Raw genomic sequence first — 461,373 nt, forward strand, 5'->3', positions numbered from 1 at the left:
TGATCTCGTCAGCAAGCTCCCCCAGCGACGCGGGAAACGGGTCCACGAGGCGGTCCTGCCGCCCGGCGTACCGGATGGCCAGCACCTCGACGCCGGGTAGGCGGTCGGCCCAGGTCCGGAAGAACGTCGCCGTGCCACCCGCGTGCGGGAAGCAGACCAGGCGAGCGGAGGGAGCGCGCAGGGGGCGAAGCACCCGGTAGGACTGGTCGTCCAACTCGTCCATCTCCTTCTGCATGAGACGTGTGCCACAATTCTTCGCGTGGCCGGGAAGTATTATCGCGCCATTCGAGGCACGCAAACTCACGTTAATACGTGTGCTACAACATACGCAAATGCAAGTCGCACACAGCCGGTACGCGCACCGCGTATCGGCTTTTGACGTCACTACCCGCACCCCTGATACGTCGGGTTTCTGACGTTGTATCAAATCGCAGGTTTCGCGCTCGGTAAAACCGAATCCGAGCACTCTTCGCGTCCCGATAGCTGGTCAGAATCGCGACGTATTTGGTCACACCACAAAAGGGTCGATCCACCCAATCAGGGCACTTTGCCAACGACATCCGTCCGATTTGCCGGGTAAAGGTCTCTATTGCGACCGCGCGCTACATTGCCTCAGATGTCGAGCGTGTTACCTCAAGCTTTTACGTACTTCGTTGACACTGCACAACCACACCCCTACATTCGTCGCGGGGGAAGGACTTGTAAGACCCGGGGGACGCACGTGTTCAGAGGGCATCGCTCGCTGTCATTTTTTGCAGGCACGCCGTTTCGACAGACGTCATCAGCCATTCAATCCAGTCACCGTCCGGGGTTCTGACACCAATGTTCCAAAGGTGGAAGGGAGGCCAGATGGAGCTTCGCATTCTCGGACCGGTCGAGATTTGGACCGATGACGATCGCAACTCGCTGGACGGCTCGAAGCAGCGCACGGTGCTGGCGGCACTGCTCCTGGCGCGCGAGCGGATGATCTCGGATTACCAGCTCAGCGCGCTGCTGTGGGGCGCCGACCCGCCCGCGACGATGAACGCGCAGATCTACACGTACATCTCGCGGCTGCGCAAGCTGTTGGGCGAGAGCGCCTCGATCGTCCGGCAGCGCCCGGGCTACCTGCTGCGGATCGGCACCGCCCGCTTCGACTTCGCCGACTTCGAGCAGCACACGCGGCTGGGCCGGGCGGCGCTCAAGGAGGGGCGGTACGCCGACGCCGCCGGCCACTTCCGCGCCGGGCTGACCCTGTGGCGCGGGCCGGCGCTGACCGACGTCACCGAGTTCCTGGCCGACGTCGAGGTGCCCCGGCTGGAGGAGGCGCGGATGGCCGCGCTGGAGAGCCGCATCGAGGCGGACCTCGCGCTCGGCCGGCACACGCAGCTCGTCGCCGAGCTGACGGGGCTCGTGGCGGCGTACCCACTCGCCGAGCGCCTGCGCGCGCAGCTGATGCTCGCGCTCTTCCGCTCCGACCGGCAGGCCGACGCGCTCGCCGTGTACCAGACCGGCCGGCGGATCCTCGCCGACGAGCTGGGCGTCGACCCCGGTCCGGCGCTCTCCAAAGCGCACTGGGAGGTCCTGGCCGGCGAGGTACCGCCGGTGCCGGCAGCCGAGCCGCGAGTGGTGAGCGGTTGGACCCGCCCGCACCCCGCGATGCTCCCCGCCGACATCGCCGACATCACCGGCCGGGCGACCGAGGTGGAGCAGCTGCGAGGGATGCTCGGCCACGGGCGCCCGGACGGTGCCGGGCGGCCGGCCGTCGCCGTGGTGCACGGCATGCCGGGCGTGGGCAAGAGCGCGCTCGCCGTGCACGCGCTGCACGGGCGGGTCGACGAGTTCCCGGACGGGCAGCTCTACGCCGACCTCGGCGGGTCCACGGGCCACCCGGCCGCACCCACCGACGTGCTCGCCGGCTTCCTGGCGGCGCTGGGCGTGTTGCCCGCCGCGATTCCCGCCGACGAGGCCGGCCGGGTGCAGCTCTACCGCAGCCAGATCGCCGCACGCCGGTTGCTCGTACTGCTCGACAACGCCGTCGACGGCCGGCAGGTGCGGTCGCTGCTACCGGGCGGCGCCGCCTGCGCGGTCGTGATCACCAGCCGGTCCCGGCTCAGCACCCTGGCCGGCGCCCGCGCGCTGCGACTGGATCCGCTCCCCACCCCGGCGGCCGAGGAGCTTGTGCGCGCCGCCGTCGGGCCCGAGCGGGTGGCCGGGCAGGCGTGCGCGCTGCACCGCCTGGTCCAGCTCTGCGGCGGGCTGCCGCTGGCGCTGCGCGCCGCCGCGGCCCGGCTGGTGAGCAGGCCGCACTGGCCGCTGGCCTGGCTCGCCGACCGGATCGCGGACGACGTGCGCGCCCTCGACGAGCTGCGGCACGGCGAGATCGACGTACGCGGCAGCCTGGAGACCGGCTACCGCGGGCTGAGTGAGCTGGCCCGCGCCGCGCTGCGCCGGCTGGCCCTGCTCGACGTCGACGTCCTGCCCGCCTGGGCCTCCGCGGCCGTACTCGGCGTCGCGGAGGAGCGGGGCGAGGACGTCACCGCCGAGCTTGTCGAGGCCAACCTGCTCGACATCGAGGTCACCGCCGGCGGTCCCCGCTACCGCATCCACCCGCTGGTCCGCCGGTTCGCGAGGGAGCGGGCGCTGGCCGACGACCCGCCGGCCGAGCGGGCCTCCTCGGTCGACCGCGCCTTCGGCGCCTGGCTGTGGCTGGCCGGCGAGGCCGACCGCCGGCTGCCCGACCGGGAGGCGCCGACCGAGCGGCGCCCGCGGCTCGCCACCGGTGCCACGGCCCGCTGGCGGATCGGCGCCCGGCTCGCCAAGGCGGTCGGCGCCGCGCCGCTGGACTGGTTCGCTGCGGAGACCCCCACGCTGCGCCAACTGGTGCGGCAGGCCGCCACGGGCGGGCTGCCACATGCGGCGTGGGAGATCGCGCACACGTCGGCCAGCTTCTTCGAGATCGACGGCCGGTACGAGGAGTGGCAGTGCACCCACCAGCGGGCGCTGACCGCGGTGCGGGCCGGCGGCGACGAGTTCGGCGAGGCGGTGATGCTGCTCGGACTGGCCCGGCTCTCCGCCTCCCTCGACGACGTGGGCGCCCGGCTCACGTACGCGGACCGCGCCGCCCGCCTCTTCCGCGCCGCCGGCGACCACGCGCGGGAGGCCGAGGCGCTCACGCACGTCGGCACCGCGTACCGGCAGACCGGCCACTTCGAGCGGGCCGACAGCCAACTGACCCGCGCGGTCGAGCTCGCCGCGTCCGCCGACGACCCGGGTGCCCGCGCGGCGACCCACAAGGCCGTCGGCGACCTGCTCTTCGACCAGGAGCGGCTGCCGGACGCCGCCGAGGAGTACGCGCACGCGCTGCGCCTGTGGCGCCGCCTGGGTCACCGGCGCCATGTCGCGGGAGTCTCGCGCCGCCTCGGCAAGGTCGAGCGCGAACGCGGCCAGTACGACGAGGCCGCGATGCGCCTCGGGGAGGCGGCCGGGCTGGCCACGGCTATGGGCGACCGCGCACTCGCCGCGGCGGTGCAGGTCGGCCAGGGCCAGCTCGCCCAGTCCGCCGGCCAGGCCAACGCCGCGCGGCACGCGTTCACCCAGGCCATCCGGGCGTTCGACACGCTCGGGCTGGTCCGCCGCTCCGGGCACGCGGCCGCGCTCCAGGGCCTCGGCGAGCTGGCGCTGGCGGAGGGACGGGTTGCCGCCGCCGTGCAGATGCTGACCGACGCGGCGGACGTGTGGCGGTGCCTGGCGATGCCGTTGCGGCGGGCGCGCACCCTCGCCACGCTCGGCGACGCCCAGGTGGCCTGCGGCCATACCGAAGACGCGGTCGCGACCTGGCAAACCGTGACCGACCTGCGCGAACGTACGGTGGTCGCCGACTCACGCACGCTGTAGGCCCCGGTGCGCCGTCTCCCCCGGGAGGCGGCACCGCGGCGGGCCGGGTTTCCGAGCCAGCGCGCTCTTTGGCTCATCGGGTCTGTCCACAATGGCGGCGTCAGGATCGAGATTTGGGCTACCGCGACGTCCGCTGTGGTCCGGACCGCTGCTCCCGCGGCCTCGCCCTCCGCGACACACAACCCTGCCGCTGGCCTCCCGGCCGGCGGCCCGAGCAGACCCGCGAGAACGCCGGATCCATAGAGCATTCGCGGCCGGTCACAGGATCGTCCACAGTAGATGTTGGAGCCAGGCGCTATCGCCCGCTTATCCGCATGGCCCAGGCCGCGGGAGCAGCGGCCTTGACCACGGCGGACGCCGCACCGTGGGAGGGCGGGTCAGCTGGCCGCTTCCAGCCGGTCGAGATTCTGGCGTGCCGCGGCCGTCTCCGGGTGCTGCTCGCCGTACCGCACGACGCATACGTCAAGGACGGCGGCCAGTTCCGTCGCGGCGTTGGCCACGTCGCCTTGCAGCAGCATCACCCGGGCGATCCCGTTACCGGCTACCAGGTGCTGTGGGTGTGGCCCGCCCGGCAGCCGGCCGCACAGCTCGGCGGCCCGTTCGTACATGCGGTACGCCGCGGTCAAGTCCCGCTGCTCGCGCAGCACCATGGCGAGGTCGTTCAGTGCGGCCACGGTACGCAGGTCGGCCTCGCCATGACGCTCCACGCAGTCCGCCACGGCCTGCTCGGACAACGCCCTGGCGCCGGCAAGGTCACCGACGGCCAGGCAGGCGGTCGCGGGATCGTCCGGGGCGGCCTCCCGCTGCGCGATGAGCGTGTCAGGATGCGACGGCCCAAGGATCCGCGCGTACAGCTCGGCGCCCTGCTGGTGCAACGCACCCACCTGCGGCGTGGCGGCGCTCCTGGCGACACCGTTCAGCGCGGCGACGGTCTCCGGGTGCGCGTCGTCCAGCAACCGCCGGCAGCGCGCGAGGGTGTCCTGGTACCGCTCCCCCGCCGCCTCCCGCTCACCCCGGGTCAGCAGCACCGCCGCGAGACCGTTGGCCGCGGCGAGGGTCGATACGGCATCGTCGCCTTCCTCGGTGCGGCTCAGCTCGTACGCCCGCTGCCAGACCGCCACGGCACGCCCGAGGTCGCCCTGCGCCACACGCACCGAGGCGAGCCCCTGGAGCAAATCCATCATGTACTGACCGGACTCCCCACCCAGCCGACCGGACGCGGCGACGGCCTCCTCGAAACGCTCGGCGGCGCCGGTCAGGTCCCCGCGCTCGGCCCGGTCCAGCGCGTCCACGTACACCTCATGAACGCCGTCGACACCGCGCCGCGACGCCCGGGCCCCGCGCACCTCCACCCACTTCAACCAGCCCACCCAGCCGCCAAGCACCGCCAGCACGACAAGCACCCACCAGCCCAGACGCTCGACCAACGCAGCGACAAGAAACACCACGACACAACCGATGAAGACGATCGCCGCCGCGTACGCGATGCCACGGCTCAGCCTCTGCCCAGGCGCGGACCCTCCGGTCTCCTGCATCGCCACATCATCGTGGGCACCCGCAACCTCAATCAATCGATCAGCGATCCGTCTGGTCGCATGATCTCGTCACGGCATAGAGGGGAGAACGCGGACCAGCCACCGTCGTCGATGGCCACGACCATGCGAACCCGTCCATCACCGTCGTCCACGGCAAAGCTCACCACGCTGTAGCGCTTTCCGTCCTCCCCGGCGACCTGCCGCAACTCGCTGTCATCGAGCATCAGCCGCCACCGCGCATAATCCAGCCGGCGCCACTCTGCCAAACGCTCCTCAGCCAGCCGCGCTGCCAGCGCCTTGTTCAACCCCACGCGGATGAGCATGCCGCACCTGTTCTGCGTTGAACGTCGGCGTAACAGTGGGGGCGACGTCAAGCCCGCCTGTTCCCAAGACTCCGATTCCGTCTGAGGCGCCCGTGCCAACCATTTGACCGTCGACCCGCCTCGGGCAGTGAGCGACCTATACGAGTTGGTCGGGGTGACCAGCCTACTGATCGGGCGCTACCCGGAGACCTCCCTGGAAGCGCTGGCGAAGCGGGCCGCAGCCTCACCGACGTCGCGGCGCTGACCACAGCCGCCACGCTCAGATCGCTCGAGGTGAGCGGGGCCACCGCGGTCGGTGACTGGTCGGTCGTCGGGCAGCTGGCCGACCTTCGGTGGCTGTCGTTCGACGACGTCCAGACGATCGACTCCGTCGACTTCGTGCTGCGGCTCGGCGCGCTGCAAAGGTTCTACGCCACCGGCAACACGAAGGTGGCGGATGGTCGGGTCGCCCAGCTCGGTTCCCACCCGGTGCTGCGTACCATCGGGCTGGCCCAGTCTCGTCGTCACGACGCGACCGCGGCCGAGATCCGGAAGCGGCTCGGCGGCTTCCGGCCGTTCTAGACGGTCATCGGCCGCGATGGCGGCAATTATCGTGGCAACCGTCAGAACCCCGCTCGATGGGGCGAATATGAGGCGTTCGAGGGTCGCGTTGCAGGAGGATCTAAGCCCTCACCGCCGGCCGTGCCGGCCGGGTTTGGCTTGTGTATCACGCAGGGTGAGGCCGCGGGAGCAGCGGTCCGGACCACCGCGGACGTCGCGGTAGCTCAGATCTCTCGTTTTGGGGGTCCGCGCCGCGGGTAACCCAGCGACATGGCGAAAGGCGACAAATTCCGCAAGGGCGACCACGTCTCTTGGGCTAGCCACTCCGGTCGTGCGTACGGGACCGTCACGGAGGAGATCACCGAACGCGTGAAGGTCCGGGGCCACGCGGTCGACGCGTCACTGGAGCACCCGCAGTACCGGATTCGCCACGACGCCACCGGTAGGGACGTCGCACATCGGCCGGAGGCGCTGCGCCGCGAGGAAGGGTGACGACGACCGCCACCCTGCTCGGGGCGGCTGCTCGCGAAAACGGATGGACCTCACGGGTGGTGGGCGCCTAGCCTGGGCTCTCCCCTAGGTGAGGACTTCGCGCGCATGACGCCGCCCGCTCTTTAGACCTGACACTTTCTGCGCATTGGTCGCCGACGACTCCGTCGGCTCTTTTCCCGTGCTCTTCGTCAGGTCTTCAGAGAGATCATGTCTTCACATCCTCATACCGTGCTGCCCTGGGCCGTGCGGCGCACCCGCCTGCCTCTGCTCGCCCTCCGGTGCGTGGCCTGCCCTTCCGGCCACGCCACCGTCGGCAACGGCAAGTTCCGCGTCAATGCCAACGGCAAACGTCTCGACGTCTGGCTCCTGGTCAACTGCGTTTCGTGTGACCGGACCAGCAAGCTCACCGTCCATGACCGCGTCCCGGTCCGCTCACTGCCCGCCGACCTTCTGGCCGGTTACTCGGCCAACTCGCCTTCCCTCGCCGCGGATACCCTTCTCGACCCGTTGATCGCCCGGCACAACCGGTTCGCGCTCGATTGGGACGGGTGTTGGGCACTCCACGCGCCTCCCGTACCCGAGAATCCATGGCCCCTTCAGATCACCGTCACCTTCGACGATCCCGTGCCAGTCCGTCCCGAACGGCTCATCGCGCAGGGATTGGGCATCAGCCGTAATGAGATCGCTGCCAGAATCAAAATCGATATCCCGCTGAACCGCAGGACGAAACAGGATTTCTCATTCGTCCTGATGGGTTCGGTCCAGTAGGTCCAGGCGTCGGTCCTCGTGCTCTGCGCCAAGGTGGAGCACGGGGAGGGCGCCCCGCGGCACCTGCCGAGGTGCGGGTGGCTGGCCTGCGGCACTGGCCCGGGTTATTACGTCATTCGACGTAGTCTGGCCGCCCGGCCCGCTCTCTACCGTCGGGTGCATGAGACCGGACGGCGGGGAACCAGCCGAGATGTGCCTGCGGATCCTCGGCCCGCTGCGCTGACCAAGGGGTTCGGTCCGGCCGTCCCGGTGTGGGGCCGGCCCGACGAGTCGTGCTCGTCCCACGCTCTCGCGCACGTTCGGACTAGCCTTGCGGGTTGCTGCCACCGCGCCCGGTGATGCCGGCCAGGGACTCGACGAAGCGGGTCAGCAACCGGGCGAACGCCGCGCGCTCGGCGTCGGTCCAGTCGGACATCGCCATGGCGAAGATCGAGCGACGAAACCGGTGCAACTCCTCGAAAAGGGCATTGCCCTGCTCGGTACGGACGAGAGACGCGCGGCGACCGTCGGCCTGGTCGGCTTCCCGGCGCACCAGGCCTGCCTCGACGGCGGCGGCCACGAGCTTGCTCGCCCTTGGCTGGTCGACGTTGAGGGTGGCCGCGACGCTGGAGACGGTGGCCGGAGTGCCGGCCTGCTCCGCGGCCTCGATCGCGTCGAGGACGTCGACGGCCGGGCTGCTGACGGCGTCGCCGCGGTCAGCGTCGTCTCGCCCTTCCGCGAGGCGGGTCAGCGCACGCCGGGTCTGGCTTCTACGGATCGCGACCATGGCGCGCTCCACGGCCTTGACGTCTTCATCGTCCGGGACTTGCTCGCCGCTGGGGTGCTTGCGCGGCACGGCATCTCCAATGCATGATGTTTGACATCTAGTTGCTAAGTTACATCCTTGGAGGCACGATGGCGACCGAAGGACCAACAGGATATTCGTTGGGACGCCCAGGGGACGGACCCGCTGGATATCCGATCGGATACTGGCTCAAGCGGTTGGACGGCGCGATCGACGGCGCACTCGCCGCCGCGGTCGGCGCCGAGGGTCTTGCTCGCCGGCATTGGCAGACGATGAATTTCCTCCACGAGGCTCCGAGCGACTGGCCTGGGTTGGCTGAGGCGCTGCGGCCTTTCTGGACCGAGGGAGCGATCGCGCTGGACGAGGTCTTGAGCGACCTTGAGGGCCGGGCGCTGGTCGTCAACGACGAAGGGCGCTACGCACTCACGGCCGAGGGAAAGGCCACTCGGGCCAAGATCGCCGAGAAGGTCAACGTGACCCGACGTCAGCTCGTCAACGGCGTCACCCGCGAGGAGTACCTTGCCACCGTCCAGGTGCTCCAGCGCATGACCGACAACTTGGAGGATGCTGCGGCGGACGGACCCGTTAGCTGAGCTGCTCGGCTAGGGCGACGATGATCCCCTCGGGGCCACGGACGTTGCAGAGCCGATAGCTGTCCTCGTACTGGACCAGCTCGCCGACGAGTTCAGCGCCGTGGGTGCGTAGGCGGGCGACGACGTCCTCGATGCCGTCGACCTCGAACATGATGCGCCGTATGCCCAGCGTGTTGGCCGGCGGATTCTTCGGCTCGGTGCTGATCGCCTTCGGCGCGTGGAACTTCGTCAGCTCGACCCGGCCGTGGCCGTCCGGGGTCCGCACGACGGCGATGTCCGCTCGGACGCCGTCGAGCCCGACGAGCCGGTCCACCGATTCGCCCTCGACTGTTGTCTGGCCCTCCAGCTCCATGCCGAGTTCGACGAAGAACGCGATCGCGGCCGCGACGTCGTCGACGACAATGAGGACGTTGTCCATCCGCTTGATCATGGTGGTACTCCTCGTTCGCGATCCGGGGTTGTCCCGTTCAGCCTCTACCGAGCAAGACTCATTCGTCTAATGCCAACTTCCGCGGCTACCCATAACTACCATGGATGAATGCTGGACATCGTGCGGCTACGCGTCATCGCCGCGATCGCCGCGCACGGCTCGGTCACCAAGGCCGCCAAGCACCTGAAGTACTCCCAGCCAGCGGTCAGCCACCATCTGGCCCGGCTGGAAGCCGAGACCGGCGCCCGGCTCGTCCAGCGCATCGGGCGGGGCATCCGACTCACGCCGGAGGGTGAGCACCTCGCCCGCCGCGCCGCCGAGATCGTCGGACGGGTCGACACCGCCGCCGCGGAGCTGTCCGCGATGGTGGGCCTGCGCACCGGCCGGGTCCGGGTCGCCGGCTTCCAATCAGCACTCGCCGCCCTGATACCGCACGCCGCCGCCACCCTGCGCCGCGACCACCCCGGCATCGAGCTGCACCTGGCCGACGCCCACCCGCAGGTGGCACTGAGCCTGCTGCGCGACGGGCAGGTCGACGCCGCGGTCATCTTCCGCTACGACGACACCACACCGGACGACATCCGCGCCACGCACCTGTTCGACGACCCGATGCACCTGATCAGCCTGCAACCCGGCCAGACACTGCGCGACCACCGCGACTCGGCCTGGATCGCCGGCTGCGAAAACTGCCGCCGCGAGTTCGTCGAGGCATGCGAGGGGGCCGGCTTCACCCCGCACATCGTCTACACCAGCGACGACGTAATCGTCGAACAGGCCCTCGTCGCCGCCGGCATGGGCGTAACCACCATGCCCGGCCTGTCCCTACGCACCCACCGGGCACCCGGGATCGAAGCCACCCCGCTGCCCGACTTCCGCCGACGCGTCTACCTCGCCACCTACGGCGACCCGCCGGATCCCCCCGCCACCACGGCCTTCATCACCGCGCTGCACGACGCCATCCAGCAGACCCGCCCCGGCGAGCCAACACCACCCAGCCCGTCAGCTTGACCTGGACGGGACAGCTGCCGGTCCGGGTTGGACGGTGGAGCACCACGGGCACGCCACGACCGTCGCGGCGGCCGGCGCCGCGAACACCTGCCCGCATCGGCGGCGGCTACGGCCGGCACGTATCCGGCGGTGCCGGCGGCCGGCACAGGTCACCGGTACGTCGGCGAGGATCTCGTCGCCCATCGCACGGGGTTGGGCGTGACCGCATTCGTCGCAGACCGCCTTCGGGGGCGGCGCGGTTACCCCACGCTCGGCCACCCGAAGGGTGTAGAGGCGCTGGTCGCTGCTGTGCGAGGTGACCTGGCCGCAACCGTCGCACCCCATGTACCGCACCGCGCGCGGTGTCGGGTGACGCATCTCGTGCCACAGCTCCCGCAAGGCCAACCGCACCGACGACCATCCGGCCGGCTCAGGCTCCACGATGCCGGACCGCACCACCATGGCCACCATCAGACCGCATCCAGCGGCGCCACGCCAACCCCCACACGCCGATCTCGAACCGGCCTCGTCGCGCGCCAGGGGCGCACGCCGGTTGGAGCTCTGGCGGGTGAAGGTTGGCGTCTTGTCGCGGATAAAGATCCAAAACAAAGGACATTGAGCTACCGCGACGTTCGTCGTGGTCCAGACCGTCGCTCCCGCGGCCTTACCCTCCGCCGTTGGGCAAGCTCGCCCCCAAGGTCGTGGTCGGCCGACCACGACCTTCGCTTCTGGTAGATCATGGTATCGAAATGCCCCTCTGTGGGCAGTTTGGTACCACGATCTCTCGCGTACGCCAACCCGACCCCGCCGATCAAGGAAGCGGGTCCGTGCGCGGTGGCTGCGGGATCAGCATCAGCCAGGACCACAGGGCCCCACCTGGCGGCAAGGCCGCTACTTGATCACCCGCGCGGCCACCCTAGGGAGCAGAGCAAATACGACTGCGCACCCACCTCCTTGCTCCTCGTCCAACGGCGATCCCGGGTCGGGCTTGGGGTTGGGCTTGGACCGCGGACCTGGCAGCGCGGGTCGGAGATCTCGGCGAGCGCCAGCGAGCCGCCGACCTGCGCGGTGCCCGCGGGAGCATACGGTCCGCAGGTGACGCGGACCGGGGCAAAAGCCTTGTCCCAAGAAAAATCAAATGTGACCTGGACCCTGAAAGATCTAGGCATTTGACTGTATGCCCAGCCGACACACTTCATTCCGCCAGGCCAGGCGGCCACGCTCGCCGACACGACCGGTCGACGGGGCTGCCGGCCACACCCCACGACACAGGGAGTGCGGAATGCACAGACGGATCCTGCGACTCTTGGTCGCTTCAGTGTTGACCCTCGGCATCTCATCCGCCGCGGTCGTCATCTCGGGCGCGCCAGCGTACGCCGACGGCTGCTTCACCTGGAACCGCGTGCTGCAAGTGGGCTCCACCGGTGAGGACGTTCGACAGTTGCAGATCCGTGTCTCCGGCTACCCCGGCTACGACGCCACGCTCACCCTCGACGGCGCGTACGGCGCCGCCACGAAGGCGGCGGTCACCCGGTTCCAGCAGGCGTACGGCCTGGCCGCGGACGGGGTGGCCGGCACGCAGACGTACGGCAAGCTCTACGAACTCCAGGACAACGACTGCACCCCGATCAACTTCGCCTACGCCGAGCTGAACAAGTGCAACTCCGACTGGTCCGGCGGCGCCGTTTCGGCCGCGCAGGCCAAGGCGAACGCCCTGGTCACGATGTGGAAGCTCCAGGCGCTGCGCAAGGCGCTGGGCAACCAGACCATCCAGATCAGCAGTGGCTTCCGCAGCCGCGCCTGCAACAGCGCGGTGGGCGGCGACGCGGCCAGCCGGCACCTGTACGGCGACGCGGCCGACATGGTCGGGGCACCGTCGCTCTGCACGCTTGTGCGGCAGGCCCGCTACCACGGCTTCCGGGAGATCCTTGGCCCCGGTTACGTGGGCCACAGCGACCACGCCCACGTCGCGCACGACCCGTCGAGGTTCTGGTCCGCCAGCTCCTGTTTCTGACCGCACCGCTTCTGGACGGGCGTGCCACACCCGGCGCGCCCGTCCAGCTAACGCGGTACGGGGCAGTCGCCGTAGAGCATGGCCCACATGTCCTTGCGGTTTCGGAACAGCCACTGCCGGATGCGGTCGTCGTCGGTGTCGCGCCACCACAAGTGCCCGGTCATCGGCATGCCGGGTTTGTCGCCGATACCAGCGTCGAAGTCGTCCTCGTTGTCGACAAAATAGGCGTTGACCTTCCCGCGCGGGATGGACACCTCGGACGACGACGAGGCGCGCATGAGGTCGAGCATGTAGACGAACATCTCCCGGCCGCCGGGCTCGAGCAACCAGTTCACGTAGTCGAACTTGCCCATCTGGATCCAGGACCGGTTGGTGGTCCGGCTCAGCGTGTCCTCGAGCCGCTTGATCTGCGCCAGGCAGGCGCTGACCATCGGACCGATGTACAGGTTGCTGTAGAGCGTGAAGCCCGCGCTGGCACCGAGGAGCGTGCCGCCGGCCGACATGATCGTGGCCATGCCGGCGATGCCCTTCATGGCGTCCGCCGAGGACGTCTTGCCGGTGGCCATCAGGTCGAGCGCCACCCGGGCGAGCTGGAAGCCCGCGTACCACTTGTTGAGCTTCTCCGCGATCGCGAGCACACCGCCGACCTTGCCCGAGACGTCCACGATCTTGCCGGGGCCCGTGCCACCGAGGAAGCGCAGGCTGTCGGAGAAGGCCAGCGCCTCCTCGATGGTCGACTTGGTCGTGAGCGAGTTGTCGAGGATGGTGGCGAGCGCATCGGCCACCTCAAGCAGCGCGCTCTCGTCGCCGGCGCGGAACGCGCTGCGCTGCCGCTCCCGCAGCGCCGGCTCGGCCGCCTCCAGCGCGGCCAGGGCCTTCTTGACTTCGTCGACCGCCGCCTGGACCCGGCGTGCCGTCTCGGCCGCCTGCTCCGAGCGCACACTGTTGATCGCCCGGACGTACGTGTCGTACCAGTCCCGCAGGACCTTCTCGTTGCCCTTGTCGAGCGGCTCGGCCCCGCCGCCGCCCCACATCCGGTCGTTGTCGTGGGCGGCGTTGACGATCTGCGCCACGTCGGTCGGGACGGCCAGGCCATCCTTGACGTTCTGGTCGGCGTCGTCCTTCAGTACCGCCGCCCAGTAGCGGCTGACCAGGGCGGCGTTCTCGTACGTGGCGATGCCGGTGAACTCGCCGAGGGCGAACGGGGTCGCCGGCGCGCTCTCGTCGGTGGCGGTCGGGGCCCGCTGGACGACGGGCCCGCCGAGCGGCTCGCGCTGGATCATCGGGCCGCTCCCTCGCGCGACCGGACCGCCAACGCCCGCGGCGACCGCCTCGGCCTCGCGCTCGAACCGGTCGCCGGGGTCGCTCACGACGAGGCCGCCGGCCCGCGGGGTGCCACTGACGGGCCCGCTGCTCTGCTGGGTGACGTGGGTCAGCTCGTGGGCCAGGGTGTGCCGACCGCGCTCGCTGCCCGGGTCATACGCCCCGGCGCCGAAGACCACGTCGCGGCCGACCGTGAACGCGCGGGCGTCGACCGACGCGGCCGCCGCCTCCGCCGCGGCGCCGCGGTGCACCCGGACGCCGGCGAACGACGCGCCGAGCTGGGCCTGCATGTCGGCCTGCACGGCCGGGTCGAGGGCCTCGCCCTGGCTGGTCAACAGCTGGGCGATGGCCCGGTTGCCGGCGTAGCGCTGCACGGTCGCCGCGGGGTTGGCCAGGCGCCGGACCACCACGGGGGCGTCCTCCCGGACGGCCTCGTCGTCCAACTGGCTCAGGTGACTCGGGCTACGCATGTCACACCTCCGGAAGATCCGGACCGACAGCTCATGGTATTGACATCGCATGACCAGCGTCGAGACCTTCGTGGAGGCCCTCGCTGCGAGCGGCCTGCCGCCCCTGCACAGCCGGCGACACAGCAGTGACGACGACTTCCGCGCCGGCGTCGTGACCGCCGACCTGGGGCCCTTGCGGCTGGTCGAGCTGGTCACCCCGGAGGGCGAGTGCTTCCGGGACGCGCGCTCCGCCCGCGCCCCCGATGAAGAGCTGTGGCAGATCGACCTGGTGACGCGGGGACGGGTACGCGCCGAGCAGGCCGGCAGTACCGCCGAGCTCGGGCCCGCCGACCTGGTCCTGATCGACCCGGTGCGGCCGGTCCGGTTCGCCAGCACCGCGACCAGGAGCGTGACCATGCTGGTACCGCGGCGTTCGCTGCGGCTCGGACCGGACGACGCCGCCCGGCTGGCCGGGGTACGCATTCGTGGCGACCGCGGTCCCGCCGCCCTGGTGTCCTCGCTCGCCCGGGATCTGGCGCGTTCGGTGAGCGGGTTTCGCGCCGACGAGGCGGCGCGGTCGGCGACCGCGGTGATCGAGCTGATCGCGGTGGCGCTGTCGGCCCAGTTGGGCGATTCGCGTCCAGCTCCCGACGAGGCGCTACGCGCCCGGATCGCCGGTTTCATCGAGGCGAGGTTGGCCGACCGGGATCTGGCCCCGGCGAAGGTGGCCGCGGCGCACCACATGTCCGTACGCCGCCTGCACAAGCTTTTCGAGGACGAGCCGCTGACGGTGGCGGCCCTGATCCGCCAGCGCCGCCTGGAGCGGTGCCACGCGGACCTGGCCCGGACCGACCGCACCGTCGCGGCCGTCGCCGCTGGCTGGGGGTTCGCCGATCCGGCGCACTTCAGTCGGCTGTTCAAGGCCACATACGGGTACAACCCGGCGGCGCTCACATCCAACAACCATGCGCGGGTGGTCAAGGCGCGCGCGGGCCAGCCCGGCGAGGATGGTGGCTCAAGCGCAGAAAGGCGATCCCATGGAACAGTCGGTCGAGGCGATGAGCGCCATCCCGGCCCGGATGAACGAGGCATGGAACAGCGGTGACGCCACCGCGTTCTTCGCCGATTTCGCGGACGACGCCGAGTTCGTGGACTTCGAGGGAACCATCCACAAAGGACGCGAGCAGATGGTCGCGTTCCATCAGCCAATCTTCGACACGGTGCTGAAGGGCTCCCGGCTGGTGCGGGGCGAGGTGCCGTTCGCCCGGCTCGTGCAGCCGGGTTGCGGCGTGGTGCACCACCGCGTCGGCCTGCTGATGCCGGGCGAGCAGGAGCCGCTGCCGAGCCGATACTCCATGCAGCTTTTCGCCACGGTGTGGCAGAACGACCGCTGGGAGGTAGCCGCGCTGCAGAACTCGCGCCTGATCTCACTGGAGGCCGCGATCGCCCTGGACTCCCTGGCCACCGCGAGCTAATTCGGTCGTGATCAACTTTGCTAGTGTGGAGCATGGCCGATGTGTCTCGATCTTCGGTGCGGCGTCGGGAGCAGCTGCGTGACTTTCTGCGTACGCGGCGGGCACGTCTCACGCCCGCTGATGTAGGGATGGTGGCCGCTGGCCGGCGGCGGACGCCGGGGCTTCGGCGTGAAGAGGTCGCGGCGCTCGCCGGGGTCGGCGTCTCCTGGTACACCTGGCTCGAGCAGGGCCGGGACATCACCGTTTCCGCCGAGGTTCTGGACGCGGTCGCTCGTGCGTTGCGGCTTTCCGAAGCCGAGCGCGTGCACCTGTACGCGCTGGCCGGGCTCAATGCCCCACGCGTGCGGGGCACGCGCGATGCCGCGGTGCCCCGGAGCTTCATGACCTGCTGGAGGGGTGGGCGCCGCGGCCGGCGATGCTCCTGGACAGGTACTGGAATCTGCTGGCTCTCAACGACACCGCGCGCGCGGTGTTCGGCCTCGACGAGCAGAGTCGCAACTGCCTTGTCGCGTTCTTCACCGACGAGCGGTACCGCCGGATGCACGTCCACTGGGCGGCCGTGGCGCCCTCGGTCGTCGCGGCGTTCCGTGCGGACGCGGCACAAGCGGTCGGCGATCCGGGATTCGACCGTGTGGTGGCCGAGCTACGCGCGGCCAGTGCGGAGTTCGGCACGCTGTGGGAGCGCCACGATGTGGCCGTACACGGCGCGGCGGTCAAGGCGGTACACCCTCCGGCGGTCGGCGATCTGATTTTCGACAAGACCGCGCTGCTGGTCGCCGACCACCCTGACTGGCGCCTCGAGGTGTACAGCCCGCGCCCCGGCACCGCCACCGAGGATCGCCTCCGGCGGCTGTCTCAGACTCTCGCGGTGTCTGTCTGAGCCTGGTGGTGGCACACCCCTGATACGCGCGCACTGGTTGCCCCACCGGTGCGGCAGCACGCTGAACCCATGACGCACAGCGCTTCTCGTTTCCGCGACAAGGTCGCACTCATCACCGGCGGCACAAGCGGGATGGGTCTGGCTACGGCGCGCCGGCTGCTCGTCGAGGGCGCCGACGTGGTGATCACCGGGCGCGACAGGTCTCGGCTTGACGCCGCGGTCGAGCAGCTGGCAGGCGGCGAGCGCGTGCTCGCGGTACCCGGCGATGCCGCCAACCTCGCTGACCTGGACGCGCTCACCGCGGCGATTCGCGGCCGGTACGGGCGGCTCGACGTGCTCTTCGCCAACGCCGGCGTCGCCTCCTTCGCGCCACTCGCCGACGTGACGGAAAGCGAATTCGACCGCATCGCCGGGACCAACTTCAAGGGTGTCTACTTCACCATCCAACGCACGCTGCCCTTGCTGTCCGACGGGGCGGCCATCGTCGTCAACGCGTCCTGGACGCTACATCGAGGCCTGCCCGGGAGTTCGGTCTACGCCGCCACGAAGGCCGCCGTCCACAACCTGGCCCACACGCTCGCGGCCGAGCTGGGACACCGAGCTATCCGGGTCAACTCCGTCAGCCCGGGATACATCACGACCCCGATGTTCCACGACGCCCTCTCCGACGAGGAGCAGGCCGCCGTGGTACCCAACGTCGTCGTGGGCCGGCTCGGCACCGCCGAGGACGTCGCTGCCGCCGTCGCGTTCCTCGCCTCCGCCGAATCCTCGTACATCACGGGCCAAGACCTCGTCATCGACGGCGGCCTCGTCGCGGCCATCCCACCATCCGCCGGCTGACGCGCGGCCCCGACTGTCCGGTCGGGGCCGCGCCGGCATCCGTCCTAAGAGGAGACGGTGGCTGGCGCGTGGTGCGCCCGGCCCTCCACGTGCAGCTGCGGCAGGTGCCGCTCCATGGGCCCGGGCAGCCACCAGTTGGCCCGGCCCAGCAGGTGCATCGCGGCGGGTACGAGCAGCATCCGCACCACGGTCACGTCGATGAGGATCGCCACCGCCATGCCGAAACCGAGCGCCTTGACCGCGACATCCGAGACGGGCACAAAGGCGGCGAACACCGCGATCATGATGGCCGCCGCGGCGGTGATCACCCGTCCGGTGCTGGCGAGGCCCACGCTCACCGCGCGCTCGTTGCTCAACGTACGCACCCAGGTCTCGCGCATCCGGCTGAGCAGGAACACCTGGTAGTCCATGGATAGTCCAAAGAGGACGGCGAACATCAGTACCGGCACGAACCCGGCGAGCGGTGTCGCGGTGTCGATGCCGATCAGCTTACCGAGCCAGCCTCCCTCCAGCGTCAAGGCCACGACGCCGTACGCCGCGACGACCGACAGCAGGTTCAGTACCGCCGCGGTGAGCGGGATCAGGACGCTGCGGAAGGCGAGCATCAGCAGGAGCATCGAGAGCAGCACCACACCGCCGATGAGCAGCGGCAGCCGCGCGGCGAGGTCGGTGTTGCTGTCGATCGCGGTCGCGGTCATGCCACCCACATGTGCCTCGCTGCCCGTGCCGGCGGTCGCGGCCGGGATCACGCGGTCGCGGATGGTTCGCACGAGGTCCTGGGTGGCGGCCTCCTGCGGTCCCGTCAGCGGTATCACCGAGAGCACCGCTGTGTCTCCGGCGGGGTTGACCTGTACCGGCGACACCGCCGCGACGCCCGGCGTGCCGGCGAGATCGGCGCTCAGGCGTTCGGCGACGGCCGGGTCGGCGACCACCAACAGCGGACCGTTGGAGCCTGGCCCGAATGCCGCGGCGACCGCGTCGTACGAACGCCGGCTGGACGTGCCCTCAGCGTCGTTGCCGGCGTCCGGGAAGCCGAAGTTGACTCCCAAAAACGGTGTGGCCAGGGCGAGCAGTGCCGCCACCCCGGTCAGCACGGCCACCACGCGATGCCGGCGCACCAGCCGGCCCCACCATGCCCAGGCGCCCGCCGGTCGCGCCTGGGCCGCCGGCCGCGGCACCAGCGGCACGCGCAGCCGGTCGATCCACCTGCCCAGGTAGCCCAGTAGCGCGGGGAAGAGCGTGACGGACGCGGCCAGCACCACGAAGACGGCCACCATCGTGACGGCGGCGGCCCCCCGCATGAAGGCCAGCCCCATCGCGAACAGCCCCAGCATGCTCACCATCACGGTGCCGCCGGCGACCAGCACCGCGCGGCCCGCGGTGTCCATTGTGGCCACCGTGGCGGCCTCCGGGTCCAGGCCGGCCGCGCGCCACTCCCGAAACCGGGTCACCATCAGCAGGGCGTAGTCGATGCCGAGGGCGATCCCCAGCATCGAGCCCAGAATCGGCGCCCAGTTGGGTACGTCGAACAACGCCGTGACGAGTCCAGTGAGGACACCACTGACCGCCAGCCCGGCGACGGCCACGCCGATCGGCAGGCCCGCGGCGACCACCGTGCCGAACATGACCAGCAGGATGACGGCCGCCACCAGCAGGCCGATACCCTCCGAGCCGACCTCGTTCGCCTCGGCTTCCTGGATCACCTGCCCGCCGAGCGCGACCTCCAGTCCCGGCCGGCTGGCGGCCTCGGCCGCGCCGAGGAGGCGTTCGGTGTCGGCGACCGGCATGTCCGCCGGTATCGCCACATCGAGGCTCAGCCTGGCCAGCAGCGTGTGGCCGTCCGGGGAGACGCCGCCGGGTGACGCGTACGGGTCGTCGGCGGCGGTCACGTGCGGCAGGCCAGCCAGCTCGTCGAGCAGGGTGGCCACCTCAGCGCGTACCACGGGGTCGGTCACCGCGGCGTCCGCGCGCACCACGACGTCGACGCTCTCGCCGGCCCGCACGGGAAACCGCTGTGCCAGCAGGTCCTGAGCCTGCTTGGAGTCGGAGCCGGGCGCCGAGTAGTCGGCCGTGAATTCGCCGCCGAACGCGGCCGACAGCCCGAACGCGATCGCGAGCGCCGCCAACCACGCCAGCAGCACCCGGCCCGCCGGCGGAAGGCCACTCCCCGAGGCGGCCAAGCACACCGGGCCGGGCACGGGCCGGCGCCAAGCGCTCGTCGGTGCTGGTCAGGGTAACCGTCATCGGATCCTCCCTCGATGGATGACAATCCGATGCTTCCGTCCGGACGCCGCCAGGTCGTCCGTTCACAGGCGGCGGCGCCTACGTCAGAACGCCCATGTCACCCCGCGCCGACTACGCCCCTGGACGTACGCGACTGCGCGGCACGCGGTCGTCAGCCCGCCGCCGCCCGCAGGTCGCACAGCAGCCGCGCGACGGCGGCGAGGGCGGCCGCCCTGGCCTTGGGCTTGGCGCAGCCGGCCGCGACCCGCTCGGCGAGGGTGACGCCGATCGCACGGCCGCTGTAGCAGCTGTCGACGATGACGGCCCGGTTTGTGGCGCGGCTGCCCAGGAAAGTGTCCCGGATGCCGAGAAACCCAAAACCGGGTAGGCCGGATCAGTCAGGCAGGGCGACCTGGACGGGCATGGGGACGCTGAGCCGGACCAGGGTGGCGCGGCCGATCGGGCCGCCGGTGCCGGCGTTGCGAGGTAGGCGGACGCCGAGGATGTCGCCGTCGTCCGCCGACTGCACCGCGAGCAGCAGACCCGACCGGGACCGCAGCGCGTCGGCCGCGAACCCTCGGTAGGCGTTCTTCAGGTCGTCGGTGAGGCCCGCGACGATCATCCCGTGCTCGCCGTCGCGCGCCTCGCGCAGCACGTCGGCGAGCTCGTCGTCCAGCGGCGTGTCGCGTAGCAGCTCGGCGTCGTCCACGACTACCACGTACGACCGCTGCCCGCCGATCGCGGCACGGAGCGCGTCCCGGTCGGCGTCGGCCTCCAGCACGCCGAGCACGCCGGGGGCGCCGGCGAGGTCGCGCAGCGGCGACCGGCGCGGGGTCACGACCACCACCGGCACCTGCCGCGCGCGCAGCGAGTCCACCATGGTCAGCACCGCGGTCGACCTTCCAGACCGGGGCGGGCCGGCGACCACGGCCGCCGGTCCCTCGGCGAGCAGGTCCAACCCGACCGGTCCCAGCTCGTCACCGCCGACCCCGACCAGCGCCCACAGGGGCGACGGGGGCGCGAAGCCCGGGTCCGCGGCGTGTGCCTGGCCCGTGGTGACCCGGACCGGCAGCGGGTCGACGTGCAGCGGGCGCAGGGGGCGGGGCAGCGTCCCGTGTCGCTCCGTCGCCTCACGCGCCAGCCGGTGCAAGGCGGCGACCTGGGCGGCACCGGAGGCTGGCGGGAGCTGGCCGTCCGGCACCCCAGCGAGCGCGGTCAGCTCAGCACCGGCGGGGTCGGGATCGAGCAGCGCGATCTGGCTCTCCCTGAGGGCGCCAGCCACGCCGGCCAGCTCCACCGCCCGGCCCGGCGGCATGTGCGCGGGCACATGCCGTTCGTTGATGCCCGCATAGCCGTAGTCCGACGGCTCGGCCATCTGCAACACCAGGCGCTGCTCGAAGATGGTGGAGATCTGCCCGACGAGCGCGCTGCGGTCGCCGGTCACCACCGCCCGCAGGCCGACCGCGGGCCCCTCGCGCAGCAACTGGATCGCGCTCTCCACCAACCTCCCGTAGTCGTAGCTCTCGTACGCGCCGAGGAAACCCTCCCACCGGTCCAGCAACAGCAGCATCCACGGCAGGCGCTGCTCAGGCGGTACCGCCGCGCGCTGCTCCGCCAGGCCGGAGAAGCCGGCGGCGGCGAGCGCCTGCTGCCGGCGGGCGACCTCCGCGTGCAGCCGGCCGAGTAGCCGCTCCATCCGCTCGACCTGGTCCCGCCCGACCACCGCACCGCAGTGCGGCAGCGCCACCAGCGGGAGCAGGGCGTTCGCGCCGCAGTCGATGCCGTACAGGTGGACGTCGATGGGCGCGGCGTGCGCGGCGACGGATCCGGCGATCGTCCGCAGCACAGTGGACCGCCCGGTCTGCGGCGAACCGGCCACCACCAGATGCCCGCCGCGCACCAGGTCCAGCGCGAGTACGGTACGCGCCTGGGCGGCCGGAAGATCGGTTAGGCCGAACGGTATCGGGGCGACCTCTCCCTCGTACCGTTGCTCTGGTCTCAACTCCTCAAGGGTGACCGTATCGGGCAGCGGTGGGAGCCACGGGCTCGCCTGCGGCGGGATACCCGCCGACCGGGCTGCCTCGCCGATCGCCTCCACCAGGACGGCGAGGTCGGTGACGAGGCTCTGCTCGTCGTCGGCCGATGCGGGTGCGGGCGTAAGCCCGGAGCCGAGCCGCTGCCACGGCACCACCGCGACGCGTACCGGTGGCGGCGCGCCGGTCCGCGACCGCGGCCGGTACCCGCCGATCCGGGCCGACTGGACGACCTGGAGCGGCTTGGTGCCAGAACGCAGGTAAAGGCGGCCAGGCGTGGCCCGCGAGATGCGCGCGGCGTCCGGCACGTCGATGACGTCCGACGAGTCCGCCGCGTCGGTGACCCGCAGGGCGATCCGCAGGTTGGTGTTGGCCCGGATGTCCGCGGTCACCACGCCGGCTGGCCGCTGGGTGGCGAGCAGCAGGTGTACGCCGAGCGAGCGGCCGCGCCGGGCGATGTCGACCAGGCCGGCCACGAAGTCGGGCAGCTCGGCCACGAGCGAGGCGAACTCGTCGATGACGATCACCAGGCGGGGCATGGGCTCCAGCGCGCGGCCAGAGTCGCGCAGCGCGAGGTAGCCCTCGATGCCGTTGGTGTCGGCCTCGAACACGAGCCGCTCCCGGCGGCGCAGCTCGGCGGCGAGCGACTCCAGCGCCCGCGCGGTCAGGTGCCCGTCGAGGTCGGTCACCATGCCGACCGTGTGCGGCAGCTTCGCGCAGTCTTTGAACGCCGAGCCGCCCTTGTAGTCGACGAGTACGAACGTCATCTCGTCCGGCCGATTCGCCACGGCGAGCGCGGCGATGAGCGTCTGCAACAGCTCGGACTTGCCTGAACCGGTGGTCCCCGCGACCAGCCCGTGCGGGCCGTCGCCGTGGCGGCTGTCGCCGGAGATGTCGAGCGGGAACAACCCGTCCAGCCCGATGCCGACGACCGCGCGGGTGGACCGGCCGCCGGCCGACCAGCGGGCGGCCACCGCCGCCGCGTCCGGCGGCTCGAGGCCGAGCACGTCGAGCAGGCGCACGCTGTCCGGAAGGCGGGCCTCCTCGTCCTGGTCGCTGATGTCGCGTACCGGCGCCAGTGCCCGCGCGACGCGTTCGCCCCAGCCGGATGGGACGAGGTCGGGTCGGACCTGCTCCATCGGGTCGACCCGCGCCTGCTCGACCCGCAGCGCCGCGCCCTCCTCGACGGCCACCGCCTGGCACTCCGCCGGCAGCCGCCGCTCGTCCTCCTCCAGGCAGACCGCGTAGATGCCGACCGCCGGACCCTCGGCGAGGATCTGCACCATGCCTGGTAGCCCGCGCAGCCGGCGGGCGCCGTCGAGGACCACCACCAGGTCCGCCTGGCCGGGCGGGGCGCCGGCCGGTGAGCCGGATGCGCGGGCAGCCCGCTGACGCGCGGCCAGCACCGTGGTCAGCTCGGTGACCCGCCGGTACGTGGACTCGTCGTCGGTGCCGATCAGCACCGCCTCCTGGTCGCCGCCGGTCGCGCGGGCGTGCGGCAACCACCGCACCCACTCCCAGCTCGGCTGGCCGGCCGGGTCCGTGAGCAGCCAGATCTGCATGTCTCGCGGACTGTGCAGCGCCGCCAGCTGGCCGACGATCCAGCGGCCCGCCGACCGCGGCAGGTCACCGGCGCCAGCGACGCCCAGTACGCCGACGTCCCGCAGCGGTACGACCACTGGCGAGTCGCCCAGCCTCCGGACCGTCTCACGCTGGTGCTCGACGGCCTCCGGATCCTCCAGCCGTACGCCGGAGTCCACCTCGCCGGTGCCCAGCCGCACGGTCAGGAAATCCGGGTCGAACCGGCGCCGTTCCCACAACGCGGCTCGCGGGCCGACGGCGGTGAGCAGCACCTGCGCGGGATCCGGGTGATCGCGGCGGCGCAGCGCCCGCTCCGCGGCCAGGGCCTGCCGGGCATCGGACTCGATCCGCTCGCGCAGCGCCTCGTACTCCCGGACCTGCCGGCCGAACGACTTCCGGCCCTGGCGGCGCTCGATGGCGTAGTGCACCAGCATGGCGATCGGACTGAGGATCCCGATCAACAGGTACGCCCACGTCCGGAGCACCGCGGCGGTGCCCACGGCCAGCACCAGCGGAGACAACGCCATCACGATCGGCATCGCGCCGGACTCGTTCTGCTTCGGCCGTAGCGGCAGCCGGAACCGGGTCTGCGGCCGGCGCGGCCGGACCCGGGGCGGCCTGTTGTAGTCCAGGCCCACGCCGTCCGCCGAGACGTGCAGCACCGCGTCGGGGCGGGTGGGGACGGCTACCTCGAACAGGCTGGCTCCCACGGCGAGCTGAGCACCGAACGGCCACGGCGTCTGGTCAGTGACGCTCTGGCCGTCCAGCCGCGCCGCACCGTCGGCGGCGATCGTCACCGTGCACTGACCGGCCGGGTCGACGGCGAGTGTGAAGGCCGCGCCAGCCAGGTACGGGTCGGTCACCCGGATGCCCGCCGCCGGCCCCGCCCCGACCACGACGTCACCCGGCCCGAGCCGGTACACGGTTCCGGACTGTGGACCGCCGGTCACCCGCAACTCGACCGTGCCCGCCGGCTCCGGCGGCGGGCACCCCGCCGGGTCGTCCAGGCTCACCACCGTGCCCTCGCGCAGCGGCGCCGCGGCTACCGGAAGCCGCGGATCGACCGGGCGCCCATCGACGTACATGACCGGTGGAACCCCGTCGGGTCCGCTCCCGCCGCGCACAAGCCGGCCGAGCTCCCGCGCCACACTGTCCACAGTGGCCTCGGCCGCCGCTTCGACGAGCACGTCGGCCCGCCGCGCGTACGACAGGTCGACAACCGTCATTGTGAGCTGCATCGTTCCCCCGGACGTCGCCAACTTGCCGTAACCCTAGTCCGGTCGGGTCCGGGCTCGGCACAGACGTCTATGGGTTCGGTCGGGCAACCGGTTTCGTTCATGTGCGCGCTGGTTGCGGATTTGGCAGACTGCGGCGTCGCCGTTCCCGTCGAACGATGAGGTGCGATCCATGCTTGACGGAAGTGTCCAGCCCAACGAGACCACCGTGCCGCTGCTTTCCTGCGTCGCGCCGGAGGAGACCCTGGCCTTCTGGCGCGCCCTGGGCTTCGCCACGACCTACGAACAGACAAAGCCCTACCTGTACCTGGCGTTCCGGTGGAGCGGGTTCGAACTGCACTACGGGCGCGCGGCCAGCGGCATAGACCCGGCCCAGGAGCAGACCGGCGGATGCCTGGTGATGGTCGACGCGGTCGCGCCTTACCACGCGGCATTCACCGAAGCCATGCGCAGCACCTACGGGAAGGTACTCGCCAAAGGACTGCCCCGGATCACGCGGTACCGCCCCGGCGCCTCACGGTTCACCGTCATGGACCCGTCCGGAAACTCGATCATCTTCATCCAGCGCGACGAGCCGGCGGAGCTGGAGTACGGCGGATCCAAGCAACTTCAAGGGCTCGCCCGGGTCCTGGACAACGCGCGGATCCTGCGCGAGTTCAAGCACGACGACCTCGCCGCGTTCCGCGCGTTGAACTCAGGGCTGCGCCGCCACGGCGACAGCGCGTCGACGGTGGACCAGGCGGTGGCGCTGGCCGTGCTCATCGAGCTGTCCACGGCGCTGGAGCAGCCGGAGCGAGTACCGGAATGGGGAGCCAGGCTGAGCCAACTGGTCCTCACCGCGCAGGAACGCCGCGAGGTCGAGTCCGCCGTCGCCGACCCCACGCAGCTCGCACCGTGGATGCCCGCCACGACCTGAGACAGATCGGACTGCGAAGGTCGAGGCAGCAAAATCAGGGACTTTGTCGGGATCTTGGAGCGCTCGGGCCCGCGCTAGCGAAGGCACCGAGCGCACCGGTGGGTGTGTGACGCGGAGGGTGAGGCCGCGGGAGCAGCGGTCCGGACCACGGCGGACAGAGATGATGTTTGTGAGCACCTCCCGTCCGGGGTCTGACCCGACGGCGGACTGACCTTGGGGTCTTGGAAGATGATCTGTCGGCCCTGGTCGGGAGGTGCTCGTGCACTCACTGGACGTGGCGTTGTGACTTCATAGGAGCCTGGCTAGAGGCCCCGTCTCTGTCTTGTCCGCGTTGCCCGGCTGGTGCGTGCCGCCCTGCCCCCAGTCACGAACGACAGGACGACGATGCCCTCTATTACACCCGACACCGCCGCGATCGAGGTCGTCGGTGGCGTGGACACCCATCTCGACACGCACACCGTCGCGGTGATCGACCTGGTCGGACGGGTGCTCGGCACTGAGCAGTTCCCGGCCACCACAGCCGGCTACACGGCCCTGCTGGCCTGGATGCGCGGACACGGACGACTGGCCCGCGTGGGGGTGGAGGGCACCGGCGCCTACGGCGCCGGCCTGACCCGCCAACTACGCAACGCCGGCGTCGAGGTGATCGAGGTCGACCGCCCGGACCGCAAGACCCGCCGCTCGCAAGGCAAGTCCGACCCGATCGACGCCGTCCAAGCCGCCAAGACCGCCCTGGCCGGCCACCGCACCGGAACCCCCAAACAACGCGACGGCCGCGTCGAAGCCCTCCGCAACCTACGCGTGGCCCGGCGCAGCGCGGTCGAACAACGCGCCGACACCCAACGCCAGATCAAAACCCTGATCGTCACCGCCCCGACGAACTACGCGCCCGACTGCGTGGCCTGAACGTCAAGCAGTTGATCGCGACCTGCGCCACCCTGCGGCCCGACCGGGCCGACGCCGCCACGCCGGCCACTGCCGTCAAGCTCGCCCTACGCTGCCTGGCCCGCCGTCACCAGCAACTGTCCGCCGAGATCACCGACCTCGACGAACTACTTGAACCCCTCGTGGCCGCCATCAACCCCGACCTGCTCGCTGTCCACGGCGTCGGCCCCGACGTCGCCGGCCAACTACTGGTCACCGCCGGCGAAAACCACGACCGACTCACCTCCGAAGCCGCGTTCGCCATGCTCTGCGGCGCCGCCCCATCCCCGCCAGCTCCGGCAAAACCAGCCGCCACCGCCTCAACCGCGGCGGTGACCGACAAGCCAACGCCGCCCTCTACCGCGTCGTACTCACCCGCCTACGCTGGGACCCCCGCACCCGCGCCTACGCCGAACGACGCACCAAGCAAGGCCTGTCCAAGAAAGAAATCATCCGATGCCTCAAGCGATACGTCGCCCGCGAGCTCTACCAACACATCACAACAAACGATCTTGAACTAGCCGCTTGACATCCATAGGAGCATCATCGCGGTAGCTCGAATCTGCATTGTGGAATGCTTCCGCCCGGCGATGGGCGACGATCGCTCCCCCAGCGCTGATGAGGGCGGCGATCAATACGTCATTCATCCTGGTCCCTCTCGGCGACGGGGTTTCGGCCAGGCTCAACAAGCGTCGTTAGCATGGCGCCGTGGACCCCGCACCCCCGCGACATCGACTCTGCGACGACCTCGACGCGCTGCGCGGCCTCGCTGTGGAGGAAGGCCTCGCCGAGCGGCTGGATGAGCTGATCGGCGATGCGCGGGCCGGAGACGATGTCGGCGCCGCCCTGCGTGAGCTGCTGAGCAGCCTGGGGATACCGGCGGTGAAGCGCCCGCGCTCGGATCCGTTCGCCTTTCCCCCTATGCCGTCACAGTGGCAAGGAGAGCGACTGCCGACCGCGGAGATCTACACCTGCCCGCTCGGAGTGTGTGGGTACGCATGGCTGCGCCGGCCCGGAGCGAGTGTGCCGGAGTGCGCGCTGAAACGCACGCCGCTGTTGCTCGAGGAGGGCTGAGGTGCAGCCGTTCCTCAGCGAGCTTGGCAAGAAGCTGGCCGAGCGGTGGCTGATGCTGCTTGTGGTGCCTGGGCTGGGGTACTGCGCGGCTGCCGTCGTCGCGCAGGCGCTCGGTCACCAGCCGGCTGACGTTCTGGCCACTGTCCAGGCAGAACTGGCGCGGCTGTCCGCCGCCGCGCGCAAGGATCCCTTGCTGGCGGTGTTGAGCGTTCTGCTGGCCTCGGCCGGCGTCGCTCTGCTGGCTTCGGCCGGCTCCACGGCTGTGCGCCTGCTGTGGCTCGGCAACTGGCCGGGCACGCTCGGCCGCCCCCTGCTCAACTACCGGATCCGGCGGTGGGACCGCTGGCATCGAGCGTACGAAACGGCGGTGCTGGCCAAGCGGGGTGGCGGGGTCGCGCCGGGTTCGACGCCAGCGGCGAGCTTGGCCGTGCGGCGTAACCGGGTGGGGCTGGTCGAGCCGCAGCGGCCCACCTGGATCGGTGACCGGTTCGCGGCGGCGCAGGCGTTGGTCATGGCGGAGTACGGGGTGGACCTCGCGGTCGCCTGGCCGCGGCTGTGGCTGCTGATGTCGGAAGAGCAGCGCGCCGAGCTGCGCGTCGTCTGGTCGGCGTTCACCGGCGCGGCGACGCTGCTGGCCTGGGGTGTTCTGTACGGGCTGCTCGCGGCGGTCAGCTGGCCCTTCCTGCTGCTCGGCGCGGTGCCTGCCGTAGTGGCCTGGCGCCGCGGCCGGCTGGCAGCCGCCGCGTACGCCGACCTCGTCGAGTCGGTTGTCGACCTGTACCTGCCGGGCCTCGCCGACGCGATGGGCGTGCCGCCTGATACGCCGCCAGAGCGCGCCGGCCGGTGGCTCAACCGACGGATGCACAAAGGTACCTGATCTGGTGAGCACGCGATCGGCCTTTGGTCATGGACCTGCGTGCACGTACGCAGCCCACAGTGACGGCGTGCGCCGATACGCGCCGCGCAGCCGGCGAGTGGCGTGGTGCAGGGCGAACGGCACCGCGTCGAAGCGCGGCCCGGCCTCGGTGACGGCCAACTGGTCGTAGACCTCCTCGGCTACCCGCACGGCGAGGTCGTCCGCGATCCGCCACAGCGAGCCGACCACATGCCGGTGGCCGGCGGCCTGGAACATCGCGGCCAGGTGCAGTGCCTCGTCGGGATGACGCGCTGCCCCCTGCGCGGAGTCGCAGGCCGCGAGGAACGCGAACGATTTCGCCGGTAGGCGCAGCTGCCACAGGTCTCTAAGCAGCAGCGGGCCGTCGTGCAACTCCAGGCGGCTCCTGGCCGGGTCCAGGATGTCGGCATAGCCGTGGCAGGCCAGGTGGACCCAATCGTGGTCACGCAGCGCCGTGACGACCGCTTCGCGCGTGGCGGCCGGTCCAACCAGGAGCGTCGCGTCCGGGAATCGGGCGCCGACCGCGGCCGCCTCCCGTTCCGTCTCTGGCAACCGCAGCCGGCCCGCCGGAGCCGGCACGGCGACAATGACTCCGCGACCGGATACGGCAGCGGTCTCACGTCTGGCGCGCCGCAGCCCGGCGAGGGTCGACGCGTACGAAGACACCGCCCGGTCGAGCACGCTGGCGCCCGGTTCACGGTGCCGTCCCGCCGCGTGCAACGGCAGATGGGCCAATAGTCCGGTCGGCATCCACCAGATCCGTGGCCACGGGCCCTCCTCGTCGCCCTGGCCGAAGCCGAGCGCATCCAGCACCGGCGCGGCCACGGCGTCCCATAGCCACTCCAGTGTCTGCTCGGCCTGGTGTTCCCGGGCCCGCAGTTCGGCAACCGACCCGGACAGCCCGAGGGCGTCAACACTGCCGATGAAGCTGATCAGGCGGACGGCGAGCCCTTCCAAAGACAGCTCCGGCAGCGGCACCACGGTCAGCCCGTCAGCGGTCAGCAACAGGCAGTCGCACCGGTACCGGCTGACGTTGACGACCGCGATCGGCCCTTCCGATGCCATTGACAGCAGGTCCCGGCAGCTCGCCGGCAGCTGGAATCGCTCGAGCCCCGGCTGGGCGCGGACCGAAGACAGAAACGCACTCCATCTCCGGCGCCAGTCGCGAAAGGCCGCTGGGGCCGGGCGCTTGCCGCCATGAGAGGTAGCCTCCAGCGCGTCGATCTCCGCGCGGAGCGCCTCGAACTCACCGACAAGACCAGGCGCGTGAGTGGCGAGCAAGTCGAGGTCCGTCCGCGACTCCAGCGCCTGACCGATCAGGATGCCACGCCCGGCCTCCAGCAGCTCCAGCGCCAGCTCGGGATCGCCGTGCTCAAGCGCGCAGGCTGCCGCGTCGCTCGCCACGCTGAACGTGTGCCGGGCCAGCAGCGCCTCCCGGTCGGTGCGGAGCAGCTCGCGGGCGGTCAGCTGCGGAAACTGACCGATCGCGCTGGAGAACGCGGTGGTGGCCTCGGCCCAAAGGCCACCCTCGGCTGCTCCTCGGGCCCACAGGCAAGCGGTGTCGACGCTGACGGCCGGGGCGGTCGATGGGTCTCGCACGATGCTCTGGCACAGGTCGAACGCCTCACGCCGGCTGCCGGGATCGCCGGCTGCCGCCTTCTCCAGCAGCAGGATGGCCAGCATCTGCCGAGCTTCTGTGTTGCCTTTGAACCGTCGGCCACCCGCTGAACGGGCAAGCGCCACCGCTTCGTCCAGCGTGGCTGGGTCGCGGTCGGCGCGGTACTGGTCGAGCAGTGTCGCGGCCAGGTTGCTCTCCACGTGGCTGCGGTCAGGTTGGTCTTCCTGGGTGGCGGCCAGCGCCTCGCGCAGCACCCGCACCGCCTCAGCACGCTCGGCCTCCTCGCCCCTGGCCAGCAACCCCGCCAGGTTCGCCAGGTACCGGCCTCGCTTGACATGCCCAGCCGGCAGCAGGGCCACCGCCGCTCGGGACGCCGTGACGGCTAGTTGCCTCGCGCCCGGCCAGTTCCAGTCAAACGCGATGTTGTACGCCAGCCCGAGGTTGACCGCGATTGTCCCCAGATCCGAGTCGTCCGACGAGGCCAGCTCCCGCGCGAGGGTCAGGATGCGAATCGCTTCCTCCAGTGCCTGCCCGTCGCCGGTGCGCTGAGCCCACAGCGCCAAGGCGTGTCCGAGCCGGGCGAGACGGCGGGGTCGAAGTCGGTCCTCCGTGCCGGTCTCGTCGGCGGTGCGCAGCACACCGATCGCCTCTTCCAGGTACGCGGCCCGCTGGGTCAGCTGATACTGCTCTCGAAGTCGCATCCCGAGGTTGCTGTAGTGCTTGGGAATCGGCTGCCGGGCGACCGCCTGGCGAGCGGCTGCGATCGCCTCGGCTCCCAACCGCGGATCCCCGACCTCGTCGTTGAGGGCGCCGAGGGTGTTGGCGAGGGTGAAGTGGATTTCGCCCGAGGGGTCATCGGTCGTGGTGACCAGGTGCCGCATGATGGCAACGGCTTCGGACAGGCCGGCCCGTCGCCCGGTCAGCGTCGCGTGCTCCATCAGGCACATGGCGTACATCGTCTGAAGCTCGGCGGATGCGTCGCGGGTGTGAGCGCCCTCCTCGCGCAGCAGGTCGAGCGCATCGCCAACAAGATCGGCGTCGTTGATCCGGGTGCCCATGTCGGCGAGCAGGCCGGCGAGCCCGCCACGCAGCGGACCCCGGTGCGGGCTGCCCGTTGGCAGCGCGGCGACGATGGCCCGGTACACGGCGATGGCATGGGTATAGGCTTCGACGCTCGGGGACTCGGTCACCTGTCCGCCGAGGCTGCCGGCGAGCAGGGCCAACGTGTCGTGGAGCGTACCCCGGTGCGGGCTGTCGGCCGGCAGCGCGGCGAGGGCCGCGTGGTGCGCGGCGATGGCTTCGGTGTAGGCCTCGACGCTCGGGGACTCGTTCGCCTGAGCGGCGAGGCTGTTAGCTAGCAGGGCTAGCGCTTCCGCGTGGACCGGCGACTGCGCCGAAGCCTCGACGGCGCGACGGCTTAGCCGCACCGCGTGCTCTACCGCAGCCCCGTCAGCCCCTGTGTCGTGCCGCAACCGCTCGTAGGCGCCGAGGTTGATCAAGTGCTCGGCGAGCTTCGGGTGATCGTCGGTCGAGAGCCGCTCGACCTGCTGGGCGGCCTCGCCCGCCTCGGCCATCAGGGCGATCTCGCCCAGGTAGATTCGCTTCAGCGAATCAGCGAGTCGTGCGTTCCAGAGGGCGACCCGCTCGACGATCCGAGTGCCGAACACCTCGTGGGTGCCCTCGTACACCCCACGCAGGTCGGGGGGCATTCTCTTCAAGGGAAGGTCCGCCAGCGGTCGCATCAACTCCAGGGCGGCGAGCACCTCCGGGTGGGGCTCGGGGCCGCCAGCGCCGGCCTCGTCGCGCTGTGCGCGCACGATGCGAAGCCAGCCGACCAGGAACCGGGCGACTGGCTCCCAACTCTTCCCCGGCATCGCCGCGAGAACTGCCGCCATGTCCTTGGCAACGTCATCGCCGAGGACGGCGTCGTGATCGTCGTGAAGCTTTTCAACGACGGCCCTGAGCCGGCGAAGCTCGGCCGGCGGGCCTAGCCTCCTAAGCAGAAACCTCACCCGGTTTACTCTCGCCGGTTCGAAACGCGGTGACAAATCATCTATTGCGTAACGGACCCTGGGTGCGAGCCGCCGGGTACCGGACACATTCGACGGTCGCTTCGACCTACCTTGCCGATGGCATTCCGGCGGCGTCCTGGCTACAGTCGGCTGCCGCTGACGTCACGGTGGGTGGAAGCCAAGGGTGCGGGTGTTGTATGGATGAAATCGTGGTCGCGGCCGGGACGGCGCTGGTGCAGGCGATCGCCACCGATGGCTGGGCTCGGGTACGCGATGCGGTGGCCGGTTTGTGGCGGGGCGCCCGCGGCACCCGGTCCATTGAGGACATCGGCAGTGACCTGGAGGTCCTCCGGGCGGAGGTCCTGGAAGCCCGCGCCGCCGGCGACCAGGACGCCGAGGACGCGCTCACGGGCGAATGGCGCTCCCGGCTGCACCGGCTGCTGCGCGCCGACCCCGACCTGGCTGTCGCCCTGCGCGAGGTCCTCGACCAGGTGCTGACCCCCGCGCTCCAGCCGGCCGAGCAGGCGCGGGTGCAGACGCTCCTGGGTGACCACGGCCAGCAGGTCAACATCGACGCCGGCAACAACGCCTACACCGCCTTTGGTGACCAGACCAACATCGGCCGGGACCAGAACCTCGGCCGGCCGTGACAACCACAGCGCCGGCCGGACCAGACGGCGACGACCGGGCGAGCGCGGCGCCAGGCGACGACAATCCACGCGTCGATGTCGACGCTGGCAACAACGCGTACATCGCTTTCGGCGACCAGACCAACATCGGGCGAGACCTCAACGTGTACCCGGCGCTGCCGCCGCCGCTGCCGGAACCCGCGCGCTGCACCCTGCCCCGGGACACGACGGTGTTCACCGGCCGTGGCGGCGAGCTGAGCAGGATCACCGACGCCGTCCGGCACGCCGCGGACACCAGTGGGATCGTGGCCATCCACGCCATCGACGGGATGCCCGGCATCGGCAAGACCGCCCTCGCGGTCCACGCCGCCCACCAGCTCGCCGACCGGTTTCCCGACGGGCAACTCTTCCTGGACCTGCACGCCCATACCCCTGGGCTGGCGCCTACCGACCCGGCCGGCGCGCTGGCCACACTGCTGGTCGCCGACGGCGTCGACGCCCGCTACCTACCGTCCGACCTGGACGGGCGGGCCGCGATGTGGCGCGACCGCATGGCGGCCAAGACCGTGTTGCTGGTGCTGGACAACGCCGCCAGCACCAGCCAGGTACAACCGCTGCTGCCTGGTAACCCGGCGTGTCTGACCCTGATCACCAGCCGCCGCCAGCTGGGAGACCTGCCCGGCCGCCCCGCGTCGCTACGCCTGGACCAGCTCTCCGACCGGGAAGCCCAGGATATGTTCATCCGGTCGGCCGAACGCCCGGTCAGCGATCCCGCGGCGGTCGGGGAACTGGTTGACCTGTGCGGGTATCTGCCGCTGGCGATCGCGATCCTCGCCCGCGTCTATACCCAGCACCCGTCCTGGACCATGGCCGACCTGATCGCCGAAACACGCGACAGCGTGCTGCGCCTGTCCGCCGAGCAGACCACCGTGACCGCCGCGTTCGACATCTCGATGCGGTACCTGCCGGCCACCCGCCGCCGGTTCCTGACCCTGCTCGGCCTGCACCCAGGAACCAGCATCGACCCTTACGCCGCGGCCGCGCTGACCGCGACCAGCCTCGATGACGCCACCGCCCATCTGGACGGACTGTGGCGCGACAACCTGCTCACCGAGACCGGCCGCCGCCGCTACGGCATGCACGACCTCATCCGCGCCTACACCCGCGACCTGGCCGCCACGCTCCCCGAGGATGAACGCGAGCAGGCCCTCGACCGGGTCCTGGACTACTACCAGCACACCGCCACCCGCGCCGCGACCATCCTGGCCTCCGTGCCCCGACCCGATTGGGCCGCGACGGGCGCGACCCGGTTCGCGGCGCCGCCGGTCGACGACCACCACCCCACCGCGCTGGCCTGGACCCGCACCGAACGACCCAATCTGCACGCCTGCCTCGATCACGCCACCGACACCGACCAGCCCGCCAGGATCGTCGCGCTCACCGCCGCTCTCGCCCCGATCCTGCGCACAGACGGCCCCTGGATCGACGCGGTCACCCTCCATTCCACCGCCGCCCAGACCGCCCAACGACTCGGCGACCGGCTCGGGCAAGCCAACGCCCTCAACGACCTTGGGATCGTTCGGCGGCTGACCACGGACTACCCGGGCGCGACCAGTGTGCTGGAGCAGGCGCTGGACCTCTTGACCACTCTCGGCCGTCGGCTCGGGCAGGCAAACGCGCTCCGCGACTTGGGGGATGTGCGGCGGGCGAGCGGCGACTATCCTAGCGCGACCACCATGCTGGAGCAGGCGCTGGACCTCTACACCACCCTCGGCGACCGGCTCGGGCAAGCCAACGCGCTCACCGATCTAGGGGTCGTGCGGCGGCTGACCGACGACTACCCGGGCGCGACCACCATGCTGGAGCAGGCCCTAGACCTCTACACCACCCTTGGCAACCGGCTCGGGCAAGCGAACGCGCTCCAGCACTTGGGGGTCGTGCGGCGACAGGTCGGGGACTACCCGGGCGCGACCAGCATGCTGGAGCAGTCCCTGGACCTCTTGACCACTCTTGGCGACCGGCTCGGGCAGGCAAACGCGCTCCGCGACTTGGGGGCGTGCGGCGGCTGACCGACGACTACCCGGGCGCGATCAGCGTGCTGGAGCAGGCGCTGGACCTCTACACCAGTCTTGGCGACCGGCTCGGGCAGGCCGGCGCCCTCCGCAATCTGGGGGTCGTGCGGCGACAGGTCGGGGACTACCCGGACGCGACCACCATGCTGGAGCAGTCCCTGGATCTCTTCACCACCCTCGGCAACCGGCTCGGGCAAGCCAACGTGCTCAGCGATCTAGGGGTCGTGCGGCAGCTGACCAGCGACTACCCGGGCGCGACCCGCGTGCTGGAGCAGGCCCTGGACCTCTACATCGCCCTCGGCAACCGGGGCGGAGAGGTCGAGGCACTCAACGACTACGGGACGCTGTGCCGGGTCCGCGGGGATCTGGAGGGTGCCGAGAAGCAACATCGACGGTCGCTGGACGTCTCCCGGCAGATCGGCAGCGAATGGGACGAGGCACACGCCCTCGCGGGACTGGCCCGCTGCGCCCTCGCGGCCGGCCGGACCGCCGACGCGGCCAGCCTGCTGCGCGAGGCGGTTGAGATCTTCACCCGGATCGGTGCCGCCGAGGCTCCAGAGGTCGCCGCCGAGCTAGCCGCGATCGAGACCGGAGAGCGCCCGGAAGGGGAACCCCCGACGAACACCGGCCAGGACCTGCCAGCGTAGAGCGCCCAGCCGTCGCGCTGCTGTCCCCACTCCCGCCGGCAATGCGTACTGAGAGTGCGTCGCGGCGCCTGAAGTACGACCTCTGACCCCCACCATCGGCCGGTTGGATCCCGGCCCATGTCGCGATGAGCCACCGCTGCGGTTCCGGCACGCTCGTGTCATGACGGCCAGGACCGCCCGGCCGGAAAGCAGGAGGGGAATGCGATGTTCACGGAGTCGCAGCAACGCACCGCGGCAAGAGTTGCCGGTTTCGTGTTACTCCTGCTGATGGCAGCCGGGTTCTTTTCCCAAATCTTCGTGCCCGCCAAGCTGATCGTGGCTGACGACGCCGCGGCGACCGCTCAGAACATCCTGGATTCAGAACGACTCTTTCGCATCGGGGCGGCCGCCGATGTGCTCATCTTCGCAGCCGACATCGTGATGGCTGTTGCCTTCTACGTGTTGCTCAAGGCGGTGAGTCCGGGTCTCGCCCTGCTCGCGACGCTATGGCGGACGGCACAAGCGACCATCATGATCACGAACACGATCGCTTTCCTGTCGGTGCCCGCCGTACTGTCCGACCCCGGCAACGCCGACAGGTTGGAAACCGGTCAGCTCGAGGCTCTGGCCAACACGTACATCGGCGTACACACCACCGGCTTCAGCGTCGGGCTGGTCATGCTCGCCATGGGCAACGCGGTCTTCGCATACCTGTTGCTCAAATCGCGCTACGTACCCAAGGCCCTTGCCGCGTGGGGCGTGTTCGCCAACATCGTGCTGGCGACGTTCACCCTGGCGATCCTGATCTTCCCGGGCGCCGAGGACACCGCCGCGATCGCGGCCGGCCGCTATGTGCCCGTGTTCTTCTTCGAAGTGATCCTCGGCGGCTGGCTCCTGACCAAGAGTGTGCGGCTGCCGCAGACCACCGAACCGGTCGCCGTAGCACGCTGAGCGGCGCGGCCGCATGACCAGAAGGACCGCGAAGATCGATCCCGCCACGGCCACCGTCGCGGGATCGCGCGGCGCACACGTCAGCAACCCCAGCCTGAAGCGTCGGCGGCCGGATATCGAAGCTGGGCGTGGCGGACGGCAAGGTGGGCGAGGATGTGCCGATGGCTGATCATCGGCGTTGCCGTCTTGGGGTCACCGACGGTGAGCTTGAGCTTGCCGGCGCGCCAACCGCCCTCCGTGCCCTTGGCCAACGGCTCCGTCAGCACGCGGAGCCCGTCGAAGTAGCAATCACCGACGGGTCCGTAGCCCAGGACGTGACCAGCGGCCCGCTGCTTGTCAGCCTGAAAGGCACCACCACCCTGCATTTCTCCGGCGGCCCTGAATACCTCGGCATCATCTGGGACGCGCTCGATGGCGTGGCCGAACTAGCCGAGACCGCCGACGACCGCGGCGTCAATCGGCACCAGCACATCGAGTACTTCCCCGGAGACGAATACCGGTCACCGGATTCCATTCCCTTGGTCATCGTGGCCGATTGGGAGGATGGGTAGCGGTTCGCGATGTTCCAGCCATGTCGCTGGGATTCCGCTAGGCCCGGTGTGGGCGGCGACGATGCCGCCCACGATGGCGGCGGTGGTGTCGACGTCGCCGCCGGCCTCGACGCAGGCACAGATCGCCGCCGGGTAGTCCTCAATCCAGGTGGCAGCGGCCCACAGCGCGAACGGCACCGTGTCGAAGGCCAGCACCTGCGAGCCGTTGCCGAGTTCGTAGGCGGCCTCGGCCACACTCACGCCCAGCAGGCGCCTGGCTCGCACGATGCCGTTCATCACCCGGCCGTCGATGAGATGGGCGAGCACCACGTCGAGCAACTCGGCCGGCTCAGGCCGCTGGCGGGTCAGCCGCGCCCAGCCCGCCTCAGCCGCGGCAACCGCGACCGCGGCCGCTCCGAGTACAGCGTCCGGGTGCGCATGGGTGACCTCCGCCGAGCGCATCGCTTCCAGCGCGGCGGCGCGGCTGTCGCCGGAATGGAAGGCGCCGAGTGGTGCCACGCGCATCGCCGCGCCGTTGCCCATCGATCCCTGGCCATCGAACGCCGCCGCGGCGGCTTCGCGCCAATGCATGCCCTCGCGGATCTGACGGAGCAGGACCACCGCACCACCGCCATAGCCGCGGTAGGGCTCGAAGCGAGCGGCGAACCGTACCGCCAAGCGGTCCTGATCGACACCGCCATGCTCTCGCAACTCGTCGACGATCGAGCAGGCCATCTCCGTGTCGTCCGTCCACGGCCACGGGGCCTTCGGCAAGCGCCCACCAACCAGCGCCGCAAAATCAGATCCAGGAACGAAGAACTGGGCGCCCAATGCGTCGCCCACCGACAGCCCGTCCAAACTGTCGTAACACAAGTCCAGCATGGTCATGTTCCGAGCAATCCTGCCAGACCCAAGCGGCACTCGGAAGCCAGCGATGGCGACTGGTGGTGTGCGGCGAATTCGGGACGGTCAGCTTGATGGGCGGAGCGCGCTGAACTGTACGCCGGTGGCCTGTTCGGACAGCTCCCAAAGGCGGCGGCCGTGGTCCGGGTCGGTCGCGGCGGCGGACAGTTTCCCCTGCGCTGGGTGGCCGCGCAGCTCGCCTAGCCCTCCTGGGGCGATGAGCTGGCCTGGCCGCGCCGCGGGGTCGGTGGCGGCGAACAGTTGCGGCCAGGCACCTCGGTCGACCGGCTGGGCCAGCAGCGGGTTGCCGATCCGGCCCAGCAGTAGACGCCAGATCGGGGTGGTGGCGCTGGTCTGCAGGTTCGTGGCGGTGTAGCCGGGGTGGGCGAGGATGCTGTGCAGCGGGCTGGCCGCCGCGCTGAGCCGGCGGTGCAGCTCCCAGCCGAAGATCGCGTTGGCCAGCTTGGACGTGTTGTAGAAGCCCATTGGGGAGTAGCCGCGCGCGCCGGTCGGGTCGGCGAAGGGAAGCCTCGCCCGCCGGTGGTTGACCGAGGTGACCGTGACTACCCGCGGGTCACGGCTCGCATGCAAGAGATCGAGCAAAAGCCCGGTGAGGGCGAAGTGACCGAGGTGGTTGGTCGCGAACTGCACCTCGTGCCCCTGTGGACTGAGGGTGCGCGGCGGGGCCATCACTCCGGCGTTGTTGATCAGCACGTCCACCCGGCGGTGCTCGGCACGCATCCGATCGGCGAAATCCCGGACCGATTCGAGATCGGCCAGATCGATCCGGCGTACCTCCAGGTAGGTGCCGGGCGAGGCGGCGGCGATGCTGGCGGCCACGCGGCGCCCCTTCTCTTCGTCGCGGACGGCCAGCACCACGCGGGCGCCGCGGGCAGCGAGCGCCCGGCAGGTGGCCAGGCCGAGGCCGCTCGTGGCTCCGGTGACGACGAAGGTGCGGTCGGTCAGCGCGGGGATTCGTTCCGCGGTCCAGCTGTCAGCAGGCATGAGCCCCACTGTGCTAGTCGTGGCACCGAGTGTCAAGAGATGCCCTCGATGCCATTGCCGGCATGGCGTAACATCGGCGAATGAGATCTCGCGCGGACAGCAGCATGGCCGAACGCAAACGCCAGCTCGTCGCCGACGAGCTGCGCGACGCCGCCCTGATGCTGCTGGCCACCCGCGGCTTCGACGCGGTGACCGTCGACGACATCGTGGCGGCCGCCGGCATGTCGCGGCGCACCTTCTTCCGCTACTTCGCGTCCAAAGAGGACGTGGTCGTCCAGTTCCTGGCCGACATGGGCACAGACATCATCGCCGGGCTCGCCGCGCGGCCGCGCACCGAGCCGCCGTCGGTCGCGCTTCGCCACGCCTTCTGGGTACCGCTAGCCGCCTGCACCGACCACGAAGACCACGCCGAGCGAGCCCGAATCGTCGCCCGGCTGATACTCGACACCCCCGCCCTGCACGCCCGCTGGCTGGAACGCCAGATCCAGTGGCGATCCGCGCTGACCGCCGAGCTGGCCGTCCGCCACAGCCTCGACCCGGACACCGACCCCTACCCGCGGATGGCCGCTGGGATGGCACTACTGGCATTCGACACGGTGCTCCATCAGTGGCCGGCTGGCGGCGACGAGCAGCGGCTGGCCGAGCTGACCGACCGGGCCTTCGCCGTCGTGGCCCCGGCCCTCGACGCACTCACCGCGTCGCACAACGCCGGCTAACCCGCGCGCCCACCGCGCTCAGTGCCGTCGGCACGCTGGGTTCAACCGAGTCCTGCGCGGCCTCCGATCACATGGCCGCGCGGTACCGAAGCTGCTCGCCGCGAACGGTGAACTGGTCCGTCCCGTCCTCGGCGACCACACCATCGACCGCGGTGGTCACCACGACCAGCGGCGGCCCTCCGGGGTCCCCGTCATCGACGGTCCGCACCACCGCGCAACGCACGGCGGCCACGACCGGAAGCACCGCTTCGGGACCCACAGCAGCGTCGAAGACCGGCGCCTTGTCGACAAAGGACCAAACGCGGCCGGCAGCATCCCTCACGTCGACACGTACCCACAGCGGGAACTCATCCGACACCCGAGCGACCACCTCGCCGGTCAATGACACCTGGTCGCCCGGCCGAAGCCGGTAGCCCAAACGCTGATCCACTCCCAAGCACGCGACGACCCTCTCAAGTCCACCATCAAGGAAGAGCTGGAAGTGGTACAGCCTCTCCCCCATGTCCACCGCCGCCAGCCGCACCGGGCGCTCGCCTTGCGCCCGCAGCGCGCGGACTGGGCTGCCCCGAATTTTTTGGACAGGCTCGTTTGGGCTAATTCATGCGGCGAGCTGTCGGTCTTCGAACTCGTTTCGGACCTGTCGTGGTGTCTTGTAGGCCAGTTCCGAGTGGCGTCTGCGGGAATTGTAGTGGAGTTCGATGGATCTGGCAATGTCGTTGCGGGCGTGTTCTCGGGTCGGATAGGCGGTGCGGTGGACTCGTTCGTTCTTCAGTGTGGCGAAGAAGGATTCGGCTAGGGCGTTGTCATAGCAGCTGCCGGTCCGGCCGACCGATCGGCGAATGCCGAGTTTCTTCAGGGTGGCGCCGTAATCGGCGGACGTGTAGTTGCTTCCGCGGTCCGAGTGGAAGATGACGTTGTCGGCGAGGCGGTGGTTCGTGGCGGCCATCGTGATGGCTGCGGCGATGAGTGGGGTGCGGTAGTGGTCGTCCATGGCCCAGCCGACGACTTCCCGGGTGTGGCAGTCGATAACGGTAGCGAGGAATAGCCAGCCTTGCCAGGTCGGGATATAGGTAATGTCTCCGACGAGTTTTTGTCCGGGAGCGGAGGCGGTGAAATCGCGGGCGATCAGATCGGGGATGTGGTGCGCGGTGTGGTCGGCAACGGTGAGGCTGTGCCGCCATGGCCGGGGCTGGCAGGGCTGCAGGCCGAGCTCGCGCATCAACGCTCGGACGAGTTCGGGTCCGCAGGCGATGCCGTGGTCGGCCAGGTCGGCGTGGATGCGCCGGTAGCCGTAGGTGCCGTCGGACGCGTCGAAGAAGTGGGTGATGAGGTGTTTCAATTCCTGACGCCGGCGGGCGGTCGCGGATTCCGGCCGCTCCCGCCATTCGTAGTATCCGGATCGGGACACGTCGAGCCACGCGCACATCTGCACGATCGACGGCGTGTCGAGATGGTTGTTCTGTGATTTGGCTGCGTACTCGGCGTCGATGAACTCGAACGTGTCGCTCACCGATGATCCCGGGCGAAGTACGCTGCGGCTTTTTTAAGGAATTCATTCTCCATGCGCAGTTCCCGCGCTTCGCGTTCGAGTTGGCGTAGCCGTTCCCGTTCGCTGACATTCAAGGCGGGTTCGTCGCTGGCGTGTTCGCGTCGATACGCGGCAACCCAGTTACCAAGAGTTCCCTCGCCGATACCGAGTTCACGGGCGACCGTAGCGATCGGCCGTGACCCCTCGATCACCAACTTCACCGCTTCTTCCCTGAACTGCGGGGAGAAAGTCCTCTTCGCGCGTGGCAACTGTTTTCCTCTCCAGATCAACCAATTCTACTTGGTCCACCTGTCCGGAAAACCCGTGGCGGCTCAGACCCCGGCAGCGAACCCGACCGTCGGTATGCCGATCCGCCGGGTGTGTGCCTCACGCACCTCGTAGATCGCGGCGAGCTGCGAGGCCGGCTGTTCCTCGTCGCTAACCCAGAACCGAGCACCAGCTAACAACGCCCGTCTACACGCCACGACGGCCTCGCCGTCTCCATCAAGCAGCCGAACGAGCCGATCACGATCCACATTGCGAACCTACCGAACACGCGACCGCCGCTGGCGTGTCCTGCCGTCGCCAACAGCAAACCATCCGTGATCCGCCGCGCCAACGCCACACAGGGCCAGGCCAGCACCGTCATGACGGCCATTGAACATGAGTCATCGGTATGACCCACACGTGTCTCCCGCAGGCCGAAGGCGCATAGCCACCAGGGACTCGAACCCCGAACCCGCAGATTAAGAGGGAAACAACCAGGTCGGGTGCGCGATAGTCGACGCTAAGATCGCGGACTGTGATCTCGGAATTTGATCCTCCGGCCAATCCTCAAAGATACCTTCGGCTTCAGGATCGGACACCTCTACTACATAGCAGCGTTCGTCGCCCCGTCGGAGGGTCAGGGCTCCACCATTCATTGAGACGTCGCCGACCGATGCATGAACTCTGCTAGTTTGCCCAGGCCGGGCGGTTGGGTCGTCGATAACCACGGCAACCGTCTGCGTCATGGCTTTGGCCCGACGCAAGCAATCAGATCATCCATATCTTTGAAGACACGGGACGCCCAGATTTCCAATTCCCCTCACGACGCTACCCTTACCTCCTTGGAGTGGCCTTCTCCAAAGCGTAAAGCAGCCCTATTCGCTACATCCTTGACCCAGGAGGGTTCCTTCGAAGACTAATACGGCCGCCTTGCAGCATCTCCGCAGCTACCGGCCCTAGCCGCTCCGAACCCCACTCCGTGTCGAACACTACCGTCTCTTCCCGCACCCACCCGAGCAACCGCGTAGCCATCGCCAAGAACTCGGCAGGCTTATTAGCTTTGGAATTCGAAGCAGATACGGAAGGTAGGTAGTAGAAGCGCCCAGGGTACAGCTGATCATCATCCAGCCTCGAAAACCACCACTCGATTAACGGATCCACCTGGACGTCAAGTATCCACTCGTCCCGTGCTTCGATATAACGCGGATTCAGGTCAGGCACCATCGGCCGAGGACAAATTAGTCTGCCCATTCCGCCGGCTTGCGAGTCTTGGACCTCAAATCCGCCTCTATCACGTGATCGTTCACTCAGTAGGGCGGATGCTAACTCACGCTGCACGAACGCGTCGACGGCCGGCCGGTCTTGAGGGTGAAGATAGACCTTGAGCTGCCTCCCCTTCACTGTCATTTCACCGTCCCGTATGGATGGAATACAATATCGACACCGTCATCAATTACGCTCCAGATATCCGACATCGCCCGGGTTTCACGTATTGCAGGTATACCACCCTTGGTCTGCAGTCCGACTTGGTGAAGCGATACAAGATTGCCATCGCTATCATAAGCGACCACATCTGCGAATCTAAACGGATAGAAACCTCCGGGCGTGTCGAAGCGAACTTCGGTACGCACCGTGAACCCTTGGCTTTCGAGGTCACGAGCCACATTATCCATCACATTCTGATGGGCAGGCCCGCCTGCCTTTCCATAGGGATTCGGGGAATCCGCGGATCGCCTCCGTCTGCGCACGTACACTTCGTCGAATGCGGCCTACCATTGGTGCTTGCCGTACCACCACAATTGTGAACCAGAACCGACTGGTCACCGGCGACTACATAGTACGTGTGGAGGGTGTCGACGGTGAGGTTGTAGACGGTGGCGTGTTGGGTCTGGGTGTGGGTTCCGGCGACGCGTACCAGGCGGCCGTCCGCGGTCTTGAGCCACTGGCCCTGCCTGAGTTCGACGGCGTCGATCCACCGACCGCCCGGGGTGTGGGGGTTGCCGTCGTGGTCTTGCCAGATTGGGTGTCCGTCGGTGGCGACGATGGTGGCGGTTCGGTCGCCGTGGCTGCCGTCGACGTCGATGGTGATTTCGACGAGGTGCTTCTCGCCCGTGCCTCTGATCGTGGCGGTGACTGGCTGGGCTTCGGTCTTTCCCGTCGTGGGGTCGGTGGCTAGGACCAGTTCGCCGACTCGTACGTTCTCGATCGGTTTCGCATCGCCGTCCGCGGTGAGTACCGGGGTGCCTGGCGCGAAGCTGTTGCCGCGTATGGGGCAGCTGCCACCGGCGGCCCTGGCCGCTGATTGGGTGCCGGCGCGGTTCGCGCTGGAGAGCAGGCCGCCGCTGAGGCGGCCGCTGGCGATGCTGCTGATCTCTGCGCGGGCGGCGCCGAGGGCGCTCTGGCCGGCTGCCCGGAAGCCGCCGCTCAGTGCCCGTATGCCGGCGCCGAGTGCCTGGCCGCCGATGGAGCCAAGCGCGCCGCCGAGCGCGCCGGTAAGGCCGCCGATGGCTGTGGTCTTGAGGAGGTTCAGGCCGCGTTCGCCGTTCATGTAGCCGGTGACCGCGGAGCCGATCGCGCCGGCTAGTGCGCCGCAGGCGACCGCGCCGACGCCGGTCCAGCCGATGGCCACCCCGCAGCCGATGCCGACGACCGCGCCGACCGCGATGCCGGCGATTGTCGCCGCGTGGTCCTCCACGAACTGGGTGGCGTTGTCCCAGGCTGCGGAGGCACCCTCGACAAGCGGTGCCAGCTTTTCTGTTGCCGCCCGCCAGAGGTCTTGTTTGAACTTTTCCGGGTCTCTGATGGCTTGTGCGGAGACCGAGACGACCTTCGCGGCGAATTTGACGCCGACTGACACGATCTTCGCGCCGGCGACGATTGGCGCGAGCAGCGCCTTGACGACGGGCAGCCTGGTGAACTTGACGGCGTGGGCTATCGCCGCTCTCGCCTGTTTGGTGACGGCGGCCTTCGCTTCGTAGTACTTCTTTTGGGCGGCTCGGGCCTGTTGGGCGGCCCAGTTTTTGAAGTTGCCGCTGCGTAGGGCGGCGATGCCCTCGCCGGCCTTCCTGATGACGGTCAGGCCGATCTTGACGGCGCCTTTGAGGAGCGCCCCGCCGGCGGTTTTCAGCGCCGACCAGCCGGCTTGGACCCAGCTTGAGTTCCACACGGCTTTTACGCCGTTCCAAACCGGTCTGACGATGCTCCTGGCAACGGATGCCGCTCGGTTGAGGAACTTCGGCCATTGGCCGTCTGGGTCGTCGAAGTCCAGTGGGGCGCCGGCGCCGTAGGTGTACCGGTTGGCGAGGATGGAGTCGCCGCTGCTGTAGTTGGCGGTGTCGCGTGAGGTGAAGGCGCCGGCTTCGGGCTCGTACCAGCGGGCGCCCATGTCGACCTTGCCGGTGTCGGGGTCGGTCCAGTCGCCTTGGAAGCCGAGGTTGCCGGTCTGCCCGTCGCTGTCGACCTTCTTGCCGAACGGGTCGTAGGTGGTGGAGTCCTCCAGGGCGGGTAGGCCGGTGTCGGCCGGGTCGAATGCCGCTACCACGTCCCCGTGGGCATCGACGAGTGGGATCTGCCTATCCGCTCCGCGGCCGACGGCGAGCAGTTCGTTGCTGGGACCCCGGGAGTAGTACTCGGTGCCGTCGGTGACCACGTCGTCGCTGAGGCCGGCGTATTGGAACGACAGTCCGCTGCGTGCGACGAGGCGGTCCAGGCCGTCGTACCCGTAGGCCTGGCCCTCCGACGAGACGAGGCGGTCGAACGCGTCGGACGCGTACTGCTCGGCGAGGCCGGAACTTGTTCGGGTCAGGCGGGTGCCGCGCGGCGTGTACGTGTAGGTGTAGTCGCCGTCGGAGGTCAACCGGTTGCGCTCGTCGAAGACAGCGGTCTTCGAGCCGTTGCGGACCCGGTTGCCGGCGGCGTCCCAGGCGTAGGTGACGGTGCCGTTGGGGCCGGTCCACGAGGTAAGCCGGCCCGCGCGGTCGTAGGTGTAGCTGTTGTTGCCCGCCCCGGCGGTTCCCGTGGTGTTCTTGCCGGTGAGATGACCGTTGAGGTCGAATTGGTAGGCGACCGAGGCGACTGTTCGGCCGGCGCCGTTGCGTAGTTCGTCGTTGTTGATCCGGCCGTAGTCGTCGTAGCCGAAGGTGCGCAGCCGGCCGCCGCCGTAGTTGACCGTGGTGATGCCGCCGGCCGCGTCGTACGTCAACTGTTGCCGCTGGCCGGTGATGCCGTCGGTCAGCCAGTCGAGCCGGCCCTTGACGTAGCCGAAGGTGGCGGTGCCGGACGCGTCGGTGCGGGAGGTCAGGTTGCCGTCGTCGTCGTAGTCGAAACTCGCCGTTCCCGAAGGGCCGGCGGTGGACAGCAGCGCGCCGCGGTCGTTGTAGGCGTAGGTGTTCGTGCCGTTGGGGGCGCTGACGCTGGTCAGCCGTCCGGCGTCGTCGTAGCCGAGGGTACGGGCGGCGGTGGCGGCCTCCGCGCCGGATCCGGTCTCGCCGGTGAGCCGGCCGGCCACGTCGTAGGTCCGCTGGCGGCTGACCCCGCCTGGTGCGTTCGCGCGGATCGGGTTGGCGTCGGCGTCGTAGCTGACGGTCCAGGTCCGGTCTGCCGGTGCGGGATGGGCCGAGGTGGCCGGTTCGAGCACGGATTCGGGCAGGCCGAGGGTGTTGTACGTGTAGATCGTGGCGTTGCCCCGGCCGTCGGTGTAGCGGGTGCGTGCGCCGGCCTCGTCGTATCCGAACCTCGTGGTGATCGATTCGGTCGCGCTGACCGGTTCGACCTGTTCGACGAGTCGATCCGCGGCGTCGTAGCGGTAGGTGGTGGTGGATTGGTAGGGGTCGGTCGCCGAGGTCAGGTTGCCGGCGACGTCGTAGCCGTAGGTTTGCGAGCGCAGGACCGTGCCGTCGGCTTTCAGGCTTGCGTCGCTGACCCGGTTGCCGAAGAGGTCGTACGCGACCTTGACGGTGCGGCCGAGCCCGTCGGAGACCCGGATCTGGCGTCCCGAGTGGTCGTAGCCGAACAGGGTCGCTTCGCCGGTCGGTGCTGTGGTGCGGACGAGGGCGCCGAGGGTGTCGTAGATGTTGGTCGTGGTGGCGCCGCTCGGCGAGCTGACCGAGGTGACGTTGCCGAGGTCGTCGTAGACCATGCGGGTGGTGAGGTTGCGGGTGGTGGGCCGGCGTTCGACCGCGGTCGAGGTGATCTGCCGGTCCAGATCGTCGTAGGTGTTCTCCACGCGGGTGCCGGTCGGCCCGGTCGCCGAGAGGACCTCACCGGTACGGGTGTACGTGTACCGGGTCACCGCGCGGTCGTCGTCGGTGGTCGTCGGGTCGTCCCGGCTGGTCATCCGGCTGAGCTGGTCATAGGTGTAGCGGGTGCTGCCGCGCGGGCCGGTCTCCTCGACCACGTTGCCCAGCCCGTCGTAGGCGGTGCGGCTCTGCGGGGTGATCGGCAGGCTGGCCCCGGGCGGAAGGTACGTCGGCGCGATGCTGTGTACCGGCCGGCCGAGCCGGTCGTACTCGACGCGGGACACGCGACCGCGCGGGTCTCTGACCGCCACCTGCTCGTCGAAGGCGTTGTAGCCGACCGTGCTGGTGGGGCTGACCGTGCCGCCGGACACGCCGCCGCTCTCGACCGCCACGGCAGGCCCGGTGACCTGGACCTGACGGCCGAGTTCGTCGTAGGCGTAGGTGGTGGTGAAGGCCCTCTTGTCCGCGCCGGGAACGTTGCCTCGGGGGTCGGTGGTCGACAGGCGTAGCCCGCGCCGGTCGTAGGTGTAGCTGGTGACGCGGGTATCGGTGCCGGCGACGACCTTCTCCTCGACAACGTTGCCGACGTTGTCGTAGGCGTACTCGACGGCCTGCGGCGTGGCGACCACGGTCCACGGGACGTTGGACGGCGTACCGGACTGGGTGGTGCGGGTGACGTTGCCGTTGCCGTCGTAGGCGTAGGTGCTGGTGTGGCGCAGGCCGGTCGGGTCCAGGACGGTGGCGGTCAGCTTTCCGGCCCGGTCGTAGCTCTGCTCGGTGACCCGTTTGCCGTGCAGCTCCACCTTCCGGGTCAGGTTGCCGGCGCCGTCGTAGGTGTTTTCCTCGACGACGTAGTCGCGCTTGCTCCCGTCCGGATTGCGCAGGTCCTTCAGTACGACTTTGTGCAGCAGGTCGTCGCGGTAGTACTGGTACTCCAGGCGCCTGCCCATCGCGTCGGTGTCGCTGGCGAGCCGCCCGGCGAAGTCGTACGAGTACGAGTGCAGCACCAGGTAGTCGCCGGTCCCCGTGCCGGGCGAGCCGTCCGGATCGCTTCGCCAGTCCCGCAGCCGTACCTCGGCGACCTTGTTCTGCGCGGTGTACGCCCAGTCGTAGCGGTTGCCGTTGGCGTCGACCATGGTCGTCTTGTTGCCGAACCGGTCGTAGCCGTAGGTGGTCTCGTTGCCCTCGGCGTCGACGACCCGGCTCGGCCGGTTGTATTCGTCGTACTCGGTGCTGCTGACGCGGGCCGGATCGGTGCCGAGCAGGTCGGTGAGGGTGACCTTGGTCTGGTTACCGTCCAGGTCGTACTCGTTGGTCGACCGTGCCTGGTGCCGGGCGCCGCTGATCGGGTCGGTGGTGACCGGCCCGGTGACCGTGGCCGGCCGGGAGCGGGTGTCGTAGGTGTAGGTGGTGACAACCCCCGCCGGGTAGCTGTCGGAGATCTCCTTCTCGCTGGTCAGCCGGCCGATCGTGTCGTAGGTGTACTCGGTGACCACGCCTGACGGGCCGGTGGTCCGGGCGAGGTCGCCGTTGGTGTAGTACGCGTGCCGGGTCGTCTGCTGCCGGGCGTCGGTGCTGCTGGCCAGCAGCCCGGATGGCACGTTGCCGCGGTCGACCGCGCCTTCTACCCCGGTGGTGTAGGTGTGGCTGACCGTGCTGCCGTCCGGGTTGACCTGGCTCGCCAGTTGGCCGTTGGCCCCGTAGACGTACGAGGTGCGGTAGGTGGTGTCGGTGGCGCTGCTGGACCGGGCGTCGCGCGACTCGGTCGCCAGCTCGCTGCGCGGGTCGAACGGGCTGGTGACGGTGGTCGAGTACTTGTAGTGCGCGGTGAAGCACTGGGTCGACGTGCGGCAGGTCTTCCGCGACGCCAGGTTGCCCCGGGCGTCGTATGTCATTTCGACCGAGTCACCGTTTTCGTTGGTGACTTTGTTTTGGTAGCCCTTGTCGTCGTACGAGAACGTGCGGATGGCCATCCCGTCCACGGGATGCCGGATGAAGACCGGCCCGCCGGCGCTGTCCGGGATGACCGTGCAGAAGGCCGGGTCGCCTGGGTCGGGCTGGCTGCACGTTTCGGTTGGCGGGCCCTCGGGCGGTGTGGTCGGCTCGCCCGGGCGGTCCTCTTCGCGTATCTCCAGACCCAGGGGCGTGCCGGTGCGCAGCATCCGCCCGCTGATCGCGTCGTACTCGTACAGGTGCGGCCGGTTGCCTGGATCGAGCACCTGCACGCTGCGCCGCAGGTCGGTGTTTCCGCCGTAGACGGTGGGCAGGCCGATCTTCCAGGTACCGCCGTTGCCGTCGGTGTACTCCTTCACCCGGTCGTTGCCGGCGTCGTACTCGACCTCCGCCGCGACCCGGCCGGTGGGCAGGGTTACCCGGGTCAGTTGCTGCGGTGCGGGCTGCGTGTACCGGTAGTGGGCGGCGACGGTGTCCTGGCCGAGCGGGTGCGCGTAGACGGCGGCCTCGTCGATGAGTCCGGCGAAGTACCGCTGGGCCGTGGCACCCCAGGCGGGCCAGGAGCTGGGTGTGGTGGCCGAGGCCGCGCCGAGCTGGTTGTGGGTCAGCGTGGTGTGCTCGATGGTCCGCCCGGTGACCTCGCCGACCTTGACACCGTCGAGGTACATCGTCTGGGTGGTGCCCATGGCGGAGAGCACGGCGTGGTGCCATTTGTTGTCGTTGACCGCGGCGGCGGAGGTGATCGGTGCGATGGCCCCGCCGGCGAACTGCCCGCGTAGTCGACCGTCCGTGCCGGTGTAGAGGATCGGCACCCCACTGGTCGCCGGGGTCCCGACCGCCGTGTCCTGGTAACCGAGCAGCGGACCCCCGGTCTGGGTGACACCGATCTTGAACCACAGCTCGACGGCGGCGTCCCGGTTCTTCTTCACCATGCCCTTGGGCAGCTGGATGTGCGAGGACGTGCCGTTGAAGGCGGCGGCGGTCGTCCCGTCCATCACGCCGGGCTGGCCGAGCGTCACATTCCGGTAGGTGCCGGCGTCCTTGCCGAGGTTGACCGCCACTTCACTGGCCGCGCCGGTGCCCTCTTTCTCGCCGAGCCGGTAGTACGAGTCGGGGCGCGCGTCGAGGACCGCTGTCCGGTAATGGGAGCCGGTGCTGTACTCGTAGGAGGTGCAGGCGGCGTCCGGTGCGCAGACCTTGGTGAGCAGATCGCCGTCGTAGGTGTACGTCCAGGTGAGCGCCGCGCCGTTGACCGGGTCGGTGCTGACCGTGCCGATGTGCGAGCCCGACCAGGTGAAGTGCAACGCCCGGCCGGCGGTGTTGGTGAGGCTGTTGGAGACCTGTGCCTTGGTGAGCTTGCCCGTCGTGTCGTAGCTGATGACGATCGAGTGCGACGAGTTGTCGGTGATCTTGGTCAGCTTGCCGGCGAGGGAGAAGAAGTACGTGGTCCCGGAGCGGTCGAGCAGCTTCCACCCCGCGCTGTCCAACGTCAACCGGGCGACCCGGCCGGACGGCGCGGCGTAGCTGCCGTCGGGATTGCGGCCGAACCGGACCTCCTGGCCGTCCGGATAGCGGATCACCACGCTGCCCGACCCGTCGTTGTCCGCGGCCAGCTTCATGTCGTACCGGCTGGACCAGCCCGCGCCGAAAACGGCCGCCGGCCGCGGGTCGAGGCTGTTGTACGTGCGCAGCAGGTTGAGCTCCGGACCCACGGTCGCCACGGTGGCGTCGATCGCCGCCGTGCTGTAGTTGCCGACCTGGGCGTCGAACTCCTTGCCCTGCTCGGCGTACGGCGCCCCGGCGATACGGGAGATGATCTCGGGCTGCGGCACCGACGCCAGCAGCACCGAGTAGGGCGAGATGACCTCGTTGTTGGCGTCCTTGACGTAGGCCCGCCACGAGTAGCTCTTGCTCCAGGCCAGGCGCCCGGCGGGCACCGGCCAGGACGGCTTGGCCTGGTAGCCGGAGTTGACGCAGTTGGTCGGCTCACCGGCGTCGGTGCGGTCGCAGAGCTCGAACTTGTACTGGAGGGTGGCATTGGGCGGGGCATCGCTGTCGACGGCCTGGGCCCAGAGGACCGGCGTCAGCGTCGGGGCCTGGTAGCCGTTGGGCGGGTGGAGCTCCTGCACCACCGGCGGGACGTCGACCACCTGGAGCACGATCCGCCCCGGCGGCACCTGGTGGTCGGTGAAGACGATGCCGCCGGAGCGCACCATCGTGAAGTCGAGGAAGTACGCCCCGGGCGGGAGTGCCTTGATCGTCGCGTCGAGCGTCACCGACGCGCCTCGGGCGACGTTGCCGGGCAGGCTCGCGGAGCGCTGCTGGGTCACCGCACGGCCGGTCTGCGCGTTGTACGCCCGGTAGGCCAGGTAGTACGACCCCGGCGTCCAGGCCTCCGCACCCCGGTTGGTGACGATGATCTGCACCTTGCCGTCCTGGTTTTGCAGGACCGGCGGGTCGGGCGTCGGCCGGGGGATCGAGTACGTGGCGTTGTACGGCGTGTGCGTGACGTACAGCTTCGGCGCGTTGGGGGTCCCCGTGCCGCCGAACCGCTTCCACGCCCCGGAGTCGGTGCTGGAGGCCCGCAGGGACAGGCCGTTGTTGGCCTGCTGGCCGTTCGCCCACCGCTGGACGAGGTTGCGACCGGCGACGCCGAGGTCGAACATCTCGCCCGCCGCGGGGCACGCCGACTGGGACTGTCCGAACGCGACGTAGCCGTGCGCGAACGACCTGCTCGCCAGGGCACCCCCGACGGACGGCCCGGGATAGGCGTGTCCGGACGTGCCGCTCCACGACTCGGTCACCGGGTGGACGGTGACCGGACGGGCCCGGCAGGACGGCGCGTCGTAGTTGACCACCGACAGCGCGGCGCCGTAGATCGTGTGGTCTCGCAGCCGGTCTACCAGGCTCCCGAACCGCAGGTACGCCGCCGCGTTGGCGCCGTCCATCCGCCCGACGAGCAACTCCGAGCTGCCGGAGGTGGAGCTGCCACCGTGCACGTACATGCTGGTGTCGGAGCCGATCGCGTCCACCGGGGGCCCAACCGTGGGGTCGACCTCGATCGGGTACCGGCGGTCCGGATGCCGCAGCCAGGCGCTGTCCAGGTCGACCCGCAGGGCCGGCCCACCGGCCTCGGTGACGAGTCGATAGGTCACTCCGGTCGACATCGCCGGCCCCGTCGTGGCGGTGCCTGCGTCGAGCATGTATCCGGCCGGGATCACCGCGCGCCGCTGCCCGGCCTGGTCGGTCAGCACGACCTGGCCGCCGTCCAGGCTCGCGGTCAAACCCCGCAACCGCAGCGGGAACAGGTACGAGTGCGGCGCCCCCGCGGAGTGCAGCACCAGGGTCTCCTTCACCCCACCCGCCTGGGCCGCCAACCGCAGGTCCACACCCGGCCGCACCTGGGCGTAGGTAACCCCGTCGCGGCCCAACCGCCCGGCACTGGCAGCCGCGCCCGCCAGCCCGAACGCCAACTCCGTCGACCCGTCCAGGGTCACCTGGGCAAGCTGGACGTCGTCGGCCCGGGGCGCGAGCCGCACGTCGACCCCGTCGGCGGCGTTGTGCCAGCCCGCACCGCCGGGACTCGCGACGAGGTCGTTGTCGATCGGCTGCCACGTGCCGTCGCGATCCTGGTAGTTCAGCGGAGACAGCGAGAACTCGGTCGTCTGGCTACCATCGGCGTTGTCGTAGACCCGCTCGTGCGCCTGGCGCTCACCCGGACGCTCGCGGCTCGTCGCCCGGTCGAACCCGCGAACGGGGTCCATCGACGGCTCGGCCACGGATGCCACGTTTCGCGCCCGCTCCGGCCCCGGGCCCAACGAATGCAGCGGGTACTGCCCACGCAGTGTCCGCGGCAGCGACCGGTTGACCGATCCACCGGCCAGGTGCGACCGGCCCGCCGCCGAGCCCCACTGCTGCGCGGGACTGGGCCCGGCACTGTGCCGCCGCTCCGGATCGCGGTCACCAGCCGGCACCTTGCCTCTGGCCCCACTGCCGCTGACCCCACCGCCGCCCAGGCTCGCCGTGAGAGCGACAACGAGCACGGCGGCGAGGATCGACCGCGCGGCCGCACCGCGAGCGCGAAGCCGGCGCGCATTAGTCCAGCATTTACGAAAGGCTGATCTCGACACCGGATCCCCCATGCAGCCATTTAATCCGGACGATGCAGGCACCACCGTGTCAGCTCAGGAGCAAGCTGTCAACGCCGCATTGCAGCACTGGTGGCCGACAATGTCTGCTGACCGATATCTGACAGTCCTCTCCTCGCTCAGGGGGTCGACATCCGAAGCTGGACCGCAACAGACGCCCTTGCGACCCGAAGGTAGCGACATTTACTTCCGGGATGCAGGATAAAGAACCAGGAGGCCGGCCGACATTTTCCGCCGCAATGGAAATGCGAGATCCGAGTCCAGGTCAGATCAATCGATACCCAATACGGGGAGGGTACGAAGCCATGCGTCAACCCACTGATCGACGCCGCCCAGCGGGCAGGAGAAGGCGGCTGGGCGCGATCGGAGCGGCGCTCAGCACACTGGCCGTAACGATCGTCACGCCGTTGACCCAGGCGCCGGCGCAAGCCGCCGACACCGTGGTCTGCGGGTCTCCGGCCTCCGTGTTCGCCGCGGAGACCGGCGGCATATTCTGGCGGTATCCACTCAACTCGCCGGGCGAGACCACGAGCGGATGGCAGACCCGGGTGCGGGTCGGCGGCGGCTGGAACACCTTCGGCCGGGTCGTGGGCGGTCCGGACAACCGGGTCTACGGGATCAACGCGAACGGCCTGACCCGATACCGGTGGATCGGACCCGCGAGCAATTGGGAGCTCGTCGACGGCAAGCAGAACTGGGTCATCAGCACCGACTTCAAGGAATACGCCACCGCCGCGCTGCGCGACAAGATCACAGTCGACGAATCCGGCGATTTCTACACCGTCGACGCCACCGGCCGATTGCGCTGGCACCGCTTCGACGAAACGGCCCGCAGCTGGGTCGTCGCCGGCCGCGTGATCGACACCGGGTGGGACCGCTACAACCTCATCGTCGCCGGCAGCACCGGGGTGCTCTACGCCCGGGCCGCAGCGGACGGCCGGCTCTTCCGCTACCGGTTCGACCCGGTCAGCCAGCGCTGGCTCGACCGGGACCGCCTGGTCGGCACCGGCTGGCAGACTTTCACCAAGGGCGTCTTCTCCGTCGGCGGCGACACCCTCTTCGGCATCAAGGCGACCGGCGCCATGAACCAGTACCGGTTCCGGGAGGACAACAACACCTGGGCGGTACAGAAACCGGATCTCGGGGCAGGCTGGGCCGGCTTCGGCAACGTCGCGGCGTCGACCAACACCTGCCGGCTCAACGTCTCCCACACGCCGACCCGCCCCGTCACCACAGTTCAGAGCCACGCACCGACGGGCGCCATGCAGGCCGCCGCGAGCGACACCGCGCTCGGCACTCTCGAGTACGCCTACACCGACAACATCGGGCAGCTCCGCCACGGACGGCAGAACCCGGACGACTTCAACTCAGTACAGTGGACAACGGTGTCCGACGGCGGCGCCTACACCGGCAAGCCGGCCCTGACCGACGGCGCCGACAAGCGGGTGCACATCCTGTCGCAGAGCACGACCAGCGACGCACGCCAGCTCACCCAGACCACGGCGGGCACGCCGGCCTGGAACCCGTGGACCAACCTCGCCGGCGCGATGAAGTCGACGCCCGCGGCCGTCCGGCTGTCGGACAACACGCTCGTCGTCTTCGCCCTCGACGCCGACGGAGCGGTCTGGTCCCGGCGACAGGACGGGCCGAGCGGCGACCTGATGGCCTGGCGAAAGCTCGGCGGCACCGGATTCACCGGCAACCCGGTCGTCACCGCCTCCGCCGACCGCTCAGCCATCCTGACGGTCACCGACGCCGCCGGAACCGTCCACACCGCCACCTACCGCGACGGCACCCTAGGCACCTTTACCAGCCTCGGCGGCACCGGATTCACCGGCACACCCGCGGTGGTGACGATCCCCGGATTCCGCCTCATGCTCTTCGCCCGGCACACCAGCGGTCCGGTGATGGCCCAGCTGCAACACAGCGACGGGACCTTCCCCGGCACCTGGACCCCGGTCGGTGACGACACGATCACCCCCGTCGGCTCGCCCACCGCCGTGCTCAGCCCGAACACCGGCCTGGTATCCGTGCTCACCCGCACGCCCGAAGGCATCATCTACTACTCGGCCCAAACGGCGCAGGGCGCAGACACCTGGCGAAACTGGATCATCGCCAAGCCAGAGTCGGTGATCGAGCCCTACCCCACCGACCCGACCATGTTCACCTACACCTCGACCAACGGCACCAAGCTGGCGTTCGTGGTCCGCACCGCCGCCAACAGCGTCCGGCTGTACGAGATCGTGGAGCCGACCACGCTCCTCCACCGCACAGCCCGGCAGACCGCACCGGCGCCCACCTTCGTCGAGCGGCCCATCCCCCAACCACCCACCGACTGAAACGCCCGATCCACCAGGGACGGGGTCGTCGCCGAAAAAATGTTGGGCGGGGTTGAAACAATCCCGCCCAAACTCGGGTCTCTCCTGCGAACGGCGGCACTGGCCAAGGGAGGGGCAATGGAAGCGAACATCGGCGACGACCAGGTCACGGAGCAGTGGAACGACCTGGACGGGGACGGCATCATCGACACCCAGCTCGTGGACGTGGACGGCGACGGTCAGACCGACCTCCAGTACACGGACACGAACGTGGACGGGGCGCCCGACCTGATGATGACCGACTACGACGCGGACGGCGTCGCGGACGTCCAGGCGTTCCGGGACTCCGCGGGCGTGGACCACGTCGCGGTCGACGTGGACAGCGACGGGCTGGCCGACCAGGTCTTCTCGTCGGGGCCCTTCCCGGTGGAGGTGAGCGCCCCGGTCGGCACCGGTGACGCGCCGATCTTCGACGTGCCGGCCACGACCCTCCCCGACGCGGGCCCGTCGGCGACGACGTACGGGCTGACCGGCGACACGGCCGCCATCGTCGACAGCGTGAACGCGTCGATGGCCGACGCCGGCACCATCTACGACTCCGTCGTGGACCCGGGCTCGGTGTCGGATGCCGAGGTGGACGCGGCGATGGAGCGCGCCGACAACGCGGCGCAGAACTCCCGCCTGCTGGAGGGCGACATCTACCAGCGCGAGGTCAGCAACGACATCTACCAGGGCAACCTCGACCGCCAGTACAGCGAAGAGGCGTCCCGGATCGAGACGGACACCTACATCGAGACGGAGAACGCCGTCTCCCGCGCCGAGGACGCGGTGTGGCAGAGCGAGCAGGCCCGCTCGTGATCCAGCGCGGTCCGGCCGCGCGGTTGGTGGCGGCGTTCCTGCTCGCGTACTGCGTGAGCGGATGCGCCGCCCCGGTGGTGGCCGCCTCCGGCCCGGACGGCGGGGCCGCGCTGGCGGTACGCGACCTGCGGGCCACCACCGCCCCACCACCGAGTGGCCCGGCCAAGCAGCCGGTCGTCCGGGCTACGGGTCCGACGCCGGCGACGCAGAAGCCGAAGCCGACACCCACGCCCACCGCCGCGGCGCGCACGTCGGCGCCGGCGGCGACCGGTACGCCGGCACCGGCGCCCGCGGACGGTGGCGGCGGCGCGTGGTGGCTGGTGGGCGGTGCGGTCGTCCTGGTGCTCGGCGCCGGCGCCGCCGGCCTGGTCCTGTGGTCCCGGCGGGGCGGCGAGGACCCGGGCCGTCCAGTGTGGACATCGCAGGCGCAGCCACGCGGTCCCCGGACGTTCGGTCCGCCACCGACCGGGGGCGTGCCGGCGACGGCGGTCCTCGTCGACGCGTTGCGGCGGGTCGCGGCCAGCGGGGTCAGCCCGGCCATCACCCAGCAGGTCGACCGGCTGCTTGCCCGTACCGACCTGGACCGCGACACGCTGGTGCAGTCCTGCGTCCGGTACCGCGACCAGCTCGACCGGAACGAAGGGCTGCGGCGCGACCTGCTCGGCGCGCTGAACGCGGTGGGCGTACGGGAGGTCGTCGTCGGGCGGGAGCGGTTCGACGGGCGGGTGCACGAGGCGGTGGAGGCGATCCCGGCGCCGAGCCGTGCCGAGCACGACGTGGTCGCGCAGACCGTCCGCTGCGGTTACGTCGACAACGGCCGGCTGCTGCGGCCGCCGCGCGTCGTGGTCTACCGGGCGGACATGGCCGGCGAGCCGTTTCCGACGGAGCGGCGGTGAGCCGGCTCCGCTCAGCCGGCGAGCCTGGCGCGCAGCTGCTGGCGGGCGCGGTAGATCCAGGTCTTGACGGTGTTCAGCGGCACCTGCTGTACGGCGGCGACGTGCTCGTACGTCATCCCGCCGGCCCACAGCAGCAGAGCCTCGCGGTGCTGGTCCGGCAGCACCGCGAGGGCCGCGCGGAGGTCGACGAGCTCGGCGACGGCGTCCGCGAAGGGTGGACGGCCGTCGCCGCGTTCCTCGATGCCGTCGAGCCCGGTGTGGCCGGCGGCCGACCGGTGCCGGACCACGTCCCGGGCGGCGTTGCGGGCGATCGCGAGCACCCAGGCCGGGAAGGGTGCGCGCCGCTGGAACCGGTCGAGGTGGCGCCACACCGCGAGCTGGGTCTCCTGCACCGCGTCGAGCGCGTCGCTGCGGTTGCCCGTCAGGTGCAGGCAGACGCCGAAGACGGGCCGCTCGACCCGGCTCCACAGCTGCCGGAAGGCCTCCTGGTCACCCGCCCGGGCGGCGGCGAGCAGATCGGCTTCCCCGTCGTCGCCCTCGGCTGTCGGCTTGTCGGGCATCAACGAGCCATGGCATGGAACGTCCCCACAAGACGGTATGAGACCATGGCGCGGTCGGTTGAGCACACAGTGTGGCGACAGTGATGTCCGAGCGGGATTCCGGTATGCACGATGGTCCATTTGGGAGCGACGTTCCGGTGGACAGTCCGGACGCCCGGGCGGCCTTCGCGGGACTCTTGTTCGACTCCGTTCCGGCTTTGGCCCCGGCGGAGCGGGCCGAGATGTTCCGGCACACGTTCGACCCGGCGACCCCCGATCCACCGGCCGGCCTCCTGATCGGTGACGACGTGCTCGCGGGGACGGACCCCTTCGACGGCGACGGGATCTTCGACGACGTTGCGGTACCCGAGGTGAATGAGCACCTGCCGTGGTCCGATGTGGACTCCTCTGTGGACGACGGGTTCGACGACCCGGGCTTCGACGACGACTTCGGCAACCCATTCCCCGGAGACTCCCTGTGACCGGCGCCCTCGACCCGGCGGCGACGCTGCGCCGGCTCTGCGCGGACGCGGCCAGCCGGATCGGCGACCGTGGCCTGCGCGAGCGGCTCCGCGAAATTAGGGAGCAGCTGGGCCAGCCGCTTCAGGTGGCGGTCGCCGGCGCGGTCAGCGGCGGAAAGTCCACATTGGTCAACGCGCTGCTGGAGCGTTCGGTGGCGCCGGCCGACGCGGGCGAGTGCACGCGGGTCGTCACGTCGTACGAGTACGGCGACGAGGACGGCGAGGTGGCGATCGAGCTTGTCGACGGCCGGGTCCGCCACAGCCGGCTGGACCCGGACGGGCGGATGCCGGCGCGGCTCGGCGTACCTGTCGAGCGGGTCGCCAGGATCCGGGTGACGCTGCGCTGCCCCGCGCTGCGGCGGCTGACCGTCGTCGACACCCCGGCGTCAACACGGTGACGGTCGCCAACGAGGAGGCCGCCCGCCGCATGCTCTTCGGCACCGGCGCGGGCGACCACGCGCAGGCGCTGGTGTACGTCCTGCGGTACGTCCAGCGCTTCGACGCCAGCACGCTGGCCGACTTCCGTACCCTCTCCGCCGCCTGCGGGATGACCGGGGTGAACACGCTGGCGGTGCTGAGCCAGGTCGACCGCCGCGGCGACGAGGAGGACCCGTGGCCGTCGGCTCGGCGGCTCGCCGCGCGGGCGTACGAGCAGCTGCGCACATCCGTGTTCGACGTGGTGCCGGTGGTGGGCCTGCTGGCCGAGGCGGCCCGGGCGGAGGTCCTCGGCGCGGCGGAGCTGGACGGCCTGCGCGCCCTCGCCGCGCTCGACGAGTGGGACCTCGACGACCTGCTGCTGGACGTCGAGCAGTTCGCGACCGCGCCGGACTACCCCGTACCGGTGCGGGTCCGGCGAAGCCTTGTCGCGCGGCTGCACAGGTACGGCATCCGGGTGGCGACGTCGGCGCTCCGCGAGCGTGACCTCGACCTCGACGGGCTGCGCGGCGTCCTGCTGGCGGCATCGGGCTTCGCCGGGCGGGACGGGGCGGGCAGCGTCGCCTCCGGCATCTCCCACTTCACCCACCGGGCCGAGCAGCTCAAGGCGCTGGCGGCCATCAACCGGCTACGCGGCCTCGTCCGCGCTCCGGCGAGCGAGGCGGACCGGCCGGTGCTGGCCGCGCTCGCCGCGACCCTCGACGACGGGCAGCCGATCAGCGGCAGCCTCGCCGGGCTCCGGGTGGTCGCGGCCGTCGACGCGGTCGGGCGCGGTCAGCTCACATTGGACGAACAGATGCTCGGCGAGCTGCTGCGCCTGGCCCGCAACGACGATCCCGCGGCCCAACTCGGCCTCGAGCCCGGTGCGCCGGCCGGGGCCGCCGCCGCTGCCGCCGGGGAGGCGACGATCCGGTGGCGCCAGCTGGCGGTCACCGCCGGCACCGCCGTGGCCGGGCAGCGGGCACGGGACGTGCTGGGCGTCTTCGAGGGCCTGGCGACCGGCCGCCCCGCGAGCACAGTGCCAGCGGCGCGGACGCCGGCGGTCAAGCCGCGGTCGGCGCTGCCCGTCACCGGCGACGTACGGCGGCTGCTCGACTCGCCCGTGGTGCCCGCCGCCGACCAGGTCGCGTTGCGAGCCCTGCTGACCGGGGTCGACCTGGCCGGCCAGGTCGGCGCCCCGCCCGATGCCGAGCCCGGCGCGGTGGCGCGGGCCGCCGCGGCGCACGTCGCCCGGTTCCGCGCCCTGCTGCACCGCCCGCTGCCGGCGGCCGACCGCCGCGCGGTGACCGCGGTGTGTGACGTGTACGAGGCGATCTGGTCCGCCGCAGACTCCTGGGAGGAAACCGCCGATGTCCACCGCGGTTGAGGCACCGTCGATCGTGCAGCGCGTGCTCGGCCACGCCAACGACGTGCACGCGCTCGCCAAGCGGTACGGGCGGGACGACCTCGCCGCCGTACTCGCCGCCGAGGCCGGGCGGTGGACCGAGGCGACCGCCACGATCGTCGTCGCCGGCGCGCAGAAGCGGGGCAAGAGCCGGCTCGTCAACGCCGTCGTGGAGCGGCCCGACCTGGTACCGGTCGATGTGGACATCGCCACCCACACGTACCTGTCGATGCGGCGCGGGCCGTCGCTGACCGCCACGGTCCAGCGGCGCGAGGGCGGCGAGGTGGTGTCGCTGCCGGTCGAGCCGGACGAGATCGCCGACTACGCGTCCGCGGCGGGCGACCCGACCCGCATGCGCGACGTCGTGGGCGTCGAGATCACAGTGGACCATCCGGTGCTCGACGGCGTACGGCTCGTCGACACCCCTGGCGTGGACAGCCTCACCCTGGGGCACCGGCACACCACCGTCGCCATGCTCCGCGAGGCGGACGCGCTGCTGTTCGTGCTGAGCGCGCAGGACCAGCCGGTGCTCCGCCACGAGCTGGAGTTCCTGGCCGAGGCGGCGCAGGGCATCCGGGCCATCGCCTTCGTACTGACCAAAGTGGAGGACTCCTCCTCGTGGCAGGGGCTGCTGGAGGAGAACAAGCGCCGGCTCGCCGCGTTCGCCGCCGGCCTGCCCGACGGGGCCGGCGAGCGGCTGCTCAACGCGCCGTGGATACCGGTCAGCGCGAAGCTCGCCGACGCGTCCTCGGCGCGGCGGGCGGCCGGGGCGACCGCACGGGCCGACGAGCTGTGGACCCGCAGCGGCATGGAAAGGCTCGTCGGGTACCTCCGCGCGTGCGCCGCCGGGCGGGAGCTCGCGCGGTGCGGCCGGGTGCTGTCCGGCACCGTCTCGGTCCTGCGCGCGCTCGCGGTGGCGCAGGAGGACCGGCGGGCGGCCGCGAGCCAGGACGCCGAGACGGTCAAGGCCAAGCTCGCCGAGGTCGAGGCCACCCTCCAGGAGGTGTCGCAACGGGCGCGCGAACGGCACCGCCTCGCGGTCGACAACCAGTTCCTCGGCCGGGAGGTCGCCACCCTGGTGCGCCAGCGGCTGGACGAGGCGCGCCGCCCGTACGACGCGGCGGTCGCCGAGCTCACCACACCCACCAAAGTGGACCGTTTCCTCGCCGAGCTGCCCGACAGCGTGGAACGCTCGCTGGAGGCGGTGTGGTCGACGCTCACCGCCGAGGTCCAGGACCGGGTGACGGCGGTGCTGACCGACTTCCTCGCCGCCATGGGGCTCGACCCGATCGACATCGACCTGGCCAAGCTTCAGATGCCGCCGGCGGTACGGGCCCGGCTCGACCTCGGCACGGCGCCCACGAACGCGCGGTTCGACATGCTGCGCGAAGGCGTGCCAGGCCTCGCGATCGCGGCCAGCCTCACCAGCCTGCTGCTGCCATTGACCGGGCCGTTCGCGTTCGTGGTCGGTCCCGCCGTGGCACTCGGCGTCACCCACCGCCGGCACCAGTGGGAACGGGCCGGGCGCAGCCAGAACGGCGTGCGGCGGGCGCTGGCCGAGGCGTTCGCCGGTGGTGGTGCCGAGATGACGATGACGCTGGAGCGGGCCATCGCCCGGTGGCGCGGCGAGGCGGAGCAGGCGGTCGACGCCGCGCTCGCCGCGCAGCGCCGCGAGCAGGAGCGCCGCCGCACCGAGCTCGTCGCCCTCTCGGCTCGGGACGAGGCCGCGCGGAAGGAGGCGGTGCGGGTCGCGGGCGAACGGCTGGCCGCGCTCGCCCGGCACACCGCGCGCGCCGAGGCGCTCTCCACCGAGGTCGGCGCGGAGGTCGACCGGCTGGCGGGCTGAGCCCGGACTCAGACCGGGAGGTGCACCAGCCGGGTGGCCTGCTGCCGGCCCTCGCCCGGCCGGGTCTCGAGCGCGTGCAGGCACAGCAGCCCCGACGGGATCCTCGCCACCGGCTCCAGCCAACCCGGCGCGGAGCGCAGCTCGCGGGTGCCGTCCGGGGTGACGTGCAGGATCCGGGTCCGCCCGTTCTCGCCGGACACCGCGACCCAGAGCGTGTCACCGTCGACGACGACGCAGGGCCGCTCGTTCACGTACGTCGACGTGAGGTGCCCGAGCAGCACTGTGCGCGGCTCGTGGAGCAGCGGCCGCAGCGCACCGTTCTCCAGGACGGCGATCCACACGCCTCGGGAGGGCACGACCTGCTCGACGCCGATCGCGTAGATCCGCTGCCCGGCCGCGAACCAGCGCATCGCGCCGGCGCGGGGCCGGGCGGTGAGCAGCTCGCCGTTGCCCTCCAGCGCGCCGACCTCCAGCCCGGTGGCCGTGGCGACGTACCACCGTCCGGCGTGGTGCACGGCCTGGTAAAGCCAGTTGGACTCGCGGCGGTTCGAGTGGCGCACGTCCGAGCCGGGCCGGACGGTACAGATCACCTGCCACGGCCGTACGTTCTGGTGCCGGCCACTGCCGCTGAGGCCGCCGGGCCGGCTGCTCGACGCGCCGAGCGGGGCCTTGCTGCTGTACTGCCCCAGCACCACCACGCAGCCCTCCTTGCCGACCGACATCATCGGCATGGACCCGGTCGGGCTGTCCTGGTCGAGCAGGCGGCGCACGGCGTTGTTCTCGTTGACGTACCAGTGGGCCGAGTCGCCCAGCGACACCGGAGGCGCATCCTGCGCGAACACGCTCGTCAGGTTGGTCTCGATGACCGACAGCGCGCCGGTCTCGCCCCACGGCAGCCCCATGTTGTTGCCGACCGGGGCTGGCTGGCGCGGTGTGACGAACGCCCAGCCGGTCGGGCCGTCGGCGACCAGCACCGGCGGGCGCCCGCTGATGACCGGCCGGGTCGAGCGGATGACCAGCTCCGGGCTCAGCGTGTGCAGGTAGGTGGTGGGGCCGGCGCGGTCGGCGACCAGCAGCCCGTCGGGCGAGACCGCCCAGCGGAGCACCATGGTCAGCATCAGCTGCCGGTCCGGCACGCCGCGCTCGGGGTCGATGCGCTGGAGCGTGCTTCCCTCGCCGGGGCGGGCCGCGCACCAGGCGTAGACCTCGCCGCCGGCGCCGCGGGCCTCCAGCACACCCTCCAGCCGCACGTCGAGGCGGTCGGGGTCGGGTAGCGGCGGCACGGCGGGGGCCTTGGCGACGAAGCCGGTATCGCCGCCGCTCGGGCCCGCTTTCGCGGTGGCGGCCGGCGGGGCGTGGGTGGCGGCCAGCCGGGCCGCGCCGAGTGCGACCACGATCTTCGGGTCGCCCCACGTGCGGACGAGGTCGCCGTGGCGGGCGCGCAACGTCTGCTGTACCAGCGGGATGCGGCTCGCGCCGCCGGTGAGGAAGATGCCGGTCAGCCCGGAGCCCATGCCGTTGGCCTGCCGGATCGTCTCGTCGAGCGTGTCGGCCGTACGCAGGACGTCGTTGCCGATCAGGTTTTCGAACTCGGCGCGGCTGATCTCGACGTCGACGTCGGCGCCCGACACGTACTGGCTTGCCGTGTCGTACTCCGAGAGGGTCTCCTTGGCGGCCCGGGCCTCGGTGAGCAGGTCGGCCGCCGCGGCCAGCCAGCGCCGCTCCGGGTTGCTGGTCACCTGCGCCCACCACTCGGGTACCCGCTCGGCGAGCTGGGCGCCGAAGTGCGCGTACACCCGCTCGTCGAACGCCTCTCCCCCGATCTCGTCGTCGCCACCGGGACGCCCGACGACCGTGAACAGCTCGCCCTCGGACGCCAGCACCGCGCTGTCGAACGTGCCGCCGCCGAGGTCGTAGACGGCGACCCGGCCGTCCCGGCCAAGGCTGTGGCTCCCGGCGTAGTGGACGGCGGCCGCGACCGGCTCGGTGACCAGCCGCACCTCCGCGCGCGGCACGACCATCTCGGCGGCCGCGCGCAGGATGGCCTGCCGCTGCTCGTCCCAGGCGACCGGGTGGGTCAGCACGACCGAGGCGGGGTAGGCGCCGTCGAAGCGGGCGCGCCCCTCGGCGACGAAGAGCTCGAGCAGCGCGGCCATCGCCTCCCGCGCCTCGACCGGTGTGCCGCCGAGCAGCATCGGGCCACGACCGACGTACCGCTTCGGGTTTCGCTCGGCCCGCTCCGGTGAGCGGCCGGTCAACCGCTGCGCCAGACCGCCGGCGACCAGGCGGCCGCTGTCGTCGAGGAGCACTGTGGACGGTATCCGCCGCTCGCGGCCCACCTCGAGCACCTCGACGCCGTCGCCGACCGCGAAAGCGGCGGCGGAAAAGCTGGTACCGAGGTCGGCTCCGAGGCTCCAGTCCGGCATGGAACCCGATGCTACGGGCGCGACATCCGGTACAGATCACGCTAAGGGCGGAGAGCGGTCGGCCGAACGAACAGAGTGGCGTACCGGTTCCGGACCGTCACGGATGACGCCAGGGCAACGGAAAGCCATGGTCACTGTCGTTATTGCGACAACATCGTGTGAGTGTCCACCGTGGACGGTATGACGGCCCGCCGCACTCCGGTACCATCAGGAAGGTTTCCTTTCTATTTCAGTTCTTCGCCGGTCAAATCCCGCTGATGTCGTCGGAGCAGGGAGGCTGCCCAGTGATCACGGTCGCTGATCAGGTTGTCGTGGGGTTCAGCGGGGACGGCGCCGGTGCCGGCGAGCTGTCCTGGGGGCAGATGGACATCTGGCAGGCGATGGTCCGCCAGAAGTCCTGGTTGCCCAATGGCGTGTGGATCCCGCTGCCGGCCGGTACCACGGTCGAGGAGCTCGCGGACCGCCTGCGGTACGTGATGAGCCGGTACCCCGCCGCCCGGACGCGGCTCGCGTTCGAGCCGGACGGTGCTCCGAGGCAGGTGGTGGCCGCCTCGGGCGAGATCGCGCTGGAGGTGGTCGACGCCGGCGACGCCGATCCGGAGCAGGTCGCCGACGAGCTGCGCTTGAGGTACCAGCACGCCCCGTACGACTTCACCGCCGACTGGCCGATCCGGATGGGCGCCGTCCGCACGCACGACGTGCTCACCCACCTCGTCATGGTGATGTGCCACCTGGTGGCGGACGGCTTGGGCGCCCGGGTGCTCTTCGATGAGCTCGACGTGCGGTCGACGGCGGCGGTGCCCGCCGCGCAGCCGCTGGAGCAGGCACGCTGGCAGTCCTCACCGGCCGGCCAGCGGCAGAATACGTCGGCGCTGCGGCACTGGGAGGGCGTTCTGCGCACGATGCCGCTACGCCAGTTCCCCGAGTCGAGAGACAGGCGCCAGCCACGGCACTGGCGCGGCGAGTTCGTCTCGTACGCGCTGGGTCCCGCGCTCGACGCGGTCCGCGCCCGCACCGGGGCCGCCGCGGCACCGGCGCTGCTGGGCCTATTCGCGGTCGCGCTGGCCAGGGTCACCGGCATCAACCCGGTGGCAGTGCGGCCGATGGTGCACAACCGGTTCCGGCCGGGGCTGGACCGGGTGGTGTGCATGCTCGCGCAGTACGGCGTGTGCCTGCTCGACGTCGCGGGCATCTCGCTCGCCGAGGCGGTCGACCGGGCCCAGCGGACATCCCTGACCAGCTACAAGAACGCGTACTACAACCCGGTGGAGCTGGACGACCTGGTGCGCCGGGTGGTGGCGGAGCGCGGCGGCGAGCTGGAGCTGCCCTGCTACTTCAACGACCGCACGATGCTCGCGCAGCCGGACGCGTCGGCACCGGCACCGGCGGTGCCACAGTTGCGAGACGCGGTGGCGCGCGGCACGTTCCGCTGGACGACCCGCCAGGACATACCCTTCGAGCCACTGATCGTCCACGTGGACGACGTCCCCGGTGCGATACAGGCGACGATGTTCATGGACACCCACGTGATCTCGCCCGCGGACGGCGAGGCACTGCTACGCGGCTGGGAGGCGGCAGCGGTCCAGGCCGCACTGGACCCAGCCGCACCCACGGCGCCACCACCGACCGCCTGACCCCCCACCCAGGCCCTTCGGAGTCAGCGCGGCCTCGGTGTCTTGTCGCGGATAAAGATCCAAATCCAAGGAGATTGAGCTACCGCGATGTCCGCGGTGGTCCAGACCGTCGCTCCCGCGGCCTCACCCTCCGCAGTTGGCAAAGCTCACCCCCCGGAGGTCGTGGTCGGCCGACCACGACCTCCGCCGCCCGGTCCGCGCACCCACCTCTACCCTCGTCCGACAGGCCGAGGGCGAGGTCGCGGACCTCGGCCTGCGCCAGCTCTTCCTGACCGGCGGCCGCATCCAGGTGTCGATCTGGAAGAGGAACCCCTGGGGGTCGGGCTTGGACCGCGGACCTGGCAACGGAAGTCGGCGATCTCGGCGTACGGTCCGCGACTGACACGGACCGGGAATACCCAACTCAAGGTCGGGATCAGTCGAGGGCCGGAGGCCCGAGATTCGCGTTGACGGGGATCGACCCTCCGCGCAAGGACGGCCGATCAAGGCCGATGACCGTCGATTTCCTTGATCGACGTAAGCAAAAAAGTGTCGCGCTGCGATTGTGGCGAGAAATTACCCCTGGAGGGGCAATTTCTCGCCACGGACGACCAGAGCACCCACCGATCAAGGCCACCTGCGTCCACCATTGTGAGATCTTTCAGGGTCGGGGTCACATTCGATTTTTGAGACGCGACGGATCTTGGTATCCAACTGCCCCTCCAGGGGCAAATAGATACCACGATCTGCCAGACGGCGGCCCGTCGTAGCGTCGATCAAAGCAAATCGAGCGCCCTTTGGGCGCGTGCCTGCCTTTGGACAGACCCCGCGCCCACCGCCGAGCCAGGTCAAGGCTGGCCGGAACGCGGACCGGCAGTGTAGGTCGCGGTCGGCCGACCACGACCCGGGGGTCAGCTTGCCCAACAGCGAAGGGTGAGGCCGCGGGAGCGACGGTCCGGACCACCGCGGACATCGCGGTAGCTCAAATCATTTTTTCTCGCCGCATGAGGTGCGGGCGACCAGGGCCGGCTCGAAGACGAGTTCGACCGAGTCGCTGGGGGTGTCTACGACGAGTTCGGCTGCGCGGCGGCCCATCTCGTAGGAGGGCTGGTCGATTACCGTGATCCCGAGCATGGCCGCCCAGGGAAAGTCGTCCATCGTCAGGAACGCGATGTCGTCCGGGATGGCGATGCCGCGGGCGGCGAGTGCCGAGTACGCGGCGACCGTCAACCGGCCGGTGGTGCAGACGATCGCGTCCAACGGCTTTCCGCGGGCGTGGCCGGCGGCGAGGAGCGCACCTACGGCCCGGTCCACCTCGCTGTCGTTTTCCGCCGCGATCACCGCGTCCTCGGGCAGCGACAGGCCGAGGTCGGCCAGCCCGCGCCGCAGACCTTCCGTGCGCTCGATCTGGGATGGGCGCCCACCGGAGCTGACGACGCCGACCGCCGACCGCTCGCACGCGGCCAGGTGTGTGGCCATCAGCCGGCCCGCCTCGACGTTGTTCAGGCTGATCGAGTGCAGACCGGGTGGTGGGTCCGGCACTGTGCGCGCGACGATGACGCAGGTCGTGCCGCGCTCGGCCATCCGGCGAGTGAGTTTGTCGGAGCCTTCGCCGGTCGTCACGATCAGGCCGCGCACCCTCTGTTCGTCCATCGCGCGTACCTGGGCCAGGTCACGGTCGACGTGGCGGAACGTGTTGGCGAACATGACGAGGCTGTCGTTCGCCGCCGCGACCTCGTCGATGCCCCGCATGAGGTCCAGGTAGAACGGGCTGTTCAGATCGCGGATGACCACTCCGATCGTGCTGGAGCGTCCGGCGAAGATGCTCCTGGTGAGCGCGTTGGGGGTGTATTCGAGCCGGGTGACGGCCTCCCACACCCTCGTGGCTGTCGCCTCCGCGACGGTGCCGCCGTTGATGACCCGGGAAACCGTGGCCGTGGACACGCCAGCCTCCGCGGCGACATCGCCGATGGTTACTCGCCTTCCCATGTTTCCCAGACTCCTCTCCTACCTAATGCCGGTCAGCCGGTGACGCGTCGACCGTCGCGGACCACGATCTCGCCGCCGATCATGACGATGCCCACCCGGGTCAGCTCCGCGGGGTCGGTCACCATCAGGTCGGCGATCGCGCCGGGAACGATACGGCCACGCCGGGGCGCCAGGCCCGGGATCGCATCCGCGACGTTGGCGGTGGCCATGGCGACCGCCTCGGAAAGACCCACCACGCCCGCCTTGGTGGAACGGTCGACCGCCAGCAGGATCGGGTCGTGGTGGCCGCCCGCGTAATCGGTCGAAATGGTATCCACCACTCCCGCGGCGAACATGGCGTAGAGCAGGTCCGGACTGGGCGTGAGCCGCTGGGCGCCGAATGTGTCCAGAGTGGAGACGTCCACTATCGCCCCCATTTCCTTGAGTCGCTCGGCGTGCTCGACGGCCTCGCGCAGTTCGAAGCTCGAATGGTTGGAATGCCCCGCGATCAATCTAACGTCGGTCGTGGCGATCGAGGCGACCTGGGTCATCGACGCCGCCGCGTTGTGCACCAGCACCGGTACGCCCTGCTTTCGGGCTTGGTCAGCCGCCTCGGTGAGCCCGCGCAATGCGATGTCGAAGGCCGGCAGCACGATACCCGAGACGATCTCCCGGACGTCCTCCACCGACAGTTTGCCGATCAGCTCCGCGGCCGCCAGGGCCTCCTCGACCGCGTCCCCGTCGAACGCCGATGCCGAGATGTGCCGACCCAGCACGGCGACCTTCAGCTGGTTCGCCTGGCGGGGAGTGATCGTCACCCCCGTACGCCGGCGAACCTCGGCCGGGATGTACATGTAGCTCGCCCCGCCGCCGCCGAGGGTGTGTCCCGCCCCGATCTCGCCGAGCGCGACCGCGCCGGCGGCAACCGCCTGTCCCGCGCTGAAGCGGCGGTTCGCTTCGGTGAGACCACCGCCGTCGGCGACAGTGGCCGCCTCCAGGCAGGCCGGAGTGTTGCACGAAGCGAGCCGGATGTTGACCGGGTGTGCCTCGTCGGTGCTCGCGAGCTCCTCGGCGGTGACGAAGCCGTCCACGCAGAGAACCGTCGTCGTCCCTTCGAGGAGGTGGCGGTCGAGGTTGGCTCGGACCTGTTCGTGCGTCAGTCGCTCGTGGCCGCTCGGAAACAGTGGCCCGTACGCGGTGCCGTGGGTGTGGTTGTTGATCAGGCCGGGCAGCACCAGCATCCCGGCGCTGTCGACGATCTCGTCCACCGCCTCGTAGGTCGCCGCCGGCCGCGAGGGAACGATCTCGCGGACGCTGTCGCCTCCGATGACGATGTCGACCCCGCGCCGCTGATCCGTACCCTGGCCGTCGATCAGGTCGCAGGCATGCAGGACGGTTGTGCCCACAGTCTCTTCCTCCCTCTCGCCCTTTCGTTTTGCACAGGGTCAGAAACGCTCGAACCGGAACGGCGCCAGCGCGGCGTCCCGGTCCTCGCCGAGCACCTCCGCGGCGACCAGGTCGCCCGCGTGCACGCTCAAGGTCGCGCCGCTGTGCGAAACGGCGAAGTGGAAGTTGGGCAGGTCGACCGCTCGACCCAGCACCGGGAGGCCGTCGCCGGGGATGGGGCGTTCACCGACCCGGACGCTCTCCACGGTCACCGCCCGCATCCCCGGGTACAACGCCCGGCCCGCCTCGATCACCTTGTCGACCGCGGCCTGTTCGACGCTGATCTCGCCGCTGTCGTCGAGATGCGCCGCACTGTCGATCTCGTGGGTGTGCAGCAGGAGCCGGCCGCCGCCGTCCGGACGCAAATGGACACCGGGTGCGTGGATGACGCGGGACACCGAGACAGCTGCCGGCGACGTGTAGATGAGCACGCCCCGGGTGTTGCGCATCGGCAGCACCAGCCCGGCCAGGTCGGTGATCCGGTCGGCCCGCGGCCCCGCGCAGTTGACGACCGCATCCGCGGCGATCCTGCGCCCCGAGGCGAGCCGGACGGCGCGGACCAGGCGGTCGGTCACCTCCAGCTCGGTGACGGCGTCGTCCCGCACGAGTTCGGCGCCACCGCGCACCGAGGTGGAAAGCAGGTGGCCGATCAGCCGGGTCGGCTCGATCCAGCCCTCCTGCGGGAAGTAGGCGATCTCCTCGTCAGGCAGCTCGGCGGGGTTCATGTCCGGTTCGAGAGACAGCGCCTCCGCCCGGGTGAGCCAGCGCGCCTCGTATCCGTAGTCGAGGACGCCCTCGACCTTCTTCCGCAGTCTCGCGCGCCCGGCCTCGTCGTCGGCCCACTCCAGGTTGCCGCCCTCGTGGTACCAGTCGCTGTGCGGTACCTGCGCCGCCAGCGCCCGGTGTGCCGCCATGCTCGCGACGCTCAGGTCGTGGTACGGCCGGGGCTGCTTTCCGCAGGAGTTCGTCCAGGAGAACGTCGCACCCGAGGTGCCGCCGGCCGGCGCCGCGGCGTCGACGACGGTGACGCGGGCGCCTCGGCGCGTCAGCGAGGCGGTGACCGCCGCGCCATAGACGCCGGCGCCGATGACGACTACGTGCTCAACCATGTTGATCTGAATTCCGTTTCTCTCGGTGGACAGTTGGCGGGCAGTGGCTCAGTTCGGCAGTGCCCGGGCGACTCCCGGCGGGATCACGACGGATGCCGCGTCGCCAGGGGACGGAAGGCCACGGCCGCCCGGGTCGGGTACGGCCACGCGCAGCCGCAGCGCGTCCGTGACCCGCACCACCACAGTCGCGACACTGCCCTCGTTGATGACCTCGGTCACCTGGCCGTCGATCGTCAGGCCGGCCGGGACAGTCGGGTCGGTGGAGGTGGTGGCGAGGCGGAGCGCCTCCGGTCGCAGCAGGATCTGGACCGGCGCCCCGGATTCGGGCCGCGCCGTCCCCACCAGCCGCGCCGGCAGCATGTGCGCACCAGGCAGCCGTACGGTGCACTCACCCGCCTCGGGGCCGGATCCCGTACACGTGCCGGTGATCAGATTGGACTGGCCCACGAACCCGGCCACGAACGAGTTCGCCGGGTCGTGGTAGATCTCGTCCGGTGAGCCGAGCTGCTCGATGCGGCCTTCACGCATCACGGCGATCCGGTCGCTCATCACCAGCGCCTCGGTCTGGTCGTGCGTGACGAAGATCGACGTGATACCGAGTTCGCGTTGCAGGTGCTTGATCTCCAAGCGGAGCTGTTCGCGCAGCTTCAGGTCCAAGTTGGACAGTGGCTCGTCGAAGAGCAGGACCTTCGGCCGCACGACGATCGCCCTCGCCAAGGCGACGCGCTGCTGCTGACCCCCGGAGAGCTGACCGGGCCGGTGCCCCTCGCGACCGACCAGGCCGACCCGCTCCAGGGCGTCCGCGACAAGCACCCGGATCTCCGCCGGACGGCGCTTGCGCATCCTGAGCCCGTAGCCCACGTTCTGCCCGACGGTCAGATGCGGAAAGAGCGCGTACTGCTGGAAGACCATCGCGGTATCGCGCCGGTCCGGCGGCTGGCGGCTGACGTCCTGCCCGTCGAGCAGGATCTGCCCCTGGTTGGGGGTGAGGAATCCAGCGATCATGTTCAGCGTCGTCGTCTTGCCACAACCCGACGGGCCCAGCAGGGTCAGAAACTCGCCCGGACGGACGTCGAGGTCCAGATCGTCGACTGCCACCGAGGTGCCGAACTGCTTGCGGATGCCCCGCAGTACGACACCGAAGCCGCCGGAGGTCCTCGCCCCGGACGCGCGAGCCGCCGGTTCGGCGCTGGTTCTCATGTGTGCGGTCATTTGGATTCTCCGTGGATGAAATCGGTCAGGCGCGCGAACCGGGAGGCCACCCCCGCGATCACGCAGATGCCGACGACGCTGGTCACCGCCACACAAGCCAGGGTGGGGGAATACTCGTACTCCATGTATTGGAGCAGCCGAATGGGTAGGGTGCTCGAATCGCGGGCGGTCAGGAAAAGGGATAGCTCGACATTGTTGAACGACACGATGAAGGCGAACAGCGCTCCGGCGAACATCCCGGACCGCATCAGCGGCAGCGTCACCGTGCGGAAGGCCCACCAGGCCGAGGCACCGAGGTCTCGGGCGGCCCGTTCCCAGACCGGGTTGATACCGAGCAGGCTGACCCCGACCGTCCGCAGTACGAAAGGGATTCCGATCAGCACGTGAGTCGCCACGAGCAATGTCGGGCCGATCAGCCGCCGCGCGTCGAGCATCGATACGAGTTGGACTACGGAGAGGCTGATCACTATTTCGGGCAGCAACAGCGGAGCGGCGAGAAACGCCTCGAAGGCTCTCCTGCCCCGACCGGTCCCCCTGGCCAGCGTGTAGGCCGCGGCCGAGCCGAACAACAGCGCACACGCCGCGGATGCCAGTGCCACCTGCGCCGACAGGGCCATCGGAAGCAACCACTCGCGGGTCAACGCCGCACCCCACCAGCGCAGCGACAGGCCACTGGGCGGGAAAGCCGGGTAGGTGTCGGGCTGGATCGACGTCCAGCCCACCATGAGCATCGGCACGGCGATAAAACCGAGGGTCAGGACAAGCAGCGTGGTACGCACGGCACGAAGCACCCGGCTGTTCATCCGACCCCCGCCTGGGACCGGCGACCGGCCAGCAGTAGCGCGGAAACGGTCACCGCGCCGATCACGAGAATGACCACGGAGATCGCGGCCGCCTGGCCCCACTCGAGGCTGACCACCATCCGGTCGCGCACCAGCGTGGCGAGGGTCTGCACCCGGCCACCGCCGAGCACTGCGGCCGACGCGTAGGCGCCGAGACTTATCGCGAAGGTCAGGGTGAACCCGGCGATCAGGCCCGGACGGATCAGCGGCAGGGTGATCCGGAAGAACGTCGTGACCGGACCGGCGCCCAGGTCACGGGAGGCCAGCTCCAGGCTGGGGTCGACGCTTTGCAGGCTCGACATGGCGGTGAACACCGCGTAGGGCAGCAGGACGTGTACGAGACCGAGGATCACCGCGAACCGGGAACCGACAAGAGGTAACGGCGAGTCGATCAGCCCGGCCGTGAGCAGGACCTTGTTGACCAGGCCGTCGTCCTGGAGCAGGACCAGCCAGCCGTAGGTCCGGACGACGACGCTGGAGACGAGTGGCGAGATGACGATGAGCAGGACGAGCGTCCGTAGCCGGGACCTCGACCGGACCAGGAAATGCGCAACGAGCAGTCCGGCCGTCATGCATGCTCCCCCGACGGTCGCCGACATCCAGACCGTGTCCCAGAGGACGGACCGGAAGTAGCTGTTGCGAAACAGGTCGGCGTAGTTGGCGCCGGTGAGCGGGCCGGTGAGCTCCGCGCCGTCGTAGGTGAGGACGCTGCTGGCCAGGAGGATCGCCGTCGGGATTGCGAAGGTCGCCAGCACCCAGACCGTCGCGGGCAGGGCGAGCCACGGAAACGAGGACCGTGGAGCCTGCGTGGTGGCTGGCGCGGTTCGCGCGGGTTTTCGGGTCGGCGGACGAGCCACGGACACCGTCACCGGACGGCCTCCGCCCACTGTTGTCCCCACGTGGTCCGGTTCTTCATGACCTTCGCCGCGTCGGCGATCTTGGTCTTTTCGAGCTGCTCCGGCGTCGTGATGTGCTTGGCGGCGAAATCAGCCGGGAAGTTTAGGCCGGTGATCGCTGGCCCTACGTTGTACGCCAAAGCCCAACGCTGCTGGACCTCCGCGGAGAGCCAGTAGTCGACGAATTTGTAGGCGGCCTCCTTGTGGGCAGCGCCGGCCGGAATTCCCAGTGCGCCCAGCAGTGCGTAAGTGCCTTCCTTGGGGACCGTGTAGTCGTATTCCGTGGTCTGTGCGTAGATCGCCGCTCGGCCGTCGAAGTAGGGAAACGCGGTCGCGGTCCCCTTCTGCATGAACGGCACCGCTTCAGCCGAAGCCTGCGGCGTGGCCAACGCATGTTCCGCCAGCTCGGCTATCCGCGAGAAACCCGGTGCCGTATCGTCGATCCCACCGCCGTCGAGTTCCGCGGCGTTGAGCATCGCGTAGACGCCCAGGACATTCGCCGGATTGAAGACCAACGTGCCGGACCGGTAGGCCGGCTCCCACATGACGTTCCAGCTGGTCGGCGGCTGCGGAAATGCATTCTTGTGGTACATCAGCACGACCTGCTGGACTTCCTGGATGGCCCCCGCTCCGTACGTGTGGTCGCGCAGCTTCTGGGGCATCTTCGCCAGCTCCGGCACCTGCTCCGGCGTCACTTCGGCCAGGAGCTTGTCGATGCTGCCCTGGTAGAGCTCCAGACTCGTCATGACCGCGACGTCGAAGCCCGGGTTGCCCTTGGACGCCCGGATGGCCGCGTACTGCTCCGATGCGGACCCACCGGCGGTGTACTGGATCTGGATGCCGGTCTTCTCCGTGAACGGCTTCGCGATGGTCTCCTCGAACAGTTCCTGGTACTCGGCGCCGTAGCCCTCGACCAAGAGGACATCGCCCGCACCGTCGCCGGTGCTCGTCGACGTACAGGCGGTGACGGCGATGGCAAGAAGTCCGAACATGAGCACGACGGGGAGTGGCTTCCTCATGTTGATCATCCTTTGAGGGGCGATGATGTAACTAGTTTCACGTAACTAGTTGCACACCTAAGCACGTGCCGCCCAGCACAGTCAACAGTTGGAGTTTCCGCATCTCAGACCGCGTCGCACGGGCCGCCGCCGTCGCACGGGCCGCCGCCGTCGCACGGGCCGCCGCCGTCGCACGGGCCGCCGCCGTCGCACGGGCCGCCGCCGTCGCACGGGCCGCCGCCGTCGCACGGGCCGCCGCCGTCGCACGGGCCGCCGCCGTCGCACGGGCCGCCGCCGTCGCACGGGCCGCCGCCGTCGCACGGGCCGTCTGCCGGCTCGGGCTGTATCAAGCTCCTAGTTGGACCTCGATCTCCACTTCGACGTCGTCGCGGACCTTGAGGGCGCCGAGGAAGGCCGAGTACGGCTTGATCCCGTACTTCGACTGGGTCACCACCGTCGTGGCCCGGTACCGGTCGGGCGACACCGCACGCACGTCGACGTCGATGGCGGCGGCGATCCCGCGCACGGTAAGCGTTCCGCTGATGGTCGCGCGGTCATCGCCGGCGACGACGCGGGTGGACTCGAAGGTCGCCGTCGGGTGCCGATCGACGTCCAGCGTCCGCCGGGCGTTGTTGACGATCTCGCCCCGGTCGTTGTCCGTCAGCGGCCGGGCACCACCGCTACCCGCCCGAACGACCAACGATCCCAACGTGATCCGAGCCGTCGCCGTGGCATCCGCCGGCCCGGACTCGGGAACGTCCACCCGCACCGACCAGTCGGTCACCTCGATGGTGAGGTCGTGGCCGACGGTCGAACCGACACCCTTACGGCCGGTGCGCAGCAGCATGCGCCCGTTGTCCGGGCCGAACCGAAACCCGCCGGTCCTGATCGTCACCCCGCCCAGCGTAGGCGCAATCACCACCGCCTGTATCGCGGAAGGACATCCTCACATGGACTGATCGGCGCGCTCAGGCAGCCGGCGTGAAGTGTCGGGTACAGGTCAACGACGTAGCGGAGTCCGAGCGCGATCGTCCAATGTAGCGGTACCTCGTTTCCGCAACGCCCGGCCGCCGCCTGCGCCCGGCTTGAACTCCGGCCTGGATTGAAGGGTCCGGAGACCCCGGGACGGCAACCTGCTCGGCATCCATGCCCGCGCGACCTACCCAGTCGCCCAATGCCCCAGAGGTATCTCACTGTGCCGGATCCGAATGTGGTGGCGTCGCTGAACAGGCGATTCGAGGCGTTTGATGCCGGGGATCCAGGCCCAGTCACAGATCGGGCGGCGCTCGGCGAGCTGATCGATCTTTTACGCGCGGTCGGTGCCGTCACGTCCGGCATTCCGTTTCCGGCAATGAGGACTGCCGGTTCGCTGCACTGGTGCCGGGCGAAGGGGCTGAAGGCCGACGCCACCGACGAGGAGTTTCGTTACGCGGCGGCGCTGCTCATCCGTGCCAAGGACGAGCTCGCGGATCAGCAGCAGGACTTCAACTACCTGGCGCTACTAGCCACGCTCTACCTCGCGCAGGTCGTCACCGCGGACGCGGACGACGACCTGGCCCGGGCCGTCGCCTTCCTGGCCGACGTGGCAGGCGCCGTACCGTCAGAGCACCCAATGCGGCCGGCGTTGCTCCACAACCTCGCATACGCCTACGGCCGACGTTTCAAGGACACTGGCAGCACCGCCGACCTGGACGAAGCGGTGCGTGCGGCACGCTCGGGCTTGGAGCTGCTGTCGCCCGGCGAGCCGGGCTGGGCCGTGACTCGGGACCACCTGCGGGCGTTGCTTCAGGCTCGGCTCCAGTTCGCGCCGCGCCACGGCGATCTGGAGGAGCTTCTACGCCTGCGGTCCGACGAGCCGCTTGCTCGGCCGGCCGGGGATTCGCTCGCCGCGGTGGTGGCCGCGCTCAGTCGGCGGATCACGGCATTTGACGCCGGTGACCGTGAGGCGGTGCTACAACCGGCCGTCATGCAGGAACTGACCGAACTGATGCTCGGGGTGCTTCTAGATCACGACGGCGTCCCACCGGCGCATGTGGCGCGCGTGGTCGGTGACGTCCATTGGCGGCGACACCTCGCGCTTCCGCCGGGCGCCGAGGCCCAGGAAGAACTCGCCCACGCCGTCCAGATGCTCGCCGACGCTGCCGAGGAGGATCCGGCCTCGGTGCCGGAGCCGGTCCTGCGGATCCTGGCCCTGCCTGACGTGACGGCCGACGACGTTGGCCGCAAGGCGCGTCTGGCCGTCGCGCTGGCGGCGCGGGCTGAGTACACCGATGACGAGACGCTCACTATGGCCATTGACCTGATGGAGGCCTGCGCGGTGGCAGCGCCGGTCGGCTACGCCGATCGTGCGGCGCTGCTGGTCGCCTTGTGCTTCGCCTTGCGCCTGCGCTTCCTGCGGACCGGTGCCGAGGAGGACCTGGCTGCGGCCGTCCGTGTCGGCACCGACGCCGTCGAGTCCAGCCGATCGGCTCCGGCGGCCCGTCGTGGCGCACAGGCCAACCTCGGTCAGGCTCGGCTCGCCGCGTTCGAGCACCGCGGCGATCCCGCCGATTTGGATGGGGCGATCGAGCTGCTGCGCGCGGCCGTCAACGGGTCGACTGATGCGGACCCGTCAATGCTGCCGGCTCGGGCCAACCTCGGCACCGCCCTGCTTGCCTGCTTCCAGCATCGAAGCGACGCGGGAGCCTTGGAGGAAGCGATCGCCCTGCTTCGGACCGTCGTCGATGAGACCGAGGCGGATGACCCGCGACTCGCGATACGCCTTTCGAATCTCGCCAACAGCCTCCGGTCGCACTTCGAGCAGTGGGGCGATCAGCAGATTCTGCTCGAGGCCGCCCGGATGGGCCAGCGTGCGATAGAGGTCGCGGCTAGTCAGCCAGAGCGGGCGGCGTACCAGTCAAGCCTGGGCCAGAGCCTGCGGCTGCTGTTCGAGGAGACCGGCCAGGACGGGTACCTCGACGAGGCGGTGACGGTTAGCCGTGACGCGGTGGCGAACACGGTCGAATCCCACGTCGATCTCGGCCGCCGGCGGTCCAATCTCGGCATCCTGCTGCTCACCCGGCTGCGGCGCACTGGGCGGCGGATCGACTTGGACGAGGCGGTCGCCGCGATGCGCAGCGCCATGCAGGGCCGCCCCACCACCAATCCAGATCATGCGCTGACACTTTCGAACCTCGGGATCGCGCTCCTCACGCAGTTTCACTACACGGGGCGGCGGGCCGATCTGGTTGAGGCGACCGCGCACACGCGGACCGCGGTGCAGGTCACCCCGAGCGACCACCCAGATCGGCTGATGCTCCTGTCGAACCTGGGCAGTGTGTTGCAGAGCCGGTTCGAGTACGACGGTATCCGCGACGACCTGGCGGAAACGGTGCGGCTCCTCGAACGGGCCGTCACGCAGTTGCCGCCGGAGAGCCGGCTGCGGGCCACTGTGGCGTCGAACCTCAGTGTCGTGCTGGCCGGGCAACTGGGGACGGCGAAGGAGCCCGACGCCGACACGGCCGTTGCCGCGGTCCGCTTCGCGCGCGACGCCGTCGCCGCCCGGCCGGAGGAGAGCCCCTCGCGCGCGATCGCCCTCGGCAACCTTGTTGGCGTGTTGGTGGCGCAGGCCCAGGCGCGGCCGGCCGAGACCGACGAGGCCGAACTGGAGGAGGCAGTCTCGGCCGGCCGCGAGGCGCTTTCATTGCTCGCCGGCGACCATCCAGCGATCGCGGTGGTGCAGGCGAACCTGGCCACCGCGCTACGGACGCGCTTCGAGCGGCACCGCAGCGATGAGGATCTGCAGGAAGCGCTCTCGCTATGGACACGCGCGGCTCGTCTCGAAGCCGCCACACCGCTGCACCGGCTGACCGCGGCTCGCGAAGCGGCCGAGACGAGAGCCCGCTGGCTGGGGCCGAGCCAGGCAGTCGACGCCTACGCCGAGGCCGTCGCGCTACTGCCTCGGCTCGCCTTCCGCGGCGTCGCCATGCTCGATCAGCAGCAGATGCTGCGTACCCACGCAGCGACGCTGGCCCGCGACGCCGCCGCCTGCGCGATCGCCGCCGGGCGGAACGAACTCGCCGTCGAACTGCTCGAACAAGGCCGCGCCCTGTACTGGTCACAACTGCTCGACCTGCGCACCGACCTCACCGCCATCCAGGCGCGGGCCGGCGCGCTAGCCGACGCGCTGGCCGATTGCCTCGCCGTGCTCGAACAACCCGGGCCGCCCGGCGAAGATCTCCACGCGGCAGACGCCCGGATGGCTGCCGCACAACGCTTCGACGACCTTGTCGACCAGGTTCGCGCCCTGCCACCGACCGACGACCTGCCGCACCCAGAGGCGTTTCTGCGGCCCTTGTCGTACCGGCACATCGCCGCCGAGCTCCCGCCCGGCCAGGTCGCGGTCATCAACATCAGCCAGTGGCGTTGCGACGCGCTACTCGTCAGCCCCGAGGGCATCACCGTAGTGCCGCTCGGCGGCATCACCGACGAAGCGATCACCGACGTGGCTGGCCGATACCTAGGGGCCCTGCGCAGCTTTGAACGGCGCAGCGACCCAGCCGCCCGGCCGGCCATGGAGCAATCGATCAGCGACACCCTGTCCTGGCTGTGGGATCACATCTGTTCACCCGTCCTCGCCGCAGCCGGGCACGTAGCAGCGCCGCAGGCGTCCTGGCCCCGGCTTTGGTGGTGCCCCACTGGCGCGCTCGCCCTGCTCCCCCTGCATGCGTCCGGGCACCCCACCGCCGACCACCAATCAGTCTACGACAGGGTCGTCTCGTCCTACGTCCCTACGCTGCGCGCCTTCGGTCCCTCCGCCGCACGAGCCGCCTCGAAAGAACCGAAGATCCTCGTAGTCGCGGTGCCGGAGGTCGCCGGCGGGGCGCAACCGCCCGGGAGCGGGCTGCTGAGCCCCGCTGAGGACATCGCCACGATCCGCCGGTACTTCCGGCCGGAGGCACGGACCATCCTCGACGGCGAGCAGGCTACTCGCACGGCGGTGCTCGAACAGCTTGACCGACACCGCTGGCTGCACGCGAGCTGCCACGGCACGCAGGATCTCGCCGACCCAGCCAAGGGCGGCCTCGTCCCGTACGACGTCATGACGAGCGGCCTGATAAGTACGATCGACCTGACCGGCCCTCGGCAGACCGGTGGCGAGCTGGCATTCCTTTCCGCGTGTAAAACCGCGACGGTCGGCGTCACCCAACCTGACGAGGCCATCACCGTGGCGGCGGCGCTGCAGTACACCGGATGGCGCCACACCGTCGGGACGCTCTGGTCGGTATGGGACATGCCGTCGGCCGCGATCGCCAAGACCTTCTACGCCGCCCTGTTCGCCCACAGCGAGGTCTCGGCCGACCGCTCGGCATACGCCCTGCACGACGCCGTCCGCGAGCTACGCGACAGCGAAACCTACGCAGCTCGGCCGAGCACTTGGGCCCCGTACGTCCACTTCGGATGGTGATTCGAATCGAACCCGAAGGTCAAGCGGCGTAGAGGACATTCGCAACGGCAACTGCGAGAAACGCTACGGCCAGCAGTTCAAGAAAGGCACCAACCAGCAGCAGCGTGACCTTGATACGGTTGGCGGCCCGCGCAGCCGCCAACACGCGGACCTTGGACTCCGCCACGCGCAACTCACCGATAACCGCGGGCGCCGCCCAATACTCCCTGTCGACCAGCTGCGCGAGCCCTTCGGGCGTGGGCTCCTTGTACCGCAACGGCAGATTCGTCGCCAACCCGAACAGCGCAGCCAGCACGAACGTGACGAGCGCGAGTAGCAGCGTCACCCGGGCGACACCCGGCAACCGAGCGTCACCGACCGACCGGAGCCCCGCCGACAATGCGAAAAGCACGGTGACCAGCACACCGGAGGTCGTGATCACGGACACGCCGCGCGCCTCCAGCGACGCCTTGCGGCTTCGTTCCTCCGCCAGCTGATCGGAAATCAGCCCGGCGTACGCCGAACCGGCGCCGCCCTCAGCCAACGCTCAGCGCTCCCGAGCATCGGGCGGACCACCCGCCACACCCCGATCGTCACCCACCCCCGCCAAGGGGTCTGGAGCTGGAAAAACGAAACCCTTCATCACATCGTCGACCTCGATCGGACCAGGGTCGGCGACGCTACCGGCCTCGCTATCCTCATGCGTGCTTCCGGCCAGGGCATCATCAGACTTCCCTCCGGTCGCTGCATCCTCGGACACACGGCCTCCTCCAGGTGCGCTACCGGAAGTCCGACCGAATGGTACAGCGTCCTACGGACGCACCGTCCACACGACTAGGCCATGCGGCACTGTGTGCGCTGAGCGGTAGACCTGCTGGTCAGGACTCATTATTCGGGAATGGGGCGCTTGAGGTAGTAGCGGTGGACCTCCGTGGTGCCTTCGAGGTTGTTGACGTCCTCCTCGGTCGACACCAGCTCCCAGCCGCGGGCGCCGGCCCGGTTGAGGTGGGAGATCGCGGTGTCGCCCAGCGCGGACACGTCCTGCCGTGTGCCGTCCGGCGAGTACCAGGTATACGACAGGCGCCAATCCGAAGCGCCCGAAGCCTCACGACGGCGAACCAGAAGGGCGTACTCCCACCTCAGCATCCGTCCATTATGGCCTCCCCGCTCCAGCCCCGCATCGGCAGGGCTTTCGCTACATGGCTTTGCGGTCGGTCGCGGGGTGCGTCTCTCGGGGCCGTGCTACTCCTCGCCGCTACGCCCCCACGCTCACCACCGCTGCTGTGGGCCTGCTCCCCGCGGTCCCGGCCTTGCCGCCTCCCGCCCGCGATCGTCCTCCTCGCCGCTGCCGAGGCCGGGCCCGGCGGGAGTCGGGCGGTCGTCCTGCACGGGCGTCGGGCGTTCGATGGCCAGGCGCGGCAGGACGCGGGCGATCGGGCGTGGCAGCCACCAGGCGCGGGCGCCGAGTAGGTGCATCACGGCGGGCAGGACGAGGCAGCGGATCACGACGGCGTCGAGGAGGACCGCCACGGCCAAGCCGAGGCCGAACTGCTGGAGCATCCGGTCCGGGCTCAGCAGGAACGCGCCGAACACCACCACCATGATGGCCGCGGCCGCGGTGACCACGCGGCCGGTCGTGGCCAGGCCCTCTCGGATGGCGGCCGGGGCATCGTGGCGGCGCTCCCACTCCTCGTGCATGCGGGAGAGCAGGAAGACCTCGTAGTCCATCGAAAGGCCGAACACGATCGCGAAGATCATGACGGGCACGTAGGCCTCGATCGGGCCGGGCTGGGCGCCGAGCAGGCCGTGCTGGAAGACCAGCGTAATCACGCCCATCGAGGCACCGACGCTGAGCAGGTTGAGCACAGCGGCCTTTACCGGGATCAGCAGCGAGCGGAACACCGCCATCAGCAGCAGCGCGGAGAGACCGACCACCACCGCGACGAAGAGCGGGAGGCGGCCGGCGACCGCGTCGGCGAAGTCTTCGGCCGCCGCCACGCTGCCGCCCACGAGGAACGTCGCGCCTGTCTCCCGCGAGAGCGGCGGCAGCACGTCGTCGCGCAGCCGCTGCACGAGGTCGTGGGTCTGCGCGTCCTGCGGCTTTGACGCCGGGAACACGATGATCGTCGCGACGTCGCCGGTGGGTGGGGGCGCGACCGTCGCGGCCACGCCGGGTACGCCGTCGAGGGCCTGTGCGGCCGACGTCGACGCTGAGGTGTTGCCCTCGACGATCACGACAAGCGGGCCGTTGAAGCCTGGACCGAAGCCCTCGGCCAGCAGGTCGTATGCCTGGCGGCTTGTCGTCGACGGCGCGTCGTTGCCGGCGTCGGCGAAACCGAGGCGGATCCCCAGTGCCGGCGCCGTGATGGCGAGCAGCGCCGCCACCGACACGAGTGCGGCTGTCCAGGGGCGGCGCTGCACCCCGGCCGCCCACCGTCGCCAGCGCTCTCCCTCCGGCCGGCGGGCCCGGCCGGCGCGGCGCCGCACGCCGCGCTCGATACGGCGGCCGAAGATCGCGAGCAGTGCGGGCAGCAGCGTCAACGAAGCGACCATGGTGACCAGCACGGTGACCGCGACGGCGACCGCCACACCCTGGAGCGAGCCGAGGCCGAGCGCCACGAGCCCCATCAGCGCGATGATGACAGTGCAGCCGGCGAAAAAGACCGTGCGCCCGGCCGTGTCCAGGGCAACGCGTGCGGCGGCGGCCCGATGCGCGCCCTGCCCGCCCGCGTGGCTCGCCTCGACCGGCGAGCCCACGCCTCGCTCGGCGGCGTGGCCCTCGGCGCCACTGTCTCGCTCGATCGGTGCGCTACCGCCCAGCCCGGCGATCAGCTCGGCGCGGTAGCGGGAGAAGATGAGCAGCGCGTAGTCGATGCCGACGCCCAGGCCGACGAGGATCATCAGCGGCGGGGTGAACTCGGCGATGGTCGCCAGGTGCGAGGCGAGCACGACCAACCCGATCGAGCTGCCGACCGCAAATACCGCGATGACGATCGGCAGGCTCGCCGCCAGCAGCGACCCGAACAACAGCACGAGGATCACCAGCGCGGCGAGCAGGCCGATCCCCTCCGCGGCGCCGCCCTCGCTCACCTCGGCCCCGCGCACCGCGTCGCCGCCCAGCTCGACCCGCAGCGCACCGCCCTCGGCCGCCTGTGCGGTGTCAATGATCGCGCGGACGTCGTCAGGCGGCACGTCCTGCGCCTGGCCGTCGAGCGTGACCGTCGCGTACGCGATGGTGCCGTCCGTCGACACGGCACCCGGCCCGGCATAGGGGCTCTGGACGTCGGCGACGTGCGGCATTGCCCGCACCCGATCGAGCATTGTCTCGACCCGCTCGCGCGTGCCCGCCGCGGTCACGCCGCCGGGGTCCTGCACCACGATCTGGACCGTGTCACCGGCACGGACGGGTGCGCGCTCGCGCAGCGTGTCGATCGCCCGCTGCGACTCGGTGCCGGGCAGCGAGAAGTCGTTGTGGTAATCGCTACCGATCGCCTGCGAGCCGACTGTGAGCGCGGCGAGGGTCAGCACCCACAGGGCGAGGGCCCACCAGCGGTGGCGCTGGGACCAGCCGGCGAGGCGGGCCAGGCGGGACGTGCGCGTGGGGCGGGACGGGGTGGAAACGGGCATGCGGCCACGCTAGGAACGGCGAGCGCTCCGCCACATCACGCCGCGGGGCGAACCACTCGTACCCCCGTGGGGGTACAGGGCGTGCCTCCGCGGGGCGATCCGCTGCGGCGCCTCGCTGACCTACTCTCAGAACGTGATCCGCCGCAGTACAGCCCTCGACGCGGGTCTCGCCGTGCTCGCGTTCGCGCTGACGCTGGGCGTGCTCGCGGCTGACGGGCTCGGCACGCCGGACGCGAGGGTGCACCACCTTGATGGCTTCGGTGTGCTCCTGGCCGCGGCGACCGCGCTGCCGCTCGTGGTGCGGTGGCGGGCCCCGATGGTGGTGTGCCTGGTGACGTTCGCGGCGAGTGCCGTGCTGTACCGGTTCGGCTACCCGCTCGACCTGCCGCTCGGGCCGGGCATCGCGATCTACACGCTCGGCGCGGCTTACGGTGGGGATCCGCGACCGTGGCCCCGCCGGCTGGCGCTACAGGTGGCGCTCGGGTTCGCGCCGCTGCTGGGGTTGGCCTACCTGCTGCGCGGTGAGGACGTCGGGGCGATCCTCGCGCCCGAGCTGTTGGGCGTCGCGCTTGTCGCCGCGACGCTTTACCTGGCCGGTGACCGTGCCCGGATGCGCCGCGAGCGGATGGCGGACCTGGAAGAGCAGGCCCACCGCGCCGGGCGGGAGGCCGAGCGGGAGCGGCGGCTGGCGGTGGCCGAGGAGCGCACCCGCATCGCCCGCGAGCTGCACGACTCGGCCGGCCACGCGATCAACGTCATCCTGGTCCAGGCCGGCGCCGCCCGCCTGTTGCACGGCCGGGACCCCGACGGCTCGCGCCGCGCGATCACCGCGATCGAGGACGTGGCGCGCGGCACGATCGGCGAGATCGACCGGCTGGTGCGGGCGCTCCGCGACGACGAGCCGGTCCCACCCGCGCCCGCCGATCCCTCCGCGCTGGCCGAGCTCGTGGAGCGGCACCGCGCTGGCGGCCTGGCGGTCGCCGCCGTGATCCCGCCGCCGGGCCGGGCGCTTCCGCACGGGGTGGCCTGGGCGGCATACCGGATCCTCCAGGAGGCGCTGACCAACGCCGCGCGCCACGGGCGTGGCAGTGCGGACGTGGCGGTGCGGTTCGCGGCGGACGCCGTGGAGATCACCGTCACCAACCCGACCGCGACCGCGGCCTCCGCCGGCGGCGGGCACGGGATCGTGGGCATGCGCGAGCGGGCCACCCTGCTCGGCGGAACGCTGGACGCGGTGGCCGAGCACGGCGTCTTCCGGCTGCACGCACACCTGCCACACGGCCAGCCCGCATGACCGCGCGCCAGCACGGGCAGCAGGTGTCGGAGACGGCCGCAGTGTCGGCTGGGCGCGCACGCCGGGAGCGGCGAAGGCGATGGGCGGGGGGCGCGCGTTGATTCGGGTGCTGGTCGTGGATGACGACGACCTCATGCGGGCCGGGCTGCGGGCGGTTCTCTCCAGCGACGAGTCGATCGACGTCGTCGGTGAGGCGGCGGATGGGCGGGCGGCGGTCGACGGGGCCCGGCGGCTCTCCCCCGACGTCGTGCTGATGGATGTGCGCATGCCGCGCCTCGACGGCATCGCCGCCACGCGGGAGCTTGTCGGCGCGGCGCCGGGTACGCGGATCCTGATGCTGACGACGTTCGAGGACGACGACTACGTGTTCGGGGCGTTGAGTGCGGGTGCGTCCGGATTCCTGCTCAAGCGCACCCGGCCCGAGCAGCTCATCGAGGCGATCCACACGATCGCGGGTGGCGAGTCGCTGCTGTCGCCGTCGGTAACCCGGACGGTTATCGACCGCATGGCGCGCCAGCCGCAGCCGGACCCGGCGGCCGGCCGGCGGCTGCGTGACCTGACGCCGCGCGAGCGCGACGTGTTGGAGCTTGTCGCGCGCGGACTGTCCAATGCGGAGATCGCCCGATCGCTGATCGTCGAGGAGTCGACGGTGAAGACCCATGTGAAGCGGATCCTGGCCAAGCTCGACCTGCGCGATCGCGTGCAGGCGGTCATCCTGGCCTACGAGACCGGCCTCGTCCGCCCAGGCGCGTAACGGCCGCCACTAGCCGGGCCGGCAACCGCCGGGCTGTGGGACAAGGCAAGGCCAGACACCAACAGCCGCGCGAACCCGCGGACAGCGGCCCACCCCGGGGCGCGCGGCCGACCGGCGAAACCGGGCGTGCGACGGGCAGGGCTGTGGGACCAGGCAGAGCCAGACCTCGGCGGCGGATAGGCTGTGGGGCATGGCCGTTTCGTCCTTCCTCGTGCCGCTGGGCACGCCCGCGCCGGACTTCTCGCTGCCTTCGGTGGCCGGGCCCGAGGTGAAGCTCGCCGACGTGTCCGCACCGGCGCTGCTCGTCGTCTTCCTCAGCAACCACTGCCCGTACGTCCGGCACGTCGAGTCGGGGCTCGGCGCGTTCGCCGCGGAGTACGCCGACAAGGGGCTCACCACGATCGGCATCAGCAGCAACGACGTGGCCAACTACCCGGACGACGACGTGCCGGGGCTGGCCCAGCAGGCGGAGCGGGCCGGCTTCACGTTCCCGTACCTGCTGGATGGCTCGCAGGACGTGGCCAAGGCCTACAACGCCGCCTGTACCCCCGATTTCTTCCTCTACGACGCGCAGCGTCGGCTGGTCTACCGGGGCGCGTTCGACGAGGCCCGGCCGAAGAACGACCTGCCGGTGACCGGTGACCTGCTGCGCGCCGCCGCCGACGCCGCCCTGCGCGGCGAGGCCGTGCCCGAGCCGCACGTGCCGAGCCTCGGCTGCGGCATCAAGTGGCGCCCGGGCAACGAGCCGCCGCCGGTCAGCTTCCTGTAAGGAACGCGCGGGCCGCCAAGGGGCTGGGCGCGCACAGGACACAAGGAGCACGCCGCCCAGCCAGCCAAGAAGCTGGGCGCGCACAGGACACGAGGAGCGCGGGCCGCCCAGCCAGCCAAAGGGCTGGGCGGCGAAGGAACACGGCGAAGCCAAGAAGTTAAAGCTACGAACGGATCAGCCGAGCCAGCCGGCCCTGCTCCCCCGACGCCCAGCAGGTGCCGTCGGGGCGCAGTCGACCGCGTCGAAGCTGCCGGTATCGAAGCGGGTCCACGTGCGGCCGCCGTCCCGGGATACGTCGCTGCCGGTCGGGCCGACGGCGAGTGCGGTGTTCCAGCGCCACGGCACCCAGGCCGCGCCTGAGCGGTACTCGCCGGGCACCGACCGCGCCACGTGCCAGGTGCGTCCGCCGTCGTGGGTGGTGGCGGCGCCGTCCGGCGCGGTGGTCGGGGCCGCGAAGTCGCCGCCGACCGCGATGCCGTGCCGCGGGTCGCGGAACGCGAGTGAGTAGATGCCCGCCGACGCTCCACTAGGGACCGGCGAGTCGCTGACCTTCCAGCTGCGGCCGTAGTCGGACGAGGCGAAAACCCGCGCCGTCTCGCCACCGCCCGTCGCGAACCAGGCCCACGGACCCGGTCCAGCTGTGACCAGGCAGGTACCGCTCGCCGCGAATGCGAACTCGCCAGCCAGCGCGTCCGGCATGCGGTCCGGCGGGAGTACCTTCCAGGAGCGGCCACCGTCCATCGTGGACGCTATCCGGAACCTGCCGTCGACCGGGTCGGAGAGGGCCAGCCCGCGGCGGTGGTCGAAGAACGCGATGCAGTCGTAGAACGCGCGCGGGTCGTCGTTGCGGAACGTCTCGGTCCAGGTGCGGCCGCCGTCGCTCGTGGCGTACACCCTGGATGCCTCGCCCTCGCCGATCGGGAGCGCGACCGCGCGGTCGGCGCTGAACGCCTCGATGTCGCGGAACTGAAGGTCTGCGGTGTCCGGCGGGCCGACCTGCCGCCAGGTGCGCCCGCCGTCGACGGTGCGCAGCACCGTGCCGGCCGAGCCGCTGGCCCAGGCAACCTTGGCGCTGACCACGTCGAGGCCGCGGAGGCGAGCGGTCGAGCCCGAGTCGGCAAGCCGCCAGGAGAGGCGACTGCCCCCAAGGGCGTCAGGGCCAGAGGAAGCAAGCCGCCAGGAGGGGTGACCGCCACCCAGTGCGTCAGAGCCCGAGCCGGCGGGCCGCCAGGAGGAGCTGTCGGCAAAAGCCGGGGCAGCGGTGACGGCGAGAAGAATCGCGGGGATCGCAGCGAAGATCGCTCTCATACACGCAAAACATACCGTACGCACGTCAATGTGAGGATGTTAACGCCCATCGATACTTACGAACACGGGCAGTTAATGATCCAATACGCCATGGTCTCCGGGTCCCTGTGGCGAGATCGCGACTTCACGCTGTTCTGGCTTGTACAGACGCTGTCAGTCGCGGGCGACTCGTTCTCCTATGTGGCGATTCCGCTCCTCGTGCTGCGCGGCACCGGCTCGGTCTCGCACATGGGGCTGCTCACCGGTCTCGCCGGCGTGGCGACGATCCTCACCGGCGTCTTCGCCGGCGCGCTCGCCGACCGCATCGACCGGCGGGTGCTGCTGATCGTCTGCGACGTGTTCCGCGCCGCCCTGTACGCCCTCATCCCGATCGTGTGGCTCTTTTCGCCGCAAATCTGGCTGCTGTACGCGATCGTCCCGCTCGGCGCCGCCTTCGCGATGATCTTCCGGGTGACGTACGTGGCCGCGCTGCCCAACCTCGTCAACCCCGAGCGGATCACCGAGGCGAACGCCCGCCTCTCCGCCACCTACGCCGCCGCGGCCGTTGGCGGCCCGGTGCTCGCCGGCATCCTCTCCGCCCTGTATGGACCGACCGCCGCGATCGCGGTGGACGCTGTCACGTTCACCGTGTCCGCGATCGGGCTCTGCTTCGTGCGGCTGCGGGTACGCCAACCGGCCGGCGAGCCCCGGCGTCCGGACGGCCTGTCGTGGCGGGACCTCGTCGTGGGCGTGCGCTTCCTGTGGCGGCACCCGGTGCTGCGGGCGCTGACCATGCTGCTGTGGTTCCTGACGTTCCTGACGCTGGGGCTTACCGACATCATCGTGTTCTACGTGGGACACGAGCTGCGGCAGTCCGACACCACAGTCGGGTACGTGCTCGCCACCGCCGCGGCCGGCACGATCGTCGCGGCGTTCGTGGTGGCGCCCGCGCGGCGCTCGTGGGGCTTCGGCGCCTGCTGGATCGGGTCGTACGCGCTCTGCGGCGTCGCCATCGCCGGCATCGGCATGACCCGTAGCGTGCCGGTGATCGCGCTCCTCGCCACGACCTTCGTGTTCGGCATCGGCGTGGCCGGCATCTGCTCGATGTCGCTGCGCCAGGAGGTGACGCCGGACCACCTGCTGGGGCGGGTCACGTCGTCGTTCTGGACGGTCCACTCAGCCCTCGGCCCGGTGGGCGCGGCGGTGCTGACCGCGTCCGCGGCCAACTACGGCGTACCGGCCACGACGCTCTTCGCCGGCGTAGCCTGCCTGCTGGTCGCGGTGGTCGGCACGCTCACACCGATCCGGCAGGCGCGGCCCGAGCGACTCGCGGTCGAGGCGCCCTGACGCCTAGTTTTTTCTTGAATATTTGCCCCGGTCCGCGCCAGTCGCACACCGTATGCTCCCGCGGGCACCGCGCAGGCCGGCGGCTCGCTGGCGCTCCCCGAGATCCCCGGCCTGTGCTGCCAGGTCCGCGGTCCAAGCCCAAACCCCCAGGGGACGCATCGACCTCGGACCGCTGCCGGGCCTTGGAGCGCGGACCCGGCAGTGAAGGTCGCGGTCGGCCGACCGCGACCTGGGGGCTGAGCTTGGCCAACCGCGGAGGGTGAGGCCGCGGGAGCGACGGTCCGGACCACGACGAGCATCGCGGTAGCTCAATGTCCTTGGTTTTGGATCTTTATCCGCGACATCACGCCGAGACCGCCCTGACTCGACCGCCGCGGTGATCGTGTCCGGGCGCTCAGCGGTCCGCGGACCTGGCTGCGCGGCCGGCCTTCAGTGCGGCCGTGGTGTCCACCACGCGGCGGGCCTGGAAGCGGGCCGCCTCCAGGGCCACGTCGTCGGGCGGGCCGCCGCCGGAGACGTGCGAGGTGCCGTACGGGTTGCCGGACCGGAACTGCACCGGATCGGTGTAGCCGGGCGGGACGATGATGCCGCCCCAGTGGTAGAAGACGTTTCCCAGTCCGAGGAGCGTGGACTCCTGGCCGCCGTGGGCGGTATTGCTGGCGGTGAAGGCCGAGTACACCTTGTCGGCGAGCTTGCCCTCCCGCCACAGCGGCCCGGTCGCGTCGATGAACGCCTTGATCTGCGTGGACGGGGTGCCAAAGCGGGTCGGCGTGCCGAAGAGCACCGCGTCCGCCCAGGCCAGGTCGTCGAGGCCGGCCTCGGTCACGTCGGCGGCGTCCCGCAGGTGCTGTACCCAGGCGGGGTTGGTCTCGATCGCCGCCGGGGGCGCCGTCTCGGCGACCCGGCGCAGCCGCACGTTGGCGCCGGCCTTCTCCGCACCCTCGGCGGCGGCCCTGGCCAGCGTGTGCAGGGTGCCGGTGGCGCTGTAGTAGATGATCGCTACGTTCACAGGTTCCATGCCCGGTCCGACGACGCGAACCCTCGTAGTGTGAGGCCCAGGCGTCCACCTCACACTCCGGCGCGCTGTGTCGTCAGCCTTAGAGGAGGTGGAGACCATGGAGGACGACGGCCTGAGCGCGATCATGAGCGAGCGGCGCCGGCTGATCAATCTGGCGTACCGGCTCCTCGGCTCGCTGGCCGACGCCGAGGACGTCGTGCAGGAGACGTACGCCCGCTGGTACGCGATGCCCCGCGCACGGCAGGAGGAAATCGAGTCACCCGGTGCCTGGCTGACCACGGTGGCCAGCCGCATCTGCCTCGACATGCTCGGCTCGGCCCGCGTCCGGCGCGAGCGCTACGTCGGCGAGTGGATCCCGGAGCCGGTGCCGGACAGCGCGGAGTGGACCACCGGTCGGCCGGCCGTCGACCCCGCCGACCGGGTCACCCTCGACGAGTCGATCAGCATGGCCTTCCTCGTGGTGCTCGACTCGATGACCCCGGCCGAGCGCGTCGCGTTCGTGCTGCACGACGTCTTCCGCTACCCGTTTGCCGAGGTGGGCGAGATCGTCGGCCGTACCCCGGCCGCGTGCCGCCAGCTCGCCACGTCGGCCCGCCGCCGCATCCGCGCGTCGCGGGCTCCCGCGACGCCGCACGGCCGGCGCGCCGCCCTGGTCCGCGACTTCAAGCGGGCCTGGGAGGCCAAGGACATCGAAGCCCTCGTCGGCCTCCTCGACCCGAACGTCACCGCGACCGGCGACGGCGGCGGCTTGGCCAGCGCCGAGCTACACCCGGTCGAGGGCGGCGAGCGGGTCGCGCGCTTCTTCGCCGGCCTCGCCGGCGGGGCGGCCGGCATCGTCCTCCTGGAGCGTACGGTCAACGGCCAGCCCGGCCTGGTGGCCCAGCTCGACGGGGTCACCGAGGCGGTCATCGCGTTCGAGGTGGCCGGCGACCGGATCACGCACATCTGGGGCGTGCGCAACCCGGACAAGCTCCGCCCCTGGAGGGCTGACTAGAGCTTTGGAGTTGGGATGGCCTCGGCGTCTCGTCGCGGATAAAGATCCAAACCCAGGGAAATCGAGCTACCGCGATGCCCGCCGTGGTCCAGACCGTCGCTCCCGCGGCCTCACCCTCCGCGGTTGGGCAAATCCCGGGTCGGGGTTGGGGTTGGGCTTGGACCGCGGACCTGGCAGCGCGGGTCGGGGATCTCGGCGAGCGCCAGCGAGCCGCCGACCTGCGCGGTGCCCGCGGGAGCATACGGTCCGCAGGTGACGCGGACCGGGGCAAGAACCGATCTTAAGCAATTGAATGTGACCCCGACCCTGAAAGATCTCTAGTCCTCGGCGGGGCGCAGGCGCCAGCCCACCGGGACCTTCGGCTTCGGCGGCTCGATCGTCATCGGGACCACCTTGCCGGTGCGGCGCAGCAGCAGCGACAGCACGGCCGCGCCGATCGAGAGGCCGCCGGCCACGTACCAGGCGAGCGCGTACGTGCCGAGCTGGTCGCGGATCAGGCCGGCCGAGGTGGCCGCCACCGCCGCGCCGATCTGGTGGGAGGCGAAGACCCAGCCGAAGACGACCGCGCCGCTGGCACCGAAGTACTCCCGGCACAGCGCGACCGTCGGCGGCACCGTGGCCACCCAGTCCAGGCCGTAGAAGATGATGAACACGAGCATGCTCGGGCCGGCGCTCTCGGCGAAGAGGCTGGGCAGCACGAGCAGCGAGCCGCCGCGCAGCGCGTAGTAGGCACCGAGCAGCACCCGGCTGTCCACCCGGTCGGTGAGCCAGCCCGACGCGATCGTACCGGCGATGTCGAAGAGCCCGACCAGCGCGAGCAGGCTGGCCGCGGTCGTCTCGGTCATGCCGTGGTCGTGCGCCGCCGGGATGAAGTGGGTGCCGACAAGGCCGTTCGTGGTGGCACCGCAGATCGCGAAGCCGCCGGCCAGCAGCCAGAACGCCCGGGTCCGCGCGGCCGCCCGCAGCGCGCCGAGGGCCCGCGCGGCCGCCCCGCCGGTGACCGGGGCCGGCTCCGGGTCCTCGTCCGGCGCGGCACCGTAGGCCGTCACGCCCAGGTCCGCGGGCCGGTCGCGCAGCCGCCACAGCACGAGGGGTACGACGGCGAGCGCGGACCCGGCCACGATCAGCGAGGCGGTGCGCCACCCGTTGGCCTCGATGACCGTGGCGAGCAGTGGCAGGAAGACGAGCTGCCCGGCCGCGCCGCCCGCGGTGAGCACGCCGGTGACCAGGCCGCGCCGCTTCACGAACCACCGCCCGGTGACCGTGGCCACGAACGCGAGCGCCATCGAGCCCGTACCAAGGCCGACCAGCACCCCCCAGCAGAGGATGAGCTGCCAGCTCGCGTTCATGAAGACGGTGAGGCCGCTGCCGGTCGCGACAAGCACGAGCGCGCCGCTCACCACCCGCCGGATGCCGAACTTCTCCATCAGCGCGGCCGCGAAGGGGGCGGTGAGCCCGTACAGGATCAGGTTGATGGAGACCGCGGCGGAGATCGTGGCGATCGGCCACCGGAACTCCTCGTGCAGCGGGTGCAGCATCACGGCCGGTGTGGCGCGGAAGCCGGCGGCGCCGACCAGCGCGACGAACGCGACGGCGGCGACGAGCCAGGCAGGGTGCAGGCGACGGGTCACCGTCCGAGTGTCGATCAAGGTGTACGTGAGAGCGAGTGGCCCGCGAGCCATCATGCGCAATAATCGGGCCATATACTCGCGCCATGGTGCTCGCCCCGGACGCACATCGCGTCGCCGTGCTCGCCCTCGACCACGTCGTCGGCCTCGACCTCGGCACCCCCGCCCAGGTGCTCGGCGCCGCCCGCGACGCCACCGGCGCCCGGCGGTACGCGATCGACACGTGTACGCCCACCGGCGGCCCGGTGCGCTCCGCCGCCCGCTTCCAGGTGCTGCCCGACCACGGGCTGGAGCTCACCGAGACGGCCGACACGGTGGTGGTGCCGGGGATACACGGCGGCCCGCCGCTGACCGAGGGCACCGTCGATCCCGCGGTGGGCGAGGCGCTGCGGGCCGCGCACGGCCGGGGCGCCCGCATCGTGTCGATCTGCACGGGTTCCTTCGTGCTCGCCGCCGCCGGACTCCTCGACGACCGCCCAGCGGCCACGCACTGGGCACACTCCGACGCGTTCCGCACGCTGTACCCGAAGGTCAAGCTCGACCCCGACGTGCTCTTCATCGACGACGGCGAGATCCTTACGTCGGCCGGCGTGGCCGCGGGCATCGACCTGTGCCTGCACATCATCCGCCGCGACCACGGCACCGAGGTGGCCAACCACGCCGCCCGCCGCTGCGTGGTGCCGCCGTGGCGGGAGGGCGGCCAGGCGCAGTACACCGAGCACCCGGTGCCGGAGATCGGCGCCACCGGCACCGCACCCACCCGCGAGTGGGCACTAGCTCGCCTGGACGAGCCGCTCACGCTGCGCGAGATGGCCGGGCACGCGCGGATGAGCGTGCGCACGTTCACCCGCCGCTTCCGCGAGGAGACCGGCGCCAGCCCCGCCCGCTGGCTGCTCCAGCAGCGCGTCGACCGCGCCCGGCTGCTGCTGGAGACCACCGACATCGGCGTCGACCAGGTCGCCCGCAGGTCCGGCTTCGGCACGGCCGCCGCGCTCCGCCAGCAGTTCCAGCTCTCGATCGGCGTCCCCCCGACGACATACCGCCGCACTTTCCGCGGCGCCTAGGGCCTGTTTCAAAAGGATTGTCGAGGCGAGCCGGGATCCAGGCGGCGATCCGGCAAGTCGGGCGCAAGGTCGCATACCGGTGTTGTATGCGGCCTTACGCCCGACGCCGCCGGTCGTCGTCTGGGCCCGGCGCAGCCCGGCAAGGATTTTGAAACAGGCCCTAGCCGCCTCACGGAGTCGCGGGTCATTCTCCGCGTACGTCTATCCACCTTGGACATTTAGGGCTACCGCGATGTCCGCCGCGGTCCGGACCTGACGCCACTCAGCCTGAGGCCACGCGGAGGTGCCAGGTCAGGGCAGTTCGTTGGGCGTCCATGGGCCGGCATGGCGCGAACGCGCCGGGAGGCAGGTAGCCCGACGCCGCGTCACCTGCTGCGCCCGCAGGTGCAGTGACGTCCTCCACGCCATGCTCCGCACCCAAAATCTCATACCAACCAAACCGGCCGACCAACCCGCCCTCACACCTTGACAAAACCCATAGAAACAACCAAGAAAATTGCAAATTCAAATATCCCTAGATCGACGAACATAACTGGTGGTCTTGGAGTTGATGCGAGACAATTAACGAGTGTCCAGCGAGGCGTTAGAGCAGCTGCGCGAGGTAGCCAGTAAATGCGCTACCGCGTCGGTCTGGACGCTGAGTGATGACGATCTTGTCGATTCCCTGGACGCCATCCACCAAGCGTTGCAAACGCTTACCGCAGCCCAGTTGCATGTGATCCGGGAAATCGACGGTCGCGGCCTGCCGATCGCGCAGCACGCGTCCAGCACGGCGGTGTGGTTGCGGGAGCGTCACCGGATCAGCATCCACGCCGCGAAACGGCTGGCCGACCTCGCGAGAGCGGTTGACGAGCGGCCCGCTCTCGACACCGCCCTGATCGCGGGTGCGGTCAACGCCGAGCAGGCCACGGTCATCGCCACTGCGGTCCGGGACCTTCCCGCCGACCTCGGCCCTGATCTGGTTGATGAGGCCGAGGCGGTGCTGATCGGTCAGGCCGAGCAGTTCGAGCCCACCATCCTGCGCAAGGCCGGCGAGCGGATCCTGACCCACGTGGCACCGGAGATCGCCGACGCCCGTGATGCTGCTGCGTTGCAGCGGCAGGAAGCCCGCGCCTGGCAGACTCGCGCGTTCCAGCTCACGCGCCTCGGCGACGGCCGTGTCCGGGTCACCGGCTGGCTGGACGAGGCCGGCGCGGCGACCGTCAACGCCGCCCTCGACCCGCTGTGCGCGCCCCGCCACGACGACGAACCACGTACCCCTGGCCAGCGGCGGGCGGATGCGTTGGTCGAGGTGTGCGACCTGGCCACCCGCACCGAGCAACTGCCGGACAACGGTGGGCAGCGGCCGCACGTGATGGTCACCGTTCCGTTCGAACTGCTCGAGCAGCAGTTCGGCGTCGGCGTGTTGGACACTGGTGGGCGGCTCAGCCCCACCCAGGTCCGCCAGATGGCCTGCGACGCGCAGATCATTCCGGCGGTGCTCGGCGGCGACGGGCAGGTCCTGGACCTAGGCCGGACGCGGCGGCTGATCAGCGGGTCGCTGCGGCGGGCGCTGGAGCTGCGTGACCGGGGATGCGCCTTCCCGGGCTGTGACCGGCCGCCGCGCTGGTGCGACGGGCACCACATCCAATCATGGGCCGACGGCGGAGCTACCAGCCTGGACAACAGCGTGCTGTTGTGCGGCTACCACCACCGGATCATCCATCGTGGACAGTGGATAGTCCGGCTTTGTGTCGAGGACGGCAGGCCGGAGTTCATCCCACCCGCCTACGTTGACCCACGGCAGCGACCCCGTCGAAACCCTTACCACCACCGGACGTGACTGCCACGGTCTAGTACTCCAGGCACTTCATGATCTTTGGCTCGTAGGGTCACTGGTTGGCCAGTTCGTCGAGGAGTTCGGCACTGGAGATCAGGGGTGCAAGGAGGTCTTGGACAATTGTCGACGAATGTCGATGGGCATGTTCGGCCAGGCAAGGGGACTGTTGAAGGTAGCGACGGATTCTCTCGACCCAGTGGGGGTGCCGGTCAGCCTGTCGCTATTCGTCCCATCGCTGTTCGGTTCGGCGTCGGCGAGCAGGTCGATGAGTCGGTGTTCGATGGCGGCGAGGGGTAGCTGCCATTGGGTCACGGGTGTCATTGTTCCTCCACGGCCCACCGCGCGTTCCAGTTCGCCCGACCCGCGGGGCCTTGTCGCTGGACGATCTCTAGAGTCCTTAGCGTGCTGGCGGCGGACTGGGGTGACGTACCCACCTGGCTCTCTTCGGTGGGGACGGTCTTCGCGCTGATCTTCGCGGCGCTTGCCGCGCTGGCCGCGCAGCGGGTGTACCGCATCGAGTCGGAACGGGACCGGGTGGCGGCCGACGCGCGGCGTGAGCAGGTGGCGTTCGCGCGGCGGACGCAGGCGGCGCTCGTGTCGGCGTGGTGGGGGCGCGGCGCGGACGGGTGGGGCGCCTTCGTGCGCAACGCCTCCGAGACGCCGGTCTACCAGGTCGGTCTTACCGTGCTGGACATCCACGACCCCAACGTCGGCGACCGCATCGACCTGCCGATCGTGCCGCCCTCGGCCCAACCGGTCTTCCAGCCCAGCGGGCTGACCGCCAGTCCGGGCGGGGACTACCGGGTCGAGGTGACGTTCACCGACTCGGCCGGCGTGCGGTGGATCCGCGACCAGCTCGGCCGCCTCTCCGAGCTCCGGCCGGAGGTGCTGATCTGGGCGGATGAGCGGCGGGCCAACGCGCTGCGGGCGTTCGCCGCGGACTTCCTCGCCGCCCACGGGGTACGGCTGCGTTTCCACACCGAGCAGATCGAGCGGCTCCAGGAGCGCCTGGTCAGCGGCGTCGACGGCGACGAGGTGCCGGACGTGGTGGTCGGCCCGCACGACTGGGTCGGCGACCTGGCCGAGCGCGGGCTGATCGAGCCGCTCGCGCTGTCGCAGCGGCGGCGGGAGGCGTTCCTGCCCTCGGCGGTGGAGGCGATGACCTGGAGGGGCGAGCTGTACGGCGTGCCGTACGCCCTCGACACCGCCGTGCTGCTGCGCAACACCGACCTGGCGCCCGAGCAGCCGGCGACGTTCGAGGACCTGCTCGCGTCGGGCGAGGCGCTGCGCGCGGCCGGGCGGGCTGACGAGGCGCTTGTCGTACAGGTGGGCGCGGGCGGCGATCCGTACTACATGTACCCGCTGCTGCTCGCCGCCGGCGGCTGGCTCTTCGGCCGGGGCGCGGACGGCCGGCCCGACGCGCGGCGGCTGGGCGCGACTGCGGCGGAGACGGTGGCCGGGTTCGAGCGCATCCGCGGGCTTGGGGCGCGGGGCTCCGGTGTACTCCGGCTGGAGATCGACAAGGAGCGGGCCACGGCGCTCTTCGAGGCGGGGCGCGCGCCTTACCTGATCTGTGCCTCGCGCGTGGTCAGCGACGCCCGCCGGGCCGGGCTGCCGTTCGCGGTGGGGCCGGTGCCGCCGTTCGCGGGCAACGAGCCGGTGCGGCCGTTCGTGTCGGTGCACGGGTTCTTCCTGACCCGCCGGGGGCGCAACAAGACGATCGCGCAGGACCTCGCCGCCCACTACCTGACCCGCACCGATGTGGCCCTGTCGCTGTACGACATCCAGCCCCGCCCACCGGCGCTGCGCAGCGCCCTGGACGAGGTGGTCGCGCGGGACCCGACGATGGCCGCCTTCTACGCCGAGTGCCGCGCCGGCGACCTGATGCCGTCGCTGCCGGAGATGCGGCAGGTGTGGAGCGCGCTCGGCAAGGCCGAGGTCGAGCTCGTCACGGGCGCCGCCACCGACCCGGTCGTACGCCGCCTGGCCCAATCCCTGCGCGAGGCCCTACCCGCCGCCGAACTCCCCGCACCCCGCCACCCACCCGAAAGCATTCCCCGAAAAATCTGATTATCAGATAGCATGGTCACGTGCGCATCATGACCGCCACCGAGGCGTCCCGGCGGTTCTCTGACCTGCTCGACGCGATCGAGCGGGGCGAGACCATCACGATCACCCGTGGCAATCACCCAGTCGCGGAGATCCGGCCAGCCCGCCGCCGCACCGGCGCGGACCTGCGCGCGGCCTTGGCTGACATACCCCCGCCCGATGATCGCTTCGCCGACGACATCGCCGATGCGCTGGGCCTGCTGACGACGGAGGGCAACGACCCGTGGGCCGCCGACTGATCCTGGACACCAACGTACTCATCGCGTATGAGCGCGGCACGATCGATCGTTCGGCACTCGACAACGACGAGATCGCCGTGGCCGCGGTGACTGTCGCTGAATATCGGGTCGGTATCGAGCTGGCTGGCACAGCCAAGCGCGCGGCGGACCGCGCCCGTGCGCTCGCGGCGATCATGTCCGTTGTGGACGTCCTTGACTACACCGAGCTGACGGCGGTCCAACACGCCCGTCTGATCGCCCACGTCCGGTCGACCGGGCTGCCGCGCGGCGCACATGACTTGATCATCGCGGCGCACGCCATAGAGTCAGGGCGGGCAGTCGTGAGCCTCGATGCCAAGGCCCGTTTCGACAGCCTTCCTGGGGTCTCGGTCGCCGAGGTGGCGTAGTGCCGGCTACGGCACGACGGTGACGGGCCATTTGCCGGTCTTAACCAGGCGGATGGCGAGCGAGCCGGCGAAGCGGTGACCGGCGCGCATCGACGCGCCCACGATCACGCCGTCGGCGTTGACCTCGTCGGCGAGGCGCACGATCTCGGTGTACGGGTCGCCGTAGACCTCGTGGAACGTCGCCTTGATCCCGGTCCACTCGCCGCCCTCGACGACCTGGCGGCGCAGGTCCTCGGCGAGTTCGTGGTCGGCCTGCCTCGCCACGGCCGCGGCGCCCGGTGCCAGGCCGACGAATGCGCTGGGGCGGGCGACGTACACGACCACGAGGCGGGAGCGCTGGCGGCGGGCCAGGCCGGCGGCGTACGCACCGGCGCGCAGCGATGTGATGGTGCCGTCGATGCCCACGAGGAGGACCTTGGGACCATCGGTCCCGAGCTCGAACTCGTGCGTCACGCGCCTAAGTATGGGGGTCGATCACGGGAGCAGCACGGCCGCACCGTTCACCCTGTCGCCGGCCAGGTCGGCGAGGGCGGTGTCGGCGGCGGTCAGCGGGTACGGCGTGACGGTGACGCGCAGCCGGTGGTTGGCGGCGAAGGTCAGGAAGTCCCGCCCGTCCTCACGGGTGTTGGCGGTGACGCTGCGCAGCTCGCGCTCCTGGAAGAGGTGCTTCTCGTAGTTGAGCGACGGGATGTCGGTCAGGGTCACGCCGGCGACCGCGAGGGTGCCGCCGCGGTCGAGGGCGGCGAGCGCGACGGGTACGAGGGTGCCGACCGGGGCGAAGAGGATCGCGGCGTCGAGCGGCTCGGGCGGCGGGTCGTAGGCGCCACCGGCCGAGGCGGCGCCCAGGTCGAGGGCGAGCTCGCGGGCGGCCGCCGCGCGGGTGAGCACGTGCACCCGCGCGCCCTGGGCGATCGCGACCTGGATGGCGAGGTGGGCGGAGGCGCCGAAGCCGTACACCCCGAGGCGGCCGCCGGGTGGCAGGTCGGCGCGGCGCAGCGCCCGGAAGCCGATGATGCCGGCGCAGAGCAGCGGCGCGACCTCGACGTCGGAGTACCGGTCGGGCAAGCGGTATACGTATGCGGCCGGCGCGACCGTGTACTCCGCGTACCCGCCGTCCGCGTCCCAGCCGGTGTAGCGGGACTCGGGGCAGAGGTTTTCGGCGCCGCGCATGCAGTACGGGCAGGTGCCGTCGGTGTGCCGCAGCCAGGCCACGCCGACCCGCTCCCCCAAGCTGAAGCCCTCGACGCCGGCGCCGAGCGCGACGACCTCGCCGACGATCTCGTGGCCGGGGATCACGTTGGGGCGGTGCACGGGCAGGTCGCCCTCTGCCACGTGCAGATCCGTGCGGCAGACGCCACACGCCCGTACCCGTAAAAGCAACTCGCCCGCCGCCGGCTCCGGACGGGGCCGGACCACCGCGCGCAGCGGGTTTGTGTCGATCGGACCCGGCTTCGGCACCTCCCAGGCCAGCATGTCGGTCACGTTGGCGATTGTTCCCGAAGGCGGTGTTGTGGCGGGCCGGTAACCGCGCAATGGACCGGGACCGCCGCCTCGCGCGTCACCTTGGTCGGCACCCACGCCGCCGCGGCCGCCGCGCCCACCACCAGCAGGCCGGCGCAGATGAGCATCGAGTTCCGGTACACGGGTGCGAGATCGCCCGCGTCGGTGAGGCTGCCGGTCCCGATGCCCGCGGCGAGCGGCAGCGTCGCGACGGCGAGCAGGCCGGCCGCGCGGGCGACCGCGTTGTTGACGCCGCTGGCGATGCCGGCGTTCCGCTCGGGCACCGAGCCGAGCGCGGTCGCGGTGAGCGGCGCCACGGTCAGCGACAGGCCGAGGCCGAGCAGGATCGCGGCGGGCAGCACGTCGACGAGGTACCCGGCGCCGGCGCCTACCCGGGCGAGCAGCAGGAGCGCGCCGGCGCAGACGAGCGGGCCGACGGTCATCGGGATGCGCGGGCCGATCCGCTGGCCGAGCGCGCCGGCCCGCGCGGAGAGCACGAGCATGAGCGCGGTGACCGGCAGCAGCGCGGTGCCGGCGGCGAGCGGGCTGTAGCCGGAGACCACCTGGAGGTTGAGCACGACGAGGAAGAAGACGCCGCCGAGGGCCGCGTACACGGCGAACGTGACGAGGTTGGCCGCGGTGAACGGCCGGATCCGGAACAGCTCCAGCGGCAGCATCGGGCGGCTCGAGCGGTGCTCGACGACGACGAACGCGGCGATCCCGCCCACCCCCACGGCCAGCGCGGCGAGTACCGCTGGCGAGCCAGGACCCTCCGCCGCCCAGGCGGTAAAACCGTATGTGAGGCCAGCCAGCCCAGCCGCGCCCGTGAGCAGACCGGCGACGTCAAACCCACGCAACGCGGCGAAGGCACTCGAGCCGGCGGCGGACAGCACAGCCGCGGGGTTGGACGACTCGGGTACGTGGCGGAGCGCGACGAAGATGACCAGCGCGGCGAGCGGCACGTTGATCAGGAAGACCAGCCGCCACGAGGCGGCCTCGACGAGCCAGCCGCCGAGGAACGGGCCGATCGCCCCGGCCACCCCGGCCATGCCGGACCACGCGCCGATCGCCTTGGCCCGGTCGTCCGCCTCGAACGACGCCTCCAGGATCGCGAGGGAGCCGGGCGTCAGCAGCGCGCCGCCGATGCCCTGTAGGACGCGGGCGGCGATGAGCGTCTCCACGTTCGGCGCGAGGCCGCAGAGCAGCGACGCGACCGCGAACCAGGCGATGCCGACGACGAATATCCGGCGCCGCCCGAACCTGTCGCCGAGCGAGCCGCCGAGCAGGATGAGGGCGGCGAGGCTGAGCGTGTAGCCGTTGACCGTCCACTGGAGGGCGGCCGCGCCGGCCCCGAAGTCGTCGCCGATCCGGGGCAGCGCGATGTTGACCACGGTCGCGTCGAGAAATGTGAGACCAGACCCGAGCACGGTGGCCAGCAGCACCCAACGGCCGGCCGGCTCCGCGTACCGCACCATGATCACATGGTACGACTGTCTGCTATCTGATGCGTTCCCCCTGTGGCAGCGCGGTGTCGAGCGGGACCTCGGGCGCCCGGACGAGTCCTAGTTGGACGGTCTCGCGCTGGAGTACGGAGTTGAGCGCCCAGTCAGCCGCCGTGCGCACCCTGTTGCCGGGCATCGCGAGCAGGTGATAGCCGGCGGTGACCGCCTTCGCCACCGGCCCGCCGAGCGGGATGCCGAACGGGTCGGCCGCCGCCTGCACACCCCCGAGGTCCACGACGAAGCCGAGGTCGTGGTGCTTGTACGCGCGTTGCAGGCCCACGCCGTACGAGGCGGCGACGTTGTGCGCGGCGAGCTTGCCCTGCCGCTGGGCGTGCTGCGCGGTCATCGCGGTGATCTCGCCGGGCCGGGTGAGGTCGGGCACCGCGGCGGCGTCACCGCAGGCGAACACCTCGGGGCGGCCGGGCACGTTCAGGTACTCGTCGACGACGAGCCGCCCCTTGTTGGTCATCAGGCCGAGGTCCGCGACGAGCGGGTCGGGGCGCACGCCCACGCACCACGCGAGCGTGCGGGTGGGCACGAAGCTGCCGTCGGTCAGGTACACGCCGTCGTGGGTCGCCTCCTTCACCGAGGTGCCCATCCGCACGTCGACGTCGCGCTCGCGCAGCACCCGGTCCGCGGTGCGCGACAGCCGCATGTCGAGCTCGGGCAGCACCCGGTCGGACACGTCCAGCAGCATCCAGCGCACCGCGTCGTCGGCGAGGCGGGGGTGGCGCATGAGCAGGTCGCGGGTGAAGAGCGCGCCGTGCGCGGCCACCTCGGTGCCCGTATAGCCGGCACCCACCACCACGAACGTGAGCCGCGCCGCCCGCTCCTCCCGATCGTCGGTGGCGTCGGCCAACTCGACCTGGCGGGTGACGTGGTCGCGCAGGTAGAGGGCCTCGAAGATGCCGCGGAACCCGTGCGCGTGCTCGGCCACCCCGGGGATCGGCAGGAGCTTGTTGACGCTGCCCAGGGCGAGCACGAGCCGGTCGTACCGCAGCTCGCCGGTGCCGTCCTCCGGGTCTGTGTACTGGACCCGCCGCCGGTCGAGGTCGACGCCGGTCGCCTTGCCCAGCACGAGCCGCACCCCGCCGCCGATCGTGGCCGGTATCGACACCGCGATCCGCCGCGGCTCGAGGCCGGACGCCGCCACCTCGGGCAGCAGCGGCAGGTACAGGAAGTAGTCGGTCGGATTGAGGAGCATGATGTCCGCCGCACCCCGGGCCAGCCGGGCGAGCTTCCGTGCGCAGTGGTAGCCGGCGAACCCGGCACCGACGATGACGATCCGCGGACGAGCCATTGATCAACCTCTCCTGCTCGGTTTGGCGAGGGCTCCTTCGGGTTACCTCATGTGTGGCGCCGTACGGCCGGCCGTGCCGGTCTCCTCCCCGGGTGGCGCCAGGCGGGGCCCGGTCGGCAGGGACGCGAAAGCACGAGCCCGGGTCCCGCTCAAATCCCATGCGTCTGCTACCCGGGTGGGGTTGCGGCAAACCTCGGTACGCTGCGGCTGTGGATTCCCCGCTCGACCTGACGTACGCGCAGGTGCTCGGCTACCGCCCGCTCAGCCTGGACCTGCACGTCCCCGCCGGCGAGGGCCCGTGGCCGCTCGTCGTCTGGGTGCACGGCGGCGGGTGGCGCACCGGCGACCGCCGCACCCTGCCCAGCACCTACGCGGAGCTGGGCTTCTTCGCGCGCATGCGGCGACGGGGGTACGCGGTCGCGAGCGTCGACTACCGGCTCTCGGCGGAGGCCCGGTTCCCGGCGCAGCTGCACGACGTGAAGGCGGCGATCCGGTGGCTCCGCGCCAACGCCGCCGACCTCGCGCTGGACGCCGACCGCGTCGCGTTGTGGGGCGAGTCCGCCGGCGGGCACCTTGTCGCGCTGGCGGGGCTGACCGCGGACGCGCCCGATCCGTTCGTCGAGGGCGAGGTGGGACTGACCGGCGTGTCGAGCGCCGTGCACGCCGTCGTCAACTGGTACGGCGTCGCCGACCTGGTGGGGCTGGACCGGAAGGACCCGGAGAGCCCGGAGGCGCTGCTGCTGGGCGGGCAGCCGGGGCACCTCCCGGAGCTTGCCGCGCTGGCCAGCCCGGCCGAGCACGCCCACGCGGAGGCCCCGCCCTTCCTGTGCGTACACGGCGTGGCGGACAAGGTCGTCCCGTACTCGCAGAGCGAACACCTGGCGGCGGTGCTGCACGCGTACGGCACGCGGTGCGACCTGCGGCCGGTGCCCGGCGCGGACCACATCTTCGAGGGCACCGACGACGTGGGCGCCCTGATCGAAACGTCACTCGACTTCCTCGACGACGTCCTCAAACTTCCGTAGAGGAAGCGGCAGCTCGAGCCTTGCCCACAACCCCTCTTCCACGATCAATTCCACGATCGAAGAGCTTTGAGCTACCGCGACGCCCGCCGGGCACCGGACCGCTGCTCCCGCGGCCTCACCCTCCGCGGCGACAAGCCCATTCCCCGTGTGGGCCGGCAGGGCACGACCCGCATGCGCCCGGTGTGCTGGTGCTGGCCGTGAGTGAGCGGGCGAAGCCCGGAGTAGATGTCATATGGGCGGGGTATGGTCGCGACCGTGCCACATCTCGAATCGGTAACGGCGAGCTCACGGGGGAGGGTGGTCACGGACCGGTCCGGCGCCGAAGGGTATGTCGGGCGGGTCTGTTTCAAGACCGGACCTCCCCGCCGCCTCGGCATCGAGCTCGAATGGACCGTTCACCACACCGAAGACCCGTCCCGACCTCTCGACCCTGCCGCGCTTGCCGCGGCCCTCGGTGACCACGCTCCGCGTACATTGCGGCCGGACAGTCCGCACCTCGCGCTACCGCGGGGCGGCACCGTCACCGTCGAGCCGGGCGGCCAGGTGGAGATCTCCACCCCGCCCGAGTCCTCCCTCTCCCGATTGCACGCCGGCACGGCGTCCGACATCGACTACGTCGCGGACCGCCTGGCCGGCGCCGGCCTGCGCCTCGGCGACCACGGGTGCGACCCGCACCGGCCGGCGCGGCGCGTGCTGCACACCCCGCGCTACGCCGCCATGGAGCGCGCCTTCGACCGCATCGGGCCGCACGGCCGCTCGTGGATGTCCGGGTCCGCCGGGCTCCAGGTCTGCCTCGACGCGGGTACCACCGACCGGGTCGCCGCCCGCTGGACCGCGCTGCACCGGCTCGGTCCGGTGCTGGTGGCCCTGTTCGCCAACTCGCCCCGCCAGGCCGGGCGGGACACCGGGTGGGCGTCGAGCCGGGTGCGCACCTGGTTCGACACCGACCCGAGCCGCACCCATCCCCCGCCACCCGGCGACGGGGAGGCGGGCTCGTGGGCCGGGCGCATCCTCGACACGCCAGTGCTCTTCGTCCGGGAGGGCGAGGACATGCACGACCCGCCGGCGCCGGTGACGTTCGCCGGCTGGATCGCCGGTGCTCCGGGCGCGCCGGACCGGCCACCCACCTACGACGACCTCGACTACCACCTGTCCACGCTCTTCACGCCCGTCCGGGCCCGGGCTACCTCGAAGTCCGCTACCTCGATGCCCAGCCGTCCGGCGACTGGTTCACCCCCGTTGCCGTACTAGCCGCGCTTTTCGCCCGTGAGGAGACGGTGGACGAAGCGTCCGAACGCGCCCTGCCCGCCGCGGACCGATGGGTGGCGGCGGCGCGCGACGGCCTCGCGGACCCGGTGATCGGCGCGGTCGCGCCGCGGGTCGTGGAGCTCGCCCGCAAGTCCCTCGCCGACACCGACCTCACCGCCGCGCAGGCCGGCGCGGTGGACGACCGGCTACAGGAGGCCGCGCAGTGACTGACATCGATGTACGTCTGCTTGTCGCCGCCGAGCTGGACCGCACCCGCCGGCGCAGCGTCGTGCTGACCGACGCCGTGGACGACGACGACCTGGTCCGCCAGCACTCCCCGCTCATGTCGCCGCTGGTGTGGGATCTCGCCCACGTCGGCAACCAGGAGGAGCTGTGGCTGGTCCGCGACGTCGGCGGGCGCGAGCCGGTGCGGCAGGACATCGACCACCTGTACGACGCGTTCCAGCACCCGCGCAAGGACCGCCCCCAGCTGCCGCTGCTCGGGCCGGCCGAGGCGCGGGCCTACACCCGTACCGTGCGCGACAAGGTGCTCGACCTGCTCGACCGGGTGCCCCTCGAAGGGCGGCCGATCGTCGAGCGGGGGTTCGCGTTCGGCATGATCGTGCAGCACGAGCAGCAGCACGACGAGACGATGCTCGCCACCCACCAGCTCCGGGTCGGGCCGCCGGTGCTCCAGGCCGCGCCGCCACCGCGCGCCGCGGCCGCCGTCGGCGGTGAGGCGCTGATCCCGGCCGGGCCCTTCACGATGGGTACCTCCGCGGAGCCCTGGGCGCTGGACAACGAGCGGCCGGCGCACACCGTCGACCTGCCGGCGTACCTGATCGACCGCGCGCCGGTGACGAACGCCCAGTACCAGGAGTTCGTCGACGCGGGCGGCTACGCGAACCCGCGCTGGTGGAGCACCGAGGGGTGGGCGCATCGAATGCGGGCCGGGCTGTTCGGGCCGATGCACTGGCACGGCGACGGCACGTACACCCGCTTCGGCCGGCGCGAGCCGCTCGTGTCGGCCGAGCCGGTGGTGCACGTCTGCTGGTACGAGGCGGAGGCGTACGCGGCGTGGGCCGGCAAGCGGCTGCCGACCGAGGCGGAGTGGGAGAAGGCGGCCCGCTTCGACCCGGCGACCGGGCGGTCGCGGCGCTACCCGTGGGGCGACGAGGACCCGAGGAGCGGCACGCGAACCTGGGGCAGCGCCACCTCTCCCCCGCGCCCGCCGGCGCCTACCCGGAGGGTGCCTCGCCGGCCGGCGTACACCAGCTGATCGGTGACGTGTGGGAGTGGACGTCGTCCGACTTCGGCGGCTACCCCGGGTTCGCCCCGTTCCCGTACCGGGAGTACTCGGAGGTGTTCTTCGGGCCGGAGTACAAGGTGCTGCGCGGCGGCTCGTTCGGCACGGACAAGGCGGCCTGCCGGGGCACGTTCCGCAACTGGGACTACCCGATCCGGCGGCAGATCTTCAGCGGCTTCCGGTGCGCCCGGTCGGCTTCCCCGGAGCTCGCCTAGTGTGCCGCCACCTCGCGTACGTGGGGCCGCCGGTGACCCTGGCGGCCCTGCTGCTCGACCCGCCGCACTCACTGCTGCGCCAGTCCTGGGCGCCGCGTGACATGCGCGGCGGCGGCACGATCAACGCGGACGGCTTCGGCGTGGGCTACTACACCCACGCCGGGCCGGTCCGGTACCGCCGCGCGAGTCCGATGTGGAGCGACAGCGCGCTGCCCGAACTGGCCCGGGTCACCACGTCTGGCGCTGTCCTCGCCGCGGTCCGTTCGGCGACGGTCGGCATGCCGGTGACCGAAGGCGCGTGCGCCCCGTTCCACGACGGGAACTGGCTCTTCAGCCACAACGGGCGGGTGTTCGGGTGGCCGTCGAGCGTGGCCAAGCTCGCCGAACGCCTGCCCGTCACCGACCTGCTCACGCTCGACGCGCCCACCGACGCCGCGTTCCTCTGGGCGCTGCTGCGGCACCGGCTGCGCGGCGGCGCCGACCCGGCCGAGGCGCTCGCCGCCACGGTGTCCGAAGTGGACGCCGCCGCGCCCGGGTCGCGGCTCAACCTCCTGCTGACCGACGGCCGCCGCGTCTACGCCACGACCGCCGGCCATTCCCTGTCCCTGCGCCTGGACAAGAGCGCGGTGGTCGTCGCGTCCGAGCCGTACGACGACGACCCCGCCTGGCGCCCCGTACCCGACCGTTCGCTCGTGGTGGCCGACCCGACGACCCACACCGTGGAGGACCTGTGAGGCTCGACATCCACCTGACCGACGCCGATCTGGCCCGGTCGCTGCGCGACGACGCCCGTGCCGGGCTGACCGCGACCCCGAAGACCCTCCCGCCGAAGTGGTTCTACGACAGCCGAGGCAGCGAGCTCTTCGAGCGGATCACCGAGCTGCCCGAGTACTACCCGACCCGGGCCGAGCGGGCCGCGCTCACCGCCCACGCCGCCGAGATCGCCGAGGTCACCAGCGCGAAGACGCTCGTCGAGCTCGGCTCCGGCTCGTCCGACAAGACCCGGCTGCTGCTCGACGCGCTGCACCGGCACGGCACGCTGGGCCGCTTCGTACCGCTGGACGTCTCCGAGCCGGCCCTCCGCGCGGCCGCCACCGCGATCGACGCCGACTACCCCGACCTCGACGTGAACGCGATCGCCGGCGACTTCACCCGCCACCTTGACGAGATACCGGCCGGTGACGGGCGACTCGTCGTCTTCCTGGGCGGCACGATCGGCAACTTCGAGCCGCCCGAGCGGGCCCGCTTCCTGCGCGACCTGCGCGCGGTACTGCACCCGGGCGAGTGGTTCCTGCTCGGCACCGACCTGGTCAAGGACGAGGCCACGCTCGTCGCGGCGTACGACGACAGCGCCGGCGTCACCGCCGACTTCAACCGCAACGTGCTGCGGGTGCTCAACCGCCAGCTCGGCGCCGACTTCGACCCGGAGGCGTTCGCGCACGTGGCGCTCTGGGACCCGGAGCAGGAGTGGATCGAGATGCGGCTGCGGGCGACCCGACCCATGCGGGTACGGGTGACGGGGCTCGACCTCTCGATCGAGTTCGCCGAGGGCGAGGAGCTGTACACGGAGGTGTCGGCCAAGTTCCGCCGGGAGGGCATCGCGGGCGAGCTGGCCGCGGCCGGGTTCAACCCGATGCGGTGGTGGACCGACCCGCAGGGACGGTTCGGGGTCACGCTGGCCCGGGCCCGATGACGATCGACGTCGAGCGGGCGCGGCGGGAGACGCCGGGGTGCGCCCGGGTGGTGCACTTCAACAACGCCGGCGCCGCCCTCCCGCCCGCCGCCGTCACCGACGCGGTCGTCGACCACCTGCGCCTGGAAGAACACATCGGCGGGTACGAGGCGGCGGAGGCGGCCGAGGCCGAGGTGGGGAACGCGTACACGGCGATCGCCCGGCTCCTCGGCTGCGCGCCGCACGAGGTCGCGGTCGTGGAAAACGCCACCCGCGGCTGGGACATGGCGTTCTACGCGTTCGACTTCCGGCCCGGCGACCGCATCCTGACCATCCGCACCGAGTACGCGAGCAACGTGATCGCCCTGCTCCAGGTGGCCGCCCGTACCGGTGCGGTGATCGAGGTGCTGGAGACCGACGAGTACGGCCTGCCCGATCTCGACGACCTCGCCCGCGAGCTGGAGCGGGGCGCCGCGCTCGTCGCGGTCACCCACGTGCCCACGCACAGCGGGCTCGTCAACCCGGCCGCCGAGATCGGCGCGCTGGCCCGGGCGGCCGGCGTGCCGTACCTGCTGGACGCCTGCCAGTCGGTCGGCCAGCTCCCGGTCGACGTGGCGGCGATCGGGTGCGACATGCTGTCCGCCACGGGCCGCAAGTTCCTGCGCGGGCCGCGTGGCACCGGCTTCCTGTACGTCTCCGACCGGCTCGTCGAGCGCCTCGTGCCGCCGTTCCTGGATCTGCACGCGGCGACCTGGACCGCGCCGGACGCGTACGAGATCCGCCCGGACGCCCGGCGCTTCGAGACCTGGGAGACCAACTACGCCGGCAAGATCGGGCTCGGCGTGGCGGTCGACTACGCGCTCGGGTGGGGACTCGACGCGATCGAGGTACGGGTCACCGCCCTCGCGGAAGGGCTGCGGTCGCAGCTGCGCGAGGTACCCGGCGTGACCGTGCGGGACGAGGGGACGCGGCGGTGCGGCATCGTCACGTTCACAGTGGACGGGGTGCCGGCGGCCGAGGTGCGGCGGCGGCTGGGGGCGGCGGGGATCAACACGAGCGTCTCGCCGATGGAGTACGCCCGTTTCGACCTCGCCGCCCGCGGCCTGCCCGACCTCGTCCGCGCCTCGGTGCACTACTACAACACCGAGGACGAGCTGGACCGCCTCACCGCCGTGCTACGGCAGTAGCACCGCACCGACACCGGGTACCGCCTGGGCCCGTGCCTCGGCGAGGAGAGCGGCCGCCGCGTCGCGGCCGTTCTCCCCGGTGCGGGACATCCGGGCGGCGATCAGCCCGGCCACGATCGGCGTGGAGAACGACGTGCCGCTCCACGCCGCCATCCCGTCGAACGTCTCCACCCTCGGCTGCGGCAGCGTGGGCGGGATGTTCGGCGGCTCCTGGTAGGTGAACCTCCCGTCCGGGAACGCGTTGACCAGGTCGGTGCCGGGTGCGTACACGTCGACCCACCCGCCGAAGTTGCTGAAGTCGGCCCGGCTGCGCCAGTCGGTGCCGAGCGCGCCGACCGACACCGTGTACGGCGCGGCCGCCGGCCAGAAGAAGTGCCGGTCGCCGTCGTTTCCCGCCGCCACCACAAGCGCGACGCCCTTGTGCTGGCTCAGCCGCCGCTCGTTGAAGACCTTGAACGCGAGCAGACCGCCGGCGTACGAACGGGTGCCGGCCGACATGCTGATGATGTCCGGAAACTCGGTGGCGAGGGCGTGGTCGAGGTTTTGCACCAGCGTCGACTCCCAGGTCGCGCCGCCTCGGCTGAAGTGGCTCAGCACGCGCACCTCGGCCCGGGGCGCCACCGTCCGGACCAGACCGGCGATGAACGTGCCGTGCCCCGCGTACGGGTCGAGCACCCGGTCATGCTTGATCAGTGGGTCGGTCTCGCCGGTGACCCCGCGCAGCCAGTGCGGCACGGCGCGCATGTCGTTGTCGAACCCCGTGTCGATCACCACGACCTTGACGCCGGCGCCGGCGGCCGGGTCGGTGGCTAGCGGCGGGTACGGCGCACCGCCCTGCGCGACCGGCTCCGGCTCGGTCGCCGGACACGTCGCCGCGTCACCGGAAATGTGCACCATGTGGTCGGGCGCGGCCCAGCCGGCCCCGATCCCCGCGATGTCGAACTCGTCGTTGCCCTCCTGCACCAGGTTGAGCGCGTCGTGCGTGCCCATGTCACGGAGCCACATCAGGCGGACACCGTCGACCACCTGCTCGACCTGGTCCCGCTCCCGTGCCGGGGGCGGGGTCGCGGTACGGCGGGCGTTACGGAGCCGCTGCGTGTACCGGTCCAGGATGGACCGGACTTCCCCCACGGCCTCCTCGCGGACCAGCATGCAGCCCTTGCGGTACATGTAGTGGATCTCCGCCGGCTGTCCGCTGCGGACGATCCCCACTTCGTCCGCACCGCCCATCGCGCGGATCGCGTGGTCAGCCTGTATCTGTTCGGTCGATCTCGACTTGTCTGTGGACTTATCAGCCACGACACCCTCCCCGGTGTCTAAATCGTTCCCCTGGAATTCCTACGATGTTCTGGTGGACGAGGCACTGCTCGCTCTCGCCGTGTCACGCCCGGCCGACGCGCTCGCTCGGGCCGGGCAGGTGCTCGCCCAGCGTCCGGACCCGACCACCGCATCAATCGCACACCAAGCGCGGGCGATCGTACTGCGCGACTCCGGACGGGTTGACGACGCCATCGCCGAACTGCGCGCCGCCCTCCGTGCCGCCCGGCAGTCCCCCTCCGCCGAGCGGACCGTCGACGTGCAGGCCACCCTGGGCGCGACGCTCGGGTTCGCCGGGCGTACGGCACAGGGTCTGACCATGTTGGACACCGCGGTCGCGGGCTCCGCGGGCGGGGTCCACACCGGCCGGGTGCTGATGCGCCGGGCCAGCCTGTTGCGCTTGCTGGGTCGGTACGACGAGGCGCTCGCCGACCTGCGCCGCGCGATCGACCTGCTGCACCGCGGCGGCGACCTGGTCTGGGAGGCCCGCTCGCGTACCCACCGCTTCCTCGTGTACGCCGCGCTCGGTCAGGCCGCCCGCGCCGACCGCGACCTCGCCATCGCCGAGCGGCTCCTGGCCGAGGCGGGGCAGGAGATGGAGTCGGCGATGGCGGTGCACAGCCGCGCCGACCTGGCCCTCCAGGGCGGCGACATCCCGCGCGCGCTGGGCTTCCTGGACGAGGCCGCCGAGCGGTACACGGGGCTCGGGGTCAACCGCCCCAACCTCGCCATCGACCGGTGCGCGGTGCTGCTCGCCGCGGGTCTGGCCGGCGAGGCGGTCGCCGTGGCCGACGAGGCGGTCAGGCGCGCCGGCACCGGCGGCGAGCGTACGAAGGTGGCGGAGCTGCTGCTCGCGGCCGCCCGGGCGGCGCTGGCCACCGGTCGCTTCCCAGAGTCTTCGGAGCGGGCGGCGGCCGCCCGTGACCTCTTCCGGAGGCAGGGCCGGCAGTGGTGGCACGCCCGCGCGGCGTTCGTCGTGGCGCAGGCCCGGCACGCGGGCGGCGAGCGCGGCGGCCGCCTCCTGCGGCAGGCCGTCGACCTGGCGCACCGGCTGGACGCGCTGCGGGCCGAGGAGGCGCCGGCCGCGCACCTGCTGGCGGGGCGGCTCGCCGCCGGGCTGGGGAAGGCCGCCGACGCGGAGCGCCACCTGGCGAGCGCGGCCCGCTTCCGGCACCGCGGCCCCGCGTTCGGGCACGCCGCCGGCTGGCTGGCTCAGGCGCTGCGCGCGCAGGCCCGGGGCGACACCGCCGCGACACTCGTCGCCTGCCGCCGAGGGCTTGTCGCCGCGGGTGAGCACCAGCGCACGCTCGGCGCGCCGGAGTTGCGGGCGCACGCCGCCGCGTACGGTACGGAGCTTGTCGCGATCGCGCTGCGCCACGCCGTCCAGCGGAGCGACGGGCGGATGCTGCTGAAGTGGACCGAGCGGTGGCGGGCCAGCGCGCTCGCCGTACCACCGGCGCTGCCGCCGGACGACCCGGAGCTTGTCGCCGAGCTGGGTTCGCTGCGCGCGGTCGTACGCCGCCTCGAAACCGCCCGGGCTGAGGGTGCGCCGATCGCGGCCCTCGACCACGAGCGGGACACGCTGGAGGCGTCGATCCGGGCGCGCACCCGGCGAGCGGCGGGTGACCCGGCCGGCGGCGGCTTCGCCGGTACCGACCTCGCCGCGCTCCTGGACGGGCTGGGCGGGTACCGGCTGGCCGAGCTGACCGCGGTCGACGGCGTCCTCTACGCCACCACGGTCGTCGGCCGGCGGGTCCGCATGCACGCCATCGGGTCGGTCGCGGACGCCGAGCGGGAGGTGGACCTGGCCCGGTTCATGCTGCGCCGGCTCGCCCACGGCCGGGCGCCGCGCGGCACGCTGGGCCGCCTCGACCTGGCCGGGACGGCGCTCCAGCGGGCGCTGCTCGGCCCGGCCGCCGCCGACCTCGCCGGTGCCGACCCGGTCGTCGTGGTGCCGCCCGCGCAGCTGCACGCGGTGCCGTGGGCGCTGCTCCCGGCGCTGCGCGGGACCCCGCTCGCGGTCGCCCCGTCCGCCGCCACCTGGCTGCGCGCCGGTGCCGTACCGGCGCCGCGCCGGCGCCGTGTGACGCTTGTCGGCGGCCCGGGCCTCGACGCGAGCGCGGTCGAGCTGAAGCAGCTCTCCGCCATCTACCCGGACGCCACCGTGCTCAGCGACGGCGCCGCCACGGCCGCCGGGACGCTCGCCGCGCTGGACGGGGCGTGGACCGCGCACGTGGCCGCGCACGGCACCTTCCACAGTGAAAACCCGCTCTTCTCCGCGCTGTCGCTGGACGACGGGCCGCTGATGGTGCACGACCTGGGACGGCTGCGCCGCGCGCCGCTGCGGCTGGTGCTGTCCAGCTGCGAGTCGGGCGTGGCCGGTACCGTCACCGCCGGCTCTGTCGCGGCCTCCACCCCCGGGGCGTCCGTCGTCGACGAGCTGCTCGGCATGGTGACCGCGCTCGTGCCGCTCGGCACGGCGAGCATCCTGGCCAGCATCGTACCGGTGCACGACGGCGCCACCGCCCCGCTGATGGTCGCCTTCCACGAGCGGCTGCGGGCGGGTGCGTCCTTCGCCGAGGCGCTGCTTGGGGTGCGTAGCGCCGCCGGCGACGACCCGGTCGCGGTCGCCACGGCCCTGTCCTTCCTCGCCCTCGGGCGGTGAGATCACGCGAGGGCCCCGCAGATCACGCGGGGCCGGCTCTACGGTCACGCCACCAGCCACGACGTCCGTACCATCTGGCCGATCTCGGACCTGTAGCGCAGGCGGATCGGGCCCGGCGGCACGCCGTCGGCGACGAAGCGGCCCAGCTCGTCGACGTCGACATCGAGGCTGCCACCGTCGCCGCGCTCCACGCCGCACTCGCTCACCGGGCCGGTGAACTGCCCGATCATCCGCAGCCCCGGGCCGGCCGGGGTCAGGTCGACGTCGACCTGCACGCCGCCGCCGTCGAAGGTCAGCAGGCGCGTCTCCTCGCCCCCCGGACCCCGCACCGCCTCGTAGAGCAGGCCGGAGCCGGCGTCGGCCGAGTCGGCGACAAGCTCGGCGAGCTCGTGGTCCAGGTGGCGGGTGAAGATCGCGGCCCGGGCGGCCTCGATCACGCTCGGCGGCACCGGGTCGACCTCGGCGGCGATCCGCCGCAGCTCGGCCATCAGGGCGTCGTCATCGAGCTCGCCCACACTGACATAGGTGGTCATGGCGGCCTCCTCAAACGCTTCCCGCTGATGGGGCCTCGAACGGATGCGCCCCGGTCAGCATGATCTTGCGAAGGTTGTCGAGGCAGCGGCGCCGCGTCGGGCCGATGCCGCCGATCGGCATGTCGAGCGCCTCGGAGATCTCCGCGTACGACGGTGCGGGGTCGGCCATCAGCATCCGCAGCAGCGACTGGCAGCGCGGCCCCATCCTCTTGAACGCCCGCCACAGCGCGGCGTCCCGCTCTTGCAGCAGCAGCGCCTCGTCGAGCGCGGCCGTGTCGCCGGCCAGCTGGTCCCAGCCCTCGGCGGCCACCACCCGCGCGCGGCGCCGCAGCACCGCCAGGCACTCCCGCCGCATCGTGGTCGCCAGCCAGGAGCCGACCCGCCCCGGGTCACGCAGCCCGTCGAGCGCCTCCACCAGCCGCAGCCACGTGGTCTGCACCGCGTCGGCCGCGTCCGCCTCGCTCAGCCGCATGCCCCGCGCCACCGACCAGAGCAGGCTCACGTACCGATCGGTCAGCGCCACCCACGCCTCGTTGTCGCCATCCCGCACTCGCTCCACGAGATCGCGTGCATCCGCCTCCGCCAATGGGTCCATCCCGTCCCCCGGATCGCCGGCCCCATTCTCGCGAACGGCCTGGCAGCACGTCCACGACGCGCCCCGGGACGGTGCTGATTTGACGGGATCGACGTTGGCATCACGCGGACATGAGCGGTTCACACGTCCCGCTGATACACGCGGTCCGGTAATTGATCGCTGGCGCGTGTCCGTTTCGTTCAGACCAGGGCTGTTTTAGGCCTTAAGACGCTGGCTGGGCCTTACGACGCTGGCTTCCGCGCCTCGATGAGGAAGCGGCGGCTGTACGCCACGAATGCCCCCTCGGCGTGGATCCGGTCGTGCATCGCCCGGAGCTTGTCGCGGTACGCCTCGACGGTGAACCCGGGCACGGTCCAGATCACCTTGCGCAGGAAATGCACGACCGCGCCGATGTCGAAGAACTCCGCCCGCAGCGTCGCCTCCCGCAGGTCGACCACGCTCAGCCCGGCCGCCTCCGCCGCGGCGACCGTCCGGCCCGTCTCACGGGCGGGGTTCGCCGGCACGGGTCCCATCATCGCCTCGGTCAGCTCGCGCATTGTGCCGCTGCCGACCTGCTGCGACAGGAACGAACCGCCGGGCCGCAGCACCCGCGCGATCTCGTCCCACCGGGTGAGCACCGGGTGACGGCTCACCACCAGGTCGAACGACTCCGCCGGAAACGGCAGCTCAGCGTCGTCCGCCACCTCGTACACCGTCCCGCCCAGCGGCGCCAGGTTGCGCCGGGCCACCTCGACGTTGGGCGGCCACGACTCGGTGGCCGCGAGGCGCGGCGGCGCCGTGGGGATGGTGGCGAGCACCTCCCCGCCGCCGGTCTGGACGTCGAGGCCCGCCTCCACGGTGGACATGCGGCCGCCGATCAGCCGCGCGTACCCCCAGGGTGGCCGCTCCTCCGTCGCCCGCCCGGCGAACCAGGAGAAGTCCCAACCCTCGACGGGCGCGGCCGCCCCTTCGTCGACAAGCTCTTCGAATGTGGACACGCTCCCAGCCTGCCGATCTCCGCTGGGCGGCGCCTCCCAATTTCTCACGAGCGGATCTTCTACGAGCGGACCAGCCTGGCGATCGCGTCGGAGGCCTCGCGGATCTTCTCGTCGGCCTCGGCGCCACCGGCCTGGGCCGCCTGGGCCACGCAGTGGCTGAGGTGCTCTTCGAGCAGTCCGAGCGCGACCGACTGGAGTGCCTTCGTCATCGCTGACACCTGGGTCAGGATGTCGATGCAGTACTTCTCCTCCTCGACCATGCGCTGGAGCCCGCGCGCCTGGCCCTCGATGCGGCGCAGCCGCTTGAGGTAGTCGTCCTTCTGGTGGATATATCCGTGTTGTGCCTGTGCGGTGTCGTCCATCTCATCCTCTCCCGGCCTCCCATCGTACTCGCGCCACATACCCTAGGGGGGTATAGTACAGCCATGGACCACAGCCAGCACCACGAACACGGCCACGAGCATGGGCAGGGTCACGACAAGCACGCGGGTCACGACCCGGAGATGTTCCGGCGGAAGTTCTGGCTGAGCCTGGCACTGACCGTCCCGGTGGTGCTGACCAGCGAGATGGTGATGGACTGGTTTGGGTACACGCTGGATTTCCCCGGCGTCGACCTGGTCGGCCCGGTCCTGGGCTCGGTCATCTTCTTCTACGGCGGCTGGCCCTTCCTGGTCGGCGGCGTGCGGGAGGTCCGCGACCGCGCCCCCGGCATGATGCTGCTGATCTCGATGGCGATCACCGTGGCGTACGCCGCCTCGATCCTCACCGCGCTCGGCGCGTTCGACCTGGACTTCTGGTGGGAGCTGGCCGCCCTTGTCACGATCATGCTGCTCGGCCACTGGCAGGAGATGAAGGCGATCGGCCAGGCCCAGGGCGCCCTGTCCGCCCTCGCCGCGCTGCTGCCCGACGAGGCCGAGCTGGTGACCGGCGAAAGGGTTCCGACCACCTCGCTCAAGCAGGGCGACGTGGTCCTGGTCCGCTCCGGCGGTCGCGTCCCGGCCGACGGCCGCATTGTCGAGGGCGCCGCCGAGCTGGACGAGTCGATGATCACCGGCGAGTCCCGGCCGGTACCGCGCCAGCCCGGTGACCGCGTTGTCGCCGGTACCGTCGCCACCGACTCCGCGATCCGGGTCCGGGTCGACGCGGTCGGTGACGACACCGCCCTGGCCGGCATCCAGCGCCTTGTCGCCCAGGCCCAGGCGAGCGCCGGCCGGGCCCAGGTGCTGGCCGACCGGTTCGCCGCGATGCTCTTCTACATCGCCACCGCGACCGGCGTGGTCACGTTCGCCGCCTGGTGGGTCACCGGCGACCTGGGCGAGGCCGTCGTCCGTACCGTGACGGTCCTCGTCATCGCCTGCCCGCACGCGCTCGGCCTGGCCATCCCGCTGGTCATCGCGCTGTCGACGGCGGTCTCCGCGCGGGCCGGCATCCTGGTCAAGGACCGCCTCGCCCTGGAGCGGATGCGCACGGTCGACGCCGTCCTCTTCGACAAGACCGGCACCCTCACCAAGGGCGCCCACAAGGTCACCGGCGTCGCGGGCGGCCCGGACGTGCTCCGCCTCGCCGCCGGTGTCGAGGCCGACAGCGAACACCCCTGGCCAAGGCCATCGTCGCGGCGGCGGAAGACCCCGCTCCCGCGACCGACTTCCGCTCGCTGACCGGCCGCGGCGTCCGCGCCACGATCGGCGGCATCGGGTACGCGGTGGGCGGCCCCGCCCTGCTCCGGGAGCTCGGGGCCGAGGTCCCGGACGGCCTGGCGGAGCAGGCGGAGGAGTGGTCGAGCCGCGGCGCCGCAGTCCTCCACCTGGTCCGCCTGGACGGGAGCGGCGGCCCAGAGGTGATCGGCGCGCTCGCCCTCGAGGACGAGGTACGCCCGGAAGCCCGCGACGCGATCGCCCAACTCCGCCGCGAGGGCGTCCGGAAGATCGCGATGATCACCGGCGACGCCAAGGCCGTGGCCGAGTCGGTCGGCGCGGACCTGGGCCTGGACGAGGTCTTCGCCGAAGTGCTCCCCGCCGACAAGGACGACGCGGTGGCCGACCTCCAGAAGCGCGGCCACACCGTGGCGATGGTCGGCGACGGCGTCAACGACGCACCCGCCCTGGCCCGTGCCGACGTCGGCATCGCGATCGGCGCCGGCACGGACGTGGCGATCGAGTCCGCCGGCGTGGTGCTCGCCTCGTCCGACCCCCGCGGCGTCACCGGGGTGATCCGGCTGTCCCGCGCCTCGTACCGCAAGATGGTCCAGAACCTCGCCTGGGCGGCCGGCTACAACGTCATCGCCCTCCCACTCGCGGCGGGCGTGCTCGCCTGGGCCGGCTTCACGCTGAGCCCGGCGATCGGCGCGGTACTGATGAGCGGCTCGACCATCGTGGTCGCCCTCAACGCCCAGCTCCTGCGCCGCGTAGACCTAACCCCCACCCACTGACCCGGTCAGCGGCTCAGGCGCTTGTAGCGGCGTACCGCGAGCGGCGCGAAGATCGCGATCAGCAGTACCGGCCAGACGATCGCCAGCAGCAGCGGATGCTGTGCCACCCACGAGTCGCCGCCGGTGCCCGGGTTGCCGAAGAGGTCGCGGCTGGCCGCCACCGTCGCGGAGAGCGGGTTCCAGGACGAGATCGTGCCGAGCCAGTCCGGCATGAGGTCGGGGCGACGAAGACGTTGGAGAGCGCGGTCAGTGGGAACGCCACCGGAAACACCACCACGGCCACCGTGTCGGGGTTGGGCACGATCAGTCCGAAGTAGATTCCCACCCAGGTCAGCGCGAACCGCAACAGCAGTATCAGCCCCACCGCGGCGAGCGCGTCCAGGACGCCGTCGCGCCACTGCCAGCCCACCAGCAGTCCACACACGACAAGCGTCGCCATCTCCAGCAGCGCGCGAAGCAGGTCGGCGCCGCTGCGGCCGACGAGCAGCGCGGAGCGGGCCATGTCGATCGAGCGGAAGCGGTCCACCACGCCCCGGTTCACGTCCACGGCGACCCCCGTTGCGGTGGCGCCCAGGCCATACAGCATCGTCATGACGAAGACGCCGGGCAGCAGGTACTCGCGGTAGTTGCCGCCGTCGGGGACGGACATGCCGCTGCCGAAGACGTACCCGAAGACGAGCACGAACATGATCGGCAGGCTGAAGTAGATGACGATCTCCTCCGGCGCGCGGACCACGTGCGCCATGTTGCGGCGGGTCATCGTCCACCCGTCCGCGAGGGCCCAGCGCAGCGACGCCATCACGCCACCGCCGGGATGGAACGGTGGCCGGTGATCTGGAGGAACGCCTCGTCCAGCGTCGGGCGGCGTACCCCGATGTCCTCGACCGTGATCCCCTCGGCCTGGAGCGACCGCATCACCTCGCCGAGCGCTGCGACCCGGTCGGCGACCGGCGCGCTCACCTTGCGCCAGTCGGGGTCGACGTCGGGGGCGAGGCGGTGGCCTGGCCGACGAGCCGCGCCGCCGCGCCCAGGTCCGCCGCGTCCCGCACGACCACCTCGATGCGGTCCGCGCCGATCTTCCGCTTCAGCTCGTCGGAGGTACCTTCGGCCACCACCCGCCCGTGGTCGACCACCGAGATGCGGTCGGCGAGCTGGTCGGCCTCCTCCAGGTACTGCGTGGTGAGCAGCACCGTGGTCCCGCCGGCGACAAGCTCGCGCACCGCGTCCCACAGCTGGTTGCGGCTGCGCGGGTCGAGGCCGGTGGTCGGTTCGTCGAGGAAGAGCACCCGCGGCGTACGGATGAGGCTGGCCGCCAGGTCGAGGCGGCGCCGCATGCCGCCGGAGTAGTCCTTGGCCGACTTGTCCGCCGCCTCGACAAGCCCGAACCGCTCCAGCAGCTCGTCCGCCCGCCGCTTCGCCGCGCGGGGGCGCAGGTGGTGGAGGCGGCCGAAGAGCACGAGGTTCTGGCGGCCGGAGAGGATGTCGTCGACCGCCGCGTACTGGCCGGTGAGGCCGATCGCGGCGCGCACCTGGGCGGGTTCGCGGGACACGTCGTGCCCGGCGACGAACGCGCGCCCGCCGTCGAACCGCAGCAGTGTGGAGAGGACCCGCACGGCGGTGGTCTTACCGGCGCCGTTCGGGCCCAGGATGCCGCACACGGTGCCGGGCGGCACGGTGAGGTCGAAGCCGTCGAGGGCGGTGGTCGCGCCGTACCGCTTGCGCAGGTCCTCGGCCACCACCGCGGGGGTCTGGGTCGTCATGTCGACCAAGGTGGCGGGCGGCGCTGACCGCTCACGCACCGCCGGCTGACAGCACCGTAAGCGCCTCGCCGCGCGGTAGGGCCGCGCCGCGTTCGAAGGCGGCGGGGTCCTCGGCGCGGGCCCGCGCCTCGTCCAGGGGCAGCGCCTCCAGCACCACCGCCGCGCCCAGCAGCAGCGAGCCGTCACGAGGGTCGGAGAGCGCGACAAGGCCGTCGATCGCGTCGGCCAGCGTCGGCATCGCGCGGATGCCGGCGGTCGCGGCCACCGCCCGGCGGTACCACTCCCGGGCGGCCGCCTCGTCCCCTCGGCCTGCGCGATCCGGCCGTGCGCCACGAGCACGCCGAAGCGGGTCGCGTCCGCGCTGAACCACCCGCTCGGGCACTCAGCGAGCGCCTCCTCGCACCACCGCCGGGCCCCGGCCAGGTCGCCCCGGGCGCGGGCCACCTCGGCCAGCCCCAGGTGCGCGGCGGCGACCATCTCGGGTGCGCCGGAGCGCCGGGCGTACACCGCGGACTGCTCGTAGTCGGCGCGCGCCGCGTCCAGCTCGCCGGCGGCGACCCGGCCGTCACCGCGGGTACGCAGCAGCTCGGCCATGTCGACCGTCGAGCCCAGCTCCGAGGCGAGCCACAGCGCCTCGTCCATCGGCGCGACCGCCGCCGCGTGGTCGCCCCGCCCGACCGCGAACTCGGCCGTGGCCGCCAGCGCCAGGATCATGCCCCACCGCTCGCCGATCGCCCGGAACCCGGCGAGCCCGGTCGCGATCTCCCGCTCCGCCTCGTCGGCCCGCTGGCTGAAGAGCTGGAGGAGGCCCGCGCCGATCGAACCCAGCGCGTGGATCCACGGGTCGTCCCCGAAGATCGGCCCCCACCGCTCGACCATCTCCGGAAACGTGAGCGGGCCCTCGCTCGGCGGCCCGGTGGCCATCGCCGAGACGTACAGCAGGAACGGCTGCCGAGGCGGCCGCCCCAGCGCCGGGATGAGCTGCTCGGTCGCCCACGGCCGCATCGAGAGGTCGGCGGCGCCGCCGAAGTGGGCGGTGATCGCGCAGATCGCGTACTCCTCGAGAAGGTCCTCGGGCGGCTCCTCGCCGACCACGGTGAGCAGGCGCGCGGCGAGCGTGGCCCCCTCGGTGCGCAGGCCGCGCAGCCACCAGTAGAACGACAGCGCGGAGAGCAGGCGCAGCGCGGTCGGCGGGTCGTCGTCGATCGAGCGGGCGAGGGCGGCGCGGAGGTCGTCCCGCTCGGCGTCGAGGCGGCGCAGCCACTCCAACTGCTCGGCGCGGCGCAGGTGCGGGTCGGCCTCGCGGGCCAGGTCGAGGTAGTACGCGGCGTGCGCGCCGCGCACCTGGACGTCGTCCGGGCTCTCCGCGAGCCGCTCGGCGCAGAAGGCGCGCACGGTCTCCAGCATCCGGTACCGCCCACCAGCTCCCCCGCTCGCTTCGGCCCCGGATGCCGGCTCGATTCGGGCCACGACGAGCGACTTGTCGACGAGGCTGGCGAGGACGTCGATGTCGGCGCCGCAGACCCGTTCGGCGGCGGGGAGGGTGGCGCCACCGGCGAAGACGGTCAGCCGCCGGGCGAGCCGCCGTTCGGCCTCGTCGAGCAGGTCCCAGCTCCACTCCACGACCGCGCGGAGGGTCTGGTGGCGGGGCTGCGCCGCGCGGCTGCCACGGTTGAGCAGCCGAAAGCGATCGTCGAGACGGGCCGCGACGTCCGCGACCGGCAGGGCCCGCAGGCGCGCGGCGGCCAGCTCGATGGCGAGAGGCAACCCGTCGAGGGTACGCACGATGCGCAGCACATCGTCCACATTGGAGGCATCGATCGCGAACCCGGGTACGGCGTCGGCCGCCCGGTCGGCGAAGAGCCGCACGGCGGGGTACGTGGCGGTGTCGTCCGGGGGCTCGTCCGGCGGCACGGCCAGCCCGAAGACGGGGCACAGCGCCTCGCCGGTGATGCCCAGCGGCTCGCGGCTCGTGGCCAACACCCGTACGCCTGGCGCGGCGGCGAGGATGCGCGCGGCGAGCCGGGCCGCCTCGGCGACGACATGCTCGCAGTTGTCGAGCACGATGAGCAGCCGCCGGTCGGCGAGCGCCGCGACAAGCCGCTGCGCCGCGTCACGTGGGTCGGCCGGACCGCGCAGGCTGGCTTCGCGCAGGTCGAGCGCGCTGAGCACCGCGCGCGCCACGTCACCCTCGTCGCTGCGCTCGCCGGCCTGGGGGCCGTGCTGACCGCGGTCGCCGGCCCGGGGGTGGAGGCCGGCCAGCTCGACGAAGCACACCTCGCCGTCCTGCCGCCCGGCCGCCTCGACCGCCAGCCGCGTCTTGCCGGCGCCGCCCGGCCCGTGCAGCGTGACAAGCCGCGCCTCGCCGAGCAGCTTCCCCACGCGGCGCAGCTCCTCCTCGCGCCCGACGAAGCTGGTCAGCTGCCCCGGCAGCCCCGGCGGCCGGGCCACCTCGTCGCGCAGGATGGCGACGTGCAGCGCGGCCATCTCCGGCGACGGGTCGGTGCCCAGCTCGTCGGCGAAGACCTGGCGCGCGTCCTCGTACGCGGAAAGGGCCTCGGCGGGGCGCCCCGCCCCGTACAGCGCGCGCATGAGCAGCGCCCGCGGCCGCTCCCGCAGCGGCTCCGCGCCGACCAGGTCACGCAGCTCGGCGATCAGCTGCCCGGACGCCGCGCCCAGCCCCAGCTCCGCTTCGACCCGGTCCTCCACAGCGGTGAGCCGCAGCTCCTCCAGGCGCGCCGCCCGCCCGGCCGCGTGCGGCGCGTCGGCCAGCGCCGGCCCCCGCCACAGCGCCAGGGCCTCCCGCAGCGCGGCGACCGCCCCGGCGAGGTCCCCCACGCCCAGCGCCCGCTGCCCGTCCGCCGCGAGCCGCGCGAACCGGTGCGCGTCCACGTCATCCGGCGCCACCGCGAGCCGGTACCCGCTGGGGTGGAACTCGATCGGCGCGTACTCCCCCAGCGCCTGCCGCAGCCGCGACACCTGCGACTGGAGCGCGTTGGCGGCCCCGGCCGGCGGGCTGTCGCCGTAAAGGCCGTCGATCAGGCGCTCGGCCGGCACGATCCGGCCCGCGTCGAGCAGCAGGAGCACGAGCAGCGCGCGGGCACGCGGCCCACCGACGGGCACCTCGACCCCGCCGGCGCCGAGCACCTGTACCGCCCCGAGCACCCCGTACCGCACGGGTCCATCCTCCCCACACCGCTGCGCTCACCGCGAACGCGGGCCTGGTCGGGGCCGCTCCCGTGGCAGCATCCGGCGCGGGTCGTGTTTAAGATCGACTCATATCTACGACGTCCGCTCGCCCCGCCGCCGCGTCGTCGCTCCGGGGCAACCGCCGCTTCGGCGCGTTCTGGGCGTCGCAGATGCTCTCCGTCTTCGGCGACTCCTTCTCGCAGCTGGCGGTGCCGCTGCTGGTACTGGACCTGACCGACTCGGTCGCCAAGGCCGGGCTGCTCACCGGCATCATCGGCACGACCAACGTGCTGACCGGCCTCTTCGCCGGATTGATCGTCGACCGGGTAAACCGTTCCCGGCTGCTGGTCGGCTGCGACCTGGCCCGGATGGCGCTGCTCGCGGTGATCCCGGTCGTCGCGTTCACCGCCGGCTCGCCGCCGGTCTGGCTGCTTTTCGTCCTGCTCCCGCTGGCTTCGGCGTTCGGGATGTGCTTCCAGGTCGCGGCCGTCGCCGCGGTGCGCAGCATGGTCAGTGCCGAGGAGGTGACCAAGGCCAACGGCCGGCTCTTCGCCGGCACCGCCTTGGCGTCGCTGGTCGGCCCGGCCGCGGCCGGTGCGATCTCCGGATGGGTCGGTCCTTCGGGCGCGATCGCCGTCGATGCCGCGACCTTCGGACTCTCCGCGGCGTTGCTCCTGCTGGTACGCCTGCCGGCGCTCGCCGCCACGGACGGCACCGGCGAGGGTCGCACCCGGCCGTGGGACGAGTTCCTGGCCGGTGCCCGCTTCCTGCTCCGCCACCCGGTGCTGCGGCCGCTGACCGGCCTGCTGACCGCGTTCATCCTGCTCACGTACGGCGTCGACGACGTCGTCGTGTACCACCTGCGCAACGGTCTCGGCCAGCCGGACGGCACGATCGGCCTGGTCCTGATGGCCGGCGCGGCTGGCACGGTCACCGGTTCGCTGGTCGTGGCCGCGCTCCGCAAGCGGTTCGGCTTCGGCGCCTGCTGGATCGGCTCGGTGGCCGTCGGCGGCACGGCGGTGGCCGGCCTGAGCCTGACCGGCGGCCCCGTCGACGTCGCCGTGCTGATGGGGATCTACTTTTGCTGCATGAGCATCGGCGGCATCTGCTCGATGTCGCTGCGGCAGGAGGTCACCCCCGACCACCTGCTCGGCCGGGTCACCTCGGCGTTCTGGACCATCCACTTCTCGCTCGGCGGGCTCGGCGCGGCAGGGCTGACCTGGCTGGCCCAGCGCCACGGCGCGCCGCTCGCGTTCGCGCTCGCCGGCGTCGGCACCTTGGCGGTGGCGGCGACCGCGCTGTTCACTCCCGTACGCCAGGCCCGCCCGAAATAGCCCCTAGTAGGGGTAGACGTCGAGGGTGTTGTCGTCCTTGACCAGGTCGAAGTGGGCGTCGCCGTCGAGGTCGTACGACAGGCGGTCGACCTGGGTGTCGTGGCCCATGCCGTCGTGATCGAGGTCGTGACGCACCAGGTCGATCAGCCTGTCATGGTCGGTGTCCCAGGCCGGAACGTCGAATTCCGTCATGCGGCCAACGCTAGGAAAGCGCGTGTCCGGTGATATCCCCGAAACGTGCCACGTGGGCTAAAAGAGGGCGGTTTGCAGGGCGCCCTCGACGGTGAGTAGGTGGCGTTTGGCGGGCAGGCCGCCGGCGTACCCGGTCAGCGCACCGTCCGCGCCCACGACCCGGTGGCAGGGGCGGACGACGAGCAGCGGGTTGGCCCCGACCGCGGCGGCCACCGCGCGGATGCGGTCGCGGGGTGCGCCGACCCGCTCGGCCAGCGCGCCGTACGTCAGCGTGCGGCCATACGGGATCTCGTCCAGCGCGGCCCACACCCGCTCCTGGAACGGTGTGCCGGCGGTCCGGACCGGCAGGTCGAAGCCGTACCGCTCGCCGGCGAGGTAGGCGCGCAGCTGCCCGGCCGCGTCAGTGAGAGGGGCGGGGCCAGCCCCCACCTGGCGCCACGACGGGTCGGGCCGGCCGAACGAGACGCGGGTCAGCGCCCCGTCCGAGGCCGCCAGCAGCAGCGTTCCTACGGGCGTGTCGATGGTCGTGAACACAGTGGACATGACCCAAATCTGCCCCCGTACGGGCCGCGATGCTGGCGGGATTCGGACATCGCGATTGCCCTGAGGGATCCGCCGCGCTGAGGCGTGGCCCCGGGGCCGCGCCGCCCCGGGGCCACGCACAATCAGGACGCCGGCTCGCCGGACGGCACGGCGAGCTGCGTGCCGAGCGCGACCGGGGTGCCGAAGTTCGGCGTGCCGTCCGCGTTCCAGGTGAACTTCTGGGCCCTCGTCGACCGGTTGATGTCACACCCGCCGCTGGCCGAGCTGTTGGCGTGGTACACGATCCAGTCCTCGGTACCGTCCGGCGACTTGAAGAAGCCGTTGTGCCCCGGCCCGTACACCCCGTTGGCGTTGCTGCGCTGGAAGACCGGGTTCGGGAACTTCCGCCACGAGGACGAGTTGAGCGGGTCACCGCCGATGTACTCCAGCATGCCCAGCTTGTAGTCCGGCGTGGAGCAGTGCGAGGCCGAGTACACGATGAACGTGCGCCCGTTGCGCTGCAACACCTCGCCGCCCTCGGCGACCGCGCCGCCGACCGTCTCCCACGACAGCGTCGGCGTGGTCAGGGTCCGCCGGGTGCCGCTCGCCGTCCACGGGTTGCTCAGCGGCCGGATGAACATCGGCTGCGACCCGTTGTAGAACGTCCCCAGTAGATAGAGGTTGCCGTTCAGCTGGAGGATCCCGGGGTCCAGCTCCCATGTGTTGTCCGAGACCGGGTCGAGCAGGTCGGCCTTGAACGTGTACGGGCCCATCGGGTCCAGCCCGGCGCTCTCCAGCACGTGGATCCGTTGCGTACCCAGGTTGAACGGCTCCCGCCCAGCGGTGTAGTAGAAGTACCAGCGGCGCCCGCTCGGCCCGTCCAGCAGGTGGAACTCCGGCGCCCACATCGTGCCCGCACCGTTCGGCCGGGTCAGCGTGAACAGCAGCGTGTCCGGCGCGGTCGCCAGCCCGCCGAGCGTGCGCGAGCGGCGCATGGTGATCGTGTTGTTCCACGTCGTGGTGGCCAGGTAGTAGTAGCCGTCGTAGTACGTGAGCCACGGGTCCGGGCCGCGCGTCTTGATCGGGTTGGTGAACGTGCGCGTGCCGGTACCCCCGTCGGTGTATCCGGGCAGCCGCCACAGGCGCGCGGCGGCCGTGGTGCACGGCAGCTGGACGAGCCGGCCGTCGGTCGCCGGGGCGACGCACTTGTTCGAGTGGGTGGCGACGACCTGGAACGCGCCGCCGGTCTGCGTGAGCCGGAACCGCTGGTTGGTCCCGGTGTGGCAGGCGTACTGGATGACCGTCGCGTTGTCGGCGGTCGACGCGCCGCTCACGTCGACGCAGCTACCAGCGGTGAGCGTGCGGATCGTGTACGTGGCGGCCATGCCGGCCACCGGTGTGAACGTGAACGTCTGCCGCGCGCCAGCGCCACAGGCGGCCTGCGCGAGCTGGAGGGCACTTGTGGCGGCGCCGCCGGGCACCTCGGCACAGGTACCGGCGCTGTGGTTGACGATCGTGCTGTTGAACGTGACCTCGGCGGACGCCGGCGTCGCGGGTACGACGATCCCGGCGACCAGGACAGCGAGAAAGATGGCGGACAAGCGGGGCACTCGACATCACATCCCATCCAGGATGGTGGATCGCCCGGCTAGTCGGCTGCACTGTATCCGATGCGAAGGTCACTGCGAAAGTGCCGGCAAGTTATCTTCCCGTTACCATGCGGGCCCGAGCCGAAAAGCCGCAGTAGTCTAGCGTGACGCAAAGGCTCAGGTCGGTGCGCACCAGCCGGAAACATCCATGGGCTACATTCCGGCCGGTTGGGAAGGGCGCATGGCGGGCGATGGGCGGAAGCCGATGCGGATACTGCTCGTGGAGGACGATCGGCGGGTCACGGCCGTGATGATGTCGATGCTTCAGCGACGCGGTTACGAGGTGGAGCACGCCGCCACCGCCACCGCCGCGCTGGCCGCTGCCCCCTGTGACCTCGTGCTGCTCGACCTCAACCTGCCTGACGGCGACGGCGTCGACGTGTGCCGTACGCTCCGCGCCCGCAGCGAGCACCTCGGCATCATCGCGGTGACCGCGCGGGCCGAGGAGCGCGACCGGGTCACCGGCCTGCGGATGGGCGCCGACGACTACGTGGTCAAGCCGTTCTCGATGGCCGAGCTCCAGGCGCGGATCGAGGCGCTGCTGCGGCGCGCGGCCCGCAGCGTGCCGCCACGCGAGGCGGTGGAGATCGGGGAGCTGAGGATCGACCACGCGGCCCGCACGGTGCAGCTGCGTGGGCGGGCGGTGGCGCTGACCCGCAAGGAGTTCGACATCCTCGCCTCGCTGGCCCGCCAGCCCGGCGTCGCGGTGACCCGCGAGCGGATCTTGCTCGACGTCTGGCAAACCACCTGGTCCGGCCGCCACACACTTGAGGTGCACGTCGCATCGCTGCGGGCCAAGCTCGACGAGCCCAACCTGGTGCAGACGGTTCGCGGCGTGGGCTACCGTCTGCGCACCGACTGACTCTGGGATTGGGGCAGGGCACACCGTGAGCGCGAGGAGTGAGGGAGCCCTAGCGACCGAGCCCCGCAGTCTCGAACAGAGGTAGGAAATGCGTCGTCGACTCGTGAGTACGTACGTGCTGCTGCTCTGCATGGTGCTGCTCGCGCTCGAGGTGCCGCTGGCGGTGTCGCTCACCAACCGCGAGACCCAGCGGGTGCTGGCCGACCGCCTCGCCGACGCGACCCGCTTCGCCGCGCTCGCCGCGCCCGCGCTGCGCAGCAACGAGCTCGACGCGGTCAAGGCGGAGCTACAGCGCTACTACGACCTGTACGGGATCGCGTCCGTCCTGCTCGACCAGGACGCGCAGACGAAGAGCGTCTTCGGCGGGCCGCTGCCCGACAACGAGCGGCTGAATCCGGCGATCCGGGGCGCGCTCGCCGGCCGCCAGGTGGGTACCCCGGCGACGCTGTGGCCGTGGCACGAGCAGCAGCTGATCGTGGCGGTACCGGTCAACGACGGTGGCGCTGTCCTCGGTACCGTCGTCACGATCTCACCCACGAGCCGCAGCCGGCGCGTGGTGATCTCGTCGTGGCTCGAGCTCGGCCTGCTCGGCCTGCTCGCGGTCGCCGCCTGCGTGGTCACCGCGCTGCGGATGGCCGGCTGGGTGCTGCGGCCGGTCACCCGCCTTGACGCGGTCGCGCACGAGATCGCCGCCGGCGACAGCGGCGCGCGGGTGCAGCCCGAGCACGGCCCGCCAGAGCTGAGACGGATGTCGGCCAGCTTCAACGAGATGGCCGACGCGGTCGCCGAAGCGCTCGAACGGCAGCGGTCGTTCGTCGCGCACGCCAGCCACCAGCTGCGCAACCCGCTCACCGTCCTGCGGCTGCGGGTCGAAGACCTCGGCACCAAGCTGATCGACGACGACCTGGCCCGCGCCGACCACGGGATCGCGCTGGCCGAGACCGACCGCCTGGCCAGCGTGCTCGACGGCCTGCTCGCGCTCGCCCGCGCCGAGCGGGGGCAGAAGCAGTTCGAGGTCGTCGACGCGGTGGAGGTCGCCCTCAACCGGTGGCTGGCGTGGCGGCCGATGACCGAGCGTCGCGGCATCGACCTGGTCACCCTCGTTCCGGACCAGCCGTTGTACGCGCGGCACGTGGCCACCGCGCTCGACCAGTCGCTGGACGCGCTCGTGGACAACGCGCTGAAATTCACGCCGACCGGTGGGCGCGTCGAGATCGAGGTCGCCGCCCGGGACGACGGCGTCGAGGTGGTCGTACGCGACAACGGCTGCGGCATGACCGAGGAGCAGTGCCAGCTCGCCACCGAGCGGTTCTGGCGGGCGCCCGACGCGCAGAACGTCGAGGGCGCCGGCCTCGGCCTGCCGATCGTGATGGTGCTGGTGGAGGCGTCCGGCGGGCGGTTCACGCTGGGCTCGGCCGACCCGCACGGGCTGGAGGCGCGGATGTGGTTTCCGGCCGGGCCGGCCCCCGCTCCCCTGCCGGCGCCGGCACCCACGCCGGCCGAGCGGCTTAAGGTTTGACCGACTTGAAGTACTCGGCGGCGCCCGGGTGCAGCGGTACCGGGAGCGTGGCCACCGCCGAGCGGACGTCGAGGTTTTCCGCGGCGGGGTGCGCGCGGGCCAGCACGTCACGCCGCTCCAGCAGCATGCGGGCGAGGTCGAACGCGAGGTCGTCGGCCATCTGGCGGGGCACGACGAGGAAGTTGGGCACCGCGATCGTGGCCACCGGCGGCAGCTGGTAGGCGGACACGGGCACGTCGCGCACCACGTACACGTCGCCGTACTGCTTGCGCATCGCCGTGACCGACTTCGACAGGTCGACGATCCGCTTGCCGGCGAGCTGCTTGATGCCGGAGACCGGGAGGCCGCCGGAGAAGAAGAACGCGTCGATCTCGCCGACCGCCAGGGCCTTGAGCGAGTCGTCCAGGTTTATCTCGACCTGGGTCAGTATCCCCGGCCCGACCAGTCCGGCGACCGTGAGCAGGCGCTTCACGGTAAAGCCGGTACCGGAGCCGCGGGCGCCTACCGACACCCGCTTGCCGCGCAGGTGTTCGAGCGACCTGATCGGGCTGTCGGCGCGCACGACGAGGTGCAGCAGGTCGTCGTAGACGCGGGCGAGGGCGGCGATCCGCGGGTCGGGCGTGGTGCCGCTGACCAGGATGTCGGCCTGCGTGAAGCCGATCTCCGCCTTGCTGTTGGTGATCAGCTGGACATTCTCCGCCGAGGCCGCGGTCACTATCGCGTCCGCGTCGGTCTCCGGCAGCTCCTGCTCGATGATGGCGGCCAGCGCGCTACCGACCGCGAAGTACACCGCGGTCCGGCTGCCGGTCGCGATACGGATCTGGCGCCGCTGCGGTGTGCCACCCATACAGCCGGTGAGCGTGACGGTGGCCAAGGCCGACAATCCGGTCAGCACGGTGCGGCGTGCCACATGGCGACGCCATAGAGGTGTCGTATGAGAGGTCACCCCGCGTCCCCGCCCACAGCGCAGCCCCCTAGACGATGCGGTCCTGATGCACTCTCGTGCACGCGGCCCGGTCCGCGCAAGTTTCCCTCAAGTCCTAACCGTGGGTGTACCGGCCGAACGGGCGGATCAGCGACCGTGATTGCGAGCCTATGAAAGGGGACAGACGATGATCGACGATCCGGTACGCACGGCACGGGTCCCGCTCGACGCCGTCGTCCCCGCGGACCTGCTGCCTGGCGCCTTCGAGGCCAGCTCCCTCATCCAGTGCACCGAGGTGAGCCGCGTGCCCGGCCGCCGCCGCCCCGAGTGGCGCGCCGTCGTGCCGGCGGCGCCGATGGCGCTGCCCGCGCTGGCCGAGTTCGACCACCAGGAGGCCGCCGTCCGCCTGGCCACGCTCCTCGACGACCTGGGCTTCACCGCGACCCACGAGGTCACCATCGGCGGCGGCCGCCGTCGCTACGAGGTGCACAGCGTGGTGGTACCACACGCGCAGCGCGAAGACGCCCTCCGCCTGCTGGCCGGGGCCTGGCGCCAGGGCCGCCGCGCCCTGCTCGGCACCGACCCGATCGGCTCCTCCTCACCCCGCAACGCCCAACGCGGCGTCCTGGCCCGCGCCGCCTGGCGGGCCGCACTGCTCGCGGGCGGCCGCCGACTCCGCGCCGACTTCCTCGGCGTACGCCTGGGCGACCAGGAGATGGCCGCGGTCCTGGTCCGCGCCGCACGCCTGCTGAACGTGACGGCCGGCGTCCTGACCCGCCCGGGCTGCCTGCTGGTCACGGTCTCCGATGTGGACGAACGCACCCGCGTCCTCCGCACCCTCCAGACGGCGTGCCCGGCCCCGGCGGCAAATCCGCCCCGCACGCGCACGCCGGCCCCGGTCCGCGTACCCGCCCTGGTCTAGGTACAGGCGAAGATCTGAGCTACCGCGATGCCCGTCGTGGTCCGGACCGCTGCTCCCGCGGCCTCACCCTCGGCGGCTCACAATCCAACCCGGCCCTTCGGCGCGGACGACCCCGCCGACTTTGTCGGCGCCGGACCTGGCCAGGGTTGCGCGCCCGCAGCCCTGGATGGTCAGGCGGGCGGTGCGGGCTTGAGGGCTAGCAGGCCCAATACGTCGGCTACGCCGCCGGGGCCTGCCTCGGCGGCGTGGACCAGGCGTAGGCCGGCGGCCGTTACGGCGTTCAGGAGGTCGGCCAGCGGGACGTGCCAGGCGCCGACCCTCGCGCGTACGCCCGACGGGTCCCAGGCGTCCGTGGTGTACGAGCGGTCCGCGTAGCGCTCGTCGACGAGTACCCGGGGGCGGTCGCTCCAGTTGGCGAACGCGCCCACGAAGCACGGATGTACTCCTATGTGGACGAACCGCCCGCCTGGCCGGAGCACGCGGGCCACCTCGCGCAGTACCGCGGCGTAGTCGGGCAGGTCGGTGTGGGCAAGCGCGCACGCCACCGCGGGCAGCGACCCCGTCGCCACCGGGAGTGCGGCCGCGTCGCCGACGGCTACCGGCATGCGGGCGGCGGCGTGGCGGAGCTGGCCGCGGGAGAGGTCGACGCCCAGCGGGGTCCACCCCAGCTCGCGCAGCGTCTCCGCGCGCACGCCGGTGCCGCAGCACAGGTCGAGGCAGGTGCCCTCGCCTGGCCCGAGCAGGTCGGCGAGGAGGTCGCCGCTGCGTCTCGTGTACGGCGCGGCCCTGCCGGAGACGTAGTCCTCGTACCAGTCGGCGTACGCGTCGTACGCGGCAACCACCGTCATCCCTGGATCGTATGGCGGCCCACGGGCGGCCAGCGGGCCTGAACGCTACGGGCGAACACTACGGGCGAACAGGGAACGCCGCGGTGACCGTCGCGCCCCTCGGGCTCGTGTGGACGTCGACGTGCTGGGACATCTGGCGGACCACCCAGAGGCCGCGGCCGCCGTACGCGGTCATCGGCACTCGCTCGCGCCCCGCGTCGCCGTCGGCCAGGCCCGGGCCCTTGTCGCTGACCTCGCAGTGGATGAGGTCGCCGTCGCGCCACAGGCGGAGGCGGCCGGTGCCGCCGCCGTGGCGGATCGCGTTGCTGGCCAGCTCGTTCGCGACCACCACGAGCTCCTCGACAAGCTCTTCGCCGGCGCCGAGATCAGTGGCGTGGGCGGCGACGGCGGCGCGCAGGGCGTAGAGGGCGTCCGCGTCGAAGCGCTGGTCGAGTGCGACCTCGCCGTCCGGCGGGGCCATCGGCAGGGCACCGTCCGGGTGGGTGGGACCGTTGTCACGGTCGACCATGTGCCAGCCTTATCCGGACCGCCGGCTGGTCAGGTACCCCGACCAGGTCCAGCACCTTGCGTACCGCCCGCCCGCACACGATCGCCATCGCCCGGCCGGGCTGGAGGCTCAGTGCGGCCTGGCCGAGCGCGGCGGCGGCCGCCGCGTCCATGAAGGTCAGGTGCGTGAGGTTGACGTGGATGTCACCGCCCAGCCGCAGCGCCTCGGCGAGCGCCTGGTTGAGCTCGGGCACCCGCCGGTAGTCGATCTCGCCGGCCAGCCGGATGCCGGGCGGCGCGTGCTGCCGGCAGATGCGCAGCAGCGGGTCCTCGTAGTAGACGGCGGCGGCCACCGCGCGGGGGTGCGCCTTCGCCGCGAACGCCAGCGTCACCTGGTCGAAGCTCTGCCGGTCGTACTGGCAGATGGCGGTCAGCCGCCCGTCGGCGAACAGGCCCGCCACCCGGGTCTCGAAGACGAGCAGCTCGTCGACCGCCGCGACCGGGCGGGTGGCCCAGCACATGTCGGCGGTCACCCGCAGCCCGGCGAACCCGTCGCGGTGCGCCGTCTCCAGCTCGCCGGAGAGCATCTCGATCATGTTGGTGGCGGAGGCCCGGCCGGCGGAGAGCCAGGCAGCGTCGTTGTCGCGGATCGCGAGCTGGCCGCCGTTGGCCGGCTTGACGTCCCGCTCGGCCAGCTCGTTGGCGACGTCCACCTGGCCGCCGACGTCGGTGAAGCAGATGACCTTTTGGCCCGCGCCGAGACCGTCGCGCACGAACGCGGCGACGATGTCCAGGCGTTCCTCCGCGTCCGAATAGGTCAGACACGCGTGGTCGCCGGGACGGAGGTCGTCCACTGATGCTGCACTGGCCATTGCGGCCCACCATAGACGACCTTGTGAGAACCCGCGCGGCGGCGACCTGGCTGTCGGTCGGAGCGGTCAGTCGAAGTCGGTGCCGCGGGCGACCGGCTCCCACCTCGCGAACTCGCTCTGATGGCGGGTGAGCGAGGCGCCGATCGCGTCCGCGGCGTCGTTGCCCAGCGCGAGCCGCAGCGGCGTCTCCGGTGCGTCCAGCGCGGCCAGGATCGCGGCCGCCGCCTTGGCCGGGTCGCCCGGCTGCTTGCCGTCCGCGCTCGGCAGATTGGTCCGGATCCCGCCCACGACCTCCTCGTACGCCGGCAGCGGCGCGGACAGCAGCAGCGCGTCGCCGCCGTTGAAGCTGGTCCGGAACGCGCCCGGCTCCACGATCATGACCTTGACGCCGAACCGGCCGACCTCCGCGGCCAGCGCCTCGGAGAGGCCCTCCAGGGCGAACTTCGTCGCGGAGTACGCACCCACGCCCGGGAACGACAGCCGCCCGCCCATGCTGCTCATCTGCACGATCGCCCCGGAGCCCTGCCGGCGCATGTGCGGCAGCACCACCCGGGTGAGCGCCGCCGGACCGAAGAAGTGCAGTTCCATGAGGTCGCGCAGCTCCCGTTCCGTGGTCTCCTCGACCGCACCCACGAGCCCGCGGCCGGCGTTGTTGACCAGGACGTCGACGCGCCCGTACCAGAGGACGACCTCGGCCACGACGGCCGCGACGCGCGCGGGGTCGGTGACGTCGAGGGCGCTCGCGACCGCACGGTCGGGGTACGCGGCGACAAGGTCGTCGAGCGCCGCGGGGCGGCGGGCGGTGGCCACGACGGTGTCGCCGGCGGCGAGCGCGGCCTCGGCGATGGCCCGGCCGAAGCCGGCGGAGGCACCGGTGACGAGCCAGACCCGGCCGGCGGCGGTGCGGTGTGCGTCAGTCATGCGTCCTTTATCGCGGCGGAAGTACGGCCTTGTCCAAGAAAGAAGATCGCCGGGTCGATAAAGCGCGTTTATCATCCGAGCGTGGAGCTGCGGCAGCTGCGGTACCTCGTGGCGATAAACGAGGCGGGCAATCTGGGACGCGCGGCCGAGCGGCTGTTCGTGAGCCAGCCCGCCCTCTCGTACGCGCTGCGCACGCTGGAGTCCGAGCTCGGCGTGCGCCTCTTCGACCGGCACGCCGCCGGGGTCACCGCCACCGCCGCCGGTCGGGACGTGGTGGCCGAGGCGAAGCGGGTGCTGCGCCAGGCCGACCGGCTCACCGCGGCGGCCGAGCGGCACAAGCGCGGCGAGTCGGGCGTGTTGCGCGTGGGGTTCGAGGCGAGCGGGGCGGGCGAGCTGACCACGCGGGCTCGGGCGGAGTTCGCGCGGCGGCACCCGGGCGTGCGGGTGGAGCCGAAGCGGTTCGACTGGGGCGGTGAGGTGGCCGCGCTGCGCGACGGCCTTGTCGACGTGGCGTTCGCCTGGCTGCCCGCGGACCTCGACGGCCTGCACGCCGAGGTGGTGCACACCGAGCCGCGCGTCGTCGGGCTGCCGACCGGGCACCGGCTCGCCGGGCGCACCGGCATCGGCATCCTCGAGGTGAACGACGAGCCTCTCATGTGGACGGAGCGGGCGCCGCGCGTCTGGGTGGACTGGTGGGCGGTCAACCCCCGCCCGGACGGCTCGGCGCCGAGGTGGGGCCCGACCAACGACAACGTCGAGGAGATGCTGGAACAGGTCGCCGAGGGCGTCGCGATCTGCTTCGCGCCGGCCAGCATGGCCCGGTACTACGCCCGCCCCGACCTGTCCTGGGTACCGCTCACCGACGTCGATCCGCTGCGGGTCGCCCTCGCGTGGGTAGCCGGTGCCGACACGCCGCTGGTTCGCGGCTTCGCTGGCGTGGTGCGGGAGCTGAGCGCACAAACGGGGTGATTCGCGGATGGCGGACAAAAACCATAAGCCGGCCCTGGTACGTGAAACGCTCCCCTAGCGTCATCACGGGGGTGCGACGGATGCATGAATGGCACGTCGAGACCGAGCAGCACGCCATCCCCCTGTTGGCGTCGAAGCTCTCGGTCCCACCACCGCCGGAGGTTCCACTCGCTCGCCCGCGCCTGACCCGGTTGCTCGACGCCGGGGCGCGCGGGCCGGTGACCCTGGTGGCCGCACCGGCGGGGTGGGGAAAGACAGTACTGATGGGCGCGTGGGCGCGGGCACTACCGGACCAACCGGTGGCCTGGTACACGGTCGAAGCGGGGGACGGCCCCAGGTTCTGGGCGTACGTCGGCGCGGCGCTGGCCAAACGCGGCGTCGCCGTTTCGGAGGACGCCGACCTGGAACGGCTCGCCTCGGCGGTCGCCCGGCTGGAGCGGCCCGTGGCGCTGCTGCTGGACGACCTGCACCTGGCGGTCGACCAGACGGTGGCGGACGGGCTGGACTTCCTGGTCCGGCACTCGGACCGCCGCCTGCACCTGGTCGCCGCCGCGCGCACCGAGCCGCCGCTCGGCCTGCACCGGTGGCGGCTGGAAGGCGGGCTGACCGAGCTGGCCGCACACGACCTGGCATTCACCCGCGACGAGACGGCCGAGCTGCTCGCCGGCCACCGCGTACCGGCGAGCGCGCGGCGGGTCGACGACCTGCACCTGCGTACCGAGGGGTGGCCAGCGGGGCTGCGCTTCGCGGCCCGCTCGCTGTACGCGCACCCGGACCCGGACCGCTTCATCGCCGGGTACGGCGGGGAGCACCCGAGCGTCGCCGGCTACCTGGTCGACGAGGTGCTCTCCGGGCAGCCGGCCGAGGCGAAGGACGTGCTGCTGCGCACGTCGATCGCCGAGCCGGTAAGCGGTGAGCTGGCGGACGCGCTGACCGGGCGGGAGGACGCCGCCCGGGTGCTGGCCGAGCTGGAGCGCACCAACGGCTTCGTGGTACCGCTGAAGAGCCGGCCGGGCGCCTACCGGTACCACCGGATGTTCGGCGAGCTGCTCCGCGCCGAGCTGCGCCGCCGCTCGCCCGACCAGGTCACCGACCTGCACCGGCGGGCCGCCGCGTGGCACGCGGACCGGCACATGCCACCGGACGCGCTGCGGCACGCGCTCGCCGGGCGCGACTGGACCCGGGCGACCGAGCTGCTGGTGCTGCACTGGCCGGAGCTGATCCCGTACGGCCCGGAGAGCGACCAGCTGCCCGCGCCGCCGATCCCGCCGCCACCGGCGAGCGCGCTGCGGGCCGACCCGGCGCTCGCGCTCGCGTACGCGGCCGCCTTCCTGGACGCGCAGGACCGCACGTCGGCGACCGCGTTCCTGCGGCTGGCGCAGCGGCACCGCGACCGGATGCCGCAGGGGCAGCGGGCCCGGTACGCCCTCGTCGCGGCCGCGCTGCGGCTCGCCGAGGCACAGCTCTACGGAGACCAGGCGGCCGTACTGCCGGCCGCCCGGCAGCTCCTCGATCTCTCCGCGACGGCGGGGATCGGCGCGGCGGCGGCCCGGCCGGTTGCCGCGTCGGCGGGCGGCACGGGGCCGGGGTACGTAACGGGGGCCCCGGCACCGTGCCCGCCTCGCCGCTCGGCCGCAACACCGGCCCGGCGGCGACGGCGGCGGCCGGCGTGCGCAACGCCACCCCGGTCACGCCCGGTGCGGGCCCGGCGGGCACCGCGTCCCTGGCCCGGAACATCGGCCCCACCATCCAGCCCAACGGCCAGAACGGCGGCCCGCACGGCACGCCCGGCACTTCGACGCTGCCCCGCAACATCGGTCCCGGTGCCAACACGCCAGGGAGCCCGGGTACGGGCAACGGGCACGGTGAGCTGTCACCCTTCGGGCGGGCCGGCGACGGTGCGGCGGGGGCCGGCGAGCGCGCGTTCCGGGCGGCCGACCCGGCCACGCGGGCGGTGGCCCTCGCGGCGGTCGGCGTGGCCGAGATGGAGACCGGTGACCTGGTGGCGGCCGGGTACGCGCTCGCCGCCGGCCTGGCCGAGGCACGCGCCGCCGGGCTCACCCGGCCCGCGTCGGCCTGCGCTGGGCGGCTCGCGGTGGTCCACGCCGTGCGGGGCGAACTGCGGGAGGCCGGCGAGGCCGCGCGCGCGTACCCGGGAGGATCTCCGGCGGATCGCGCGCACGCGCACCTGGCGCTCGCCCTGGTGGCGCTGCACCGCGACGAGCTCGCGGAAACCGCCGCGCACCTGGACCGTGCGGCGCCGCCGGCCCCGGCGGACGGTGGCGTACCCGTGCCGGACCGTGCCGGCGCCGCGTTCCCGGCGCTTGTCGCGGTGGCCCACGCCGGCCTGCTGGAGGCGCGCGGCGACCTGGCCGCGGCGCACCGGGCGATCTCCGCCGCCCGCGGCGAACGGGCGCTGCCGCCGATGGTCGAACGCTGGCTGGCGATCGCCGAGGCCGACCTGCACACGGCCCGCGGCGACGCGGCGGGCGCGCGCGTGCTGCTCGGTCCGGTCGCGCGGGAGGCCGGCGGGGCGGGTGCGGGCCGCGAGGACGCGCCGCGCGCGACCGGCGAGGCCGCGGGCGCGGTAGCCCTCGCCCGGGCGCACCTGTGCGCCGGCGACCCGACGGCCGCCCTGCGCGCGCTGCCGCCGTGGGACGACATCGAGGTCAACGTGCCGCTCGCGGTCCGCGTGGACGCCGGCCTGCTCGCGGCGATCGCCGCCCGCCGCGCCGGTGACCACCGCCGGGCCGCGCGGGACCTGGAGGCGGTGCTGGGGATGGCCGGGCCGGAGGGGTTCCGGCGGTCGTTCACGCGGGGCGGTACGGACGCGCGCGACCTGCTCGGCGCCCACCTCGACGCCGGTACCGCGTTCTGGCCGCTGGTCGCCGACCTGGTGGCCGCGATGCCACCGCCGGCCGCCGCCGACCCGCCGGCGTCACCGGAGACCGGCGAGACGCTCACCGAACGGGAGCTGACCGTCCTGCGGTACCTCCAGAGCATGCTGTCCACAGTGGAGATAGCGGGCGAGCTGTCGCTGTCGGTCAACACCGTCAAGACGCACGTGCGCAACATCTACCGCAAGCTGTCGGCGACCCGCCGGCGCGAAGCGGTACGCCGAGGCCGGGAGCTGCGGTTGATCTAGAAACCTGCCCCGGTCACCCCCGCCGCGTGATCCGTGCTCACCCGGGCGAACCCCAAGCTTGCCCGGTGAAGACGTTCGTGGTGATCGGTGGGACGAGCGGGCTGGGGCTCGAGGTTGCCCGGCTCCTGGCACCCGACAACCGGGTCGTCGTCGTGGGCGACCGGGTCGACGAGGTGAAGGACGTCGCCGCCGAGCTCGGCTGTGACGGGATGACCTGCGACGTGTCCAAGTACGACCAGGTCGAGCGCGCGTTCGACGAGATCGCGATGCACGGGGCCGTACACGGGGTGGCGCACTGCGCGGCGATGTGGGTCGGCGGGGCGCTCGACGAACTCGCGCCGGAGAAGATCCACCGCGCGGTGGAGGTGAACGTGCTGGGCCCCACGTACGTGCTGCGCGAGTCGCTGCGCCGCATGCGGGCCCAGGGTTACGGCAACGCGGTGTACGTCGGCGCGATCGCGGTGGACGCCGCGCGCCCGGGCATCCCCGTGTACCGGGCCACCAAGAGCTACGGCAAGAGCCTGGTGGAGTCGCTCGCGCAGGGCACCGGAAACAACGGGGTGAAGCTGATGCAGATACACCCCGGTCCGATGCCCACCCGGCTACAGGAGCGCGTGGGTGACTCGTTCCTCGACACGGTCTACACCCCGCCGGCCGCGGTGGCGCGCGAGATCGTGCGGTTGCTCCTGCTCGCGCCGGAGGACCCGTACGTCTCCGACCTCAGGGTGCTCCAGGCCGACGGTAGGTGGTGAGTACGCAAAGCAGCCAGGCACAGGCGTGGTCGCCGCTGCGGATAGCGGCGTACCGCAACCTGTGGCTGGCGTTGCTCGCCGCCAACATCGGCACGTGGATGCAGACGGTCGGCGCCCAGTGGTTGCTGGTCAAGACCACTGACGCCGACACGCTCGTGGCCGCCGTACAGACGGCCAGCATGCTGCCGATCCTGCTCTTCGCACTGCCCGCCGGTGTGCTCGCGGACGCGTTCGACCGGCGGCACCTGCTGATCTCGGTACAGGGCTTCCTGGCCGTGGTCGGCGTCGTGCTGACGGTGCTGACCGCGATCGGGCACATGGGGCCGGCGCTGCTGCTGACGCTGACGTTCCTCCTCGGTACCGGCCAGGCGCTGACACTGCCCGCGTGGGCCGCGGTGATCCCGCAACTCGTGCCGCGCGAGCAGATCCGGTCCGCGTCCTCTCTCGGCGCGATCAGCGTCAACGTGGCCCGCGCGATCGGCCCGGCCGTCGCCGGTGTCCTCGTCGCGGAGGCCGGGGTCGCGGTCGTCTTCGGCGTGAACGCGTTCACCTTCCTGCTCTTCGCCTTCACCCTGATCCGCTGGAGGCCGGAGAGCGCGAAGCCGACGGAGTCGCCGGAGCGGTTCACCGCCGCGCTGCGAGCGGGCGGCCGGTACGTGCGCTACTCCCCCACGCTCCGCCGCATGCTGCTGCGGATCGTGCTGTTCATCCTGCCCGGCAGCGCGCTGTGGGCGCTGCTGCCGATCGTCGCGAGCAGGCGACTCGGTACCAGCTCGCACGGGTACGGCCTGCTGCTCGCCGCGCTCGGCATCGGCGCGATCGTCGGCGGCATCGCGCTGCCCAAGCTGCGCTCACGGATGTCCGTGAGCAAGCTGCTGGGCCTGGCCGGCCTGATCTTCGGGCTGAGCCTGCTCGACGTGGCCACGCTCGACAGCCTCGCCGCCGTCGCGGTCGCGCTCGCCCCGGCCGGCGCCGCCTGGGTCATCGTCCTGGCCAACCTGAACGCGGAGATCCAGCTCTTCCTGCCCAACTGGGTACGCGCCCGCGGCCTCGCCGTCTACCAGGTGGTGTTCGCCGGTGGGCAGGCCCTGGGAGCGCTCGCCTGGGGCGCCGTGGCGCAGGTGATCGGGCTGGAGCTGACGTTCATTGCCGCCGCCGCGATCATGTTGCTCGACGCCGTCGCACTGGCCATGTGGCCGTTCCCCGACCTGCGCGACGTGGACCGGCAGCCGGCGGTCATCTGGCCGGAGGTGTCGCTCGCGGTCCATCCCGACCCGCAGGCCGGCCCGGTGCTGGTCACCGCCGCGTACAAGGTACGCCCCGAGCGGGAGCGGGAGTTCATGGAGGCGATGCGGCTGGTCCGCGACACGCGCATGCGTACCGGCGCGCTGAGATGGGGCCTGTTCCGGGTGGGCGAGGAGCCGCAACGGTTCGTCGAGGTGTACCGGCTGGCGACCTGGGACGAGCACGTACGGCAGCACGACAACCGGTTCACCGGCGCCGACCGGGAGTCCGAGGAACGCGCCAAGACGATCGCCGACGAGGGCCCGCGGGCCTGGCACCTGCTGCCGGCCGACACTCGTGCGGTGCACGACGCCGCCGCCCCGTCCGAAGGGGCCGACGAGATCGGCCCGCGTCACCAGGACACGGGCGCGAGTGACCGCGGCACGACCGGCCCCGACGTGGGCAACGACACGGTCACCCGGCGGATGTGACGCGCCGTCACCCGGCCGCTGGCGACCATGCCGGCATGGATGATCCTTTCCGCTTGACGATGAGCCGGCTCCGCGGGCCGGTCACCGAGGAGGACCACCTTCTCGGCAGCTCGTACGCCCCGGTCACCCTCGTCGAGTACGGGGACTACCAGTGCCCCGGCTCGGCCGTCGCGCACGGGGTGGTCCGGGAGGTACTTCGCCAGCGCCCCACGAAGGTGGCGTTCGTCTACCGGCACTTCCCGTTGACGGACGTACACCCGTACTCGGAGATCGCCGCCGAGGCCGCGGAGGCCGCCGCCGCGCGCGGCCGCTTCTGGCAGATGCACGACTGGCTCTTCGCCCACCAGGACCAGCTCAAGCCGTTGCAGCTGGCACTCGCCGTCGACCGCCTCGGCCTCGACGTGGAACGCGTGGGCCGCGCGATGGGCGGGCACCACTACCTGGCCCGCATCCGCCGCGACTTCGGCAGCGGCGTACGCAGCGGCGTGGCCGGCACGCCCACGTTCTTCATCAACGGCATCCGGCACGACGCGCCACACTCCCTGGAGGCCCTGCTGTCCGCGGTGGACGACGCCTCCGACACGTAGACGTACGTCGCTGGTCCGGCGCGGCGGTAGGCTCGCCGCTGTGACGGATCTGCGCAGCGCCCAGTGGTACGGCGGTGACGACCGCAACGCGTACATCCATCGAGCGTGGATGCGGCGGGGGCTGCCGGACAGCGCGTTCTCCGGACGGCCGCACATCGCGATCGCCAACACCGCCTCCGACCTCACCCCCTGCAACATGCACCTGAACGACGTCGCGGAGAGCGTCAAGGCGGGCGTGTGGGAGGCCGGCGGCGTCCCGCTCAACCTGCCGGTGGTCTCGATCGGCGAGACACAGGTGCGCCCGACCGCGATGCTGTGGCGCAACCTCGCCGCGATGGCGATCGAGGAGATGCTGCGGGCCAACCCGATCGACGGCGTGGTGCTGCTCGGCGGCTGCGACAAGACGATCCCGGCGCTGCTCATGGCCGCCGCCTCGGTCGACCTGCCGGCGGTCGTGGTGCCCGGCGGGCCGATGCTCACCGGCCACTTCCGCGGTACCCCGCTGGGCTGCGGCACCGACGTGTGGCGGCTCAGCGAGGAGGTGCGGGCCGGGACGCTGTCGCAGGAGGCGTTCATGCGGTCGGAGTCCGCGATGATCCGCAGCCGCGGCCACTGCAACACGATGGGTACCGCCTCGACGATGGCGAGCATGGCCGAGGCGCTCGGCATGACGCTGCCCGGCATCGCCGGCACCCCGGCACCGGACAGCCGGCTGCTCGCGCTCTCCCACGAGACCGGCAAGCTCGCGGTCGAGCTGGTCGCGGCGGGGCGGCGCCCGAGCGACGTCCTGACGAAGGCCTCGTTCCGGAACGCGATCGTCACGCTCGCCGCGATCGGCGGCTCCACCAACGCGGTGGTACACCTGCTCGCGATCGCCGGTCGGGCCGGCGTCGACCTCACGCTGGACGACTTCGACCGCGTCGGCTCCGGCGTACCGCTGCTGGTCGACCTCCAGCCCGCGGGCCGCCACCTGATGGACGACCTCTACCGGGCCGGCGGCCTGCACGCGGTACTCAACGAGGTCAGCGACCTGCTCGACGGCGCGGCCATCACGGTCACCGGCCGCCCGCTCGTCGAGCACCTGGCCGGCGCGGAGATCTGGGACGAGGAGGTCATCCGCCGGCGTGCCAAGCCGCTGCTGGACGACGCCGGCATCGCGGTACTCAAGGGAAACCTCGCCCCCGACGGCGCCGTCATCAAGCCCGCCGCCGCCTCACCCGAGCTGCTGCGGCACCGGGGGCGCGCGGTGGTCTTCGAGAGCGTCGAGGACCTGCACGCCCGCCTCGACTCTCCCGACCTCGACGTGGACGAGACGTCGGTGCTGATCCTGCGCGGCTGCGGCCCCAAGGGCTACCCCGGGATGCCCGAGGTGGGCAACCTGCCGCTGCCGGCCAAGCTGCTCGCCAAGGGCGTCCGCGACATGGTACGCATCAGCGACGCCCGGATGAGCGGCACCGCGTACGGCACGGTGGTGCTGCACGCCGCGCCCGAGGCCGCGGTGGGTGGCCCGCTGGCGCTGGTACGCACCGGCGACCCGATCGTGCTCGACGTCCCGGCCCGCCGCCTGGACATCGACCTGCCGCTGGAGGAGCTCGCCACCCGCCAGCCGTCAGCGGCGAGCGTGGCCGCGTACGCCTCACCGGCCCGAGGCTGGGAGCGCCTGTACGTCGACCACGTCATGCAGGCCGACAAGGGCGCCGACCTGGACTTCCTGACCGGCGCCAGCGGCCCCGACGTCGGCCGCGAATCCCACTGACAAAGACCTTCAGAGCTACCGCGACGCCCGTCGTGGTCCAGACCGCTGCTCCCGCGGCCTCACCCTCCGCGCGTTTGCTCTGCTTCCTTAAAGGAAGCGGCCCGCATCGGCCTCGAGGTTGGCGGGTCGTCATGCGTTCCCTCGGGTGGTTGCTGTTACCCCACTTTCTTGCCTCCGGCGGGAGCGCTCCGGCTTCCGGGATGGGGGGAAGTGCCATCCCGTCGGCCCTCGACCCGACAAGAGCAGAGCAGACCAACGCGCGGGGCGCCAGCGTCTGTGCCGTGCGTTGCGGTCCGTGCGTGGTGGCGCCCCGGGCGTTGGCCCGCTCCAAGAACAAGCGGGTCGAGGGCCGACGGGATGGCACTGTGCGGGCGTGGCCTGCGCCGAATTTTGGACGCTCAGCCGCCCCAACCCGGCGCGCGGAAGCCCTTGGCGCGCGCGATGCACATCTGGTCTGGCGGGTAGGTAACGGGCGAGCGACCACCAGCGAGACCACCGCCGGTGCGCACCCGCGGTGCCGTTCCGGAGGCCGGATGGCTCACCGCCGGATCTCGACGAGTAGCGACCGGTCACGTCCGGTGGTGGTAAGGGTTTCGACGGGGTCGCTGTCGCGGGTCAACGTAGGCGGGTGGGATGAACTCCGGCCTGCCGTCCTCGACACAAAGCCGGACTATCCACTGTCCACGGTGGATGATGCGGTGGTGGTAGCGGCACAGCAGCACGCTGTTTTCCAGGCTGGTGGGTCCGCCGTCGGCCCATGATTGGATGTGGTGGCCGTCGCACCAGCGTGGTGGTCGGTCGCAGCCTGGGAAGGCGCATCCTCGGTCGCGTAGCTCCAGTGCCCGCCGTAGCGATCCGGTGATCAGCCGCCGGGTGCGGCCCAGGTCCAGGACCTGCCCGTCGCCGCCAAGCACGGCCGGGATCAGTTGCGCGTCGCAGGCCATCTGGCGGACCTGGGTGGGGCTGAGCCGCCCACCAGTGTCCAGCATCCCGACGCCGAACTGCTGCTCGAGCAGTTCGAATGGCACGGTGACCATCACGTGTGGCCGCTGCCCGCCGTTGTCCGGCAACCGCTCGGTGCGGGTGGCCAGGTCGCACACCTCGACCAACGCATCCGCCCGCCGCTGGCCAGGGGTGCGCGGCTCGTCGTCGTGGCGGGGCGCGCACAGCGGGTCGAGGGCGGCGTTGACGGTCGCCGCGCCGGCCTCGTCCAGCCAGCCGGTGACCCGGACACGGCCGTCGCCGAGCCGGGTGAGCTGAAACGCCCGCGTCTGCCACGCCCGGGCCTCCTGCCGCCGCAACGCAGCGGCATCACGAGCGTCAGCGATCTCGGGCGCCACATAGGCCAGGATCCGCTCACCAGCCTTACGCAAGATCGCGGGCTCGAACTGCTCGGCCTGACCGACCAGCACCGCCTCGGCCTCATCCACCAGATCAGGGCCGAGGTCGGCGGGAAGATCCCGGACCGCAGTAGCGATAACGGTGGCCTGCTCAGCGTTGACCGCACCCGCGACCAGGGCGGTGTCGAGAGCGGGCCGCTCGTCAACCGCTCTCGCGAGGTCGGCCAGCCGTTTCGCGGCGTGGATGCTGATGCGGTGACGCTCCCGCAACCACACCGCGGTGCTGGAAGCGTGCTGCGCGATCGGCAGGCCGCGACCGTCGATTTCCCGGATCACATGCAACTGGGCTGCGGTAAGCGTTTGCAACGCTTGGTGGATCGTGTCAAGGGAATCGACTAGTTCGTCATCGCTCAGCGTCCAGACCGACGCGGTAGCGCATTTACTCGCTACCTCGTGCAGCTGGTCTAACGCATCGGTGGACACCCGTTAATTGTCTCGCATCAACTCCAAGACCACCAGTTATATTCGTCGATCTAGGGATATTTGAATTTGCAATTTTGCGAGGAGGAGAATTGACCAAGAAGACCTGACACCGGAGACTCCGTGGCCACCCTGGCAGCAACGGAACAGGGTGATCTGGCGACAGGTCGCGGGCGGCGCTGGAGCTGTTGCGGCCCCAGGACCAGACGCCAGGCCGACCACCGAAATGCGAGCAAGGCCGAGCCCCAGAGCCAACCGGGCGCCACCTCACCGTTCGCTGCCAATTCAGCGCAGCAGAGACGACGGCCGGTCGCCGCCCCGCATAGGGAGCAAAGCAAAGGCTTCCACGACATCACCCGGACAAGCCCCGAGACCTAACCCCGAAAGGTCGACCTCATGCCGCCCTGGCGGCAGAGAGTCGACTATAGAGCTTCCGGAGTCGGGGTCATTGAGTCCGTCCGCAGTCTCTTCTACGGATCTGCTTCGCGTCGGGATTCGAGCCGCCGCGATGTCCGTCGCCGTGTCGCGAGAGGTGGCTTTGTGAGGACTTGTGGTTGCCCTGGCAGCAACAAGTCATCACAAAGCCCGACGAGTCAGTCCCGCTGCGATCGTTCGCCCAGAATCCGCGGCGCCGTCGGCGTGTCGTGTAGGTATCGGGCGAACGATCATCAGCGAGACCACCACCGGCAGCGACGCCAGGCGCGCACCCAGCATCCACCCTTAATGCCATCCCGGAGGCCGGAGATCCCCGCCGGAGGCAAAGGGGTAACCGCCACCAGGCGCGGAGGGTGAGGCCGCGGGAGCAGCGGTCCGGACCACCGCGGGCATCGCGGTAGCTCAAATCTCCATTATGGATAGACGTCGGGGTCAGGGCTTGAGTAGGTCGTGCAGGAAGGTGATCTGCTCGGCCTTCTGGGCGTTCTGGCCGCCCTCGTGCGCGTTGTACGACCAGACGCGGATGTCCTTCTGGCCGGCCCAGTGGTTGTAGGCCGCGTACACAGTGGATGGTGGGCAGATGTCGTCCATCAGCCCCACCGAGAATAGGGCCGGGGCGGTGCCGTGCGCGGCGAAGTTGACGCCGTCGAAGTACCGCAGCGTGTCGAACACCTGCTCCACCTGGTCGCGGTGGCTCTTGCAGTACGTGGTGAGCTCGTAGTACGGCGACTTGTCGGTGATCTCGGTGGCCCGCCGGTAGTGGCACAGGAACGGTACGTCGGGCAGCACCGCGGCCAGCCCGTCGACCAGGCCGCCCACCGCCAGCGCGATGCCGCCGCCCTGGCTGATGCCGGCCGCCACGACGCGGGTGGGGTCGACCAGCGGGTGCTCGCGGGCGGTCTCCACGGCGCGCACCGCGTCGGTGAAGAGGCGGCGGTAGTAGTACTGCTCCGGGTCGAGGATGCCGCGGGTCAGGAAGCCGGGCGTGTGCGGACCGCCGGACTCCGCCGGGTCCGGGGTGTCGCCGGGCAGCCAGCCGCCGCTGCCCTGGCCGCGGGTGTCCATGACCAGGTGGGCGTAACCGGCCGCGCTCCAGACCAGCCAGTCGAGCGGGCGGCCGCGGCCACCGCCGTACCCGATGAACTCGACCACGCAGGGCAACGGGCCGGCGGCGCCGCGCGGCGCGAGGAACCAGGCCTTGATCGGGTGTCCGCCGAAGCCGCTGAACGTCACGTCGTAGACGTCCACAGTGGACAGTCCACTGTCGAGCGGGGTGAACGTGGCCGGCGTGGCGGCGGCGCGGGCCGCGTCGAGCGTGGTCGTCCAGAACGCGCGGAAGTCGGCGGGCTCGCTCCGCTCGGGCTGGTAGGCGCGCAGCTTGTCAAGGGGCAGGTCGACGAACACCGGGCGCTCCTTCTTGATCATCCGTGGGGTGGTCTCACCCTAACCGTGGGTACCCGCTCCTCGATAGGGTCGAGGAATGCGGCCGCATTCGCCGGCGCTGGCGCCCTTCATCTCCTCGATCGGCTACCTCGAGGGGCGGTTTCCGCACGGCCGCGAGCGTGTGCTGCCCACCGGCACCGTGCAGCTGCTCGTCAACCTCGACCGCGACGCGCTGCACTCCGCGCCGGACGGGCTGCCGCCGATCCGCACGGGCGGGGCGGCGTTGCAGGGGCCGAGCGCGCGTTCCGCCGTGGTGGACACCGCCGACCAGCGCGCCATCCTGTGGGTCGCGTTCCGGCCGGGTGGGGCGGGGCCGTTCTTCCCGGGGCTGGCGGAGGCGTGCGACCGGCTCGTACCCCTCGATGCGGTGTGGGGCCGGCGCGGGCCGGCGCTGCGCGACAGGTTGCTGGCCTGCGGTTCCGCGGCTGAGATGCGGGCGGTGGTGGAGGCCGCGCTGCTCGCGGCGGCCGAGCCGCCGCGCCCGGACCCGGCGCTCGCCGCGGCGGTGGCCGCACTCCACGGCGGCGCGTCGGTCGCGGAGGCCGCCGACCGGCTGGGCTGGACCACGAAGCGGCTCGTGCGCCTGTTCAGCGCCCAGGTGGGTCTGGCTCCCAAGCGATTTGCCCGGGTACGTCGCTTCCAGCGCCTCCTGTCCGCCGCCACAACCCGCCTCGCGGGTACGGGCGGCGACTGGGCGCGGCTGGCGGCCGAGTGCGGCTACCACGACCAGGCGCACATGATCCACGACTTCCGCTCGTACGCCGGGCAGAGCCCCAGCGAGTACGAGCCCCGGTCGGTGGAAGAGCGCAACCATGTCCCGTTCTTACAAGGCGAGGGTCCGGCGCCGGCGGCATGATCGGGACATGACCCACATGTACCCCCGCCTGGTGGTGAAAGGCGCCGCGCAGGCGATCGACTTCTACGCCAAAGCGTTCGGCGCCAAGGAAATCAGCCGCTACACCGACGAGAGCACCGGCCGCATCCACCACGCCGAACTGGAGCTGGCCGGTACCACGTTCGCGGTCAAGGACGAGGGCGACGGCGACCCGGCCCCGCCCACGCTCGGCGGCTCCCCGGTGGTGATGGCGCTGTACGTGGACGACGCGGACGCGGTCGGCCAGCGGATGGAGGAGAACGGCGCCACCGTGGTCTTCCCCATCAAGGACCAGCCGTACGGCGATCGGGGCGGCCGCCTCGCCGACCCCTTCGGCCACCTTTGGATGATCGCCCAACCCCTCGGGCGTATCGCCCCCGCAGACGCTGGACCGCTAGTAATGTGACAGCGGTGACGCGACCCGTCATCTCGGTCATGCTCGCGGTGCCGGACGCGGCGGCCGCCAAGGAGTGGTACAACGTGGCGCTCGGCGCCACGGTGATGTGGGATCTCGGCTCGGTGGTCGGTCTCGACGTGGCCGGCGCGCCATTCTTCCTCGGCGAGCCGGCGGACAACGGCTGGGACACACCGGCCACGGCCGGCACGCGCACGGTGCGGGTCGAGGTGTTCGTCGACGACCCGGACGAGTTTGTGCGGCGGGCGGTCGAGGCCGGCGCGGACGGCACTCGCGACCCGGTCCGCGACCACGAGGCGCCGTGGGGCAAGCACCGGCAGGGTGGGTTCGTCGACCCGTACGGCCACCTGTGGCTGGTCGGCGACCGCTCCCCGATCAGGCGAGAGCCGCGTCCGTACGGTAGCGGTCCAGCCACGCTGCCAGCTCCGCCGGCTGGCTGAGCGCCACGAGGTGCCCGCCGGGCATCACGTCGATCTCGATGCCGAGGCGCTCACGGGCCTGCCGGCGCTGAAACTCCAGCGGGAAAAACCGGTCATCGCGCCCTTGCAGGAAGCGGGTGGGCACGTCCGGCCAGGCGTCCAGCGGCCACGGCAGCTCGAACGGGGTACCCGACTGCGGTGGCTCCTCGCGCGCGAACACCGCCGCCGTCACCTCCGGCGGCACGTCGTGGAAGAACGACGCCTCCAGGTCGAACTCGGTCGAACGCCCCTCCCGCGCCGCCAGCTCCGCGGCGGCCGCGGCCTGCCCGGTGTTCTCCCACCACGCACCGGCGGACTCGCCCGGCCGAGGGACCATCGCGTTGACCATGACCAGCAGCTCCACGGGCACGCGGGCGGCGACCAGCGGTGCGCTGAACCCACCCATCGACTGGGCGACGAGCACCAGCCCGGTGCGGTCACCGATCGCGTCGACGATCACGTCCGCGTACTCCGTCAACCCCGCCGAGTCGTCCCCCGCCGGCAGGTCGACCGCGACGACGTCGTGGCCACGCTCGCGCAGCAGCGGCTCGACGCGATGCCAGTAGAAGGCGGAGCCACCCGCCCCCGGGATGAGCACGTACGTCGTCATGCTCCCAATCTAGAGATCGACGGACGGGCGTGATCGGTCGGGTCGGGGGCGGCGTAGCCTTGCCGCATGGCTTCTGGTGTGGACAAGGGGGACCTGGTCCCGGACTTCGATCTGCCCGACCAGACCGGCACGTCGCGGCGGCTCAGTGAGCTGCTACTCGGCGGGCCGGTCGTCCTGTTCTTCTACCCGGCCGCGCTCAGCCGCGGCTGCACCGCGGAGAGCTGCCACTTCCGGGACCTCGCCCGGGAGTTCAAGGCCGTGGGCGCGCAGCGGGTGGGGATCAGCCGGGACAGCGTGGAGCGGCAGCGGGAGTTCGCCGAAAAGAACAACTTCGACTACCCACTGCTGTCGGACGCCGACGGCGAGGTGGCCGAGGCGCTCGGCGTAAAGCGGAAGCTGCCGCTCGGCCCGATGAGCATGCGGCGGATGACGTTCGTCATCGGCACCGACCGGCGCGTGATCGCCGTCATCCACAGCGAGATGAGCATGGAGCAGCACGCCGACCGCGCTTTGGAGGCGCTCCGCAACCGCGGCGTCCGCAGCTAGAGGATCACATTCCAGATCTGGGCTACCGCGACGTCCGCGGTGGTCCAGACCGCTGCTCCCGCGGCCTCACCCTCCGCGCTTCACAACCGCCGGCACGGCCGGCCGCGCTAGGTGGCGGTGGCGTGGACGAGGTCGACCGAGGCGCGCAGCTCTACCACTCGGCGAACGAGCCGTCGTCCTGCCGCCACACCGGGTTGCGCCACGCGTGGCCGGTACGGTCGGCGCGACGTACCGCCTCCTCGTCCACGTCGATGCCCAGCCCGGGTGCCTCCAGCCGCGCGATGTGTCCGTCCACTATGCGCAGTGGTGCCGGGTCGACGAGGTAGTCGAGCAGCTCGGTACCGCCGTTGTGCCCCGCACCATCCGATGTGGAACGATCTGGACCTCCAGCGCCGGCTCAACGAAGGGTTCGTGAAGTGAGTCGTGAGTGGACGCTCCGCGGAGCCACCACCGAGTACACCGTCGGGCTGCCGGAGCACGGCGGCTGGCTGGAGCTGCGCGCGTGGGGGCCGCACGGGGTCAGCGACGGCCCCTCTCCCCTGGGCTACGTGGGCCGGCCGCAGTACATGACCCCGGGTGACGTGGCCGCCGTCGAGTACGCGCCGGACGGGGTCCGCCCGTTCGCCGGCCCGGACCTCGTGGTGCGGCCGGCGCGGGCGCTGTCCTGGTCGTTCGAGGACGCCGCGCAGGAGGGTGACTCGCTCCGGGTCGACTTCGCCGACGCCGGCTCCGGGCTGCGAGCGGCCCTGCACTACCGGCTGGCCGCCGACTCGGACGTGGTGGAGCGGTGGGTCGAGCTGACCAACGCCGGTGACTCTCCCCTCCAGCTGGTGGAGCTGGGGTCGGCCGGCTTCTCCGTACCCACCCCGCACGGCGCCCGCCTCACGTACCTCAGTGGACAGTGGGCGCAGGAGTTCACGCCGGCGACCACCGAGCTGCGGCGGGGACGGTTCGAGATCGGCAGCACGCTGGGCGTGACCGGGCACCAGTTCTCGCCGTACCTGGCCGTGCGGGACGCCCGGGATACCGGCCCGACCTGGGGCGTGGCGTTGGCCTGGACCGGTTCGTGGCGGATCGTCGCCGAGCGGGACGCCGCCGGCCTCACCCGCATCCGCGCCGGTCGCGTCGCGGTCGAGGGGCCGCTGGCGCTCGCGCCCGGTGCCACGCTCGTCACGCCGGTGGCCGCCGGGGCGTACAGCGCCGAAGGGGTCGACGGGCTGGCCCGGGTCTGGCACGCGTACGAGCGCGGCCTCGCCGGCGACCGCCTCACCCGTACCCGCAAGGTCATCTACAACTCGTGGGAGGCCACGTACTTCGACGTCACCGCCGCCGGGCAGCTCGCGCTCGCCGAGGTGGCGGCGGAGATCGGCGTGGAGACGTTCGTGGTGGACGACGGCTGGTTCGTCGGGCGCGGCGACGACACCGCCGGCCTCGGCGACTGGACGCCGGACCCGGCGAAGTTTCCGGACGGGTTCGACACGTTCGTCGACCGGGTGCGCAAGCTGGGCCTGGAGTTCGGGCTCTGGGTCGAGCCGGAGATGGTCAACCCGCGCTCGGCGCTCTACGAGGCCCACCCCGACTGGGTGTACCAGGTGGACGGCCGCCCCCGCACCACCATCCGCAACCAGTACCTGCTGGACCTGGGTCGGCCGGAAGTGGAGGAGTTCGTGCACTCCACGCTGGACGGGCTGCTGCGCGGGTACGACATCACGTACCTCAAGTGGGACTTCAACCGCCCGCGGACCGAGCCGGGCCGCATGGGCGTACCCCTGGAGGACCCGGACCTCGACGGCGCGCACGTGGCCGCGCTGTACCGGATCCTGGAGGCGCTGCGCCGCGACCATCCACATGTGACGGTCGAGGGTTGCGCGGCCGGCGGCGCCCGGGTCGACCTGGCGATGGCGTCCAGAGTGGACGTGGTCTGGCCGAGCGACAACACCGCGCCGATCGACCGGCTGCGGATCCAGGACGGCTACCTGCGCGCCCACGCGCCGCACCTGATGAGCTCCTGGGTGACCGACGCGACCGGGCTCTTCGACACGCGGCCCCGCTCGCTCGCCTTCCGGTTTGTGCTGGCCAGCGCCGGCGTGCTCGGCATCGGCGCGGACATTCGGCGGTGGAGCGCGGCCGAGCGCACCGAGGCGGCCCGGTGGGTGGCGCGGTACAAGCAGGTCCGCGACGTCGTCACCCAGGGCGAGGTGCACCGGATCGGCGGCCCGGACGAGGAACGCTGCGCGGTGCAGTACACACTGGACGGTCGCGTGGTCGTGCTCGCCTGGAACCCCGGCCCCCTAGACGGCCTAGGCACCGTCCCCGCGAGGCCCGTCCGCCTCAAGCTGCGCGCCCTAGACCCGGCGACCCGCTACGCAGCGGCCGGCGCGCTGTACTCCGGCGCCCACCTGATGTCGGCAGGCCTCCCAGTCCACTGGACGGCGGACCACGACGCCGACCTGATCGAGGTGACCCAAACCAGCAGTTGATCAGGGAGTTGGTGGGCGTGTGGTGCGGCGCGTCCCACCACGAAGTCCCTGATCAACAGCGAGGGGTCAGTCCGGCGAGTTGACCCAGGTCGGGACGCCGTCCTGGCAGCGGATCTTCATGCGCACCAGGGTCTTGCCGTCGAACCAGACCCGCGCGACGTCGGCCGGTCCCGGCACCACCTTGGTCACGCGGTAGCCGCGCGCGGCCTTCCAGCTCAGGACCCGGACGTCGCCGTCCTTCTGGCACTTCGCGTCGACGCTGCCACCGGCCGAGGTCAGCGTCCGGGTCCGGTCCGGCGGCGGCGGTCCGGTCGGCCGCAGGATGGAGGGCGTCGGCTCGGCCGTCGGCGGCGTGACCTGCGGCGCGGCGCCCGTGGTGGGTGCCGTGGTCGCCGCGGCGGGACCGGTCGCCGGGCCGCCCGGAGCGCCACCCGTCGCCGGGGCGGGGCTGAGCGTCGGCCCGTCGGCTCCGCGCCCACCGCCGCCGGCCGGCGTCTCGTCCGTACCGCCGTCGCCGGGCGCGGTGGTCACCGTGACCGCGCTCCCCGCCGCGCTTGTGCCCCCGGCCTCCTGGGGTCGCTGCTCGGCGAGCGCGCCGCGCGGGCTGCCGCCCGGGCCGGCGATGAGCGTGGCCACCACGGCGGTCGCGACCACGATGGCGGCGCCGACCGCGACGGCGAGGGTGCGCTGCCGGCGCCGGTCACCGGCCGGCTCCAGCGTCGGGTGGTCGTCGACCGCCGCGCCGCTGGCCGGTGCCGGCGCGGCGGCGGGCCGCAACCCGCCGTCGGCCGGGCGCACCACCATGCCCGCGGCTCGCGCGAGGACGTCGGCCACCTCGGCGGCGCTGGGCCGGTCGGCCGGCTCCTTGGCCAGGCAGCGGCCGCACAGGTCGGCGATGCCGGGTGGCACGCCGAGGACCGGCGGCAGCGGGTCGGGCTCCGAATACGAGTGCGCGCGCAGCATCTGCGTGGTCGTCTCGGCCGCCCACGGCAGCCGGCCGACCAGGACGTAGTGGACCAGCAGCCCCAACGCGTAGACGTCTGAGGCGGGCACGATCTGGTCGCCGGTGAGCCGCTCGGGCGCCAGGTAGGCGGGCGTGCCGATCATCCGGTCGTCCTGGTCGAGGTCTTCGAGCGGACCGGCCGCGGCGGCGATGCCGAAGTCGACCACCTTCGCCCCGGCGGGGGTCAGGATGACATTCGCCGGCTTGATGTCGCGGTGCACCAGGCCGGCGTCGTGGGCCGCCGCGATGCCGCTGGCCACCTCGGCGCAGACCCGCATCGCCTCGTGTGGCGGCAGCGGACCGTCGGCGATCCGCTGGCTCAGCGTCGGCCCGCGCAGCAGCTCCATCACCACGAACGGCTCCGGCCTGCCGTCCGAGTCGGTCGACTCTCCGTAGTCGAACACGCCGCAGACGTGCGGGTGGGACAGGCGGGCGGCGGACCGGGCCTCGGCCTGGATGCGCAGGCTGGCGCCGGCGTCGGAGGCGAGGCGGCCGGCCAGCACCTTCACCGCGACGGGGCGGCGCAGCACCTCGTCGGTGGCCCGCCAGACCACCGACATGCCGCCGGTGCCGATCTGGTCCTCCAGCCGGTACCGGCCGCCCAAGAGCCGCAGCGCTTCCACGCGGCTCAGTCTGCACCAATGGGCACTGGACAGGGAGCCACCGTCCGGACGACGGATATAGGACCAGTCCGCCACGTATCAGGGGAGCCAGGACCACCTCCCCTTCGGACGGACCCTCACATCCCGCCATGGGAGGACGCGCCCGCGGGATCGGTCACCGACGATGGGCCGCATGAGACGACGACAGATGGTACGCGCCGTCGCGGCCGCCGCCGTGCTCCTCGTCGCGGTCGCCGGCCTGCCCGGAGCCGCCTCCTCGGCGCCCGGCGACCCGCTCGACCGCAAGGCGCTGGGCAGGGCACTCGCCGCGATCAACGCGGCCGGGGTGCCCGCCGCGTTCGCCGAGGTCCGCGACGGTGACCGCACCTGGTCGGGCGCCGCCGGCATCGCCGACCTGACCACCGCCCGCCCGGCCAAGCCCAACATGCGGCACCGGGTCGGGAGCATCACCAAGAGCTTCGTCGCCACCGCCGTGCTCCAGCTCGTCGCCGAGGGCAAGGTGGGGCTGGACGACCCGATCGGGCGGTGGCTGCCCTAGCTCGTCCCCGGCGAGCTGGGTCAGCAGGTCACGGTCCGGATGCTGCTCAACCACACGAGCGGCATCGGCAACTACACAAACGCGGTGCTGGACACGCTGGCCGAGGTGATCAGCGTCGGGAGCACGTCGTTCACGCCGGAGGAGCTGGTCCGGATCGGCCTGTCGCTGCCGCCGACCGGGGCGCCCGGCGAGCGTTTCTCGTACTCGAACACTGGCTACATCCTCGCCGGCCTGCTGATCGAAAAGGTCACCGGAAACGACGCGGCCGCCGAGGTCACCCGGCGGGTCATCCGCCCGCTGCGGCTCCAGGACACGTATTTCCCTGGTGCCGATCCGACGATCCGCGGCCCGCACGCCGGTGCCCACTTCGCGTTGCTGGGCGTCCGCGACTTCGCCCGGTACGACATGACGTGGGCCTGGACGGCCGGTGAGCTGATCTCCACACCGTCCGACCTGGACACGTTCTTCCGCGCACTGCTCGGCGGAAGGCTCCTGCCGCCCGCGCAGCTGGCGCAGATGCGCACCACGGTGCCGAGCGACCCGGCGCAGCCCGACGCCGGTGGGTACGGGCTGGGCCTCTACTGGGTGACCACCCCGTGCGGCCCGGCGTGGGGCCACGACGGCGGCGTTGTCGGGCAGATCACGCTGTCGATGCACTCCCCAGACGGCAGCCGCCAGCTGTCACTCGCCACCAACCTCAGCCACTACCAGATCGGACTCCCCGAGCTGCACCCGATCGACGCGGCGTGGATCAACATGCTGGTCGCCGGCATCTGCCCGGCTGGGCCTGCGGCGCGGGCCACGACCGGCACCACCCACGCCTCCCGCTCCCGGGCGCCCTCCCGATGCCGGCGGGCCTGACCGGCTGATCAGTACGAGCCGACGTCCTCGGAGTGCTGCCAGGCACCGCACGGGTCGTCGTACCGGTCCTTGATGTAGCCCAGTCCCCACTTGATCTGGGTCGCCGGGCTTGTCTCCCAGTCGGACCCGGCCGTGGACATCTTCCCGGCCGGGTACGCCTGGGGGATGCCGTACGCGCCGGAGGACGGGTTGCGGGCCTTGTGGTTCCAGCCGCTCTCCTTGGTCCACAGCTTGTCCAGGCAGGGCATCTGGTCGATGCCGAAGCCGCTGCTGATCAGGAGCGCGCAGCCGGTCCGGCGGTTGCCGCTGTACTCGTTGCAGGAGGCCGGGACCGGGCCGGTGTACGGCTTTGGCTCGGCCTTGGCCTCTTGCTCCTCGCGCTTCTTACGGCTCGCCGCGTCGGCGGCCTTCCGGGCCCGTTCGGCCTCGGTCCGCGCCGCGGCGGCCGCCTTCTCGGCGGCGGCGCGCTGGGCCTCGCGCTGCTGGGCCGTGGCGACCGTGTACTCCCGGTGGCGCTCCTTGAGGTACACGATCTCCTGCTGGCCGGCGTCGGCGGTGAGCTGGGCGCGGACCCCGTCCTGGTCGGCGGCCCGCCCCTGCCCCAGCTGGTAGCCACCGAGAACGCCGGCGGCGAGCAGCGACAGGGCCAGCGCCCGGATACCGAACCGGCTCCACAGTCGACGCATCGAGTCTGTCCTCCCTCGGGGCGGTAGTCGCGCCGCCGAGGATCCTGTCACAGATCGAGCGCTATGCGGGCGTGGGCTCCCGGCGGAGGCGGGCCAGCCGGGGTGTCGACGGCCAGCGGACGTCGTGGGCCCAGCCGAGCTTCTCGAAGATCCAGATCACCCGCGCCGAGATGTCGATCTCCCACGGGCGCACGCCGTGCCGGGCGCAGGTCGGGTCCGCGTGGTGCAGGTTGTGCCAGGACTCGCCCATGCTCAGGATCGCCAGCGGCCAGAAGTTGGCCGAGCGGTCGCGGGCGGCGAAGGGGCGCTCGCCGATCATGTGGCAGACCGAGTTGACCGACCAGGTGACGTGGTGCAGCAGCGTCACACGGACCAGGCTGGCCCAGAAGAACGCGGTCACCGCACCCCACCACGACCAGGTGATCAGGCCACCCATCACCGCCGGCGCCAGGAGGGTCACCAGGGTCCACAGGCCGAACGTGCGGTGTACCAGCCGGAGGTCGCGGTCGGCGAGCAGGTCGGGGGCGAACCGCTCCTGGTTTGTCAGGTCCCGGTCGAGGATCCAGCCCAGGTGAGCGTGCCAGAAGCCACGGGCGAGCGCGGCCGGCGACGTGCCGAAGAGCCACGGCGAGTGTGGGTCGCCCTCCTTGTCGGAGAACGCGTGGTGCCGGCGGTGGTCGGCCACCCAGTGCAGGATCGGGCCCTGCACCGCCATGCTGCCGGCGATGGCCAGCGCGATCTTCAGCGGGCGGCCCGTCTTGAAGGCGCCGTGCGTGAAGTACCGGTGGAAACCCACGGTGGCGCCCAGGCAGGTGAAGACATACCAGCCGGCGGCCAGGCCGACATCCACCCAGGACAGTCCCCAGCCCCACGCGATCGGCACGGCCGCGAGCAGGGCGAGGAAGGGGACGATGACGAAGACATACACGGTCACGTGGGCGGGCAGCCCCCGCTTGCCACCCAGCAGGGTCTTGGGGGTCACGGGTAGATAGGTTAGGCGAACTTCACTTCCGCCCGGGGCATGGCACGCGAACCGCCGCCCACTGCCTGGTGACGTCCGCGTTGACAGCGTCCGCCCAGGAAATGGTCTTGCTGGAATAATTAAGAATCTTTACATTTAAGTACGCCGAGGCGCTGACGCATACGAGCAAGCCGGCCTGAGTCGGGCGGGCGGCGGTCCGCCGTGGGATGCCGCCGCCCGCCCCAGCCGCTACTTGCCGTGCGGGGTGAGGAACTGCTCCGGCCGCAGCGCCTTCGACGAGATCCGGATGTCGCCGATCCAGCCGTAGAAGCCCTGGCCGTAGCCGAGGTCGAACGAGTTGGCGCCCACCACGAACGGCCGGCCCATCGTGCAGATGCCGGTCGAGGGCTGGGTGGGGTTACGGGCGATCTTCGAGCCGTCCACGTACACGGTCGTGGCGCTGGCGTTGTTGACCACCGCGAGGTGCATCCACCGGCCGGTCGGCAGCGCGTGGCTCCACGAGGTCGGGTCCGCGTCCTGCTTCTCCGGGTACACCACGAACTGGAGGAAGCGCTCCGGCGAGATGTTCAGGCTGCACGTCGGCTCGAGCGGCGACCAGCCCGTGGTCTTGCCGGCGTCACCGTTGCGCCCCTCCCAGTTGAAGATGCCCATCCACGCGTGGTCACCCTCGAACGGGTCCGGCAGCTTGACGAAGACCTCGATCGTGTACCCGGTCAGGAACTTCATGTTGTTGATCGGAGCGTTCGCCCCGGCCCGGAGGATCGCGCCGCGGTCCGGGCCCTTGCCGCCGTCGAAGCGGAGGCTGGCGTGCGCGGGCTGGCCGGGGTGGTGCTCGGCCGACCAGGTCACGACCTCGGGGGCGCTGGTGTGCAGGCGCTGGAGGGTGAGGTCGTTTCCGTTGCCGGTGAGGTCACGGGCGATGGCACCGGCGGGCACCGGGGCACCCGCGCCGCCCGTGCCGCTCAGGCCGGAGCTGTCGAAGCGCCAGTACGCCACGGTCGTGCGCGACACCACCGCGGCCGGCGGCCGGGGCGCGGTCGGCGGTACCGGCGCGAAGCCCTGGAAGCGGGCGTCGAAGTCGATGTCCACACTGAACCTGTCGATCGGGCCGGTGAGCTCGATCGTCTCGGCCTCGAGCGGCGTGCGCTTGGCCGGGTCCCGGGCGAGGAACCAGGGCGAGAACGTCTCCACGTCGATGACGTTGCGGACCATGTCGAAGTGGTACAGGCGGATCATGCCCGCGCCGCCGTAGTACCGGTCCTGGTAGTTGGTGATGTGGGCGTGCACGTCGTGGCCGGCGTCGTTCTTCAGGACGGTGCGGCCGGGCGGCCAGTAGTGCCCGTTGAGGGTGAGGAACACCTGGTCGTTCTTGCGGATCAGCCGGTCCCAGAGCCGCTGCCCGTTGTCCGACAGGTGCGCCTCGCCGCTGTCCTCGGCCCAGACCAGGTCGTGCGTGGTGACGATGACCGGGAGCTTCGGGTGCGCGTCGATCACGCCCTGCGCCCAGGTGATGCCGCGGTCGGAGATCCGCCAGTCGAGGGCGAGGACGAGCCACTCGCGGCCGCCGGCGCGCAGCCAGTGGTAGCTGTTGTACCCGTCCGGCGAGGCGCCGCCGAACGTGGGCGTGCCGGCGAACCGCTGCGGGCCGAACGCGCGCAGGTACGCCGAGTCGCCGCGCTGGTCGTCGCCGCCGCGGATGTCGTGGTTGCCGGCGAGGACGCTGTACGGCACCTTCCCGTCGATCAGCCGGAACGCCTGGTCCGCCAGCCCGATCTCGTGCTCGCTGCCGTGCTCGGTCACGTCGCCGAGGTGGGTCATGAACGCGATGTTCGCCTCGGCCCGCTCCTGCTTCAGGTACCGGAACGTCGCCTCCAGCGGCGCCGGGTCGGAGCTGTCCTCGTCGAAGAGGTACTGCGTGTCCGGCAGTACGGCGAGCGCGAAACGCGGGCTCTGCCAGTCGAAGCCGCCGGCCGCGCCGCCTTCGTGCGCCGACGCCGCCTCGCCGCCCGCCAGCAGCGCGGCGGCGGGGCCAGCCACGAGCGCCGCTGCCGCCGGCGCGGCGAGCAGCGTACGGCGCCCGACCCCGGGCGCCTTTTGCTTGTTGTCCATGGGAGCCTCCCAGCACCAGATGACGGCGTGACTCTGTCCGCCTCTGGTGAAGGCGTGGTAGCGCTTCCTTCAACGCCACCCGCCGCCACCTCGAAGACTCCGCGATCTTGCCGTCACGCACCGGCGCCGAGACGATCTTTCAGGCTCGGGGTCACATTCGATTTCTTGAGACAGGCCATCTGCCCCGGTCCGCGCCAGTCGCAGACCGTATGCTCCCGCGGGCACCGCGCAGGTCGGCGGCTCGCCAGCGCTCGCCGAAACCCCCGACCTCCGCTGCCACCCCGCGGTCCAAGCCCAACCCCAAGCCCGACCCGGGATCAAAGGTGGGTACGCAGGCACATTCGCTCTGCTTCCCTAGAGCGGCAACGCCGACGACCAGCGGCGACCTTGCCGCCAGGTGGGCCTACTGGCCCTGGCTGACGCTGATCCCACAGCGACCGCGAGACCCACTTCTTGATCGGCGCGGCCGGGTTAGCGAACCCGAGAGATCGTGGTACCCAACCGCCCCTCCAGGGGCAACTAAGTACCACGACATGCTAGACGACGGCCCGTCGTAGCGTCGGTCAAGGCAAACCCAGCGCCCTTCGGGCGCATGTCTGCCGTGGATGGACCCCCGCCCAACCGCCGAGCCAGGTCAAGGCTGGGCCTGGACCGCGGACCCAGCAGCAAAAGGTCGCGGTCGGCCGACCCCGCCCCGGGGTGAGCTTGCCCAACCGCGAAGGGCGAGGCCGCAGGAGCGACGGTCCGGACCCAATACCGCTCGGCCTAGTTCGACCGGCCCTGATCGGCGCGCGCGTGGGTCGCGGCCTCACCGCCGGCGATGCCGGCCGAGGGGTCTTGGGTGGTGGAACCGCGGAGGGTGAGGCCGCGGGAGCAGCGGTCCGGACCACCGCGGACGTCGCGGTAGCTCAAGGGCTTGGAATGGGTCTAGCCCACTGGTGTGGGGACCGGGGTGCGGTCGGGGCGGGCGATGTCGTCGCCCACCCGGCGTGCCCAGCGGCCGGCGGCGATCGCGTACCAGCCGGCGATCAGCGCGAACCCGGCGGCGACCACGAACACCGCGGTCGGCGAGTGGCCGTCGGCGGGGAGGGTGAGCGCGGCGGCGAAGAGGCCCAGTACGTACGAAAGGTTGTAGGTGGTGTCGTTGAGCGCGAAGACCCGGCCGCGGTAGTGGTCGTCGCACTCGTGCTGGATCGAGGTGTCCACCACGATCTTCGTGCCCTGCGCCGCGATGTTGACGCAGAAGACCGCCGCGACGAGCAGCGGCTCGGTGAACGACGACACGGTCAGCGGCAGCGCGATCGCGGTACCGGCGATAAGGCCGGCCACCCACCGCCAGCCGCCGATCCGCCGGGTGATGGCCGGCGTGATCAGCGCCGCCACCATCACGCCGAGGCTGCCCGCCACCACCACGAAGGCCAGCCCCGTGATCGAGTCCTGTACGTCGTCGTCGGTGACGAAGTAGTTGCGGTACAGCAGCAGCATGGCGAGGGTCAGCACCCCGAAGAGCGCGCGGAAGCCGGCCTTGGCCGCCATCGTGTACGCCGCGCCGCGCTTGCCCGCCAGGTGCACGAGGCCGTCGCCCATGCCCCGCACCACGTCCCCGATCGCCGAGCGCATGGGTGCCCGCGCGGGGACCGTGGCATGGTCCGGCCCGAGGTCGCCGACACCGAAGGAGCGCCAGGCGAGCAGGGCGGACGCCACGTACCCCACTGGTGCCACGAGCGCCATCGCCGCGTAGCCGGAGTCGCCCGCGGAGACCATCCAGTTGATCAGGACGACCGCGATGCCGAGGCCGGCGGAGAAGCAGACCGAGCCGAGGGTGCCGGAGAGTGAGTTCGCGGTGACGAGGCGTCTGTCCTCCACGACGTGCGGCACCGCCGCGGAGAGGCCGGCGAGCAGGAAGCGGTTGAGCCCGATGATCGCGAACGCCACCACCACGAACGCGACGCCCTTGTCACCCGCGTTGATCAGGGCCGCCGCCGGCAGCACCAGCGCCGCGCGCAGCAGGTTCGTGAAGACCACCAGCTGGCGCCGGCTCCACCGGTCGAGGAACACCCCGACGAAGGGCCCGATCAGCGAGTACGGCGTGACGAGCAGCGCCGACCCCGCCGCGATCGCCATCGCGCTTGTCTGGCGGTCGGGGTTGAACAGGACGCTGCCCGCGAGGGCGGCCTGGAAAAGCCCGTCCGCGAGCTGGCTGGACAGCCGTACGCCCAGGAGTCTCCGGAACCCGCGGACGGCGAGCAAGGAGCGGAGTTTGTGGGAGTCGCGGTTGGCCATGACGACCTAGCCTAAGCGCACTTTCCGGGTCGCCGGCTCGGGATGTGCGACGACCCTACTCGAGAAGCGATCGCAAACCGGACAGAAAGCGGGTGACGGTCCGCTCCCACGCGGGAGCTAACGGGCGTCCGCCGTCGCGGGCGAGGCCGCTCCGTGAACGGCTGGTGTCGGCTCGCCATCGGGTCGGTGCGCGCCGTGTCCGGCGAGTCGTGCCGCGCCGCGCCGCGGATAGAGTTGCCTGGTGGCTGGACGTCTGACGACCGAACGACTGACCCTGCGCCCGTGGGAGATCGACGATGCCGAGGCAGCCCTTGGCGTCTACGGCGAAGGCGGCGTGGCCCGCTGGCTCAGTCCGGCCATGGACACGGTCACCGACCTGAGCGCGATGCGCCTGATCCTCCAGCAGTGGATCGCCGAGGACCAGCGCCTCATCACCCCGGCGGGACGGTGGGCGATCGAGCGCACCGACGACAAGGAGCTCATCGGCGGCGCCGTGCTGCTCCCGCTCCCGCCCGGCGGCGAGGACCTGGAGATGGGCTGGCAGCTGCGCCCGGACGACTGGGGCCAGGGCTACGCCGCCGAGGCCGGCCGCCGCCTGGCCCAGTGGGCGTTCGACGAGGGGTCGGACGAGGTCTTCGCGGTCGCGCGCCCGGCCAACGAGCGGGCCGGCGCCACCGCCCGCCGCATCGGTATGCAGTGGGTCGGCGAGACCGAGAAGTACTACGACATGCGCCTACAGGTCTTCCGCATCCGGCCCGGCGACATCGACTGACCGCGCTCACCCGCCACTGTCTAGATGTCGGGCGGCGACTGGCGGCCCGTCGTGGTGCCCGTGGTGGGTATGCCGCTGCGGTCCCGTGGTGTCCTGGCGCGCGGGTCGTCGGAGGTACGTGCCCGTGCGGCCGCGTCCGTCCAGTCCTCCACGGTCGGCCGGGTCAGGTCGGCGTCGAGCTGGGCGTGCAGGTCGCGGGCGGTCAGGTCGGCCGTAAAGACCGGCGACCCCGGCTGCTGCCGGCGCCCACCCTGCGCCAGGTCGCCGGCGTAGACGGGCTCGAAGCCGAGCTCGTCGACGAGGTCGGCGACGGCCCGCTCGGCCTGCGAGTCGTTCCCCGAGATCGGGATGCCGTACCGGGTGAGGGCACCACCGGGCTTGCCGTAGTCGCGCAGGTGGTCCCAGATCATCGTGTTGAACGCCTTGACCACGTTGGCCTGCGGCAGGTGCCGCTGCATCAGCTCGCTGGACGTGATGCTGTTGTTGTCGAGCTCCGCGATGTGCCCGTCACGGTCGGGGTCGTAGTTCGTGGTGTCGATGACGGTTTTGCCGGCCGTACCCGCTATGGGGACGTCGGTGTAGTTGCCGAACGGTACCGACACGACCACGATGTCCCCGAACGCCGCCGCCTGCGCGGGGGTGACCGCGCGGCCGTGCTCGCCGAGATTGGTCTCCATCTGCCGCAGCGTGTCTGGACCACGGGAGTTGGCGATTGCGACGTCGTGGCCGGCGGCGGTGAAGTGCTTGGCCAGGGTACCGCCGATGTGACCGGCGCCAATGATTCCGATCTTCATGCCAACCGTCTACCCGCCGTGGCTCGCCAATAACGGTGCGTGGCCGTCCTCAATCGCTGTAGACAGCGTCTACGGCTACTGGTAGACAATGTCTATGAGCGAGGACGATCTGCGCGAACGGCTCGTCGCGGCCGGAGTGGAGATGGTGCGGGGCGAGGGCAGCGCGGTGCTCACGCTCCGCGAGATCGCCCGCCGCGCCGGGGTGTCGCACGGGGCGCCGCGGCGCTACTTCCCGACCCACCTGGCGCTGCTGTCCGCGATCGCCCGGGAGGGTTTCCGGGAGTTGGGCGAGCGGGTCGCCCGGCTGCTGGCGGACGGTGGCACGCCGCACGCCCAGCTGCGCGCGCTCGGGCGGGCCTACCTGGAGTACGCGGCGACGAACCGCGGGATGTTCGAGCTGATGTTCCGGCACGACCTGCTGGAGAGCAACCGGCTCGGCCTGCGCGAGACGAGCCTGCCGCTTTTCGAGGTGCTCGTCGAGCTGACCGGCCGGGCTCGCGCGGCGCGCGGGCCGGCGGCTCAGGCGGAGGGCACGCCAGGCGGGCGCGGGGCGGAAACGAGGGTGGCGGCGGGCGCGCTCTGGGCCAACCTGCACGGCCTCGCCCAGCTCTGGACCTGGGGGAGCCTCCAGCTCGCGACCGGCCTCGACGACATCGAGCCGCTGCTCGACGCGGCCATCAAGGCGCACACCGGGCCGGAGACCGCGTGAGCCGCCCACGGATCACGCTCGCGGTCAGCGTCGCGGGCGCGATGCTCGTCGCCCTGGACGGCACGGTGCTCACGGTCGCGCAGCCGACGCTGCGGCGGGACCTGGACGCCACGTTCGCGCAGGTGCAGTGGGCCAGCACCGGGTACCTCATCGCGGTCGCCGGCCTGCTCGTGGTCGGCGGGCGCCTCGGCGACCTGTACGGCCACCGCCGCCTGCTCCTCACCGGACTCGTCGGCTTCGCGGCGGCGTCGGCGGCGATCGGGCTGGCGCCGAGCATCGGGTGGGTGGTGGCGATGCGGGTGGTCCAGGGCGCGTTCGGGGCGCTGCTCCAGCCGGCGACGCTCGGGCTGCTGCGGACGGCGTACCCGGCCGAGCGGCTGGGCTCGGCCATCGCGGTCCGTACCAGCGCGATCGCCGCCGCCGGCGCGGCCGGACCGGTCGTCGGCGGTGTGGCGGTCGACATGTTCGGCTGGCGCGCGGTCGCCCTGCTCGGGCTGATACCGGCGGTCGCGGTGGGAACGCTGGTCCTGGCTGTCCCGCCCGCCCCCGCGACCCCGGGCAAGCGGGGGCTCGACGTCCGGGGCGCGGCCCTCTACGCGGCGACGCTCGCCGGCCTGGTGCTCGCCCTCGTCCACCCACCCGCGCGCTGGCCGGCGCTGGCGGCGGGGCTGGGGTGCGCGGTGGCGTTCGGGTGGCACGAGCGGCGCTCCGCCGACCCACTGGTGCCGCCGGCCGTGCTGCGCGTGCGCGCGGTACCGGTGGCGCTCGGCGTGCTCGGGTGCGTGTCGGGGGCGGCGTTCGGGACGCTGTTCGTGATCACCTACCTGGTGCAGGACGGCTTCGGCCTCGATCCACTCCACACTGGACTGCTCGCCCTCTGGCTCAGCGCCGCGATGGTGCTCGCCGCGCCCGCCGCGGGCCGGCTGATGCGGCGCCACGGGCCGCGCCCCGTCGCGGTCGGCGCGCTGCTCGCCGCGACGGCCGGCATCGCGTCGCTGGCGGGGGCCGAGCGGGCCGCGGCGGTCGGCGCGGGGCTGGTGCTGCTCGGCGCCGGGCTGGGCGCGGCGATGGTCGTGGCCACGGCCACCGTCGTGGGACATGCCCCGGCGGAGGCGGCCGGCGTCGTCGGCGGCCTCCAGCAGACCGCGATGAACACGGGCCCGGTCGCCGGCATCGCGGCCGCCGCGACGTTGCTGGGGTACGGCACGCCGGCCGCCCTCCTCGTCCTGGCCGGGGTCGCCGCGACCGGCGCCGCGCTGGCCACCCGGCTCCCGTCGGGGGTGCCGGCGCCGGTCCGGTGAGCGGGTCAGTGCGGGAGGCTGGCGATCGTCATGCGGACCAGCCGCTCGTACGTCTCGTCGAGATCCTCCGGCAGCCCGAAGCCGCCGCTCGCCTCGATGGACGCGAACCCGTGCACCACCGCCCGCGCGCAGCGGGTCGCGTGGATCGCGTCCGAGTCGGTCAGCCCGTACCCCGCAGCACCGCCAGGAACACCTCCAGCAGCCGCTGCGCCGGCCCGGCCGTGCGCGGGTCGTGCAGCGGGTCGGCGGGGATGGCGGCGTAGCGGGCGGGGTGTGCGGTGACGTACGCGCGGTACTCGTGCATCAGCACCGCCACCGCGTCGTCGCCGGAGCGACCCATCACCGCGCGGCTGAAGCGGTCCGTCATCTCCTCCAGGACCCGCGCGCCGACCAGCGTGCGAAGCTCACCGAGGCTGCCCACGTGCTTGTACAGCGAGGGGGCGGCGACGCCGGTGCGCTGCGCGACCGCGGCCAGCGTGAGCGCGTCGGCGCCCTGCTCGTCGACGATGGCGATCGCCGCCTCGACCACGGCCGCGGTGGAGAGCCCGGCGCGGTAACTACGCTTCATAGCCGCAAAGCTAACTTCAGTAGCCCGATCCGTCAAGGTTGCCCAGTCCGTCAAGGATGGGCCATCACCAGGACGCCGCGCGCCGGGCCACCGATCGCCTGGTACAGGTGTGGAACGTCGCCGGGGAACCGGATGAAGTCGCCCGGGCCCAACTCGGCCGGCTCGGCCACCGGGCCGACGCGCAGCCGGCCGGACACCACGAGCAGTGACTCGGTCACCCCGGCGGGGTGCGGATCGGCGTGCCGGGCGGTGGTGGCGAACTCTACCTCGTAGAACTCGGCGAGTCGCTGCCCGCGTACCCGATCGAGCAGCCGGGCCGAGACCGCCCCCTCCACCCGCGTGCCGTGACCGGCGCGCACCACCTCGACCCGGGTCCGCGCCGGCTCGCCGATGAGGTCGCCAAGCGCCGCGCCGAGCGCGTCCGCGAGCGCGTAGAGGGTGTCGATCGTGGGGTTGCCACGCCCGGCCTCGATGTTGGTGAGCGTGGCCCGGCCGACCCCACTCCGCTCGGCGAGCGCCACGACCGAAAGGCCGCGCGCCTCACGGAGGGTGCGGAGGTTGGCCGCGATACGACTGGCGGGAGAGTCGTTCATGCGCACTATAGTAGTCACCATGACTACTTCAGGAGTCAGAGCGGCACGCCGGATGTCCGAGATCGCAGGGTTCGGGATCGACCGGGTGGCGCGCAGCGCCGACCAGGTGACCTCGCGGTGGCCGGTGCTGCGCCTGGAAAACCTCGACACCGACCTGCCACTGCCGCCCGAGGCCGTGCCGGTCACCGCGGCCGCGCTCACGACGCCACCGGCCAACTCGTGGCTCCCGTTCACCGGCGACCTGGACCTGCGCGCGGCGATCGCCGACCTGCTGGCCACCCGCACCGGCCACCGGTACGACCCGGCCGAAGAGATCATCGTGACCAGCGGCGGCACCGAGGCCGCCCTCGACTGCCTGCTCGCCACGATCGACCCGGGTGACGAGGTGGTGCTCGGCGATCCGACGTACGCGGGGCTTGTCAACCGGGTCCGGCTGGTCGGCGGCGTGCCACGGTTCGCGCCGTACCGGGTGGTCGCCGGCGAGTGGCGCCTCGACCTCGACGCGCTGCGCGCCGCCGTGGGGCCGGCGACCCGGGCGCTGCTGCTGATGAGCCCCTCCATGCCCTCCGGCGCGGTGCTCGACGAGGCGGAGTGGCGCGCGGTCTGCGACATCTGCCGCGAGCGCGACCTGCTGCTCATCTACGACGGCGCGATGGAGAGCCTGCTCTTCGACGGCCGCCCGTTCGTCCACCCGGTCCGCGAGCCGGGCATGGCCGAGCGCACGCTGGTAATCGGCTCGCTGTCGAAGGAGTTCCGGATGATCGGCTGGCGGGTCGGCTGGGTCGCCGGCCCACGCTCCCTTGTGGAGCACGTCGGCTGGGCCCACGTCTACAACACGACGACCCCGGTGGGCATCGCCCGCGCCGGGGCGACCGCTGTCCTCCGCGGCGACCACGGGCATGTCGCGGCGGCCGCCGCCGAGCTCCAGCGCCGCCGCGACACCATCCTGAGTGGCCTGGCCGGCCTTCCGCTGGTACGCCCGGCGGGCGGCTGGTCGCTGCTGCTGGACACCGTGGCGATGGGCGTGGACCCCGCGGAGGCCTCGCGGCGGCTGCTGCGCGACGGCGCGGTCGCGGCGACGGCCATGACCGGCTGGGGCGACGCGGTAGCGGCACGCCACATCCGCTTCGTCTTCAGCGCCGAGCCGGTCGAGCGCCTGGCCACCCTCCCCGAACGCCTGTCCGCGGCAGGCCTCCGCTAACCGTTTGCCGCTGCCCCAGCCCGGCCGGCTAGGGGCCGGTGTAGAGGACGGCGTCCGCCTCGATGTCGAAGCCGCTCAGCGCTACCGGCAGCGTCGTGCGTACCGGGGCCACCAGGCCCTTGAAGTACTGCGCGAAGATCGTGTTCATCTCGGCGAAGTCGTTCCACTCGCGCAGGTAGACGCCGACCCGCACCGCGTGGTCGAGGTCGCTGCCGGCCGCCTCGGCCACGCGCGCCAGGTTGGTGAACGTGAGGTGCGCCTGCTCGGCGAACGCCCCGCGCACCCAGGTGCCGTCCGGGAGGCGGGGGACCGCACCCGCGAGGTACACGAAATCGCCGGCGATGACCGCCTGCGAGAAGGGGCCGCCGACGGGCGCGGCGTTGTCGGTCGAGATGGCGCGCATGTTTTCTCTCATCCTTCTGGGCTGACTTGCGTCGATGGGCTGACTTGCGTCGATGGTCGCGGAAACTGCTCGGTCAGGCCATCCGGGCCGACGAGGGGCCGGCCGAGGAGGGCGCGCAGGGCCTCGTCGCGCCGCTCCAGCGCCGCCCGCTGTGAGGGCGTCAGCGGTATCCACGGGGGCGGCGGCTCGGGCAGCGACGGCGGGAGGGGGCGGCCGGCGACGTACGTGGCGACGTTGACCAGCCGCTCGGGCGCCTGCCGTACCTGCCCGTGCGCGTCGGCCACCGGGAACGGCCCGTCCTCGACCGCGAAGACCGCGATGTCCGCCGGCGCGCCGACCGTGAGGGTCCCCACCCCGCCGGGCAGCCGCAGTGCCGCCGCGGGCGTGGCGGTGGCCGCCGCCACGACATCCTCCAGCGGTACGCCCACCGCGCGCAGCTTCGCCATCGTGGTGGGCAGGTCGAACACCGGCCCGTACCGGCACCGCGCGTGCAGATCGGTCGAGACGGTGTGCGGGGCCAGCCCGGCGGCCAACTGCTCCTCCAGCACGTCGAACGCGAACCCGCCCGCGCCGTGCCCGACGTCGAGCAGCACACCCCGCGCGTACGCCTCGCGGACCACCGGCCCGGCCCCGGTCTCCGCCACGCCACTGGCACAGTGCGTGAGGATGTCGCCGGGGCGCAGCAGCGGGAGTACGTCGGCGGGGCCGGGCGGGCCGCCGGCCACGTGCACCATCACCGGCAGGCCTGCGGCGCGGGCCACGTCGAGGGCGCGTTCGAGCGGGCGTACCCCGTTGGCGCCCACCGCCTCGTGGTCGATCCGCACCTTCACGCCCGCGACGAGGTCGGGGTGGCGGGTGACCGCGTCCAGCGCGGCGTCCACGTCGAGGCGGGCCAGGTCGTCGGACTCGCCGGTGCGCCCGGTCAGGCCCAGCGCGGAGATGTGCAGGAGCGCCTTCACCCGTACCCGATATGTCCCGACCGCGGCCCGCAGCGCGTCGATCCCCCACGCCCCCGCGGACCCCGCGTCCACCCATGTGGTGACGCCGGAGTGCCAAGCGACTGGGTCGGGGTGGATGCCCCAGTAGGTCGCGCCCGGGTGCACGTGCGTGTGCAGGTCGACAAGCCCCGGCGTGACAAGGTGCCCGGTGACGTCGACGACGTCACGCGCGGAGCCGGCCGGCAGCGCGGGGGCGACCGCGGCGATCTGACCGCCCCGGACCGCCACGTCGTAGCGGCCGACGTGCCCGCCGCCCACATCGACCACGCGCCCACCGGTCAGCAGCAGGTCGTAGATGGTCATGCTCCTCGTCGGGCGCGCGCCTAAGATCAGCTCGGACGTGGTGCTCAGCCTATGGAGGCGCGGTGACGCTCGACAAGGGTTTCTGGGGGCCCGGTGACCCCGTGGGGCAGTCGATCTTCGGCGGTACTTTCGGGTGGCCGCTGCTCGTCGCGCGGGCCACCGCCGTGGAGCGCAACATCGCCACGCTGGCCACGTACGCGGAGCGGCACGGCCTCGCGTTCGCCCCGCACGGCAAGACGACGATGTCGCCCACGCTCTTCCAGGCGCAGCTCGCCGCCGGCGCATGGGGCATCACGGTGGCGACCGCACAGCAGGCGCGGGTGTGCCGGGAGCACGGGGTGCCGCGGGTTCTTGTCGCCAACCAGATCCTCGACCCCGCCGCGCTCGCCTGGGTCGCCGCGCAGACCGACGCCGGCTTCGAGATCTACTTCCAGGTGGACTCGCTGGAGGGCGTCGCGGCCGCCGCGGCCACGACCGGCGTCCGCCCGCTGCCGGTCCTCGTCGAGATCGGGTACGCCGGAGGCCGCACCGGCTGCCGTTCCGAGTCGGCGGCCCGCGCGGTGGCGAACGCGGTCGCGGCCTCGCCCCGCCTCACGCTGGCCGGCGTCACCGGGTACGAGGGCGGGCTGCCCGACCAGCCCGCCGTCGCCGCGTTCCTCGACCTCCTGCGCACCGCCGCCGTCGAGCTCGCCGACCTGCTCCCGCCCTCGGTGATCGTCTCGGCGGGCGGCAGCGCCTGGTTCGACGTGGTGGCCGCCCGCCTGCCCGGCGACTGGCTGCCCGGCCACCAGGTCGTCCCGGTGCTGCGCAGCGGCGCGTACGTGACTCACGACGACGGCTACTACCGCGAGCACACACCGTTCAACCGGGTGCACGGCGAGGGCGTGCTGGACGCGGCGCTGGAGCTGTGGGCCCAGGTCATCTCCACGCCCGAGCCCGGCCTGGCGATCGCCGGGGTGGGCAAGCGGGACGCCCCGTTCGACGAAGGGCTGCCGGTACCGCGGGCGATCCACCGGTCGGGCTCGGCAGTGCCCGCGGACGGCCTGCGGGTCACCCGGCTGATGGACCAGCACGCGTTCCTCACGGTGGATGGCGCCGACGTGGCCCCTGGTGACCTCGTACGCTTCGGGATCTCGCACCCGTGTACCGCGTTCGACAAGTGGCGCGCGATCCCGCTCGTCGACGACTCCTATGTGGTGGTCGACGTGCTGCGCACCTACTTCTGACCCGTCCCGGGAGCCGCTCAGGCGTTGCGGCGCCTCAGTGTGACGTACCCGACCAGCGCCACCGCCGCCCACGCCGCCGCGAACGCCGTCTGTACCGCCAGCGGGCCCGCGGCCAGCCCGTCCACCGTCGCCCGCGCGGTCGGCAGCAGCGGCGGGGCCAGCCACGGCACCGGGGAGTCCTTCGTACCCACCGCGAAGGCGAGCACCGTACAGCCCGCGAGCACGGCCAGCCCCCGAGCGGCGTTACCGACGGCGGCCCGGCTCGCCACCGCGCCCAGCAGCAGCGCGGGCGGTACGAGCAGCAGGTGCGCCCACACGCCGGCGACCACCCCGGACGCCAGCGACGGGTCGCCGGGGCGCTGCGGGCCGGTGATGCCGCCGAGCGCCCACGGCAGGGCCAGCGCGATCGCGACGAGGGCGAAGGCGGGCACCAGCGCGGTGAGCAGGCCGGCGACGATCTCTCGGCCCAGACCGCCGACCGCCACTGTGGAGAGCTGGCGCTGGGTGTCCGGCTCGACGTTGAAGAGGATCTGGGTCTGCCAGGCGACGACCGGGAAGAGGACGGCGGCCGAGAAGCCGTACGCCTCGGCGGCCTGCGCCTGCCCGCCGCCGTAGATGACGCCGAGCACGACGAGGACGCTGAGCAGCGGGGCGAGCGCGCGACCGGTACGCAGGAACGCGACCAGCCGCAGCCGGATGAGGGCGGTCATGACGGTATCCGCACTCCCAGGACCCGGTGTCCGGCGGCGCGCAGGCTGGCCACCGCCGCGTCGACCTCGGCACCGGTGACCGCCACCTCGATCACACACTCGACCGGCGCCAGCTCGGGTGTGGACAGCTGCCCGTCGACAAGCTCCCAGGTACGCACGTCGGGCAGCGACCCCACCTCGCCCAGGTGGTCGCTGATCAGCACCCGGCCGCCGCGGTCGAGGGTCTGCGCCACGATCGCCGGCACCTTGGCCCGGGTGGCCGCGTCGAGGCCCTCCCACGGCTCGTCGAGAATCAGCAGGTCGGGGCGGTGCACAAGGCCCTGGACCAGGCCGACCTTCTGCGCGGACCCCTTGGACAGCTCGGCGAGCGGGCTGTCCAGCAGCGGGTCGAGATGCAGCCGCTCGGCCCACTCACCCACCGCGCGGCGACCGTCGGCCGGCGCGAGGCCGTGGATCGCGGCCATCCCCAGCAGGTACCGGCGGGCGGTAAACGGCTGGTCCGCCGGGAACCGCTCCGGCACGTACCCCACCCGGGCCGGCCGCTCGCGGACCGCGCCCCGCTGCGGGCGCAACAGCCCGGCGGCGAGCTTCAGCAGCGTCGACTTGCCCACCCCGTTACGGCCGACCACCGCGACCGCCTCGCCCGCCGCCACCGAGGCCTCGACCCCGCGCAGGACCCACGGCTCACCACGGCGGTACCGGAGCCACACCCCGTCCAGTCGCACCGGCCGATAATGCCACGCGAAACTGGTGGCCTATCCGGCGGATCTTTGTAGGACGGCGGCGGGCCCAGACGGCGGCGCCGCGCGGACTTCGGGAGGGTGTCGCTCGCGAGATGCTCTCGAGCTGGGCGCAGCACTGCGCCCGCCGGCCGTGGTCGCCGCAGTGCCCTGCGCGCCGAGCCTTCGATGCGAGCGCGAGGCGCCCGAGACCGATCCCGCACGACAATCACGGGCTCACATCTCGACCCCGAAAAAAAGGACCCGGCCATACCTGACACTCCGTGCGGCCTCGGAGAATGCCCAGGTCATTGCCTTGATCACTTTAGGCTGGTCGCATTGGGTCAAGACCGCCGCTCCCGCAGCCTCGCCCTCCGCGGTTCCACAACCCAAGACTCCTCGGCCGGCGGCGCTGGCGGTGAGGCCTCGACCCCCACCCATCCACACACCGACCAGAGCCGGTCGAATCGTGAACGCTCGACCGGCGCCGCACCCGGACGCTATCCGGCAGATCGTGGTATTTAGCTGTGGTTATAGCGACAGCTAAATACCACGATCGCTGGCGTGCTCCCACTGGCATGCGGACAAACCGGCTAAAGCGCCCAACACAAGGTGTCGCTGTGGCCAAGCCCGCGAGATCTAGGCGACTTCCTGTCGTCCTGACGGCAGAAAGTCGACTAGATCCAGAGTTTCCGTCGGGGGTGCGCAGACTCGGCGCCGGAAGTCATTCCGGGGAAAGTTATGGTCGTCGCCGAGGCCGCCCCCGTCTGGAGCCGACTCGCGCGGCGTTCACGTGGCTGGGCGCATCGGTGCGCCCAGCTTGAGAGGCCCCGCAAAGCACACCCAGGGCCCCGCCGCGCTTGAGTGCTGTTTGGTTGTGCGAACGCGGAGGGTGAGGCCGCGGGAGCAGCGGTCGGGACCACCGCGGACATCGCGGTAGCTCAAAATCTCTGTCTTGGAATTGATCCTCTAGTGGTCCAGCAGGAGCACGATCTTGCCGCGGCCGTGGCCGGTTTCCAGCTCGCGGTGGGCGTCGGCGGCACGGTCGAGTGGATACGTATGCCGGACGTGGAAGCGCAGCTCGCCCTTGGCGTACAGCTCGGCGAGCCCGGCCAGCCGCTGCGCGGACCGCACCCCCTCGACCACCCGGACGCCCAGCCCGGCGGCCCGCTCGTGGTCGACGAGCGTGAGGATCCGCCGCCGGTCGGCCACCAATGCCAGCGACGCGTCGAGCGCCTCGCCGCCCGCCCCGTCCAGCGCCGCCGTCGCCGCGAACGGGCGCAGCCGCTCGACGAGCCCGTCGCCGTACGCGACCGGTGTGGCACCCAGCTCCCGCAGGTAGTCGTGGTTGTCCGGCGCCGCGGTGCCGATCACCCGCGCCCCGGCCCGCACGGCGAGCTGCACCGCCATGGTGCCGACCGCGCCGGCCGCTCCGTGCACGACAAGCACGTCTCCTGAGTCGACACTCAGCGCCTCGAGCGCGAGCGACGCGGTCTGCGCGCCCGCCGTGAAGCCGCCGGCCACCTCCCACGGCATCGCCGCCGGCTTGGGCGTGACGTGGCTGTCGGGCACGACGACGTACTCCGCGTACGCCTGGAGCTGCCCGAACCCGAGCACCTCGGCACCGGCGGCCACCCCCGTGGCGCCCGCCCCGACCTCGTCGACCACCCCGGCGAACTCGTTGCCCGGGATCCTCGGCAGCGGCTTGGTCACGCCGGGCGGCGTCCACCCGGCGCGCACCGCCAAGTCGTACGGCTGCACGCCGGCCGCCCGCACCCGTACCCGCACCTGCCCGGCACCCGCCCGCGGAGTGTCCACCTCGGACACCCGCAGCACCTCGGGTCCCCCGTACTCGCTGAAAATGGCCGCCCTCATGGGAAGCAGTCTGCGACCTCAACCACGCTTGAGGTCAATCAGCTCCGCTCTATGAGGTGGCCCACAACGGCCGGGCCGTACATCGCGGCGCCCGACCCGTCCCGCCGCATGTCCACATCGGGCAGTGCGACCGGCTCGCCGCTGCCGCTCGCCGCCGCCGGCCGCGGACCCACCCAGGCGAGGGCAAGCTTCCGCTCACCCTTGAGGAACCGCTGGGCACGCACGCCGCCGGTCGCCCTTCCCTTGCTCGGGTACGCGGACAGCGGCGTAACCTTCACGCTCCCACCGCTCGACGTGACCACCATCGGGTCGCCGTGCTCGGGGTCGTCGGTGCGTACCGCGCCGAAGAACACCGCGTGGGTGCCGTCCGGCAGGTTGATGCCGGCCATGCCGCCGCCCTTCAGCCCCTGCGGGCGGACCAGGCTGGCCGCGAAGTACAGCAGCGACGCGTCCGAGCTGACGAACGTGAGCATCTCCGCCCCGTCGGTGAGCCAGGTCGCCCCGATCACCTCGTCGCCCTCGCGGAGACCGATCACCTCGAACTCGTCGGAACGCACCGGCCACTCCGGCGTGCAGATCTTCACCACGCCCTGCTTCGTGCCGAGCGCCAGGCCCGGCGAGCCCTCGGCGGTCAGCGGGGCGAGGCCGATCACCGTCTCCCCCGCCGCCAGCGGCACAAGCTCGGACGCGGACATGCCACCGCTCAGCGACACGGTGCCGGACTGCTCGGGCAGTACCGGCAAAGGCAGCACCTCGGTCTTGAACGCCCGACCGTGGCTGGTCACCAGCAGCACCCGGCCGCGGGCGGTCGAGTGCACCACCGCCCGGACGCTGTCGTGCTTGACCCGGCCCCGGCGACTGCGCCCCTCCGGCGCCTCTTCCGACTCCACGGCGGTACGGGCCACGAGGCCGCTCGCCGACAGGATCACCTGGCACGGGTCGTCGCCGACCTCCAGGGGTCCGGACGGCACCGACGCGGCGAGCGTCTCCTTGAGGTCGCCGCCGATCAGCGTGGTGCGCCGCGGCCTGGTGAACTCCTTGGCCACCGCGGCCAGCTCGTCCGACACGACCTTCTTGAGGACCTGGTCGTCGTCGAGGATCGTGGAAAGCTCGGCGATCTCGGCGCGCAGCTTCTCCCCCTCGGCCTCCAGCTCCAGCCGGTCAAACCTGGTGAGCCGGCGCAGCGGGGTGTCCAGGATGTACGTCGCCTGGATCTCGGAGAGCTTGAACTGGCTCATCAGCCCGTCCTTGGCCGCCTGCGCGTTTTCGCTCGCGCGGATCAGCCGTACCACCTTGTCGATGTCCAGCAGCGCGATGAGCAGGCCGTCGACAAGGTGCAGCCGCTCCTGCCGCTTGCGCCGCCGGTACGTGGTGCGCCGGGTGACCACCTCGTACCGGTGGTGGAGGAAGACCTCCAGCAGCTCCTTGAGCCCCAGCGTCTGCGGCTGCCCGTCGACAAGCACAAGGTTGTTGACGCCGAACGACGACTCCAGCGGCGTGAGCCGGTACAGGTCGGCGAGCAGCGCCTGCGGGTTGACGCCAACCTTGCACTCGATGACGAGGCGGGTGCCGGCCTCGCGGTCGGTGAGGTCCTTGACGTCCGCGATGCCCTGTAGCCGCTTGGTGCGGGTGACCTCCTCGGTGATCCGCTCGATCACCTTCTCGGCGCCCACCCCGTACGGCAGCTCGGTCACCGTGATCCCCTGCCGGCCGCGGCTCCCCTCGACCGGCCCGATCTCCACCTTGCCGCGCATGCGCACGATGCCACGCCCGGTCTCGTACGCCTTGCGGACCTCGTCGAGCCCGAGCAGCAGCCCACCGGTCGGCAGATCCGGCCCGGGGACGAAGGTCATGAGCTTGTCGAGCGTCGCGTCCGGGTGCTTGATCAGCCACCGCGCGGCCGCGACGACCTCACCCAGGTTGTGCGGGATCATGTTGGTGGCCATGCCGACCGCGATACCCGAGGTGCCGTTGACGAGCAGGTTCGGGAAGGCGGCGGGCAGCACGGTCGGCTGCTCCAGCGACCCGTCGTAGTTGGGGTAGAAGTCGACGGTGCCCTCACCGAGCTCACCGACGAGCAGCATCGCCTCCCGCGACATCCGCGCCTCGGTATAGCGCGATGCCGCCGGCCCATCGTCCGGGGACCCGAAGTTTCCATGCCCGTCGACGAGAGTCGCGTTGAGCGAGAAGTCCTGCGCCATCCGCACCATGGCGTCGTAAATCGCGCCATCCCCGTGAGGATGGTACTTACCCATTGTATCCCCGACAACTCGGGCACTCTTCACATGTGGGCGGTCGGGGCGGTGGCCCTGCTCGTACATCGAGTAGAGGATGCGGCGGTGCACCGGCTTGAGGCCGTCCCGGGCGTCCGGGAGCGCGCGGGAGTGGATGACCGAGACCGCGTACTCCAGGTAGGAGTCCTCCACCTCCTGGACCAGCGGGTTGTCGACGACCGTCGCGCCCGCTCGGTCGAAGGCGGAGAGGTCCACACTGGACCCCTTGTCCTTGCGGCGTGCCATTTACGCTGCCCCCTGGCTCGTTCGCTCGTGCGGCGCTGAAGGCGACGTCTTCCCTCGCCACCCCGAAACCCCGACTTCGTCGGCGGGGCGGCTCAGTCCAGACGCCGCCGCGCCAACTCGCTCACTCACGTGTACCTCTCTCACGCGTCGATGGCGTCGCGGTCGACGCGCGCCGCCTGGTCGATCAGCCACGCGCGGCGCGGCGGTACCGCGTCGCCCATCAGCAGGTCGAGCACCCGCTCGGCCGCGTCGACGTCCTGCATGGTGATGCGGCGGACGGAGCGGGTGGCCGGGTTCATCGTGGTGTCCCACAGCTCGTCGGCGTCCATCTCGCCGAGGCCCTTGAACCGGGGCACCGGCGTGACCACGTGCTTGCCGGACTTTTCCAGCTTGGCGACCGTGCTCTCCATCTCCGCCTGGGTGTACGTGTAGATGGTCTTCGGGTCGCGCCCCTTGGTGCTGACCTTGTGCAGGGGCGGCATCGCGGCGAAGAGGCGGCCGGCTTCGACGACCGGGCGCATGTAGCGGGCGAAGAGCGTGATCAGCAGGGTACGGATGTGCGAGCCGTCGACATCCGCGTCGGCCATGATCAGGATCCGGCCGTACCGCAGGGTGCCGAGGTCGAACGTGCGGCCGGAGCCGGCGCCGAGCACCTGCACGATCGCGGAGCACTCGGCGTTGTCGAGCACCTGCTGGAGGTTGGCCTTCTGCACGTTGAGGATCTTGCCGCGGATCGGCAGCAGCGCCTGGTACTCCGCCGAGCGGGCCATCCGGGCGGTGCCGAGCGCGCTGTCACCCTCGACGATGAAGAGCTCGCTGCGCCCGACGCCGGTGGAGCGGCAGTCGACAAGCTTGGCCGGCATCGACGCGCCTTCGAGGGCGGTCTTGCGGCGGGCGGCGTCCTTCTGCTGCTTCTGGGTGAGCCGCACGCGGGCGGCGTCGACGATCTTCTGGAGGACGGTGCGCGCCTCGGCCTTGGTCTTGCGCGCGTCGACCCACGCCCGCAGCTGCTGCTCGACCACGCCCTGGATGACGCGCGTGATGCCGGCGGTGGAGAGCTCGTCCTTGGTCTGCGAGGTGAACTGCGGCTCGGGGATCCGCACGTGCACGACCGCAGTCATGCCCTCCAGCACGTCGTCGAGGACGGGCGGGTCCTCCTTGGGCTTGAGGAGGCCGCGGGTGTTGCGCACCGCCTCGACAAGCGCGCGGGTGGTGGCCCGCTCGAACCCCTTGCGGTGGGTACCGCCGTGCACGTTGCGGATCGTGTTGGTGAAGCACTCGACGGTGCGCTCGTAGCCTGTCCCCCAGCGGAGCGCGACCTCGACCTCGGCCTTGCGCTCCACATTGGACTGCATCACGCCGTTTTCGTCGGCGGCGTTCTCCCGGTACGACCCTGAGCCGTTGATCAGGACTGTGCCGCAGACCGGGCGGTCGCCGGACGGGGCGAGGTACTCCACCATGTCGGAGAGCCCGTTGGGAAAGTGGTAGGTGTCCTTGCCCTCGGCGTGGGTCAGCACGTAGGTGACGTTGGGGACGAGGAACGCGGTGTTGCGCACCTTCGCCCGGGCCGCCTCCACGTCCAGGGCCGCGCCGGTCTCGAAGTAGCGCGGGTCGTGCCAGTACCGGATGGAGGTGCCGGTGCTCTTGCCGGCGCGGAGCCGGCCGGTCACGCGCAGGCCGCTCTGCGGGGTGAAGGGTGCGTCCGGGCCCGGGCCGTCGAAGACGCCGGGCTCGCCGTACCGGAACGACATCTCGTGGACCTTGCCGTCGCGGCGGACGGTGACGTCGAACCGGCGGGCGAGCGCGTTGACCGCGGAGGCGCCGACGCCGTGCAGGCCGCCGGAGGTCTTGTAGCCGGAGCCGCCGAACTTGCCGCCCGCGTGCAGCCGGGTCAGCACCAGCTCGACGCCGGACAGGCCGGAGCGGGCGTGGATGTCGGTGGGGATGCCCCGCCCGTCGTCGTCGACCTGCACGGAGCCGTCGTCGTGCAGGATCACCTCGACCCGGGTGGCGTGGCCGGCCACGCCCTCGTCGGTGGAGTTGTCGAGGATCTCGTTGACCAGGTGGTTGACGCCGCGGCTGTCGGTCGAGCCGATGTACATACCTGGGCGCTTGCGGACGGCATCGAGACCCTCGAGGTGCGTGAGGTCGTCCGCGCCATAGAGGGTCTCGGTCACGTGCTGCTCCCGTATCGTGCGGCCACTTATCGGCGTGCTGGCAGCACGCCCCGGCCAGAGTAACGGGCAGCCCCGACAACGCCCGTCATGAACCGCCCGTGACGGCCACCACCTGCCCGTTGACACCGGTGTTGGCGGCCGAGCCCAGGTACACTATGGGTCCTACGACCTCGGCCGCGTCCAGGAGCCGCCCGAGTGGGCTCAGGGCGAGGTAGGCGTCGTCCACCAGCTCCACGATGTGCTTGTTCGTGTCGGTGCGGGTGAGGCCCAGCATGACCACATTGGAAATGATGTCGCCGTCCCTGCCCAGGTTGAAGGCGACCGAGCGGCTGAAGCCGTGCAGGGCCGCCTTGGCCGCGCCGTAGTACTCGCCGCCGGCCATCCCGCTTGTCGCGATGCCGGACGAGATGTGCACCAGCCGCCCGAACCGGCGCTCCCGCATCGCCGGTGCGACAGCGCGGCTCAGCCGGATGGCGCCCTCGATGTTCGGCCGTACCACGGACAGCCAGTGCTCGTCCGGCAGCGCCTCGAACGGGCCTTCGTCGAGCGCGTCGCCGCCCCACTGGACGGCGTTGTTGACCAGCACGTCCACCCGTCCGGTGCGGTCCAGCACCTCGCGTACCAGGTCGGTGGCGGCGGCCGGCTCGTCCAGCGCGTACCGGACGGCCTGCCCGCCGATCTCCTTGGCCAGCTCCTCGGCCGCCTCCTTCGCTGAGTGGTAGGTCAGTACCACGTTCGCGCCCTCGGCGGCGAAGCCGCGGGCGAGGTGTCGCCCGATGCCCCCGGTCGCCCCGGTCACGATGACGGTGCGGCCCTCAAGTCCCAGATCCATGTCGTACTCCTCTTCGTCCCGACCAACCCCGCCGGCTCGTCCCGACCAACCTCGCCGCTCGCGGCGGGCGGAGGGAGACCGGCGCGAGAGTGGCCCCGCGAGGGCCACCCTCGGCCGATCCGCCGCCGATACGCTCGACGGATGAGAGAGCTGGGCGAATTTCTCCGCGGCCGGCGCGAGGCCGTCACGCCCGCCGAGGTCGGGCTTCCGGACGGACCCCGCCGCCGTACGCCGGGGCTGCGCCGGGCCGAGCTCGCCACGCTGGCCGGGGTGAGCGTCGAGTACCTCACCCGCCTGGAGCAGGGGCGTGACCGCCACCCGTCGCCGCAGGTGCTCGGCGCGCTCGCGGACGCGCTCCGCCTCGACGTCGACCAGCGCTTCCACCTGCACCTGCTGGCCAAGGACGGCAGCGGGCCGGTCTGCGCGGGGCGGGCCACGCCGGCCATCGGGGTACGGCCGACGGTGCGGGCGCTGCTCGACCGCCTGGATCCCGCGCCGGCGTACGTGGTCAACCGGCTCGGCGACCTCATCGCGCACACCGAGGGGTACCGGCGGCTGGCCGGACCGCTCGGGCTGCTCGACGGCCACCGGCCCAACCTGTATGGCTTTCTCTTCACCGACCCGGGAGCCCGCACGGCGTACCCGGACTGGGAGCACCGGGCCGACGAGGCCGCGGCGGCGCTGCGCTTCGAGTCGCGGGGTGGCGGCGACGAGTACACGCGCGAGCTTCTCGACTGGCTGAGCGTGGCGGCGGGCGCGCCGTTCATCACGCGGCTGTCCCGGCCGCCGGCGCTGATCCCGAGCACCGGCGTCCACCGGCTGGTCCGTCCGGACGTGGGCGAGCTGCGCCTGGCGTACGAGACGCTCGACCTCCCGGCCGGCGACTACCAGCAGCTCGTCGTGTACCTGCCGGCGGACGAGGCGACGGCGGTGGCACTCGACGCGATCACCACAGACGTGACGGTCGCCACTCTTTGAGAGCTTCTTGTTTTTGACAGCTACTCTCATTTCATGCCAGCTATCAAGTCTCGTTGGTGGGCGCTGATCGCGCTCGCCCTCGCCACCCTCGCGATCGGCCTCGACGCCACCGTGCTGAGCGTGGCACTGCCGACTCTGGCCCGGGACCTCGACGCGTCGACGGGCGACCTTCAGTGGTTCACAAACGCGTACCTGCTGGTCATGGCGGCCGCTCTGCTGCCGGCCGGCATGCTCGGCGACAGGTTCGGGCGCAAGCGGATGCTGCTGGGGGCGCTCGTGCTATTCGGCGTCGCCTCGCTCACCTGCGCGTACGCCACCTCGACCGGCCAGCTCATCGCCGCGCGGGCGCTCCTCGGCCTCGGCGCGGCGGTGCTCACGCCGCTCACCGCAGCCGTGCTCACCGTCATCTTCACGCCCGAGGAGCGGCCCCGCGCGCTGACCATCTGGGTCACCGCGAACGCGCTCGGCATCCCGCTCGGCCCGCTGGTGGGCGGCTGGCTGCTGGACAACTTCTGGTGGGGCTCGGTCTTCCTCATCAACCTGCCGCTCGTCGCGGTCGCGCTGCTCGCGGTGGGCGCACTGGTACCCGAGTCCCGCGGCGACGAGCGGCGCCGCTTCGACCTGACCGGCGTGGTGCTCTCCACGGTCGGGCTCGTCGCGCTCACGTACGGCGTGATCGAGGCCGGCGAGCGCGGCTGGGGCGACGCCCGCGCGCTTGTCACGATGGTCGCCGGCGCGGTGGTGCTCGTGGCGTTCGCGGCATGGCAGCGCCGTGCCCGGGAGCCGCTTGTCGACCTCGACCTCTTCCGGTCGCGCGGCTTCACCTGGGGGGCGATCCTGGCCACGGTCGCGACGTTCACGATGTTCGGGCTGCTCTTCACGCTCCCGCAGTTCTTCGGCGCGGTCTACGGCACCGACGCGTTCGGCACCGGCCTGCGCCTGCTCCCGGTCATCGGCGGCCTCATGGTCGGCGCCCGGGTCGCCGGGCGGCTCGCCGAGCGCATCGGCGCCAAGGTGGTGGTCGCGGCCGGGCTCGCGCTGATGGCCGCCGCGCTCGGCTTCGGCGCCACGACCAGCGTGGACACCGGATACGGGTACGTGGCCGCCTGGGTCTGCGCCGCTGGGCTGGGCCTCGGCTTCGCGATGCCGCCCGCGATGAACGCCGCGCTCGGCGCGCTGGACACCCGGCGCAGCGGTGTCGGCTCCGGGCTCATCCAGGCGATGCGCCAGGTCGGCAGCGCGATCGGGGTGGCGGTACTGGGCACGGTGCTGAACGCCGCGTACCGGGACGGGCTGCCCGCGGATGCCACGGACGCGGTGCGCAACAGCGCCTCCGGCGGCGTCGAGGTGGCGGGCCAGCTGGGCTCGACTCAGTTGCTGGACTCGGTACGCACTGCATTCGTACAAGGAATGGATTCGACGCTCGCCCTCTCCGCGGTCCTGGCCGCGGCCGGCGCGGTGCTCGCGCTTGTCTTCCTGCCGGCGCGTCCGCCGGACCCGCCCCAAGAGGACGAGGCGGCCCCGCTGCCGGCAGAATCGACGGTATGACCACAACCCCCGGCCTGCGCGAACGCAAGAAGGCCAAGACGCGTGCCGCGATCCAGCGGCACGCGTTGCGGCTGTTCCAGGAGCAGGGGTACGCGGCGACGACCGTCGACCAGATCGCCGAGGCCGCGGAGATCTCGCCGAGCACGTTCTTCCGCTACTTCCCCACCAAGGAGGACGTGGTCCTGCTCGACAGCTACGACCCGATCCTGATCGAGGCGGTCCGCGCCCAGCCGCCCGAGCTGAGCCCGGTGGCCGCGATCAGGGCGGCGATCGGCGACGTCTTCAAGCGCATACCAGCCGACGAGTGGGAGGCCGAGCGGGAGCGCCAGGAGCTGATCCGCACGGTACCCGAGCTGCGGGCCCGCCAGATGTGGCAGTACGTGCAGGGCATCGACCTTGTCGCCGGCGTGATCGCCGAGCGGGCCGGACTGCCCGCCGACGACCTCGCGGTGCGCGCCATGGCCGGTGCGGTGGTCGGGGTGTCGATGGCCGCCATCCCGCACGCGTTGGAGTCCAGCCACGACCTCGCCGACTACGGCCGCGTGGACGACGCGCTGGCGCTGCTGGAGGCCGGGCTGCCGCTGCCGGGGTAGTCCTGCCACCGGCGGACGACGGCGAGGCTGACGAGAAACAGCACCGTCGCGTTGAGGCAATGCCACAGGAAGTGCGTGCCGACCGGTACCTGCCCGCACAGCGGACCGTCCAGCGTACGCAGCGTCAGCGAGACCGCGAAGAGGGCACTGGCGCCGATGAGCAACTTCGTCTTGCGGTACGCCGCGACGCCGAAGGCGAACAGGCCGACCAGCGCCGGCAGGTAGCCGCCGACCGTCGCCCGCTCGCCGCCCACCACCGCGAGGGCCACGTTGAGCCCGATCGCGAACGCCAGGAACACCGGCGCCACGAGCCACGCCCACCGCCACCGCACGCCCCACGTCCAGTGCGTCACGACGACCACGGCGGTCAGCACGAACACCATGATGGAGAGCGTGTCCAACGCGCCGGTCAGCGAGTCGGCGACGGTGTGGAAGGCGAGGCTGCACAGCCCCACGACGCCGAGCATGACGGGCAGCAGCCACACGCTCACCGGTGCCCGCCGCGGCCGCCCCGCAAGCAGCCAGAGCAGCAGCGCGGAGGCGGCGAGGAAGGCCAGGTTGCTCACCGCGTTGAGCGGCTCGCCGGCCAGGCCCGGCCCGGTCCGCTCGCAGTACGCGTCGACGTACATCGTCGCGGATCTTATCCGGATACGACGAAGGCCGGGGCCCTCGGTTTCGAGGACCCCGGCCATTTCGTCTGTTGTTAGCTGTTCCAGTGGTCGGCCACGAGGTTGGCGGCCTGCGTTTCCCACTGCGCGTAGTGGTCCGGGTACGCCGACACCTGCACCGCCTGGGCGGCGTCGGTCAGCGGCATGTCCTTCCAGCCCTCGACATTCTTCAGGCCGGACAGGAACGCCTTCGTCGAGTACTCGGGGTTGGTGATCTGCTCCGCCGAACCCCAGCCCGAGGACGGCCGCTGCTGGAACAGGCCCAGCGAGTCGTGGTCGTTCATGTCGCCGAGGTGGCCCAGGTTGTCCAGCTTGGACTCCTGAAGCGAGGTCGCGATCGCTACCACGGCCGCGCGCTCGTCCATGCCGGACTTCTTGGTCGCCTCGATGATCGCCTTCGCGTTCTTCGTCTGCTCATCGTTCAGCTTGACGGAGGACTGCTGACCCTGCACACCGTGCGGCGACAGCTTGTCCATACCCGGCTTAGGCGCCGGCTTGTCAGTCTTCACCTGGGCGACCGCCACCGTGGCCGGAGCCGCAGTCGGTGCCTCATGCGCCGGCGAAGCCAGCGCGGCGGTGGTCGGTCCGAGCAGGGCACCACCGGCGAAGGCGAACCCCGCGAACGCGTGAACCGTCTTACGCAGCATCGTGTTCATGCTCGAATCTCCATTCCAAGCGGGAAAGGCGCACGCCTCCACCCACCAAAAAGAATTGGGGAGACGCGCATACGAGCGCCATTTCGGCACTACCAAAAACAGGGGGATGCACATGTCCGGCGGTCTGTTTCACCGGCGCGGGTTAGTCAACGACCCGACCCCGCCCGGCATTCCCGGCCGAACTCCCGGCCCACTCTCTCGCGGGCCGTATGTGTAACGACCCCGGGCCGCCGGCCATTCCACCGGGCTTTCCGTGAGCCGTTTGTATAACGACCCCCGGCCGCCCGCCATTCCATCGAGCTCTGGCCGACCGCGCTATTTCGTGAGCCGCATGTATAACGACCCGCGGGTGCCGGCCATTCCGCCGAACTCCCGGCCCGCGCCGGGACTCTTTCGTGAGCCGCATGTATAACGACGCCGGGCCGCCGGCCATTCCGCCGAGGTACTCGACATTCACCCCCAGGCGTCGCGTAATCGGACATAACTCCGGGACCCGCGGGCGCGGAGGCGCGAGGGCGGCTCGCGGGTGCGTCGTATGCGAAGTTCGCTTGGTGGCCGCCCGTTGGATCGATGGCGTCCCCTGGCGTGACAGGCGGGCCGGATTCGCTCGGATACGAACCGGATCACTCATTACGCCAGGACACCCTCACCATGCTCGATCAGGTCATCCCGCTCGTCACGTCACCGTGGATCTACCTGGTGGTATTCGTCGTCGTGGCGCTGGACGCGTTTTTCCCGGCTGTGCCCAGCGAGGCGATCGTGGTCGGTGTGAGTACGTTCGCCGCGCATGGCGATCCGTCCATCGTCGGCCTGATCGCGGCGGCGGCGGTCGGCGCGTTCCTCGGCGACACCGTCTCGTACGGTCTGGGTCGCCACGCCCTCGGTTCGGGCCGTTTCCTGCGCGCCCGGGCGTTACGTGCCGCCCACGACTGGGCCGGCCGCACGCTGCAGAGCCGGGCGGGACGGTGCTTGTCGTGTCCCGGTACATCCCCGGTGGCCGCACCGCCGCGACGCTTGTGGCCGGCTCGGTGCGGTACCCGATCCAGCGCTTTTGGTTCTTCACCGCCATCGCGGCGGTCTCCTGGGCGCTGTACTCGACCGGCACCGGCTACCTCGGCGGGCGGATCTTCCACGACCACCCGTACCAGGGCATCCTGGCCGGACTCGCGCTCGCCTTCGGCCTCACGCTGGCGATCGAGGGGGTCCGGTACCTGGTAAACCGGAGGGCGGCGAAGAAAGCTGTCACTGTGCCGGATATGCCCGTGTCTCCGCGGCCTTGACCGCCGCCCACACCTCCAGCCCGGCCTCCAGCCGCAGCGCGGCGGCCGCGAGCGGGGTGACGTCGGCCGCGGCGCCGATCGGGCCGGTCAGCTGTACCCGCAGGTTGTCGCCGTGTCGCTGGACGCCGGTGACCGTGGCCGGCCACGTGTTGCGGGGGCTCCCGTCCGGGCGGTCCGGGTAGAGGGCGACCGCGCTCGGCGAGAACGCCACGAACACGTCGCCGTCGGCGCGCTCCGCCACGGACAGCTCGAACCCGTCGGACAGCGCGACGGTGTGCCCGTCGGCCTTGCCCCGGTACAGGTTGAGCCCGACGAGCCGCGCCACGTAGTCCGTGCGCGGGCGGGCGGTGATGGTGGCCGCGTCACCCTCCTGGACGCTGCGGCCGTGCTCGACGATGACGAGGCGGTCGGCGAGCACCAGCGCGTCCAGCGGGTCGTGGGTGACCAGCAGCGTGGCCCCGGGGTGGCCGGTGAGGTGGCGGTGCAGCTCGGCCCGGGTGTCGAGGCGGGTGCGCGCGTCCAGCGCGGCGAGTGGCTCGTCGAGCAGCAGCAGCGTGGGGTCGACGGCGAGCGCGCGGGCCAGCGCCACCCGCTGTGCCTGGCCACCGGAGAGGTGGCGGGGGCGGCGCCGGGCGTACGCGGCGAGCCCGACCCGGGCCAGCCAGTCGGCGGCGTGTGCGCGGGCCTCGCGGCGGGGCATGCCGTGGCGGCGCGGGCCGAACGCCACGTTGTCCAGTGTGGACAGATGCGGGAAGAGCAGGTAGTCCTGGAACACCACGCCGATCGGGCGCCGCTCCGGCGGGGTCCACAGGCGGCGGTCGGGGCGGTCGAGGTCGCGGCCGCCGAGCGTGACGTGGCCGGCGGCGAGCGGCGTGAGGCCGGCGAGGGCGCGCAGGGCGGTGGTCTTGCCCGCGCCGTTGGGCCCGAGGAGCGCGACGACCTCGCCCGGCGCGATGGTGAGCCGCAGGTCCAGGTCGAAGTCTCCGCGCTGGACCAGCAGGTGTGCGTCGAGCGCGGTCATGCGCTCGTGATCCACTTGTCGCGGAGCGCGGCCAGGATCGTCACCGACACCACCAGCAGGATGAGGCTGAGCACGATCGCCGCTTCCAGGTCGGTCTCCAGCGCCAGGTAGACCGCGAGCGGCATGGTCTGGGTGCGGCCGGGGAAGTTGCCGGCGAACGTGATCGTCGCGCCGAACTCGCCCAGCGCCCGCGCCCAGCACAGCACCGCCCCCGCGGCCACGCCGGGCGCGACGAGCGGGAGCGTCACGTGCGTGAAAGTCGTCCAGCGGCCGGCGCCGAGCGTGGCCGCGGCCTCCTCGTAGCGGGCGTCGGCGCCGCGCAGCGCGCCCTCGACGGCGATGACCAGGAACGGCATCGCCACGAACGCCTCGGCCAGCACCACCCCGGTCGTCGTGAACGGCAGCGTCACCCCGAAGGTGCTGTCCAGCCAGCTGCCGAGCAGCCCGCGGCGGCCGAAGACGAGCAGCAGCGCGACGCCACCGACCACCGGCGGCAGTACGAGCGGGACGGTGACCAGCGCGCGGACCAGCCGCCGCCCGGGGAACGGCACCCGGGCGAGCAGCCAGGCCAGCGGTACGCCGAGCACCACGCAGAACAGCGTGGCGATCGTCGAGGTCTGTAGCGACAGCCGCAGCGCGGTGAGCACGCCCGGCTCGGCCAGGCGCTGCGGGAGCGTCCCCCACGGCGCCCGGACGAGCAGCCCGGCCAGCGGCAGTACGAGGAAGGCGAGCCCGAGCCCGGCCGGCACGAGCAGTGCCAGCGGCACCCGGGCGCGCTCCCTCATGGGGCCTGGAACCCAGCCGCGGTCAGTACGGCCTTGGCCTTCTCCGATTGGACGAACGTGACGAACGCCTGCGCGCCCGCCTTGTTGGGTGACTCCTTGAGCACCGCGATCGGGTAGTCGTTGATGGCACCGGCCGACTCCGGGAACTCCACGCCGTCCACATCGGACGACGCCGCGTTGACGTCGGTGCGGTACACGAGTGCGGCGTCCACCTCGCCGAGCTTCACCTTGGACAGTGCCGCCTTCACGTCCTGCTCCAGCGTCACCGGTGTGAGCTTGACGCCCGCGGTGTCGAGCGCCTTCTTGGCGGCGGCGCCGCACGGCACCTGCTCGGCGCAGAGGGCGACCTTGGCCCCCGGCTTGGTGAGGTCGGCCAGCCCCTTGACCCCGTTGGGGTTTCCGTTGGGTACGGCGATGACGAGCTGGTTCTTCACGAACGTGACCGGCGTGCCGTCGGCGCCGTCCGCGTCGGTAACCGTCTTCATCGTGGCCGCCGAGGCGGCCGCGAAGACGTCGGCCGGCGCGCCCTCGTTGATCTGTGTGGCCAGCTGGGAGCTGCCGGCGAAGTTGAACTTCACCGTCGCCTCCGGGTTGGCCGCCTCGAAGTCCTTGCCGATCTGCGTGAACGACTCGGTCAACGACGCTGCGGCGAACACGGTGACCGTACCGCTGACGCTGGCGACTGCCGCGCTTGTCGCCGTACCCGCACCCGTACCCGTATCGGTGGCGTCGTCGCCACCGCATCCCGTAAGCAGAAGAAGCGCGGCGAGTGCCGCGGCCCGTATCTTCACTGCTGGACCCTCCCCTTCACGCCGCCGGGTGGCGGCCCCTTCTCCACCACGACGGTGGTGGATTTGATCACCGCGACGGCGACCGAGCCGACGGCGAGGTCGAGGTCGTCGACCGCCTCCCGGCTCATCAGCGACACGACGCGGAACGGGCCGGCCTGGATGTCCACCTGGGCCATCACGGTGTCCTTGACGACGGCGGTGACGATGCCGCGCAGCCTGTTTCGCGCCGACGAGGTCTCGCTCCCCTCCTCGGGAGCCTCGCCCAGTGAGCGGGCGAAGCCGGCCAGCTCGGGCCCGCTGATCACCCGGTGGCCGTGCTCGTCGCGGGTGGCGGGCAACCGTCCTGAGTCGACCCAGCGCCGCACGGTGTCGGCGCTGACCCCGAGCAGCTCGGCCGCCTCCCCGATCCGGAAGTCCGTCACATCGCCGACTTTAAACCTCGCAGACCCGAGGCAAAACCACCCGACGGGCTCGCGTACGCGTGGGTGGTATCGACATCTGGGCTCGCATCTGCATGATGGAGGGATGACCTCGGTGCCGCCCTGGCAGGACCTGACCGCTGAGCAGGCCATCCGCTGGCGCGAGGTCCTCGACGGCCTGGCCGGGCTGCTGCCGGCCGGCGCCACCACGGTGCTCGTCGACGGCGTGGCGGCGGAGCGGAGCGCGGTGGTCGCCGACCGGCTGGCGGTGACCCTGCACAGCACCGGTCGCCCCTGCGTCCGCCTCAACGGCACCGACCCCCTGCCCGCGACGCTCGGCGCGAGCACGGTCACGGTCGCGCACGGACCCCGCACGGGCTCGGAAAGTGACGTCGTGATCTGGCTGCGCACCGGGACGCGCCGCGGCGACGAGGGTCGCGACGCGGACATCGTGGTCGACCTGTACGACCCGGCGTGGCCGGTGATCCGCCACGTCTGCGCCCGGCTGGCCGGCCACGGCAGCTGGTACGTGACGGAGAGCCGGGCGTTCTTCGCCACGCGCGCCGCCACCTGGGACACGAAGTTCGGCGACGACATTCCGGCGTACGCGGCGGCGGTCGCGGAGTCCGGCATCCCGGCCGGCGGCGTCGTGCTCGACGCGGGCTGCGGTACCGGTCGCGCGCTGCCGGCCCTGCGCGACGCGGTCGGCCCCACCGGCGTCGTCGTGGGTGCCGACCTGACGCCGCAGATGCTGGCGATCGCCGAGGCCCGGCAGGACGCCGCCGGCGCGGCGCTGATCCTCGCCGACGCCCGCCGCCTGCCGCTGCGCTCGTCCACGATTGACGCCGTCTTCGCCGCCGGCCTGGTCACCCACCTGCCGGACATGACCGCCGGCCTCGCCGAGCTGGCCCGCGTGACCAAGCCCGGCGGGCGGCTAGTCCTCTTCCACCCGTCCGGCCGGCTGGCCCTGGCCGCCCGCCACGGCCGGACCCTCGCGCCCGACGACCCGCTCGGCGAGGCCGTGCTCCGGCATCACCTGGCCGAGGCCGGCTGGTGCCTGGAGGCGTACGACGACCCGCCACACCGGTTCTTTGCGCTGGCCGGGCGGAGGTAGGCGGATCCACTCTTGACCGGGGCGCGGCGAGCGGCAATAGTTAATCAACTTGACTAACGCTCCTCGCGGAGAGGTTTGATGACGCGACTCGCCGGTTCCTCGAAGCTGCTCCGGGCCATGAACGAGAGCGCCACGCTGGCGCTCCTGCTCGACCGGGGCACGCTCACCCGCGGCGACCTGCGCGAGATCACCGGCCTCTCCAAGCCCACGACGTCCGAGGTCATGCGGCGCCTCACCGACGCCGGCCTGGCCGTCGTGGTCGGCCATACGAGCGGCGGGCCGGGTCCGAGCGCGGAGATCTACGCGGCCAACCCGGCCGCCGGCCACGCCATCGCCATTTCGGTACGGGAGACGCAGTCCCCCCACCTCTGCGCCGTCCTCTGTGACCTGGCCGGTACCGAGGTGGCCCGCGCCGATGTGACGGCGGCGGCCGACCCGGTGCCGGCGGTGGCCGGGCTTGTCGACGACCTGTCCCGCCAAGCGGGGCTGGTGCCGGGCAGCGCCCGGCTCGTCCAGCTCGGCCTCCCCGGGTCGTACGACGCGGCGGCCGGCGTCATCCGGCACATCGACGTGCCCGGCTGGGACCGGCCCGGGCTCGTCGACGACCTGGCCACCCGGCTCGGCGCCACGGTGGCGGCGGACAACGACGTCAACCTCGCCGCCATCGCCGAGCGCCACCACGGGGTGGCCGGGGCGGTGGAGAGCTTCGCCCTCATGTGGTTCTCCGGCGGCCTCGGCCTCGCCATCGACCTGGGCGGCACGCTGCTGCGCGGCGCCCGTGGCGGGGCCGGCGAGATCGGGTACGTGCCGGTCGGCCTCGGTCGCGGCGCCGACCGTACCGACCTGACCGACCTCGCCGGCGGTCCCGCGGTCCTCGCGCTCGCCGCCGAGCACGGCATCGACGCCGCGACCCCGGAGGCGGCGGTCGCGGCGGGGACGCCACCCTTCCTCGACGCGCTCGCCGAGCGGATCGCGTACGGGCTCGCCGCCGTCGCGGCCGTCCTCGACCCGCCGCTCATCGTGCTCGCCGGCGATGTGGGGCGGGCCGGCGGCGACGCGCTCGCCGACCGGGTCACCGCCGCGCTGCGGGCCAGTACCCCACTGGACACCGCGATCGCCGCCACCGGTGTCACCGAGGACCCGGTGCTCCTCGGCGCTCAGGTGGCCGCCCAGCACGCGCTCCGCGAACAGATCATCACTACCCTCCGGGACGCCGCGCCCGCCGCATAGACCCCCGCCCCGCCCAGACCCCACGGCATCCCCCCATCCGCCGGACCACCCACCGGAAGGAGTGCTCAACCATGCCCTCATTGAGCCGAAAAATACGCATAAGTAGCGTCATGGCGACCGCCGCACTGCTCGCCGTCAGCGCCTGTACCCCTGGTGAGGCGGAAAAGCCGGTCGCCTCCCCCGGCACCGAGGCATCCGGCACCGTCGAGTTCTGGCACTTCTTCACCGACCGCGAGGCCGCGGCGATCGACACGATCGTGGCCGACTTCAAGGCCGCCCACCCCAAGATCGACGTCGTGGTGAAGTCGGGCCAGGACGACACCAAGATGCTCCAGGCGATCGGCGCCGGCCAGGGCCCCGACGTCGGCCTGTCGTACTCCACCGACACGGTCGGCAAGTTCTGTGCCAGCGGGGCGTGGCTGGACCTCAAGCCGTACATCGAGCGAGACGGCGTGGACCTCGCCAAGATCCCGCCGACGGTGCGCAGCTACACGGAGTTCAAGGGGCGGCGCTGCGCGATGCCGTTCCTCGCCGACACGTACGGCTTCTACTACAACAAGACGCTCCTCGCCGAGGCCGGCATCGCCGCGCCGCCGAAGACGCTGACCGAGCTGGCCGACGCGGCCAAGAAGCTCACCAAGCGCAAGCCGGACGGGACCATCGAGCGGGCCGGCTTCCTGCCGCTGTTCGGCTTCTACGAGCACTCCCCCTCGCACCTCGCCCCCGCGGTGGGTGCCAAGTGGCTCAACGACGACGGCACCAGCGCGATCGGCTCCGACCCGGCCTGGCTGGAGCTGCTCAAGTGGCAGAAGGACCTCGTCGACTGGTACGGCTTCGACAAGCTGGAGAAGTTCCGGGCCAGCCTGGGCGACGAGTGGTCCGCCGACAACGCGTTCCACAAGGGACAGGTCGCGATGATGGTGGACGGCGAGTACCGGATCGCCTTCCTGCGCGACCAGGCCAAGGACGTGAAGTTCGGCACCGCCCCGCTGCCGGTCAGCGACGCGCACCCCGACTGGTACGGCGGCGGCTACGTCACCGGCAACGTCATCGGCGTCTCGAAGACGGCGAAGAACCCGGAGGCCGCCTGGGCGCTGATCCGGTACCTGACCACGGACACCGGGGCGATCGTCAAGCTGGCCAACCTCATCAAGAACGTGCCGAGCACCACCGACGCGCTCGCCGCCCCGGGCGACCTGGGCAACGACGCGGACTTCAAGGTGTTCCTCGACATCTTCGCGCACCCGCACACGTCGACCACGCCGCCGAGCGCGGTCGGGCCGGCGTACGAGGAGGCGCTCTCCACGTACCTCCAGAAGTACCAGGCCGGGCCGGCCGGCGACCCGAGCGCCGGGCTCAAGGACGTGGACAAGCAGATCAACCAGCTCGTCCAGCTCGCCGGCTGATGGTCGCCGTCACCGCGAAGCGGGCCGGCCGCGCGACAAGCGCGGCCGGCGCGGCCACGCTCAGGCAGCGCCGCAGGCGGGACCGGCTCACCGTGCTGAGCTTCATGGCGCCGGTCCTGCTCGGCCTGCTCGTCTTCCTCGTGTACCCGCTGGTGGCCAGCGTGTACTTCTCGTTCACCACCTTCGACCTGGTGAACGCGCCGCGCTGGGTGGGGCTGCGCAACTGGGAGCACCTTCTCCAGGACCCGAACGTACGGAAGGCGGCCGCCAACACGCTGTGGCTCGTGGTGGTGCTCGTACCGGCCCGGATGCTCGGCGCGCTCGCCACCGGCCTGCTGCTGGCCCGGTTCAAGCGCGGCGCCGGCGTGTACCGGACGCTGTTCTATCTGCCCGCGCTCGCCCCGCCGGTGGCCGCGACGCTCGCGTTCGTCTTCCTCTTCAAGCCCGGCACGGGTCCGGTCAACACGCTCCTGGCCGACCTGGGCATCCAGGGTCCACTGTGGTTCAACTCGCCGGAGTGGGCCAAGCCCTCGCTCGTCCTCTTGGGACTGTGGGGCATCGGCGACCTGATGATCATCTTCCTGGCCGCGCTGCTCGACGTACCCAAGGAGCAGTATGAGGCGGCCTCGCTGGACGGGGCGAACGCGGTGCACCAGTTCCGGTACGTGACCCTGCCGAACATCGCCCCGGTCCTGCTCTTCGCCGCGGTGACCGGGGTGATCCAGACGTTGCAGTACTTCACCCAGGCCGCGGTCGCGGCGAGCGTCGCCTCTGGACAGGCGACCACGGGCGGCGGGATCTCCTCCACGTTCGGCTACCCGGAAGGGTCCACATTCACCTATCCACTGTGGCTGTACGTGGTCGGCTTCCGGTACGGGGCGCTCGGCTACGCCAACACCCTCGCGGTCGTGCTCTTCGTGGTGGCGGCCGCCGTCACCGTGGTGATGCTGCGCCGGTTCCGGAGCTTCCTGTGAGCCCGCTAAACGAGACGAAGTTGGCTTTTGTGGCAAGGCACGCCATCGCGATCGCGCTGAGCGTCATGTTCCTCTGTCCGATCGTGTTCCTGGCGCTGACCTCCTTCATGTCCAGCGACCAGTCGCTCACCGCCAACCTGTGGCCGACCGCCTGGCACCCGGGCAACTACGCCGAGGTGTTCGCCCGGACGCCGCTGCCCCGGTACCTGCTCAACACCGCTCTCTACGCCACCTTCGCGACCCTGTTCATGCTGCTGGCCAGTGTGCCGGCCGCGTACGCCCTGGCGAAGCTGCGGTGGCGCGGCCGCACCACCATATTCGTGGCGATCGTCTGCATGATGATGCTGCCGCCGCAGGTGACCACCGTGCCGCTGTACCTGATGTGGGCCGACTACGGGCTCACCGGCTCGCTCTGGCCGCTGGTACTGCCGATGCTGCTCGGCGACGCGTTCTCCATCTTCCTGCTGCGGCAGTTTCTGCTGACGATCCCGGACGAGTACCTCGACGCGGCCCGGGTGGACGGCTGCGGCGAGTGGCGGACGCTGCTGCGCGTGGTACTGCCAATGGCCAAGCCGGGCATCGCGGCGGCGGCGATGTTCCAGTTCTTCTACGCCTGGAACGACTACTACGGCCCGCTCCTCTACACCAGCGAGAACGAGTCGGCGTGGACGCTCTCGCTGGGGCTGGCCTCGTTTCGCACGCTGCACGCCGTCCAGTGGAACATCGTCTCGGCGGCGACACTGCTCACCATGGTGCCCATCGTCGTCGTCTTCTTCTTCGCGCAGAAGGCGTTCGTACAGGGCGTGACACTCACGGGGGTCAAGGGATGAAGATCGCGGTCGTCGGTGGCGGCTCCACGTACACGCCGGAGCTCGTCGAGGGGTTCGCCCGGCTGCTGCCCGAGGCGTCGCTGCACCTGGTCGACCCGGCGGCGGAGCGGCTCGCCGTCGTCGGGCCGTTCGCGCGGCGGCTCAACCCCCGCGTCAGCTGGACCACCGAACCCGACGAGGGCCTCGACGGCGCGGACATCGTGGTGATCCAGCTGCGGGTCGGCGGTCAGGCGGCCCGGATCCACGACGAGACGTTCCCGCTGCGGTGCGGCTGCGTCGGCCAGGAGACCACGGGGGCGGGCGGACTCGCCAAGGCGGTACGGACGGTGCCGGTCGTCCTCGACATCGCCGAGCGGGCCGCCCGCCGGGCCGCGCCGGACGCGTGGATCGTCAACTTCACCAACCCGGTCGGCATCGTCACCCGCGCGCTGCTCGACGCCGGCCACCGCGCGGTCGGGCTGTGCAACGTGGCGATCGGCTTCCAGCGCCGCTTCGCCGAGCTGCTCGGCGTACCGCCCGAGGCCGTCGACCTGGACCACGTGGGCCTCAACCACCTCACCTGGGAGCGGGCCGCCTATGTGGACGGTATCGACCGGCTGCCCGCGCTCATGGAGAAGCACCTGGACGACCTCGCCACCCACGTCACCCTCCCGGCCCAGGTACTGTCCACATTGGGCAGCGTCCCGTCGTACTACCTGCGCTACTTCTACGCCCACGACGCGGTGGTACGGGAGGAGACTGGCCGGCCGACCCGCGCGCACGAGGTGGCCGGCATCGAGGCCGAGCTGCTGCGCCTGTACGCCGACCCGGCGCTGCGCGAGAAGCCGCCGCTGCTCGCCAAGCGCGGCGGCGCGTTCTACTCGGAGGCGGCGGTCGGGCTGATCACATCCCTGACTCGGAACGACGGCGGGCACCACGCGGTGAACGTGCGCAACCGAGGCACCCTCCCCTTCCTGCCTGACGACTCAGTCATCGAGGTGACCTGCGCCGTCGACGCTGAAGGCGCCACGCCATGCCCGGTGACCCCCGTCGGCCCGATGCTCTCCGGGCTGATCGGCGCGGTCGCCGCGTACGAGGAGCTGGCCGTCGCCGCCGCCGTCCACGGTGGACGGTCCCGGGTGTACTCGGCGCTGCTCGCCCATCCGCTCGTCGGCCAGCACGAGCAGGCCGAGGCGCTGGCGGACGAGGTGCTGGCGTGAGTAACGGGCTCTTCCTGGCCGTCGACGGCGGTGCCACCAAGACGGACGTCGTGCTCGGTACGGCCGCAGGCGCGGTGCTCGCCTCGGTGCGTGGCCCCGCCTCCAGCCCGCACTACGTCGGCGTACCCGGCTGCGTCGCGATCGTCGACGCGCTCGTCGCCGAGGCCCGCGCGGCCGCCGCGCTGGCGCCGGAGGCGGTGGTCGACCGAGCCGAGGTGTACCTGGCCGGCGCGGACCTGCCGGTCGAGGTGGACGTGCTCCACAAGGCGGTCGGCGAGGCCGGCTGGGCCCGCGAGCACCGGGTGGACAACGACACGTTCGCGTTGCTGCGGGCCGGCACCGACGCGCGCGACGCGGTCGCCGTGGTCTGCGGTACCGGGATCAACTGCCTGGGCCGCGACGCCGCCGGCCGCACCGCCCGCTTCCCGTCGCTGGGGCAGATCAGTGGCGACTGGGGCGGCGGCGAGCAGCTGGCCACGCTCGCCCTGTACCGGGCGGCGCGCGGCGAGGACGGCCGGGACGCCCCGACCGCGCTGAGCACGGCCGTCGCCGCCCACTTCGGACGATCCACTGTGGAGGAAGTGTCGGCCGGCCTGCACCTCGGCGAGATCCCGACGGAGCGGATCAGCGAGCTGTCACCGGTACTCTTCGCGGTCGCCGCCGCCGGCGACCCCACCGCCCGGCGGGTCGTTGCCCGGCAGGCGGACGAGATCGTGACGCTGGTGCGGGTCGCGGCCACCCGCCTCGACCTGCGCGGCGTCCGGTACGCGGTGGTGCTCGGCGGCGGCGTGCTGGCCGCCCGGCACCCCCTGCTCATGGACGCGGTCGAAGCGGGCATCGCCGCCCACTCCCCCCACGCCACGCCGACTCTGGTCACCGCCCCACCGGTGGTCGGCGCCGGGCTGCTCGCGCTGGACGCCTTCGGCGCTCCACCCCCAGCCGTCCACGCCCTCCGCGCCGCTCTCACGGCGCCGTGATCCACGCTTTTCGTCCCGCGCGTGGGCACGTCCGGTTAGTCTGAAAAGACCGAGAAGAACGTGGAGCGCCCTGGCATGTCCCTGTCGTACGACACACGCGTCTCGATGCCGCCCCGGTCGGTGCTGCCCGACGGCACATCGGTCGGCCGGTTTCCGAGTTGGTCGCCGATCACCAGCACGCTGATCCTGGGCGATCGTGAGGCGGTGCTGGTCGACGCCCCGCACACGGTGCAGCGGGCGGCCGAGGTGGCCGACTGGGTCGAGGCGTCGGGTCGGGACCTCGTCGCGATGTACGCGACGCACGGGCACGGTGACCACTACTTCGGCTTCACCGAGGTCGCCCGCCGGTTTCCGCGGTCCCGCCTGCTCGGTACCGCGGGCACCGTCTCGCTCGCCCTCGAACAGGCGTCCAGCCCGCTGTGGCGGACGCTGTTTCCCGGGCAGATCCCGGACGACATCCGTCCGCTCGAAGTGGTCGACGGGCCGGTGTTCGACCTGGAAGGCCACGAGATCAGGTTCGTCGAGGCGGGGCACAGCGACATCCGCGACACCACGTTCGTACACGTGCCGGAGCTGGCGCTGGTCGTCGGCGGCGACATCGTCTACAACGAGGTGCATGTGCACGCCTCGGACAGCGACCAGGCCCAGCGCCGCGAGTGGACGGCGGCCCTGGACCGGATCGCCGCGCTCAACCCCGTCGCGGTGATCGCCGGACACAAGAAGCCCGGCAACGACGACGGCCCGCATGTCGTCGAGGAGACCAAGGCGTACCTGCGCGACACCGACGAGGCGTGCACCGTCGCCCGTTCCCCGAGGAGTTTGTCGACCTGATGCTTCAGCGTCATCTCTCGCGGATGAACCCGAACGTGCTCTGGGACAACGCCCGCAAGCTCGTCCCGGCCTGAGCCACCAGCGGCGGCTCAAAGCAAAGGGAACCCTGGGCCGCCCCTCCGGGGGGTGAGGGGCGGCCCAGGGCCGTCTCTATGGGCGGCCGAGCGCCCGGTACTCCCAGCCCGCGGCCCGCCACTGCCCGGCGTCGAGCGCGTGCCGGCCGTCGACGATGCGCCGGTGGGCTACCACGCCGGCCAGCACCACGGGGTCGATCTCGCGGAACTCGGCCCACTCGGTCAGCAGTACCACCACGTCGGCGTCCCGGGTTACGTCCATCGCGCTCTGCCCGTAGGAAAGCTCGGGGTGGGTGCGGCGGGCGTTGTCCATCGCGGCCGGGTCGAAGACGCGCACCGTGGCGCCGGCCTTCTGGAGAGTGCTGGCCACGTCGAGCGCGGGTGCGTCGCGGACGTCGTCGGAGTTGGGCTTGAAAGCGGCGCCGAGCGCGGCCACCCGTACCCCGTCCAGCTCGCCGCCGACCAGCTCGCGTACCAGGTCGACAGTGCGTGCCCGGCGGCGCTTGTTGATGTCGTCGACCTCGCGCAGGAACGAGACCGCCTGCCCCACGCCCAGCTCCTCGGCCCGGTGTAGGAACGCGCGGATGTCCTTGGGCAGGCACCCGCCGCCGAAGCCCAGCCCCGGCTTGAGGAAGCGCCCGCCGATCCGGTCGTCGTACGCGAGCGCCGCGGCGAGGTCGCGCACGTCCGCGCCGGTGCCCTCGCACACCTCGGCCATCGCGTTGATGTACGAGATCTTGGTGGCCAGGAACGCATTGGCCGCCACCTTGACAAGCTCGGAGGTGGCGAGGTCGGTGACGACGACCGGCGTGCCCTGCGCGAGCACCGGCGCGTACGCCGCGCGCAGCTGCTCCTCGGCCCAGGGGGAGGAGACGCCGAAGACGAGCCGGTCGGGCTTCATCGTGTCGTCGACCGCATACCCCTCGCGGAGGAACTCCGGGTTCCACGCCAGCTCGACCTGCTCGCCGGCCGGTGCGAGCCGCTGGACCATGTCGGTGAGCCGCGCGGCGGTACCGATCGGCACGGTCGACTTGCCCACGACGAGTGCCCGCCGGTGCAGGAAGTGGGAGAGCTCGGTGACGGCCCCGTCGACGAACCGCATGTCCGCCGCGTACGACCCGGGCCGCTGCGGGGTGCCCACGCACACGAAGTGCACGTCGCCGAAGTCGCCCGCCTCCGCGAACGACGTCGTGAACCGCAGCCGCCCCGACTCCAGCGCCTTGACGAGCAGCTCGGGCAGGCCAGGCTCGAAGAACGGCACCTCACCCGAGGCGAGCCGCTCCACCTTGGCGGCGTCCACGTCGACGCCGAGCACCTCGTAGCCCAGCACCGCCATACAGATGGCGTGCGTGGCGCCGAGGTATCCGGTGCCGATGACGGTCAGCCGCGGCATGCTCCGATCCATGGCTGACCACGCTATGAGCCATCCAGGCGCCAGCCACGCCAATGTCCGTTAGTTGACGCTCACTCCGGACTGATGGCCCTGACCAGCTCATCCGGTACGCCTTGGAGCGCAACCGGCCGGAGGAACCGGCTGACCGCAGCGGTACCCACCGAGGTGGTGGCCGGCGCCGAGGTGGCCGGCCAGGGCCCGCCGTGGTGCATCGCGTCGCAGACCGCGACGCCGGTGGGCACCCCGTTCCAGATGATCCGCCCGGCCACCGCGGCCAGGAGCGGGACGAGCTCGCGCGCGAGGTCGAGGTCCGCCTCGGCGCCGACCACGGTGGCGGTGAGGCTGCCAGCGAGCCCGGCGGCGAGGAGGGGGTACCCGGCGACCGGCGCCGAGGTCAGCACCACGGCGGGCCCGAAGTGCTCCTCGACAAGCGCCCCGCCGAGCGTTTCCGGCGGCACCCGCACCGCGAACGGGCGTACCGGCCCCGACCCCGCGTCCACGACCGCGCCGGGCAGCTCGGCCGCCTCCGCCAGCCACGCCGCGTGCGCCTCCGCCATCCGCTCGGTGAGCATCCGCGGCCCGACGTCGGCGCCGGCCACCTCCCCGGCGATCCGGTCGGCGAGCAGCCGGCCAGCCGGGCTGTCCGGCAGCACGACGAGCCCCGGCTTCGTGCAGAGCTGGCCCGCCGAGCCGGTGACGGCGGCGGCGATCGCGGTGGCCCAGGCGGGGTCCCCGGCCGCGGCGGGCAGCACGAAGACCGGGTTGAGCGACCCCATCTCGGCGTAGACCGGGATCGGGTCCGGCCGCGCGGCGGCCGCGTCCATGAGCGCCCGACCGCCGGCGAGCGACCCGGTGAACCCCACGGCCCGTATCCCGGCCGCCCGCACCAGCTCCAGCGACGCATCGACACCCCCGCTGACCAGCGCAAACGTACCTTCCGGCGCGCCCTGCCCGGCCAGCGCGGCGGCCACCAGCCCGGCGACGAGGCGCGCGGTCCGCGGCTGCGCCGGATGCCCCTTGACCACGACCGGGCACCCGGCGGCGAGCGCGGCGGCGGTGTCCCCGCCCGCCACGCCGAAGGCGAGCGGGAAGTTCGACGCCGCGAACACCGCCACCGGCCCCACCGGCACCGCGACGGCCACCACGTCCACGCCACCCGCCGCCGCACCGGCCGACACCCGCGCCGCCCGGTGCCGCCCGGCCGCGACGAAGTCGCCCAGCAGCCGCAACTGCCCGGTCGTGCGATCCAGCTCCCCGCGCAGCCGCGCCTCGGTCAGCCCGGTCTCCTCCGCCGCGACCGCGACGACCTCGTCACCCGCGGCCGCGAGGGCGTCCGCGCAGGCGTGCAGCGCCTGCCGCCGCCGCTCTCCGGACCACGCGGCCAGCTCGGGCGCGGCCAGCACCGCGAGCGCCGCGGCCTTGTCGATCACGCCAGCTCCTTCATCTTGTACGGGCGCCACCCGGCCGCCTACGAAATCGGTCACGCCGGCTGTCCCTCGTGTGCACGGGTCGCCAGCGCGGCGAGCGTGGCCTGGCCGCCGCTCGGGGCGAGGCCCAGGTGGTAGAGCGCGATCCCGCTGGCGCCCGCGGCCAGCAGCCGGTCGACGTGGGCCGGCAGGTCGTCGGGGCGGGCCGGCGGGAGCACCGTGACATACGCGTCGACCGGCACGCCGGTGGCCGCGGCGGCACTGATCGCCGCGGCGCTCGGGGACTCCGTGGGCCAGGCGGGGACCAGCAGGCGGTCCACCTCCTTGGCGGCGGCGGGCGTCAGCCCGGGCGAGGGGCCGGTCGCCCAGGGGTCCGGCTGGGCGTGCAGGGTCAGGGCGGCGGCCGGGGTGACCGTGCGTACCCCCGCTATGACCTGGGCACGCAGGAGGTCGGTGGTCTCGTGCCGGGCGGCGAGCAGCGCCGCGGCGATCTCGGCCCGAAGGGTGTGGCCCGGCGTGCCGTGCGCCTGCGCGCGGACGGCGGCCCGCAGCGCGGTCAGTACCCCACCGGGGTCCAGGCCGCGGGCCGACCAGGCCGCCTGGCAGCCGGCGCAGCAGCAGACCGACAGCCAGCGGGCGGCCTCGGCGGTCCAGGCGCCGTCGGTCTTCTCGTGCGGGCCGGCGTGGGTGACGCCCAGCTGGCCGCAGGCTTCCAGCGAGACGCCGTCGACCGGGGCGTCGCGGACCGCTTCGGCGGCAAGCGTCGCCGCGTAGTCGCGGACCTCCTCGTGCGTCGGGCAGAGCGCGTAGGGGTAGGGCTCGCCGAAGCAGTTGACCACCGCCAGGTCGGGGCGGGCGCGGCCCAGCCGGCTGTCGTGGGTGAGCACGACCCACGCGTCGACGCGCAGGCCCGCCGCGCGGAGGGCGACGGCCGCCTGGCGGTACGGGTCGGGCGCGTCCATCCACTCTGGAGCGACAGGGCGCAGCCGCCGGCCGGCCCACACGGTATCCCGCACGGGGCGGTAGAGCGCGGTACCGCGGGCGTCGACGATCTGGTGGCCTGGGTGGAGCGGGGTGGCCGCGCGGGTGGCGTGGTACACGGCGGCCAGCGTCACTGACTCCACGCCGGTGTCGCGTACCCGGCTGGGGAAGGCGGCGTCGCCGATCACGTCCCACGGGTACGCGTGGCCGGTGACCCTCACCACCGCGGCCGCCGGGTCGGGAAGTCGGGCTGGACGCTGCGCATGTACGTGGTGTCGTCGCGCTCCCGGATGTCGATGCGGGCGTAGTCCTCGCTCATCCGGGCGAGCTTGTCCGGGTCGATCCGCACGCCCAGCCCCGGCCCCTCCGGCACCGGCACCGCCCCATCCACGAAGGACAGTGGAGTGTGGAGTACGTCGGCGCCGAGCTGCCACGGCGTGTGGGTGTCCGCCGCGTACGTGAGGTTGGGCAGTGCGGCGCCCAGGTGGGTCATCGCGGCGAGGCTGATGCCGAGGTGGCTGTTGGAGTGCATGGACACGCCGATCCCCCACGTGTCGCAGATGCCGGCCATCAGCGCGGAGGCGCGCAGCCCGCCCCAGTAGTGGTGGTCCGCGAGCACCACACCGACGGCGCCGAGCGCGACCGCCTCGGGTACGTCGGCGAAGTTGACCACGCACATGTTGGTCGCGAGCGGCATCGTGGCCTTGGCGGCGACGGCGGCCATGCCGGGGATGGTGGCGGTGGGGTCCTCCAGGTACTCCAGCAGCCCTTCGGTCTCCTCGGCCACCCGCAGCGAGGTCTCCACCGTCCACGCGCAGTTGGGGTCGAGCCGCAGCGGATGGTCCGGGAAGGCGGCCCGCAGCGCGCGGATCGCCTCGACCTCCTCCTCCGGTGCGAAGACGCCGCCCTTGAGCTTGATGGAGGTAAACCCGTACCGGTCGACGAGCGCCCGCGCCTGCGCCACGATGCCGTCCGGGTCGAGCGCTTCGCCGTACTCGTCGGGCTCGCCGCCGGGGTGGCCGGCCCACTTGTAGAAGAGGTACGCCGAGAAGGGCACCGCGTCGCGCACCCGGCCGCCGAGGATGTCGCAGACCGGGCGGCCGGCGATGTGGCCCTGGAGGTCGAGGCAGGCGACCTCGAAGGGGCGTACACGCGCAGCAGCGTCTTGGCCGGTGTCGAGCCGCCGGTCAGCCCGTGGCGGTCGGGCGCGTCCACGGCGCCGATCGCCTCCGCCACCCGGCGCCGCACGCCGGCCAGGTCGAACGGGTCCACTCCGGACAGTGCGGCCGCGGCCCGCTGGACGAGGGCTAGGTGGGGCGCGTCGCCGTACGTCTCGCCGAGCCCGACCAGCTCGTCTCCACAGTGGACCTGGACGATCGTGCGCAGCGCCCACGGCTGGTGCACCCCGGCGGCGTTGAGCAGGGGCGCATCGGGGAACGCGACAGGGGTGACAGTGACGTGCGTGACGGGGTTGGCTTCCACATACATGTACGCCTTCTCTCATCCTGGCGGCCGAGCACACACAAACTAACGTCCGGTAGCATGGCGGTCAACAGGTGCTGGGTGGGGGTAGTCATGTCTGAAGCCGTGAAGTCCGCGGAGCGTACGGTCCGCATCCTCGAGGTGCTCGCCAACTCCCCCACGCGCCTCACTATCTCCCAGCTCCAAGAGCGGATGGGGTACCCGCGGTCGAGCCTGCACGCGCTGGTCCGCACGCTGCGCGAGCTGAAGTGGGTGGAGGCCGACGAGACCGGCACGGCGTTCGGGGTCGGGCCGCACGCGCTGCTGTCCGGCACGGCGTACCTGGACCGCGACCCCGCCCTCCGGTACGCGCTGGAGTGCCTGGAGGACCTGCGCGCCGACATCGGCTACACGATCCACTACGCCCGCCGCGACGAGGCGCACATCATCTACCTGGCCAGCCGCGAGTCCCGCGACTCGGTCCGCATGGTCTCCCGGGTCGGCCGCCGCCTGCCGGCCCACCTGACCGCGCTGGGCCAGGCGCTGCTGGCCGGCCTGACCCGCGACGAGGTCGAGGCGATCCTCCCCGCCGACCTGGAGTCGTTCACGCCACGGACGATCACCGCGCGGGACGCGCTGATGGCCGAGCTGGACGAGGTACGGACGCGGGGCTGGGCGTTCGAGCGCGAGCAGGGCTCGGCCGGCGTGGCATGCGTGGCCACCGCCGTCGACTACCGCATCCCCGCGACCGACGCCATCTCCTGCTCGATGCCCGCCCATCTGGCCGACGGGGAGGAGCTGGACCGCGTGGCCAAGGCCGTCGTCACCCACACCCAACGCCTGGCGGCGACCCTCCGCCGCGAGGGCATCCGCTAGCTAGCATGAAGCTCATTCCTCTTCGATGGGAGACGGTTTGAGCGCGGAAAGCAGGACGGAAAACATCCCGGTCCGCCTCGAGGACGGCTCCACCGTCCTCTTCGAGGCGAGCGTCGACGGCGAGGAGGACGTCGCCCTCGCCGGCTTCGACCTCACCCGCCTCACCGGCCAGATCACGTCGGTAGCCCGCGCGGTCGTGTCCTCATTGGAGCAGGCCGCACCCACCAAGGCCACTGTGGAGTTCGGTGTCGAGGTCGCGACGGGGGCCGGTGGCGTGACCGCCGTGTTCGTCAAGGGCACCGCGAAGGCCAACCTCAAGGTGACTCTGGAATGGTCCAGCGACCGGGCGGCGTGAGGACCCGCCACGACGACGCCGACCTGCGCGACCTCGTCGTCCAGGTCCGCACCGGTTCGTCGACGGGCAGCGGCTTCTTCGTCGGCGAGGGTCTGATCCTCACCTGCGCCCACGTCGTCCGCGCCGCGTACGAGTCCGGCTCGCCGCCGGCCGTCACCTGGCGGGGCACGACGGTCACCGGCGCGTACGTCGATGTCGCCGCCCCCGGCGAGTACCCGGACGGCGCGTTGGTGGCGGTCTCGTTCGAGGGCCATCCGGTCGCGGTCCTCGACGGTCAGGTGGCACCGCACGACCAGCTGTACGCCTTCGGCCACACCGACGACGTGCCGGACGGAGACTCGATCGCCGGGCGGATGGAGGGTCCGGCCGGCGGCGCCGAGCCGCTCCTACGGTTCGCGGAGACCCAGGTGCGCCCCGGCGCCAGCGGCGCACCGGTGCTCAACCTGCGCACCGGCGCGATCTGCGGGATGGTCAAGAGCAGCCGCGGCCGGTCGTCCCCGGTCGGTGGTCGAGCGGTACCCGTCGACGCGCTCCTCACGCGGTACCCCGCCCTGCGGGATCGGCTCCGCCTGCGCCTCGAACTCGCGGCCTACCTGCGTGCGGCCGCCGAGATCGTCAACCAGCGGGCGCCGGTGTACTTCCGAAACCGCAAGGCACGCGACCATTACCTGGCTCCGTCGCTGCGCGTCTGGCCAGGGCCGCAGGCCGCGTTGGAGCATGCGCAGAAGCTGGGCTCGTTCTACCGCGAGGCGTCCGGGTCCGACACCGCAGTGAACGCGGAGCGGCCCAGCGACGTCGTCAGCTGGATCGGCATGGAGGCCCGCCCGGCGCACACGGTGATCTTTGGCGGACCCGGCAGCGGCAAGACCGTGCTGTTGCAGCTGACCGCGGCCGAGCTCGCGCAGCGGGCGTTGGACCAGCTGCACGGCGGAAGCCCGGTCGAGGGTCTGGCTCCACCTGTGTTGCTGCCGGTCAGCCGGGTGGCGGAGATCGGGATCGGCGCGGCCGTCCGGGAGGCCGTGCTGACCTTGCTCGACCCGTTCCAGACCGGTGACACGGCGCAGGAGATCGCCCGCCACCTCGTCGAGAGCCTGGGCAGGGGTGACATCACACTGCTTGTCGACGCGTTGGACGAGGGGACCGACGCGAACGCCGTGGCCGCGAGCCTCCGCTCGGCGGTGCCCGACGAGATCCGGGTCGTCCTGGTCACCCGGCCACACATGTTCGTGGCGGGCGTGCTGCCGTTCGACGACATCGCCTACTTCGACATGGTCGGCTTCGACGACAAGGACCGAGAGCGTTTCACCCGGACCTGGTTCGGCGACCAGGCGGCCGAGGCGGATGCCGTCATCGGATGGCTCACCGCCGACACCAGCCTCGCCGCGGCCACGAGTAGCCCGCTCGTCACCGGCCTGGCCTGCGTCGCGCGGGAAACGGGCTCGATCTCGGCCGCCTTCAGCCGGGTGGAGCTCTACCGGGCCGTGGTCCGGGCCGTCGTCGCTCGTGGCGTCACCGAGGGAGATCCGCAGGTCACCGCGATCCTGCGCATCACGAGGCGGCTGGCCTGGCTGCTGTTTCGGGACGACCCGGCACGGGCGACCTTCGACGAGGAGGAATGCCACGAAGCGGCGCGAGCGGCCAATGCGCACCACGGCGAATCCTGGTCGCCGAGCGCCCTGCTCGCGTACCTCCTGCGTAAGGGCCTGCTCGTCCAGCCGCTGCCCCGGCGGTACTCGTTCGTGCACCGGACCTTCCTGGAGTTCCTCGCCGCGGATGAGCTGGCGGCGGCCGCGAATCGTACCGGCGACCTGAACGAGGTCGACAGGTTTCTATGGCGGCGGGAGGCCAACGGCCCGTGGCGGTGGACACCGGCAGCGGCGGAGATGCTGTGCCTGCTCGCCGGCTGCCTCCAGACGCCGGAGCTGTTGCTGCGCCGGCTGCTGGCGTCCGAGCAGCAACTTCGGCCCCTCTTTCCCTACCTGGGCCTGCTCGCCTGCAAGATGCTGAAGGAGACGACGGCGGTGCCCGCGGAGCTGCGCGGCAAAGTCATGGAGGCCGCCACCACCTCGATCGTGGCCGCATTTCCGCAGACCGGCAGCCGGGACCTCGTGGACGCGCTGCCGCTCGACGGCCTTGTCGCGGCCCTCTCGCACAACATCGATGACGTTCGTGTGCACGCCGTCCACGCACTGGCGCGTAACAGCAGCGCCGTCGCCACCGCCGCACTTCTCGACGCTCTGGACAACTCCTCGTCGAGAGTTACGCATGTCGCCGCACAGGCGCTGATCGGCAAGGCCGAGCCGGCCATCGCCGAACGACTTCCGGAGCGGCTGTCTGGCGACTGGAGCCGCAGCGGCTGCCTCCTCGGGATGACCGTACTCGAATCGATCTCCTCGCCCTGGTTCGCCTGGCATTTCGCGCCCACCCAGTCGGAGCTCGCGGCGGCTAGTGAGCAGGGCAGTTACGCGATCCACGCCCTCCAGGAACACGACTGGTTCATCACCCGGCTGCTAGGCCGTACGCTCGTCGACCGCCGCAGGGAACCGGTGCGGGACGGGATGGTGGTCCGGGTCGGCGAAGCGGTGCCGAACGCCGTCCTGTTCGTTTTCGTCGACCTCGGCGAACCCGGCGGCGGAGCCTTGGTCCTCGCGCGGCCTTACCACCCGGAGGACAGCTTGCTCCCCGGCGTGGACGTCACCGGTCTCGAACCGCCGAGCGCCATCCAGATCGAACAGGTCGACGGCACCCGGCCGGATCTCGAGGCGCGCACCGACGAGGAACTTGTCGCGCTCCTCGACGACGACGAGCTGGCGATCCGAATCGCGGCTGGGATCGCACTGGGCCGGCGACCGTCGTGGCGGCGAACCGCATCGCAGGCCATCGACACGTTCGGCGGCCGGAAGCGCGAGGCGGCGGTCCTCGGCCTTCTCGCGCCGGCCGCGGACAACGGCCATATCCGCGCCCACGTCGAGTTCTACGACGAAGAGCCAGCTACGGGGCCGGTCGGCCCGCTGCCGGATTCGACGAGACGGGACCTGGAACGGGCAACCGCCGCGAAATCCGCCCCGTCCGCCGAGCGGGTCGAGGCGTTCGAGGCTCTCTCCGCGTCAGACGCAGTGCGACCGATGCTCGCCGCCTACGTCGCCTTGGACGACACGATGCCGCTGCAGGCACGCCGGCGGGCGGTCCAACGGTTGGCTGAGACGGCGGATCTCACCTCGGAGCTGGATGAGGTGGACGTCGACCCCGTCGACCTCCGGGACACAGCCCTGATGTACCTGGTCGCCGACGCGACCGCCGACAAAGCGCTGCGGCGCCAGGCGGCGACCGCTATCGCCCAGCTGCGCGTAGTGCGCGCGGCCGGAGCGCTGGCCGACGCGGTCATGCAGGGCTGGCGGCAGGGTGAGTCGATCGCCGAGCTTTGGGAAGCCCTCTACATCGTCGAGCGCGAGCGCGGCAGCCCCGGGCTGGTCCGCGGCTCGGGCGAGGAGGAAGAGGCTGGTTGAATGAGCGGCGTGACCAGAGTGTGCGTCGTCGGAGCCGGTGCCGTGGGTGGGTTGATCGGGGCGCGTCTGGCCGCCAGCGGCTGTACCACCACGGCACTCGCCCGCGGCCGCACCCTCGACGCGCTTCGGGCCCACGGCTGGCGCCTGCGCACCGCGGACGGCCTCGTCACCGGGCCGGTGGAGGCGAGTGACGACCCCGCCGCGCTCGGGCCGCAAGACGTCGTGCTGCTGACCGTCAAGGCGCACGCGCTCCCCGCCCTCGCGCCCACGCTCGGCCCGCTGTTCGGGCCGGAGACCGTGGTCGTGCCGGCGATCAACGGGGTGCCGTGGTGGTTCTTCGACGGGATCGGCGGCGAGTTCGACGGGTTGCGGCTGCGCGCGGTCGACCCGGACGGCGCGGTCGCGGCCGCGATACCGACCGCGCGGGTGATCGGCTGCGTCGTGCACCTCAGCGCCAGCGTCGAGGAGCCCGGCCTGGCCCGCCACCACGCCGGCGACAGTCTCATTCTCGGCGAGCCGGCGGGCGGCGCGGCGGGCCGCCGGCAAACCCTGGCCGACGTGCTGGGCAAGGCCGGCTTCAGCGTCACCGTCTCGTCCCGGATCCAGCAGGACATCTGGTACAAGCTGTGGGGCAACATGACGATGAACCCGATCTCCGCGCTCACCGGGGCGACCGCCGACCTGATCCTCGACGACGAGCTCGTCAACGGGTTCGTGCGCGCGGTGATGGGTGAGGCGGCGGCGATCGGTGAGCGGATCGGGTGCCCGATCGCGCAGAGTGCCGAGGACCGCAACCAGGTGACGCGGCGGCTTGGCGCGTTCAAGACGTCGATGCTCCAGGACGCCGAGGCGGGCCGGCCGCTGGAGCTGGACGCGATGGTCACGGTGGTGCGGGAGATCGCCCAGGCCACGGGCACGCCGACGCCGTACATGGACGCGCTGCTCGGCCTAACACGCCTCAACGCCCGCCAGCGCGACCTCTATTGATCCATTTAGGATCGCTGTAGCGTCGCGGGTTCGAAAGCGGTCTGGAAGCGGACCTCATTTCCGTCGCCGTAACGCTTGGGGCGTCGCGGGGTCAGCTGTCACAGGTCGCCGCCGGTAAGCGTGGGATAGCCGATCTGATGTGGCAGTTGCTCGACAGTACGGCACCGGCGCCATGGTTGCTGATCGTGGACAACGCCGACGAGCCCGAACTGCTGGCGACCGCTGACGGCGCCCCGCGCGACGGAGACGGCGTCGTCCGCGGCTCCCTTTCGGAGACTCGTCCTGGTATCGAGTCGCGTCGGCGGCCAGACCGTCTGGGGCGAGCGCGGCGAGCGCCATCGGGTGTCCTCTCTGGACGATGCGGCGGGCGCGAAGGTCCTGCTCGACATCGTTGACGACGCGGCTCGGTTGGCCCGGCGGCTTGGCGGTCTACCGCTGGCCACGCGGTCTTCGGCGCCAGGTTCCTGGTCGATTTCTCCTTGGTCGATGAACCTTCCGAGAAATCCATTGTGACGCCCATTTCTTACCGACTCCCCCGCAGCCAAAACCTCGCAAGATTGCCAATTCGAATATTCCTAGATCGACGAATATAACTGGTGGTCTTGGTGTTGATGCGAGACAATTAACGGGTGTCCAGGGAGGCGTTAGAGCAGCTCGGCGAGGTAGCCAGTAAATGCGCTACCGCGTCGGTCTGGACCCTGGGCGATGACGAGCTTGTCGATTCGCTGGACACGATCCACCAAGCGTTGCAAACGCTTACCGCAGCCCAGTTGCATTTGATCCGGGAAATCGACGGACGCGGCCTACCCATCGCGCAACACGCTTCCAGCACCGCGGTGTGGTTGCGGGAGCGTCACCGCATCAGCATCCACGCCGCGAAACGGCTGGCCGACCTCGCGAAGGCGGTTGACGAGCGGCCCGCCCTCGACACCGCCCTGGTCGCGGGTGCGGTCAACGCCGAGCAGGCCACGGTCATCGCTACTGCGGTCCGGGATCTTCCCGCCGACCTCGGCGCCGACCTCGTTGACGAGGCGGAGGCGGTGCTGATCGGTCAGGCCGAGCAGTTCGAACCCACCATCCTGCGCAAAGCCGGCGAACGGATCCTCGCCCACGTCGCTCCCGAGATCGCCGACGCCCGCGACGCCGCCGCGTTGCAGCGGCAGGAAGCCCGCGCCTGGCAGACCCGCGCGTTCCAGCTCACCCGCCTCGGCGACGGACGCGTCCGGGTCACCGGCTGGCTGGACGAGGCCGGCGCCGCCACCGTCAACGCCGCCCTCGACCCGCTGTGCGCGCCCCGCCACGACAACGAGCCGCGCACCCCCGGACAGCGCCGAGCTGACGCCCTGGTCGAGGTGTGCGACCTGGCCACCCGCACCGAGCAACTGCCGGACAACGGCGGACAACGGCCACACGTGATGGTCACCGTGCCATTCGAACTGCTCGAGCAGCAGTTCGGCATCGGTGTGCTGGACACCGGTGGGCGACTCAGCCCCACCCAGGTCCGCCAGCTGGCCTGCGACGCACAGCTGATCCCGGCGGTGCTCGACGGCGACGGGCAGGTCCTGGACCTAGGCCGCACCCGGCGGCTCATCACCGGATCGCTACGACGGGCACTGGAGCTACGCGACCGGGGATGCGCCTTCCCAGGCTGTGACCGACCGCCGCGCTGGTGCGACGGGCACCACATCCAATCATGGGCCGACGGCGGACCCACCAGCTTGCACAACAGCGTGCTGTTGTGCGGCTACCACCACCGCATCATCCACCGTGGACAGTGGATAGTCCGGCTGCGCGGCGAGGACGGCAGGCCGGAGTTCATCCCACCCGCCTACGTTGATCCGCGACAACGACCCCGTCGAAACCCTTACCACCACCGGACGTGACCGGTCGCTACTCGTCGAGAGATCCGGCGGTGAGCCATCCGGCCTCCGGAACGGCACTTGCGGGTGCGCGCCGGCGGTGGTCTCGCTGGTGGTCGCTCGCCCGTTACCTACCCGCCAGACCAGATGTGCATAGCGCGCGCCAAGGGCTTCCGCGCGCCGGGTTGGGGCGGCTGAGCGTCCAAAATTCGGCGCAGGCCACGCCCGCACAGTGCCATCCCGTCGGCCCTCGACCCGCTTGTTCTTGGAGCGGGCCAACGCCCGGGGCGCCACCACGCACGGACCGCAACGCACGGCACAGACGCTGGCGCCCCGCGCGTTGGTCTGCTCTGCTCTTGACGGGTCGAGGGCCGACGGGATGGCACTTCCCCCCATCCCGGAAGCCGGAGCGCTCCCGCCGGAGGCAAGAAAGTGGGGTAACAGCAACCACCCGAGGGAACGCATGACGACCCGCCAACATCGAGGCCGATGCGGGCCGCCTCCTTTAAGGAAGCAGAGCAAATGCGCGGAGGGTGAGGCCGCGGGAGCAGCGGTCTGGACCACGACGGACGCCGCGGTAGCTCAAGTCTTGATCCTGAAGCCACCATTGTGGACAGATCCGCTGCCCCGCTGGCGCCGAGCCCGGAGGGTTCTGGTCTCTGTACTTAAGGACGCGGGGCCGGGACGGCGCCGCCCAGGTGCCAACAGCAGGCGGCTTGTCCCGGCCCCGCTCCCATCCCCCGGTCAGGGACGTTTCTCCGGTCAGCCGACCGCCTTGACCTGGCGGTGCTGGGCGATCAGGTTCGCGTACTGGTGGCCGCTCGCCTTGATCGTCCGGCGCTGGCTGTCGTAGTCGACGTGCACCAGGCCGAAGCGCTTGTCGTACCCGAACGACCACTCGAAGTTGTCCAGCAGGGACCACACGTAGTAGCCGTCGATCGGCACACCCTGCGCCGCCGCCGAGGCGCATGCGTCGATGTGCTGCTCCAGGTAGTCGGTGCGCTCCTTGTCCTGGATCTCCCCGTCCGGGGTGAGCTCGTCCCGCCAGGCCGAGCCGCTCTCGGTGACGATGACGCGCGCGGGCCGATAGGTCTCCGACACGCTCACCAGCAGCTGCTCGAGGCCCGACGGGTACATCTCCCAACCCATCGCGGTCTCCATCGAGCCGGGCACCGGGATCTGCCGGGCGTACGGCGCGGGCCCCTCGGGGTCGTCGACCACGAGCTGGCGGAAGTAGTAGTTGAGGCCCAGGAACTCGGTCGGCGTGGCGATGAGGTCCAGGTCGCCGGGCTGGACGGGCGGCTCGTGGCCGTACGTCTCGATCATGTCGGCGGGGTAGCCGCGCCCGTACAGCGGGTCGAGCCACCAGCGGTTGGTGTGCCCGTCGGCGCGGCGCGCGGCGGCCACGTCCTCGGGGCGCTCGCTGCCCGGCTCGCACGGGCTGGGGTTGAGCACGATGCCCACCTCCACCGGGCGGGCGACCGCGGCCCGGATCGCCTGGGTGGCGAGGCCGTGGCCGAGCAGCGTGTGGTGGCTGGCGCGCACGGCGAGGCCGAGGTCGCGCACGCCGGGCGCCATCCGGCCCTCCAGGTGGCCGATCCACGAGACGCACAGCGGCTCGTTGACCGTGACCCACTCGGTGACCCGGTCGCCGAGCGCGCCGGCGACCACCGTCGCGTAGTCGGCGAACGCCTCGGCGGTGGCCCGCTCCGGCCAGCCGCCCTTGTCCTGCAACGCCTGCGGCAGGTCCCAGTGGTACAGCGTGACCATCGGCTTGATGCCCGCGTCGAGGAGCGCGTCGACCAGGCGGTCGTAGAAGGCGAGGCCGGCCGTGTTGACCTGACCGGTGCCGTCGGGCATCACCCGCGGCCAGGCGACCGAGAAGCGGTACGCCTCGATGCCCAGCTTGCGGATCAGCTCGACGTCCTCGGCCCACCGGTGGTAGTGGTCGCAGGCGACGTCGCCGGTGTCCGCGTTGTCGATCGCACCGGGTACCCGGCTGAAGGTGTCCCAGATGGACGGCTTGCGGCCGTCCTCCCCCACGGCGCCTTCGATCTGGTATGCCGCGGTAGCGACGCCCCAGGTGAAGTCGGGTGGCAGCTTCGACAGGTCCGGCACGATCGGCTCTCCTCTGGTTAAAAGAGTTCACTTGACTGCGCCGGCGGTCAGGCCGGCGACGAAGTAGCGCTGAAGCATAAGGAAGCCGGCGACCACGGGAAGGCTCACGACAAGCGAGGCGGCCATGACCTGGTTCCAGTACACGTTGTACTGGGTCGCATAGCCCTGCAGGCCGACCGCGAGCGTGCGACTGTTCTCGTCCGTCATCACGGAGGCGAAGAGCACCTCACCCCATGCCGTCATGAACGCGTACACCGTCACGGCCACGACGCCGGGGATCGCGGTCGGCAGGATGACCTGGAAGAGCGTCCTCATTGGACCGGCGCCGTCGACCTGGGCGGCCTCGTCGAGTCCGCGCGGGATCGAGTCGAAGTAGCCGACCAGCATCCAGATGGAGAACGGCAGCGAGAACGTCAGGTACGTGATGATGAGCCCGGTGCGGCTGGCGTAGAGCTCGATGCCGGTGGCGTTGCCGAGGTTGACGTAGATGAGAAAGAGCGGGAGCAGGAAGAGGATCCCGGGAAACATCTGCGTCGACAGCACGGTCACCGAGAAGACCTGCCGGCCGCGGAACCTGTACCGGCTGACCGCGAACGCGGCGAAGATGGCGATCGCCACCGAGATGAGCGCGGCCACGCTGGAGACCAGCAGGCTGTTGACGAGGTACCGGCCGAGCGGCACGGTGCTCCACATGTCGACGAACGCCTGGAAGCTCGGGCGGGACGGCACCCACGTGAAGGGGCCCTGCACATCGCGGAGCGGTTTGAGGGACGAGCTGAGCATCACGTAGAGCGGCGTGATCGTGAACAACGTGAGCAGGGTCAGCACGACCCGGCGCGCCCAGCGCTCGCCGGCCGTCTCACGCATGTTCCCTCCTCCGGTTGGTGATCAGCAGGTACACAGCCGTCACGAGCAGCAGGAAGAGCAGCAGAGCGACCGACATCGCGGAGCCCTGGCCGAAGTTCCACGTGATGAACGAGCTGCGGTAGATGTGGATGGAGATGATGTCGGCCTGTTCCGGCGCCGACCCTCCGAAGAGGACGAACGGCGTGTTGAAGTCGTTGAACGTCCACAGGAACAGCACCAGGACCAGCACCTGGTTGACCGGCCGCAGCATCGGCAGCGTCACGTCCTTGAGCCGGCGCCAGAAGCCGGCACCGTCGATCGCGGCCGCCTCGTACATCTCGGTGGGCACGTTCTGGAGGCCGGCCATGATGCACAGGAACGCGAACGGCCACTGCTTCCACACCGACACGACGAGCAGCGCCCAGAAGCTGTTGGGGCCGATCAGCCAGAACGGGCGTTCGTCGACGAGCCCGGTCACGGTGAGCAGCTCGTTGAGCAGGCCGGTGTCGCGCTGGTAGATGAACGTCCAGGTGATGATGGCCGCGTACACGGGCAGCGCGTACGGGGTGAGGAAGAGCGTCCGCAGCAGTGACCGCCCCGGGAAGGGCCGCTGGAGGAACACCGCCGCGAAGAGGCCGAAGAGCCAGCAGAGCCCGACCGAGAGCGTCGTGTAGAGCACGGTCACCCAGAACGAGTGCAGCAGCTCCTCGCCGACCGGCCCGTTGAAGTCCAATGTGGCCCGGTAGTTGTCCAGGCCGGCGAAGGGCGCCTCGGACCAGTTCCGGATCTGGAACTGGGTCAGCTCCAGCACGCTCATCCACACGCCGACGACCATCGGGATGACGTGGACGAGCAGCTCCAGGGCGACGGCCGGGAGCAGCAGCAGGTACGGCAGCTTCGAGCGGGGCAGCCGGCTCTTCGGCTTGCGGCCAGCCTTCCTCGGAGTGGACGGCCGGGCCTCTTCCGGAGCCGTCGTGGTGGTCACCATCGCGGTCCTCTCAAGGATGGGCCGTGGAGGGGTCGGCGTTCCCCTCCACGGCCACGCTGTGTCCCCCGGACCGGTCGCCGCGCCGCGTGGCCGCGATGCGGCGACCAGTCTCAGGAAGCATTTCGCTGCTCAGCTGCCCATCTGCTGCTGGGCGTTGCTGAGCTTCTCCTTGACCGCGTCCTCGGTGATCGGCTTGCCGCTGGCCGCGTCCGCGAACAGCTCCTTCATAGCCGTACCCACGAGGGTCTCGAACTTGCTCTCCTCCGCGACCTGCGGCAGCGGGGCGGCGCTGGTGGCGAGCACGCTGGCCAGCACCTTCTGCTCCTCGGCCTGGAACGCCGCGTCCGAGGCGACGGTGGTGACCGACGGCAGCGAGCCGTAGGTCTTGTTGAGCTGGACCTGCTCGGCGTCGCTGGTCATGAACTTGACGAACTGGAGCGCGGCGTCCTTGTCCTTGGTGTGCTTGAACACCGCGATGTTGATGCCGGCCACCATGCTGTTGATCTTCTTGCCGCCAGCCGGCGCGGTGGCCGGGAACGGCACCGGCGCCACACCGTAGGCGTCGGGCGCCATGCCCTGCGCCTTGGCCGCGTTGCCAGCCGCCTGCCACAGCAGCATGGCCGCCTTGCCGTTGGCGAAGTCGGTGATCGACTGGTTCTGCGCGTACTCGGCGTTGCTCGGGTTGACGATCTTGTCAACGGCCATGAAGTCGATGTACCGCTTCACGGCGGCGACGTTCTGCGGGGTGTCGAACGTCGGCTTGCCGGCCGCGTCGAACCACTCGCCGCCCCACTGCTGGCCGAACGCGAAGGCGTGGTGCGAGTTCTCCGAGGGGTTGGCGCCCTCGAGGGCGAGGCCCCACTTGCCGTCCTTGGTCAGCTTCTTGCCGACCGTGACCAGCTCTTCCCAGGTCGTCGGCGGTGCGGTGATGCCGGCGTCCGAGAAAGCCTTCTTGTTGTAGTACAGGGCGTACGACAGGCTGTACAGCGGCACGGCGGTCGGCGGCTGGCCGGGCGCGCCCGCGGCGGCCAGCGCGGCCGGCACGAAGCGGTCCTTGCCGCCGACGGCGCCGATGGTCGCGTCGTCGAACGGGACGAACGCGCCGGTGGCCTGAAGCGACGCCGACCAGGTGTTGCCGATGTTGACCACGTCCGGGCCCTTGCCCGAGGTGGCCGCGGCCAGCAGCCGGTTGAGCAGGTCGGACCAGGGCACGACCTCGAAGTTGACCTTGATGCCGGTCTGCTGCTCGAACTTGGCCAGCTCAGGCTCGAGCGTCTTCTTGTCGAAATCGATGCTGGCGCCCTGGTTACTGGCCCAGTAGGTGAGCGTCTTGGCGCCGCCGCCGGAACCACCGTCGGAGTCGTCGCCACATGCGGTAACAGAAGCCGCCAGCATGAGAGCCGCGGCAGTCATAGCTAACAGTCGTCGAGACACGATCTGCCCTTCTGGCGTGGGAGTTACATCAGGGCTTAAATTACGACGTCATTAAAGTGACTTTGGGGTGCGCCGTCAAGGGATCGCTCTCACAGGCCTGTTGACGGGCACGGGAGCCTTACAGTTATCTGCCGAACGGCGGGTTGATCGAGGTGGTGATGGCGCTGGAACGGACGACGAACCGCACGGTCCGGCTGCGGAACCGGGCGGCGCTGCTGTCGAAGCTCTTCCTGGAGGGCCCGCTGACCCGCCAGGACCTGGCCCGAGGCACCGGGCTCAGCCAGCCCGCGGTGAGCAACGTGGTCGCCGACCTGATCGCGGCCGGCCTGGTGGTCGACGCCGGCGCGCTGGAGTCGGACGGCGGCCGGCCGAGCATGAGCCTGCGGGTGGCGCCCCGCTTCGCGCTCGTGGCCGGCGTCGACGTCGGTGAGACGCGGGTACGGGTCGAGCTGTTCGACCTGTCCATGGCGCTGCTGGCCAGCGCGGACTACCCGATCGACGCGGCCCGGCCCGACCCGGCCACGGTGGTCCACCACATCGTCGCGGGCCTTTCGGCAGTCACCGCGCGGGCCGGTGTCCCCGGTCCGAGCTGCTCGGCGTGGGCGTGGGGGTGTCCGGCGTCGTCGTCCAGGACCCCGACGCCGTCGTGTACGCGCAGACGCTCGGGTGGGACGGCGTGCCGCTGGAACGGATGATCCGGGCCGAGGTCGGCATCCCCCTCCACATCGACAACGGCGCCAAGACGCAGGGCCAGGCGGAGATGTGGTTCGGCGCTGGCCGGGGTGCCCGGCACGCGGTGTTCGCGCTGGTCGGCTCGGGTGTCGGCGCCACGGTCGTGAGCGACGGCGCGACGTACCGCGGGGTGGCCAGCAGCGCCGGCGAGTGGGGGCACACCACCCTCGCGTACGGCGGCCGACCCTGCCGGTGCGGCGCCCGCGGCTGCCTGGAGGCGTACGTCGGCGCGGAGGCGATCATCGAGCGCTACCGGGAGGCGCGGCGCGGCCGGGCGGTGCCCGGGGCCGACGAGGAGTCGCAGATCAACGCGCTACTGGCGGCCGCCGACCGCTCCGAGACGGCCCGCCGCGTGCTGGACGAGACCGCCGGCTACCTGGGCGCCGGCGTGGCCAACCTGATCAACCTCTTCAACCCGAACGCGTGGTGCTGGGTGGCTGGGCCGGGCTGGCGCTGGGCGCGCGGCTCCTGCCCGCGATCCGGGAGGCGGCCGCCGCGCAGGCTCTGCGCAAGCCGTTCGAGCAGACGAGGATCGAGCTGGGCCAGCTGGGCGTGGACGCGGTGGCGCTGGGCGCCGCGACGCTCCCGGTCGCCCAGCTCCTGTCCGCGGGCGGCGTCCGCGCCGGCACCGTCGTCACGGCGGCCGCCGTCTGACTCCGGCCTGCTGTTGATCAGGGAGTTCGTGGACGGACACACCGCCGACACGCCAACCAACTCCCTGATCAACAGCGGGCGGCTGCCCAGGCGGCGTGCCACTTCGGGCAATCGGGATAAATAACGTTGTAATAGATTGATGGCTTGACGTGCTTGTGACGCGGGCGTAACACTCGCCCGGAGCGAGAGCGCTCTCACATCCCCCACGGCAATGTCCCGGTTTCGGCGTCCGGGCCCCACCCCCACGGACAGGCAGGGTCATGATTTTTCGTGGTTTCCCGTCCCGTACCCCCCTTCGCCGGATCAGACGTCGGCCATTGATCATCGCCGTCGTCGCGGCGGCCGTCCTCGCCCTGATCCCGATCGGCGCGATCCCCTTCGCCAGCGCGGCGCCCACCCTGATCTCGCAGGGCAAGCCGGTGACCGCGTCCTCGGTCCAGTCGGCCACGTTCCCCGCCACCGCGGCGGTCGACGGCGACGCGGGCACCCGCTGGTCGTCGGCGGCAAGCGATCCACAGTGGATCCAGGTCGACCTCGGCACCACCGCCACGATCAGCCAGGTCGTGCTCCGCTGGGAGGCCGCGTACGCGTCGGCGTACCAGATCCAGACCTCGCCCAACGGCACCACCTGGACCAACATCTACTCCACGACCACCTCCACCGGTGGCGTCCAGACGCTCAACGTCACCGGCTCCGGCCGGTACGTGCGGATGAACGGCACCGCGCGGGGCACGGCCTGGGGCTACTCGCTGTGGGAGTTCCAGGTGATCGGTGAGTTCGGCACGCAGCCGGGCTCCTGCGGTACCACCAACGCCGCCGCCGGCCGCCCGGCGACCGCCTCCTCCACCGAGGCCGCCGTCTACCCGGCCTCGGCCGCGTTCGACGGCAGCGCCACCACCCGCTGGGCGTCCGCGTTCAGCGATCCACAGTGGATCCAGGTGGACCTGGGCAGCAGCCAGTCCATCTGCCAGGTGGTGTTGCAGTGGGAGGGCGCGTACGCGTCGGCGTACCAGATCCAGGTCTCGGACACCGGGACGAGCTGGACCAACATCTACTCGACGACCACCTCCACGGGCGGCACGCAGACGCTCAACGTGAGCGGCGCTGGCCGGTACGTGCGGATGAACGGCACCGCACGGGGCTCGGCGTGGGGCTACTCGCTCTGGGAGTTCCAGGTGCGCACCGGCACCTCGACGCCGACCACCCCGCCGACCACGCCGCCCACCAGCGGCCCGGTCGACCCGGTCGAGCCGACCGACCCGCGCAACCCCAACTTCGGGCCGAACACGTTCGTCTTCGACCCGTCGACCCCCACCGCGACCATCCAAAGTCGACTGAACACCATCTTCACCCAGCAGGAGACGGCGCAGTTCGCGCCCAACCGGTACGCGGTGCTCTTCAAGCCCGGTAACTACACGGCCGACGTCAACCTCGGCTTCTTCACCCAGGTCGCCGGCCTCGGCATGTCACCGGACGACACCAACCTCAACGGCCACGTGCGGGCCGAGGCGTTCTGGTTCGGCGGCAACGCCACCCAGAACTTCTGGCGCGCGGCCGAGAACCTCTCCGTCACCCTCCCCGCCGGCACGATCGTCGAGCGGTGGGCGGTGTCGCAGGCCGCGCCGTACCGGCGCATGCACCTGCGCGGCGCCGGCAACCAGATCCAGCTCTGGAACGGCGGCGACGGCTGGTCCAGCGGCGGCTTCATGGCCGACACCAAGGTGGACGGCACGGTGGTCTCCGGCTCGCAGCAGCAGTGGTACTCGCGCAACAGCGAGTTCGGCAGCTGGAACGGCGGCGTGTGGAACATGGTGTTCCAGGGCGTCTCCGGAGCCCCGGCGGCCAACTACCCGAACCCGCCGCACACGGTCATCGGGACGACCCCGGTGGTCCGCGAGAAGCCGTTCCTGTACGTCGACGGCACCGGTGAGTACCGGGTGTTCGTGCCCTCGGTGCGCGCCAACTCGACCGGCACCACCTGGTTCAACAAGACGCCGGCGGGCTCGTCCATCTCGCTGAGCCAGTTCTACGTGGTCCGCCCCGGCACCACCGCGGCGACCATCAACAACGCGCTCGCCGCGGGCCGGCACCTGCTGTTCACGCCGGGCGTGTACCAGATCGACCAGACCATCAACATCACCCGGCCCGACACGGTGGTGCTCGGCCTCGGTCTCGCCACCCTCCAGATCAACAACGGCGTCAACGGCATGTCGATCGCGGACGTCGACGGCGTCAAGGTCGCGGGCATCATGTTCGAGGCCGGCACGACCAACTCGAACACGCTCATGGAGGTCGGCCCGCCCGGGTCGGCGGCGAGCCACGCCGCCAACCCGACCTCGCTGCACGACGTGTTCTTCCGGATCGGCGGCGCGATCGCCGGCAAGGCGACGAACACGCTGACCGTCAACAGCGACAACGTGATCGGCGACCACATGTGGCTGTGGCGCGGCGACCACGGCACCGGCGTCGGCTGGGGCGTCAACACAGCCGACACCGGCCTCACCGTCAACGGCGACAACGTCACGATGTACGGCCTCTTCGTCGAGCACTACCAGAAGTACGAGGTCATCTGGAACGGCAACGGTGGTCGCACGTACTTCTTCCAGAACGAGAAGCCGTACGACCCGCCGAACCAGGCCGCGTACATGAACGGGACCACGCGCGGGTACGCCGCGTACAAGGTGGCGAACACCGTGACAACCCACGAGGCGTGGGGATTGGGTAGCTACTGCTACTTCAACGTGAATCCCGCGGTGGTCAACGAGCGCTCGTTCGAGGTACCGGACACGCCGGGCGTGCGCTTCCACAACCTGGTGACGGTCTCGCTGGGCGGCGTCGGCACGATCAACAAGATCATCAACAACACCGGTGGTACGGCTAACACCGCGACCCAGCGGCAGACGCTGAACACCTACCCGTAGTTCGGATACCCGGTAGTTCGGATACCCGGTAGTTCGGATACCCGGTAGTTCCGATGTAGACCGCAGTTCCCCCACGAGTGATCGGGGCCACGGACCGCCTCCGCGACGGGCGGCCCGTGGCCCCGGTCCGTTGCCACGCTGTCCACTGTGGATGCTGCGGGGTCCGGGCACTGCCGGTAGAATCGGACGTGTGTTCGAAGATCGAGTGGCTGTCGACGAGCTGACCCAGGTGCCGCCGGGCGCCGGGTTGGCCGCAGCGCTCGCCCACCTCGATCGGTCGATGTTGAATGGCTTCGAGTTGGTAGAAGTGGTCAAGGCGATCGCCCGGCAGGTCGCCCACTACCAGGCGGAGCTGTTGGCCACCGCGTGGGAGTCCGCCCACTGCCCGCCGGGCGACGAAACGAGCCCGCCGGAGCGGACTGACCACCCGGATGAGTATGCGGCCGAAGAGATCCGGTTCGCGTTGACCCTGACCCGGCGGGCGGCCGACACACTCATGGGCCTGGCTGGCCAGCTGGTCGAGCGCCTCCCAGCCGCCCACGACGCGCTGCGGTCCGGCCAGATCGACCTGGCAAAGGCCCGCGTCCTCGACGAGGAGACCGCCGCCCTGCCACCACCCGCGGCGCGGCACGTGGTCGACCTGGTCCTGCCGGCCGCGGGAGGGTTGACCACCGGGCAGCTGCGTTCGCGGCTACGGAGGCTGGTCATCGCCGCCGATCCTGGCGCCGCCGCCGCGAGGCAGCGGGAGGCGCTGACCCGGCGTCACCTCGAGCACGGTCTGGATCCGGATGGCACCGCCACACTCGCCGGCCGCCACCTCCCGCCAGACCGGGCCGCGACGGCGGCGGCACGGATCGACGCGCTGGCCCGGGCGGCCAAGCAGGCCGGCGACGGCCGGACGCTGGACGAGCTACGCGCCGACTTCTACCTGGACATCCTCAACGGTGACCGCACCCCGACCGGCCGTCCCCTGCCAGCTGGCGGGGTTGAGTTGGTCGTCCCGTTGTCCACATTGGCCGGCTGGTCCGAGCAGCCTGGCGAGATCAAGGGCTGGGGACCAGTCCTCGCCGAGATCGCTGCCAAGGTCGCCGACCAGCAGCGTGACCGGTCATGGCGATACACCGTCGTCGACGGCAGCGGCACGGTCACGGCACACGGCCCGCTTCGCCGACGCCCCGCCGCTGGTGTCGCCGGACTTGTGAGAGCGCGGGACCGCACCTGCCGCGCACCCGGCTGCCGAGCTCCCGCGCACACCGCCGACCTGGACCACACCGTCGCCTGGGAGCGAGGCGGGCCCACCACGCCGGCCAATCTCGGCGTCCTGTGTAGACACTGTCACCGTTACAAACACAGCAGCGGCGTCACCCTCACCCAACCCACACCCGGCACCTTCGTCTGGCACACCCGCCTCGGCCACACCTACACGACGGGACCAGCGCCGCCCACCTAGAGCGCCGAGCACCAACCCTCAGGCGCGGCGGTGGCGGGACTGGAGCGCCCTGACCAGCTCGGCCACGCCCTCGTCGGTGACGCCGTCGCGCTGGTCGAGCCACTGCCGCCGGCGGATGAACTCGGGGACGGCGTCAGTGTCCGCGCCCGGAAGCAGGATCGGGATGATGAACGCGTCCGCGCGCTGGCCCAGCATGGCCTCCCACTCGGCCGTCTGCCCGCGCGACACGAAGGTGTTGGGCCCGATGCAGAAGAGCAGGGCGTTCGATGACTGTAGGGCGGTGGCCAGGGTCCTTTCCCAGTCCTCGCCAGGCTGGAGGTGCTGGTCGAAGAAGATCCGGAGGCCGGCACGGGAGAGGCCGTCGACGATCTGGATGACGTCCCGGCGGTTGTCGGCCTGGTAGGACACGAACGCGTCGTACCGGACGCTGACCTCGGAGACGTCCAGCGGCGAGAGCCGCTGCTGAGTGAGGAGGAAGCTCACGCTCGCCTGGCGGAGCACAGGATCGGTCAGCCACTCCCGCCCGTGCTCGCCGCCGAGGAGCAGCCGCAGCTCGGGGTCGGACAGCAGCTGGGCCGCGACGGTCGCGGCCGGCCCAGTGCCTTCTGCGTGGTCCGGGTACGAGTCAGGTGTCCAACGTGGTACAGCGGCTGCCAGCTGGTCGTTCGTGGTCAGCGTGTCGAAGATCTCTGGCCAGCGGTGCTCGAGACAGCGGGTGACCGCGAAGAACCGGATCGGGATCCCGCCCCGCTCGGCGAAGTCGTCCAGCTCCTGGCTGATCGCATAGTCGATGAGGATGTTGTTGACGAACCGGATCAACGCCCGGGGATTGCCGCCCAACGCCCGCGCGACCACGGGAAGCACGGGGTCCAGCTCCCCGGCGAGGGCCGCCGGTTGGTCCGCCAACAGCAGCTTGCAGAACTCCCCCATCCGGCCCGATGCCGGCGGAATGTGGAACGGCAGCTGGACGATCTTGTCGAGGTAGAGCTCGCCCTTGAAGTCCGCGATGCCGTACTCCTTGGAGTACCGGTGCTGTAGGTAGCCCTCGATCACCTTGCGCGCAACGCCGAGGACGAAGATGAAGCCGGGCTGGGCGAGCACCAGCTTGATGCTCTCCAGCAGGCGGATCGCCTGGTCCGGAAAGCAGCGGTCGAGGTCGTCGATGAGCACCACGACCCGCACCGAGTCTTTGAGCTTGGTCCCGTCGAGGCTGTTGAAGGCGCCGAAGTACAGGCTGCGGTCGAGCAGCGGGTCAGGCGTGAGCTTCTCGTTGCGCTCGATCATGTCCTTGGCGACGAACGACGCCTCCACCTCGGCGAAGCCCGGGATCTTCACCTTCGACTTGGCCGAGAACCCGTACGCGATCGCGCGGAGCGAACGGACAAGCCGCTTGCCGGCCGCCCCAAAGCTCTGCGTGAAGCCTCTGTGCGTCTCCAGCGCCTGCACGATCGTGCCGACGAGCGGGATGATCGGGTGCTCCTCCTGCTCGTACCGCCAGGCGTTGAACCACACCGTTACCACGTCCGGATCGTCGTCCAGCCGCCGCTCGATCAGCCGCATGAGGCTCGTCTTGCCGGTGCCCCACTCCCGAAGACACCGATCGTGAAGGGGCCGCGGGTGTTTCTCGCGGCATCGGCCAGGATCCGCGAATACGTGTCGAAGCCGAGCCCGTCGTCGTTGCGCGTATCCGCCTCGCCGATCGCTTGATCGGCGATAAGGCTGATCTTCAATGGACTCTCCGATCGGGCAGGCCGGACCCGGTGGCTGAGGAGACTACCAAGCCCGCGCTTAATCGGTTGTCGGATCGTTGGTGGGCCTGATGGACTGGGCGGCGACCCATACGACCAGGGAAGGAGACCTGAGATGCGTGCAGCGTGCATGTCCGTCGAGAAGGGAATCGCCGCCTATGTAGAGGACATCACGCTTGAGTACGTTGAACCTCGGGATCCTTGCCCATGTCGACGCCGGTAAGACAAGCCTGACCGAGCGCCTGCTGTATGACGCCGGTGTGATCGACGAGATCGGCAGCGTCGACGCGGGCAGTACGCAGACCGACTCGCTCGCCCTGGAGCGGCAGCGCGGCATCACGATCAAGTCGGCCGTGGTGTCGTTCGCGATCGCGGACGTGACCGTCAACCTGATCGACACGCCCGGCCACCCCGACTTCATCGCGGAGGTGGAGCGGGTGCTGAGCGTGCTGGACGGCGCGGTGCTCGTCGTCTCCGCCGTCGAGGGCGTACAGGCGCAGACCCGCGTCCTGATGCGTACGCTCCGCCGCCTGCGCATCCCCACCCTGCTCTTCGTCAACAAGATCGACCGCGCCGGCGCCCGCTATGCCGACCTGCTCGGCGCGATCGCGGACAAGCTGACCCCCAGCGCGGTACCGATGGGCACCGTCACCGCGCTCGGCACCCGGAAAGCGGCGTTCGTGCCGGCCTCCCCTGACGACCCGGCGCTCGTGGACGTGCTGACCCGGCACGACGACGCGCTGCTCGCCGCGTACGTGGCGGACGAGAGCGCGGCCACGCCGCACCGCCTCCGCGGCGACCTCGCGGTAGCGACGCGCCGGGCGAGCACGTATCCCGTCTATTTCGGCTCGGCGATCACGGGTGCCGGCGTACCAAATCTCATGGAAGCGATCGCGGACCTGCTGCCGCCCGCGGCGGCTGACGCCGGCGGACCTCTTCGCGGCACTGTGTTCAAAGTGGAGCGTGGGCCGGCCGGCGAGAAGGTGGCGTACGTGCGGATGTTCTCCGGCACCGTCCGCACCCGGGACCGCCTGCCGGTGCGCGGCGACGACAGCAAGGTCACCGCGATCGGCGTCTTCGACCGGGGCGGCACGGTGCGCGCCGACGAGGTGCCCGCCGGCCGCATCGGCAAGCTGTGGGGCCTCGGCGGCGTGCGGATCGGCGACCCGATCGGCGAGCCGCACGGGTCCGCGGCCCACCACTTCGCGCCGCCGTCGCTGGAGACCGTCGTCGTGCCGGCCCGCCCCGCCGACAAGGGCGCGCTGCACGCCGCGCTCACCCATCTCGCCGAGCAGGACCCGCTGATCGACCTGCGCCAGGACGCGATCCGCCAGGAGATCTCGTTGTCGCTCTACGGCGAGGTGCAGAAGGAGGTCATCCAGGCCATGCTCGCCGAGGAGTACGGCATCGACGTGGCCTTCCGGGAGAGCGCCACCATCTGCGTCGAGCGCCCGGCCGGCAGCGGCGCCGCCGCCGAGCTGATGGGCAAGGACGGCAACCCCTTCCTGGCCACGGTCGGGCTGCGGGTGGATCCGGCACCGGCCGGCTCCGGCGTCGGGTACCGCATCGAGGTCGAGCTTGGTTCGATGCCGTACGCATTCATGAAGGCGGTCGAGGACACGGTCCGCGAGGCCTTGGAGCAGGGCCTGCACGGATGGCGGGTCACCGACTGCGTGGTGACGATGACCCATTCCGGGTACGCGCCGCGGCAGAGCCGCATGCACGGCACGTTCGACAAGAGCATGTCGAGTACCGGCTTCGACTTCCGCGGCCTCACGCCGCTCGTGCTGATGACCGCACTCTCCGGGGCGGGCACGGTGGTACACGAGCCGATGCACAGGTTTCGGCTGGAGTTCCCGTCCGACACGTACGGCACGCTGCTGCCCGTGCTGGTGCGGCTCGGCGGCGTACCGCGCCAGCCCGACCTGCGCGGCCCCCTCGGGGTGCTGGAGGGTGACATCCCGGCGGCTCAGGTGCACGGGCTCCAGCAGCGGCTGCCCGGCCTCACCCGCGGCGAGGGGGTGCTGGAGAGCGGCTTCGACCACTACACGCCGGTGCGGGGGCCGGTGCCGTCGCGGGCGCGGTGGGACGCCAACCCATTGGACCGGAAGGAGTACCTGCTGCGCGTGCTCCGCCGGGTGCCGTGAATCATGTGCGCATGGAGTTCGGAGTTGGCATCTTCCCCACCCACGACGGCATGAAGCCCGGCGACGTGGCCCGCTTCGTGGAGGAGCGCGGCCAGGACGCGCTCTACTTCGCGGAGCACACGCACATCCCGGCCACCGAGACCGACCGCGCGCCCGGGCGGCCGCTGCCGGCGAAGTACTGGCACACGTACGACCTCTTCGTCGCCCTCACCGCCGCCGCGGCCGCCACCACCCGGCTGCGCGTGGCGAGCGGCATCTGCCTGGTGATCGAGCGCGACCCGATCATCACCGCCAAGGAGGTGGCGAGCGTCGACCACCTGTCGGGCGGGCGGCTGGAGTTCGGCGTGGGCGCCGGCTGGAACCGCACCGAGATGCGCAACCACGGCACCGACCCCCGCGTCCGCATGCGGGTGCTGCGCGAGCGGGTCGAGGCCATGAAGACCATCTGGGCGAACGAGGAGGCCAGCTACTCGGGCAAGTACGTCAACTTCGAGCGCATCTGGTCGTGGCCCAAGCCCGCGCAGCGCCCCCACCCGCCGATCCTGGTCGGCGGCAGCGGCCCGACGGTACTCGACCGTGTGCTGTCCTTCGGCGACGCGTGGTTCCCCAACTACTACCCCGAGGTGTACGGCAAGATCGCCGAGCTCCGCGCGCGGGCCGAGCGCCCGATCGAGGTCCAGCTGATGAGCGTGCCGGCGGACCCCGCCATCTTCGAACGCCTCCGCGAGGCCGGCGTGCACCGCGTCGCCCAGTGGCTCCCGTCCGGCCCCCGGTGGCGGGTCGAGCAGGCGCTGGAGAAGTGGGAGCGCGCGATCGCCGAGTACAACCCGGAGTGACGCGCGTGTTCTGCGGCCTTGGTTAGGCGAGTGTGCGGGTGGTCCGGCGGCCAAGGGTCAGTAGGGCGCCCGCCGCTACCAGGCCGACGCCCGCGACGGTCGCGGCCTTCGGTAGCCAGGGTGGGATGTCGAGGAAGACCGTGATGCCGAGGATGCGGGACAGGCCCCACGGCAGCAGCGCCATCTGGTCGTTCCACACCGAGAGTGCGCGTTCCAGCCCCATCCCCGTGGCCACACCGCCGAAGACCGCGACCGGGGCGCCGCCCGCGACGAGCACCCGGCCGGTCGCCCGCCGGCCGCCCAGGCCGTAGCCGGCGCGCAGGGCGTGGTACGCCGCGACGAATACCCACAGGAACGCGGCGAACGCCACCGTCACGTACACACCGCGGAGTGGCGGGTCGGTCCAGAAGTTGAACCAGTAGCGGCCGGGTCCGCGCGACGCCGTGCCCACCAGCAGGATCAGCGTGCGCAGGGTGGCCGCTCCGCCGAGGGCGGCCCACAGGGCGTACGGGTCGGCGCCGCCGAGCAGCAGGCGGAGCGCGAGCGCGAAGAGCAGCCACGAGCCGAGGGTCAGCGTGAGGTGGGCCGGGGAGGCGAACCAGCTGAACGCCGCGCGGCTCAGCACCAGCGCGAACGCCGGCAGCGCCCACACGAGCACGCGGTCGACTGTGGACGGTGGCGGTGGCAACCCGCCGACCCGCCACGGTCTCGTCATGCCCACCCACAGCGCCCGAAGCGCGGCGATCCCGGGCCGCTGCCGGCCCCGCCAGAACGCGCCGACCAGCACCGCCGCCACGAGGAGGGCGAGGAGCGCGCGGGCCAGCCAGGCCATCGCCTGGTCGCGTTCGGCGCGGGACACGCCGATGTCCGCGGCCGGGAAGCGGAACGCGGGCAGGTCCACGTCGTCGCCGTACCGGGCGAGGTGCACGTCGCGCGCCTCGGCGTAGCGGTCACGGGCCGACTCCCAGGCGGCACGGGCCTCGGGGTCGCCGGTGTCGAGCCACTGGGCGTACCGCAGGAACATCGTGCGGTACGCGCCGAGGGTCTCGAACAAGTTCAACTGGAAGTCGAGGGTGTCCACGAACCGCTGCCGCAACGCCGGGTCACGCCACGTCGCGGGGTCGGTGCCGGCGACGACCTGGCGCATGCGGGCGGCCAGCTCGACCGCCTCGTCACCCTCGCCGATCGCCTCGTCCAGGCGGTCGCGGCTGACCGAGTAGATGCTGTCGAGCACCGCGCTGTCGCCGGTGACGATGTCCCACTCGAAGAGCCACATCATCGGCGGCGGATGCACGCCGAGCGCCTTGACCGTGCGGTTGGCGTACGGCCCGATGTAGAGCCCCTTCGTCACCGCCTGGCGGGACAGGGCCATCACCTCGCCGATCGCGGCCACGGTCGCCGGGTCGGCGGAGAAGGTCTGGCGCGCCCAGTCGGCCGTCACCTGGGCCGGGTCGGCGTCGGGGTCCCAGGCGAGGCGGGCGGCGGAGTAGACGTTGAGGTCGTACAGCTGCCAGAAGCCCTCGCGCAGGTAGAGCGTGCGCGGCCCGGCGCGCAGCGGCCCGCCGCCCTGCGTCCACGTCCACACGCCCTCGACGTGCGGGTTGGCCGCGAGGAACTGCTGGAGCGCGGCGCCGTGCAGCGTGCCAAGGTCATTCGGCAGCGAGCCGAACACCTCGAACTCCCGCCGCGCCTGAAACTCCACGATCCGCCGCTGGGTGCCCATCTCCAGCGTGTGGTTGAACGGCAGGTGGCTGTAGTAGTCGCCGAGGCAGTACTTGGTGGAGACGATCAGGTGCGGGTCGTCGATGCCGCCGAGCACCTCGTCGTACGACTTCGCGTCGATGTGCATCTCGCCGACCGCGCCGACGCCGATGCTCCAGGTGCGGAAGATGATGTCCCGCTCCCCCTCGCCGGCCACGTCGAGGAGCGCGCGGAGCATGGCCCGCACGGCCGCCGGCGTCTTCACGGCGATCTCCGAGGTGTAGTCCCACCCCGGGAAGCTGTAGATGTCGCCGCCCTCGCCGATGCGCACCATCAGCCCGGCCGCGTACGGCATCGAGGTGAAGAACTCGCGCAGCCCGGCCTGGTAGACGCTCCACAGCCGGGCGTCCTCGGCGTTCATGCCGCTCGGGAGGCCTTGCAGGTAGGTGCGCAGCGGTGGGGAGAGCGCGAGCATGTCGGTCATGAAGTAGACCTTCATGCCCATGTCCGCCGCGTACCGCCAGACGGGGCCGAAGTGCTCCACCATCGCGCGGGCCCGGGCCACGTGCGGGTCGCCGTCGGGATAGACGCCGAGCCCGTCGAACGTGACGTACTCCAGGAAGCCCTGCACGACGATCCCGTTGTATCCCTGGGCGAGCGAGTGGTCGACGAGCTGGCGGAACTGGGCGGAGATCTCGCCGACCGCGCCGGCGTCCACATAGGGCGGTCCACTGAGGACAGCCGGGCCGACCACGTCGGTGTTGAGCGAGTAGTCGTCGCTGCCCGCCCAGCCCGCCTCGTCGGCGTCGATGCCCACGGCGCCCGAGTCGACGAGCCGGAGGCCGAGCCGGGGTGCGACGATGCGGCCGTCGTCGCCGGGTGGCAGGACGGGTGCGCCGGACCGGACGCGGTCGGCCACTGTGTAGAGGCCGGCCGAGGCGCCCGCCGGCGTGGCGGCCTCCAGCACCAGGTCGGCCCCGGCGCGCCGCAGGCGGAACGCCTCCCCCGCGAGACCCCCCTCCCCGGGCGCTGCCTCGGGCTCGGTGAGCGTGACCTTGAGGGTCGGGCCACCCCCGGCCGCCGCCGGGCTCCCGGTGGCGACCTGGGGGCGTGATGCGCCGCGCTCCGCCACGGCTTCGGCCACGGCCGTCGCCGCCAGGCCTACCCGGCGGTCCGCCGGGGCCTCGACCCGGGCGAGCGCCGGCGCGGGCTCCAGCTCGCGCGGCGGCGCCGGCTTGAGATCCTCCGGCGGGACGTTGGCCGGCGTGAAGCTCAGCCCGAGCGCCTTGTCCACCTGCCAGGCGATCGCCGCACCGATGCCCAGCAGCACGACCGCGGTAGCGCCCGCGATCCACGGGCGCGCGGCCCACCCCCGACCCAGGGACATTTGGTCATCGTAGCGATCGGATCAACCGGCCGCTGGGGCTCAGGCCAGCAACATGTCGAGGAACGGATTCGTGAACACCCGGTGTGGGTCGAACATGTTCAACACATCGACGGCTTGGTCCCACGTAGGGTCCGGGCCCTGGCGGTACGAGTCGGGGACCGTGCCGGTGACGAAGGGTACGTCCGCCCACGCCGCCCCGGTCGTGTACCCCCAGCCCTTCGACCACTCGGCCCGCACCGCCGCGTACCCCTGGTAGGTCGCGAAGAAGAACTGCTCCATCTCGCGGTAGAAGGCGTGCGCGCCGGGCGCGGTCGGGAAGGTCAGGACGTCGAACCACACGACGACGTCCCAGTCCGGGTGGTCGGCGCGCGGCCGGGCGGCGGAGAGGGCCGGTGGCGCCGCACCGGGTACCCCACTGTCGGCGGCCCGGTCCACGCCGGCGACCCGGATCTCCACCTGCCCGGTGACCGGGTACAGGCCGCGCGCCTGGTACGCCGCCACCGAGCGCTCGTGGTACACGGCGAACTCGTGGATCACCCGCTGGATCGAGGCGCGGCTCGTGTGTACGGCGTACCCGTTCGCGGTCTCCCGCAGGGTGGTCGGCTTGACGTACAGCAGGAGGTTCTTCGATCGGCCCCACAGGTCGGCCGAGAGCGTGGCGGTGAGCCCGGTGGCCGCGACCGTGTACTGCAACTGCCCGAAGGTCGGTGTCAGCGCCCACTCCCCGGCCAGCAGCCGCTCGGCCAGGTCGGAGACCACCTCGGGCACGTTGTCGGAGAACGGGTAGTTGTACGGCGCGACGACCGGCCGGGACGTGAGCGGGCGCTGGGGGCTGACGCTCCACACCTTCACCCACGGGTTGGTGGTGTTGGTGAACCAGATCGCCTCCACCCGCCCGCCCTGGTCGACGTACCGGGCGTACGTGCGGCCGGGCGAGCCGGGCGGCCCAAAGAGCTCCGCCGCCGGTACGTCCACATGGGACACGCAGCGCAGGTTGTTGTCGGCGCCGACCCGCAGCACCGCCTCGGTGACGAACGCCCGGCCCACATGGGTGAGCAGGGCCGTACCCAGAGGGTCGTCGCGGTTGAACGTGTTCAACACATAGCGGCCGGCTGATGGGTCCCAGACGACGGCGGTGAGCGACAGGATGAGGTTGCTGAGCGTGCCGTAGGTGTGCCCGGGGCGAGGGTCTCGCCGGCGGCGGCCACCGATGTGCCGTGGCCGTTGATCGCGAGCACACCGCCGACGCTGAGGTCGCCGGGCGCGGGCGTGTTGGTGACGCCGAGGCCGTTGGCCTCCAGGAACGCGAGCAGGTCGTCCATCGACGCGCCGGCTTCCACGCGCACCGAAGGCCCCGGCTCTACCCGCATCGCGGTCAGGTGGTGGGTGGTGTCGACCAGGAGCACCCGGTCGGCGGGGGCGGTCGCGGCGGTCACGGTGAGCGGCGCCCACCCGTGCCGGTAGCCGCGCGGCCGCACCTTCCAGCCGGCGCCGTGTGCCCAGTTGACGACGGTGACAATCTCGGCGGCGGTACGCGGGACGCAGGTCCACAGGCTGGCGACGCGGATCTCGCCGGCCCAGTTCTCGTACACCTCGCGGTGCACGTCGATCCCGGACGGGAAGCCGGGCGGCGGGTCGTCCCGGAGTACGCCGGCGGGGAGCCAGGCGGCGCCAGCCGCGGCGGCGGACGCGCGGAGCAGGTCACGACGGGTCAGTTCGGCCATGATGGACAGTGTGGGCACGCGCCCATGCACCCGCCGGGTGAGCGCCCGCTTCCGACCGGTTGGCGCTGTCTCGCAAAAGAGCGAGCGCGAGCGCCCGCCCGCGCTACGAACGCGGGAGCGGGCTCAGCGGGCCAGGCGCTGCGCGAGCCAGGTGAGCACGGCGCTACTGGGCCGCGAGCACGTCGACGACGAAGCGCAGCGGGCCGCCCGGGGCGCCTCCCTGCGGGTTGTCCCCATACGCCAGGTCGGCCGGGATGTCCAGCTGCACCCGGCTGCCCACCGTCACGCCGACAAGCCCCTGGTCCCAGCCCGGGATCACCTGACCGACACCGATCGGGAAGTTGACCGGCTGGCCACCCTTCCACGAGGCGTCGAACTCCTGCCCTTCGGCATAGGTGACACCGACGTAGTTGACGGTGATGGTCTGCCCGGCCTTGACCGCCGCGCCCTTGCCCGTGATGAGCGGAGTGACGACGAGCTTCGTGAGGGTCCCGCTGCCCGCCTTGACCTCCGGCTTCGTCTGGAGGGCCGGGTCGGCTCCCTCGGGAAGGGCGGGTGCCGGCGGCTGCGTGGCGGCCGGCTGCTCCGGCTCCGGCTCGGGCGCGGCGGCGGCGCTGGGGCTGGCCGTGGTGGTGAGGGCCGGGGCGCCGACCTGCTGGGCCTCGTCGCCACCGCGCGCGAAGAAGAAGACCGCGACCAGGACCGCGATGACGGCGAGACCGGCTCCGGCGCCCGCGAGCGCCTGGTTGCGCTTCTTCACCTGCTCGGCCCGTGCGGCGGCCGCCTTGGCGGCTGCCCGCCGCTCCTGCTTGGCCGTCCTCTGTTCCGCCACCACGCCTCCTCCATCGGCAAGACTCCGACACCTTACCGGCATTACCTGAAGCGCTTATGTCGGGACCACGGGCGACGTGACGGGTGTCAGCGGGCGAGGACCCGCTCGTACACGGACTCCAGCTCGCGGACCGCCGCCTGCTGGTCGTAGCGGGCGATCTTCGACCGGCCGTCGCTGCGGGTGCCGGACTCCAGCAGCGGCGCGGACGCCTCGACAAGCGCCGCCACAAGCTCGGCATCCGACGGTGCGGACGGGAACGGGACGACGGCCGACGGGCTCACGCCGGCCAGGACCTCGCGGACGTCGCCCACGTCGACGCTGACGACCGGGAGGTCCATCGCCGCCGCTTCCTTGACGATCAGCGGGCCGCTCTCGGTGCCCTGCCGCGAGGTGACCAGCAGCAGGTCGGCGGCGGCGAACTTCGGCACCACGTCGGCGCGGACCTGGCCCGGGCCGGGCAGGATCAGCTCGCGGACCGGCAGCCCGCGCTCGCGCAGGCCGGCGAGTACCGCCGTGAAGATGTCGTAGCGCTTGACCGCGTTGTCCGGGGCGGCGCCGAAGAGGACCACGAGGTCGTCCGGCGTGAAGCCCAGCCGCGAGCGGGCGGCCGCGCGCTCCCCCGCCGAGAGCGGGGTGAAGAGGTCGAAGTCGATGCCGTTCGGCACCACCACGCCGGACGGATCACCGGCGGCCTCCACGAGCCGGCGGGACGGGTACACGCGCACCGCTGGGCGGCCGGCGGTCAGCCTCGTGATGCGCGCCTGCCACGGCTCGTTGATGTCACTGCCGTACAGCGACAGCACGCGCGGCACACCGGTGACGAGGCGGGACGAGAGCGAGGTGAGTCCATAGTGGACGTGGACCAGGTCGTAGCCACCGCTTCCCGCGCGGCGGCGTACCCGCGGCGCGGCGAGCAGGTAGTCGGCCTTCCCCGGGACTGCGCGACAACCTCCACGTCGACGTCGTGGCCGAGCTTGCGGAGACCCTCCACCTGCTCGGCCACGAACACGCCACGGAAGCTGCCCGGCGTCGGCCACAGGTTCGTGACAGCTAGCAGGCGCATATCAGAAAGACGCGTATCTCAGAAGAAGGACTTCACCGCGGCGACGACGCGCTCGAGCTGCTCGTCGGTCAGCTCCGGGTAGATCGGCAGCGACAGGCACTCGTCCGCCCACGCCTCGGTCAGCGGCAGGTCACCCCGCTTGTGCCCGAGCGACGCGTACGCCGGCTGGAGGTGCAGCGGCACCGGGTAGTGCACGCCGGCCCCGATCCCCTGCGCCTTCAGGTGGGCGAGCAGGTCGTCGCGGCGGGCGGTGCGCAGCAGCGCGTGGTGGAACACGCTGCGCCGGTCCGGGGTCGCGGGCGGGAACCAGAGGTCGCCGACGCCGGCCAGCGCCGCCTCGTACGCCGCCATCAGCGAGACGCGGCGCGCGTTGTCCGCGTCCAGCGTGGTCAGCTTCGCCGACAGGACGGCCGCCTGGAGGGTGTCCATGCGGTGCGCGTACCCGATGATCTCGTGCTCGTACTTCGTCTTGCGCCCGTGGTCGCGGAGCTGGCGCACGGCGGCGGCGAAGTCGTCGTCATTGGTGGTGATGGCGCCCGCGTCGCCGAAGGCGCCGAGGTTTTTGCCCGGGTAGAACGAGAAGCAGGCGGCGACGCCCCAGCCACCGGCCCGCACCACGCTGCCGTCGGCCTTGACCACGTCGGCGCCGTGCGACTGGGCCGCGTCCTCGATCAGCGGTACGCCCGCCGAGGCGGCCACCGCGGACAGCTGCTCCAGGTCGGCGGGGCGGCCGTGGATGTCGACCGGCAGCACCGCGCGTACCCCGTCGATGGCGTCCTTGAGCGCGACCGGGTCCATCGCGCCGGTCTGCGGGTCGATCTCGACGAACCGCGGCGTCGCGCCCAGCCAGGTGATCGGCTCGGACGACGCGATGAACGTGTGCGACGGCACCGCCACCACGTCGCCGGGGCCGACGCCCACGGCGGCGAGCGCCAGGTGCAGCGCGGCCGTGCCGGAGCCGACGCCGATCGCGTGCTTGGTGCCGCAGAACTCCGCGAACTGCGCCTCGAAGGCCTTCATCTGCGGGCCCTGGATGAACGCCGTGCTCTCCACGACCTCGCGCATGCCGGCGTCGATCGCCTCCTTGTGGCGCAGGTAGGAGGCCTTGACGTCGACGAGCGGTACTGCGGTGGTCATCGTTACTCCGATGGCGATGGGGGGTACGGGGGACAGGTGGGTAAGGCCGGTGGTCGAGCCCGGCCGGGCAGAGCAGGTCGTCGATGGTCTTCACCTGCCGGCCGGCATTGCCGATCACGACCGCGCCGGGGGCGACGTCCTTGGTGACGACCGCGCCGGCGCCGATGAGGGCGCGCTCGCCGATGCGTACACCGGGCAGGATCGTGACGTTGGCGCCGATGCGCGCGGCGCGTCCGATGTGGACGCCCTTGATGCACTTGGACACGTCGGGACAGCGCGGGAACGGCGCGTTGGTGAGCGTCACCCGCGGGCCGAGCCACGCGTCGTCCTCCAGCACGGAGAACTCGGGCACGAAGCAGTGCGAGTGCACGCGTACCCGGTCTCCGATGTGGACGGTGTGCTCCACGACGGACAGCGAGCCGACCGAGACGTCGTCGCCGACCGTCGTGTGCTCGCGGACCAGCACGTGGTGGCCGGTCTGGAACTTCGCGCCGGCGGTGACGCCGGCGTACACGACGGTGTGGCTGCGCAGCTTGGTGCCGTCGCCGAAGGACGTCTTCGCGCCTTCCGGGCCGGACCGGCCGACGATGCAGAACTCCTCGACGGTCGAACCCTCGCCGAGCACCACACCCTCGGCGATCACAGCGAGCGGACTAACGGTCACCGGCCTCAACCTTCACCTGGGTGCCGCCGGCCCGCAGCGAGGCGTCGACAGCCTCGAGCACGGCCACGACGTCGACCCCGTTCCACCCGTCGGTGCGCGGGCGGGTACCGGTGTCGGCGCACTCCAGGAAGTGCCGCAGCTCCACGCCGAGCGGCTCGGCCTTGTCCAGCTCGGGGACGGTGACGACGCCGTCGCGCAGCCGGTACTGCCAGGCGCCGTACTCGTCCTCGAACACCTTGTCGGCGCCCTTGTCGTAGACCCGCAGCTTGGCTTCGGCGTCCATGTCGTCGTACACGAGCATCTGCTTGCTGCCCACGACGGTGGTCTTGCGGGTCTTCGACGGGTCGAGCCAGCTCACGTGCATGTGCGCGAGCACGCCACCAGGATAACCGACAGTGACGAATGCCACATCCTCGACGTCCTTGTTGAGGTAGCGCGCGCCCTCGGCGGCGGCCCACTCGGGGCGCTGCCCGACGAGGAAGTTGGCGATCGAGACGTCGTGCGGGCCGATCGACCAGAACGCGTTGATGTCGCTCTGGATGCGTCCCAGGTTGAGCCGCTGCGAGTGCAGGTAGAGCAGGTCGCCGAAGGCGTCGCCGTCGACGAGCTCCTTCATCTTGAGCACGGCCGGCACGTACTCGAAGGTGTGGCCGACCATCAGCACGAGGTCGCGCTCGTCGGCGAGGCGGGCGAGCCCGACCGCGTCCGCGCTGGAGAGCGCGAGCGGCTTTTCCACCAGGACGTGCTTTCCGGCCTCCAGCAGCCGGCGGGTGATCGGCGCGTGCGTGGCCGCCGGGGTGGCGACGACCGCCAGGCCCACCTCGGGGTCGTCGAGCACGGCGGCCAGGTCGTCGGTAACGGTCACCTTCGGGTACAGCCCGGCCGCCTTCGCACCCCGCTCAGGGGAGAGCTCGACCAGGTAGCGCCACCTGTCGCCGGCGTGGGCCTGCAGGTTGCGGGCCAGGTTGGGGCCCCAGTATCCGAAGCCGACCAGTGCGACGGCATCACTCACGTTCCTCGGTCCTCTCGGGCGTCACCGTTAATCCCGAAGACACTAGCGTGCCACGCCGCCACCACACCCAGGCCAGGCCGAGGATGGTGAAGAGCTGTGCCGGGAAGAGCGGATCCTCCAGCGAGGGAGCGAGGCAGGCGACGAGGATCGCGAACATCATCGCGGCCGGCGCCCACCAGCCGAACGGATGGACCGCGAGACCGCGTCGCCACACGGCGCGCACGATGGGTGCGATGAGCAGGAAGAGCCAGACGAGGTACGCGAGCGCGCCGAGCGCGCCGGTCTCCACGAGCAGGTGCAGCCAGAAGGAGTCGACCTGCTTCTCGTTCGAGCCGTAGAGGCGGAAGCCCTCGGGGCCGAAGCGGGTGTCCTGGTACCAGAGCGGGTCGTGCTCGTACGCCACGATGCCGCCGAACTGGCCCACGCCGTACCCGAGCACCGGCCGCTTGAGCCACAGCTCGACGCCCTGCTGGGCGTAGAGCACGCGCACCTCGCGCTCGGGAATCTTCTCCCGGTCGTCGGCGCAGTCGGTCCGGGTCTCGACACAGGCGTCGTCCGACTCGGCGCCGCTGGGCAGGTTGAACGCGCTCGCCACACCGGCCAGGCGGCGGGCCAGCTCGGACCTGTTCTCCGGGCTGACCGCGAGCTGGGCGGCGGCGAAGCCGAGCACGATCGTGCACGTGATCGCGGCGGCGGCCCACTTGCCACGGCGCAGGACGCAGATCACCACGACGCCGGCGACGAAGCCGATCGTGGACTCGCGGGACTGCGTCGCGGAGAGCGCGATCGCGAGCGCCACGAACGCGGCCCACCACTTCCAGTGCACCTTCGTGCGGGAGGCCATGTACGCGAAGATGCCGAGCATCGTGAGCGCGAGCAGGTGGCCGAGGTGGTTCGGGTGGTCCAGCAGCGCGTGCGCCCGGTTGATCAGGGCCCACGTCATGTTGATCCAGCCGAGGTTCTGGTACGAGGTCGGGCCGGCCAGGGTCTGCCAGATCGCGATCAGCGCGTTGAGGCCGACGATGACGCCGACGACGGTCAGCACCCGGCGCACCGACTTACGGCCCGGGTCGGCGGCCCGCCAGGCGTAGAAAACGATCACACCGCGCAGGTACACCCAACCGGCCTCGCCGATCAGCCCGACGGGCGAGTCGCCGAACAGGCCGGCGAGCACGAACACCACACCGAGCACGACGACCGCGATGTCCGCCGGCGTACGGAAGTCACGCCACCGCCGATCGACCGCGATTTTTATCGCGGTGAGGGCGAGGATGAGGAAGTAGAGGCCGTTCTTGACGTCCTTCGGCCAGTCGGGTCCGTCGGGCAGCAGGTTGCCCTTGTCGTCCTCCACGGGCGTGGAGAGGAGCACCTGGATCCAGGTCTCGAAGAGCACCCAGACCAGCAGCGCGCCGAGCAACGCGACAAGTGCGACACCGAGCCAGCGGCCCAGACGACCGGTCTGGTCCGTGCGGGGAACCGTGCCCTCCGCGGCCAGCTCTGTCCGCGGTTGTGTAGAAAGCATCTTTGCCCCGTCATCCGTCCCGTGCCGTACCGCGCCGCGCGCCACTACACCCTCCGTCCCCAACGAGTTGGTGAACCCCCGGCCACCTTAAGCCGTCCGCCAACGGAAGCGTCGCGCAGTGTGCGGATCTGACCGCGAAGCAACAAGACCCCGATGATCAGGGCGAACGCCGCTGAAGCGAGGCGCGCGCCTGTACTGAGCCACGGATCAGCCACGGACGCGGCGACAAGAATCAGCGTCACGAAACCGGCCGCTAACCCGACAGGGGCGAGCCATGACATGCGATGCAGTCGCCAAGCCGTGACGACAGGACCACCGGCTGTCACCGCCGTACCGCACAGGTACCCGAGGCCGACACCTGTCGCGCCGAGCGGCCCACCGAGCGCCGCGACAACGGCCAGACCGGCGATGAGACCGGCGACCGCGGAAAGCACCGGTACGCGTACGTGCGCCCCGCTGGAAAGCGCGTTGACGGACGGCACGGCGACCACCGCGAGGTACGTCGCCGCGAGCATCAGCCGCAGCACGGGCGCGCCGTCCGCGTACTCCGAGCCGCCGAAGACGGTCAGGATCTCGGGTGCGATGAGCAGCGCGACGGCGAAGAGCGGTGCGAGCACGACAAGCAGCCCGCGCGTGGAGATGTCGGCCTGCCGCCGTACGTCGGCCATGTCACCGGCGCCGTGCGCGCGGGCCATGGACGGGAAGAGCACGATGCCGAGCGCGCGGGGCAGGAAGTACGCGGGCGCGATGAGCGTGACCGCGGCCGCGAAGTACGCGACTTCCTGGCGGCTGGCGAAGTGGTTGGCGAGCAGCTGGGTACCTTGCAGGAAGCCCTGCGAACAGAGCGTGCCGATGCACGCGAGCGCGACGAATATGGTGATTTCGCGGGTGGCGGTGAATCGCTCTTTCGGCCCCTTCGTCAACGGCCGCACCCGCCACCACGCACCGAGTGTGAAGAGTGTGTAACCCGCCGCGAGCGGCAGCAAATACACCGTCCAGCCCGCGAGCACCACAAGCACCGTCGCCGCCAGCGCGAGGCCGGAGCAGGCCAGCTCCAGCCTCGTGTACGCGGGGACGAGCCCGAACCCGTACAGCACCGACTTCTGCACGGAGTACGCGGAGAACGCACAGCACAGCGCCGCCACCTGGAACGTGTCCACCCAGCCGAGGTCGAAGACCGCCGCGGCACCGAAGGCCGCACCGAGGCTGATCGGTACCGCCCCGGCCCAGCCGATGCGGACCAGCAGCCGGTGCACGCCCCGCGCCGCGGCCGCGTCGCCCCGCCCCTGCTCGAACGGGATGAACTTGGACGCCGCGCTCGCCACCCCGGCGGGCAGCAGCAGGCTACCGATGGTGGTGATGGCGATGAGCGTGCCGACGAGGCCGTACGTCCGCTGGTCTGTGGCCCGGCTGACCATGGCACCGTGCAGGAGCCGGGTCAGGCCGAGCGCGACAAGTCCCGCCATGGACAGCAGCCCCGCACGGACGATGCCGGGGCGCGGCGGGGCGGGTGTCTCAACCACGCCTTGCGGTGAGGCGGTCGACGACCGCGAAGTAGTGCTTCTTCTGCTCGCTCCAGCGCAGCCCGGCCATGACCTCGCTGGCGCGGGCCGCCTGCGCGAACGCCCGGTCCGGGTCGCCGGCGAGCTCGCGCATCGCCTCGTGCAGCGTGTCCGGGTTGGCCGGGTCGACGTAGCGGACCGCGTCGTCGGGGAAGTAACGCGTGATGACCGGGTTGCGGAACGTGATGACCGGGACACCGAGCATCGCGTACTCCATCAGCTTCGTCGGGAGCACGCCGTCGGTCCACGGGTCGAGCTGGCTCGGCACGAGTCCGATGTGGACCTTCGCCAGCTCCTTGACGATCTCGGGCAGCGGGTACAGCTTCGTGGGCAGGTCGACCGCGTCCGCGATGCCGAGCGCCTCGGCCCGGGCGCCGAGCTCCTCTAGGCCGTCACCGCTGCCGCGCACCTGGAGCCGGGCGCCGGGGAAGTCGGCGCGCAGCCGGGCGAGCGCCTCGGTCGCGGCGACGAGGCCGTGCCGCGGCGCGACCAGCCCGTGGTAGCTGAACACGACCTCGCCCGCCGGGTCCCAGCGCAACGGCTCGGGGCGGGGCACGAAGAGGCGCTCGTCGGGACAGTTCATGACCACGGAGACGGGGCGCTTGGTCCAGGCACGGATCTCGTCCGCGTACGGCTCGTGCACGGTCAGCACCTCGCGCGCGAACCGGAACGACGCCTTCTCCGACGCCGCGATCGCGCCGAGCACCTTGCTCTTGCCGGCGAACTTCGACGCGAACAGCTTCGACGTCAGGTCGTGCACGTCGAGCAGCAGCGGGGTGCCGAAGAGCCGGGGCACGACCGCGGCGAACACCAGCGCCTCGGGCATCGAGTGCGCCTGCACGAGGTCGAACGAGCGCGGGCGGCTGGCCAGCCAGCGGGCGGCGCGGGCGCCGAAGCCGCCGTACAGCGAGAGGTACGCCTTCGCGGAGCTGCCGCGGTACTTCCGGGTGGGCAGATGCACCACCTTGACGCCGTCGACGACGTCGATCTCGGGGCGGCCGGGCGCGGCGAGCGCGACCACGGTCACTTCGTCACCGCGAGCGACGAGCGCCTCAGCCTGGCGGCGCACGCGCGGGTCCGATTCGTACTCACTGACCACGATCATCCCGATCCGCAGCGGGCGGCGATCGTGCGTCGGTGGGGTGGCCTTCTCGGGCGCCGACAACGTCACGCGCCCGAGGATAGCGGTCTGTGACAGGCTGTGCCGCATGACCCTGCTCCTCGTCGACGCGCCAAGTCTGTACTTTCGTGCGTATTTCGGGATTCCCGAGTCCGCCGCGAAGGCCCCGGACGGCACTCCGGTCAACGCCGTGCGCGGGTTCATCGACTTCATCGCCACGCTAATCCGGGGGCGCCACCCGGACCGCCTGGTGTGCGCGATGGACGCGGACTGGCGGCCGGCGTGGCGGGTGGAGCTGCTCCCGACGTACAAGGCGCACCGCCTCGACGCCGGGGGCGCGCCCGGCGCCGAGATCGTGCCGGACACGCTCGTGCCGCAGATCCCGCTGATCCTGGAGGTGCTCGAGGCGGTGGGCATCCCGGCGGTCGAGGCCGCGGGCTACGAGGCCGACGACGTGCTGGGCACGCTCGCGACGACCCAGCCCGGCCCGGTCGAGGTGGCGTCCGGCGACCGCGACCTCTTCCAGCTCGTCGACGACGAGAAGCCGGTCCGCCTGCTGTACTGCGGACGCGGCGTCGCCAAGCTCGAAGACTGCGACGACACCGCGGTCCGCGCCAAGTACGGCGTGCCGGCCGCCGCGTACGCCGACTTCGCCGCGCTGCGCGGCGACCCGAGCGACGGCCTGCCCGGCGTGCCCGGCGTGGGTGAGAAGACCGCCGCCCGCCTGGTCACCCGCTACGGCGACCTGGACGGCATCCTCGCCGCGATGGACGACCCGAAGGCCGGCTTCGCGGCGGGGCTGCGCGGCAAGCTTGTCGCCGCCCGCGACTACCTGGCGGTGGCGCCGAAGGTGGTGCGGGTCGCGCGGGACATCCCGCTCCCGGAACTCGACACGAGCCTGCCGACCGCGCCGGTGGACGCGGATCGACTGCTGGCACTGGCCGAGAAGTGGAACCTCGCCGGCTCGTGCAGGCGCCTTGTCGACGCGCTCGCCCTCCCGCGCCGCTGAGGCCCAGGCCCCTAGGAACGGCGGGTGGAGGTCGGGAAGTTCGTGCGGCGGGCGGCCAGCCCGTGCGGGGACGGCGGCGGCTCGGGGTCCGGGGCGTTCATCCGGTCGGCCATGCGGGCGTCGATGTACGCGGCGCCGGCCCGGTCCTCGTCGTTCGGCGCGGCCAGCACCGCGTAGATGAGCGCGATGACCACCAGGATCACGGCCAGGATGATCGGGACCAGCAGGTTCGACGCGGTGGCGCCGGCCGGGTCGCCCGGTTCCGGGTGCTCGTGCGCGGACATCGAGGAAATGCCGGTGAAGTGCATGCCGTTCACGGCCACGCCCATGACCAGGGCGGACGCGCCGATGGCGCGGGCGCCCTTGACGTTCACGACGAGCCACAGCGCGACCGTGGCGGCGACGACGGCGATGGCGACCGAGAGGGCCACGCGCCGGTGTCGTAGTGGATCTCGGCCTCGACGCGCATCGCGGCCATGCCCGTGTAGTGCATCGCGGCCACCCCAAGGCCGGCGAAGAGACCACCGAGCAGGATCTTGACGATGGTCGGTCGCCCGAGCGCGGCGATGAACAGCCCGATGCCCACGACCACCACGGCGATCAGCGCGCTGGCGGCGGTCAGCGCCACGTCGTACCGGATCTGCTGCCCACCACGGAGAAGCCGAGCATCGCCATGAAGTGCATGCTCCAGATCGCGGTACCGCCGATCGCCCACGCGGCGAGCATCAGCCACCAGGCCCGCTGCGCCTGGGTCGTCGCCTCCCGTACCCGTACCGCGCACGTCAGGCCGAGCAGTGAGCCCAGCACCGAGAGTGCATAGCTGAGCGTCGGCGTTATCCAGCCATATTCGAAGTGGTGAATTTCCATAATCGTCCCCCAGGTCCCCCACCAGCGGAAACGATCCTTAAGAGACGATCGGCGTTCTACAATTGGACGGTCAGCCATACGCCTGACCGTGTCCGGGCGGCTACGACACGGCGTTATACGCGAGCACGCCTCGGTTTACGGCGCCCATCGCGGCCCGAGCGGTCTCGCGCAGCTTCGGGCTCGCCGAGGCGGCCTCGGCTACCTGGCCGAGCAGGTCGACCACCTGGCGGGCCCAACGCACGAAGTCGCCGGCCGGCATCTCGCCCTCCAGGTTGTGACCGCTGGCCAGGACCTTCGCCAGGTCCTCGCCACGGGCCCAGCGGAAGACCGGCCACACGAAGCCGAGGTCGGGCTCGCGGGTCAGGTCGAGGCCCCGGGACGCCTCGTCGGCCTCCAGCTCGGCCCAGATCTTGACGGTTTCGTCGACCGCGTCGGAGATCAGGCCGCGCGGCACCGAGGCGCGCTCGTCGGCCTCGCGGCGGGCCTCGTACAGCACCACCGAGACCGCCGCCGCCAGCTCGGCCGCGGACAGTCCGTCCCACACGCCACGCCGCAGGCACTCGGCGACCAGCAGGTCGGCCTCGGTCCAGATCCGGGCGAGCATCCGGCCGGCGTCGGTGACCTCGCCCTCGGCCGTGAGGTACCCCCGGCTGGTCAGCAGGTCGCACACGGTGTCGAACGTGCGCGCGAGCGAGCCGGTCCGCCCGGCCACCTTGTCGCGCAGCTGCTCGGTGTCCCGCGCCAGGCGGTGGCGCCGCTCGGCCCAGCGGGCGTGCTCCTCCCGCTCCGGGCAGGCGTGGCACGGGTGCTGCCGCAGCTCGACGCGGAGCAGGGCCAGCTCGTGGTCCTCGCCGTTGCCGCCCTTGCTCCGCGACCGCCGCCCCGCGTGCCGGTCCAGGCCGGTCGCCGCCACCTGCGCGGCGAGGTCGCGGCGGGCGGCGGGCGAACGGTGGTTGAAGTGCTTGGGTACCCGCACACGAGCCAGCACCTCGGCCGGCGCGGTGAAGTCGGCCGGGGTGATCCGCCCGGCCCACCTGTCCTGGGTGAGCACCAGCGGGCGGGGCTCGCCGAAGCCGCCCACGCCCGGGTCGAGCACCACGGCCAGCCCGGCGCGGCGGCCGGACGGCACGCGCACGACGTCGCCGACCCGCAGCCGCTCCAGCGAGCGGATCGCCTCGGCGCGGCGCTGGCTGCTCCCCTGCCGGGCCAGCGAGCGCTCGCGGTCGGCGATCGCCACGCGCAGCCCGAAGTACTGGTCGAAGTCGCCGTGGTGGCAGCGGACCTCGTTGCCGTACGCCTCGATGGTCTCCACGTTGCGCTGCACCTGGCGGGCTAGGCCGACCACCGAGCGGTCCGCCTGGAACTGGGCGAACGACGACTCCAGCAGCTCCCGCGCGGGCGCCGCGCCGACCGTGGCGACGAGGTTGGCGGCCATGTTGTACGACGGGCGGAAGCTGGAGCGCAGCGGGTACGTGCGGGTGGAGGCGAGCCCGGCCACGTGCCGCGGGTCGACCTCCGGCGCCCACACCACGACCGCGTGCCCCTCGACGTCGATGCCGCGGCGCCCGGCCCGGCCGGTGAGCTGGGTGTACTCCCCCGGCGTCAGGTCGACGTGGGCTTCGCCGTTGAACTTCACCAGCCGCTCCAGCACCACGCACCGGGCCGGCATGTTGATGCCCAGGGCGAGCGTCTCGGTGGCGAAGACGGCCTTGACCAGGCCGCGCACGAAGAGCTCCTCGACGACCTCCTTGAAGGCCGGCAGCAGCCCCGCGTGGTGGGCGGCGAGCCCGCGCTCCAGGCCGTCGAGCCACTCCCAGTAGCCGAGGACCTGGAGGTCACCGCCGGGGATCGAGGCCATCCGGGCCTCGGCCACGCGGCGGATCTCGGCCCGCTCGTCGGGCGTGGTCAGCCGCAGGCCGGCGTGCAGGCACTGCTGCACGGCGGCGTCGCAGCCGGCGCGGCTGAAGATGAACAGGATCGCCGGCAGCAGTCCCTCGCGGTCGAGCCGCTCGACGATGTCCGCCCGCAGCGGGGGCCGCCAGCGCCGCCCGCCGCGCCCGTTGCGCCCCGGCGCGTACCCGTCGGTCAGCTCCAGCCGGCGCAGCTGCTCCCGCGAGTAGCGCAGCAGCTCGGGGTGCACGTCGTGCTTGCGGGCCGCGTCCGCGTCGTGGAACAGGTCGAACATCCGCCGCCCCACCAGCATGTGCTGCCACAGCGGTACCGGCCGGTGCTCGCTGACCACGACGGCCGTCTCACCGCGCACGGTGACCAGCCAGTCGGCGAACTCCTCCGCATTCGAGACGGTCGCCGAGAGTGAGACGAGCGTCACGGAAGAGGGCAGGTGGATGATCACCTCCTCCCACACGGCACCGCGGAAGCGGTCGGCGAGGTAGTGGACCTCGTCCATCACCACGTACGCCAGGCCCTCCAGCGAGGACGAGCCGGCGTACAGCATGTTGCGCAGCACCTCGGTGGTCATCACCACCACGGGCGCCTCGCCGTTGATGGCGTTGTCGCCGGTCAGCAGCCCGACCCGCTCGGCGCCGTACCGCTGCACCAGGTCGTGGTACTTCTGGTTGGACAGCGCCTTGATCGGCGTGGTGTAGAAACACTTGCGCTTCAGGCCAGGAGTGGAGAGCGCCAGGTGCACGGCGAACTCGCCGACCACGGTCTTTCCGGCTCCGGTCGGAGCGCAGACGAGCACACCGCTGCCCCGCTCCAGCGCCTCGCACGCCTCCCGCTGGAAGTCGTCGAGGTCGAATCCGAGGTCGAGGGCGAAGTCCTCGAGTGCCGGGAAACCTGCGGCCTCATCGGCCCGGCGGCGCGCGTCGGCGTACCGCTCGGCGGGGCTGCTCATGCCCATAATTTATCTTGCCCGTACACCCAATACTCCTGTCGCGGCACCAGCGGGTCGCCTTACCGGACCAACCGGGCGACTCGGTAGGGTCACGGACGTGCCGGACCAGACCGCCCTCCCCGACTCCCGACCGACCCGCTCGCCGCTGGAGGCGGTGCTCTTCGACTTCCACGGCACGCTCGCGCAGGTGGAGGACGCGATCGACTGGGTGGTCGCGGCCGCCGAGGAGTGTGGCGTCGCGCTCGACCGGGGCCGGGCCACCGTGCTCGCCGACCGGCTGGTCACCGCCGGGCGCGCGGGCGGGCCGCTGCCGTACCGGGTGCCGCCCCACCTGGCCGAGGCGTTCGCCGAGCGCGACCTGTACGAGCACGCGCACCGGGCCGCGTACACGGGGCTGGCGGCGACCGTCGGCGCGGGCGTGGACGGGTTCGAGGAGGCCCTCTACGAGCGGCTGCTGCGGCCGGACGGCTGGGTGCTGTACGCGGACACCGCCGGCACGCTGATGGCGCTCAGGGAGGCGGGGGTGCCGGTCGCGGTGGTGAGCAACGTCGGCTTCGACATCCGCCCGCTCTTCGACGCCTGGGGCTTCGACGGGCTCGTCGACGCCTACGTCCTGTCGTACGAGGTCGGCCGCACCAAGCCCGACCCCGCGATCTTCCTGCGCGCGTGCGGCGTCCTGGGCGTCGAGCCGGAACGAGCCCTGATGGTCGGCGACACCCCCGCCGACGCCGGCGCGGTCCGCGCCGGCCTGGCCGCCCTCGTCCTCCCAGCCGCCGAACCAGGCAAAACCAACGGCCTGGCCGCGGTGCTAAACCTCACCGCACCGTAGCCGCTTTCTCAAGACTTGATGCGCCGCCCCCTGCGTCCGTCCCTGGTGGTTGCGCGCGATGACGGTGGGGGCGTCGGGCTTTGGGTGCGTTTTCCGTTGCGATAGCAACAGTAAGCGTTCACAAAGGCGCGGTGCCGCGTCTTACGGACTTCCCGATGGCGGTCCGCATGCGCCGCGAGCCAACGCGCGGCGGCGATCATGGCGTTGGTCGCGGACGTCCCTTGGTCGGCGCAGATCTTGGTACTCAGCTGCCCTCGGGTGGGCCGTCAGGTACCACGATCTCTGGGCCTGCCGCCCCAGCGGGGCGGGTGGGGTTGTGGAGCGCGGAGGGTGAGGCCGCGGGAGCAGCGGTCTGGACCACCGCGGACATCGCGGTAGCCCAAATCTCTTTCTTGAAACTGATCCTCTAGCCGAGGAGGCGGACGGCGCCGGGGACGGCGGTGATGGTTACCGGGAGGGGGTACGCGCGTTCGCCGTCTACGTATGTGGTGATGCCGTCGGCCTCGATTTCGACGGTGCGGGCGCGGTACGTGTGGACCTGGGGGTGGTCGACGTGGGTGCCCTTGTAGGTCTTGCCCTTGAGGCGCACGAGCTGGCCGCGGCTGACGTCGCCGAGCACCACGTCGAGCAGCCCGTCGGTGGGGACGGCGGTTGGCACGATGCGGATGCCGCCGCCGTAGCTGGCGCAGTTGCCGACCGCGAGCAGCACCGCGTTCAGCACCTGCTCGTCGCCGTCTAGGCGGAGCGTGTACCGGCGGGCCTTGAGGCGCAGCAGCTCCAGCGCGATGGCCAGGTCGTACCGGCGCGGGCCGCGCGGCCAGCTCAGCTGGTTGGCCCGCTCGTTGACCACCGCGTCGAAGCCGGCGGCGAGCACCGAGCCGTACCACATCGGGGCGCGGCCGGGGCCGGTCAGCCTCGCCAGGTCGATCGGCCGGGTGCGGCCGGTCTTGACGGCGTCGGCGATCGCGGCCGCCGCGGCGATCGGCTCGGCCGGGACGCCGGTCTCCACCGCGAAGTCGTTGCCGGTGCCGGCGGGCACCGCGCCGAAGGGCAGGTCGGTGCCGGCCACCGCCTGTAGCGCCAGGTGGACGGTGCCGTCACCGCCCACCGCCACGAGCGCGGCCGCGCCGTTGGCCGCCGCGCTGTGGCACGCCTCCTGGGCCTCCGCGCGGGTACCGGCGTCGAGCAGCCGCACCGGGAGGTCGGCCTCGGCGAGCCGGTCGAGCACCTGCGGGAGCAGGTCACGGTGTCGCCCGCGCCCGGCCTCCGGGTTGGCGAGCACGACGAGTTCGCCGGACATCAGGTGGTCTCGTCGTAGCGGCGCTCGATCGGCAGCGGCGCGGGGACCGGCGCGACCGCCTCGAGCTGCTCGCCCGCCTCCACCGACTCCGCGTCGTACTCCAATGGCGATGCCTCGTCGTCGTCCACGTTGTCGAAGGTCTCCTGCCGGCGCCGCTTTCGGCGGTCGTTGATGAATGCCACGAGGACCGCCGCGAAGTACAGGACGCTGAGGCACAGCGCCAGCGCGGTCATGCCGAACGGGTCGGGCGTGGGAGTGGCGATCGCGGAGAAGGCGAAGAACGCGAAGATGGCCACCCGCCACCAGCTGAGCAGGCGTTTCGCGCTGGCCAGGCCGACGAAGTTGAGCATGAGGATGATCAACGGGAACTCGAACGCCACCCCGAAGATCAAGATCAAATTTGTGACGAACGAGAAATATCGCCCGACTTCAAGCGTGGTCTGGATGTTGTCCGGACTGATGTCCAGCAGGAACTCAAGGCCGGTGCGGACCACGAAGAACGCCAGGAAGCCGCCGGCCGCGAAGAGCGGGGCGGCGATCGCGGCGAACGCGTACGCATACCGCCGCTCGTGCCGGTGCAGGCCGGGCGCGATGAACGCCCACAGCTGGTAGAGCCAGATCGGCCCGGCGGCGATCAGGCCGACCCAGAGCGCGATCCGGAGCTGGAGCAGAAGCACGTCGGCCGGGCCGAGCTGGAGCAGCATGCACTTGCCAGTCTGCGGGTCACGCGACTGCGGCAGGTCGCAATACGGCTGCTCCAGGATGTGCATGACCTCTCGAGAGAGGACAAAGCCGATGATGACGCCGACAAGGATCCCGAGCGACGCGCGGAAAAGGCGCACGCGCAGCTCACGCAGGTGCTCGATGAGCGTCATCGAGCCATCAGCGGCGCGCTCGAAGTTACTCGGACCGCGTCGCAGGAGGGAGAACGCCACGGGGAGGGCCGAAGATCAGGAAATGTCGCGGGTGCGCTGCACCGGATCCTGAACCTGCGCGGTCGGGCGCTGCTCCACCGAGGTCGGCGGGATCGGCTGGCGACCGTGCTGGGCCTCCGCCTTTTCGGCGAGGTCACGCTCGTCGTCGTCGGTGAGGTGCTTGGTCTCGGCCTTGATGATCCGCAACGAGCGGCCCAACGACCGAGCCGCGTCCGGCAACCGCTTCGCGCCGAACAGGAGGACCAGCACGACCACGAGGACGGCGATGTGCCACGGCTTGAGGGCACCCATGGAAAGCTCCAGTTGCTGATAGTCGAGAGACTGTCGAGGCCTATCGTACGTGCGTATAACCGAGCGGCGTCAACGGCTGCCCGGCCCCACTTTGACCTTGATCGCGGCCAGCCGCTCCTGCGTGATCTCGGCCTTGAGCCGCAGCGTGTCGGCCTCCTGGGCCATGGTGAGGGCGTCGGCCCGCAGCTTTTCCACCTCTGCCTGGCGGCGCAGCAGCGTCGTCGCGGCCCGCCGCAGCGGTCCCAGCCGCCCCAGGAGGCTCCCCGTGGCCACCACCAGCACCAACAGGCCCACCAGCACCGCCGCGATCACGACCCACAGGACCATGGGCGCTAACTGTACTGGTCGAGTGCGGCGGCCGCCTGCTGGCGCACCCGCTCGACGAGGTCGGCCGGTGCGACGACAGTGGCGTCCGGGCCGAGGCCGAGCACGAACCGCTGCGCCCAGGCCAGGTCGGCGACCCGCAGCGACACGACCCACTCCTCGCCGTCGGGGCGCACGTCCTCGCACGGGTAGTACTCGGTGATCCACCGGCCGCCGCGCCCCACCCGGAGCGTGACCAGCGGCAGCTCGGGACCGGGCTGGTAGACGCCGCCGCTCAGGTCGTGCAGCCGCACCTCGCCCGGGAGGCGGGCCGGCTCCTCCAGCTCGGTGAGCGCGTCGATCCGGTCGGCCCGGAAGAGCCGCACCGCCTCGGCCCGGCGGCACCACGCCTCCAGGTACGCCCGACCGGCGACCACCAGCACCCGGATCGGGTCCACAACCCGCTCGGTGAGCTCGTCGCGGGTCGCCGTGTAATACGTGATCCGGAGCGCGTGCCGCCGCTCCACCGCGCCGCGCAGCGTGTCGAGCCGGTCGGCGTTACCCGGCAGCCGCACCTCCACGGGTGCGCTGGTCAGGTCGCCGGCGGCGCTCTCCAGCTTGGCGAGGGTGCGCTCGATCGCGTCGCGGTTGGCCGTACCGGGTGTCTCGGCCAGCATCCGCAACGCCACCACCAGCGCCAGCGCCTCGTCCGGGGTGAGCCGGAGGGGACGGTCGATGCCCGCGTCATACGTGATCGTGACGCGGTCGCCGTCGAACGCCATGTCGATCAGGTCGCCCGGCCCGTAGCCCGGCAGCCCGCACACCCACAGCAGCTCCAGGTCCTCGCGCAGCTGCTTTTCGCTCACGCCCAGCTCGGCGGCGGCCTCGGCCAGCTCGATGCCGGGGCGGGCCAGCAGGTACGGCACGAGGTTGAGCAGCCGGCCCAGCCGGTCGGCGGAGGCCCGGGACGGCGCCGTCATCGGCCGCTCACCGACGCCACCTCGTGGCGGGTGGCGATCTCCTTGAGCCGCTGGATGACCGCCTCGCGCACCTCGGGCGGGTCGAGCACGCGCACGTCCGCGCCATACCCCACCAGGGAGGTGGCGAGGCCCTCCGGGTCGGCGAACGGCAGCACCAGCTTGTCGCCGTCCGGCGTCGCCTCGGCCTCGTGGGCCCAGCGGCGCAGCCCCGCCGCCCGCCCGGGGCGGACCAGCACGGTCGCCCGCCCGGTGCGCTCGATCGGGCCGGACCAGCGGGCCACGTGGCTGATCAGGTCGACGCCGGTCGGCGGCTCATACGCCCCGGCTTGCCGGTCAGCCGCACCTGCCCCACGATCCGGGAGAGCCGGAAGCAGCGGGTCGCCTCGCGGTCGAGGTCGTGGCCCACCACATACCACCTGCCGCGCCAGCAAACCACGCCCCACGGCTGGAGGCGGCGGCTCGTCGGGCCGTCCCCTTCCGGCACCCGGTAGTCGAAGGCCACCGCGCGCCGGTCCCGCGCCGCGCCGGTGAGCGGTGCGAACGCCGGGTCGACGGTGACCACCGGCTCCACGCCGAGCGTCGCCGACGGGTCGATGTCGATGCCGGCCGCGCGCAGCTTGGCCAGGCCGGACGAGGCCGCGGCTGCGAGACCGGCGTGCCGCCACAGCCGCGCGGCGATGCCCACGGCGGCCGCCTCGTCGGGCTCGAGCTGGATGTCGGGCAGTGCGTACTCCCGGGCGGCGATCCGGTATCCCGGCTCGGCGTCGAACGCGCTCGCCGTGCCGGTCTCCAGCGGCACGCCCAGCTCGCGCAGCTCCGCCTTGTCGCGCTCGAACTTGCGCTGGAACGCCTCGTGGTCGCGCGGGTCGTCGGGATCGTGCTCGTAGCCCGGCACGGTGGCGGCGATCTGCGCGGCGGTGAGGAACCGCCGCGTCGAGAGAAGGCAGATCACCAGGTTGACCAGGCGCTCCGTCCGAGACCGCGACACGCCCACGACAATAGCCTCATTCGCACGCCCGTACGGCCCGCCCACTCCGCGTCGCCCGGACGGTTTCCTTCGCGTAAGGCACAATCTGGTCGTGTCGGACAGCGGCCCAACTCCCCTTCCGCCGGACCTCAACGATCGCCTCGCCCGCGGTGGCGATCCGTCAGAGAGTGTCGGCACCGTCATCGTGGCCGGCGTCGCCAACGTCGCGATCGGCATCGCCAAGCTGCTCGCGGGCCTCATCTCCGGCTCGGCGGCCATGCTCTCCGAGGCCGCCCACTCGGTCGCCGACACCACCACCGAGGTGCTGCTCTTCACCGCCCTGCGCCGCGGCGGGCGGCCGGCGGACGAGCTACACCCGTTCGGGTACGGCAAGGAGAGCTACGTCTGGGCGTTCATCGCCGCGCTGTTCACGTTCGTGGCGGGCGCCGGCTTCTCCATCACCCACGGCGTGCACACGATCAGATCCGGCGAGCACAGCGGCGACTACACGGTGTCGTACATCGTGCTGGCCGTCTCGTTCGTCATCGAGTCGGTATCCCTCACCCGCGCCGTGCGGCAGATCCGCGCCTCGGCGCAAGGGTGGCGGGTGAGGCCGCTCCGCTTCCTGCTGGTAACCCCCGATACCACGATCAAGGCGGTCTTCCTGGAGGACAGCGCCGCCCTGGTCGGACTTTTCCTGGCCGCCGCCGGGCTGGGCCTGTCGCACGCCACCGGCCAGGTGGTGTGGGACGGCCTCGCCTCCGTCGCGATCGGCCTGCTCCTGCTCGTCGCCGCCAGCACGCTCGCCCGCGCCAACATCTCGCTGCTGGTGGGCCGCGCGGCGACCCCCCGCATCCGCCGGATGATCGTCGAGGAGCTTTCCGCGCTCCCGCACGTGGAGGGCATCCAGACCCTCTTCACCATGCAGCTCGGCCCCGCCGAGGTCCTGGTGGCGGCCAAGGTCGACTTCACCGACCAGGCCACCGGCGCCGACATCGAGACCGCCGCCGACGAGGCCGAGCGCCGCCTGCGGGCTCGCTACTCCGGCATCCGGTACGTCTTCCTCGACCCGACGACCCGCCGTGGTTAGGTGTCCGTCATGGTTCGTTGGCGTGCGGGTGTGGTCACCGCGGTCGGTCGTCGGTGGCGCGGCGTGGTCACGCTCGACGTCGAGGTCTCCTCGTCGGTCGTGCGGGCGTTGGCCTACCCCGCGCTGACCGGCGAGCCGCTCGTCGGCGACCGGGTGCTGCTCAACGTCGGCGCGCTGGAGATGGGCCTGGGCACGGGCGGGTACGCGCTGGTCGTCGCCCTGCCCGACCGCCTGCCGCCGGATCCCCCGGTCGCACCGACGCGCGACTCCGGCCACCTGGTGAAGGCCCGCTATACCCCGCTCCAGGCCCTCGTGCTGGGGTGGACGAGGAGGCTTCTCCGCACCGCGCCGTCATGTCGTCCGTCGACTCGATCGACGGCATGCCGGTCGTGATGGCGGACCTGCACTCCGCGCTACCGGCCATCCTGGCCGGCCTCGGCGCCGGCGGGGACGACTTCACGATCGCCTACGTCATGACCGACGGCGGCGCGCTCCCCGCGTGGTTCTCCCGCACGCTCGACGGCCTGCGCGACCACCTGGCCGGCACGGTGACGGTCGGCCAGTCGTTCGGCGGCGACCTGGAGGCCACCACCGTCCACAGCGGACTCCTGGCCGCGCGGCACGTCCTCCGCGCGGACGTCACCGTGGTCGCGCAGGGCCCCGGCAACCTGGGTACCGGCACCATGTGGGGCTTCACCGGCGTGGCCGCCGGCGAGGCGGTGAACGCGGTCGCCGCGCTGGGCGGTCGCCCGGTCGCGTCCCTCCGCCTCTCGGACGCGGACCCCCGGCCACGGCACCGCGGCATCTCGCACCACAGCCTGACGGCCTACGGCCGGGTCGCGCTGGCGGCGGCGGACGTGGTGGTGCCGGCTCCCCTGCCGCCGTCGCTGGCCCCGCTTCTGGACGACGCCTTGGCGGTACTGTCGGCACGCCACCGCATCGTGCACGTGCCGGTGGACGGCCTGGAGGCGGCGCTGAAGGCTGCCCCGGTCCCACTGTCCACAATGGGCCGCGGCCTGGACGCCGATCCCTGGTACTTCCTGTCCGCCGCAGCCGCCGGCCGCCACGCCGCAGCCCTGCTCGCTCAGGCCTGACGCTGGAGCGCGCCGGCGCTCAGCCGCCGACCGGTGGGCGGCCTTGGAGGCCGACCTCCAGCTCCCCCAGCCGGCTGTCGAACTCGCTGCGCCACGCGTCCGTCTCCACCCGTACCGCCTCGTTGACCCGCGCCACGAACTCGCGGGCCCGGCCGATCAGCTCCCGCAGCTCGTCCACGGTCGGCTCCCGGTCACCGATCACGGCCAGCTCCTGCGCCCACCCCACCCGGAAGTCGGCCAGGTCACCTTGGATGAGCGTGGCGGTAGCGATGTACCGCAGCCAGGCCGACGAGTACCCGAAGAACCTGTCGTAGCCGACACAGCCGGCGGCGAGGGCGAGCAGCAGGTAGCCCCAGTTGCCGTACTCCGGGTGCCGGGAAGCGAGCGCGACAACCGGCACCGCCCCGCCCAGCGTGGCCAGGATGATGGCGAACGCCCGCAGCCGGCGGGACCAGCGCGCCTTGAGCCGCTTCTCGGACAGGTACCAGGCGATCGCCTCGTCCGCGACGCCTTCGGCCCAGGCCCGGAGCGCGGAGAGGTCCGCACGCAGCCCGCCCTGCGCCCAGGTGAGGGAGGGCAGGTCCGGCATGTCGATGTCGTCGGGCCGGCGTACGGTCACGCTCATCGCGTCCACCACTCTCCTTCAGGGTTGTCCTCCCGCAGGTACGCCTCGGGCGGCGGTGCGAGGTCGGGCCGTGCTCGGGCGACCCGCTCGAGCAGCGCGTTCAGATTGTCCAGACGCTGCTCCTCAAGCGCCCGCCGCAGGTGGTTGAGAAGCACCGGCAGGTCGGTTGCGAAGGTTTCGGCGCGGCCGACAAGCCATCGCGCCAGCGGGTTGGACAGATTGATCGGCCTTCGGTAGCCGCCTCGGCGCAGGAGGGTGTCCGGAGCGTCGTACGGCACGAAGAGGAGCGGCCGGAACTGCCGGAGCCCGGACAGCACATCGGGCACGCCGGCTGAGCGGACGACAAGCTTGTCGTCCGCTGACCGCAGGAGGTCGAGCCTGGTCTGGAGGATCACGGCCCGGAGGAACTCGTTCGCGCGGGACCAGGACGGGGACTGTTCCGCGAGAGGAAAGTGGACGACCTCACCAGTGGCGACGCGGCGCCGCACCTGCGCAGCGCTGATCGGCCGTTCGCCGAGACTTAGCCTCTCCACGTCGTCCCACCGGCCACTGGACACGAGTGAGTCAGCCAGCGCCACGCCCAGTGCCGGTTCCCGGCCTACGTACGGGACCAAGAGGTCGAAGTCAGACGCCGCCTCGGCCAGCCAGCCGGCCGAGCCGGTGGCGTGCGCCTGCGCCGCACGCGAGAGCGTGTACTGCGCCACGGAATGCATCTCGAACGGAACTGACCGGACCACTTGGCGCGACACCGAGAGGTCTGGCCTGAGGTGGTCGAAGAGTGCGACGCCTCCCATGATGACGACCGACGAGTGCTGCAGAGACTGGCTATCGACGGGAGAAGATACACCGTTGTGCGCCCACTCGACATTGGTGAGGGTGACATCACCCAAGCCACTCAGCGCGACTAAGACCACATTCGGCTCCACCCGCGCGACAAAATTCGGATTCGGACCGAACGAGCGGGCCAACGCCCCGAGTAGCGATCGATCGTCTCGGAAGGATTGCAGATCCTGCCAGATCAACTTATGGAGCGTCGGGTCGATGCGGTACACAACCGACACCATGAGCTGGTCGGAACCTACTCTCACCAAGGTCACCGCGTGTCCGCGCACTGCGGTGGCGCACAGGGCTCGCAGGTCGGGCGGGACCCTGGACAGCTCGTCCGCCGGCCACCCGACAAGGAGGTCGGAGACGGGCCCCCATCCGGGGCTGGAGGAACTCGAAAGCCGACCGCCACGAGTTGGCCACGCAGCTTCGACGTAGGCGCGACGCTGGTCAGGTCCAGCGGCAGCGCGGCGGCCTCAAGCGGGCCCAGGTAGCGCAGGTCCCGCATCCCCTCTGCAGGTAGTGCGACGGCGACCACCACTGGGGCGTCCAGCAGAGGCCGGTCGAGATCGTCCACGGGCGGGGTGCCGGCCGGGCGGCCACTGAAGGTAACCGGCACCGGCGGCCACCGCAGATACCTGTCGGTCCGGTCGGCCAGTTCATCCGCCGTTACGTCGACCTTTGTCGGGTCGATGCGGACCGCGATGCTTGTGCCCGTTCGCGTGCGGTATCCGGTTTCCTTGTCGCGGCCAGCCCTCGGCATCGGGGTTGGGCGGTCCGGGCGCTGGCGGAGTACGAAGAACTCCTCGTCCCGGGCCAGCGAGAGCCGCAGCGGATCGCCCAGCGACCCGTCCGGGAGCTGGCGCAGGGTGGCGAGCTCCACCCGGTCGCCGGCGATGAAGCAGGACAGGACCCCGATACCGAAGCGGCTGATCGCCACGAAGTCCGCGTCCGGGCGGCCGCCGCGGGCCAGATCCGCGCGGAGCTCGGCCGAGTTGTAGTAGGAGCGGCCCACCCGCAGGAAGTACTCCAGCAACGTGTGCTCGTCCATGCCCACGCCGTCGTCGTCGACCCGTACCCACAGGAAGCCGTCGCCGTCCTCCCAGGCCGTTACCGCCACGCCGGGCTTCTCCGACGCGGGGACGTTGTCCAGGGCCTGCCGGAGGCGGACCGCGTCGATCGCGTTCTGGAGCAGCTCGCGGACGAAGACGTACGGGTCGTCGTAGAGCCGCTCGCCCATGAAGAGCTCCAGCACCGCCGCCCGGTCCAGCTCGAACCTGAACGCGCCGTACGTGTACCCCTGCCCCTCGACGTCGTGGCGGTCCACCTCGCCCGGCAGGGCGAGGTCGCGCCAGCGGGACGAGCAGGCGTCGAGCACCGGGCGGCAGCGGCGCAGCTCGTCGTCCACGACGTCGAGGAACGCGCGGATGTCGTGCTCGACCGCGGGATGGTCAGGGCCTGCGATGAAGCGCAGCGCGTAGTTGGGCGGCCGCGCGGACGGAAAGCGGAAGCCGTCGGCGAACAGGTGCTTGCGCCACTCGGCGTCGCTCCGGGCGTCGCGGTTGCTCCGGCGGGCGGCTAGGCCTAGGTGGTCGTAGATGGCGCGTGGGGTGCGGGAGGCGTCCAGGTCGAGGATGTCCGCCAGCCTCAGCAGGACCGCGCAGAGCCGCAGGTCGCACTCGGCGAGGAAATCTGGACGGAACTTGTCCGACTTGAGGTCGCTGGCCGCCAGGTTGTGGCTGCGGCACACCTCGCCCAGCTGCTTGAGCAGCCGCGCGTTCCCCCACACAAGGCGGTCCGACAGCCCGCTTAGGTGCTCGTACACGCGGTCGGCGTGGCGCGAGCGGCAGTACCCCTCCAGCACGTCCGGCGGTGGCTGCCCGCCGGCCGCGCGGACGGCGAGGTACGCCTCGTGGTGGGTGGACAGGTACTCGGCGAACTCTGGCTCGGTCGCGACCGCCGCGAGCTCGTCGGGGGTGTAGACCATGCCGATGTCGTGGTGGTACGCCGCGAGGATCAGCACCGCCGCCTCAAGGCCGCTCAGGTCGGTGACCCGCTCCCCCAGCAGGTCGCCCATGAGCCGCACGACGTTGGCCGCGTGCACCTCGTCGTGGAGCGTGTACGTCGGGAAGGTGTCCCGCACCAACCGGAGCTTGCCGGCGGCCTCCTCGGCCAGTTCCTTGACCAAAGGCGCACGGTCCCGCGCCTTTTCCCTGAGTACCGCCCAGATCGGGCCTTCTTCGATGTCCACACTCGACCTTCGCACGACGGGTGAGGTCGCACTCTAGCGAATGCCGGCAACGGAGTGTGTCTAGGAGAAGACGAACTATTCCAAGACCTGAGCTACCGCGATGCCCGCGGTGGTCCGGACCGCTGCTCCCGCGGCCTCACCCTCCGCGTCACAACCCGCAAGGACGGCTCGTCCGCGCTACAGATGGAAGTCGTCCGACAGATCTTGGTACTTAACCGCCCCGATAGGGGCCATTGCATACCACGATCGCTGGGACAAGCCCCAATCCCTCAACCCCGAAAGGTCTCTCGGTTCTTCGGAGAGCAAATGCGCGCGCCCAACCCCGGGCGGCTGCGCCGGCCCGGGACTCTGTTGGGTCGTGTGCCGCGGAGGGTGAGGCCGCGGGAGCAGCGGTCTGGACCACCGCGGGCGTCGCGGTAGCTCAGATGATCCGAAAGATCTTTAGGAGAAGACGACGAGCGCGACCCAGCCCGCCAGGATGACGCCGAGGATCAGGGCGAGCACCCAGGTGGGCACGCGGTGCTCGCCGCGGCGGTTGCGGGCGATCTCTTCGGCGATCTTCTGCTTCCGCCGCTCCACCATGCTCGGCTTGCGGGGCTCCGACGAGGGATCGGTCATGATGGGCCCCAGTCTCACATACTGGCGATCAGGCGCTCCACCCGCTCGTCGTACGCCCGGAAGGGGTCCTTGCACAGCACTGTGCGCTGGGCCTGGTCGTTCAGCTTCAGGTGCACCCAGTCGACGGTGAAGTCGCGCCGCTTCTCCTGGGCGTGCCGGATGAACTCGCCGCGCAGCCGCGCCCGGGTGGTCTGCGGCGGGGTCTCCTTCGCCTCGAAGATCTCCAGGTCGGTGGCGACCCGGTCGACCTGGCCGCGCCGCTCCAGCAGCCCATACAGCCCGCGGCCGCGGCGCAGGTCGTGGTAGGCGAGGTCCATCTGGGCGACCCGCGGGTGGGAGAGCGGCAGCTCGTGCTTCTCCTGGTACCGCTCGATCAGCTTGAGCTTGCTCACCCAGTCGATCTCGCGGGACACCGGGTCGAGGTTGCCGGTCTCGACGGCCCGCAGCACCCGGCCCCACAGCTCGACAACCCGCTTGGCGGTCTGGTCGCCGCCCCGGCGCTCGACGAACTCGGTCGCCTTCGACAGGTACTCCTGCTGGATCTCCAGCGCGCTGACCTCCTTGTTCGAGGCCAGGCGGACCTTGCGGCGGCCGGTGACGTCGTGTGAGACCTCGCGGATCGCCCGGATCGGGTTTTCCAGCGACAGGTCGCGCATCACCACGCCGGCCTCGATCATGCGGAGCACGATGTCGGCGCTGCCGACCTTGAGGAGGGTGGTGACCTCGTTCATGTTCGAGTCGCCGACGATGACGTGGAGGCGGCGGTACCGCTCGGCGTCCGCGTGCGGCTCGTCCCGGGTGTTGATGATCGGGCGGCTGCGCGTGGTGGCCGAGGAGACGCCCTCCCAGATGTGCTCGGCGCGCTGGGAGAGGCAGTAGACGGCCCCGCGCGGGGTCTGTAGCACCTTGCCGGCGCCGCAGATCAGCTGCCGCGTGACCAGGAACGGGATGAGCACGTCGGCCAGCCGGCCGAACTCGCCGTGCCGGGAGACCAGGTAGTTCTCGTGGCAGCCATACGAGTTGCCGGCCGAGTCGGTGTTGTTTTTGAACAGGTAGATCTCGCCCGCGATGCCCTCGTCGTGCAGCCGCTTTTCGGCGTCGACGAGCAGGCCCTCCAGGATCCGCTCGCCGGCCCGGTCGTGGGCGACCAGGTCGGAGACGGAGTCGCACTCGGGTGTGGCGTACTCGGGGTGGGAGCCGACGTCGAGGTAGAGCCGGGCGCCGTTACGCAGGAAGACGTTGCTGGAGCGCCCCCACGACACCACCCGGCGGAACAGGTAGCGGGCCACCTCGTCGGGAGACAACCGCCGCTGCCCCCGGTACGTGCAAGTGACGCCGTACTCGGTTTCGAGGCCGAAGATTCGCCGTTCCATGACAAGACACTATCTGTCGGAAGGCCCCGATCGTCACTCTGTCCGTGAGGTTTCGCTGCGCAGTGTTTCCGCGTACGCGCGGCACGTGTCGTACGACGGCAGGGTCCCGGCCTCCCGCGCCTCCGCGAGGCTGGGCGCCGACTCGTCCCGAGGCGACAGGATCGGCACCTCGGCCGGCCACTCGATGCCCAGCTCAGGGTCGAGCGGGTTGACCGTGTGCTCGCCCTTCGGGTTGTACGTGGTGGAGCAGAGGTACACGAACTCGGGGTCGTCGGTCACCGCGCAGTAGCCGTGGCCCAGCCCCTCGCTGAGGTACACCGCCTTACGCTCGACGTCGTCGAGCTGGACGGCCTCCCACCGGCCGAACGTCGGCGAGCCGACCCGGATGTCGACGATCACGTCGATCACCGTGCCGCGCGTGCAGGTGACGTACTTGGCCTGGCCGGGCGGCACGTCGGCGAAGTGGATGCCACGCACCACATTGCGCGCCGAGATCGACAGGTTGGCCTGGGCGAGGTTGAGCGGGTGCCCGACCACCTCGGCGAGGCGGTCGAAGCGGTACCACTCCATGAACGCACCGCGCGGGTCGGTGTGCTGCTGGGGCGTGATCTCCCACGCGCCTTCGATGCTGAGCTGACGAATCTTCATGACGGAAACCGTGCCACCGTAACGAACTCGTTGTACGTGAAAAGGGAACCCATGAACCGCGGGAACGGGAACGAATACTGCCGCTCCACCGTCAGCCCGAGGTCACCGCAGATCGCGGCGGCCTCGGCGAAGCCGACGAAGCGCACGTGGGTGGAGTCGCTCGCGTACCCCCGCTCCTGGGGGGTGATGAAGACAGCCTTGCCGCCCGGCTTGACGCAGGGCAGGTACGACTCGACGACCTTGCGGGCCTGCTCCTCGGGCATGTGCTCGAGGAGGTGGGCGGCGAGGATCGAGTCGAATGTCCCGGCCCGCTCGGACTCGAAGAACTCGTTGATCGTGTACGCCTCGAAGCCCTGGGCCCGCGCCACCTCGATCGAGGTGGGGTTGTGGTCCACGCCCACCCCGTTACCGCCGAGGTGGGCGAGGTTGCGGCCGAGGCCGCAACCCACGTCGAGGGTGCGCCCGAGGTTGAGCCGGCGGATGTTCCACCGGTACGGACGCTGGACGTCGAGGACCTGCTTCCACCGGGCACCCGTCACCCTCTGGAGGCGGTCGGTGTAGTCGGCACCCTGGGTGCTCGGCTTCTCCTGCTGCACGGGCGGTAAGCCTGTCAGACCCGACCAGCGGACCGCAACCGGGCACGCCTATACATATCTCGACCCCGTCCTTCGCGCTCAGCCGTGGTCGAGCAGGTCGAGCAGGTAGTCGCCGTAGCCACTCTTGGTCAGCGGCTCGGCCAACTCGCGCAGCTTCGCCGCGGACAGGAAGCCGGCCCGCCAGGCGACCTCCTCGACACAGCCGATCTTCAGGCCCTGCCGCTCCTCGATCACCCGCACGAACTCGGCGGCCTGCATCAGCGACGTGAACGTACCGGTGTCCAGCCACGCGGTGCCGCGGTCGAGCACCGTCACCGACAGCTCACCCCGCTCGCGGTACGCCTCGTTGACCGCGGTGATCTCCAGTTCACCCCGGTCGGAGGGCTTGAGACCGCGGGAGATCTCGACCACCCGGTTGTCGTAGAAGTACAGACCGGGGACCACGTAGCGGGACTTGGGCTGGGCCGGCTTCTCCTCAATGGACAGCACCCGGCCGTCGGCGTCGAACTCCACCACGCCGTACGCCTCCGGGTTGGCCACCGGGTAGGCGAACACCCGCCCGCCGCTCAGGTCGTCGTCGTGGCTGGCCAGCTGCGTACCGAGGCCCACGCCGTGGAAGATGTTGTCGCCGAGGATGAGGGCAACCGGCTCGTCACCGATGAAGTCCGCGCCGATGATGAACGCCTGCGCGATGCCCTCCGGCCGCGGCTGCGCGGCGTAGCGGAGGTCGAGCCCCCACTGGGAGCCATCGCCGAGCAGCCGCTGGAACTGCGACTGGTCCTCGGGCGTGGTGATGATCAGGACCTCCCGGATCCCGGCCATCACCAGCGTCGACAGGGGGTAATAGATCATCGGCTTGTCGAAGACCGGCATCAGCTGCTTCGAGACCGCCCGGGTGATCGGCCACAGCCGTGACCCGGTGCCGCCGGCGAGAAGGATTCCGCGCACCCCGGTACCTTAGCCGCACCGCGCCACGCTGAGTCACGCCGCCGCCAGGCGCCGGACCGCGCCACGCTGAGTCACGCTGCCGACAGGCCAGGCGGCGGTAACCTCGCTCTGCCTACTTGGCTCGGCTTTGGGTTCGCTCCGCTCCTCGGTCGCTAGCGCTCCCTGCGATGCTCACTCACCGTCGCCTCGCGTAGACTCCGGACCCTGTGAGACTCCTCGTCACCGGCGGAGCCGGGTTCATCGGGTCGGAGTACGTGCGTGAGCTGCTGCGCGGCACGCTACCGACCGCCGCGCCGACCGCGGTCACCGTGCTCGACAAGCTCACCTACTCGGGCAACCTCGCCAATCTCGAGCCGGTGCGCGACGACCCTCGCCTCCAGTTCGTGCAGGGCGACATCTGCGACGCCGCGCTCATCGACGACGTGGTGCGCGGTCACGACGTGATCGTGCACTTCGCGGCCGAGTCGCACGTCGACCGCTCGATCGAGGGCGCCGCGCCGTTCGTGACCACCAACGTGCTGGGCACGCAGACGCTGCTCGACGCCGCGCACCGGCACGGCACGGGACGGTTCGTGCACGTGAGCACCGACGAGGTGTACGGCTCGATCGCGCACGGCTCGTGGACCGAGGACTGGCCGCTCGCGCCGAACTCGCCGTACTCCGCCTCGAAGGCCGGCTCCGACCTGCTCGCGCTCGCGTACTTCCGCACCCACGGGCTCGACGTGGTGGTCACCCGCTGCTCGAACAACTACGGGCACTACCAGTACCCCGAGAAGGTCATCCCGCTCTTCGTCACCAACCTGCTGGACGGCGGCACCGTGCCGCTCTACGGCGACGGCGGCAACATCCGCGACTGGCTGCACGTGAAGGACCACTGTCGGGGAATCGCCCTCGTACAGGACAAGGGGCGGCCGGGCGAGGTCTACCACATCGGCGGCGGCACCGAGCTCACCAACCGCGAGCTCACCGAGCGCCTGGTCGAGGCCTGCGGCGCGACCTGGGAGAGCGTGCGGCCGGTGCCGGACCGCAAGGGCCACGACCGCCGCTACAGCCTCGACATCACCAAGATCAGTCAGGAGCTGGGGTACGCGCCGACGGTCGACCTCGTGACCGGCCTGGCCGAGACGGTGCGCTGGTACAGCGACAACCGCATCTGGTGGGAGCCACTCAAGGGATGACTCGAATTCTCGTCACCGGCTCGGGCGGCATGCTCGGGCAGGACCTGCTCGGCGTACTCAAGGATCGGCCGGACCTCGACGTGACCGCGCTCGCCCGCGCGGACCTCGACGTGACCGACGAGGCCGCGGTCCGTGCCGCCGTCACCGGCTACGACGCGGTGCTGAACGCCACGGCCTGGACCGACGTCGACGGCGCGGAGGAGCGCGAGGCCGAGGCCACCGCGGTCAACGGCGACGGCGCGGCCCACCTGGCCCGCGCCGCCGAGGCGACCGGGGCACGGCTGGTGCACGTCTCCACCGACTATGTCTTCCGGGGCGACGCGACAACGCCCTATCCGGAGGATGCGCCGACCGACCCAATCAACGCATATGGGCGCAGCAAGCTCGCCGGCGAGGAGGCCGTCCTCGCCGCCGGCGGGTACGTGGTGCGCACCGCCTGGCTGTACGGCGCGCACGGCCGCAACTTCGTCAGCACGATGCTGCGGCTGGCCGGCGAGCGGGACACGCTCGACGTGGTCAACGACCAGCGCGGCCAGCCGACCTGGTCGCGGGCGCTCGCCGAACGCCTTGTCGACCTGGCGTTTTCCGCCGACGCGCCGCCCGGGGTCTACCACGGCACGGCGAGTGGCGAGACCACCTGGTACGGCCTGGCCCGCGCCGTCTTCGCCCGTGCCGGTCACGACCCCGACCGGGTCCGCCCCACGACCAGTGACAAGTACGTGCGCCCCGCACCCCGCCCGTCATACAGCGTCCTCGGCCATGATCGTTGGGCCCGGGCCACCCTGACACCCATGCCACACTGGGAGGCGATGCTGACCGCCTACCTCGGGAGCCCCCGTGCCTGATCTGCCCCGGGTGAGTGCTGTTGTACTCGCTTGGCGTGCGGAGCCACTCTTGCGACGGTGCGTAGAGGCGCTGCTCGCGTCGGTCAAGGTCGATATCGAGGTCGTCCTTGTCGACAACGGCTGCACCAACCCGGACCTCCCCGATCTGGCCACCCTCCCCGACGTGGTCGTGACCGGATCTGGAGAGAATGTCGGCTTCTCCGCTGGTTGTAACGCGGGCGTCGCCGCCTCGTCAGGTGAGTTCGTCGCGCTCGTCAACGGCGACGCCATCGTCGAGCCCGCCGCGCTGGCCCGCTTGGTCGACGTGCTGGCCGACGAGAGCATCGGCCTGGCCGCCGGCGCGGTACGGCTGGCCGACGAGCCCGAGCTGCTCAACTCCCGCGGCAACGAGATCCACGTACTCGGCGTGAGCTGGGTGGGCGGCTTCCGCGAGCGTGAGACGCGCGCTGAGCCCACCGAGACCGCCGGGGCCATGGGCGCCTTCGTGGTCGCCCGCCGCGCCCACTGGGACCGCCTGGGCGGCTTCGACGACCAATACTTCGCGTACGTCGAGGACGCCGAGATCTCCCTGCGCACCTGGCGGCTCGGCCAGCGCGTGGTCAACGTCCCGGACGCGGTCGCGCTGCACGGGTACGAGTTCAGCAAGGTCAGCTTCAAGTTCTACCTGATCGAGCGCAACCGCCTGATGTTCGTCACCACCGTCTGGGGCGGCCGCGCGCTGGTGCTGCTGGGACCCCCGCTGCTGGCGCTGGAGCTGGTGATGATGCTGATGGCCGCGCGCGAGGGCTGGCTGAAGGACAAGCTCCGCGGCTACGGCTGGCTGTGGCGCCACCGCCGCCACGTCCGCGCCCGCCGCCGCGCCCTCCAGGCCGAGCGGGTGGTCCCCGACCGCGAGTGGATGCGCGTGCTGACCGACCGCTTCGACACCCCGCTCATCACCCCGCCCGGCGTCGGCTTCCTGAACGCGCTGATGACCACCTACTGGCGCATAGTCCGCCGCTGGGTCTGACCCCGCCCGCCGCCCCCGGCCCCAAGCCACGGACAAAGATCCAAAACCAAGGAGATCGAGCTACCGCGACGCCCGCTGTGGTCCAGACCGCCGCTCCCGCAGCCTCACCCTCCGCGCTCGGCAAGCTCACCCCTGGCCCGCGTCGGCCGACCGCGACCTTGTAGCCGCCGACTCTGACCGATGCCGGCCTTGCGGCCGACAGCGCGACCAGACCCGGAAGAACCTGTAGAGCTTCCGGAGTCGGGGTCATTGAGTCGTCCGCAGTCTCTTCCGCGGATCTGCTCCGCGTCGGGATCTGAGCCGCCACGATGTCCGTCACCGTGTCGCGAGGGGGTGGCTTTGTGAGGACTTGTGGTCGCCCTGGCAGCCACAAGTCCTCACAAAGCCCGACGAGTCAGTCCCGCTATGAGGGCTCTGATGATCGTTCGCCCAGAATCCGCGTCGGCGTGTCGTGTAGATATCGGGCGACCGATCACCACCGAGGTCACCACCAGCAGCGACGCCAGGCGCGCACCCAGCACCCACCCTCAGCGCCATCCCGGAGGCCGGAGATCCCCGCCGGAGGCAAGAAATGGGGTAACCGCAAACCCCGAGCGACGCAGCGCGACCCCACCACCTTTGATCCGAAGGATCTCTAGATCTTGTCGACTTCTTGCCGCCAGGACGACAGGAAGTCGACAAGATCTCTTGGGCTTGGCAGCAGCGGGACGTCAGGTGGCTGATTTGTCCGCATATTGCGGGCTTCGGAACTGAGTGCCGCCGGCCCTGCGGCGACCGAAAACCCCTGGTTTCCCTCGATCGCCCCGGCGGGGCGGAGCAGGTTCGTGATCGTGGTACTCAGCTGTCGCCATAGGAGCAGTCAAATACCACGATCTGCCGGATTGCGTCCGGCTGGAGCCCCGATCAAGGGAAACGTGCGGCCAGCCTCCGATCGGCACGTAGGACAGGCGGCGGCTGCGGCCTCACCGACCACAATGCTGGGCGGGGGTTGGATCGTGGACCGCGAAGGGGCGAGGCCGCAGGCGGGTCAGCCGGCCGCCACTGGCCCGGACTTCTGGGCGCGGCCGTGCTGGGCGCATCGATGCGCCCAGCACCCCTGGTGGCAGGGGGCCGCGTCCGGGGCCACAGTCGTGGGTCTGCGGCTGGGCGCGGCGACGCGCCCAGCTCGACAGCTCGCGAGAACAGGAACAGCCGGGGGTTGGGCTTGCACCGCGGACCCGGCAGCGGAGGTCGGAGATCTCGGCGAGCGCCAGCGAGCCGCCGACCTCCGCGGTGCCCGCGGGAGCATACGGTCCGCAGCTGACGCGGACCGGGGAAAAGCTCAGCTCCTGGTTTGAGCCGCGCCCTACTCCTTGGACTCGCCCTCGGCCTCGTCGATGTCGTCCAGGATCTCCAGGTCGTCGGAGCCGGCCGACTGGGTCGGCGCCTTCCGCTCCTGAGCCGGTGGCGGCTCCGAGGGCGACTCGGTGACGTCCGTCTCCTCCTCGGCCGGGGCGGCCTCGGTGAGCAGCGACGTCAGGGCGACCCCGGTGATCCGGCGGAACGTGCGTCCCGTGCGGCGCCGGTCGAGCACCGCCACCTCGAGCTGCCCGGCGCCGAGCGTGCGCGGCTGCCCGCCCTCGCCGCCGACGCTGCCCAGCGCCTTCACTGCCAGCCGCACCGCCTCGCCGAGCGACAGGTCGACCCGGTGGGCCTCCTTCAGCGCGCCGGAGATGGCCTCGGCCTGGCCGCCCATCGCCATCACACCGGGCTCGTCCTGCACCGATCCGTCGTACGTGATCCGGTAGATCTCGTCCGCCTCGGCCGTGGCGCCCACCTCGGCGACGCAGATCTCCACCTCGTACGCCTTCACCTGCTCGGTGAAGATGGCGCCGAGCGCGTGCGCGTACGCGTTGGCGATCGCGCGGCCGGTGACGTCGCGGCGGTCGTAGCTGTACCCGTCGAGGTCGGCCTTCCGCACGCCGGCGCGGCGCAGGTTTTCGAACTCGTTGTACCGCCCCACGGCCGCGAACCCGATGCGGTCGTAGATCTCGCTCACCTTGCGCAGCGAGGTGAGGTTTTCCGCGACGAACAGCACCCCGCCCTCGTACGTGAGCACCACGGCGCTGCGACCGCGGGAGATGCCCTTGCGGGCGTGCTCCGAGCGGTCGCGCATGATCTGCTCGGGTGAGGCGTAGAACTGCATTGCCACGACGGCGGCTCTCCTTCAGGCGAGATAAGGGCGGAGACCAGGTTGGCGCTGGGTCAGCCGCCGATGTTCTCCATGCGGCGGGCGACGACGGCCTCGGCTATCGCGCCGACCTCCTCGTCGGTGTGGCGGCGGGTCCCCTCGGTGGTCGCGCTCATGACCACCGGGTAGATCTTGCGGGTCAGGTCCGGGCCGCCGGTGGCGGTGTCGTCGTCGGCCGCGTCGTACAGCGCCTCCACGCCGAGCGTCACCGCCTCGTCGACGGACAGGCCGGTACGGTACCGCTTCTTGAGCGCCGACTTGGCGAAGAGCGAGCCGGAGCCGATCCCGTCGTACCCGGTCTCCTCGTAGAGGCCACCGGCCACGTCGAAGCTGAAGATGCGCCCCACCTTGGTCGGGTCGGTGGCCGCGAGGTCCACGCCGGCGAAGATCGGGACGACCGCGAGGCCCTGCATGGCCGCGCCGAGGTTGTTGCGCACGAGCGCGGCGAGGCGGTTGGCCTTGCCGTCGAGCGAGAGCATCGCGCCCTCGATCTTCTCGTAGTGCTCGAGCTCCACCTGGAACAGCTTGATCAGCTCGATGCCGACGCCCGCGGTGCCGGCCATGCCCACCAGCGAGTACGGGTCGGCCGGGTGCACCTTTTCGATGTCGCGGCTGGCGATCAGGTTGCCCGCGGTCGCGCGCCGGTCACCGGCCATCACCACGCCGCCCGCGCAGACGATCGAGACGACCGTGGTCGCGTGCGGCGCGAGGTCCGCCGAGTATCCCGGCGGGAGCGGACGGCGGCCGGGCAGCAGCTCGGGCGCGTTCAGGCTGAGAAACTGCGTGAAGGAGGACGTCCCCGGGTTCGCGAAAAAATCTGGTAGACGCCGGGATGGATCAAAACCCGCTGGCACGTGCTTCCCTTCAGGTAGGTGATCGCCTTGGCAAGATACTCCACATCGTCCCGGTGGAGATCCTCACCGTTACCGGCGCGGTGAAGCTGGTGCGAGCGGACGGGCCGCTCGCACAGGGGGTGAATCGGACAAAAGCTATCACTCTCCCCCCTTCTGGACGTACCCCTGACGAATTCTTCTGCGTTTTCCTCGAGCACGGAGTCGATCTCGTCGAGGAGGTCGTCGACGTCCTCGGTGATCTCGGCGTGGCGCTCGGCAACCTCAGGGTTGGCTTCGGGGGCCGGGGCCTCGTCGACTTCCTCGTCGCGGCGGGCCTTGCCGGACTGCGACTGACCGCCGGTGTCACGGGTAGCCATCGGGTCCTCCTCAACATCGCTTGCTGAAAAACTACCTCGCCCGTGCCACGGAAAAGCCGCGCCGCGCAGACGTTTCGCGGATGGCGGAGCGGTCACCCGCCCGTGATCGCCTCGAGCAGGTCCTTGGCGCTGGCGCAGCGGTCGAAGAGGGCACCGACATGCTTGCGGGTCCCGCGCTCGGGCTCCATCATGGGCACCCGCACGAGCGACTCCCGCCCCACGTCGAAGATGACCGAGTCCCAGCTGGCGGCGACCACCTCGGAGGCGTACTGGGCGAGGCAGCGCCCCCGGAAGTACGCCCGGGTGTCCTCCGGCGGGTCGACCATCGCGCGGCGGGTCTGCTCGTCCTCCAGCAGCGTCTTCATCGAGCCGCGGGCGACCAGGCGGTGGTAGAGGCCCTTTTCCGGGCGGACGTCCGAGTACTGGAGGTCGACGAGCTGGAGCTTGTGCGAGGCCCAGCCGAGCTTCTCCCGCTCCCGGTAGCCCTCCAGCAGCCGCAGCTTGGCCACCCAGTCGAGCTCGTCGGCGCAGAGCATCGGGTCGCGGCCGAGGCGGTCGAGCACGCTCTCCCAGCGGGCCAGGACGTCGATGGTGGCGGCGTCGGCGTCCGCGCCGTACCGCTCGTCCACAAAGGACTTGGTCCGCTCGAAGTAGGCCCACTGGAGGTCGAGCGCGGTGAGCCGGCGCCCGTCGCGCAGCCGCATCAGGTGGGTGAGCGAGGGGTCGTGGCTGACCGCCTTGAGCTCGGAGACCGGGTCGGCGATGCCGAGGTCGGGCGTGAGCGCCTTTTCCTCGATCATCGTGAGCACCAGCGCGGTGGCGCCCACCTTGAGGTACGTGGAGATCTCGGAGAGGTTGGCGTCGCCGATGATCACGTGCAGCCGCCGGTACTTGTCGGCGTCGGCGTGCGGCTCGTCCCGGGTGTTGATGATGGGGCGCTTGAGCGTGGTCTCCAGCCCCACCTCGACCTCGAAGAAGTCGGCACGCTGCGAGATCTGGAAGCCGGGCTGCGACCCGTCCTGCCCGATCCCCACCCGCCCCGCGCCGCACACGATCTGGCGGGTGACGAAGAACGGCGTCAGGTACGCCACGATGTCCGCGAATGGCGTCTGGCGGCGCATCAGGTAGTTTTCGTGCGCGCCGTAGCTGGCGCCTTTGTTGTCGGTGTTGTTCTTGTACAGGTGGATCGGGTGCGTGCCGGGGATGGTGGCGGCACGCCGTGACGCCTCGGCCATCACGCGCTCGCCGGCCTTGTCCCACTTGACCACGTCGAGCGGATTTGTCACCTCGGGCGTCGAGTACTCCGGGTGCGCGTGATCCACATACAGCCGGGCGCCGTTGGTGAGGATCACGTTGGCCAGGCCCAGATCCTCGTCGGCCAGTGCCTCGGCGGGGTCGTAGGCTGCCCCGGAATAGGTGAAGCCGCGCGCGTCCCGTAGCGGCGACTCTTCCTCGTAGTCCCACCGCGCCCGCCCGCCGCGGGTCAGCTCGGGCCGGGCTCCATACGCGTTGACCACCTGGGACGAGGTGACCATCGGGTTGGCCCCGGGCTGGCCGGGCACCGAGATGCCGTACTCGACCTCGGTTCCCATGATCCGCCGAACACTCATGCCTTGCCTACCTCACTGCCGCCCAGGTGCGTACGCGCCACCTGTCGAGCGTAGTCCGCCGGTAGCGCTCCGCGCTGCACCGCACCGGGTGGGGTTGCGCAGACTCTGCGGGACTACGCTCCCGGTATCATGACGCGGCCCAGTAGGCGGCGCACGGCAAACGTCCAGCGACCAGGCAAGGGAGCGTAGCGGGTGGGCGAGCTGACGGTCACGAGAGCCGTCCCGTCGGACGAGGAGAAGAAGGCCGCGGTGCCGGCCCCCTCGGCCGAAGAGCAACCCACCAAGGCGCCGGCGAGAAGGTTGCGCCTGCCGTCCGGACCGTTCGCGTGGGGCGCTCTGGTGGTGCTGGCGGCGACCGTCACCGCGATGATCTGGACGTACGCGAAGACGCACCAGATCTTCCCCGACTCCCAGTGGTACTTGATCTATACGTATCGCTACATGGGGTACGACAACGCGCACGGCGAGCAGATCGTGATGGACTACATCCGCGAGAACGCCACCTTCAAGCCGTACGACTACCTGTGGGCGTCCCAGCCGTTCACCCTCAGCTACCGACCTCGGGTGCTGCTGCCGCTGCTGTCGGTCCCGTGGGTGGCGCTCTTCGGCCCCGGCGGCATCGTGGTGGTGCCGGGCATCGCGTTCGTCGTCGCGATGTACCTGATCTACCGCTTCGCCACCGTGCACGCCTCGGTCCCCGCCTCGATGGCGGCCGGCGTGCTCGCGGTCGCCTCCCCGCTGATCGCCAAGTGGTGCGTCGGCGGCCTGACCGACTCGCTCGCGCTGCTGCTGCACACCGCGACACTGCTGCTGCTCCCCTGGCGCAAGCCGGCGACCAAGTGGACGGTGGCGGGCCTGGCGCTTGTCACGTTCCTGGTCGGCACCGCGCGGGTCATCACGCCGTACACGGTGGCCACGGTCGCCGCGGTGTGGCTCTGGGCGATGCTGTGCGACCGCGGCCGCTGGCGCTCCTGGACCGCGGCCGCCGCCGGTGCCGCGGCCGGCGTGGTCGCCGGGGCCATCTGGAGCAAGGTGATCAGCGAGCCGCTGAGCAGCACCGACCACTTCTACAGCATGACCGGGGGCCGGGCCCGCACGGTGACCGAGGCGATGCCGTGGTACCGCGAGGTGGTGCCCACCGCGCTCGCCAAGGAGGCCACCATCGTGCTCTCCAGCTGGCCGCTTGTGCTGCTGCTGGTGCTGTCGATCGTGGCCAGCGTGGTCGCGTGGCGCACGGTGGTCCCGTGGCTGGTGCTGTCCGCGTGGGTCGGTGCCACCGGCATCTTCCTCATCGCGCCCTTCACGACCATGTTCCGGTACGAGCTGCCGATGCTGCCCGCGCTGGTGGTGGCGGTGGCGGTGCTCCTCGACCGCGTCGCGAAGGGCCTGCTGCCGGCTTTCCGACGCGCCACCCCCGAGCCGGCCTCACCCGCCAGCGCCAGCGGCTGAGCGCAGCAGCGCGTCGGCGGCCGCCGTCCGCGCATAGAGGACCACCCGCCCGTCGCGGTGCGCGGCCGTCAGGCCGGCCGCCCGCAACGCGGTCAGCTGGGCGGAGACGCTGCCTGCGGCCAGGCCCGTCCGGGCCGCCAGGTCCGTGGTGGACGCGGGGGTACCGAGCTCGGCGAGCAGCCGCGCCCGCGTCGCCCCGAGCACACCGGCCAGCGCGGCGGGCGGCGCCGCACCGCCGGTCTCCCACAGCGTTGCCACACCCCTCGCCGGGTACGTGAGCATCGGCTGCCGCCACGGCGCGCTGGCCGAGTAGACACCCGGCCAGCAGAAGATCGACGGTACGAGCAGCAGCCCGTCCTCCAGGGAGGTGCGCGCGGCGCGCAGGCTGTGGTGCGCCACCCGCATAGTGCCGCCGGACCAGCTCACCCGAGGGTGGAGGTCGGCGAAGAGGCGGTCCAGGCCGCCCTCGGCGATGCGCTTGGCGCGGTAGCGGACGTCGCCGTCGAGGACCCGCCGCATGCGCGGCCAGTGCGGCGCGATCGCGACCTCCCAGTACGCCTCGATCTGCTCGGCCAGGCGGCGCAGCCCGGCTCTGGGCCGGTCGTGGAGCGCGCGCACCGCCGGAGTGTCCCGGGTCGCCACGGGTAGGCGGTCGATCCCGGCGCGCACCCGGGCGGCCGGCGCGGCGCGCAGCTGGGCCAGCTCGGTGCCGAGCTCGGGCTCGAGGGTGACGTCGCGGGGTGTGAAGAAGTCCGGCAGGTACGTGGTCGGCACCGGCACGAGCGCGGCCAGCAGGTCGAGGTCGAGGGCAGCGACCGCTGGCCTGGTGGCGGTGACCCAGGGCAGGTGGAGGGCGTGGCTGGCCGGGTCGCCGAGCGTCCGGACGCTCTGCACGACCTCCTTGACCACCGAGTACGCGAACCGCGTGCGCCCGGCCGCCGGTGCGGACAGGGTCAGGGTGAACTGCTCCACGATTTGGCTCCAGTCGAATCCATCGCTCCGCCGCCACGGTACGCCGAGGGTGTTCCCATGCCCCGCACGTACTGGATCCTCTTCACCAGCCAGGTCGTCAACCGCACGGGCGGCGTGGTCGTGCCGTTCCTGGCCCTCTACCTCGCCGGCGCCGGGCTCACTCCCGGGCAGGTGGGCGCGGTCGTCGCCGGGTTCGGCCTGGGCGCGGTAGCCGGGCGGCCGGCGGGCGGCTACCTCGCCGACACGATCGGCCGCCGCGCCACGATGGTCGCCGGCCTGGCCGGCACCGCCGCCTGCCTTCCGCTCCTCGCCGTGGCCGGCACCGCCGCCCTGGCGACCGCGGCCGCCGTCGCGCTCGGCGTGGTGACCAGCCTCCCCCAGCCGGCCGCCTACGCCCTCGTGGCCGACAGCATCGAGGGCCCGGCCCGCTCGCGCGCGTTCGGCATGCTGCACTGGGCCTTCAACATCGGCGCGGCCGTGGCCGGCGCGATGGCCGGGTTTCTCGCCGGCCACGGGTTCGGCCTCCTCTTCGCCCTCAACATCGCCGCCGCACTGGCCTGCGCCGCGCTGGTCGGCTTCGGGCTCCCCCGCGATCGCCCCGCGGGCCCACGGCCCTCCTCGCCCGGCCGCGCCGGCTTGGGCGACCCGCTGCTGGTCGGGTTGACGCTGCTGATGCTCGGGCACATGCTCGTGTTCGCCCAGTACCGGTACGGCCTCCCGCTCGCGATCCGCGACGACGGGCTGCCGCCGTCGACGTTCGGGCTGGTCAGCACGCTCAACGCCGGCCTCATCGTGTGCGCGCAGCCGCTGCTCGTACGGTGGCTGAGCCGCTTCCGCCCGCTGGTCGTGGTCGCGGCCTCGTGGGCGGTCTTCGGCGTGGGCATGGCGCTGACCGGCCTGGCCGACACCACACCCGCCCACCTGGCGGCGACGGCGGTGTGGACGCTCGGCGAGATCGGGGCGTACGGCTTCGCCGCGGCCATCGTCGCCGACCTCGCCCCATCCGGCGCGCAGGGCGCTTACCAGGGCCTGTTCGGCATGGCGTCGGGTCTGGGCATGTTCCTCGGCCCGGCGGTCGGCGCCCTGGCCTACACATGCCTGGGCCCGGCGGCGCTGTGGTGGGCCTGCGCGGCACTCGGCGTAGGCGGCGCCGCGGCGGGGTTGCTCCTGGTGCCCGCGGTGGACCGCCGCTCACCCCAGCCCACCGCCGGCGGGTCGCGGTCGGCGCTCAGCCGTTGAGGCGGCGGAGACCTCAGGATCTAGACGATCTATGCCAAGACCTGAGCTACCGCGACGTCCGTGGTGGTCCGGACCGCTGCTCCCGCGGCCTCACCCTGCGCGGTCCACGACCCCGAGTGGGCAATGTCGGGGACATCGCCCACCGCACCGCGACACGCGGGCGCCGTACCCCCTGGGAACAGACAATCCAGGGCGATGACCCGGGCATTCTCCGAGACGGCATGGAGTGCCAGGTACGGCCTGGCCTGGCCCTTACAGCGGAAGGATGTTCCCCGCTCACGCGGCGCAACCCGACCTCATGATCGACTTAAGCTAAGCGGCATTGGATCCAGACCGCAGCTCCGCGGCCTCACCCTCCGCGTCCCACGGCCCCGGTTTGTGAACGTTTCCCGTTGCCAGGGCAACAGGAAACGTTCACAAAGGCTGGAGCCCGCGCCAGGACCCCACGTATCCCTTGATCGGCGATACAGCGGGAAGCCGTCCGAGCGGTCGAAGGAAACCAGGTCCTCGCGGTCCGGCATCACCCGATCCTGACGCCCCAGATATGGGACAAATCGGCGAAAACAATCGACGCGAAGCGTCGATTGTGGACAAGCCCGAAACCCCAACCCCAGATCTCTAGATCCGGAAGTCTGCCCAGCCGCTGACGACGCGGCGGCCCGGAATCGGGGCCTGGATCGCCCGCCGCCAGCCTGCCGGGTCGCCCGCACGGCGGTCGGCTTGGTCTGCGGTTGGGTGAGTGCCCCACACCGGTCGGGCGGGCGCATCGGTGCGCCCAACTTTTGAGCTCCACCGGGGCCGCGGTCCCGCCGCCGGCCCGCCCGGGTGCCCGCGGGAAGGGGTGGGGTTGTGAGACGCGGAGGGTGAGGCCGCGGGAGCAGCGGTCCGGACCACGACGAACATCGCGGTAGCCCAGATCTGCCTTGGAATGGATCCTCTAGATCAAACTAGGCTGAGCGGCATCGGGTCCGGACCACCGCGGGCGTCGCGGTAGCTCGGATCTTGCAAGAAGAAGGGCCCCGCACTGAGCGTGCGGGGCCCTTCCTGAGCGAGCGGCGGGCTAGAGGTACTGGCCCGTGTTGCTGACGGTGTCGATGGAGCGGCCGGCCTCGGCGCCCTTGCCACCGGAGACGAGCGTCCGGATGTACACGATCCGCTCGCCCTTCTTGCCGGAGATGCGGGCCCAGTCGTCCGGGTTGGTGGTGTTGGGCAGGTCCTCGTTCTCCCGGAACTCGTCGACGCAGGCGTCCAGCAGGTGCTGTAGCCGCAGGCCCTTGCGGCCCGACGACAGGAACTCCTTGATGGCCATCTTCTTGCCGCGGTCGACGATGTTCTGGATCATGGCGCCGGAGTTGAAGTCCTTGAAGTACAGGACCTCCTTGTCGCCATTCGCGTACGTGACCTCGAGGAAGCGGTTCTCCTCGGTCTCGGAGTACATGCGCAGGACGACCGCCTCGATCATCGCGGCGACGGTGGACTGCGAGTCGCCGCCGTGCTCGGTGAGGTCGTCGGGGTGCAGGGGCAGCCCGGTCAGGATGTACTTCGAGAAGATGTCCCGCGCGGCCTCGGCGTCCGGACGCTCGATCTTGATCTTCACGTCGAGGCGGCCCGGGCGGAGGATGGCTGGGTCGATCATGTCCTCGCGGTTGGACGCGCCGATCACGATGACGTTTTCCAGGCCCTCCACACCGTCGATCTCGCTGAGGAGCTGCGGGACGATGGTGTTTTCCACGTCGGAGGAGACGCCGGAGCCGCGGGTGCGGAACACCGAGTCCATCTCGTCGAAGAACACGATGACCGGCGTGCCCTCGCCAGCCTTCTCGCGGGCCCGCTGGAAGATCAGCCGGATGTGCCGCTCGGTCTCACCCACGTACTTGTTGAGCAGCTCAGGACCCTTGATGTTGAGGAAGTAGCTGGTGTGCTTCTCCTCGCCCCGGCCCTCGGCGATCTTCTTGGCCAGCGAGTTGGCCACCGCCTTGGCGATCATCGTCTTGCCACAGCCGGGCGGGCCGTAGAGCAGGATGCCCTTCGGCGGGCGCAGCTGGTGCTCCCGGAAGAGGTCGGAGTGCAGGAACGGCAGCTCGACCGCGTCACGGATCTGCTCGATCTGGGACTGGAGGCCACCGATGTCCTCGTAACCGACGTCGGGCACCTCCTCCAGCACGAGCTCCTCGACCTCGCTCTTCGGGATCCGCTCGTACGCGTACGCCGAGCGGGGCTCGATCATCAGCGAGTCACCCGCGCGCAGCGGCGCGCCGATCAGCGTCTCCGCGAGGTGGACGATCCGCTCCTCGTCGGCGTGGGACACCACCAGCGCCCGGTCACCCGGACCGCCTGCGGGGTGCTCCAGCACCTCCTTGAGCATGACCACTTCGCCGACCCGCTCGTAACCGAACGCGTCGACGATGTTGAGCGCGTCGTTGAGCAGGACTTCCTGCCCGCGCCGTAGCTCGTCGACGTCGAGTGACGGGGACACCGCCACCCGGAGCTTTCGCCCGCCGGTGAACACGTCGACGGTGCCGTCGTCGTGCTTGGCCAGGAAGACCCCGTAACCGCTCGGCGGCTGCGCCAGGCGGTCGATCTCTTCCTTGAGCGTCACGATCTGGGCCCGAGCCTCCTTGAGAGTGCTCACGAGCCGCTCGTTGTTTTCGGTCAGTCGGGCCAGCTGCGCCTGCGTTGCCGCTAGCCGCTCCTCGAGCTGCCGGACGTGTCGTGGGCTTTCGGTCAGCTTGCGCCGCACCAGAGCGAGTTCCTCCTGAAGGAACGCGACCTGAGTGGAGAGATCGTGGGCCTCCTTCTCCCACCGTGCGGCGCGCGAATCCGCGTCGTCGCTGCGTGCCACGTCCCACCTCCCCGGGGGGCTTGAACGTACTGCCATAACACTAACCGCTGTTACGGCTAATCGAACCTACGCAACACCCTCGTCACTGACTCTTGATCTGTATCGGCGGGTGAGCAGCAGTGGTAATGCCCGCCGAGCAGCGGTGCATTCCTCAAAGTGTCGGGCGTCCGACCATCGACGCGACGAGCCGGGCGAACTCCTCCAGGCGAGTGATTTGTCCGGCGCCGCCGTCGTCCAGGGTTTTTCCGAACCGGAGGGCGTCGTGACGCACCGAGTTGCCCTGGTCCTCGGCGGGCGCGGCAGGGTTGGGACCGGCCTCGTCGAGGGAGCTGAGCAGCAGGTACACGTCGATACTGTCGACCCGAGCCTGTCCGCCCGCGGTGCGCGTCAGGCGCCTACGACAGCCTACCTCGGTGACGCTCGAGAGCGGCACGACCCGCAGCGACGAGGTCATCGAGCCGGGCGGGCCGTCGCCGGGCGCCACATCCTCGCCGTGCCACAGGATGAGGCGGCTGCCGTCGCAGACCACGACCTCCTGCCAGACGCCGTTGACCTCGTTGACGAAGCGTTCGAGCGTGAAGCCGAGCACGGTGGCGCCGCGCAGCACCCCGCCGAGGGCCTCCAGGGCCACGTCGGGGTCGCGCAGGTAGGCCCGCGCCGCCGAGTCCAGGTCCTGGTACGGGGACCAGTCAGGAAAGACAGCGGGCAGCTCACCACCTCCGAACGCCGGCCTAGCCACTCGTGTCGGCCTCCTCACCCCGCTCGGGCGCGCCCAACGGCGGCGGGACCGCGGCCGCCGCCTTACGCGCCGCGTATGCCTCCGCGCCCTTGCTCGGCTTGCGGCGGCGCGGCGGGGCGGTGACGCCGGGCGCGAGGCGCCGGCTCGAGACCAGGAACGCCGTGTGGGCGATCATCCGGTGGTCGGGGCGCACGGCGAGTCCGTCGGCGTGCCAGTCGCGCACGAGGCTCTCCCACGCCCGCGGCTCGGTGAAGCAGCCGCGCTCGCGCAGGGCCTCGACGAGCTCGGAGAGCTGGGGACCGTCGCCACGTACCCGATGAAGACGCCGCCGGGCACGAGCGCCCGCTCGACAAGGTCGAGCGGCTCCCACGGGGTGAGCATGTCCAGGATGATCCGGTCGAAGCCTGTTTCGTCGCATTCCACCACGTCGCCGACATGCAGGCTCCAGGCGGGGTGGGGGCCGCCGAAGAACGCCTCGACGTTCTTCCGGGCGATCGCCGCGAAGTCGTCCCGTACCTCCCAGGAGTGCAGCTCGCCGGACGTACCGACCGCGCGCAGCAGCGAGCAGGAGAGCGCACCGGAGCCGGCGCCGGCCTCCAGGACCTTCGCACCGGGGAAGATGTCGCCCATCGCGACGATCTGCGCCGAATCCTTCGGGTAGATCACCTGGGCACCGCGCGGCATCGACAGAACATAGTCGGACAGCAGCGGGCGGAGCGCGAGATACGCCGTACCGCCGCTGGATGTCACCACGCTGCCGTCCGGGAGGCCGATCAGCGCGTCGTGCTCCAGCGCGCCCCGGTGGGTGTGGAACGAGCGGCCGGGCTCCAGCACGATCGTGTGCATCCGGCCCTTGGGATCGGTGAGCTGCACCCGGTCGCCAGGGCGGAAGGGCCCGCGGTGGGCGGGCATCGAGTCGACGTCGGAGAGGGCGGCGGAGGTCACGTTGTCATCTTCCGGTTCGGTTCCAACAGCTGGGCGAGGTCGGCGACGTGGAGGACGCCGACGACATCGTCGCCCGCCGTGACGAGGTACTGCGCGCCGGGGTGCGCCTGGACCGCCTTGATCACCTGCTCGCCACTGGTCCCGACCGGGATCGTGTGAATGCCGTCGATCCCCCGGGCCACCGCGTCGACCGCCACCCAGGGGCGGCGCTCGGCGGGCACGGCCGCGGCGGCGGCCCGGTCGACGAGCGCGACGAGGCGACCGGCCGAGTCGGACACCCCGAGCGAGGCGCCCGCGTGGCCGGCGTCGGTGCCGCGCCGCTGGGCCTCGGCGAGCGGGGTACCGGTGGGGACGGAGAACACCGGGCGGGCCAGCCGCGCCAGGTCGATGAGCGGGAAGCGCCGGCTGATCTTGGCGACCCGGATCGCCTGACCGGCGCCCTGCCACATCGTGAACGCCACGAGCAGCATGAACACAAGCCCGAACGTGGACAGCACGCCGACCGCCGTCAACACCGCGACCGCGGCGGCGGTGCCGAGCGCCACGACCCGTCCCACCCAGCCGGCGACCTCAGTGCCCAGGTGGCGGTCGCGGCTGAGCGCCCACACCGCCGCGCGGAGCGCCCGGCCGCCGTCCAGCGGCAGCCCGGGCAGCGAGTTGAAGACCGCCACCACGACGTTGCTCACCGCGAGCTGGAAGGCGAGCTGGTTGATCAGCGTACGGTCGGGCAGCGCGAGCGTCGCCACGGTGGCGATCACGCCGAGCACCAGCGACACGGCCGGCCCGGCGAGCGAGACATAGAGGTCGACCTTCGGGCTGGGCGCGTCACGGTCCATCTCGGTGTATCCACCGAGGAGCTCCAGTGTGATGCCCCGCACGCCGATACCGTACCGGCGCGCCGTCAATGCGTGGCCGAGTTCGTGCAGGAGCACCGATCCGAGCAGGCAGACGACGAAACCGAACCCGATCGCATACCCCGCGGGCTGCGAAAGGTCCAGCTCACGGCGGACGAACTCGCCGTAGATGACCGTGACGAGGACGGCTAGCAGGAGCATCGAGGCATTCAGGTACACCGGGACGCCGAGCACCCGCCCGACGGCGAGACCCGGTCGGCGGTCGGTCCGGTCCTGCCGCGCGCGATCCTCCACCCCTCGATGCTACGGGTTGGTGAGCGCGCGAGCGCGTAGGTGACAGGCGGGGCGCGGTTCCGCGGCGATGTCGTACCCGTGCCATAGCCTCTTGTGCATGGCAGTCGCGGAGCTTGGTGAAGTCGAGGCCCTTGAGGCCCAGGAGCCCCGGGAGCCGGTCTACCCCTCGCTCTCCCCCTCCCGCGCGGCCGACTTCAAGACATGTCCCCTGCTCTACCGCTTCCGCACGATCGACCGGCTGCCCGAGCGGCCAAACCCCGACCAGGCCCGCGGCACGCTCGTGCACGCGGTGCTGGAGCGGCTCTTCGACCTGCCGCCGGCCGAGCGCACCCACGCGTCGGCCACCGGCCTCGTCACCCCGGCGTGGGAGCGGCTCGTCGAGGGGACGCCGCCGCTGGCCGAGCTGTTCGCGGAGGGCGAGCGGGAGGTGTTCCTCGCGTCGGCCGGCGAGCTGCTGGAGGGCTACTTCGCGGTCGAGGACCCGAGCCGCCTGGAGCCGGCCGAGCGGGAGAGCCTGATCTCCGCGGTGGTCGACGAGCGGCTGCTCATCCGGGGCTATGTGGACCGTCTCGACGTCTCCCCCGCCGGCGACCTGCGGGTTGTCGACTACAAGACGGGTGGCGCGCCGCGCGAGGCGTTCGAGGCGCGGGCGCTTTTCCAGCTCAAGTTCTACGCGCTGGTGCTGTGGCGCACCCGGGGCGTGGTGCCGCGCGTGCTGCGCCTGCTCTACCTACGCGACCGGGAGATCTGCGACTACGCGCCGGACCCCGAGGAGCTGGTCCGCTTCGAGCGCACGCTGCTGGCGCTGTGGCAGGCGATCGACCGGGCCACGGCCGAGCGCGACTTCCGCCCCAAGCCGAGCCGGCTCTGCGACTGGTGCAGCCACCAGGCGCTCTGCCCGGCCTACGGCGGCACGCCGCCACCGTTCCCCGAGCCCGGCGACGCGGCCGCGGAGGGCCGCACCCGGGCCGGCGCGAGCGAGTCCGGCACCGCTCTCATCCCGCAGGAGGATGACCGGCTCACCGCGGGCGACGAAGGAGAAGCGCCCCGCAGCGGATAGTTTCGCTGCATGACTCGCGTGGACGCTCCGGCGGCCGGCCGTCCCCTCTGGGGCGCCTGGCGTGAGCGGCTGCGCCTCGACCCGGCCACCCGGCGGGCGGGGATCTACGACGCGCTGCTCGCCGCCGGCATCGTCGCGATCGAGATCGTGCTCACCGCCACCGGCCCGCCGTCGCTGCGCGAGGCCGACTGGGGCACCACGGTCGGCTGGAGCCTTGTCGGCGGCCTCGCCCTGGCGCTGCGCCGGCTCAGCACGTGGGGCGCGATCGTCATCGTCCTGGGCACGGTCGCCGGATCGGTGGTGACCCACCACCAGCCGATCGCGGTGGGGGTGGCGATCCTTGTGCTGACGTACACGGCGGCCGCCCAGTTCGCCCTGCTGCGGGCCGCGGTCGCCAGCGCGCTGCTGTGGGGTCCGATCCTCGTGCTCAACCTCACCGCGCCCGCCAACGAGCCGCCGGACGGCATGTCGGTGCCGTACATCATGTTCCTGGACGTGCTCATCGGCATGGTCTGCTTCTTCGTGGGCCGCACCGTGCACGCCCGCCGCACCTCGGTCCTGGCGCTGGAGGAGCGGGCCCGGGTCGCCGAGCAAAACCAGCGCGCCCTGGCCGAGCAGGCCGTCGGCGACGAGCGCCGCCGCATCGCGCGCGAGCTGCACGACATGGTCGCCCACCACGTGAGCGTGATGGGGGTACTGGCGACCGGCGCCCGCCGCGTGCTCAGCCGCGACCCGGCCTCGGCCGACGAGGCGCTCGCCACGATCGAGGACACGAGCCGCGCCACGCTGCGCGAGATGCGCCGCCTGCTCGACGTGCTGCGCACCGACGCCGAGCCGGCCGCCGAGATGTCCCCCAGCCGGGTCTGGCCGGCATCGAGGCGCTTGTCGAGCAGGTACGCGAGGCGGGACTGCCGGTCGCGCTCCGGGTCGACGGCACACCCGGCCCGCTCGACTCCGGCGTGGCCCTCGCGATCTACCGGATCGTGCAGGAGGCGCTCACCAACGCGCTCAAGCACGCCGGCAACGCCACCGCGCACGTGCGGCTCAGCTTCGGCGTGTACTGGCTGATCGTCGAGGTCTTCGACACCGGCCGCGGCCCGGCACCGGGTACCGACCACGTCGGGCACGGGCTCGTCGGCATGCGCGAGCGCGTCGCCCTGTACGGCGGGACGCTCCGTGTCGGACCCCGGCCCGGTGGCGGTTTCCGGGTATACGCGAAGATCCCAATGGAACAGCCTTGACGGGGGGACGAGGGTGACTCAGGAACGGCCGGTACGGATCCTGCTCGCCGACGACCAGCCACTGCTGCGGACCGGTTTCCGCATGGTGCTGGGCGCCGAGGAGGACCTGGACATCGTCGGCGAGGCCGGCGACGGTACCGAGGCGGTCGACCTGGCCCGCCGGCTGCTGCCGGACGTGGTACTCATGGACATCCGCATGCCCCGCCTCGACGGCGTGGCCGCGACCCGCGCGATCGTCGACGCCCGCCTGCCGGTCCGGGTCCTCATCCTCACGACCTTCGACCTCGACGAGTACGTGGTGGGCGCGCTGCGGGCCGGCGCGAGCGGCTTCCTGGCCAAGGACGTGCCGGCCGAGGACCTGGTGACCGCGATCCGTACGGTGGCGGCCGGTGAGGCGGTGGTGGCGCCGCGGATCCTGAAGCGGCTGCTGGACCGGTTCGCGGACAGCCTCCCCGACCCCTCCGCCACCCCGCCGAAGGCACTCGACTCGCTCACCGAGCGGGAGCGCGAGGTGCTCGTCCAGGTGGCCCGAGGCCTGTCCAACGCCGAGATCGCCAGCGCGCTCTCGGTGAGCGAGACCACCATCAAGACCCACGTCGGCCACGTGCTCACCAAGCTCGGCCTCCGCGACCGCGTCCAGGCCGTCGTCCTCGCCTACGAGACCGGCCTGGTCCGCCCCGGCGCCTAGCCATTCATTCCTGAGAAAATTCCGAGCTACCGCGACGCCCGCGGTGGTCCAGACCGCTGCTCCCGCGGCCTCACCCTCCGCGCTTCACACCCCAACCCGCGGGCATCCCGGCGGGCCGGGCGGCCCGCGGGCCTCTGGAGATGGGCGCACCGATGCGCCCGCTCGACTGGCGCGGGGCCGGCGCCCCTTCGGGCCGGCTTCGCCGAGCCGAAGGGCGGAGTCGGCCTTTGTGAACGTTTCCTGTCGCCCCAGCAACGGGAAACGTTCACAAACCTTGTCCTGGATCCCCCAGGGAAGGTTGAGCGAGATCACCTCGGGTGACCACGTCGGCGGGCGGATGCGCGCCGCTCTGCTTCCCTGCGGGCAGCACCAGATCGTGGTACTTGGCTGTTGCTGTAGCGACAGCCAAGTACCACGATCTCGTGAACTGCTACCTATCGCGCGCGGGGACCGCGCCCGCCCTGGGTGGGCACCGCTGGCGTCGGCCCGTTTCAGTGATCGCGGTATCCAGCTGCCCCGGAGAGCCTGTCGCAGAATCGTCAGATTCGCCCGAACCGAGGGTCGCGTTGACTCTCGGTGCCCGCCGTTCGGCGGCCAGCGGCCGACCCGGCATGTTCCTCGACACACGCACTGCCCACGGGCCACCGCCACCCACCAGCGGGCGCGCGGCCGTGCGCAGCGGCCTTGCGCACTCGATCCAAGATCTCGACAAAATCCCTGATTCTGTTGCCTCCCGGCGCGGTTGAGGCAGCAAAATCAGGGATTTTGCTGTCATCGCGTGGCGCGCGGCGCGCGGCGGGTGGCGGGTGGCGGGTGGCGCGCGGCGGGTGGCGGGTGGTTGTGGAGCGCGGAGGGTGAGGCTGCGGGAGCGGCGGTCCGGACCACCGCGGACGTCGCGGTAGCTCGAATTTTGATCTTGGGTTGGATTTCGATGGAGCGCGGCGAGGTCTACGCGGCGTCGGTGCCGTGGGCCGTTTCGTACGTCCGGGGGCGACGGGCACTCCGCAGGGGGATGCGGGCGTACTCCTCTGGGGGAGGCCCGCGGCCCGGCGCACCACAGCGGGCGTACCTGAAGAGTCTCCGCAAGCACGACGGCGTGGGCGCTCGCGTGACCTAGCGTGAGATCCGTGATGGGCATTCGGGGGAAGGCCTGGCCACAGGCCTTGTGTGTGAGCCCGCTCAGGGGCAACCCTGAGCGGGCATCGGGGACCGCCCGCATCCAAAGGTGGGTTTCGAGTTCCCCCCGGGGGCGGACGATTCCGCGGCCCCTGGCCCCGAACATGGATGCTGCCGGCCGGAACACGTGTCCGGCCGGACCAGATTCTCTTGAGGGGGACCAGTGACGACGACGGTAGCCCGCGACACGCATGTGGCGGCCCGTGCGACGGACGTGTGGAAGGTGTACGGCACGGGCGAGGCCCAGGTGGTCGCGCTGCGGGGGGTGACCGCCGAGTTCGAGCGTGGTCGGTTCACCGCGATCATGGGCCCGTCCGGGTCTGGCAAGTCCACGCTGATGCACTGCCTCGCGGGGCTCGACTCGGTGTCCCGCGGGCAGGTGGCGATCGGCGAGACGGTGGTCACCGGGCTCGGTGACGCCGGCCTGACCAAGCTGCGCCGCGACAAGGTGGGCTTCATCTTCCAGCAGTTCAACCTGCTGCCCACGCTCTCGGCGAAGGAGAACATCCTGCTGCCGCTCTCGATCGCGGGGCGCAAGCCGGACCAGGCGTGGTTCGAAACGGTGATCGCCACGGTGGGGCTCGGCGACCGGCTCAGCCACCGCCCGTCCCAGCTCTCCGGTGGCCAGCAGCAGCGTGTGGCCTGCGCCCGCGCGCTCGTCGCCCGCCCCGAGGTGATCTTCGCGGACGAGCCGACCGGTAACCTCGACTCCCGCTCCGGCGCCGAGGTGCTGGCGTTCCTCCAGCGCTCCGTCCGGGAGTACGGGCAGACGATCGTGATGGTGACCCACGACGCGGTCGCCGCTTCGTATGCGGACCGCGTGGTCTTCCTCGCCGACGGTGCGATCGTCTCCGAGATCTTCGAGCCGACCCCCGAGACGGTGCTCGACACGATGAAGCGCCTCGACGTGCTGACCGGCGAGGCGGAAGCCTGATGATCCGCGCGACATTCAAGAGCCTGCTCGCCCGCAAGCTCCGGCTGGTGCTGTCGGGGCTGGCGGTGGTGCTCGGCGTGATGTTCGTGTCGGGGGCCTTCGTGCTCACCGACACGCTGGGCCGCTCGTTCGACGCGGTCTTCTCCACGGCGTATTCGCAGACCGACGTCGGCGTGGCCGCGAAGCCCAAGGTCGAGGTAAGCGAGTTCGAGGGCGAGGAGGCGGCGGCGCCGTTCCCGACCTCCACTGTGGACAAGGTGGCGGCGGTGCCGGGCGTGGCCAAGGCCACCGGCTACGTCTCCACCGACGGCGCCCGCCTCATCGGCGACAACGGCAAGGTGGTCACCTCGTTCGGGCCGCCGCAGCTCGGCGAGAGCTGGAACCCGGACGACGAGCTCATCGAGCTGCGCGAGGGCCGCGGGCCTACCGCGGACAACGAGATCGCCATCAACGCGACGCTCGCCGACGCCGCCAAGGTCACGCTCGGCGAAAAGGTCGGTGTCCTCACCCGCGAGCCGCGCCAGGACTTCACGGTCGTCGGCATCTTCGGGTACAGCGGCGGCCGGGACAGCCTCGGCGGTGTGCAGCAGGTGGAGTTCACGCCGCCGGTGGCGCAGAAGCTGATGCTCGGCGAGACCGGCGTGTGGAACGGCGTCATCGTCAAGGCCGCAAGCGGCGTCTCGCACGACAAGCTGCGCGACGACATCGCGGCCCAGCTCGGCGGCGACTACGAGGTGAAGACCGGCCAGCAGCTCGCCGACGAGGCGTCCGGCAGCCTCAAGCAGGGGCTGAGCTTCTTCAACAACATCCTGCTCGGCTTCGCCGGTGTGGCGCTGTTCGTCGGCATCTTCCTGATCCTCAACACGTTCTCGATCATCGTCGCGCAGCGGACCCGCGAGCTGGCCCTGATGCGGGCGGTCGGTGCGAGCCGGCGGCAGATGATCGGCTCGGTGCTCATCGAGGCGGTCGTGATCGGCCTGGTCGCCTCCGTGCTCGGCCTCGGCGCCGGTGTCGGGGTCGGCGCCTTGCTGGCATATGCCTTCGGCAGCCTCGGCGGCGGGCTGGAGATGGCGTCGGTGGGCGTGCCGGCCGCCGCGGTCATCAGCTCGTTCGTCGTCGGCCTGCTGGTGACGGTGGTCGCGGCGGTGCTGCCGGCACTGCGCGCCTCGCGCATCCCGCCGGTCGCCGCGATGCAGGAGGTCGCCACGCCCGACCGTCCACTCACGAAGGTCACCGTGGCCGGCGCGATCGTCGGCGCGGCGGGCGGGGCGCTGCTCGCGCTCGGCCTGAGCGGCAAAGCCGGCGGCGACTGGACACTGTGGACGATCCTGGGCGGCGTGCTCGTCACGTTCATCGGCGTGGCGCTGCTCACCCCGCTGATCAGCAAGCCGGTGGTGGGCCTGCTCGGCCGGATCTTCTCCTGGTCGGTGCCGGGCAAGCTGGGCCGTCTCAACTCCGGCCGCAACCCGCGGCGCACCGCCATCACGGCGGCCGCGCTCATGGTTGGCATCGCGCTGGTCACCGGCGTCACGGTGCTGCTCGACTCGGCGAAGTCGAGCATCACCAAGCTCGCCGAGAACACCATCAACGCCGACCTCGTCATCGCCGGGGTGCAGAGCGGGCCGCGCCCGCCGACCTTCGACCCGGCGGTGCTCGACGAGGTCAAGGCCATCCCGGGCGTACACACCGCGACGGGCATGTACGCGGACCTCGGCACGGTCAACGGCGAGAAGCAGTACCTGACCGCGGTCACGGACGTCGACGCGCTGCGCGACGTGTACCGGGCCGAGCCGTCGTCCGGGACCATCAGCTCGCTCGGCCCCGACCAGATGCTGGTGGACTCCAGCACCGCGACGGACATGGGGCTGTCGGTGGGCTCACGGCTGACGGTGCAGCTGTCGAGGGGTGAGGCGCACACGTACACGCTGTCGGGCATCTACAAGGAGTCCGACCTGTACGGCGGGTTCGTCATGCCGGAGCAGGCGACCAAGGACTTCGCGATGCCGCAGCCGACGCAGGGTTTCATCCAGCTCGACCCGGGCACGCCGGTGAGCCAGGTGGAGCGTCAGGTCGACCGGCTGCTCGCGGACAGCCCCGAGGTGTCGGTGGCCGACCGGAGCAAGTTCATCGAGCAGCAGACCAGCGGGTTCGACCAGATCCTCACGATGATCCAGATCCTGCTGGCGCTGGCGATCCTGATCGCGGTGCTCGGCATCATCAACACGCTGGCGCTGTCGGTGCTGGAGCGTACCCGCGAGCTGGGCCTGCTCCGCGCCATCGGCCTGCGCCGCGCGCAGACGATGCGCATGATCACGGTCGAGGCGGTGGTGATCTCGATGTTCGGAGCGATCCTCGGCGTCGTGGTCGGCACGGGCCTCGGCGCGGCGGTGGTCCGAGCCCTCCGGGACGACGGCATCACCGAACTCGTCCTTCCCTGGTCCCAGATGGGGCTTGCCGTGGTGCTGGCAGCGATCATCGGAGTGGTCGCCGCGATCCTGCCCGCGATCCGCGCCGCACGCCTGAACGTGCTCGGCGCCATCGCACACGAATAGCCCGGCGGGGGACAGATGGGGGCGGCTCGGGCGGGCCGCCCCCATCGGGTTTCTAGGGCATGGCGTCAGCGGCGGGACCAGGCGGCGGCGCGGATGTCGCGCAGCGCTTGGCGGCGGGTGTCGCCGCGGAGCGTGTCGATGTAGAGCTTGCCGTCGAGGTGGTCGGTCTCGTGCTGGAGCGCCCGGGCCAGGAAGCCGCTCCCGCTCACGGTCAGCGGCGTCCCGTACTGGTCGAAACCGTGCACGGTGGCGGACATGGCGCGGGGCGTCGGAAAGTACAGCTCCGGGATGGACAGGCAGCCCTCGTCGCCGTCCTGCGTCTCCTCGGACAGCTCGATCGTCGGGTTGACCACGTGGCCCACCTCGCCGTCCGCGTCGTACACGAACACGCGCGCGCTGACCCCGATCTGCGGCGCCGCGACCCCAGCCCGCCCGGGCGCGCCGAGCAGCGTGTCCATGAGGTCCGTGACCAGCGAATGTAGCTCGGCGTCGAAAGAGGTGACCGGTTCGGCCGGCGTACGCAGCACCGCGTCGCCCAGCAGCCGGATGGGCCGCATCGTCATGGCCGCCAGGCTATCCGGTTCCTTACGCCGTCTCCGTCAGGCCCCGCGCGTTTCCCTCAGTGGTCGCCGGCCAGGGTGGCGCGGATGGGGGCGGCCTTGGCAGCTGCCTCGGCGACCTCGGCGTCGGGGTCGCTGCCCCAGGTGATGCCGCCGCCCGCCCACAGGTGCAGCCGTTCCCCGTCGGCCGCCGCGGTGCGGATGGTCAGGCCCAGGTCGATCCTGTCGTGCCCGACCCACCCGAGCGCGCCCATGCTGGGACCACGCCCGACCGGCTCCAGCGCGGCGATCTCGGCGAGCGCGGCAAGCTTGGGCGCGCCGGTCACCGAGCCGCCGGGGCACATCGCGCGCAGCAGGTCGGCGAGGCCCAGCCCGGCGGCGGGCTCGGCGCAGACCACCGACTCGGCCTGCCAAAGATCGCACCAGCGGCGGATCGCGTACAGCTCGTCGACCCGCACCGACCCCGTGCGCGCGACCCTGGCCAGGTCGTTGCGCTCCAGGTCGACGATCATCACGTGCTCGGCCCGCTCCTTCGCCGACGTGAGCAGCTCGCGCCGCCCCGCCGCGGTCGCCGGGCGCGTCCCCTTGATCGGCCGGGTCACCACCCGGCCGCCGGACACCTCCACTAGCGTCTCCGGTGAGGCGCACCCGATCGCCCAGCCCGCGCCGGTGAGCACTCCCGCGTAGCGGGCGCCGCGCAGGCCGGCCAGCCGGCGCAGCGCGGGCAGTGGGTCGCCCAGGTAGGGGGCGGCGGCGTGGCCGACGACGTTCACCTGGTAGACGTCGCCGCGGGAGATGGCCGCGCGCACCTCCCGCACGGCCTCGGCGTGCGCCGCCGGGGTCCAGCTGGCCTGCCACTCCCCCACCCGCCAGGATGCGGCCGGGTCGTCAGCGGGCCCGGCCACCGGGCCGGGGATGGCCGGCGCCGGAATCGGTGCGCCGACCCGCGCGTTGACCAGGCCGGGGACGGCGTCGTATGCCACGACGACCAGGTCGGGGATGGCAGGCGCCGGGCTGGGCCGGCCGACCGGGGCGCCCGCCGCCCACGCCCCCGCGGCTGCCGACACGAAGACGGACGCGCCGGCCGCGGCACCGGGGCGGGCCGGCGTGTCGCCGATCCGACCCAGATCGCGCACGGGGAGTCCGTGGCGGTCGAGGAACGTTTGGAGAAGATTGAAGGGATCGCCACCGCTGTCGATCCGCCACTCAAGTCGAGAACGCTCTCTGAACACGCCGTGACGGGAAGACTGCGCCCCGCTGACAACGTTGGACTGAGTTGGAAGCGTTCCCAGTCCGACCGGTCCGAAGTGCCTCATACGAAGGGTGGATTCTCCCGTGTTAGTGCCATTACTTGTTCGAAAGAGTGTCGTTCTGCTTGGTAGCGTGCGTCACTGGTCATGTGAACCGTGACACAGCCCCCACAAGCCGTCCGGAGAACCCGATGTGCCCGCACCAAACGCCCTGTCCCTCCGCTGAAGCCACCGATAGGGAAGCCGCACGCGTCGTCGCATGCTTTCCCGAGCAAGGCTGGAGCCTGCTCTGCAATGGCGTGATCATCTTCGAGGACACCGGCGAGCTCCTGCCCGACGGTAGGACCATCGCCCCGCACCGCGGCCCGGCCCGCCACGCCCTGGCCGCCTGAGACAGGGCACGCTCCATCTGAGTGAGCATGCCACCCGCCTCGCCCCCAACGTTCGCGGGCTGAGGCTCTCGACGGACACTGTCGTCCCTCCCCGTACCCGCGCGGTTGATCAGGGAGTTAATGGGGCGACGCGCCGAGCGACACGCCCACCAACTCCCTGATCAACTCCAGCGAGCGCAGCGAGCCCTCAGGCGTACGAGTCGACCGGCGGGCAGGCGCAGACCAGGTTGCGGTCGCCGAAGGCGCCGTCTATGCGGCGGACCGGGGGCCAGTACTTGGCCGCGCGGTCTGCCGCCGACGGGTAGGCCGCCACCGACCTTGGGTAGGGGTGGGTCCACTCGTCCGCCGTGACCATCGAGGCGGTGTGCGGGGCGTTCGCGAGCGGGTTGTCGGCGCCCCACGAGGCGACCGTGTCGATCTCCGCGCGGATGGCGATCATCGCGTCGCAGAAGCGGTCCAGCTCGGCCAGGTCCTCCGACTCCGTCGGCTCGACCATCAGCGTGCCGGCCACCGGGAACGACATCGTCGGCGCGTGGAAGCCGTAGTCGACCAGGCGCTTGGCCACGTCGTCCACGGTGACGCCGGTCGCCTTGGCGAGCGGGCGCAGGTCGAGGATGCACTCGTGGGCGACAAGGCCCTTGCTGCCCGCGTACAGCACCGGGTAGTGCTCGCCCAGCCGCGCGGCCACGTAGTTCGCCGCCAGCACCGCCGCTCCCGTCGCCCGCATCAGGCCGTCCGGGCCCATCATCCGCAGGTACGCCCACGGGATCGGCAGGATGCCCGCCGAACCGAATGGGGCAGCCGAGACGGAACCAGCCGCCGAACCCGACGCCGGCAGGAACGGCGCGAGGTGCGCGCGCACCGCCACCGGCCCCACCCCCGGCCCGCCGCCGCCGTGCGGGATGCAGAAGGTCTTGTGCAGGTTGAGGTGCGACACGTCGGCGCCGAAGCGGCCCGGCTTGGCGTACCCGACGAGGGCGTTGAGGTTTGCCCCGTCGACGTACACCTGGCCGCCGGCGTCGTGCACCTTGGCGCAGAGCGAGGCGATGCCGGTCTCGTACACGCCGTGGGTGGACGGGTACGTGACCATGACGGCGGCCAGCGACTCGCCCACGTCCGAGATCTTGCGCTCCAGGTCGACCAGGTCGACGTTGCCGTCCGCGTCGCAGGCCACGACCACCACGCGCATACCGGCCATCACCGCGCTCGCCGCGTTGGTGCCGTGCGCGCTGGACGGGATGAGGCACACGTCGCGGGCGGTGTCGCCGCGGGACAGGTGGTACGCCCGGATGGCCAGCAGGCCGGCCAGCTCACCCTGCGAGCCGGCGTTGGGCTGGACGCTCACCGCGTCGTACCCGGTGACCTCGGCCAGCCACCCCTCCAGCTGGGAGATCAGCTCGGTGTACCCGGCCGCCTGGTCCGCCGGCGCGAACGGGTGCACATTCGCGAACTCGGGCCACGTCACCGGCTCCATCTCGGTGGTGGCGTTGAGCTTCATCGTGCAGGAGCCGAGCGGGATCATGCCCCGGTCCAGCGCGTAGTCCTTGTCGGCGAGCCGTCGCAGGTAGCGCAGCATGGCCGTCTCGGAGTGGTGGCTGTGGAAGACCGGGTGGCTCAGGTACTCCGACGTGCGCGGCAGCGGCACCGAGGCGGTCACCGGATCGACCGGCTCGACGCCGAACGCCGCCCACACCTCCGCCAGATCCGCCGGAGTGGTCGTCTCGTCGCAAGCGATACCCACGGCGTCGGCGGAGACCAGCCGCAGGTTTACGCCGCGCGCGGCGGCAGCGGCGACGACGTCGGAAGCCCGACCGGGCACGACGGCCGTCACCGTGTCGAAGAAGTCGTCGGACGCCAGGGTGACGCCGCCCGCGCGGAGGCCGGCGGCGAGCGTGGCGGCGCGGTCGGCCACCCGGGACGCGATCGCGCGCAGGCCCTCGGGACCGTGGTAGACCGCGTACATGCTGGCCATCACGGCGAGCAGCACCTGGGCGGTGCAGATGTTGCTGGTCGCCTTCTCCCGGCGGATGTGCTGCTCGCGGGTCTGGAGCGCCAGCCGGTACGCGGGGGCGCCGTCGGCGTCGCGGGAGACCCCGACCAGGCGGCCGGGCAGCATCCGCTCCAGGCCCGCGCGGACCACCAGGTAGCCGGCGTGCGGGCCGCCGAATCCCATGGGTACCCCGAAGCGCTGTGTCGTGCCGGCGGCGATGTCCGCGCCGATCTCGCCCGGCGGGCGCAGCAGCGTGAGCGCGAGCAGGTCGGCGGCGACGGTCACCAGCGCACCGGCCGCGTGGGCCGCGTCGATCAGTGCGGCGTGGTCGCGCACCGCCCCGGAGGTACCGGGGTACTGGAGGTGCAGCCCGAAGAACTGCTCCGGCAGCGGCTCACTGTCGAGATCCAGGACGAGCACCGAAAGGCCCAGCGGCTCGGCGCGGGTGCGGATCACGTCGACGGTCTGGGGCAGGGCGTCGGCGTCCACCACGTACACCTGGCTGGTGCTCTTGCTCGCGCGGCGGGCGAGGGTCATCGCCTCGGCCGCGGCGGTGGCCTCGTCGAGCATCGACGCGTTCGCGGTGGTGAGGCCGGTGAGGTCGGCCACCATGGTCTGGAAGTTGAGCAGCGCCTCCAGGCGGCCCTGGCTGATCTCCGGCTGGTACGGGGTGTACGCGGTGTACCAGGCCGGGTTTTCCAGGACGTTGCGGCGGATCACGGCCGGCGTGTGCGTGCCGTAGTAGCCGAGTCCGATCATCGAGACCGCCACCGTGTTGCGGGAGGCGAGCGCACGCAGCTCGGCGAGCGTCTCCTCCTCGCTCGCGGCCGGCGGCAGGTCGAGCCCGTCGTGCCAGCGGATGACCTCGGGGATCGCGGCGTCCATCAGCTCGTCGAGCGAGCCATACCCCACGGCCTCCAGCATGCGCCGCTGCTCGGCGGCGGAGGGTCCGATGTGGCGAGCGGAGAAACTCATGGGCGACTCCCGGGAAGGTCGGCTATCCAACCTCCCCCTCTGTCGCACCCAGTGCGCTCCAGAGTCGCCTGCCCTCGCGGTCCTTTTGCCTGAGAGGTTCCGGGGAGGATTTGCCCCTTCGGCGCCGTGTAACGGTCTCTCCCGCGCGGGTAGTACCGGCGCGTCCAACTTACCAGCGCCTGTGTTTCGCGGGGGTGACGCCCACTACGGTGGGCGCGTGACATACGAAGCCGCGGATGACCGCTACGAATCCATGACCTACCGCCGCGCCGGGCGCAGCGGGCTCCGGCTGCCGGCGATCTCGCTCGGGCTGTGGCACAACTTCGGCCATGGGCGCCCGCTCGACACGCAGCGGGCGATCCTGCGCCGCGCGTTCGACCTCGGCGTGACGCACTTCGACCTGGCCAACAACTACGGGCCGCCCGGGGGCGCCGCGGAGGAAAACTTCGGGCGGGTCCTCGCCACGGACTTCCAGGCGTACCGGGACGAGGTGATCATCTCCTCGAAGGCCGGCTACTACATGTGGCCCGGGCCGTATGGCGAGTGGGGCTCCCGCAAGTACCTGGTCTCCTCGCTCGACCAGTCGCTGCGCCGGATGGGCCTCGACTACGTGGACATCTTCTACCACCACCGCCCGGACCCGGACACTCCGATCGAGGAGACGATGTCGGCGCTCGACCACATCGTGCGCTCCGGCAAGGCCCTCTACGTCGGCATCTCCAACTACAACTCGGAGCAGACCGCGGCCGCCGCGGCGGTGCTGCGCGACCTGGGCACTCCGCTGCTGATCCACCAGCCGTCGTACTCGATGGTCAACCGGTGGATCGAGCGGGACGGGCTGCTCGGCACCCTGGAGGAGGCGGGCGCGGGGTGCATCGCGTTCAGCCCGCTCGCCCAGGGCCTGCTCACCGACCGCTATCTCGCCGGCGTCCCGGTGGACTCGCGGATCGGCACCGGCGGGTTCCTCAAGGAGAGCGCGCTGACCGAGGAGACGATGGGCAAGGTCCGCGCGCTGGGCGAGATCGCGGCACGCCGTGGGCAGTCCCTCGCCCAGCTCGCGCTCGCCTGGGCGCTCCGCGACCCGCGCATGACGAGCCTCATCATCGGGGCCAGCAGCGTCGCCCAGCTCGAGGCGAATGTGGCGGCGCTGGACAACCTGGCGTTCACCGACGACGAGCTGGCGGAAATCGAGAAGTACGCGACCGAGTAGGGCACCCCCGGGAGGGCTCGGCGAAGGTCGAGCCCTCAGCCGGCGCGGCGGCGGGCCCGGCGGGCGGCGAGCTCGTCGCCCACGGCGCCCGCGTCCGCCGCATCCTCTTCCTCGGCGAGCTCTGTGGTCACCGGGGCGCCGGCGGCCGGCTCGGCGGGCAGGTGCGAGAGCGAGCCCTGGATCTCCTTGAAGGCGCCGCCGATCGCGATGCCGAAGACGCCCTGGCCGCCCTGGAGCAGGTCGACGACCTCCTCCGGCGAACGGCACTCGTACACCGTCGTGCCGTCCGAGATCATCGTGATGCCGGCCAGGTCGCCGACGCCGCGGGAGCGGAGGGTGTCGATCGCCTTCCGGATGTTCTGCAAGGAGACGCCGGCGTCGAGCAGCCGCTTGACCACCTTGAGGACCACCAGGTCGCGGAACGAGTACAGGCGCTGCGTGCCCGACCCTGACGCGTCCCGGATGCTCGGCACCACCAGGGCGGTGCGCGCCCAGTAGTCGAGCTGGCGGTAGCTGATCCCGACCGCGTGGCAGGCGGTCACACCGCGATATCCGACGGTGTCGACCTCTACGCCGCCCTCGGCGACGGAGGAGGAACCCTCATCCATGTGGCAACCTCCCAAACGGGGCTGTGCTGGCCGCGCTCGCTGTGCTCGCGAAGCCCTTCCGAGCCGGGCCAACGGCGCCAACCCTATAGCGCACCTGGAGGGTTGCCGGGGAGGCTTTCGTGCGACACGCCGCCTGCGGGCGACGAGTCACACACCTCTACCCCGCGAAGTCCTCCGGGCGCACCTGCTCCAGGAACTCCCGGAACTTCTCCACCTCGTCTTCCTGCTCATCCGGAATGACGATGCCGGCCTCACTCAGCACCTGGTCCGAGCAGCGGATCGGGGCACCCACACGGAGCGCCAGCGCGATCGAGTCGCTCGGCCGGGCGGAGACGCGGAGTCCGTCGCCGATCAGCAGGTCGGCGTAGAACACGTTTTCCTTCAATTCCGTGATCTCGACCGCGCGCAACGGGGCCTTCAAAGCCGCCAGTATGTCGCGCAATAGGTCGTGTGTAAGTGGCCGGGCCGGTTTGACGCCCTGCTGCTCGTACGCGATCGCGGTGGCCTCGACCGCACCGATCCAGATCGGCAGGTAACGGTCGCCCTCGACCTCCCTGAGCAGCACGATCGGCTGGTTGCTGGGCAGCTCCACCCGCACCCCGACCACGCTCAGCTCGCGCACCGCCGCCTCCGTGTGGTTGTGTCTTCCCGCCCTCACCGTCACGGTACACGGACCGCCGGTGGCCCGTCCCCCGCGGTTTGTGTCAACGACACGTAGCCGTTGACACAAAAGAACTCATCGCCCCATTGCCTCACGCAGTCCCACCCGTACCAGTGCCGCGTGCAACTGCTGTGAGAGGCGCACCAGGTCATCGGCGGTATGGTCGGCGCGGGCCCGTGCGGCCGGGTCATTCTGCCGCGCCAGCGGCGCCAGCAGCTGGGTGAAGAGACCCACCTCACGGTCGGCCGCCGAGCGGAAGGCGCGCAGGTGCCGGGGCTCGATCCCGAACGCGGCGAGGCCGGCCACCGCCTTGGCGATGGCGAGGCCGTCCGCGTCGTAGCGCCCCGGGGCGATCGGGGTGAGCAGCCCCAGCCGCTCGATCTCGGTGAGGGTGGTTTCGTCCAGCCCCGAGCGCTCGACGAGCTGCTCGCGGCTCAGGCGCGAGTCACCCTCCGGAGCGGGGCCCACGGCCACGAGGCGCACCGGCGCGGGCGCGGCGGCGTCGCGCGAGGCGAGCTGGTCGCGGATCACCTTCAGCGGCAGGTACTGGTCACGCTGGGCGCTCAGCACGAACCGCAGGCGCGACACGTCCTCCCAGCTGTACTTGCGGTAGCCGGCCGCCGTGCGGCGTGGCTCGACGAGCCCCTCGGCCTCCAGAAAGCGCAGCTTGGAGATTGTGGTGTCGGGAAACTCCGAACGCAGCTCGGCAAGCACCTCACCGATGCTCATCAACGCCGGCGGGGGCGTTGGCGACCCCGCCGACGACGCTGGCGAAGCCGACACCTGCTACCTGACGTCCTCGTCCGGGCGCGGCCCGGCGATGAACACCAGCCGGAACTTGCCGATCTGCACCTCGTCCCCATTGCTGAGGGTGGCCGCCTCGACCCGCTCGCGGTTGACATACGTCCCGTTGAGGCTCCCCACGTCGCGCACGGTGAAGGTACCGCCGTCGCGGTGGAACTCCGCGTGCCGCCGCGAGACCGTCACGTCGTCGAGGAAGATGTCGCTGTCCGGGTGGCGCCCGCTTGTCGTCACGTCATGGTCGAGCAGGAAGCGCGCGCCCGCATTCGGACCCCGCCGGACGACGAGCAACGCCATGCCGGGCGGCAGCGAGCCGGACATGCGGCTCGGCACCACGTCCGCGTCGGGACCCTCGAGAACCTCGTCGAGCGAACCGAGGTTCAGCGTGGACGTGACGTCGAGTGGGGGAAACTCGTCGTCTGGGCGAGTCATCTGACCACCTCACGGATCTATTCGGGCAGCGCTGAAACAACGGTTCCGGCTCGACTGGGCGAGCCTAGCCAGCGCCGAAATAAAGGGTCAACCAGACGCGCGGGCAAAGCCACGCAGTGTCAGCTCGCCGTCAGATCACGGTACGCCGCAGCGGTCAACAGCCCGTCGACTGCGGCCGGATCGGCCGGCTCGATCTCGACAAGCCAACCCTCGCCGTACGGGTCGGTGTTGATGACCTCCGGCTCCTCGACCAGCTTCTCGTTGCGCGCGACAACCGTGCCCGTGAGCGGCGCGTAGATCTCCGACACGCTCTTGGTCGACTCGACCTCGCCGAACGCCTCCCCCGCCGCCACGGCCGCACCGGGGTCGGGCAGCTGGACGTAGACGATGTCGCCGAGCGCGTCCTGGGCGAAGTGGGTGATACCCACCCTGACCGGCCCACCGCTCGTCCCGGCCACCCACTCGTGCTCGGCCGTGTATCGCAGGTCCTCGGGGATCACTGGCGGTCCTTAAGGTCAGGAGGTGGGGCGAGCGTGCTGGAGGCTGGTCGGAGCACGGAGGGCCGACACGTCGACCACATCGTGCTCTTGGACGATCACCGTACCGTTGTCGTTTCCCACCGACTCCACCACCCCGCCAGGTATCTTCAGCGCGGTCTCCATGGTCCGAGGCTCGCCGATGACCGTGATCGTGTAAGGGGCGGAGAGCTTGCGCCCGTCCACCTCGATGCCACCATCCCGGTCGAGAAACCAGGTCGAGGCCACGATCCGCGCCGCCGTACCGTCGGCGCCGCTGATCTGCATCGCCTCCGCGCCGGCGCCGCGCAGCTCCTGCACCGCGTCGAGGATCGCCGAGGCCTCGATCCGGTCCGAACCCTCCTGGAACACCACGGTCAGCCCCGGCCCCCGCGCCGGCAGCGTGCCGGCGAGCACGCCGAGCTCGTCCGCCCGCCGGGTGGCCTCGTCGAGCGCCGCCTGCCGCCCCTCCGCACCCGAGGTGAGCTGGCGCTGGCTGTCCTCCAGGTCGGCGATTTCGCCGCGCAGCCGCTCCTCGCGCGCCTCCAGGTCGGAGAGGATGCGCACCAGGTCCTCCTGCCGCGCGGACGCGAGGCCGGAGTCGGCTGTGTTGCTCTTGACCTGTACCACCAGCGTGAAGCCGAGCAGCGCGAGCAGCACGGCGATGACCACGGTGGCCGAGCTGACCCGCCGCTTGGCCGCCGCCGGCCGCGCACTCTCCGCGCGCTCACCATCAGGCAAAGCTTCAGCTGGTACGGGCGCCGCGTCACCGGGCGCGGTCTGCGGCTCGGGCTCGGGGCGGGGCTCCGGCAGCCGCTGCGTCTCCTCGGTGTCAGGCTTCGGCGGTCCGGGCAGCCGCTGGGTCTCCGCGTCAGCGTCCCCGTCCGCCTCCGGCCACCCGGTACCCGATGGCTTGTGCCCTTCGCTCACGGCCGTCCTCGCTTCGCTGCGGGCGGCCGCGAGGCTCCAAGTCGGCTGTGCCCGATGATTCGCTCGCTGCGCTCGCTCATGTCTTCTATGCCTTGAAGAGCCGCCGGCGGATGGCCGCCACGTTGCCGAAGATCCGCACGCCGAGCACCACGACCACGCCGGTGGAGAGCTGCCCGCCCACGCCGAGCTGGTCACCCAGGTACACGATCAGGGCCGCGACAAGCACGTTCGAGATGAACGAGATGACGAACTGCTTGTCGTCGAAGATCCCGTCGAGCCGGGCGCGGACGCCCCCGAACACGGCGTCGAGCGCGGCCACCACCGCGATCGGCAGGTACGGCTGGAGCGCCGCCGGCACCGTCGGGTCCAGCAGCACGCCGAGCACGATGCCGGCGGCCAGGGCGAGTACCGCGATCATGCGGCGCTCCCAGGGCCTGCGTAGGGGTGCTTCATTTCCCGCCTTCCGTGGTGCGAGGGGTGGGCGTGGCGGTGGGCGACGGCGTCGCGTAGCGCAGCTGCGGGTCCGACGCGGCCGGGAGCGTGAGGTCATCGACCCCGCGTACCGAGAAGGACATGCCCTCGTCCTCCACCAGCGCCCGGAAAAGCCGTGCCGTCGCGCTGTCCTTGAAGTCGTCCTCCATCTCGTCGGGTCCGATCGCGCGCACCACGTACGGGCGGTTGACCGGCCGGAAGTCGACCAGGATAGCCGAGCCGGCCGCCCGGATGGTCGAGGTGGCCGTGAGCCGCTGGTCGTTGATCGAGATGGCCTCGGCGCCGGCGCTCCACAGCGCGTTCGCGACCTCCTGAAGGTCGCGGTCGAGCACCCGGCCGAGGTCGGGCTTGCCGGCGCCGGTGACCGCGTCGACCGCGTCCGGCGCGTCGTCCAGCCGCACCTCCACGCCGTCACCGCGCACCCGGGCCAGCCCGGCGGCCGCCTCCTGGTCGCGCAGTCTCGCCGCGTCGCGGTCGTCCAGCACCGCGTCGCGCTGGCGGGACACCTCGTCGCGCAGCTGGTCGGCGTCGCGCTGGAGGTCGTCGGTGGCCGCCTGGCGCTGCTCGATCTGCTCGACCAGGCCGGCCCGCGCCTGGCTGCGGGAGGGCTCCTCGGCCATCGTCTGCCGGTACGCCACCACGAGCAGGAAACCGACCACCACCAGCGTCAACGCGCTCACCACGCGGATGCCGGTGGCCTGCCAGCCGCGCGGCTCGCCGGTGAGGGCCTTGCGCTTGGCCGCGTCCGCGTACCCCTGGTCGAGCGGGTTGCGGAACAGGTCGGTGAGGAAGTCCGGCGTGTACACCCGGGGCTGTTCCTGCTGCTGCTCGCTCCGCTCGCGCGGGTCCTGGGCCTGCTCGCTCACCGCTGGGCCGTCCGGACAGCACGGACGAGCTGGGCGGCCTGCACGACGTAGAGCGCCGCGGCGACCCAGTAGAGGACAAGCCCCCACCACGCGAGCCCCCAGCCGATCGGGAACGCGACCGGCGCCGCACCGTCGGAGGCGTGCGCGAGCAGCAGCACCGGGAACGCGGCCAGGATGATGAACGTCGCCGTCTTGCCCACGTAGTGCACGGGCGGCGGCCCGTACCCGTACCGGCGCAGCACGCCGAGGCTGGCGATCAGCACGACCTCGCGGGCCAGCAGCGCGGCGGTGAACTGCCACGGCACCACCTCGCGCACCGTGAACGCGACGAGCGTGGCGAGGATGTACAGCCGGTCGACGGCCGGGTCGAGCAGCTCGCCGAGGCGGCTGACCTGGCCGATGCGGCGGGCCACGTACCCGTCGACCCAGTCGGTGGTGCCGCCGATGGCGAGGACGATCACGGCGGCCACGTCGGACTGCGGCCCCAGCAGGAGATAGAGGAAGAGCGGCACGCCGAGCAGGCGGACGAAGCTGATCCCATTCGGGATGGTGAGGATCCGGGAAGCCTGGGCGCCTTGATGCGACACCGAGCCACTCCCTCCGCTTCCCCCCTTTGCAGCGGTTGAACTATATCCGCCTCACCTTTGGGGGGTGCGCGGCACACCCCGGCTGACCTCCAGCGGCTGGCTACTTAACCGGTTGATTTGACACAGACATTCATCTACGCTGATCCGGTCACCCAGGGAGCCGGGTGGTCTCCGCGTGGGGCTTGGGCAGAGCCCCCCCGTTCAACCGCCCTTTGGGCTCCTTTTCGAGGTGATCCATGAAAAGAAAGATCGCGATCGTCGGCGCGGCGGCCCTCGCCCTGCTCGCGTCGGTCATCTTCTTCGTCAAGCCGGCGGACGCCGCCGTGGGCCTGCGGGTCAGCGGCGGCCGCATCGTCGAGGCCAACGGCACCAACGTCGTCATGCGCGGCGTCAGCCACCCGCACGTCTGGTACACCAACCAGACAAGCTCGTTCGCGAACATCAAGGCGCTGGGCGCCAACACGGTACGGGTGGTGCTCGGCAGCGGGCAGCGCTGGGGCCCGAGCAACGACCTCTCCACGGTCGTCAACCTGTGCCGCGTGAACCGCCTGCTCTGTGTGCTGGAGGTGCACGACACCACCGGGTACGGCGAGGAGGGCGCGGCGGCCACCCTCGACCAGGCGGCCAGCTACTGGATCAGCCAGCGCAGCGCGCTCGCCGGCACCGAGAACTTCATCGTCATCAACATCGGCAACGAGCCGTTCGGCAACAACGCGAGCGTCTCGGCCACCTGGCCCACCGCCACGTCCAGCGCGATCAGCCGCCTCCGCGGCGCCGGCTTCGAACACCTGATCATGGTGGACGCGCCGATGTGGGGGCAGGACTGGCAGTTCATCATGCGGGACAACGCGCAGACCGTGTTCAACGCCGACCCGCAGCGCAACACCGTTTTCTCCATCCACATGTACGGCGTCTTCGACACCGCCGCGGAGATCCAGGACTACCTGGGCCGCTTCCGCACGGCGGGCCTGCCGATCGTGGTCGGCGAGTTCGGCCACAACCACTCAGACGGCAACCCGGACGAAGACACCATCATGTCGTACACCCAGACCAACGGCATCGGGTACATCGGCTGGAGCTGGAGCGGCAACGGCGGCGGCGTCGAGTACCTCGACATGGTCACCAGCTTCAACCCGGCCCAGCTCACCTCGTGGGGCCAGCGCATCTTCAACGGCGCGAACGGCATCCGCCAGACCTCACGCGAGCTGACCTGGTTCGGCGGCGGCCCGACCACCAGCCCGACGACCGGCACGCCGACCACCCGCCCGCCGACCACCCCGCCCACCACTCCCCCGACGACGCCACCGCCCGGCCGCGGCTGTACCGCGACGTACTCGGTGATCGGGCAGTGGCAGGGCGGCTTCCAGGGCGAGGTGCGCGTGACCGCCGGCAGCGCCGCGATCAGCGGGTGGACCGTCACCTGGGCCTTCCCGTCCGGGCAGAGCGTCAACCAGTCCTGGAACGCGCAGGTCAGCTCCAGCGGCGCGAACGTGACCGCCCGCAACATGACCTACAACGGCAACCTGGGCGCGGGCGCGAGCGCGACGTTCGGCTTCATCGGCTCGTGGAACGGCACCAACACCAACCCCACACCTACCTGTAGCGCCACCTGATCTCAGCTGTTTCAAGGGGCCTCGCCGCGCTCGCGGCGGGGCCCTTCCGCATGCAATAAACCGCAGGACCCGTGCAGAAAAGTGCATGGTCAGGCCGCTCACCTTGGCAAATGATGATCGTCGTGGGAGTCACTGTCTGGAACGAAGGTCGCCATGAACGCACCAAGCCGGAGATGGCCAAGATCTACCCGGATGGCATTCACGGTGCGATCGCCGGCGGTCTCCGTTCGGCCCTGCCGGACCTGGAGATCCATACCGGCACGCTCGACGAGCCAGCCCAGGGCCTTCCCGAAGAGCTACTCGAACAGACCGACGTGCTCCTCTGGTGGGGTCACACCGCGCACGACAAGGCCGACGACGCGCTTGTCGACCGCATCGCGGCCCGGGTGCTCGGCGGAATGGGCCTCGTCGTGCTCCACTCCGGGCACTACTCCAAGATCTTTCGAAAGCTCATGGGCACCACCTGCTCGCTCTCGTGGCGCAATGACGGGGAACGCGAGCTGGTGTGGACGATCAACCCGGCTCATCCGATCGCGGCCGGCGTCGACCAGCCAATTGTCATCGCCGAGCAGGAGATGTACGGGGAACCGTTCGACATCCCCGATCCGGACGAGATCGTATTCATCAGCTCCTTCGCCGGCGGCGAAGTCTTCCGTTCCGGTGTGACGTTCCGCCGCGGCCGAGGCCGCGTCTTCTACTTCAGTCCCGGCGACGAGGCGTACCCGGTCTACCGGAATCCGCAGATCCAGCGCGTCCTCGCGAACGCCGTGCGCTGGGCCATGCCCGGCTCCGCCGTCGTGCCCCCGCCGAGGCGGTCAGAGCAAACCGAGAGAGGTACTGATGCCGAGAGTTGTCAGCTTCACCGCCGCGCGAGTCGCCGAGGTGGTGGAGGAGCCGGCGCGTCCCCTGAACGAGCAGGACGTACGGCTGCGCACCCTGTTCTCCGGCATCTCCGCCGGCACCGAGCTGACGGCCTACCGAGGGACGAACCCCTACCTCTCCAAACAGTGGGACGGCGAGCGCCGCCTGTTCGTGGACGGCACGGCCTCCCGCGAGTACCCGCTGGTCGGCTGGGGGTACGAGGAAGTCGGCGAGGTCGTCGAGATCGGGACCGGCGTCGAGGGCGTGTCGGTCGGCGACCGGATCTGGGGCACCTGGGGGCACCGGAGCGAGACCGTCGTGACCGCCGAGTACGCCCGCGCCCGCGTGCTGGCCCCGGACGTGGACCCGCGGGTCGGGATGTTCTCGCAGATCGGCGGCATCGCGCTCAACGTCGTGCTCGACGCGGACATCCACGTCGGCGAGACCGTCGCCGTCTTCGGCCTCGGGGTGCCCGGTCAGCTTGTCGCGCAGCTCGCCCGGCTGAACGGCGCTCGGGTGATCGCGGTCGACGGTGTGGCGTCCCGCCGCGAGCTGGCACTGAAGCTCGGCGCGGCGGAGGCGCTCGATCCCGCGGACGGTGGGGTCGCGGAGCAGATCCGCGCCCGCACCGGCGGCCGGGGCGCGGACGTCTGCCTGGAGGTGACCGGCAACTACGCGGCGCTCCACGAGGCCATCCGCTCGGTGGCGTACAGCTCGCGCGTCTGCGCCGCCGGGTTCATGCAGGGCGACGGCGTCGGGCTGCGGCTCGGCGAGGAGTTCCACCACAACCGGGTACAGGTCGTGTCGACCCAGATCTCCGGCGTGGCGCCGGCTTTGCAGCACCGCTGGGATCGCTTCCGGCTCGACAGCACGGCGATTTCCCTCGCCTCGTCGGGCACTTTGCGGGTCACCGATCTCATCAGTCACACATTTTCGCTGGAGCAGGCCCCGAGGCATTCGAACTGCTCCACAAGGCGTCACAGGACGTCCTGCAGGTGGTACTTGCAGGCGCAGGCGTGACCTTCCGAGCTTGAGGTCGTCGCACCCACGGCGACGATGACGCACAACTCAGCGGAGTCAAGATGATCAATCTATCGCACCGCAGTACCTATAAATCGCACAGTCGGCGCTGGCGGATTGTCGTCGCGGCGGCGGCCGTAGTGCCGCTGCTGCTCGCCGGTTGCTCCTCTTCGGAGCCCGAGGAAGATGTGCCGGCGGGCGAAATCGGCGGCACGCTCAACTATTGGGTTCCCCTGGACACCGTCGACGACGCTACCGTCGCCGATTACACCCGGCTTTACGTCGACCCGTTCAAGAAGCAGTATCCGAACGTCGAATTCAAGCTCAGCCCGCAGAACAACGAGGGACTGACGCAGAAGACCCAGACGGCGCTCGCCGCGGGCCAGGCCCCGGACATCATTCCGCTGAACTCGACGCTCGCCATCCCGTTCGCGGAGGCCGGATACCTGGCCGATCTCGGCAAGCTCGCCGAGGACGAAGGCTGGAAGGACAAGATCTTCCCCTGGGCGATGGACATGGGGGTCATCGACGGAAAGCTCGTCGTGATGCCGGTGAGCTACGAGACCCTCGTGCTCTTCTACAACAAGACGCTTTTCGAGAAGAACGGGTGGAAGCCGCCGACCGACCGCGCGTCGCTGGAGGCGCTCGCGGGCCAGATGCAGGCGGCCGGGATCGTGCCGTTCGCCAACGCCAACGCTGACTACGCGGGCGCCACCGAACACGTGCTGTCGTGCTTCTTCAACCAGGTCGCCGGCCCGGGCAAGATCTACGACGCGCTGACCGGCAAGATCCCGTTCACCGACCAGGCGTTCGTCGACACGGTCGATCTGATGGTCGACTACTTCAAGCGGGGCTACTTCCAGGGCGGCGTCAAGCAGTACTTCTCGACGCCGGACACGCAGAAGATGGCCAAGCTCGCCAACGGCGGTACCGGCATGTTCGTGTCGGGCAGCTGGGAGATCGGCGGGATGAACGAGTACTTCGAGAAGAGCGGGAACGAGTGGGACTGGGCCCCGCTCCCGCCGCTGGCACCCGGGGTGCCCAGCGACGTCTTCCCGCTCGCGGTCGGTGACGCCGTGGCGGTCAACGCGGCGAGCAAGAACGCCTCCGCCGCGAAGGCCTACCTGAAATGGAAGTTCACGGACACCGAGGCGAACTGGCAGGCGATCAAGGACTTCGGCGACCTGCCGCTCCCGGTCAAGTTCGACGCTTCCGCGGCGCCGGAGGGTACCGATCCGGGCTTCCTCACGCAGTACACAGCGCTCAGCGACGCCTCGCTCAAGAAGCAGGTCGGGTACGTGACGTGGTCGTCGTTCGGCAGCGCGGCGGATTCCTACATCCTCGAAAACGAGGACCGGCTGCTCACCGGCGACCTGTCCACACGCGACTTCCTCGAAGGCATGAACAAGGCCTTCCAGAAGGACCGCGAGGAAGGGCTCATCCCACCGGTCTTCGAAACGGCCGCGAGGTAGGGGATGACCGCAGCCCCCACGACGCTGGCGGAGCCGACCGCGCGGGAGGAGCGAAAGCCCATCTCCCGCCGCGGCCGGCGCCGCCGTTCCCGCCTCGTCGCGATCGCGTTCCTGCTGCCCGCGCTCGCCCTCAACCTCCTGGTGATCGGCGGGCCCACGGTCAGCAGCATCGTCTACTCGTTCACCGACTGGAACGGCATCACGTCCCCGGAGTTCACCGGCCTCGAAAACTGGACGAACCTGGTCCAGGACGAATCGTTCTGGAACGCCATCGGACACAACTTCATCTATCTGCTCATCTTCCTGACCGTTCCGCTGGCGATGGGTCTGCTCGGCGCGTTCATGCTCTCGCGGATCCGCCGCGGCGCCGGGCTCTTCCGGGTGCTCTTCTTCATCCCGTACCTGCTCGTCAGCGTCATCACGGCACAGATTTGGCGGAACATCCTCGATCCCGAGTTCGGTATCGCGTCGGCGCTCAATGCCATCGGCATCCACTGGCTCGACGGCGTCTACTTCTTCGCCGACGAGAATCTGGCGCTCTACAGCGTCGCGTTCGTCGACAACTGGCACTTCTGGGGCTTCCTTGTCGTGCTCTTCCTCGCGGCGATGCAAGGCGTCGACGCGAGCCAGTACGAGGCGGCCCGCATCGACGGCGCGAACGCGTGGCACGAGTTCTGGCACGTGGTGTTGCCGGGCATCCGGCCGACGCTGACGTTCGCACTGACGATCATCGCGATCGGCAGCCTGCTCGTGTACGACTACCCGTTCATCCTCACCGGGGGTGGGCCGGCGGGCGCCACGGACGTCGCTTCGCTCATGGTCAACCGGACCGCGTTCCTCGAGCGGGACGCGGGCTACGCCTCGGCGATGGCGCTCGCGCTCTCGGTCCTGAGCGCGATCTTCCTGGTGTTGTTCGGGTTCCTGCGTCGCCGGGAGGAGGAGGTCTGATGGCGACTCTGACCGCCGCTGTCCGCGCGCGCCGGCGCAGGCGCCCCGCGGAGCGGCCGCCGGGTGGGCTCGGCCGCACGCCGATCTCGTACGCCGTGCTCACCCTGCTCGGGCTCTTCGCGATCCTTCCGGTGCTCGTGCTCCTGTTCAACTCGCTCAAGACGAGCTTGGAGATCGGCACCAACCCGCTCGGCCTGCCCACTTCCGCGGACTTCTCGAACTTCGCGGAGGCGTGGCGGCGGGGCAACATGGCCCGCGGTTTCGCCAACACCGCGTTTCTCGTCGTGGGCACGATCCTCGGGACGTGGCTCATGGCGGGCACGGCGGCGTACTCGCTCGCGCGGCTCAACCCGCCAGCCAAACGCTGGATCGAAAACTATCTCTTCGTCATCATCTCGCTGCCCGTGCAGATGTTCATCGTGCCGCTCTTCTTCCTCTGGGTGAAGCTCGGCCTGATCGACACGCTGATCGGGCTCGTCATCATCTATGTCGCGCTCAACACGCCATTTTCGGTGCTGCTGCTGCGCACGTTCCTCGTCGGCATCCCGAAGGAGCTGGACGAGGCGGCCCGGCTCGACGGGGCGAACGAGTGGCAGATCGCGACGCGCGTCATCATGCCGCTCAGCTGGCCCGGCTTCCTGACCGTCGGCCTTGTCGCGGGGCTCGGCGCGTACTCCGAGCTGCTCTTCGCGGTCACATTCCTGATCGACGTCGAGAAGATGCCGGTGGCGACGGCGTTCCTCCAGTTCAGTACCGGATACAGCCAGCTCTACAACCTTGTCAACGCGGCGGGCGTGATCATCGTGATCCCGCTCATCGTCCTGTTCCTTTTCATGCAGCGTCGTTTCATAGCGGGTCTCGCCGCGAGCGGGACCAAGGGGTGACCAATCAAATGACATTCAGACTGGCCGCGCAGGAGCGGATGCTCGAAGGCGACACCTTGGAGGAGAAGTTCGCCTTCGCGCAATCCGTGGGGTTCGACGGCATCGAGCTGTCCGGGCGGGGTGGCGGAGTGTTCGCCGGCCGCGCCGAGGAGCTGGCACAGGCGCGCAAAGCCGGGGTGGTGATGCCGAGCGCCGTTGTCGCGCAGGTCCCGTTCCTCGGCGACTTCGACCCCGAGCGCCGGCGCAGCGCGATCTCGGAGCTGAGCGAGCTGCTGCGCACGCTGCCGCAGGCCGGAGCGGCCGGGATCGTCTCCCCCAACGCGTTCGGCGTCTTCTCGAAGCGGCTCCCGCCGTTCACCGTGCCGCGCGACGACGACGAGTCCTGGCGGTCGCTCGTGGAGGCGCTGCGCGAGGTGGCCGCCGTCGGCGAGGAGTACGGCAGCGTCGTGTTCCTCGAACCGCTGAACCGGTTCGAGGACTACCTGATCAACACGCTGGAGCAGGCGTCCCGGGTCGTCGACGAGGTCGGCTCGCCGGCCGTACGGGTGATCGCCGATACGTTCCACATGTCGATCGAGGAAGCCGACATCGGGGCGGCCATCCGCGCGGCGGGCGATCGGATCGCGCACGTGCAGCTCGGCGACAGCAACCGGCTGGAGCCGGGAGCCGGCCACTACGACTGGGACGAGACGCTGGCGGCGCTGGAGGACATCGGGTACGGCGGCTGGCTCGCGATGGAGTGCGGGCTCAGCGGCGAGCCGCGGGACGTACTGCCGCGCGTGGCCCAGCTCCTCAAGCGCTGACGGGCGGGCTGGTCACCCGGGGAGTTGGGACCGATTCGCGCGCCGGTACTCCCCGGGTGACTTGCCGGTGTACTTCTTGAACGCCACGCCCATGTACTCGGCGTGGCTGAAGTTGAGCCGCTCGGCGAGCTGCGGCAGCGTCCAGTCGGTGCTGATGAGCAGGTCGGCCAGGCGTTCCATGCGCACGCGCGTGATCTCCTCGTGCACGGTACGGCCGAGGAAGCGCAGGAAGCGGTAGTCCAGCGCGCGCCGGGAGAGCCCGACGTGGCGCTGGATCGCCGCGACCGGGATGCCTTCGTCGACCTTGTCGCGGATGAGCCGCAGCGCTCGGGCGACCACCGGGTCGGAGACCGCGAGGATGTCCGACGACTGCCGGGTGACCACCCGCAGCGGCGGGATCAGGTGCAGGCGCGGGTCGGTGGCCTGGCCGGACATCATCTGGTCGAGCAGCGACGCGGCGAGGAAGCCGGTGCGGGTCGTGTCGGGCTGGATGCTGGACAGCGCCGGCGTCGTCAGGTTGCACATCAGCTCGTCGTTGTCGACGCCGAGGACGGCCACGCTGTCCGGCACCGCCAGATCCGCGATCTTGCACGCTTCGAGGACCTCCTGGCCGGCGATGTCGTAGCAGCTCAGGACCCCGACCGGCTTGGGCAGGCCGAGCAGCCAGCGGGCGAGCGCGAGCCGGCCGCCGGACGGCTCCATCCGGAACTCGTGCGGCTCGAATCCCAGCTCCCGGACGTGGGCGGCGAAGCTGTCACCGCGCTTGACCGACCAGCCGAACCGCGCGTCGCCGCAGTAGGCGAAGTTGTGCAGCCGCCGCTCCGCGAAGTGCTCCACGGCCCAGCGGGCGATCGTCGCGTCGTCGGTCTCGACGCACGGCAGCTCCGGCGTGAGGTAGGCGGCGCTGAGGTCGACCGCGGGCACCCCTAGGCGGCGCACCCGCTCCGCGGTCTCGCGGGTTTCGATGCGGGCGATGATGCCGTCACCGCGCCAGCCGTCGAGCCACGACAGGTCGGTCTCCTGCCGGCTGTGCTCGGCCAGGTAGATCGACCAGCCGGGGTGGGTGACCAGGTACTTCTTGATCCCGACGAGCAGGCCGCGGGCGTACGCGTTGGAGGTCTCCACCAGCAGGGCGACGTGGCGGGTGCCGCTCGGTTGGGGTGGGGCGGGGTGGTGCGCGATGGCTGTATCCATGGGGGCTCTGTCCTGGGGGTATGTGCTCACTTTCCGGCGCCCGCCGCGGTGTGCGAAATCTAAGGGCCGCAGCGGGATAGTTCATGGAGCTTACGTAGCGCCGTCCGTACCTTTGCATCGTAACGAAGAAAGGTACACGCATGAGACAAAAGGTACGGATCGGTATTGTTGGGCTAGGTTTTGGCGCCGAGTTCATCCCGATCTATCAGGCCCACCCGCACGCCGAGCTCGTCGCGGTGTGCCAGCGCACCGAGGAGTCGCTGCACCGGATCGCCGACCACTTCGGCATCGAGGGCCGGTACACCGACATCGACGCGATGCTGGAAGACCTGAATATCGACGCCGTTCACATCAACTCCCCATCGCCGTACACGCTGAGCATTCGATCGCCGCGCTCAACGCCGGGAAGCATGTCGCCTGCACCGTGCCCATGGCGACGTCGGTCGAGGACTGCACACGTATCGTTCGCGCCCAGGAGGACTCCAGGAAGTCCTACATGATGATGGAGACCGCCGTCTACACCCGCGAGTTCCTGTACGCCAAGGACCTTCGCGACAGCGGACAACTCGGGCGGATTCAGTTCCTTCGCGGCGCCCACATGCAGGAAATGGCCGGTTGGCCCGACTACTGGCTGGACCTGCCGCCGATGCACTACGCCACCCACGCGGTCGCGCCGCTGCTCGCGCTCGCCGACCGCCCGGCCCAGTCGGTGCGCTGCCTCGGCTCCGGCCGCGTCAACCACGCCGCGACGCGCGGCGGACCACCGTTCGCCGTCGAGACCGCGCTGTTCCGCCTCCGCGACTCGGACCTTGCCATGGAGGTGACCCGCTCGTTGTTCGACGTCGCCCGCGAGTACGTCGAGAGCTTCGACGTCTACGGCGAGAAGATGGCCTACGAATGGCAGCAGGTCGAGCGGGAACTCCCCGTCGTGTTCACCGGTGAGGACGGCAAGCGGGTGGAGATACCCGACTACGCGGACCGGCTGCCCGCCGAGATCCGCGAATACACCACCCGCGGCGTGTACGACGCCACGGAGAACCAGCACCTGTCTTTCACCCAGGGCAGCGGGCACGGCGGCTCGCACCCCCACATGGCCCACGAGTTCGTGATGTCGATCCTCGAGGGGCGGCCGCCGTTCCCCGACGTCTACACCTCGGCCAACTGGACCAGCGCCGGCATCTGCGCCCACGAGTCGGCGCTGCGTGGCGGCGAGGAGATCGCGCTTCCGGTGTACAGCCGTCCGGCGGTGGGTGTCGATGCCTGACCTGATCGTGCGACCGGAACGCGGGACCGTCGGCGTGTTCCGTACCGGTAGCGAGACACCGATCCTGGTCCAGCACGCCCAGCCGGACACCCGGCCCTACATCCACCCGATCGTCTCGCCGACCGGCGTCGGCACCGTCACCGAGGACGCGCCCGACCATCACCCGTGGCAGCACGGCGTCTCGGTCGGGCTCAACGACGTCAACGGCGTCGGCTTCTGGCACGAGCGGATGCACCCGAAGCACCCCAACGACGGCACGTTCCACCCGGTGCTGGTCGGCGAGCCGGCGGCGGACGGCGACCGGGCGACCTGGGTGGTACGCACCGAGCTGCGCGCCCCGGACGGCGCGGCGCTGCTGCACGAGACCCAGGCGTGGACGCTCACCGACCGCGGCGACCGGTACGAGCTCGGCCTCGCCCTCGGTCTCCGGGCGGCGACCGACCTGACGTTCGGCCAGTACCCGTACGGCGGGCTGTTCCTGCGCATGCCGTACCGGCCCGAGATCGGCGGGACGGTGTTCGACAGCGAAGGCAGGACCGGCGCGGACGCCGAGCAGCAGCCCGCGCGGTGGGTGGCCGTCCAGATGCCGCTGCTCGACGCCGGCCCGGACGAGGACCCGCCGCTGGTCGTCGTCATGGACCACCCCGCCAACTTCCGGCATCCGGTGCGGTGGCGGGTCGACAACGAGCTGGGCGTCGGGCCGAGCCCCAGCATCGCCGGCGCCTGGCAGCTCGTGGCGGGCCAGGAGCGGGTCTTCCACCACAACATCGTGGTTTTCGGCGCTTCCGTCGAGCCGCCGGTGATCGAGGAGTCGTGGCAGGCGTTCGCGCGGGTGGTCCCCGCATGAAGACGGCGATCGTGGTGCACCCCGACTTCGAGCGGATCTGGCCGTTCGTCGCCGACCATCTCCACACGCTGCTGCGGGCCAGGACGGACGTCTCGTTCACCCGCCTGCCGGCCGGCGCGGACGCTGCGCTGCCGGAGACGGCGGATGTCCAGCGGCTGTTCTCGCTCGGCGTGTACCCGACCGACGACGACCTCGACGGGCTGCCCGCGCTCGTCGAGGCGTTCGTCGCCGGCACCTGGCCGCCGCCGGAGGACCTGGACGAGCGGCTCGGGCGGCACGGCGTCCGGCGGCTCACCCTCCCGTCCGAGGGCCACTGGGCGCAGTCCGTGGCCGAGTACGCGCTCGGCCTCACGATCTGCGGGCTGCGCCGGATCCCGCAGCAGCACGCCGCGATCGTCGGTGACGACTCGCCGTGGAAGTACGAGTACCAGCAGTTCGGCGACGATCTGGCGTTCAGCAACGGTACGGTCGCCGGCAAGCGGGTCCGGATCGTCGGCGCCGGCAACATCGCCAGCCGGTACGCGAGTTGGACGCACATGCTCGGCGCGGACGTGGCCGCCTGGGACCCGTTCGCCACCGAGCCGTCGTTCCACCGGGCCGGCGCGCGCAGGGAGTGGCACCTGGAGCGGCTGCTCACCGACGCGGAGATCTTCGCTCCGATGGTGCCGCTGCGCGACAGCACCGAGGGGCTGATCACGGCCGAGCACATCCGTGCCCTGCCGAAGGGCTGCCTCGTCGTGCTGGTCACCCGCGCGACCGTCTGCGACGTACCCGAGCTGCGCCGCCGGGTACTCGCCGACGAGCTGAGCCTCGCCGCCGACGTGTTCGACGTCGAGCCGCTGCCGCTGGGCGACCCGCTGCTCGGCCGGCACAACGTCGTACACACGCCGCACAACGCGGGGCGCACGATGCACGCCAACCTGAGCTACGCGGAGTCGCTCGCCGCCCAGCTCCCGGACTGAGGGCCTTGGGGCTGGTGGGCCGCGCGGCCCATCAGCCCCAGACGTCCTCGGCGGTCTCCACCACCAGCCGGAGCTTCGCGACCTGCTCGTCGTACGTGAGCGCGTTGCCCTCCACAGTGGACGAGAAGCCGCACTGCGGTGACAGGCACAGCTGCTCCAGCGGCACGTAGCGGGCCGCCTCGTCGATGCGGCGCTTCAGGTCGTCCTTGCTCTCCAGCTCGCCGCGCTTGGTGGTGACCAGGCCGAGCACCACCATCTTGCCGGGCGGTACGAAGCGCAGCGGGCCGAAGCCGCCGGAGCGGGCGTCGTCGTACTCCAGGAAGAAGCCGTCGACGTCGAGCTGGGTGAAGAGCGCCTCGGCGACGAAGTCGTACCCACCCTCGGCCGCCCACGACGACCGGAAGTTGCCCCGGCACATGTGGGTGGTGACGGCCATGCCGGGCGGGCGGCCGGCCAGCGCGGCGTTGATCTGCCGGATGTACCGCTCGTGCTGGTGCATCGGGTCGCCGCCGTGGGCCCCGACGAACTCGCGCTGCCGGGGGTCGTTGAGGTACGCGAGGCTCGTGTCGTCGAGCTGGAGGTAGGTGCAGCCGAGCAGGGCGAGCCGGCGCACCTGCTCGGCGTACGCGGCGGAGAGGTCGTCCCAGAACTGGTCGAGGTCCGGGTAGACCTCGGCGTCGACCGCCGCCCGGCCGCCACGGTAGTGGACCATGCTCGGCGACGGGATCGTGAGCTTCGGGACGTTGGTCTTGACCTGCGACTGGAGGTACGTGAACGCGTCCACGAAGATCGGCTTCTCGAGCGAGACGCGGTCGTGCACGCGCAGCGCCGCCGAGCTGAACTCCAGCGTGCCCTCGTCGTTGAAGAACCGCACGGTCATCTTCTCGTCGGCCGGGTCGATGCCGCCGAGCTGGTAGATGAAGTCCATGTGCCAGGAGGTCCGGCGGAACTCCCCGTCGGTGGCCGAGCGCAGGCCGACCTCCTCCTGCATGCGGACGACCTCGGTGATCGCGTCGTCCTCGACCGCGCGCAGCTGCTCGGCCGTGATGCGGCCGGCGGCCCGGTCCTCCCGCGCGCGCAGCAGCGCGGCGGGGCGCAACAGGCTGCCGACGTGGTCGGCGCGGAACGGTGGGCGGTTGCGTTGATCCATAGGCTAACGATAGACCTCGATGCGCTTGCGAATGTCCAACTCGTCGCGGCCGGTCTCTCGCGCCGGTAACATCTGATCATGGAGGAGACGCGCTGGCTGACGCCTGAGCAGCAGCGTGCCTGGCGGCGGTTCGCGGCCGTGGTGACGCAGCTGCCCAGCGCCCTCGACACCCAGCTCCAGCAGGACGCGCACCTCACCCACTTCGGCTACTGGGTGATGGCGATGCTCTCCGAGGCGCCCGGCCGCGCGCTCCGGATGACCGAGCTGGCGATGCTCTCCAACGGCTCCCTGTCGCGCCTGTCCCACCTGGTCGGGCGCCTGGAGGAGCGCGGTTGGGTGCGGCGCGAGCGCACCCCGGAGGACGGCCGGGGCTACGTGGCGGTGCTCACCGACGACGGGTACCGGAAGGTGGTCGAGACCGCGCCCGGCCACGCGGACAAGGTGCTGTCGTTGGTGTTCGACGCGCTGACGCCGGAGCAGGTCGCCCAGCTCGACGAGATCAGCGCGATCATCCTGTCCCGCATCGAGCTGTGACCGGGGCGCCCGGTGGGCGCCCCGGTCCTGCGCGGGCTAGATCAGATCCGCCCGGTGCCGGCGCCGCTCGTCACCGACCCCTTGACGCTGCTCGCGCTGTCCATCTGGTACGAGTACGGGATACCGGCCACGCTGCCGCCGGTCTCGCCAGTGCCGGAGTTCACGAAGTGGTTGTTGCGGGCCACCAGGTTGCCGTCCGGCGAGCTGCCCTCACCACGGTGGAACGGGTCCTCGACGTTCTCGAAGTAGTTGCCCTCGACGAGGACACCCGCGCCGCACGTCGACGCGACACCGTAGCTGCCGACGTTGCTGTAGTAGTTGTTGAACACGTGGACCGGGTTGCCGAAGCGCACCCGCGGGTGCCGCTGGTTGGTGCCGTCGAACCAGTTGTTGTTGTACGTCACCCGCAGCTTGCCCCGGTCCTCGCTGCCGTTGTCGTCCGAGTGCCCCAGCAGCGCGGTCTTGTCGTGGTTGAAGAAGCGGTTCCACGAGACCGTGACGTAGTCGGACGCGCGCTTGATGTCGACCGCGCCGTCGCTGCCGGCGCTGAAGTTGTTGTGGTCGATCCAGACCCGGGTCGAGTACTGCACGTTGATCGCGTCGTCGCCCCAGCCCCGGAAGTTGATGTTCCGGATGATGACGTTGCTGACGCTGGCGACGTTGAGCCCGCCGCCGGTGATCGTGGCGCCGCTGCCGACGCCGATGATGGTCTTGTTGGCCGCCACCTTCTGCATGCCGCTGATCGAGATCGTGCCGGACACCCGGATGACCCGGGCGCCGCTGGCCTGCATGTTGCTGATCAGGGCGGACGAGGTGGTGACGGTCACCGGCGGGGTGCTGCCGCCGCCGGACGTTCCGCCGCCCTGCGTGGCCCAGCCCTGCAGGTTGAACGTGGCGGCGGACGCCTCCGGCATCGCGACCAGGGCGCCGGCCGCGGCGAGCGCCAGTGCGACGGCGCCGATCGCGGGTCCACGCCAGCGGCGGCGGCGCGGGCGCTCGCTGTCGTCGGTGCGGTGGAGCGTCATCGGGAACCTCCCGTGGACAGTGCGCCGCGGACGGCCGGCGGCGAGGCAGATCGGCGGCGGCAGGCGCGGCGGAAACGGTAGCCCGGAGGACAGGAAAACGCTTTCCAGGTCCGAGCGTATCGACGTTCATGAATCGTGTCAACCAAGGGGGATGCCCTCCCGGACGCGAAGGCGTTACGCTTTTCCGCGCCGGCGGCACCGCCGGACGACTCCGCCCGGCCCCCACTCGGGCGACCTCCGCCGTGCCGCCCCGTAGGGAGACTGAGTGCCCAGCCGCCCGGACCACCTTGGCCCGCGCCCCGCGCGGCCGGCTGACGCACCGCCGCCCGGCCCCGGCCGCCGCCGCGCGCCGGCGTCCGGCTTCCGCCGACCCACCAGGTCCGAGGTGCTGCTGGTCTGGGCACCGAGCGCGCTCGGCGTGGCGGTGGCACTCGTCATCGTCACGGCCGTCACGGTCACCAGAGGCTCCGGCGCCGCCGGCCCGGCACCGCGTGCCTCCATCGACTACGCGTGGACCCCGCCGGTCGCCGACTACACCCCGGCCGTCGCCATCAGCACCCGCGCCCCGTCGCCGACGCTGCCGCCGCCCAACACGCTGCCGCCGCTGTCACCGTCGTCCAAGCCCACCACGGCCAAGCCACGCACGACGCCCCCTCCCCCGCCACCCCCGGTGACCGGCCGCTACTCGGTCGTCGACGGGTACCGCGGCGGCTTCATCGGCGAGGTCCTGGTCACCAACCCGACCGCCAACCCGCGCGACTGGACGGTAAGGCTCGAATTCCCGCGCGACGTCGGCCGCCTCTACACCTTCTGGGTGGAGGGCGCACCCCCGCCCGAGCTGGACCGCCCAGGCGACGCATACGTCTTCACCAGCCGCGCCCCGGTCGCGGCCCGCGGCAAGGTCGCGCTCCGCTTCCAGTTCGAACGCTGGGGCCGCGACATCGACCCGACCACCTGCTCCGTCAACAACACCCCCTGCGTCAACAGCTGACGCCGCACATCCTCAGACCCTTGAAGAGCCAAATCTGAGCTACCGCGATGTCCGCGGTGGTCCAGGCCGTCGCTCCCGCGGCCTCACCCTCCGCGGTTCACAATCAACCCCTGGCCCGCAGGGCCGACGGTCGTCGGGCTTTGTGCACGGGAGCGCGGCGCGACCAGCGGTGATACGACGTTCGTGGTGCTAACGAACTTAGCCTGATGCTTGCGGGGTGGGACCGTTCAGTTGTGTTCCTGTGGTGTCTGGCTGACTTCGTGCATGGCGACGATGCGGTCCGCGATTCTTTCGAGGAGTGGCATGTCGTGTGAGATGGCCAGGACGCCGTAGTCGCCGCGGGTGGTGCCGTCGAGGATGATCCGCCAGATTTGGACTTGGCTGATCGCGTCGAGGCTGGCGGTGATCTCGTCGGCGACGAGGTAGGCGGGTCGGGACAGCAGCGCGCGGGCCAGGTTGACTCGCTGGAGCTCGCCGCCGCTCAGCTCATGTGGGAAGGAGTCGAGCCATGTGGCGTGGACGAGTTCGGTGTCGAGGACGGGTCGTAGATCGTGGGCGCCCTCGGCGAGGACGTCGCGGATCTTCCAGCGTGGGTTCATGGACAGTTCGGAGTGCTGCAGGATGAGCTGGGCGGATCGTGCGCGGCCGCGGCCGGGCGGGCTGGATACCGATCCTTTTGCCGGGGTGAGCCGGCCGGTGAGGAGCCGGGCAAGGGTGCTCTTGCCGCAGCCGCTCGGTCCCCAGAGGCCCACGACCTCACCGGGGGCGACGTGGATGGTGACGTCCCGGATGATCCACTCGTTGCGGTAGCCGAACCAGAGTCCGGTGCCGGTGAGTGCGGTGGCGACGGGTGTGGTGGTCAGATCGCGGCTGAGGTTGGTCATCTGGGTACCTCGTCGGCGAGCGCGGCCGGGTCGTGGATGAGTCGGAATCCGTGGGTTGGGAGCGCTTGCCAGAGTGCCTGGCTGTAGGGGTGGCCTAGGGCTGATCCGTCGCCGGTGAACTGGTCGGGTGTGGCTTCCTCGATGGTCCGTCCGGCGTGGCAGACGACGACGGCGTCGGCGACGGTCAGCGCCTGGTCGATGTCGTGGGTGACCAGGACGACGGCGGAGCCGCTGTCGGCGAGGTGGCGGATGTCGGCGAGTACCTCGGTCACGCTGGTGGGGTGCAGGCCGGGCGTGGGTTCGTCCGCGAACACCAGTGCCGGCTGGCTGATGGTTGCGATCCCGAAGAGAATCCTGCGTGTCATCCCGCCGGAGAGTTGGTGCGGAAACAGCCGTCGCGTCTGTGGCGGGAGACCGCGTCGTTCGAGGACCGCGAGCGCGGCACCCTCCGGGTCCGGCAGGCCGGCCAGGCGGGCTGCACGTTTGAGCTGTGCGCCGACGCGGGCGAGGGGGTCGAGGTAGGTGCCGGACTGCGGGAGCAGGGTCATTTCCCGGCCGGCCAATGCTCGTCGCGCAGCGGGGTGACCGGCGCCCCGTGGAAGCTGATCGTGCCGTGTTCTTCGGCGTTGGGCGGGAGCAGCCCCATGGTGGCCAGGCCGATGAGGCTTTTGCCGGCGCCGCTGGCGCCGACGACTGCGACGATTTCGCCTGCCCGGGCGGTCAGCGACATGTCGACGACCGGGGTGACGGTGCGGCGGCGCAGGCCGCGTTCGTACTGGTGGAACGTGATCGCGAGGTGGGACACGGTGAGCACCGGCGGCGGCGCGGTCATAGGTGGTAGCTCCTCGGGTCGAGGATCGAGCGCAGGTTCTCTCCGATCGAGTCCACGAGCTTGACCAGGGCGAGGAGGCAGACGCCTGGCAGGACGGCCAGCCACCACATGCCAGCCGACAGGACCTTCATCGAGTCGGCGAGGAGGATCCCGATCGCGGGCTGTGTGGGGTCGATTCCGAGGCCGAGGAAGGACAGCGCAGCCTCGTGGAGGATCGCGTGCGGGAACATCAGCGCGGTGCCTACCACGAAGTGTGGGAGCAGGTGGGGAACGAGGTGGCGTCGGGCGAGCCGGAACGTGCTGGTGCCGAGGGCTCGGGATGTGGCGACGTACTCGGAGCTGATGACCTGGCGTGCCTGCGCCTGTAGGACCCGCGTAAGGGTCGGCCAGTGGGTCACGGCCACGGCGATGATCACGGCTCTGGTACCGCCGCCGAGCGCGAAGGCGAGCAGGATCAGCAGAACCAGGTGTGGGAGGGCGAGGAAGAGGTCGACCAGCCAGTTGACGGCTGTCTCGGCCCATCCGCCGATCGTGACCGACAGGCTTGCCAGGACGATCGCGATCACGGTCGAGGCCAGCGCGGCGGTAGTACCGACGAGCAGGCTGAGGCGCAGGCCCACGAGGGTCCGCGCGAACATGTCCCGGCCGAGCCGGTCGGTGCCGAACCAGTCGCCCGCCGTTGGGCCTTTGTTGACCGCGTCGAGGTGGGGGGTGCGGGCGGCGTCCTGGGCCAGTGTGCCGGCGACGACAATGCCGACGAGCACGGCGGCGGCGAGCACCAGGTAGGCCAGGACACGGGTGCGGCGGTCGCCGAGCAGGCGGGGACGGGCGGTCTTGGCCGGAGCGGTCACCGCGCACCGTCCAGCGACACCCTCGGGTCCACGAGCCGGTGGATCACGTCGCCGAGCAGGTTTCCGATGAACACGAAGACGGTGGTGAACAGTGCGATGCCAAGCAGGAGCGGCACGTCCTGCCGCAGCGCGGCGGTTGTCGTCGCCTCGCCCAGGCCGGGGTAGGAGAAGACCTGTTCGGCGAGGATCGAACCGCCGAACAGCTCACCGAACGAGGCGAACGAGAGCATGAGGGCCGGGGCACAGGCGTTGCGCAGGATCCGGTGCCGGACCAGGCCCCAGCCTCGCTCGCCCTGTGCGCGTGCGAAGGCGACGTGGTCACTGGCGAGGGCTTCGACGACGGCTTGGCGGGTGTGCAGCACGATCGGAGCGACTCCGACAATGCTCAGCGCTACCGCTGGAAGGATCAGGTGGTGCAGCCGATCCCAGATGGTGACCTCGTCCGCCATCGCTCCGATCGGGACCGCGCAGCACACCGGCGCGACCCGCAGGGCGACGGCGAAGACGTACAGCAGCAGCAGTGCCACCCAGAACGTCGGCGCGGAGGCGAGGGTGTAGGCCCACCAGGTCAGGACCCGGTCCACCCACCGTCCTCGGAAGTACCCGGCGAGCAGCCCCATCCCGAAGCCGAGGACCGCGGACAGCGACCAGGCGGCGATCATCAGGGCGAGGCTGGTGAGGAACCGCTCGGCGATGACGTCGACGACCGGCTGGTTGAACACGATCGAGTCGCCGAGGTTGCCCTGAACGACCTCTCTGGCCCAGGCGAGGAAGCGCGTCAGGGGCGGGTCGTTGAAGCCCCACGTTTCTTCGATGACCGCACGCTGCTCCGGCCCGAGCCGGGTGACCTCGGCACCGACGTACGCCCGGACCGGGTCGACCGGCGACGCCATCATGAGACTGAACGCGGCGACCGCGACCCCGCAGAGCAGGACCACGAGCCGCAGGGCGCGGCGGGCCACGAACCGCCCCCAGCGAAAGCCGCCAGGAACGGTACGGGCCGCCGGCACGCGACGTGTGTCGACGGCTGTCATGGGTCAGCAGGTCCACGTCCACCGGGCAATGCCGGCGGTGATCGGCCAGCCGTGCCCGTGCGGTTCAGTCTGTGGCTTGCCGAGGCCGAGACAGGTGTTCGTGTAGTAAACGTGGTCGAGGTTGACCAGCCACGCCCACGCCGCGTCGGCGGATGCGGCGAAGCCGTTCCCGCTGGCGTCGAGTTGCGCGGCGCGCCATTCGGCGTTGGCCGCCTCTGGGTCGGCTGTGGACAGTGCCGCGTCAAGGTGGCGGTCGACGTCCGGGTTGGCGTAGAAGCCGGTGTTCCAGTACTCGACACCGGCCTGGCGTGAGCTGTACAGGTTGTACATCTCCGTCGGGTCGTGCGATCCCCACCCGAACAGCACGGCGTCGGTGTGCATCCGTTGTTCGATCTCCTCCCAGGTGGCCGCCTTCGGCTCGATCCGGATCCCGACCGGTGCCACCTGGTCGGCGAGCGCGACCGCGAGTCCCTGGCGCAGGGTGTCGTCGGCCGGGTAGAGCACGGTGAACGCGGCCTCGACGCCGGCCTTCTCCCGCACGCCGTCGCCGTCGGCGTCCTTCCAGCCCGCCGCGTCGAGCAGCGATCGGGCGTCGTCGGGCTTGTTGTCGGTGATGGCCGACCTGGGCTCGTACCAGGGCGCGCCGTCGGCCGGTCCAGTGGCCGGCGAACCGTACCCGTGCAGCACGCCCTCGACCAGCACCTGCCGGTTGGCGGCCAGGTTGACCGCTGGCCGGATCGCCCGATCCGAGGTGACATCGTTGCCGATCGGGGCACCCTTGTCGGTCTTACGCCCATCGTCGGGCACGTACGGGAACATCACACCGCGGTTGTCGATCGACGGCACCTTCACCAGCGTCATGCCCTGGATGTCACCGGTGACAAGTGTTGACGGAACCGAGGCGAGCTGGACCTGGCCGGCGCGCGCCGCGGCAAGGGTGCCGTCCTCGTCGGTGAAGAGGAACACGATCCGCTCGAAGGACGGCTTGTCGCCGTAGTACTTCTCGTTGCGCTGGACGATGAGCTGCTGGCCCTTGTCCCACTGCACGAAGGTAAACGGGCCCGACCCAATCGGACGCTGCGCATAGTCGGCGCCGTGGGCGTGCTCGGGCACGATGCCCAGCGACGCCAGCCGGTAGACGAACGTGCTCTGCGGCCGCTGCAGGACGAACTCGACAGTCGTGTCGTTGGTTGCCGTGGCGGTCGCGAGGGCACTGACGTCAGTCAGGCCGGGCTGCTGCTTCGCGGTCACGAACGTGTAGGCCACGTCGCCAGCCGTCACAGGCTTCCCGTCGGTGAACACGGCATCATCACGCAGCGAAACGGTCCACTTCAGACCGTCCGGGCTCACCTGGTACCCGGTGGCCAGGTCGTTGACGATCTTCAGGTCGGTGTCGAGCTTCAGCAGCGTCGACTGGAACAGCGGCGATCCGTAGCGCCCCCACCCCAAGGTCGGGTCGTACCCGTCCTCCGACTCACCGCCGATCGCCAAGCGCAGCTCGGTCGGGGTAGGCCTATCCGTCGCCGACTCGCCATCACCGCCGCTGCACCCGGCCGCCGCCAACAGGCAAGCAACGAGCACGGCCACACCACGAACACGCATGCAAATCTCCCCACGAGTCGCCCAAGGCTGCTGCCATCCTCTTGCTATTGCAGAGCTGTGGCAATAAGGCGGGATGAAGATCGCGACAATGCCGGGCCTCCACATGGTGGCCATCCCGAACGCCGCCCCGGTCATGCCTGGGCGTGCCGCCGGTCGCAGCCATCCGCCTCAGCTGAAGGCGTGGCCCACCAGTCTTCTGCAAGTAGTTTGCAAGAGCAAGAGATTGGTGAGAAGATGGCGGTGGATCTCGGCGGCTCGCCGGCGGGATCCATCGCGATAATCCCGGGCGTCCGGGCATTCGCTGGAGCCGTGGCTTGGGGTCGCCCGCGAGGTGGGTGGTAGTGGCCGCGGTGCCACTGGGTGTCCGGGCGCCTGCGCGCGATGCCGATGCCGGCACCATCGGCCTGCCGCTCAGTCGTTCCGGTTGGCGGGCAGGTCGGCGGCGGCGAGCACCTCGGCGCGTCCCCGCCGTGCTGGACATCGCCCGCCGCCATGTGCTGCTGCTGTCCGGCCGCCGGCAGCAGCGACCCGCCGCAGGCCGCCAACGTACTCCGCCTGATCATCGGCCATGCAGAAAGGGCCGGTGCCCGTCCGAGCGCGTTACGCTCAGCACCATGACCCGTACGGTTACCCGGCGGGAGACCGCCTTCGACCCCGCCGCCCGAGCCGTATGGGCCTGGACGAAGCTCGACGCCATCGGCAGCCGGCACACCATCGCCCGCAGCCTGGTCATCGACATCCTCGCGGCGGTCGACGGGCACCTGTCGGTCACCGAGATTCACGAGCGCGTGGCAGCCACCCGCCCCGAGATCAACCTGTCCACCGTGCACCGCACGGTCACGTTCCTGGTCGAGCACGGCGTCGCGCACGTGCTGCCCTGGCCTGGCGAGGGACGGTACGGGCTCAACGACCACCCGCACCACCACGCCGTCTGCGACACCTGCGGGTCCATCTCCGAGATCGACGCCGAGACACTCTCCACCGCCGTGTCCGCGGCCGAGGAGAGCAGCGGCTTCACGCTGGGTGATGCCGGCGTCGCGCTATTCGGTCGTTGCCCGGCCTGTCGCGGGGAGACACGCCACTAACTGATGCCACATCTGTGTTGTTGCAGATGCTTGGCAACAGCATCGTAGGATGACGGTCATGGAACCTGGCGGCGACGCGCCGTTGGGCTCCGTCGCGATGATCCCGGGCGTCCGGGCGCTGGTCGAGACCGTGCTGTTGAGCGCGCGGGACGGAGAGCTGTGCTTCCGTACCGTGGCGCGGCCGCTCGGTGGCGGGCAGCACCCGGACGCCTGCGCGCGGAGCCTGGCCGGCCCCGGTGTGGGGCTGCTCCACTCGACCTCGTGGCGGTTCGCCGAGGGCGGGATCGTGCTCACCTACGTCGGGCTACCCGACCCCGACGAGGCCGCCCAGGTCCAGCCGGTACTCGACCTCCCGCGGTGCGCGGCGCGGATCCGCTGACCCCCAGCCCGCCGGTGGTACGCCAGGTCGACGTCGCCGCGCATGCCTGCCGTCACCTGGCGTTCCTGCGGCACACCGACCCCCAGGTCGCTGGCACCGTCGCTGGGGCGGCGGAGGTTTGGGACTTGATCGATGTGTTCACCCCGGCGGTGGCCGGGCTCCTACCCATGGAATCGAGGTAACTCCACCGTGGCCGTGTACTCGCTGCCCGACCTCCCCTACGACTACGCGGCCTTGGAGCCGCATATCAATGGGCAGATCCTGGAGCTGCACCACGACAAGCACCATGCCGCGTACGTCAAGGGCGCCAACGACACCCTCGACCGGCTTGCCGAGGCCCGCGACAAGGGTGACTTCACCTCCATCGTCGGGCTGGAGAAGACCCTCGCGTTCAACGTCTCGGGCCATGTGCTGCACACGCTGTACTGGCAGAACATGACCCCGGACGGCGGCGAACGCCCAGACGGCGAGCTGGCCGAGGCGATCACCGAGCACTTCGGGTCGTTCGAGGCGTTCCATGGCCAAATGTCCGCCGCGACCACGCTCGTGCAGGGCTCCGGCTGGGGTGTGCTGTCCTATGAGCCGGCGTCGCGACGGCTGATTGTGGAGCAGGTCTACGACCACCACGGCAACGTCGGCATCGGGTCGGTGCCGTTGCTGGCCTTCGACGCCTGGGAGCACGCCTACTACCTGCAGTACCGCAACGTGCGCCCGGACTTCGTCAAGGCCATGTGGGAGGTCGTCAACTGGCCCGACGTCGCCGCCCGCTACGCCGCCGCCACCGCGACCACCGCGCCGGCCGGGTGAACCCGACCACCCCGGAGGCGGCGATCGCCGCCGTGCTGCCCGCCGCACTGGAGCTGACCACCGCGTACACGGCTGCGAGTGACGACCCCAGCCTGTACTGGCAGACGATGCGGCGGGTGCTCGGCGAGTCGATGGACGGCGCCGACCCGGCCACCGCGATGGCCCAGCTCATCTTCGGGCTCTCCGCCCTGTCCGGGATCCTGCTCGACGACCTCGCCGAGCACACCGGCCAGGACCGGGCCGCGCTGCTGGCAGAGATCCACCGCGCCTACCTGACCGGGTGAACGAGCGTGGACGCGTCCGGGTGGGCGAGGCGGGCGGTAACAGTCGCCAATGCCTGCCCGGACACGCTCACCGTCCTGCGTTACCTGCTGGCCGAATGGCCCCGGCGACAGCAGGCCGCCACGCTCAATGACCTGGCCGCGTTCCGCTACGCCCACGGCCGGCTGCGGCAGGTGTTCACCGCCGCAGCCGCCAGCCGCGACACCGAGGCCGTCGACTGGGTGCGCTGGGAGGTTCGGGTCCGCCAAGCCGCCGACACGGTCGGCTTCCACCCGGTCGCCGACAGCCTCACCCTGTCTGGACACTGTGGACAATGCGCCTGACCGGGCGACGCCCCGTTTCGAGGTCCGCCACGGCGGCGCAGACCGCGTTCTGATGTCGGTGAGGTGGCGGATCTCTCGGACACCCGGTGCGACAAGCGTAGAGCGGCATGAGCGCTATTCACCGAGGTGACGAGCACCTGCATTACAGCGACCACTCCCACCGGTGGATCGCCCCGCCGGACGTCGACCAGGCCATCTGGGAGGCCGGGATGCAGGCGCACATGGCGCAGCATCGGGCGACGATGGGCGGGCCGTTCAACATCGACGAACTCGTCGAGGTACCCAAGACCCGCACGCCCGCCCGGCGGGATCAGATCGTCGAGATGCCCACGCCACGCGTTGCCCGCCAGCGACGGGCGGCCTGACCAGACCTGCCCGTTGCGCTCGGCGGATGTCCACCGCGGCCGGGCCAGCGTTGTCGGCCGCTGGCGAGCCGCTCCGCCCCGATACTGGCGGCCTCGGCCTGGAGCCTCGTGGTCCAATGGTCCGAGGCGGTGGCCGGGTCGGGTTGTCAGCGGTGGAGTTTGGCCCACCGCGCGGCGTCGGCGACGAGGGACGGCAACTCGGGGCTGGTGCTGAGGGCCGCGAGGTCAGACACGGAGACCCACTCGCAGCCGGCGGGGTCGCCTGCGGGTACGTCTTCGATTGGTTGGCAGACGTAGACCATGTCGAGGTGGCGGTGTGGGCCGACCGCGTCGTCGTCGGCCTGTGTCTCGAGGATGACGTAGGGCGGAGTATGCGTGGTAGCCGTCGGGTGGGCGAAGACAACGTCGCTGATCGTCTTGACCCGCAGGCCGGTGTATTCGTTGACCTCCCGGAGCGCCGCGTGCGCGGGATCCTCGCCTGAGTGGATGTGACCGCCAGGGCAGGACCATCGGTCGAGGACGTCGTCGTGTACGAGCAGCACTCGGTCTGCTCCGTCAAGGACGATCGCGGATGCGGAAAAGTGCCGGATCTCCGTCATGAAACTGCCTTTCCCCAGGACATGTCACGTCAGAAGCGCTGCCTTTGGGGAGAGTATTGACTTCTCGCGTGTAAGGCGCTTAAACGGCCAAATCTCCATCTGTTGGTGACGGCGATGCCGCTGCTGTCGTGCGGCGCCGATACCTCGGACGGGCGCCCACCGATCAAGGACGCGCCCCTCTGAATCCCAGAGAAAGCTGCCCGCATCGGGTGGGGCTTGCTCGGTTGTGGAAGCGCGGAGGGTGAGGCCGCGGGAGCAGCGGTCCGGACCACCGCGGACATCGCGGTAGCCCAAATCTTGGTCCTGGAATTGATCCTCCAGCCTGGAGCTGGTCTCGCGGCGAGAAGGCGCATGCTCCACATCGGACAGCTGCTGAACGGCGACGCGGCGGCGGGACCGCTCGCGGGTGACCAAGCCCCCGCGCACGACCTGATCGGCTCTTGTCTGGCTCGCGGGTGGATCTACGGTCCACCCATGACGCTGCTCGCGGACCTCGTGGCCGCCCTCGACACCGGCACGATCGAGGTGGTCGACCTCACCGCTCCCCTGTCCTCGCGGACCCCGATCATCGCGCTACCCGAGCAGTTCGGGCAGACCAGCCGCTTCGGGCTGGCCGAGATCAGCCGGTACGACGACGCCGGGCCCGCCTGGTACTGGAACAACTTCACCAGCGGCGAGCACACCGGCACCCACTTCGATGCGCCTATCCACTGGGTGACCGGGCGTGACCTGCCGGACGTCTCCCGCGTGCCGGCCCGTGACCTCGTCGCGCCGGCGGTGGTGCTGGACTTCACCGCGCGGGTCGCGCAGGACCCGGACGCGCTGCTGGAGGTCGCCGACATCGAGGCGTGGCAGGATGAGCACGGCCCGCTCCCGGCCGGCGGGTGGCTGCTGGTCCGCACCGGGTGGGACGCGCGCAGCGACGACGACGCGGAGTACCTGAACGCCGGCCGTACCCCCGGGATGTCGGCGGCCTGCGCGAAGTGGCTGGCCGAGGAGGCGCCGGTGCGCGGCGTGGGTGTGGAGACGGTCGGCACGGACGCGGGGGCGGCGCACTCGTTCGACCCGCCGTTCCCCTGCCACTCGTACCTGCTGGGCGCCGGCAAGTACGGCCTGACCCAGCTGCGCAACCTCGCCCAGCTGCCGCCCACCGGCGCGGTACTCGTGACCGGCCCGCTGCCCATTGTGGACGGTTCCGGCAGCCCGTGCCGCGTGCTGGCGCTGGTCGAGCGGTGAACGTCGCCGCCGCCGTCGGGCAGGCCCTGGTCGACCACGGCGTGCGGGAGGTCTTCGGCGTCGTCGGCAGCGGCAACTTCCACGTGACGAACGCGCTTGTCGCTGCCGGCGCCCGCTTCCACGCGGCGGCCCACGAGGGCGGCGCGGCGAGTATGGCCGACGGGTACGCGCGGGTCTCCGGCCGCCTCGGCGTGCTCACCGTGCACCAGGGCCCGGGCGTGACGAACGCGCTGACCGGGATCGCCGAGGCGGCGAAGAGCCGTACCCCATTGGTGGTCCTGGCCCCGGAGGCGACGAGCCCGCACTCCAACTTCCACATCGACCTGCCCGCCCTGGCCGCGTCGGTGGGCGCGGACTTCCGGCGGGTGGCGGCAGCCTCCGTGTACGCGGACGTGGCCTGGGCCTGCGCCGCCGGCCGCACGGTGGTGCTGGGCCTCCCGCTCGACGTCCAGTCCCAGGCCGCCGGTCCCGCGTCCGACCCTCCGCCGCTCGCACCCGCCGAGCCGGCCCCGGACGTCGGGTCCCTTGTGGACGCGCTCGCCGCCGCCCAGCGGCCGGTCTTCATCGCCGGCCGGGGTGCCGCCCGCCGCGGCGAGGCGGCCCGTACCGCGATCGCCGCCCTGGCCGACCAGCGCGGCGCCCTCCTCGCGGTGTCCGCCGCCGCCCGCGGCCTCTTCGCCGGCGACCCGTGGTACCTGGACGTCTCCGGCGGCTTCGCCACCCCGCTCGCCGCCGAGCTCATCGGCGGCGCCGACCTGGTGGTCGCGTGGGGCAGCACGCTGAACATGTGGACCACCCGCCACGGCCGCCTGATCCCGCCCGGCGCGACGGTCGCACAGGTCGACGTGGACCCGGCCGCGCTCGGCCGCCACCGCGAGGTCGACGTGGCCGTGACCGGCGACGTGGTCGAGGTGGCCCGCGCCTGCGCCGGCCTTGGCCATGACGAGGGCTGGCGCACCCCCGAGCTGCGGACCCGGATCGCCGCCGAGGGCCGGTGGCGCGACGTGCCGTACCAGGACACGACCGGCGGCGGGCGCATCGACCCCCGTACGCTCAGCGCCGCGCTCGACGACCTGCTCCCCGCGGAACGCACCGTGGTCGTCGACTCGGGCAACTTCATGGGCTACCCGGCGATGTACATGTCGGTGCCGGACGCGGCCGGCTTCTGCTTCACCCAGGCGTTCCAGTCGATCGGGCTGGGCCTCGCCTCCGCGCTCGGCGCCGCGGTCGCCCGCCCGGACCGCCTGACGGTGGCCGCACTCGGCGACGGCGGCTTCCTGATGTCGGTCGCCGAGCTCACCACCGCCGCCCGCCTTGCCCTCCCGCTGCTCGTCGTGGTCTACGACGACGCCGCCTACGGCGCCGAGGTCCACCACTTCGGCCCGCACGGCCACCCGCTGGACACGGTGACGTTCCCGGACACGGACCTGGCCGCGACCGCGCGGGGCTTCGGCTGCGCGTCACTCACGGTCCGCGCTTTGGACGACCTCGACGGTGTACGGGAGTGGCTGCGCGGCCCCCGCGCCACCCCCCTGGTGGTCGACGCCAAGGTCGTCTCGACCGAGCCGTCCTGGTGGCTCGAAGAAGCCTTCCGCGGCCACTGACGGTCAGGCGGGTGGGCGGTTTCTCAGGGCGATCACGGTGGCGCCCGGGTGGAGGCTGGGCGCTAGGGAGCCGCGGACGCCGTCGACGCCGTCGCGCAGGGCTTCCAGCAGCTCGCCGGCCTTCATCGCGCGGCCGAACAGGTGGCCCTGGCCGGCGGTGCAGCCCAGCTCCCACAGGGCCTGGCGCTGGTCGGCCGTCTCGACGCCCTCCGCGACCACCGTCAGGCCGAGCGAGCGGCCCAGCTCGACCGTGGAGCGGACCGCGGCGGCGGCCTGGGCGGAGGTGCGCATCGCGGCGACGAACGTGTGGTCGATCTTCAGCTCGTGTACCGGTATCTCGGAGACGATGGACAGCGACGACTGGCCGGTGCCGAAGTCGTCCAGCGCCAGCCGCACACCGGCCGCGCGAAGGCTGGCAAGCACGCGCTCGACGGCCTGGAGCTGGCCGACCGAGGTGGTCTCGGCCAGCTCCAGCACCAGCGAGGCCGGGTCCAGCCGGTGGGCGCGCAGCTCGTCGAGGACCATCGTGGGGAACGTGGGGTCGAGCAGGCTGTGCGGTGACACGTTCAGCGCGACGGACAGGTCGAAGCCGGCCGACTGCCACTCGCGCAGGCCCAGCAGCGCCTGGCGGAGCACCCGCGCGGTGAACGCGCCGAGCAGGTCGGAGCGCTCCACGATCGGCAGCCACTGCTTGGGCAGCAGCACGCCGTGGCGGGGGTGCTGCCACCGGGTACGCGTCTCGGCCGCGACCACCTCGCCGCTGCCCAGGTCGACGATCGGCTGGAAGCGGACGGCGAACTCGCCCTCCGCCACCGCCCGGGCCAGCTCACCGCCGAGCGAGAGCTGCCGGTGGTCGGCGGTGTCCCGGCCGTGCTGGTAGTCCACGATGGACACTCCGGCACGCTTGGCCTGGTACATCGCCACGTCGGCGCGGCGCAGCAGCTCACCGGCGCTGACCCCGGGACCGGCGAGCGCGATGCCGGCACTGGCCTGCACGGTGACCTGCATGCCGGCGAGGCCGACCGGCTCGCGGAGGCAGTCGAGGATGCGGCGGGCGCGGTGGATCGCGGTGGCCGGGGCGGGGAGGTTGTCGAGCAGGATCGCGAACTCGTCGCCGCCCAGCCGAGCCACCCGCGCGCCGTGCTCGCCGGCGGCGGCGTCCAACCGGCCGGCCACCTCGACCAGGAGCTGGTCGCCGAAGGCGTGGCCGAGCGTGTCGTTGACCTCCTTGAACCGGTTGAGGTCGACGAGCGCCAGCGCGCGGGTACCGCTGCCGGACTGCTCCTGCGCGTCGCCGAGGCGGTCGAGCAGCGCACGCCTGTTGTCGAGGCCGGTGAGCGAGTCGTGGCGGGCGTCGCTGGCGTGCCGCTCGGACTGCTCGTGCAGGTCGGCGTAGGCGCGGGCATTGAGGATCGCGGTGGTCAGCGACGCGCCGAACGCCCGCAGCGTGCTCTCCTCCCGCCCCTGGATCCCGCCCGTCAACGGCGGCAGCGCGAGCCGCAGCACGCCGATCGCACTGCCATCCCGCCCGCCGAGGAAACGGCTGGCGGTCAGCTCGGCCGGCTGCGGCGCCTTGCTGGACGGCCCGTCGTAGAGCACACCGTCGACGTCGGCACGGACGAGCCGGCACGGCTCGACGTCCCAGAGCTCGACCTGGGCCTGCCGGGCGCCGAAGACCGCAACCGCGCCACGGGCCGCGGTGCGCAGGACACCGTCGAGATCGACGCCGTTGAGCGCGTCGGTGGCGGCCGCGAGCTGCTCCCACGTGGCGCGCTCGGCGCGCAGGTGCAGCCGGTGCATGTAGAGGAGATAGAGGACGAGCTGCGCCAGCGGTATCGCGATCAGGAGCCGCGGGTCGAACGCGACAAGGCCGACCGCGGCGCCGGCCAGGAGCAGGCCGGCGAAGTCGACGAGGACCCGCACGTCGAGGTCGGTGCGCCAGACCTGGGCCCACGAGCGGCCGGTGGCGAGCGCCACGGTGGCCGGCGTGACGGTGTGCTCGACCGCGGCGAACGCGGCGGCGGCCAGCGGCAGCGCCACCACATACGTGGTCCAGTGCTGGGTGAGCAGGTCGCCGTCGAGAGACGAATGGACGCCGGCCGCCCAGGCCGCATACGTCGCGGCGGTGACGGCGAGGATGTCCTTGCCACCGTTGTGCAGGGCCTTGTGCAGCGAGGCACCCCGGTGGCGGGCCACGAGGCGGGCGAACAGCACGCCGGTAGCCGCGCAGACGATGGTCCACTCCGGCGGCAGGAGGACCGTGAGGGTCAGCATCGCGGCCGAGGCGGCGCTCAGCCGGAGCTGGGTGCGGATCCGGACGGGCGCCGAGCAGGCCGTGCCGACCGCGACGAGGCCGACCGCGATGACGAGGTAGAGCCACTCCGCCGGCGAGGGGGCGGCGAGTTGGGCGGCCGCCCAGGCAACGCATCCGGCCGCCAAAAACAGGACGAGACCGGTCAACAGCCGCAGCCGCCCGGTCTCACCCTCGCTCACGCCGACCAGCTCTCTACTGTGGAGGCTCGCCATCGACCGATCGACATTCGGTCAGGCTACCGCAGCACTGAGTGAGATCGACACCCTGAGTGGGTCTCATCCCCAGTCGTGATTGCGTCGCATGGTCGTTCCTCCCTCCGCGTCGCCCGGGCACACGGTAGGGAGAATTCGCCCTGGAAAGGAAGCTTAAAACGTCCCTTGAACCACACTGAGCCTATTCAGGCGCATCTGTAACGTTCCGTCTGATTTGCGCAACGCTCCGCAACCGATCATGAAGCGTCACGACCCGGAGCGAGACCACGCGGAGTAACCCTCAAGCGGCACTTTACCCAGCTCAGGTCACATCAGCACCAGTGGTTTCACCCTGGGGTCCCCCTCATCGATGGACGGTTGCGGCGCGTATCGACGCGGTTCTACCAGATACCCGCCGTGACCTGGCACCCACAGTGCACTCCGGACCCATAGCCGGTACGGGCGGGCGAACTTAGGCCCGGTACGCTCGCGCGGTGGAGGATTCGGGGGCGTTACGGCGGCGTGGCCGTCCCCGCGACCCCGATATGGAGGCGCGGGTCTACAGCATTGCCGTCCTTGTCTTCGCCGAGAAGGGCTGGGCGGGGTTCACGCTGGACGAGGTGGCCCGCCGTTCCGGCGTCGGCAAGGCCTCGGTCTACCTGCGCTGGCGCGACAAGCGCGAGCTGCTGCTCGCCGCGATGCGCGACCGGCTGGAGCCCTTCCAGGGCTGGACCCACACCGGTGACCTGCGCGAAGACCTCAAGGCGATGGCGCGGTACGTCTTCCAGATGTACTGGGGCTGGTCCGGCCTGGCGATCATGCGGCTGTGGCTGGACGCCCGCACCTACCCCGACCTCTTCGCCGACCTGCGCGACTTCTACCTCTTCGGCAGCGTCCGCACGGTCGAGGCGATGATCGCCTCGGCGGTCGACCGGGGCGAGCTGCCCGTCGGCACCGCGCCCGCGCTCGTCCTCGGCACGATGTTCGGCGTCGCCACGGTCCAGGTCTCGGTGGCACCGCCGGCGCCGGGCGAAGACGTCACCGCGCGCACCGAGGAGTACGTCGACAACCTCGTCGACATGGTCCTGAGCGGCCTGCGCGGCGGACACACGCCGGCGTCCTAGCGAGAATTCCTCGTCTCCGTTCAGCCATTGACGCCCGCCGTCCGTATCTCCGGGCATGACGGCGATGCTGGGGTACGACGATCCGGGTGGCCCGTACCGCCCAGCCGGCCAGCACTACGAGCCCTGGCCGGGGCCGCGCACGTACCCCCGGCACCGCGCGGACCTGCCCCCGGGCACGGTCTGGGACGCGCCCCCGCCGGACCGGTCCCGCCGGCGCGGTCCGGGCCGGCTCCTGCTCGCGGGGCTGCTGATCGCCGTGTTCTCGGCCGCGTCGGGCGGCGCCGCCGGCTGGTACGCCTCCCTCTGGGCCAACGTGACGCAGGCGCCGCGCCTGGCCGCGGACGCCGCGGTACCGGAGGCGCTGATCGGCGCCGCCGAGGTGGCGCTGTCCGGGGTGGTGTCGATCGAGGTGGTGAGCGACGACGAGGCCTCGTCCGGCTCCGGCTTCGTCATCGACGGCAAGGGCCACATCGTGACGAACAACCATGTCGTGGCTTCCGGCGGCCGGATCACGGTGATCGGCCAGGACGGCGAGGAGCGCACCGCGCGGCTGGTCGGCCGGGTGGAGCGGACCGACATCGCGGTGCTGCGGGTGGGCGATGGCGCGGAGGCGTTCCGCCCGCTCAAGCTGGGCCGGAGCGCGGACCTCAAGGTGGGCGAGCCGGTGCTCGCGGTCGGTTCGCCGCTCGGCCTGTCCGGCAGCGTGACCGCCGGCATCGTGAGCGCCGTCGACCGGCAGGTGCGGATGGGTGACGCGGGGCGGCAGTCGGCGGTACAGACCGACGCCTCGATCAACCCGGGCAACTCGGGCGGGCCGCTGGTCAACGCCCGCGGCCAGGTCGTCGGGGTGAACACCGCGATCGCCACGATCGACGGAAGCGGCAACATCGGCATCGGCTTCGCCATCCCGATCGAGCGGGCCGCGCAAACCGCCCAAGAGATCATCTCGGCGGCGTAAGCTGCGGCGGTGGGAATCGTCACGCCGGGCTTTCGCGGCCGGCCGCGTTCGTCCGGGCCGGACCTGCCGCCCGGGCAGTACCTGACGCACGACTTCCCCGTGCTCTCCGCCGGCCCCACGCCCCGGGTGCCGATGGACCGGTGGGAGTTCGTGATCACCACCGAGACGTCCCGTGCGCACCGGTGGACCTGGGCCGACATGATGGCGCTGCCCAGCGAGACGCCCACCGTCGACATCCACTGCGTGACGAAGTGGTCCAAGCTCGGCACCACCTGGCAGGGCGTCTCCCTCGACACGCTGATGTCCGATGTGGACACCGCCGCCGACTACGCGCTCGTCCAGTCGTACGGCGGGTACACCACCAACCTCCCGCTCACCGACCTGCTCGACGGGCAGGCCTGGCTGGCGTACAAGTTCGACGGCGAAGACCTCCACCCCGAGCACGGCGGCCCGGCCCGGATGCTCATCCCGCACCTGTACTTCTGGAAGTCGGCCAAGTGGGTGCGCGGCATCCAGCTGCGCTTCGACAACGAGCCCGGGTTCTGGGAGACGGCCGGCTACCACGACTACGGTGACCCGTGGCGCGAGCAGCGGTACCAGGGCGACTGACCTGGCGGGTCGCCAAGCTGGCGGAGGCCCGGACCGAGACCCCGACCGCCCGCACGCTTGTGCTCGACGTGCCCGGCTGGCCCGGCCACCTCGCCGGCCAGCACGTCGACGTGCGCCTGACCGCCGAAGACGGGTACACCGCCCAGCGCAGCTACTCGATCGCCGCGCCGGCCGACGGCGACCGGATCGAGCTCACCATCCAGGCGGTACCGGAAGGTGAGGTCTCCCCGTACCTGATCGACGTCTACGGCACCGGCGACCCGGTGGAGGTGCGCGGCCCGGTCGGCGGCTGGTTCGTGTGGCGTCCCACCAGCATGGACCCGGTGCTGCTGGTCGCCGGCGGCTCCGGCATCGTGCCGCTGATGGCGATGATCCGGGCGCGGCGGGCGGCGGGCAGCCGCATCCCGTTCCGCCTGATCTACTCGGTGCGCACGCCCGGCGACGTCTACTACGCCGACGAGCTGCGCCGCCGGGCCCGGGACGACGCCGGCCTCGACGTCACGTACGCGTACACCCGCGAGGTGCCGGAGGGCTGGCCGAACCCGCCGCACCGGATCGGCGTCGCCGACGTCAACACCAACGGCTGGCCGCCCGCCCTCACCCCGGACTGCTACGTGTGCGGCCCGACCGGGTTCGTCGAGGCGGTCGCGGACATCCTCGTCGCGCTCGGACACGACCCCCGTCGCGTCCGTACCGAACGCTTCGGCCCGACTGGAGGCTGACATGATCGAGCCGCGCATGGACCTCGGCCCGCACCTCGACGGCAACGTGCTGGCCGGGCCGCTGCGGGAGATCTTCGCGATGGACGTTACGGCGGCGACAAGCCGCTGCGCCTCCTGCGGCGCGGTCGGGGCGGTGGCTGCCCTGCACGTGTACGCGAACGCGCCCGGCATGGTCGCCCGCTGCCCCACCTGCGAGGAGGTAGTGCTGCGCATGGTCCGCACACCCGACGCGGCCTGGCTCGACATGCGCGGCACGGTCTCGCTCCGCATCCCCATGTGACCGACCACGGCCCCCCGTTCAGCTCCGGCCTGGGGCCTCCGTTCGCCTCCGGCCGGAACGCGGACGTCTACGCGCTGGATGGCGGCTTGGTGCTGCGCCGCCCTCTACGGCCCGCCCGACCTCGATCTGGCGATGACCGCGCTGATCGGCGCCGAGGTTGCCGTCGACCCGGCCTTCGCGCTGCGGGCGGTGGCCCGCGCGCTGATCGGCCCGTACCTCGCGTACGCCGGCGGCCGCCCGCTCGACCAACTCGACGCCGCGGTCGCCATCCGTGCCGGCAACCCGGCGCTCAGCCCGATCGAGGTGTCGAGGCTTGGCGAGGCGGCCGCGCTGGTGGTCTACAGTGCGCGGAGTGTTCGCGATCTCTCTTGACGGCGGGGCCGAGCTGCGCCCGCTGGAGCCCTGGCAGGCCGAGGAGTTCCTGGCCCACATCGACCGGGCGCGCGCCGCGGTCGACCCGTGGATCCCGTGGGCTTCCCTGACGACGTCCGTCGAGTCGGCCCGGACAACCCTCCAGCGGTACGCCGACCGGACCGCCGCCGACACCGGCCGGATCTACGGCATCTGGCTCGACGGCACGCTGGTGGGCGGCACGATGTTCGTGCGCTTCGACGCGGAGGCCGGCAACTGTGAGATCGGCTGCTGGCTGGAGCCGGCCGGGCAGGGCCGCGGCCTCATCACCCGCGCCGCACGCCACCTGATCGACTGGGCGGTACGAGTCCGCGGCATGCACCGCATCATCTGGCAAACCCGCCCCGACAACACCGCCAGCCGCAACGTAGCCCAACGCCTAGGCATGACCCTGGACGCCACACTCCGCGCCGACTACCCCTACAAGGGCACCCGCTACGACACCGAGGTCTGGTCCCTACTCGCGCCAGAGTGGCTCGAGCCCGCCTCGCGCAGTTGATCAGGGAGTTGGTGGGCGTGGCGCGCGGTGTGTCGCTCCTCAAAGTCCCTGATCAACGGGCCTAACTGGTGGCGCTAGCGGCACCAGGCGTGGATTTTTGGGCCGGCTAGGCCGAAGAGAAGCGCGCCGTAGAACGCCACCGCTAGCCACGACTGGCCTGAGCCCAGGCGGTCGGTCGCGGCGGCGAGGATGACCAGCACGACGTTCGCGACGCAGACGAGCATCGCCAGCACGCGGCCTTGGGCCCAGCCGACGAAGACGCCGACGCCGGCGACCACCTGGGTGCCCGCCAGCAGCATCGCGAACACGCCCGCGGCGACGACCCGGGCCTCCTCGCCGTGGGACACCGCGTCCTCGACGACCAGCGCACCGATCACTGCACCAAGCGCCCCGAAGAGGACGAGCAGCAGCGCGACGACCCAGACCGAGGCCGGGCGGGTCGCGGGCCGCTCGGGCTCGGGCGGCCGGTAGCGAGGTCGAAGGGGCGGCTTGCGCCCGGTGCCGTTGTCAGCCATCGAGCGCATGCTATCCAGCTCGATCTACTGTGGACCACGGCTGACTCCAAGCCCGGGTTGACTCGGCAGTAACATACGGCGAGGGACACGCGACGAGGCGGGAGGCGGCCGGGTGGAGCGTCGGCTGGAGGGGAAGGTCGCGCTGGTCACCGGCGCGAGTCGGGCATCGGGTACGCCGTGGCGGAGCGCCTTGTCGCCGAGGGGGCTCGGGTCTGCGTGACCGCCCGCAAGGCCGAGGCGCTCCAGGAGGCGGCCGCCGCGCTCGGCGGGCCGGACGTCGTGCTCGCCGTCGCCGGCAAGGCGGACGACCCGGAGCACCAGGCGGAGACCGTGGAGCGGGCGATCGCGACGTTCGGGCGGCTGGACATCCTGGTCAACAACACCGGCATCAACCCCACCTTCGGGCCGCTGCTGGAGACGGACCCGGGCGCGGTGCGCAAGGTCTTCGAGGTGAACGTCTTCGCCGCGGTCGCCTGGCTGCGGCACGCGTACGACGCGTGGCTGGGCAAGCACGGCGGCGCGGTCGTCAACATGTCCTCGATCGCGGGCATGGGTTCGGCGCCCGGCCTCGGCGCGTACGCCGCCAGTAAGGCCGCCCTCATCCAGGTCACCGCCCAGCTCGCGGTCGAGCTCGCACCCGGCGTACGGGTGAACGCGGTCGCGCCGGCCGTGGTGAAGACGCGGTTCGCGACCGCGCTCTTCGCCGGGCGGGAGGACGAGGTGGCGGCCGCCTACCCGCTGGGGCGGCTGGGCCTGCCGGCCGACGTGGCGGGGGCGGTGGCGTTCCTGGTCTCGCCGGACGCCGCCTGGATCACCGGCCAGACGCTCGTGCTCGACGGCGGCCTCACGCTCACGGGCACCCTGTGACGCCAGGGCTCGGCCCCGCGTGGGGCTGCGGGCATGCGGCACTATGAGGGGATGTCGAGCGCAACACCACCGAGCGGTGGGGTGTCCAGGTGGACCACCGCGTTCGGCACGGGCATTCCCGGCTCGCGGTCGGCCAACTCGCCGGACCGGCGGCTGCCGCGCGGGCGGCATGACCTGCCGCGGGAGTTCGTCGCGCGGACGCAGCGGGATCGGCTGATCGACGCGATGGCCTCGACCGTCGCGCGGAAGGGCTACGTCGGCACCTCGCTCGGCGACGTGTGTGCCGCGGCCGGCGTTTCCACGCGGGCGTACTACCAGCACTTCGCGGACAAGGAGACGTGCTTCCTCGCGGCGTACGAGCGGGGTGTGGAGCTGCTTCAGGGCAGCGTCGCCGTGGCGTACGGGCAGCCGGGGCAGTGGCCCGAGCGGATGCGACGCGGGCTCGGCACGCTGCTGCACATCCTCGCGGCGGAGCCGGCGTTCGCCGCGCTGTCCGTCGTGGAGGTGCTGGCCGCCGGCCCCAAGGCGCTCGCCGGCCGGCGCCTGCTGCTCGCCAGCTACGTTGGCTTCTTCGAGGCCGCGCCGCGCAAGGCGGGGCAGCCGGAGGTACCGCGGGTGGCGATCGAGGCGGTGATCGCGGGGGTCTACGGGGTCATCTTCGACCACGTCTCCACCGGGCGGGCGGCCGAGCTGCCGGAGCGGCTGCCGGAGCTGACCTACGTGGTGCTCGCACCCTTCATCGGTCCCGAGGCGGCCGCCGTCACCGCGGGCCTGCCCGTCGTCGACTAGGCCCTAAGCGCGCCGCCCCAAGACGGGTCGATGGATCATTAAGTTCATCAATCTGCTTTAAGAGATCCTTAATTCCTCCACAACGCCGATCCAAGAGACAGATCAGCGCCGTACCCGGTTGCGACAAAACGATCACGACTGGTTGGGGGACCTCGTGGAGAACCTCTCATGTCAGCGCCGCGCCACCTAGAGGCGCGGCCGGTGGCGGGCCGCGGGCGGCACGCCCGGTCGGTGCCGGGACCGGCCGGGCGTCCGATACATCGCACGGGCATCCACCGGGCCGACGGTGATGCACTGCTGCGCAGCCTGTACGACCAGCACGCCGAGCCGCTCTTCATGATCGCGCTGAGCCTCACCAGCGGCGACCGGCGGCTGGCCGAGGACGTGGTACGGGAGACGCTGCTCACCGCCTGGCGGGACGTGGACCAGATCGACGTGGCGGCGTCGTCCCTGCGTCCGTGGCTGATCAGCATCGCTCAACGGATCGTCCGCGACCTGAGCGGCGAGCCGTACTACAGCGACGAGCGGCGCTACGACGACGAGCCGCCGGAGGTGTTCGGGACGGACATCGAGCCGGCGCGGCAACGGATGATGGTGCTGGACGGGCTCCGCACGCTGCCCGGGCCGGACCGGGAGATCCTCGTCGAGGCGTACTTCCGCGGCCGTGGCGTGCGGGACGTCGCCGACGACCTGGGGCTGCCACCGGAGACGGTGAAGTGGCGGCTCTTCTTCGCACTCCGCGCGCTCCAGAAGGTACTGATGGGGGCGGGACCGACGATGCCTGACCCGCCCGGCCCCTGCGTCCACCCGGACGTGGGCCCGTACGCGCTGGGGCTGCTCGAGGCGGCGGAACGCCACGCCTACGAGCGGCACCTGATCACGTGCGCCCACTGCCTGCGGACGCTGGAGGGCCTGGCACCCCTGATCGAGCTACTCGGCCAGGTGGACGCGGCGACGCTGCTCGCCGAGGCCGAGCGGGGCGGGATGCGGCAGCTCGCGGACCACCCGCCCGGCGCGGTCATCTCGCTCTTCCCCCGGCAGCGCGACCCGTCGAACGACCGGCGCCGCCGCCCGCACCTGCGCCCCTGGGACGAGCTCGACGACAGGTTCCGCACCCCGGCGCCGAGGCCGGATCCGCCGCCGGTGCCGCCGCTGCGCGAGGTCAGTAAGCCCCCCGAAGTGCGAAGGAAGCCCAGGAACGAGAGCACGAGCGCGGTGATCCGGCGGCTCGTGCTCGTCGCGGCCGCCGTGACCGTCGTGATGATGGTCAGCCTCGTCACGATCGCGGCCCGGTCCAGCGTCACCGACCCGGCCACCGCGGCCGCCCCGCCGTCGAAGGTGCCGGGCCACGCCGCCGCCGCGACCACGGCCCCTCCCCGCCCACGAGCGCGCCCGCGGCCGTCGCACCCGCTCCGCCGCCCCCGACGCGGACCAAGAATCCGACGACCGCCCCGCCTCCCGCCCGTACCAAGGAAAAGACGAAGCCCGCGCCCAGCGCGACGAGGCCCGATTCGATCAAGGCCAACCCCGGTGGCGGCGCGAAGGGCGACCGCCTCGCGGGCCGCGACCCCGCGACCGGCGCCGCGGCCGAAGTGCGGCTCAGCCCCACCGCGGCGGGTATGGACGTGTCACTCACCGTCACGAAACTGCCCGGGCCGCGCGAGTGCGTGCTCCGCGCCATCACCACGGACGGCGCCGCGCAGACCGCGCTGCGGTGGCAGCTGGCGGAGGGTCAGGACAGCTTCACCGGGCTGGGCAGCACGACCGTGGGGCAGGACGCGATCGACCGGTTCGAGGTCATCGACGCCACCGGCGCCGTGCTGATAACGATCAGCTCCAGATAGTCACGTACACCGGCGGGCGGAACCGGGACGGCGGCACGCCCGCGCCCGGCGCGCACATCAGCTGCATCGCGTCCGGTGTACCGAGGAAGTTGCGCAGCCGCCGGGCCGCGTCCGGCCGCTTGTCGGGCGCCAGCGTCGTGACGTGCCAGCAGGCCTGCACCGGAGTGCGCTCGGTCTCCACAATGGACAGCTCACCGCGCCGCAGCTCGCGGCCGACCAGCATCGACACGGCCGGTGCCACGCCCGCGCCGTCGGCCGCCGCGGACCAGGCCGCGGTCTGGTTGGGAAAGACCCGGACCCGATCCTCCGGTACCCGGAACGCGCGCAGCAGCCTGCCCGTGTCGCTGTCCGGGTCGGTGCCGGACGGGTCGACGAGCCACGGCCAGCGGCTCGGCGGGCCGGTCATGCGCTGGCGCGGCGGGCCGACCACGACGAGGCGGTAGCGCAGCACCGGCTCGGAGGCGAGCGCCGGATCGCCGCTGAGGTCGGGGCCGATCGCGACGTCGGCGAGGCGGTTGGGGAGCAGGACGCGCATCTCGGCCGCGTTCGCCACGCCGGACGAGGTCTCGATCTGGCCACCCCACCGCTTGGCGAACGCCTCCACCAGCGGCGTCGCGATGAACTCGGCGATCGTGCTGGTCACCAGCAGCCGCAGCTGGGCCGCCGCGCCCTGGGCCGCGCGCACCACGGCCTCCGCCTCGGCGCCGAGCGCGACCATCTGCGAGGCGATGCCGAAGAGGCGGCTGCCGCCCTCGGTCAGCGTCATCTCGTTGCCCTCGCGGACCACGAGCTGGTCGCCGAGGTGCTGGCGGAGCGCGGCGAGCGAACGGGAGACCGCCGGCTCGCTGACCCCGAGCACGTCGGCCGCGGCCCGCACCGAACGCAGCCGCGCGACGAGCACGAACACGCCGAGCTGCGTGAGGGTCACCGGCCACCCCTTAACCATTCGGTTATCGCGGCATTGCCAGCCTCTCACAATCGTTACGACGATGGGGCGCATGCAGGTGCCGGCACATTTCGAGTACGAGCGGGCGACCAGTGTGGACCATGCTCTCGCGCTGCTGGCGAAGTGGGGCAGCGAGGCGCGGGTGGTGGCCGGCGGGCACAGCCTGATCCCGATGATGAAGCTGCGGCTCGCGCGGCCAGAAGCGCTCGTCGACATCAACGACCTGGCGGAGCTGGCATACGTCCGGATCGACGGCGGCGTGCTCGCCGTCGGCGCGATGACCCGCCACGCCGACGTGCTCGCCTCGCCGCTGGTGGGCGAGCACTACCAGATCTTCCACGACGCGGAACGGGTGATCGCCGACCCGGTAGTGCGCAACCGAGGCACGGTCGGCGGCTCCCTGTGCCAGGCCGACCCGTCCGAGGACCTGTCCGCGGCGTTCGCGGCGGTCGACGCGGCGGCGGTGGTACGCGGGCCGGACGGCGTGCGCCGGGTGCCGATCCGCGAGTTCCACACCGGACCGTACGAGACGGTGGTCGCCCCGGGCGAGCTGCTCGTCGAGGTCGTGGTGCCGATCCGACCGGGGGTGGATCGGCGTACGAGAAGGTGGAGCGGCGGGTCGGCGACTGGGCCGTGGCCGCCGCCGGCGCCGCCGTGTGGCTGGACGGCGGCACGATCCGCGACGCCGGCATCGGGCTGACCGCGGTCGGCGCCGAGCACTTCCACGCGCCCGAGGCCGAGGAGTACCTGCGCGGGTCACCGGCTACGGAGGCCAGCCTTGTCGAAGCCGGCCGGATCGCCGCCGAGCACTGTGACCCGGTCGCCGACCAGCGCGGCCCAGCCGACTACAAGAAGCACCTGGCCGGCGAGCTGACGACGCGCGCGCTGCGTCGAGCCGTGGCGAGGGCTTCGGGGAGGGTCTGATGCAGATCACCGTGACCGTGAACGGCGACGAGTACACCGCGGACGTCGAGCCTCGGCTGCTGCTCGTGCACTTCCTGCGCGACAAGCTCGGCCTGACCGGTACGCACTGGGGCTGCGACACCTCCAACTGCGGCGTCTGCGTGGTCTGGCTCGACGGCACGCCGGTCAAGTCGTGCACCGTGCTCGCCGTGATGGCGGACGGCCACGCGGTCCGTACCGTCGAGGGCCTGGCCGACGGCGCCACGCTCGACCCCGTGCAGGAGGGCTTCGTGCAGTGCCACGGCCTCCAGTGCGGCTTCTGCACGCCGGGCATGATGATGACCGCCCGCTGGCTGCTCGACCACAATCCCGACCCGTCGGAAGACGAGATCCGCGAGGCGATCTCCGGCCAGTCGTGCCGCTGTACGGGTTACGAGAACATTGTCCGTTCTGTTCGCTGGGCCGCTCAGCAAGGTCAGGGGGTGCGGCCGTGACCACTGTGGACAAGCCAATCGGCTTCGGGCGGATGCACCGCAAGGAGGACGCGCGGTTCGTGCGCGGCCGGGGCACGTACGTGGACGACGTCAACCTGCCCGGCATGCTGCAGGGCGCGGTGCTGCGCAGCCCGTACGCACACGCGCGGATCGTGTCGATCGACACCGCCGCCGCGCAGGCCCACCCGAAGGTGAAGGCCGTAATCACCGGCGCCTTTTTGCAAGATCTCAAGCTCGCCTGGATGCCCACGCTCTCGCAGGACACCCAGGCGGTTCTCGCCACCGACAAGGTCCGCTTCCAGGGCCAGGAGGTGGCGTTCGTGGTCGCCGAGGACCGGTACGCCGCGAGAGACGCGCTGGAGCTCATCGACGTGGAGTACGAACCGCTGCCCGCCGTGGTGGACGCCCGCCGCGCGCTCGACCCGGACGCCCCCGTGATCCGGGACGACAAGGAGGGACAGGCGGACAACCACATCTTCGACTGGGGCGCGGGCGACGAGGCGGCCACCGAAGCGGTGTTCGCGTCGGCGGAGGTGGTGGTCGCGCAGGATGTGCTCTACCCGCGCGTCCACCCCGCGCCGCTGGAGACGTGCGGCGCGATCGCCGACTTCGACGCGGTCACCGGCAAGCTCACGATCTGGTGCAACACGCAGGCGCCGCACGCGCACCGCACGGTGTACGCGCTCGTCGCCGGCCTGCCCGAGCACAAGATCCGGGTCATCTCACCGGACATCGGCGGCGGCTTCGGCAACAAGGTGCCCATCTACCCCGGGTACGTGTGCGCGATCGTCGGCTCGATCGTCACCGGCAAGCCGGTCAAGTGGATGGAGGACCGCTCGGAAAACCTGATGAGCACCGGCTTCGCCCGCGACTACCACATGCGCGGCGAGGTGGCCGCGACCCGCGACGGCAAGATCCGCGCGCTGCGGGTGAAGGTGATCGCGGACCACGGCGCGTTCAACGGCACCGCCCAGCCGACGAAGTTTCCGGCCGGCTTCTTCCACGTCTTCACCGGCTCGTACGACGTCGAGGCCGCCCACTGCGCGGTCACCGGCGTCTACACGAACAAGGCGCCCGGCGGCGTGGCGTACGCCTGCTCGTTCCGGATCACCGAGGCCGCGTACCTGATCGAGCGCATGATCGACGTGCTCGCGTACGAGCTGGACATGGACCCGGCCGAGCTGCGCATGAAGAACCTGCTGCGGCCCGAGCAGTTCCCGTACCCCAGCCCCACCGGTTGGGAGTACGACTCCGGCGACTACCCGCGCGCCCTCCAGCTGGCTCTCGACATGGCGGGATACGCCGAACTCCGCGCCGAGCAAGCCTCGCGCCCCGCGGGCGGGCCACTCATGGGAATCGGCATCAGCTTCTTCACGGAGGCGGTCGGCGCCGGGCCGCGTAAGCACATGGACATCCTCGGCCTCGGCATGGCCGACGGCGCCGAGCTGCGGGTACACCCGACCGGCAAGGCGGTGCTGCGCATCTCGGTGCAGACCCAGGGCAGGGCCACGAGACGACGTACGCGCAGATCGTCGCCGAGGAGCTGGGCATCCCGCCGGACGACGTCGACGTGGTGCACGGGGACACCGACCAGACCCCGTTCGGCCTCGGCACGTACGGCTCCCGCTCCACCCCGGTGTCCGGCGCGGCCACCGCGGTCGTCGCCCGCAAGGTGCGCGAGCGGGCCAAGCAGGTCGCCTCCGCGATGCTCGAAGTGGACCCGGGCGACCTGGAGTGGGAGAAGGGCCGCTGGTACGTACGCGGCGACAAGGCCCAGGGCCGCACCATCCAGGAGATCGCGCTCGCCGCCCACTCCAGCCTGGAGCTGCCCGAGGGCGTGGAGGGGCACCTGGACGCGACCACGGTGTACAACCCGCCCAACCTGACGTTCCCGTTCGGCGCGTACATCTGCGTCGTCGACCTCGACCCCGGCACCGGGCAGGTGAAGGTGCGGCGGTTCGTGGCGGTGGACGACTGCGGCGTACGCATCAACCCGATGATCGTCGAGGGCCAGGTGCACGGCGGCCTCGCGGACGGGATCGGGATGGCGCTGATGGAGCTGATCGCGTTCGACGAGGACGGCAACTGCCTGGGTGCGTCCTTTATGGACTACCTGCTGCCCACCTCGATGGAGTGCCCGTCGTGGGAGCTCGGCGAGACCGTCACACCCTCGCCGCACCACCCGATCGGCGCCAAGGGCGTGGGCGAGTCGGCCACCGTCGGCAGCCCGGCCGCCGTCGTCAACGCGGTGCTGGACGCACTCAAACCCTATGGGGTACGGCACGCCGACATGCCCCTCACACCCGCCCACGTGTGGCGGGCGATCCAGGGGCGGCCGATCCGCACGGACCTGGCCATCACATGAGACCCGACCTGTTGCTGCGCGCGGAAGACCTGCGGGCCCGGCGGACGCCGTTCGTGCTCGCGACGGTGGTCCGCGCGCAGCGGCCGACCAGCGCCAAGGCCGGCGACGCCGCGCTGATCCTCGCCGACGGCACACTCGACGGCTTCGTCGGCGGCACCTGCGCCACCTCGACGGTGCTGGCCCAGGGCCTGCGGCTGCTGGCCTCGGGCGAGTCGACGCTGCTGCACATCACGCCCGATCCGGCTGTGCGGTCGGTCGAGGAGGGCGCGGTCACGGTGGCCAACCCGTGCCTGTCCGGCGGCGCGCTGGACGTCTTCCTGGAGCCGATGATCCCGCCGCCGCTCGTCCACGTGCTCGGCGACGCCCCGGTGGCCCGCGCGCTTGTCGCGCTCGGCAGGCCGCTGGGCTACGAGGTGGTCGCCACGGTGGATCCGTCGCTGACGGTGCCACCGGACGCGGACGCGGTGGTCGTCGCCTCCCACGGCCACGACGAGGAGCCGGTGCTCACGGCGGCGCTGCGGGCCGGCGTGCCGTACGTGGCGCTTGTCGCCAGCCGCCGCCGCGGCTCGGCGGTGCTGTCCTCTTTGGACGTACCGGACGCGGCCGCGCGAGTGCGCTCCCCCGCTGGGCTGGACATCGGCGCCCGTACCGCCCCGGAGGTCGCCCTCTCCATCCTCGCCGAGATCATCGCCAGTCGCCCCCGCGCCGCACCCCCGCCGCCGGTGGTCCCGCCGTCCGCTTCCCTGCTGCCTGTCTTGGAGTAGCCCGTGCGCCTGGACAACGAGTTCGTCGTACCCCGCCCGGTGGACGAGGCGTGGGCCGTCCTGACCGACCTCGAACGGATCGCCCCCTGCATGCCCGGCGCCAAACTGACCGAAGTGGACGGCGACGACTACCACGGCACGGTAAAGGTCAAGGTCGGCCCGGTGGTCGCCCAGTACGCCGGCGTGGCCCGCTTCCGCGAACGCGACGCCGCACGCCACCACGCGGTACTTGAGGCGAGCGGCAAGCAGAGCGGCGGCGCGGGCCGGGCGTCCGCGGTGGTCACCGCCGACCTGGCCGCCGAGGGCGACAGCACGCGCGTCACGGTCGTGACGGACCTGACGGTGGCCGGGCCGCTGGCCCAGTTCGGCCGGGGCGCGATCGCCCAGGTCAGCGGCAAGCTGCTGGACCAGTTCGTGGCCCAGCTCCGCGAGACGGTCCTCGCCTCTCCCACCCCCGCCCCCACCGCACCCGCGCCCGCCGCCGCGGCTGCCGCTCCCGCCGCCGAGGGCCCGGCCCCGGGCACCAGGCCGGCGCCGACGACATCCCGGCCGCCGCCGAGCCCGCCCCGGTCGACCTGTTGCGCGCCGCGGCCGCGCCCGTGCTGGTCCGCCTGATCCCGGTCCTGCTCGCGGTCGCGGTCCTGATCGTCCTGATCGTGTGGCTCGCCTGACGATCCGACGCCGAGGCCTGGCCCAGGGGTTGAGTCACAACCCGAAGGTTCCGGCCGGCATCGCGGGTGCAGAGGCTGCGGCCCGTCCATCCCGTGGGCGTCGATCTGGACGGGGGTCAAGCACGTGCTCGGCATCTGGGTCCAGGCCGCCGACAAAAGATCCAAAACCAAGGAGATTGAGCTACCGCGATGTCCGTGGTGGTCCGGACCGTCGCTCCCGCGGCCTCACCCTCCGCTGTTTCACAACCCCGCCCCGCCTCCGGGCATCCGGCGGCCCGTCGGTGGGGCCACCAGTCGGCGGGCCTCTGGAGCTGGGCGCACCGATGCGCCCGCCCCCCCCGGACCGGGGGCGGGCACCCCGCCGGTCCTCCCGACGCTGCCCACTCACCCGGCCCGTGACCAGAGCGGGCCGCCGCGTGGTCGCCCCGGCGCATCAGCGCCCGCGATCCAGACCCGGCTTCCGCCGCCCGCGTCGCGGACATCCCCGCGGACCTCTGGATCTAGTCGACTTTCTGCTGCCCTGACGACAGAAAGTCGACTAGATCCGAAAGGCCGCGCGGCCCCAGCCTTTGTGAACGTTTCCCGCTGCCCCAGCAGCGGGAAACGTTCACAAACCTTGGGATCGTGCTGGGTTGTGAAGCGCGGAGGGTGTGGACGTCGCCCGCTACTCCCGCGGCCTCACCCTCCGCAGTTGGGCAAGCTCACCCCCGGGTCGCGGTCGGCGGTTGGGCGGGGTCCATCCACGACAGACAGGCGCCCGAGGGCGCTCGGTTTACCACGATCTCTCGCGTACCCCAGCCCGACCGCGTCGATCGAGGAAGCTGGTCTGCGCGGTCACTACGCGACCGGCATCACCCAGGACGAGAGGGCCTACCCGGCGGCAAGGTCGCCGGTGGTCACCGGCGCGGCCACTCTAGGGAAGCAGAGTAAGGCGCCTGCGGGCTTGGACCGCAGACCTGGCAGCGCTGGTCGGGGATCTCGGCGAGCGTCAGCGAGCCGCCGACCTGCGCGGTGCCCGCGGGAGCATACGGCCTGCGACTGACGCGGACGGGGGCAAATGCATGCAGGAGAATGTGACCTCGACCCTGAAAGGCCTCTAGATCCAGCGTTTCTTCCGGATCTGCTCGCGCCGCCGGCCGCGCGGGCGGGTTGCGCACCGCGGCGGATCAAGGCTATGACCTGGGCATCCTCTGAGGCCGCGCCGAGTGTCAGGTTCGCCGGGTCCCTGGGCGTGCATGGATTTCCCCTGCTCGAGTGGGGCAGCCCAGGACGGGGCCCGGATTTCATGATCGGCTTAGGGTGAGTGGCATTGGGTCCGGACCACCGCGGACGTCGCGGTAGCCCAAATCTTGTCCTGTGTGGAGGGTTCAGGTCCGAAAACGGCCAGACTTGTGGCGCCGCGACTGATGGGGTGGGGGCATGACAAGCCACCTCGACAAGACCAACACCTTCCGCGCGCTGCACGCCCCGGGCGCCGTCCTCGTGCTGCCGAACGCCTGGGATGTCGCCACCGCCCGCCTCGCCGAGGATGCCGGCGCGGCCGCGGTCGCGACCACCAGCGCGGGCGTCGCGTGGAGCCTCGGCACGCCGGACGGTGACCACCTCGGCCGCGACCTCGCCGCCGACCTCGTCGCGCGCATCGCCGCCGCGGTCTCGGTGCCGGTGACCGCGGACATCGAGGGTGGGTACGCGGCCGATCCGGCCGGCGTGGCGGACACGGTGCGCGCGGTCGTCGAGGCCGGCGCGTGCGGCATCAACATCGAGGACGCCGACGCGCAAGGGCTGCGTACCGTCGGCGAGCAGGCCGACCGCCTCGCGGCCGCGCGGGAGGCGGCCACCGCGGCCGGCGTACCGCTGTTCATCAACGCCCGCACGGACACCTACCTGCGCGCGGTGGGTGACCCGGCGACCCGCCTCGCCGCGACGCTGGACCGCGCGGCGGCTTACCTCGCGGCCGGCGCCGACGGGATCTTCGTTCCGGGCGTGGCCGACCCGGACACGATCGCCAGCCTCGCCGCGGGCATCGACGCGCCGCTCAACGTGATGGCCGGCCCGGGCTCCCCCGCCGTACCCGACCTCGCCAAGCTCGGCGTGGCCCGGGTGAGCATCGGCGCGGCGATCGCGCTGTCGGCGTACGACCACGCCCGGCGCGGCATGCGCGAGGTGCTCGCGACCGGCACGTACGAGTCGCTGGCGAGCGACCTGGAGTACGGCGAGCTGAACGAGCTGCTCGGTAAGCTCCACGCGTGATCAATGGAGGCGTGCGCGGGTCCTACGTCGTGACCGGTGCCGCCCGCGGCGTCGGGCGCGCGATCGCCGAACGCCTCCTGCACGACGGACCGGTGGTCGGCGTCGACCTGGATTGGTCGGCGCCGCTCCCGCACGGCGGGGAGGGCCAGCCGCACCGCCTGCTGACCGTCACCGGTGACGCCACCGACGAGGAGGTCGCCACCCGCGCCGCGACCCTGGCCGCGGCGAGTGCGCCGCTCGCCGGCTGGGTCAACAACGCCGCCGTCTTCCGCGACGTGTCGCTGCACGACAGCAGCGCCCGGGAGGTGCTCGACCTCGTCACGCTCAACCTCGGGCTCACCGTGGCCGGCTCGGCGGCCGCGGTCAAGCACTTCCTCGCCACCGGTACCGCCGGCGCGATCGTCAACGTCTCCTCGCACCAGGCCGCTCGGCCGGTCCCGGGTGCGCTGCCGTACGCCACGGCGAAGGCCGCCATCGAGGGGCTGACCCGGGCGCTCGCCGTCGAGTACGGCCGGCACGGCATCCGGGTCAACGCTGTCGCACTGGGCTCGATCGCGACGGAGCGGTACGACGAGTACCTCGCGGACGCCGGGCCGGCGGGCGCCATCCTGATCAAAGCGGAGATGCGCCGGCTGCACGCGCTAGGCCGGATCGGCCGCCCGGAGGAGGTCGCCGACACGATCGCGTACCTGCTGTCGGACCACGCCAGCTTCGTCACCGGCACGGTGATCCCGGTCGACGGCGGCCGCGCCGCCCGCGGCCTCGACCCCGAAGAACGCTAGACGCACTGGTCAGGCGGCTGCGCGGGCGCGCCAGGCGTACTCGGGGTCGGTCTCGTCGCGGGCCGGCTCGACCACCGGCTCGGGCTGCTCGGTCGCCAGGGCCACGACCGCCAGCAGCGCGAACGCCAGGCCGGCCGCGCCGAACGCCCACGCGTACCCGCTTGTCGTGGCCGCCGCCTCGTCCACGCCGCCGACGTGCGTGCTGCGCGCGGCGGCGACCGCCATCAGCAGCGCGACGCCGAGCGTGGGGCCGATCTCCATGAACGTGTTCATCAAGCCGCCGGCCAGCCCCGCCTGCCGAGGCTGCACGTCGGCCATGGCCAGCACCGTGGCCCCGGCGAACGCGAGCGCCACGCCGGCCGGTACGAGCACGAGGCCGGGCAGCAGGCCGGTCAGGTATGTGGTGGCCGGGTCGAGGCCGGACAGGTGCAGGAAGCCGGCGGCCGACAGAGCGAGGCCGGTGGCGACGACGGCGGGTGCGCCGTACCGCTCGATGGGGCGCCGACCGATCCGGCCCATCACGATGAGCGAGACCGCGTACGGCACGAAGCAGAGCGACGTGTGCAGCGTGGTCCAGCCCCGCACCTGCTGGAGGTACAGGCCGAGGAGCAGGCAGATGATCGACGACCCGGCCGCGGCGAGCGCGATCGCGAGCAGCGCGATGACCCGGCGCGAGCTACCCAGGAACGACAGCGGCAGCAGCGGCGAGTGGCCGCGCAGCTCGACGAGCACGAACGCGAGCATCAGCGCCACACCGCTCACCAGCGGGCCGGTGACCTGGGGCGACGACCACGCGTACTCGTCGGTGATCACGAGGCCGTAGCTGAGCATCGTGATGCCGCCGGTGACGAGCACCGCGGCGGGCAGGTCGAGGCGGGGCGCTGGCCGCGGTGGGCGCGCCCGCCGTCCGGCACGAGCCGCGGCGCGATCAGCAGCCCGAGCGTCGCGATCAGCGCCGGCGCCGCGAACATCCACCGCCACGACACCCACGTCGTGGCAATGCCGGCGAGCACCACACCGGACGTGGCGCCGAGCACCGAGATGCCGCCCCACTTCGCCATGGCGTGGTGGTAGCTCACCGGGTCGGCGAAGACGCCCCGCAGCACCGCGGTCAGCGCCGGCGCGATGATCGCCGCGCCGATGCCCTGGCCGAAGCGCGCGCCGACAAGCATCGGATAATTCAGCGCATACCCGGCGGCGATCGACGTCGCGGCGAACACGAAGAGTCCGATGAGGAGCATGCGGCGCCCGCCGTACCGGTCGGCGAGCCGCCCGCCGAAGAGCAGCAGGCCACTGAACGACAGCGCGTACGCCGCGCTGACCAGGATCAGCTGCGCCCGCTCGAGGCCGAGCTCACGGCCGATCGCGGGCAGCGGCACCGACACCACGGTGATCGTGAAGATGAGCGTGGCCTGCACGAACGCGAGCAGCGTGAACGCCTGCCTGCGCCGCGCCACCACACGCCTCGGCAACGGAACGATGGCTACTGTCACGGCTCCTCCCGCCAAAGAGCGCCGCAAGTGTTTTCTCTTATACGTCGACGCTGTGTGGCTGGTTCACTACGCGCCGCATCCATTCTCTGTGACGGGAGTGGTCAATGTCCACTCACGCAGGGTCACACGACTGCCTGGTGACCACGCGGTTGCGGCCACGAGGTGGAGGAGGCTACTGTGCGCGTCGTAATTTCTGGAATGCCCTTCTGATCTTCAGGGTGGCTTAGCGGATAACCGCTGTCCGCGCCAAGTTACGGGGTTGACGTGGGGAATTTGGCGGGCCGCCATGGCTGGCGTGTCTGGTTTGCGGGCTTCTTTCTCATCGGGCTGGGTTGGTCGCTTTTTACCCCGATCAACCAGTACCCGGACGAGTCCGATCACGTGTATCGGGCGGCGTCCGTCGTACGCGGTCACGTGTGGCCGAAGATCGGTGAGTACACACACGGCACGGGCGCCCTCGCACCGGTACCCCGCGCGATCCACGAGGTCTTCACCACCGAGCCGTGCACGGGCCTGAAGAGCCCCCGATGTGCGCCGACCGCCCTGGCGATCCGCACACCGTGGATGCGGTCACCAGCGAAGGCCGGATGTTCCCGCTGTACTACGCCATGGTCGGCTGGCCTTCCCTGATATCGGACGGCCGGCTCGGCGTACGAGGGATGAGAGCGGCCAACGCAGCCCTGTGCGCGGCGTGGCTCGCGGCCGCCGCGACGATCCTGATGTCGATCGCGGGCCGTCGCGTGGTGTTGGCCGCCGGCCTGTTCGCCGGGCTGACCCCCCTCGCGATGTACCTCAGCGGCGGGATCAATCCCAGCGGGCCGGAAGCGGCCGCGGCGGTGTGCTTCTGGGCCGCCGTGCTGGCCCTGATACATGGCAGGAGCAGCCTCGCCCGCCGGACCCTGCTCGTGCTCGCCGGGCTCAGCGGCACGGCGCTGGTGACCGGCCGGTTCATCGGGATGTTCTGGGTCGGGCTGATCCTGGTGCTGTCGCTGCTGACCGCGCACCGATCGGTGTGGCTCCCGTTCGTGCGCGGCCTGCTCAAGCCGGTGTTCGTCCCGATAGCCGCGGCCGCCGTCGTGATGGGCGCCTACACGCTGACCGCGCGCTCGTACCAGACGTTCAAACCCCTGCGGCCGGTGGACAGGGACCTTTCCGAGGTCGTCCGGCTCAGCCTGGGCAACATCGACAAACAGCTCAGCGAACTTGTCGCGTACTTCGGGTGGTTGAGCGTCCCGCCAGGACCCGTCACGCTCGCGAGCTGGGCACTTGTCGTACTGATGATCATCGTCTTCGCCGCCTACGGCAACGGGCAGGTACGGTTCGGGACCGGCGTCGGGCTGGCGTTCGTGCTCCTACTGCCGCTCCTGATCCAGGGCTTGGCGTTCGCCCGGCCCACGATCGGCGGCTGGCAGGGCCGCTACACGCTGCCGCTGGCGGTCGGCGTCACACTGCTGGCGGTCATTCCGGCGGGCGTCAGCAGCGCGCGGGGGCGCATTCCGGTCATCGTGGCGTGGGCCGCGATGGCGGTCTACACCGTCGGTCACATCGCGGCCATCCGCGACGCGTGGGGCATCTTCACCACGGGTCTGGACAATACGCGCCTCTCGCCACCCTTCACCGCGGTCCCCGTGACGACCGCCCGCGCCGGGCTGGTCATCGTGGCCGCCGGCGGCCTGCTGATCCTCGCCGCCATCCTCCTCAAGGACCGGACGAGGCCTGACCGCGCCGACCTCGGGCCGCCGGCGGCCAAAGACCTCGACCCGGCTGCCTCGCTAAGCGCGCATCGACTTTAGGGCGGTGGCGGCGGCCTGCTCGACGATCTCGATGCCCTTCTCCTGGGTGGCGTGGTGGTCGGAGAGCACCGCCATCAGCCAGTCGTGCCCGTCTTCGGCGATGCGGCCGATGCTGTTGACCACCCACAGGTTGTCGTCGGCGCTGACCTGGACCCACCCGTTCTTCACCCACACGCCGGAGGCCTTGGCGGGTGCGGCGGCGGGCACGCCCCAGCGCTGCTCGTCGACCACCTCGGTCATCAGCCTGAGCACGAACTTCGTCCCGGCCGTCGAGAGTGGACCGTCGTCCGACGTGATCGACTGGAGCAGCCGCACCTGATCGGCGGCGGTCGTCGTGGTGATGCCCCACGCCGAGTTGGCCTTCGTCTCCTTCATCCCGAAGGTGGCATTCGCCTTGTTCAGCCCTGAAACGCCGCCGACCGTACGGAAAAGGCTGCTCGCCGCGTCGTTGTCGCTCACCGTAATCATTTCGGTGGCCTGTGCGCGCTGCGTGGACGTCAGCGTGTCGTCGTCGAGCAGCAGTGCGGCGAGGATGTCCACCTTCACGATGCTCGCGGTGCGGAAGCGCCGGGTGCCCACCGACAGCGCCGCCCCGGTCACCCGGTCGTGCAGCGCGATGGCGACCCGCCCGCCGTTGTCCCGCACGAACCGCTCCAGCACCGTCTTGGTCTTCGCGACCTGGTCGGGCGTAGGCGACGGCGTCGGTCTCTCGCTGGCCCGCGCCGATCCGGGCCCGGTGGCTCCCGCCACGCCATCCGAACGCATGGTGACGACGCCAGCACCTGCGGTAGCGATGCCCGCGACACCGAACGCGGCGGCCAAGGAGAACAGTCCACGACGAGAGGTGGTCTTCACATGCCTGTTGTACGCGACGCGCCTGCGAGTTAGTTCAACGCCTGCACCTCTCCGTAGCTGACCAGGTCCTTTGTGACCGCACTCCCGCCCGAGACGGCGACCGCCGTTTCGACCGCGGCCGTCAGCGCGGCCTTCGTGACCGCGCCGCCGCTCGCGACGGCCGCCGCCGTCTCGACCGCGGCGGTCAACGCGGCCCGGAAGAGCAACGAGCCGGTACTCACCCGCCGCACGCCCAGCGCCGCGAGCCGGTCGAGGTCGAGCCCGGGTACAAAAAGGACATTGAGCGGGACCCCGGCCATCTCCACGAGCGCGCCGATCGCCGCGTCGCCGGTCACCCCGGGCACGAACACCCCGTCGGCGCCGGCGTCCGCGAATTCCCGCGCCCGCCGCAACGCCTCCTCCAGCGCCGCCGGGGTCGGCCGCCGCTGCCAGTGCGTGTCCGTGCGGGCATTGACAAACAGCTCTGGTACGCGTGACTTGATGCCGCCGATCACGGACAGCTGGTGGTCGAGCGGGGTGAGCGTGCCGTCCGGCCGCCCGTCCTCGACGTTGACGCCGACGACGCCCAGGGCGGCCAGCTCCGCCACGAGGTCGGCCACCTCGTCGGGGTCCTCGCTGAACCCGCCCTCGATGTCGACGCTCACCAGGCACGGCAGCCGCTGGAGCCGCCGGGCGAGGTCGACGGTCTCGTCCCGGGTCGCCGCGGTCCCGTCCGGCTTCCCGGCGGCCGCCGCCACCCCGAGGCTCGTGGTACCGACCGCGACGAACCCCCGAGCGGCGAGGGCGGCGGCCGACGCATAGTCCCAGGCGTTGGGGAGCACCAGCGGCCGCTCTCCGTAGTGCAGGTCCCGGAAGCTGGTCACCGCGCCTCCCCCGCTCCGATGGCGGCGATGGCGAGCGCGTGGGCGCGGCCGGGGCAGAGCCGGGGCTCCCCGCCGAACGGCAGTCCGGCCGCCGCGAGGTCCAGCACGAGTACGTCCCCCGCCGCCACCACCGTCCCGCCCAGCGTGGCATCCACAGTGGACACCCGCCGCGTGCTCCGTACCGGCGGATCCTCCCGCAGCCCGTCGCCCACCGAGCCGTGGACGGCAGCGGCCCGGATGAGCCCGGCCGTCGCCGCGTATGCCTGCACAAGCAACCCGATCCGGTTCGCCACCACCTCCTCGCCAGCGCACGCCCCGTCAGCGCACGCCCCGTCAGCGCACGCCCCGTCAGCGCACGCCCCGTCAGCGGGCGGGAGTTGCGCCACCAGCGAGGCGACCGCGGCGTCGGCGAGACGTCCCGCGGCGTCGGTGCCCGGTGCCAGGTACACGGCCGCGACCGAGGGCAGCGCCGCGACCACCGCGTCCACATCGCGCACGCCGAGCGCCTCACCCAGCACCGCGACCGCCACCTCACCGGCGGGACGCGTCGAACGGGCGGCCGCGGCGCCGAGCCGTTCCGGATCGATGGCCGCGAGCTCGGCCTCGACGAGCGCCCGCCGCCGCGCGTGGGCCGGCCCGTGGCTGAACCGCGCCACCGCCGACCGCAGCCACGCCATCGACCCCACCGGCCCGTCCGCGGCCGGCGGTACGGGCACAAAGCGGCGGTCGGCGAGCACCGCGTGGACGTCATCGGGCCGTTCCACCGAAATCTCCATGCCGGAGACGCTAAGCCCGAAACCCTTCGGTGCCCGCCGAAACGTCGGCCGCGGCGTAGTCAGCCCTCCGCACGCCGTTCCCGGAACTCGCGCTTGAGCCGCTCCCGCCGCTCCTTGTCGCGGCGCCCGCGCAAAGAAGCCGATCATGGCCTACGGCCGCGGATTTCCTTGATCGACGCAGGCAACGTCGTGTCGCGCTGCGATTGTGGCGAAGAATTATCCCTGGAGGGGCAATTCTTCGCCACGGACGACCAGAGCATTCACCGATCAAGGGAAACAAGCGGTCAAGACGCGCCAGGGGACGCGCCGAATCCTCACCACTCAGCCACCCTCGGGCGCGCCTCCCATCGCACTGGCAGCGACAAACACACCAAGGTCGCTCGTTCCCCTCGATCGACGCTACAGCCGGACACCATCAGGCAGATCGTGGTACTTCACTGCCCCTCCAGGGGCAGCCAAATACCACGATCGCTGCGCCTACTCCGATCCCAACGCGCCGATCAAGGAAACCAGGTCATCGCGGCCGCCGCATCGAGCGGCCCAAGACACCCAACCGCGAAGGTTCCATAGAGTGCTGAGGCCGGGCGGCATCATGCGGCTGGGCGCGGCGCGGCGCCCAGGTCGAGAGGCCGTTGGCGGCCGCAGCCGGCTCGGCTCCGACGCTGCGCGCTGGCCAGCGGCTCGCGGGCGGCGAGCGATGCCGCTCTGGGTAATCGCCGCCGACCCTGCGGGCCGGCCGGGATTGTGCACCGCGCAGGGTGAGGCCGCGGGAGCAGCCGTCGGGCCGCGGAGGGTGAGGCTGCGGGAGCAGCGGTCCGGACCACCGCGGACATCGCGGTAGCTCAAATCTTCGTCTTGGACAGCGCCCTCGAACGTCAGGGCTCGATCTGGATTTTGCGTCCGACGCCCTCGCGGAACTGGGTCATCGCCTTGGCGTAGTCGTCCAGGGGTACCGGTGGCTGACGAAGACGTCGGCGGGGAGTAGGCCGCCGGCCCACAGCTCGCCGGCTCGGTCGAAGCTGTGCAGCACCGCCATCGAGCCGGTGATGGTGATTTCCTGGTTGTAGATTTTGTAGGGCTCGATGACCGCGCGGGCGCCGTACGACGCTACGCCGAACTGTAGGAACGTGCCGCCCTTGCCGACTCGGGCCAGGCCGTCGGTGATCGCCGCCTCCACGCCTGTGCAGTCTACGACCACGTCCCAGCCGCGCGGGGCGGTCAGCTCGTCCGCCGTGGTGACCGCGGCCGTGCAGCCCAGCAGGCGGGCGGTCTCCAGCCGGGTCGGGTTGATGTCCACCATGGACACCGACGCGGCGCCCGCCCGCTTGGCCAGCTCCATCATCATCAGGCCCATCGTGCCGGCGCCGTAGATGAGGTAGTGGTCGGCGAGCCGCCGCGGCAGGACGTCGAAGCCGCGTACCGCGCAGGACAGCGGCTCGATGAGGGCGGCGTCCGCGACGTTCACGCCGTCGGGGAGGGGGAAGCAGTTGGCGGCCGGGGCGAGCGCGAACTCGGCAGCGCCGCCGGGCTTGGTGACGCCGATCGCGTTCCAGTTTTCGCACAGGTTGCCGCGGGCCCGCTTGCACTGGTAGCACTCTCCACAGTGCAGCGACGGGTCCACGGCCACCTGCTCCCCCACCGAAAGCTCGGTGACCGCGCTGCCCACCTCCACGACGCGGCCGGCGAACTCGTGGCCGGGGATGATCGGGTACGCCGGGGCGAACTCGCCGTCCATGATGTGCAGGTCCGTCCCGCAGATGCCGCAGCCGGCGACCTCCACGACCACGTCCCTCGGTCCCGGGGTGGGGTCGGGCACCTTCTCGATCGCGATCTGCCCGGGCGTGACGACAACGGCGGCTTTCACTTGACAGCTCCCATCGACAGGCCCCGCACGAGCTGCTTCTGCGCCAGCCATCCGGCCAGCACGACGGGCAGGGACACAAGCGTGGCGGCGGCACACAGCCGGGCCAGGAACAGTCCCTCGGAGGAGATGAACCCGACCAGGAAGATCGGCGCCGTGCCGGCGCGGGTCGCGGTCAGGTTGACCGCGAAGAAGAACTCGTTCCAGGAGAAGATGAAACAGATCAGCGCGGTCGCGGCCAGGCCGGGCGAGACGATCGGCAGCAGCACCCGGCGGATCGAGACCAGCAGCCCGGCGCCGTCCATCTCCGCGGCCTCCAACACCGACGCCGGTACCTCCAGCAGGAACGAGCGCATCATCCAGATGGCCAGCGGGAGGTTCATGGCGCTGTAGAGGATCACCATGGTCCAGACGTTGTCGAGCATGCCGAGCTCCTTGACCACCAGGTAGATGGGGAGGAGCGCGGCGACCGCCGGCAACATCTTGGTGGAGATGAAGAAGAACAGCGCGTCCCGCCACTTCGCCACCGGCCGCAGCGACAGGGCGTACGCGGCCGGCGTGGCCAGCACCAGCACGAGCAGCGTGGAGAAGAGGCTGGCCATCAGCGAGTTCAGCAGGTACGGGGTAAGGTCCCGGTCGAACACCTCCCGGTAACCGTCCAATGTGGGCGCGAGGATCCAGGTGGGCGGGTTGGAGGCGGCGTCGGCCTCGCGCTTGAAGCCGGTCAGCACCATCCACAGCACCGGGAAGAAGAACACGAGCCCGCACGCCCAGGCGAGCACCGTCCACGGTAGACGCCTCATCATCGCTGCACCTCCATCCGGAAGAGACCGGAGATGACCCGCAGCGCGAACGTGGCCACCACGATCGTGCCGATCACCACGACGACGCCGGCCGCTGCCGCCTCGCCGTACTCGAACTTGCGGAACGTGGTCAGGTAGATCTCGTACGGCAGGTTGGTGGTCGCCGTACCCGGCCCGCCCTGCGTGATCGTGAAGACCGCGTCGAACGTCTGCACCAGGTAGATCGAGCCGAGCAGCGCGCTGAGCTCCAGGTACGGCCGCAGGTACGGGAGCGTGACGTGCAGGAACGTCTGCCACGCGCTCGCCCCGTCCACGCGTGCCGCCTCAAGCGTCTCCAGCGACTGCGACTGCAAGCCGGCCAGGATGATCAGCATCATGAACGGCGTCCACTGCCACACGAGCGTGGCGACGACCGCGACCATCGGGTAGTTCGAGACCCAGTCGGTGTCGCCGCCGAGGACGCCGTTGATGAGGCCGTACGACGGGTTGTAGATGGCGTGCTTCCACAGCAGCGCGGCGGCCATCGGCATCACGAGGAACGGCGTGATCAGCAGCGTCCGCACGATGCCCCGGCCGGGAAACTTGCGGTCCAGCAGGATCGCCAGCCCCAGGCCGAGCAGCACCGACACGACGACCGAGCTGGCGGTCAGTACCACTGTGTTGAGCAGCGCGGCCCGCAGCCGGCCGTCGGAGAGCACGGTGCCGTAGTTCGACAGGCCGACGAAGTCGCGGGAGCCCGGCCGCAGCGCGTTCCAGCTCAGCGTGGACAGGTACAGCGTGACGAGGAACGGCACCTGCGTCACGACGATCGCGAAGACCAGCGCCGGGAGCAGCGGCGCCCGCCGGGACCACCTGTCCCGCCGCGAGGCCGCCGGCCCGGCCCGCTTGGTCGCGGACCGGACAGGCGCCTTCTCCAAAGTGGCGGCGGAGCTCATTTGCGGTACTTCTCCGCGACGTCCTCGGCGAGCTTCTGCCCGTCGGCGAGGGCCTTCTCCACCGTCGTCTTGCCGGCGATCGCCGACGCCACCTCCTGGGAGACCTTGGTACCGAGGTCGGCGAACTCGGGGATGCCGACGAACTGCACGCCCAGCGCGGGTCGCGGCTGGAGGCCCGGGTTCGTCGGATCCGCCTCCTCGATCGCCTTCAGCGTGATGTCCGCGAACGCGGTGGCCGACTGCTTGTACTCCGGCAGGTCGTAGGTCGAGGCGCGCTTGCCCGCCGGCAGCCGCGACCAGCCCATCTTCTCCCCCACCAGCTTCTCGTACTCCTTGCCGGTGGCCCACGAGACGAACTGCCACGCGGCGTCGGCCTGCTTGGTGGTCTTCGGCATCGCCCACGCCCAGGCCCACAGCCACCCGGAGGACTTGGTCTTGTTCACCGGCGCGTACGCGTAGCCGACCTTGCCGGCCACCTTGGAGGCGGACGCGTCCTCGAGCGTGCCCGCGGCGGAGGTCGCGTCGTACCACATCGCGGCCTTGCCCTGCCCGAACGTGTTGAGGCACTCGGTGAAGCCGGCCTGCGACGCGCCCGCCTCGCCGTACTGGCGCACAAGGTCGACGTAGAACTTGGTCGCCTCGGTGAACTCCGGCGAGTTCACCTTGGGGGTCCAGTCCTTCTCGAACCAGGTGCCGCCGAACGTGTTCACCACGGTGGTGAGCGGCGCGAAGACCTCGCCCCAGCCGGGCAGCCCGCGCAGGCAGATGCCGGCCACCCCGGCCTGCTTGTCGTTGAGCTGGGCGGCGAAGCCGGCGACCTGCTGCCAGGTGGGGCGCTCCGGCATCGTGATGCCCTTGGCGGCGAAGAGCTCCTTGTTCCACATCAGGAACGAGGACTCGCCGTAGAACGGTGCCGCGTACAGCTTGCCGTCCTCACCGGACAGTGACTTGACCATCGGCTGGAGCAGGTCGGCCGAGTCGTAGCCGGAGTCCTTGTCGGCGTAGCTGGACAGCTCGTGCAGCCAGCCGTTCTTGGCCCAGATCGGCGCCTCGTACGCCCCGATCGTCACCACGTCGTACTGCCCGCCCTGGGTGGCCACATCCTGGGTCACCTTGTCGCGCAGCTCGTTCTCCGGGAGGATCGTGAACTTCACCGTGATGCCGGTCTCCTTGGTGAAGGAGTCCGCGGTGAGCTTGGCGATGTCCTCCATCTGCGGGTTGCCCACCATCAGCGCGGTGATCGTCTTGCTGTCCCCGTCACTACTCGAACCGGAGCCACCCGCGCCGGAGCAGGCGGCGAGCGTCATGACAAGTGCGGAAATAACAACAAATAAGGGGCGGCGTGACACGACAAACCTCCCAAGGGTGGTACTCAAAGGACGGTCAGACCCGCAGGACCTGCGGACCGAGCAGGGAGTAGCGGTGTGCCTCGGAGGCGGGCAGCGCCGCGTCCGTGACGATGGTTTCGAAGTCGGAGATCTCGGCGAAGCGGCAGAAGCTGCTCACCCCGAACTTCGTGTGCACCCCGGCGAAGACGCGCCGCCGGGAGACGCGGACGACCTGTGCCTTGACGTCGGCCACCGCCGGGTCGGGTGTGGTGAGGCCGTGCTCGCGGGAGATCCCGTTCGCGCCGACGAACGCGAGGTCGATGACGAAGCCGGCCAGCATCGCGGTGGCCCAGTGGTCCACTGTGGCGAGGGTGCGCCCGCGTACCCTGCCGCCGAGCAGCAGCACGGTGGTGGCCGGGTTGGTGGCAAGGACCGCGGCGGTGCTGAGCGAGGCGGTGACCACGGTCAGGCTCCGGTCGGCGGGCAGCGCCTCGGCGATCAGCTGGGGCGTAAACCCCTCGTCGACGAAGACGGTCTCGGCGTCGCCCACCAGCTCGGCGCAGGCGGCCGCGATCCGGCGCTTCTCCGGCACCCGGCGCGTGGTCCGCATCGCGAGTGTGGTCTCGAAGCGGGCGGTCTCCACCGCGCGCGCCCCGCCGTGCGTACGCCGGACGAGCCCGTGCTGCTCCAGCGTGCGCAGGTCACGCCGGATCGTCTCGGGCGCCACGGCCAGCTCGGCGGCGAGCTTGCCGACGTCGACGTCGCCGTTGTCACGGGCAAGTACGAGGATGCGGTGCTGCCGCTCGTCGGCGTTCATCGCGCATCTCCCTCCCGGCCGCGGGCGTAACCATGTTCTAACACCGCCGAAACGGTGTGAGCCGGTTCACAGCGCGGGTTCCTACGCCTGACTTTGCCCGTTCGGACGCGTGGGAGCAACGCTTTCCCTTGCGCAAATCGGATTTAGACCTGTATTGCGGATGCCCGAACGGGCGGGGCAAGCGCCCGCTTCACGCCCGAGTGCGGCGCTGTGAGCGCGCTCGGGTGCGACGCCGTCGGCGCCCGCGTCACGCTGCGGGTGCGGCGCTGTGAGCGCTCGGGTGCGGCGCGGTCGGCGCTCGCTTTCAGGCCCGGGTGCGGCGCCACTCATGGGTGAGGAGCCAGGCGAGGTAGACGCCGCCGATGGCCGACGTGGCCAGTCCGACGGGCAGCGGCGTCGATCCGAAGATCCGCTGCGTGGCGAGGTCGCTGACGATCAGCAGCAGCGCGCCCATCAGCCCGGCGGCCATCAGGCCGGGGCCCGCCGACCGGGTCAGCCGCCGCGCGACCTGCGGCGCCGCGAGCGCGACGAAGCTGATCGGCCCCGCGGCCGCCGTCGCGACCGCACTCAACGCGACCGCGGCAAGGATCAACACGCCTCTGGTACGCCCCACGGGTACGCCCAGCGCCCGCGCGGTGTCGTCCCCATCTCCAGCATGGCCAGCTTCCGTCCATAGTGGAGCACCAGCGGCAGCAGGACGAGCAGCGCCAGCGCGAGCGGCCGTACGTGGTCCCACCGCCGCCCGTTGAGGCTGCCGATCAGCCACACCTGCGCGGCGATCGCGTCGTCGAGGCTGGCCCGCGCGATGAGGTAGTTGTTGAGGGCCAAGAACATCGCGGCGAGGCCGATGCCGATGAGGATCAGCCGCATGCCGGAGAGCGTGCGGCGGAAGGCGACGCCGTACACCAGCGCGAGCGTGCCCAGCCCACCCACGATCGCGCCGGCCGCCACCTGGTACATGTCGCCGTCGAGCAGCAGGATCACGATGACCGCGCCGGTGGCCGAGCCGTTGGTGAAGCCGATTACGTCCGGGCTGCCCAGCGAGTTTCCGGACAGGCGCTGCATGACCGCTCCGCTCACGCCCAGCGCGAAACCGACCAGGATCCCGGTGAGCAGCCGCGGCATCCGCAGCGTCATCACGATGAAGTCGGAGCCGGGCGGCCCCTGGCCGGCGATCGCCTTGAGCACGTCGAGCAGCGGTACGGGGTAGTCGCCGGTGGTCATCGTGACCGCGCCGACGCCGGCCGCGGCGAGCGCCAGGCCGAGGCAGACGGCAAGCACTCGCTTCGGTACCCGGATCGACAGCCCGTCGCCAGGGGTGCGCAGCGTAGTCACAGGCGGGCCAGCTTTCGGCGGCGGCACAGGGCGATGAAGACCGGCGCGCCGACGAACGCGGTCACCACGCCGGCCTGGAGCTCGGCGGGTGCGATCACCACCCGACCGATGACGTCGGCGCCGAGCAGGAGCACGGGGGCGAGCACCATCGAGTACGGCAGCACCCACCGCTGGTCCGGCCCGACGAGCATGCGGGCCGCGTGCGGTACCGCCAGCCCCACGAACCCGATCGGCCCGGCCGCGGCGGTGGCCGCCCCGCAGAGCAGCGTGACCGCGATCGCGCCGAGCGCCCGGGTACGCCCCACGTGCGCGCCGAGCGCCCGACCGGCGTCGTCGCCGAGCGCGAGCGCGTTGAGCGGGCGGGCGAGCAGCAGCGCGAGCACGATGCCGACCAGGATGAACGGCGCCACCTGTACGAGCGTGTCCGACCGCCGCCCGGCCAGCGAGCCCACCACCCAGTAGCGGAACTGGTTGAACGCCTCGGGGTCGAGCAGCAACACCGCGTACGTGACCGCGCCGAGCGCCGCGCTCACCGCCGCACCGGCCAGCACGAGCCGCTCGGGGGTGGCGGCCCGGCCGGCGGAGCCGATCACGTACACGATCACGGAGACGACGGCCGCTCCGAGGAACGCGAACCACACGTACCCGATGACGCTTGTCACCCCGGCGTACGCGATGGCGAGTGCCACGGCGGCGGCCGCACCCACGTTGATGCCGAGCAGCCCCGGGTCGGCGAGCGGGTTGCGGGTCACGCCCTGCATCAGCGCGCCGGCCAGCCCGAGCGCGGCGCCGACCAGGACCGCGAGGAACGTACGCGGGATGCGCAGCTCGTGGATGATCGCCGCGTCGCTGGAGCCGTCGTCGTGCCAGAGCACGCTCCACACCGACATGAACGAGATCTGCTTCGACCCCACCCACACGCTCAGCAGGAACACCAGGAGCAGCGCGGCCACCGCGACGAGCAAGCCGCCGCCCTTGGCCACTCCGGCCGCCCCTCTCGCCATACGCACGGTGGTTAGATTAGCCTCACCTTACTATGCGAGGCGATAGAGGTACCGTCCTGGGCCGCGCGATCGGTGGACAGAGGCGGCATGTCGGGCAAGCCGCCCTGCTGGCCGCCGGGCATCAGGCGGGGGAAGCGCTCGTACCGGTGCTTATCGGTGTTGTTATCGACAGCGCGGTGGCGACCGGCTCGGTGACCCGCCTGGTCCTGTGGCTCGCGGTGCTCGGCGCGGTCTTCGCGGCGCTGTCGACCAGCTACAGGTTCGGCGCCCGGGCGGCGGAACGCGCGTCGGAGTGGGCCGGCCACGACCTCAGGGTCCGCCTCACCCGCCGCATCCTCGACCCCCGGGGCGGTGCCGAGACAGGCCGCCTCGCCGGCGAGCTGACCAACATCGCCACCGGCGACGCGCGGCGGGTGGGCGGCGTCAACGTGGTACTCCCGTCCGCCATCGCCGCGCTCACCGGCCTGCTGGTCAGCGCCGCCGCCCTGCTGTGGATCTCGGTACCGCTGGGCCTCGTCGTACTGCTCGGCGCACCCCCGCTGCTGTGGCTCGGCCACCTGCTGGGCCGCCCGCTGGAGCGCCGCAGCGCCGTGGAGCAGGAGCGCGCCGCCCACGCCTCCGGAGTGGCCGCCGACCTTGTCGCCGGGCTGCGGGTGCTGAAGGGCATCGGCGCCGAGCGCGCGGCGGTGGACCGGTACCGCCGTACCAGCCAGGAGTCGCTCGCCGCGACGGTGCGCGCCGCCCGCGCGCAGGCCGCGCACGACGGCGCCATCCTGGCCCTGACCGGAGTCTTCATCGCCGTGGTGGCGCTGGTCGGCGGCCGCCTGGCGGCGAGCGGCGAGATCAGCGTGGGTGACCTGGTGGCCGCCGTCGGCCTGGCGCTCTTCCTGCTCAGCCCGCTCCAGCTCTTCGCCTGGGTCAACGCCGAGCTGGCCCAGGGCCGCGCGTCGGCCAAGCGCATCGCCGCCGTCCTGGCGGCACCGCCGGCGGTCGCCGGGGGCGAGGCCCCACTGCCCGATCCGGTACGCGGGCACGTCTGCCTGAGCGGCGTGCACCACGGGCCACTGTCCGGTGTGGACCTGGACGTCGCCCCCGGTGAGCTGCTCGGCGTGGTCGCGCCCGACCCGGCCGCCGCGACGGCCCTGCTGTCGGCGCTCGCCCGGGACGCCGACCCACCACAGGGGACGGTGACTTTGGACGGCACGCCACTGTCCACGCTGGATCCGGCGGACCTGCGCGCCGCCATCCTCGTGGCCGCCCACCACACCACGCTCTTCGCCGGCCCCCTGATGGCGAACGTTACCCCGGTGCGGGCCGCCGGTGACGGACCCGTCGCCCGAGCCATGGCCGCCGCCACGGCTGACGAGGTGGCCCGCGGCCTGCCGGACGGCGCCGACACCGTCCTCGGCGAACGCGCCCAGTCCCTGTCCGGCGGCCAACGCCAGCGGGTGGCGCTGGCCCGCGCGCTCGCCGCCGACCCACCGGTCCTCGTGCTGCACGACCCGACGACGGCGGTGGACGCGGTGACCGAGGCCCGGATCGCGGCCGGCATCCGCGAGATGCGCGCCGGCCGCACCACGATCGTCGTCACGACAAGCCCCGCGCTGCTCGCGGCCACCGACCGGGTAGCGGTCCTCGACGGCGGTACGGTCACCGTCGTGGGCCGCCACACCGACCTTGTAGCGGCCGATCCCACCTACCGCGCGGCGGTGCTGGCATGAGCGAGCAACTGCTTCCTACCGCTACCGGGCGGGAGACGTGGGCGGCCGTGCGTGGGCTTCTGCGCGGGCGGCTGCTGAAGACGGGCGGGGCGTTCGCCGTGCTTGTCGCGGCCACCTCTGCCGGCCTGCTCACCGCGCCGCTGCTCGGCCGGATCGTCGACCTCGTCGCGGACGGCCACCCGGCCAGCGCGCTCACGACGCCGATCGTGCTTCTCGTGCTCGTCGCGCTCGTCCAAGGTGGACTCACCGCGCTGGGCGTGGCGCTCGTCGCGGGAGTGGGCGAGGAGATGCTGGCGCGGCTCCGCGAGCAGTTTGTGGCGCGGGCGCTGCGGCTGCCCCTCGAACGGATCGAGCGGGCCGGCTCCGGCGACCTCAGCGCCCGGGTCACCGCCGACGTGTCCATCGTGGCCGAAGCCGTCCGTCGCGCGCTCCCCCAGCTGGCCCGCTCCGGGCTCACCATCGTGCTCACGCTCGTGGCCCTCGCGGTACTGGACTGGCGTTTCCTGCTCGCCGCCCTCCTCGCCGTACCCGTGCAGGCCCACACCGTGCGCTGGTACGCGCGCCGCGCCATCCCGCTCTACGCTGAGCAGCGGGTCAGCGTCGGCGCGCAGCAGCAGCAACTGCTCGACACCGTGGGCGGGGCCGCGACAGTGCGGACGTTCCGCCTCGCCGACCGCCACGTCGACCTCGTCACCGAGCGGTCGACCGCCACCGTCACGCTCACGCTGCGGGCGGTGCGGCTGATGACGCGGTTCTTCGGGCGGCTCAACCTCGCCGAGTACATCGGGCTCAGCGCGGTGCTCGTCACCGGTTTCGTGCTGGTACGGGCGGACGCCGCGACGATCGGCACCGCGACAGCGGCGGCGCTGTACTTCCACAACCTCTTCAACCCCATCAACGTCGCGCTGTCCCTTGTGGACGACGCGCAGGTGGCCGCCGCCGGCCTCGCCCGGCTCGTCGGGGTCGCGTCGCTGCCGGCCACACCGGAGACCGCCGCCGCGGAGGTCACCGGCGGCTCGGTGAAGGCGGCCGGCCTCGGCCACGCCTACCTGCCCGGCCACCCGGTGCTGCACGACGTCGACCTGCACATCGAGCCCGGCGAGCGGGTCGCGCTCGTCGGCGCCAGCGGCGCTGGGAAGACCACGGTGGCCAAGCTCGTCGCGGGCATCCACCAGCCGACGTCGGGCACGGTCCACCTCGGCGGGGTACGCCTGGACGAGCTCGGCCCGTCCGCGACCGGCGGCACCGTCGCGCTGATCACCCAGGAGGTACACGTCTTCGCCGGCCGCCTCGACGAGGACCTGCGCCTCGCCCGGCCCGGCGCGACCGGCGACGAGCTGCGCGCCGCACTCGACCGGGTCGGCGCGCTGCGCTGGGCGGACGCGCTGCCGGACGGTCTGTCCACGGTGGTCGGTGAGGGTGGGCACGCGCTCACCGTCACGCAGGCACAGCAGCTCGCGCTCGCCCGGCTGGTGCTGGCCGACCCGCCGATCGCGGTACTGGACGAGGCGACCGCGGACGCCGGCAGCGCGGGTGCCCGGGTGCTGGAGGAGGCGGCCACGGCGGCGCTCGCGGGGCGTACCGCCCTGGTGGTCGCGCACCGCCTCACCCAGGCCGCCACCGCCGACCGGGTGATCGTGCTGGAGGGCGGCCGGGTCGTGGAGTCCGGCACGCACGACGACCTCGTCGCGGCCGCCGGGCGGTATGCCACGCTTTGGGCCGCCTGGTCCACCACACGTCCGCGAAATGTTCCGCCGGAAAGCGCACAATGATCGGGACTGATTCCCGACTGCGGTTCGCCAGCGTCCTGCGAGAATGCGACACGTGGACTGGTACAGGGACCGCGACCCGGGGATGTACGGCCGGTACGACGACACCGGCGACGCCCGCTGCCCGATCTGCTACGTGCCGCCCGGCGCCCCCCACATGAACTCCTGCGACGACACCGGCACCTGGCGCGGCGACACCCCCGGCGAGGCGACCCGCGCCGACGAATGGGAAAACTAGGGACCTTTGGAGTCAGGGTCGTCGGTTCTGTCCACAATGGTGACTGCGGATCTCCCCAGGATCGAGATTTTGAGCTACCGCGACGTCCGCGGTGGTCCAGACCGCCGCTCCCGCAGCCTCACCCTCCGCGCTTCACAACCGACCCAACCCGCACGCCACCGCCGGGTGGCCGCGCTCGCCGCCGGCCATTGGACGGGGAGGCTTCCTCCGTGGAAGGAGGAGTTGCGGTTACCCCATTTCTTGCCTCCGGCGGGGATCTCCGGCCTCCGGGATGGGGGAAGTGCCGTCCCGTCGGTCCTCGACCCGTCAAGAGCAGAGCAGACCAACGCCCGGGGCGCCAGCGTCCGTGCCGTGCGTTGCGGTCCGCGGGTGGTGGCGCCCCGGGCGTTGGCCCGCTCCAAGAACAAGCGGGTCGAGGACCGACGGGACGGCACTGAGAGGGGTGCGGCCTGCGCGAATCTTGAGCGTTCAGCCGTCTTTGGGCGCGTTCCCGTCGCGCTGGCAGCCACCAAGGAACCAAGGTCACTCGTTTGCCTTGATCGGTGCTATGGCTGGAAGCTATCTGGCAGATCGTGGTATTTAACTGCCTCCATAGGGGCAGCTGCGTACCACGATCGCTTGCCGGCGCCGGCGCAACGCGCTGATCAAGGGAAACCAGGTCTGCGTGGTTGTCGCGGGCCGGTATCACTCGGTTCTGGAGCTGGGCAGTACGGACAAATAGGCGAAACACCCTGCGCCCAAGCACTACTGCGGACAAGCCCGCACCGTGGCTTCTGGATCTAGTCGACTTAATGTCGTCCTGGCAGCAGAAAAGTCGACTAGATCCAGAAGGCTTCGGGTCGCCGCGTCGCGGGCGGCCCGGAATCGGGCCTGAGTGCCGGCGGCCAAGCCGAGCCGGGCGGGCGCGTCGGTGCGCCCAGCTCCAGAGGCCACTGGGGCGGCGGCCCGCCGCCGGCCCACGGGCGGGCGGGGTTGTGGACCGCGGAGGGTGAGGCCGCGGGAGCAGCGGTCCGGACCACCGCGGACGTCGCGGTAGCTCAATTTGTCATCGTTTGGTAGTCCTACGGCCTACGGGGGCGGGGGCTCGTAGGGCGGGCGCGGCACGGGCGGGTCGGACGGCGCCGCCGCGTGCACGATCCGCCGGACCAGCCCCGGCACCCGGCGCCCGCGCAGCCCTCGGTCGGCGAGTTCGAGTAGCTCCAGTAGCGCGAAGAGCCCGAACACCACGATCGCCACCACCCGCAGCGGCCCGATCCCGCCGCGCGGCACGAGGGCCACCATCAGTCCCGCGGTCAGCGCGAGGATCGCCACGTTGTAGCGGGTGCGGGTGCGGCGTACCAGATGCGCCCAGGACGCCCGGTGATGGCGCAGCTCCCACGCCACGACCGCCTGCCGGGCCGGGTCGTCAAAGTCCGGGTACCACTCGCGCACCTGCGCCGGTGACACCGCGTAGCCGCGGGCGCGGGCGTTGAGCTGTACCACCTGGAGGAAGAGCACCGCGGACAGCGCGAAGAGCGCCAGGGCCGCGTCCGGGTAGCGCAGGCTCTCGGCACCGGGGATGAGCAGGCCGATCAGCGCGACCGCGAAGCCCGCGAGGAGCGGGGCGGCGACCCCGCCGAGACTGTCGACGACGGCGAACGCGCCGTACGGCTCCGGTGGCGCCGGCCACCGGGGCTTGTCACCCTGGGTCACTGCGTCACCGTGAATACGACGTCCGTGCCGTTGGTCGTGATCTGCCCGCTCACGACGAGCGCCAGGCGTACGACATCGGTCGGCTCGAACGTCGACATGGTGCGCGCCGTGCCCTCCACGGTCCCGTTGGCCGCCGTCTGGGCAAAGGCGAGGCCTTCGGGCGTGAGCTGATATTGCATCCGCGGGTACTCGACGATCCGCCACTTGATGGAGGTGATCTCGTAGAAGCCGCTGTACTGGAACGGGCAGCCCTCCGGCTCGGCCACCTCCTGGCGCGCGCAGCCGTCCAGGTACTCCTTGAGCTGCTTCTCGACCGCCTCCTGGGCCGTGGCCCGCAGCCGTGGCGTGAGCGTCGCCCCTGCTGGCCGCCGGTGCTCACCGTTACCGGCTCGGCGTCGGCGAGCGGCGTTTCCGGCGCCCGCACCGTGTACCGCCCGGGGAAGACCATGATCTGCCCGCTCTGGCCGGGGTAGACGGGTGTGCCCGCGACCGTCACGCTGCTGAGCCCGACCGCCGAGACCGGCAGCGCGCGGAGTGCGTTTTCGATGTCCCACCGCTGGAAGGTGTGCTCCGGACCGCCCAGCCGCCTCAGCCTGAACTCCTCCCGGTACTCGGTACCGGAGATCTGGTACGACACCTGTGCCGTGGCCCGGTCGCCGTCGGTGTCCACGCTGAGCAGCCGAAACTGGTCCGGCGGCGTGTAGTCGGGGCCGCTCAGCGAGGCGAGGGGCCCGGCCTGGCCACTGCCCTCGGCGTACACGTACCGCCAGGCCGCGCCGGCGTCGCGGTCGGCGAGCGCCTCGAAGTAGTCGTGCACGCTGTCGGCCGGGCCGAAGAACACCGACCGGACGACCAGGATGGGCGTGGTGGCCGCGAGGATGGACGCGACGACCACGAGCAGCGAGATCAGCGCGGCCGGCGAGGGGCGGGTGGGGAGCAGCGCGGCCCGTGCGGACGGCTCGGCGGCGGCGCGAGCGGCGGCCGCCTCGGCCTCGTGGGCCGGCTGGGCGTAACCGCAGTTGCGGCAGTACGGCGCCATGCCGGAGATCTCCACGCGGCAGCGCGCGCACGGGGTCTGGATGTCGACGAGCACGCTCACCTCCGGACCGGCACGAGCGGATAGTCGACGCCCTCGCGCTCCAGCGCCTCGAGCCGCAGCTCGGTCGGCGGGTGCGAGGCGCAGATCGCCTCGTCCCACCCGTTGCGGCTGCCGTCGACGCTGCGCCGCAGCCGGCCCAGCACCAGCCGCAGGCCGTCGCGGTGGCCGGCGAGCACGGCGCCCTGGTCGGCCCGGTACTCCGCGCGCCGTGCCGACGCCGACTGGAGCGGCACGATGAAGTAGCGCACTGAGGTGAGCGCCGGCCAGGCGACCGAGATCGCCAGGAAGCGCACGATGCTGTTGTCGAAGACTTGCAGCACGAGCGTCGCGGCCCGGTGCGCCACGTATAGCGGGAGCGCCACCCCCGCACGAAGAGCCCGGCGACACCGTCGGCGTTGTGCCAGTGGGCGAGCTCGTGGCTGAGCACGCCGGCCACGGCCTCGCGGTCGTACTCGAACTCGACCAGCAGCCCCCGCTGCACCACGATGTGCCGCGTGTACGCGAACGCGTTGGGCAGCCGCCCGTCGTCGATCAGCAGGCGAGGCAGGTTGGCCAGGCCCATGCGCTGACCGCACTCGTGCATGATCGGCAGCAGGAACTCCTCCTCCCGCCGGCTCATCCGCCGCGCGCCGCCGAGCCGCAGCCGCCAGGGCTCCAGCACCGTGCCGTACACCACGTAGAGCACGCCGACCGCCAGCCCGAGCACGATGTTGAGCAGCACCACGATCAGCGTGACGACCGGATCATCGAGGTAGTCGACGAGCCACGGCGCGAGCAGGCCACCGGCGAACCCGCCCAACACGCCCAACACGCCCAGCACGATGCCGCCGAGCGCCCCCAGCCCGCCACCGCCCAGCGTGGAGAACTGCACCAGCACCTCGCCCACCACCGGCACGTCCTCCAGCGCCTCGCCCGCGACCGCCGCGCCGCCGACAAGCCCGACGATGCCGCCGACCACCGCGCCGGCGACTGCGAGCGCGATCGCGACCGGCAGCCCGAACCAGCCGCCGACCAGCGCCGCCACCGTCGCCCGCCAGTCCCGCCCGATCCCGGCCATCAGCCACCACCCGGCGGACGAGTAGCCGGCCGGCCGGTGCGAGAAGAGCCCGAGCCGCCCGACCGCCGGCACCCCGCCGCTCTCCGATGCGGGGGTGGCGGGGCGTCCGCGCTGCGCCGGCACGAGGGCCGCCGCCGGCAGGTCGGCGGCCACGACCGGAGGAGCCTGCGCGGGTACGGTCGACGGGGCGGGACGGCTCGGCGGCGGCACGACGGGCCGGGGCGGGGGTGGCAGGGCCGCCGCCGCCGGCGCCGGGGCCGCCGTCACCGCGTCGACGGGCGCGTCGCAGGCTGGGCAGCGCTCAGCCGGAGCGATCAGCGCTTCCCCACACTGCGAGCACCGCACCGGGCTGCCTTCCCATTCGTGAGAACGTGTCTAGATCCACCGCACGCCGATTTTCCGCGTTGGCAATAGTGGTGTGCCCCGGCTTATCCCGTCAAGCGGCTTCTACGCACGGTAAGGTCTCGATTCGGATAGGCCATTGTGCGCGGTCGGTTCATTCGGTATTACTGGTGGCCGCGCGAATGGCGGGAATGCCGATCTAGGGACGGCAGCTGATGGCGATCTCGCAAAATGCACAGGGACGTGCATGAAAGCCACTCGGGTGCCCACATTCGACCTCGACCGCCTACGCGGGACGTCCCCGATCGGCGACGAGCCGTCCGGCAGGCTGCTCGCGGTCCCCGCGGTCCGGATCAACAAGGCCTGGCCGGCCGTCTACCGCGAGTACGGCCCGACCCAGCGCGAAAGCCTAGATCCGGACGCCCTGGGCCGGGCGGTAGCGCTGCTCGGCGAGATCGGCGACCCCGCCGCCCGCTGGCTCTGCGAACGCGCGGCCTGGCCCGCCGCCCTGGTCACCCGAGGCTCGGACGTGACCGGCTACCTCACCCGCCAGGCACCCGACGCGTTCACCTTCCGCCCGACGGTGGCCCGCGCCCTCCTCGCCTCGCGAGGCGATCAGCCCGCCTCCGCGAGCGAGCTGGCTGGCCTCCTGGGCGAGTGGCCGGCGCCGGAAGGCGCGGAAGGCGTGCGGCTGGCGTTCCTACTCGACCTCGCCGCGCTGCTGGGCACCCTGTCGGAGTGGGACGTCACGCCCGGCGGCCTCGACCCGGACACGATCCTCGTCACCGCCGCCGGCGACGTGCACTGCTTCGCCACCCGCTGCGACACGATGCTGGTGGGCGGCCACCCGCCGTACACCCCGCCGCCCGCGGCCGAGGCCGGGCTCACGTTCGGCGCGCTGGTGGCGGGCGTGCTCGCCCACGCCGTCGACGCCGGCCGCCACCCCGACCTCGCCGCCCTGGCCTCGGCCGGCACACCGCCGGACTGGCCTACCTGGACGGACGCGCTCACCACCGCCGCCCGACTCGCCGGCCCGCGCCGCCCAGCACGACGATCCACTGTGGCCCCGCCGAGGCCGTCCCCGCCGGCCGCGCCCACACCGCCGCCGGCTTCCCTGTCCGCTAACCCGCCGGCTTCCCCGCCTGGGGACGTCGTCATCCCCGCTCCCGCCCGCTCTCCGGAGTCCGAAGGCCCCACCGGCGGGCCGCCTCCCGCCCTGCCGCCCCTCCCGGGACCCGCACCCTTCGCGACGGTGCCGTCGCCCCGATGGTCACCGGACGCCGGTACCCTCGGTCCGGACGACTTGCCCAGCGTGCCGGCCCAGGGCCGCTCCCCCGACACGATCACCCCCGACACCCACGCCCGACCCGACCGTCCGCCATCTGAGGCGCCGTCTTCGCTTGAGGCGCCATCTCCGTTCGTGGTCCAGCCTTCTGCGCCCGGGTCCGAGACGCCTTCGCCGTTCCAGCGCGAGACGCCTTCGCCATCCGCGGACGAGCCGGCGCTGTTCGGGAGTGAGGGGGCGTCGCGGTCCGCCGGTGAGTTGCCGGGCGCGGACGCCGGGGCGACGGCGCCGACATTTCCGCTCTGGCCGGCCGAGCCGGTGACCGAACCGCTGGTCGGTGCGCACCGGTCGCCCGACCCGCCACCCCGGCGGCGCCGGGCCGCTGTCCTCGTCGCGGCCGCCACGGCCGCCGTCGTGATCGCCGTTGCCGGCACCGCCGCGATCCTCACCACGGTCGCTGACGACGACGGCGAGCCGGTCGGCGCGCCCGCGCCACCGCCCGTGTCCCAGCCGGCCACCACCTCGACCGGCGATGCTGACCCGACGGCCTCCACCGGCCCGACGGGGTCGACCGGCTCACCCAGCGGCGAGCCCACCGCCGCGCCGACGCCGACCGCCGTCGGTCTGGTGGACACCACCGCCGTCGGCGACGACCCTCTGGCGCCGGCCATCGCGGGCATGTTCGACCAGTACTTCGCGGCCATCAACGCCCGCGACTACAACCTCGCGGTCACCCACTACGACCCGGCCGGCGTCATCGACCCCCGCGACCCGGCCGAGCGGCAGGCGTTCGCCGCGGGTGTGTCCACCACGACCGACTCGGAGATCCGCCTGCTGTCGATCGGGTCCGGCGGCGCCAGCGGGGGCACGGCCCAGGCGCGCCTCACGTTCCGCAGCGAGCAGGATCCCGGGTTCGGCCCGAAGGGGCGGGAGCAGGAGACCTGCACGCGCTGGGACCTGACCTACGCGCTCACCACCACCGCCGACGGCCGGTACCTGATCCTGCGCGCGACCGCCGTCACGAGCCGACCCTGCTGAGCGGTCGGTCAGTCGGCCATCGCCTCGCGGAGGCTGCGCGGGCGCAGGTCGGTCCAGTGTGCCTCGACGTACGCGAGGCAGGCGTCCCGCGAATCCTCGCCGAAAACGGCCGTCCAGCCCTCGGGTACGTCCACGAAGGACGGCCAGAGCGAGTGCTGGTCCTCCTCGTTGACGAGCACGTAGTAGCGACCCTCGGGGTCCTCGAACGGGTTGGTCACGGTGCCTCCTCCTTTGCTGAAGTCACGGTACGGGCAAGCGTCGAAAGCGCCCGGAACCAGGCCTCCGCCAGGTCCCTGACTGTCTGCTCGGTCAGCAGCGCGGCCGGCCATTCCCAGGTGGCGCTCAGCACCGGCCCGCCCGGTCGGTCCTCGGCGTGCGCGTTGACGGTCAGCGTGTAGTCCAGCGGCATCCCGGCGTCGGCGCCGATGTCCACGGCGTCCATCTCCGGCGCGTACGCCCAGTCGGCCGCCTCCGGGAAGTCGAACCGGCCGAGGTAGTTGAACTGGACCGCCGGTGCCGGCCGGGCGGCGAGCGCGGTAGCTGTGTCCGGGTTGAGGTGCCGCAGCAGGCCGTACCCGATGCCGCTGTCCGGAATCCGGGCCAGATGCGACCGGATACGGGCCACGGCGGCGCGGGCCGCGGGGCCACCGGCGAGCGCCTCGGCGGGATCGACCGGGCCGAGGTCCAGCCGCACCGGGTACACGCTGGTGAACCAGCCGACCGTGCGGGACAGGTCGATGTCGTCGCCGGCCGCCTGCTCCTCGCGGCCGTGCCCCTCCAAGGCGACGAGCAGCGGGCCGGCCGCCGCGATGGCGAGACCGGTCAGGAGCACGTCGTTGACGCTCGCGCCGAGCGCCGCCGGTACCGGCCCAAGCAGCGGCGCGGCAACCTCGGCCGGAAGGGTCAGCGTCACCGAGCGGGCCGTGCCTACGGCGTCCCGGGCCCGGTCCACGGCCGGACCGAAGGATCCGCCGCCGTCCAGGATCTCCGTCCACAGTGGCAGCTCGGCGGCCCGGTCCGGGTCGGCGGCGCGCTCGGCGAGCCGGGTGGCCCAGCGCGCGAAGGGGGTGCCGACCGGGGCGAGGGCCGCCGGCCCGTCCCGCCAGGCGGCCGCCAGGTCGGGGATGAGGATCCGCCACGATACGCCGTCCACGACAAGGTGGTGGACGACAAGCACCAGCCGGCCGGGGCGGTCGGGGCCGGCGTCGAACCACACCGCCCGCAGCATCGCGCCCGCGTCCGGGTCCAGCGCGTCCTGTGCCTTACGGGCCTCGCGCGCGACGACACCCGCCAGGTCGCCGGGCTCCACACCGGAGACGTCCACGCGGACCGTCCACTCCGGAGCGGGCGTGGTGCCCCGGCCCCGGACAGCGAGGCGCCAGTCCGGTGTGGACCTGTCCAGGCGGGCCCGGAGCATGTCGTGCCGGTCCACGACCGCGTCGAGGGCGCGCAGGAGCCGCTCCCAGCCCAGATCGGCCGGCACCTGGAGGACGACAGACTGGTTGTACCCGTCGATCGGCCCGCCCAGCTCGCACAGCCAGTGCATCACCGGGGTGAGCGGCAGCTCAGCCGGCCCGTCGCCGGTTCCGCCCAAAGCGGCCACGGCGGTGGCGAGCGGCGCGAGGGCAGCCACCGTGCGGTACCGGAACAGGTCGCGGGGGCGGATCGCCAGCCCGGCCGCGCGGGCCCGGCTGACCAGCTGGATGGAGACGATGCTGTCCCCGCCGAGCGCGAAGAAGTCGCCGTCCACGCCCACCTCCGTAACGCCGAGCACCTCGGCGAAGATGCGGCACAGCAGCCGTTCCCGGTCGGTGGCGGGCGCTCGCCCGGTACCGGCGGCGGCGTAGTCCGGCGCGGGCAGCGCGGCCCGGTCGAGCTTGCCGTTGGGCAGCAGCGGCAGCCGGTCGAGCGGCACGATCGCGGCCGGCACCATGTGCTCGGGCAGTGCCGAGGCGACGTGCCGCCGCAGCTCCGCGGCGTCCACGGTGGACGGCGTGACGGTGTACGCGACGAGGTGCCGGGCGCGCCGGGCGTCCTCGCGGACCACCACGACCGCCTCGGCGACGGCGGGGTGCCCGGAAAGCACCGCCTCGATCTCGCCGGGCTCGATCCGGTAGCCGCGGATCTTCACCTGGTCGTCGGCCCGCCCGAGGTACTCCAGCCGGCCGTCCTCGGTCCATCGGGCGAGGTCGCCGGTGCGGTACATGCGGGCGCCGGCAGGACCGCACGGGTCGGCGACGAACCGCTGGGCGGTCAGCCCGGTCCGGCCGAGGTAGCCGCGGGCGAGGCCGGCGCCGGCCAGGTACAGCTCACCCGCCGCGCCGGGCGGGAGCAGCCGGAGCGCGGGGTCCAGGACGTAGGCGCGGGCGTTCTCGACCGGCCGGCCGACGACGGGGCGCGCGGTGTCCCGTACCCGGGCGACGAGGGCGTCCACTGTGGCCTCGGTCGGCCCGTACAGGTTGTACGCCTCGGTGCCGGTCAGCTCGCGCAGCATCGTCCACAGTGGCTCGGGGACCGCCTCACCGCCGACGCCGACGACGGCGAGCGGGCAGTGGCCGTCGCGGACCAGGCCGAGGGCGGCCATCCGGGCGAAGTACGAGGGTGTGACCTCCAGGAAGTCCAGCTCCCGCGCGGCGGCGGCGAGCAGCTCGGGGTCCCGCTGGGTCTCCTCGTCCAGCACGTGCAGCTCGTGCCCGTCCAGCAGCCACAGCTGCGGCTGCCACGACGCGTCGAAGGAGAACGACCAGGCGTGCCCCACCCGCAGCCGCTCCCGCCCGGTCGCCGTGACCGCGGGGCGGTACAGCGTCTCGCGGTGCGAGTGGAAGAGGTTGGCGAGGTTGGCGTGGGTGACGACGACGCCCTTGGGCCGGCCGGTAGAGCCCGAGGTGTAGATGACGTAGGCGGCGTGACCGGGTCGCGCCAGGTCGACCGGGGCTGACTGAGTGGTCAGCCCGTCGATGGTGACCAGCGGGAGGTCACCGGCTGGGAAGTCCGCCGTCGCCACCACGCACACCGGCGCCGCGTCGGCGAGCATGAACGCGATGCGGTCGGCCGGGTAGTCCGGGTCGACCGGCAGGTACGCGGCGCCAGCCTTGTGGACGCCGAGGATCGCGGCGATCATGTCGGCGGTCCGGGGCAGCGCGAGCGCGACGACCCGCTCGGGGCCGGCGCCGTGCGCGGCGAGCCGGGCGGCGATCGCGTTGGCGCGGGCGTCGAGCTCGGCGAACGTCCACCGGGTCCCGGCGCTGACCACCGCCGTACGGTCCGGGCCGGCCGCCACCCGCGCGGCGAACAGCTCAGGCACCGTGGCCAGCGCGGCGGTACGGGTGGCGCCCCGCCCGGCGGTCAGGACCCGCTCCCGCTCACCGGCGTCGAGCAGGTCGATCCGACCGACCGGCAGTGCCGGGTCGCCGGCGAGCGCGGCGAGCACGGCAGTGAACTGAGCGGTCAGTCGGGCGATCGCCGGCTCGTCGAAGAGGTCGGCCCGGTACTCGGCGACGAGGCGCAGCCGGGTGCCCGGGTCGATGGCCCAGGTGAGTGGGTAGTGTGTCGCGTCCTCGCCGCCCCCGCCGACGACCCGTACGTCGCCGGGCAGGCCGGCCACCTCGGCGGCGCCGTCCGGGAAGTTCTCGAAGACGACGAGCGTGTCGAACAGCTCGCCGAGCCCGGCCAGCCGCTGGATGTCGGCGAGCCCGAGGTGCTGCGCCTCGACAAGGCCGGACTGCGCCTCCCACAGGCGTTCCAGCACGGTGCCGACCGGGTCCGGCGGCGCGCAGCGCACGCGTACCGGCACGGTGTTGATGAACAGGCCGATCATCGACTCGACGCCGGGCAGGTCGGCGGGGCGGCCCGAGACGGTGGCGCCGAAGACCACGTCGTCGCGGCCGGTGAGCCGGCCGAGCAGGATGCCCCAGGCCGCCTGGACCAGCGTGCTGACCGTCATACCGCGCTTGCGGGCGGCCGCGGCGATGTCGGCGGTGAGCCCGGCCGGCAGCTCGGCGGTGTGGCGGCGCGGTGCGGCCGGCACCCGGTCCGGGTCGGCCGGCACGATCCGGGTCGGCTCGGCGAGGCCGGCGAGTGCCGCGGTCCAGGCCGCCTCGGCCTCGGCGCGGTCCCGCCGGGCGAGCCAGGCCAGGTAGTCCCGGTACGGCACGGCCGGCGGCAGCGTCCCGCCACTGTAGAGGGTGATCAGCTCGCGTAGGAGCGGGCCGCTGGACCACCCGTCCAGCAGCAGGTGCTGGTGGGTGAGAACGAGCCGGTACGCCACCGGGCCGAAGCGGACCAGCGCGAGCCGCAGCAGTGGCGGCTCGGCCGGGTCGAAGCGGCCCCGCTGCCCGGCAAGACAGCGGGACCACCCCTCGTCCCGCTCCTGGCCGTCCACGCTGGACAGGTCCAGCTCGGCCCAGGGCAGGGTGACCCGCGCCGGTACCACCGCGACGGCACGGCCGGAGCGCAGGTACCGGAAGCCGGCGCGAAGGTTCGCGTGCCGGTCGAGCAGCGCTTGGCCGGCCGCCCGCAGTGCCGCCGCGTCGACCGGCCCGGCCAGCTCGAAGTACGACTGGACGGTGTAGACGTCCGGCCCCTCGGCGTCCAGTGTGGAGTGGAAGAGCAGTCCGGCCTGAAGCGGCGAGAGCGGCAGCACCTCGGCCGCGCCGGCCAGCTCCGCGCGTTCCGCCTCGTCCAGCGCCAGCAATGTGGACGGTGCCGGTCCGGTTTGGACGACCTCGCCGGCGAGCGCGGCGAGGCCGGCGACGGTACGCCCGGTGAAGACGTCCCGCGACCGGATCGCGAGCCCGGCGGCGCGGGCCCGGCCGACAAGCTGGATCGCGACGATGCTGTCCCCGCCGAGGGCGAAGAAGTCGTCGTCCACGCCCACCTCGGGCAGGCCGAGCAGGTCGGCGACGACCCGGGCGATCGCCTCCTCGCGGGCGTCACGGGGTGCGGCACCGCCGGCGGTGAAGACCGGTGCGGGCAGCGCCTTGCGGTCCAGCTTGCCGTTCGGGGTGAGCGGCAGCGGCCCGTCGAGCACCATCACGGTCGCCGGCACCATGTAGTCGGGCAGGACGGTGGCGACGTGGGCGCGCAGTTCCGCGCCGTCGATGGGGGCGTCCGCCGGCACGGCGTACCCGACGAGGCGTACAAGCGTGCCGGTGCGGTGCGGGACGACGGCGGCCTGCGCGACGTCGGGGTGGCCGGCGAGCGCGGCCTCCACCTCGCCGAGCTCGACCCGGAACCCGCGGATCTTCACCTGGTCGTCGACCCGGCCGAGGAAGTCGAGCGTGCCGTCCGCGCGCCAGCGGGCCCGGTCGCCGGTGCGGTACATCCGCGCGCCCGGCGCAGCGAACGGGTCCGGCACGAACCGGGCCACGGTCAGGTCCGGCCGGCCGAGGTAGCCACGGGCGAGGCCGCGGCCGCCGACGTACAGCTCCCCCACCACCCCGGCCGGTACCGGGCGCAGCGCGGCGTCGAGCACATAGGTGCGGGTGTTGGGGTCCGGCCGTCCGATGGGGACGGACCCGGTCCAGCCCGGCTCGGCGGGCCAGAGCGTGGAGTTGACTGTCGCCTCGGTCAGCCCGTACGCCGCGATGAGCCGTACCCGGCCGGCCCAGCGGGCGATGAGGTCCGGCGGCACGGTCTCGGTGCCGACGAGGATGACTGAGCCCTCAGGCAGCTGGCACTCCGGCGGCAGCGCGGAGACGAGCGACGGCGGCAGGATCATGTGGGTGATCCGCTGCTCGTCGAGGAAGTCGGTGAGCACCTTGTCGGCGACCCGGGCCTCGTCCGGTGCGAGCACGAGCCGCGCGCCGGTGCAGAGCGCCATCGCGAGCTCGAAGACCGCGACGTCGAAGCCGACCGAGGCGAAGTGCAGCACGTGGCTGTCCTCGGTGACGCCCATCCGGTCCTGCGCGGTGGCGACGAGGCTGGCGATGCCCTCGTGCGGTACGACGACACCCTTGGGGCGGCCGGTCGAGCCGGAGGTGTAGATGACGTACGCGGCTTGGTCGAGGTGCACGTGCGGGGCCGGCGCCGGGCCGTCCACGGTGGACGACTCGGCGAGGTCGGCCGGCGTCAGCACGAGGTGGGCACCGGAGTCCGCGACCATGTACGCCAGCCGCTCCGCCGGGTGCACCGGGTCGAGCGGCAGGTACGCGGCGCCGAGGCGGAGCGTGCCGAGCACGGCGGCGACCATGTCGGCGGTACGCGGGATGTCGATGCCGACGACGCTCTCCGGGCGCACCCTGCGGGCGTGCAGCAGCCGGGCGATCTCGCCAGCGCGCGCGTCCAGCTCCCGGTACGTGAGGTGGCGGTCGCCGTCGACCACCGCGACCGCGTCCGGCCGGGCGGCCACCTGGCGGGCGAAGAGCGCCGGCAGCGACTCCTCCGGCACGGCCCGGTCGGTGGCGTTGAAGCCGACCAGCACCCGCTCCCGTTCCGCCTCGCCGAGCACCTCGATGCGGCTGAGCGGTGAGTCAGGCGCGGCGACCGCGGCGGCGACGAGCCGGTTAAGCCGCTCGCCGAGCTGCGCCACGGTGACATCGTCGAACAGGTCGGTGCGGTACTCCAGCAGCACGTCGAGGCCGCCGCCGTCCCCCTCGACGAAGCCGAACACGAGGTCGAAGCGGGCGGTCCCGGTCTGTACCAGCTCGGCCGTGACGTCGAGTCCATCCAGGACGACGTCGCCGGCCGCGCGGTTGCGGTACACGACCATGACCTGGAAGAGCGGGTTGCTGGCGAGCGACCGGTCCGGGTTGAGCGCCCGTACGACCGCCTCGAACGGCAGGTCCTGGTGCGAGAAGGCGGCCAGGTCGGCGCGGCGCACCCGGGCGAGCAGTTCGGCGAAGCTCGGGTCGCCGCTCAGGTCGGTGCGGAGCACGAGCGTGTTGACGAAGAACCCGACGAGGTCGTCGAGCGCCTCGTCGGTACGGCCGGCGATCGGCGCGCCGAGTGGGATGTCCGCGCCGGCACCGAGGCGGTACAGCAACGCGGCGACCGCGGCGTGCGCGGCCATGAACATGCTGGCGCCCGCGCGCTGGGCCAGATCGCGCAACCCACGCGCCGCTGTTTCATCAAGGGGTACGGTCAGCGCCGCGCCCGCCGCTCCGGCGGCCGGCCCGTGGGGTGTGCGGTCCGTGGGCAGGTCGATCCGCTCCGGGGCGCCGCGCAACGCCTCCCGCCAGTAGGCGAGCTGCTTCGCGGCGAGACTGTCCGGATCGGACTCGTCGCCGAGCAGCGCCCGCTGCCACAGCGTGTAGTCCGCGTACTGCACCGGCAGCGGTGTCCACTCCGGACGGCGGCCGACCCGGCGGGCGGCGTACGCGGTGGCGAAGTCGCGCAGGAACGGCCCGTCCGACCACTCGTCGGTGGTGACGTGGTGCAACAGGACGGCGACGACGTGCTCGTCCGGCCCGTCCGGGATCACGGTGACCCGCAGCGGCAGCTCGGTCGCCAGGTCGAACGGCCGGCGTACCACCGTGTCGAGGTCGGCGTCCGGGAGTACCTCGACCACCGGGTGCGCCTGGGCCGCCGGCACGACCCGCTGCACCGGCCTCCCGTCCCGCTCGGCGAAGACCGTGCGCAGCGCCTCGTGCCGGGCCATGACGTCGCCGACCGCGGCGCGCAGCGCGTCCAGGTCGAGGGCGCCGCGGACCCGCATGACGATCGGGAAGTTGTACGCCGCTGTGGCTTGGCCGTCCTCGCCGTCGAGCTGGTGCAGCACCCACAGCCGCTGCTGGGCGAACGAGGCGGGCACCTCGTCCTGCCGTGCGACCGGTACGAGCTTCGGCCGGGCCGGGTCACCACCGCCGGCCCGGCTGGCCAGTTCGGCGACGGTCTGCGCCTCGAAGAGGTCGCGGATGGCGAGTTCGGCGCCGAGGGCGGTACGGGCGCGGCTGACCAGCCGGGTGGCGAGCAGCGAGTGGCCGCCGAGGTCGAAGAAGCTGTCGTCCACCCCGACCCGGGTCAGCCCGAGCACCTCGGCGAAGAGTCCACACAGGACCTCCTCCTGCGCGGTAGCCGGCTCCCGGCTCGGCGCGAGGGAGACAGCCGCTTCCGCGTCGGGCAGTACCCGGACGTCGAGCTTGCCGTTGACGGTGATCGGCAGCCGGTCCAGCGGGACGATCGCGGACGGCACCATGTAGTCCGGCAGGTGCCGCTTGAGGTGCTCGCGGAGCACGGGTACGAGGTCGCCCTGCGCCCGGGCGGCCGCGGGGTCGTTGGTGAGCGGACGCCGGCTGTCCGCATTGGTGGCAGCGACAGGCAGTCGGGCCTCCCGGAGGAAGAGCGCGTCCAGGCTGCCGTCGTCCGCGGCCGACCAGGTGACGTGCACGTGGTATCCGAGGCGCTCGCCGTGCGCGTACAGGTCTTCAGGCTCCGTCCCGCCGTCCGCGAGCCGGGCGTTGGGGATGCCGGTGACCCGGGCGGCCGGTCCCGCGATGGCGTCCAGCGCCGTGACCGGCACCTCGACCCGGGGCGGGGCGGGCGCGCGGTGCAGCACCGCGTCGTACCGGTAGCGGGTCAGCTCGTTGTGCGCCCGGCCGCGCCGCACCCGCACCGTGGCCGGCGCGAGCGTGGCGAAGTAGTCCGGATCGACGAGCAGTTCCTTCTCCAGCGCGGCGGCCCGGTCGGCGCTCCCACCCCGTACGGCCGCGATCGCCGCGTGGAAGTGGCCGGCGAGGCGGAGGTTGCGCACGTCGCCGACGAATACCCGGCCGCCGGGGACGACGAGGTCGAGCGCGGCGGTGAGCACCCGGGTCAGGTACGCCTCGCCCGGGAAGTACTGGACCACCGAGTTCACCACGACAGTGTCGAAGTAGCCGCGCGGCAGCCCGTCGAGGTCGTGCGCCGGCTGGCAGCGCAGCTCCACATGGGACAGCTCGGGCACGAGGGCGGTGTCGGCGCGCAGCTGCGCGATGACCGAGGGAGCGAAGTCGGTGCCCCAGTACGCCTCGCACTCCCCTGCCAGGCGGCTCAGCAGCAGTCCACTGCCGACGCCGATCTCCAGTACCCGCCGGGGCTCCAGCTCGCGGATCCGGGCGACCGTCGTCTCCCGCCACTCCCGCATCTCGTCGAGCGGGATCGGGGTGCCGTCGTAGCTGCTGTCCCACCCGGAGAAGTCCTCGGTGGACACGGCGGTGCCGATCTGCGTGTACTCGGCGTCGTAGATCTCCAGCCACTCGCCGATCTGCGCCCGCTCGGCGGCCTCCCGCTCCTCGCCGGCGGGCGCGGCCGGCACGACGTACCCGCTGAGTCGTCCATCCCGGACGGTCACGGCGGCCTGCGCGACGGCCGGGTGGGCGGCCAGCGCGGACTCGATCTCACCCAGCTCGACCCGGTACCCGCGGATCTTCACCTGGTCGTCGGTGCGGCCGAGAAAGTCGAGGTTGCCGGTCGGTCTGCGGCGCACCAGGTCGCCCGTGCGGTACATGCGGCCCGGCGTGAAGGGGTCGGCCACGAAGCGGTCGGCGGTGAGGCCGGGCCGGTCGAGGTAGCCACGAGCGAGGCCGGCGCCGGCGATGTACAGCTCACCCGCTGTCCCGTCCGGCACCGGGCGGAGCCAGCCGTCCAAGATGTACGCCCGGGTGTTCCAGATCGGACGGCCGACGGTCGGGGTGGCGCTCTCGTGCGTGCCGCCGCCCAGCGTGTTGATGGTGTACTCGGTCGGCCCGTAGAGGTTGTAGCCGAACGTGCCCTCGGTGTCCCGCAGCCGCCCCCACACCGTCTCCGAGACCGCCTCGCCGCCCAGCAGTACGAGCGGCGGCAGGTGCTCCCCGTCGAGCAGCCCTTCCTCGATCAGGTGCTGGGCGTACGTGGGGTGACGTTGACGACGTCGATCCGGTGCCGCGCGCAGTACGCGACCAGCGCCTCGGCGTCCCGGCGCAGGTCCTCGTCGCAGACGTGCACCTCGTGCCCCTCGACGAGCCAGAGCAGCTCCTCCCAGGACATGTCGAACGCGAACGAGACCGTATGCGCGATCCGCAGCCGGCGCCCGCTGGCCGCCGCGATCGTCGGGGCGAAGATGGCCTCGCGGTGGTTGAGCTGCATGTTCGTCAGCCCGCGGTACGGGGTGACGACACCCTTGGGCCGCCCGGTGGAGCCGGAGGTGTAGATGACGTACGCCGGGTGCCGCTGGTCGAACCGGAGCCCCAGCGGGGTGCTGTCCTGTGTGGACAGCTCGGCCACCACCGCGGGGTCGTCCAGCTGCAGGCAGTCCGCGGGCAGGGTCGCGGCGACGGCGGTCGTGGAGACCACGCAGACCGGGCGGGCGTCGTCCAGCATGAGCGCGAGCCGCTCGGTGGGGTGGTCCAGCTCCAGCGGCAGGTACGCGGCACCGGTGCGGAGCACGGCGAAGAGCGCGACGACCATGTCGATCGAGCGGGGCAGCGCGAGCGCGACAACCCTCTCGGGGGCGGCGCCGCGGGCGGCGAGGAGCCGGGCCAGCCGGTTGATCCGGGCGTCCAGCTCGGCGTACGTGACCCGCTCGGCGCCGAAGACGAGCGCGATCTCGTCCGGTGTCTGGGCCGCCTGCTCGCCGAGCAGGTCGGCGATCGTGCTGTCGGGCAGGTCGTGCCGGGTCGCCGCCCACTCGACGGCGAGCCGCTCCCGCTCCCCCGCCGGCAGCGCGTCAAGCCGGCCGACCGGGGTGCTGCCGTCGGCGGCGATCCGCTCCAGCACGGCGGTGAAGCGGTCGAGCACGCCGGCCGCGACAGTTCCACTGAGGACATCCGGCCGGTACGCGAGCATGACCCGCAGCGCCTCCGTCGGCGTGACCACCAGCGCGAGCGGGAAGTGCGTGGCGTCCACGCTGCCCACCTGCTCGACGCCGTGCCGCTCGCGGAGCGCGGCGAGCTGGTCCTCGCCGCCGACGTTCTGGAGCGCGAAGAGCGTGTCGAAGAGCTGGGTGTGCCCGGTCTCCCGCTGGATCGCGCCGAGCCCCACATGCTCGTACGGCATGAGCGCGGTCCGCTCGGCCTGCACACGGCGGAGCAGGTCTGCGACGGGTTCGCGCGCATCCAGGGTGACCCGCACCGGCACCGTGTTGAGGAAGAGGCCGATCGCGCGTTCGATGTGCCGGATCGGGGCGGTACGCCCGGCGACGGTGGCGCCGAAGACGACGTCGTCCCGGCCGGACACTGTGGACAGCACGATCGCCCACGCCGCATTCAGGAGCGTGTTGAGGGTGACGCCCAGGTCCCGGGCGGCGGCGCGGAGCCGGTCGCTCAGCGCCACGGTCATCTCGGCGCGGTGGCGTTCGGGCAGCGTGGGGCGGCCACCCCGGCCGACCGGCCCGACAAGGGTCGGCTCGGCGAGCCCGGCGAGCGCGTCCCGCCACGCCGCCGCGGCCCGGTCGCCATCCTGAGCCGCGAGCCAGGCGAGGTAGTCCCGGTAGGAGCCCGCCGATGCCGGCTCCGCGTCGCCGCCGTACCGGCTTAGCAGCTGTTCGAGGAAGAGCGAGGCGGACCAGCCGTCCCAGAGCAGCACGTGGTGGGTGAGGACGAGCCGGTCCCGGCCGCCGCCGAGGCGTACCAGCAGGAGGCGGAAGAGCGGCGGGCGGGCGAGGTCGAAGCGGCGGGTGCGGTCCTGCGCGAGCAGCGCGTCTAGCTGGACGTCGCGCTCGTCCGGCGGCAGCGCGGACAGGTCCACCTCGGACAGTGGTACGTCGACGGTCGCGCCGACGAACTGCACCGGCGCGCGGAGGCCGTCGCTGGTGAAGCCGGCCCGGACGCTCGGGTTGGCGTCGAGCAGGGCGGCGCAGGCGGCGCGCAGCCGGCCGGTGTCGACGCCGCGGACGAAGTCGAACGACGCCTGCGCGGTGTAGACGTCGATGCCGCCGGTGTCGTAGCTGGCGTGGAAGTACAGGCCCTCCTGGAGCGGGAGAGCGGCCAGATGTCGGCGACCGGCACGGGGCTGGCCCGGCGCACGGTGGCGGCCTCGTCCTCGGTGAGGGTGACGAGCGGCGCGTCGGAGACCTCGCTCACCGAGGGCGTGCCGGCCGCGGCGGCGAGGGCCGCGGGCGTGCGGTGGGCGAAGACGTCGCGCGGGCTGACCTCCAGGCCAGCGGCGCGGGCCCGGCTGGAGACCGCGATGGAGAGGATGCTGTCGCCGCCGAGCGCGAAGAAGTCGTCGTCCGGGCCGACCTCGGGCAGGCCGAGCACACCGGCGATGGCGGCGCAGAGGAGCCGCTCGCGCTCGGTGCGCGGGGCCCGGGCGGCGGCCCGGGAAGCCTCGGGGGCGGGCAGGGCGGCCCGGTCGGGCTTGCCGCTCGGCGTGCGGGGCAGCGCGTCCAGCGTGACGAACGCGGACGGCACCATCGGCTCCGGCAGGGCGGCGGCGAGGCCGGCCCGCAGGGCGTCGACGTCGAGCGGCCCGGCGGGGACCACGTAGGCGACGAGGCGGACTCCGCCAGGGCCGTCGGCGCGGGCGACCACGGCGGCGTCCGCGACCTCGGGGGTACGGCGCAGCCGCGCCTCGACCTCGCCCGGCTCGACCCGGTTGCCACGGATCTTGACCTGCTGGTCGACGCGGCCGAGGTACCGCAGTGCCCCGCTGGGCAGCCGCTGGACGCGGTCCCCGGTGCGGTACATCCGTTCCCCCGGGCTGCCAAACGGGTCGGCGACGAACCGGTCCGCGGTTAGTGCCAGCCGGCCGTGGTATCCGAGCGCGAGCTGGGGGCCGGCGATGTACAGCTCACCTGTGGTGGCCGGGCGCAGGAACGGGTCGAGCACGTAGAGCCGGGTGTTCCACACCGGACGTCCGATGGGGACAGTGCCGTCGCCGCCGTCCGGTCCGGCCTCCCAGGAGCTGACCTGGATGGCCGCCTCGGTCGGGCCGTACACGTTGTGCAGCGGCGCGCCGGTCGCGGCGAGCCAGCGGCGGGCGGTGGCGGCCGGCAGCGCGTCGCCACCGGCGAGCACCCGCCGCACGCCGGCGAACGCGCCCGGGTCGGCGTCGGCGAGCGGCCCGAGCATCGACGAGACGGTGACCACGGTGGTGACGTCGTGCTCACGGACCAGCCCGGCGATGTACCAGGGGTCGCGCCGCCCGTCCGGCTTGGCGAGCACGACCGCGGCGCCGGCGGTGAGCGGCCAGAAGATCTCCAGGATCGACGGGTCGAAGCTGGCCGAAAGCTGGTGCAGCACGCGGTCGTCGGGGCCGAGGCCGAACCTGTCGCGGGCCCAGGCGAGCTGGTGGCCCATCGCCCGGTGGGTGACGAGCACGCCCTTGGGGTGCCGGTCGAGCCGGAGGTGTAGAGCAGGTACGCGGGGTCGCCGGGGCGCGGCGCCGGCCCGACCGCCTCGGGCCCGTCCACGTCGAGGTCGCGCAGGACGAGAGTGGCGCCGGAGTCGGCGAGCAGGAACGCGATCCGGTCGGCCGGGTAGTCGGCGTCGACCGGCAGGTACGCGGCGCCGGCCTTGAGCACGCCGAGCAGCGCGACGATCTGCTCCACCGAGCGCGGCATGGCGACGGCGACGACCTGCCCGGGGCGTACGCCGCGGGCCCGCAGCCGCCCAGCGACCACGCCGGCCCGCGCGTCGAGGTCGGCGTAGGACACCCGCTCGTCGCCGGCGATCAGCGCGGTCGCCTGTGGACGGAGCGCGACCTGCTCTTCGAACGTGGCGACGAGCGTCGCCTCCGGCACCTCCCGTACGTCCCCGGCAAGCGGCGCTTCCACGTCTACGGCTAGGTCGACGCGGGCGGCCGGCCGGTCTGGGTCCACGGCGAACGCGGCGAGCAGTCGGCCGAGCCGCGCGGCGATGTCCCGGACTCCGAAGCCGTCGAGCCGCGCGGCGTCGTGCTTGAGCCGCAGCTCAAGGCGATCGCCCGGCATCACGATGAGCGCCAAGGGGTAGTGGCCGGTGTCCACATAGTCCGGTACGCCGGCGCGGAGCGTGCCGCCGGCGTCGGCGAGGTCGCCGTCGACCGGGTAGTTCTCCAGCACGACGATCGTGTCGAAGAGGTCGCCGAGCCCGGCCATCCGCTGAAGCTCGGCGAGGCCCACGTGCTGGTGGTCCAGGAGCGCGGCCCGCTCGGCCTGGAGGGTGCCGAGCGCGCCGGCGAGCGACTGGCCGGGGCGCCAGCGCATGCGTACCGGCAGCGTGTTGATGAGCAGGCCGACCAGCGACTCGATGCCGTCGACCTCGGCGGTGCGGCCGGAGACGGTGGTGCCGAAGACGACGTCGGTACGGCCGGTGAGGCGGCCGAGCAGCAGTCCCCAGGCGCCCTGCACGACGGTGCCGAGGGTGAGGCCGCGCTCGCGGGCCCGGGCGGCGAGGCCGGCCGTGACCTCCTCGGGCAGCGCGACCCGTACCTCCTCGTGGCGCGGCGACCCGGTGACCGCCGCGTCGACAAGCCGGGTGGGTTCGTCCAGGCCGTCGAGCGCGGTACGCCAGGCCGCGGTCGCCGCCGAGCGGTCCCGCCCGCCGAGCCAGGCGAGGTAGTCGCGGTACGGGGTGGGAGCCGGCAGGTCGGTGCCGCCGTAGAGGGCGAGCAGCTCGCGGAGCAGGACGGAGACCGACCAGCCGTCGGCGACGATGTGGTGGAAGCGCAGGACAAGCTCGTGCCGCTCGGGCCCGCGCGGGATCAGCGCCACCCGGACGAGGGGCCCGGATCCGAGGTCGAACGGGGTGTCCACACCGGACCACGGCAGCTCCAGCGACCCTGACTGAGTGATCAGCTGGACGACCTGGCCGTCGGGGCGCTGGCGGAACGTGGCGCGCAGTGGCGCGTGCCGGTCGAGCAGCGCCTGCGCGGCCCGGTGCAGCGCGGGTACGTCCAGCGGCCCGGTCAGGTCGACGGTGAGCCGGACGGCGTACACGGCACTGGCGGGGTCGAGGTGGGCGTGGAAGAAGAAGCCCTCCTGTAGGGGCGAGAGCGGCAGCACCTCGGCCGCACCCACCTCGTCCGGCAGCGGCTCCAGGGCCACGGAAACGAGGTCCACGGTGGACGCGGCGGTACCGGCCGCCGCCGCCAGCGCCGCTACCGTGCGGTGCCGGAACATGTCGCGCAGCGAGAGCGCGAGGCCAGCCTTGCGGGCCCGGATCAGCAGCTGGATCGCGACGATGCTGTCGCCGCCGAGCGTGAAGAAGTCGTCGTCGATACCGACGCCGGGCTGGTCGAGCACCTCGGCGAAGAGCCCGCAGAGCGCGGCCTCGCGGGCGTCGCGGGGCGGGGTGCCGGTGGCGAGGGCGGCGAAGTCGGGCGCGGGCAGGGCTTTGCGGTCGAGCTTGCCGCTGGTGGCGACCGGCAGCCGGTGCAGCGGCACGATCGCGGCCGGGACCATGTACTCGGGCAGCCGCTCCCGGGCGTACGAGCGGACGGCCCGCACGAGCGCGTTCACGTCGTGAAAGGCGGCCGGCGTGTTCGCGAGCGGGTGGCTGGCGCGCCGGCCGGGGCGGTACACGGTCCCGAAGCCGGTGCCGGGCCGGGCGAAGACCGCGTCGAGCTCGCCGACCAGGCCGTCGCCGGCCCAGGTGACCGCGACCTCGTAGCCCAGCTCGGCGGCGAGGTCGTGCAGGTAGTCCGGCTCGACGCCGCCGATCGCCAGGCGCGCGTTGGGGATGCCGGTGACCCGGAGCCGTTCGAAGTGCCCGGCCCGCAGCGCCGCCTCACTGGAGGGCCACGGTACTTCCGGCGGCGCGGGCAGGTCCGGCACCACCGAGGAGAGCACGGCGTCGTACCGGTACCGGCTCAGCTCGTTGACATAGCGACCCCGCTTGACTCGCAGATCCGCGATCGCGGGCAGGGTCGTGAAGTAGTCGGGGTCGAGCAGCAGCTCGCGTTCCCAGGCGACGGCCCTGTCGACGTCGGCCGGTCCGCCACCGCGCCCCGCCTCGACGGCGGCGCGGAAGTGGCGCAGCAGGCGGTGGTTGCGGATGTCACCAGCGAAGATCCGGCCACCCGGCGCGAGCATGCCGAGCGCGGTGGTGAGCACGGACGTGAGGTACGCGGCGCTCGGGAAGTACTGGGCGACCGAGTTGAGCACGATCGTGTCGAAGAAGCCGTGCGGCAGCCCGCCGAGGTCGTGCGCGGGCTGGGCACGCAGCTCCACATGGGACAGCGCCGCGAACCGCTCGCTCAGCCGCCGGATCGCCTCGGCGGACAGGTCGATGCCCCAGTACGCCTCGGTGTGCGGGGCGACCGCGCTGAGGATCAGTCCACTCCCGACGCCGATCTCCAGGACCCGGCGCGGCTGGAGTGCGAGGATGCTCTCGACGGTGGCGTCCCGCCAGGCCCGCATCTCGGGAAGCGGCAGCGATTCGCCGTCGTAGCTGCTGTTCCACCCGGCGAACGGGTTGCCGGACTCGGCCTCGAAGAGCGCGTCGTGCGCCTCCCGCCAGCCGTCCACCTGGGCCGCCGGGTCCGGCTCGGCACCGACGGCGGGCACCACGTACGCGACGAGCCGCTGCTCGCGCGCGACGACCGCGACCTGCGCGACGGCCGGGTGCGCACCGAGGACGGCCTCGACCTCGCCCGGCTCGATCCGGTACCCGCGGACCTTGACCTGGTCGTCGGCCCGCCCGACGAAGTCCAGCCGCCCGTCATCGAGGACCCGTACCAGGTCGCCCGTGCGGTAGAGGCGGTCGCCCGGCGAGAACGGGTTGGCGACGAACCGTTCGGCGGTCAGCGCGGAACGCCCCAGGTAGCCGCGGGCCAGCCCGGCACCGCCGAGGTACAGCTCCCCCTCCGCAGCTGGCCGCAACCGCGCGTCGAGGACGTACGCGGTCGTCCCGGGGTCGGCGACTCCAATGGGGACAGACGATGACACAGTGGACGGATCACAGAGGCCCAATGTGGAGTTGACTGTCGCCTCAGTCGGGCCGTAGGCGTTGAACATCCGCCGGCCGCGGGCGTGCCGCGCGACGAGCTCGGGCGCGACCCGTTCGGTGCCGGCGAGCAGCGTGGCCCCCTCGGGCAGCACGCAGTCGGCGGGGAGCGCGGCCAGCAGCGCCGGCGGCAGGATCATGAAGTTGGCGCCGTGCGCGTGGATGTACTCGGTCAGCGCTGGCCCGGGCACCCGCCGCTCAGCGGGTACGACGATCAGCCTCCCGCCGGAGAGCAGGCCGAGGCACAGGTCCCAGAAGGCGACGTCGAAGCTCGGCGACGCGAACTGGAGCACACGGCTGTGCGGCCCGACGCCGAACCGTTCCACCTGCGTGGCGACAAGCTTGGCGACGCCGGTGTGCGAGAGCACGACGCCCTTGGGACGGCCGGTGGAGCCGGAGGTGTAGATGACGTAGGCGGCGTTGGTGACGTGGAGCGACCTGGCCGGATCGGTGTCTGGTTGGCCCGCAGTGAGCGCCTCGATCTCAAGAAGGTCGTCCAGGACGAGGACCGGCGCGGCGTCGGCCACCATGAAGGCGATCCGCTCGGCCGGGTAGTCCGGGTCGAGGGGCAGGTACGCCCCACCCGCCTTGAGCACGGCCACCTCGGCGACGATCATGTCGACCGAGCGCGGCAGTGACAGCCCCACCACCCGTTCCGCACCGACCCCGCGCGCGACGAGCGCGTGGGCCAGCCGGTTGGCGCGGGCGTTGAGCTCGGCGTACGTCAGGGCGGTGTCCTCGAAGACGAGGGCCACCGCGTCCGGCGTCGCGCGCACCCGCGCCTCGAACAGGTCCGGCCAGGTCGCTCCAGTGCTCACTTGTTGTTGCCTCCGGCGAGGATCGGCACCACCTGGTCGATCGCGTACGGGATGCTCAGCACGGTGTTGAACGAGAGCGCCCCGCCCAGCGGCGGCTCCTCGTACGGCAGGAACGTGGCCCGTCCCTCCTTGGCCACCGCGAGCCCGGCGTAGACCTTGTCCGCCTTGACCCGGGACTCAGCCGTGGGATCGCCGCTGAGGAAGAGCAGCCGGTCCACGTCGACGAGGTCGAGGCGCTCGGAGCTGACGACGGTGGCGTTCTCCGCGCCGGCGAGCTTCGTGATCTCGTCCGGGATCTTGAAGCCGAGCTCGGTCAGGAAGACCGCCTTCGGGTCGCTGCCGGCGAAGACCGCGTACTGGCCGGGCTCGAACGGGTCCACCACGGCCGCCGTCTTGCCGGCCCACTCCGGGTGCTGCGTACGCGCGTCCGCGAAGCGCTTGTCGATGCCGGCGATCAGCTCCTTGGCCTCGGCCTCCTTGCCGAGCGCCTGGCCGATCGCGAGCGTCATGTCCTGCCACGGCGCGGCGTAGTCCGCGTACTTCGCCGGCTGTCCCACCGTGGGCGCGATCTGGGACAGCGTCGCGTAGTTCTCCTTCGTCATCCCGCTGTACTGGGCCAGGATGAGGTCCGGCTTGAGCGCGGCGATCTTCTCGAAGTTGTACTCGTCCCGCTCGCCGACGATCTCCGGCGGGTTGGAGCCCCACAGCGGCTGGGCCCACGGCCACTTGCCGAACGGCTTCTCGCCGAACCAGTCCACCGCGCCGACCGGCTTGGTGCCGAGTGCGAGTACCGCGTCCTGGTCGCTGAGGCCGAGCGTCACCACGCGGGTGGGCGCCGACTTGATTTCGGTGCTGCCGTACTTGTGCGCCACCGTCACCGGGAACGCGTTGGCCGCGGCGGTCGGCGCGGCCCCGTCGCCGGAGCCGGCGGAGTCCGCGGAATCGGAACCGCACGCGCCCAGGGCCAGCGCGGCCGCGAGCGCGGCGACGAAGGGCAGGCGTGATCGCAACATGTCGCTCCTCGAATATCTGTCCGAACAGTCAGTCAGGCAGTCGTGTACTGCGGGGCGGCGGCCGGCACCCCCGCGCCGGCGATCGAGGCCAGGATCTCGGCGGCCCGGATCGCGGTGTTGGAGAGCAACGACGACGTGATGCCGTGTGTGTGCTCGGTGCCGCCCTGCAGGTAGATGCCGGGTCCCAGCGCGGGATCGGTCACCACCCGGTAGTCCCGCCCCACCCGCAGCCGGCCCGCCTCGTCGCGGTCGCAGGGGCAGGACGCCAGCAGTGGGCCCGGGTCCGCCGGCCGGTAGCCGGTGGCGTAGATCACCGCGTCGGCGTCGAGCACCGTCCGCTCACCGGTGGCCAGGGACTCCACTGTGGTCCGTACGCCCGACGCGGTCTCGACCGTGTCCGTGACGCGGGAGACGTTGAACAGCCGCAGCCGCTGCGCGCCGAGCACCTTCTCGCGGTAGACCCGCCGGTACAGCTCGTCAATGAGGTCGATGTCCACGACCGAGTAGTTCGTGTTCCCGTGGTAGTCCACAAGGGACTGCTTGACGTCCGCCGGCGCGTCGTAGAAGGCGTCCACCGCGGCGGGGTCGAAGATGCGGTTGGCGAAGGCGCTGTCGTCGGCCGGGCTGTACCCGTACCGGGCGAAGACCGCGCACACCTCGGCGGCCGGGAAGCGCTCGTGCAGGAACGCCGCAACCTCGGCCGCGCTCTGCCCCGCCCCGACCACGACGAAACGCTTGCCGCCCTCCAGCTCGGCGGCGCGTTCCAGCAGGTCACGGTTGTGCCAGACGCGCTCGGACGGCGCCACCTCGGCCGGCATGTGCGGGCGCAGCCCGGTGGCGAACACGAGGTTACGGGCGCGGTAGACGTTGACGCCGTCGCGACTGCGGGCGGTCACGTCGAGGTATCCGCCGTCGACCGGCTCCACGCTGATCACCTCGTGGCCGTAGCAGACGAGGTCGTCCACTTTGGCCGCCGCCCACTCGAGGTAGTCGTGGAACTCCACGCGGAGCGGGAAGAGGTTCTTGTGGTTGATGAAGTCGATCAGCCGGTCCTTGCTGTGCAGGTAGCACAGGAACGAGAACTCGCTGGTCGGGTTCCGGAGCGTCACCAGGTCCTTGAGGAACGAGACCTGCATTGTCGCGTCCTCGATCAGCATGCCCCGGTGCCAGCCGAACCGTGGCTGCCGCTCCAGGAAAACGCCGGTGGTCTTGTCCGGGGATACCGCGTTGTGTTCGGTCAACGCGATCGCCAGTGCGAGGTTCGACGGCCCGAAGCCGACACCGACGAGGTCGTACACGGGTACCGCCTGCGACATGCCTGCCCCATCACTCGGTTGCGACTTAGGACAGCCTTGCTTAAGTTACCGTGTTAGGCAAGCCTTGCTTAACTGATCACACTTTGGAGGGCAATCCATGCGGGTCGTGATGTTCGGGTACCAGACCTGGGGGCACCGCACCCTCCAGGCGCTCCTGGAGTCAGGTCACCAGGTCGTGCTGGTGGTGACCCACCCGAAGAGCGACCACGCGTACGAGAAGATCTGGGACGACTCCGTCGCCGAGCTGGCCGAGAAGCACGGCGTACCCGTGGAGATCCGCAACCGCCCCGACGAGAGCCTGGTCGAGCGGCTGCGCGAGGTGGAGCCGGACGTCATCGTCGCCACCAACTGGCGCACCTGGATCCCCCCGGAGATCTTCCGGCTGCCCCGCCTCGGCACCCTCAACGTGCACGACTCGCTGCTGCCCGCGTACGCCGGCTTCGCGCCCTTGATCTGGGCTTTGATCAACGGCGAGGAGCAGGTCGGCGTGACCGCGCACATGATGGACGACGACCTCGACGCCGGCGACATCGTGCTTCAGCGGGCAGTCCCGGTCGGGCCGACCGACACGACCACCGACCTCTTCCACCGGACCCTCGATCTCTTCGGACCGATCACTGTGGACGGACTCGCGCTGATCGCAAGCGGACGCACCGACTGGGTCAAGCAGGACCGCACCAAGGCCAGCTTCTTCCACAAGCGATCGATCGAGGACAGCCGCATCGACTGGGGCTGGCCCGCTCAGGACATCGAGCGGCTTGTACGCGCCCAGTCCGACCCGTACCCGAACGCGTTCACGTACCACCGCGGCCAGCGGCTGCGCATCCTGTCGGCATCGGTCTCCGCCGGCCGCTACGGCGGCACGCCGGGCCGGATCTTCATCCGGGAGGGGACGGCGTGGTCGTCGTGGCCGGCGCCGACGCCCGGCACGGCCGCAACCACGGCCTTCTCATCCAGCGGGTACGGCTGGACGACGGCACCGAACTGCCCGCGCTCGACCATTTCACGACCATGGGCGGGTACCTGACCGCGCACCCCTAGCCGCAAGAATCCCCTAGGGCCGGCCTCCCTTCGCTTGACACTCATCTAGCTCTATGTAACAAAGTGGAAACGTAGTCCTGACCGCCGGGGAGGCCGGTATGGGACAGGTTTCGGCACCGATCGGACATCTGGTACGGGTGGCGATCCGCTCACCCCGGCGCCTGTTCCGGGACACGCTCGCGGTCTGCCTGTCCGGGCAGCCGGAGTTCACGGTGGTCGGGCACGTCGCCGACGACCCGGCCCTGCTCGGCCTCTGCGACCTCTGTGGACCCGACCTCGTCGTGTACGACGCGGTGGCCGGCGTGGGCGAGGCGCTGCCCCTCCTGCATACGCTGCGCACCCGCTACGACCGCATCCGGCTCGTCGTGATCTACGAACGGCTCTCCCCCGCCGACATGTCCGGCAGCCGGCAGGTCGGGGTGGACACGCTGATCCCCTGCTCGCACGGGCTGGACGCGCTGCTCATGCTGCTGCACCAGCACGCCGACACGCTGCGGTCGGGCGTGGCGGTACCGGCGCCGGACGGGCTGAGCGCCCAGGAACGGGAGATCATCACGCTCACCGCCGCGGGGCACCCGGTCAGCCGGATCGCCGAGCTGCTCAACATGACGCCGTTCGCGGTGGAGAACTGCAAGCGGCGGATCTACCAGAAGCTCGCGGTCACCAGCCAGAGCCACGCGATCGCCCGCGCCATCACGCTCGGCCTGGTCAACCGGGCACCGCTGCCCCGCCCCGGGTGTACGCGGCCGGCGGCCTCACCCTGGCCGTCCTCTGTGGACCGGATGTGCCCGCCCGGTACGACGTGGCGGTGGCGCTGCTCGCCCAGCACATCCCGTTCGTCACCGACGGCGGCAACGGCGACGAGGGGCTGGACCTGTGGGACCAGGCCGGCTCGGGCACGGTGCCGGTGATCCTGGTGGACCCGACGCCGGAGGCCTGGCAGCGGCTCGGTGACGCCCGGGTGCCGATCATGGTGGTGACCAGCCGCCCGATGAGCCGCGGCGAGACACTGGACGCGCTCGGCCGGGGCGCGGTGGCCATCGTGGCGGCCGAGCGGATCGCCGAGGCCCTGGTACCGGCCCTCACCCTCGCCGCGGCCGGCCACCTGACCATCGACCCGGCCGCGGCGAACTGGCTGATCGCCGCCGCCGGCACCCACGCCGGCGAGGCAGACAGCGGCCTCCCCGAACTGACGATCCGCGAAGGCGACATCCTCCGCTCGATAGCCGCCGGCCACAGCGTAAGACAAACCGCCAGATCGCTAGGCATAGCAGAGAAGACGGTGGAAAACACCCAAGCCAGACTCTTCCGCAAGCTAGGCGCCCGAAACCGAGCCGGCGCCCTAGCCACAGCCCACGCGTTAGGCCTGCTAGAACTCCTAGACCCCTAACTGAGCTACCGCGACGTCCGTCGTGGTCCAGACCGTCGCTCCCGCGGCCTCACCCTCCGCTGTTTCACAACCCCGCCCCGCCTGCAGGCACCCGCCAGACCGGCGGTGGGCCACCAGTCGGCGGGCCTCTGGAGCTGGGCGCACCAATGCGCCCGCCCCAACCTTGACTGGCTCGGCGGTCGCGCTGGGTCCATTCAAGGCAGACAGGCGCCCGAAGGGCGCTCGGTTTGCCTTGATCAATGCTGTTACGGGCGGCCGTCTGGCAGATCGTGGTATTTAGTTGCCTCTCCAGGGGCGGTTCGATACCACGATCTCTCGCGGCAAGGTCGCTACTGATCACCAACGCCGGGTCGGGGTTTGGGCTTGGACCGCGGACCCGGCAGCGCAGACATCCCATGTGGATTTGTTGTCAAGCGGCAGTGTCAAGATCTTTTCTGTGGTGTGCCCAGGCGATGTCTTCGCTGTATGGCTTGCCTGTTTTGAGGCATCCGTGGAGGATGCCGACGAGACGGTTGCCGAGCTGGCGGAGCGCGGCGCGGTGGCCGACGCCTTTGGCCCGGAGTTGGTCGTAGTAGGTGCGGGCGCCTGGTGAGTTGTTCAGTGCGGTGAAGGCCTGCTGGCCGAGGGCGTCGACCAGCCTGTCGTTGTGGACGTAGCGGGCCAGCACAACCTTCTTCTTGCCGGACTGGCGGGTGATCGGACTGGTCCCGGCGTAGTTCTTGCGTGCTCTTGCGTCGGCGTAACGCTGTTTGTCGTCGCCGAACTCGGCGAGCACCCGGGCGCCGAGCACGACGCCAAGGCCGGGCTGGCTAAGGTAGACCTCAGCGTCCGGGTGCTCGGAAAAATGGGCCTCGATCTCCTTACCCATGGTCTTGATCTCGGCGTTGAGGGTGCCCAGGATCGCCACGTGCGCGCGCACGGTCGCGGCGAAGGCGGTAGCCACTACTGGGGGCTGGCCCAGATGCTCGGCCCGCAACGCGGCCGCGATGGCCTCGGCCTTGGCTGCCCTGCCGTGGCGGCGTGCGCGCTTGAGCGCTTCGTTGATCCGTTCGGTGCTCAGCGCGGCGGCTGCGGTCGGTTCCGGCGCGGCGCCCAGCAGCTCAAGGGCCTCCGGGGCGGTGAGATCGTCGAAGGCGACCAGCGCGGCCGGGAAGAACTCACGCAGCGCGTGACGCAGCCGCAGCATCTGCCGGGTACGGTCCCAAATCAGCGTCTTATGCACACGGGACAGGACCTTGACCGCCTCGGCCTGGGCGCTGTCCCCGGCGACCGGGCGCAGCTGGTGGCGGTCGGTGCGCACCATGTCGGCCAAGGCATGTGCGTCACCGGTGTCGCTCTTGGCACCCGACACACCACGACGCTCACGGTACCGGGCCACCTGCAGCGGATTGATCGCATAAACCTGGTAGCCGGCCGCGATCAGCGCCTGCACCCACGGGCCGCGGTCGGTCTCGATACCGACCACCACCGTCGCCTCGTCGTCCTCACCCAGGTGCTCGCCGATCATCGCGTGCAGCCGCCCGATACCCGCCACACCCTCAGGCAGCTTCGCCCGGCCCAACACCCGGCCCGTCTCGTCTTGCAACTCGACGTCGTGGTGATCCTCCGCCCAGTCATCTCCGACGAACAGCAAACTCGACTCCAATCCATAGCGGACAGATCTGCTCCGGCGAGCCTGCGGAGAACTACCAGCGACCTAATAAACGAGTGCTCACGCCACAGTCAGCGAGGCACGACATCCCATCAGCGGTCCTGTCTCCCGACCACCAACGGGGGCACGATCTGCGCTGAGGACTCAACGTCCTGGTCAGGGAAGTGCTCACCCGCCGGCGGCTACCGGAGCCGAGTATGACTGCCGCCCTACCCGGTTGCTCTTATTAGGTCGGGGATCTCGGCGAGCGCCAGCGAGCCGCCGACCTGCGCGGTGCCCGCGGGAGCATACGGCCCGCAACTGACGCGGACCGGGGCAAATACCCGCCTAAAGAAATCGACCGTAACCCCGAGCCCGAAAAACATCTATCCCCGTCGATCAGGGAGTTGGTGGGCGTGTCGGGCGGCGCGCCACTCCACGAAGTCCCTGATCAACCCGGCCGGCCGAAAGCGGAGCGCGGGGCCCGCGGCTGGGCCGCGGGCCCTCCGGGGTCAGGGTTGCTCGCCCACGGCGAACTGGACCGCGCCGTTCGAGTCGACCGCCGCGTCCAGCGACTTGTCGTCCAGGATGCGGGCCGCCTCGGTCTCCAGGAACACGCGCGCGCCTGCCTCGTCGCGGACCTCGTCGCCCTCCATTGGCTCGGCCGCGAGCGTGAGCATGAGCGCGCCCTGGGTGGCGTCCGTGGCGATGCGCAGGCCGGCGCCCTCGGGCACCTGCGGCTGTTCGGTGAGGTTACGGATCACCGCCACCGCGTTGTCGGTCAGCGTGAGCATCGGAAGCTCCCTCCAGTTTTTCTGCGTGCGACGTCTTCTTCTGCATGCAGCGTCCCGCCCGCCATACCCAGGGATCCGCCGACCGAACCTCGTCTTGACGACATCGATATGCCACTTTCGGCGGCGAAAGGCCCAGTGAACATCCTATGTCCGACACCTTCCGTCTCGCGCCACCAGCGGCGACAGGGGCGACATCGGCCAACTCCCGCCGATCCGCGAACGTATCGCGCGAGTCCCGCACCCCTGATCGCCTACTCGCGGGCGTAGCATCGGGCCGTGAACCGCGGTGAGGTGTGGACCATCGGCGACCGCACTGATCTGCGGTACCGGGTTGTCGTGCTCTCCGGCGACACGCACAACGAGCGTGCCAACGCCGCCCCCTACTGCGCACCTGTCGTGCGGCAGCGTGGCACCACGGACCTTCCGCCGTTCGCGGTGCCGCTCTCGGAGACCGACCCCGTCTCGGGCGTGGTCGTGGTCAACCGCATGCGCCGCCTCCCGGTGACGGCCGGCGCCGAGCGGCTCGGCATGATCACGGGCGCCAGCCTGTCTCGGGTGGACGACGCGCTGCGCAGCCTCTTCGAGCTGTGAGCGGCGGTCAGCAGCGCCACATCAGCAGCTCGGCGGCGGCGCCCTTGCTGATGCGTTCCTTCGCGCGCGCGTCGACTCCCGTACCCAGCGGGACGCGCTCGCCGTACAGGCGGCGGTTGTCGTCGCTCAGCGCGGTCGGGTAGCCGTCGGCCGGGCCGGGTAGCGCGGTCGTCCTGCCGTCCGGCGAGACGACCGCGGGGCCGCCGTCGCCGGGCACGGCCACCCAGCCGGACGCGTTCACCGCGGTCGCCGGCGTCGTGCGGGCGGGCCAGTGGGTGACCTTGCCGGTGCGCAGGTCCCAGCGGGCCGGCACGGTGATCACCTTGCCGCCCGTGGCCGTGCCGGGCATGTCCAGCACCTTCCGGTCCGGCTCGGTGCCCTGCACGCGCGGGGCGACCGGGCGCTTGGAGGCGACGACCTCCGCGCTCAGGCCGACCCAGCCCGCGGCCCAGCCGCCGCGCACGGCCAGGGCCTGCCCGGTAGCCGCGCCCGGAGGCAGCTCCAGCGTGCGGCCGCTGCCGTTGACGTGCCAGGCGTACGGCGCGAAGCCCGTGCCGCGGGTACCGACCACCGTGCCGTCCCCGCCCACGCCCGAGCCGCGCACGTCGGCGGGCTTGGTGACCAGCACCGGCTTCTCCAGCGGCTCGGCATACGCCCAGGACACCACCGCGAACCGCATGCCGCGCCAGGCCTCGCCGGTCACGTCACCGCGCTCGTCGACGGAGAGCGGCACCCACCAGTCGTACCCGGTCACCGGGGCCAGCTTGACCACGTGGCGGTCGCGGTAGATCCAGGCCATCGGGGCACCGCCGTCCGAGCTTGAGGTGCCGACCACGACGCCGGCGGAGTTGACCGCGCGGGGCTGGGCGTTGCCGCCGGCGCCGGGCAGCACGGTGGGCTCGCCGTCGGTCCAGAGCACCGGGCGGATCGTGCCGTCGGGCTGGACGAGGCTCGCCGCCGCGTACCGGCCGGTGGGGTCGGCGACCACCTCCCCGCTCAGGACGCCCTTGCCGGGCGGCGCCGGCAGCACCGATACCGTGCACGCGCTGAACGGCGCCGGCGCCGGCGCCGGCATCCCGGTCACCGTCTCACCGATCGGCGCCGCCCGGTCGCCGTCGCCGCTGCGGCCCAGCACCTGCCCCGCCACGGCCGTGCCGGCCAGCGCGAAGGCGGTCGCGGCGGCGACGGCCGCGTACCGCCGGCGGCGCCGCTGCACTCCCCGGCCTCGATGGCCCGCGCCAGGTCCGCGTGGGCCGGCGGCACGTGGGCGCTCTCCAGCAGCACGCGAACGTCGTCCGCCCGCTCCTCGTCCTCATTGCTCACTCGGCGAATCCCCCACCCTTGCCCGTGCCCGCCCCGGCCAACGGCGCATCGGCGAGCCGCGCGCGCAGCGTCGCGAGGCCGCGCGCGGTCTGTGCCTTCACGTTGCCGGTGGAGCACCGCATCGCCGCGGCCACGCTCTCCACCGGCATGTCACAGAGGAAGCGCATCACCAGTACCGTCCGCTGGCCCTTGGGCAGCTCGGCGAGCGCCCGCACGACGAGGTCGCGCTCCTCCACTCCGGTGTCGCCGGACGCGCCCCGCTCCGGGGTCGCCGACATCAGCCACACCTTCGACCAGGCCAGCCGCCGCTCGTCGATGTACGCGCGGACCAGCATGCGGTGCACGTACCCGTCGAGGTTGTCCGCGCTCCGGGCCCGCGCCCAGTGCACGTACAGCTTGGTGACCGTGGTCTGCACCAGGTCGTCGGCGCGGTGCTCGTCGCCGCAAAGCAGGTACGCGGCGCGGTGCCATCGGGCCAGCCGCGCCGAGACGAACTCGACGTACTCGGACGTGTCGTCCGCCCGCATCCGGTGTACTCCTCCCGACAACCCTCACCCACGATGACGAGCGAGGGTCACGGGAGGGTTGCGCCGGCGGCGGAAAAATGAGCGGGCCTCCCTTTCCGGAGGCCCGCTCTCTACAGAGAGTTACGCGGTGCAGGCGGCGTTGTTCAGGCGGATCCCGGTCGGGCCGGGCGAGCCGCTGCTCACGAACCCGATCGTGACGGACGCGCCGGCGGCGAGGCTGGTACCACCCCACGACGGCGGCCGGGCGGTTACCGCCGTACCACTCTGCGTGACCGTCGCGTTCCAGCCACTGTTGATGGTCGCGCCGGTCGGCATCGTCCAATTCACGGTCCACGGGTTGAGCGCGGCGGTGCCGTTGTTGCGTACCGTCACCTCACCCTGGAACCCGCCGGACCACTGGCTGGTGATCCGCGTGGTCCCGGTGCACGCCCCGGTGCCACCGGGCGGCGGCGACGTCGGCGGGGCGGAGGTCGGCGGGGTGGTCGGCGGGGTGGTCGTGGGCGGCGGCGAGGTGGGCGGCGTACCGCCGAACTGCACGTCCACGCAGTTGTAGAACGCCTCCGGGCTGTCCGACCGCTGCCAGATCGAGTAGATGATGTGGCGCCCCTGCTTCACCGGCAGGCGGGCGTTCCAGTAGTACTCGGACCCGGACGGGCCGCCCTGGGTGGGCGGGTTGGTCACCTGGTCGAACGGCGTCGCCTCGAGGTCCGACCACTTCAGCGGCTGGGTCGGGTCGTAGCCGTCCCTGGTGATGTACTGGTACCACGTGCCCGGGTGCGGCGCCCACGCGTTGTACCGGAACTGCATGGTGCCACCGGACTGGACGCTGGTCGTCGGCCAGTCGGTGCGGGCCGCGTTGTACGCGGCGTACTTCGTGGTGCCGCCGCCGCAGAGCTGGCCATCCGGGATGATCGCGCGGTGGTTGCCGCCGGCGTTGCTCTGGAGGACCGCGAAGAAGTCCCACAGCGGCTGCTTACCGCCCTGGGCCACGGCGGCCACGCAGGCCGGGTTGGTCGGGTTGAGGTCGCCGCCGCCGTTGGCCCGACCGTCCACATAGCACTGGTATGTGCGGGTGGCCGGGGACACGAACGCGCCGTGCGCCTCCACCGGGCTGGGCTTCAGGAGCAGCAGCGGCAGCCCGCTGCCGAGCAGCGCGGCGGCGGCGAGCACCGCCAACCTGCGTCTCGCTTTCACGTCGTTGCCTTTCGTGCCGGGTGCAAAGGGTCGTCGCCCGGACAGGCGAGGGCGCTCGCCGGGGGTGTCGCCGCTTAACACCCGGGCCCGGCACGCCTTCGCGGTCGAGAAAGGCCACTCGCGCGCGATCATTGAAACATGCGAATACCTAGGTAGACAAACGGGCCCGGCCTCCGAAGAGGCCGGGCCCGCCGCTGGTACCGGGCTCAGTAGCGCTGCTGGCTCTGCGCGTTGAGCACGTCGAACCGGTTGAACTCGGCACCGAAGAGCCGCCAGTCCCGCACCTGGAGGACGTCGAGACCCTTGACGATGTCGTTGGAGAAGATGTGGCCGTTGTAGTAGTACGCGGACCACGAACCACCCAGCACGAGCTGGGTGTCCGAGAGCGGGCCACGCTCCCAGTAGGCGATCTCCTTCGGGCGGGACGAGTTGGTGAAGTCCCACACCGAGATGCCGCCCTGGTACCAGGCCTGGACCATGATGTCACGGCCGGGCACCGGGATCAGGGAGCCGTTGTGGGCCACGCAGTTCTCGGTGTCCGCGTTCGCCCGCGGGATCTTGTAGTAGCTCTTGAACTCGAACCGCCGGCGGTCGCCCTTGCCGACGATGTCGTAGATCGCGTCGGCACCCTTGACCGGGCCGACAGCGTCGTTGCACTCGGCGCCAACGCCGCCACCAAGCTCGTCGGTGAAGACGACCTTCGTGCCGGAGTTGTTGAACGTGGCCGAGTGCCAGAACGCGAAGTTGACCGTGTCACGGACCCGGGTGATCACCCGAGGCGACTCGGGCCGCTTGATGTCGAGCAGGATGCCGTCGCCCATGCACGCACCGGCGGCGATGTCCTTCGACGCGTAAGCGGTGATGTCGTGGCAGCCGCTGGTCTCGGTGCTGGGCGTCCCCGGCGGGTTGCCGGTGTCGCCCGGGAAGAGGTTCGGCGTCGCGATGACAGCGGCGTCGGTCGGCTTCTTCACCGGAACCTTGATGATCGAGATCAGGTCGTGCGGCGGCTGGCAGTCCGGAAGCGTGGCCGACGGGAAGTACGACGAGACGTAGATGTACACCGTCTTGTGGTCCTTGCTCGGCACCAAGGTGTTCGTGTGAGAGCCGCAGTTGGTCTCCACGGACTTGACGTACCGCGGGTTGCGCACGTCGCTGATGTCGAAGATGCGGATGCCCTCCCACGACTCCTTGATCGCGGCCGACTGGGCCGTGCTCGTGCAGGAGTCGTTGTTGCGGGAGGAGTCGACCGACGTGAAGAGCAGGTTGCCGTAGACGGAGACGTCACCCTGCCCACCGATACACGCGACCTGGGAGACCAGGCGCGGGCTGCTGGGCCGGCTGATGTCGAATACGGCGAACCCGTTGTAGTTGCCGGCAAACGCGTACTTGCCCTGGAACGCGATGTCGGAGTTGATACCGGTAGCCAGGGGGCCCGACAGCGGCACGTTCGCCAGCTGACGGATGTTGCTGCTGCTGACGATCTCGTCGACGCCGGGGATCTCGTTGGTGGACGGCGACTGCGCACTCGTCGGGGAGGCGACGGACGCGGCGGCCAACGTAAGGGCGAACGCGGCCGTCGCGACGGCACTGAGCCGCCGCAACCCTTGTGGGGCGGATCTGAACATGGGCATACCCCGTCTTTCAGGCCCTTTCACCTGCGAAAGGGCTCCAGGTTGGAGCACAACTTACCGGGGCATCGTAGCCGTCGATGTGACAGCAGTCACTCGGATGTACATGATGGCGATATACCATCGCCGGCACCTGACCTCGGGAGGTTGATCTGATGGGCCGTCGCGGATATGCGATTGTCGCCGCCGTTGTCGTGGCGGTGGCCGGCATCGCGGTGGCTTTGGGGGTGCGCGCCGCGGGCCCCGACGACGGGCCGCCGGCGGCGAGCGCGACGCCGAGCCCGACCGGGTCGCCCGTACCCGTGGTCGTGCCCGGACGGCCCGGCGAGAGCGCCTCGGTGGTCTCCTCCGACCAGCTTCCCGCCCCGGACGGCAGCCTCTACAACGAGGCCGACGCCAACTTCATCCGGATGATGATCCCGCACCACAGCCAGGCTCTGGAGATGGCCGCGCTGGCCCCAGACCGGGCCAAACACCCACAGATCATCGCGGTGGCCTCGCGCATCACCGCCGCCCAGAAGCCGGAAATCGCGTACTTCCGGAGCTGGCTGAAGCAGCGCACCCTGACCGAGGAGCCGGCGGGCGGCCACGACCACGGCGGCATGCAGGGTATGCAGCCGCCCGAGGCGATCCGGGCGCTGACCAGCCTCAAGGGTGACGCGTTCGACAAGATGTTCGTGGACATGATGGTCGCCCACCACGAGGGCGCGATCGCGATGGTCACGGACGTGCTCCACTCTGGCCGCGACGAGCAGCTCAACGCGCTGGCCACGGGCCTCGCCGCCGAGCAGCAGGCCGAGATCGCCCGCATGCGGCAGATTTCCCTGTAAGTCCGAACAGGCAGGTAGTGGATCTTCCGGTGGCAGCTCCCGGGTGTGTCGGACCACGGACGCCGGCGCGGCTCAGGGGAGAGTGAGCCCGGCGTCGTGCGCGAGGAGCGCCACCTGTACCCGGTTGTTGAGCTCGAGCTTGGTCAGCACCCGGGACACGTGCGCCTTGACCGTCGCCACGCTCATGAAGAGCTCGCCGCTGATCTCCGCGTTCGACTTGCCTCGGCCGACCGCGACGGCGACCTCCCGCTCCCGCTCGCTCAGCCGCCCGAGCAACTCCAGCGCGTACCGGCGGCGGCCGTCGGCGCCGGTGTCGCTGACGTGGTCGATGAGGCGCCGGGTCACGGCGGGCGAGAGCATCGGCTCACCGACCGCGACCCGGCGCACCGCGCGCAGGATCTCGGCCGGCGGGGTGTCCTTGAGTAGGAAGCCGCTGGCACCGGCCCGGAGCGCGCGCAGCACGTACTCGTCCGCGTGGAAGGTGGTCAGCACGATCACCTCGGGCGGCTCCGGCCGGCGGCGCAGCCCCTCGGTGGCGGCGAGCCCGTCGAGGCGGGGCATGCGGATGTCCATGAGCACCACGTCCGGCGCGTACGAGCGGACGGCGGCGGCCACCTCGGCACCGTCGGACGCCTCGCCGACCACCGCGATGTCGGTCGCGCCGCCGAGGATCATGGCGAGGCCGGCGCGCACCAGCGCGTCGTCGTCCACGATCAGCACCCTGATCGGCGCGCCGGTGCCGGCGGTCGGGGCGCCGGTGTCGCTCACGCCGGCCACGGCAGCCACGCCCACAGCCGGAAGTCGCCGGACGCGGTACGGCCGTGCTCCAGCCGCCCGCCGGCGAGCGTGGCCCGCTCGGTGAGGCCCACGATGCCGGTACCGGCACCGGGGATCTCCGGCTCGGATGACACACCCACCGGCCACGGGTTGCGCACCTCGACCGAGAGCCCGTCGCCGGCCGCCCCCGCCACGATCACGTCCACAGTGGAACCGTACGCGTGCTTGCGGGCGTTCGTCAGGCCTTCCTGCACGATCCGGTACGCATTGCGCCCCACCGCCACCGGTACCTCGGCCAGGTCGTCCACCCGCCGGTCGAGGCGGACCCGCATGCCGGCCGCCCGCGACTCGTCGACGAGGCCGGGCAGGTCGGCGAGCGTGGGCTGGGGGCGGTCGGGCGCGTCCTCGGTCAGGTCGTCGGCGCGGAGCACGCCGATCACCTCGCGCAGCTCCTGGAGCGCCTGGTGGGCGCTGTCCCGGATCACGCCGGCCGCGCGGGCCACCTCCGCCGGCGGCGCGTCCGGCCGGAACTCCAGCGCGCCAGCGTGCAGGCTCAGCAGTGAAATCCGGTGGGCGAGCACGTCGTGCATCTCCCGGGCGATGCGGGCCCGCTCGGCCTGGCGGGCCTGGGTGACGCGGAGCTGCTGCTCGGCCTCCGCCCGGTGGGCGCGGTCCCGGAGCGAGAGGACGAGCTGGCGGCGGGCCCGGACCACCAGGCCCCAGGCGAGCACCAGCGCGACGGCGACGGCCGCCCAGGCCTGCTCGACCCAGTAGCTGCCGGTGGCCCACTCCGGCCGGAGCAGCGGAAACAGGTAGCCACCGGCGAGCCCGACGGCGCCGACCGCGAGCGTCACGACGACCCGCCGGTGCACCGCCACCGTGAAGAACGCGACCACCGCCGCGCCCACGCTCGTCACCGACCAGACCCCGATCGCGCTCACGACGAGGCTGAGCGTGACCGGCCAGCGGCGGCGCACCCAGAGCCCGGCGCAGCACAGCAGGCCGAGCCCGAGGTCGATCATGCTGCGCGGCTCGTCGACGCCCTGTTCGAGGCCGGCCGCGGTAATGAGCAGCGCGAGGCCGACCGCGAACAGGAAGAACACCACGTCCACGAACCAGTCGCGGGCCGTGCGGCGTACCCGCCCCTCCGGGCGGGACTCTGCCAGTAGGGCGCTGGGCAGCAGCGCACGGTATTCGGGCGTCGCCGCACCAACCATGATCAAATGGTACGACTTGTCGCGTGCCCGGGGCATCCGACCAAAGTCGAATGCGGTCCCTAGACCTCGGTCGCGCGGGACGAGCCCTCGGTCACGCGCCGCCGACCTCGGTCCGACGCGGGGTACCGGTCGCGGCCGCAGGCTGGACGCATGATCAGTGTGGAGCATCTGACCAAGCGGTACGGCCCGCACACGGCCGTGAACGACGTGTCATTCCGCTGCGAGCCGGGGACCGTGACCGGGTTCCTCGGGCCGAACGGCGCCGGCAAGTCCACGACCATGCGCATGATCACCGGCCTCACCCCGCCCACGGGAGGCACGGCGACGGTGGACGGCATGCCGTACCGGCGGCTGCCCAATCCGGGCCGCCGCGTCGGCGTGCTCCTGGACGCCTCCGCCCAGCACCCGGGCCGCACCGGTCGGGAGACGCTGAGCCTGGCCGCCCAGGTCATGGGCGTCGACCGGGGCCGGGTGGACAAGCTGCTGGACCTCGTCGGGCTGGACGCCAAGGCCGGTCGCAAGCGGGTCCGCCAGTACTCGCTGGGCATGCGCCAGCGCCTCGGCCTCGCGCACGCGCTGCTGGGCGACCCGCGCGTGCTCATCCTCGACGAGCCGGCCAACGGCCTGGACCCGGAGGGGATTTTCTGGATGCGCACGGTGCTGCGCGACTTCGCCGACCGGGGCGGCACGGTGCTCCTCTCCTCGCACCTGCTGCGCGAGGTCGAGGCGGTGGCGGACCGCCTCGTCGTCATCGGGGGCGGTCGGGTCGTCGCGGACGGCACCAAGGACGAACTGCTGGCCGGCTCCGGCATCCGGGTACGCGCACTGGAGCCCGAGAAGCTCGAGTGGGCGTTGACCACCGCGGGCGTGACTACCACCCGTACCGCGGACGGCGCCTTCGTGGCACAGGCCGACGCCGAGACCGTGGGCCGTACCGCCGCCGCGGCCGACCTCGTCCTCCTTGAGCTCCGCCCGGCCGACGGGGGCGGGCTGGAGCAACTCTTCCTCGAACTGACCACCAACGGAGCCGCCAAGGAGGCCGCCCGATGACCGCGACCGCCACCGCCACACCGGCGATCCCGACGCCGCACGCCGCGACGGCCACCCGCCCCTCGATAGGCCGCCTCACGCTCGTCGAGCTGCGCAAGATGACCGACACGCGGGCCGGCTTCTGGCTGCTGGCCGTGACCGCGCTCGCGTACGCGGCGGTGGTCGTGGTCACGCTGATCTTCGCCGACCCGCCGGACCTCACGTTCTACGGCATCTTCCAGGCCACGATGCTGCCGGCCGGCGTACTGCTGCCGGTCATCGGCATCCTGGCGGTCACCGGCGAGTGGACCCAGCGCGGGGCGCTGACCACGTACACGCTGGTACCGGAGCGGGAGCGGGTCGCCGCCGCCAAGGTGCTCGCCGGCTTCGCGCTCGCCGCCGCCTCGGTCGCCGCCGGGCTGATCTTCGCGGCGGTCGGGAACGCGTTCGGCATGACGTTCTTCGACGGCGACGGCAGCTGGCACATGACGGCCGGCGCGCTGGGCAGCGCGGTGCTCTTCCAGCTGATCAACATGACCATGGGCGTGGCGTTCGGCATGCTGCTGATGAACTCCGCGCTCGCCATCGTCCTGTACTTCCTGCTGCCGACCGTGTGGAGCGTGCTCACCGGCATGATCGACGCGATCCGTTCGGCGTCCGACTGGCTCGACCTCAGCGTGACCTCGCAGCCGCTCGTGGACAACACGATGGCCGGCGACGGCTGGGCCAAGCTCGCCGCCTCGGTGGGCCTCTGGCTGGTTGTGCCGCTAATCGCCGGTTTGGTGCGGCTCCTCCGGCGCGAGGTCTCCTAGCGGTATACAGGGGGAATGGCTGCTGACGGCGTACACCGTGAGATGTCCGTGGCGGCGGAGGCGCTGCTTGCCGCACTTGACGGCGAGCAGCGCTCCCTCGCGTCGCGGCCCTTCGCCGACGAGGCCGCGCGGCGGTGGATCGAGTACCGCCCGCGGGCCCGGCCCGGGGTGTGCATCGCGGACCTGGACCGCACCGCCCGCAAGGCCACGTACCGGCTGCTCGCGACGGCGCTGAGCCCCGCCGCGTACGCCCAGGCGATGGCGATCATCGCCCTGGAGGAGGTGCTCGACCGCAAGGAGAGCTGGACCCGCGGGCGGCACAGCAACGACTACTGGGTGACGGTGTTCGGCGAGCCGGGGCGGGACACCCCGTGGGGGTGGCGCTTCGAGGGCCACCACATCTCGGTGACGATGACCGTGGTCGACGGCGTGGTCTCCCCCGCCCCGATCTTCCTGGGCGCCAACCCGCACCGCGTCGGGTACGCCGGCGGCACCGTCCTGCGCCCGCTCGCCGCGGAGGAGGACCTGGCCCGCGCGCTGCTGGAGGCGATGGCCCGCCCGGACCGCCTGGCCGCGATCGTCGCCGACGAGGCCCCGGAGGACATCCACACTGCCACCCACCGGTCGGCGGGCAAGCCGCTGGAGCCGCGCGGTGTGGCCGCCAGCCGCCTGGGCCCCGGCGCGCGGGCGGCGCTGGACCGCCTGGTCACGCTCTACCTGGACCGCCTGCCGCCGGAGCTGGCCGGCCGCGAGTACGCCCGGATCGCGAGCGGCGAGCAGTGGTTCGCCTGGGAGGGCCCGACCCGCCCGGGTGGCCGCCACTACTACCGGGTGCAGGGCGAGGACCTGCTGATCGAGTACGACAACACGACCGACGACGGCAACCACTCCCACACCGTGCTCCGCCGCCCGCACGGCGACTTCGGCGGCGACGTCCTATCCACCCACCGCGCCACCGACCACGCCTAGGGCCGCCCGCGGAGGCTGTATTCCAAGACAAGATTTGAGCTACCGCGACGTCCGCGGGGGTCCAGGCCGCTGCTCCCGCGGCCTCGCCCTCCGCGCTTCACGACCGCGGTCGCGCACGGCCCGCTGCCCTGCGCACGGCCCGCGACGCTGCGCGGATTCGGGCGGGGGCGTCGCTTGCGGAAAGCTCTCGAGCTGGGCGCAGCACTGCGCCCAGCCAGGCTGCGGTTGCCCGCAAGACCACCACAGCAACCGGCGTCGATTGCTTAGGGCGCATTCATGCGCCCAACTCGAGAGCCGGTCGCAGCAGAGTCCGGCCTGCCCGTCCGGCCGCCGGCCGGACGGGCTCGGTCGTGGAGCGCGGAGGGTGAGGCCGCGGGAGCAGCGGTCCAGACCACCGCGGACATCGCGGTAGCCGTCATCGCGGGTCTGGGAGGCCGAACAGCGGTGCCACGCCGGTGATCCGCAGAACCTCCTCGACGATCCGCCGAGGGTCGCGTACCGACATCCGGACGCCCCGCTTCTGGGCGGCGTCGCGGCCGCGCAGCAGTGCCCGGACGCCGCTGGAGTCGAGGAACGGCACGGCGGACAGGTCCACCACGACGTCGCGCTGGGCGCTGGTGAGCGCCGCCTTGATCTCGGCGACGACGCGCTCTTCGGTCTGCATGTCGAGGTCGCCCTCCAAGTGGATGACCACCACGTCGCCGGCCTCGCCCAGACCATCGCGCGCGAGCGTCATGGGACCTCCTCCACCGCGATCAAAACTTTGGTACCCCTGACCGGCCACCCTCACACACTTGCCCTGCCCTGCTCTCGACAGCCACCGTGACGGTAACTACCATCACCACCTATGACTCCTTACACAGTGGAGACGGCGGCCTGGCAGGAGAGCTGGGACCGCCAGCAGGAGGCGTACATGCCGGACCGCGAGGAGCGCTTCGCCGCCCTCCTCGAGACGGTCGACGCGGTCACCGCCGGGCGCGCGCCTCGGGTGCTCGACCTGGCCGGCGGCACCGGTTCGATCTCGCTGCGCGTGCTGCGCCGCTTCCCAGAGGCCACGACCACGCTCCTCGACATCGACCCGGTGCTGCGGCACATCGCGTCGGGCACGCTCGGCGAGCGGGCGGAGGTGGTGACGGCCGACCTGCGTACCAAGGACTGGCTGGCCGCCCTCCCCCACCGCGACTTCGACGCGGTGCTGACCGCGACGGCGCTGCACTGGCTGGCCCCGGAGCGGCTGGCCGAGCTGTACGGCGAGATCCGCCAGGCCCTGCGCCCCGGCGGCGTCTTCGTCAACGCCGACTGCATGCCCGACGACGGCCTGCCCGGCCTCTCCGACCTGCTGGGCGAGCGCGCGGACGCGCTGCGGCACGCCCGCTACGCCGCCGGTGCGGTGCTGTCCTGGGCGGACTGGTGGGACCGCGTGGCGGCGGATCCGGCGCTGGGGCCGCTGGTGATCGAGCGCAAGCGCCTCTTCACCGGGGAGCACAGCGCGGAGTGGACGCCGCCGGTCTCGTGGCACCTCGACGCGTTGCGCGCAGCGGGGTACGCCGAGGTCGGCCTCGTCTGGCGCGGCGCTCGGGACGCCGCCGTCGCGGCGGTGAACGCCTAGGCGATCACATATTGATCATGTGACCGGCCAGGCCGTGGATCGCCTCCTTGACCGCCTCGCCGAGCGTCGGGTGGGCGTGTACGTTGCGGGCGACCTCGTGCACCGTCAGGTCCCACTGCTGGGCCAGCGTCAGCTCCGGCAGCAGCTCCGTCACGTCGGGTCCGATGAGGTGGGCGCCGAGCAGCTCCCCGTGCCGCGCGTCGCTGAGGATCTTCACGAAGCCGACCGTGTCGCCGAGGCCGTTGGACTTGCCGTTCGCCGAGAAGGGAAACTTCGCCACCCGCACGTCGAAGCCCCGCTCCCGCGCCTGGGCCTCGGTCCAGCCGAAGCTGGCGATCTGCGGCTGGCAGTACGTGGCCCGCGGGATCATCACGTAGTCGAGCTCCATCGTCTCCGCACCGCCGATGGTCTCCGCGGCCACGATGCCCATCGACTCGGCGGCGTGGGCCAGCATCAGCTTGGCCGTCACGTCACCGATCGCGTAGATGTGCGGCACGCTGGTGCGGCACCGGCCGTCGACGTCGATGGCGCCGCGGTCGGTGAGCTTGACGCCGGTGTGCTCCAGGCCGTAGCCGGTGATGCGGGGCTGGAAGCCGATCGCCTGTAGCACCTTGTCGGCCTCGACGACCTGCTCCTGCCCGTCCTTCGACACCGTGACCTTGACCGAGTCACCGGTGTCGTCGATGGACTCGACGCGGGTCGAGGTGAGCACGTCGATGCCCAGGCGGCGGTAGCGCTTGGCCAGCTCGGCGGAGACCTCCTCGTCCTCCATCGGGACGAGACGGTCGAGAAACTCGACGATCGTGACCTTTACCCCGTAGTTGCGCAGCACGTACGCGAACTCGACGCCGATCGCGCCCGCCCCGGCGATCACGATGCTGGACGGCAGCTCCTCGGAAAGGATCTGCTCCTCGTAGGTCACCACGCGCGACGACAGGAACGTCCCCGGCAGCAGCCGCGTCGTGGCGCCCGCGGCGATGATGCAGTTGTCGAAGGTCACCGTCTCCTCGCCGACACGCAGGGTGTGCGCGTCGACGAACACGCCGCAGCCGTCGTACTGCCGGATCTTGTTCTTCTTCATCAGGAAGTGGACGCCCTTGACGCGGCCGTCCGCCACCTTGCGGCTGCGCTGGTACGCGGCGCCGTAGTCGAAGGTGACCTCGCCCTGGATGCCGAACGTCTTCGCTTCCTGGGTGAAGATCTGCGCCAGCTCCGCGTTGCGCAGCAGCGCCTTCGAGGGATGCAGCCGACGTTGAGGCAGACACCGCCCCAGTACTTCTCCTCGACGACGGCGGTGGACAGGCCGAGCTGGGCGGCCCGGACCGCGGCGGTGTAACCCCCGGGCCCGGACCCCAGCACTACGACGTTGAAGTGGTCACCCATAAGGGAATCGTGACCTAACGCGACGTCAGGCGACGACCAACCGCCGAGATGAGCCGGTCGAGCTCGGAGCCGAACGGGTTGTCGTGCACCAGGTACGTCCAGGTGGCCGACGGGCGGACCAGCGTCGCCTCCTCCGGCTGCCAGTCCTCGGTCACCTCGATCGACTCGAAGGTCTCCAGCGTCCGCTGCTCGATCTTCGGGAAGAGGTCGTTGAACGCGGGCACCGCCGAGCGGTGGAACTCGTCCAGCGGGTCGAGCCGGCCCAGCGCCCGCAGGTGCACACCCTCGCGTACCTCGTTGAGCTCGGCCAGGTGCTCGGCCCACAGCCGGTCGAGGTGGTACAGCGCGATCGAGCGGCCCACCCGGGACAGCAGCTCGTCCTCGATCTCGTCGGTCTCGTCCGGGAACCTGTCGCGGAGCAGGTCGGCGGCGACGTCGGTGGTCAGCAGGCGCTCGCGGCGCTCGGCGAGGGCGATGCGCTGCTGCTCGATCACCACGCTGTACCGCCAGGTGTTGCGGTGGATCTCGTGGTTGACGCCCTCGGCGACGCGCTGGGCGTGCTCGACCGCGTACGTAACCGCGTCGTCCTGGACCAGGCCGTCGGCGTGCATCTTCGGCGAGGCGGGGATCAGCTCGGGCGCGTGGCGCACCACGAGCTCGTCCTCCAGGCCCACGAAGAAGACCGAGTGGCCGGGGTCGCCCTGCCGGCCCGAGCGGCCGCGGAGCTGGTCGTCGACGCGGCGGCTGTCGTGCCGGCCGGAGCCGATGATGTACAGGCCGCCCAGCTCGGCGATCCGGTCGTAGTCGGCCTGGTCGCTGCCGCCGAGCTTGATGTCGACGCCTCGGCCGGCCATCTGGGTGGAGACGGTCACCGCGCCGAACGTGCCGGCCTCGGCGATGATCGCCGCCTCCTCCTCGTCGTTCTTCGCGTTCAGCACGACGCACGCGATGCCGGCGGCGGTGAGGCCGGCGGCCAGCTGCTCGGACTCCTTGACGTCGAGGGTGCCGACGAGGACCGGGCGACCCACCTCGTGGGTGAGGCGGATCTCCTCGATCAGCGCCTCCTCCTTCTCGGCGAGGGTGGCGTAGATGCGGTCCGGGTCGTCCACGCGGATGCAGGGCGTGTTCGGCGGGATGACCGCGACCTCCAGCTTGAAGAACTCGCGCAGCTCGTTGCCGACCAGCACCGCGGTGGCGGTCATGCCGCAGAGGTTCTTGTACAGCGCGATGAACGCCTGCACGGTGATCGTGTCGAGCACCTCGCCCTCGGCGGTGGCGTTGAGCCCCTCCTTGGCCTCCACGGCCGCCTGGAGCCCGTCCGGCCAGCGGCGGCGCTGCGCCACCCGGCCGCGCATCTCGTCCACCAGCTCGACGGCGCCGTTGCGCACGATGTAGTCGACGTCGCGGTGCAGCAGCGCCTCGGCGTGCAGGGCGACGTTGACGGCGGAGAGCTGCTCGACGTTCTCGTCCGCGTACAGGTCGATGCCGTCCAGCTGGGCCTCGATCTCCTGGAGGCCCTTGTCGGTGAGCGCGACCGAGCGGCCGTCGTCGGCGATCTCGTAGTCACGCTTGTTGACCAGGGTCTTGACCAGCTCGGCGGCCTGGTGGACCGGGTCCTCCTCGCTGGTGACGGTACCGGCCAGCACCATCGGCACGCGGGCCTCGTCGATGAGGATCGAGTCGGCCTCGTCCACGATGCAGCAGGCCAGGTCGCGCTGCACCCGGTCGTCGATGTCGGTGACCAGCTGGTCGCGCAGGTAGTCGAAGCCGGCCTCGCTGACCGAGACGTAGGTGACGTCGTTGCCGTACGCCGCGCGGCGCTGCTCGGGCGTGGACGCCTCGGTGATCCAGCCGACGGTGAGGCCGAGCAGCTTGTACACCGGCGCCATCCAGAGCGCGTCACGGCGGGCGAGGTAGTCGTTGACGGTGAGGACGTGGACCGGGCCCTTGCCGCGGCGCACGTGCCCGTACGCGGCCATCGCGGCGGTCAGCGTCTTGCCCTCACCGGTGGCCATCTCGGCGACCTTGCCGGACAGCAGCGCCATCGCGCCGAGGAGCTGCACGTCGTACGGCGTCTGGTCGAGCCCGCGCCGCGCCGCCTCCCGCCCGAACGCGCAGATGTCCACGTAGTCGATGGCCTCGGCGGCCGCTTCGGTCAGCTCAGCGTCGCTGAGGTCAGCCAGCTTCTCCGCACGACTACCGATCTTGGGGAGCAGCTTCTCCAGCGGGCCGAGGTCGACCGTCGTCCCGGGGCGCTGGAGGAAGCGCTGCATCCTGCTTTTCAACCGCTGCGACACACCCATGGTGCGCAACGGTACTATTCACAGCTCCAAGATCGTCGCCACCTCCTGCCGTGCCCGCGTCGCGAGGTCGCGCAGCAGCTCAGGGCCCTTGTCGAACGGCACCACCGCGGTCACCACGTGCCGCCTGATCCCGTCGCCGCACTCCCGCAACATCGACACGGTCTCGGCCGAGAGCCGATCGCGGTCCCAGGTGTCGGCCAGCCCGCGCGGCACTCGCCCGATCTGCGCACAACGTACCGAAAGCCCGTTGTGGTGGAACTCCTCCCCAAGTCGCACCTCATCCGCCCCGCCCTGGTAGAACGCCAGGTCGATCACGGTCCCCTGCGGCCGCAGCAGCCGCATCGCGAGGTGCAGCGCCGACGGCTGCCCGCGGCACTGGAAGACCACGTCGGCACCCCGGTCGCCCGGCCCCCGCCGCCACCGGGTCTTGACCGCGACCGCCGGGTCGCCGTCCGCCGGGTCGAGCACCGCGCAACCGAGGGCCTCCGCGATGGCCCGGCGCCGCGACGTCCTGTCCAGTACGAGCACCGACTCGGCGCCGTGCCGGATTGCGAACACCGCGGTCAGCAGCCCGATCATGCCGGCGCCGACCACGGCGACCCGCCGGCCCCGCACCCCGTCGCCGAGGTCGCGCACCCCCGCGCCGAACGCGTCCGCCGCCGCGTGCAGCAGCCCGTTGGCGCAGATCGGACCGGCGTGCGCCACGTACACGCCGAGCATCGGGTCGAGGCCGGACGGCAGCGGCACGAACCTGTCGACGAGCGGGTCGGCGAGGTACCCGGTCCGGTGCCCGTACGCCATCGCGACGACAGTGCCCGGGGTGACCGCCGTGGTGGCCGACTCGGTGACCCGGCCGACCTCCATGTACCCCAGGCGGGCCACCGGGTACGTCTGCGCCGGCTCACCCTCGACGAACAGGCCCAGCTCGGCGTCGAGGCGGGCGGAGAGCAGCGGGTTTGTGCCCTTGACATAGCTCAGCTCGGTACCCGCGGACACTCCACTGTAGAGCGTGGCGACCCGGAAGGTGCCCTCGCGCAGGGGCGGTGGCTCCTCCTCGCGCATCTCCACGGTCTCCGGCGCGGTGGCCACGATGACCCGCTCAGACACCGACGGCCTCCTCGGTCGCGGCCGAGCGGGCCACGGCGGCGGCGAGGCGGTGGGTGCGCAGCGCCTCGGCGTACGGCACGCGTACGTCGTCGGCCACCCCCAGCACCGCGTCCACGAACGCCCGGTCCACCGCCACCCGCGCGGCGACCGGGTCACCGGGGTAGCGGTGCTCGCCGTCGCCGTCCCGTACCACGAGCTCCTCCTCGCCGACCGAGACGGCGAGGCCGTCCGCGTACACCTCGACGGCCGCGCGGTGCTTCCAGCCGAGCGCGCAGGTCGTGGCGAGCGTGCCGGGGACCCCGCTGGCGAAGCGCACCATGGCCGCGGTGGCCAGGTCCACGTCCGCGCCGTCCACCGGCGGGCGACCGCCGCCGGCCGCGTGTACCCGCACCACCTCGCCGCCCAGCAGCCGCATGAGGTCGAGGACGTGCGGGGCCTGCTCGATCAGCGGCCCGCCGGACGACTCGCGCCGCACCCACCAGTCGACCGGTGGCACCTTGTCCAGCCAGGCGCCGCTGACCAGGCGCACCTCGCGGCCGGCGAGCAGGTCACGGGCGCGCTCGACGACCGCCAGGTACCGCCAGTGCAGCCCCACGGCGGTCACCACGCGCTCGGCGAGCGGGGCGAGGCGTTCGGCGGTGGCGAGGTCGATCGCGATCGGCTTCTCCACGAACATCGGCAGCCCCGCGGCGAGGACCGCCTCCTCGGCCGGGCCGTGCGCGAAGGGCGGCACGCATACGTATACGGCGTCCGGCTGGGATTCGATGATCGCGCCCACGTCCGGGTACGCCAGCGCGCCGTGCTCGGCGGCGAGCGCCCCGGCCGCTTCGGGGACCACGTCGGTCACGCCGACCAGGCGCACGTCCGGGAAACCGGCCAGAACGCTCGCGTGCCGCCGCGCGACGTTGCCGGCGCCGACCATCGCGACGGCGCATTTGCCCCCCATTGTTACCGCCCACCCATCCGTTACCGCTCCCAACGCCGATCCGCTGCGGCGGTTGGGTACCCGATCTTTGGGAAACCACGCACCATGTGGCATCCGCTATCGGTGAGCCCTGTCGTGGAGGCCTGGTCCGCGTACCGGACCAGCACCGCCAACCAGTGGAAACCCCGCGATCTGGTCCGGGCGAAAAGGACCAGCACGGTATCCGTCGTGCTGCCCGCCCGCGACGAACAGGACACGGTCGGTGAGATCGTCCGTACGATCCGCCGGCACCTCGTCGAGCAGCTTCCGCTCGTGGACGAGGTCATCGTCGTCGACTCCCGCTCCAGTGACGAGACCGCGCGCGTCGCGGGCGAGGCCGGCGCGCGGGTGGTCGACCAGGACGAGATGACCCGGGGCCTGCCCCGGCTCGAAGGCAAGGGTGACGCGCTGTGGGCCGGCCTCGCGGCGGCGCGCGGCGACATCGTGGCCTTCATCGACGCCGACCTGCGCGAGTTCCGGCCACACTTCGTGACCGGCCTCCTCGGACCGCTGCTCGCCGATCCCTCCGTGGTGTATGTCAAGGGCTTCTACCACCGTCCCCTCGAGTCCACATTCGACACCGAACGCGACGGCGGCGGCCGGGTCACCGAGATAATGGCCCGTCCGCTGCTCAACCTCTGCTGGCCCGAGCTGGCCGGCTTCGTCCAGCCACTCGCCGGCGAGTACGCGGGCCGCCGCGAGGTGCTGGAACAGCTCCCGTTCGTCTCGGGGTACGGCGTCGAGCTGGCGATGCTCATCGACCTGCTGGACACCGTGGGTCTCGACGCGCTCGCCCAGGTGGACCTCGGCGAGCGGCACCACCGCCACCAGAGCACCGAGGCGCTGGGGCGGATGGCCGCGCAGATCCTGTACACCGCCTGGTCCCGGCTGCACCGCCAAGGCACGGTGCCGGAAGCGGAACCGCCGGCCTCCGCGCTGACCCAGTTCCGCCGGGGTGGCGAGGACGCGCTGCCCGGCCTCGGCCGCGAGGTCGTGGTGCACGACGTGTCCGTACGCGAGCGGCCGCCGCTGGCCGAGCTGCGCGCCGCCCGCGCGCTCCACTCGGACCTCTCGCTGTGGTCGGCCGTGTCATGAAGGTCCTGATGAACGCGGGGCCGTGGCTGCCGGTCCCGCCGGACGGCTACGGCGGTATCGAGAACATCGTGGCCACGCTCGTCCCCCCGCTGCGTGAGCTCGGCGTCGAGGTCGTGCTCGCCAGCGTGGGCGACAGCACGCTCGAGGTGGACGACCTCGTCACGGTCTTCCCGGAGGGGCAGTTCCGGCAGCTCCAGCGCCCGTACAACCAGGTCAACGGCGTCGTACCGGCGCACCAGCACCTTGTCGTGCGCGAGGTCCGCGAGCGCTCCGACATCGACCTGGTACACGACCACGTCGAGGCGGCCGGCCTCGCCACACTCGCCGCGCTCGGCCCGGACGACCCGCCCGTGCTGCACACGCTGCACTGGGACCTGCACAAGCACCCGGAGCTGTACGGCACGTTCGACGGCGGCGGCCGGGTGTGGGTCAACGGGGTCTCCGCGGACCAGGTGTCCCGCGCGCCCGAGGCGCTGCGCGCGCACGCGGTGGGGCACGTGCACCTGGCCACGCCGCTCGCCGAAGGCGCGGAGCGGCGGCGGCCGGCGGACAAGGGCGACCACGTGGTGATCATGGGCCGGATCACGCCGGGCAAGGGGCAGGACCTTGGCGTGCGGCTGGCCCACCAGTACGGGTTCGACCTGATCCTGGCCGGGCCGGTGGGGCCGTACCACTCGCCCGAGGCGCTGGCCGAGGTGCCCACTTCGGACAATCCGGATGCGGTGTACTTCCGGGAGAAGGTGGCGCCCTATGTGGACGGTTCCCGGGTCCGCTGGCTCGGCACGGTACGCGCGCCGGCCCGCGACGACCTCGTGGCCAGCGCCCGCGCGGTCCTCGCCCCGCTGCGCTGGTCCGAGCCGGGCGGCACCTTCGTAGTAGAAGCACTCTCGGTAGGCACCCCGGTCGTCGGCCTGTCCCTGGGCTGCCTCCCCGAACTGATAGACCACGGCCGAACCGGCTTCCTAACGGACAACGAAGAAGAACTCCCCGACCTGATAGAAGCCGCCGCCAAACTCGACTGCGGCGAATGCATGCGCGAAGCCGCCACCCGCTTCACCCCGGGGGTAATGGCCGCCCGCTACCTAGAGCTATACCGCCAGGTCCTAGCCCGCGCCTGACCCTCGCAGTTGATCAGGGACTTGGTTGGGCGTGTCGGCGGCCTGTCAGCCCACGAAGTCCCTGATCAACCGGCTCGGGTCGTGGGGTCGGTGTACCTGAGGATGGCGCCTACGCCGTGCGTCAGGTCGGCGTCGTCCGGGCCTACCAACAGCAGGTCGGCGCCTGTTCCGGCGATCGCCCTGACTAGGGCCATGTCGGCGCGTACGCGGATGGGCTCCTCGACGCCCATCTCGCGCAGTTGTGCCGGGTCGAGCGCGAGCTGCGGCGCCTCCGGCCCGATCCACAGCTGGTCCGTCGACGAGGGGTCGTCCACGATCAGCATCGCCTCGACCTGCTCGCGCTGGAGCGCGGTGACCACCGCGGCGAGCCCGTTGCCGAGCCCTTCCTGCTCGGCGAAGCGGTCGACCGCGTCCCGCGTGCGCTGGTCGGCCACGTTCGCCACGGCCACGGTCGTCGCCTCGTCCAGCGGCCCCGGGTCGGCGCCCGACGCCCGCGTACCGGCGTCGGTCACCACCGCCCGGTCCCGCCAGCGCTTGGGCAGCTGCTCCAGGAGCAACTGCCGGGCCCGTACGTCCCCGCCCAGGACGAGCACGTCCGGCCCCATCGCGTCGGCGAGGTGCGCGGTGGCGGCGGCCAGGTCGTTCGTGTTGCGCTGCCAGGTTGTCTCCGCTTCCCGCTGGTACCGCGCCTGCGACCACCCGCCGGGCTTGACCTTGCGGATCGGGTACGACTCGGTTCCGCGCACTGTCTCGCTCCGGAGCACGCCGCCGCCGGAAGGCCGAACGCCGCCCGCGTCGAACACCGACACCTCGCCCCCGGCCCGGTCGGCGATCACGCGCAGCCACCCGACCTCCTCACCCCGTTGGGCGACCAGGGGCATCGCGTGCGGCAGTGCCCCGTACCGGGCGAGATCCGCGCGCGGCGGCGTGGGCAGCCGCTCGACGGTCACATCGTCCGGCGCGGCCTCGGAGCAGAAGAGCGCGACGCCCAGCCGGTCCGGCTCGGCCGGTGCCCCGTCGAGCGCCCGGTCCATCGAGGCGAGTAGGCCGCCGCTGGCTCCCTGCCCGGCCAGGCTCTCCCGCAGCCCGCGCCAGCGGAGCCGCACTGCGCGTGCGGCGTCCTCCGTGTCCGGCGTGGCATCAAGGTAGGCCGACGCCCACGGACCCGGATGGGCGTAAAGCGACCGCAGGAATGAGAGATCCATAGCGTGGCGCATACCCCGTGAAGATGTATTCACTCACTCGCCGTCTCTCGCGTGAATGCACCTGCATCGATTACGCTGAGTGCTTGCGGGATCAACAATCGGTAGGACTGTCATGACCTGGGACCGGGAGCTTTTCCCCGAACCCGTGTCGCACCGGCCGGGACCCATCATCAACGGGCACGTCGTAAAGCTCGAGGGCGGCTACTCCCGCGAGATCAAGGTGGGCCAGCCCATCCTTGTCGCCGTGCTGGCCGCCGCCGGCGTCACCCGCCTCGTCGTCTCCCTCCTGCGCTCCGGCGCGGGTGGCGGCGGGCGGAAGTGGAAAGAGCTGAGGAAGGGCCCGGAGTACCTGGTCACCCCGATGAGGATCCGCGCCTCGGACGGCGTGCTGTGCGAAATGGAAATCCACGGCCACCTGCCGCAGAGCGCGCTGGAGCCACGAGACCACGTGCAGGTGACCGTACGCCGCCAGAAGGACCCGGAGCTCCCACCCCGGGTCGAACGGATCGTCAACCTCACGACCGCCCAGCTCCTCACGCCGCACCCCCCCAACCTCTGGTCCCACCTAGGCCCCACGCTGCTAGCCCAAGCCCTGCTAGGCATCCTCGTCTTCGCCACAATCGCCGCCTGCACAGTGCTCGTCGGGGATTGATCAGGGAGTTGGTGGTGCGGCACGCCGGCCGACACGCCCACGAAGTCCCTGATCAACAGCGACGGGGCTACGCGCTTGAGGTGAGAGCGGTTCCGGGGGTGGGATTGGGCCTGTGAGTTTGATTGCTGCGCGTAATGGGGTTGCGGTTGTTTTTGGGCTTAATGGGCTGGCGGTGGCGTCTTGGTTCGCGCGGGTGCCGGCCGCCAAGGACGCGCTCGATCTCACCGCGGGCCAGCTCGGGCTGCTGATGTTGACCCTCTCCGCCGGCGCGGTGCTCGCGCTGCCCACGGCCGGCATGGTGGCGCACCGGCTCGGCGCCGCCCGTACCGTCGCCATCGGCGCCCTGGCCGCGTCCGCGGGCCTCGTCCTGGCCGGCGTGGCCGCGAGCGCCTTGGGTTCGATCCCGGTCGTGGGGGTGGGACTCTTCGCGATCGGGTTCGGCGCGGGCAGCTGCGAGGTCGCGATGAACGTCGAGGCGGCCGCCGTCGAGCGCCGGCTCGGACGCACGATCATGCCGCGCTTCCACGCCGCCTGGAGTCTGGGTACCGTCGCCGGCGCCGGCCTCGGCGCGGCCGCCGCCCGCCTGGAGGTGCCGATCGGCGCGCACCTGGCCGTGATGGCGGTGATCGTGGGCGGGGGCACGCTTGTGGCGGTGCGCTCGTTCCTGCCGGGCGAGCGGGCGGCGGCCGAGGGCGGCCCGAAGGGTGGCGGGCTGCTCGCCGCCTGGCGCGAGCCACGCACCGTCCTCATCGGACTGCTGGTGCTGGTGATGGCGTTCACCGAGGGTACGGCGAACGACTGGCTCGCGGTCGCCTTCGTGGACGGGCACGGGGTGAGCGAGGCGGCGGGCGCGGCGAGCTTCGCGGTGTTCGTGGCGGCGATGACCGTGGGGCGTACGGTCGGCACGGTCGCGCTGGACCGCTGGGGCCGGCCGCGGGTGCTGTGGGCGACGATGGCGTTAGCGGCGGCGGGCGCCGCGGTCACCGTGTACGCGAACTCGGTACCGCTAGCGCTCGCCGGCGTGGCCCTGTGGGGTGTGGGCGCCTGCCTTGGCTTCCCGGTCGGGATGAGCGCCGCCGCCGACGACGAGAGCCGCGCGTCCGCGCGGGTGAGCGTGGTGGCGGTGATCGGGTACACCGCCTTCCTGGCCGGACCGCCACTCGTCGGCCTGCTCGGCGACCGCGTGGGCGTGCTGCGCGCCCTGCTCGTCGTGCCGCTGCTGATCGTCCCGGCGCTCGCCCTGGTCCCCGCCCTCCGCCCACCCCGGACGCCGGTCCCAACCCGCGAGCCCAGCCTCGTTCGCGACTAGAGATCTTCCAGGTCGGGGTCACATTCAGTTCCTTGAGATGGGTATTTGCCCCCTCCGCTGCCACGTCCGCGGTCCAAGCCCCACCCCAACCCGACCCGGGATCGCCGTCGGACAAGGCAGAGGTGGGTGCGCAGGCCTTTGCCCTGCTCCCCCAGAGTGGCCGCTTCCTCGATCGACGCGATCGGGTTGGCGTACGCGAGAGATCGTGGTATCCAACTGCCCCTCCAGAGCCTGTCGCAAAATTGCCCGACTACAGCGTGTGTCGAGAAAAACACGGCTGTGTCCGCCGCTGGCCGCCGAACGGCGGCCGGCGAGGGTCAACGAGACCCTCATTTCAAGCGAATCTGGCGATTCTGCGACAGGCTCTCCAGAGGCAACTAGGTACCACGATCTGCCAGACGGCCGCCCGTCGTGGCGTCGGTCAAGGCAAACCGAGCGCCCTTTGGGCGCGTGTCTGCCTTCGGACGGACCTCCCGCCCAACCGCCGAGCTAGGTCAAGGTTGGGCCGGAACGCGGACCCGGCCGCGAGGGTCGTGGTCGGCTGACCACGACCCGGGGGTGAGCTTGCCCAACAGCGAAGGGTGAGGCCGCGGGAGCGACGGTCTGGACCACGGCGGGCGTCGCGGTAGCTCGATTTCCTTGGCTTTTGATCCTCATCCGCGACATGACGGCGAGGCCACCCTGACCCCAAAGGTCGCTAGAGGCGCTGCTTTTGCACCTTGCCCATGCCGTTGCGGGGCAGCTCGGGCAGGAAGCGGACCTGGCGCGGGCGCTTGTGCACCGACAGGTGCTTGGCCACGAACCCGATCAGCTCCTCCGCCGCGACGCCGTCGGCCACCACGTACGCGACGATCTCCTGTCCCAGGTCGTCGTGGGGTGCGCCGACGACGGCGGCCTCGCGGACGGCGGGGTGGGCTAGCAGCGCGTTCTCCACCTCGCCGGCGCCGATGCGGTACCCGCCGCTCTTGATCAGGTCGGTGGAGGAGCGGCCGACGATGCGGTGCCACCCGTCCGGGCCGATCGTGGCCACGTCGCCGGTGCGGAACCACCCGTCCTCCGCGTACGCCGCCGCGGTCGCCTCCGGCCGGTTCAGGTACCCGCTGAAGAGCGTGGTGCCGCGGACCTGGAGTTCGCCCACGGCCTCGCCGTCGTGCGGTGCCTGCGCGCCGTCCTCGCCGACGAGGCGGGTCTCCACCCCGGCGACCGGCTGGCCCACCGCGCCCGGCCGCCGCGGTCCGTCGGCGCGGGCGGCGACGGTGATGAGGGTTTCGGTCATGCCGTACCGCTCGACCGGTTCGTGCCCGGTCAGCTCGCGCAGCGCCGCGAAGACCGGGACGGGCAGGGCCGCGCTGCCCGAGACGAGCAGGCGGGCCGGCGCCAGCGCGCGGGCCGCCGCCGGGTCGCCCGCGATGCGGTGCCACACCGTGGGTACGCCGAAGTAGAGGGTGCCGCTGGCCGCCGCGTACGCCTCGGGGCGGGGCCGGACCGTGTGCGCCAGCCGCGAGCCGGTGCGCAGCGCGCCGAGCACGCCGAGGACGAGGCCGTGCACGTGGTACAGCGGGAGGCCGTGCACCAGCGTGTCGTCGGCGGTCCAAGCCCAGGCGTCGGCGAGCGCGTCGAGGTCGGCGGCGATGGCGTCCCGGCTGAGCAGTACGCCCTTGGGCGCGCCGGTCGTCCCACTCGTGTACAGGATGAGCGCCGTCGCCTCGCCGGACGGCTGGGCGCTGGGCATGGCCGCGCGCTCGCCGAGGTCGATGCCGGCGAGCAGCTCGGCGCCCGCGTCGCCGAGGATGTGCGAACGTTCCATCGGCCCCGAGTCGGGCGGGATCGGTACGACCGGGACGCCGGCCGCCAGACCGCCCAGCACCGCCACGACCGTCTCCAGCGAGGCCGTGGCGGTGACCGCGACGGCCGGCGCACCCGCGATCCGGGCGGCGAGCGCCCCGGCGGCACCGGCCAGGTCGGCCCAGGAAAGCTGGTGGTCACCGATCCGTACCGCGTCGGGTCGATCTCCGAAGTGGCCACTCAGGGCGGGCAGCAGGTCCATGCGGGACACCCTAAGGTGATGTACATGCCGCGAAAACCCACAGTCGTCGACGTGGAAACCGGGCAGAAGAAGGTGTTCGCCTGGGCGGTCGACTGGCCGGGGTGGTGCCGCGCGGCCCGCACCGAGGAGCAAGCGCTGGCCGCACTCGCCGACTACGTCCCGCGGTACGCGGTGGTGGCGCGGATGGCGGGGCTGACCTTCCCGGAGACGATCGGTGACACGTTCGAGGTGCGGGAGCGACTGCCCGGCGAGGCCGGCACCGAGTTCGGGGTGCCCAGCAAGATCACGGTGGGCGACCGCGAGCCGGTGAAGGCGGCCGAGGCGACCCGCGCGGCCAAGCTGATGACCGCCTCCTGGGAGCTGCTCGCCGAGGTGGCCGCCAAGTCCCCCGCTGAGCTGCGCAAGGGCCCGCGCGGCGGTGGCCGCGACCGGGACAAGATGCTCGACCACGTGGTGGGTTCCGAGGCGGCGTATGGGCGGCAGGTCGGCATCAAGCACAAGCAGCCGGCGTTCGACGACGAGGCGGCGGTGGGTGCCCTCCGGGCAGACCTGCTGGCGCTGCTGGGCAAGCCGACCCGGGCCGGCGACGAGCCGAAGTGGCCCCATCGGTACGCGATCCGCCGGATCGTCTGGCACGTGCTCGACCACGTGTGGGAGATGGAGGACCGGGCCACACCCGCCTGACCTGGGCGTCGCCCTTCCCCGGGCCCGGGCGTCTCCCTCTTGAGGAGGAGGCGAAACCCGCCTTCTACCGCGCATGACGTAGCGCACAAACCAACTGGTGGTGGACGACTGACGACGTTTTCTGCGCGATCATCGTTGGTATGACAGCGTGGGCGCTGAGCGTGATCTTCGCGATCGCGTCGGCAGCGGCGTACGCGGCGGGGGCAGTGGTGCAGGAGCGACTTGCCGCCGACGCGGTTCGAAAACCCGTCCTGGCGCTGCTGCGCCGGGGGCGGTGGTGGTTCGCGGTAGGCCTCAACGCGACCGGTGGGGCGCTGCACGTGGCGGCGCTTGCCTACGGCCCGCTCTCCCTGGTGCAGCCGCTCGGCGTGCTCACACTTGTGCTTGCACTGCCGATGGGCGCGGCGCTGGCGGGTCGCCGGGTGGCGGGCCGGGCCTGGTTGGGCGCGGGGTACACGGTTGCTGGTCTGGCCGTGCTCCTGCTGCTGATCAGCCCCGCTACCGGCGCCGAAGCCCTCGGGGGGCGCGATGCGATGATCCTGGCCATCGCCGCCACCGTCACGGTGGCCGCGCTGATGGTCGCCGCCCGGTTCTCCCGGCGGCCGGTCATCCGCAGCCTGTTCAACGCGAGCGCGTCGGGCGTGGCGTTCGCGGTCGCCTCCGCGCTGACCCAGACGGTCGCGCTCCGCACCGGCGAGGACGGGCCGTCCGCGCTGCTCAGCCCGATCACGGTGGCGCTCGGGGGATGGCGGTCGGCGGGCTGCTGCTCTCCCAGATCGCGTACCGCCACTCGGGTCTCGGCGCCCCGCTCGCCACCCTCACGCTGGCCAATCCGATCGCCTCCGCGATCATCGGCATGGTGCTGCTCGGCGAGCGGTTCGTCGGCGGTACCGCGGGCACGCTGGCCGCCCTCGCCGCCGCCGCGGTCGCCTCCTGGGGCGTGGTCGTGCTCGCCCAGCCCGACGCCCGCGTCTCCACCGACCCGGACGACTCGAGCCCGGACCCTACCCAGAAACGCCACCCCGTGCTCGTCTGACCCGGGCGATCCCCTTTCGCCGCAGGTCCTGACCGTGCCACCGTAATTGGATGGGCACCGAGGTGGAGCGCCGCGAGTTCAGCCGGGAGGACCGTGCCCGGCACCGGCGCAAGGTGCGGCAGTGCCTGGACGTGTTCGCGGAGATGCTGCGCGAGTCGCGGTTCGAGTTCGAGCGGCCGATGACCGGCCTCGAGATCGAGCTCAACCTCGTCGACGAAAGCGCCGATCCCGCGATGCGCAACGCCGAGGCCCTCGCCGCGATCGCCGACCCCGACTTCCAGACGGAGCTCGGCCAGTTCAACATCGAGATCAACGTCGCGCCGCGCCGCCTGGCCGGCGACGGCACCGCCGACTTCGAGCGGCACGTCCGCGCCAGCCTCAACGCCGCCGAGCAGAAGGCCCGGACGGTCGGCGCACACATGGTGATGATCGGCATCCTGCCCACGCTCACCCGCGAGCACCTCACGATCGAGACGCTCTCGTCCAACCCCCGCTACGCGCTGCTCAACGAGCAGATCTTCGCGGCCCGCGGCGAGGACCTCGACATCCGCATCGACGGCGTCGACCGCCTGGCGGCCACCGCCGACACGGTGGCGCCCGAGGCGGCGTGCACGAGCACCCAGTTCCACCTCCAGGTGAGCCCGGGGCAGTTCGCCGCGTACTGGAACGCCGCCCAGTGCGTCGCCGGCATCCAGGTCGCGCTCGGCGCCAACGCGCCGTTCCTGCTGGGCAAGGAGCTGTGGCGGGAGACCCGGATCCCGCTCTTCGAGCAGGCCACCGACACGCGGTCGGAGGAGATAAAAGCCCAGGGGGTACGCCCTCGGGTGTGGTTCGGCGAGCGGTGGGTGACCTCGGTCTTCGACCTCTTCGAGGAGAACGTCCGGTACTTCCCCGCCCTGCTGCCCGTCTGCGACGACGACGACCCGGCGCAGACCCTGGCCCGCGGCGACATCCCGCAGCTGACCGAGCTGCGGCTGCACAACGGCACGGTCTACCGCTGGAACCGCCCGGTGTACGACGTGGTCCGCGGCCGCCCCCACCTCCGCGTGGAAAACCGCGTCCTCCCCGCCGGCCCGACGGTGGTCGACACGGTGGCCAACGGCGCCTTCTACTTCGGCCTGGTCCGCGCCCTGGCCGAGTCCGACCGTCCACTCTGGTCACAGATGAGCTTCAGCGCCGCCGAGGAAAACTTCCACGCCTGCGCCCGGCACGGCATCACCGCGACGGTCTTCTGGCCCGGCCTCGGCTACCTGCCGGTGACCGAGCTTGTGCTGCGGCGCCTGCTGCCACTGGCCCGCGAGGGCCTGGACGCGTGGGAGGTCGACCCGGCCGAGCGCGACCGCCTGCTGAGCATCATCGAGCAGCGCTGCCTGACCGGCCGCAACGGCGCGACCTGGCAGGCGGAGACCCTGCACACCCTGGAGGACCAACACCACCTCGCACGGCCGGACGCACTGCGCGCGGTGCTACAGCGGTACATGCCACTGATGCACGAAAACATTCCCGTACACGAATGGCCCGTCGACTAGGCGCGTGCGATGGGATGCCGGGTGATCACGAGCCGGCAGTTAGTACCGCTTCGTCGACCGGGGCGATGATCGTCGCGCCGTCCGGGGCGCTCGGGGTGAGCCGGACCGGGCGGCCGTTGGCGAGGTCGTCGGCGGTACAGACGTAGCGCCGGGTCACCATGAACTCCCACCACGGGTCGCGCGCGCACACCCGTGGGCCCATCCGGTCGCCGTGCACGACAAGCGCGGTCAGCGCGGGCCAGGTGACCTGGTCCACGTCCAGCACCGCCGGCCGGCCATCCGTGTACCGGGCCAGCGCGGCCATCACCGCCGGCATGTCGGGGATGTGCTCGGGTAGCTTGCGCAACGCCGGTGCGCCGCTGCCGACCCCCAGCGCCCCGATCACCACGGCCGCCACGAGCCACGCCGACAGGCGCCGCTCCCCCACGGCCACGAGCGGCGCCGGCAGCCGCCGGTGGTCGGGCGCGGACGACACGAGGCCGGCGACCAGGCGCCGCGCGGCCGGCGAGGAGGCGGCGGCGGCCACCCCGACCCAGATCAGCAGCAGCGGTACCGCTCGCGTGAACTCCCCGACGTACGTGAAGCTAAGATCGTCGATGGCTTGGGCCACGTACCCGGTGAATAGAACAAGGGCCACCGCGGCCGCACAGATGCCCGCAGCGAGGAAGCGGCGCGGGGATCCGGCCGGCAGGCGGCGGGTGAGCCACGCGGCGCCGCCGAAGAGCACGACCGCGGCCGCGGCGCCCAGCGGGGGCCACGCGGCGTAGTAGCCGAGCACGTAGCGCGCGATCTCGCCCGCGGCGGGCGTGGCGTGCGCGCCGCCGTAGCGGAAGTACAGCCCGAACTCGCCCGGCCAGTGCAGGTACAGGTTGAGCCCGATCGGCAGCGCGAAGACCGCGAGCACCACGGCCGCCACCGTCACCGCCGCCCGGGACTCGCGCCACTCCCGCCGGCCGGTCCACAGCGACGCGGCCACCGCGAGGCCGGCCAGCACCGGGGCGAAGAGCAGGAAGCTCACGTGCCCGTGTACCAGCAGCGCCGCCGCCAGCACGAGCAGCGGCAGGTGCGCCACGCGGCCGGCGGCCACCGAGGCGGCGGCGGTGAGCAGCAGCAGGAACGGGGCCAGGTACAGGTAGGGCATCCACGCCGAGGCCAGGATCGCGGGCTGCACCGCGAAGTACAGGATCCCGGCCGCGCCGCAGAGGGCGGTCGCCGCGCGCGAGCCGGTCCAGCTGTGGAAGATGGCCAGGCTGAGGCCGAGGAGTACCGAGTTGAGCGCGAGCAACGCCAGCCACTGGCCGTTCCACGGGGTGGGTACGACGCCGAGCAGGTCGTAGAAGAACCACTCGCCGAACGCCTGCACGTAGAAGAAGGCCGGGCCCGGGTGGTGGAAGCCGAGCCGTGAGTAGTTGCCGACCAGCAGGTCGAAGTGCTTGGCGTCGGCCGTGATGATCGAGTTCGCGGCGAAGTCGCCGCGCTCGTACACCACCCTGCCGAAGGCGATGGGGTTGCGCAGCAGCAGCAACCCGAAGAGCGAACCCGCCGCGACGGCGAGGACGGCGGGGTCCAGTGTCCCCCGCCGTCCGCGAACCGCAGTCTTTTCCCCCGTCACGCCCCGCTCCTTAGATCGGAGCGGATCGTACCCTGAGTTACCTCTGGTCGATGGGAACGTAGCTACGTTCCGCCGCGCCGGTGTACACCTGGCGAGGACGGCCGATCTTGTTGGCCGGGTCGGCCATCATCTCGCGCCACTGCGCGATCCAGCCGGGGAGCCGGCCGAGCGCGAAGAGCACCGTGAACATCTTCGGCGGGAAGCCCATCGCCTTGTAGATGAGGCCGGTGTAGAAGTCCACGTTCGGGTAGAGCTTGCGGGAGACGAAGTACTCGTCGGCGAGCGCGATCTCCTCCAGCTCCATCGCCAGGTCGAGCAGCTCGTCGGGCTGGTGCATCCGGTCCAGCACGTCGCGGGCGGCCTGCTTGACGATCGCGGCGCGCGGGTCGTAGTTCTTGTACACCCGGTGGCCGAAGCCCATCAGCTTGACGCCCGGCTCCTTGTCCTTGACCCGCCGGACGAACGACTTCACGTCGCCGCCGTCGGCCTTGATGCGGTCGAGCATCTCCAGGACGGCCTGGTTGGCGCCGCCGTGCAGCGGGCCGGACAGCGCGTGTACGCCGGCGGAGACCGAGGCGAAGAGGTTGGCCTGGGCCGAGCCGACGAGCCGCACCGTGGAGGTCGAGCAGTTTTGCTCGTGGTCGGCGTGCAGGACGAAGAGCATGTCGAGCACCTTGGCGACCACCGGGTCGACCTCGTAGGTCGTCGCGGGGTGGGCGAACGTCATGCGCAGGAAGTTCTCCACGTAGCCCAGGGCGTTGTCCGGGTACATGAACGGCTGGCCGATCGACTTCTTGTGCGCGTACGACGCGATGGTCGGCACCTTGGCCAGCAGGCGGATGGTGGAGATCTCGACCTGGTCGGCGTCGAACGGGTCGAGGCTGTCCTGGTAGAACGTCGAGAGGGCGCTCACCGCCGAGGAGAGCACCGGCATCGGGTGGGCGTCGCGCGGGAAGCCGTCGAAGAAGCGCCGCAGGTCCTCGTGCAGGAGCGTGTGCATGCGCACCCGGTCGCTGAACGACTCCAGCTGCTCCTTGGTCGGCAGCTCACCGTAGATGAGCAGGTACGACGTCTCCAGGAAGGTGGCCTTCTCGGCCAGCTCACCGATCGGGTAGCCCCGGTAGCGGAGGATGCCCGCATCGCCATCGATATACGTAATCGCCGAGGTCGTGGAGGCGGTGTTGACGAAGCCCGGGTCGAATGTGACGTACCCGGTCTCCTTGAGGAGCTTGCCGACATCGATGCCGGCCGCGCCCTCGACCGCCTCGTGCACCGGCATCGGGAGCTGTCCGCCCTGGTGCTCGAGCTTCACAACCGTCATGGGGTGCCTCGCTTCGCCCGCAGATTCTTCGTTATTGCTATTACTCAACCGTAATCCCTCCGGCGTCGATAGGCCTGACCGCGCCCGCGGCTGAGGAATGCGTCACTCTGCCGTCCCGGGTGCAACGTCCGATTCCTTCAAGACTGCCCGCCGGCGGACCCCTAGCGTGGTGGCCATGGCACCTCGAGTAGACACGTTCGGCCTGATCGTGGCCGACATGAGCCGGTCCCTGTCCTTCTACCGCCGCCTCGGACTTGTCTTCCCCGACGGGGCTGACTCCGAACCTCACACCGAGGCCCAGCTGCCCGGTGGGCTGCGCCTGCTGATCGACACGGTGGAGACGATCCGCTCGTTCGATCCGGAGTGGCAGCCGCCGAAGGAGGGCGGGCCGCGGGCCGGGCTCGGCTTCACCTGCGACAGCCCGGCGGAGGTCGACAAGGTGTACGTGGATCTTGTCGCCGCCGGGTACGAAGGACACAAGGAGCCATGGGACGCGTTCTGGGGCATGCGCTACGCGGTGGTGCACGACCCGGACGGCAACAGTGTGGAGCTCTTCGCCAGGTTGTAGCCTCGCCGTGTGTACCAGGAGCGGCCCTCGCGGCTGCCCGGCGCCTTCGTGTGGCGGATCACCGCCAAGCGGGAGCCGCGCGCCGGGCGGGTGCTGCCGGACGGCTGCATGGACCTGCTCTGGTGGCGCGGCGACCTGGTCGTGGCCGGGCCGGACACGGTGGCGTACGAGTCTTCGCTGGAGCCCGACGAGACGATCGTCGGGCTCCGCTTCGCGCCCGGGATGGCGCCGGCCGTGCTCGGCGTGCCGGCCGACGCCCTCCGCGACACACGCGTGCGGCTGTCGGCGCTCTGGCCCGCGCCCGCAACCCGCGAAGCCGTCGAGCGGGTCTCCACCTCTCCCGGGCGCGTCCTGGAAGACCTCGCCGCCGGGCGGCTGGCCGAGGCCGGCGGTACCGACCGCGCGGTCTCGGAGGTGGTGACGCTGCTGCGCGCGGGCACCGCCGTGGCCACCATCGCGGACGAGGTGGGGCTGAGCGAGCGGCAGTTGCACCGGCGGTCGCTCGCCGCGTTCGGGTACGGGCCGAAGACGCTCGCCCGCATCCTCCGGCTGAACCGGGCGCTGGCGCTCGCGCGGGGCGGTACGCCGCTCGCCTCGGTGGCCACCATCTCCGGCTACGCCGACCAGGCCCACCTGTCCCGGGACGCCCGCGCGCTGGGCGGGGTGCCGTTCGGCACGCTAGTGCACGGCTGAACGGGTCCCCGCCGCTAAGGCCTGTTTCAAAAGATTTGTCGAGGCGAGCCGAGGTCCAGGCGGCGATCCGGCAAGTCGGGCGCAAGGTCGCATACCGGGCGTGAGCGAGCTTGCGAGCGAACCATCAGGCTCAGTGATGGACACACGACGCTGGCCCCCACCATCCCACGGCCGTTGTATGCGGCCTTACGCCCGGCGCCGCCGGTCGTCGTCTGGGCCCGGCGCAGCCCGGCAAGGATTTTGAAACAGGCCTTAGGCCGTCAGCGGCCGCCGTACTCCTCGTCGGTGACGTGCGCGCCCCACTCGATGTCCGAGCCGTCGCCGGCCGGCTTGGTGACGGCGAGGTGGGTCATGAACTGGTCGGGCGCGGCGCCGTGCCAGTGCCACTCCCCCGGTGCCGCGTGGATCGTGTCGCCGTTCCGGATCTCGACCTGCTCGCCGCTCCGCACCCCGATCCGCCCGACACCGTCGGTGACGTGCAGCGTCTGGCCGTCGGCGTGGCGGTGCCAGGCGGTACGGGCACCGGGCGCGAAGTGCACGCTGTTGAGCCCGATCCGTGGCGGCCCCTCACCCGCGTCCATCACGTCCATCCAGACCTCGCCGGTGAACATGATCGCCGGGCCCTTCTCCGTGGAGCCTTTCTTCGCGATATCCATGGTCTGTCCCCTTTCAGTCTGGTTCGAGGCGGATCAGCGTGGTTCGAGGCGGATCGTCGCGCCGCGGGCCGCCGGGGCCACCATCGGATCGACGTACTGCGGGCCGAAGCGGTGGTACTTGCCTCGGTATGCGTCGTCGATCCGAGCGTTCACCCCCGGGTCGGTCTCGTCGACGAAGCTCACGTCCCGGTCGACGCCGCCGGCCTCGATGTGGCCCTCGTGACGGGCGCGGGTGCCGTTGAACCAGTGCGAGCCGGCGCCCAGCATGGAACGGACGTACAGGTCGTCGCCATCACGTACCACCCAGATGGTGGTCGGGGCCCGCAGCGTGCCGTTCTTGCGCCGGGGTGCGATGTGTAGCTCGTCCGCCTCCTCGATCGCGCTCAGCTCGTCGGTGTCCCAGTCCGTCATCGCGATGCCCCCTTCCCGCGGGCGCGGCAGCGCCCTGACCGCGGTGCGTTCGTGATGACGCGATACCCGCCCGCTCTTCTATTGCACAGCTCTGTTGCGTCGCTGGCAGCGAGTCTTCTAGCGCGCCGCTGGCAGCGAGGGCGGGAGGCTGAACCACCGCAGCGGGACGTCGTCGAAGCGGGTCATCGCGCTGATCCGGTCGCCGGTGAGGGTGAGGACGACAAGGCCGACGCCGTGGCGGACGCCGGTCGGGGCGCGCAGGTACGCGCCGAAGGCCGGCTGGCCGTTCGCCCAGGTGGGCACGAGGTCGAAGCGCCGGCCCGCGCGGAAGATGCCGGCGAAGAGGCGGGCCACGACCTCCCGGCCCTGGTACTCCAGGGGCATCGGCGGCATCGAGACGAAGACGTCGTCGGTCAGGAGGGCCACGAGCGCGTCGAGGTCGCCCGACTCGTACGCCCGGGCGAACCTCGCCACGATCGGATCCTCCGACGGCGTGGCCGCTGCGGGGGCCGGCCGGCGGCGCTCAAGGCCCGCGCGGGCCCGCTTGAGGGCGCTGTTGACCGAGTCGACGGTCGAGTCCAGCATGCCGGCGACCTCGTTCGCGGGGAAGCCGAGCACGTCGCGGAGGATGAGCACGGCGGTCTGGCGGGGCGGCAGCACCTGGAGGGCGGTCACGAAGGCCAGTGAGATCGACTCGGTCCGCTCGTACCGGGTCTCCGGGCCGCTTTCCAGGAGCGCGTCGGGGTACGGCTCGAGCCAGACCACCCCGCCGAGGCGGGTCGGCTCGGGCGGTGCGACGTCCGGAATGTTCCACTGCTGGGCGGGTCGCCGGCTGGCCGCGCGGCGCGCGTTGAGGCAGCGGTTGGTGGCGATCCGGTAGAGCCAGGTGCGGATCGAGGCGCGCCCCTCGAAGCCGGCGAGGCCCTGCCAGGCGGCCAGCAGCGTCTCCTGGAGGGCGTCCTCCGCGTCCTGGAACGAGCCGAGCATCCGGTAGCAGTACACGTGCAGCTCGCCGCGGTGCGGCTCGGTCAGCTCCCGGAACGCGTCGCCGTCGCCGGCCCGTGCCCGCTCGATCAGCTCGGCTGTCACGTCACCCTCTTTCGCGGTTCCCATCCTGGTACGGACACCGCCCTCGGTCCGAACTGGGCGCCCGGTTTCGCGGCGCTGCGGGGTCCGCATTGCCAACGAAAGGAGCCGGGGATGATGTTGAAGGACAAGGTCGCGGTGGTCTACGGCGGCGCGGGCGCGATCGGCGGCGCGGTGGCCCGCGCGTTCGCCCGTGAGGGCGCCACGGTGTTTCTCGCGGGGCGGCTGCGGGCCCCGGTCGAGGCGGTCGCCGAGGACATCGGCGCCGCCGGCGCGGCCGAGGTCGACGCCTTGGACGAACGTGCCGTGGACCAGTACCTCCGGTCGGTGGTCGACCGGGCCGGCCGGGTCGACATCTCGTTCGACGCGATCGGCATCCCGGACGCGGACATCGTGGGCGTCCCGCTCGTCGACCTGGACGCCGCGCGGTTCGCGAGGCCGATCACGGCCTACGCCACGTCGTACTTCCTGACCGCCCGCCTGGCCGCCCGCCGGATGATCCCGAACCGCTCCGGCGTGATCATGACGGCCACCGCGCTCCCCGCGCGGGCCGGCATCCCGCTGATGGGCGGTTACGCCCCGGCCCAGGCCGCGAAGGAGGCGCTCACCCGCGGCCTCTCCGCCGAACTGGCGCCGCACGGCGTCCGCGTGGTCGGCCTGCGCCCACAGGCCATGCCGGAGTCGCCCACGATCCGCGAGGCATTCGAACCACGGGCGGCGGCGACGGGGTTGAGCTGGGAGCAGTTCCAGGAGTTCCTGGCCAGCCGCACCCACCCGCGCCGGCTCATGACCCTGGCGGAGATGGCCGAGGTAGCCACCTTCCTGGCGTCCGACCGAGCCACCGCCCTCACCGGCACCACCGTCAACCTGACGATGGGCAGCCTCGACGACTAGCGGACGCGGGCGACTTTGCCGTCTACGCGTAGGGCCAGGGTGGGGCAGGCGGCGACCGCGCGGCGGGCGTGGGCTACCAGGTGTTGTGGGAGGGGGTCGGTCTCGATGATCGGGTAGCCCCATTCGTCCAGGGTGACGCGTTCGGGCAGGAGTTCGGCGCAGGAGGCGTGGCCCACGCATTTGATCATGTCGACCTGTAGGCGCAGGCCCTCCGGGTTGGGGGCGCTCATTTCCAGCTCCGGTCGCGGTGCCGGCGGTCGGGCAGCGGGAGGACCGGGTCGCGGCTCACGCCGGTACACGTCCAGCCGTCCATGTGGGTTTCCAGGTCGTCGGCGAAGGTGGCGAGCGCGCTCGTCGCGAGCTTCGTCGCCCCGTCCGGGTGCCGGCAGGCGCCGCGGCCCTTGACCTGGGCCATGCGCCGGGTGAGGCGCTGGCGGGTGGCGGGGTCGCAGCGGCCGTACGCGACAGCGGCCAGGTCGGTGGCGATCGCCGGGAGGCCGAACATGCAGGGGCCGCACTGCTGCGCGGACTCCTCGGCCAGGTACCGGACGATGCGCGCGGTCTCGGCCAGGCCGCACGACTCGGCCGGCAGCGCCACGATGCCGCCGGAGCCGAGGCTTGTGCCGAGCGGGCCGGTGCGGTCGTGGGTCAGCGGCAGGCCCCAGCCGTCGGGCATCGGTACCCAGGTGCCGAAGTAGCCGCCGACGAGTACCGCGCCGATCGGCTCCACCGCCCCGCCCGCGGCGTCGAGGACCTCGCCGAGGCGCATGCCGGGTGCGATCTCGTACACGTTCGGGCGGGCCACCGCGCCGCCGATGGTGACCAATGTGGACCCGGGGTCGCTCCTGGTGCCGACCTCGCGAAACCACTCCGGCCCGTACGCCGCGATAAGTGCCACGTGGGCGAGCGTCTCCACGTTGTCGACGAGCGTGGGGCGACCGCCCACACCCTTCTCGTACGGGCGCGGCGGCGCCGCCATGGGCCGGCCGTCGCCGTCGTTGATGAGGTGGACGAGCGCGGACTCCTCGCTGGAGACGTACCGGCGGGGGACCCGGACCAGCTTCCACTTCACCGGGTCGTCGCGGTGTGCGATCTCGCGCTCCAGGCGGTCGGCGACGCTCGTGCCGCGCTCGACGCAGACGTACACGCGGTCGGCGCCCACCGCGTGCGCGGCGAGCACCGCGCCGTCCAGCACCAGGTGCGGCGCGCAGACCATCAGCATCTTGTCCTTGCGGCTGGCCGGCTCGGACTCGCAGCCGTTCGCGATCACGACGGGCCGTTTGGCGCCGGCCGCGACGCTGGCCATCTTGAGCCCGGTCGGGAAACCGGCGCCGCCCCGGCCGCGGAGCCCGGCGTCGGTGACCGCCCGGACCAGCTTGCGCCGCCCGTCCTCGCTGGCGAAGCGGCGCAGCGGGATCTGCCCGTACGTCGCGCGGTGCTCGCCGAGCTTGCGACCGCCGGCCAGCAGTCGGGGCAGCGGTCCCGGCTGGGCTCGCCCGCCCTGCCGCGCGCCGCGTTCCAGCATGATCGTCATGAGAGCCTCGCCAGTGTCTTCTTCCGGGCGGCGGCGGCGATCCGCCAGCCCACGCCGACCAGGACGGCCAGCGTGCAGAGCACCGACAGGCCGAGCGGCCAGCCGGATAGCGCGTCGGTGCCGATCCCCAGTCCGTGCACCAGTGCGAGCGGCCAGCACAGGTACGCCGACCAGTGCAGCACCCGCCACATCCGCGGGTTGATCCGTGGCCGCAGCAGGCTTGTCACCAGCAGCGCCAGGAAGATGTCGAACGAGACCGTCCCGAGCCCCATCCAGAACGTCTGGTACGTGGAGACGAACGGTACGAACAGGTCCGCCCACGTGATCGGCACGTACGAGTCGATGGCGACGCTGACCACGTGCACAGCCAGCAGCGCCAACGCGATCAGCGAGATGTTGCGGTGAATGCCGGCGAGCGTGAACCGGGGCCAGCCCGGCGTGCCGACCCGCATCGGCCCGAGGATGCCCAGCAACACCGTCGCGGTGAGCAGCAGCGTCGACACGAACCCGCTCGCCCGCGCCACGTGCCAGAGCGACACGTCAGGCATGAGTCCTCCACCCCCGACGGTCACGACCCGTCCGTCGTGACCAACAAGCCGGGCCGGCAGACCGGCCCCGTCGAGCCAGGCGTCCGCGCCGTCGCCACGGACGATCGCCGCGGTGGCCGCGGCGTTCGCGTCCACGCAGGTCCGCGCGGCGACCGAGACGGTACGCCACACGGGCGCCGGCAGGTCGCCGGTCCGCGGGTCCACGATGTGGTGTACCGCGCGCCCGCCGCGCCGCCACGCCCGCTGGGTGACGCTGGAGGTGGCGAGCGCGCCGGAGCGGATCGTCACCACCGGGTCGCCGGGCGCCGCCGCGCGGTGGTCGTCGCCGACGCCGACCAGCCAGCCACCCTCGGGCGGCGGACCGGCGGTGGCGAGGTCGCCGCCGAGCGAGACGAGCACCCCGCAGCCGAGCGCGGCGATGCGGGTGGCCGCGCGGTCCGCGGCGTACGCCTTGCCGGTCGAGCCCAGGTCCAGGCGCACGCCGCGGGGCACGACGACCTGCCCCGTCTCGGTGTCCAGCCGGACCCGCCAGTAGCCGGGTGCGGGGCGGGGCGCCGGGGGCACGCCGTCCGGGGTCAGGAGTGCGAAGTCCCGGTCGTACCCGAGGTCGATCATGGCTTGGCCGACCGTGGGGTCGACCAGGCCGTCGGTGGCCGCCGCCGCGCGCAGAGCGGCCTTGAGCGCGCCGGCGAGCAGGGGGCTGACCGGCGCGGACCGCCCCTCGTGCGCGGCGAGCCGCACGATCTCCGAGTCGTCCCGGAACCGGCTGTACGCCGCGTCGACCTCGGCCAGGTCGGCCCGGAGCAGCCGCTCCCCTCGGCCAGCGCGGCACCGTCGGTGACGAGCAGGACCGCCGTGGTCCCGAGTGTGGGAAAGGCGGCGCGATGTGGCGCCGCCCGTACCGATGTCATGATCCGCCCGACTGGGCGTCCGGCGGCGGTGCCGCCTCCTCCTGGGGGCTTCCTCCTCCGGAGGAGGTGCCTCTTCGACCGGGGGCTCCTTGGGCGCCTGGAGCTCCGTGTCCTCTTCGGTCTCCGGCGCCGGCTTCTTGGTGGCGGGTTTCTTCGTCGCGGCCGGCTTCTTCGTCGCCGCTGGCTTCTTGGTCGCGGGCGCCTTCTGCTGGCCCGGGTCTACCGCCGCGGCCGGCGGCGGCTGGGCGAAGGCCCAGCCGAAGGCCAGCGCGAGGGCGGTGGCCCCGCCGGCCGCCGCCTGGGTGACCAGGCGTTGCCGTCGCATGCCCTGGTCACGCCGGTCGACGTGCCGTGGCTGGTGGCGGTCCGTCGGCTCACTCACGCAGGGCTCCCTCACACAGGTGACGAGTACTCACTTGTACGGACGGTTCCCGCGCAGGGTTCATCGCGCGGTGCGGTAGCGTGCCTCCGGTGGAACGGGCACTGACGGACGTACCGCCGGAAAAAGGCCTTCTCCCCCGGGCGCTGCGGCGGCCGTGGCTCCTGGTCGTGCTGGCGGCTCCGGCGCTTTTCGTGGCGTACCTGTTGATCTCCCGCCAGCTCGGGGTCAACGCCGACGGCGCGAGCAACGCGATCCAGGCGCGGGAGATGCTCCACGGCAACCTGCTGCTGCGCGGGTGGACCGTCACCGACGTGTCGTTCTACACCAACGAGCTGCTGCTCTTCATGCTCGTCGAGCTTGTGTACGGCTTCCACCACGACACCACCCACGCCACCGCCGCGCTCGTCCTCACGCTCGTGGTGCTCGTGGTGGCCGCGGCCGCGAAGGGGCGGGCCACCGGGCGGGAGGCGGCGGGCCGGATCGCGGTGGCGGTCGCGATCGTGGCGGTACCGGCACTCGGCCACGCCGCGACCACGCTGCTCACCTCCCCGGACCACACCGGTACCGCGATCCCGCTGCTGGCCACCTGGCTGGTGCTGGAGTGGGCCCGGCCGGGTCGCGGGCTGCCCCTGCTGATCGCGGCCATGCTCGCCTGGGCGCAGATCGCCGACCCGCTGGTCATGTACATCGGCGTGCTCCCCTCGTCGTCGTCGGCTGCTGGCGCGCCGCGCGGGAACGCTCGTGGCGCGGCCTCGACGCCCGCCTCGCGCTCGCCGGCGCCGGCTCGGTCGTGCTGGCCCAGGGCGCGCTCATGCTGCTCCGGGCGGCCGGCGGCTTCGGGGCGCACGCCGCCGAGGCGAAGCTGGCCGAGCTGTCCAACATGGGCTGGCAGATCTGGCTGTGCGTACGGGTGGTGGCGGTCAACTACGGCGCGTACGCACCGGACCGGCACGGCCCCGCCGACACGCTGATGAGCGGGGTACACCTGGTCGGGCTGCTCGCCGCGGCCGCCGCGCTGGTCGTGGTCGTGGCCCGGGCCCTGCTGCGCCGCTCCGGGGAGCCGGGCGACCGCCTGGCCGAGCTCGTGGCGGTCGGCATCGTCGTCAACCTGGGCGCGTTCGTGATCTCCGCCCTCCCGGTCGACCTGTACTCCGCCCGCCAGGTGGTGGCCGTACTCCCGCTCGGCGCGGTGCTCGCCGGCCGCGTGTGGGGCCCGCGCCTCGCCCGGCTCCCGCGCGCCACACCTGTCGCCGTGGTGGTGTTCGTGCTGCTCGGCGCGGAGCTGGTCGGGCACGCCGCGGCGAAGGGCGAGCCCGGGCACGCCGCCGACGTCGCCCGGTGGCTGGACGGGCGCGGCCTGCGCTACGGGCTGGGCGACTACTGGAACTCCAACAACATCACCGTGCTCACCGATGGCCGCGTGGCGGTACGGCCGGTGGTGACCAGCGACCCGATATCGGCGTACCGGTGGGAGTCCAAGGTAGACTGGTACGACCCCGCCGAGTACGACGCCACGTTCCTGGTGCTGGACACCCGCAATCCGTCGCGGGGCGAGGCCACGGCGACCGCCCAGTGGGGGCCGCCGGTGGAGCGGCACGAGTTCGCCGGCACGGTCGTGCTCGTCTACGACAAGGACCTGCTGGTGGGGCTGCCCGCGTACTGCATGCCCGAGCACGCGCCGAGCATCGCGCAGTGCCCCACCCACGGGCCGGCGCTCTTCTGAGCGCCTACTCCAGGTGGGCCACGTCGTTGTAGCGCAGGAGAGCCCACGGCCCGTTCGGCTCGGTGTACTCCCACTCCGTGATCGACGTGAACGACGGGTTGATGTACGCCCCCGTGCCTGGGCGCGGCACGTCGAAGCGGGTCAGGAACACCCACGAGATGAACCCGCCGTGGCTTACCGCCACCACCGTCCGCCCCGGGAAGCGCCGCGGGAGCACGTCGGTGGTGCGGCGTACCCGCGATACGAAGTCGTTCCAGCACTCGCCGCCCGGCGCGACCACCCGGTTGGGCTCGGCCTGGACGTCGAACGACCCGTAGCGGGCCGCGAACTCCGCGATCGGCAGCCCGTCCCCCTCCCCCGGGTGCAGCTCGCAGAGGTCGCAGTCGACCAGCACATCCTGGGCGTACACGGACGGCGCGAGGATCCGCGCGGTCTCCTGCGCCCGCGGCGTGGCACTGGACAGCAGCACGTCGGCCGTGAACTCCTCTTCCGCGAACCGCCGCCGCAGCGCCCGCGCCTGCTCCCGCCCACGCTGCGTGAGCCCTGGGCACCCGCGGGGCCCGGCGACGAGCCCCCGCCGTCCGTGCTCCGATTCACCGTGACGGATGAGTAGCAACCGCATGGCCGTCAAGCCTAGGACCTGGTCGATGGCGGGCCGCCTGATCCCCCTCGCCCGGCCACAAACGTGTCACCGTGGCCCTGCGTGTCGAGGCCGTTACGCGTGATCCGTCGGCGATGCTGGTCTCCGCACGGGGGCTCGTTTTCACTGCGAAGGCGGACGCCATGGGGGAGATCGAGAAGCGCGACGGTTCGGGCGAAGGAAATGCACAAGACCTCGTCGATGCCCTGAGCTCGGACGACCAATTCAAGAGGTTGGTAGGCGGAAAGGTCCGGCGGACGCGGGAGCAGGCGGCCCTCTGTGTCGCGGTCCGGAAAATCGCGTTCGACCGGTGCGGCGGCTGGCCCGGGTTCCTGGAAAAACGCGCGGAAATCGACGGGACGGCCCCGCTCGCCGCGGCGGAAATCGACCGCCAGCGGATGAGGATCTCCCGCCAGATGAACGGTCGGACGGCCAGCCGCCCCTATCCGACGCAGGACGTGGTCGCCGAGATCGTCCGGGTGGGTCTGCACGATGCGAAACCGCGCGAACGCGATGCCGCGCTGGCCCCACTCCGTACCCTGTGGAAGCTTGTCACCGGGACGGTCTCGACCTGTCCCAGGCCGAGCGACATGCCCCGGCCAGCGATTTCGAGATCGCGGCGGAAGACGCGAAGAAGCTGCTCATGGCCGCCGCCGGTGCCCAGCGCCGGGCGGAGGAGCGGGCCACCGCCGTCGAAGTCACCCTTCTGGAGTCCCTGGAACGGGTGAAGGCACTCACCGCCCAGATAAGGGAGTTCGAGGCGGCGACGGTCTTATACGCCCAGCGGGCGGTCGAGCTGGAGCTGCACATCCGGCAGGCGGGTGAGGAACAGGACGCGGAAAGGCGCGCGGCGCGGGCGGCACAGGACCGGCTGACGCGGGAAAACCAGGAACTGACCCGGCGGAACGAACGCGACCGGATGCTCGCCGACGCCCGGGCGGAACGGATCGCCCGGCTTGTCGCGAGTGGTATCGCGGTGGGCAAGCCGATCGACTGGACGGTCCTTTCCCGCGTCGGGCTGCACCTCGACATCTTTCACCTGGCCGACCGAAACCACCAGGCGATCTGTGCCTACCTGCAAATACGGTGGCAGATAATCCGGCATCACAAAGAGGCGCCGACACCTCTTCCGATGGGCGTCGACCGGGAAATGCTCGAACTCGCGTACCGGGGCCATGGTGCTCTGCTCCCGTGGCCGCAGCTTGCCTCGGTGGTCGAGTCCATCGGCGGCCAGTCCTCATTCCTCGAACACCTCTACAACGCCGCCAAGGCGCAGGAGGCGCTCGACGCGAAGGTCATCGCCATCATGGGACAGCCCGAGAGCACAGGGCCGGCCGAAGACCTCGGGCCGACCGAGACCACCAGTGCGGATCGCCCCCGCCGCAACGGTCCGCACCGGCGTCTCCTGGGTCTCGTCCGTCAGGCCGCCCCCGCTCCCAGCCGCCTGTCGCGACGGGAGAACGCGACGCAGCGTCACCTGTACCTGTGAGCGTGTGTCAGTGAGCCGTCGTCACAGGTCGTGACCGGCGGTGCTGTCGACGTGGGCCGGGATCTCGCCTTCGTGGCTGCCCGTCGAGAGGGTGCCCGACGGCTCGAACATCAGGACCGAGCCGCCCGGGGACGAGGGCTTGTGCGGCGTACCGCGCGGGACCACGAACGTGTCGCCCTTCTGGAGGGTCACCGTGGACTCGGTCCCGTCGTCCGCGCGGACCGCGACGTCGAACCGCCCCTCGAGCACCAGGAAGAACTCGTCCGTGTCCTCGTGGGTGTGCCAGACATGTTCGCCGCGCACATGGGCGACGCGCACGTCGTAGTCGTTCATCCGGGTGACGATCCGCGGGCTGTACACCTCGTCGAAGGAGGCTAGCGCCTCGTTCAGGTTGACCGGTCTCATCCCACGATGATCGCCCAGCCGCTAGGCGAACAGCCACTCCAGCGCGACGAGCGACTTCGTCACGTACCGCTCGCGGTTTGTCTCCAGGCCGTAGGCCAGGTCCTCGAAGACGTTGCAGCGCCCGTAGAAGACCGCCCGCTCGCGGAGGCCGTCCGGCGCGGCGCCGTAGGCGGTGAGCGCCGCGTCCAGCGCGGCGGGGCCCAGGTCGCGGTGGATGAGGCCGAAGTCGAAGGCCGGGTCGACGATCGCCGCGTCGGACCAGTCGATGATCCCGGTGACCGCGCCGGTGAGCGGATCGACGAGGACGTGCTCGATGCCCAGGTCGTTGTGGGAGAAGGCGAGCGTGTGCGGGTCGTCGGGCGGTGACGTCACCAGGAACGCCTCGATCCGCCGCCGGTACGGCGAGGGGATGTTGGAGGAGACCGCCGAATACGTCTCGCGCGCCTCCTGCCGCCACTCGTCCACCGGCAGGTCGTCGGTCTGCACCAGCTTGCGCATACGGTCGACCGGCGCCGCGTGCAGCGCGGCGAGAAGACGGCCCAGCTCCGCCGCCACCGGGACGCCGTCGACCCCGGCGGCGTCGAGGAGGGGCACGCCGGGCAGCTTCGGGTACGCGAGGCAGCCCACGTCGGTGAAGCTCGGCACCGGCACGGGCAGCGGCGAGTAGTTGCCGACCGCGGTGAGCAGCCGGGCCTCACGGTCGGCGTCGGCACCGGTGCCGAAGCGGACGATGAGGCTGCCGTTCACCTCGTACGCCACATTGTCCAGACCGGCGCCCAGCTTGACCAGCGACTCCACCTCGCAGTCGGGAAGATGCGCCGCCACCAGTGCCCGCACCCGCTCCGCCGCATCCCCATGGGACAATCCTATGAGTGTGGTGTGAAGTTGGTGAGCGTGTCTTCGTGAGTCCGGGCGAAGGCGCCTATCCCAACGCCGGCCTGATCGTGGGTGACGCCGCCTGCCTGGTGGTCGACACGCGCATGACGCACCCGCAGGGGCGGGAGATCGCCGAGGCCGTCCGGCAGGTGACCGCGCTGCCGTTGACGGTGGTCAACACGCACGGCCACTTCGACCACTGCTTCGGCAACCACGCGTTCCTGCCGGCCGAGATCTGGGGCCACGAGCGCTGCGCCGAGATGCTGCGCCGCGACGGGCCGGTCAAGCGGGCGTACTTCGCGGGCCGCACCGAGCCGCCGCTCTCCGCCGAGCTGGCCGCCGTGGAGATCGTCCCGCCCGGCCGCACCTTCGCCACCGAGGCGGTGCTCGACCTCGGCGGCCGCACCGTCCATCTGCGACATTTGGGGCGCGGCCACACCGACAACGACGTGGTGGTGGACGTACCCGACGCGGCGGTGCTCTTCGCCGGCGACCTGGTGGAGGAAGGGTACCCACCGGTGTTCGGCGACGCGTTCCCGCTGGACTGGCCGTCCACCATGGACGCCGTGGCCGCGCTCGCCACCGGCGCGGTGGTGCCCGGGCACGGCGCGGTGGTCGACCGCGCGTTCGTGCGGGAGCAGGGTGACACGCTGGCCCGGACGGCGGAGGCGGCCCGCGCGGCCTACGCGGCGGGACGCACGGTCGACGACGCCTGGTGTGACCTGCCGCTCCCGGAAGACTTCGCCCGGCAGGCACTGGACCGCGCATACCGCCAGCTCCGCGACGACCCACCGTACGACCCACCCGCGGTCCTCGCCGCCCGCCTAGGCGTGCCCGACTTCGCCTAACGGCCCTCGGCATCGGATGCTCAGGCCGCCGCACAGCGCCTCGACCGTGCAGCGAGGGCAAGGTAGGTCCCGATCTCTTGGTCGATATATTCCATTATGGAGATTGAGCTACCGCGATGTCCGTTGTGGTCCGGACCGCTGCTCCCGCAGCCTCACCCACCGGGGGTCAGGAGGCCCAGGTTCGGCGGTACCAGTAGAAGGTGCGGCGGAGGCCGTCGGCGAGGTCGACCGACGGTTCGAAGGCGGTGAGGCGGCGCAGCTTGGCCAGGTCGGGCGCGCGGCGGGCGGGCGAGCCGGGCGGGGCTGGCTCGGCCACCACCCGCGGCTGCACGCCGGCGATCCGCAGCACCATGCGGGCCACGTCGCCGACCGTGCTCATGGGGCTGTCGTTTCCGATGTGGACGATCTCGCCGACCGCGGTCGGTGCCTCCATCAGCCGCAGCGTCGCCTCGACCGCGTCGTCGACGTAGCAGAACGAGCGCTTGCGGTGCGGCCCCTTGACGAGGAACGGGTCGTCGCCCCGCACGGCGCGCACGCACATCTGCGGGATCAGGTGGTCGGTGGCCATCCGCGGGCCGTACACGTCGTAGAAGCGTCCCACCACGACCCGGCTGCGCCCGGCGCGGGCCGCGTGGACGAGCGCGGCCTCGGCGAAGAGGCGGCTCGCCGCGTAGGCCGAGCGCGGCTGGGCCAGGTCGCCGACCACCACCGGCTCGGCCTCCTCGGTGGGCACCTGGACGACGCCGTCCTCGACGCCGTCCGCGTACACCTCGCCGGAGGAGGCGAAGAAGACCTTGTCGCCGGGCGCGGCCCAGTCGAGGAGGTGGAGCGCGGCGAGGGCGTGACCACGCACCGCGCGCACCGGGTCGGAATCGATCGACTTCGGCAGTGGCGCGGGCGGCAGCAGGTAGATCTGCGCCCAGCCGCGGCGCAGCGCGGCCCAGGTGGCGGGATCGGTGAGGTCACCGCCGATCAGCTCGACACCGGGTGTGGCACCGAGCGCGGCCACCTCCGCCCGGTCGCGGCCACGCGTCAGCGTGTCGACGACCACCACGTGATAACCCTCGGTGACCAGCCGCCGCGCGAGATGCAGGCCGAAGAAGTCGGCTCCACCGAGGATGAGAGCCCGAGCCTTAAGGCTTACCGCTCCGCCGCCCACCGCCCACTTCCCCTAAGCCCACGCTCTCCGACGGAGACGTTAGCAACGTGGGGTGTACGCCCAAAGGGGTGCGTCGATTGCGCGACAAGGCGTGTCAGAACTTATGTTAGGCTCACCAAACTTGCTGATCCCGGGGGTGGTTTTCCGTGCCGACGCGGCTGGCCGGTGAAGGGCTCACGCTCGCGTACGACCAGCGAGTCGTGACCGAGGGTCTGAGCGTGACAATCCCGGACAACTCGTTCACCGTGATCGTCGGTCCGAACGCCTGCGGCAAGTCCACCCTCCTGCGCGCCCTCTCCCGCATGCTCCGCCCCCGCGCCGGCGCGGTCCACCTGGACGGCAAGGCCATCACGTCGTACCCGTCCAAAGAGGTCGCCCGCCGCCTCGGCCTGCTCCCCCAGACGTCGATCGCGCCCGACGGCATCACGGTGACCGACCTCGTGGCCCGCGGCCGCTTCCCGCACCAGCGCCTGCTCCGGCAGTGGTCCCGCGAGGACGAGCGGGTGGTACGCGAGTCGATGGCCGCCACCGGCGTCACCGACCTCGCCGACCGCCTCGTGGACGAGCTCTCCGGCGGCCAGCGGCAGCGGGTGTGGCTGGCGATGGCGCTCGCCCAGCAGACCGGCATCCTGCTGCTGGACGAACCCACCACGTTCCTCGACATCACCCACCAGGTCGAGGTGCTCGACCTCTGCGCCGACCTCCAGGAGACCGGCGGCCGCACGCTCGTCGCGGTGCTGCACGACCTCAACCAGGCCTGCCGGTACGCCACCCACCTGATCGCCATGTGCGGCGGCCGCATCGTCGCCGAGGGCGCGCCCGGCGACATCGTGGACGCGGCGCTGGTACGCGAGGTGTTCGGCCTGGACTGCCGGGTCATCCCCGACCCGGAGACAGGGAGCCCGCTCGTGGTGCCGGCCGCCCGCCGCCCGCTCCGGGATCGGGCCGAGGCTCGCTACGAGCCGGCAGCCGTACCGTGAACGCGGTCCGGCCCGGCACGCTCGACACCTCGACGGCGCCGTGGTGCGCCTCCACGACGGCGGCCACGATGGCGAGCCCCAGCCCGGTACTGCCAGCGGCCCGGGAGCGGGAGCTGTCGCCGCGCGCGAACCGTTCGAAGACGTCCGCCTGAAGCTCCGGGGCGATGCCCGGCCCGGTGTCAACCACGCTGATCTCCGCGCCGCCGCCTTGGGGACGCAGGGCGACGGTCACCTCGGTACCCGGTGGGGTGTGCGTACGCGCGTTGGCGAGCAGGTTGGCGACCACCTGGTGCAGGCGGGCCGCGTCACCCGGTACCGTAACCGCCTCCTCGGGCAGGTCGAGCCGCCACCGGTGCTCCGGCCCGGCCACGTGCGCGTCACTGACCGCGTCGACCAGCAGCCGGGACAGGTCCACCGGCTCCGTCTCCAGCGGACGGCCGGAGTCGAGGCGGGCCAGCAGCAGCAGGTCGTCAACGAGCGCGGTCATCCGCGCGCTCTCCGACTCCACCCGGCGCAGCGCGTGCGCCACGTCCGGCGGCACCTCGTCGCGGCCCCGGCGGGTCACCTCGGCGTACCCCCGGATCGCCGCGAGCGGGGTGCGCAGCTCGTGGCTGGCGTCCGCGACGAACTGCCGTACCCGCGTCTCGCTGGCCTGCCTGGCGGCGAGCGCGGCGGCGACGTGCCCCAGCATGCGGTTGAGCGCCGCGCCCACCTGGCCGACCTCGGTGCGCGGGTCGGTGTCCGCCTCGGGCACGCGCACGGAGAGCGCCACCTCACCCCGGTCCAGCGGCAGCTCGGCGACCCGCCCCGCGGTGGCGGCGACCCGGCGCAACGGCCGCAGCGCACCCCGATGACGAGCACACCGACACCCACGGCGAGCAACACACCCGCGCCGACCACGGCGACCTCGATGCCGATCAGCCGCAGGACGGTGTCGTTGGCGCTGTCCAGCGGTATCGCGGTGATCGAGCCGCCGTCGCGGGTACCGATCGCCACCACCCGGTACTCGCCGAGCCCGGGCAGCTCCTTCGTGCGGATGGTGTTGTCGACCGGCAGCGCGGCGACCGCCCGCTCCTGCTCGACGGTGAGAGGGCTGCGGCCCTCGTCCGCGTACGGGTCGGCCCGCTCCCCGGAGACGTCGCCGCCGGGCGTGACGAGCGCGCGGACCGTACCCTTCACCAGGCCGGGGCGGACATCACCGGGACCGCCCGGCCCCTGTGGTAGTCGAGGTCGTACCGCGCCTCCTCGTGGATCTGCGCGTCGACCTGCTGGATGAGATAGTCCCGGACGGCGAACGTGGTCACCACCCCGATCAGCAACCCCACGACCGCGAGCAGCGCGATGATCGCCGCGAGCAGGCGCGCCCGGAGCGACCAGCTGCCCGGCCAGCTTCTCGCCCAGCTCTCGCTATTGGGCCGCTTTGAGGACATAGCCCGCGCCGCGCATGGTGTGGATCATCGGTGGGCGCCCGGCGTCGATCTTCTTGCGCAGGTACGAGATGTACAGCTCGACGACGTTGGCCTGCCCGCCGAAGTCGTAATTCCACACCCGGTCGAGGATCTGCGCCTTGCTCAGCACCCGGCGGGGATTGCGCATCAGGTACCGCAGCAGCTCGAACTCGGTCGCGGTCAGCGAAACAAGGTCGCCGCCCCGCCGGACCTCGTGGCTGTCCTCGTCGAGGCTGAGGTCACCCACCACGAGCACCGCGTCGTCCCGCGTGGTGCCGACACCGGCCCGGCGCATCAGCGCGCGCAGGCGGGCCACGACCTCCTCCAGGCTGAACGGCTTCGTCACGTAGTCGTCGCCGCCCGCGGTCAACCCCGCCACCCGGTCCTCGACCGCGTCGCGCGCGGTGAGGAAGAGCACCGGAACATCAGGGCGCACGCCACGCAGGCGCCGCAGCACCTCCAGGCCGTCGAGGTCGGGCAACATGATGTCGAGTACGACAGCGTCCGGCTCGAACTCCCGCGCCATCCGCACAGCCGCCGTCCCGTTGCCCGCGCTGCGCACCTGCCACCCCTCGTAGCGCAGGGCCATCGACAGCAGGTCGGTGAGCGTAGCCTCGTCGTCGACGACGAGCACCCGCACCGGCTCGCCATCCGGCCGCCGCAGCTCCTGCCCGGCCGTCCTCGCGTTCGCGCTGATCACGCCCCCATGCTGGCGAACCCGCCTGTGCCCGGCCTGGGCCCTGTCTGTGCGCCAACTGTGAAGATGCGGCAGCCCGCTCGGGCGCCGCTTCCAGCCCGCCTTCCGTGCCGGCCCCACTCCGTGTGCGGGCGGCGTGGTCCGTGGATGTTCGAGCAGGATCCCCGGCGCAGCGCCTCGCGAGAAACCCACGCCGGGAATCCTGTCGAGTCCCGGCAGCCGCTCTGCCGGGACGCCCCTCACCAGTTGACGCTGCGACGCTAGGCCGAAGGGACATCTTGGGACAAGCCCACCAATTTCCGAAGGTGGGGGGACGGCGATCGTGGTACGCAGGTGCTCGTGGGCGCCTTGATCGACGCGGGCGCGGGGTGCCGTCCGCGCGTCCGTGTCGAAGAGCCGCCCCTCCAGGGGAAACTTCTCGCCACGGACGACCTGATCACCCATCGATCGAGGTCTCGTCTGCCGTGACTCGACCATCGGCGTTCGTGCGGCGGCCTGGGCTACGGCGGTGGCTCAGCGGCGAACGCCTCGTAGGCCGGGCGGAGCCTGGCGACCAGGCCGGCGCCGCCCAGTGCCGGCGCCGGGGTCGGGAGCTGGCGCAGCAGCAGGTCCGGCTCGGTGTCGAGCGTGGGCGGGCGCGCGGGCAGCGGCTGGGGCGGGAGCCAGAAGCGGTCCACCGCCTCCTCCAGCGGCGGGTCCGCGACATCGGCCAGCGCGGCGGCGGCACCCACCGCCACTGCCGGGCGCGGGCGGCGGGCGGTCCGGCGGGCGGCCGCCGAGCCCTCGACGCCGCCGTCCCGCAGCAGGCGCAGGCGGGTCAGCAGGTCGTCCCGGGAACGGCCACGCCAGTGCAGGATCTGGAACGGGTCCCCGTCGAACTCCTCGGCCAGCAGGTAGAACGTCGCCGCCAGGTGCTTGCACGGCACCGCGTAGTCCGGGCAGGTGCAGTCCATGCGCAGGTCGGCCACCGCCTGCGGGAAGAGCGGCGCCTCCAGGCTGGTGAAGAGCTGCTCCAGCTCGGGCGGTACGTCGCCGGCCAGCAGGCGGGCACTGTAGATCGCCTGCCCGGCCAGCGCCTCCTCGACCCGCGCCCACACCGCCGCCGAGAAGCGCTCCAGGCCGATCGTGACCTCGTACGGCTCCGCGCGCGAGCCCTGCACCGACGCGTTCACCTCACCCGGTGCCACGGTGAGCGAGAGGACCTGGCCCTTGCGGGCGTACGCGCGGCCGCGGGTCAGGCGGGTGCCGATCGCCAGTGACTCCAGCACCGACAGGAAGCGGCGGGACCACCACGACTCGCCGATCGCGCCACGGGTACTGCGCGCCTTCAAGCCACCCTCGACGCTGCGGGTGCGGCCGTACTGGCGGAAGCTCGTCGGCTCGGTCACTCGACCACCGCCCCCGATTCCAGCGTGAAGAGCCGCCGCAGGTCCGATGTGGACATCTCGGTGAGCCACTGCTCGCCGGTACCCACGATCTTCGCCGCCAGGCCCCGCTTCTCGCGGATCATGCCGGCGATCTTCTCCTCGACGGTGCCGGCGCAGACAAACTTGCGTACCTGCACCGCCCGCCGCTGCCCGATCCGGAACGCCCGGTCGGTCGCCTGGTCCTCCACCGCCGGGTTCCACCACCGGTCGACGTGCACGACGTGGTTGGCCGCGGTCAGCGTGAGCCCCGTGCCGCCGGCCTTGAGCGAGAGCACGAAGAGCGGCGGCCCGGTCTCACCCTGGCTCGAGCCTGTTTGTCCAGGGTCGGCAAGCCTCCCCTGGAAGCGCGCCACCATCGCGTCGCGGTCCTTCTTGGACACTCCACCGTGGAGGTAGAGCACCTCGCGGCCGAAGCGGGCCGACAGGTGGGCGCGCAGCATGCCGCCGAACTCCGCGTACTGCGTGAACAGCAGCGCCCGCTCCCCCGCCGCCAGCACCTCCTCCAGGATCTCCTCCAGACGGGCGAGCTTGCCCGAGCGCCCGGCCAGCCGCGTGTCGTCGTGCAGGAACTGGGCTGGGTGGTTGCACACCTGCTTGAGCTTGCTCATCGTGGCGAGGACGAGGCCGCGCCGCTCGATGCCGTCGCTCCGCTCGATCTTCTCGATCATGTCGTCCACCACCGCCTGGTACAGCGATGCCTGCTCGCCCGTCAGGTTGCAGAGCACCTCCATCTCCAGCTTTTCGGGCAGGTCCGAGATGATCGTCTTGTCCGTCTTGAGCCGCCGCAGCACGAACGGGCCGGTGATCCGCCGCAGCCGCGCCGCCGCCTCCTCGTCACCGTGCCGCTCGACCGGCTCCGCGTACTTCTTCTTGAACGCCGACGCCGCGCCCAGCAGCCCCGGGTTGGCGAAGTCCATGATGGACCAGAGGTCGGCGAGCCTGTTCTCCACCGGGGTACCCGTGACCGCCACCCGGTGCCGCGCCGGCAGGGCCCGGACCGCGGCGGCCTGGCGGGTGGCGGCGTTCTTGATCGCCTGCGCCTCGTCCACGACCACCCGGTGCCACGCGATCTCGCCCAGCGCCTCCGCGTCCCGCGCCGCCACCGAGTACGTCGTGACGACCACGTCCGCCTCCCGCACCGCCGCCGCGAACTCGGCCCCACGCGCCCGCTCCGCCCCGTGGTGCACGTGCACCCGCAACCCCGGCGCGAACTTCGCCGCCTCCCGCTCCCAGTTGCCAACCAACGACATCGGGCACACCAACAACGTCGGCCCTACCTCCGCCGAGTCGCCAGCCATCAGAGCAAGCAGCTGCACCGTCTTCCCGAGGCCCATCGAATCCGCGAGGACGCCGCCCAGGCCCAGCGTCTCCAAGAACGTAAGCCAGGAGAGGCCGCGCTTCTGGTACGGGCGCAGCGTGCCCACGAACCCTGGCGGCGGCTCGATGGGCTCCAGGTGGCGTTCGGCCTCGCCGGCGAGCAGGTCGCCCAGTGGGCCGTCGGCCGTCACGGCCTGGATCGGGAGGGCGTGCGGGTCGTCCTCCATGGACAGTCCGAGATGGAGCAGCTCGCCCACGCTCATCTCGCCGCCCGACTTGAGGAGCTTGAGCCCGGCGGCCAGGTGCTTGGCGTCCAGCTCGACCCACTGGCCGCGCAGGCGTACCAGCGGGGTCTTGAGCTTGGCCAGCTCGCGCAGCTCCTTTTCGGACAGTGACTCGTCGCCGATCGCCAGCTCCCACTGGTAGTCCACAAGGGAGCGCATGCCGACGGCGCTGGCCGTGGCGACCGTGCCGGGTGCGGAGCGGCGGCCTCGGGCGCGCAGCTTGGCGCCCAGCTTGGAGCCGGGGCGGCCCCACCAGGTGGGCAGCAGCACGCCGAACCCGGCCGCGTGCAGCTGTGGTGCCCCCTCGCGCAGGAACCTGTGCGCGCCGGTCACGTCGAGGTCGAGTGTGGACGGCTTGGCGGTGCGGAGGGCGTCGTCGAGCTCGGGCCAGAGGCGGCTGGCGCGGCCCAGCTCGGTGAGGAGTGTCTCCTGTGGAGCGTCGAGGTGGCGGGCGAGGGCGCGGAGGGCTCCTCGGGAGCGCCACACCTTTTCGGCGTCGACGACGAGGCTGGGCTCATCTGCCGCTTGGAGGGAGAAGTCGACGCGCCACCTCTGGACCTCTTCCTCGTCGGGCTCGACGAGCCGGAAGCAGGCTCGCACGGCGCCGCCGGCCGCGTCGCGCTGCCACTCGGCCACGGCTTCGGCGAGGGCGGCGAGCGCGGACGCGTCAGCGTCGATGTGCCGCTCGCGCCCGGACAGCGCCCCGAGCCAGGAGCCGGAGATGGTGCCTCGGCCGCCCGCGAGCCGTACCCCCTCCAATGCTGTCCGGGCGGCGGCGTCCACCAGCGCGTCGAGCATGCCCCCGACGAGCGTCCCTGGGTTTTCGCCGGCCGCGCGGGCGGCGGGTGGCAGCGCGGCGGCGAGCGCGCGGGCCCAGGCGGCGTCGGCGCCGGTCAGCAGCGGCCGCCAGGCGGCCGCGCCGTCGGTCACGGTCGGCAGGACGCGCCCGCGCCGCACCAGGTCCGCGGCGAACGCGGCCACCTCCGCCGCGTGCCGCAGCGAAGAGCCATGGGCCACGCGGTCGTCCAGGCCGCGGAGCAGCGGCAGCGCCGCGTCGGGGTCCAGCTCAAGGGTTGGTACGAGCCATGGGGCGAGCGCCACGGCGGCGCTTCTACGGGCCGGCGGGTCGGTGCGGACCAGCTCGGGCGAGTCGAGCGGGCGTCCGCCCGAGCTCGGCAGGCGGAGGGTGGTGGTGGCGTGGCTCCCCTTCGCGACGGCGTCACCGAGCGCGGCGGCGATGGTGTCGGCGGGGGCGGCGAAGGGGTGCTTCTTCGTGCGTCGTGCGCGCACGGTGGAGTCCTCGGCCCAGAGGCCGAGGTGGCCGGTGGGCAGCCACAGAGCGTGTACGACCAGCACCGTCCAAGTCTGCCAGCCCGATGGGGTGAGCCGGCGGAACGGCGCGGCGGCACTCGCTAGGTTGGGTGGCATGACACAACCCACCGTGAGCGTCGGTGCCGGCCTCGATATGCCGCTGCTCGGCTTCGGCACGTGGCAGCTGCCCGGCACGCAGGCGTACGAGCCGGTGCGGGTCGCGCTGGAGACCGGTTACCGGCACATCGACACCGCGACCATGTACCGCAACGAGAGCGAGATCGGCCGGGCGCTGCGCGAGAGCGGGGTGCCGCGCGACGAGGTGTTTCTGACCACGAAGCTGCCGGCCGAGCAGGCGGGGCGGGAGCGGGCGACGATCGAGGCGAGCTTGAAGGCGCTCGGCGTCGACCAGGTGGACATGTGGCTTGTGCACTGGCCGCCGCACGGTACGGCGCGGCCGCAGACGTGGCGCGAGCTGATCACGGCGCGTGAGGACGGGCTGACTCGCGCGATCGGGGTGAGCAACTACAGCGTGGCCCAGATCGACGAGCTTACGAAGGCTACGGGTGTGACGCCGGTGGTCAACCAGATTCCGTACAGCCCGGCGCTGCACGATCCCCAGTTGCTGGCCGAGCACCGGGAGCGCGGGGTGGTGCTGGAGGGGTACAGCCCGTTCCGCCGCAGCGACCTGCGCGAGGCGGTGTTCGCCGAGGTGGGGGCGGCGCACGGGGTGATGCCGACGCAGGTGATCCTGCGGTGGCACATCCAGCACGAGATCGTGGTGATCCCGAAGTCGGCGACGCCGGAGAGGGTACGGGAGAACTTCGATGTGCTCGGCTTCGAGCTGACCGGCGAGGAGATGGCCCGCATCGACGCGTTGCGATAACTCAGGAAACGCACAGGCTCTCGCGCGCGCCCTCCGGGGCCACGCGGCGGAATCGGACGTCGTAGGCTATCCGGGTTTACGTCGCGTATTCATCCGTACCCCCACTGGTCTAGGAAGCTCGATGGTCTTGCCGCGCGCACTGACGCCGCCAGCTGATCCGGACACGCCAGACCCCGCGCCACAGCAGGCGGTTCGCACGTCGCCGCCGCGCCGGCTGGACCGCATCCTGCCGGTCGTGGTGCTCCTCGCGATCGCCGGCTTCGCCATGATCGGGATCGGGTCGCCGCTGTTCGGCCAGTCGACGTTCGCGTCGACGAACGAGATGGCGGGCACCTCGCCGTACAGCGAGGTGCCCGAGTTCGCCGACGTCCGGGCGACCAACAACTACCTCGACGACACGTGGGACTCGGCGCTGCCGAACACGATTCTCTTCGCGGACCAGCTGCGCGAGGGCAACATCGCGGCGTGGAACCCGTACACGGCGGGTGGGGTGCCGCTCGGCTCGACGCCCAACTACGCGCTGGCGTCGCCGCTGACGGTGCCGTTCTACGTGCTGCCACTGTGGTACGCGCCCGGCATCGTGAAGCTGCTGGAGATCATCGTCGCGGTCGGCGGCATGTACCTCTTCCTGCGCCGCCTCCGGATCGGCACGGCGCCGGCGCTCCTCGGCGGTCTTGTCTACGCGAGCAGCGCGTTCATGGTGGTGTGGACGGGGTGGCCGCAGACGCGGGTGGCGGCGTTCATTCCGGCGATCTTCTGGGCGGTCGAGCTGATCGTGCAGAACAGGCGGCTGCGGGACGCCGCTGTGCTGGCGCTGGCGCTCGCGGCGATGATCTTCGGTGGCTTCCCGGCGGTCACTGGCTACACGGTCGCCACGGGTGGCCTGTACCTCCTGGTGCGGCTGCTGGCCACGTACTGGGGCAGTGGCGCCAGCTGCTGAGTGGGCTGGGCTTGGCGGTCGGCGGGGTGGTGGGCGCTGTGCTGCTCACCGCCATCCAGCTCGTGCCGTGGGTCGTGTTCATGAACAGCGCGTACGTGGTGGGGCGCGGCCAGACGCCGGGCGACCACCTGGACCTGCCGAGCCTGGTGACGATGATTTCGCCGTGGGCGCTCGGCACCGTCAACCCGTACGGAGACATCTACTGGTACCTGCCGGACAATCTCGTCGAGTCGATGTCGTACATCGGCGCGGCGTCGCTGGTGCTCGTGGTGAGCGCGGTCGCGATGGCCCGGCGCGGACGGGCCGCACTCCCGCAGGCCGCCTGGCTCTTCCTGGTCATCTCCACGGCCGTCTGGCTGGTGCTGATCTACGGCGGCGGGTTCCCGCTCAAGGTGGCGCAGAGCCTGCCGTTCCTGTTCTCGGACAACTTCGTCGGCCGGTCCCGCTGCATCCTGGGCTTCCTGCTGGCGGCGCTGGCCGCGGTGGGGCTTGACCTGCTGCTGCGCCGGCGGGCCGCGGCGCGGGAGGATGGCCCGGACGCGGCTGACGCAGCGGCTCGGCGGCGCCGGCGCTGGGGGCTGGCGTGGGTGGCGCTCGTCTGGGGCTCCGTCGCGGCCGCGGGCCTCTTCGTGTTCCAGGACGCGCGGCGGCAGGCGTACCTGGTCGACAAGCTCAGCGGCGGTGGCTCGCCTCGGCTCGACAAGCTGACCAACGAGTTCGGCCTCGCGGGCTGATCGTGCTGATGGCGCTGGCGTGCGCCGCCGCCCTCTGGTGGCAGGGTGGCCGCGAGGACGGCCGGGGCGGTCGGCTGCGGCTCGTGGCGGCTGCCGTGCTGCCGGTGCTGGTCGCCGGGCAGGCGCTCTACTTCGTGGTGCCGTACTGGCCGCGTTCGCCCAAGAGCACGTTCTACCCCGTGACGGACGTGCACACGTTCCTCGGCACGCACGAGGGCACGGACCGCTTCGCGAGCCTGCACGGCTCGATGACGCGCAGTGTCGAGTCGGCGTACGAGCTGCGGGCCGCGACCGGCCACACGTTCGCCAGCCGGGAGTACGGCGAGCTGATCCGGTCGACCGGGGGAAGGGAGCGGCCTCCTCCACGACCATCGCGGTCGCGGGCGGGATGAATTTCGCCACGAGCCCGACGCTCGACCGCATGTCCATCCGGTACGGCGTCTCGACGCTCGACTCCCCGGTGCCCGGCGCGCCGCGGCCCGCTCCCGCCACGACCGGCGTGACCACGCTAATGCCCGAGACACCGGTGACCCTGCCGGTGCCGGGCACGGGGCCGATCCGGGCCGTACAGCTCCAGCCGGCGGAAGACCTGCGCTGGGCACCGACCGAGCGCCTCGAGGCGGTGCTCACGGACGAGACCGGGCGTGAGGTGGCCCGGACCGACCGGCGGATCGACCGTACGAACACGACGCGGCCGACGACCATCCCACTCGCCGCAGAGGGTGTGGCACCGGACGCGCGGCTCTCCGTCAAGATCACCGTGCACGCGAGCCAGGGCATCAAGGTGAACGCGGTGGGCAACGCCCCCGCCCTGGCCGCGGTCGGCGCGCAGGACGATGGGCTCAAGATGGCGTTCGTCGGTGACGCGACGGTCATCGAGCGCACCAAGGCACTCCCCCGCGCCCGCTGGGCCAGCACCGCTGTGGTGGAGCCGGACGGGGCGCGCCGGATGGAGCTGCTGCGGAGCGGCACGCTCACCGCCGACCAGGTGGTGCTGGATCACCGGCCGAGATCCGAGGCCGCCGGCGGCACGGGCGACGTCAAGATCACGGAAGAGGGTACCGACGCCACGGAGGTCACGGTGACCGCCCGCGGCTCCGGCTACCTGGTGCTGACCGACCCGATCCAGACCGGCTGGACGGTCACGGTCGACGGCACCCCGGCCACGCTGCTCAACGCCGACCACGCGTTCGTCGCGGTCGAGATTCCGGACGGCAGCCACACGGTACGGTTCCAGTACTCCAGCCCGGGCGGCGGCATCGGCGGCTGGCTAAGCCTCGCGGCCGCGCTCGCGATCGTCGCAGTGCTGGTGGGCGGTGCCGTGCGGGACCGTCGCCGCCGGGCACTACGCTCATCGGGTCCGGTCCCTACCGATCTGTGAGTTGAGCCGAGCCCATGACCGTCCGTGATGACGTACCCGAATCTGCCCCGGCGCAGCCGAAACCGGCGAGTTCGTGGCGGACCCGGCTGCGCACCGTGGTGCTGGTCATCGTGCTGGTCGCGGCGGCCGCGGCCATCGCGCGCAACTGGCGGGAGCTGGTCGAGGCGCTGGGCGAGCTGTCCCCGTGGGCGGTGGTCGCGGCGAGCCCGTTCTCGCTCGCCGCGATGATCATCAGCCTCTTCACGTGGCGCTCGCTGATGGCCGACTTCGGCGCCCCGCTCCGACGCGGCGACGCCGCCCGGATCTTCTACCTGAGCCAGCTCGGCAAGTACATCCCTGGCTCGATCTGGTCGATGATCAGCCAGGCGGAGCTCGCCCGCGACCTGCACGTGCCGCGCCGCACCACGCTCACGGTCGGCGTGCTCACGATCGTCATCGCGCAGGGCATCGGCCTGCCACTGGCGATCGTGACGCTGCCGTTCGCCGCCCCCAACGCCGCCGAGCGGTACTGGTGGATCGCGCTCGTCGCGCCGCTCTTCCTGGCGGTGCTGCACCCGAAGCTGCTCACCTGGCTCCTGAACAAGGTCCTGCGGCTTGTCCGCCGCCCCCGCTCGACCACCCGCCGTCGTGGCGCGGGCTGCTCCGCACGGCGGCACTCCAGGCCGGCGTGTGGCTGATGTTCGGGCTGAGCGCCTGGATCCTCGTGATCGGCCTCGGCGGCTCGCCAGCCGAGGCGCTACCCGCCGCGATCGGCGGCTACGCGCTCGCCCACTGCGTCGGACTGCTCGCGGTGGGGCTGCCGGCCGGCGCCGGCGTGCGGGACCTGGCCCTGGCGGCGGCACTCTCGTCGGTGCTGTCCGCACCACAGGCACTCGTGGTCGCACTGGTGGCCCGCATGATCATCACCGTCGTGGACCTACTGCTCGCCGCGATCCAGATCCGCCGCCGCACCAGCTCCCCCGCCAACGCCCCCGCCTGACCGCCGTTACCGACCCGGCCTCGCTGCCGGCGGCACGGGCGGACCGGAAGAACTCTGGATCTAGGGCCTGTTTCAAAATCCTTGCCGGGCTGCGCCGGGCCCAGACGACGACCGGCGGCGCCGGGCGTAAGGCCGCATACAACACCGGTATGCGACCTTGCGCCCGACTTGCCGGATCGCCGCCTGGATCCCGGCTCGCCTCGACAATCCTTTTGAAACAGGCCCTAGTCGACTGCTACCAGGGCGACACAAAGTCGACTAGATCTCGCGGGCTTGGCCACAGCGACACCTTGGGTGGGCGCTTTGGCTGGTTTGTCCGCACGCCGCAGGCTTCCAAATCGGGTGCTGCCGGCCGCACGGCGGCCGTCGACACCTGGTTCCCTTGATCAGCGCTGCGGCCGGGCATCATCTGGCAGATCGTGGTACTTAGCTGCCCCTCTGGGGACAGTTAGGTACCACGATCGCTGATGGGCTCCGACGATCAAGGGGACACAGGTCACCGCGGGCGGAAGCGGGTCGGCATCAGCCCGAGCAGAGGGCCGAGAACCAGTCGAAGGGTTCAAAACGGACGCGCAAATGTGGACAAGACGCAGGGCGGGGCGCGGGGCGCCAAGCAAGCGAGTAACCCCAGGCGTGGTCCGGCGCCGGCACCGTAGGCGGGGCCGGCGGCGGCCGAAGGCCGGGGTTGGGTGTGGGGCGCGGAGGGTGAGGCCGCGGGAGCAGCGGTCTGGAGCCCGGCGGACGTCGCGGTAGCTCAGAGGTTATGTGGGTTTTGTGACGACCACGATGACCAGGCCGCCCACCACGCACAGCGTGCCCACCCAGGTCCAGATGTTGGCACGCTCGTCGAGCAGTACCACGCTGGCGGTCAGGATGGCCAGGTACCCCAGCGCGTTGAACGGGTAGGCGATGCTCAGCGGCAGGCGGCTGAGGGTGGTCAGCCAGGCCAGTGCGGAGATCGCGAATACGGTGAGGCCGAGCAGCACCCATGGTGAGGTGGCCGCGTTGATGGCCAGGCTGCCCTTGCCGGCAGTGGCCTTCTCCGTTGCCAACTGCATGCCGTGCTTGAGCAGAACCTGACCTGTGGCGGCGGTGGCCACTGCGAAGAGCAGCAGTGACAGGCTCGCGGCGGTCAATTTACGCCTCCTGGCGGGACGGGGCGGGTCGGCGGGGTCGACGACGGGCGCGCGCTGGCCCTCAACCGTGGACAAGCTGGGCCTCCTCGGCATGCGGCGTCAAACGCATGATGAACTGGTAGCCGAAGAAGGTCGGGCGCAGCTTGACAAGTCCGCGGTCGACGCGGCGCAGCAGCCGGAGCCGGCGGCCGTCCATCTCGGATACGACGCCGAGCGGCAGGCCGGTGGTGCGCTCCTCCACCACGTCGAAGCCGGACTGCCGCACCAGGCGGCGCAGCGTCGAGCGGGTGAAGAAGCGCAGGTGGGTGTCGTCGAGGATGCCTCGCCGGTCGTAGCCGAACATGCCGAAGGTGGTCCGGGTGCGCGGGTACCAGTGGCCGAAGTTGGGCACCGACAGCAGCACCTGGCCGCCGGGGCGGAGCACCCGCTGCATCTCGCGCAGCGCGGCGCCGGGGCGGGCCACGTGCTCGATGATGTCGCCGGCGATCACCACGTCGAAGCCGGTGCCGACCTCGGCCGGGATGCCGTACTGCAAGTCGACCTGGTGGAAGGCGTCGGTCCGCTCGCGGACGGACGGCACCTCGATGTAGTCGATGCCGGTGACGTGGTGCCCGGCCGCCCGCATGAACTCGGCGAGCCGCCCGCCGGAGCAGCCCACGTCGAGCACCCGCGACGGCGGCGCGGCCGAGAGCATGTCGAGGAGCTGGGCGTGGGAGGTACCGTCGCCGTCCTTGAACGCGTACTCGTCGGGCGAGGCCACCCAGTTGGACGTGCCGAAGCCCTTGCTGGCGAACCGGTACTCGATGACGTCCTTGATGACGTCCTTGGCGTACCGCATCCCGTTGACGTAGCAGATCTCGTCGCCGTAGTACGTCGGGATCGGGATCTCCACGATCCGCTTTCCGGCGTGCACGAGCTGGATGATGATCTGGGTGTCGAAGTCGAAGTCGTCGGTGTTGTTCTGCAACGGGATCTCGGTGAGCGCCCGCACACTGTAGGCCCGGTAACCGGAGTGGAACTCGGTCAGGTTGGTGCCGAGCATGCGGTTTTCGACCTTGGTCAGGATCCGGTTGCCGACCAGCTTGTAGAGCGGCATGCCGCCCTTCCGGGCCGCGCCCTTCTCCATCATGCGGGAGCCGAAGACCGCGTCGGCCTCGCCGTTGACCAGCGGCGCGACCATCTCGGGAAGCATCTCCGGGGCGTACTGGCCGTCGCCGTGCAGCAGCACGATGATGTCCAGCCCGCGCTCGATGGCGAGCTTGTACCCGGCCTTCTGGTTGCCGCCATACCCCAGGTTTTTGGGGTGCCGCATAACTATCGTCTTGACCAGGTGGTTGCGCTCGGCCCAGCTCTGCCCTTCGAGGTGGGTGTCGTCGTGACTGGCGTCGTCGAGCACGAGAATCTCGGCGATCTTGTCGCGGAAGTCCACCGGGATGCGGTCAAGCGTCTTCGCCAAGGTGGTCGAGGCGTTGTAGGCAACCACGAGGATGCCGATGCGTGGGTACCCCGAGGAAGTGTTCGACACCAACTTCTCCTAGCTGAGGACGGTGAGGGAGTCGTCGTTGGCCGGACCGCCCGGATCACCAGGGCGGGGCCGGCGCAGGAGCAGTAGGCCGGCGACCACCACGGCGGCGAGTGCCAGCCAGATAGAGACGGCCAGGACGTACGGTCGGGTTGTCGCGATGGGGAACGCCCTCGCGACGTCCCATTCCCAGGGGTAGGGATTGCCGTTCCACGTCCCGTAGATCAGGATCAGGAACACGCTCGAGAGCGCGTTGTAGACGGTGGCCAGCCAGACGTTCACCAGGTACGCGGCGGCCAGCGGCCAGACCAGGTACTGCATGCCGAACGCGGGGCTGAGCAGCAGGAACAGCCCGAACGCCACGCCGACCGCGGGGCCCAGTGCGGCGGGCCGGCGCCACACCATCAGCACCGGCAGCACGGCGCAGAGCAGCAGTGCGATGAAGCGGCCCGGGCCGACGAGGAAGTCGGTGAAGCCCTCGGGCAGCTCGAGCCACTCGACGAACTTGACCAGGCCCCACTCGCGGATGTCGATGCCCTGGTAGCCCAGCACGTTGTCGCTGAAGTCGCGCCAGTGGGTCAGCAGGACTGGCCCCCAGAGCGCCGCCATGACCACCCCGGACGCGGCGAGGAACGCGACCGCGCGGCGCCAGCCGGATCGGAACGCGACAAGCAGCAGCACCGGCAGCAGCATGACCGGCACGAGCTTGACGCTGACCGCGGCCGCGTACGACACGCCGGCGAACGCTGCCGTGAGCGGCGAGCGGTACGCGACGAGCAGGAAGGCGGACAGCAGCGTGAACATCACGAAGACCGGGTCGGTGTTGCCGTGGAACCCGGAGACGATGATGAGCACGGGGCTGAGGGCGACGAGCAATCCGGCAACCGTGGCGTGGGCCAGCCCGTGCCAGCGGCGCACAAGCTCGAAGACGAGGACGGCGGTGACCACGTCGGCGAGGGTGGCCGGCACCCGGATCAGGAATGGGACGTCGCCGATCCCGTGAAAGTCGAGCCAACTAATCAGTTGCAGCAGGTAACTGGTCAGTGGCGGATGGTTGTAGAGCGCGCCATTGAACTCAAGACCATAGATGCCGATCGGCCCGTGATCGCGGACCGCGTCCGTGAAGCGGAGCCAGTAGCGGACGTCGTTGGTCCCGAATGTGTTGGCGGCGAACAGGAATTTGATCACCGTGACGCCGGCGACGACCCCGAGCACGAGCAGCCTCATGCCGCCGGTCAGCGAAAGACCTTTCCGGCGACCGTCTGGCGCCGGCGTGGCGGCCTCGGCGTCCTTGTCGCGCTGTTGCGCGAGCGGCGCCGAGAATTCCCCGTGGACACACTCATTTAGTGATCAACCCCCGAAGGAGACGGCGTCAGCGCCTCCAGGTGAATTCTCGACATGGGAGTCAAGCCTGAGCACCGAAAGTGAATCCGGAGGATCACGAGCACCGCCGTACCGTATCGGTTAGCAACTGCCCGTGCTACCCCGGCCTTCGTGCTATAAAACCGGACCGTTTCGCCGACGTCTTCAGGCGGCGGGGCGGCGGGCCACCGCGACAAGTCCGGGACCCTTGCGCGGCGAGAAGCTCTGGAGCGCGGTGAACGGCGTAATGCCGACCTTGACCGCGAGACCGGTCAGGCGCGCGCCTGGCTGGAGCACCCGGCCGGAGCCGGCGGTGCGCTCCTCGACGCTGCTCTCCGCGACCTCGCTGCTGCGCCGGACGGCCAGCCGGTCCCGGATGCCGTCCAGGGCGTAGCCGAGCGGCCACGCGTAGTGACGCAACGTGATGTCGACGGCGCCCGCCTTGGCCAGGCGCTCGCCGAGCTGCTCCGAGCTGTACCTCCGGTAGTGGCCCACGTGCTCGTCCCAGGGGCCGAACCGCTCCGGGTCGGCGGGGACGGAGAGCACCAGGTGCCCGCCGGGACGCACCAGCGGCAGCCACTCCTCCAGCGCGCCGGCGTCGTCCTCCAGGTGCTCGAGCACCTCGAACGCGCACGCCATGTCATACGTCCCCGGGTCGGGCGCCTTGAGGTGGTCGCCGTGCACGACGGTGCCGCCGGCGGGCGTGATCCACTCATGGGCCGCCTGCCACGACGTCTCGTCCGGCTCGACAGCTGTATAGGTGCCCATCCGGGCCAGCCGTGCCCCGAATCCACCTCGGCCGCAGCCGAGCTCGAGGATCGTCGACGGGGCGATCCTCCGCACGGCACTGCGGACCACCGCCCAGCGCAGGGCGGCGCGGGGGCGAGCGGGGGAGGGCGGTCGGGCTCATCGGTGTCCATACTCCAGATGGTCGACGGATCGGCGGAGCTGCTGAACGACGGCGGCGGGACGGAACCGCTCGGCAGCGTACATCTGGCCGCTCGTCTTGAGCTTTGCCAACCGGTCCCGGTCGTCAGCCAGGGAGCGTAGAGCGTCGGCCAAGGCACCCGCGTCACCGGGGGGCACCAATACGGCCGAGCCCTCCAGCGCGGCGCGCTGCGGCGCGGTGTCCGAGGTGACGACCACGCAACCGGCCGCGAGCCCCTGGTAGACCTTTGTCGGCACGACCCGCTGCGCCTTGTCGGTGGTGCCGAAGATGCCGAGGCTGACGTCGTGCCCGGCGACCAGGTCGGGCAGCCGCACGCCCGGCACCCAGTCGAGCCAGGTCACCCGGGGTTGGGCTTGGCCAGCTCCCGGCACCGCTCGTAGTCCTGCCCGGTGCCGACCATCGTGAACGCGATGCGGTCGTCACTGGCCAGCTCGGCGATCGCCTCGCCGATCGTCGCGGTGCCGTGCAGCGGGGTGAAGAGCCCGACGAAAATCACCTGGAGGGGTGTGCCTGGGTCGTGGGGGGTCTCGAGGTCGGGCTCGTGGGCGGCGCCGGCCTCGAACCAGACCTCGCCCGCGCCGACCGGGACGACCACGGCCCGCTCGGCGGCGTCGGCCGGCAGTGTCGCGCCCTGCTCAAGGGTGTCGATCACGACCACGTCCGCGCGGCGCAGCGCGCTGCGGTCGATCCAGCGCATCAGCTTGGCCTTGACCCCGCCGCTCCCTGCCAGCGCCCGGTCCTCGGCGGTGCCGGCGGCGGAGACGAGGTGGTCCAGCGCGATCGGGGTGCCTCGGAAGAGCCGGCGGGCCAGCCGCACGTCGAAGTGCCCGAGGTAACCGACGAGCACGGCGTCGGGCGGTGTGCTCCGGCGCTCGCGCCGCGCGGCGACCGCCAGGCGGGACCAGCAGGTGGCGAGCCGCCAGGCGAGCAGCGGGAGGCGCCACGGCTGGCGGAGCATGGCCACGCGCGCGGCCGTGGATAGGCGCAGCGGCGCGTTGACCTCGACGACCTCGTCGCCGCTGGCACGTAACCCCTCGATCAGGACGGCCACCCGAGGGTGGCGTTCCACGTCGAATGTCCCGAAAGCCAGCCAGCGCATCCGCGAAGCGTACCGGACACCTTTGGCACGACGGTGCCCCCGTGGCCCGCCTCGCCACATGGCGCGATCAATGCCACGGGCGTCACATCAGTCGCGGACGAAGGCCAGCCTGATGAACGTGTAGTCGATGCCTACCCGCTTCCAGTGCACCGGGCGCTCGGGGTGCGCGAGCTCCAGCTCGCCGAGCAGCCGCAGCCCGTGCCGCTCGGCGAGCGCCACCATCTCCTTGATCTCCACCGGGGAGAAGATGTGCACCGGCTTGCCGTACGCCATCTTGCCGCGCGTGTCCGTCGGGTCCTGGTCGTAGTCGGTGGAGACGACGAGCACGCCGCCCGGGCGCAGGATCCGGGCGGACTCGGCCAGGAACGGGTCCAGCGGCACCCCGTGCTCGATCACGCTCATGCAGGTGACCGCGTCGAAGCGGGCTTTCGGGAAGTCGGTGGCGGTGATGTCGCCGTACCGGAACAGGACGCCGTCGCGGCGGACGTCCGCGCCGAACTCCAGGTTGTTGCCGACCAGGTCGCGCAGGCCGAACAGGCGCAGCCACGGCAGTACCGGGGAGTACCGCGCGCTGCCGGCGTCCAGTACCGCCGCGCCCGTGCCCAGCCGGGAAAGGATCAACCCCACGGCGCCGAGCGCGTCCCAGTTCTTCGGGCGGTCGTGGTGCGGCGGCAGGCGCAGCCGCCGGCACTCGGCGAGCGCGGCCACCCACTCGCCGCGCGTACGGAGCACGTCCGTGGGGGGCATCGGCGCGGGGTGGGCGGCCGGCGCGGCGATCGCGCGCTGGAGCCGCACCCGGGTCCACAGCAGGCCCTCGGCCACCCGCTTGGCGAGCGCGGTGGCCACCCCGCCGGGCGGTGCCGCCGCGCTCACGTCCCCTCCTCCTCCGGATGCTTCGGCTTGTGGATGCTCAGCGTCGCCATGCCCAGGTCCACGGCGGCCAGCACGAGGCGGGAGACGAGCACGACGGCGGCCGCGGACTGCGGCGAGATGACGGTGGCGAGGGCCGCGCCGAGCGCCAGCTCCCGCACGCCGAAGCCGGCCGGCGCCGGCACGAAGAGCAGGCCCGCGCAGTACGCCAGCGTGAAGCCACCCACCGCCAAGGGAAGCACGGTCCAGCCCTCGGCGCCGGCCGCGCGGACCAGGACGAAGCAGTGCAGCCCCATCAGGCACCAGCTGAGGATCTGCCAACCTGTCGCGGCGAGCATGCCTCGGCCGGTGGGGCGCACGGCGATCGGCGGGCGGCGGAACGTGCGGAACAGCAGGTTGATGCCCCGGGTGGTGACCGCCGGGTGGATCGCCGCGACGAGTACCGGCAGGATCAGCCACAGCCACCAGTACTGGCGCAGCGCGTCGCCCGCGCCGAACGGCAGCAGGATCACCGCCATGCTGAGGCCGACCGCGAGCGACAGCACGACCGCGAGCACGCTGACCGCGAACGACACCGCGCGCGGCACCCTCAGGAACTTGGCCAGCTCGACCTGCGCGACGAACGTCCAGACCGAGCCGGGCAGGTACTTGCCGAGCTGGCTGCTGTAGAAGACCCGGGCGGCCGGGATCACGGGCAACGGGTGGCCGAGGTCGGCGAGCAGGCGCCGCCAGGCGAGCATGCCGGCGACACCGGCGCCGACCACCAGGGGTACCGAGCCGAGCGCGGCACCCCAGCCGATCTCGCTGAGGGCGGGGCCGGTCTCGCCCCAGTGGGCGGCGATGTACCAGACGCCGGCCGTGGCCGCGAGGACCAGGAATCCGATCTTGAGCCAGATGCCGAGCCCACGCGGGCGGCGTGGCGCCGGCGGCGCGGGAGCAGACACGGTCGTGCCGGACGGGGTGGGCGGGGTCACGAAGAGGCCGTCGCGAGGACCGCGGCGCAGTACGACCGCCAGCCGGGCGAGGCGTCGGCCGGGCTCACCGACCCGCGCAGCCGCTCCGGCTCGCCCTCGACGTAGAACCGGCGTAACGCCTCGCTCAGCGAGCCGATGTTGTCCGGCGCGCAGAGGACCCCGTCGACGCCGTCCCGGACGTCCTGCTCCACCGTGCCGACCCGGGTCGCGATCACCGGGCGGCGGTGGGCGTACGCCAGGAACACGTTGAGCGAGGCGGTCACCGACCGGTACGGCAACACAAGCGCGTCGACGTCGGTGAAGAGCCCGGGTACGTCGTCGGCGTCCACGTACCCAGGGCGAAGCTCCACTCTGGACGCCAGCCCGAGCTCGCCGACGAGCTGCTCGGTCTCCTCGGCGCCGCCCCAGAATTCTCCGGCCACCCGCAACGAAACGTCCTCCGGCCCGTGGTCATGGCGTGCAGTAACAGGTCGAGCCCCTTGTACGGCCGCACGATCCCGAAGAAGAGCAGCCTGTTGAATACCTGGTCGGAAGCGGGCGCCGGTGTCCCGTCGCTGACGACCACCGGCGCCATGTGCTCCACCACCACCGGACGGTCGGTCAACGACTTGGCCAGCTCGGCCTGCTCGTCCGAGTGAACCAGAACCTCGTCGACCCTGGCCAGAACACTGCGGGTGAGCCGCATGTCCATCGCGTGGCGCTCGTGCGGAAGCACGTTGTGGCACTGGGCCACCACGCGCGTCCTACGGCCGCCGCCCAACCCGGCGAGGATTGCCAGGTACGCCGGGAGCTGCATGGGTGTGGCCACGACGAGCACCACCACGTCGTAGGCGCGTAGCCGCCGGCCGCAGGTCAGCCAGGTGTCCGGGCGCCGCCAGGACAACCGGCGAACCGTGTCCGGAAACGGTGGCAGCTCCGGCTCCCCCAGCGTCAGCTGCCCTGGGTAGAGCAGCCTCGGGTACTGGTGCGACCAGGACTCCAGCCGTACCTTGTGACCCGCCGCGGTCAGCTCGTGGGCCAGCGCCGTCGTGTACTGGGCGATGCCGCCCTTGTACGGATGTGCCGGCCCCACGATGGCTACGCGCACCACGTGGAGGCCCGCTCAGTCAGCCCGCGACCGGACGATGAGGTCGGCCAGGAGGGCTACCGCCGCGATGATGAGCCCGGTGACGATGAGCAGCATCGCGTTGGTGGTGACGCGGAAGTAGTACTGGAAGATGTCGACGATCGCCTTGACCACGCCGAGTCCGAAAAGGAAGAGCGCGAGCGGCATCAGCACCTTGATCGGGTTGAAGTACACCGTCATGCGAAGCACCTGGAGGATGTACCGGTAGGCGTCCCGCACGAAGTGGAACTTGCTCTTGCCGGACCGCTTGGCGTACTCGATCGGCAGGAAGTCGACCTGGTGCTGGTTGGACAGGAACGCGAGCGTGATCGTGGTGACGCAGGAGAACCCGGGGGGCAGCAGCCGCAGGTAGGGCAGGGAGACGTCCTTGCGGAACGCGCGCAGGCCGGAGTTGAGGTCCGGGATCTTCGTACCGGCGAGCAGCTCGGCGAACTTGCGGATGGCGAACTTGGCCGGCACCCGCAGCACCTTGTGGCTGCCCTGCTCGGTGGTGCGCGCGCCGACGACCTGGTCGACGTGCTCGTTGTCGCGCAGGTACCGCGCGAACTCGGGGATCCGCTCGTTCGGGTACGACATGTCGGCGTCGGTCCACACCACGATGCCGCCGAACGCCTCCTGCGAGCCGATGCGGCGGGCGGTACCGGAGCCGCCGTTGCGCTGGAACGCCATGATCCGCATGTGCGGGAAGCGGGGCTCGGCCTCGCGGATCACGGCAAGCGTGTTGTCGGTGGACTTGTCGTCGATGACGAGCAGCTCATAGGTGAACTCGCTGGCGTCCATCGCCTTCGTGATGCGCTCGATCTCGTCCACCACGTGGGTCTGCTCGTTGTAGCAGGGTAGGACGATGGTCACGTCAAGCGTGGCCCGCTCAGGTTGAGTTGGTGCCATCGTGGGGCGCCCCTCGGCGGTCCGTACCGTCTGCTCGATAATCATCGACTCGTCACAATCTGGCCCGGCGTGCGTCGCCGATGCCCTCGGATGCGGAACGGCGGCGGTCCCGGACGCGTCCGGCCACCACCACCACGACGAGGGCGATGACCATGAGCATAGAGACCCAGCCGCCGAGATTATCGTATGGCGCGGCATATTGGACGCGCACCAGGTGCTCCCCAGCGGGGACGGCGACGGCCGCTAGGCCGTGGTCGGCCGGCACGAGGTCGGCCGGCTCCCCATCTACCGTGGCTTTGAACTGGCCCTGGATCGCATCGGCGATCACCAGGTATCCGGCGCCCTTGGCGGACACCGAGACCTCTATCTTGTCGGTGCCGTCCTCGTCGATCCGCAGGTCGGCCGGCGCACCGTCCGTGTGC

At 71.5% G+C, this 461,373-nt stretch carries 389 protein-coding genes, 27 pseudogenes and 1 riboswitch (2 of these 417 only partly in view); of the genes and pseudogenes, 192 read left to right on the forward strand and 224 right to left on the reverse strand.

The window, feature by feature from the left end:
* Positions 1-223, reverse strand: the beginning of a protein-coding gene (locus Pflav_RS15655; RefSeq protein ID WP_173036826.1) for a thioesterase II family protein. Its footprint begins 530 nt before the window's first position; the window shows 223 of its 753 coding nt (coding positions 1-223); its start codon is at positions 221-223; its stop codon lies beyond the left edge, outside the window.
* A gap of 626 nt (positions 224-849) precedes the next feature.
* On the opposite strand from Pflav_RS15655, the gene Pflav_RS15660 reads away from it, so the two are divergent.
* Positions 850-3,876, forward strand: a complete 3,027-nt coding sequence (locus tag Pflav_RS15660) for an AfsR/SARP family transcriptional regulator (RefSeq protein WP_173036827.1) — start codon at positions 850-852, stop codon at positions 3,874-3,876.
* Positions 3,877-4,253: 377 nt separating this feature from the next.
* Here the strand turns inward: Pflav_RS15660 and Pflav_RS15665 are convergent, their stop codons facing one another.
* Both Pflav_RS15665 and Pflav_RS15670 read right to left on the reverse strand, forming a co-directional pair.
* Positions 4,254-5,411 carry a tetratricopeptide repeat protein gene (locus Pflav_RS15665; RefSeq protein ID WP_173036828.1) on the reverse strand — a complete coding sequence of 386 codons (1,158 nt, stop codon included), beginning with the start codon at positions 5,409-5,411 and terminating at the stop codon, positions 4,254-4,256.
* A gap of 32 nt (positions 5,412-5,443) precedes the next feature.
* On the reverse strand, positions 5,444-5,734 hold the full coding sequence (locus tag Pflav_RS15670; RefSeq protein WP_173036829.1) for a hypothetical protein: 291 nt from the start codon (positions 5,732-5,734) through the stop codon (positions 5,444-5,446).
* A gap of 273 nt (positions 5,735-6,007) precedes the next feature.
* On the opposite strand from Pflav_RS15670, the gene Pflav_RS15675 reads away from it, so the two are divergent.
* From Pflav_RS15675 to Pflav_RS15685, 3 genes are all read left to right on the forward strand, one after another.
* Complete coding sequence (locus Pflav_RS15675; RefSeq protein ID WP_173036830.1) at positions 6,008-6,295, forward strand: hypothetical protein; 288 nt, start codon at positions 6,008-6,010, stop codon at positions 6,293-6,295.
* Positions 6,296-6,544: 249 nt separating this feature from the next.
* The gene (locus Pflav_RS15680) at positions 6,545-6,766 is read left to right on the forward strand and encodes a hypervirulence associated TUDOR domain-containing protein (protein WP_173036831.1); all 222 of its coding nucleotides are present in this window, start codon (positions 6,545-6,547) and stop codon (positions 6,764-6,766) included.
* Positions 6,767-6,994: 228 nt separating this feature from the next.
* On the forward strand, positions 6,995-7,534 hold the full coding sequence (locus Pflav_RS15685) for a DUF1062 domain-containing protein (protein ID WP_232071464.1): 540 nt from the start codon (positions 6,995-6,997) through the stop codon (positions 7,532-7,534).
* 304 nt (positions 7,535-7,838) lie between these two features.
* Here Pflav_RS15685 and Pflav_RS15690 read toward each other — a convergent pair whose 3' ends face one another.
* Positions 7,839-8,369 (reverse strand): MarR family winged helix-turn-helix transcriptional regulator, encoded by a 531-nt coding sequence (locus Pflav_RS15690; protein WP_232071466.1) that lies wholly within the window; start codon positions 8,367-8,369, stop codon positions 7,839-7,841.
* 146 nt (positions 8,370-8,515) lie between these two features.
* Between Pflav_RS15690 and Pflav_RS15695 the strand changes: the two genes are divergently transcribed.
* On the forward strand, positions 8,516-8,911 hold the full coding sequence (locus tag Pflav_RS15695) for a hypothetical protein (RefSeq protein ID WP_197938573.1): 396 nt from the start codon (positions 8,516-8,518) through the stop codon (positions 8,909-8,911).
* On the opposite strand, the gene Pflav_RS15700 is transcribed toward Pflav_RS15695, so the two are convergent.
* Positions 8,904-9,341, reverse strand: a complete 438-nt coding sequence (locus Pflav_RS15700) for a VOC family protein (protein WP_232071468.1) — start codon at positions 9,339-9,341, stop codon at positions 8,904-8,906. The genes Pflav_RS15695 and Pflav_RS15700 overlap by 8 nt on opposite strands.
* A gap of 108 nt (positions 9,342-9,449) precedes the next feature.
* Here Pflav_RS15700 and Pflav_RS15705 point away from each other — a divergent pair, with 108 nt between their 5' ends.
* Positions 9,450-10,349 carry a LysR family transcriptional regulator gene (locus tag Pflav_RS15705; protein WP_173036834.1) on the forward strand — a complete coding sequence of 300 codons (900 nt, stop codon included), beginning with the start codon at positions 9,450-9,452 and terminating at the stop codon, positions 10,347-10,349.
* Here Pflav_RS15705 and Pflav_RS15710 read toward each other — a convergent pair.
* Positions 10,341-10,790 (reverse strand): hypothetical protein, encoded by a 450-nt coding sequence (locus Pflav_RS15710; RefSeq protein ID WP_173036835.1) that lies wholly within the window; start codon positions 10,788-10,790, stop codon positions 10,341-10,343. The two genes, Pflav_RS15705 and Pflav_RS15710, sit on opposite strands and share 9 nt — an antisense overlap.
* 844 nt (positions 10,791-11,634) lie before the next feature.
* Between Pflav_RS15710 and Pflav_RS15715 the strand changes: the two genes are divergently transcribed.
* Positions 11,635-12,342: a D-Ala-D-Ala carboxypeptidase family metallohydrolase gene (locus tag Pflav_RS15715; protein WP_232071469.1), complete on the forward strand. Its 708-nt coding sequence runs from the start codon at positions 11,635-11,637 to the stop codon at positions 12,340-12,342.
* Positions 12,343-12,389: 47 nt separating this feature from the next.
* Here Pflav_RS15715 and Pflav_RS43620 read toward each other — a convergent pair whose 3' ends face one another.
* A complete protein-coding gene (locus Pflav_RS43620) occupies positions 12,390-14,135 on the reverse strand; it encodes an eCIS core domain-containing protein (protein ID WP_197938574.1) in 1,746 nt (581 codons plus the stop codon).
* A gap of 49 nt (positions 14,136-14,184) precedes the next feature.
* Between Pflav_RS43620 and Pflav_RS15725 the strand changes: the two genes are divergently transcribed.
* From Pflav_RS15725 to Pflav_RS15740, 5 genes and pseudogenes are all read left to right on the forward strand, one after another.
* Positions 14,185-15,219: a helix-turn-helix domain-containing protein gene (locus Pflav_RS15725; RefSeq protein ID WP_173036837.1), complete on the forward strand. Its 1,035-nt coding sequence runs from the start codon at positions 14,185-14,187 to the stop codon at positions 15,217-15,219.
* Positions 15,152-15,589 (forward strand): SgcJ/EcaC family oxidoreductase, encoded by a 438-nt coding sequence (locus Pflav_RS15730; RefSeq protein ID WP_173036838.1) that lies wholly within the window; start codon positions 15,152-15,154, stop codon positions 15,587-15,589. The genes Pflav_RS15725 and Pflav_RS15730 overlap by 68 nt, the downstream gene beginning before the upstream one ends.
* A gap of 128 nt (positions 15,590-15,717) precedes the next feature.
* A pseudogene (locus tag Pflav_RS45630) lies at positions 15,718-15,840 on the forward strand (helix-turn-helix domain-containing protein); the annotation flags it as partial.
* A gap of 164 nt (positions 15,841-16,004) precedes the next feature.
* The gene (locus Pflav_RS45635) at positions 16,005-16,469 is read left to right on the forward strand and encodes an MmyB family transcriptional regulator (RefSeq protein WP_232071470.1); all 465 of its coding nucleotides are present in this window, start codon (positions 16,005-16,007) and stop codon (positions 16,467-16,469) included.
* Between the two features lie 69 nt (positions 16,470-16,538).
* Positions 16,539-17,309 (forward strand): glucose 1-dehydrogenase, encoded by a 771-nt coding sequence (locus Pflav_RS15740; RefSeq protein ID WP_173036839.1) that lies wholly within the window; start codon positions 16,539-16,541, stop codon positions 17,307-17,309.
* A 44-nt stretch (positions 17,310-17,353) separates the two neighbouring features.
* Here the strand turns inward: Pflav_RS15740 and Pflav_RS15745 are convergent, their stop codons facing one another.
* Both Pflav_RS15745 and Pflav_RS15750 read right to left on the reverse strand, forming a co-directional pair.
* On the reverse strand, positions 17,354-19,507 hold the full coding sequence (locus tag Pflav_RS15745; RefSeq protein ID WP_173036840.1) for an MMPL family transporter: 2,154 nt from the start codon (positions 19,505-19,507) through the stop codon (positions 17,354-17,356).
* Between the two features lie 419 nt (positions 19,508-19,926).
* Positions 19,927-24,372, reverse strand: coding sequence for an FtsK/SpoIIIE domain-containing protein (locus tag Pflav_RS15750; protein WP_232071471.1), 4,446 nt, complete (start codon positions 24,370-24,372; stop codon positions 19,927-19,929).
* A gap of 181 nt (positions 24,373-24,553) precedes the next feature.
* Here Pflav_RS15750 and Pflav_RS15755 point away from each other — a divergent pair, with 181 nt between their 5' ends.
* The 4 genes and pseudogenes from Pflav_RS15755 to Pflav_RS15770 all read left to right on the forward strand — a co-directional run bounded on the left by Pflav_RS15755 (position 24,554) and on the right by Pflav_RS15770 (position 28,172).
* Positions 24,554-25,297 carry a VOC family protein gene (locus tag Pflav_RS15755; RefSeq protein WP_173036842.1) on the forward strand — a complete coding sequence of 248 codons (744 nt, stop codon included), beginning with the start codon at positions 24,554-24,556 and terminating at the stop codon, positions 25,295-25,297.
* A 384-nt stretch (positions 25,298-25,681) separates the two neighbouring features.
* Positions 25,682-26,750 (forward strand): annotated as a pseudogene (locus Pflav_RS15760) (IS110 family RNA-guided transposase).
* Positions 26,751-26,929: 179 nt separating this feature from the next.
* Positions 26,930-27,295 (forward strand): hypothetical protein, encoded by a 366-nt coding sequence (locus Pflav_RS15765; protein ID WP_173036843.1) that lies wholly within the window; start codon positions 26,930-26,932, stop codon positions 27,293-27,295.
* A 1-nt stretch (position 27,296) separates the two neighbouring features.
* Complete coding sequence (locus Pflav_RS15770; RefSeq protein ID WP_173036844.1) at positions 27,297-28,172, forward strand: hypothetical protein; 876 nt, start codon at positions 27,297-27,299, stop codon at positions 28,170-28,172.
* Between the two features lie 27 nt (positions 28,173-28,199).
* Here the strand turns inward: Pflav_RS15770 and Pflav_RS15775 are convergent, their stop codons facing one another.
* Positions 28,200-31,517, reverse strand: a complete 3,318-nt coding sequence (locus Pflav_RS15775) for a CHAT domain-containing protein (protein WP_232072685.1) — start codon at positions 31,515-31,517, stop codon at positions 28,200-28,202.
* A gap of 60 nt (positions 31,518-31,577) precedes the next feature.
* Between Pflav_RS15775 and Pflav_RS15780 the strand changes: the two genes are divergently transcribed.
* The 6 genes from Pflav_RS15780 to Pflav_RS15805 all read left to right on the forward strand — a co-directional run bounded on the left by Pflav_RS15780 (position 31,578) and on the right by Pflav_RS15805 (position 36,649).
* On the forward strand, positions 31,578-31,799 hold the full coding sequence (locus Pflav_RS15780) for a hypothetical protein (protein ID WP_173036846.1): 222 nt from the start codon (positions 31,578-31,580) through the stop codon (positions 31,797-31,799).
* 218 nt (positions 31,800-32,017) lie between these two features.
* A complete protein-coding gene (locus tag Pflav_RS15785) occupies positions 32,018-32,470 on the forward strand; it encodes a hypothetical protein (RefSeq protein WP_173036847.1) in 453 nt (150 codons plus the stop codon).
* Positions 32,467-34,518 carry a tetratricopeptide repeat protein gene (locus Pflav_RS15790; protein ID WP_173036848.1) on the forward strand — a complete coding sequence of 684 codons (2,052 nt, stop codon included), beginning with the start codon at positions 32,467-32,469 and terminating at the stop codon, positions 34,516-34,518. Before Pflav_RS15785 ends, Pflav_RS15790 begins: the two co-directional genes overlap by 4 nt.
* Complete coding sequence (locus tag Pflav_RS15795; protein WP_173036849.1) at positions 34,506-35,168, forward strand: tetratricopeptide repeat protein; 663 nt, start codon at positions 34,506-34,508, stop codon at positions 35,166-35,168. The genes Pflav_RS15790 and Pflav_RS15795 overlap by 13 nt, the downstream gene beginning before the upstream one ends.
* Positions 35,169-35,372: 204 nt before the next feature.
* The gene (locus tag Pflav_RS15800; protein WP_173036850.1) at positions 35,373-36,098 is read left to right on the forward strand and encodes a DUF4386 domain-containing protein; all 726 of its coding nucleotides are present in this window, start codon (positions 35,373-35,375) and stop codon (positions 36,096-36,098) included.
* A 128-nt stretch (positions 36,099-36,226) separates the two neighbouring features.
* On the forward strand, positions 36,227-36,649 hold the full coding sequence (locus Pflav_RS15805; protein WP_173036851.1) for an Imm32 family immunity protein: 423 nt from the start codon (positions 36,227-36,229) through the stop codon (positions 36,647-36,649).
* On the opposite strand, the gene Pflav_RS15810 is transcribed toward Pflav_RS15805, so the two are convergent.
* Together Pflav_RS15810 and Pflav_RS15815 are read right to left on the reverse strand one after the other, a co-directional pair.
* Positions 36,599-37,516, reverse strand: a complete 918-nt coding sequence (locus Pflav_RS15810; protein WP_173036852.1) for an ADP-ribosylglycohydrolase family protein — start codon at positions 37,514-37,516, stop codon at positions 36,599-36,601. The genes Pflav_RS15805 and Pflav_RS15810 overlap by 51 nt on opposite strands.
* An 81-nt stretch (positions 37,517-37,597) precedes the next feature.
* Positions 37,598-38,536 carry an oxidoreductase gene (locus tag Pflav_RS15815; protein ID WP_173036853.1) on the reverse strand — a complete coding sequence of 313 codons (939 nt, stop codon included), beginning with the start codon at positions 38,534-38,536 and terminating at the stop codon, positions 37,598-37,600.
* Positions 38,537-38,616: 80 nt separating this feature from the next.
* Here Pflav_RS15815 and Pflav_RS15820 point away from each other — a divergent pair, with 80 nt between their 5' ends.
* Positions 38,617-39,252, forward strand: coding sequence for a TetR family transcriptional regulator (locus Pflav_RS15820; RefSeq protein WP_173036854.1), 636 nt, complete (start codon positions 38,617-38,619; stop codon positions 39,250-39,252).
* A gap of 67 nt (positions 39,253-39,319) precedes the next feature.
* Here the strand turns inward: Pflav_RS15820 and Pflav_RS15825 are convergent, their stop codons facing one another.
* The 5 genes from Pflav_RS15825 to Pflav_RS15845 all read right to left on the reverse strand — a co-directional run bounded on the left by Pflav_RS15825 (position 39,320) and on the right by Pflav_RS15845 (position 52,280).
* Positions 39,320-39,775 (reverse strand): hypothetical protein, encoded by a 456-nt coding sequence (locus tag Pflav_RS15825; protein WP_173036855.1) that lies wholly within the window; start codon positions 39,773-39,775, stop codon positions 39,320-39,322.
* 75 nt (positions 39,776-39,850) lie between these two features.
* Positions 39,851-41,049, reverse strand: a protein-coding gene (locus Pflav_RS15830) for an IS3 family transposase (RefSeq protein ID WP_377308758.1) whose coding sequence is annotated in 2 segments (ribosomal slippage) — positions 39,851-40,797 and positions 40,797-41,049 — 1,200 coding nt in all. Because the reading frame shifts where the segments join, the coding sequence is not laid out codon by codon here.
* A 63-nt stretch (positions 41,050-41,112) separates the two neighbouring features.
* Positions 41,113-41,265 carry a hypothetical protein gene (locus Pflav_RS15835; RefSeq protein WP_173036856.1) on the reverse strand — a complete coding sequence of 51 codons (153 nt, stop codon included), beginning with the start codon at positions 41,263-41,265 and terminating at the stop codon, positions 41,113-41,115.
* A gap of 1,185 nt (positions 41,266-42,450) precedes the next feature.
* Positions 42,451-42,711 carry a hypothetical protein gene (locus tag Pflav_RS15840; protein ID WP_173036857.1) on the reverse strand — a complete coding sequence of 87 codons (261 nt, stop codon included), beginning with the start codon at positions 42,709-42,711 and terminating at the stop codon, positions 42,451-42,453.
* Positions 42,712-42,719: 8 nt separating this feature from the next.
* A complete protein-coding gene (locus tag Pflav_RS15845; protein ID WP_232071472.1) occupies positions 42,720-52,280 on the reverse strand; it encodes a LamG-like jellyroll fold domain-containing protein in 9,561 nt (3,186 codons plus the stop codon).
* A gap of 410 nt (positions 52,281-52,690) precedes the next feature.
* Between Pflav_RS15845 and Pflav_RS15850 the strand changes: the two genes are divergently transcribed.
* The 3 genes from Pflav_RS15850 to grpE all read left to right on the forward strand — a co-directional run bounded on the left by Pflav_RS15850 (position 52,691) and on the right by grpE (position 56,457).
* Complete coding sequence (locus tag Pflav_RS15850; protein WP_173036859.1) at positions 52,691-54,724, forward strand: tachylectin-related carbohydrate-binding protein; 2,034 nt, start codon at positions 52,691-52,693, stop codon at positions 54,722-54,724.
* Between the two features lie 117 nt (positions 54,725-54,841).
* Entirely contained in the window at positions 54,842-55,561 is a 720-nt protein-coding gene (locus Pflav_RS15855) for a hypothetical protein (RefSeq protein ID WP_173036860.1), read from the forward strand.
* On the forward strand, positions 55,534-56,457 hold the full coding sequence (grpE, locus tag Pflav_RS15860; RefSeq protein WP_173036861.1) for a nucleotide exchange factor GrpE: 924 nt from the start codon (positions 55,534-55,536) through the stop codon (positions 56,455-56,457). Before Pflav_RS15855 ends, grpE begins: the two co-directional genes overlap by 28 nt.
* A gap of 11 nt (positions 56,458-56,468) precedes the next feature.
* On the opposite strand, the gene Pflav_RS15865 is transcribed toward grpE, so the two are convergent.
* Entirely contained in the window at positions 56,469-57,017 is a 549-nt protein-coding gene (locus Pflav_RS15865; RefSeq protein ID WP_173036862.1) for an RNA polymerase sigma factor, read from the reverse strand.
* 137 nt (positions 57,018-57,154) lie between these two features.
* On the opposite strand from Pflav_RS15865, the gene Pflav_RS15870 reads away from it, so the two are divergent.
* From Pflav_RS15870 to Pflav_RS15885, 4 genes are read left to right on the forward strand one after another with little or no spacing between them, the layout of a single operon-like run.
* Positions 57,155-57,478, forward strand: coding sequence for a hypothetical protein (locus tag Pflav_RS15870; RefSeq protein WP_173036863.1), 324 nt, complete (start codon positions 57,155-57,157; stop codon positions 57,476-57,478).
* Positions 57,475-57,915 carry a dynamin family protein gene (locus Pflav_RS15875; protein ID WP_173036864.1) on the forward strand — a complete coding sequence of 147 codons (441 nt, stop codon included), beginning with the start codon at positions 57,475-57,477 and terminating at the stop codon, positions 57,913-57,915. Before Pflav_RS15870 ends, Pflav_RS15875 begins: the two co-directional genes overlap by 4 nt.
* Positions 57,912-59,318, forward strand: coding sequence for a hypothetical protein (locus Pflav_RS15880; RefSeq protein ID WP_173036865.1), 1,407 nt, complete (start codon positions 57,912-57,914; stop codon positions 59,316-59,318). The genes Pflav_RS15875 and Pflav_RS15880 overlap by 4 nt, the downstream gene beginning before the upstream one ends.
* Complete coding sequence (locus Pflav_RS15885) at positions 59,302-61,182, forward strand: dynamin family protein (protein WP_173036866.1); 1,881 nt, start codon at positions 59,302-59,304, stop codon at positions 61,180-61,182. Before Pflav_RS15880 ends, Pflav_RS15885 begins: the two co-directional genes overlap by 17 nt.
* Before the next feature lie 8 nt (positions 61,183-61,190).
* Here the strand turns inward: Pflav_RS15885 and Pflav_RS15890 are convergent, their stop codons facing one another.
* On the reverse strand, positions 61,191-63,608 hold the full coding sequence (locus Pflav_RS15890; protein ID WP_173036867.1) for an Hsp70 family protein: 2,418 nt from the start codon (positions 63,606-63,608) through the stop codon (positions 61,191-61,193).
* Between the two features lie 284 nt (positions 63,609-63,892).
* Between Pflav_RS15890 and Pflav_RS15895 the strand changes: the two genes are divergently transcribed.
* Together Pflav_RS15895 and Pflav_RS15900 are read left to right on the forward strand one after the other, a co-directional pair.
* Entirely contained in the window at positions 63,893-65,242 is a 1,350-nt protein-coding gene (locus Pflav_RS15895; RefSeq protein WP_173036868.1) for a condensation domain-containing protein, read from the forward strand.
* A 136-nt stretch (positions 65,243-65,378) separates the two neighbouring features.
* The gene (locus Pflav_RS15900; protein ID WP_173036869.1) at positions 65,379-65,624 is read left to right on the forward strand and encodes a hypothetical protein; all 246 of its coding nucleotides are present in this window, start codon (positions 65,379-65,381) and stop codon (positions 65,622-65,624) included.
* A gap of 584 nt (positions 65,625-66,208) precedes the next feature.
* On the opposite strand, the gene Pflav_RS15905 is transcribed toward Pflav_RS15900, so the two are convergent.
* From Pflav_RS15905 to Pflav_RS15945, 9 genes are all read right to left on the reverse strand, one after another.
* Positions 66,209-67,210, reverse strand: a complete 1,002-nt coding sequence (locus tag Pflav_RS15905; RefSeq protein ID WP_173036870.1) for a LacI family DNA-binding transcriptional regulator — start codon at positions 67,208-67,210, stop codon at positions 66,209-66,211.
* A 32-nt stretch (positions 67,211-67,242) separates the two neighbouring features.
* Positions 67,243-68,595, reverse strand: a complete 1,353-nt coding sequence (locus Pflav_RS15910) for an amidohydrolase family protein (protein ID WP_173036871.1) — start codon at positions 68,593-68,595, stop codon at positions 67,243-67,245.
* Positions 68,596-68,634: 39 nt separating this feature from the next.
* A complete protein-coding gene (locus Pflav_RS15915) occupies positions 68,635-69,744 on the reverse strand; it encodes an NAD(P)/FAD-dependent oxidoreductase (RefSeq protein ID WP_173036872.1) in 1,110 nt (369 codons plus the stop codon).
* A 48-nt stretch (positions 69,745-69,792) separates the two neighbouring features.
* Positions 69,793-70,956, reverse strand: a complete 1,164-nt coding sequence (locus Pflav_RS15920) for an ABC transporter ATP-binding protein (RefSeq protein ID WP_173036873.1) — start codon at positions 70,954-70,956, stop codon at positions 69,793-69,795.
* Positions 70,953-71,735: an ABC transporter permease gene (locus tag Pflav_RS15925; RefSeq protein ID WP_173036874.1), complete on the reverse strand. Its 783-nt coding sequence runs from the start codon at positions 71,733-71,735 to the stop codon at positions 70,953-70,955. The genes Pflav_RS15920 and Pflav_RS15925 overlap by 4 nt, the downstream gene beginning before the upstream one ends.
* Before the next feature lie 20 nt (positions 71,736-71,755).
* Positions 71,756-72,553, reverse strand: a complete 798-nt coding sequence (locus Pflav_RS15930) for an ABC transporter permease (RefSeq protein WP_173036875.1) — start codon at positions 72,551-72,553, stop codon at positions 71,756-71,758.
* A 110-nt stretch (positions 72,554-72,663) separates the two neighbouring features.
* Positions 72,664-73,722 (reverse strand): extracellular solute-binding protein, encoded by a 1,059-nt coding sequence (locus tag Pflav_RS15935; RefSeq protein ID WP_232071473.1) that lies wholly within the window; start codon positions 73,720-73,722, stop codon positions 72,664-72,666.
* 95 nt (positions 73,723-73,817) lie between these two features.
* Entirely contained in the window at positions 73,818-74,042 is a 225-nt protein-coding gene (locus tag Pflav_RS15940) for a hypothetical protein (RefSeq protein ID WP_173032632.1), read from the reverse strand.
* On the reverse strand, positions 74,039-74,587 hold the full coding sequence (locus tag Pflav_RS15945) for a YceI family protein (protein WP_173036877.1): 549 nt from the start codon (positions 74,585-74,587) through the stop codon (positions 74,039-74,041). Before Pflav_RS15945 ends, Pflav_RS15940 begins: the two co-directional genes overlap by 4 nt.
* 996 nt (positions 74,588-75,583) lie before the next feature.
* On the opposite strand from Pflav_RS15945, the gene Pflav_RS15950 reads away from it, so the two are divergent.
* Positions 75,584-79,138: a CHAT domain-containing protein gene (locus Pflav_RS15950; protein ID WP_173036878.1), complete on the forward strand. Its 3,555-nt coding sequence runs from the start codon at positions 75,584-75,586 to the stop codon at positions 79,136-79,138.
* Positions 79,139-79,157: 19 nt separating this feature from the next.
* On the opposite strand, the gene Pflav_RS15955 is transcribed toward Pflav_RS15950, so the two are convergent.
* The 3 genes from Pflav_RS15955 to Pflav_RS15965 all read right to left on the reverse strand — a co-directional run bounded on the left by Pflav_RS15955 (position 79,158) and on the right by Pflav_RS15965 (position 82,744).
* Positions 79,158-79,661, reverse strand: coding sequence for a hypothetical protein (locus tag Pflav_RS15955; RefSeq protein ID WP_173036879.1), 504 nt, complete (start codon positions 79,659-79,661; stop codon positions 79,158-79,160).
* 344 nt (positions 79,662-80,005) lie between these two features.
* Positions 80,006-80,263 (reverse strand): hypothetical protein, encoded by a 258-nt coding sequence (locus Pflav_RS15960; RefSeq protein WP_173036880.1) that lies wholly within the window; start codon positions 80,261-80,263, stop codon positions 80,006-80,008.
* Between the two features lie 123 nt (positions 80,264-80,386).
* Positions 80,387-82,744 (reverse strand): MMPL family transporter, encoded by a 2,358-nt coding sequence (locus Pflav_RS15965; protein ID WP_173036881.1) that lies wholly within the window; start codon positions 82,742-82,744, stop codon positions 80,387-80,389.
* Positions 82,745-82,877: 133 nt separating this feature from the next.
* Between Pflav_RS15965 and Pflav_RS15970 the strand changes: the two genes are divergently transcribed.
* The 3 genes from Pflav_RS15970 (at position 82,878) to Pflav_RS15980 (ending at position 85,561) form a co-directional block, all read left to right on the forward strand.
* Positions 82,878-84,038: a sensor histidine kinase gene (locus tag Pflav_RS15970; RefSeq protein ID WP_173036882.1), complete on the forward strand. Its 1,161-nt coding sequence runs from the start codon at positions 82,878-82,880 to the stop codon at positions 84,036-84,038.
* Between the two features lie 79 nt (positions 84,039-84,117).
* Entirely contained in the window at positions 84,118-84,792 is a 675-nt protein-coding gene (locus Pflav_RS15975) for a response regulator (protein ID WP_173036883.1), read from the forward strand.
* A 190-nt stretch (positions 84,793-84,982) separates the two neighbouring features.
* Positions 84,983-85,561: a thioredoxin family protein gene (locus Pflav_RS15980; RefSeq protein WP_173036884.1), complete on the forward strand. Its 579-nt coding sequence runs from the start codon at positions 84,983-84,985 to the stop codon at positions 85,559-85,561.
* A 174-nt stretch (positions 85,562-85,735) separates the two neighbouring features.
* On the opposite strand, the gene Pflav_RS15985 is transcribed toward Pflav_RS15980, so the two are convergent.
* The gene (locus Pflav_RS15985) at positions 85,736-86,869 is read right to left on the reverse strand and encodes a WD40/YVTN/BNR-like repeat-containing protein (protein WP_197938576.1); all 1,134 of its coding nucleotides are present in this window, start codon (positions 86,867-86,869) and stop codon (positions 85,736-85,738) included.
* Between the two features lie 90 nt (positions 86,870-86,959).
* Here Pflav_RS15985 and Pflav_RS15990 point away from each other — a divergent pair, with 90 nt between their 5' ends.
* Positions 86,960-88,195 carry an MFS transporter gene (locus Pflav_RS15990; protein ID WP_197938577.1) on the forward strand — a complete coding sequence of 412 codons (1,236 nt, stop codon included), beginning with the start codon at positions 86,960-86,962 and terminating at the stop codon, positions 88,193-88,195.
* Positions 88,196-88,589: 394 nt separating this feature from the next.
* On the opposite strand, the gene wrbA is transcribed toward Pflav_RS15990, so the two are convergent.
* Entirely contained in the window at positions 88,590-89,213 is a 624-nt protein-coding gene (gene wrbA / locus Pflav_RS15995) for an NAD(P)H:quinone oxidoreductase (RefSeq protein ID WP_173036886.1), read from the reverse strand.
* Between the two features lie 97 nt (positions 89,214-89,310).
* Here wrbA and sigJ point away from each other — a divergent pair, with 97 nt between their 5' ends.
* Complete coding sequence (gene sigJ / locus Pflav_RS16000) at positions 89,311-90,207, forward strand: RNA polymerase sigma factor SigJ (RefSeq protein WP_173036887.1); 897 nt, start codon at positions 89,311-89,313, stop codon at positions 90,205-90,207.
* Positions 90,208-90,524: 317 nt separating this feature from the next.
* Here sigJ and Pflav_RS16005 read toward each other — a convergent pair whose 3' ends face one another.
* Positions 90,525-91,838 carry an MFS transporter gene (locus Pflav_RS16005; protein WP_232071474.1) on the reverse strand — a complete coding sequence of 438 codons (1,314 nt, stop codon included), beginning with the start codon at positions 91,836-91,838 and terminating at the stop codon, positions 90,525-90,527.
* An 83-nt stretch (positions 91,839-91,921) separates the two neighbouring features.
* On the opposite strand from Pflav_RS16005, the gene Pflav_RS16010 reads away from it, so the two are divergent.
* Together Pflav_RS16010 and Pflav_RS16015 are read left to right on the forward strand one after the other, a co-directional pair.
* Positions 91,922-92,899, forward strand: coding sequence for a GlxA family transcriptional regulator (locus Pflav_RS16010; protein WP_173036889.1), 978 nt, complete (start codon positions 91,922-91,924; stop codon positions 92,897-92,899).
* Between the two features lie 568 nt (positions 92,900-93,467).
* Entirely contained in the window at positions 93,468-94,721 is a 1,254-nt protein-coding gene (locus tag Pflav_RS16015; protein WP_232071475.1) for an HNH endonuclease signature motif containing protein, read from the forward strand.
* A 90-nt stretch (positions 94,722-94,811) separates the two neighbouring features.
* Here Pflav_RS16015 and Pflav_RS16020 read toward each other — a convergent pair whose 3' ends face one another.
* Positions 94,812-95,039 carry a hypothetical protein gene (locus Pflav_RS16020; RefSeq protein ID WP_173036890.1) on the reverse strand — a complete coding sequence of 76 codons (228 nt, stop codon included), beginning with the start codon at positions 95,037-95,039 and terminating at the stop codon, positions 94,812-94,814.
* An 81-nt stretch (positions 95,040-95,120) separates the two neighbouring features.
* On the opposite strand from Pflav_RS16020, the gene Pflav_RS16025 reads away from it, so the two are divergent.
* The 3 genes from Pflav_RS16025 to Pflav_RS16035 are packed head-to-tail and all read left to right on the forward strand — an operon-like array spanning position 95,121 to position 97,452.
* Positions 95,121-96,788 (forward strand): sugar ABC transporter substrate-binding protein, encoded by a 1,668-nt coding sequence (locus Pflav_RS16025; RefSeq protein ID WP_173036891.1) that lies wholly within the window; start codon positions 95,121-95,123, stop codon positions 96,786-96,788.
* Positions 96,789-96,817: 29 nt separating this feature from the next.
* Complete coding sequence (locus Pflav_RS16030) at positions 96,818-97,066, forward strand: type II toxin-antitoxin system Phd/YefM family antitoxin (RefSeq protein ID WP_232072686.1); 249 nt, start codon at positions 96,818-96,820, stop codon at positions 97,064-97,066.
* A complete protein-coding gene (locus tag Pflav_RS16035) occupies positions 97,051-97,452 on the forward strand; it encodes a PIN domain-containing protein (protein ID WP_173036893.1) in 402 nt (133 codons plus the stop codon). The genes Pflav_RS16030 and Pflav_RS16035 overlap by 16 nt, the downstream gene beginning before the upstream one ends.
* Positions 97,453-97,458: 6 nt before the next feature.
* Here the strand turns inward: Pflav_RS16035 and Pflav_RS16040 are convergent, their stop codons facing one another.
* The 4 genes from Pflav_RS16040 to Pflav_RS16055 are packed head-to-tail and all read right to left on the reverse strand — an operon-like array spanning position 97,459 to position 101,754.
* Positions 97,459-97,905 carry a universal stress protein gene (locus tag Pflav_RS16040; protein WP_232071476.1) on the reverse strand — a complete coding sequence of 149 codons (447 nt, stop codon included), beginning with the start codon at positions 97,903-97,905 and terminating at the stop codon, positions 97,459-97,461.
* 21 nt (positions 97,906-97,926) lie between these two features.
* A complete protein-coding gene (locus Pflav_RS16045; RefSeq protein ID WP_173042452.1) occupies positions 97,927-98,925 on the reverse strand; it encodes a zinc-binding alcohol dehydrogenase family protein in 999 nt (332 codons plus the stop codon).
* Between the two features lie 5 nt (positions 98,926-98,930).
* Positions 98,931-100,427, reverse strand: a complete 1,497-nt coding sequence (locus tag Pflav_RS16050; protein WP_173036894.1) for a DHA2 family efflux MFS transporter permease subunit — start codon at positions 100,425-100,427, stop codon at positions 98,931-98,933.
* Between the two features lie 22 nt (positions 100,428-100,449).
* Entirely contained in the window at positions 100,450-101,754 is a 1,305-nt protein-coding gene (locus Pflav_RS16055) for an NAD(P)/FAD-dependent oxidoreductase (RefSeq protein WP_173036895.1), read from the reverse strand.
* 209 nt (positions 101,755-101,963) lie between these two features.
* Between Pflav_RS16055 and Pflav_RS16060 the strand changes: the two genes are divergently transcribed.
* From Pflav_RS16060 to Pflav_RS16090, 6 genes and pseudogenes are all read left to right on the forward strand, one after another.
* Complete coding sequence (locus Pflav_RS16060; RefSeq protein WP_173036896.1) at positions 101,964-102,779, forward strand: alpha/beta hydrolase; 816 nt, start codon at positions 101,964-101,966, stop codon at positions 102,777-102,779.
* Positions 102,780-103,022: 243 nt separating this feature from the next.
* Positions 103,023-104,254, forward strand: a pseudogene (locus Pflav_RS16065) (glutamate-cysteine ligase family protein).
* Positions 104,251-105,548, forward strand: a pseudogene (egtB, locus tag Pflav_RS16075) (ergothioneine biosynthesis protein EgtB). The pseudogenes Pflav_RS16065 and egtB overlap by 4 nt, the downstream one beginning before the upstream one ends.
* Positions 105,548-106,282, forward strand: coding sequence for an ergothioneine biosynthesis protein EgtC (gene egtC, locus Pflav_RS16080; RefSeq protein ID WP_173036899.1), 735 nt, complete (start codon positions 105,548-105,550; stop codon positions 106,280-106,282). Before egtB ends, egtC begins: the two are co-directional and overlap by 1 nt.
* Positions 106,279-107,241 carry an L-histidine N(alpha)-methyltransferase gene (gene egtD, locus Pflav_RS16085; protein ID WP_197938580.1) on the forward strand — a complete coding sequence of 321 codons (963 nt, stop codon included), beginning with the start codon at positions 106,279-106,281 and terminating at the stop codon, positions 107,239-107,241. Before egtC ends, egtD begins: the two co-directional genes overlap by 4 nt.
* Positions 107,238-108,407 carry an aminotransferase class V-fold PLP-dependent enzyme gene (locus Pflav_RS16090; RefSeq protein ID WP_173036900.1) on the forward strand — a complete coding sequence of 390 codons (1,170 nt, stop codon included), beginning with the start codon at positions 107,238-107,240 and terminating at the stop codon, positions 108,405-108,407. The genes egtD and Pflav_RS16090 overlap by 4 nt, the downstream gene beginning before the upstream one ends.
* Here the strand turns inward: Pflav_RS16090 and Pflav_RS16095 are convergent.
* Positions 108,396-109,706 (reverse strand): S8 family peptidase, encoded by a 1,311-nt coding sequence (locus Pflav_RS16095; protein WP_173036901.1) that lies wholly within the window; start codon positions 109,704-109,706, stop codon positions 108,396-108,398. The two genes, Pflav_RS16090 and Pflav_RS16095, sit on opposite strands and share 12 nt — an antisense overlap.
* Before the next feature lie 52 nt (positions 109,707-109,758).
* Between Pflav_RS16095 and Pflav_RS16100 the strand changes: the two genes are divergently transcribed.
* Positions 109,759-112,389: a CHAT domain-containing protein gene (locus Pflav_RS16100; protein ID WP_173036902.1), complete on the forward strand. Its 2,631-nt coding sequence runs from the start codon at positions 109,759-109,761 to the stop codon at positions 112,387-112,389.
* A 44-nt stretch (positions 112,390-112,433) separates the two neighbouring features.
* Here the strand turns inward: Pflav_RS16100 and Pflav_RS16105 are convergent, their stop codons facing one another.
* The 4 genes from Pflav_RS16105 to Pflav_RS16120 all read right to left on the reverse strand — a co-directional run bounded on the left by Pflav_RS16105 (position 112,434) and on the right by Pflav_RS16120 (position 114,856).
* On the reverse strand, positions 112,434-112,922 hold the full coding sequence (locus Pflav_RS16105; protein WP_173036903.1) for a hypothetical protein: 489 nt from the start codon (positions 112,920-112,922) through the stop codon (positions 112,434-112,436).
* Positions 112,923-112,932: 10 nt separating this feature from the next.
* Positions 112,933-113,472 carry an RNA polymerase sigma factor gene (locus tag Pflav_RS16110; protein WP_232071477.1) on the reverse strand — a complete coding sequence of 180 codons (540 nt, stop codon included), beginning with the start codon at positions 113,470-113,472 and terminating at the stop codon, positions 112,933-112,935.
* A 266-nt stretch (positions 113,473-113,738) separates the two neighbouring features.
* The gene (locus Pflav_RS16115) at positions 113,739-114,494 is read right to left on the reverse strand and encodes a class I SAM-dependent methyltransferase (protein WP_173036905.1); all 756 of its coding nucleotides are present in this window, start codon (positions 114,492-114,494) and stop codon (positions 113,739-113,741) included.
* 59 nt (positions 114,495-114,553) lie between these two features.
* A complete protein-coding gene (locus Pflav_RS16120) occupies positions 114,554-114,856 on the reverse strand; it encodes a metal-sensitive transcriptional regulator (protein WP_173036906.1) in 303 nt (100 codons plus the stop codon).
* Between the two features lie 63 nt (positions 114,857-114,919).
* On the opposite strand from Pflav_RS16120, the pseudogene Pflav_RS16125 reads away from it, so the two are divergent.
* A pseudogene (locus Pflav_RS16125) lies at positions 114,920-116,922 on the forward strand (copper-translocating P-type ATPase).
* A 58-nt stretch (positions 116,923-116,980) separates the two neighbouring features.
* On the opposite strand, the gene Pflav_RS16130 reads toward Pflav_RS16125, so the two are convergent.
* From Pflav_RS16130 to Pflav_RS49300, 3 genes and pseudogenes are all read right to left on the reverse strand, one after another.
* Positions 116,981-117,721: an ABC transporter permease gene (locus tag Pflav_RS16130; protein ID WP_232071478.1), complete on the reverse strand. Its 741-nt coding sequence runs from the start codon at positions 117,719-117,721 to the stop codon at positions 116,981-116,983.
* Positions 117,721-118,682 (reverse strand): annotated as a pseudogene (locus Pflav_RS16135) (ATP-binding cassette domain-containing protein). Before Pflav_RS16135 ends, Pflav_RS16130 begins: the two are co-directional and overlap by 1 nt.
* Before the next feature lie 2,022 nt (positions 118,683-120,704).
* Positions 120,705-121,859 (reverse strand): annotated as a pseudogene (locus tag Pflav_RS49300) (BTAD domain-containing putative transcriptional regulator); the annotation flags it as partial.
* A 101-nt stretch (positions 121,860-121,960) separates the two neighbouring features.
* Here Pflav_RS49300 and Pflav_RS16145 point away from each other — a divergent pair.
* The gene (locus Pflav_RS16145) at positions 121,961-123,205 is read left to right on the forward strand and encodes an MFS transporter (RefSeq protein WP_269474624.1); all 1,245 of its coding nucleotides are present in this window, start codon (positions 121,961-121,963) and stop codon (positions 123,203-123,205) included.
* 3 nt (positions 123,206-123,208) lie between these two features.
* Here the strand turns inward: Pflav_RS16145 and Pflav_RS16150 are convergent, their stop codons facing one another.
* The 3 genes from Pflav_RS16150 to Pflav_RS16160 all read right to left on the reverse strand — a co-directional run bounded on the left by Pflav_RS16150 (position 123,209) and on the right by Pflav_RS16160 (position 125,529).
* Positions 123,209-123,397 carry a hypothetical protein gene (locus tag Pflav_RS16150; protein ID WP_173036908.1) on the reverse strand — a complete coding sequence of 63 codons (189 nt, stop codon included), beginning with the start codon at positions 123,395-123,397 and terminating at the stop codon, positions 123,209-123,211.
* Positions 123,398-123,454: 57 nt separating this feature from the next.
* A complete protein-coding gene (locus Pflav_RS16155) occupies positions 123,455-123,940 on the reverse strand; it encodes a methylated-DNA--[protein]-cysteine S-methyltransferase (protein WP_173036909.1) in 486 nt (161 codons plus the stop codon).
* Positions 123,941-124,062: 122 nt separating this feature from the next.
* Positions 124,063-125,529 (reverse strand): family 43 glycosylhydrolase, encoded by a 1,467-nt coding sequence (locus Pflav_RS16160; protein ID WP_173036910.1) that lies wholly within the window; start codon positions 125,527-125,529, stop codon positions 124,063-124,065.
* 244 nt (positions 125,530-125,773) lie between these two features.
* Between Pflav_RS16160 and Pflav_RS16165 the strand changes: the two genes are divergently transcribed.
* Both Pflav_RS16165 and Pflav_RS16170 read left to right on the forward strand, forming a co-directional pair.
* Entirely contained in the window at positions 125,774-126,430 is a 657-nt protein-coding gene (locus Pflav_RS16165; protein ID WP_173036911.1) for a response regulator transcription factor, read from the forward strand.
* Between the two features lie 88 nt (positions 126,431-126,518).
* On the forward strand, positions 126,519-127,949 hold the full coding sequence (locus tag Pflav_RS16170; RefSeq protein WP_173036912.1) for a sensor histidine kinase: 1,431 nt from the start codon (positions 126,519-126,521) through the stop codon (positions 127,947-127,949).
* Here Pflav_RS16170 and Pflav_RS16175 read toward each other — a convergent pair.
* Positions 127,939-128,859 carry a TAXI family TRAP transporter solute-binding subunit gene (locus Pflav_RS16175; protein WP_269474510.1) on the reverse strand — a complete coding sequence of 307 codons (921 nt, stop codon included), beginning with the start codon at positions 128,857-128,859 and terminating at the stop codon, positions 127,939-127,941. The genes Pflav_RS16170 and Pflav_RS16175 overlap by 11 nt on opposite strands.
* Before the next feature lie 202 nt (positions 128,860-129,061).
* Here Pflav_RS16175 and Pflav_RS16180 point away from each other — a divergent pair, with 202 nt between their 5' ends.
* On the forward strand, positions 129,062-129,796 hold the full coding sequence (locus tag Pflav_RS16180) for a hypothetical protein (RefSeq protein WP_180201265.1): 735 nt from the start codon (positions 129,062-129,064) through the stop codon (positions 129,794-129,796).
* A gap of 170 nt (positions 129,797-129,966) precedes the next feature.
* Here the strand turns inward: Pflav_RS16180 and Pflav_RS16185 are convergent, their stop codons facing one another.
* The 4 genes from Pflav_RS16185 to Pflav_RS16200 form a co-directional block, all read right to left on the reverse strand.
* Positions 129,967-130,644: a class I SAM-dependent methyltransferase gene (locus Pflav_RS16185; protein WP_173036913.1), complete on the reverse strand. Its 678-nt coding sequence runs from the start codon at positions 130,642-130,644 to the stop codon at positions 129,967-129,969.
* 58 nt (positions 130,645-130,702) lie between these two features.
* Positions 130,703-131,152 carry an ATP-binding protein gene (locus Pflav_RS16190; RefSeq protein WP_173036914.1) on the reverse strand — a complete coding sequence of 150 codons (450 nt, stop codon included), beginning with the start codon at positions 131,150-131,152 and terminating at the stop codon, positions 130,703-130,705.
* Positions 131,139-132,002: an MEDS domain-containing protein gene (locus tag Pflav_RS16195; RefSeq protein ID WP_173036915.1), complete on the reverse strand. Its 864-nt coding sequence runs from the start codon at positions 132,000-132,002 to the stop codon at positions 131,139-131,141. The genes Pflav_RS16190 and Pflav_RS16195 overlap by 14 nt, the downstream gene beginning before the upstream one ends.
* Positions 132,003-132,068: 66 nt before the next feature.
* Complete coding sequence (locus tag Pflav_RS16200) at positions 132,069-132,923, reverse strand: oxidoreductase (RefSeq protein ID WP_173036916.1); 855 nt, start codon at positions 132,921-132,923, stop codon at positions 132,069-132,071.
* 81 nt (positions 132,924-133,004) lie between these two features.
* Between Pflav_RS16200 and Pflav_RS16205 the strand changes: the two genes are divergently transcribed.
* The 7 genes and pseudogenes from Pflav_RS16205 (at position 133,005) to Pflav_RS16235 (ending at position 141,847) form a co-directional block, all read left to right on the forward strand.
* Positions 133,005-133,892, forward strand: coding sequence for a LysR family transcriptional regulator (locus Pflav_RS16205; RefSeq protein ID WP_173036917.1), 888 nt, complete (start codon positions 133,005-133,007; stop codon positions 133,890-133,892).
* Positions 133,893-133,972: 80 nt separating this feature from the next.
* Positions 133,973-136,483 (forward strand): MalT transcriptional regulator family protein, encoded by a 2,511-nt coding sequence (locus Pflav_RS45645; protein ID WP_232071481.1) that lies wholly within the window; start codon positions 133,973-133,975, stop codon positions 136,481-136,483.
* A pseudogene (locus Pflav_RS45650) lies at positions 136,477-137,037 on the forward strand (helix-turn-helix transcriptional regulator); the annotation flags it as partial. The gene Pflav_RS45645 and the pseudogene Pflav_RS45650, both read left to right, overlap by 7 nt.
* 65 nt (positions 137,038-137,102) lie before the next feature.
* Positions 137,103-137,789: an SDR family NAD(P)-dependent oxidoreductase gene (locus Pflav_RS16220; protein ID WP_173036920.1), complete on the forward strand. Its 687-nt coding sequence runs from the start codon at positions 137,103-137,105 to the stop codon at positions 137,787-137,789.
* A complete protein-coding gene (locus Pflav_RS16225) occupies positions 137,786-139,504 on the forward strand; it encodes an MFS transporter (protein ID WP_173036921.1) in 1,719 nt (572 codons plus the stop codon). The genes Pflav_RS16220 and Pflav_RS16225 overlap by 4 nt, the downstream gene beginning before the upstream one ends.
* A 35-nt stretch (positions 139,505-139,539) precedes the next feature.
* Positions 139,540-140,091 carry a DsbA family protein gene (locus Pflav_RS16230; protein ID WP_173036922.1) on the forward strand — a complete coding sequence of 184 codons (552 nt, stop codon included), beginning with the start codon at positions 139,540-139,542 and terminating at the stop codon, positions 140,089-140,091.
* Between the two features lie 40 nt (positions 140,092-140,131).
* Positions 140,132-141,847, forward strand: a complete 1,716-nt coding sequence (locus Pflav_RS16235; protein WP_173036923.1) for an IlvD/Edd family dehydratase — start codon at positions 140,132-140,134, stop codon at positions 141,845-141,847.
* A 569-nt stretch (positions 141,848-142,416) separates the two neighbouring features.
* Here the strand turns inward: Pflav_RS16235 and Pflav_RS16240 are convergent.
* Together Pflav_RS16240 and Pflav_RS16245 are read right to left on the reverse strand one after the other, a co-directional pair.
* Positions 142,417-143,670 carry an HNH endonuclease signature motif containing protein gene (locus Pflav_RS16240; RefSeq protein WP_332107760.1) on the reverse strand — a complete coding sequence of 418 codons (1,254 nt, stop codon included), beginning with the start codon at positions 143,668-143,670 and terminating at the stop codon, positions 142,417-142,419.
* An 864-nt stretch (positions 143,671-144,534) separates the two neighbouring features.
* A complete protein-coding gene (locus tag Pflav_RS16245; RefSeq protein ID WP_173036924.1) occupies positions 144,535-145,527 on the reverse strand; it encodes an acetylxylan esterase in 993 nt (330 codons plus the stop codon).
* A gap of 55 nt (positions 145,528-145,582) precedes the next feature.
* On the opposite strand from Pflav_RS16245, the gene Pflav_RS16250 reads away from it, so the two are divergent.
* From Pflav_RS16250 to Pflav_RS16260, 3 genes are read left to right on the forward strand one after another with little or no spacing between them, the layout of a single operon-like run.
* Entirely contained in the window at positions 145,583-146,401 is an 819-nt protein-coding gene (locus Pflav_RS16250) for a helix-turn-helix domain-containing protein (protein ID WP_173036925.1), read from the forward strand.
* 7 nt (positions 146,402-146,408) lie between these two features.
* Positions 146,409-146,825 carry a VOC family protein gene (locus tag Pflav_RS16255; RefSeq protein ID WP_173036926.1) on the forward strand — a complete coding sequence of 139 codons (417 nt, stop codon included), beginning with the start codon at positions 146,409-146,411 and terminating at the stop codon, positions 146,823-146,825.
* A gap of 5 nt (positions 146,826-146,830) precedes the next feature.
* Positions 146,831-147,274 carry a VOC family protein gene (locus tag Pflav_RS16260; RefSeq protein WP_173036927.1) on the forward strand — a complete coding sequence of 148 codons (444 nt, stop codon included), beginning with the start codon at positions 146,831-146,833 and terminating at the stop codon, positions 147,272-147,274.
* On the opposite strand, the gene Pflav_RS16265 is transcribed toward Pflav_RS16260, so the two are convergent.
* Positions 147,210-147,902, reverse strand: a complete 693-nt coding sequence (locus tag Pflav_RS16265) for an alpha/beta fold hydrolase (RefSeq protein ID WP_173036928.1) — start codon at positions 147,900-147,902, stop codon at positions 147,210-147,212. The genes Pflav_RS16260 and Pflav_RS16265 overlap by 65 nt on opposite strands.
* A 66-nt stretch (positions 147,903-147,968) precedes the next feature.
* Here Pflav_RS16265 and Pflav_RS16270 point away from each other — a divergent pair, with 66 nt between their 5' ends.
* Positions 147,969-148,448, forward strand: a complete 480-nt coding sequence (locus Pflav_RS16270) for a peroxiredoxin (protein ID WP_269474511.1) — start codon at positions 147,969-147,971, stop codon at positions 148,446-148,448.
* A gap of 151 nt (positions 148,449-148,599) precedes the next feature.
* Here Pflav_RS16270 and Pflav_RS16275 read toward each other — a convergent pair whose 3' ends face one another.
* The gene (locus Pflav_RS16275) at positions 148,600-148,743 is read right to left on the reverse strand and encodes a hypothetical protein (RefSeq protein ID WP_197938582.1); all 144 of its coding nucleotides are present in this window, start codon (positions 148,741-148,743) and stop codon (positions 148,600-148,602) included.
* Between the two features lie 121 nt (positions 148,744-148,864).
* On the opposite strand from Pflav_RS16275, the gene Pflav_RS16280 reads away from it, so the two are divergent.
* Positions 148,865-150,928 carry an alpha-galactosidase gene (locus tag Pflav_RS16280; RefSeq protein WP_173036929.1) on the forward strand — a complete coding sequence of 688 codons (2,064 nt, stop codon included), beginning with the start codon at positions 148,865-148,867 and terminating at the stop codon, positions 150,926-150,928.
* Positions 150,929-150,994: 66 nt separating this feature from the next.
* Here Pflav_RS16280 and Pflav_RS42910 read toward each other — a convergent pair whose 3' ends face one another.
* Positions 150,995-152,554 (reverse strand): serine/threonine-protein kinase, encoded by a 1,560-nt coding sequence (locus tag Pflav_RS42910; RefSeq protein ID WP_232071484.1) that lies wholly within the window; start codon positions 152,552-152,554, stop codon positions 150,995-150,997.
* Between the two features lie 289 nt (positions 152,555-152,843).
* Between Pflav_RS42910 and Pflav_RS16290 the strand changes: the two are divergent.
* Positions 152,844-153,953, forward strand: a pseudogene (locus Pflav_RS16290) (serine hydrolase domain-containing protein).
* Between the two features lie 8 nt (positions 153,954-153,961).
* Here Pflav_RS16290 and Pflav_RS16295 read toward each other — a convergent pair.
* From Pflav_RS16295 to Pflav_RS16310, 4 genes are all read right to left on the reverse strand, one after another.
* On the reverse strand, positions 153,962-154,639 hold the full coding sequence (locus Pflav_RS16295) for an aggregation-promoting factor C-terminal-like domain-containing protein (RefSeq protein ID WP_173036930.1): 678 nt from the start codon (positions 154,637-154,639) through the stop codon (positions 153,962-153,964).
* Positions 154,640-154,700: 61 nt separating this feature from the next.
* The gene (locus Pflav_RS16300) at positions 154,701-155,621 is read right to left on the reverse strand and encodes an acyl-CoA desaturase (RefSeq protein ID WP_173036931.1); all 921 of its coding nucleotides are present in this window, start codon (positions 155,619-155,621) and stop codon (positions 154,701-154,703) included.
* Positions 155,622-155,849: 228 nt separating this feature from the next.
* Entirely contained in the window at positions 155,850-157,730 is a 1,881-nt protein-coding gene (locus Pflav_RS16305; RefSeq protein ID WP_173036932.1) for a LamG-like jellyroll fold domain-containing protein, read from the reverse strand.
* A gap of 927 nt (positions 157,731-158,657) precedes the next feature.
* Positions 158,658-160,013, reverse strand: coding sequence for an MFS transporter (locus Pflav_RS16310; protein ID WP_173036933.1), 1,356 nt, complete (start codon positions 160,011-160,013; stop codon positions 158,658-158,660).
* Between the two features lie 241 nt (positions 160,014-160,254).
* Here Pflav_RS16310 and Pflav_RS16315 point away from each other — a divergent pair, with 241 nt between their 5' ends.
* Positions 160,255-160,785 (forward strand): GNAT family N-acetyltransferase, encoded by a 531-nt coding sequence (locus tag Pflav_RS16315; protein ID WP_173036934.1) that lies wholly within the window; start codon positions 160,255-160,257, stop codon positions 160,783-160,785.
* A 20-nt stretch (positions 160,786-160,805) separates the two neighbouring features.
* Here Pflav_RS16315 and Pflav_RS48750 read toward each other — a convergent pair whose 3' ends face one another.
* Positions 160,806-161,579, reverse strand: coding sequence for an NADPH-dependent F420 reductase (locus tag Pflav_RS48750; protein WP_180201266.1), 774 nt, complete (start codon positions 161,577-161,579; stop codon positions 160,806-160,808).
* A gap of 94 nt (positions 161,580-161,673) precedes the next feature.
* On the opposite strand from Pflav_RS48750, the gene Pflav_RS16325 reads away from it, so the two are divergent.
* Together Pflav_RS16325 and Pflav_RS16330 are read left to right on the forward strand one after the other, a co-directional pair.
* A complete protein-coding gene (locus tag Pflav_RS16325; protein WP_197938583.1) occupies positions 161,674-162,288 on the forward strand; it encodes a TetR/AcrR family transcriptional regulator in 615 nt (204 codons plus the stop codon).
* Positions 162,285-163,589, forward strand: coding sequence for an MFS transporter (locus tag Pflav_RS16330; protein ID WP_197938584.1), 1,305 nt, complete (start codon positions 162,285-162,287; stop codon positions 163,587-163,589). The genes Pflav_RS16325 and Pflav_RS16330 overlap by 4 nt, the downstream gene beginning before the upstream one ends.
* 5 nt (positions 163,590-163,594) lie before the next feature.
* On the opposite strand, the gene Pflav_RS45655 is transcribed toward Pflav_RS16330, so the two are convergent.
* The 3 genes from Pflav_RS45655 to Pflav_RS16340 are packed head-to-tail and all read right to left on the reverse strand — an operon-like array spanning position 163,595 to position 164,750.
* Positions 163,595-163,708 (reverse strand): TetR-like C-terminal domain-containing protein, encoded by a 114-nt coding sequence (locus tag Pflav_RS45655; RefSeq protein ID WP_415624321.1) that lies wholly within the window; start codon positions 163,706-163,708, stop codon positions 163,595-163,597.
* Between the two features lie 41 nt (positions 163,709-163,749).
* Entirely contained in the window at positions 163,750-164,157 is a 408-nt protein-coding gene (locus Pflav_RS47965; RefSeq protein ID WP_332107761.1) for a TetR/AcrR family transcriptional regulator, read from the reverse strand.
* 50 nt (positions 164,158-164,207) lie between these two features.
* On the reverse strand, positions 164,208-164,750 hold the full coding sequence (locus Pflav_RS16340; protein ID WP_173036936.1) for a helix-turn-helix domain-containing protein: 543 nt from the start codon (positions 164,748-164,750) through the stop codon (positions 164,208-164,210).
* 19 nt (positions 164,751-164,769) lie between these two features.
* On the opposite strand from Pflav_RS16340, the gene Pflav_RS16345 reads away from it, so the two are divergent.
* On the forward strand, positions 164,770-165,951 hold the full coding sequence (locus Pflav_RS16345) for a pyridoxal phosphate-dependent aminotransferase (RefSeq protein ID WP_197938585.1): 1,182 nt from the start codon (positions 164,770-164,772) through the stop codon (positions 165,949-165,951).
* 28 nt (positions 165,952-165,979) lie between these two features.
* Here Pflav_RS16345 and Pflav_RS16350 read toward each other — a convergent pair whose 3' ends face one another.
* A complete protein-coding gene (locus Pflav_RS16350) occupies positions 165,980-166,354 on the reverse strand; it encodes a Rid family hydrolase (RefSeq protein WP_173036937.1) in 375 nt (124 codons plus the stop codon).
* 8 nt (positions 166,355-166,362) lie between these two features.
* Positions 166,363-167,655 (reverse strand): amidohydrolase/deacetylase family metallohydrolase, encoded by a 1,293-nt coding sequence (locus Pflav_RS16355; protein ID WP_173036938.1) that lies wholly within the window; start codon positions 167,653-167,655, stop codon positions 166,363-166,365.
* Positions 167,656-167,717: 62 nt separating this feature from the next.
* Between Pflav_RS16355 and Pflav_RS16360 the strand changes: the two genes are divergently transcribed.
* Entirely contained in the window at positions 167,718-168,881 is a 1,164-nt protein-coding gene (locus Pflav_RS16360; protein ID WP_173036939.1) for an alanine racemase, read from the forward strand.
* A gap of 17 nt (positions 168,882-168,898) precedes the next feature.
* Here Pflav_RS16360 and Pflav_RS16365 read toward each other — a convergent pair whose 3' ends face one another.
* From Pflav_RS16365 to Pflav_RS16390, 6 genes are all read right to left on the reverse strand, one after another.
* Positions 168,899-169,591, reverse strand: a complete 693-nt coding sequence (locus Pflav_RS16365; protein ID WP_173036940.1) for a hypothetical protein — start codon at positions 169,589-169,591, stop codon at positions 168,899-168,901.
* On the reverse strand, positions 169,588-170,316 hold the full coding sequence (locus Pflav_RS16370; protein WP_173036941.1) for an ATP-binding cassette domain-containing protein: 729 nt from the start codon (positions 170,314-170,316) through the stop codon (positions 169,588-169,590). The genes Pflav_RS16365 and Pflav_RS16370 overlap by 4 nt, the downstream gene beginning before the upstream one ends.
* Before the next feature lie 963 nt (positions 170,317-171,279).
* Positions 171,280-172,185 (reverse strand): NADP-dependent oxidoreductase, encoded by a 906-nt coding sequence (locus tag Pflav_RS16375; protein WP_173036942.1) that lies wholly within the window; start codon positions 172,183-172,185, stop codon positions 171,280-171,282.
* A gap of 38 nt (positions 172,186-172,223) precedes the next feature.
* A complete protein-coding gene (locus Pflav_RS16380) occupies positions 172,224-174,704 on the reverse strand; it encodes a DNA gyrase/topoisomerase IV subunit A (protein WP_173036943.1) in 2,481 nt (826 codons plus the stop codon).
* A 140-nt stretch (positions 174,705-174,844) separates the two neighbouring features.
* Positions 174,845-176,881 (reverse strand): DNA gyrase/topoisomerase IV subunit B, encoded by a 2,037-nt coding sequence (locus tag Pflav_RS16385; protein ID WP_232071485.1) that lies wholly within the window; start codon positions 176,879-176,881, stop codon positions 174,845-174,847.
* A gap of 85 nt (positions 176,882-176,966) precedes the next feature.
* Positions 176,967-177,713, reverse strand: a complete 747-nt coding sequence (locus Pflav_RS16390; RefSeq protein ID WP_173036944.1) for an SDR family NAD(P)-dependent oxidoreductase — start codon at positions 177,711-177,713, stop codon at positions 176,967-176,969.
* A 141-nt stretch (positions 177,714-177,854) separates the two neighbouring features.
* Between Pflav_RS16390 and Pflav_RS16395 the strand changes: the two genes are divergently transcribed.
* From Pflav_RS16395 to Pflav_RS16405, 3 genes are read left to right on the forward strand one after another with little or no spacing between them, the layout of a single operon-like run.
* Complete coding sequence (locus Pflav_RS16395) at positions 177,855-178,691, forward strand: helix-turn-helix domain-containing protein (protein WP_173036945.1); 837 nt, start codon at positions 177,855-177,857, stop codon at positions 178,689-178,691.
* A gap of 33 nt (positions 178,692-178,724) precedes the next feature.
* A complete protein-coding gene (locus tag Pflav_RS16400; RefSeq protein ID WP_173036946.1) occupies positions 178,725-180,239 on the forward strand; it encodes a DHA2 family efflux MFS transporter permease subunit in 1,515 nt (504 codons plus the stop codon).
* Positions 180,236-180,832, forward strand: a complete 597-nt coding sequence (locus tag Pflav_RS16405) for an acyl-CoA-like ligand-binding transcription factor (RefSeq protein WP_173036947.1) — start codon at positions 180,236-180,238, stop codon at positions 180,830-180,832. Before Pflav_RS16400 ends, Pflav_RS16405 begins: the two co-directional genes overlap by 4 nt.
* Here the strand turns inward: Pflav_RS16405 and Pflav_RS16410 are convergent.
* The 3 genes from Pflav_RS16410 to Pflav_RS16420 all read right to left on the reverse strand — a co-directional run bounded on the left by Pflav_RS16410 (position 180,772) and on the right by Pflav_RS16420 (position 183,032).
* On the reverse strand, positions 180,772-181,461 hold the full coding sequence (locus tag Pflav_RS16410) for a ceramidase domain-containing protein (RefSeq protein WP_180201267.1): 690 nt from the start codon (positions 181,459-181,461) through the stop codon (positions 180,772-180,774). The genes Pflav_RS16405 and Pflav_RS16410 overlap by 61 nt on opposite strands.
* Before the next feature lie 74 nt (positions 181,462-181,535).
* Positions 181,536-182,156: a hypothetical protein gene (locus Pflav_RS16415; RefSeq protein WP_173036948.1), complete on the reverse strand. Its 621-nt coding sequence runs from the start codon at positions 182,154-182,156 to the stop codon at positions 181,536-181,538.
* Positions 182,157-182,837: 681 nt separating this feature from the next.
* Complete coding sequence (locus tag Pflav_RS16420; protein ID WP_173036949.1) at positions 182,838-183,032, reverse strand: hypothetical protein; 195 nt, start codon at positions 183,030-183,032, stop codon at positions 182,838-182,840.
* Positions 183,033-183,130: 98 nt separating this feature from the next.
* Between Pflav_RS16420 and Pflav_RS16425 the strand changes: the two genes are divergently transcribed.
* Positions 183,131-183,436 carry a DedA family protein gene (locus Pflav_RS16425; protein WP_173036950.1) on the forward strand — a complete coding sequence of 102 codons (306 nt, stop codon included), beginning with the start codon at positions 183,131-183,133 and terminating at the stop codon, positions 183,434-183,436.
* On the opposite strand, the gene Pflav_RS16430 is transcribed toward Pflav_RS16425, so the two are convergent.
* Genes Pflav_RS16430 through Pflav_RS16445 form a run of 4 tightly spaced genes read right to left on the reverse strand, consistent with a single transcriptional unit; the run spans position 183,399 to position 186,455 of the window.
* Positions 183,399-184,457 (reverse strand): ABC transporter ATP-binding protein, encoded by a 1,059-nt coding sequence (locus Pflav_RS16430; protein ID WP_173036951.1) that lies wholly within the window; start codon positions 184,455-184,457, stop codon positions 183,399-183,401. The genes Pflav_RS16425 and Pflav_RS16430 overlap by 38 nt on opposite strands.
* Complete coding sequence (locus Pflav_RS16435) at positions 184,454-185,242, reverse strand: ABC transporter permease (protein WP_173036952.1); 789 nt, start codon at positions 185,240-185,242, stop codon at positions 184,454-184,456. The genes Pflav_RS16430 and Pflav_RS16435 overlap by 4 nt, the downstream gene beginning before the upstream one ends.
* Positions 185,239-186,033 carry a molybdate ABC transporter substrate-binding protein gene (gene modA, locus Pflav_RS16440; RefSeq protein ID WP_232071486.1) on the reverse strand — a complete coding sequence of 265 codons (795 nt, stop codon included), beginning with the start codon at positions 186,031-186,033 and terminating at the stop codon, positions 185,239-185,241. The genes Pflav_RS16435 and modA overlap by 4 nt, the downstream gene beginning before the upstream one ends.
* Positions 186,030-186,455, reverse strand: coding sequence for a TOBE domain-containing protein (locus tag Pflav_RS16445; RefSeq protein WP_173036953.1), 426 nt, complete (start codon positions 186,453-186,455; stop codon positions 186,030-186,032). The genes modA and Pflav_RS16445 overlap by 4 nt, the downstream gene beginning before the upstream one ends.
* Before the next feature lie 103 nt (positions 186,456-186,558).
* Here Pflav_RS16445 and Pflav_RS16450 point away from each other — a divergent pair, with 103 nt between their 5' ends.
* The 8 genes from Pflav_RS16450 (at position 186,559) to Pflav_RS16485 (ending at position 195,013) form a co-directional block, all read left to right on the forward strand.
* Positions 186,559-187,566, forward strand: coding sequence for a class I SAM-dependent methyltransferase (locus Pflav_RS16450; RefSeq protein ID WP_173036954.1), 1,008 nt, complete (start codon positions 186,559-186,561; stop codon positions 187,564-187,566).
* A 78-nt stretch (positions 187,567-187,644) separates the two neighbouring features.
* Positions 187,645-188,796 (forward strand): ROK family transcriptional regulator, encoded by a 1,152-nt coding sequence (locus Pflav_RS16455; RefSeq protein ID WP_173036955.1) that lies wholly within the window; start codon positions 187,645-187,647, stop codon positions 188,794-188,796.
* A gap of 110 nt (positions 188,797-188,906) precedes the next feature.
* Complete coding sequence (locus Pflav_RS16460) at positions 188,907-190,202, forward strand: ABC transporter substrate-binding protein (protein WP_197938586.1); 1,296 nt, start codon at positions 188,907-188,909, stop codon at positions 190,200-190,202.
* Positions 190,202-191,176, forward strand: coding sequence for a carbohydrate ABC transporter permease (locus tag Pflav_RS16465; protein ID WP_173036957.1), 975 nt, complete (start codon positions 190,202-190,204; stop codon positions 191,174-191,176). Before Pflav_RS16460 ends, Pflav_RS16465 begins: the two co-directional genes overlap by 1 nt.
* Before the next feature lie 29 nt (positions 191,177-191,205).
* Positions 191,206-192,006 carry a carbohydrate ABC transporter permease gene (locus Pflav_RS16470; protein ID WP_232071487.1) on the forward strand — a complete coding sequence of 267 codons (801 nt, stop codon included), beginning with the start codon at positions 191,206-191,208 and terminating at the stop codon, positions 192,004-192,006.
* A complete protein-coding gene (locus Pflav_RS16475; protein WP_173036958.1) occupies positions 192,003-193,205 on the forward strand; it encodes a family 4 glycosyl hydrolase in 1,203 nt (400 codons plus the stop codon). Before Pflav_RS16470 ends, Pflav_RS16475 begins: the two co-directional genes overlap by 4 nt.
* A complete protein-coding gene (locus Pflav_RS16480) occupies positions 193,202-194,182 on the forward strand; it encodes an N-acetylglucosamine kinase (protein ID WP_173036959.1) in 981 nt (326 codons plus the stop codon). Before Pflav_RS16475 ends, Pflav_RS16480 begins: the two co-directional genes overlap by 4 nt.
* 75 nt (positions 194,183-194,257) lie before the next feature.
* Entirely contained in the window at positions 194,258-195,013 is a 756-nt protein-coding gene (locus tag Pflav_RS16485) for an MBL fold metallo-hydrolase (protein ID WP_173036960.1), read from the forward strand.
* A 150-nt stretch (positions 195,014-195,163) separates the two neighbouring features.
* On the opposite strand, the gene Pflav_RS16490 is transcribed toward Pflav_RS16485, so the two are convergent.
* From Pflav_RS16490 to Pflav_RS16505, 4 genes are all read right to left on the reverse strand, one after another.
* Positions 195,164-196,480 (reverse strand): UDP-glucose dehydrogenase family protein, encoded by a 1,317-nt coding sequence (locus tag Pflav_RS16490; protein ID WP_415624322.1) that lies wholly within the window; start codon positions 196,478-196,480, stop codon positions 195,164-195,166.
* 71 nt (positions 196,481-196,551) lie between these two features.
* Positions 196,552-197,964: an aldehyde dehydrogenase family protein gene (locus Pflav_RS16495; RefSeq protein ID WP_332107763.1), complete on the reverse strand. Its 1,413-nt coding sequence runs from the start codon at positions 197,962-197,964 to the stop codon at positions 196,552-196,554.
* On the reverse strand, positions 197,961-199,112 hold the full coding sequence (locus Pflav_RS16500) for an alpha-amylase family protein (RefSeq protein ID WP_232071489.1): 1,152 nt from the start codon (positions 199,110-199,112) through the stop codon (positions 197,961-197,963). Before Pflav_RS16500 ends, Pflav_RS16495 begins: the two co-directional genes overlap by 4 nt.
* Entirely contained in the window at positions 199,106-199,957 is an 852-nt protein-coding gene (locus Pflav_RS16505) for an enolase C-terminal domain-like protein (protein WP_232071490.1), read from the reverse strand. The genes Pflav_RS16500 and Pflav_RS16505 overlap by 7 nt, the downstream gene beginning before the upstream one ends.
* Positions 199,958-200,463: 506 nt before the next feature.
* On the opposite strand from Pflav_RS16505, the gene Pflav_RS16510 reads away from it, so the two are divergent.
* The 5 genes from Pflav_RS16510 (at position 200,464) to Pflav_RS16530 (ending at position 207,956) form a co-directional block, all read left to right on the forward strand.
* The gene (locus Pflav_RS16510) at positions 200,464-201,225 is read left to right on the forward strand and encodes an IclR family transcriptional regulator (RefSeq protein WP_232071491.1); all 762 of its coding nucleotides are present in this window, start codon (positions 200,464-200,466) and stop codon (positions 201,223-201,225) included.
* Between the two features lie 37 nt (positions 201,226-201,262).
* Positions 201,263-201,580: a CU044_2847 family protein gene (locus Pflav_RS16515; protein WP_173036964.1), complete on the forward strand. Its 318-nt coding sequence runs from the start codon at positions 201,263-201,265 to the stop codon at positions 201,578-201,580.
* Positions 201,556-205,086, forward strand: coding sequence for a S1 family peptidase (locus Pflav_RS16520; RefSeq protein WP_173036965.1), 3,531 nt, complete (start codon positions 201,556-201,558; stop codon positions 205,084-205,086). The genes Pflav_RS16515 and Pflav_RS16520 overlap by 25 nt, the downstream gene beginning before the upstream one ends.
* A gap of 9 nt (positions 205,087-205,095) precedes the next feature.
* Positions 205,096-206,073 (forward strand): 2-dehydropantoate 2-reductase, encoded by a 978-nt coding sequence (locus Pflav_RS16525; protein ID WP_197938587.1) that lies wholly within the window; start codon positions 205,096-205,098, stop codon positions 206,071-206,073.
* Positions 206,074-206,702: 629 nt separating this feature from the next.
* Positions 206,703-207,956: an HNH endonuclease signature motif containing protein gene (locus Pflav_RS16530; protein WP_173036967.1), complete on the forward strand. Its 1,254-nt coding sequence runs from the start codon at positions 206,703-206,705 to the stop codon at positions 207,954-207,956.
* 738 nt (positions 207,957-208,694) lie between these two features.
* Here the strand turns inward: Pflav_RS16530 and Pflav_RS16535 are convergent.
* The 4 genes from Pflav_RS16535 to Pflav_RS16550 form a co-directional block, all read right to left on the reverse strand.
* Complete coding sequence (locus tag Pflav_RS16535) at positions 208,695-210,050, reverse strand: GH1 family beta-glucosidase (protein WP_173036968.1); 1,356 nt, start codon at positions 210,048-210,050, stop codon at positions 208,695-208,697.
* Positions 210,051-210,077: 27 nt separating this feature from the next.
* Positions 210,078-210,917 carry a carbohydrate ABC transporter permease gene (locus tag Pflav_RS16540; protein WP_173036969.1) on the reverse strand — a complete coding sequence of 280 codons (840 nt, stop codon included), beginning with the start codon at positions 210,915-210,917 and terminating at the stop codon, positions 210,078-210,080.
* Positions 210,910-211,884 (reverse strand): carbohydrate ABC transporter permease, encoded by a 975-nt coding sequence (locus tag Pflav_RS16545; RefSeq protein WP_173036970.1) that lies wholly within the window; start codon positions 211,882-211,884, stop codon positions 210,910-210,912. The genes Pflav_RS16540 and Pflav_RS16545 overlap by 8 nt, the downstream gene beginning before the upstream one ends.
* A 129-nt stretch (positions 211,885-212,013) precedes the next feature.
* Positions 212,014-213,297 (reverse strand): ABC transporter substrate-binding protein, encoded by a 1,284-nt coding sequence (locus Pflav_RS16550; RefSeq protein ID WP_173036971.1) that lies wholly within the window; start codon positions 213,295-213,297, stop codon positions 212,014-212,016.
* 179 nt (positions 213,298-213,476) lie between these two features.
* Between Pflav_RS16550 and Pflav_RS45665 the strand changes: the two genes are divergently transcribed.
* From Pflav_RS45665 to Pflav_RS16565, 4 genes are all read left to right on the forward strand, one after another.
* The gene (locus Pflav_RS45665; protein WP_232071492.1) at positions 213,477-214,013 is read left to right on the forward strand and encodes an ROK family transcriptional regulator; all 537 of its coding nucleotides are present in this window, start codon (positions 213,477-213,479) and stop codon (positions 214,011-214,013) included.
* Positions 213,917-214,828 (forward strand): ROK family protein, encoded by a 912-nt coding sequence (locus tag Pflav_RS45670; RefSeq protein WP_232071493.1) that lies wholly within the window; start codon positions 213,917-213,919, stop codon positions 214,826-214,828. The genes Pflav_RS45665 and Pflav_RS45670 overlap by 97 nt, the downstream gene beginning before the upstream one ends.
* Before the next feature lie 136 nt (positions 214,829-214,964).
* Entirely contained in the window at positions 214,965-217,625 is a 2,661-nt protein-coding gene (locus tag Pflav_RS16560; protein ID WP_173036972.1) for a discoidin domain-containing protein, read from the forward strand.
* Positions 217,626-217,815: 190 nt separating this feature from the next.
* A complete protein-coding gene (locus tag Pflav_RS16565) occupies positions 217,816-219,075 on the forward strand; it encodes an HNH endonuclease signature motif containing protein (protein ID WP_173036973.1) in 1,260 nt (419 codons plus the stop codon).
* 18 nt (positions 219,076-219,093) lie between these two features.
* On the opposite strand, the gene Pflav_RS16570 is transcribed toward Pflav_RS16565, so the two are convergent.
* Both Pflav_RS16570 and Pflav_RS43625 read right to left on the reverse strand, forming a co-directional pair.
* Entirely contained in the window at positions 219,094-220,635 is a 1,542-nt protein-coding gene (locus tag Pflav_RS16570) for a P-loop NTPase fold protein (RefSeq protein ID WP_197938589.1), read from the reverse strand.
* Positions 220,626-220,805 (reverse strand): hypothetical protein, encoded by a 180-nt coding sequence (locus tag Pflav_RS43625; protein ID WP_197938590.1) that lies wholly within the window; start codon positions 220,803-220,805, stop codon positions 220,626-220,628. The genes Pflav_RS16570 and Pflav_RS43625 overlap by 10 nt, the downstream gene beginning before the upstream one ends.
* A gap of 194 nt (positions 220,806-220,999) precedes the next feature.
* Between Pflav_RS43625 and Pflav_RS16575 the strand changes: the two genes are divergently transcribed.
* Positions 221,000-222,970: an elongation factor G gene (locus Pflav_RS16575; RefSeq protein WP_173036974.1), complete on the forward strand. Its 1,971-nt coding sequence runs from the start codon at positions 221,000-221,002 to the stop codon at positions 222,968-222,970.
* 11 nt (positions 222,971-222,981) lie between these two features.
* Positions 222,982-223,806 (forward strand): TIGR03619 family F420-dependent LLM class oxidoreductase, encoded by an 825-nt coding sequence (locus tag Pflav_RS16580; RefSeq protein ID WP_173036975.1) that lies wholly within the window; start codon positions 222,982-222,984, stop codon positions 223,804-223,806.
* Between the two features lie 22 nt (positions 223,807-223,828).
* Here the strand turns inward: Pflav_RS16580 and Pflav_RS16585 are convergent, their stop codons facing one another.
* From Pflav_RS16585 to Pflav_RS16630, 12 genes and pseudogenes are all read right to left on the reverse strand, one after another.
* Positions 223,829-226,894, reverse strand: a complete 3,066-nt coding sequence (locus Pflav_RS16585; protein WP_173036976.1) for a hypothetical protein — start codon at positions 226,892-226,894, stop codon at positions 223,829-223,831.
* A gap of 39 nt (positions 226,895-226,933) precedes the next feature.
* Positions 226,934-227,995, reverse strand: a complete 1,062-nt coding sequence (locus Pflav_RS43630) for a cholesterol oxidase substrate-binding domain-containing protein (RefSeq protein ID WP_197938591.1) — start codon at positions 227,993-227,995, stop codon at positions 226,934-226,936.
* A complete protein-coding gene (locus Pflav_RS43635) occupies positions 227,989-228,618 on the reverse strand; it encodes an FAD-binding protein (RefSeq protein WP_197938592.1) in 630 nt (209 codons plus the stop codon). Before Pflav_RS43635 ends, Pflav_RS43630 begins: the two co-directional genes overlap by 7 nt.
* A 163-nt stretch (positions 228,619-228,781) precedes the next feature.
* Complete coding sequence (locus Pflav_RS16595) at positions 228,782-229,492, reverse strand: FKBP-type peptidyl-prolyl cis-trans isomerase (protein WP_173036977.1); 711 nt, start codon at positions 229,490-229,492, stop codon at positions 228,782-228,784.
* Positions 229,493-229,536: 44 nt separating this feature from the next.
* Positions 229,537-230,487, reverse strand: coding sequence for a glycosyltransferase family 4 protein (locus tag Pflav_RS16600; protein WP_173036978.1), 951 nt, complete (start codon positions 230,485-230,487; stop codon positions 229,537-229,539).
* 44 nt (positions 230,488-230,531) lie between these two features.
* A complete protein-coding gene (locus tag Pflav_RS16605; protein ID WP_173036979.1) occupies positions 230,532-231,650 on the reverse strand; it encodes a DegT/DnrJ/EryC1/StrS family aminotransferase in 1,119 nt (372 codons plus the stop codon).
* A gap of 106 nt (positions 231,651-231,756) precedes the next feature.
* Positions 231,757-231,915 (reverse strand): annotated as a pseudogene (locus Pflav_RS48755) (DapH/DapD/GlmU-related protein); the annotation flags it as partial.
* 96 nt (positions 231,916-232,011) lie between these two features.
* Positions 232,012-232,314, reverse strand: a pseudogene (locus Pflav_RS48760) (hypothetical protein); the annotation flags it as partial.
* A complete protein-coding gene (locus tag Pflav_RS16615; RefSeq protein WP_173036980.1) occupies positions 232,304-233,326 on the reverse strand; it encodes a Gfo/Idh/MocA family protein in 1,023 nt (340 codons plus the stop codon). The gene Pflav_RS16615 and the pseudogene Pflav_RS48760, both read right to left, overlap by 11 nt.
* Entirely contained in the window at positions 233,319-234,848 is a 1,530-nt protein-coding gene (locus Pflav_RS16620) for an O-antigen ligase family protein (protein WP_173036981.1), read from the reverse strand. The genes Pflav_RS16615 and Pflav_RS16620 overlap by 8 nt, the downstream gene beginning before the upstream one ends.
* Positions 234,849-234,892: 44 nt before the next feature.
* Complete coding sequence (locus Pflav_RS16625) at positions 234,893-236,371, reverse strand: lipopolysaccharide biosynthesis protein (RefSeq protein ID WP_173036982.1); 1,479 nt, start codon at positions 236,369-236,371, stop codon at positions 234,893-234,895.
* A complete protein-coding gene (locus Pflav_RS16630; RefSeq protein ID WP_173036983.1) occupies positions 236,364-237,581 on the reverse strand; it encodes a glycosyltransferase family 4 protein in 1,218 nt (405 codons plus the stop codon). Before Pflav_RS16630 ends, Pflav_RS16625 begins: the two co-directional genes overlap by 8 nt.
* 37 nt (positions 237,582-237,618) lie before the next feature.
* Between Pflav_RS16630 and Pflav_RS16635 the strand changes: the two genes are divergently transcribed.
* A complete protein-coding gene (locus Pflav_RS16635; RefSeq protein WP_173036984.1) occupies positions 237,619-238,539 on the forward strand; it encodes a 5'-3' exonuclease in 921 nt (306 codons plus the stop codon).
* Positions 238,540-238,550: 11 nt separating this feature from the next.
* Here the strand turns inward: Pflav_RS16635 and Pflav_RS45675 are convergent, their stop codons facing one another.
* From Pflav_RS45675 to Pflav_RS16645, 4 genes are all read right to left on the reverse strand, one after another.
* The gene (locus Pflav_RS45675) at positions 238,551-238,970 is read right to left on the reverse strand and encodes an MHYT domain-containing protein (protein WP_232071496.1); all 420 of its coding nucleotides are present in this window, start codon (positions 238,968-238,970) and stop codon (positions 238,551-238,553) included.
* A complete protein-coding gene (locus Pflav_RS45680) occupies positions 238,910-239,167 on the reverse strand; it encodes an MHYT domain-containing protein (RefSeq protein WP_232072827.1) in 258 nt (85 codons plus the stop codon). The genes Pflav_RS45675 and Pflav_RS45680 overlap by 61 nt, the downstream gene beginning before the upstream one ends.
* On the reverse strand, positions 239,158-239,346 hold the full coding sequence (locus Pflav_RS47450; RefSeq protein WP_269474512.1) for an MHYT domain-containing protein: 189 nt from the start codon (positions 239,344-239,346) through the stop codon (positions 239,158-239,160). The genes Pflav_RS45680 and Pflav_RS47450 overlap by 10 nt, the downstream gene beginning before the upstream one ends.
* Positions 239,347-239,506: 160 nt before the next feature.
* Positions 239,507-242,263, reverse strand: coding sequence for a DEAD/DEAH box helicase (locus Pflav_RS16645; RefSeq protein WP_173036985.1), 2,757 nt, complete (start codon positions 242,261-242,263; stop codon positions 239,507-239,509).
* A gap of 97 nt (positions 242,264-242,360) precedes the next feature.
* Between Pflav_RS16645 and Pflav_RS16650 the strand changes: the two genes are divergently transcribed.
* Positions 242,361-243,092: an HAD family hydrolase gene (locus Pflav_RS16650; protein ID WP_232071498.1), complete on the forward strand. Its 732-nt coding sequence runs from the start codon at positions 242,361-242,363 to the stop codon at positions 243,090-243,092.
* A 406-nt stretch (positions 243,093-243,498) separates the two neighbouring features.
* Here the strand turns inward: Pflav_RS16650 and Pflav_RS16655 are convergent, their stop codons facing one another.
* The 6 genes and pseudogenes from Pflav_RS16655 to Pflav_RS16680 all read right to left on the reverse strand — a co-directional run bounded on the left by Pflav_RS16655 (position 243,499) and on the right by Pflav_RS16680 (position 247,889).
* Positions 243,499-244,392 carry a diacylglycerol kinase family protein gene (locus tag Pflav_RS16655; RefSeq protein WP_173036987.1) on the reverse strand — a complete coding sequence of 298 codons (894 nt, stop codon included), beginning with the start codon at positions 244,390-244,392 and terminating at the stop codon, positions 243,499-243,501.
* Positions 244,392-245,327 carry a twin-arginine translocase subunit TatC gene (gene tatC / locus Pflav_RS16660; protein WP_173036988.1) on the reverse strand — a complete coding sequence of 312 codons (936 nt, stop codon included), beginning with the start codon at positions 245,325-245,327 and terminating at the stop codon, positions 244,392-244,394. Before tatC ends, Pflav_RS16655 begins: the two co-directional genes overlap by 1 nt.
* Before the next feature lie 15 nt (positions 245,328-245,342).
* Positions 245,343-245,618, reverse strand: coding sequence for a Sec-independent protein translocase subunit TatA (tatA, locus tag Pflav_RS16665; RefSeq protein ID WP_173036989.1), 276 nt, complete (start codon positions 245,616-245,618; stop codon positions 245,343-245,345).
* 69 nt (positions 245,619-245,687) lie between these two features.
* Positions 245,688-245,945 carry a hypothetical protein gene (locus tag Pflav_RS16670; protein WP_173036990.1) on the reverse strand — a complete coding sequence of 86 codons (258 nt, stop codon included), beginning with the start codon at positions 245,943-245,945 and terminating at the stop codon, positions 245,688-245,690.
* Positions 245,946-245,950: 5 nt separating this feature from the next.
* Positions 245,951-246,901 carry a helix-turn-helix transcriptional regulator gene (locus Pflav_RS16675; RefSeq protein ID WP_173036991.1) on the reverse strand — a complete coding sequence of 317 codons (951 nt, stop codon included), beginning with the start codon at positions 246,899-246,901 and terminating at the stop codon, positions 245,951-245,953.
* Positions 246,898-247,889, reverse strand: a pseudogene (locus Pflav_RS16680) (helix-turn-helix transcriptional regulator). Before Pflav_RS16680 ends, Pflav_RS16675 begins: the two are co-directional and overlap by 4 nt.
* A 181-nt stretch (positions 247,890-248,070) precedes the next feature.
* Between Pflav_RS16680 and Pflav_RS16685 the strand changes: the two are divergent.
* On the forward strand, positions 248,071-248,958 hold the full coding sequence (locus Pflav_RS16685; protein ID WP_232072689.1) for a cation diffusion facilitator family transporter: 888 nt from the start codon (positions 248,071-248,073) through the stop codon (positions 248,956-248,958).
* A gap of 9 nt (positions 248,959-248,967) precedes the next feature.
* Positions 248,968-250,052: pseudogene (locus Pflav_RS16690) on the forward strand (DUF3866 family protein).
* Positions 250,053-250,071: 19 nt separating this feature from the next.
* Here Pflav_RS16690 and Pflav_RS16695 read toward each other — a convergent pair.
* The 8 genes from Pflav_RS16695 to rfbA form a co-directional block, all read right to left on the reverse strand.
* Positions 250,072-250,677, reverse strand: coding sequence for an SLATT domain-containing protein (locus tag Pflav_RS16695; RefSeq protein ID WP_173036993.1), 606 nt, complete (start codon positions 250,675-250,677; stop codon positions 250,072-250,074).
* Positions 250,674-251,729 (reverse strand): hypothetical protein, encoded by a 1,056-nt coding sequence (locus Pflav_RS16700; RefSeq protein ID WP_173036994.1) that lies wholly within the window; start codon positions 251,727-251,729, stop codon positions 250,674-250,676. Before Pflav_RS16700 ends, Pflav_RS16695 begins: the two co-directional genes overlap by 4 nt.
* A 41-nt stretch (positions 251,730-251,770) precedes the next feature.
* Entirely contained in the window at positions 251,771-253,753 is a 1,983-nt protein-coding gene (locus Pflav_RS16705) for an HD domain-containing protein (RefSeq protein ID WP_173036995.1), read from the reverse strand.
* 441 nt (positions 253,754-254,194) lie between these two features.
* Complete coding sequence (locus Pflav_RS16710) at positions 254,195-254,371, reverse strand: hypothetical protein (RefSeq protein ID WP_173036996.1); 177 nt, start codon at positions 254,369-254,371, stop codon at positions 254,195-254,197.
* Between the two features lie 14 nt (positions 254,372-254,385).
* A complete protein-coding gene (gene pafA / locus Pflav_RS16715) occupies positions 254,386-255,744 on the reverse strand; it encodes a Pup--protein ligase (protein ID WP_173036997.1) in 1,359 nt (452 codons plus the stop codon).
* 33 nt (positions 255,745-255,777) lie between these two features.
* Positions 255,778-256,392: a dTDP-4-dehydrorhamnose 3,5-epimerase family protein gene (locus tag Pflav_RS16720; RefSeq protein WP_173036998.1), complete on the reverse strand. Its 615-nt coding sequence runs from the start codon at positions 256,390-256,392 to the stop codon at positions 255,778-255,780.
* Positions 256,389-256,988 carry a class I SAM-dependent methyltransferase gene (locus Pflav_RS16725; protein WP_173036999.1) on the reverse strand — a complete coding sequence of 200 codons (600 nt, stop codon included), beginning with the start codon at positions 256,986-256,988 and terminating at the stop codon, positions 256,389-256,391. Before Pflav_RS16725 ends, Pflav_RS16720 begins: the two co-directional genes overlap by 4 nt.
* Before the next feature lie 78 nt (positions 256,989-257,066).
* Positions 257,067-257,936: a glucose-1-phosphate thymidylyltransferase RfbA gene (gene rfbA / locus Pflav_RS16730; RefSeq protein WP_173037000.1), complete on the reverse strand. Its 870-nt coding sequence runs from the start codon at positions 257,934-257,936 to the stop codon at positions 257,067-257,069.
* 206 nt (positions 257,937-258,142) lie between these two features.
* Here rfbA and rfbB point away from each other — a divergent pair, with 206 nt between their 5' ends.
* The 3 genes from rfbB to Pflav_RS16745 are packed head-to-tail and all read left to right on the forward strand — an operon-like array spanning position 258,143 to position 260,968.
* On the forward strand, positions 258,143-259,114 hold the full coding sequence (gene rfbB / locus Pflav_RS16735) for a dTDP-glucose 4,6-dehydratase (protein WP_173037001.1): 972 nt from the start codon (positions 258,143-258,145) through the stop codon (positions 259,112-259,114).
* The gene (gene rfbD / locus Pflav_RS16740) at positions 259,111-259,959 is read left to right on the forward strand and encodes a dTDP-4-dehydrorhamnose reductase (protein WP_173037002.1); all 849 of its coding nucleotides are present in this window, start codon (positions 259,111-259,113) and stop codon (positions 259,957-259,959) included. Before rfbB ends, rfbD begins: the two co-directional genes overlap by 4 nt.
* A 10-nt stretch (positions 259,960-259,969) precedes the next feature.
* On the forward strand, positions 259,970-260,968 hold the full coding sequence (locus Pflav_RS16745) for a glycosyltransferase family 2 protein (protein ID WP_269474625.1): 999 nt from the start codon (positions 259,970-259,972) through the stop codon (positions 260,966-260,968).
* 1,345 nt (positions 260,969-262,313) lie between these two features.
* Here the strand turns inward: Pflav_RS16745 and prcA are convergent.
* From prcA to dop, 4 genes and pseudogenes are all read right to left on the reverse strand, one after another.
* Positions 262,314-263,159, reverse strand: a complete 846-nt coding sequence (gene prcA, locus Pflav_RS16750; RefSeq protein WP_173037004.1) for a proteasome subunit alpha — start codon at positions 263,157-263,159, stop codon at positions 262,314-262,316.
* Between the two features lie 53 nt (positions 263,160-263,212).
* Positions 263,213-264,052, reverse strand: coding sequence for a proteasome subunit beta (gene prcB / locus Pflav_RS16755; protein WP_173037005.1), 840 nt, complete (start codon positions 264,050-264,052; stop codon positions 263,213-263,215).
* A gap of 138 nt (positions 264,053-264,190) precedes the next feature.
* Positions 264,191-264,408, reverse strand: a pseudogene (locus Pflav_RS16760) (ubiquitin-like protein Pup).
* Positions 264,409-264,500: 92 nt separating this feature from the next.
* A complete protein-coding gene (dop, locus tag Pflav_RS16765; RefSeq protein WP_345073541.1) occupies positions 264,501-266,018 on the reverse strand; it encodes a depupylase/deamidase Dop in 1,518 nt (505 codons plus the stop codon).
* A gap of 192 nt (positions 266,019-266,210) precedes the next feature.
* Here dop and Pflav_RS16770 point away from each other — a divergent pair, with 192 nt between their 5' ends.
* The gene (locus Pflav_RS16770; RefSeq protein ID WP_173037006.1) at positions 266,211-267,467 is read left to right on the forward strand and encodes a hypothetical protein; all 1,257 of its coding nucleotides are present in this window, start codon (positions 266,211-266,213) and stop codon (positions 267,465-267,467) included.
* Here Pflav_RS16770 and Pflav_RS16775 read toward each other — a convergent pair.
* Positions 267,444-268,439, reverse strand: coding sequence for an ArsR/SmtB family transcription factor (locus Pflav_RS16775; protein ID WP_232071502.1), 996 nt, complete (start codon positions 268,437-268,439; stop codon positions 267,444-267,446). The genes Pflav_RS16770 and Pflav_RS16775 overlap by 24 nt on opposite strands.
* Before the next feature lie 57 nt (positions 268,440-268,496).
* Between Pflav_RS16775 and Pflav_RS16780 the strand changes: the two genes are divergently transcribed.
* The gene (locus Pflav_RS16780; RefSeq protein ID WP_173037007.1) at positions 268,497-269,678 is read left to right on the forward strand and encodes an MFS transporter; all 1,182 of its coding nucleotides are present in this window, start codon (positions 268,497-268,499) and stop codon (positions 269,676-269,678) included.
* 1,060 nt (positions 269,679-270,738) lie between these two features.
* On the opposite strand, the gene arc is transcribed toward Pflav_RS16780, so the two are convergent.
* From arc to Pflav_RS16800, 4 genes and pseudogenes are all read right to left on the reverse strand, one after another.
* On the reverse strand, positions 270,739-272,520 hold the full coding sequence (arc, locus tag Pflav_RS16785) for a proteasome ATPase (RefSeq protein WP_197938593.1): 1,782 nt from the start codon (positions 272,518-272,520) through the stop codon (positions 270,739-270,741).
* 151 nt (positions 272,521-272,671) lie between these two features.
* Complete coding sequence (locus tag Pflav_RS16790; protein ID WP_173037009.1) at positions 272,672-273,259, reverse strand: hypothetical protein; 588 nt, start codon at positions 273,257-273,259, stop codon at positions 272,672-272,674.
* Positions 273,252-274,171, reverse strand: a pseudogene (locus Pflav_RS16795) (tRNA (adenine-N1)-methyltransferase). Before Pflav_RS16795 ends, Pflav_RS16790 begins: the two are co-directional and overlap by 8 nt.
* A 29-nt stretch (positions 274,172-274,200) precedes the next feature.
* A complete protein-coding gene (locus tag Pflav_RS16800; RefSeq protein ID WP_377308687.1) occupies positions 274,201-275,352 on the reverse strand; it encodes a site-2 protease family protein in 1,152 nt (383 codons plus the stop codon).
* A gap of 97 nt (positions 275,353-275,449) precedes the next feature.
* Here Pflav_RS16800 and Pflav_RS16805 point away from each other — a divergent pair.
* The 6 genes and pseudogenes from Pflav_RS16805 to Pflav_RS16825 all read left to right on the forward strand — a co-directional run.
* Positions 275,450-276,319 (forward strand): annotated as a pseudogene (locus Pflav_RS16805) (RecB family exonuclease); the annotation flags it as partial.
* 102 nt (positions 276,320-276,421) lie between these two features.
* Entirely contained in the window at positions 276,422-277,480 is a 1,059-nt protein-coding gene (locus Pflav_RS16810; protein WP_232071503.1) for a sensor histidine kinase, read from the forward strand.
* The gene (locus Pflav_RS45690) at positions 277,396-277,653 is read left to right on the forward strand and encodes an ATP-binding protein (protein ID WP_232071505.1); all 258 of its coding nucleotides are present in this window, start codon (positions 277,396-277,398) and stop codon (positions 277,651-277,653) included. Before Pflav_RS16810 ends, Pflav_RS45690 begins: the two co-directional genes overlap by 85 nt.
* A 13-nt stretch (positions 277,654-277,666) precedes the next feature.
* A complete protein-coding gene (locus Pflav_RS16815) occupies positions 277,667-278,341 on the forward strand; it encodes a response regulator (protein ID WP_173037011.1) in 675 nt (224 codons plus the stop codon).
* Positions 278,342-279,680: 1,339 nt separating this feature from the next.
* Positions 279,681-280,451 carry an ABC transporter ATP-binding protein gene (locus Pflav_RS16820; protein ID WP_173037012.1) on the forward strand — a complete coding sequence of 257 codons (771 nt, stop codon included), beginning with the start codon at positions 279,681-279,683 and terminating at the stop codon, positions 280,449-280,451.
* On the forward strand, positions 280,451-283,003 hold the full coding sequence (locus Pflav_RS16825) for an ABC transporter permease (protein WP_173037013.1): 2,553 nt from the start codon (positions 280,451-280,453) through the stop codon (positions 283,001-283,003). The genes Pflav_RS16820 and Pflav_RS16825 overlap by 1 nt, the downstream gene beginning before the upstream one ends.
* Before the next feature lie 65 nt (positions 283,004-283,068).
* On the opposite strand, the gene def is transcribed toward Pflav_RS16825, so the two are convergent.
* Entirely contained in the window at positions 283,069-283,566 is a 498-nt protein-coding gene (gene def, locus Pflav_RS16830) for a peptide deformylase (protein ID WP_173037014.1), read from the reverse strand.
* A gap of 56 nt (positions 283,567-283,622) precedes the next feature.
* Positions 283,623-284,879: a chorismate-binding protein gene (locus Pflav_RS16835; protein WP_173037015.1), complete on the reverse strand. Its 1,257-nt coding sequence runs from the start codon at positions 284,877-284,879 to the stop codon at positions 283,623-283,625.
* Between the two features lie 125 nt (positions 284,880-285,004).
* Between Pflav_RS16835 and Pflav_RS16840 the strand changes: the two genes are divergently transcribed.
* A complete protein-coding gene (locus Pflav_RS16840) occupies positions 285,005-285,205 on the forward strand; it encodes a DUF5999 family protein (protein ID WP_173037016.1) in 201 nt (66 codons plus the stop codon).
* A 187-nt stretch (positions 285,206-285,392) separates the two neighbouring features.
* Here Pflav_RS16840 and gcvP read toward each other — a convergent pair whose 3' ends face one another.
* On the reverse strand, positions 285,393-288,170 hold the full coding sequence (gene gcvP / locus Pflav_RS16845; RefSeq protein WP_180201268.1) for an aminomethyl-transferring glycine dehydrogenase: 2,778 nt from the start codon (positions 288,168-288,170) through the stop codon (positions 285,393-285,395).
* Between the two features lie 67 nt (positions 288,171-288,237).
* Positions 288,238-288,324: riboswitch (glycine riboswitch) on the reverse strand.
* 63 nt (positions 288,325-288,387) lie between these two features.
* Between gcvP and mgrA the strand changes: the two genes are divergently transcribed.
* Positions 288,388-289,380, forward strand: a complete 993-nt coding sequence (gene mgrA / locus Pflav_RS16850; RefSeq protein WP_173037018.1) for an L-glyceraldehyde 3-phosphate reductase — start codon at positions 288,388-288,390, stop codon at positions 289,378-289,380.
* A 35-nt stretch (positions 289,381-289,415) separates the two neighbouring features.
* Here the strand turns inward: mgrA and Pflav_RS16855 are convergent, their stop codons facing one another.
* The 9 genes from Pflav_RS16855 to Pflav_RS16895 all read right to left on the reverse strand — a co-directional run bounded on the left by Pflav_RS16855 (position 289,416) and on the right by Pflav_RS16895 (position 295,272).
* On the reverse strand, positions 289,416-289,988 hold the full coding sequence (locus Pflav_RS16855; RefSeq protein ID WP_173037019.1) for a MerR family transcriptional regulator: 573 nt from the start codon (positions 289,986-289,988) through the stop codon (positions 289,416-289,418).
* A gap of 157 nt (positions 289,989-290,145) precedes the next feature.
* Entirely contained in the window at positions 290,146-290,610 is a 465-nt protein-coding gene (locus Pflav_RS16860) for a bifunctional nuclease family protein (protein WP_173042466.1), read from the reverse strand.
* A gap of 114 nt (positions 290,611-290,724) precedes the next feature.
* Positions 290,725-291,378, reverse strand: coding sequence for a transcriptional regulator FtsR (ftsR, locus tag Pflav_RS16865; protein WP_173037020.1), 654 nt, complete (start codon positions 291,376-291,378; stop codon positions 290,725-290,727).
* A 57-nt stretch (positions 291,379-291,435) separates the two neighbouring features.
* Positions 291,436-291,882, reverse strand: a complete 447-nt coding sequence (odhI, locus tag Pflav_RS16870; RefSeq protein WP_173037021.1) for an oxoglutarate dehydrogenase inhibitor Odhl — start codon at positions 291,880-291,882, stop codon at positions 291,436-291,438.
* A 119-nt stretch (positions 291,883-292,001) separates the two neighbouring features.
* Positions 292,002-292,382, reverse strand: coding sequence for a glycine cleavage system protein GcvH (gcvH, locus tag Pflav_RS16875; protein ID WP_173037022.1), 381 nt, complete (start codon positions 292,380-292,382; stop codon positions 292,002-292,004).
* 15 nt (positions 292,383-292,397) lie between these two features.
* A complete protein-coding gene (locus Pflav_RS16880) occupies positions 292,398-293,327 on the reverse strand; it encodes a DUF881 domain-containing protein (protein WP_173037023.1) in 930 nt (309 codons plus the stop codon).
* 85 nt (positions 293,328-293,412) lie between these two features.
* Positions 293,413-293,745 carry a small basic family protein gene (locus Pflav_RS16885; protein WP_173037024.1) on the reverse strand — a complete coding sequence of 111 codons (333 nt, stop codon included), beginning with the start codon at positions 293,743-293,745 and terminating at the stop codon, positions 293,413-293,415.
* Positions 293,746-293,776: 31 nt separating this feature from the next.
* A complete protein-coding gene (locus Pflav_RS16890) occupies positions 293,777-294,685 on the reverse strand; it encodes a DUF881 domain-containing protein (protein WP_173037025.1) in 909 nt (302 codons plus the stop codon).
* Positions 294,682-295,272 carry a CDP-alcohol phosphatidyltransferase family protein gene (locus Pflav_RS16895; protein ID WP_173037026.1) on the reverse strand — a complete coding sequence of 197 codons (591 nt, stop codon included), beginning with the start codon at positions 295,270-295,272 and terminating at the stop codon, positions 294,682-294,684. The genes Pflav_RS16890 and Pflav_RS16895 overlap by 4 nt, the downstream gene beginning before the upstream one ends.
* 236 nt (positions 295,273-295,508) lie before the next feature.
* Here Pflav_RS16895 and Pflav_RS16900 point away from each other — a divergent pair, with 236 nt between their 5' ends.
* The 7 genes and pseudogenes from Pflav_RS16900 to Pflav_RS16925 all read left to right on the forward strand — a co-directional run bounded on the left by Pflav_RS16900 (position 295,509) and on the right by Pflav_RS16925 (position 302,873).
* Positions 295,509-296,885 carry a cellulase family glycosylhydrolase gene (locus tag Pflav_RS16900; protein WP_173037027.1) on the forward strand — a complete coding sequence of 459 codons (1,377 nt, stop codon included), beginning with the start codon at positions 295,509-295,511 and terminating at the stop codon, positions 296,883-296,885.
* A gap of 173 nt (positions 296,886-297,058) precedes the next feature.
* Positions 297,059-297,604, forward strand: a pseudogene (locus Pflav_RS48765) (ThuA domain-containing protein); the annotation flags it as partial.
* Positions 297,605-297,725: 121 nt separating this feature from the next.
* Complete coding sequence (locus Pflav_RS43650) at positions 297,726-298,766, forward strand: zinc-dependent alcohol dehydrogenase (protein ID WP_197938594.1); 1,041 nt, start codon at positions 297,726-297,728, stop codon at positions 298,764-298,766.
* 62 nt (positions 298,767-298,828) lie between these two features.
* Positions 298,829-300,238 carry an ABC transporter substrate-binding protein gene (locus tag Pflav_RS16910; RefSeq protein WP_173037028.1) on the forward strand — a complete coding sequence of 470 codons (1,410 nt, stop codon included), beginning with the start codon at positions 298,829-298,831 and terminating at the stop codon, positions 300,236-300,238.
* A gap of 3 nt (positions 300,239-300,241) precedes the next feature.
* Positions 300,242-301,186, forward strand: coding sequence for a carbohydrate ABC transporter permease (locus Pflav_RS16915; protein ID WP_197938595.1), 945 nt, complete (start codon positions 300,242-300,244; stop codon positions 301,184-301,186).
* On the forward strand, positions 301,186-302,070 hold the full coding sequence (locus Pflav_RS16920) for a carbohydrate ABC transporter permease (RefSeq protein ID WP_173037029.1): 885 nt from the start codon (positions 301,186-301,188) through the stop codon (positions 302,068-302,070). The genes Pflav_RS16915 and Pflav_RS16920 overlap by 1 nt, the downstream gene beginning before the upstream one ends.
* 8 nt (positions 302,071-302,078) lie before the next feature.
* Positions 302,079-302,873, forward strand: coding sequence for a sugar phosphate isomerase/epimerase family protein (locus tag Pflav_RS16925; RefSeq protein WP_173037030.1), 795 nt, complete (start codon positions 302,079-302,081; stop codon positions 302,871-302,873).
* A gap of 12 nt (positions 302,874-302,885) precedes the next feature.
* On the opposite strand, the gene Pflav_RS16930 is transcribed toward Pflav_RS16925, so the two are convergent.
* Positions 302,886-304,067 (reverse strand): AraC family transcriptional regulator, encoded by a 1,182-nt coding sequence (locus Pflav_RS16930; protein ID WP_173037031.1) that lies wholly within the window; start codon positions 304,065-304,067, stop codon positions 302,886-302,888.
* Between the two features lie 140 nt (positions 304,068-304,207).
* Between Pflav_RS16930 and Pflav_RS48770 the strand changes: the two are divergent.
* The 4 genes and pseudogenes from Pflav_RS48770 to Pflav_RS16945 form a co-directional block, all read left to right on the forward strand.
* Positions 304,208-304,372: pseudogene (locus Pflav_RS48770) on the forward strand (Gfo/Idh/MocA family oxidoreductase); the annotation flags it as partial.
* A complete protein-coding gene (locus tag Pflav_RS16935; protein ID WP_415624323.1) occupies positions 304,306-305,331 on the forward strand; it encodes a Gfo/Idh/MocA family protein in 1,026 nt (341 codons plus the stop codon). The pseudogene Pflav_RS48770 and the gene Pflav_RS16935, both read left to right, overlap by 67 nt.
* Complete coding sequence (locus Pflav_RS16940; RefSeq protein WP_173037032.1) at positions 305,324-306,178, forward strand: DUF6807 domain-containing protein; 855 nt, start codon at positions 305,324-305,326, stop codon at positions 306,176-306,178. Before Pflav_RS16935 ends, Pflav_RS16940 begins: the two co-directional genes overlap by 8 nt.
* Positions 306,175-307,140, forward strand: coding sequence for an NAD(P)-dependent oxidoreductase (locus Pflav_RS16945; RefSeq protein ID WP_173037033.1), 966 nt, complete (start codon positions 306,175-306,177; stop codon positions 307,138-307,140). Before Pflav_RS16940 ends, Pflav_RS16945 begins: the two co-directional genes overlap by 4 nt.
* 31 nt (positions 307,141-307,171) lie before the next feature.
* On the opposite strand, the gene Pflav_RS16950 is transcribed toward Pflav_RS16945, so the two are convergent.
* On the reverse strand, positions 307,172-308,290 hold the full coding sequence (locus tag Pflav_RS16950) for a 5-methyltetrahydropteroyltriglutamate--homocysteine S-methyltransferase (RefSeq protein WP_173037034.1): 1,119 nt from the start codon (positions 308,288-308,290) through the stop codon (positions 307,172-307,174).
* A 78-nt stretch (positions 308,291-308,368) separates the two neighbouring features.
* Between Pflav_RS16950 and Pflav_RS16955 the strand changes: the two genes are divergently transcribed.
* The gene (locus tag Pflav_RS16955) at positions 308,369-308,824 is read left to right on the forward strand and encodes a MarR family winged helix-turn-helix transcriptional regulator (RefSeq protein ID WP_173037035.1); all 456 of its coding nucleotides are present in this window, start codon (positions 308,369-308,371) and stop codon (positions 308,822-308,824) included.
* A 41-nt stretch (positions 308,825-308,865) separates the two neighbouring features.
* Here the strand turns inward: Pflav_RS16955 and Pflav_RS16960 are convergent, their stop codons facing one another.
* The gene (locus Pflav_RS16960; protein WP_173037036.1) at positions 308,866-309,849 is read right to left on the reverse strand and encodes a pectate lyase family protein; all 984 of its coding nucleotides are present in this window, start codon (positions 309,847-309,849) and stop codon (positions 308,866-308,868) included.
* 265 nt (positions 309,850-310,114) lie between these two features.
* Here Pflav_RS16960 and Pflav_RS16965 point away from each other — a divergent pair, with 265 nt between their 5' ends.
* On the forward strand, positions 310,115-310,840 hold the full coding sequence (locus tag Pflav_RS16965; RefSeq protein ID WP_173037037.1) for a cellulose-binding protein: 726 nt from the start codon (positions 310,115-310,117) through the stop codon (positions 310,838-310,840).
* A gap of 227 nt (positions 310,841-311,067) precedes the next feature.
* On the opposite strand, the gene Pflav_RS16970 is transcribed toward Pflav_RS16965, so the two are convergent.
* The 7 genes from Pflav_RS16970 to Pflav_RS16995 form a co-directional block, all read right to left on the reverse strand.
* The gene (locus Pflav_RS16970; RefSeq protein ID WP_173037038.1) at positions 311,068-311,724 is read right to left on the reverse strand and encodes an ABC transporter ATP-binding protein; all 657 of its coding nucleotides are present in this window, start codon (positions 311,722-311,724) and stop codon (positions 311,068-311,070) included.
* Positions 311,721-312,272, reverse strand: coding sequence for an ABC transporter ATP-binding protein (locus Pflav_RS16975; protein WP_197938597.1), 552 nt, complete (start codon positions 312,270-312,272; stop codon positions 311,721-311,723). Before Pflav_RS16975 ends, Pflav_RS16970 begins: the two co-directional genes overlap by 4 nt.
* Positions 312,269-312,556 carry an ATP-binding cassette domain-containing protein gene (locus Pflav_RS43660; RefSeq protein WP_197938598.1) on the reverse strand — a complete coding sequence of 96 codons (288 nt, stop codon included), beginning with the start codon at positions 312,554-312,556 and terminating at the stop codon, positions 312,269-312,271. The genes Pflav_RS16975 and Pflav_RS43660 overlap by 4 nt, the downstream gene beginning before the upstream one ends.
* Positions 312,553-313,407, reverse strand: coding sequence for an ABC transporter permease (locus Pflav_RS16980; protein ID WP_173037039.1), 855 nt, complete (start codon positions 313,405-313,407; stop codon positions 312,553-312,555). The genes Pflav_RS43660 and Pflav_RS16980 overlap by 4 nt, the downstream gene beginning before the upstream one ends.
* Entirely contained in the window at positions 313,404-314,441 is a 1,038-nt protein-coding gene (locus Pflav_RS16985) for an ABC transporter permease (protein WP_173037040.1), read from the reverse strand. The genes Pflav_RS16980 and Pflav_RS16985 overlap by 4 nt, the downstream gene beginning before the upstream one ends.
* Positions 314,442-314,444: 3 nt before the next feature.
* Entirely contained in the window at positions 314,445-316,043 is a 1,599-nt protein-coding gene (locus Pflav_RS16990) for an ABC transporter substrate-binding protein (RefSeq protein ID WP_173037041.1), read from the reverse strand.
* Between the two features lie 411 nt (positions 316,044-316,454).
* Positions 316,455-316,613, reverse strand: coding sequence for a hypothetical protein (locus tag Pflav_RS16995; RefSeq protein WP_173037042.1), 159 nt, complete (start codon positions 316,611-316,613; stop codon positions 316,455-316,457).
* A gap of 44 nt (positions 316,614-316,657) precedes the next feature.
* On the opposite strand from Pflav_RS16995, the gene Pflav_RS17000 reads away from it, so the two are divergent.
* The 7 genes from Pflav_RS17000 to Pflav_RS17030 all read left to right on the forward strand — a co-directional run bounded on the left by Pflav_RS17000 (position 316,658) and on the right by Pflav_RS17030 (position 319,284).
* Positions 316,658-317,128: a Fur family transcriptional regulator gene (locus Pflav_RS17000; RefSeq protein WP_173037043.1), complete on the forward strand. Its 471-nt coding sequence runs from the start codon at positions 316,658-316,660 to the stop codon at positions 317,126-317,128.
* Between the two features lie 49 nt (positions 317,129-317,177).
* Positions 317,178-317,507: a hypothetical protein gene (locus Pflav_RS17005; protein ID WP_173037044.1), complete on the forward strand. Its 330-nt coding sequence runs from the start codon at positions 317,178-317,180 to the stop codon at positions 317,505-317,507.
* Complete coding sequence (locus Pflav_RS17010; RefSeq protein WP_173037045.1) at positions 317,486-317,689, forward strand: hypothetical protein; 204 nt, start codon at positions 317,486-317,488, stop codon at positions 317,687-317,689. The genes Pflav_RS17005 and Pflav_RS17010 overlap by 22 nt, the downstream gene beginning before the upstream one ends.
* A 7-nt stretch (positions 317,690-317,696) precedes the next feature.
* Positions 317,697-318,314, forward strand: a complete 618-nt coding sequence (locus Pflav_RS17015; RefSeq protein WP_173037046.1) for a superoxide dismutase — start codon at positions 317,697-317,699, stop codon at positions 318,312-318,314.
* Positions 318,311-318,598 (forward strand): hypothetical protein, encoded by a 288-nt coding sequence (locus Pflav_RS17020; RefSeq protein ID WP_197938599.1) that lies wholly within the window; start codon positions 318,311-318,313, stop codon positions 318,596-318,598. Before Pflav_RS17015 ends, Pflav_RS17020 begins: the two co-directional genes overlap by 4 nt.
* Positions 318,599-318,604: 6 nt before the next feature.
* The gene (locus Pflav_RS17025; protein ID WP_173037047.1) at positions 318,605-318,919 is read left to right on the forward strand and encodes a hypothetical protein; all 315 of its coding nucleotides are present in this window, start codon (positions 318,605-318,607) and stop codon (positions 318,917-318,919) included.
* A 107-nt stretch (positions 318,920-319,026) separates the two neighbouring features.
* The gene (locus tag Pflav_RS17030; protein WP_173032633.1) at positions 319,027-319,284 is read left to right on the forward strand and encodes a hypothetical protein; all 258 of its coding nucleotides are present in this window, start codon (positions 319,027-319,029) and stop codon (positions 319,282-319,284) included.
* Positions 319,285-319,430: 146 nt separating this feature from the next.
* Here Pflav_RS17030 and Pflav_RS17035 read toward each other — a convergent pair whose 3' ends face one another.
* A complete protein-coding gene (locus Pflav_RS17035) occupies positions 319,431-319,883 on the reverse strand; it encodes an NUDIX domain-containing protein (protein WP_173037048.1) in 453 nt (150 codons plus the stop codon).
* Positions 319,884-320,357: 474 nt separating this feature from the next.
* Here Pflav_RS17035 and Pflav_RS17040 point away from each other — a divergent pair, with 474 nt between their 5' ends.
* A complete protein-coding gene (locus Pflav_RS17040) occupies positions 320,358-321,119 on the forward strand; it encodes a cyclase family protein (protein WP_173037049.1) in 762 nt (253 codons plus the stop codon).
* Positions 321,116-322,723: a thiamine pyrophosphate-binding protein gene (locus Pflav_RS17045; RefSeq protein WP_173037050.1), complete on the forward strand. Its 1,608-nt coding sequence runs from the start codon at positions 321,116-321,118 to the stop codon at positions 322,721-322,723. The genes Pflav_RS17040 and Pflav_RS17045 overlap by 4 nt, the downstream gene beginning before the upstream one ends.
* A 3-nt stretch (positions 322,724-322,726) precedes the next feature.
* Here the strand turns inward: Pflav_RS17045 and Pflav_RS17050 are convergent, their stop codons facing one another.
* Complete coding sequence (locus Pflav_RS17050) at positions 322,727-325,216, reverse strand: putative bifunctional diguanylate cyclase/phosphodiesterase (protein ID WP_173037051.1); 2,490 nt, start codon at positions 325,214-325,216, stop codon at positions 322,727-322,729.
* Between the two features lie 506 nt (positions 325,217-325,722).
* Here Pflav_RS17050 and Pflav_RS17055 point away from each other — a divergent pair.
* From Pflav_RS17055 to Pflav_RS17085, 7 genes are all read left to right on the forward strand, one after another.
* A complete protein-coding gene (locus tag Pflav_RS17055) occupies positions 325,723-326,352 on the forward strand; it encodes a TetR/AcrR family transcriptional regulator (protein ID WP_173037052.1) in 630 nt (209 codons plus the stop codon).
* A 55-nt stretch (positions 326,353-326,407) separates the two neighbouring features.
* Positions 326,408-327,310, forward strand: coding sequence for a S1C family serine protease (locus tag Pflav_RS17060; RefSeq protein ID WP_173037053.1), 903 nt, complete (start codon positions 326,408-326,410; stop codon positions 327,308-327,310).
* Between the two features lie 9 nt (positions 327,311-327,319).
* The gene (locus tag Pflav_RS17065; RefSeq protein ID WP_173037054.1) at positions 327,320-327,919 is read left to right on the forward strand and encodes a sulfite oxidase-like oxidoreductase; all 600 of its coding nucleotides are present in this window, start codon (positions 327,320-327,322) and stop codon (positions 327,917-327,919) included.
* A complete protein-coding gene (locus Pflav_RS17070; RefSeq protein WP_173037055.1) occupies positions 327,889-328,641 on the forward strand; it encodes a ferredoxin reductase in 753 nt (250 codons plus the stop codon). The genes Pflav_RS17065 and Pflav_RS17070 overlap by 31 nt, the downstream gene beginning before the upstream one ends.
* A 1-nt stretch (position 328,642) precedes the next feature.
* Complete coding sequence (locus Pflav_RS17075) at positions 328,643-328,921, forward strand: DUF6510 family protein (protein WP_232071507.1); 279 nt, start codon at positions 328,643-328,645, stop codon at positions 328,919-328,921.
* A gap of 78 nt (positions 328,922-328,999) precedes the next feature.
* A complete protein-coding gene (locus Pflav_RS17080) occupies positions 329,000-329,293 on the forward strand; it encodes a hypothetical protein (protein WP_173037056.1) in 294 nt (97 codons plus the stop codon).
* Positions 329,274-329,831 (forward strand): GNAT family N-acetyltransferase, encoded by a 558-nt coding sequence (locus Pflav_RS17085; RefSeq protein ID WP_173037057.1) that lies wholly within the window; start codon positions 329,274-329,276, stop codon positions 329,829-329,831. Before Pflav_RS17080 ends, Pflav_RS17085 begins: the two co-directional genes overlap by 20 nt.
* 74 nt (positions 329,832-329,905) lie before the next feature.
* Here Pflav_RS17085 and Pflav_RS17090 read toward each other — a convergent pair whose 3' ends face one another.
* Positions 329,906-330,346, reverse strand: coding sequence for a hypothetical protein (locus Pflav_RS17090; RefSeq protein WP_173037058.1), 441 nt, complete (start codon positions 330,344-330,346; stop codon positions 329,906-329,908).
* 177 nt (positions 330,347-330,523) lie between these two features.
* Here Pflav_RS17090 and Pflav_RS17095 point away from each other — a divergent pair, with 177 nt between their 5' ends.
* From Pflav_RS17095 to Pflav_RS17105, 3 genes are all read left to right on the forward strand, one after another.
* Complete coding sequence (locus Pflav_RS17095) at positions 330,524-331,213, forward strand: SDR family oxidoreductase (protein WP_232071509.1); 690 nt, start codon at positions 330,524-330,526, stop codon at positions 331,211-331,213.
* Between the two features lie 81 nt (positions 331,214-331,294).
* Complete coding sequence (locus tag Pflav_RS17100) at positions 331,295-332,002, forward strand: TetR/AcrR family transcriptional regulator (protein ID WP_173037059.1); 708 nt, start codon at positions 331,295-331,297, stop codon at positions 332,000-332,002.
* 168 nt (positions 332,003-332,170) lie between these two features.
* Complete coding sequence (locus Pflav_RS17105; protein ID WP_173037060.1) at positions 332,171-333,826, forward strand: sigma-70 family RNA polymerase sigma factor; 1,656 nt, start codon at positions 332,171-332,173, stop codon at positions 333,824-333,826.
* Between the two features lie 6 nt (positions 333,827-333,832).
* Here Pflav_RS17105 and Pflav_RS17110 read toward each other — a convergent pair whose 3' ends face one another.
* The gene (locus tag Pflav_RS17110) at positions 333,833-334,774 is read right to left on the reverse strand and encodes a LysR family transcriptional regulator (RefSeq protein ID WP_173037061.1); all 942 of its coding nucleotides are present in this window, start codon (positions 334,772-334,774) and stop codon (positions 333,833-333,835) included.
* Between the two features lie 70 nt (positions 334,775-334,844).
* Here Pflav_RS17110 and Pflav_RS17115 point away from each other — a divergent pair, with 70 nt between their 5' ends.
* From Pflav_RS17115 to Pflav_RS17145, 9 genes and pseudogenes are all read left to right on the forward strand, one after another.
* Positions 334,845-335,492, forward strand: coding sequence for an FAD binding domain-containing protein (locus Pflav_RS17115; RefSeq protein WP_232071511.1), 648 nt, complete (start codon positions 334,845-334,847; stop codon positions 335,490-335,492).
* Positions 335,426-335,716 (forward strand): FAD binding domain-containing protein, encoded by a 291-nt coding sequence (locus Pflav_RS45695; protein ID WP_232071513.1) that lies wholly within the window; start codon positions 335,426-335,428, stop codon positions 335,714-335,716. The genes Pflav_RS17115 and Pflav_RS45695 overlap by 67 nt, the downstream gene beginning before the upstream one ends.
* The gene (locus tag Pflav_RS17120; protein ID WP_173037062.1) at positions 335,716-336,189 is read left to right on the forward strand and encodes a (2Fe-2S)-binding protein; all 474 of its coding nucleotides are present in this window, start codon (positions 335,716-335,718) and stop codon (positions 336,187-336,189) included. The genes Pflav_RS45695 and Pflav_RS17120 overlap by 1 nt, the downstream gene beginning before the upstream one ends.
* Before the next feature lie 104 nt (positions 336,190-336,293).
* Positions 336,294-337,328, forward strand: a pseudogene (locus tag Pflav_RS47970) (molybdopterin cofactor-binding domain-containing protein); the annotation flags it as partial.
* A 389-nt stretch (positions 337,329-337,717) separates the two neighbouring features.
* Complete coding sequence (locus Pflav_RS47975; protein WP_332107873.1) at positions 337,718-338,554, forward strand: molybdopterin cofactor-binding domain-containing protein; 837 nt, start codon at positions 337,718-337,720, stop codon at positions 338,552-338,554.
* On the forward strand, positions 338,551-339,318 hold the full coding sequence (locus tag Pflav_RS17130) for an XdhC family protein (protein WP_173037063.1): 768 nt from the start codon (positions 338,551-338,553) through the stop codon (positions 339,316-339,318). Before Pflav_RS47975 ends, Pflav_RS17130 begins: the two co-directional genes overlap by 4 nt.
* A gap of 3 nt (positions 339,319-339,321) precedes the next feature.
* Positions 339,322-339,933, forward strand: a complete 612-nt coding sequence (locus Pflav_RS17135; RefSeq protein ID WP_197938600.1) for an SRPBCC family protein — start codon at positions 339,322-339,324, stop codon at positions 339,931-339,933.
* Between the two features lie 1,475 nt (positions 339,934-341,408).
* The gene (locus Pflav_RS17140; protein ID WP_173037064.1) at positions 341,409-342,239 is read left to right on the forward strand and encodes an isocitrate lyase/PEP mutase family protein; all 831 of its coding nucleotides are present in this window, start codon (positions 341,409-341,411) and stop codon (positions 342,237-342,239) included.
* Positions 342,236-343,021 (forward strand): SDR family NAD(P)-dependent oxidoreductase, encoded by a 786-nt coding sequence (locus tag Pflav_RS17145; RefSeq protein WP_232071515.1) that lies wholly within the window; start codon positions 342,236-342,238, stop codon positions 343,019-343,021. The genes Pflav_RS17140 and Pflav_RS17145 overlap by 4 nt, the downstream gene beginning before the upstream one ends.
* A 9-nt stretch (positions 343,022-343,030) precedes the next feature.
* On the opposite strand, the gene Pflav_RS43665 is transcribed toward Pflav_RS17145, so the two are convergent.
* On the reverse strand, positions 343,031-343,876 hold the full coding sequence (locus Pflav_RS43665) for an MFS transporter (RefSeq protein ID WP_197938601.1): 846 nt from the start codon (positions 343,874-343,876) through the stop codon (positions 343,031-343,033).
* Complete coding sequence (locus Pflav_RS43670) at positions 343,831-344,514, reverse strand: MFS transporter (protein WP_197938602.1); 684 nt, start codon at positions 344,512-344,514, stop codon at positions 343,831-343,833. The genes Pflav_RS43665 and Pflav_RS43670 overlap by 46 nt, the downstream gene beginning before the upstream one ends.
* A 527-nt stretch (positions 344,515-345,041) precedes the next feature.
* On the opposite strand from Pflav_RS43670, the gene Pflav_RS17155 reads away from it, so the two are divergent.
* On the forward strand, positions 345,042-346,307 hold the full coding sequence (locus Pflav_RS17155; RefSeq protein ID WP_173037065.1) for a DUF2142 domain-containing protein: 1,266 nt from the start codon (positions 345,042-345,044) through the stop codon (positions 346,305-346,307).
* Here the strand turns inward: Pflav_RS17155 and Pflav_RS47465 are convergent.
* The 10 genes and pseudogenes from Pflav_RS47465 to Pflav_RS17210 all read right to left on the reverse strand — a co-directional run bounded on the left by Pflav_RS47465 (position 346,287) and on the right by Pflav_RS17210 (position 356,884).
* Complete coding sequence (locus Pflav_RS47465) at positions 346,287-347,162, reverse strand: serine hydrolase (protein ID WP_269474514.1); 876 nt, start codon at positions 347,160-347,162, stop codon at positions 346,287-346,289. The genes Pflav_RS17155 and Pflav_RS47465 overlap by 21 nt on opposite strands.
* A 29-nt stretch (positions 347,163-347,191) precedes the next feature.
* On the reverse strand, positions 347,192-348,025 hold the full coding sequence (locus Pflav_RS17170) for an isocitrate lyase/PEP mutase family protein (RefSeq protein WP_173037067.1): 834 nt from the start codon (positions 348,023-348,025) through the stop codon (positions 347,192-347,194).
* Positions 348,022-348,801 (reverse strand): cytochrome P450, encoded by a 780-nt coding sequence (locus tag Pflav_RS17175; protein ID WP_173037068.1) that lies wholly within the window; start codon positions 348,799-348,801, stop codon positions 348,022-348,024. The genes Pflav_RS17170 and Pflav_RS17175 overlap by 4 nt, the downstream gene beginning before the upstream one ends.
* Before the next feature lie 922 nt (positions 348,802-349,723).
* Positions 349,724-350,665 (reverse strand): zinc-dependent alcohol dehydrogenase family protein, encoded by a 942-nt coding sequence (locus Pflav_RS17180; protein WP_232071517.1) that lies wholly within the window; start codon positions 350,663-350,665, stop codon positions 349,724-349,726.
* Positions 350,662-351,468 carry a carbohydrate ABC transporter permease gene (locus Pflav_RS17185; protein WP_173037069.1) on the reverse strand — a complete coding sequence of 269 codons (807 nt, stop codon included), beginning with the start codon at positions 351,466-351,468 and terminating at the stop codon, positions 350,662-350,664. The genes Pflav_RS17180 and Pflav_RS17185 overlap by 4 nt, the downstream gene beginning before the upstream one ends.
* A complete protein-coding gene (locus tag Pflav_RS17190) occupies positions 351,465-352,400 on the reverse strand; it encodes a carbohydrate ABC transporter permease (RefSeq protein ID WP_173037070.1) in 936 nt (311 codons plus the stop codon). The genes Pflav_RS17185 and Pflav_RS17190 overlap by 4 nt, the downstream gene beginning before the upstream one ends.
* Positions 352,397-353,707, reverse strand: a complete 1,311-nt coding sequence (locus Pflav_RS17195; protein WP_173037071.1) for an ABC transporter substrate-binding protein — start codon at positions 353,705-353,707, stop codon at positions 352,397-352,399. The genes Pflav_RS17190 and Pflav_RS17195 overlap by 4 nt, the downstream gene beginning before the upstream one ends.
* Before the next feature lie 76 nt (positions 353,708-353,783).
* Positions 353,784-354,545: a DeoR/GlpR family DNA-binding transcription regulator gene (locus tag Pflav_RS17200; protein WP_173037072.1), complete on the reverse strand. Its 762-nt coding sequence runs from the start codon at positions 354,543-354,545 to the stop codon at positions 353,784-353,786.
* A gap of 304 nt (positions 354,546-354,849) precedes the next feature.
* Positions 354,850-355,769, reverse strand: a pseudogene (locus Pflav_RS48775) (FecCD family ABC transporter permease).
* Between the two features lie 107 nt (positions 355,770-355,876).
* On the reverse strand, positions 355,877-356,884 hold the full coding sequence (locus Pflav_RS17210) for a FecCD family ABC transporter permease (RefSeq protein WP_173042473.1): 1,008 nt from the start codon (positions 356,882-356,884) through the stop codon (positions 355,877-355,879).
* Positions 356,885-356,916: 32 nt separating this feature from the next.
* Between Pflav_RS17210 and Pflav_RS17215 the strand changes: the two genes are divergently transcribed.
* Genes Pflav_RS17215 through Pflav_RS17225 form a run of 3 tightly spaced genes read left to right on the forward strand, consistent with a single transcriptional unit; the run spans position 356,917 to position 360,612 of the window.
* Positions 356,917-358,605, forward strand: coding sequence for an ABC transporter ATP-binding protein (locus tag Pflav_RS17215; RefSeq protein WP_173037073.1), 1,689 nt, complete (start codon positions 356,917-356,919; stop codon positions 358,603-358,605).
* Positions 358,602-360,377: an ABC transporter ATP-binding protein gene (locus Pflav_RS17220; protein ID WP_173037074.1), complete on the forward strand. Its 1,776-nt coding sequence runs from the start codon at positions 358,602-358,604 to the stop codon at positions 360,375-360,377. Before Pflav_RS17215 ends, Pflav_RS17220 begins: the two co-directional genes overlap by 4 nt.
* A 52-nt stretch (positions 360,378-360,429) precedes the next feature.
* Positions 360,430-360,612 carry a hypothetical protein gene (locus Pflav_RS17225; protein WP_173037075.1) on the forward strand — a complete coding sequence of 61 codons (183 nt, stop codon included), beginning with the start codon at positions 360,430-360,432 and terminating at the stop codon, positions 360,610-360,612.
* Positions 360,613-361,680: 1,068 nt separating this feature from the next.
* Here Pflav_RS17225 and Pflav_RS17230 read toward each other — a convergent pair.
* From Pflav_RS17230 to Pflav_RS48780, 4 genes and pseudogenes are all read right to left on the reverse strand, one after another.
* Positions 361,681-362,304 (reverse strand): hypothetical protein, encoded by a 624-nt coding sequence (locus tag Pflav_RS17230; RefSeq protein ID WP_173037076.1) that lies wholly within the window; start codon positions 362,302-362,304, stop codon positions 361,681-361,683.
* Between the two features lie 49 nt (positions 362,305-362,353).
* On the reverse strand, positions 362,354-363,403 hold the full coding sequence (locus Pflav_RS17235) for a hypothetical protein (protein ID WP_173037077.1): 1,050 nt from the start codon (positions 363,401-363,403) through the stop codon (positions 362,354-362,356).
* Positions 363,400-363,765 carry a M48 family metalloprotease gene (locus Pflav_RS47470; RefSeq protein WP_173037078.1) on the reverse strand — a complete coding sequence of 122 codons (366 nt, stop codon included), beginning with the start codon at positions 363,763-363,765 and terminating at the stop codon, positions 363,400-363,402. Before Pflav_RS47470 ends, Pflav_RS17235 begins: the two co-directional genes overlap by 4 nt.
* Positions 363,766-363,782: 17 nt before the next feature.
* Positions 363,783-364,022 (reverse strand): annotated as a pseudogene (locus Pflav_RS48780) (M48 family metalloprotease); the annotation flags it as partial.
* A 202-nt stretch (positions 364,023-364,224) separates the two neighbouring features.
* On the opposite strand from Pflav_RS48780, the gene Pflav_RS45710 reads away from it, so the two are divergent.
* Positions 364,225-364,485 (forward strand): hypothetical protein, encoded by a 261-nt coding sequence (locus Pflav_RS45710; protein ID WP_232072828.1) that lies wholly within the window; start codon positions 364,225-364,227, stop codon positions 364,483-364,485.
* Positions 364,486-365,049: 564 nt separating this feature from the next.
* Positions 365,050-367,125 carry a hypothetical protein gene (locus tag Pflav_RS17250; protein ID WP_173037079.1) on the forward strand — a complete coding sequence of 692 codons (2,076 nt, stop codon included), beginning with the start codon at positions 365,050-365,052 and terminating at the stop codon, positions 367,123-367,125.
* 8 nt (positions 367,126-367,133) lie between these two features.
* On the opposite strand, the gene Pflav_RS17255 is transcribed toward Pflav_RS17250, so the two are convergent.
* The 7 genes and pseudogenes from Pflav_RS17255 to Pflav_RS17270 all read right to left on the reverse strand — a co-directional run bounded on the left by Pflav_RS17255 (position 367,134) and on the right by Pflav_RS17270 (position 387,092).
* Positions 367,134-367,343: an MbtH family protein gene (locus Pflav_RS17255; RefSeq protein WP_232071523.1), complete on the reverse strand. Its 210-nt coding sequence runs from the start codon at positions 367,341-367,343 to the stop codon at positions 367,134-367,136.
* A complete protein-coding gene (locus tag Pflav_RS43675) occupies positions 367,340-376,840 on the reverse strand; it encodes an amino acid adenylation domain-containing protein (protein WP_415624324.1) in 9,501 nt (3,166 codons plus the stop codon). The genes Pflav_RS17255 and Pflav_RS43675 overlap by 4 nt, the downstream gene beginning before the upstream one ends.
* A 74-nt stretch (positions 376,841-376,914) precedes the next feature.
* Complete coding sequence (locus Pflav_RS45715) at positions 376,915-379,008, reverse strand: condensation domain-containing protein (protein WP_332107874.1); 2,094 nt, start codon at positions 379,006-379,008, stop codon at positions 376,915-376,917.
* Positions 379,009-379,175: 167 nt separating this feature from the next.
* A pseudogene (locus Pflav_RS45720) lies at positions 379,176-380,318 on the reverse strand (non-ribosomal peptide synthetase); the annotation flags it as partial.
* 185 nt (positions 380,319-380,503) lie between these two features.
* Positions 380,504-384,763 (reverse strand): annotated as a pseudogene (locus Pflav_RS43685) (amino acid adenylation domain-containing protein); the annotation flags it as partial.
* Positions 384,760-385,776, reverse strand: a complete 1,017-nt coding sequence (locus Pflav_RS17265) for an iron-siderophore ABC transporter substrate-binding protein (RefSeq protein WP_173037081.1) — start codon at positions 385,774-385,776, stop codon at positions 384,760-384,762. The pseudogene Pflav_RS43685 and the gene Pflav_RS17265, both read right to left, overlap by 4 nt.
* Before the next feature lie 32 nt (positions 385,777-385,808).
* The gene (locus Pflav_RS17270) at positions 385,809-387,092 is read right to left on the reverse strand and encodes a lysine N(6)-hydroxylase/L-ornithine N(5)-oxygenase family protein (protein ID WP_173037082.1); all 1,284 of its coding nucleotides are present in this window, start codon (positions 387,090-387,092) and stop codon (positions 385,809-385,811) included.
* Positions 387,093-387,189: 97 nt separating this feature from the next.
* Between Pflav_RS17270 and Pflav_RS17275 the strand changes: the two genes are divergently transcribed.
* The 3 genes from Pflav_RS17275 to Pflav_RS17285 all read left to right on the forward strand — a co-directional run bounded on the left by Pflav_RS17275 (position 387,190) and on the right by Pflav_RS17285 (position 389,523).
* Complete coding sequence (locus Pflav_RS17275; protein ID WP_462933157.1) at positions 387,190-388,119, forward strand: methionyl-tRNA formyltransferase; 930 nt, start codon at positions 387,190-387,192, stop codon at positions 388,117-388,119.
* 112 nt (positions 388,120-388,231) lie between these two features.
* Positions 388,232-389,044 carry a response regulator transcription factor gene (locus Pflav_RS17280; protein WP_173037083.1) on the forward strand — a complete coding sequence of 271 codons (813 nt, stop codon included), beginning with the start codon at positions 388,232-388,234 and terminating at the stop codon, positions 389,042-389,044.
* Entirely contained in the window at positions 388,942-389,523 is a 582-nt protein-coding gene (locus Pflav_RS17285; protein WP_173037084.1) for a LuxR C-terminal-related transcriptional regulator, read from the forward strand. Before Pflav_RS17280 ends, Pflav_RS17285 begins: the two co-directional genes overlap by 103 nt.
* A gap of 409 nt (positions 389,524-389,932) precedes the next feature.
* Here the strand turns inward: Pflav_RS17285 and Pflav_RS17290 are convergent, their stop codons facing one another.
* Positions 389,933-391,156, reverse strand: a complete 1,224-nt coding sequence (locus tag Pflav_RS17290) for an IS110 family RNA-guided transposase (protein ID WP_173032861.1) — start codon at positions 391,154-391,156, stop codon at positions 389,933-389,935.
* Positions 391,157-391,665: 509 nt separating this feature from the next.
* Complete coding sequence (locus Pflav_RS17295; protein ID WP_173037085.1) at positions 391,666-391,947, reverse strand: adhesin; 282 nt, start codon at positions 391,945-391,947, stop codon at positions 391,666-391,668.
* A gap of 276 nt (positions 391,948-392,223) precedes the next feature.
* Between Pflav_RS17295 and Pflav_RS17300 the strand changes: the two genes are divergently transcribed.
* The gene (locus Pflav_RS17300; RefSeq protein WP_173037086.1) at positions 392,224-392,538 is read left to right on the forward strand and encodes a type II toxin-antitoxin system PemK/MazF family toxin; all 315 of its coding nucleotides are present in this window, start codon (positions 392,224-392,226) and stop codon (positions 392,536-392,538) included.
* 7 nt (positions 392,539-392,545) lie between these two features.
* Here Pflav_RS17300 and Pflav_RS17305 read toward each other — a convergent pair whose 3' ends face one another.
* The 4 genes from Pflav_RS17305 to Pflav_RS17320 form a co-directional block, all read right to left on the reverse strand.
* Positions 392,546-393,754 carry a hypothetical protein gene (locus Pflav_RS17305; RefSeq protein WP_173037087.1) on the reverse strand — a complete coding sequence of 403 codons (1,209 nt, stop codon included), beginning with the start codon at positions 393,752-393,754 and terminating at the stop codon, positions 392,546-392,548.
* A 103-nt stretch (positions 393,755-393,857) separates the two neighbouring features.
* Positions 393,858-394,388: a SigE family RNA polymerase sigma factor gene (locus tag Pflav_RS17310; protein WP_173037088.1), complete on the reverse strand. Its 531-nt coding sequence runs from the start codon at positions 394,386-394,388 to the stop codon at positions 393,858-393,860.
* Between the two features lie 120 nt (positions 394,389-394,508).
* Positions 394,509-395,582 carry a lytic polysaccharide monooxygenase auxiliary activity family 9 protein gene (locus tag Pflav_RS17315; RefSeq protein WP_232071525.1) on the reverse strand — a complete coding sequence of 358 codons (1,074 nt, stop codon included), beginning with the start codon at positions 395,580-395,582 and terminating at the stop codon, positions 394,509-394,511.
* 206 nt (positions 395,583-395,788) lie between these two features.
* A complete protein-coding gene (locus Pflav_RS17320) occupies positions 395,789-397,207 on the reverse strand; it encodes an LVIVD repeat-containing protein (protein WP_173037090.1) in 1,419 nt (472 codons plus the stop codon).
* Positions 397,208-397,365: 158 nt separating this feature from the next.
* On the opposite strand from Pflav_RS17320, the gene Pflav_RS17325 reads away from it, so the two are divergent.
* Positions 397,366-398,040, forward strand: a complete 675-nt coding sequence (locus Pflav_RS17325) for a DUF305 domain-containing protein (protein WP_173037091.1) — start codon at positions 397,366-397,368, stop codon at positions 398,038-398,040.
* Positions 398,041-398,112: 72 nt separating this feature from the next.
* Here the strand turns inward: Pflav_RS17325 and Pflav_RS17330 are convergent, their stop codons facing one another.
* On the reverse strand, positions 398,113-398,826 hold the full coding sequence (locus Pflav_RS17330) for a response regulator transcription factor (RefSeq protein WP_173037092.1): 714 nt from the start codon (positions 398,824-398,826) through the stop codon (positions 398,113-398,115).
* Positions 398,805-400,034, reverse strand: coding sequence for a sensor histidine kinase (locus tag Pflav_RS17335; protein WP_173037093.1), 1,230 nt, complete (start codon positions 400,032-400,034; stop codon positions 398,805-398,807). The genes Pflav_RS17330 and Pflav_RS17335 overlap by 22 nt, the downstream gene beginning before the upstream one ends.
* A gap of 150 nt (positions 400,035-400,184) precedes the next feature.
* On the opposite strand from Pflav_RS17335, the gene Pflav_RS17340 reads away from it, so the two are divergent.
* From Pflav_RS17340 to Pflav_RS17350, 3 genes are read left to right on the forward strand one after another with little or no spacing between them, the layout of a single operon-like run.
* Entirely contained in the window at positions 400,185-401,084 is a 900-nt protein-coding gene (locus Pflav_RS17340) for an ABC transporter ATP-binding protein (RefSeq protein ID WP_173037094.1), read from the forward strand.
* Positions 401,081-401,875, forward strand: coding sequence for an ABC transporter permease (locus tag Pflav_RS17345; RefSeq protein WP_173037095.1), 795 nt, complete (start codon positions 401,081-401,083; stop codon positions 401,873-401,875). Before Pflav_RS17340 ends, Pflav_RS17345 begins: the two co-directional genes overlap by 4 nt.
* A gap of 15 nt (positions 401,876-401,890) precedes the next feature.
* On the forward strand, positions 401,891-402,844 hold the full coding sequence (locus Pflav_RS17350) for a DUF3500 domain-containing protein (RefSeq protein WP_232071527.1): 954 nt from the start codon (positions 401,891-401,893) through the stop codon (positions 402,842-402,844).
* A 415-nt stretch (positions 402,845-403,259) separates the two neighbouring features.
* Here the strand turns inward: Pflav_RS17350 and Pflav_RS17355 are convergent, their stop codons facing one another.
* The gene (locus tag Pflav_RS17355; RefSeq protein ID WP_173037096.1) at positions 403,260-403,580 is read right to left on the reverse strand and encodes an STAS domain-containing protein; all 321 of its coding nucleotides are present in this window, start codon (positions 403,578-403,580) and stop codon (positions 403,260-403,262) included.
* 111 nt (positions 403,581-403,691) lie between these two features.
* On the opposite strand from Pflav_RS17355, the gene Pflav_RS17360 reads away from it, so the two are divergent.
* The gene (locus tag Pflav_RS17360; RefSeq protein ID WP_173037097.1) at positions 403,692-404,453 is read left to right on the forward strand and encodes a class I SAM-dependent methyltransferase; all 762 of its coding nucleotides are present in this window, start codon (positions 403,692-403,694) and stop codon (positions 404,451-404,453) included.
* Between the two features lie 4 nt (positions 404,454-404,457).
* Here Pflav_RS17360 and lpdA read toward each other — a convergent pair.
* The 4 genes and pseudogenes from lpdA to Pflav_RS17380 form a co-directional block, all read right to left on the reverse strand.
* Positions 404,458-405,836 (reverse strand): annotated as a pseudogene (lpdA, locus tag Pflav_RS17365) (dihydrolipoyl dehydrogenase).
* Between the two features lie 14 nt (positions 405,837-405,850).
* Positions 405,851-408,139, reverse strand: coding sequence for an accessory Sec system translocase SecA2 (secA2, locus tag Pflav_RS17370; RefSeq protein ID WP_173037098.1), 2,289 nt, complete (start codon positions 408,137-408,139; stop codon positions 405,851-405,853).
* An 18-nt stretch (positions 408,140-408,157) separates the two neighbouring features.
* Positions 408,158-409,246: a zinc-binding dehydrogenase gene (locus tag Pflav_RS17375; RefSeq protein WP_173037099.1), complete on the reverse strand. Its 1,089-nt coding sequence runs from the start codon at positions 409,244-409,246 to the stop codon at positions 408,158-408,160.
* Entirely contained in the window at positions 409,239-410,192 is a 954-nt protein-coding gene (locus tag Pflav_RS17380) for a Gfo/Idh/MocA family protein (protein WP_173037100.1), read from the reverse strand. Before Pflav_RS17380 ends, Pflav_RS17375 begins: the two co-directional genes overlap by 8 nt.
* Positions 410,193-410,276: 84 nt before the next feature.
* Between Pflav_RS17380 and Pflav_RS17385 the strand changes: the two genes are divergently transcribed.
* Together Pflav_RS17385 and Pflav_RS17390 are read left to right on the forward strand one after the other, a co-directional pair.
* Positions 410,277-411,305 (forward strand): glucosyl-3-phosphoglycerate synthase, encoded by a 1,029-nt coding sequence (locus Pflav_RS17385; protein ID WP_173037101.1) that lies wholly within the window; start codon positions 410,277-410,279, stop codon positions 411,303-411,305.
* Positions 411,302-412,423: a glycosyltransferase gene (locus tag Pflav_RS17390; RefSeq protein ID WP_173037102.1), complete on the forward strand. Its 1,122-nt coding sequence runs from the start codon at positions 411,302-411,304 to the stop codon at positions 412,421-412,423. The genes Pflav_RS17385 and Pflav_RS17390 overlap by 4 nt, the downstream gene beginning before the upstream one ends.
* A 65-nt stretch (positions 412,424-412,488) precedes the next feature.
* On the opposite strand, the gene Pflav_RS17395 is transcribed toward Pflav_RS17390, so the two are convergent.
* The gene (locus tag Pflav_RS17395) at positions 412,489-413,628 is read right to left on the reverse strand and encodes a baeRF2 domain-containing protein (protein WP_173037103.1); all 1,140 of its coding nucleotides are present in this window, start codon (positions 413,626-413,628) and stop codon (positions 412,489-412,491) included.
* A 112-nt stretch (positions 413,629-413,740) separates the two neighbouring features.
* On the opposite strand from Pflav_RS17395, the gene Pflav_RS17400 reads away from it, so the two are divergent.
* Together Pflav_RS17400 and Pflav_RS17405 are read left to right on the forward strand one after the other, a co-directional pair.
* Positions 413,741-414,280 (forward strand): hypothetical protein, encoded by a 540-nt coding sequence (locus Pflav_RS17400; protein ID WP_173037104.1) that lies wholly within the window; start codon positions 413,741-413,743, stop codon positions 414,278-414,280.
* Positions 414,281-414,383: 103 nt separating this feature from the next.
* Entirely contained in the window at positions 414,384-415,589 is a 1,206-nt protein-coding gene (locus Pflav_RS17405; RefSeq protein WP_232072696.1) for an MFS transporter, read from the forward strand.
* A 697-nt stretch (positions 415,590-416,286) separates the two neighbouring features.
* On the opposite strand, the gene Pflav_RS17410 is transcribed toward Pflav_RS17405, so the two are convergent.
* Positions 416,287-417,636 carry an AMP-binding protein gene (locus Pflav_RS17410; protein WP_173037105.1) on the reverse strand — a complete coding sequence of 450 codons (1,350 nt, stop codon included), beginning with the start codon at positions 417,634-417,636 and terminating at the stop codon, positions 416,287-416,289.
* 24 nt (positions 417,637-417,660) lie between these two features.
* On the opposite strand from Pflav_RS17410, the gene Pflav_RS17415 reads away from it, so the two are divergent.
* The 4 genes and pseudogenes from Pflav_RS17415 to Pflav_RS17425 all read left to right on the forward strand — a co-directional run bounded on the left by Pflav_RS17415 (position 417,661) and on the right by Pflav_RS17425 (position 420,885).
* A complete protein-coding gene (locus tag Pflav_RS17415; RefSeq protein ID WP_173037106.1) occupies positions 417,661-418,320 on the forward strand; it encodes a hypothetical protein in 660 nt (219 codons plus the stop codon).
* A 140-nt stretch (positions 418,321-418,460) separates the two neighbouring features.
* A pseudogene (locus tag Pflav_RS48785) lies at positions 418,461-418,982 on the forward strand (DMT family transporter); the annotation flags it as partial.
* A gap of 83 nt (positions 418,983-419,065) precedes the next feature.
* The gene (locus Pflav_RS45730; RefSeq protein WP_232071531.1) at positions 419,066-419,356 is read left to right on the forward strand and encodes a hypothetical protein; all 291 of its coding nucleotides are present in this window, start codon (positions 419,066-419,068) and stop codon (positions 419,354-419,356) included.
* Between the two features lie 50 nt (positions 419,357-419,406).
* Positions 419,407-420,885: a glutamate--cysteine ligase family protein gene (locus Pflav_RS17425; protein WP_173037108.1), complete on the forward strand. Its 1,479-nt coding sequence runs from the start codon at positions 419,407-419,409 to the stop codon at positions 420,883-420,885.
* Between the two features lie 25 nt (positions 420,886-420,910).
* Here Pflav_RS17425 and Pflav_RS17430 read toward each other — a convergent pair whose 3' ends face one another.
* The gene (locus Pflav_RS17430; protein WP_173037109.1) at positions 420,911-422,497 is read right to left on the reverse strand and encodes a hypothetical protein; all 1,587 of its coding nucleotides are present in this window, start codon (positions 422,495-422,497) and stop codon (positions 420,911-420,913) included.
* 37 nt (positions 422,498-422,534) lie between these two features.
* Complete coding sequence (locus tag Pflav_RS17435) at positions 422,535-423,818, reverse strand: citrate synthase (RefSeq protein WP_173037110.1); 1,284 nt, start codon at positions 423,816-423,818, stop codon at positions 422,535-422,537.
* A 175-nt stretch (positions 423,819-423,993) separates the two neighbouring features.
* On the opposite strand from Pflav_RS17435, the gene Pflav_RS17440 reads away from it, so the two are divergent.
* Positions 423,994-424,386: a VOC family protein gene (locus Pflav_RS17440; protein WP_173037111.1), complete on the forward strand. Its 393-nt coding sequence runs from the start codon at positions 423,994-423,996 to the stop codon at positions 424,384-424,386.
* A 9-nt stretch (positions 424,387-424,395) separates the two neighbouring features.
* Positions 424,396-425,079 (forward strand): helix-turn-helix domain-containing protein, encoded by a 684-nt coding sequence (locus Pflav_RS17445; protein ID WP_173037112.1) that lies wholly within the window; start codon positions 424,396-424,398, stop codon positions 425,077-425,079.
* Positions 425,080-425,339: 260 nt separating this feature from the next.
* Here Pflav_RS17445 and Pflav_RS17450 read toward each other — a convergent pair whose 3' ends face one another.
* The 3 genes from Pflav_RS17450 to Pflav_RS17460 form a co-directional block, all read right to left on the reverse strand.
* On the reverse strand, positions 425,340-425,735 hold the full coding sequence (locus Pflav_RS17450; protein ID WP_173037113.1) for a (R)-mandelonitrile lyase: 396 nt from the start codon (positions 425,733-425,735) through the stop codon (positions 425,340-425,342).
* A gap of 33 nt (positions 425,736-425,768) precedes the next feature.
* A complete protein-coding gene (locus tag Pflav_RS17455) occupies positions 425,769-426,146 on the reverse strand; it encodes a DUF2255 family protein (protein WP_173037114.1) in 378 nt (125 codons plus the stop codon).
* Between the two features lie 117 nt (positions 426,147-426,263).
* The gene (locus tag Pflav_RS17460; RefSeq protein ID WP_173037115.1) at positions 426,264-427,235 is read right to left on the reverse strand and encodes a sigma-70 family RNA polymerase sigma factor; all 972 of its coding nucleotides are present in this window, start codon (positions 427,233-427,235) and stop codon (positions 426,264-426,266) included.
* A 111-nt stretch (positions 427,236-427,346) separates the two neighbouring features.
* Between Pflav_RS17460 and Pflav_RS17465 the strand changes: the two genes are divergently transcribed.
* The gene (locus Pflav_RS17465; protein ID WP_173037116.1) at positions 427,347-428,126 is read left to right on the forward strand and encodes an SDR family NAD(P)-dependent oxidoreductase; all 780 of its coding nucleotides are present in this window, start codon (positions 427,347-427,349) and stop codon (positions 428,124-428,126) included.
* On the opposite strand, the gene Pflav_RS17470 is transcribed toward Pflav_RS17465, so the two are convergent.
* The 3 genes from Pflav_RS17470 to Pflav_RS45735 are packed head-to-tail and all read right to left on the reverse strand — an operon-like array spanning position 428,123 to position 431,501.
* Positions 428,123-428,356 carry a ferredoxin gene (locus tag Pflav_RS17470; protein ID WP_173037117.1) on the reverse strand — a complete coding sequence of 78 codons (234 nt, stop codon included), beginning with the start codon at positions 428,354-428,356 and terminating at the stop codon, positions 428,123-428,125. The genes Pflav_RS17465 and Pflav_RS17470 overlap by 4 nt on opposite strands.
* The gene (locus Pflav_RS17475; RefSeq protein WP_173037118.1) at positions 428,353-429,660 is read right to left on the reverse strand and encodes an NADH-ubiquinone oxidoreductase-F iron-sulfur binding region domain-containing protein; all 1,308 of its coding nucleotides are present in this window, start codon (positions 429,658-429,660) and stop codon (positions 428,353-428,355) included. Before Pflav_RS17475 ends, Pflav_RS17470 begins: the two co-directional genes overlap by 4 nt.
* A complete protein-coding gene (locus Pflav_RS45735) occupies positions 429,657-431,501 on the reverse strand; it encodes an FAD:protein FMN transferase (RefSeq protein WP_232071533.1) in 1,845 nt (614 codons plus the stop codon). Before Pflav_RS45735 ends, Pflav_RS17475 begins: the two co-directional genes overlap by 4 nt.
* An 811-nt stretch (positions 431,502-432,312) precedes the next feature.
* Between Pflav_RS45735 and Pflav_RS17495 the strand changes: the two genes are divergently transcribed.
* Positions 432,313-433,224, forward strand: a complete 912-nt coding sequence (locus tag Pflav_RS17495; RefSeq protein ID WP_173037119.1) for a hypothetical protein — start codon at positions 432,313-432,315, stop codon at positions 433,222-433,224.
* Positions 433,225-433,228: 4 nt separating this feature from the next.
* On the opposite strand, the gene Pflav_RS17500 is transcribed toward Pflav_RS17495, so the two are convergent.
* Positions 433,229-433,846 (reverse strand): histidine phosphatase family protein, encoded by a 618-nt coding sequence (locus tag Pflav_RS17500; RefSeq protein ID WP_173037120.1) that lies wholly within the window; start codon positions 433,844-433,846, stop codon positions 433,229-433,231.
* Between the two features lie 71 nt (positions 433,847-433,917).
* Between Pflav_RS17500 and Pflav_RS17505 the strand changes: the two genes are divergently transcribed.
* Together Pflav_RS17505 and Pflav_RS17510 are read left to right on the forward strand one after the other, a co-directional pair.
* The gene (locus Pflav_RS17505; RefSeq protein ID WP_173037121.1) at positions 433,918-434,592 is read left to right on the forward strand and encodes a hypothetical protein; all 675 of its coding nucleotides are present in this window, start codon (positions 433,918-433,920) and stop codon (positions 434,590-434,592) included.
* A complete protein-coding gene (locus tag Pflav_RS17510) occupies positions 434,508-435,353 on the forward strand; it encodes a hypothetical protein (RefSeq protein ID WP_173037122.1) in 846 nt (281 codons plus the stop codon). Before Pflav_RS17505 ends, Pflav_RS17510 begins: the two co-directional genes overlap by 85 nt.
* Positions 435,354-435,374: 21 nt before the next feature.
* Here Pflav_RS17510 and Pflav_RS17515 read toward each other — a convergent pair whose 3' ends face one another.
* Together Pflav_RS17515 and Pflav_RS17520 are read right to left on the reverse strand one after the other, a co-directional pair.
* Entirely contained in the window at positions 435,375-435,758 is a 384-nt protein-coding gene (locus Pflav_RS17515; protein ID WP_173037123.1) for a cupin domain-containing protein, read from the reverse strand.
* 21 nt (positions 435,759-435,779) lie between these two features.
* A complete protein-coding gene (locus tag Pflav_RS17520; RefSeq protein ID WP_232071535.1) occupies positions 435,780-436,622 on the reverse strand; it encodes a phosphotransferase family protein in 843 nt (280 codons plus the stop codon).
* Between the two features lie 38 nt (positions 436,623-436,660).
* Here Pflav_RS17520 and Pflav_RS17525 point away from each other — a divergent pair, with 38 nt between their 5' ends.
* Positions 436,661-437,482, forward strand: coding sequence for an MBL fold metallo-hydrolase (locus Pflav_RS17525; protein WP_173037124.1), 822 nt, complete (start codon positions 436,661-436,663; stop codon positions 437,480-437,482).
* A gap of 166 nt (positions 437,483-437,648) precedes the next feature.
* On the opposite strand, the gene Pflav_RS17530 is transcribed toward Pflav_RS17525, so the two are convergent.
* Positions 437,649-438,641 carry an NAD-dependent epimerase/dehydratase family protein gene (locus Pflav_RS17530; RefSeq protein WP_173037125.1) on the reverse strand — a complete coding sequence of 331 codons (993 nt, stop codon included), beginning with the start codon at positions 438,639-438,641 and terminating at the stop codon, positions 437,649-437,651.
* A gap of 146 nt (positions 438,642-438,787) precedes the next feature.
* On the opposite strand from Pflav_RS17530, the gene Pflav_RS17535 reads away from it, so the two are divergent.
* Positions 438,788-439,621, forward strand: coding sequence for an ABC transporter ATP-binding protein (locus tag Pflav_RS17535; protein WP_173037126.1), 834 nt, complete (start codon positions 438,788-438,790; stop codon positions 439,619-439,621).
* Here the strand turns inward: Pflav_RS17535 and Pflav_RS17540 are convergent.
* From Pflav_RS17540 to Pflav_RS17560, 4 genes and pseudogenes are all read right to left on the reverse strand, one after another.
* Positions 439,518-441,051, reverse strand: a pseudogene (locus Pflav_RS17540) (HAMP domain-containing sensor histidine kinase). The gene Pflav_RS17535 and the pseudogene Pflav_RS17540 overlap by 104 nt on opposite strands.
* On the reverse strand, positions 441,029-441,769 hold the full coding sequence (locus Pflav_RS17550) for a response regulator transcription factor (protein WP_269474515.1): 741 nt from the start codon (positions 441,767-441,769) through the stop codon (positions 441,029-441,031). The pseudogene Pflav_RS17540 and the gene Pflav_RS17550 overlap by 23 nt, the downstream one beginning before the upstream one ends.
* A 497-nt stretch (positions 441,770-442,266) precedes the next feature.
* A complete protein-coding gene (locus Pflav_RS17555; RefSeq protein ID WP_232071536.1) occupies positions 442,267-443,154 on the reverse strand; it encodes an SWIM zinc finger family protein in 888 nt (295 codons plus the stop codon).
* Positions 443,151-446,150, reverse strand: a complete 3,000-nt coding sequence (locus Pflav_RS17560) for a DEAD/DEAH box helicase (protein ID WP_173042480.1) — start codon at positions 446,148-446,150, stop codon at positions 443,151-443,153. Before Pflav_RS17560 ends, Pflav_RS17555 begins: the two co-directional genes overlap by 4 nt.
* Positions 446,151-446,220: 70 nt before the next feature.
* Between Pflav_RS17560 and Pflav_RS17565 the strand changes: the two genes are divergently transcribed.
* From Pflav_RS17565 to Pflav_RS17595, 7 genes are all read left to right on the forward strand, one after another.
* Positions 446,221-446,991 carry an aldo/keto reductase gene (locus Pflav_RS17565; RefSeq protein WP_232071538.1) on the forward strand — a complete coding sequence of 257 codons (771 nt, stop codon included), beginning with the start codon at positions 446,221-446,223 and terminating at the stop codon, positions 446,989-446,991.
* A gap of 121 nt (positions 446,992-447,112) precedes the next feature.
* The gene (locus tag Pflav_RS17570) at positions 447,113-447,931 is read left to right on the forward strand and encodes a hypothetical protein (protein ID WP_173037128.1); all 819 of its coding nucleotides are present in this window, start codon (positions 447,113-447,115) and stop codon (positions 447,929-447,931) included.
* Positions 447,932-447,969: 38 nt separating this feature from the next.
* Positions 447,970-448,665, forward strand: coding sequence for a hypothetical protein (locus Pflav_RS17575; protein ID WP_173037129.1), 696 nt, complete (start codon positions 447,970-447,972; stop codon positions 448,663-448,665).
* Positions 448,666-448,673: 8 nt separating this feature from the next.
* Positions 448,674-449,057, forward strand: coding sequence for a hypothetical protein (locus Pflav_RS17580; protein ID WP_173037130.1), 384 nt, complete (start codon positions 448,674-448,676; stop codon positions 449,055-449,057).
* Positions 449,058-449,086: 29 nt separating this feature from the next.
* Entirely contained in the window at positions 449,087-450,046 is a 960-nt protein-coding gene (locus tag Pflav_RS17585) for a YfhO family protein (protein ID WP_173037131.1), read from the forward strand.
* 14 nt (positions 450,047-450,060) lie between these two features.
* Entirely contained in the window at positions 450,061-450,723 is a 663-nt protein-coding gene (locus Pflav_RS17590; RefSeq protein WP_173037132.1) for a lysylphosphatidylglycerol synthase transmembrane domain-containing protein, read from the forward strand.
* Positions 450,723-451,025: a hypothetical protein gene (locus tag Pflav_RS17595; RefSeq protein ID WP_173037133.1), complete on the forward strand. Its 303-nt coding sequence runs from the start codon at positions 450,723-450,725 to the stop codon at positions 451,023-451,025. Before Pflav_RS17590 ends, Pflav_RS17595 begins: the two co-directional genes overlap by 1 nt.
* A gap of 761 nt (positions 451,026-451,786) precedes the next feature.
* Here the strand turns inward: Pflav_RS17595 and Pflav_RS17600 are convergent.
* The 12 genes and pseudogenes from Pflav_RS17600 to Pflav_RS17650 all read right to left on the reverse strand — a co-directional run.
* On the reverse strand, positions 451,787-452,236 hold the full coding sequence (locus Pflav_RS17600) for a DMT family transporter (RefSeq protein WP_232071540.1): 450 nt from the start codon (positions 452,234-452,236) through the stop codon (positions 451,787-451,789).
* Positions 452,223-453,686, reverse strand: coding sequence for a bifunctional glycosyltransferase/class I SAM-dependent methyltransferase (locus Pflav_RS17605; protein ID WP_173037134.1), 1,464 nt, complete (start codon positions 453,684-453,686; stop codon positions 452,223-452,225). The genes Pflav_RS17600 and Pflav_RS17605 overlap by 14 nt, the downstream gene beginning before the upstream one ends.
* 9 nt (positions 453,687-453,695) lie before the next feature.
* The gene (locus Pflav_RS17610; RefSeq protein WP_173037135.1) at positions 453,696-454,910 is read right to left on the reverse strand and encodes a glycosyltransferase family 39 protein; all 1,215 of its coding nucleotides are present in this window, start codon (positions 454,908-454,910) and stop codon (positions 453,696-453,698) included.
* 300 nt (positions 454,911-455,210) lie between these two features.
* Positions 455,211-455,888 carry a class I SAM-dependent methyltransferase gene (locus Pflav_RS17615; RefSeq protein WP_173037136.1) on the reverse strand — a complete coding sequence of 226 codons (678 nt, stop codon included), beginning with the start codon at positions 455,886-455,888 and terminating at the stop codon, positions 455,211-455,213.
* A 63-nt stretch (positions 455,889-455,951) separates the two neighbouring features.
* Positions 455,952-456,335: a glycosyltransferase gene (locus Pflav_RS17620; RefSeq protein ID WP_173037137.1), complete on the reverse strand. Its 384-nt coding sequence runs from the start codon at positions 456,333-456,335 to the stop codon at positions 455,952-455,954.
* Complete coding sequence (locus tag Pflav_RS17625) at positions 456,332-457,093, reverse strand: glycosyltransferase family protein (RefSeq protein ID WP_173037138.1); 762 nt, start codon at positions 457,091-457,093, stop codon at positions 456,332-456,334. Before Pflav_RS17625 ends, Pflav_RS17620 begins: the two co-directional genes overlap by 4 nt.
* An 87-nt stretch (positions 457,094-457,180) precedes the next feature.
* Positions 457,181-457,966 (reverse strand): class I SAM-dependent methyltransferase, encoded by a 786-nt coding sequence (locus tag Pflav_RS17630; RefSeq protein ID WP_173037139.1) that lies wholly within the window; start codon positions 457,964-457,966, stop codon positions 457,181-457,183.
* Entirely contained in the window at positions 457,963-458,937 is a 975-nt protein-coding gene (locus tag Pflav_RS17635; RefSeq protein ID WP_173037140.1) for a lysylphosphatidylglycerol synthase domain-containing protein, read from the reverse strand. The genes Pflav_RS17630 and Pflav_RS17635 overlap by 4 nt, the downstream gene beginning before the upstream one ends.
* A complete protein-coding gene (locus Pflav_RS47980; RefSeq protein WP_332107876.1) occupies positions 458,934-459,662 on the reverse strand; it encodes a glycosyltransferase family 4 protein in 729 nt (242 codons plus the stop codon). The genes Pflav_RS17635 and Pflav_RS47980 overlap by 4 nt, the downstream gene beginning before the upstream one ends.
* A pseudogene (locus tag Pflav_RS45740) lies at positions 459,554-460,027 on the reverse strand (glycosyltransferase family 4 protein); the annotation flags it as partial. The gene Pflav_RS47980 and the pseudogene Pflav_RS45740, both read right to left, overlap by 109 nt.
* A gap of 12 nt (positions 460,028-460,039) precedes the next feature.
* Entirely contained in the window at positions 460,040-460,996 is a 957-nt protein-coding gene (locus Pflav_RS17645; RefSeq protein WP_197938607.1) for a glycosyltransferase family 2 protein, read from the reverse strand.
* 7 nt (positions 460,997-461,003) lie between these two features.
* On the reverse strand, positions 461,004-461,373 hold the 3' portion of the coding sequence (locus Pflav_RS17650) for a glycosyltransferase family protein (protein WP_173037141.1). It continues 2,516 nt past the right edge of the window; the window shows 370 of its 2,886 coding nt (coding positions 2,517-2,886); its start codon lies beyond the right edge, outside the window; the stop codon is at positions 461,004-461,006.

This window comes from Phytohabitans flavus, from assembly GCF_011764545.1.
Lineage (GTDB): Bacteria > Actinomycetota > Actinomycetes > Mycobacteriales > Micromonosporaceae > Phytohabitans > Phytohabitans flavus.

Bases quoted from the DNA above. Each gene is read 5' to 3' on its own strand.
- Pflav_RS17465 (WP_173037116.1), top strand. From the start codon at position 427,347: ATGATGTTGAAGGACAAGGTCGCGGTGGTCTACGGCGGCGCGGGCGCG.
- Pflav_RS17295 (WP_173037085.1), bottom strand. From the start codon at position 391,947: ATGCTCACGCTGACCGACAACGCGGTGGCGGTGATCCGTAACCTCACC.
- Pflav_RS16835 (WP_173037015.1), bottom strand. From the start codon at position 284,879: ATGAGGCACTTCGGACCGGTCGGACTGGGAACGCTTCCAACTCAGTCC.
- Pflav_RS16995 (WP_173037042.1), bottom strand. From the start codon at position 316,613: ATGGCCGATGATCAGGCGGAGTACGTTGGCGGCCTGCGGCGGGTCGCT.
- Pflav_RS16605 (WP_173036979.1), bottom strand. From the start codon at position 231,650: ATGACCACCGCAGTACCGCTCGTCGACGTCAAGGCCTCCTACCTGCGC.
- Pflav_RS16955 (WP_173037035.1), top strand. From the start codon at position 308,369: ATGGAGGAGACGCGCTGGCTGACGCCTGAGCAGCAGCGTGCCTGGCGG.
- Pflav_RS17140 (WP_173037064.1), top strand. From the start codon at position 341,409: ATGACAAGCCACCTCGACAAGACCAACACCTTCCGCGCGCTGCACGCC.
- Pflav_RS16050 (WP_173036894.1), bottom strand. From the start codon at position 100,427: ATGGTGCGGTACGCGGAGCCGGCCGGCCGTTGGGTGCTGCTGGCCACC.
- Pflav_RS45635 (WP_232071470.1), top strand. From the start codon at position 16,005: ATGCTCCTGGACAGGTACTGGAATCTGCTGGCTCTCAACGACACCGCG.
- Pflav_RS16635 (WP_173036984.1), top strand. From the start codon at position 237,619: ATGACCCTGCTCCTCGTCGACGCGCCAAGTCTGTACTTTCGTGCGTAT.
- Pflav_RS16915 (WP_197938595.1), top strand. From the start codon at position 300,242: ATGACCGCAGCCCCCACGACGCTGGCGGAGCCGACCGCGCGGGAGGAG.
- Pflav_RS17175 (WP_173037068.1), bottom strand. From the start codon at position 348,801: ATGGAGATTTCGGTGGAACGGCCCGATGACGTCCACGCGGTGCTCGCC.
- Pflav_RS16475 (WP_173036958.1), top strand. From the start codon at position 192,003: ATGAAGATCGCGGTCGTCGGTGGCGGCTCCACGTACACGCCGGAGCTC.
- Pflav_RS16195 (WP_173036915.1), bottom strand. From the start codon at position 132,002: ATGGCCAGTGCAGCATCAGTGGACGACCTCCGTCCCGGCGACCACGCG.
- Pflav_RS16170 (WP_173036912.1), top strand. From the start codon at position 126,519: ATGCGTCGTCGACTCGTGAGTACGTACGTGCTGCTGCTCTGCATGGTG.
- Pflav_RS15810 (WP_173036852.1), bottom strand. From the start codon at position 37,516: ATGACCATGCTGGACTTGTGTTACGACAGTTTGGACGGGCTGTCGGTG.
- Pflav_RS16540 (WP_173036969.1), bottom strand. From the start codon at position 210,917: ATGCGTGAGACGGCCGGCGAGCGCTGGGCGCGCCGGGTCGTGCTGACC.
- Pflav_RS17350 (WP_232071527.1), top strand. From the start codon at position 401,891: ATGGCTGCTGACGGCGTACACCGTGAGATGTCCGTGGCGGCGGAGGCG.
- Pflav_RS16415 (WP_173036948.1), bottom strand. From the start codon at position 182,156: ATGAACACGATGCTGCGTAAGACGGTTCACGCGTTCGCGGGGTTCGCC.
- gcvP (WP_180201268.1), bottom strand. From the start codon at position 288,170: ATGAGTTTCTCCGCTCGCCACATCGGACCCTCCGCCGCCGAGCAGCGG.
- Pflav_RS17335 (WP_173037093.1), bottom strand. From the start codon at position 400,034: ATGGTTGGTGCGGCGACGCCCGAATACCGTGCGCTGCTGCCCAGCGCC.
- Pflav_RS16465 (WP_173036957.1), top strand. From the start codon at position 190,202: ATGGTCGCCGTCACCGCGAAGCGGGCCGGCCGCGCGACAAGCGCGGCC.
- Pflav_RS16570 (WP_197938589.1), bottom strand. From the start codon at position 220,635: ATGCGGCTGATCGAGCGGCGGCTGGACGACGATCCGGACGTGGTAACG.
- Pflav_RS17215 (WP_173037073.1), top strand. From the start codon at position 356,917: ATGCGAGGCGATAGAGGTACCGTCCTGGGCCGCGCGATCGGTGGACAG.
- Pflav_RS16045 (WP_173042452.1), bottom strand. From the start codon at position 98,925: ATGCTGGCCTGGGAGGTGCCGAAGCCGGGTCCGATCGACACAAACCCG.
- Pflav_RS17275 (WP_462933157.1), top strand. From the start codon at position 387,190: ATGCGGGTCGTGATGTTCGGGTACCAGACCTGGGGGCACCGCACCCTC.
- Pflav_RS15915 (WP_173036872.1), bottom strand. From the start codon at position 69,744: ATGGTTGAGCACGTAGTCGTCATCGGCGCCGGCGTCTATGGCGCGGCG.
- Pflav_RS17320 (WP_173037090.1), bottom strand. From the start codon at position 397,207: ATGTTCAGATCCGCCCCACAAGGGTTGCGGCGGCTCAGTGCCGTCGCG.
- Pflav_RS16695 (WP_173036993.1), bottom strand. From the start codon at position 250,677: ATGAGCGTGACCGTACGCCGGCCCGACGACATCGACATGCCGGACCTG.
- Pflav_RS17585 (WP_173037131.1), top strand. From the start codon at position 449,087: ATGTCCATCCGGTACGGCGTCTCGACGCTCGACTCCCCGGTGCCCGGC.
- Pflav_RS15890 (WP_173036867.1), bottom strand. From the start codon at position 63,608: ATGCCGGACTGGAGCCTCGGAGCCGACCTCGGTACCAGCTTTTCCGCC.
- Pflav_RS16345 (WP_197938585.1), top strand. From the start codon at position 164,770: ATGACTACTTCAGGAGTCAGAGCGGCACGCCGGATGTCCGAGATCGCA.
- Pflav_RS17470 (WP_173037117.1), bottom strand. From the start codon at position 428,356: ATGAGCGCCCCCAACCCGGAGGGCCTGCGCCTACAGGTCGACATGATC.
- Pflav_RS17510 (WP_173037122.1), top strand. From the start codon at position 434,508: ATGGCCGCCGCCGGTGCCCAGCGCCGGGCGGAGGAGCGGGCCACCGCC.
- Pflav_RS15850 (WP_173036859.1), top strand. From the start codon at position 52,691: ATGCGTCAACCCACTGATCGACGCCGCCCAGCGGGCAGGAGAAGGCGG.
- Pflav_RS17005 (WP_173037044.1), top strand. From the start codon at position 317,178: ATGACGGTCATGGAACCTGGCGGCGACGCGCCGTTGGGCTCCGTCGCG.
- Pflav_RS17565 (WP_232071538.1), top strand. From the start codon at position 446,221: ATGACACAACCCACCGTGAGCGTCGGTGCCGGCCTCGATATGCCGCTG.
- Pflav_RS16185 (WP_173036913.1), bottom strand. From the start codon at position 130,644: ATGACGGTGGTTGCCGCGTACGACGCGTACGCCGACTGGTACGAGGAC.
- Pflav_RS15885 (WP_173036866.1), top strand. From the start codon at position 59,302: ATGTCCACCGCGGTTGAGGCACCGTCGATCGTGCAGCGCGTGCTCGGC.
- Pflav_RS15815 (WP_173036853.1), bottom strand. From the start codon at position 38,536: ATGCCTGCTGACAGCTGGACCGCGGAACGAATCCCCGCGCTGACCGAC.
- Pflav_RS17310 (WP_173037088.1), bottom strand. From the start codon at position 394,388: ATGCGGGCGGACGACACGTCCGAGTACGTCGAGTTCGTCTCGGCGCGG.
- Pflav_RS17450 (WP_173037113.1), bottom strand. From the start codon at position 425,735: ATGGATATCGCGAAGAAAGGCTCCACGGAGAAGGGCCCGGCGATCATG.
- Pflav_RS17195 (WP_173037071.1), bottom strand. From the start codon at position 353,707: ATGACGCTCGCCGCCTGCTCCGGCGCGGGTGGCTCCGGTTCGAGTAGT.
- Pflav_RS45645 (WP_232071481.1), top strand. From the start codon at position 133,973: ATGCATGAATGGCACGTCGAGACCGAGCAGCACGCCATCCCCCTGTTG.
- Pflav_RS16305 (WP_173036932.1), bottom strand. From the start codon at position 157,730: ATGGACAACAAGCAAAAGGCGCCCGGGGTCGGGCGCCGTACGCTGCTC.
- Pflav_RS16435 (WP_173036952.1), bottom strand. From the start codon at position 185,242: ATGAGGGAGCGCGCCCGGGTGCCGCTGGCACTGCTCGTGCCGGCCGGG.
- Pflav_RS16900 (WP_173037027.1), top strand. From the start codon at position 295,509: ATGAAAAGAAAGATCGCGATCGTCGGCGCGGCGGCCCTCGCCCTGCTC.
- Pflav_RS17610 (WP_173037135.1), bottom strand. From the start codon at position 454,910: ATGAGGCTGCTCGTGCTCGGGGTCGTCGCCGGCGTCACGGTGATCAAA.
- Pflav_RS17645 (WP_197938607.1), bottom strand. From the start codon at position 460,996: ATGATTATCGAGCAGACGGTACGGACCGCCGAGGGGCGCCCCACGATG.
- Pflav_RS16940 (WP_173037032.1), top strand. From the start codon at position 305,324: ATGCCTGACCTGATCGTGCGACCGGAACGCGGGACCGTCGGCGTGTTC.
- Pflav_RS16645 (WP_173036985.1), bottom strand. From the start codon at position 242,263: ATGAGCAGCCCCGCCGAGCGGTACGCCGACGCGCGCCGCCGGGCCGAT.
- Pflav_RS48750 (WP_180201266.1), bottom strand. From the start codon at position 161,579: ATGAAGATCGGAATCATTGGCGCCGGTCACATCGGCGGTACCCTGGCC.
- Pflav_RS15985 (WP_197938576.1), bottom strand. From the start codon at position 86,869: ATGAGAGCGATCTTCGCTGCGATCCCCGCGATTCTTCTCGCCGTCACC.
- Pflav_RS16250 (WP_173036925.1), top strand. From the start codon at position 145,583: ATGCGGCCGCATTCGCCGGCGCTGGCGCCCTTCATCTCCTCGATCGGC.
- Pflav_RS16520 (WP_173036965.1), top strand. From the start codon at position 201,556: ATGGTCCAGCGACCGGGCGGCGTGAGGACCCGCCACGACGACGCCGAC.
- Pflav_RS17395 (WP_173037103.1), bottom strand. From the start codon at position 413,628: ATGGATCTCTCATTCCTGCGGTCGCTTTACGCCCATCCGGGTCCGTGG.
- Pflav_RS16265 (WP_173036928.1), bottom strand. From the start codon at position 147,902: ATGACGACGTACGTGCTCATCCCGGGGGCGGGTGGCTCCGCCTTCTAC.
- Pflav_RS15980 (WP_173036884.1), top strand. From the start codon at position 84,983: ATGGCCGTTTCGTCCTTCCTCGTGCCGCTGGGCACGCCCGCGCCGGAC.
- Pflav_RS17590 (WP_173037132.1), top strand. From the start codon at position 450,061: ATGACCGTCCGTGATGACGTACCCGAATCTGCCCCGGCGCAGCCGAAA.
- Pflav_RS15660 (WP_173036827.1), top strand. From the start codon at position 850: ATGGAGCTTCGCATTCTCGGACCGGTCGAGATTTGGACCGATGACGAT.
- Pflav_RS17435 (WP_173037110.1), bottom strand. From the start codon at position 423,818: ATGACGGTTGTGAAGCTCGAGCACCAGGGCGGACAGCTCCCGATGCCG.
- Pflav_RS17340 (WP_173037094.1), top strand. From the start codon at position 400,185: ATGATCAGTGTGGAGCATCTGACCAAGCGGTACGGCCCGCACACGGCC.
- Pflav_RS17515 (WP_173037123.1), bottom strand. From the start codon at position 435,758: ATGAGACCGGTCAACCTGAACGAGGCGCTAGCCTCCTTCGACGAGGTG.
- Pflav_RS17345 (WP_173037095.1), top strand. From the start codon at position 401,081: ATGACCGCGACCGCCACCGCCACACCGGCGATCCCGACGCCGCACGCC.
- sigJ (WP_173036887.1), top strand. From the start codon at position 89,311: ATGGAGGACGACGGCCTGAGCGCGATCATGAGCGAGCGGCGCCGGCTG.
- Pflav_RS16675 (WP_173036991.1), bottom strand. From the start codon at position 246,901: ATGACGGCGCCGTCCCGGGCCTCCGCCGACCGGCTGGGCCGGCTGCTC.
- Pflav_RS17040 (WP_173037049.1), top strand. From the start codon at position 320,358: ATGACGCTGCTCGCGGACCTCGTGGCCGCCCTCGACACCGGCACGATC.
- Pflav_RS16780 (WP_173037007.1), top strand. From the start codon at position 268,497: ATGCCCCGCACGTACTGGATCCTCTTCACCAGCCAGGTCGTCAACCGC.
- Pflav_RS17030 (WP_173032633.1), top strand. From the start codon at position 319,027: ATGAGCGCTATTCACCGAGGTGACGAGCACCTGCATTACAGCGACCAC.
- Pflav_RS16410 (WP_180201267.1), bottom strand. From the start codon at position 181,461: ATGTACGTCGACGCGTACTGCGAGCGGACCGGGCCGGGCCTGGCCGGC.
- Pflav_RS16350 (WP_173036937.1), bottom strand. From the start codon at position 166,354: ATGCGCGCCATCTCGACCGACAACGCCGCGCCCGTCGGCGGCCCCTTC.
- Pflav_RS47965 (WP_332107761.1), bottom strand. From the start codon at position 164,157: ATGAAGCGTAGTTACCGCGCCGGGCTCTCCACCGCGGCCGTGGTCGAG.
- Pflav_RS17455 (WP_173037114.1), bottom strand. From the start codon at position 426,146: ATGACGGACTGGGACACCGACGAGCTGAGCGCGATCGAGGAGGCGGAC.
- Pflav_RS16925 (WP_173037030.1), top strand. From the start codon at position 302,079: ATGACATTCAGACTGGCCGCGCAGGAGCGGATGCTCGAAGGCGACACC.
- Pflav_RS16105 (WP_173036903.1), bottom strand. From the start codon at position 112,922: ATGACCACCTATGTCAGTGTGGGCGAGCTCGATGACGACGCCCTGATG.
- Pflav_RS16490 (WP_415624322.1), bottom strand. From the start codon at position 196,480: ATGCCGCGGCTGACCGTCATCGGCACCGGATACCTCGGCGCCACGCAC.
- def (WP_173037014.1), bottom strand. From the start codon at position 283,566: ATGACGATGCGGCCCATCCGGCTGCTGGGCGACGCGGTGCTGCGTACG.
- Pflav_RS15705 (WP_173036834.1), top strand. From the start codon at position 9,450: ATGCTGGACATCGTGCGGCTACGCGTCATCGCCGCGATCGCCGCGCAC.
- Pflav_RS16710 (WP_173036996.1), bottom strand. From the start codon at position 254,371: ATGACCGATCCCTCGTCGGAGCCCCGCAAGCCGAGCATGGTGGAGCGG.
- Pflav_RS15785 (WP_173036847.1), top strand. From the start codon at position 32,018: ATGGATGAAATCGTGGTCGCGGCCGGGACGGCGCTGGTGCAGGCGATC.
- Pflav_RS17390 (WP_173037102.1), top strand. From the start codon at position 411,302: ATGAAGGTCCTGATGAACGCGGGGCCGTGGCTGCCGGTCCCGCCGGAC.
- Pflav_RS17410 (WP_173037105.1), bottom strand. From the start codon at position 417,636: ATGGACCTGCTGCCCGCCCTGAGTGGCCACTTCGGAGATCGACCCGAC.
- Pflav_RS17130 (WP_173037063.1), top strand. From the start codon at position 338,551: ATGAGACCCGACCTGTTGCTGCGCGCGGAAGACCTGCGGGCCCGGCGG.
- Pflav_RS15740 (WP_173036839.1), top strand. From the start codon at position 16,539: ATGACGCACAGCGCTTCTCGTTTCCGCGACAAGGTCGCACTCATCACC.
- Pflav_RS15935 (WP_232071473.1), bottom strand. From the start codon at position 73,722: ATGATCAACATGAGGAAGCCACTCCCCGTCGTGCTCATGTTCGGACTT.
- Pflav_RS16055 (WP_173036895.1), bottom strand. From the start codon at position 101,754: ATGGCTCGTCCGCGGATCGTCATCGTCGGTGCCGGGTTCGCCGGCTAC.
- Pflav_RS43650 (WP_197938594.1), top strand. From the start codon at position 297,726: ATGCCGAGAGTTGTCAGCTTCACCGCCGCGCGAGTCGCCGAGGTGGTG.
- ftsR (WP_173037020.1), bottom strand. From the start codon at position 291,378: ATGAGCATCGGTGAGGTGCTTGCCGAGCTGCGTTCGGAGTTTCCCGAC.
- Pflav_RS16390 (WP_173036944.1), bottom strand. From the start codon at position 177,713: ATGGATCTGGGACTTGAGGGCCGCACCGTCATCGTGACCGGGGCGACC.
- tatA (WP_173036989.1), bottom strand. From the start codon at position 245,618: ATGGGTGCCCTCAAGCCGTGGCACATCGCCGTCCTCGTGGTCGTGCTG.
- Pflav_RS17580 (WP_173037130.1), top strand. From the start codon at position 448,674: ATGGCGCTGGCGTGCGCCGCCGCCCTCTGGTGGCAGGGTGGCCGCGAG.
- Pflav_RS16375 (WP_173036942.1), bottom strand. From the start codon at position 172,185: ATGAGGGCGGCCATTTTCAGCGAGTACGGGGGACCCGAGGTGCTGCGG.
- Pflav_RS15700 (WP_232071468.1), bottom strand. From the start codon at position 9,341: ATGATCAAGCGGATGGACAACGTCCTCATTGTCGTCGACGACGTCGCG.
- Pflav_RS16990 (WP_173037041.1), bottom strand. From the start codon at position 316,043: ATGCGTGTTCGTGGTGTGGCCGTGCTCGTTGCTTGCCTGTTGGCGGCG.
- Pflav_RS15905 (WP_173036870.1), bottom strand. From the start codon at position 67,210: ATGGGAAGGCGAGTAACCATCGGCGATGTCGCCGCGGAGGCTGGCGTG.
- Pflav_RS17625 (WP_173037138.1), bottom strand. From the start codon at position 457,093: ATGCGCTGGCTGGCTTTCGGGACATTCGACGTGGAACGCCACCCTCGG.
- secA2 (WP_173037098.1), bottom strand. From the start codon at position 408,139: ATGGGTGTGTCGCAGCGGTTGAAAAGCAGGATGCAGCGCTTCCTCCAG.
- Pflav_RS16950 (WP_173037034.1), bottom strand. From the start codon at position 308,290: ATGGATCAACGCAACCGCCCACCGTTCCGCGCCGACCACGTCGGCAGC.
- Pflav_RS16550 (WP_173036971.1), bottom strand. From the start codon at position 213,297: ATGACTGCCGCGGCTCTCATGCTGGCGGCTTCTGTTACCGCATGTGGC.
- Pflav_RS16855 (WP_173037019.1), bottom strand. From the start codon at position 289,988: ATGGATGAGGGTTCCTCCTCCGTCGCCGAGGGCGGCGTAGAGGTCGAC.
- Pflav_RS16245 (WP_173036924.1), bottom strand. From the start codon at position 145,527: ATGATCAAGAAGGAGCGCCCGGTGTTCGTCGACCTGCCCCTTGACAAG.
- Pflav_RS16255 (WP_173036926.1), top strand. From the start codon at position 146,409: ATGACCCACATGTACCCCCGCCTGGTGGTGAAAGGCGCCGCGCAGGCG.
- Pflav_RS16670 (WP_173036990.1), bottom strand. From the start codon at position 245,945: ATGGTCCTGTGGGTCGTGATCGCGGCGGTGCTGGTGGGCCTGTTGGTG.
- Pflav_RS16355 (WP_173036938.1), bottom strand. From the start codon at position 167,655: ATGACCATCTACGACCTGCTGCTGACCGGTGGGCGCGTGGTCGATGTG.
- Pflav_RS17475 (WP_173037118.1), bottom strand. From the start codon at position 429,660: ATGACGATCATGCTGGAACGCGGCGCGCGGCAGGGCGGGCGAGCCCAG.
- Pflav_RS16310 (WP_173036933.1), bottom strand. From the start codon at position 160,013: ATGGCCAACCGCGACTCCCACAAACTCCGCTCCTTGCTCGCCGTCCGC.
- Pflav_RS17270 (WP_173037082.1), bottom strand. From the start codon at position 387,092: ATGTCGCAGGCGGTACCCGTGTACGACCTCGTCGGTGTCGGCTTCGGG.
- Pflav_RS17360 (WP_173037097.1), top strand. From the start codon at position 403,692: ATGACTCCTTACACAGTGGAGACGGCGGCCTGGCAGGAGAGCTGGGAC.
- Pflav_RS16020 (WP_173036890.1), bottom strand. From the start codon at position 95,039: ATGACACCCGTGACCCAATGGCAGCTACCCCTCGCCGCCATCGAACAC.
- Pflav_RS16230 (WP_173036922.1), top strand. From the start codon at position 139,540: ATGGATGATCCTTTCCGCTTGACGATGAGCCGGCTCCGCGGGCCGGTC.
- Pflav_RS16295 (WP_173036930.1), bottom strand. From the start codon at position 154,639: ATGCGTCGACTGTGGAGCCGGTTCGGTATCCGGGCGCTGGCCCTGTCG.
- Pflav_RS17185 (WP_173037069.1), bottom strand. From the start codon at position 351,468: ATGATGAGGCGTCTACCGTGGACGGTGCTCGCCTGGGCGTGCGGGCTC.
- Pflav_RS17200 (WP_173037072.1), bottom strand. From the start codon at position 354,545: ATGAACGCCGACGAGCGGCAGCACCGCATCCTCGTACTTGCCCGTGAC.
- Pflav_RS45665 (WP_232071492.1), top strand. From the start codon at position 213,477: ATGGCGCTGGAACGGACGACGAACCGCACGGTCCGGCTGCGGAACCGG.
- Pflav_RS15665 (WP_173036828.1), bottom strand. From the start codon at position 5,411: ATGCAGGAGACCGGAGGGTCCGCGCCTGGGCAGAGGCTGAGCCGTGGC.
- Pflav_RS43660 (WP_197938598.1), bottom strand. From the start codon at position 312,556: ATGACCGCGCCGCCGCCGGTGCTCACCGTGTCCCACCTCGCGATCACG.
- Pflav_RS16365 (WP_173036940.1), bottom strand. From the start codon at position 169,591: ATGACCGCCCTCATCCGGCTGCGGCTGGTCGCGTTCCTGCGTACCGGT.
- Pflav_RS16975 (WP_197938597.1), bottom strand. From the start codon at position 312,272: ATGACCCTGCTCCCGCAGTCCGGCACCTACCTCGACCCCCTCGCCCGC.
- Pflav_RS15990 (WP_197938577.1), top strand. From the start codon at position 86,960: ATGGTCTCCGGGTCCCTGTGGCGAGATCGCGACTTCACGCTGTTCTGG.
- Pflav_RS15755 (WP_173036842.1), top strand. From the start codon at position 24,554: ATGCTTGACGGAAGTGTCCAGCCCAACGAGACCACCGTGCCGCTGCTT.
- Pflav_RS16910 (WP_173037028.1), top strand. From the start codon at position 298,829: ATGATCAATCTATCGCACCGCAGTACCTATAAATCGCACAGTCGGCGC.
- Pflav_RS43635 (WP_197938592.1), bottom strand. From the start codon at position 228,618: ATGGCCGAACTGACCCGTCGTGACCTGCTCCGCGCGTCCGCCGCCGCG.
- Pflav_RS15820 (WP_173036854.1), top strand. From the start codon at position 38,617: ATGAGATCTCGCGCGGACAGCAGCATGGCCGAACGCAAACGCCAGCTC.
- Pflav_RS16180 (WP_180201265.1), top strand. From the start codon at position 129,062: ATGATCGACGATCCGGTACGCACGGCACGGGTCCCGCTCGACGCCGTC.
- Pflav_RS17440 (WP_173037111.1), top strand. From the start codon at position 423,994: ATGGCACCTCGAGTAGACACGTTCGGCCTGATCGTGGCCGACATGAGC.
- Pflav_RS17400 (WP_173037104.1), top strand. From the start codon at position 413,741: ATGACCTGGGACCGGGAGCTTTTCCCCGAACCCGTGTCGCACCGGCCG.
- Pflav_RS15710 (WP_173036835.1), bottom strand. From the start codon at position 10,790: ATGGTGGTGCGGTCCGGCATCGTGGAGCCTGAGCCGGCCGGATGGTCG.
- Pflav_RS16030 (WP_232072686.1), top strand. From the start codon at position 96,818: ATGACCGCCACCGAGGCGTCCCGGCGGTTCTCTGACCTGCTCGACGCG.
- Pflav_RS17385 (WP_173037101.1), top strand. From the start codon at position 410,277: ATGTGGCATCCGCTATCGGTGAGCCCTGTCGTGGAGGCCTGGTCCGCG.
- Pflav_RS16510 (WP_232071491.1), top strand. From the start codon at position 200,464: ATGTCTGAAGCCGTGAAGTCCGCGGAGCGTACGGTCCGCATCCTCGAG.
- Pflav_RS16450 (WP_173036954.1), top strand. From the start codon at position 186,559: ATGACCTCGGTGCCGCCCTGGCAGGACCTGACCGCTGAGCAGGCCATC.
- Pflav_RS17355 (WP_173037096.1), bottom strand. From the start codon at position 403,580: ATGACGCTCGCGCGCGATGGTCTGGGCGAGGCCGGCGACGTGGTGGTC.
- Pflav_RS16325 (WP_197938583.1), top strand. From the start codon at position 161,674: ATGAGCGAGGACGATCTGCGCGAACGGCTCGTCGCGGCCGGAGTGGAG.
- wrbA (WP_173036886.1), bottom strand. From the start codon at position 89,213: ATGGAACCTGTGAACGTAGCGATCATCTACTACAGCGCCACCGGCACC.
- Pflav_RS15750 (WP_232071471.1), bottom strand. From the start codon at position 24,372: ATGACGGTTGTCGACCTGTCGTACGCGCGGCGGGCCGACGTGCTCGTC.
- Pflav_RS17035 (WP_173037048.1), bottom strand. From the start codon at position 319,883: ATGACGGAGATCCGGCACTTTTCCGCATCCGCGATCGTCCTTGACGGA.
- Pflav_RS16930 (WP_173037031.1), bottom strand. From the start codon at position 304,067: ATGGATACAGCCATCGCGCACCACCCCGCCCCACCCCAACCGAGCGGC.
- Pflav_RS16545 (WP_173036970.1), bottom strand. From the start codon at position 211,884: ATGGTGACCACCACGACGGCTCCGGAAGAGGCCCGGCCGTCCACTCCG.
- dop (WP_345073541.1), bottom strand. From the start codon at position 266,018: ATGAGTGTTCGGCGGATCATGGGAACCGAGGTCGAGTACGGCATCTCG.
- Pflav_RS16595 (WP_173036977.1), bottom strand. From the start codon at position 229,492: ATGCCGGTAAGGTGTCGGAGTCTTGCCGATGGAGGAGGCGTGGTGGCG.
- Pflav_RS17415 (WP_173037106.1), top strand. From the start codon at position 417,661: ATGCCGCGAAAACCCACAGTCGTCGACGTGGAAACCGGGCAGAAGAAG.
- Pflav_RS17190 (WP_173037070.1), bottom strand. From the start codon at position 352,400: ATGAGCTCCGCCGCCACTTTGGAGAAGGCGCCTGTCCGGTCCGCGACC.
- Pflav_RS16340 (WP_173036936.1), bottom strand. From the start codon at position 164,750: ATGAACGACTCTCCCGCCAGTCGTATCGCGGCCAACCTCCGCACCCTC.
- Pflav_RS16485 (WP_173036960.1), top strand. From the start codon at position 194,258: ATGTCCCTGTCGTACGACACACGCGTCTCGATGCCGCCCCGGTCGGTG.
- Pflav_RS15865 (WP_173036862.1), bottom strand. From the start codon at position 57,017: ATGCCCGACAAGCCGACAGCCGAGGGCGACGACGGGGAAGCCGATCTG.
- Pflav_RS16620 (WP_173036981.1), bottom strand. From the start codon at position 234,848: ATGCTTTCTACACAACCGCGGACAGAGCTGGCCGCGGAGGGCACGGTT.
- Pflav_RS43620 (WP_197938574.1), bottom strand. From the start codon at position 14,135: ATGCGTAGCCCGAGTCACCTGAGCCAGTTGGACGACGAGGCCGTCCGG.
- Pflav_RS17500 (WP_173037120.1), bottom strand. From the start codon at position 433,846: ATGCGGTTGCTACTCATCCGTCACGGTGAATCGGAGCACGGACGGCGG.
- Pflav_RS17060 (WP_173037053.1), top strand. From the start codon at position 326,408: ATGACGGCGATGCTGGGGTACGACGATCCGGGTGGCCCGTACCGCCCA.
- Pflav_RS16380 (WP_173036943.1), bottom strand. From the start codon at position 174,704: ATGGCACGCCGCAAGGACAAGGGGTCCAGTGTGGACCTCTCCGCCTTC.
- Pflav_RS16810 (WP_232071503.1), top strand. From the start codon at position 276,422: ATGACTCGCGTGGACGCTCCGGCGGCCGGCCGTCCCCTCTGGGGCGCC.
- Pflav_RS17280 (WP_173037083.1), top strand. From the start codon at position 388,232: ATGGGACAGGTTTCGGCACCGATCGGACATCTGGTACGGGTGGCGATC.
- Pflav_RS16945 (WP_173037033.1), top strand. From the start codon at position 306,175: ATGAAGACGGCGATCGTGGTGCACCCCGACTTCGAGCGGATCTGGCCG.
- Pflav_RS17595 (WP_173037133.1), top strand. From the start codon at position 450,723: ATGTTCGGGCTGAGCGCCTGGATCCTCGTGATCGGCCTCGGCGGCTCG.
- rfbD (WP_173037002.1), top strand. From the start codon at position 259,111: ATGACTCGAATTCTCGTCACCGGCTCGGGCGGCATGCTCGGGCAGGAC.
- Pflav_RS16985 (WP_173037040.1), bottom strand. From the start codon at position 314,441: ATGACAGCCGTCGACACACGTCGCGTGCCGGCGGCCCGTACCGTTCCT.
- Pflav_RS16090 (WP_173036900.1), top strand. From the start codon at position 107,238: ATGACGATCGACGTCGAGCGGGCGCGGCGGGAGACGCCGGGGTGCGCC.
- Pflav_RS17570 (WP_173037128.1), top strand. From the start codon at position 447,113: ATGGTCTTGCCGCGCGCACTGACGCCGCCAGCTGATCCGGACACGCCA.
- Pflav_RS16190 (WP_173036914.1), bottom strand. From the start codon at position 131,152: ATGGTCGACCGTGACAACGGTCCCACCCACCCGGACGGTGCCCTGCCG.
- Pflav_RS45710 (WP_232072828.1), top strand. From the start codon at position 364,225: ATGCCGCCGAGCGCCCCCAGCCCGCCACCGCCCAGCGTGGAGAACTGC.
- Pflav_RS16150 (WP_173036908.1), bottom strand. From the start codon at position 123,397: ATGACGGAATTCGACGTTCCGGCCTGGGACACCGACCATGACAGGCTG.
- Pflav_RS17105 (WP_173037060.1), top strand. From the start codon at position 332,171: ATGTCAGCGCCGCGCCACCTAGAGGCGCGGCCGGTGGCGGGCCGCGGG.
- Pflav_RS16560 (WP_173036972.1), top strand. From the start codon at position 214,965: ATGATTTTTCGTGGTTTCCCGTCCCGTACCCCCCTTCGCCGGATCAGA.
- Pflav_RS16825 (WP_173037013.1), top strand. From the start codon at position 280,451: ATGATCCGCGCGACATTCAAGAGCCTGCTCGCCCGCAAGCTCCGGCTG.
- Pflav_RS17000 (WP_173037043.1), top strand. From the start codon at position 316,658: ATGACCCGTACGGTTACCCGGCGGGAGACCGCCTTCGACCCCGCCGCC.
- Pflav_RS17425 (WP_173037108.1), top strand. From the start codon at position 419,407: ATGGGCACCGAGGTGGAGCGCCGCGAGTTCAGCCGGGAGGACCGTGCC.
- Pflav_RS17090 (WP_173037058.1), bottom strand. From the start codon at position 330,346: ATGGCTGACAACGGCACCGGGCGCAAGCCGCCCCTTCGACCTCGCTAC.
- Pflav_RS16720 (WP_173036998.1), bottom strand. From the start codon at position 256,392: ATGAAGATTCGTCAGCTCAGCATCGAAGGCGCGTGGGAGATCACGCCC.
- Pflav_RS17250 (WP_173037079.1), top strand. From the start codon at position 365,050: ATGAAAGCCACTCGGGTGCCCACATTCGACCTCGACCGCCTACGCGGG.
- Pflav_RS17325 (WP_173037091.1), top strand. From the start codon at position 397,366: ATGGGCCGTCGCGGATATGCGATTGTCGCCGCCGTTGTCGTGGCGGTG.
- Pflav_RS16395 (WP_173036945.1), top strand. From the start codon at position 177,855: ATGAGAGAGCTGGGCGAATTTCTCCGCGGCCGGCGCGAGGCCGTCACG.
- Pflav_RS16920 (WP_173037029.1), top strand. From the start codon at position 301,186: ATGGCGACTCTGACCGCCGCTGTCCGCGCGCGCCGGCGCAGGCGCCCC.
- Pflav_RS15800 (WP_173036850.1), top strand. From the start codon at position 35,373: ATGTTCACGGAGTCGCAGCAACGCACCGCGGCAAGAGTTGCCGGTTTC.
- Pflav_RS16010 (WP_173036889.1), top strand. From the start codon at position 91,922: ATGGTGCTCGCCCCGGACGCACATCGCGTCGCCGTGCTCGCCCTCGAC.
- Pflav_RS15730 (WP_173036838.1), top strand. From the start codon at position 15,152: ATGGAACAGTCGGTCGAGGCGATGAGCGCCATCCCGGCCCGGATGAAC.
- Pflav_RS17080 (WP_173037056.1), top strand. From the start codon at position 329,000: ATGGCGGCTTGGTGCTGCGCCGCCCTCTACGGCCCGCCCGACCTCGAT.
- Pflav_RS16130 (WP_232071478.1), bottom strand. From the start codon at position 117,721: ATGGCGTCGCTGCGCTGGGCCCTCGCGGACGGGTGGACGATGACCCGC.
- Pflav_RS15680 (WP_173036831.1), top strand. From the start codon at position 6,545: ATGGCGAAAGGCGACAAATTCCGCAAGGGCGACCACGTCTCTTGGGCT.
- Pflav_RS45730 (WP_232071531.1), top strand. From the start codon at position 419,066: ATGGCGGTCGGCGGGCTGCTGCTCTCCCAGATCGCGTACCGCCACTCG.
- Pflav_RS16165 (WP_173036911.1), top strand. From the start codon at position 125,774: ATGCGGATACTGCTCGTGGAGGACGATCGGCGGGTCACGGCCGTGATG.
- Pflav_RS16960 (WP_173037036.1), bottom strand. From the start codon at position 309,849: ATGACGCTCCACCGCACCGACGACAGCGAGCGCCCGCGCCGCCGCCGC.
- Pflav_RS15920 (WP_173036873.1), bottom strand. From the start codon at position 70,956: ATGACCGCACACATGAGAACCAGCGCCGAACCGGCGGCTCGCGCGTCC.
- Pflav_RS17075 (WP_232071507.1), top strand. From the start codon at position 328,643: ATGATCGAGCCGCGCATGGACCTCGGCCCGCACCTCGACGGCAACGTG.
- Pflav_RS16270 (WP_269474511.1), top strand. From the start codon at position 147,969: ATGGCTTCTGGTGTGGACAAGGGGGACCTGGTCCCGGACTTCGATCTG.
- Pflav_RS16200 (WP_173036916.1), bottom strand. From the start codon at position 132,923: ATGACTGACGCACACCGCACCGCCGCCGGCCGGGTCTGGCTCGTCACC.
- Pflav_RS17115 (WP_232071511.1), top strand. From the start codon at position 334,845: ATGCAGGTGCCGGCACATTTCGAGTACGAGCGGGCGACCAGTGTGGAC.
- Pflav_RS16580 (WP_173036975.1), top strand. From the start codon at position 222,982: ATGGAGTTCGGAGTTGGCATCTTCCCCACCCACGACGGCATGAAGCCC.
- Pflav_RS15975 (WP_173036883.1), top strand. From the start codon at position 84,118: ATGGGCGGGGGGCGCGCGTTGATTCGGGTGCTGGTCGTGGATGACGAC.
- Pflav_RS16460 (WP_197938586.1), top strand. From the start codon at position 188,907: ATGGCGACCGCCGCACTGCTCGCCGTCAGCGCCTGTACCCCTGGTGAG.
- Pflav_RS17265 (WP_173037081.1), bottom strand. From the start codon at position 385,776: ATGTTGCGATCACGCCTGCCCTTCGTCGCCGCGCTCGCGGCCGCGCTG.
- Pflav_RS16430 (WP_173036951.1), bottom strand. From the start codon at position 184,457: ATGACCGCGCTCGACGCACACCTGCTGGTCCAGCGCGGAGACTTCGAC.
- Pflav_RS15725 (WP_173036837.1), top strand. From the start codon at position 14,185: ATGACCAGCGTCGAGACCTTCGTGGAGGCCCTCGCTGCGAGCGGCCTG.
- Pflav_RS17210 (WP_173042473.1), bottom strand. From the start codon at position 356,884: ATGGCGAGAGGGGCGGCCGGAGTGGCCAAGGGCGGCGGCTTGCTCGTC.
- Pflav_RS17220 (WP_173037074.1), top strand. From the start codon at position 358,602: ATGAGCGAGCAACTGCTTCCTACCGCTACCGGGCGGGAGACGTGGGCG.
- Pflav_RS17495 (WP_173037119.1), top strand. From the start codon at position 432,313: ATGCTGCTCCGGGCGGCCGGCGGCTTCGGGGCGCACGCCGCCGAGGCG.
- Pflav_RS15965 (WP_173036881.1), bottom strand. From the start codon at position 82,744: ATGCCCGTTTCCACCCCGTCCCGCCCCACGCGCACGTCCCGCCTGGCC.
- Pflav_RS16655 (WP_173036987.1), bottom strand. From the start codon at position 244,392: ATGTCCGGCGAACTCGTCGTGCTCGCCAACCCGGAGGCCGGGCGCGGG.
- Pflav_RS15670 (WP_173036829.1), bottom strand. From the start codon at position 5,734: ATGCTCATCCGCGTGGGGTTGAACAAGGCGCTGGCAGCGCGGCTGGCT.
- Pflav_RS17120 (WP_173037062.1), top strand. From the start codon at position 335,716: ATGCAGATCACCGTGACCGTGAACGGCGACGAGTACACCGCGGACGTC.
- Pflav_RS16405 (WP_173036947.1), top strand. From the start codon at position 180,236: ATGACCACAACCCCCGGCCTGCGCGAACGCAAGAAGGCCAAGACGCGT.
- Pflav_RS15855 (WP_173036860.1), top strand. From the start codon at position 54,842: ATGGAAGCGAACATCGGCGACGACCAGGTCACGGAGCAGTGGAACGAC.
- Pflav_RS16155 (WP_173036909.1), bottom strand. From the start codon at position 123,940: ATGTCCACTGTGTTCACGACCATCGACACGCCCGTAGGAACGCTGCTG.
- Pflav_RS15775 (WP_232072685.1), bottom strand. From the start codon at position 31,517: ATGCCCCCCGACCTGCGTGGGGTGTACGAGGGCACCCACGAGGTGTTC.
- Pflav_RS16885 (WP_173037024.1), bottom strand. From the start codon at position 293,745: ATGATCGCGGTACTCGCCCTGGCCGCCGGCATCGTGCTCGGCGTGCTG.
- Pflav_RS17155 (WP_173037065.1), top strand. From the start codon at position 345,042: ATGTGCGCCGACCGCCCTGGCGATCCGCACACCGTGGATGCGGTCACC.
- Pflav_RS16120 (WP_173036906.1), bottom strand. From the start codon at position 114,856: ATGGACGACACCGCACAGGCACAACACGGATATATCCACCAGAAGGAC.
- Pflav_RS16840 (WP_173037016.1), top strand. From the start codon at position 285,005: ATGTGCCCGCACCAAACGCCCTGTCCCTCCGCTGAAGCCACCGATAGG.
- odhI (WP_173037021.1), bottom strand. From the start codon at position 291,882: ATGACTCGCCCAGACGACGAGTTTCCCCCACTCGACGTCACGTCCACG.
- Pflav_RS16585 (WP_173036976.1), bottom strand. From the start codon at position 226,894: ATGTCCCTGGGTCGGGGGTGGGCCGCGCGCCCGTGGATCGCGGGCGCT.
- Pflav_RS16970 (WP_173037038.1), bottom strand. From the start codon at position 311,724: ATGACCAACCTCAGCCGCGATCTGACCACCACACCCGTCGCCACCGCA.
- Pflav_RS17380 (WP_173037100.1), bottom strand. From the start codon at position 410,192: ATGGGGGGCAAATGCGCCGTCGCGATGGTCGGCGCCGGCAACGTCGCG.
- pafA (WP_173036997.1), bottom strand. From the start codon at position 255,744: ATGGAACGGCGAATCTTCGGCCTCGAAACCGAGTACGGCGTCACTTGC.
- Pflav_RS16455 (WP_173036955.1), top strand. From the start codon at position 187,645: ATGACGCGACTCGCCGGTTCCTCGAAGCTGCTCCGGGCCATGAACGAG.
- Pflav_RS16400 (WP_173036946.1), top strand. From the start codon at position 178,725: ATGCCAGCTATCAAGTCTCGTTGGTGGGCGCTGATCGCGCTCGCCCTC.
- Pflav_RS15960 (WP_173036880.1), bottom strand. From the start codon at position 80,263: ATGCTGAGGTGGGAGTACGCCCTTCTGGTTCGCCGTCGTGAGGCTTCG.